We start from the raw sequence: 453764 nt of genomic DNA, 5'->3' as shown, positions 1-453764 counted from the left end.
AGCGCAGGCCACGGGCGCCGGTCTTGCGGTCGATAGCCTTGCGGGCGATCGAGCGCATCGCCTCTTCGGCGATGGTCAGCTTGACGCCCTCGAGCTCGAACAGACGCTGATACTGCTTGACCAGCGCATTCTTCGGCTCGCTCAGGATCTGGATCAGCGCCGGCTCGTCGAGATCCTCGAGCGTGGCGACGACCGGAAGACGGCCGACGAATTCGGGGATGAGACCGAATTTGAGCAGGTCTTCGGGTTCCAGGGTCTTCAACACCTCGCCGGTGCGGCGATCTTCAGGCGACTTGACCTCGGCGCCGAAGCCGATGCCGGAGCCCTTGCCGCGCTGCGCGATGATGCGCTCGAGGCCGGCGAAAGCGCCGCCGCAGATGAACAGGATGTTGGTGGTGTCGACCTGCAGGAACTCCTGCTGCGGATGCTTGCGGCCGCCCTGCGGAGGAACCGAGGCAACGGTTCCTTCCATGATCTTGAGGAGCGCCTGCTGCACGCCCTCGCCCGACACGTCGCGGGTGATCGAGGGATTGTCCGACTTGCGCGAAATCTTGTCGACCTCGTCGATATAGACGATGCCGCGCTGAGCGCGCTCGACATTGTAGTCGGCCGACTGCAGCAGCTTCAGGATGATGTTCTCGACGTCCTCGCCGACATAGCCGGCTTCGGTGAGCGTCGTCGCATCGGCCATGGTGAAGGGCACGTCGAGGATGCGGGCGAGCGTCTGGGCGAGCAAGGTCTTGCCGCAGCCGGTCGGACCGACCAGCAGAATGTTCGACTTCGCCAGCTCGACGTCGTTGTTCTTCTGCGCGTGGTTCAGGCGCTTATAGTGATTGTGGACCGCGACCGAGAGGACCTTCTTGGCGTGGTCCTGGCCGATGACATAGTCGTCGAGAACCTTGCGGATCTCGTGCGGGGTCGGCACGCCGTCCTTGGTCTTCACCAGCGAGGATTTGTTTTCCTCGCGGATGATGTCCATGCACAATTCCACGCATTCGTCGCAGATGAATACCGTCGGCCCGGCAATGAGCTTGCGGACCTCGTGCTGACTCTTTCCGCAGAAAGAGCAGTACAGGGTGTTCTTGCTGTCGCCGCCACCGGACTTGGTCATTTCAATACTTCCTCGAACTCTGAACGGGCCGTATCTGCGTGGATGTCACCATTTTGACACGACCGACTCAATTTGAGCATGCGCCCCGTTGGTTAATCAAGAATTGATTCAACTGGCATGCCAGCTGCCGGAGGGGTAGCTCCCATAGTACAAATAATAAGGTGTAAAGGCCAAATCCGCCAATTATTTGGACTCCGCCGGCGCCGGACGCTTGTCGATCACCTTATCGATAAGGCCAAACTCCTTGGCGGCCTCGGCGGTGAGAAAATTATCCCGTTCCAGCGCCTGCTCGACCGCCTTGAGCGGCTGACCGGTGTGCTTTTCATAGATCTCGTTCAGCCGGCGCTTCAGGCTTTCCACTTCCTTGGCGTGGATCAGGATGTCGGTCACCTGGCCCTGAAAACCGCCGGACGGCTGATGCACCATGATGCGGGCATTGGGCAACGCGAAACGCATGCCCTTGTCGCCGGCGCAGAGCAGCAGCGAGCCCATCGAGGCCGCCTGGCCCATCACCGTGGTCGAGATCGGCGGACGGATGAATTGCATTGTGTCGTAGATCGACAGGCCTGACGTAACGACGCCGCCCGGCGAGTTGATATACATCGAAATCTCTTTCTTCGGGTTTTCCGCCTCGAGAAAGAGAAGCTGCATCGACACCGAAGCCGCCACGCCATCGTCGATCGGCCCGGTGATAAAGATGATGCGCTCACGCAGAAGCCTTGACGGCAGGTCATAAACGCGCTCGCCGCGCGTCTCCTGGACGATGACCTGGGGCCAGAAAGAACCATAAGTTTCAATAGGATCGCGCATGAAAGTCCCGGATATTGCGAATCAGAATGAGATCAGAGCCCAGCATAGATAGGTGATTGCCGGGCTAATCGGAAGAGGTGCAGCATATTCCTCATCCCATAGCAAGTCCCGCCAAAGCGAAGCTTTGGCTATAAGGACTTGCACCAACTATTATTTTGGCGCGTGATCGGAACGGAAAACCGGGCCACTTTTCCGGATCACGCGCCGTCAAGGGATTTGCAACCCGAGGCCCCGTGCCCCATTATTGCGGCATCATGCCTGTCCTAGACATTGTCGTCGTTCTCATCCTCATTTTCATCAATGGCCTTTTCGCGATGTCGGAACTCGCGATCGTCTCCGCCAGACGCACCCGCCTCAAGACATTGGCCGACCGGGGCGTAAAAGGCGCCCGGCGCGCCATGGCGCTGGCCGCCAATCCCGGTCGCTTCCTCTCCGCCGTCCAGATCGGCATCACCCTCGTCGGCATCCTGGCCGGCGCCTATTCGGGCGCCTCGCTCGGCGATTACCTGTCGCTCTGGCTGCAGAGCCTCGGCATGGCGCGCGGCTGGGCGGAACCCGTCGGCCTCGGCATCGTCGTGGCGCTCATTACCTATCTCTCGCTCATCATCGGCGAATTGGTGCCCAAGCAGCTCGCTTTGCGCAATGCCGAGCGCATCGCCTGCATCGTCGCCCCGTTCATGACCATTCTGTCGCGGGTGATGGGCCCCGTCGTCACGCTTCTCGACGCCTCCGGGCGCTTCGTCCTGTTCATCCTTCGCCGTAAGGCTTCGCCCGAATCGCAGGTAACTGAAGAAGAAATCCGCACCCTCGTGGCCGAGGCAGAGACCGCGGGCGTCCTCGGGCGCGATGAGCGTCAGATGATCTCAGGCGTCATGCAGCTCGGCGACCGGCCGGTCCGCGCCGTCATGACGCCACGCCACGACGTCGACATCATCGACCTCACCGGCAGTGCCGCCGAGATCCGCAAAGCCATCACCGAGAGCGTCCATTCACGCATCCCGGTCACCGACGGCGATCCCGAAGTGATCATCGGCATCCTCCAGGCCAAGGACCTGCTCGATGCCTATCTCAAGGGCAAAAGGCCCGACCCCAAGAAATTCGTGCGCGAGGCGGCGATCATTCCCGACACGATGGACGCGCTCGACGTGGTGGCGAAGCTCAAGGACAGTCCCGTCCATGTCGGCCTCGTCCATGACGAGTTCGGCCATTTCGAGGGCGTCGTCACCACCGCCGACATCCTCGAGGCGATCGTCGGCAGCTTCCATACCGAGGAAGGTGCGCCCGAGCCCGATGCGGTCGAGCGCGAGGACGGCTCATGGCTCCTCGCCGGCAGCATGCCGGTCGACGACTTGATGGAACTCATCAGCATGCCGCTGCCCGACAAACGCGTCTATCACACGGTGGCCGGCCTCATGCTCGAACGCTTCGGCCGCCTGCCCAAGATCGGCGAACATACCGAATTCGGCGGCTGGCGCTTCGAGATCCTCGATCTCGACCAGCGCCGTATCGACAAAGTTCTGGCCATGCGGGCGCCCGCGCTCCGGCGAAAGGGGGCGTAAGTGACGGAACCGCATAACGAACGCCTGTCCGACATCCTGAAAAGGCTGGCGCAGGACCACAATCCAGACCTGACTTTGGGCGACGTCGTGCGCGCTTTGGGCGAGCGCGGCTTCGGCGCGCTCATTCTGCTGCTGGCGGCGCCCAACATCATCCCGTTGCCGCCGGGCTCCTCCTTCATCTTCGGCGTGCCGCTCGTCTTCATCACTGCGCAGCTGATGATCAAGCAGGACAAGGTCTGGCTGCCGCAGAAACTGATGAACGCCAAAGTCGGCGGCGGACGCCTGCCCTATCTGCTCAACCGCCTGGTGCCCTATGTCGTCAAGGTCGAAAGGCTCCTCAAGCCGCGCGGCACACTGCTCACCTCCTCGCTCGGCGAAAGGCTGGCAGGCCTCGCCGGCCTCTTCTGCGCGATCATCCTGCTGCTGCCGATCCCCGGCGCCAATATGGCGCCGGCTCTGGCGCTGTGCTGCTTCGCGCTCGGCCTCATCGAGCAGGACGATCTCGCCATGGCGGGCGGCTGGTTCGGCACCGCCGCCACCGTCGTCATTCTCATCCTGCTCTATCTCTTCGGCACCGCGATCTTCGCCTTCCTGAGCAACTGGTTGGCACCGTAGTCCATTGGCGACGGCCTGTTACATCACACACCCGCAGGTCCGCATCGACGCCGATGTGCCGGTGCCCGACTGGGGCCTGTCCGACCTCGGCCGCGCGCGGGCGCAAAGGATGCTCGGCCAGCCCTGGGTGAGATCGATCCGGCGGATCGTGTCTTCGGGCGAAAGAAAGGCCATCGAGACGGCGGAAATCCTGGGACGTCATCTCGGCATCGCGCCGGAGATCCGCGAGAAGATGCATGAGAACGACCGCTCGGCGACGGGCTTCCTGCCGCCGCCCGAGTTCGAGGCCGTCGCCGATCAGTTCTTCGCCCATCCCGAGACCAGCATTCGCGGCTGGGAACGCGCGATCGACGCGCAAGCGCGCATCCGTGCCGAGGTCGACGAGGTTCTTGCCGGTCACACCGGAGGCGACATCGCCTTTGTCGGACATGGTGGCGTCGGCACGCTGCTCCTTCTGTCCCTGACGGGGCGCCCGATCAGCCGGAGCGCCGATCAGCCTGGCGGCGGCGGCAACTACTTCACTTTCACTGTGCCGGACTTGCGGCCCGTTCACGGCTGGCGCCCCATCGACGGGCCATAGAAAACAAAAAGGCGGCCAACCGGCCGCCTTTCTCAATTCCGTCAGACGGAGATCACTCCGCCTTTTTGGCTTTCTTGGCCGGAGCCTTCTTTTTGGCCGGGGCCTTCTTGGCCTCGTCGCCATGATCGTGGTCATGGTCGTGGTCATGCGCATGATCGTGGCCGTGGTCATGATCATGGTGGTGATGATCGTGATCGTGATCATGGTGGTGATGATCATGGTCGTGGTCGTGGTCGTGGTCATGGTCGTGATGGGCATGATCGTGATCATGCTCATCCTCGTCCTGCACCAGGGCCTGGAGCTCCTCGCGCGTCACGCTCTTGTCCGAGACATTGGCCTTGGCGACGATGTGGTCGACGACCTTCTGCTCGAAGATCGGGCCGCGCAGCTCGAGCACCGCATTGGCGTTCTTACGGTAATAGTCGAACACCTTGCGCTCCTGGCCGGGGAACTGGCGGGCGCGCTCCATGAGCGCGCGCTGCAGCTCGTCGTCGGTGACGTTGACGCCTTCCTTCTCGCCCAGCGTGCCGAGCACGAGGCCCAGACGCACGCGGCGCTCGGCGATGGCGCGGTATTCCTTGCGCGCCTCTTCCTCGGTGGTGTTCTCATCGGCAAAGCTCTTGCCCGAGCGCTTCATCTCGGCGTCGAGCGCGTTCCAGATGCCGTTGAATTCGGCTTCGACGAGCCGCTCCGGCAGCTCGAAGCTGTAGGTCTTGTCGAGCGCGTCGAGGACGTCGCGCTTGAGCTTCAGGCGGGTCATCTGGCCGAATTCCTGGCCCATGCGCTCGCGCACCGTCTCTTTCAGCTTGTCGAGGCTCTCGCGGCCGAGCTTCTTGGCGAATTCGTCGTCGATGACGGTTTCCTTGGGCGCCTCGACGCTGCCTACCTTGACGTCGAACTCGGCCGGCTTGCCGGCGAGCGTGGCGACGCCATAGGTCTCCGGGAAGGTGACCTTGACCACCAGCTCATCGCCGGTCTTGGTGCCGATCAGTTGGTCCTCGAAGCCCGGGATGAACTGGCCGGAGCCGAGCTCCAGCGGGACGTTTTCGGCCGAGCCGCCTTCAAAAACGGTGCCGTCGATCTTGCCGACGAAGGACATGGTGACGCGGTCACCCTTGGCGGCGGCGCTATCCTTGGCCTGCCAGTCCTTGTACTGGGCGGCGATGCGGCCGAGCGCCTCGTCGATATGGGTGTCGGTCACGTCGATGACATGACGCTCGAGGGTGAGGCCCGTCGTGTCCTTGAGCTCGAAGGTCGGAATCACTTCGAGCGACATGGTGTAGGAGAGATCCTCCTTGCCGTCGAAGATGCGCTCTACTTCCAATTGGTCCTCGGGGAGCTTCACTTCCGGCTGATAAGCGGGCTTCAGATTGTGCTGCTCGAGCACTTTCTTGCTGGCGTCGTCGACCTGCTTCTGGACGACTTCGGCCATGACCGATTTGCCGTACACGCGCTTCAAATGCGGAACGGGGACCTTGCCAGGACGGAAGCCTTTGATATTGGCTTTGCCGGCGAGTTCCTGCAGCCGCTTGTTGAGTTCGGTGTCGAGCTCAGAGGCGGCGACGACCACTTTATATTCGCGCTTCAGACCGGAGCTCAGCGTTTCGGTAACCTGCATGTCCCTGCTCAATCCTTATGGGGTTCTGTCTCTTCTTCGCGGCATCTCTGCGAAAACCGGGTTGCTTCGGGCGCATGAGCCTTGGTGCGGGCGGAGGGACTTGAACCCCCACGGGTTGCCCCACAGGAACCTAAATCCTGCGTGTCTGCCAATTTCACCACGCCCGCGCGCCATAGGCTCGGGCCCGTTGCGATGGGCGGGGTCTATAGCAGAGGGTTTTGGGGGATTCCACAAGAAATGAGGTCAGGTAAATCCTCGGCGGTCAGGCCCGCGCGGCCAAATTTTCCGGCCGCGGCGCCATGGAGCCACATGGCGGCTGCCGCCGCCCCGACCCCTTCCATGCCCTGCGCCAGGAGGCCGGTCAGGAGTCCCGCCAGCACATCACCCGACCCCGCCGTGGCGAGGCTCGGCGGGGCATTGGTGTTGACGATGGCCCCCCCCTCTCCATTCGCCGCCACGCTGTCCGGACCCTTCAGCAGGATGACGGCGCCGGAGCGCTTGGCGGCGGCGATCGCACGCTCACATTTTGAATCCGATTCCTTCACCAGATCTTTGAAAAGGCGGGCGAATTCTCCCTCATGTGGAGTCATGACGACGGCCCGCTCCGGCGTCTCGGCAATGGCCTCGAACAACTCGTCCGGGGCGAGTGCAAAGGAAGTCAGCGCATCGGCGTCGAGAACCACTGCGGCGCCGCTCGCCAAAGCGGCGCGCACCTTGGCCCGGGTCTCCGCCCCAACTCCGGCCGCCGGTCCGATGCAGACGGCATTCTTGCGCCGGTCGGCGAGAAGCCGCCCGAGCGCCAAGGCGTCGTCGGCCTCGGCCAGCATGATGGCGGTTAGATGCGCCTCATTGGCCGCCATCGCCGCTTTAGGCGAGGCGACAGTGACCAGCCCGGCGCCGACCCGGAGTGCGCTTCTCGCCGCGAGCCGTGCCGCGCCCGTCTGATGCGCGGCGCCGGAGACGACCACCGCATGGCCACGCCGATATTTGTGCTGGTTCGGCCCCGCCTGCGGCAGTTCGGGCACGAAATTCTCCATCAGCGGCGGCTTGATCTCGTCCAGGACCCGGTCGGGGATGCCGATATCGGCGACGACCGTCTCGCCGCAATATTCCCGCCCCGGCATCAGCACATGGCCGGGTTTCTTGCGAAAGAAGGTGACGGTCAGGTCGGCCCTGAAAGCGGCAGGCCGCGCCGCGCCCGTCGCACCGTCGATGCCGGAGGGCACGTCGATGGCGACCACCGGCACCTTCACGGCGCTGCTCAACTTCACTATCTGGTCCGACAGGGGCTTGGATAGTCCGGCGCCAAATAATGCATCGACAATCAGTCCGGCGCCGTCCACGGACGTCACACTCTCGAAAGGCCCGCCCCAGCGCTTGGCCATGATGGCGGCATCGCCCTTGAGCCGCGCCGTCTCGCCCAAGAGCGCCACGCGCACCGGCCAGCCCCAGTCGCGCAGAAGCCGCGCCACGACATAACCATCGCCGCCATTATTACCGGGTCCGCATAAAACGAGCGTCGGACGCGCCCCGAAGCGGCGCAGGATTTCCTCCGCCACGGCACGGCCGGCCCGCTCCATGAGCGTCAGGGACGACACGCCCGCGGCGACGGCGAGCGCATCGGCGCGATACATCTGTTCCGGCGTCAGCAGCGCGTGGGAATACATGCGCCATGTTTGCCGGGCGCCCGCCTCTATCGCAAGCCGTTACTTCCTTGACGGCGCGCTGATCGACCATTCATGGCCGAAGGGGTCCTTCAAGAGACCCCAGCGGTCGCCCCAGAACTGATCGTCGAGCGGCACGACGACCGTCGCGCCGGCTTTGGCCGCGCGATCCCACCACTTGTCGGGATCATCGACGCGCAAGGCGATCATGATGCCGGACGGTGCGGTCATGGGCGACCCCCGCTCCGGGAAAGCGTCCATGAGGAACATGTCGTGCCCGTTCACCTTGAGATGCGCATGCATCAGGCGCTTGCCGTCCTCGGCATCATGGCGGGCAAGCTCCTCGGCGCCAAACGCCTTCTTATAGAAGTCGATGGCGGCCTTGGCATTGTCGTTGATGGTCATATGCGGGATCAGACTGGCATAAGACATTGGCACTCTCCTTGAAGAACGCGGCCGTCCCGGCAATCCTGTCAGTCTATAGAGATCAGAAGCCCATTGCAAAATGATGTCGGCTATCTCTGCCCGATCTCGCGCAAGAGGTCGGTGAGCCAGGACACATTTGTATCGAAGGGCTTGCCGCCGGCGATGCGCGGGAACTCGATGGCGCGCAATTCGCCGCCGCGCTGCTCGTCATGGCCGATGACGCCGCTCTCGCCCTTGAGGCCCGTGGCGACGGCCAGCGCCACCATATCGCGGATGAGCGCCAGGTCTTCCGCATTGGCGGCGGCGGAACGGGCGAAGTAGCCCGATTTCTGCACCAGCGTGCGTTCGGCGCCGATGAGCTTGGCGAAGCGCTTGGAGAACCAGTCGCCGACATTGATCTTGTCGATCTTCACATGGCCGAAGGCGTCACGCTCGACGGTCTCGCCACGTCCTTCCATCTCGCGCACCAGGTCGGCGACGCCCGCGCCTTCGCTGAGGAAGATGGCGACGGCGCCCTTGTCGTCCATCACTGCGCGCAGCCGCTTTGCCTCGCCGTCGATATCGATCGGCAGCTCCGGGATATAAAGCGCGTCGATGTCCTTGCGCACCACGCCGAAGTCGAGCACCGCCGTCTCGTTCATGCGGCGGCGATAGGTTTCGGCGGTCGCCGCGGCCAGCCAGCCCGAATGGCGGCCCATGATCTCATGGATCACCAGCGTGCGCGGCGCCGTGGTCAGCTCATTGACGACATTCTCGAAGAAGATCGCCCCCTGCTCCGCCGCCGTGACGGCGCCGAGCGACTGGCGGATCGGCACGATGTCGTTGTCGATGGTCTTGGGCAAGCCGACCACGGTGAGATGATGGCCCTCATTGGCGAGGAAGCGCGCGAGATCGGCCGCGGTCGTGCTGGTGTCGTCGCCGCCGATCGTGTGGAGGATGGTGACGCCATCTTTACGCAACTGCGCCGCCGCCACGGCGAGCGGCTCCTCGCCCGTTTTGATCAGTCCGCGTTTGGCGAGATCGCCGGCATTGGTGAGCTTCACCCGGCTGTTGCCGATCGGGCTGCCGCCCTGGCGATGCAGCAGATGCGCGCCGGCGCGGATATCCGCCGTGACGGTCAGCGACGTGCCGGTCAGCAGGCCCTGATAGCCATAGAGATAGAAAATGATCTCGGCATCGGGCGCGACGGCGCTGTAGCCCTCGATCAATCCGCCGACGGCGGAAGAAAGACAGGGCGCCAGTCCGCCGGCGGTCAACATCGCGATCTTGGTCATGCTTTTTCCTATCGCGCTCGCCGATCGAAGGAAAGCCGCATCAGCGGCCGCCGGGGCGATCGGCGCGCCACTTCCTCGAAGCCCAATTCGCGGAACACCGAGGCGATGCCGACGAAGCCCTCGCCCCACATCAAAGGCTTGTCGGTCTCGATCGGACAGACATCGAGCGCTGCCGCCTTCTTCTTTTTCGCATAATCGATGGCGGCTTTGGCAAGGTCGGTCATCAGCCCGCGCTTGCGGTGGCCGGTGCGCACAAAGAAACAGGTGATGGCATAGTGCTTCGCCGGATCCTTCTCCGGCTCGAGTTGCGAAGTCTTCGCTTTCTCGAAGCGGATGACGTCGGCGCGCGGCGACACCGCCACCCAGCCGATGGCCTGGCCGTTCTCATAAAGAAGAATTCCGGGCACCGGCCCCTTGGTCACACAGGACTTGAAAGAGCGTTTGCGCTTTTCCTTGTCCATGGAGCGGAAGTCGCTGCTGGTCAGCCGCGGCCACATGCACCAGCAGCCGGAATTGGCGCCCTTATCAGGCCCGAACAAATCTTCCAGGTCGGCCCAGCGCGACGGCGTAAGCGGATGAGCGGTGAACTTCGCGGGTGCCTTCCGGGTCCGATTCATGCCCTGACCATACCCAGCACGGCAAATTCGTGCGATACCGGATTTGCATGCCTAAGCTTTCGGCGAATGCCCTATAATTAGGCACAGGAATCAGGCGGGGCTTTTCCTCTGACCAGACATCCTCTTGATTTCCTTACAACTTTTATCCCAACGCCAATTGGCACGCGCCCTGCAATCAGGGTGCCTGATCACAACAGGGGTGTGCATGAAAAAGATCGAGGCCATCATCAAGCCGTTCAAGCTCGACGAAGTGAAGGAAGCTCTGCAAGAGGTCGGACTGCAAGGCATCACCGTCACCGAGGCCAAGGGCTTCGGCCGGCAGAAGGGCCATACCGAGCTCTATCGCGGCGCCGAATATGTCGTCGACTTCCTGCCCAAGGTGAAGATCGAGATCGTCCTCGCCGACGAGCTCGTCGACAAGGCGGTCGAGGCGATCCAGAACGCGGCCCGCACGGGGCGCATCGGCGACGGCAAGATCTTCATCTCAACCATCGATCAGGCGATCCGCATCCGCACCGGCGAGTCCGGCACGGACGCGCTCTGATCGTCTCAGCACCACAAGACAACCAAGCCAAGCAGAGGATAAACAGAAAATGGCTAAGCCGAAAGACGCCGAAGCGGTAATGAAGCTTCTCAAGGACAAGGACGTGAAATTCGTCGATCTCCGCTTCACCGATCCGCGCGGCAAGATGCAGCATCTGACGATGGACGTGTCGCAGATGCATGAAGAAGCGTTCGCCGAGGGGCTGATGTTCGACGGCTCCTCGATCGCCGGCTGGAAGGCGATCAATGAATCCGACATGGTGCTCATGCCGGATCCGTCCACCGCGCATATGGACCCCTTCTATGCCCAGACGACGCTCGCGGTGTTCTGCGACATTCTCGAGCCGTCGACCGGCGAAGGCTATTCGCGCGACCCGCGCATGATCGCCAAGCGCACCGAGGCTTATCTCAAGCAGACGAAGCTCGGCGACACGGTCTATGTCGGTCCCGAAGCCGAATTCTTCATCTTCGACGACGTGCGTTTCTCGTCATCGCCCTACAATACCGGCTTCAAGCTCGACTCGATCGAACTGCCGACCAACACCGACCGTGAATATGAGACCGGCAATCTCGGTCATCGCATGCGCACCAAGGGCGGTTATTTCCCGATGAACCCGATGGACTCGGCGCAGGACATGCGCTCCGAGATGCTTTCGGTGATGGGCCAGATGGGCCTCTCCGTCGAGAAGCACCATCACGAAGTGGCGGCCGCCCAGCATGAGCTCGGCACCAAGTTCCAGACGCTCGTCACCGCCGCCGACCACATGCAGATCTACAAATATGTGATCCACAATGTGGCGCATGCCTATGGCAAGACGGCCACCTTCATGCCGAAGCCGGTCTTCGGCGACAACGGCTCGGGCATGCATTGCCACTTCTCGATCTGGAAGGACGGCAAAACCCAGATGGCCGGCAACCAGTATGCCGACCTCTCGGAGCTGTGCCTTTATTTCATCGGCGGCGTCATCAAGCACGCCAAGGCCTGCAACGCCTTCACCAACCCGTCGACCAACTCCTATAAGCGTCTGGTGCCGGGCTACGAGGCGCCGGTGCTGCTCGCTTATTCCTCGCGCAACCGCTCGGCGTCGTGCCGCATTCCGCACACATCGAACCCCAAGGCCAAGCGCGTCGAAGTGCGTTTCCCCGATCCGACGGCCAATCCCTATCTCGGCTTCTCGGCGCTCATCATGGCCGGCCTCGATGGCGTGGTGAACAAGATCCATCCGGGCGACGCCATGGACAAGAACCTGTATGATCTGCCGCCGGCCGAACTGAAAGGCATCCCGACGGTGTGCGGGTCGCTGCGCGAGGCGCTCACCTCGCTCGACAAGGACCGCGAGTTCCTGAAGAAGGGCGGCGTCTTCACCGACGATCAGATCGACAGCTTCATCGAGCTCAAGATGGAAGAGAACATGCGCTACGAGATGATGCCGCATCCCGTTGAATTCGACATGTACTACAGCTGCTGATTTTTGTTACCCCTGGGAACTGAGGCCGGATGGAAACATCCGGCCTTTTTCTTGTGCTCCGTGAGTGAACACCAATTACCCGTCATCCCGGCGAAAGCCGGGATCCAATAAATTCTCTCCACGCGCCATCCGCCTGAACTTATTCAGTAGGCCCCGGCTTTCGCCGGGGTGACGGTGTTAGGGGCAAACACCTACCCCTTGAACTCACTATGCCGGTGCACCTCTTTCCCACCGAGCAAGGTCAGCATCACCTGCGTGCCGGCGATCTCGTAAGGGTCGATGGCGAACAGATCGCGGTCGAGGATGATGAGGTCGGCATATTTGCCCTGCTCCAGCGAGCCCGTATCGGCCGAGCGCCAGGCGGCTGCCGCGGCATTGACCGTGTAGCCCTTGATGCATTCGTCCAGCGTCATGCGTTCCTCGGGCAGGAAGACCGGATGATCGCGGCCCATTTCCGGCGGCTGGCGCGTGATCGCCGTCTGCATGATCGGGAACGGATTTAGGGTGGTGACGCTCCAGTCACTCGACATGGCGCAGGTGGCGCCGGCATCGATCAGCGAGCGGAAAGGATAGATCCAGCGCGCCTTGGGGCCGGCGATCGGCACCGCGATTTCGGTGACCGACGCTTCGCTCCGCGCCCACAGCGGCTGGATATTGGGCATCACACCGAGCTTGGCGAAGCGCGGGATATCGTCCGGGTCGACGACCTGGACATGCGCCAGCTGATGCAGGCTCGGCCAGGCGCCATTGACGTCGCGCGCCGCTTCGAGCGCATCGAGCCCGGCGCGCACTGCCTTGTCGCCGATGACATGGCAATGGATCTGGAAGCGCGCCCGGTCGAAGGCGATGAACAGCTCGCGCAGATGGTTTTCGCCGAACATCACCGGGAAATTTCCGCCCTGCGCGTCATGATAGTCCTCTATCATCGCGGCGGTGCGGTTCTCGAGCACGCCGTCGAGGAAGAATTTCGCCGAATGAACCTTCAGCATGTCGGAGGCGAAGTCGCGGCGAAAACCTTCGATACGCTCGAGCGCAGCCTCGACCGTGTCGGTGGGCTCGACCAGAGCGGTCGAAGCGACACGCACGGTGAGGCCAGTCGACTTCTCGACGGCGCGATAGATTCGCAAATGCCGGTCAGTGACGAGCGCATCAAGCACGCCGGTGAAGCCATGGCGGTTGCACAGGGCCTGGCCGTAGCGCACGCCGTCCTCCCAATCAGAATCCGGAATCTCCGGCATGCGATCGCGCACCCAGTCGATGGCCTTTTCATGCACGAGGCCGGTCGGCACACCCTTGGTATCGCGGCTAAAATAGCCGTTCTCCGGATCCTTCACACCGGCATCGAGGCCGATCAGCGCGCAGGCCTTCGAATTGATGGCGGCGCTGTGATAGTCGGAGGAAAAAAGCATCGACGGGCGATCCGGGATCACGGCGTCGATCACTTCACGGGTCAGATTGTGCTCGCCGAAGATGCCGGAATACCAGCCATGGCCATTCAGCCACAGGCGCTTTGGATTCTTCTTCGCGAAATCGGCCAAGGCGGCCTGCAGGTCGGGAATGGTGCGGATATGCGCCAGATCCACATTGAGCGCGCCATTCATGCCGCCGTCCTGCATATGAATATGCGTGTCCTGGAAACCCGGCAGGACGAGCCTGCCGCCGGCATCGATGACCCGCGTTGTCTTGCCGGCGAGCGCCCGGATCTCCGCCGTCAATCCCAACGCCATCACCCGCCCGTTGCGCGCGGCCAAAGCCTCGACGCGTGGCTTCAATGGATCCATGGTCCGGATATCGGCATTGATGAGAATGAGATCTGGCGTCATCGACTACCCCCTGCTTTTCTTGTGGTCTGCGTTTCTAGTTCATCTGAGCCGTGTCGGAAAGCACGTCACTCGATCGGCCGCTCGGTCATTTCGAGATGGACATTGGTGCCGGTATAGGGATGTGCCAACGCCACGTCTTCATCGAGCTCGATGCCAAGCCCGGGCTCCGTCGGCAGCAGCACGCGCCCCGCCTCCCAGCGGATCGGCTTCTTCAGAAGCTTCGCATGGAAGCCGCCCCAGGTCTCGATGCTTTCGAGAATGAGGAAGTTGGGCAGCGAGGCGGCAAAGTGGATATTGGCGGCGCCCTCCACGGGTCCCGCATAGAGATGGGGTGCTATCTGCGCATAATGCGTCTCCGCCATCGCGGCGATCTTCTTCGCCTCCATGATGCCGCCGACGCGGCCGAGCGCCATCTGCAGGATCGAGGCCGCACCCGTCTCCAGCACACGGGCGAATTCATATTTGGTGACGAGGCGCTCGCCGGTCGCCACCGGAATGGAGGTGGCGCGCGCCACCTTCGCCATTTCCTCTGGCATTTCGGGCGGTGTCGGCTCCTCGAACCACAGAGGCTCATAAGGCTCGAGCCGCTTCGCCAGCCTGATCGCGCCCGAGGCGGTGAACTGGCCATGCGTGCCGAAGAGCAAGTCGGCCTTATTGCCGACAGCCGCGCGGATGAGCCGGCAGAATTTGGCGCACAGATCGAGTGATTCGAGCGAAGGCTGGCGTGGATCGAAGACAGAGTAAGGTGCGGCGGGATCGAATTTCACCGCGGTGAAACCCTGCTTCACATAATGCGCGGCGCGTTCGGCCGAGGCCTCGGCATTCCAATAGATGGAACTGTCCTGGCCCTTGGCGGTGTCGGGATAGATATAGGTGTAGGAGCGCAGGCTCTCATGCACCCGCCCGCCCAGCAATTCATAGACGGGTTTGCCGGTCGCCTTGCCCTTGATGTCCCACAGCGCGATCTCGATGCCGGAGAGAACGCCCATCAGCGATGCGTCCGGCCGCATGGTGTAGCCGGTGCCGTAGGCCTTGCGCCACAAGGCCTCGATGTGGAACGGGTCCATGCCTTCGACATGACGGGCGAAGACATCCTCGATCATGGCGGTCATCGCCTTCGGGCCGAAGGTGTCGCAATAGACCTCGCCGATGCCGCTGACATTGTCGTCGGTCGTGAGCTTGACGAAAATAAAATACCGTCCGCCAAAACCCGGCGGCGGATTGCCGACGATGAAAACCTTGAGGTCCTTGATCTTCACGGTGAACGCTCCCTGCCCTGTTTTGGATCAGCTTCGCCGGTGCCCGCCGACAAGACAAGAGCCAGCCCCTTTCACCGGTCCGTCAGACAGCCCGCAAAGCCTCGGGCAGCAATTCGGCGAAAAGATCGAGCTCGGCGTCGGGGGCGGCACTCACTCTGATGCAACGGTTGAGCGGGGCGACCCCGGGCATACGCACGAAGATGCCGCGCGTGATCAGCTCGTCCAGCAGGCGCTTGGCGAAAGCCCCGTCACGGCCGCAATCGATGGTGACGAAATTGGTGGCGGATGGCAGCGGCGCCAGGCCGTTGGCACGCGCGATGTCGCTGATGCGTGCGCGGGCGCGCTCCACCTTGCCGATCACCGTGCGCAGATAGGCTTGATCGGCAAGCGCCGCGAGCGCCGCTGCCTGCGCCACGCGATTGACGCCAAAATGATTGCGTACCTTGTCGAAGCTCTTCACCAGTTCCGCTTCGCCGATCACATAACCGATGCGGGCACCGGCCAGCCCATAGGCCTTGGAGAAGGTGCGGAAACGCAGGAGCCTGGGATTGCTCACGTCGAGCGGTGGCAAGGTGCCTTCCGGCGCGAACTCGCCATAGGCTTCATCGAGGATCAGAAGCGTGCCGTCGGGAATAGTGGCGATGAGCTCCGAGACGACGCTCGCCGACCACCAGGAGCCCATCGGATTGTCCGGATTGGCGAAGAAGAGAAGCCGCGCGTTTTCAGCGCGAGCAAGAGCGAGCAAGGACGCCGGATCCTCACGATCCGCCACATAAGGCGTCGTCACCAGCCTGCCGCCATAGCCATTCACATGGAAGTTGAAGGTCGGGTAGGCGCCGAGCGAGGTCGCCACCGAAATGCCGGGCGCCACGAACATCCTGACCGCATAGCCGAACAGCGCATCGATCCCCTCGCCCACCGCGATATTCTCCGGTTTCACACCGTGATGGCGGGCGAGCGCCTGTTTGAGATCGTAATTCTCGGGGTCGCAATATTTCCATACGTCATTTGCTGCCGCGGCGATCACCGCGACCACGCTGGGCGCCGGGCCGAAGCCGCTTTCATTGGCGCCAAGCCTCGCCTTGAAGGCTACGCCGCGCTGGCGTTCCAGCGCTTCCGGGCCGACAAAGGGCACCGTCGAGGGCAAAAGCTCGACGATGGGCGTCTGCGGTATGCGGGACACGAAGGGCTCCCTTGCTGAAAGAGCGAGCTATTGCATGGAGATGGCGTAAAGCAAATCCCGCCAAAGTTGAAGACTTTGGCGAAAAGGATTTGCTCCACCACAATTTCTTATCGGCGAAGTGTTCCACTTCGCCGGGATGCGCGCTAATCAAACCAGACTGTGACCTTCGCGCAACAGTCGCCGACTTAACGTCTCGATTCACGCCGTCGTGAGCTTGGCGCGGGGACGAAACCGGGTAAAAGAACCCCGAAATGAATCGCGTATTCAACTTTTCCTTGCGCCGCGTCACGGTTGCCATTGTGTTCCTGTGTATGACGGCGCTTGTCGTGTGTCAGCTCCTGGGGCCGACAGCGCGGTTGAATCACGCCTTCACGCCGATCGATCCTGCCGAGCAGACCACTGTCGGCGCCGCATTCAGGACGGCGGGAACTCAGAGCCATCTGCCGGCCCGCTGCGCCAGCATCAAGCTGGCGCCCATTGAAATCGACAGCGCCAGCTTCAAGCCCGGCTTCATCGCCTGCGACTTGCGCCACGCCCTCGCCTCGATACCGCCGCCCAGCGCGGAAATCGGGGTCCCGACACCGCCACCGCGCGCGGCCTGATCTTCCTTCCAGGATCACCAATCAGCCGTGGCGATGGCGTCGCGGTCTCTTTCACTTGAATTAAGGATTGTTTGTCATGCCGATCACCCGGCGTTTATTTCTTCTCAGCGGCATCGGTGCGGGGCTCAGCGCCTGCGTCCAGGGCGAAACTGAAGGCATCACCGCCGACCCGACCGGTTCCGATCCTTCCGTCTTCAGGGCGAACTATGGCGCGCTGCCCGATGAGCAGTTTCCGATTCCGGCCGTAGATCTGAAGAAGCTCAAGCCGAAATACCGCCGCCGGCAGGTCGACTTCCCGACCGCTGAGATCCCCGGCACGATCATCGTCGATACGCCCAACCGCTATCTCTATCTCGTTCTCGAGAACGGCCAGGCGATGCGCTACGGCGTCGGCATCGGCCGCGACGGCTTCACCTGGGGCGGCCGCGGCCGCATCCAGTACAAGCGCGCCTGGCCGCGCTGGACGCCGCCCTCCGAAATGATCGACCGGCAGCCTGAGCTCGAGAAATACCGCAATGGCATGGAGCCGGGTCTCGACAATCCGCTCGGCGCCCGCGCCCTCTATATCTTCCAGAACGGCCAGGACACGCTCTATCGCCTGCATGGCACCCAGGATGCGTCGAGCATCGGCAAGGCCGTTTCATCGGGCTGCGTGCGTCTCGTCAACCAGGACGTGATCGACCTGTTCAACCGGGCGCGCCCCGGCGCCTCGATCATCGTGCGCCAGCGGGCTGGCGACGAAGCGGCGTGATCCGCCGACAGAACAACAAAAAAGGCCGGAGAAATCTCCGGCCTTTTTTGATTTCTGGCGAATTGATCAGAGGCGGCAGGTGCGCCACTGGCCCGAGCTCGCTTTGTATTTGCCGGTATCGGGATTGAAGGAGCGATATTTGCGCGAGCAGGCGCGCGCCCACGAGCGGCTGCCCGGCTCGAAATCGCCAGCCGACTGATAGTTGCTGCGCTGGCCTTCGTAATTGTCCATGCAGCGGGCGAAGGCATTGTCATAAGCACGGCGATAACGGTCGCTGGTGACACCGGCGCCCAGCAGCGTGCCGCCGACACCGCCGATGATGGCGCCACGGCCGGCACCCTTGCCGTTATCGATGATGCCACCCAGAATGCCGCCGGCCACCGCGCCGCCGATCGTGCCGACGAGCACATCGGCGCCGCCATTGGTCTTGCGGTGCGCGACGTCACGCGCATAGCTGTCGCAATAGCCGCGCGGTCCCGCGGAAGCGGTTCCGGCAAAACCCGCCGTCACGGCAAGCGCCAGAGCGGCACCCACACATTTCGCCAAAACTGTCCGATTCATGCCGTATCTCCTCATGAAGTGCTGCCCTTACCTAGGAACCGATTGTGGCCGGCCCGGGGCAGCCTGAAACCGCGCCAGGCAGGCCCTCGCGGCGGTGACCGCGGTCGAAAAACAGGCTTGCAGCAGATAGCCGCCGGTCGGCGCCTCCCAGTCCAGCATCTCGCCCACCGCAAATACGCCCGGCCAGCGCCTGAGCTCGAATTGCCGGTCGACCTCTCCAAGAGCCACACCGCCCGCCGAGGAGATGGCGCGCGCCAGCGTGTCGGTACCGGTGACGGTCAGGTTGAGCGATTTGAGTCCGGCCGCGGTCATGGGCGCCCCGACCTCACGCAAAAGCGCGATCGCGACAGGTGAGAGCCCCGCAGCCTTGCGCAGGAAATTGCTCTGCGACGCTTTCCCCTTCGGACGCGCCAGCCTCGCCTCCAGGTCCGCGACGCTCAAATCAGGTCTGAGGTCGAGGGCAAGCTCGTTGGTCGCGCGCAGGTGCGGCCCGAGCGCATAGACGACACCGCCTTCGAGACCGCGCCGCGTGACGACCGCTTCGCCGCGCACCGTTCGCCCGCCGACGGTCATCGCGATACGCTTCAACGGCTCACCCGCGAAACGCTCCATGAAGAAGTCAGACCAGTCGATCGTGACGCCGCAATTGGCCGGGATGAGTTCCTTCACCTCGATGCCGCGCTGGCGCAGGATCGCGGCCCAGCCGGCGTCCGAGCCAAGGCGCGGCCAGCTGGCGCCACCCATGGCGAGGATCATCGCATCGGCTTCTTTGTCGCCTGTCCATTCGGTCTTGAGCTCGAGCTTCACACCCAGGCCATCGAGCCGCCTCAGCCAGGCGCGCAGCAGCGGCGAGGCCTTCATCGTCTTCGGGAAGACGCGTCCCGATGAGCCGACGAAAGTCTCGATGCCGAGGCAGTTGCACCAGGCGATCAGCGCCTCGGGCGGAAATGCGCGGATGGCGGGCTCGAGAAAACCGCGCGCCTCACCGTAACGATCGAGAAAACGATCGAGCGGCTCGGAGTGGGTGAGATTGAGACCGCCCCTGCCCGCCATCAGAAACTTGCGCGCCGGCGATGCCATGTGATCGATGATGCGCACGGTCGCGCCGCCCTCGGAAAGGACTTCCGCCGCCATCAGCCCGGCAGGCCCGGCGCCGATAATGTCGACCGAGAAACTCATGGCGCGGCATGGACACGGCAGGTTCGGCCGCTAATATGCTTGCATGCGATCACGAAATTCATTGCGATTCAGCCTGTCGGTTCTGGCGTTTGCTCTGCTGTCCGACCCACTCCTAGCAAAGCAGGCACTGCCGCCGCAAATCACCCAGGCGATCAAGTCCTGGCAGCAATGCGCGGCCGCCGCCTACAAGGCGCAACGGCAAGTGATGTCCGACAAGAATGAGGCGGCGGAAGCGAGCTTCGCCGCGTGCCAGGCGCAATATGACACGGTGGTGGCGCGGGCCGGCGAGAACGGCCTGAAGGCGGCCGATGTCCGTCAGGCGCTGGATAAAAGCAAGCTGGCCCTCAAGAAGCAGATGACCGCCCCTTAAGGATAAGGAGCGGTCATCCAAGGGAGAGACCCCGTGTGGTCTTGTCAGCCGCCGAAGCGGTAGGTGGCCGAAATCTTCGCGTTGAAGCCGGGCTCGTAGAAATCGCCGACGCCCACCGCCTCGTTCAGGTAGTTGGTGTATTTCTGGTCGAAGATGTTTTCGAGCCTGAGATCGAGACGAAAATCATCCGTCACCGCATAGCCGGCGAAGACATTGACCAGCGCATAGTCGGAAATGGAGTATTTGATCTCGTCATCGGGAGCGGGCGTATCCTCATTGAGCCGCTCGCGATTGGATTTGAAGTAATATTGCAGCTCGCCGCCGACGACCGCCCGGCTCTCGAGGAAGCGCACCCCCGAAAAGGCGCTGACATTGCTCTGCGGCGCGGTGAGGAGTTCGTTGTCGTCCTCCTTGTTCACGCTGTCGAGATAGGTGCCGGAGAGCCCCGCGAAGAACCGGCCGTTGTCGTATGTCGCCTCGAATTCGAAGCCCTTGAGCACGACCTTGTCAAAGTTCTGGTACTGGTAGCAGATGGGAATGACGCCTGGGCCCGGCACGAAGGTGCAGCCCGGATCCGGATTGGGCGGAAAAGGCGAGAGCGACGTCAGGCCAATGTAATCATTGATCGTGTTGTGGAACGCTGCCGCCTTGATGCGCAAGCCGTCTTCCGGTGTGAAGAGGCCATCGCGCTTGTAGTTGATTCCCGCTTCGAAGAGATGCGCGGTTTCCGGCGTCAGATCGGGGTTGGGCAGGAACGGAAAGGACACGCCGGCGGGATGCATGCCGGTCATCAGCGTTTCGATGACGCTCGGCGAGCGATACCCCTCGGCATAGGTGCCATAGACCTGGAGCCCATTGAACCCGGTGGACTCAAAGGGCTTCACACCCACGGTGATGCGCGGCGACAGCCGGTTGTCATCGCTTTCGATCTCGCCGTCGTCGCTTTCGAGCTTGTAGGAGTCGTAGCGCAGGCCGCCGATCACTTCGAGCCAGTTGGAATATTCGAGCTTGTCCTGGACGAAGGCGCCCCACACCTCGCGGTTGCCGGAGGGGCTGTAGACGAAGGCGCCGCCCAGAGGATCTTCCACATTCACATCGTCGTCGAACCAGTCGCCGCCAACCGTGAATGTGTGCTTCAGCGCCCCGGTATCGAAGCGCGAGACGTTGTTGACGTCGACGCCCGTCGTGGTCAGGTCGAAATTCCGTTCACTGCCTTTCGGCACCGGAATCCAGCCGCCGCCATTCTGATTCCAGCGTACGCCGTCCCGTAAGGAGGTCTGATCCATCTTCGTATCGTTGACATAGCCGCTCAGGGTGAGATCGATCCAGTCATTGCCGGGCGTGAAGCGGTACTTGCCGGTGAAGACGTTCTCCTTGAGATCGGTCTCCTGCGGCATCGAGGTCGAAGGCTCGCGCCAATTATTGTTGTTTCCGATCCAGCCGAGCGTGATCTCGTGGCCGTCGGCCGGGCGGATGACGCTCTTGGCGAGCCCGGCATTGACCTCGTAATTCGAGTCGTCGACGGTATTGCCGTCGCCGCCTTTGTAATCATCGCGTTCGCGATAGGTGAAGTTGCCGAGCAGGTCGAAGGCCTCGACCGGCTTGATGGCGCCGGTCACGCTGGTGAGGAATCCGTCACCATTGGTTTCATAGCCGCCCTTGACCGAGCCGCCGAACTGCTCGCCCTCGCGCAGGAAATCGCTGGCCGACTTGGTCTCGAAGACGACGACGCCGCCAATGGCGCCCGAGCCGTAGATATTGGCGACCGGTCCACGGACCACCGTCACCTGCTTGAGCAGTTCCGGCTCGATCCACATGGAGCTGGCGCTGCCATGATCGTTGCGGGCGAAATTGTTGCGGGCGCCGTCGGTGATCATGGCGACGCGGCCGAAATCCTGGAGGCCGCGGATGTTGATGCTGGTGCCGAGGCCGGTGCGGTCCTGAGTGCCGGCGGTCGAGACGCCTGGCACGCCGGTGAGCACCTGCCTGATGTCGGAGGCCTGCTTCTGCTGGAGGCGTTCGCCACCGACGACGCTGGTGGAAGTCAGTGAGTTGATCACTTCCTCGTCGAATTTGGAGGCAACGACCGTGATCAGATCCAGAAGACCGCCACTGTCGCCGGCTTCCTGGGCAGCTTGCTGCTGCGGCTGTTCCTGGCCTTGCGCCGGAACCGTCAATGCGAAACTCGCGGCTGTCGCCAACAGCCAAAGCCGCAGATATGCGGAATGTCCCATGAGACCCCTCTCCCCTGTACCCTTGAAAATGCTGGCTACTGGACGTTGAGAGGTCGTTTGCTGGCCGCCGGACTCCCGTCCGGCGGCTGTTAACTAATGGTATCCGACTAATTCAGTCAAGAATTATCTAACTGATTGCGAATTAACCCGGAATTGCATCCGAAGCGATCATGCAGCTTCCCGGCGCAGCGGCTGGCACATGCAGTGGACGCCACCGCCGGCCTGGGTGAACATGGTCATGTCGGGATCATAGACCGTGAAGCCCGCGGCGCGCATCTTGCCGTTGAGCTCGGTTGCGCCTGCCGTCGACAGCACCCGGTCATTACCCAGCGCCACCACGTTGCAGCCGAGCGCCATGGTTTCCTTGAAGCTCGCCGGGATGATCTCGATCTTCTTCGATTTGAGCCACTGGACGATGTCGTCCTCGGTCGTCTCGAGGCAGACGGCGGCGCAATGCTCGTTGAGCATGCACACCATCAGATCGATATGGACATAGAACTGGTCGATCGGGGCGTATTTGATCTCCCAGCCCTCTTTAAGGAACCATTCCGAGACCTGGCGGGCTGCCACTTCCTCGGAGCGGTGATCAGTATAACCGACCAGCGCCACACCGGGCTTGATGATGTTGAAGTCGCCGCCTTCGAAATTGCCGGCGCTCACCATGTCGTAGATCGGGATGCCGCGCTCGAGATAGAAACGCAGCACCGCCGCATATTCGCCGCGCCGGCGCGGATTGGCGAGCTGGCAGACAACGGCGCCGTAGGGCGACATGAAAGAGGAATCGCGCGCATAGACCTGATAGGGATTGGTCATGTCGACGGGCAGGAAATGGCAGGTGACACCGGCCGACTCATAGGCGTCGATCATCTCGCGGTGCTGGCGCATGGCGGCCTGCTTGTCGAACTTGTAGCCCTTCCGCAACGTGTCGCGCACCAGCGACGACCATTGGGCATTTTCGAGGCCCATCCAGCGGAAGCTTTCGGCCGGGCCTAAAAGGACGTCCTTGAGGGGACCGGTCTCCGACTTCAGATACCAGTCGGTCATCAACGGCGTGCCGCCGCCTTCTTTGCGGGCGCGCAAGGGTGTGTTGTTCTGGGTCATGCCTGTCTCCGTTATTTTCTGGCCCAGCATTCGTTCAGCCGGTCCTTCGGAACAAGAGAGTAATCCTCCCCCCTCAGTGAATATTCCTCACAAAGCTCACCATCTCGGCCTGTAGCCAGTCGGCGAAGAGCCGGGCCGCAGGCGAGGTCACCGAGGGCTCGATAAGAAAATAGGCGGCCAGCCCCTCGACCGATTGCTCGAAAGGCCGCACCAGCCGCCCGGCCGCCAGATCGGCGCCGGTGGTGATCATGTCACCGAGGCAGAGCCCCAGGCCTTCGCGGGCGGCCGCCAGGATATGGGCGAAGTCCTCGAAATAGATGGTGTTGGGGGCCTCCGCATCGCGCAGGCCGGCATGATCGAGCCAGCGTTTCCAGTTCTCCCCCGCCGGATCGTCGAGCAGCAGTGTGTGAAAGGCGAGGTCGCCCAGCGTCGCCAGTCCCGGCGGCTCGTTGAGCAGGCTCGGGCTGCAGACCGGGAAATAGCGGACATGGGCGAGCAGCCGGACCGTGCAGTCGCGCCACACCGGCTTGCCGAACCGCACCGCCAGATCGACATCCTTATCGAGCGCGTCTTCAGGCCGGTCGGAGGCAAGGAGCTGCAGCCGCAAGGCCGGCGCCTGCTTGCGGAACTGGGCCAATCTCGGAATCAGCCAGTTGGCGCCAAAGGCCGGCGGAACCGAGAGGCGCAGCTCGCCCTCGACCGCGGCGCCGTCGAGCCGGGCGATCGCATAGCCAAGTTGATCCAACGCGGTGTTCGAGGCGGCGAGCAGCTTGCGGCCGCGCTCGGTCAGGACCAGCCGGTTGCCGGCGCGCTCGAACAGCGGAAAGCCCAGATGGTCCTCGAGATTGCCGATCTGCTTGGAGACTGCGCCATGGGTCACCGACAGCTCTTCGGCGGCCTTGCCGAGATGCAGATGCCGGGCCGCCGCCTCGAAGGCGCGGATGGCGTTGAGCGGCGGCAGGTGACGCTTGCGGATCTTCATGGCCTTTGAAGTTTTCTCACAACCAACCGGACAGGGAAAGCCGGAACACTTTTTGTACTCTCCCGTTCCTAGATCACGATCACTTCAGGTCGGTTCGACCTGAAGTGATAAACGTGATCGGAATCTTAAGCTTAGCGCGTGATCGGACGGAAAACCGGGATCCACTTTTCCTGATCACGCGCTAATGTGGGTTTCCGCACCGCCACGCGAAGCGCTTGAGATTATTCTCCCTTTTGTCATTTCAGGCTGAGATGGCCGGAAATGACGTTGATGCCGAGTTACGTGCTGGGGGAGTACGCGTCAGGAATGAACGGCAGCTAACGACACCATTCAGGCTTCCTTCTGCCACGCGGCTCTAATCTTGCACCAAGTTCGATGCATATGATTGTTGGGAGACATCCATGAACGCCGTCGTCATTCCGTTCCCGAAGCGCGCTGCCCACGAGGCGCTGTTTCATGCTTCGGTTGCGCACGGCCCCGCCAAGATCATCATCTTCCCGGGCGTGCGTTATGACCGGATCCCTGAAACCGAGGACCTATTCGCCATCGCCACGGCGCCGCTCAAAAAGCCGTCGAACCGGAAATAGCTACCAGTTGCCGGGTTTCCACTTGATGGAGCAGCCCATTGCGGAAATCTGGTCGCGCGGCCCCTCACCCGTCCGGGCGACCTCCATCATCGCTTCATAAAGATCGCGCCTGGCGCCCGGCACCGCCTCCTTGCGCGATTCATCGAGCCTGCCGCGATATTGCAGCCCGTCCCGGCCGTCAAAGCCGAAGAAATCGGGCGTGCAGACGGCGCCATAGTCCCGCGCCACCTTCTGGCTTTCATCATGGAGATAGGGAAACGGAAAGCCGTTCTTGGCGGCGAAGAGCTTCATATTGGCGAAGGAATCTTCCGGATACTCAGCCGCATCGTTGGAGCAGATCGCCGCCACGCCGAAACCCGCCTTCTGCAGATCCTTGGCGTCGCGCACCAGTCTGGCGGTGATCGCAATCACGTAAGGACAATGATTGCAGATGAAGACGAGCACAGTCCCCTTCTCACCGCGCAGATCGCCAAGGCCATAAATCCGCCCGTCGGTCGCCGGCAGGCGGAAGTCGCGCGCCTTCCAGCCGAAATCGCAGATCGGGGGCGTCGAAGCCATAAGACCGCTCTTAGTGTTATTTAATAAGCTTAATAAGCAGCGTCGAAATAATCTTCCGCCGCCATGGCGAAGAATTCAACTGCTTCGAAGCGCCCATGGCCCGCCGGATAGTCCGGATGCGAGCGCTCATGCTTGAGACCTATACGACGGGCGAGCTTCAAGGATGCGGTATTGGACGCCATCACCTTGGCCCACACCCTCGCCGCCCCGACGCGTTCGACCGCAAGGCCGACCAGCGCACGGCCGATCTCGGTGCCGTAGCCCTTGCCCCAGAGAGCCGGCGCCACGCCCCAGCCGATCTCGGCGAGCCCGCCGCGGCCCAGAATGATGAAACCGTCGCCGACCGCCAAGCCGCGCGATTTGTCCTCGGCCGCCAGATGGAAGACATGCCGGCGCTCGTCGCCCTGGCGCGCCACCTGGCGGGTGACGAAATTCTTGACGTCGTCCTCGTTGCGCAGGCGCATGGCGATGTGGCGCTGATAGGCGCTCTGCGTCATGAAATGCGCCAAAGCCTTCCAGTCGCCGGCTTCGATCTCGCGCAGGACGAGGGATCGCGTGTCTACCGCGGGAAGTATGGTGGCAATCGTCATTCTGCCGCCTCGTATTTCATTTGCCGTCCGCTCATCCAGCCGTCGAGGAATTGGTGGAACCAGTCGCCGAGCACCTTGTCATAGAGGAGATTATCCGCGAGCTGGCGATCGGGGGGATGCGCTCCCTTCATGGTCTGCTTGTTCGCCGGCCGGCGGCCGATCCAGCGCGACAGACCATGGCGGCTCGTCTCTGGATGGAACTGAAAGCCGTAAGCGGTCGGGCCATAGCGGAAGGCCTGCTCGGGGAAATCGGCCGTGCCAGCGAGCTTCACCGCACCCTTGGGTGTGCCGTACCAGCCATGCCAATGCGACTGCAGAACCTTCATGCCCGCCCCGAAGAGCGCCTTGCCCGCATCGGTCGGCACAAGGTCGTAATAGCCATATTCGGCCTGGCCGCCCGGATGTCCGGTGACGGTCTCGCCCAGCGTATGGGCGAGCAGCTGGCCGCCGAGGCAAAGGCCCAGCACCGGCGTCTCGCGCTTCAACGCCTGGTCGAGGAGGCGCATCTCGTCTTTCAGGTAAGGGAACCTGTCCTGCTGGTCGACATCCTGGGCACCGCCATAGACAATGACGCCCGCCGTCCGTTCGTCGAGCTCCGGGAGTTTTTCGCCAGCCGCCGGGCAGACCCAATTCAGGACATAACCCTGGCGTTTCGCCCAGGCTGAGGCCCGGTCGTCCATCTCATCGCGGTCGTGCACGATGAGGAGCATTTCCTGCGAATCTGCCATGGCGCTCAGTTTAGCCGTCCAGGCCCGAGCTTGAAAGTCTCAGGCGCCCGCCATCCCCAAATCCGCAAGTTAAACGGCAGATGAACGACCCGTTCAGGGTGGGTTGCGCCAGCCCCTGCTAGAACCCCCATCACTGAGTTCCAAGTGCTTCAGGAGGCCACTCAAATGACCCTCGACACCGCCCGCGGCATTCTTCTTGCACCGCCCGGACTGTTCACGCGTGTGCGTATCCATTTGGCGCAGCGTGATGCCAGACGGCGCCTGCGGGACCTCGATGATCACCTGCTGCGCGACATCGGCATCTCGCGGGCCGACATAGAAATCCGAAGGTTCGTGAAGTAGTTCACAGCTGACGGACGGCGAGACGGGGGCGGTTCTACGGCGAACCGCCTTCGTTCGTTTTGGGGAGACGCGATGAAGCCCCTTCATATGATCGTGATAAGCCTGGTCGTTGGTGGGCTGGCCCTGGTCCTTTTCACGAGTAAAGATCCTGATCCGCCGATCTCCCACGCACCACGTCTGGCAATCAAGCCCGTCAAAGCACCCCTTCCTTCCAGCCTGGGGCGCGACCTCTGCGGCCTCGACTGCGGCGGCCTGTTCAGGATTAGACCGACGACCGCCGTTATTCGGAAGGTACGGATCGATTCCCGTACCGGAACAATCCTCGGCGCGCCGTAGGCTCACGCCGCGTGACGTCTCGACCCCTCCACCGAAATATGCGCGAAGTCGTAACGGTCGCGGATATGGCTGTTGAAAAAACGGCCCTTCGACGTCGCCTTGCGGAAGGCCTCATAGGCCCGCGCCGGCACATCATAGTAACGATAGCGCCGCCCTGACTCGCGAAACCAGATATCGAGCGCGCCGGTCTCCGGGTCGAATTCGATGCGGCTGATCGCGGTCGAAGGCATCGGATCTCACCGCTACATGGCGCGGCGCCTGGCCGGTTTGCGGCTCAAGCTCGGACGATGCTTCTTGGGGATCTTCTGATCACCCTGGTCGGTCGTCATCGGGAACTCGCCCTGATTCTCGAGGATACTCGCCTCCTCCACCGGCTCGCCCCAGGGCCCGGGATTATTGTAGCCCTCCCCGACGCCTGCCTTGCCCTCTTCGGGATCGGTTTCGAGTGCCAGCAGCTCGCGCGCCTTCTCCCAATGCTCGGTGGATTTTCCTTGCGGCTGGCCCTCCTCGAGCCAGAGGCGGTACGCGCGCTCACGAATACGGTCTTCGGGAATCGGATGCGGTCTGGTCATGGGCAGCTCCTCACCGGCATCGTCTGCCGATACAGATTAACCGCCGGAACCTCGTTGAGGTTCCAGCAGGGCTCCCATCTCTGTTCTATATAGCTGGATTCGCCGGGACTGACAGCCGGCTCAGATATCCAGCCCCTCGTCGGTGACGAATTCGGCGCGGCCGGAGATGAACTTGAAGCGCTCCTCCGGCTTGTTGCCCATCAGCTGCTCGACCACCTTGGCGGTCGTCGCCTTCTCGTCGCCCAGGATATTGACCCGGAGCAGCGCGCGCTTGTTCGGGTCCATCGTCGTCTCCTTCAACTGGCTGGGCAGCATCTCGCCCAGGCCTTTGAAGCGGGAGATCTCGACCTTGCCGCGGCCGGAGAAATCGCCCTTCAGCAATTCGTCCTTGTGCTGATCGTTGCGCGCATAAGCGGTCTTCGACCCTTGCGCCAGCTTGTAGAGCGGCGGCACGCCCAGATAGAGATGGCCCTCATCGATCAGCTGCGGCATCTGGCGGTAAAAGAAGGTGATCAGCAGCGAGGCGATATGGGCGCCGTCGACATCGGCGTCGGTCATGATGATCACCTTGTCGTAGCGCAGATCATCCTCGCGATAGCTCGCCCCCGTGCCGCAGCCCAAAGCCTGCATCAGGTCGGAGAGCTGCTGGTTCTGGGCGAGCTTGTCCTTGCCGGCGCTTGCCACGTTGAGGATCTTTCCGCGCAAGGGCAGCACGGCTTGCGTGGCGCGGTTGCGCGCCTGCTTGGCGGAGCCGCCGGCCGAGTCGCCCTCGACGATGAACAGCTCGGAGCCATCGGCGGCCGTCGATGAGCAGTCGGCGAGCTTGCCCGGAAGGCGCAGCTTGCGCAAAGCCGTCTTGCGGCCGACTTCTTTTTCCTGGCGCCGGCGCAGGCGCTCCTCGGCGCGGTCGGCGATCCAGTTCAGCAGCTTGTCGGCCTGGGCCGGATGGCCGGTGAGCCAGTGGTCGAAATGATCGCGCACCGCGGCCTCGACGATGCGCGCCGCTTCCTGGGTGGCGAGCCGGTCCTTGGTCTGGCCCTGGAATTCGGGCTCACGGATGAAGACCGAGAGCAACGCGCCGGACGACGCCATGACGTCGTCGCCGGTCACAGCACCAGCGCGCTTGTTGCCGGCGAGCTCGGCATAATTCTTGAGCGAGCGCAGCAAAGCGGCGCGCAGGCCCTGCTCATGGGTGCCACCATCGGGTGTCGGGATGGTGTTGCAATAGGACGAGATGAAGCCGTCATCGCCGCCGAACCACGCCACCGCCCATTCGACCGAACCATGGCCACCGGGTTTCGTCACCTTGCCGGCGAAGATGTCGTCGACGACACGGGTATTGCCTTCGAGGCGTTCCTCGAGGAAGTCCTTGAGGCCGCCGGGAAAATGCAGCGTGGCCTTTTCCGGCGTCTCCTTGTCCTTGATATGGGACGGATCGCAGGACCAGCGGATCTCGACGCCGCCGAAGAGATAGGCCTTGGAGCGCGCCATGCGGAACAGGCGGGCGCCTGAAAATTCGATCGTCTTGCCGAAGATCTGCGGGTCGGGCCGGAAGCGCACAGTGGTACCGCGCCGGTTCGCCACCTTGCCGAGCTTCTCGAGCTTGGTCACCGGTTTGCCGCGCTTGTAGCTCTGGCGATAGAGCTGCTGGCCCTTCGCCACCTCGACGACGAGGTCTTCCGACAGCGCGTTCACCACCGAGACGCCGACGCCGTGCAGACCGCCTGAGGTCTCATAGACCTTGGAGTCGAATTTACCGCCGGCATGCAGCGTCGTCATGATGACTTCGAGGGCCGATTTGTCCTTGAACTTCGGATGCGGGTCGACCGGAATGCCGCGGCCATTGTCGGTGACGGACAGCCAGCCGTCCTTGTCGTAGTCGACATCGATCCAGGACGCGTGGCCCGCCACCGCCTCGTCCATGGCGTTGTCGATCACCTCGGCGAAGAGATGATGCAGAGCCTTCTCGTCCGTGCCGCCAATATACATGCCAGGCCGGCGGCGCACCGGTTCGAGCCCCTCGAGCACCTCGATATCGGCAGCGGTATAGCTGTCCTCGCCGTTCTTCGGCTTCGCGGCGCGCGCCTTGGCAGGCTCGGGCGCCAACTCGGCGGCATCAAAGAGGTCTTTCCCATTATTCTTGGCCATCGGTATTCCAGTCGAATCAGTGCTTTCGGGGGTTGAATCTAACTACCCCAGTTCCGGAGGCGGGTAAAAGCCGACAGAAGCGGCGGAAGAATGGCTGCCCTGTCGCAAACGTCACTTCACATTACGCCTGTGTCTGCGCTTAAATATGGGCTTCCCGCCCCATAAAAGCGAAGATCATGAAATGCCTGGACTTTTCGATCCGCTCAAACTCGGTCCGCTGACCCTGCCGAACCGCATCCTGATGGCGCCCCTGACCCGCAGCCGGGCCGGGTCGGCGCGCATTCCCAATCCGCTGATGGCCCAATATTACGCGCAGCGTGCTTCCGCCGGCCTCATTCTCAGCGAGGCGACCAGCGTGACGCCCATGGGCGTCGGTTATGCCGACACGCCGGGCATCTGGTCGAAAGAGCAGACGGACGCCTGGCGGCTCGTGACCAAGGCCGTCCATGAGGCCGGCGGTCGTATCTTCCTGCAGCTCTGGCATGTCGGGCGCATCTCCGATCCCATCTTCCTCGATGGCGCCCTTCCGGTGGCGCCGAGCGCCATCCAGCCGGCGGGAACCGTCAGCCTGGTGCGGCCGAAGCGTCCCTATGTGACACCGCGCGCGCTCGAGCGCCATGAGATCGCCGATGTCATCGCCGCCTATCGCAAGGGCGCGGAGAACGCCCAAAGGGCCGGCTTCGACGGTGTCGAGCTTCATGGCGCCAATGGCTATCTGCTCGACCAGTTCCTGCAGGACAAGACCAACAAGCGCGACGACGACTATGGCGGCCCTATCGAGAACCGGGCCCGCCTGATGCTCGAGGCGACCGATGCGGCGATCTCGGTCTGGGGCGCCGACCGCGTCGGCCTGCATCTCAATCTCAGGCGCAACTCGCACGACATCGACGACACGACGCCGGAAGCGACCTTCACTTATGTCGCGCGCGAGGTCGGGCGGCGCAACCTCGCTTTCATCATCGCGCGCGAGTCGCTCGCCGAACCGCGCCTTGGACCGAAAGTGAAACAGGCCTTCGGCGGCATCTATATCGCCAACCAGGATTTCACCTACGAGGTGGCGGAGCACGTCGTGGCGGAGGGTGAAGCCGATGCGGTGGCTTTCGGGCGCCTGTTCATCGCCAATCCCGACCTCCCCGCCCGTTTCGCCGGCAAAGCAGCGCTGAACGCGCCCAATGACACAACCTTCTACACGCCCGGGGCGGAGGGCTATACGGACTATCCGTTTCTGAGCGCCGATTGACCGGAACGAGTGCCTCGCGCAGGATGTACCCCGGTTGATCGGGGACATCACATGATACGGCAGCTCATCCGGCTGGTCATCGTCGTGGCGGGCGCCAAACTCCTCGCGCTGGCGTCAGCACCCGCTTATGCCATCGATCCGCAAGCTGGTCTCGACGCCGAGGTGATCTATCGCACCGAATATCCCGGCCTCAAACGCCACAAGGCCATGGCCATCGGACCCGGCGGCGTGTGGGGCAACAGCTACGGGTATGGGAGCGCCGCCGAAGCGGAAAAAAACGCCATCAAGACATGCCGTGCCGCTCTCAGACCAAAATCCTGGGGCAAGTCGGCGACCTGCAAGCTTCTCGCCCGCGGCAACAAATTCGTCTGGAGCACCCCTTTCATGGGGGCCTCGTTCGACAAGGCTCTGCCGCTGCCGGACGTGCCGCTCAGGGGCGCGGTTCGCTTCTGGCCCAAGGATCCCAAACTGAAGGGAATCGTCCTGGCGTTGCATGGGTGCAGCGGGCCCGGCAACGGTGTCGATGCTTTCGTCGACTCATGGTTTCGCTTCTTTCAGGCGCGCGGTTTCCTGGTGATCTATCCGTCGAGCTTCGACGAGCAACGCCCGCCGTCATATTGCGGATGGATCGCGCCGGAAAACTATCGGGCATTCACCGAGGCCGTCAAATTCCGGGCCGCGCAGACGCGGCGCACGATTGCCGAGCTGCGCAAATCTCATCCAGACCTTCCCCTGTACATATGGGCCCATTCGGAAGGTGGCTATGTGGCGCAAGTTCTCGACACCAAGCTGTCGGGCATCATCATCGTCGGGACGGTCTGCGGGATCAGCCGTCCGGGAGCCATGCTGGTGCCGAGATCGGTTCCAATCCTGCATGTCTACGGGGAGCTCGACGACAAGGTCATAGACGGCACCAAGACCATGACCCGAAAATACGTCGATAAGCTTTGCGGCCCACGCTATCGCGGCAAGGGCAGAAGCTGGGTCATCGCCGACGACGCCGATCACCTGACGTCGATCTGGCGGCAAAATGTGATCGACGCGGTAAGCCGGATGATCGGGCAGAAATCCTTCGGCCTTGCCGAGAGCAAGGAACCACTCTCCCTGGAAGGTGAAGCGCGCGTCGCTTACGAAAAGAGCTATCTGCATATCGGCAAGACAGCCTTCGCCATCGGTCCCGGCGGAGCTTATTGCATCGCCGCCTCCTGGTCCAATACCGAGGACACGAAGCAGGACGCGCTCTATCAATGTGCGCGCGCGGTGGACTTCATATCGCAAGACGCTCCCTATCCGCCCGGCGGCAGGCAGCCCTGCCGTCTCTATGCGATCGGCATCAAGCCCGTCACCCCTTGAGGGCTCCAGTCACAGTCCTGTTTACAACCTCCGATCTTTATCAAGCTGTCATGTTCGGGTCCTAGCCCAGGGACGTCCCAGTCTCTCTCATGGAGCATGCGCATGCGCAGATTTCTCGCCACGCTGGCGGCCACGACCTTCCTCACCGGCGCCGCCATGGCGGCAACGGTCTATCCGATCGACCGTGCGACCATCCTCGCCGGCTCGCCTTTCGATTTCAAAGTGGAGTTTGCCGGCGTGGTGAAGCCGGAGGACGTCAAGGTCACCGTCAACGGCCAGGACTACAAAGCCATCTTCGGCAAGGAACCCGTCTTCACCGAGAAGGAAGAGAAGGCCGACGCCTCGGCGGTGATCATCCGCGGCGTCACCATCGCCGAGCCCGGCAGCTACACGATCGAGGCCACCGCCGGCAGCGACACGAAGAAAGTCGTGTGGGACGTCTATGGCACGACCGCCGCGCCGAAAGCCAAGAACATCATCTTCCTCCTGGGCGACGGCCTTTCCGTCGCGCATCGCACCGGTGCCCGTATCATGTCGAAGGGCGTCACCGAGGGCAAAGCCAATGGCAGGCTCAATATGGACGAGCTCGACCGCATGGCTTTCATCGGCACCTCGTCGGTCGACTCGATCGCCGTCGACAGCGCCAACTCGATGTCGGCCTATATGACCGGACACAAGGGCTCGGTCAACGCGCTCGGCGTCTATGCCGATCGCACGCCCGCGACCCTCGATGATCCGCGCGTCGAAACCATCGCCGAGGCGCTGCGCCGTCAGACCAAGAAATCGATCGGCGTCGTCTCGACCGCCGAGATCGAGGACGCGACCCCTGCCGCCGTCGTCTCCCATACGCGCCGGCGCGCCGACAAGGCCGATATCGTCGAGATGTTCTACGGCGTGAAGCCGGACGTCATCCTGGGCGGCGGCTCGGCCTATTTCCTGCCGCAGGCGACCGCCGGCTCCAAGCGCAAGGACGACAAGGACTATATCCAGCTCTTCAAGGATGCGGGCTATGCGCTCGCCACCGACAAGACCGAGCTGGCGACCGCCGCGGCGTCGAACCAGCCGAACCTGCTCGGGCTCTTCCACACCGGCAACATGGACACGACGCTCGACCGCGAATTTCTCAAGAAGGGCACGGTGGAGAAATTCCCCAATCAGCCGGGCCTGGTCGAGATGACCAAGACCGCCCTTGAGCGGCTGTCGAAGAATCCGGAAGGCTTCTTCCTGATGGTCGAAGGCGCCTCGATCGACAAGATGTCTCACCCGCTCGACTGGGACCGCGCCGTCATCGAGACGATCGAGTTCGACAAGGCGGTGGGCATCGCGCGTGAGTTCGCCGCCAAGAATCCCGACACGCTCATCATCGCGACCGGCGATCACACCCATGGCTTCTCGATCATCGGCACGATCGACGACGACAAGCCCGGCACCGACATGCGCGAAAAGGTCGGTACCTATGACAAGGCCGGCTACCCCAACTACAAGGACGAGAATGGCGACGGCTATCCCGACCGCGTCGATGTGACGAAGCGGCTGGCGATGTTCGCCAACAACTTCCCCGATTATTACGAGACCTTCCGCCCCCATCTCGACGGCCCCTTCGTGCCGGCGGTCCAGGACGAGAACAAGCATTACATCGCCAACGCCGCCTATAAGGACGTGCCCGGCGCGGTGCTGCGCACCGGCAACCTGCCCAAGGACGGCGACAGCGGCGTCCACGCCGTGGACGACATCGTGCTCCAGGCGCAGGGCCCGGGCTCGGAAGCCTTCAAGGGTTATATGGAAGAGAGCGACGTCTATCGCGTGCTCGCCGATGTCTTCGCGCTCGGCAAGCAGCAGCTCGGCAATTGATCCATCGGATCCCCTCTCCCCCCACGGGGGAGAGGGTTAGGGTGAGGGGGAACCGGCGGAGAAGATTGGTCACGATTGAAGAAAATGATGTCGGTCGGTTCCCCCTCACCCTCCCATTGCTGCGCAATGGGTCCCTCCCTCTCCCCCGTTGGGGGCGAGGGTATTCCTCGTATGAAGTCGTTCAGTCGGCGCGGCTTTCTTGGCCTCATTGCGTTCGTAGCGTTTCACTCGCCCGCCCGCGCCGCGACGCAGCTCGCTTTCGATGAGCTCTATGAGGCGCAGAGCGTGCTCGGGCTCAAATTCACCGAGAAGGTGAAGGCGCTCTCGGGCGCCAACGTCACCATGCGCGGCTTCATGGCCCCTCCCCTCAAGGCGGAGGCGAAGTTCTTCGTGTTCACCGAAATCCCGATGGCGCTCTGCCCCTTCTGCTCGTCGGATGCCGACTGGCCGGACAATATCGTCGTCGTCTATCTCGACGAGAAGCAGACCTTCGTGCAGGCCAATGCGCCGATCGATGTAGAAGGCACGCTCGAATACGGCTCGTGGACCGATCCCGAGACCGGCTTCGTGAGCCTCTTACGCCTGCGCCACGCGCAATTCGGTTTGGCCTGAGCGCGATGCTGGCGCTGACCCTCGACCAGGTGCGGGTGTCCTATCCAGGACTCGAAACGCCCGTGCTCGATATTCGCAGCCTCGCCATCGCGGCCGAGGAATGCGTCGCCGTCACCGGCCCGTCGGGCTCCGGCAAGACGACGCTCGTCAACATCATCACCGGCCTGGCGCGGCCCGATCAGGGCCGCGTGTTGTGGGGCGCGGAAGATATCGCGGCGCTTCCCGAAGCCCGGCGGGATCGCTGGCGCGCCGAGACGGTCGGTCTCGTGATGCAGGATTTCCATCTCTTCGAAGGCCTGTCCGCGCTCGACAATGTGCTGCTGCCGGCACGCCTGCGCCGCGCCGCCGGCCGCGACACCGTCGATCACGCCCATGCGCTGCTCGCACGGGTGGGCATCAAACGCGCCAATCAGTCGACCGCCACCCTGTCGCGGGGCGAGATGCAGCGTGTCGCGGTGGCGCGCGCCTTGCTGCGCCGGCCAAAAGTGCTCATCGCCGATGAGCCGACGGCGAGCCTCGATCCTGGCCATGGCGCCGAGGTCGCGGAGCTGCTCCTGTCGCTGGCGCGCGAAAGCGGCGCCACCCTGATCGCCGTGTCGCATGACGAGCGGCTCATCAAACGCATGGACCGCAGCCTGGCGCTCAGCGCCGGACGCCTTGCCAACGCGGCCTTTGCCGGGCTCGCGGCATGATCCGCTTCATCCTCGCCGATCTCAAACGCCTGTGGGCGGCCTCCCTCGTCATCATCCTCCTGGTGGCGCTCGCCTCGGCGCTCGGCGTCGGCATCACACTGCAGGAACGCGCGCTCCGCCTCGGCAGCGCCCGGGCCGCCGACAAGTTCGATCTCGTCATCGGCGCCGCCGGCAGCGAGACGCAGCTCGTGCTTTCTTCCGTCTTCCTGCAGCCGGCGCCCTTGCCGCTGCTTCCCGGCGACGTCCTGCCGAAGCTCAAACAGGATCCCCGCGTCACCTTCGCGGCGCCGATCGGCTTCGGCGATTCCTTCAAGACCTATCCGGTCGTCGGCTCGACGCCTGATCTGATCAACGCCTTGAACAATGGCGCGGCCCCCGAAGGCGGCACGCCGGCCGGCGAACATGACGCCGTCATCGGCAGCGCCGTGGATCTGACGATCGGCCAGTCCTTCGAGCCGATGCATGGCGCGGCGGGCGATGCCGGTCATGTCCATACCGAGTTCACCTATCAGGTCGTGGGCCGGCTCATGCCAACCGGCACCGCCTGGGACCGCGCCATCATCGTGCCGATCGAGGCGGTGTGGGAGATCCATGGGCTTCACGCGGAAGAAAAACCGCCCGGCGTGCCGGCCATCCTGGTCAAACCGAAAACGATCGCCGACGCCTATAAGCTCCGCGGTGAATATCGCGGTGATCAGACCGTGGCGGTGTTTCCCGGCGAAGTGCTGACCAGGCTCTATGCGACGCTCGGCGATGCGCGCCAGGTGATGAGCATCATCGCCCTCGCCGCGCAGGCGCTCGTCGCCGCGGCCATCGCCCTCATCGCCATCGCCCATGTGGCGCAACGGCGCCGCCAGATCGGCGCGCTGCGCGCCTTCGGGGCGCCCAGGAGCGCCGTCTTCGGCATCGTGTGGATCGAGCTTCTGGCCTTGATGGGAACCGGCATCGGGCTCGGCTTCCTGGTGGGTTGGGCCGCGGTGCGCCTCATCTCCGACCAGTTGACCCGGCAGAACGGTGTCGTCCTGCCGGTCGAGTTCCAGGGCGGCGACCTGGGGCTCGCTTTACTGCTCCTGGTCGCCGCGGCGGCGATCGCCGCCATCCCCGCTTCGCTCGCCTATCGCCAGCCGGCGGTGGCGGCTCTCAGATCCTGACGATATTCACGCCGATGCCGGCGAGAAGGCGCGAGGCCATGCCGCCCGACTGCGGCACGCGGGCCGGGTCGAAGGGCTCCGGCAGATTGTGACCGAGGCTCGAAATCATGCGCTCCGTCTCATGCGGAAGGCTCGCCTGCATCTCGACGAAAAGCTTCTCGGTGCGGGTCGCCGCAATGCCGATGGCCACGAGGAGGCCAAGGGTGACCTGGAGATTCTTGCGGGCGAAAAGGCGAGTCATAAGCACGATTCCTCTGAGCGAGTGGTGATTGTCGCCAGAGGATGCGCCTTTGCCCCTGTATGGAGCCTGAGAGCCGCGTTTATCTGCCGTTCAGCTTCAAACCATTGGAATTGCTTGTTTTTGAACTCTGCCCGGCCGGTATTGTGCAATGCCGCAACCGCAGGACGTGGTGGGAAAGCTCCTCTCCCGTCTTGACTTTGGCCCCGGGCCGTATTTTCCTGTGAGAAAATAAAATTGCCCCGTAAGCAACTTAACAAGGGGCGGCGCGGCTTGCGGGGAAAACGCAGCGCCCGATGGGAAGGAAACAAAAATGTCGGACCTCAATCAGAGGATTGAGGCCATGTACCGTAGCGATCGCCGCGGTGCCTGGCTCCTCATAGCGCTCCTATGGATCGCCATCCTCTTCGTCCTGTTCATGACCTGGCCGCATATTCCTGACGCAACCATTCGCATCGTCGTGCTGATCGGCGCCGCCGCCATCCTCGTCTTCAACACCGCCGCCATCGCGGCCATGGTGAAGCACTATGCCGAGGACAAGGAGTTCATCTACGGCCTCGACATCAAACATCTCGACGCCATGCGCAAGCAAGGCCGGATGTAAGGGAGGGCAAAATGGCAAAATACACACCACCCGAACAAGACAAGGCGCTGCAATTCGTCGATGTCGGCTTCCTGATCCTGGCGATCTTCGGCGCTTTGTGGCTGCCGCTGCAACTCGGTCTCGCCGGCGCCGCCAAGGCGATCGACAAGATCGAGAACCCGACCTGGGAATTGCTCGGCCAGAACGCCACCATGGTGTCGATCTGGGAGAAGCTCGGCTACACGCCGGCGACCGCCCATGACATCATCCAGAACCGCTTCCACTACAATATCGACTGGCTGACCTTAGTCCTCATGGCGGCAGTCCTCATCGGCTACTACGTCTTTCTCTTCTGGGCCTCCGACAAGGAATACCGCGAAGTGATCGCCGAAAAATTCGGCGACGGGAAATAGGAGCGCGCCATGTGGTTCACAATCTCATACATCGCCTGGGCTATCTCGGCCGCGCTTGCGCTGTGGATGCTCTATGATTGGTTCAAGACGGATACGACCTACAGCGAGGATCAATTGACCTCCTCGCGCGAAGGGGAAATCGAAGCCGTCAGCGAAAAGCACAAGGTTTGAGAGGCAGCCATGTCACAAGCAGCTCAAGCCACCGCAACCCAAGCCGCCGGCAACGGACAGCGCATATCGCTTCTGCGCGTGCTCGGTCCTGCCCATGTCTGGGCGCTCGGCGTCGGCATCGTTCTCGTCGGCGAATATACTGGCTGGAACTTCGCTGCCGACAAGGGCGGCGCGCTTGCCGCCCTCATCACCTGCTGGTTCGTAGGTATTCTCTACACTTCCGTCGCCATGATCGATTCCGAGGTGACCTCGACGGTCGCTGCGGCCGGCGGTCAATATGCCCAGGCCAAGCACATTGTCGGGCCCCTCATGGCCTTCAATGTCGCCCTCTTCCTGGTCTTCGCCTATACGATGCTGGAAGTCTCGGATGCGATCCTCGCACGCGACACCATCGTCGCCTTCGCGGCGACGGAAGGTTTCCATGGCGACAGCTTCATCGCACTCGTCATCGTGGTCTTAGCGTGGCTCAATTATCGCGGCGTGCTGATGACGCTCAATGTGAACTTCATCATCACCGCGATAGCCTATGTCGCCATCGTCGTCCTGTTCTTTTCGGTGCAGCCGTGGAGCCAGGGTGTCGTGCTCAAGCTCAATGAGCTGGTGACGCCGCAGAACGCGCTGCCTTATGGCTGGATCGGCGTCATCGCCGCCTTCCAATTTGCCATCTGGTACTATCTAGGCATCGAAGGCACGACACAGGCGGCCGAGGAAGTGCGCTCCCCGTCCCGCGCTTTGCCCTATGGCACGATGGCCGGCATCATAACACTGCTGATCGCCGCGGCGCTGACATGGTATGTCTGCGCGAGCCTCCTGCCATGGGAATATCTCGGCATCACGGTCTATCCCCTGTGGGACGCGGCCAAGATGACGGGAAGTCCGTTCCTCGAATTCCTGCTGTTCGTCGGAACGATCCTCGCCGCCGTGGCCTCGGCCAATGGCTGCATCAACGATGCGGCCCGGGCCTGGTTCTCGCTCGGCCGTGACCGCTATCTGCCGACCTGGTTCTCGGCGGTCCATCCCAAATACCGGACGCCTTACAGGTCCATTCTCTTCCTGCTGCCGATCGCGCTGGCCTTCGCCTTCATTGCCGACATCAATCAGGCGATCACCTTCTCGATCCTGTCGGGCGTGCTGCAATACACCTTCATGAGCATCAACATCGTGATGTTCCGCAACAAATGGCCGCTGGGCACGATCCGGCGCGGATATACCCATCCGTTCCACCCGATCCCGGCGATCTGCCTGTTCCTTCTCTGCGCCATCACCTTCTTCGCAATCTTCCTCGGCTATGGCTCGCAGTTGATCGCGATGGTGATCTTCTACGTCATCGTGTCGATCTGGTTCCACTTCTACCGCTACCGCTATGTGCGGCGCGGCGACCAGTTCACGATGCCCTGGCCGAAGCCGAAAGGCTATTGAGCGAGGTGATGCAATCACTCTCTATGGCCCGCCGCTTCGGCGGGCCATAATCATTCAATGCTGCAAACCATCATCACCATACTGGGCATCGCCGCCGCGATCGGACTCGCCATCCGCTTCGCGCTGAAGCTCATGGCGGCTCTGCGCAAGAAGCGCCAGGCGCCCGACGATTTCTTCGCCAGAGTAAAGCCCCTCCTCGCGGACGCGCGCTACGAAGGCGAAGGCCTCCCCGGCTATCCGCAGCTCGTCGGCAAATATCAGGGCCACGGGGTCAGGCTCCACCCGGTGGTCGACACGCTCGCCATCCGCAAGCTGCCCTCGATCTGGCTGCTGGCGACGATCGCCGAGCCCTTGCCGCTCACCGCCACCTTCGATCTCATGATGCGGGCGGCCGGCCCCACGACCTTCTCCAATTTCGACCATTTGCCGGTGACGCTCGAAGGGCTGCCCGACTTGCCGCTATATGCCGTGGTGCGCACCGATGACCCCGAGCATGTGCTGCCCTACCATGTCGTGGCCCCGCATCTCGGCATATTCCAGGCTCCCATGGCCAAGGAGCTCCTGATCACGCCCAAGGGCTGCCGCCTCGTCTGGCAGCTCGCCGAGGCCGACCGCGTGCGGTATGGCGTCTTCCGCCAGGCCGAATTCGGTGAGGTCACGCTCGATCCCGATCTGGTGCGCGACCTGCTCGACCATCTCCTCTCGCTCCGGAAATCCATCCTCGAATGGTCCAGCCCATCATGACCGATACGCCGCAAAAGCCGCTCAACCCTTATGCCATACTGGCGCTCGCCATCGCGCTGCCGGGCTCGGGCCACGTCTTCTCGGGCGTCCCCGCCCGCGGCCTGCAATTCCTGTTTTTCATGATCATCATCGGCTGGGCGACCTCGAAGGTGGCCCCCGATCAGGCGAGCTTCATCGGCCGCTATGCCGGTGGCTTCTTCATCTATGCGCTGTCCATCATCGACGCCTACAAGATCGCGCGGGTCAAATGGGAAACCTGGCGCTACGCCGTCCAGGAGAAGGACAAAGGCGATACTGAGCCACGGTAGATGCCGAGATCAGTTCGTTTCGCCTGAAGCCTTTCCGAACTTCACGCCGTGACGGATGCGGCGGCGGAGATGGCGCGCTTCGAAGATGATATCCGCCGACATCCGGCCGAGCGTCGATGTCCAGCGGTCATATTCGCCTTCCATGGCGAGGATCTTGCCCGCCTTGCCGACGAAACCCTTCTTGAACTGGCGCAAGCCCGGCTCGTGCGATGCGCCGCCCAGATCGTACCAGCCGATCCCCTGCGCGTTGAGCCACTGGACGATATGCCAATGCAGCGCATAGCCGGCCTTGAGCGGCAGCGCCTCGGCCGACGACGCGCCGAACATGTAATAGGCCGTATCGCCGAACACCCCGACGGTGGCGCCGACCACCAGCTTCTTTTCATGATAGGCGACGAAGAGCTTCGGCTTCAGATTCTCCGGCAGCCGGGCGATCAGCTGCCCGGTCAGATGCACCGGTGTCGTGCTGGAGAATTCCTTGCGCTCCATCATGGCGGCATACAGCGCCTGAAAGGCTTGCGCTTCCGCCGGATCCTCGCTCAGGCGGATATCGAGTGAATTGGCGACCGCCTGGCGCAGATTGTAGCGCCATTTCTGCGCCAGGCTCTTGCTCTGGGCATTTGCATCGAGCGCCGTATTGACGAGATAACGCTCCGGGTCCTCATAATCGCGCCGTTTGGCGAAGCCCATGTCACGCAACCAGCCGCCTTCCAACGCGTGGTAATCCGGATGCGGCCGCGCCAGGACGCTCAGGCAATGGCCGCGCCTGCCGCAATATTCCTCGACCAGCGCCCGAATCATAGCGCGGTAGATTTCGGGATCGGCCGCCTGATCGCGCCGCCGCCAGAACGGCCCGAAGCGAAGATAAGCGAGCCCCCTGTCGATCAGCGGCAGCTTGACCAATGCGACGCGCGCGCCGGCGACCGGCATGCCGTCGCGCGAGAGAAGAAGGTGACTGTCACGGCCCTTCCAATGGAGGCCGGCATAACACGCGGTCTGCTCGTGATGGATGTCGGCGAAGGCGCTGGCGATCCTGTCCCACTCATGGTCCGCAATCGAGTCGATCTCGACACGAAAGGCGTCGTCTTTGAGTCGGCTACCGGGTGTTGCACTATCGAACAGTTTCTTGTTTTGCGGAGGCATGATCCACCGGAGAGTGTCACGAAAATCCGTGATGCTCCAGCAGCTTTAGCCGCGCAAATATTAACAGCTCACTCAGGCCTAAGCGACGTAGAGTAATTGTAATCTAGCGGCGACCGCTCAGATTGCGCGCGATCACGCGCCAGACAGTCAGCGGCATCTCGACGATGCCGGGCATCGGATCGCTGAGCGAGAAGCTCGCGAAGGTGCGCGTGCGGGTGAGCGATGCGAGCCAGCTTCCGAAATTGAGCCGTCCGGCGAGCGCCAACTGGACTGCGGCGACCTGGTCCCTGAGGCTGAACATCCAGCCCACGCCGGTGCGGGCTTGCATCGATGGCGGCTTCTGGCCACTGGCGAGCGTCACGATCGCCGCGCCGAAATCGATGCCGGCCGCATCGGCGAGGCCGAACCACGACCATGGCCGCGGATTGACGTCGAGGATCTTCAGCACGCCGTTGCGCGGATCGCGTTTGAACTCGATCTCGCACAGGCCGTGATGGCCGATGGATGCAAGGAAGGTCTCGGCCGCCTGGCGCACATCGTCCGAATCGATGGTTTCGACGAAAGTCGACGTATAGCTAAAATCGATCGGATATTGGCGGGTGCGCTGTGCCACGAATGAGGTGACCGGCCGGCCCTGCCACCACAGACTCGCATAGGAGAGCTGGCATTCGCCGTCGCCGGGCACGAGCTCCTGGACGACGACGCAATCCGCTCCGACGAGGCGCGCCGCTTCATCATAAAGACGGATGAAGCTCTCGCGATCGTCGGCGCGCCAGACCTTGTCGCGCGTGAAGCGGTTGAGCGCGATACGCATCGCGGGCTTGAGGGCGACCGGAAACCGCATGGGCATCAGGGCAGCATCCTCGGAGGAGCGGATGGGATAGACCTCGGGCACCGCGATGCCGAGCTCGGCGGCGCGCTGGTAGGTCAGCGCCTTGTCGACCGCCCATTGCAGGCTCGACCAGTCGGGCAGCAGCACAGTGAGATGGCGCGACAGGCGCTCATGCTCCTGGGCGGCGAATTTTACATCGGCATCGGCGGCCGGAATGAGGAGATAACCGTCGAGCTTCTCACGCCGCACGAGTTCCTCGAGCGCTTCGATGGCGCCCGGATTCTCGGCACCGGGCCAGCTGCGCGACTGCGCCACGGCGCGCGAGAAACGCGGCAGGGGCGTGTAATTCGTCACGAACCAGACATCCAGCTTCTGGCGGGCCAGGACCCGGGCGAGTGCTATGGCGCCGTGCGATCCGGCCAGGATGATGGCCCCGCGCGGCCGCTGGGCCGCGTCTTGCGTCGTCAATTCAGTCCCCTTTTCAGGCACCGGCCGGTCGGAAATACCCGAAGCGGTCCATTGACCCACGTCAACCGAACTTCGTTCCAATTTCATCACCAGCCGGCTTCCTTAACCATTTCGGCACAACCGTCGCCTTGCAGCGACGTCAGCGACCTCCTGTCCCCCGATATTGCAGCCGGTTGCAAGTCGGGTGCCAGCGGCCGTCACTTACGCCTGCAGCGACCTTAAGCGTCTAGAGTGGTTAGTGAAACCCTAATCACGGCGCCACAAGGTTGAGGCCCGGCGCGGCCCCCGCGAGTAAGACGTTCAGGGAGGCGTTTGTCCGTCGACGGAAAGATCGGGATTGGCGCGAAGCTGCTCGACCGGGACGGTCGCACCATCGCGCATCAGGATGAAGCAGGGTGCGGTCTTGGCCGGCTCATGGCGGTTGCAGCTTGCCAGCGCTTCCTTTTCAGCCTCTTCGAGCGAGCCACCCTCCCAGGAGCGTCCCCAGGGTCCTTTCAGGCTGATGGCGAAAGCCTTGTGCTCGGGCTTGTCGCCATAACCCTGCTTAGCGCGCCAGGCGTCGATGTCGAGCACCAGATCGGGAATCGGTGTCGGCTTCTCCAGAAGTGCGGGATCGATCCGCAGAAGCTGCGCCATCTGCACGGCATCGGGCAGGCGCTGGCCGTTCAGGTCGATCAGAATGCAGCGCTTGGTCGAATCGGACACGTTCTGGTCGCAGGCCTTGAGCGCTTCGCGCGCCGCCACCGTGGCGCTGATGAAGCCCGTCTGCGCGGAGAACTGTCCGCCGGGGGCCGCGGCAAAGGCCTTTTCGGTCTTGGCCGCCGAATAATCCTCGAGCGCCTTCACCTGCGCCTCGTTCAGCGGAAAGACCGGCGGCTCGAAAGCATTGGCCATGCCGGCGGAAAGCGTCGCGAGGGCGGCAATCAGGAGTGCATTACGTAAGGACATCATCTTCATCATGGGAACTTTGTTCAATCAAGAATTCGACCTTAGTAAGACAGGGGTGGAACGATACAGTTTATGGGTGCCCAAACCGTAAGAATCAGGCATACTGGACCTATCGGTAATGCTAAACTGGTGTCTGTAACCTCCCTGGCGTACCAACCTCATGGGCAGCTTCGCAAGACTGCCCATTTTTGTATCTGAGACGCGCCAGCCCCCTCCTAACCGACGAACTAAAATGCCGCAGCAGCGTCGCATTTGACTTTTGCGAGATTCCTCCTATTTTCCGGGCACATTTCGTGCATCCGATGTGTGGCGAGCCCGGCCGGACGCACCCTTCGACTCTTTCATCACTCACTCGCCAGATCGGTTTTTTTACTTTCCATGCAATTTTCAGAATTGGGACTAAGCCCTAAGGTTCTCGAAGCCGTCGAGAAAGCGGGCTTTACCACGCCTACCCCCATCCAGGCCGGCGCCATTCCGCCCGCCCTCGCCCGCAAGGACGTGATGGGCCTCGCCCAGACGGGCTCCGGCAAAACGGCGGCCTTCGTGCTGCCGATGTTGTCGCTTCTTGAAACAGGTCGCGCCCGTGCGCGCATTCCACGCACGCTCATCCTCGAGCCGACGCGCGAGCTCGCCGCTCAGGTGCAGGAAGCCTTCGAACGCATCGGTCAGGCGCATCGCCTCACCGTGGCGCTGCTCATCGGCGGCGTCTCCTTCGACGATCAGGCCGCCAAGATCGATCGCGGCGCCGACGTCGTGATCGCCACACCGGGCCGCCTCCTCGATCACTTCGAGCGCGGCAAGCTGCTGTTGACCGGCGTCGAGATGCTGGTCATCGACGAAGCCGACCGCATGCTCGACATGGGCTTCATCCCGGACATCGAGCGAATCTGCAAGCTCCTGCCCTTCACGCGCCAGACGCTGTTCTTCTCGGCGACGATGCCGCCGGAAATCCAGCGCATCACCAATCAGTTCCTGCATACGCCGGTGCGCGTCGAAGTCTCGCCGCCCTCCAGCACCGCCGCGACCATCGAGCAGAAGCTGGTGAAGGCGCCGAGCGATGCCAAGGCGAAGCGTGAAGCGTTGCGCCAGTTGCTCAGATCGCAGACCAGTGTGAAGAACGCCATCGTCTTCGCCAACCGCAAGACAACGGTCGCCCTTCTCGAAGTGTCGCTCAAGCGTCATGGCTTCAATGCCGCGGCTCTGCATGGCGATATGGATCAGAGCGCGCGCCTGCGCACGCTCGCCTCCTTCCGTGCCGGCGAAATCACCTTCCTCATCGCCTCCGATGTCGCGGCGCGCGGCCTCGACATTCCGGAAGTGAGCCATGTGTTCAACTTCGACGTGCCCATCCACGCCGAGGACTATGTCCATCGCGTCGGGCGCACCGGCCGGGCGGGACGTGAAGGCCATGCCTTCATGCTCGCGACCAATGCCGAAGCGAAATATGTGAAGGCCATCGAACAGCTGATCCGCAAGACCATCCCCGTGGATGGCAGCGCGGCGCCCGTCGAGGACGTCCGTGAAGACGGTGCGGAAGCCCCGCGCGAAGACAAATCGCGCCGGCGCCGCGGCGGTAAATCGCGCAGCGAGCGCCCGCAGGCCGAAGCCGTCAAGCCGCACGAGGAAACTCCGCGCGAGGAGAAACCACGCGAAGAGAAGCCGCGCGAGGCCAAGCGCCGCGAGGAAAAACCCCGCGAGGAGAAGCCGCGTGAAGACCGGCCGCGCGAGGCGAAGCCCCGTCACGACCCGCAGCCGCCGCGCCGCAAGGAATCTCGCGACCGCCGCCATTCGCCCTCGGGCGATGTGCCGGATTCGGACAGCTTCCATGCCGGCAACATGCCCGCCTTCCTGGTGCGTCCGGTGCGCAGCGCGTCGAACTAGCCGCGCCGGAAAGCAAATCCCGCCAGGAGATCGCCGCGGCGGCCCGTCAGAGACTGGGCCGCCATGGCAAGACCGATCGCCCAGACACATTCGGCGATGAGCGCCGCCCAGCCGATGCCCATGAGGCCCAGATAGGGTGTCAGGCAAGCCGCGGCGCCGAGCAGCACGGCGAGCGCTACGGCGCACACGATCGCGGTGCGCGTCTGATAGCCGCCGAGCGACAGGAGATGATTGTTCATCGTGCCGGCGGAGCGGATCGTCTGGCACAGCAGGAACAGGACGAGCGCCCATTTGCCGGCGAGGTAATCGGGTCCGAAGAGCGACAACACCCAGTCGCCCAGCACCAGCGTCACCAGGACCGCCGCCACCATCAAGGCAAAATTCACGAGATTGGTCCGCCGCATCAGCCGGTCGGCGGCCTCGCGCGTGCCCCTCGCCATCGTGTCGGTGAGATCGGGAATGGCGATCAGCTGCATGGTCTGGACGACGAAGCCCGCGATCGCGGCAAGCCGCACCGCGATGCCGACGACCGCGACATCATGGGTCGGCAGCAAGAGCCCTGCGACCAGCGTCACGATTTCGGCGAAGGTGAAGGACACGAAAGCGCCCACCAGAAGAGCGGCGGCGCGGATGCGGTAGAAGGGCGCGAGGCTCCGCCGCTGAGCCGAGAACACTTTCGCCACCACGCCGGAGCGCCCGAGCAGCAACGCCTGGATCGCCGCCGCCACATAGGTCGAAATCACGATCGCCCACAGGACCCAGACCATCTGCGGCGGATGCGCGAAAGTGATGATGGCGATGATGGCGGCGAGGAGGAAGCCGCTCCGCAGCATGAAATCGGGAATGAAGGAGAGATCGAAGCGGCGCAGCGAGTTGGCCGCCGCATTGTTGAGACGGATGAGCGCCAGGCCGGGCGCGGCGAGCGCGCCGTAGAGAATGGCCGGACGCATGTGTTCCAAGGCCGGGATCAAATAGGCGATGACGGAGAGGAACGCCATCACCACGCTCAGCGCCAGCGTCGTGCGCAAGGCGGCGGCGTGAAAGGCGGCGACCAGCGACTTGCGGGCAAGCGACTGGTAGCGGGCGAGATAGGTGAAGCCGAGCGCCGGATATCCGCCGGTCATCAACAGGCTGGCGAAAGCCATCACGCTCATCGTCAATAGAAAGATGCCGACATCGGCCGGCGAGAAGACCCGCGCCAAGGCCAGCTGGCTGAGCAGGCCGAAAGCGGCCGCGGCGGCGCGTGCGCCGACGGCGCTGAACAGGCGCCTGATCAGATGGGCGAGCGACATGGCCCTTCCTACCGTCCAACCCGTGAAGACAGCGTAAAGCCGGGCTAGCCCCTGCCCTTGCCCCGCTTGGCCGTCTTAGCCGGCTTCTGGGCGCGCAAGGCCGCACCGAAGGCCTTCCGCGACCAGGCGGTCATCTCATCGCGATCATCGAGACAGGCTTCCGGCGCGCGCCAATAGGCCATCACGGTGCGCTTGCCGCCTTTGGCGCCATAGGTGAAGGGCGACAGGCCAAGGGCTTCGAACTCCCTCTGCGAGACCGCATCGGCTTTCAGATAGAGGATCTCATCGGCAATGAGCGCGAACATGAGCCCATCGCGGAAGATGCCGGCGCCGCCGAACATGCGGCGCACCGACACGGTGCCAAAATCCTGGAGCTGTTCCTTGATGAAGTCGAGAAACTCGGCGCTCGTCGCCATGCCTGTATTAAGCGGGAACCGCCTCGGCCGGCTTCAGCATCACCGATTCACCGCAGCCGCAGGCCGAGGTCTGATTCGGGTTGTTGAAGATGAAGCCCGATTTGAGCATGGACTCCTGATAGTCCATCTGGGTGCCGAGCAGGAACAGCACGGCCTTGGGATCGATGAAGATCGTCACGCCATTGTCCTCGACGACCTCGTCGAGCGGTTTCTTATACTCGGCCCATTCCAGCGTGTATTCCATGCCGGCGCAGCCGCCATTCTTGACGCCGAGACGCAAAGCGATAACGGGCTTCGTGGCGCGCGCCATGATCGCCTTGACGCGCTCAGCCGCGGCATCGGTGAGCGTCATCACTTTGGGACGGGGACGGGATGTAGCCATGAGTTGAGCCTACCACATATTGAGCGCGACGCGCGCTTCATCCGACATGCGGGAATGATCCCATGGCGGATCGAACACCAGGTTAACTTTGACCCCTGAGATACCGGGAACCGCACTGACGGCATTCTCAACCCAGCCTGGCATGTCGCCGGCCACCGGGCAGCCGGGCGCCGTCAGGGTCATATCGATTTTGACCTGCCGGTCATCCTCGATATCGACCTTGTAGACGAGCCCCAGCTCGTAAATATCGACAGGGATTTCAGGGTCATAGACCGTCTTGAGGGCGGCCGTGATGTCGTCCGTCAGACGCGCGATCTCGTCCGATGGAATGGCCGGGGCCGAGGTGGGGGCCGGCGCGGCGGGCGGCGCCTCGGGGGCGGCGATATGGTCAGGAGCTTCGGTCACAGAAATATCCTCTGTGCTGAGATAAGTGCTTCCGCCAGTTTATCAACTTCCGCCCTGGTATTGTACAGGGCGAAGGAGGCCCGGCAGGTGGCGGTGACGCCGAAGCGGGCGAGCAGCGGCTGGGTGCAATGGGTGCCGGCGCGGACAGCGACGCCGGCGCGGTCGATTACCGTCGAGATGTCATGGGCATGCGCCCCTTCCATGTTGAAGGAGACGATCGCCCCCTTGTCGCGGGCGCGCCCGAATATCTTCAGCGAGTTGATCTCCGAAAGCCGCGCCGTCGCGTAATCGCGCAGATCCGCCTCATGAGCGGCAATCGCCTCGAGGCCGATGCCCTTCATATAATCGAGCGCCGTGCCGAGCCCGATCGCCTCGACAATGGCAGGTGTCCCCGCCTCGAAACGGTGCGGCGGCTCGGCATAGGTGATGCGGTCGAGCGACACTTCGCCGATCATCTCGCCGCCGCCCTGATAGGGCGGCATGCGGCGCAGATGCTCCATCTTGCCGTAGAGCACGCCTATGCCTGAGGGCCCATAGGTCTTGTGCCCGGTGAAGACATAGAAATCGGCGTCGAGATCCTGGACGTCGACCGGAAGATGCACGGCAGCCTGGCTGCCGTCGACCAGCACCGGAATGCCCTTGGCATGGGCGATGCGGATGACCTCCTTGATCGGCACGATGGTGCCGAGCGCATTCGACATATGGGTGATGGCCACCATCTTGGTGCGCGCCGACAGCAGCTTCTCGAATTCCTCGATCAGGAAATTGCCGTCATCGTCGACCGGCGCCCATTTGAGGACGGCGCCCTGCCTTTCGCGATGGAAATGCCAGGGCACGATATTGGAATGATGCTCGAGGATCGACAGCACGATCTCATCGCCCTCTCCGATCACCATGCCGCCGAAGGACTGCGCCACGAGGTTGATCGCCTCGGTGGCGTTGCGGGTGAATATCAACTGGTCCTTGGAGGGCGCATTGAGGAAACGGCGGACACTTTCCCGCGCATCCTCGAAGGCCTGCGTCGAGGTATTGGAGAGATAATGCAGACCGCGATGGACATTGGCGTAGTCTTCCCCCATCGCCTGCATCACGCGGTCGAGCACCACTTTCGGCTTCTGGGCCGAGGCCGCATTGTCGAGATAGACCAGCGGTTTGCCATAGACCTCACGCGACAGGATAGGGAAATCCTGACGGATGCGGTTGACATCGTAAGTGCGAAGAGGTGCGTTCATGGTCAGACCGGAGGAAACAAGAATGAGGGCAACAGGATGATGACGGTCGTCAGGACGATCGCCGCAAGGAGATAGATCAGCATGCTGGCGAAAGCGAGAGCCGCGGCCCGCAGGTAGGAGATCGCGAGAGCGGCGGCATAGTAGAGCGCGGTGATCGCGGCACTGACGAAGGCATAGGCGACGAACACCAGCAAATACAAAGACGTCTCCTCATCGGAGCCCGTAAAGAATGAAATGATCTCGAGCAACGGATCGAGGATGATCAAGGGACACATGGCCATGGCCGAGGCCGCCCACACTCCCCTTTCTTCGTCGCGATAACCGAACAAATATGACCACAGGAACCTGGCGACGGGGAAGCCTGCGATGAAGATGAGAAATTCGATCGCGCCCCATATCAGCGTGTCGGCGACCGGATAGTCGGGCGGCAAGATATAGGAGACACCACCGCGATATTTGTGATCGAAGTAGTTGCTCGCAATCCCGGACGCGGCGCTGATCGCCGCGCAGAACAGAACGATCTGCCAGGCCAGACTCTTGAGCCGCAGCTCCGCCATCAGCTCCCTTACACGCGAATGCGGCGCAGTGAACGCACCGATCACGTAATAAAGAGCGCCGCGCGACGCCGGGACGGCGAGATCTGGCGCCGCGGTCACCTTGCTTCTTCCTTGTGATTGACCAGCCACTTTCCGGCGAAGCGGGTCAGCACGTCGCGCACGCCGTCATGGCTGATCGTATCGAAGGCCTCGCCGACGAAAGCGCCGATCAGCATCGACTTGGCCTCGGCCTCTGGGATGCCGCGCGACTGCAGATAGAATAGATGGTTATGGTCGATATCGCCGCTGGTAGCGCCATGGCCGCAGGCGACGTCATCGGCATAGATCTCGAGCTCGGGCTTAGCGTCGAATTCGGCCGTCTCCGAGAGCAGCAGCGCATGCGAGGACTGCTTGCCGTCGGTCTTCTGGGCGCCGGGCCGGACGATCGCCTTGCCCTGGAAGACGCCGCGCGCATTCTCGTCCATCACGCATTTGAACAATTCACGGCTCGTGCATTTCGGCACCTGATGATCGATGACGAGGCGGGTATCGGCATGCTGCCGGCCGGACAGCAGATAGGAACCGGCGATCTTGCCGTCGGCATTCTCGCCCTTGAAGGCGAGTGTACCGTTCTGCCGGTTGACGCGGGCGCCCGAGGTCAAGGTGAAGTCGCGCAGGAGCACGTTGGCGCCGAGTGTGATCACCGCATGGGCGAGATGGATGGCCGAGCTCGATTCGATCTCGAGCTTCACCCGGTCGAGCTTGGCGTTTGCCCCGACCGTGATGTCGACGACGCTATTGGCGAGATAGGCCCCCTCGCCCAGATGCGTCTCGAACAATGTCGCGGAGGCGCCATCGGCCACCTTCACCCGGTGCCGCGTGGCAATGGTGCGGGCCTCGCCGTCGGTTGCGACATGCACGATAGCGACCGGCGCATCGATGTTGGAGGCGATCTCTATTTCGACGCCGCCCGTGGCAAAGGCGGCGTTCATGTCGAGAACCGGCTCGGCCTCGGCCGTGATCGGAGCAAGGTGATGCCGCACGCGCACATCGCCATCCGTCGGCAGGTTCGAATAGTCTTCCGCGAATTCGCCATTGACGAACACGATGCGGGCCTGCGCCAGCTTCGCCAGAGGATCGCGCTTCAACAGCCGCTCGATTTCCTTCGGCGCCGCCGCGACCTTGAGGCGGGGCGGGTAAGGCCGGTCGATGAGGACCCGCAGATTGGTCCACTTCCAGTCTTCGAGACGCGGATGCGGCAGAAGCATGCCGTCATAGGCGAGTTCCGCCAGCGTCTTGTTCACGGCGATGTTCATGCGGCTTCCTTGGTGAACTCGGCATAGCCCTTGGCTTCGAGCTCGAGCGCCAGCTCCTTGCCGCCGGATTTGACGATGCGGCCCTGCGAGAGGACATGCACGTGATCCGGCACGATATAGTCGAGCAGGCGCTGATAATGGGTGATGACGACCATGGCGCGGTCGGGCGAGCGCAGCGCATTCACGCCGTCGGCGACGACGCGCAAGGCGTCGATGTCGAGGCCGGAATCAGTTTCGTCGAGAATGCACAGCGACGGCTCGAGCACCGCCATCTGCAGGATCTCGGCGCGCTTCTTCTCGCCGCCCGAGAAACCGACATTGACGGGACGCTTCAGCATGTCCTGCGAGATGTCGAGCTTTTGAGCGCGGTCCTTCACCAGCTTCATGAATTCGGGCGTGGTCAGCTCCTTCTCGCCGCGCGCCTTGCGCTGCGAGTTGAGCGCCACTTTCAGGAACTGCATGGTGGCGACGCCCGGAATCTCGATCGGATACTGGAAGGCCAGGAACAGACCCTTGGCGGCGCGCTGGTCGGGCGCCAGTTCGAGCAGGTCCTCGCCCTTGAAGGTGACCGAGCCGTCCGTCACCTCATAACCCTCGCGGCCCGCCAGCACATAAGAAAGCGTCGACTTGCCGGATCCGTTCGGTCCCATGATGGCGTGGACTTCGCCGCGCTTCACATTCAGCGTGAGGCCGTTGAGGATGGCGCGGTCTTCATCCGCGAGTTTCACATGAAGGTTGTTGATCTCAAGCATTATTCTTGTCTTTCACATACTCATTATAGGTAATCGAATGATCGGTATGGGCACGCGCCGTCATGATGAACCAGATGGCCGACACGGCCATGCCGATGCCTGTGATGGTCACCCAGAGCCAAGTCTCCATCGTCTGTGCGAGAACGGCGCCCATGATTCCGGAAGCCACGATGCCGGCGACGAAGACCCAGACGACGCGCCAGCCATCGGCGTTGACGGGATAGGATCCCTGCCCGCCATTGGAGCGCACGAACCAGATATCGCCGCGGGGCTTGCTCATGAGACTGAGGCCTCCTCGAAACGGTGGATGACTTCTATCGGCCCGACGATCTGGGCATTGAACCGATCGAGTTCCTCAGCCGGAACCCAAAGCTCCTCATGCTCGGCCGCACCGACGATCTTGCGATCGAAACGCGAGAGGTAGGCGGCAGGCAGCGCAAAGCGCGTGACATAACCCTTCCTGTCCGCATTGTGCCGCGTATTCCAATCGCGTGCGATCTGCACCGCATAGGCTTCGTTGGTCACCGGATAGAAGATCGGCTGTTCCGGCAGGCGCGGCGGGAATCGCGTGAAACCGGACGCTTCGATCAGCGCCAGCTCCTTCGTCCCGACCGGGCGATATAGGACAGTCGTCTTCATTCCATCAACTCGAACTAACCCACGCTTCCTTCAAGCGAGATGCCGATCAGCTTCTGCGTCTCGGCCATGAATTCCATCGGCAATTGCTGCAGCACGTCGCGCACGAAGCCGTTGACGATGAGCGTCACCGCCTCTTCCTGCGACAGGCCGCGCGACTGGCAGTAGAACAGCTGGTCGTCGGAAATCTTCGACGTCGTCGCTTCATGCTCGAAATGCGCCGACAGCGTCTTCGCCTCGATATAGGGCACGGTATGGGCGCCGCATTTGTCGCCGATCAGAAGCGAGTCGCACTGCGTGAAGTTCCGCGCATTGGTTGCCTTGCGGTGCGCCGAGACGAGGCCGCGATAGGTGTTGTCGCTGCGGCCGGCGGCGATGCCCTTCGACACGATGCGGCTCGACGTGTTCTTGCCGAGATGGATCATCTTGGTGCCGGAATCGACCTGCTGGCGGCCGTTCGAGATGGCGATCGAATAGAATTCACCCCGAGAATTATCGCCGCGCAGGATGCAGCTCGGATATTTCCAGGTGATGGCGGAGCCGGTCTCGACCTGGGTCCAGGAAATCTTGGCATTCTTGCCGCGGCAGTCACCGCGCTTGGTGACGAAGTTGTAGACGCCGCCCTTGCCTTCCTTGTCGCCCGGATACCAGTTCTGCACCGTCGAATATTTGATCTCGGCATCATCGAGCGCGATGAGCTCGACCACGGCGGCATGGAGCTGGTTCTCATCGCGCGTCGGCGCGGTGCAGCCTTCCAGATAGGAGACGTAGGAGCCCTTGTCGGCGATGATCAGCGTGCGCTCGAACTGGCCGGTCTTCTTCTCGTTGATGCGGAAATAGGTCGAAAGCTCCATCGGGCAGCGCGTATTGGGTGGCACATAGACGAAGGAGCCGTCGGTATAGACAGCCGAATTGAGCGCGGCGTAGAAATTGTCGCCCTGCGGCACGACCGAGCCCAGATATTTCTTCACCAGTTCCGGATGCTCGCGCACCGCTTCCGAGATCGAGCAGAAGATCACGCCCGCCTTGGCGAGCTCGTCCTTGAAGGTGGTGACGACCGAGATCGAATCGAACACCGCATCGACGGCGACCCGGGGCGTCTGGACGCCTGCCAGCACCTCGCGCTCGCGCAAGGGGATGCCGAGCTTCTCATAGGTCCGGAGCAGTTCGGGATCGACCTCATCGAGGCTCTTCGGCCCCGACATGCTCTTCGGCGCCGCATAATAATGCAGGTCCTGGAAGTCGATCTTGGGATAATGCACCTTGGCCCAGGTCGGCTCCGTCATCTGTATCCAGCGCCGATAGGCCTCGAGGCGCCAGTCGAGCATCCACTGCGGCTCGTTCTTCTTGTTCGAGATGAAGGCGACGATGTCCTCATTGAGGCCTTTGGGCGCCAGCTCGGTTTCGATTTCGGTCGTGAACCCGTACTTGTACTTGTCGACGTCGATATCCTTGACGAGTTCGATGGTGTCGAGATCGGCCATTTTCTACGTTCCTTATGCCGCTTTGCGCCGGGCCGCGAGGCGGCTCCAGGCGGCGATGAATTGTTCGATGTCCTCAGCCCGCGTGTTCCAGCCGAGGCTGACGCGGACGGCGTTGCCGGCGAGATCGGGGGCAACCCCCATCGCCGCCAGCACATGCGATTTGGCGACCTTGCCCGAGGAGCAGGCCGAGCCAGAGGAGACGGCGATGCCGGCGAGATCGAGCGCCATCAGCGCCGTCTCGGCGGAAAGCCCGGGGAGCGCGAAGCAGCTGGTATTGGGCAGCCGCTCGGCGGCAGCGCCGAACACCACGACGCCTTCGAGCTTTGATTCAAGCTCGTCCCGCAAGTTCCTGATTTCGAGTCGCTTTTCCTTGACCGCGGCGGCGAAGCCGGCGATCGCGGCGACATTCTCGGTGCCGGCGCGGCGGCGCAGCTCCTGGCCGCCGCCCTGGATCAGCGCCTCGAGCGCCAGGCCATCGCGGATGATCAGCGCGCCGGCGCCCACCGGACCGCCCAGTTTGTGTGCCGAGACGCTCAGCGTATCGACGCCGAGCAGGCCGAAATTGACGGCGATCTTGCCAAAAGCCTGGACCGCGTCGCAATGGACGAGCGCGCCATGTTTCTGGGCGAGTGCCGAGACCTCGCGTAGCGGCTGGACGACACCGGTCTCGTTATTGGCGAGCATCACCGCGACGAGCGCTTTGGGACCAGTCTGGAGAAGCCTAGCGAGCGCCGTCAGATCAACGATCCCTTCCCTATCGACGGGAAGGATCTCGACCGGTTTTCCGGAAGCCTTGGCGGCCTCGATGACGGAGGGATGCTCGACCGCCGAAACGATCAACCGCGCGACCGGCGCACCCTTGAGGGCAAGATTATTCGCTTCGCTGCCGCCCGAGGTGAAGACGACCATCGGCGCGATGACGCCGAGCGCACGCGCCAGGACTTCACGTGAAGCATCGAGCGATGCCCGCGCGGCGCGGCCCTCGCCATGGATCGAGGACGCATTGCCATGAAGCTCGAGCGCGGCGTGCATCGCCGTTCGGGCCGCCTGGCGCAGCGGGCTCGTGGCATTATGGTCAAGATAGATGCGCATTGACCTCGGGCTGACCCTTTCGGACATGGCGCGCCTTGGCCTGGCGGATCGAGGCCGCCAACGCCAGATTGCGCTTGTTGACCACGTCATCGAGCGTGACATTGGCGAGGAAGGTGTTCACCTGCCGGCCGATGGACGACCACAGATCATGGGTGCAGCAGCGCTCGCCTTTGACGCAGCCTTCGACCGCGTCGCCCTCGCAGCGGGTCACCTTCATGGGCTCGTCGACCGCGGCGATGACATCATAGATGGCGATCTCGTCGGCGGCATGCGCCAACCGGTAGCCGCCGCCGGGGCCACGGGCGCTCTGGACGAGCCCGGCCTTGCGGAGCTTCACGAAAAGCTGCTCCAGATATTCCTGGCTGATGTCCTGGCGGTCGGCGATCTCGGCCAGCGATACGGTGCGGCCCAGGCCATTCTGGCCGATATCGACCATCGCCATAACCGCATATCTGCCCTTGGTGGATAGTTTCATGGGTCGCTCTTTCGTTTGCCGCCGCGCTTGAGAAAACTTGCCATTTTACCCCGGAGCCGTGCTAAGGACCGGCCTCGCCCGGCGTCCGTGGGATTCTATATTTCTTTGAACGGTTCTAAACAAGCATATAGAAAGTCCGACTACCGGAGTCAACTATTCCGCCGGTTTTTGCCCTGAAATCAATGACCGCCAGATGCAGAACAGGATCGACATTCCCTCATGCCTGAAGTGATTTTCAATGGCCCGGCCGGCCGTATCGAAGCGCGTTACCATCACTCCAAGGCCCAAGGATCTCCCATAGCGATCCTCCTCCACCCGCATCCGAGCTTCGGCGGCACGATGAACAACCCGATCGTGCATTCGCTCTATTATATGTTCGTACAACGCGGCTTTTCGGTGCTGCGCTTCAATTTCCGGGGCGTGGGACGCAGCCAGGGCCTGTTCGAAAACGGGGCCGGCGAGCTGTCGGACGCCGCTTCCGCCCTCGACTGGCTCCAGGCCCATAACCGCGAGGCCAAGATCTGCTGGATCGCCGGTATCTCCTTCGGCGCCTGGATTTCCATGCAGCTCCTGATGCGCCGTCCGGAAATCTCGGGCTTCATCTCGGTGGCGCCGCTCGCCAAGCATTACGACTTCTCGTTCCTGGCGCCCTGCCCGGCCTCCGGCCTCTTCGTCAATGGCGACAAGGACACGGTGACGTCGCCCGAAGCGGTCAACACGCTGGTCACCAAGCTCAAGACCCAGAAGGGCATCGTCATCGAGCACAAGGTGATGGCGGGCGCCAATCACTTCTTCCAGGACAAGATCGACGACCTGACCAAGATCTGCGCCGGCTATCTCGACAAGCGGCTGGCGCGCGAAGCCTGATCCAGAGTCTCTGGGCATTCCGTGGCGGCGAGGACGTTGTGTACGTTCTGGACGGGCCCCGCGAGCCCGTATCAGACCTTGTGCCTCATGAGCTGGGTCGCGCACGGCTTTAACGTCGTCGTCTACACCACCGATACCGATCTCAAACTCCCACCCGGTGCTGAACACCGGCCTGCCGAGGAGATCCTCGATCTCGGTGGTCACATTCATCGCTACAAGAACGGTTTCGGGGCAGGCAGCCCGGCGCTGCATGCCGATCTTTTCCGCTGCAAGCTGGTCGAGCGTGGTGAATGGTGGCTCGACGCCGACCTAGTGATGCTGCGCGGCGATCTGCCGGAAACCGACTTCTTCCTGGCCCGGCAGGCTCATGAAAACAGCCTGGGCAGCAGCATCATGCGACTGCCGGCGCATTCGCCCCTGATCCGCGAGGCGATCCGGGAAATCGAAGGGATGACCCGAGACGCCCAATGGGGCGAGACGGGTCCCTATCTCATCACGCGGCTGGCCGGCAAACATGGCGTCGCGCACAAGGCCCATGACCGCAACACGGTCTATGAAATAGACTACACGGAAGTCATCAAGCTGTTCGATCCCGACGCCCGGGACGAAGTCGAGAGGCGTCTGGCGTCATCCCTCTGCGTGCATCTGTGGAACGCGATATGGCACGCGATCGGTTTTCCGCAGGAACTGGGACCGCCGGAAGGATCCTATCTCGACGCCCTGCTCGACCGCTATGGCGGACGGGACATTTTTGCGCTGCGGGCTCCCTTTGCCAGCGTCAAAACATGGTGGGACAACCGGGAGCGGCATTTGCGCCTGGAGAACGAGCTGAATGCCGTGCGCGCGAGCATGGCCGCCGCACCGACATTCACTTTCACCTACCCATACCGGCCCGACGCGTCCGGCTGATCAGCCGCCCCGCGTTGAGAAACCGGCCACGATCCAGAGTTGAGCGGCAAGCTGATCACGCCTATCGTGAATGCAGGTCTATGGGGGTGTGATGACAAAGCCGACCTTGTTCACATTCTGGGCGGGGCGCGCGAGCCCTTATCAGACGCTCTGCATCGCAAGCTGGGTGGCGCACGGCTACGACGTCGTCGTCTACACGGCAGACACCGATATCAAGGTGCCGCCGGGGGCGCGGCAGCGGCCGGCCGAGGATGTCCTCGATCTCGGCGGCCACATTCATCGCTATAAGAACGGTTTCGGCGCCGGCAGCCCGTCGCTCCACTCCAACCTCTTCCGCTACCGTCTGGTGGAGCGTGGCGACTGGTGGCTCGACACCGACGTCGTGATGCTGCGATCGGACCTGCCCGAAACGGATTTTTTTCTGGCGCGGCAAGTCAACAAGAACAGTCTCGGCATCGGCATCATGCGCCTGCCGGCGCAATCGCCGGTGATCCGCGACGCGATCCGGGAAGTCGAGGCTGTCATCGACAAGGCCGAATGGGGCCAGACCGGCCCCGATCTCATCACCCGTCTCGTCGAGAAATACGGCCTCGCGCACAAAGTCTATGATCGCCGGACAGCCTATGAGATCGACTACACGGAAGCCATCAAGCTGTTCGATCCCGACGCCCGGCGCGAGGTCGAAGACCGCGTCGCGTCATCGCTCTTCGTGCATTTGTGGAATGAGATCTGGAACGCCATCGGCTTCCCACAGGATCTGGGCCCCCCGGAAGGCTCCTATCTCGACGGCCTCGTCGAGCGCTTCGGGAGCCGCGGCATGTTTCCGGCGCGTATTCCCTTCGCGAGCGTCAGGACGTGGTGGGACAACAGAGAGCATCGCGTACGATTGGCGCGCGAACTGCGGGAAGCCCGGTCTCAGGCTGCGCCGTCGCCCAGTTTTAGCTTCAGCTACTCATACCGGACCGGCGCACAGGGCTGATCGGCCGGCTCAATTGGCGAAGCGGCGTCGAACCTGTCGACGCCGCCCGTTGTAGGTAAGATCAGTCGTTGTCGCTCAGCAGTCCCTTATAGACGAGACCGCCAAGCGCGCCGCCGATCAGCGGAGCGACCCAGAAGAACCACAGCTGCTGCAAGGCCAGACCGCCCACGAAGAGCGCCGGTCCCGTGGAGCGCGCCGGGTTGACCGAGGTGTTGGTCACCGGGATCGAGATCAGATGGATGAGCGTGAGTCCGAGACCGATCGCGATCGGCGCGAAACCCGCCGGCACCGATTTGCCGGTGGCGCCCAGGATGATGATCAGGAAGAAGGCGGTCATCACGACTTCAGTGACAAGCGCCGCCACCATCGAGTAGCCGCCGGGCGAATGCGCGTCATAGCCATTGGTCGCGAATGCCCCGGGAGCCGCAGGATCGATCGCAAAACCGGCTTTGCCGGAAGCGATGAGATAAAGCACGCCCGCCGCGACAATGGCGCCAACCACCTGGGCAATGACATAGGGAATGACCGAGGCCCAAGGGAATCGACCCGCGGTTGCGAGGCCGACCGAAACGGCCGGGTTGAAGTGGCCTCCGGAAATACCGCCCACGGCATAAGCCATGGTCAGCACCGTGAGGCCGAACGCGAATGCTACACCAAGCAGGCCAATACCGACGCTAGGGAAAGCTGCGGCCAACACCGCACTTCCGCACCCGCCGAGCACCAGCCAGAACGTACCAAAGAATTCCGCCGCAAGCTTCTTTTGCATGTGAGTCCCCTCCGACTCAGTTGAGTGAGTCCGGAACTTTGTAAACTTTCCCAGCGAAAGTTCAAAGTCGAAGCCATGCGGAATTGGCAGGTCGCTAGAGCGCTTCTCGCCAAAGTTGCTCGACTTTGGCGATTAGGAAGCGCTCCAGATCATATGTATTCGAGCCCTTTTCCCGTTTTGATCGAATCGAAACGATTCGATCAAAACGGGAAGGGCTCTAATGAATGGGCGACGTGCTCTCAGGCGCAAGGCCGGAGCGGCGCGACGAGACGGGTGCGTCGTGCCGTTCCCGCAACATATCGGACGACTGACGAACGACTTCGGCAATCTCCTTGAGCTGCTTGTCGAGCGGGCTGGTCTTGCGCCAGATCATGCCGATCGTCCGCGATGGTTGCGGGTTCTTGAAGCGGGCCACGGATACCGAGGCTGAGCGTGTCTCCACCGCAACAGCCATCTCCGGGATCAAGGTGACACCGATGCCGGCACCGACCATTTGGACCAGGGTGGACAGAGAGCTCCCGTCCAGCAATTCACGCGGTCCGAGCGAATGCATCTTGCAGAACGACAGAGCCTGATCGCGGAAGCAGTGCCCCTCCTCCAGCAGAAGCAGCCGCATTTCGCGGAGCTTCTCGGCATTGGGCACCGGCTTGCCCTCGTCTTCGCCAGGCCGGACCAGCACAAAACTCTCGGTAAAGAGCGCAATCTCGGTCAGCGACGCTTCGGATACCGGCAATGCGACGATCGCCGTGTCGAGGCGGCCTTCCGCGACTTCGGCAATGAGCTTGCGGGTCAGCGTCTCACGCACGTGAATGTCGAGGCCTTCATACCGGGCCGTGAGGTTTCCGACGATGGTGGGCAGCAGATAGGGTGCGATCGTCGGGATCACGCCGATACGCAGCCGCCCCGTGAGCCGGTCCTGCGAGGCGCGCGCCAGATCTCCCAGCTCGTCCACCGAGCGCAATATTTCGCGCACGCGGAGCGCAAACTCCTCGCCGAAGCTGGTCAGCCGCACCTGCCGCGCCCCTCTTTCGAAGAGGTCAGCGCCCAACGATTCCTCCAGTTCCCTGATCTGCACCGACATCGCCGGCTGAGAAATCGCGCAGGCATCCGCCGCGCGTCCGAAGTGGCTATGTCGGACGAGCGCCTCGAAATAACGAAGCTGTTTGATCGTTAGATTGTTCATAACCTCAACTTATCGCTGCGATCAAAAAATCCAACTTAAATTTATCAAGGAACTCTGCTAGGCGATGCGGCAGGAAGGGAAACGCGGCCGTCTGGGTTTCCCGAGAGGCAGCTCATGCAACTCAGCCAGGACATCACCCTAAGCCAGGATCGGAGCCAATATGGACACCAAGACCACTGACAGCGCGGGCAAATGCCCGGTCGCTCATACACCCGTCGCCAGGAAGAATCGCGACTGGTGGCCGAACCAGCTGAACCTTCAGGTTCTGCACCAGCATTCGAGCCTCTCCGACCCGATGGGCGAGGCTTTCGACTACGCCAAGGAATTCAAGAGCCTCGACCTCGATGCCGTGATCAAGGACCTCAAGGCTCTGATGACGGATTCACAGGATTGGTGGCCGGCCGATTTCGGCCATTACGGGCCGTTCTTCATTCGCATGGCGTGGCACAGCGCCGGCACCTATCGCATCGGCGACGGGCGCGGTGGCGCCGGCAGCGGCCAGCAGCGTTTCGCGCCGCTCAACAGCTGGCCCGACAACGTCAATCTCGACAAAGCGCGCCGCCTGCTGTGGCCGATCAAGCAGAAATACGGCCGCAAGATCTCCTGGGCCGACCTCCTGATCCTCACCGGCAACGTCGCGTTGGAATCGATGGGCTTCAAGACCTTCGGTTTCGCCGGCGGACGCGCCGATGTGTGGGAGCCTGAAGAGGACGTCTATTGGGGTCCCGAAGGCAAGTGGCTCGCGGACGAGCGTTATAGCGGCGAGCGTGATCTCGAGGGCAATCTCGGCGCCGTGCAGATGGGCCTGATCTACGTCAATCCGGAAGGCCCGAACGGCAACCCGGATCCGCTCGCTGCGGCGCGCGACATCCGCGAAACCTTCCGGCGCATGGCGATGAACGATGAAGAGACCGTGGCGCTGATCGCCGGCGGTCACACTTTCGGCAAGACGCATGGCGCCGGCGATACGGCCGCGGTAGGCCCCGACCCCGAAGCCGCCGGCATCGAAGAGCAAGGCCTCGGCTGGAAGAACAAGTTCGGCACCGGTAAGGGCGGCGACACGATCGGCAGCGGTCTCGAAGTCACCTGGACCACGACGCCGACCAAGTGGACCAACAACTTCTTCTGGAACCTGTTCGGCTATGAGTGGGAGCTCACCAAGAGCCCGGCCGGCGCGCATCAGTGGAAGCCGAAGCATGGCATGGGCGCCGGGACGGTGCCCGACGCGCATGATGCCTCGAAGCGTCACGTGCCGCAGATGCTCACGACCGACCTCTCCTTGCGGGTTGACCCGGCCTACGAGAAGATCTCACGGCGCTTCCTCGAGAATCCGGACCAGTTCGCCGACGCCTTCGCCAGGGCCTGGTACAAGCTCACGCATCGCGACATGGGTCCGGCCGTGCGTTATCTCGGCCCCCTCGTCCCGAAGGAAGTGCTGATCTGGCAGGACCCGATCCCGGCGCGTGATCATGAGGTGATCGGCGACGCCGACATTGCGGCCCTCAAGGCCAAGATCCTCGGCTCCGGCCTGACGGTCTCCCAGCTCGTCTCGACGGCGTGGGCGTCGGCTTCGACATTCCGCGGCGGCGACAAGCGTGGCGGCGCCAATGGCGCGCGCATCCGGCTCGCGCCGCAGAAGGATTGGGAAGTCAACGAGCCGGCCCAGCTGGCCGAGGTCCTGCAGAAGCTCACGGCGATCCAGAAGGACTTCAATGCCGGCGGCAAGAAAGTGTCGCTGGCCGACCTGATCGTTCTCGGCGGCTCCGCTGCGATCGAAAAGGCCGCGAAGGCCGCCGGTGTCGACGTGAAGGTGCCCTTCGCGCCGGGCCGCATGGACGCTTCGCAGGATCAGACCGACGTCGAGTCCTTCCAGCCGCTCGAGCCGATCGTCGATGGCTTCCGCAACTATCAGCGCGGCAAGCAGCGCCTCACGGCTGAGGAGTCGCTGGTCGACCGGGCGCAGCTGCTGACCCTGTCGGGTCCGGAGCTCACCGTTCTCGTCGGCGGCCTGCGTGTCCTCGGCGCCAATGCCGGGCAGTCCAAGCACGGCGTCTTCACCGACAAGCCCGAGACCCTGAGCAACGACTTCTTCCGCAACCTGCTCGATATGGGCACGGAATGGAAAGCGCAAGGCGACGCTCGGGACGTGTTCGAAGGACGCGACCGCAAGTCGGGCAAGGTCAAGTGGACCGCGACGCGCGCCGATCTCATTTTCGGTTCGCACTCGCAGCTGCGCGCTCTCGCTGAAGTCTATGGCAGCGCCGACGCCAAAGAGAAGTTCGCCAAGGACTTCGTCGCGGCATGGACCAAGGTGATGAATCTCGACCGCTTCGATCTCACGGCGTAAGCGCCATCCTGCCGAAACATCGAGAGCCGCGGGAGCGATCCCGCGGTTCTTTTCATGGGTCTATTTCGCCAATGACCAGGGCTAGTATATTGGTCGCAGGTCCTCACCGCTTTTCCTCATAAGCGATAAAGCCCAATCCATGATATCTCCACCGCCCCATCTCTCGACAACGTGATACTTCTTCCCCTTCACGCCCTCGACGAGCCAATAGGCACCATCGAAGCCTCTCCTCTCCTCCGCAGTCGTTAGGTTCCAGAAATTTGTCCGTTCCAGGCCACTAAGGAAAGTTTCCGTGTCCTGATTCGTAATATTCGTTACCGCATCAACCACCAGACGGCCGGGCTCTCCAGCCCCCAAACCATTGGTCTTCTTCGTGACCAGATCCGCGGTACCATCTGACTTGACTGTCAACCGAAAGACCATCGGCGAGTGAAAGGTCCGTAGCCACAGGATTCGGTAGACTTCTGCTTCTCCAGCATCGATAAGCGAAGGCTCGTTCATAGCGGTCAGGTATCTGGAGTATAAAGAGGAAGGAAACCATCCTCGCTGAGCGTTTTCATCAATGATATCGGCGGGAAAATAGGGCTCCTTTGCCCCCGCCGATCCACAGGCAAGCAAAACGAACACGATGAAACTGAGGCAAATTCCGTTCACTCTTCCGCGCCTCCACCGCGCCTAGCCTCTCGGCTCAAATTGCGGTGACAAATGCATTTGACTTGGAATATGCAACTCCAACAAACCGAGGCGGCGTATCAAACGCACTGTCACCGACACCTTGGAGTCGGCAGGATGTGGGAACCCAACAACAAACGCAAGGGCGTCACGGCCATGGCCCGCGGGTGTGCTCGGCAACGCAGCAGCGGGAGCAATTCCACGGCTCCTCTCATGTCTGGCCCTCCCTGATCCACTCCGCCGTCACGTGCTTAAGCTTCTCCGGATTGCGGATCACAAAGATACCGCTGACCTTGCCGTCCTTGATCTCAAAGGACATGGTCTGCGGCAGGCCGTCGGCTTCGATGGTGGCGAAGCCTGGCATGCCGTTGATGCGGACGAAACGCACCGGGCTCATCCCATGTCCCGCGAAGGTCTTCTGGCCATAGCCGGCGATGAACTTCGCCACCTGGACGATGCCGGCCAGGATCTTCGTCGCCGCCGGGCGCACGCCGCCGCCATCGGACTGGAACTCGACATCCTCGGCAAGAAGCTTGCTCAAGCCGGCGAGATCGCCCTTATAGGCGGCATCGTAGAAGGCGCGGGTGATGGCGCCTTCCGCTTCCGCATCGACCTTGTAGCGCGGCCGGGCGCTGCGCAGGTTCTTGCGCGCCCGGCTCGCCAGCTGCCGGGTGCTGTCCTCGCTGCGCCCGATCGTCTCGGCGACCGCCGGAAAGCCCATCTCGAAGATATCGTGCAGCAGGAAAGCGGCACGCTCGAGCGGCGACAGGCGCTCGAGCGCCAGCATCATCGCCACCGACAGATCGCCGGCGAGTTCCTCCGCTGGCGAGCTTTCATCGACGAGCCCCTCGATCAAGGGCTCGGGCAGCCACGGCCCGACATAGGTCTCGCGCCGCCGGCGCGCCGATTTGAGGACATCGAGACAGAGCCTGGACGTGATCCGCGCCAGAAAGGCCTTGGGGTCGACGACATCGTGGTGGTCGGTCCTGTGCCAGCGCAGATAGACGTCTTGCACGACATCTTCGGCTTCCGCATAGGAACCGAGCATGCGATAGGCGATGCCGGTCAGATATTTCCGGTGTGTCTCGAAGACCTGTTCGTTCATGGTGGACTCCTCAGCTTCCGGGCCTGCTGCCGGGGATGCTGCGGAAGGACACGGCGAGGCGGTTCCACAAATTGACCATGCCGATGGCCACGGTGAGCTTCGCCACCTCCTCCTCGCTGAATTCCCGGCGCACCGCTTCCCACTCCTCATCGGGCACATGCGTATCGGAAAGCCGCGTCACCGTCTCGGTCCAGGCCAGAGCAGCTCTTTCCTTGGGCGTGAAGCTCACCGCCTCGCGCCAGGCAGCGAGGAGATAAAGCCGTTCCTCGCTTTCGCCGTCGGCGCGCGCCTCCTTGCTATGCAGATCGAGGCAATAGGCGCAATTGTTGATCTGCGAGGCCCTGGCCTTGACCAGATGCAGAAGCTGCTTATCGAGACCCGCCGCGCGGATTTTCATCTCGAGATGGGTGGCCGCCTGGAGAAGCTCCGGGCCGATGGTTTTCTGTGCCAGTCGCATGGGGATTTCCTTTCCGGTTATATCCCACAAGACGAGCCAGCCAGAACCATTGTGACATGGCCGGGTCTCTATCTCTAAAGCTCCGTCACCACGCCCCCGGTCATCGGCTCGGGCGCGCCAGTGGTGCCCGGAAAGGTGATCGGCAGCTCGCGCAGGCAGCGCACCGCCAGATAAGCCCAGGCCTCGGCCTCCATGGAGTCGCCATTGAAACCTGCCGCCTCGGCCGGGACGAGCGCTTCCGGCCCGAGCTTCAAAGCGGCACGCAACGCCGCCATCAGAGCCGGGTTCTTGCGTCCGCCGCCGCAGATCACCCAAAGCTTGGGATCTTCGGGAAACCAGTTGCGCGATAAGGCCACAGCGCCCGCGGTGACGGCGGTCAGGGTCGCCGCGCCATCGGCAGGGCTCAACCCCGACAGATCGAGCGACGCGAAGCTGTCGCGGTCGAGCGATTTGGGCGCCGGTTCCTCGAAGTAGGAATCGCCCAGGAACTGCGCCACCACCGACTGTTGCACGTGACCCGCGAAAGCGAGCCTGCCGTCGATATCGACCGGCCGCCCTGTGGTCTTGAGCGCCCAGTCGTCGATGAGCGCATTGCCGGGGCCGGTATCGAAGGCGATGAGCTCCCCATGGGGCCCGATCCAGGTGACATTGCTGACGCCGCCGATATTGAGGAAAGCGAGCGGCAGCACTTCGAGGCTCGCCGACAAAGCCCGGTGATAGACCGGCACCAGCGGGGCTCCCTGCCCACCCGCGGCGATGTCGTCAGCACGCATGTCATAGACCACACGGCAGTTGAGCCTTTGCGCCAGCAGCGCTCCGTCGCCCAATTGAACGGTCAGGCGGCGTTCGGGACGGTGCAGGACCGTCTGGCCATGGAAGCCGATTACGTCGATATCCTTGAGGTTTAGGCCCAGATCCTGGCAAAAGGATTCAACTGCCAGCGCATGCCATTCGGTCAGCGACCATTCGACCTGGCCCAGGCTTTTCGGCCGCTCGCGCCGGTCCTTGAGGGTGAGCGCGTCCATGAGCGCTTCCTTCAGCATCGCGCGCTGCTCGGGCACGTAAGCATAGGTGCGCGAGGGCCCGCGTTTCACCGTTTCCTCGCCGTCGGTGGTGATTAAAGCGATGTCGATGCCGTCGAGGGAGGTTCCCGACATCAGCCCTATCGCCGTGTAGAGTTTTGACACGCGCTTATCCCGTGGTAAGAGCCCGTTTCCGTTATATTTAGGCCAGTTATGAGCAAGTTCTCGTCTGAATTCCTTAACACTCTTTCCACCCGCGGATACATCCATCAGGGATCCGATTTCGATGGGCTGGACCAGCTCGCGGCAAAGAAAGAGGTCAATACCTATATCGGCTTCGACTGCACCGCACGCTCATTGCATGTGGGCTCGCTCGTCCAGATCATGTTGCTCTACTGGGCGCAACAGACCGGCCAGAAGACCATCGCGCTGATGGGCGGCGGCACCACCCGCGTCGGCGATCCGACCGGGCGCGATGAAGGCCGCAAGCTCCTCACCATCGAGGAGATCGAGGACAATAAGCGCGGCATCCAGAGCGTCTTCGCCAAATTCCTGAAATTCGGCGATGGGCCGAAAGACGCCATGATGGTCGACAATGCCGAATGGCTGACCAAGCTCAATTACATCGACATGCTGCGCGACATCGGCCGGCATTTCTCGATCAACCGCATGCTGACCATGGATTCGGTGAAGCTCCGCCTCGAGCGCGAGCACGAAATGTCATTCATCGAATTCAACTACATGATCCTGCAGGCCTATGACTTCACCGAGCTGGCGCGCCGCTACGGCACCAATCTGCAGATGGGCGGCTCGGATCAGTGGGGCAATATCGTCACCGGCGTCGATCTCGGCCGGCGCATGGGCACCCATCAGCTCTATGCGCTGACGACGCCGCTGGTCACGCTCGCTTCCGGCGCCAAGATGGGCAAGACGGCGGCAGGCGCCGTATGGCTCAATGCCGACATGCGCTCGCCTTACGAATACTGGCAGTTCTGGCGCAATGCCGAGGACGCCGACGTGGCGCGTTTCCTCAAGCTCTTCACCATCCTGCCTCTGCCTGAGATCGAGCGGCTCGCAGCACTTGGCGGGGCCGAGATCAACGAGGCCAAGAAGACCCTGGCGACCGAGGCGACCACGCTCCTCCATGGCAAGGAAGCCGCCCTCGAAGCCGCCGAGACGGCGCGCCGTACCTTCGAGGAAGGCCAGGCCGCCGAAGGCTTGCCCTCGATCGACGTGCCCGGCGCGGAGTTCCGCCCCGGACTCGGCATCCTCAAGGCTCTGGTCCTGGCCGGGCTCGCCTCCTCCAATGGCGATGCACGCCGGCAGATCCAGGGCGGTGCCATCAAGGTGAACGATGCGCCGGTCGCCGACGATAAGTTGCAGCTCACCGAAGCCACCTTCACAAAGGACGGTGTCATCAAGCTGTCGATGGGCCGCAAGAAGCACGTGCTGCTGAAGGCCGCGTCATAAGGTTGCAAACGCGGACGCGAGGGTGCGAAAAATCGCGGGCGGGAAAATCCCTGTTTTCCGCGATTTTCCGGAATTCCCTGCAGATCCCTGCAGATCCGCTGTTAATCCGCTGCAGAGTCCCCTGCAGAAATTCCCCTGCTCCGGTCAGGTCGGCGGGATGAAAGCCTGAGCGACTGTCCGGAAGACCGGCAACGCTTCGAGCCGCGCGGCATGGTCCGTGAGGCCGCGGTAGTTTTCCATGCGCGCCAACCCCGGATGCGCCTCGTTGAGGAAACGTAGCGCCACGGCGACGGCGATATCGGCGTGGCCGATACGGTCGCCGAACCAATAGCTCGTCGCGCGCGCCGCCCGGTCGGCCTCGAGCTCGGCAAGCACCCCCAGGATCTGCCCGCGGCAACGCTCGACCCAGACGGTTGACGCCTCCCGATGCAGACGCTTCTCGTAGAAGAGGCTGACACCCTTGTCCGCCAGGCCCGTCGCCAGGGCTGCGACCTTGAGGGCGCGATGACGCGCGGGCTCGCGACGCGGAAACAAAGCGCGATCCTCCGGCACCAGACTGTCGAGATAATCGAGGACGAGATGGCTCTCGATGAGCACCGTGCCGTCGTCGAGCACGAAGGTCGGGGCGCGGGTCAACGGATTATAGGGCCGGATCTTGTCGGCGTCGGCGAAGATCGACCACGGCCGGTGCTCGAACGTCATGCCGTACAGCGTCAGCGCGATGCCGACACGGCGCACGAAGGGCGAGTCATATTGGCCGATGAGGATCATGATCTCCGCTCAATTGGTGCGCTCGCGCCGCTTGGGCGCCGGGCCGTTGCTGCCGCCATATTCGAAGAACTTGCGCAGGATGCCGGGCGCGATGGCTGAAACCGGATTCACCTGGAAGCGCGGCTTCGACATGGTGCCGCCCACCGCATAGGTCAGGCCGAAGATGCCCTCGCCTTTACCGCCGGTGAGGATCTGGCCGAGGATCGGAATCTCGCCGATCGCCGAATTCAGCGCGTAGGCCGGAATGATCGTGCCGTCGATGTCGATGGCGCCGTCGACCTTGCGGATGAGGCCCTGCGCGGTGGCGCCGAGCTCGGGTCCCTTGACCAGCGTATCGCCGATGCGGATGAAACGGGCGTCGCTGGTGAAGGGCAAGGTCAAGCGCGAGAACACCACACCACCCCGGCGCGGCCCCGCCTTTTTCGGCCTGCCCTTCTGATCGAGCTGGGCGAGTGCCGCCTCGTCGCGAACCTCGAAGTCGCGCAAGGTGAGACGGCCGTTGCGCACCGTTGAATCGGCTCCCCCGCCGAGCCTGGCTGTGAAGTCGATCTGGCCGCCGGCGACCTTGGAATAGAGATTGGCGGCCCTGAGCGCCGAGCCCGCGTCGCGCCCGCCGATGCGCAGGTCGCGCCCGCCGTCATCGGACGGCATGATGCGGATGGTGATGGGCTGGCCGCTGATGAACGTGCCGTTGAGTGTCGCGCGCTCGACATAGCCGTCGCGCATGACGACGCTGCCGGCGACGCCATTCACGACTTCACCGCGATGTGCATAGACCTTGTCGACGAGCGCATCGACGATCAGCACGCCCTTGCTTTTCTGCTTGCCCGAGTCCTCATCGCCGGATGATGCCGGGCGATTGGCGAAGAGCGAGCGGATCAAGGGGCGCGCATCGAAGCTCGTGCCGTTGATGGAGACATTCGTCGCCTCCTTGTCCAGCGAGATGACGACGCCGAAGCGGTTGTCCTCGTTGAGCACGACGGTCGGGAACTTGGCTTCCGACATCTGGCCCGCGCCATTGATCGCGACCTGGCCCTTCATCAGGAAGCCGTCGCCCTTGATGGTGAGGTTGTCGATGCGCCCGGCCTTGCCGTCGCCCGGCGCATAATCGAAGCTCGCGGTGGTGCGTAGCGCCGGCGGCCGCCACCAGTCGATGGCGGCGAGCCGCAGCGACGCCTTGGAGAGATCGGCCTCGACCTTGATCTTATCCACCTTGTCGCGGAAATCCTGGAGCGCCACCTTCACTTTGACCGGCCCGCTCACATAGTCGTTGACCTTGGCGCCGATGGCGTCGCGCTGCTTGGCATCGAGCGTGGTTTCGATGATGGCATTCTGCGGATTTTCCGGGCCGCCATCGCGCCACCAGGTGATCTTGGCCGCGATGTCGTTGAGCTTGGCGGTGCCTTCCGCCCGAATGGCGTTCTCGGTGATCTTGAGATCGATCGTGCCGTCATTGAGATCGATACCGTCGAACGCGTCCTTGAGATCGGCGTTGCGCAGCTTCGCGGTGGCCGAGACTTTCACATCGTCGCGATCGACGATCTGCTTGAGCGGCAGATAGAGGTCCATCGCCACCTGGGCGTCGCCGGTCAGGTTGCGGGCATCCCCGCCGCTCTTCGACACGAGATTCAACGGATCGAGATCGAGATATTCGATGAAGGTCGGCACGCCGCCCTGGCCCTCGAGATGGATCGCGGCCGGTGTCATCGGCGCCAGCAACTGCGTCATCTTGAGCGTGCCCTTGCTCAGATCGACCTTCTTGCCGGATGGCGTGCGCACCACGCCCTTGTCGAGGCGCAGGGAGAAGGTGTCGCCGCCGAGCGTCGCTTCGCCATTGGCCTCGGCGATCGGCGGGAGGCCGCCGAAATAGGTCGTGGTGACACCGTCGAGCCCGAAGCGCGCGGCGATGGCGTCATTCGGGATGAGTTTGTTCTTGAGACCGTCGGCAAGCCCGTTGACCGGCAGGTTGATGACGAACTCACCCTCGGTGATGCGCCCGGCGAGGATATTGGTGTTCACCCATTTGCGCGTATTGGGCGCGATGATCGGTGGCCACAGACGTTTCAGGATCGGCGCCGATACGTCGCGCATGCGCCCCGCGAGCTTGATGCCGACCGAACGCTCGCCGCCGGTGAAGCTGCCGCGCAGGCGCACGCCGGCCTTGCCCGCCATGATCACCGCGTCCTCGACATCGAAACGCGCCTCGCGCACCGAGGCGACGCCGACGAAATCCACCCGGTCGATGGCGATCTGGTCCTTGACGATAGAGTTGGGGTCGAGGCTCAGATTGCGGGCGTTGATCTCGATCTTGAGCGCATCGAGACGGCCGTCGGGCTGGCGCAGCGGCGTGAAGCGGCCGGCGATCTGGGCCGGCGTGCCGCCGATCAACAAAGTGGAATCGCTGATGACGATGCCGCCGGTCTTGGGATCGAAATCGAGCCTGATGAGCCCTTCATTCACCGCGATCGGCTCGGCGATGAAGCCCGGCAGTCCCACCTCGCCCGCCGCCGCGGTGAATTCGGCCGAGCCGTTGATGACTTTCGCCTCCTCGCTCACTTCCATCTCGACATGGCCGGAGAGCGGCAGCTTCACCTGGGCGAGCTTGGCGAGAGCGAAGACGTCGTCGGCGATATCGGCCGGCACGAGATCGGTGATGCGCGCCGACACCGCGAAGGACTTGCGCTCGCGGCGATAGCTGGCGGAGATCTCGGCGCGCCACGGCGTGCCGCCGGAAGCGATCCTGGCCTCGGAGAAGAAGGTGAACCCATAGGGCATGCGTTTGAAGGCGAGGCTCGCCTTGGGGATGTTCCAGCTGGTGCCGTTGACCTCGTCGACCAGCTGGATGACAGCGTCGCTGATCAGGATGGCATCGAGGCTGGCCATGGCGGCGCTCGCCTCTTCCGAGCCGCTGAGGAAGTCGATCACCGTGCCGCCCTGTGTCTCGGGCGCCACCTGCTGCAGATTGGTTTCCTGGTTCGACTTGCCGGAAGCATCCTTGGAATTTTCGCTGGCGCGATGCTCGTCGAAGCCGAGCTTGAAGCCGCCGCTGAGAGTGCGGCGGGCGACGATGCGCGGGCCGATCAGCTCGATCTGCTTGGGCACCACCGTGCCGCTCATGAGGTCGCTGCCGTCGACGCCGATGGCGGCCTTGGGCGCCCGCGCGATGACGGCTCCTTGCGGATCCACCAGCTCGACATTGCGCAGGCGGAAATGCGGCATGCCGGTATTGGCGTCGCGCTCGATCATCACGCCTTCGAGCGAGACCTTGAGGCCGCCGCCGAGGCTCTCGTTGATCTCGGCCTGGATGCGGTCGCGCACGAAATCCAGCGACACCGGACCGTTCATCAGGCGGATGAAAAACACAGCGCCCGCGACGACGACGATCGCCACGAGACCTAAGAGCACCAGCGCCGTCGTTTTCAAAAATCGCCGCAAAGCCTGAGCAGCCCCGTCCGAATGTCGTCTATTCACCGCCACGCGCCGGCGGGCCGCGCCGCCGTACCTACCGTCCGTCCCAGCAAAGCTTCCGACTCAAGGGGCCCGCAAAGTACCGGAAACACTTGTAAATATGAGCGAGATAAGCCCATCAATGACGGCCAAACAATGGCAGCCGCCTTACTGACAGCCACCCCTTGCCTATTGTCGCCCCACAAGAGCGCAGTTTCGAGGATTCTCTCGATAAATCAAGGTTCCCTTTCTGAGGGCTTCCGTCAGGCGGGCGTCAGTCCGAGGCTGTTGCGGATGCGGTCCTGGAAATAGGCGACCCCGGCCTCGTGACGCGGTGACAACGGACCCGGCGTATAGGCGCCCGAGGCATAGTTTTTGTGGGTCTCGAGGCAGATCTCGAAATCCTCGCGCACGATGTCGAGATTGCGGGCCACGAGGTCGTCACGCTCCTTGGCCTTGGTCTCGGACGTGTCGGCGAAATAGAAATTGTAGATGAGCTCGGTCTGGTTCGGCCCCAGCGGATTGATCCGCGACGTGTTCATGCCGCCGTCGAACAAGGACAAGGTCCAGTTCGGCCACATCCACAGCCATTTGCCGCGATAGAACAGGCCGTCGCGCGGCGGCGCCGTCATGCGGATCAGGCCGTCATGGGCGGTGGTCTTGAACTGCTCGAAATCGATAGCCGCGAAGAACTGCGGGTGGATGCCCGGTATGTGATAACCCTCGACGAAATTGTCGGTGTAGATCTTCCAGTTGGCGTCGAAGACCATGCGCTCGGTGCGCATCGGCGTGTAGCCTTCGATCGGCTCATCGGCGATCTCGTTCATCAGATCGCCGAGCTGCTGCTCGAGCGTCATCGACGGCGCGATGGCGATGAACAAAAGGCCGCGCCATTCGGCGACCGGAATCTCGGCGAGCCGCCAGTCCTCGAGCTTGAAGTCCGGGGCCTCGCCGAACCACGGCACGTTCATCAGCCGGCCGTCATCGGCCCAGACCCATTGGTGATAGGGACAGCGGATGGTCGGGCAGCGGCCATTGCCCTCTTCGAGAAGGCGGGCGCCCCGGTGGCGGCAAAGATTGCGAAAGCCGCGCAGTTTGCCGTCCCTGCCCCTGATCGCGAAGACCTTGTGGCCGGCGATCTCGACGGCGCAGTATTCGCCGCGCTGGGCGACCTGCGAAACCGGTCCGAGCAGCTGCCAGGTCCTGGCGAAGAGCTCGGAGCGCTCGCGGTCATAGATGGCCGGATCGATATAATAACGCGGATCGAGATTGAGCATGACACCTGCCTAGAGCCCTTCCCGTTTTGATCGAATTGTTCCGATTCGATCAAAACGGGAAAAAGGGCTCGAAAAACATTTAAGCTGGAGCGCTTCCTTATCGCCAAAGTCGAGCAACTTTGGCGGAAAGCGCTCTAGGTGCGCGTGATCCGGAAAAGTGGACGCCGGTTTTCCGAAAAGATCACGCGCCAGATTGAGACAGGTGAGGCTATCGCATCCCGGCGCCCGATCTCAAGCCCGGATCAGTCGATATCGTCCACCTGCGACGGGCCGCCGCCATGCACGCGCTGGGCGAGTGAAGCGGCCATGAACTCGTCGAGGTCGCCGCCGAGCACCGCCGTCGGGTTGGTGCTAGTCTTGCCGGTGCGCAGATCCTTCACCAGCTGGTAGGGCTGCAGCACGTAGGAACGGATCTGGTGACCCCAGCCGATATCGGTCTTTTTGGCATTGGCGGCGTCGATCTTCTCCTGCTGCTTCTGCAGCTCGAGCTCGTAGAGGCGCGCTTTCAGCATCTTCCACGCGGTGGCGCGGTTCTTGTGCTGCGAGCGCTCGCTCTGGCAGGCGACGACGATGCCGGTCGGGATATGGGTGATACGCACCGCCGAATCGGTGGTGTTGACGTGCTGGCCGCCGGCGCCCGAGGCGCGGTAGGTATCGATGCGGCACTCGCTTTCATTGACCTGGATATCGATCGAGTCGTCGAGGACCGGATAGACCCAGATCGAGGCGAAGGAGGTGTGGCGCCGCGCATTGGAATCATAAGGCGAAATGCGCACCAGCCGGTGCACGCCCGATTCCGTCTTGAGCCAGCCATAGGCATTGTGGCCCTTGACCTGGATGGTGGCGGATTTGATGCCCGCCTCTTCGCCCGAATGCTCGTCGAGGATATCGACCTTGTAGTCGTGCTGCTCGCCCCAGCGCACATACATGCGCAGAAGCATGCTGGCCCAGTCCTGGCTCTCGGTGCCGCCGGCGCCGGCATTCACCTGCAGGAAGGCCTCATTCTGGTCGGCCTCACCCGACAACAAGGTCTCGATCTCGTATTTGGCGACCTCGTCCTTGAGGCCGGTCAGCGCCTTCTCGGCCTCTTTGACGATCGCCTGGTCGCCCTCGGCCTCGCCGAGCTCGATCAGGCCGGTATTGTCCTCGATCGTCTGCTCGAGACGACGCACCAGATTGATGCGGCTTTCGAGATCCTGGCGCTTGCGCATGACATCCTGCGCCACCTGGGGATCGTTCCAGAGCGCCGGATCCTCGGACCTAGCGTTCAGTTCGGCGAGCTTCTTCTGGGCGTTATCCCAGTCAAAGATGCCTCCTCAGCAGCCCTATGGACTGCTTCATCTCGTCGACGAGATTGATGATTTCGGCGCGCATGATTTTGCTTCGAAAAGTTGATTAGTTGATCGGGCTCAATAGAGGCCGCCGGTGCCGGTCGTCAACCCACCTTCGATCACCGCGTCGCTCTCGGGCGGCTGGGCGCTGGTGCCGTCGAGCGGAACGCCCGAGGTCGCCACCTGGTCGCCGATGATGGTGGTCTTGGACGGCGGTTCCTCGCCCGGCTTGAAAGCCTCGAGGATGACACCCGGATCGCCGAAGAGGTCGCGCTGGCCGCTCTTCACGTTGATCGGAATGAGCTCGATGCCCTTCGGCACCCGGAACGGGGTCGCCGCCTTGTCACGCAAGGCCATGCGCATGAAGTCGGCCACCACGGGGGCGGCGAGCTCGCCGCCGGTGCGCCCCTTGCCCATGGGCTTCGGATTGTCATAGCCGATATAGACGCCGACGGTCAGATCGGGCGTGAAGCCCATGAACCAGGCATCGCGCTCGTCATTCGAGGTGCCGGTCTTGCCCGCCACAGGCTTGCCGACCAGCTTGAGCTTCTTGCCGGTGCCGCGCTCGACCACGCCCTCCATCATCGAGGTGATCTGATAGGCGGTATAGGGGTTCATCACTTCCGGGCGGACATCGAACAATTCGGGCTCGGCCTGTTCCTGCCAGGTCTGGTTGCCGCACTGCGCGCATTCACGCTTGTCGTGACGATAAATGGTCTTGCCGTAGCGGTCCTGCACCCGGTCGATGAGCGTTGGCTCGATCTTCTTGCCGCCATTGGCGATGATGCTGTAGGCGGTCGTCATCTTGAGCAGCGTGGTTTCGCCCGCCCCCAGCGCGTAGGAGAGCTGGTTCGGCACCTTGTCATAGATGCCGACGCGTTGAGCGAGTTCGCCGATGCGGCTCATACCGAGATCATTGGCGAGGCGCACCGTCATCACGTTGCGCGACTGCTCCACGCCGCGCCGCAGCGTCGAAGGCCCGTAAAACTTGTCCTGATAGTTCTTCGGCTTCCAGATTTCGCCATTCGACATCTTGAATTCGATCGGAGCGTCAAGGATCACCGAGGACGGCGTGTAGCCATTGTCGAGGGCGGCTGCATAGACGAAGGGCTTGAAGGCGGAGCCCGGCTGGCGCAGCGCCTGGACGGCGCGGTTGAACTGGCTCTTGCCATAGGAAAAGCCGCCGACCAGCGCCAGCACGCGGCCGGTATGCGGGTCCATGGCGACGAGCGCGCCTTCGACGTCGGGCAGTTGCACGAGATGGAACTGGCCCGGATTCTTGTCGGGCGCGACATAGACGATATCGCCGGCCGCCAGGACGTCGCCGGCTTTCTTGACCTCAGGCCCGAGCTTCGAGCCGTCGACATATTTGCGCGCCCAGCTCAGCAAAGCGAGCGGCACGCTGGCGGTGTCGCGGGCCTTGTCGATCTTGCCTGAAATCAGCGTCTTGGGCTGCAGGCCGATCTTGGCGCCGGCATCGTCGACTTCGAGAACGATGGCGAGCCGCCAGGGCTCGAGGTCGGACGGCACCTTCATCTTGCCGATGGTTTCGCCCCAGTCGCCGTCAAGTGCCACGTTCTTGACCGGACCGCGGAAGCCGCGCTTGCGGTCGAAGGTGATGAGGCCGCGGGCCACGGCCTGGCGCGCAAAGATCTGCAGCTTCGGATCGAGCGTGGTGCGCACCGACAGGCCGCCCTTCATGAGCTTGTCCTCGCCATAGATCTGGACGAGCTCGCGGCGCGCCTCCTCGGCGAAGGATTCGGCCGCGAAAAGCTGTGCGCCGAAGGGGCGCGGATTGACTTCGAGCGGCTTTCCCTGTGCCGCGTCGCGCTCGGCGGCGGTGATGTAGCCGTTATTGAACATTTCGCCGAGCACCCAGTTGCGCCGCTCGATGGCGCGCTTGGTCTGGCGGAAGGGATGATAGTTGTTGGGGCCCTTGGGGAGTGCGGCGAGATAGGCGATCTCTTCGAGCGACAGCTCGTTCAGCGATTTGCCGAAATAGTTCAGCGAGGCGGCGGCGACACCATAGGAGTTGAGGCCGAGGAAGATCTCGTTGAGATAAAGCTCGAGGATCTGGTCCTTGTTGAAGGCCTGCTCGATGCGGTGCGCGAGGATAGCTTCCTTGATCTTGCGCTCCACGGAACGCTCATTGGTGAGAAGGAAGTTCTTCGTCACCTGCTGGGTGATGGTGGAGGCGCCGACGATCTGGCCCTTGCCGGTAGCTTTCACCTGGATATAGCGCAGCCCCGCCGCGGCGAGGCCCGGCCAATCGAGGCCCTGGTGTTCGTAGAAAGTTTTGTCCTCGGCCGACAGGAAGGCTTGGATCAGCTTCTTCGGAATGTCGTTGATGGGCACGAAGAGACGGCGCTGCTCGGCATATTCGGCGACCAGCGTGCCGTCGGCCGCGTGCACGCGTGTCATCACCGGCGGCTCATACAAAGCGAGCTGCTTGTAATCCGGCAGGCCCTTCGACATGTCCCAGATCACATAACCGACGCCGCCCGCGACGCCGAGAAACGCGATGAACCCAACCGTGAAGAGCCAACCCAAAAATCTAAGCATCATGCCCCTGAGGCAAATTCAACATCCGAAATACTGTGATGAATCAGCGCTTAGCACGCTTCCCGCCGTCTGCCCAATTACCAATTGGCCCTGGATTTAGGAGCGAAATGTGGCGGGCTGGCGGCGTTTACCTTGTGCGGACCGGCCTACTGGCGGGCGGCGATCTCGGTGGCGAAATAGGTGTCGATCGCCTTCGCCATGGCTTCCGTCACCTGCGCCTGCCATTTGGGCGATACCAGCAGCGCCTCGTCCGCCTTGTTCGACAGATAGCCGAGCTCGAGCAGGACCGAGGGCACGTCGGGCGCTTTCAGCACCACGAAGCCGGCTGAGCGGGTGGGTTTGCCGGTCATATGGGTGACGAGCTGCAGCTGCGTCGCCGCCTTCTTGGCAAAAAAGATCGAATGATTCTTGGTTTCGCGCTGGGCCAGCTCGATCAGGATGTCGGTGACCTCCTCATTCTCGGTGCCAAGGTCCATGCCACCGATGATGTCGGCGCGATTTTCCTTCTGCGCCAGGGCTTCGGCCTCGGCGTCGGAAGCCTTTTCGGAAACGGTATAGAGGGTGGCGCCGCGCACCGAGGCGCCGCGCACGGTATCGGCGTGGACAGCGATAAACAGATCGGCCTGATTCTGGCGGGCGACCTTCACTCGCTGCTTCAGCGACAGGAAGGTGTCGTCGTCGCGTGTCAGGATCACTTCGTAATTCTTGTTTGCCCCAAGCTTGTCCTTCAGCGCCCGGCTGAAGGCGAGAACGACGTCTTTTTCCTTGGTGCGGCGAATGCCGATGGCACCCGGATCGATGCCGCCATGGCCCGGATCGATGACGATCACGCGCTTGCCGTCGGCGCGTTTTGCGGGTGCCGGCCGTTCCGCCGCCGTGGGCGGCGCTTCAGTGCCGGGCTTGGGCACCGGCAAAGGCATGGCGGTCGCGGTCTGCACGGTGTCATCGGCTTCCGGCTCGGCGGGGACTTGAGGGCGCGCCGCGGTATCGGCCTCATGCGCCATGCGGAAGGTCTTCTCATCGGTCTTGACGAGATCGACGACGAGCCTGGCCGGCTGGCCGTCTTCCGGCTTCACCAGGAAGGACTTGGCAATGAGCACCGGGCCTGTCGTGTCGATGACGATTCGCGAGCGATCCTTGCCCAATGGGCCGAAGCGATAGGCACTGACGAGGCCGAGCCCCGAGCCACTGCTTCCGGGGCCGAGGTCGAAGGCGACCCCCGGCAGATCGATCATGACGCGGTAGGGATTGGGCAGGACATAGACGCTGTAGCTCACCGGCCGCGTGAGGTCGGCGACGAAACGGGTCTTGCCGTCATCGCCAGCAACCCGGGCGGCAATCGCCGTCACCTCCTCCGCATGGGCAGGCGCCAGCGCAAGCGTCCCGCCGGCGACCAGAAGGATCGCCGCAAGAAAAACGCCTAACCCCCATTTCCCGCGCGGAAAACCCGACATAGCTCCTGCTGCCCAAATCACCTGCCGGGAGCCTATAGGGGTGGTGGTTAACCCAAAGTTTCCAAAGCCAAGCAATAATTGCCGCAAGGGCACACACCTATGCTTGCCAAACTGCCGCCGTCTGCCTAAACAGGCACTAACCCTCCGCGCCGGCAGAGCGGGACCTTCCAGGTCCAAAGCGAAGCCGCCGGAGCGTCGAATTCCGCTACGGACGGGCTCCGGGATCTTAAACGATAGCCCCTTCGGATGCGTTCCAGTACGGGCCCGCAATACGGCGGACCCACTGCCCTTTTGGGGTGGCACCCAGATGACGACGGGCAGATGCGTTGAACCGTTCCGGCACGGCCGGGACATGTGGATAAACAACAGGCATGAATCATCCTGCGCTGACATTTTTTCCTGAAGGGCCGTCTTTGACAGCCGCTCCGGGCAGCGCGCGGTTGCGCTTAGCGCCGATCATGCCTCTTAAGCGCGCGCCGGCGCCAAGGCCTTCATACCGTCTCCTACCCGGAACCGAGACCGAAGCCGCCCTGCCCCCGGCCTGTGCAAAGGATAATGACATATGGGCAGCAAAATGCTCATCGACGCCACTCATGCGGAAGAAACCCGCGTGGTGGTGGTTCGTGGCAATCGCATCGAAGAGTTCGATTTCGAGAGCGCCGCACGCAAACAACTGAAAGGCAACATCTATCTGGCCAAGGTGACGCGCGTCGAGCCGTCGCTGCAGGCCGCTTTCGTGGACTACGGTGGCAATCGCCACGGTTTCCTTGCCTTCTCGGAAATCCATCCCGACTATTATCAGATCCCGGTCGCCGACCGGCAGGCGCTGCTGCGCGAGGAAGAGGAAGACGCCCGTCATCACGACGACGACTTCCATCCGCGCCACACGGATTCGCATGACGATCATGCCGAATCCTCGTCCAGCGAAGGCGCAGGCGCCGACGCGTCGGCCGAACGCCATGACGACGACCATTCGGACGAGGCTATGGCCGCCGCTGCGGCCGCCCCCGAAACCCTCGAGGCCGAGCCGATCGCCGCTCCGCAGGTCGAGCACGGACTTCCGGCTGAAATCGGCGATGGCATCGAAAGCGTCGAAGAAGACGCCGAGGCGCAGAAAGTCGACTCCGTCGGCGCCGAGGACGCGCTCGAGGAAGTGCCGCAGCGCCGCCGCCGTTCGCAGCGGCGCGTCTACAAGATCCAGGAAGTCATCAAGCGCCGTCAGGTGATCCTGGTCCAGGTCGTGAAGGAAGAACGCGGCAACAAGGGTGCCGCGCTCACCACCTATCTCTCGCTCGCCGGCCGCTATTGCGTGCTGATGCCCAACACCGCGCGCGGTGGCGGCATCTCGCGCAAGATCACCGATTCGACCGACCGCCGCCGGCTGAAGGAAGTCACCCGCGATATCGAAGTGCCGGCCGGCATGGGGCTCATCGTGCGTACCGCCGGCGCCCAGCGCACCAAGACCGAGATCAAGCGCGATTTCGATTATCTGATGCGCCTGTGGGAGAATGTCCGCGACCTGACGCTCTCCTCCACCGCGCCTGCCCTCGTCTATGAGGAAGGCAGCCTGATCAAGCGCTCGATCCGCGACCTCTACAGCAAAGATGTCGACGACGTTCAGGTCGAGGGCGACGAGGCCTATCGCGAGGCCAAAGACTTCATGAAGATGCTCATGCCGAGTCATGCGCGCAACGTGAAGCTCTACAAGGACAACCGGCCGCTGTTCTCGCGCTTCCAGGTCGAGACACAGCTCGACAGCCTGTTCTCGCAGAACGTGACACTGCCGTCCGGCGGCTACATGGTCGTCAACCAGACCGAGGCGCTGGTGTCGATCGACATCAACTCCGGCAAGGCGACGCGCGAGCACAATATCGAGGACACCGCGCTCAAGACTAATCTCGAGGCGTCCGACGAAATCGCCCGGCAACTGCGCCTGCGCGACCTCGCCGGCCTGGTGGTCATCGACTTCATCGACATGGAGGAGAAGCGCAACAACCGTTCCGTCGAGCGCCGCCTTAAAGAGGCGCTGAAGAACGACCGCGCTCGCATCCAGGTCGGCCGCATCAGCCATTTCGGCCTGCTCGAAATGTCGCGCCAGCGCCTGAGGCCCAGCCTGCTCGAAGGCTCGACCCGTGTCTGCCCGCATTGCGAGGGCCGCGGCATCGTGCGTTCGGTGTCGTCCTGCGCGCTGTCCGTCATGCGCGCCATCGAAGAGCATCTCATCGGCCGCAAGTCCGAGAACCTCACCGTCAAATGCCACCGCGACGTGGCGGCCTATGTGCTGAACGAGAAGCGCAATCATCTTCTCGATCTCGAAGCCACCTACAGCATCTCGATCTTCATCGTGCCGAGCGACGACGTGAAGGGCTCGCAGGTCCTGATCGAGCGTGCCGGTGAGCGCGCGGTGCCGCAGCGCAAGACCGCGGCGCCGGTCAAGATCGACACGGCCTTCCAGGATCGGGACGAAGAGCCCGAAGCCGAAGACGTGCCCGAGGCCGAGGAAGAAGAAGAAAGAGAGAGCGACGCCCAATCCGAGCGCGCCGAGCATGGCGAGCAAGGCAATGGCGAGCAAGGCAACGGCGACAATTCGCGCCGGCGCCGCAGGCGGCGTGGCCGCCGTGGTGGACGCCGTGGCCAGGAGCGCGAGCACGGCCTCAACGGCAATGGTGGCGAGCGCGACGACGTTCCGGGACTGGGCGACCAGCCGGGCCTCGAGCCGCAGGCGGCCTTCGACGCCGATGACGAGGACGCCGAGCCCGAAGCCCCCGAAACCATCGACAACGAAGCGCGTGAACCGCGCGAGGAACGCACCGAAGGTGGCGACCGCGAGGCTCGCGGCGATCGGCGCGGACGGCGTGACAGATGGGGCCGCGGACGGCGCAACCGTAATCGCGGTGACCGCAATGGCCATGGCGAAGCTTCCGCCGATCACGCGCCGGGCGGCCAGGAAGCCGCCGCCGAGCCGCGTGAAGAGCGTCATCGTGAAGAACGCCACCGCGAAGAGCGCCACGAGGTCCGCTTCGAGGAATCGGCGCCCGCGCCGAAGCCGATCGAGAAGCCAAAGGCCGAGCCGGCACCGCCCCCCGCCCCCGTCGAGGCCTATCAGCCGCCGAAATGGCAGCCGCCGGCACCGACCGTCGCCGCCGAACGTCCGGCTCAGGCCAAGGCCGGCTGGTGGAGCAAGCGGGGATAGGCGCTTGGAACAATGGGGCGAGCCTCAAACTCGCCTCATTTGCTTCCGAGAAGACTAGACCACGATCAGTTCAGGTCGGGTCGACCTGAACTGATAAACGTGATCGGAATCTTAAGTTTAGCGCGTGATCGGACGGAAAACCGGTATCCACTTTTCCTGATCACGCGCTTGTGTTAGCGCCAACCGGAGGAGCGATGGCTGCGCGCCGCATCATTGCTGTCCTGTGTGCGATGAGTGTCGCGGTCGCGGCTCTGGTGCCGCCCGCTTTCGCGCAGAGCAAGCGCAAGGGTCCCTCCCTCATCCGCGACGCCGAGATCGAGAGCCTGATGCGGCTCTACACCAAGCCGATCTTCCAGGCGGCGGGCCTCAATCCCGGATCAGTGCATGTCTATCTCATCAACGATCCGCGCATTAACGCCTTCGTGGCCGGTGGCCAACGCATCTTCATCCACACCGGCCTTCTCACCCAGGCCAAGACCCCCAATGAAGTGATCGGGGTTCTTGCCCATGAGACCGGCCATATCGCCGGCGGCCATCTCGCCCGCATGCAGATCGAGATCGACCGCAAGAGCACCGCCACCATCATCGGCATGCTGCTCGGCGCGGCCGCGGTCGCCGGAGGCGCGGTGGCGGGTGACGGCCAGGTGGCACGCGCCGGCGGCGGCATCATGATGGGCTCGCAGGGCCTCGCCCAGCGCATGGTCTTGAGCTATGCGCGCGCCATGGAGGCCTCCGCCGATCAGGCGGCGATGAAATATCTGACCGCGACGGGGCAGTCGGGCAAAGGCATGCTGACCCTGTTCCAGAAACTCGCCAACCAGTCGATGGCGTCGCTGCAGAATGTCGACCCCTATGTCCTGTCGCATCCGATGCCGCTCGACCGTATCCGCAATCTCGAGATCGCGGCCAAGGGCAGCAAATATTTCGATACGGCGGACAAGCCGGAGATCATGCTCCGCCACAAGCTGATGCAGGCGAAACTGGTCGGCTTCCTCAATCCGACCCAGGTCGTCTTCCAGCGCTATCCGACTTCCGACACGAGCATGCCCGCCCGCTATGCCCGCGCCATCGCGATGTTCCGCTCAGGCGATACGCGTAATGCCATTAAAGTGATCGACACGCTGATCCGCGATTTGCCGAGCGATCCCTATTTCCATGAGCTCAAAGGCCAGGCGCTGCTCGAAGGCGGCCAGCCGGCCCAGGCCATCGCTCCGTTGCGCCAGACGGTGAAGATGCTGCCCAATAACGGGCTCATCCGCATCATGCTGGCCCAGGCGCTGCTCGGCACTGAAAACAAGGCCAATGCCCAGGCCGCCCTGAGCGAGCTCAGGCTGGCCCGCAAGACCGAGGACGACACGCCGAGCCTCTACCAGTTCATGGCCATGGCCTATGGGATTATGGGCGACATACCGCGCGCCGATCTCGCCACCGCCGAATTCGCCTATTACCGGGGCGACAAGGAGCTCGCTACCGAGAAAGCCAAGATCGCCATGGCGTCGCTCAAGCGTGGCTCGCCCGACTGGCTGCGCGCTAACGACATTTTGAACTTCGTGAACCGGAGCGACTAGTAGACCCGCTCCCTGATTGGGCGCATTGTCCCGCGCCTGCCTTTCCCGTTAAGGATTCTCCATGCTTAAGCCCATCCGCGCCCTCCTGATCGCTTTGATCGCCCTTTTCGTTCTCCCCGCTCAGGCGGCGGAGTTCAACGACGCCCAGAAGAAAGAGCTCGGCGACATCATCCGGCAGTATCTGCTGGACAATCCGGAAGTGGTGCGCGACGCCATGCAGGAGCTCGAGCGCAAGCAGCAGGAAGCCGAGGATTCGGCGCGGACCGACATTCTCAAGACCATGGCGGCGGACATTTTCCGCAGCAAGGACGACCTGGTCGGCGGCAATCCCAAGGGCAAGGTCACCATGGTCGAATTCTTCGACTACAATTGCGGCTACTGCAAACGGGCGTTCCCCGATGTCATGAAAATGATCGACGCCGACAAGGACCTCAAGCTGGTGATGAAGGAATTCCCCATTCTGGGCCCGGGCTCGGTCTATGCGGCGCGCGCCGCGCTCGCCTCGCGCAAGCAGGGCAAGTATTGGGAATATCACATGGCGATGATGGCGCATGAGGGCCGCATCGACGAAGCGGTGGCCGACCAGATCGCCGAGGCGAGCGGCCTCGATGTGAAGAAGCTGAAGGCCGACATGGAGGCGGACGAGGTCAACCAGGTCATCACCCGCAATATGCAACTGGCCGATTCCCTGAAGATTCAGGGCACTCCCGCCTTTATCATCGACGAAACCGTGATTCCGGGCGCGGTCGGCTATGAGGCCCTTGCCGCGGTGGTCAAGCAGATCCGCGATAATGGCGGGTGCAAGCTTTGCTGAGGATGGCCGGCGTCCAGCCTTCCCGAAGCACGTCTGACCGCCTATAAGCGCTCTCATGAAACCTGTTTTTGTCATAAACGGGCCCAACCTGAACATGCTTGGGCTGCGCGAACCCGACGTTTACGGCCACGAGACCTTGGCCGGGCTCGAGGAACGCTGCCGGACCAAAGCCAAGGCGCTGGGCCTCGATATCTCCTTTCGGCAGAGCAATCTGGAAGGGGAAATCGTCACCTGGATTCAGGAGGCGCGCAGTGCCGCGAGCGGCCTGGTCCTCAATGCCGGCGCCTATACGCATACCTCGGTCGCCATCCATGATGCGCTACGCATCGCCGAGTTGCCCTTGATCGAAGTCCACCTCACCAATATTTACAAGCGCGAGCCGTTCCGGCATCACAGCTACGTCTCCTCGGTCGCCAACGGTGTCCTATGCGGATTCGGCGGCCATGGTTATGAGCTCGCGCTCGACGCAATTCACAGAATCCTGACGGTCAAGAAGGGGTAAGACAGACCATGCCCTCGAAGAAGAATCCACCACCCGCCAAGCCGAAGGCCCAGGCCCCCGCTCAGTCGAGCGAGCTCGGGTTGATCCGCGACCTCGCCGACCTGCTCAACACGACCGGTCTCACCGAGATCGAGCTGGAGCAGCGCGGCGTGCGCGTCAGGGTCTCGCGCGGCGGCAACACCGTCTATGCGGCGGCCCCCGCCCCGGCCCATATGGCGCCGGCCGCGCCAGCTGCAGCACCGACGGCGGCCCACGCCGCCACGCCCGCCATTCCGGTCGATGCGGTCAAATCGCCCATGGTCGGCACCATCTACCGGGCAGCGCAGCCCGGCTCTCCCAATTTCGTCGAGATCGGCACTGAAGTGAAAGCCGGCCAGACGCTTCTCATCATCGAGGCCATGAAGACGATGAACCAGATCCCGGCGCCCCGCGCCGGCAAGATCACGCAGATCTACGTCCAGAACGGCAGCCCTGTCGAATATGGCGAAGCTCTCGTGCTGATCGAGTAGCGCGATGTTCGACAAAGTCCTCATTGCCAACCGCGGCGAGATCGCCCTTCGCGTGATGCGCGCCTGCCGCGAGCTCGGCATCCACACTGTCGCCGTGCATTCGACGGCCGACGAAGAGGCGATGCATGTCCGGCTCGCCGACGAAAGCGTGTGCATCGGCCCGCCGCCGGCGCGCGACAGCTATCTGAATATTCCCGCCATCGTGGCAGCCTGCGAGATCACCGGCGCCGAGGCCGTGCATCCGGGCTATGGTTTCCTCTCCGAGAATGCCCGCTTTGCCGAGATCCTCGAAGAGCACAAGATCAAGTTCATCGGCCCCTCCTCGGCCCATATCCGCACCATGGGCGACAAGATCGAGGCCAAGCGCACCGCCAAGGAGCTTGGCATTCCGGTGGTGCCGGGCTCGGAAGGTGGCGTCAGCGAAATCAGTGAGGCAAGGCGCGTCGCTAAGGACATCGGCTATCCGGTGCTGATCAAGGCGACGGCGGGCGGCGGCGGGCGCGGCATGAAAGTGGCGCGCAGCGAGGCTGAGCTCGAAAACGCCATCCAGACGGCGCAGACCGAAGCCAAGGCCGCCTTTGGCAATGGCGATGTCTATCTCGAAAAATATCTCGAGAAACCGCGCCATATCGAAATCCAGGTGCTTGGCGACGGCCAGGGCCGCGCGGTGCATCTGGGCGAGCGCGACTGCTCGCTGCAGCGGCGCCACCAGAAAGTGTGGGAGGAAGCCCATTCCCCCGCCCTCAACGCGGCGCAGCGCGAGCAGATCGGCGGACGCGTGGCCAAAGCCATGCAGAAGCTCAGCTATGAAGGCGTCGGCACGGTCGAGTTCCTCTACGAGAACGGCGAGTTCTATTTCATCGAGATGAACACCCGCCTCCAGGTCGAGCATCCGGTGACCGAAATGCTAACCGGTCTCGATCTCGTGCAGGAGCAGATCCGCATCGCCGCGGGCGCCTCGCTCAAATATGAGCAGGACGACATCACCTTCTCAGGTCACGCCATCGAGTGCCGCATCAATGCGGAAAACCCGACGACCTTCGCCCCTTCACCGGGGCGCGTCGAGAATGTGCATGTGCCGGGCGGTCTCGGCGTGCGCATCGATTCGGCCCTTTATGCCGGCTATCGCATCCCGCCTTATTACGACAGCCTCATCGGCAAGCTCATCGTATTCGGCAAGTCGCGCACCGAATGCCTGATGCGCCTGCGCCGTGTGTTGAGCGAGTATGTCATCGAAGGCGTCGAGACGACCATCCCGCTGTTCCAGCGTCTCGTCAGCGAACCCGACATCATCGACGGCCACTACGACATCCACTGGCTCGAGAAGTACCTGGCCAAAAATCCCTGACGCCGATGTCCTCGATCACGCCGCAAATCCTGCTCAAGGCTTATGCCGCCGGGATTTTTCCGATGGCGGAAAGTGCCGAGGACAATGCGCTCTACTGGGTCGAACCGGAAGAGCGCGGCATATTCCCGCTCGACGGGCTGCATATCTCGCATTCGCTGCGCAAGCGCATCCGCCAGCGTCGCTTCGACGTCAGGGTCGACACCGCCTTCACCCACGTGATGGCGGCCTGTGCCGAGAAGATGCCGGACCGCAAGACGACCTGGATCAATCAGCGCATCAAGTCGCTTTACGGGCAGCTCTACAAGATGGGCTGTTGTCATTCGGTCGAATGCTGGCGGCGCAACCAGCTGGTCGGTGGTCTCTACGGGGTGCGCATCGGCGGCGCCTTCTTCGGCGAAAGCATGTTTTCGCGCGAGACCGACGCCAGCAAGGTGGCGCTTGTCCATCTGGTGGCCAGGCTCAAGGCCGGCGGCTTCACCCTGCTCGACGCCCAGTTCACCACGCCACATCTCGAAAGCCTGGGCGCCCGCGCCATCAACCGCGCCGACTATCATGTACTGCTCGAGAAGGCGATCGAGCAGGATGCCGAGTTCTTCAAGTTCCAGGGCGACCGCGATCCCGAGCTCGTGCTGCGGCTGGCCGGCAAAGACTGATCAGATACCGCCGGTGACCGCGTAAGCGCCGGCGCTGCGGCCATCGGCGAGCCGGATCACGGCGGTGACGATCGAGCCGTAAGGCGCACGCCAGATACTATGAATCGCTTTGTGCTCCGTGGCCGGCACCTTCCGTCTCACCGTCCACACGAAACCATCGGCTGTGATCTCGGCCGGCGCGCCATTAACGTGAATCATCATCATGGCGCCCGCCAAATCGATGGGACCATCGGATGTCAGCTCAACGCGCGCCAGTACCTCATCGAACTCAGCGTTGAGTGATCGCGTCTCGGCGGCGACGGTCACCTTCAACTCAGCCGATGAAGATGATCCGATCGGCCGTGGCGTCGCGAAAATGTCTTCCGGCAATTCCGGTGTCCGCGGCGGGGCGGCACGCAACCGCGCGGTATGGTCGAATTCGGCGGCGAAGCGCAGGAGACGTGTATCGTCATAGGCCTTGCCGGCGATGGTAAGGCCGACCGGCATGCCGATATCGGCCATATTGCCCATCGGCACCGTCACGGTCGGAATGCCGAGATGGCGCCAGATGACATTGCCATTGGCGACCCAGGTGCCATTGCGCCAGGCGAGCTTCGCCGAGGCCTCGTTCACATCGGCATCGGCGAGGCCGACATCGGCGACGGCGGGAAGCACCACGGCGTCGAGACCGAGGCGATCCATCCACTCCTCGAAATCGACGCTCCGCGTGGCTTCGAGCCCCTTGAGGCCGGCTTCGATATCCGGAATCTCGGCGAGCGGACGCAAACCTTCCCGCGCCAGATCGACCATGTTCCGCAAGCTCGAATCGCTGCCATAGCGATCGGGAAGCGCGCCAGGTGGTTGCGGAAAAATCTTGTCGGCTTCGACGGAGGCGAGATCCGGCAAGGCCGGATCGCCATTGGCGCGCAGGAAATCATCGAAGGCCCAGGCGCAAAGGAGGCCCATTTCATGCGTCTCATAGCTCTCCGGCACCAGCCCCCGGTCGACCATCGATCGGGCGCCCGGCCGGTCGCGCTCGTAATTCGAGACCACCGGGAAATCGACCTCGACCACCTCGGCGCCGAGCGCCTCCAGCCTGCGGGCCGCCTGCTCCCACAGCGCGATCACCGAGGCTCTGGTCTCGATCGGCTCGCGCGCTTCGGTGTCGCGCCCTATGTACATACGCGGCACACCAAGCCGCATGCCCTTGAGCGCACCGGCGACGAGAAGCTCCTTGTAGCTCTCGGGGCGCAGCGCCGAGCTCGGCTTGATCTTCACCCAGGGCTGGACGCGCCAGAAATCACCGCGCGCGGTGTGGTCATCGGCGACGATCACGTCGAGCAGCTCGAAGAGATCGGCGACGCTGCGCGTATGCGGCACGACCACGTCCATCGTCGGCACCAAGGGCCAGTTGCCGCGTACCGAGATCACGCCGCGCGAGGGCGTATAGGCGACGAGCGCATTATTGGAGGCGGGTGCCCTGCCCGACGACCAGGTCTCCTCGCCGAGCCCGAAGACGGCGAAGCTCGCCGCCGTGGCGGTGCCCGAGCCGTTGGAGGAGCCCGAGGCGAAAGCGGCAGTCAGATAATCGCCATTGTAAGGGCTCTCGGCGCGGCCATAGACGCCGCGCTGCATGCCGCCATTAGCCATCGGCGGCATGTTGGTCCGGCCGATGAGGACGGCGCCGGCGGCGCGCAGGCGCTCGATGGTGAAGGCGTCATCCTGCGCCACGAGCCGCTCGAAGGCCGGCGAGCCCGAGGCAACGGTGAGCCCCTTGGTGCGATAGCTGTCCTTGGTGGTGTAGGGAATGCCATCGAGCGGACCGAGCAGCCTGCCCTCGCGCCGCCTCTTGTCGGAAGCCGCGGCAGCCTCGAACATCGACGGGTCGAGCACTGGAACGGCATTCAGCTTGAGGCCATGACGATCATAGAAAGCGATGCGGCGGAGACAGGCACCGACAAGCTCGACGCTGGTGACTTTGCCCTGCTCGAGCGCCTCACGAAGCTCGGCAATCGAGGCTTCGACGAGATGAAACGCCTTCAAGATGATCTTCCCCCTATATCCCCCTGATCAGTCTTCGGGCTCGCCTTCCTGGCCGCTGTCCAAAGGCTGCGTATCGGGTGTCTGTTCGATGACCGGCGGCGGCGCATTGGGATCGCGGCAGCCGGTCAGCCATACGTCATAGATCGGATGCTCCACCGCGCTCAAGCCCGGGCTTTCGGCGAACATCCAGCCGGAGAAAATCTTCTTGCGGCTATCGTCGGGCTCGATCTCCTCGACTTCCACGAAGGACGTCGTCTTCGGCTCTTCGGTGATGTCGCGCGTATAGCAGGCATCGGCTTTGACATAGAGCCCGCCGAAACGCTTTTCCTCGCCGATCTTGGCTTCGAATGTGGTGGTGAGGCCGGTGATCTTGTCGAGGCCGGCAAAGACGGCGATCGGATTGGAGATGCGCTCGGCATTGGCCGGCGCGGCCAAAACAAGCAGAGCTAGGACCGGCACGACACGCTTCATAATTTCTTGGCCTCGACACGCAAACGCACGTAATCCGCCGTCCAGTTCCCGGCCTCGTCGCACAAAGCAAAGCGCAGGAGATCCTCCGCCTCGCGCACCACCTCCTGGGACCGGGCGCCGAACTGATCGAAGAAAGGCTGGCGGAAAATGCTGAGCCAGGCGGCCATGCCGGTCTTGAGCCGCGTGGGCCTGGGAATGAGCGCGATGCGCTTCACTTCGAAACCGTCCTTTTCCAGCATCGCCTGATAGGCTTCGGTGGTGGGGAAGAACCAGGGATGCGCCAGCGCCGCGTCGACATTGTGGCGCCGCGCCACAGCCTCGAGCGCCGTCACGATTCCCGCGACATTGCCATGGCCGCCGAACTCGGCGACGAAACGGCCACCCGGCTTCAGCGCGCGCCGCACACCGGCGACGACACGTTCGGGCCGCGTCATCCAATGCAGCGCGGCATTGGAGAAGACGGCGTCGAATTCGTTTTCGAAGGTCAGCGCCTCGCCGTCCATGACCCGGACATCGAGGCCGCGCGATCTGCACGTGGCGACGAAGCTCTCGCTCGCATCGACACCGACGACATCGGCGCCCAAAGCGGCGAGTTCCGCCGTCAGGACGCCATCGCCGCAACCCAAATCGAGGATCCGTTCGCCTTTCCGGGCCGCCAGCCAATCGAGAACGCCGCCGGCGAGGTCGGAGACGAAGCGCGCATGCGTGTCATAGGTGGAGGCCGACCAACTCTGCCGGCGCGGAGCGTCAGCCGTCATTGCGGCTGCGTTTCCGGCGTAGGCGCCGGCGCTTGTGTGCTTTCGGCCGGCTTGTCGCCGCCACCCTTGCCCTCGAACATGGCCTTGGAGATCAGCGACCAGATGTCGACGGCGCCTTGCGTGTTGGTGATCTCGCCGCCATCGGCCAGGACGGTCTCCGACCCACCCGGATCGAGCGCCACGAAATTCGAGCCGAGCAGACCTTCCGACGTGATCTTGGCCGTCGTGTCGTCGGTGAGCTTCACCTTGGGGTCGATCGTCATGGTGATGACCGCCTGGTAATTGTCGGGATTCAGCGTCTGGCTGACCACCGTGCCGATCTTGATGCCGGCGAGGCGCACATCGGTGCCGGTATTGACGCCGGCGACATTGTCGAACTCGGCTTTGAGCCGGTAGCCGCCCGAAGCGGTGCCCGCCCCCGACGTCGAATAGGCGAAGACGAAGAAGCCGGCGGCGATCAGGATGACCAGAGCGCCAATGGCGGTTTCAACAGTGGTGTTCTTCATAATACGGTCCCTTGCGACCCGGCCATGTAGCGGTCTTTAGGGATTCGAGACAACCCGCAAATTGTGGCAGCAGCGAGCCGGAAAGGCCCGCTTATTCCGGCCGCCAGGCTTCGTAATCGGGCTTTGCCGGCTTGGGCGCAACGCTGCCGACGATGCTGCCGGGCGGGCGATAAGCCTGCGCGGTGCCGGTGAGATTCGGATGGTGCGGCTTTTCCCATTCGCGCGGCTGGTAGCCATTCTTGGTCGGCGGATTGGCGTCGCGATGATGCATCCAGCCATGCCAGCCGGGCGGGATCGCCGAGGCTTCGGCATAACCGTTATAGACGACCCAACGGCGTTCGGCGATCGACCGCGGCAGCGCCGAGGGCGCCCGATAGTAGCGGTTGCCGAACTGGTCCTCGCCGACGAATTCGCCCTTACGCCACGTATAGAAGCGCAAACCAAGGGTCTGCCCGTTCCACCAGGAGAATATCTGCTTCAGGAAGTCCATCACGTCGTCACCTTTCGGGTCCTGAATGGCTGAAATGGCGAGGTTTGTCCAGCCTGGGTCATTGCATGGCATCCACCAGCGTCAGGCCGTCCTTGGCCTCCAATCCGCGGACGGCGACGATCCGCACCCCCGGTATCGACCGCAACAAGGACGCGAAGGACTCGAGCTCGGCCGGCTGCGGTACCACCGCCGAAGGGACCGCATAGAGATTGAGGTCGTGGCGCAGGCGCTCACGCATCAGGCTCGCGACATAGATCGGATATGTCTTGTCGCCTTTGCCGATCATCACATCGGTCTTCCAGGCGCGCAGCACCAGGCGCTGATTGGCGTCGCCGGCAACCGGCTTGGTCCAGGTGAATTCGGCGGCGCGGCCGCGATGCAGTGCCGGGCGCGGCGCCAGATCGGCGAGGCTGCGGTTGGGGTCGAGATAAGCGAGGCCGAGCGTCCAGGACCACTTGCCCTGCTCGGTCCAGCCATCCTTGGCGAGCGCCTCGCTCAGCGGTGAGAGATCGCCCGCCCATTGCGCGGCGAATTTTTCCTCGTTGCGCCCGGCGAGATCGATACGCCGGCGCGACAGGCCGGCCCAGGCGCCGGTCTCCCACTGCTCCTGATCATAGAGAACGATCGCCTCGCGCGGCGAATACATCTCGGCATTGGCGGTGTAGTCACGATTGATATGGATCGTGCCGGCGGCGAGGAAAGCGAGAAGGACGGCGATGCTCAGGCCGATGGGCTGGAGGCGGCGCGAGGGCACCGCCTCGATGGCGATACCGAAAGCGGCGATCATCGCGGCGCCGAAGAGGAAGCCGCCGAGGACGTCCGACATCCAATGGGCACCGAGATAGATGCGCGAATAGGCGATGGCGATGACGACGATGCCGACGGCGGCGAATACCACCGCCTTGCCCCAGCTGCGCAAGCCATGTGTGACCAGCACCGCGAAGACGCCGAGCGTCACGGTGGCGAAGGTCGTGTGGCCGGAGGGAAAGCTGAAGATCTCCGGCAGGCCGGTCAATTCCACCGGGCGCGGCCGCTGCAGCCACAATTTCATCAAGGGCACGAAAAGTCGCGCCGCCAGTATGGTGACGAAGGCCGCCCCGGCGATGCGCCATTCGCGTCGCCAGACCAGCCAGAGTACGATGGCGATGCCGACGGTCCCCATGACGGCGCCGTCGCCCAGCATGGTCACCATGGTCATGATTTCGTCGGCCGGCGCATTGCGCAGGCTCTGCATCATGTTGTGGATCGAGAGATCGGTATTGATCAGCGCCGACTGGCCGAAGACGCTGCTCATGATGTGGAGGAAGGCGATGAGCGCCGTCACCGCCAGAGCGGCGAACAGAATGATCGACAGCGATCCCGGATGCGCCGGCGAGATCACGGCGCCGATGCGGGGCCAGAAGCGGCCCGGCTGCCGCTCCGCCCAGGCGGCGAAACGGTCTTGGCCGCGTTCGATGATCGGCCCGAGGCCGCCGATGAAGAGCCGGATGAGCCAGCCGGCGACCGCCAGCAGCACGAGCAGCACCAGAAGGACGATCAGCAACCTTTCGCTGAGCTCGCCCGCCATGGCCAGCACCTGGCCGAACAGCATGCCCGGCGCCACATGCGCCAAGGCCCAGAACAGGCCCGACGAGACATTGATGACCGCGAAATAGACCTGCCCCATGCCGAACATGCCGACAATGCCGGGCACCACCGCCTTGACTCCCGGCACGAAGCGACCGATGGCGATCGACTTGCCGCCATGCTTGCGCACGAAGTCCTCGCCGCGCGCCACCAGGACCGGATAGCGGTTGAGCGGCCACAGCGTCTTGAGCCGCTCACCGAACAGGCGGCCCGCCCAATAGGATAATTGATCGCCCAATATGGCGCCGATAGCGGTTGCCGCGAAAACCGGCCAGAATTCAAGATGCCCGGTGCCGACCAGCATGCCGGCGCCGACCAGCACCGCGGTCGAGGGCACGAACAGGCCGATGATGAGCAAGGCCTCGCCGAAGGCGATCAAAAAGACAATGGCGATCGCCCAGCCGGGATTCTGGGTGAAGAAATCGAGATAAGGCTGAATATACTCCATGCGGCCAGCGGCTCGTTAAGTCGGGAAGGTCACAGGGATATTACGATGCGGCGCATGCGACAGGCGGGACATGCGCCGGACTTACCAAGAACCTCATGTCAAGAACAAGGCAGCGCCTCTTCACGATTGCGCGGGTTGCGCCGAGGATAGCGGGTTCCAGGCCGCTGAATGACTTAAAAAGCTGCAACAATATGAACAAAAATCGCATGATCGGAGACTACGCCGAATCACGCGTGAGCGCCAAGCTCGAATGAAAGCCGCCTCTCTGCTATTCAAGACGTCCTCTCACCTCATTGTGATCACCCGATGACCGACGTTTCTCCCGATCGACCACATGCCGGTGCCGCCACCTGGGCCGGATTCGCCGCCATGTGCCTCGGCATGTTCATGGCGATCCTCGACATCCAGGTCGTGGTCACCTCGCTCGCCGTCATCGAGAAAGCGCTGGCGATCGGCGCCGACCGGATGAGCTGGATCCAGACGGCCTATCTGATCGCCGAGATCATCGCTATTCCGCTCACCGGCCTGTTCATCCGCGCGCTCGGCCTGAAGCGAACCTTCATCATCGCGCTCAGCGTCTTCACGCTCGCCTCGATCGCCTGCGCCTTCAGCTTCGATTTCACGTCCCTCATCGCCGCCAGGGTTATCCAAGGCTTTGCCGGCGGCGTTCTTATCCCGCTCGTCTTCGCCGCGGTCTTCCTGCTGTTTCCGAAATCGAGCGAGGCGCTCGCCACCACCATCGCCGGCATGGTGGCGGTGCTGGCGCCGACGCTCGGTCCCGTGGTCGGCGGCTGGATCACCGAAACGACATCCTGGCACTGGCTGTTCCTCATCAATGTCGTGCCGGGGATCATCGCTCTTTTTGTCGCCGCAAGGAGCTTCGCGCCCGAAACCCGCGACATCTCGCATTTCAAGCGGCTCGACTGGCTGTCGCTCGCCTGCCTCGCTCTCGGGCTCGCCGCTTTCGAGATCGCGCTCAAACATGCGCCCGACGATGGCTGGCTGTCCGGTACGGTGCTCGGCCTTCTCGCCGCGACCGTCATTCTCGCCGTCTTCTTCATCCGGCGTACGCTCACCCATGACAATCGCATCGTCGACATCTCGCTGTTGCGCCGGCGTAATTTCGCCGCCGGCTGCGTCCTGAGCTTCGCGCTCGGCGCCGCGCTCTTCGGCATGGTCTATCTGATGCCGGTCTTCCTTTCCTTCGTGCGCGGCCACGGCCCGTTGCGCATCGGCGAGATCATGCTGGTGACGGGCGCCGCCCAACTCCTCATGGCGCCGATCGCGGTGCAGCTCGAAAAACGTGTCGATGCGCGCCTCCTGACCGTGGCCGGCTTCCTTGTCTTCGCGCTCGGTCTCGCCTTGAGCATGAACGAGACCACCGACACCGACTATTATGAGATGTTCTGGCCGCAGGTCATCCGCGGCGCGTCGGTCATGCTGTGCCTCCTGGCGCCCACCCACATCGCTTTGTCGCAGCTGGCGCCGAGTGAGATCGGCGACGGCAGCAGCCTCTTCAACATGATGCGCAATCTGGGCGGCGCCATCGGCATATCGCTGATCGACACGGTGATGTTCACACGCGGCCCCGAGCACGCGGACATGCTGACCGAGAAGCTCAAGGCGGGTGACCCGGCGACGCTCGAGCTCTTCGGCCTGACGCCGGCCGATGTCGAGGGCGGGCTCGATTCGATGCGGCTCATGGATCTCCTGCCCGATCTCGAGAAACAGTCGCTGGTGATGGCGATCAACGATGCCTGGATGCTCCTGGCGCTGATCACGGTGGTCGGTCTCGTGGCACTCTGCTTCGTGCGGCGGGTGGATAACAGCACCGGGCCCCGTTCCGGCCTTCACTGATCGCTGCCCCAATCATTCCGCAATTCCACCGCCGGATTGCCGCCGGCGCGTCTCGCAATATCCGCGAAGCCGTCCCCTGATGCAGTCATAAAACAAGAGGGACGGTCAGATGACGAGCTTCAACGGCCTGGCGCCGGTTGGACGTGCTTTTCTCCATCACTTCACCTCGCGATTCTGGACCAAGGCGGTCGCCGCTCTGGTGCTGGTGCTCCTCGCCGACGCGTTGTTTCTCAGGCCCCAGGGCTTCATCGCCGGTTCGACGCTCGGCCTCTTCGCCGCGAGCCTTCTCGCCATCGTCTGGCTGATGCGCGTGCCGCGCCCCGGATCGTTCGACTATGCGCTGGGCATCGCCGCCCTTGGTCTGTGCTTCGCCTTGTTCAACGATCCCGGTCCCCTGGCCGCGATCCTGCTCTGGTCGGCGCTCGCCCTCCTCGTGCTGCGCCCGACCTTCAGAAGCCCGGCCGATGCCCGCGATCTCGCCCTCAAGCTCGGCATCTTCACGCTCACCATGTCGCTGTCCCCCTTCCGCGATCTGGGGCTTCTGCGGCTCGCCAGCAGACGTCATCGGGCGCAAGCCATCAAGCTCGCGCCTCTGATCCTGCCTGTAACGGCGGTTCTTCTCTTCGGCCTGCTCTTCATCTGGGCCAATCCGATCCTCGAGGATTTCGCAACATCCTTCGACGGCGGCAGCCTGTTCGCGGTCCTGACCATAGACCGCCTGATACTCTGGGCCTTCACCGGCATGATCGTGTGGAGCCTCCTGCGTGCCAGCGCCATCTATCTGCCGAAGGGCGCCGACTATGAAGCCGAGAAGGTCGACGGGCGCATCGTCCGGCTGTTCTCGGTCCAGAGCGTGCTCATCGCCCTCATCCTGTGCAATGCCATCTTCGCGCTTCAGAACGGGCTCGATCTCACCTATCTGTGGGCCGGCGAGACGCTGCCCAATGGTTTGACACACGCGCAATATGCCCATCGCGGCGCCTATCCGCTCATCCTGACGGCGCTGCTCGCCGGCGCTTTCGTCCTAGTGGCGCTGCGCCGGGGAGCGCCCAGCGAGCATGACGTCCGCATCCGTGCGCTCATCTATCTCTGGCTGGCGCAGAACGTCTTTCTCGTCGCCTCGGCGATACTGCGCACGCTCAATTACATCGAAGACTATTCACTGACGTTCCTCAGGCTATCGGCGCTGATCTGGATGGGGCTCGTCGCCTTCGGCTTCGTTCTCATCGTGGCCCGCATTCTTATGGGCAAGTCCGGGCGCTGGCTCATCAATGGCAATGCGCTGGCGGCGGTCGGCGTGCTTTATGCCATGGCCTTTGCCGATCTTTCGGGCTTCATCGCGAGCTACAATGTCCGCCATGCGGGCGATGTCGGCGGTCGCGGTCAGACGCTCGACATGCCCTATCTCGCCAGCCTGGGCCCCGCGGCTTTGCCGGCCTTCGATTGGTTCATTTCCCGGATGCGCGATGCGCCACAGGCCGTCGCCGCCATGCAGTATCGCCAGACGCTCCATGACGAGCTTGCGCTCAAACAGCAGGACTGGCGCTCATGGACATGGGCCGGTCAGCGCCTTCTTGCCTCTTTGCCGCCGTTACCCGCCCCGCGCATGTGGCAGGCACCGCAGCGTAACGTCCCTTGAGAATCGGGGCTTTTCGGGCCTTTTCCCAGTCAAGCGCAAGGTTTCCTTGCCGGGGTCTCCCGAATCGTGGCGCACTCTCGCTTGTCCGCAGACCGCCGTCAACCTGTGGACACAAGATGTTGTGTTAAGATTTTGGTTACACACTAACTGTTGACGTTCTCATGACGATGTAATAGATTGAGTCTTGAGGCTGAGGGGTACGGAGAACCGGGGCAAAAGCCGGCTCTCACAAGTTAAAAAAACCCAAAATAATGCTGCTTGATCCGCGAGGCGTTGTTTCGCGGATAGGGAGTACTGCGTCGTCAAACACGGGTGAACTGAAGCCGGTGGGTGGATTCTTGCGCGTCCGCCCGTGGGCCAACATTGAAGAAGACGAGGGATATCATGAAGATCGAGCGCCGCTACACTAAATCTGGTCAAGACGCCTATCACGGGCTGGATTTCCGAAAGGCGGTGAGCGAGATCAAAAACCCCGATGGTTCCATCGTGTTCCGTCTGGCGGACATCGAAGTCCCCTCTTCCTGGAGCCAGGTCGCCTCCGACATCCTGGCGCAAAAGTATTTCCGCAAAGCGGGCGTCCCCGTCGCCCTGAAGCGCGTCGAAGAGTCGACCGTTCCCTCGTGGCTCTGGCGCTCGGTACCCGATGATGCGGTCGTGGGCACCCTCCCCGTCAAAGAGCGCACCCGTGGCGAAGTGAGCTCGAAGGAAGTCTTCAACCGTCTCGCCGGCACCTGGACCTATTGGGGCTGGAAGGGCGGCTATTTCGACGGCGAGGAAGACGCGCGCGCCTTCTATGACGAGATGTGCTTCATGCTCGCCACGCAGAAATGCGCTCCCAACTCCCCGCAATGGTTCAATACCGGCCTGCATTGGGCCTATGGCATCGATGGCCCCGGCCAAGGCCACTACTATGTCGATTTCGAAACCGGCAAGCTCGTCAAGTCGAAGTCGGCCTATGAGCACCCGCAGCCGCATGCCTGCTTCATCCAGTCGGTCGATGACGACCTCGTCAACGAAGGCGGCATCATGGACCTGTGGGTTCGGGAAGCCCGTCTGTTCAAATACGGCTCCGGCACCGGTTCCAACTTCTCGAAGCTGCGCGGCGAGAACGAGAAGCTCTCGGGCGGCGGCAAGTCCTCCGGCCTCATGAGCTTCCTCAAGATCGGCGACCGGGCGGCCGGCGCCATCAAGTCGGGCGGCACCACGCGCCGCGCCGCCAAGATGGTGGTGGTCGACATCGACCATCCGGATGTCGAGGACTATATCGAGTGGAAGGTGAAGGAAGAGCAGAAGGTGGCGGCCCTCGTCACCGGCTCGAAGGTGGTGCGCAAGGCGCTCGCCGCCATCATGAAGGCCTGCGTCAATTGCGAAGGCCCCGGCACCGACTGCTTCGAGATCGAGAAGAACCCCGCCCTCAAGCGCGCCGTCAAGGATGCGCGCCGCAATATGGTGCCCGACAACTACATCAAGCGGGTCATCCAGTTCGCGCGCCAGGGCTATACCGATATCAGCTTCGACACCTATGACACCGATTGGGACGGCGAGGCCTATCGCACCGTTTCCGGCCAGAACTCGAACAATTCGGTGCGCGTCACCGACGGCTTCCTCAATGCCGTCGAAAGCGACCGCAACTGGGACCTGATCTCACGCCTCACCGGCAAGACCACCAAGACGACCTCGGCACGCGCGCTGTGGGACAAGATCGGTTATGCCGCCTGGGCATCGGCCGATCCCGGCATCCAGTTCCACACCACGATCAACGACTGGCACACCTGCCCGGCCTCGGGTGAAATCCGCGCCTCCAACCCGTGCTCGGAATATATGTTCCTCGACGACACGGCCTGCAATCTCGCGTCCCTCAACCTGCTGCAGTTCCGTCAGGCGGACGGCGTCTTCGACGTCGGCTCCTTCGAGCATGGCGTGCGCCTGTGGACCATCGTCCTCGAAATCTCGGTGCTGATGGCGCAGTTCCCGTCCAAGGAGATCGCCCGGCTCTCTTACGAGTTCCGCACGCTGGGCCTCGGCTTCGCCAATATCGGCGGCCTCCTGATGACCGCCGGCATTCCCTATGACAGCCATGAAGGCCGCGCCATTTGCGGCGCCCTCTCGGCGATCATGACCGGCATCTCCTATGCGACCTCGGCCGAGATGGCCAAGGAGCTGGGCCCCTTCCCCGGCTTCGAGAAGAACCGCGACCACATGCTGCGCGTGATGCGCAATCATCGGCGCGCCGCCTATGGCGCCGCCGTCGGCTATGAAGGGGTCAAGACCGCGCCGGTGCCGCTCGATGAATTGAGCTGCCTCGACAAGGCCCTCATCACCCATGCGCGCGCCGCCTGGGACAAGGCCGTGACGCTCGGCGAGGCGCATGGCTACCGCAATGCGCAGTCGACCGTCATCGCGCCGACCGGCACGATCGGCCTCGTGATGGACTGCGACACGACCGGCATCGAGCCTGATTTCGCTCTGGTGAAGTTCAAGAAGCTCGCCGGCGGCGGCTATTTCAAGATCATCAACCAGGCGGTGCCCGAGGCGCTGCGCACGCTGGGTTACGGCGTGGACGAGATCGATACCATCATCTCCTATGCGGTGGGCCACGGGTCGCTGGCCGACAGCCCGGCCATCAACCATGCGGCGCTCAAGGCCAAGGGCTTCGGCGACGCCGAGATCACCAAGATCGAGGCGGGACTGGCTTCCGCCTTCGACATCAAGTTCGTGTTCAACAAGTTCGTGCTGGGTGAAGGCTTCTGCAAGACCGTCCTCAAGCTCAGCGACGAGCAGCTCAACGATTTCAGCTTCGACCTTCTGAGCCATCTCGGCTTCACGAAGACCGATGTCGAGCGCGCCAATGTCCATGTCTGCGGCGCCATGACCCTCGAGGGTGCGCCCGGCCTCAAGAATGAGCACCTGCCGGTGTTCGACTGCGCCAATCCGTGCGGCCGGCTCGGCAGGCGTTATCTCTCGGTCGACAGCCATATCCGCATGATGGCGGCGTCCCAGCCCTTCATCTCGGGCGCCATCTCCAAGACCATCAATATGCCGAACGACGCCTCGGTCGAGGAATGCAATGCGGCCTATATGCTGTCCTGGAAGCTGGCGTTGAAGGCCAACGCCCTCTATCGCGACGGCTCCAAGCTCTCCCAGCCGCTCTCGGCCCAGCTCATCGAGGACGATGAGGCTGAGGAGGATCTGGCCGAGCAGCTCGCCGGCAAGACCCAGGTGCAGCGCGTCGAGACCATCGTCGAGAAGATCGTCGAGGTCATGGTCAAGCGCGACCGGGAAGTCATGCCGCAGCGCCGCAAGGGCTATACCCAGAAGGCGATCGTCGGCGGCCACAAGGTCTATCTGCACACCGGCGAATATGAAGATGGCCGCCTCGGCGAGATCTTCATCGACATGCACAAGGAAGGCACGGCGCTGCGCGCCATGATGAACAACTTCGCCATCGCGGTGTCGACGGGCCTGCAATACGGCGTGCCGCTCGAGAAGTTCGTGGAGGCCTTCACCTTCACCCGCTTCGAGCCGGCGGGCCTCGTCCAGGGCAACCAGTCGATCAAGAACGCCACCTCGATCCTCGATTATGTGTTCCGCGAGCTGGCGGTCTCCTATCTCGGCCGTCACGACCTCGCCCATGTCGAGCCCTCCGATATCGGCTTCGACGCGCTGGGCAAAGGCGTGGACGACGGCAGCGCACCGCCGCCGGCACCGCTGCCCGCCTCCAGGGTCCTGTCGTCGGGCTTCGTGCGCCGCAACCTCAACACCCGCAATGTCGTCGTCATGCCGACGAGCGCGCCGGTGAGCGGCTCGCCCGCCCACGCGCTACAGATGCGGGCGACCGAGAGCTACGGCACCTCGGCGCTCGCCGTCGCCGAGGCCCGCGTGGCCGAGGTGCATGTGCATGAGCATCACGAGGAGCACGTGCATGTGCATGCGGCACCCCAAGTGATGGAGTTCGACCGGCGCACCGAGGCCCGGATGAAGGGCTATGAGGGCGACAGCTGCAACGAGTGCGGCAACTACACGATGGTGCGCAATGGCACCTGCCTCAAATGCGACACCTGCGGCTCGACGAGCGGGTGCTCATAAGAGGTGAGCGCCGCATAATGGCGATCTGAGAATGGCCGGGCATGTCCCGGCCATTTTTTTGCGGGCAATCGCCTCCCGGAAATTGTCCGTCATCGGTCGAAATGATGGCGATGGCAGTCGTGTTCGCCAAAATTCGAGGCACCGATTCCCCTCCTTGCGCGTCGCCGAGCGCAGCTTCGGAACGGCTCCAACGGTCGGATTCAGCTTCCGGAGCCCGTCTTCCACAAATATTTTTACAGGCGTGACTTTGCCGCCACAGTCAAAAACCGGCCTCCGAAGGGCCTCGGCGAGGTCGATTCAGAGCCCTGTTCCGTATACGGATCATACCAAGAAAACACTTGATTCCGGCTCGATTCCCGTGAATCCGAGGCTTTTTCATCCGTCCACGGACAAAAACTACGATTTCTCAATGTTTACCGGTTGTTAGCTGATTTCTGATGACATACCAGATGTGGTCGGCATATTGCCGAATCACACAAACAGGTAGACAACACGTTGCGATGACGGTCTGACAAATGTTGATTCCTCATGGGTCATCTGTCGATCGTTTGATGTGAGGCTTACCTGCGTTATTGGGGCTCTAATTTAACCAGGAGAAATAGATATGGCTGCGAAGAAAGCTGCTAAGAAGAAAGCTGCTAAGAAGGCTACGAAGAAGAAGGCCGCCAAGAAGAAGACCTAATCTTCTTTAGCGATACTTCAGGACTGGGCCCCGGACGGCATGCGCCTCCGGGGCCAGTTCTTTTTGTGGAGCACGCGGCGCGCCGAAATGCTCCCCCGGATATGGCAAGAGCCCCGTCGTCACGCCTTGCCGCTTCAGACCGGCTTACGACTACCGTAGCGGATCGCCGCCTCGAGATAGAGCGCCAGGACGACGCCGTTCAGAATGTGCCAGACGAAATGCGTGCCGATCGGTAAAAGCGAGCACAGCACGATGTCGGCGGTGCGGAAAATCAGCGACACGAACAGGACCGTCGAGGCGAGGCTCACATTGAGATGGGCCGGATGGCCGCGGCGCAAGAGCTCGATCGAAACAAGCACGCTCGCCACTAGCGCCGGCAGATAGGCGCCCGAGCCGTTCATGAAGCCGGGCGGCAGGATGTTTTCGGCGACAAAGGTGATGGCGAACAGGACGATCAGGGCGCCGGCGATCTTCCACCAGGCGAAGCCCAGGAAGCGGCGCAGGGCGAAAGCCAGGTAGCCATAGATGAAGACCGTGATCGGCAGCACATCCGCCAGCACCGACCATTGATTGGCGAAGGTGTGGAAGGCCAGGCTGCCGAGACCGATCACGAAGACGAGCGCGATGAGGAGCCAGATGACCGGCTCGCGGTTGCCCCGCCTGAGCGCCGCCCGGGCGGCCCAGATCGCCGCGATGATGAAGGCGGCATTGCTCAGCGTATTGAGCGGCTCGGCCAGGAGGCCGGGATGCAGGCGTTCGCAATAAGAGTCGATCGGCGCAAACCAGTCCATGAGAGCCCCTCAAACTCGCGATCATTCTAACAAAAAAGCCGCGGGAAATCCCCGCGGCTCATCTTACCCGGATTCGCCAGGTCTATTGATAGACATAGACCCGCGAGCCGACGGCGACCCGCTCATAGAGATCGATCACGTCGGAATTCATCATGCGGATGCAGCCGGAGGACACCGCACCGCCGATCGAGGCGGCATTGTTGGTGCCATGGATGCGGAACAGGGTCCCTGAGATATACATGGCGCGGGCGCCCAGCGGGTTGTTCGGACCGCCTTCCATGTAATCCGGTATCTTGTTGCCCTTGGCGGCTTCACGCGCGATCATCGTCGCGGGCGGGCGCCAATCCGGCCATTCCTTCTTCATGCCGATCTTGGAATTGCCGCTCCACTGGAAGCCGTCCTTGCCGACGCCGACCTTGTAGCGCAGCGCCTTGCCGCCCGGCAGCACGTAATAAAGTGCGCGCTCGGGGGTGCGGACGACGATCGAGCCCGGCTTGTACTGCGCATCGGCGAAGGAGACGGTCGAACGGGTGGTCCGGTCGCTCACGCCCGACATGGAACTCCGGCTGACCCGCTTCGTATTGAACAGGCATTCGAAGAAACCACCGCAATCGCGCCGTGTGGTCACGCGGCGCTCTTTCTTGATCTCAGGCTTCTTCTTCTCGACGACCTTCTTCTTCTTAGGCGCCGGCTTCTCGTCCGCCACCGTGATGTTGGACTTCACATTCGGCGTCGAGGCCTGCACCTGTCCCACCGCAAGCCCCGTCACGGCCAGGACAGCCGCAACGCCGATCCACAATTTCCGCATATTAACCCCTTGTTAAGAGACAGCCCCGTCTCGAGTGGAATTATCCGCGGCGGACATTAATCCTTCGTCTTTGACGTTTCAACTGGCCAGAGGGCCGGGATTTTCCACCCTTACCCGGCCCGCCTGGCACCATTTCGGGCCGGCCAAATCGCAACTTCGCCACGAGTTCGCCATTGGATTTTCCCATCGCTTGACCTAATGTCTGCCGCCCGGGTGGGGCATTCAATATTTTTCAAGAGGTTAGGATATGAGATTGGTCAAGCGCTCGGCGCTCGTTTTGATTCTCGCTACATCCCTGGCGGGTGCGACGTCTGCCTGGGCGGCCGAAGAGCCCCCGCTTGTCAGCGCGATCCTGAAGAACTGGGAAACCCAGCTCCAGACCAAGCCGACCTACAAGTCGGTCACCACCGGCAGTGACGGCTCGGTCGTCATCGACGGGCTCTCCGCCAATATGCAGGCTCCTGGCGAGGACGAGGGCAAAATGTCCCTCAATGTCGCCAAAGTGACGCTTAGCGGCATCACCGACAAGGGCAATGGTCTGTTCGAGGTCGCGGCCGCCGAATATAATGACACCACCATCGAAGTGGGCAGCCGCGAAGGCAACTTCACCATCTCGGTGCCGAAGAGTTCGGCCGAATACTGGTATGTCAAGGCGCTGGGCGACAATCCGAGCCCGACCGACCTGCTGCGCGCCAGCATGAATGTGGCCAAGAAGATGAGCTCGGGCCAGATGACCCTTGCCGCGGGCGGTCACAATTTCACGGCCGACGGCTATGAAATGACCTGGGACGGCGATCCGGTCACCGGCGCCGGCAAGAGCGACTTCAAGATCAGCAATATCACGGTCCCGGAAGCCGCGGTCGCGGCGCTCGACAGCTCAGGCACGCTCAAGCAGCTCGGCTACTCGACTCTTTCCTTCGACATCGGCGGCAATGGCACGATGGATATCGGCTCGGACAAGATGGGCTTCGATTTCGACATCGCCTATGCCGGCAAGGACATGGCCACGCTCAAGATCGGCGCAGGCGCGGGTGAGATCCCCCTCGCTTTGGTCGGCCAGCTGCAAAAGCTGAAGGACGAGGCGCAGCCGGATCCAAGCGCCCTCATGCCGCTCGTCCAGGGCATTCAGGTCAGCCGCGTGACGCTCCGCTTCGAGGACAAGTCGATCACCAAGAAGGTGCTGCCGCTCCTCGCCGCCATGCAGGGCATGGATGAAGCGACCATGGTCGCCAATGCCGGCGCGATGCTTCAGCTCGGCCTCGCCGAGCTCAAGAACCCGGCTTTCACCCAGAAGGCGGTCGAGGCGGTCAATGCCTATCTCAAGGATCCGCGCTCGCTCACCATCGTGGCCAAGCCGGCGCAGCCGATCACCGTCCAGCAGATCATGACGCTCGACCCGAACAATCCGGGCGCAGCACTCGACCAGCTGGGCGTCAGCATCTCCGCCAACGACTGATTGGCGCCACCATCATCGAACGACAATGGCCGGGAGCTTCTCCCGGCCATTTTGCTTTCAGGCATCCCAATCGATGGGCTGCATCATGCCGTGGCGGATGAGGCTCGCGGGGCCGGCATAACGTCTGGAACCCGGATAATGGGCGACCAGCTTCGGCATACCGGCGAGTTCCTGATTGATGATCTGGTAAGCGCGGGAGCCGAGCGCATGCTGCCCCTCCTCCTCATAGCGCCGGCTACGCGCCTGGAAGTCATCCATCAGCTTGAGATGCAGCAGCGCGCCGCGGGCCACCGGTTTGGCAGGGGGGACCGGCCAGAGGAAATGTGCATCGATGATGCTCGTCTCCTCCGAAACCCGGATGAACGGATGCTTCGACAGCCAATGGGCATGGACGTCGGGCCCATTGTTGAAGAGCCGATGACGCGGGCCGCCGGTCGTCAGCCACCCGCCCTTCTCACGCGTCTCGACATAACCATCACCGTCGAACCAGCAATCGGTCGCCAGGATTTCAGCGATGGATCGGCCGTCCTGGCCGATTTCGCCCGAGGGATAGACATCGATCATCAAGCCATGGATCCTGTCGTGATTCCTGGCCGCCAGCCACCGACCGAGGTCGGCGAGATGCCTTTCCTCCATGCGATCATAGACGAGCAACTCGTCGGCATCGGAATGGACCGTCCAGCATCCGCGACAGAATTCACGCGCGATCCCATTGGCCCAATAGATGCCGCCTAATCCCTCGGCATAAGAGGCGTGCGCCCGGAAGATGTCCGCCCGGGACTCGGCTGCGATGATCTCATGCGATCCGTCGTCGGACATGTTGTCGATCATGAAGAATCTCGTCACGCCGAGCTTCTTGTAATGGTCGAAGAAGAGCGGAAGACGTATGGCCTCGTTTCTCACGACGGAGACAAGGCCGATCTCGCCCGGCGCCAGCGGGCCCCGGCAGCGGACGATATCCAAATGCTCAGCGAGGCTGCGATGCGACTCCCAATTGAATTGCTGTCGCTTTTCCCACACCCCACCTTCTTCGGGCAGTGTGCTGGTCCACATCGTCCGGTTCGGCGGCCGCCGTCCCTGCCTGAGAAAGGCCTTGCGTTTCTCGATCTCCGCCGGATCGGTGGGCGCATCCCAATCGATCGGCAGCATGAAGGACTGACGCACCAGGCTCCGGGGGCCGCGATAACGGCTTGAGCCTTCATGAAAGGCCACAAGATCAGGCCGGCCCGCCAGCATGCCCGCAATCCGTTGATAGTCCATGGATTGATTGAAGTGCTGGCCTTCACGGACATAACGCTCAGTGCGCTCGGCAAGATCGTCGATCAATTTGAGGTGTATCAACGCGCCCTGCGGGCCTTCCGTGGCCTCGTCATAGGGCCATTGCCAATGGTGATTGAAGATGACGGTGTCGTCCGCCATACGAAAGTAAGGGTATTTCGACAAGGTCGGCCAGGTTTCGTCTTCGTCCTTCCCGAACAGGCGACGGCGGGCTCCGCCGGTCAGGTCCCATCCGGCCCGGATCCGGTTGAGCGTGTAACCCTCAGTGTCGAACCAGCAATCATCCTTCAGGATGTCAGTGACGCTGCGGCGTCGCTCGCCCAGGGCACCGGACGGGTAAATATCGAGAAGCGGCGCGAAAATCCTGTCGAGGCCGCAATGGTCGAGCCAATCAGCAAGCTGTGGCAGATCATGCTCTTCCATGCCGTCATAGACGAGGAGTTCGTCGGCATCGACCCTGAGGATCCAGTGTCCGATGCAGAATGCGCGCGCCACCGCATTGGCCCAGTAAAGGCCGGCCTGTCCGTCCCTGAATGCCGCCTGGGTCAGGAAGATATCGGCATCAGGCTGAGCGAGCAGAAATTCATGCGATCCGTCGTCGGAGCCGTTGTCGATGATGAGGAAACGGGTGACGCCGAGACTCCGGTAATGCTCGAAGAACAATGGCAGCCGATCGATCTCGTTGCGCAGAACGCAGATCAGGCCACACTCGCCGTCGCGCAACGTCCCCCGGCATCGTATCGTCGTCAGATGCTCACTGAGCGAGCGTTGCGACAAGGCGATGAACTCATCGCCCCGCACCCAGTCCTTGCCCGGCACCGGAAGCGTGGCGCGCCAGTATTTCCAGCCGATCTCGCCGAGCACTAGATAAGGCCGCGTATGATCGAGGCGCGTCTCAGCGTCCCAGGCAATCGGTGAAATGATCCGGTTCGCCATGAGGCTGGCGGCTCCGGTATAACGCCGCGACTGCTCGGTGACCGCAACGATATGCGAAGCGTTGGCGAGGCGCCGATTGATCGTGCTGTAATGCAGCGCACCCAGCCAATGCTGCCCCTCGGCCTCATTCACCGCGGATCTCCTGATGAAATCATCCATCAGCTTGAGATGCAGGAAGGCGCCGAAGGCCACATTCGTGCTGGTATCGACGGGCCACAGATAATGAGCGTTGAGAACCGAGCGCTCCGGCGTCATCTCGAAGAACGGATATTTCGAAATGGGCGCCGCCATGCCGCCCTTCTCGAAGAGTCGGTGGCGGGACCCGCCATGCACGATCCAGCCGGTCGGCAGGCGGCGGGCGGAATAACCTTCCGCGTCGAACCAGCAATCCTTTTCCAGGATATCGGCGATCTCCCTTTTGCCCAGTCCGACCGGGCCGGATGGATATATATCCAGCATGATCCCGAAAAGCCGGTCGAAGCCCTGGCTTTTGAGCCACGCTCCCAAAACCGCGAGGCCATGCGTTTCCATGCCGTCATAGACGAGCAGCTCGTCGGCATCGGCCATCAGCACCCAATTGCCGGTGCAGTATTCGCGCGCTAGGCCGTTATACCAGTAGATGCCGAAGCAACTGTCGTAATAAGGCGTGGTCGTGTGGAAGACATCGGCCAGTGGCTCGGCCAGCAGCATCTCGTGCGAGCCATCGTCGGAATTGTTGTCGACCATGAAGAAGCGGTCGACCCCGAGCTTCCGGTAATGCTCGAAGAAGAGCGGCAGGCGCGCCGCCTCATTGCGTAGAACGCACAGAACCGCGACCTCGCCCGGTCTCAGCCGGCCGCGACAGCGGATCGTCGTCAGATGCTCGGTGAGTGAGCGGCGCGACAGCTCATCGAATTCGGCTTTGTCCGCCCAATCCCCGCCGTGGCGTGGAAGCGTCAGCTTCCAGTCCCGCGGCAGGATGGGGCGCGGCATGTTCACCGGACGCCCCGGACGGCCAATGGCGGAGCGGCGATCTCATCGCAATGGCCCCATCCGCCACTCATCCTTCGCTCCCTATTTGTCGGGCAGATTGACCCTGAGATGCAATTCGCGCAACTGCTTCGGCGTGGGATCGGACGGCGCGTTCATCAGCAGGTCATAGGCCTGCTGGTTCATCGGGAACATCGTCACCTCGCGCAGGTTCTTGGCGCCGACCAGCAGCATGACGATGCGGTCGATGCCGGCCGCCATGCCGCCATGCGGCGGCGCGCCATACTGGAAAGCGCGATAGAGGCCGCCGAAGTTTTCCTCGACAGTCGCACGGCTCAGGCCCACGAGCTCGAAGGCTTTGACCATCGTCTCCGGCAAATGGTTGCGGATGCCGCCCGAGGCGATCTCGAAGCCGTTGCAGACCATGTCGTACTGGAACGCCTTGATGGTCAGCGGGTCCTGCTTCGACAGGGCCTCGATGCCGCCCTGCGGCATGGAGAACGGGTTGTGGCCGAAATCGATCTTCTTCTCTTCCTCGCTCCATTCATAGAAGGGGAAGTCGACGATCCAGCACAGCTCGAAACGATTGCGGTCGACGAGGTTCAATTCCTCGCCGGCGCGGGTGCGCGCGGCGCCCGCGAAGGTCGCGAATTTCTTCGGATCGCCGGCGACGAAGAAGGCGGCGTCGCCATCTTCGAGGCCGAGCTGCTGGCGGATGGCCTCGGTGCGCTCGCCGATATTCTTGGCGATCGGGCCCGCGCCCTCGAGCCTGTCGCCTTCCTTGCGCCAGAAGATATAGCCCAAGCCCGGCTGGCCCTCGCTTTGCGCCCAGGCGTTCATGCGGTCGCAGAAGGCGCGCGAGCCGCCGGTCTTGGCCGGAATGGCCCAGACCTGGTTCTTGGCGTCGCTGGCGAGGATGTTGGCGAAGACTTTGAAACCCGATCCCCGGAAATGCTCGGACACGTCCTGCATCACGATCGGGTTGCGCAGGTCGGGCTTGTCGGAGCCGTATTTGCGTATCGCTTCGTCATAGGCGATGCGCGGGAATTCCTTCGTCACCGGCTTGCCTTCGGCGAAGCTCTCAAATACCGAGCGCAGGACCGGCTCCATGGTGGTGAGCACATCGTTCTGCTCGACAAAGCTCATTTCGAGATCGAGCTGGTAGAATTCGCCCGGCAGACGGTCGGCGCGCGGGTCCTCGTCGCGGAAGCAGGGCGCGATCTGGAAATAGCGATCGAAGCCCGACACCATGATGAGCTGCTTGTACTGCTGCGGCGCCTGCGGCAGCGCATAGAACTTGCCGGCATGGATGCGCGACGGCACCAGGAAGTCACGCGCCCCTTCGGGCGACGACGCGGTGAGGATCGGCGTCGAGAATTCGGTGAAGCCCGCCTCGCCCATGCGCTTCCTCATCTCGGCGATGATCTTGGTGCGCGCCATGATGTTCCGGTGCAGGCCTTCACGGCGCAAATCGAGGAAGCGGTATTTGAGGCGGACATCCTCGGGATATTCGATGTCGCCGAAGACCGGCAGCGGCAGCTCCTTGGCTTCCGACAGGACTTCGATGCTGGTGGCGAAGACCTCGATCAGGCCGGTCGGCAGGTCGTGGTTCTCGGTGCCGGCGGGGCGCAGGCGCACCTTGCCGTCGACCTTGATCACCCATTCGCTGCGCAGGGTTTCGGCGGTCTTGAAGGCAGGGCTGTCGGGGTCGGCCACGACCTGGGTCAGGCCGTAATGGTCACGAAGGTCGATGAACAGCAAGCCGCCATGATCGCGCACGCGATGCACCCAGCCCGACAGGCGCGTCTCGCTGCCCTGGTGCGTCTCGCGGAGATCTCCGCATTTATGGCTTCTATAGGCGTGCATAATCCCTCGCAAATCGGGTCGGAAAATCAGTAGAAGAGCGCGGAAAAGCGCATGGGGAGGCGCGATTGTCAAGTTGCCCGCGGTTTTAGCCGTTTCAGGCGGTTTTTCCGGTCCGGATGCCTGTCGACGCTGCGGCAAATCTGGAAAATTGACAAAACGAGTCGAAAATAGGCTTAAATTACTGAAAAGTAAGGAAAAACCATATTTTTCGCGAATGAGACAGCAAATCATTTGACGCCTGCCCCGGACTCGCGCGACTTAGAGCCCTATGGAGGTCATCACCACCACATCCGCGCTCAAGGCGCTCGTCAAGGAACTCGCCCGGGAAGCCTATGTCACGGTCGATACCGAATTCATGCGCGAGCAGACCTTCTGGCCTGACCTCTGCCTCATCCAGATTGCCGGCGGAAACCATCAGGCGATCATCGACCCCAAGGCGCCGGATATCGACCTCAAGCCCTTCCACGCGCTGATGACCAACGAGAATGTCCTCAAGGTCTTTCATGCGGCGCGCCAGGATATCGAGATTTTCGTGCATCTGTCGGGCCGGGTGCCACATCCGGTGTTCGACACGCAGATCGCCGCAATGGTCTGCGGCTTCGGCGACCAGGTCTCCTATGAATCGATCGTGCGGCAGCTGGCGCGCGCCCAGATCGACAAGTCCTCGCGCTTCACCGACTGGTCCAGGCGCCCTCTCACCGAGAAGCAGCTCAATTACGCGCTATCCGACGTCACCCATCTGCGTACCGTCTATGAGAAGCTGAAAGAAGAGCTCGACAAGACTGGCCGCGAGCCCTGGCTGGCGCAGGAAATGGAAGTCCTGACCTCGCCCAAGACCTACAATATGGCGCCGGAAGACGCCTGGAAGCGGCTCAAGACCCGGCTGCGCTCGAAGAAGCAATTGGGCGTCCTGATCGCGCTTGCCGCCTGGCGCGAGCGCGAGGCCCAGGAAAAGAACGTGCCGCGCCAGCGCATCATCAAGGATGACGCGCTGATCGAGGTCGCCACCCAGATGCCGCAGACGCGCGAGGCGCTGAACGCGTCACGCGCATTGCCACGCGGTTTCGGCAATTCGCGCGCCGGCGAGGCGATCCTCGTCGCCGTCAAGGACGGGCTCGAGACCGACGCGAAGCTCCTGCCGCCACTTCCCGGCGGGCATGAGAAGATGCCCGAGAGCACGCAGGCCGCCGCCGAGATCCTCAAGCTCGCGCTCAAGATCGTGGCCGAGCGCGAAGGCTTGGCGCCGCGACTTCTCGCCAGCGCTTCCGATATCGACGCGGTGGCGCAGGACGACGAGGCCGACGTGCCGCTGATGAATGGCTGGCGCCGCCAGATGTTCGGCGCGATCGCGCTCGACCTCAAGCATGGCCGCGCCGTCATCGGCTTCCGCGATGGCCGGGCCGAAATCATGCCAAGTGCGGCGCCCTTCAAGCCCACCGCCGCCGCCGCGGAATAGCCTCCCTGCCCTAACGCCCGCGCTTGTGCTACGCTCTGTAGTTCCGGGGGATCCAGCAGGGAGGTTGAACCATGCCTGCCTTTATTCTCCTCACGAACTTTACCGATCAGGGAATCCGCGCCGTCAAGGACACGGTCAAGCGCGCCGAGAAATTCCGCGAGCTTGCCAAGCAGAACGGCGCCACCGTCAAAGAGCTCTACTGGACCCTGGGAAAGTATGACGTCGTCTCGGTCGTCGAGGCGCCGGATGTGACGAGCATCACCGCGCTCGGTCTCACCCTCGGCATGGCGGGCAATGTGCGTACCGAGACGCTGCCCGCCTTCACCGCGGATGAGATGGCGAAGGTTCTGGCCAAAGTGAAATAGGCCGGATCCGGGATCAGTAGATTTCGACCTTGGCGGTGCGGCCCATCTGGCCGGCCAGCGCGTCGAGGCGCTTCTCGACGCGCTCGCCCATGAGATCGGCGAATTTCCGCGGCACCCGGAGCATCAGATTGCGGGTGCCCTCGACCTCGATGCCGATCTTCGGCAGAACGCCGGGCATGGCGGCGGTGAGGATGTAGGCAAGGCGGAAGACCTCGCTCAAAAGTCTGGCCCGCTCCAGCGTCTTGTCGTCGACAAGGCGGGCGAGGCTGGTGGTCATGCCCTCCTCCTCGCCCTCGTAGCGATAATAGATGGTGAGGGCCAGGAAGACGCGACCGGCATGGTCGATATCGACGAAAGCCGCCTGGGAGATCATGCCGAGCGAACGCTGGGCGCGGTAGTCCGGATGCGCGCGCCAGCCGATGTCGGCCAGGAGGCAGGCGGCCTGGCGCAGGCGGCGCTCAGGCTCCGTCTCCTCGAAGCTCTTATGGGCGAAGAGCTTGTCGGTCCAATCGCACAATTCGAGCTCGTGCTCGGGCGAGCGCGCATAGCGGCAGCAGAAATCCCAGCACGAGGATAGCAGCGCGTCGGTATCGCGCTTGCGCTTCGGCAGCTTCGAATAGAGCAGGCCCTCGCGCACGCCATAGATCGAGACGACCATCTGCTTCACCTTGGACTTGGCGAGCAGGCGCTCGAGCACCAAGGCACCGAAAGGCAAGGTGTCGATGCGGCTCTTGGAGACGGTCTTGATGTCTTTCAGCGAAGACGATGAGAGATGCGAGACGAGATCGGCCACCGAACGCGCCTGCTCGCGCCCGATCGTGTAATTATGCAGGACATGGAGCGGATAACGCGTCTGGCCCATATGGATGCGCGCGATGTTGCGCCAGGTGCCGCCCACCGCATAGAGCGTGCGGCCCTTGAGCTTCGTGAGGAGTGGCGATGAATCGAGATACTTGTCGATGATGTCGCGCGCCTTGGCGGTCGAGCCGCCCGACATGTCGATGAGTCGCAAGGGCCCGAGCGGAAAAGTGATGCCGTCGCGGATGCGTCCTTCGCTCACATCGATGAGCTCAAGGCTGCCGCCGCCCAGATCGCCGATCAACCCGTCGGCGCCAGTGACACCGGCCATGACCCCCATGGCGGCGAGCCGCGCCTCTTCCTTGCCGGAGAGCACGTCGATATGGGCGCCCAGCGCCTCTTCCGCCATGTCGACGAATTGCGGACCATTCTCGGCCTCGCGTGCCGCCGCGGTCGCTACCGCATAGACTTCGCGGGCGCCGATCTGGCGCGACAGCGCCTTGAAGCGGCGCAACGCCGCCAGCGCGCGCTCCATGCCCTGCGGATGGAGCTGGCGCGTGGTGGCCACGCCGCGGCCCAGGCCGCAGAGGAGCTTTTCGTTGAAGACAGGCGTCGGCGCCCGCCGCAGGCCGTCATAGACGACAAGCCGCACCGAGTTCGATCCGATGTCGACGACCGATACCGGACGGTATTTCGTCGACCCGCTGCCTAATCTTTTACGCTTCACTTCTTGGCTCTGGACTTCCTGCTCACGCGCGCCGTGATCGGTGGCGGCAGACTACCTTTAAGCGATCTGCCGCGTCCAGAGAGAGATGGATTCTTCATGAAATAGGTGTGGGCATTGAAGGGCTCCTCGTCGGGCCCAGGTGCTATGCGGCGCGAAGAGCCGTCCGACAGCAATTCCCAGCTCTGCTCGTTGTCGCGCATATTGGCCATCATGATCTGGCCCATGACCTGCTCATGCACCGTCGGGTTCTCGATCGGAATCAGCGTCTCGACGCGGCGATGCAGGTTGCGCGGCATCCAGTCGGCCGACGCGATATAGACCCTGGCGCTCTGATGCGGCAGGCCGTGGCCGGCGCCGAAGCAGATGATGCGGCTATGCTCGAGGAAGCGGCCGATGATGCTCTTGACGCGGATGTTTTCCGACAGGCCTGGCACGCCGGGCCTCAGGCAGCAGATGCCGCGCACCACGAGGTCGATCTGAACGCCGGCCTGGCTCGCCGTATAAAGCGCATCGATGATGCCGGGATCGACCAGCGAGTTGAGCTTGGCCCAGATCTGGCCGGGCCGGCCTTCCTTCACATGCTCGATCTCGTCCTCGATGTCCTCGAGAAGCTGCGCCTTCATGCCGATGGGCGACAGTGAGATCTTCTCGAGATCCTCGGGCTCGGCATAACCCGAAATGTAATTGAAAAGCCTGGAGGCGTCGCGCGCGAGCGCCGGATCGCAGGTGAAGAAGGAGAGGTCGGTATAGATCTTGGCCGTCACCGGATGATAGTTGCCGGTGCCGAAATGCACGTAGGTGCGCATATTGCCGCCCTCGCGGCGCACCACCATCGAGACCTTGGCGTGAGTCTTGAGCTCGATGAAGCCGAAGACGACCTGGGCGCCGGCGCGTTCGAGATTGCGCGCCCAGGCGATATTGGCTTCCTCGTCGAAGCGGGCTTTCAGCTCGACCAGCGCCATGACGGACTTGCCGGCTTCCGCCGCCTTGATCAGCGCCGCGACGATCGGGCTGTCATTCGAGGTGCGGTAGAGCGTCTGTTTGATGGCGACGACATCGGGGTCCTGGGCGGCCTGGCGGACGAACTGGACGACGACGTCGAAAGATTCGTAAGGGTGATGGACGATGATGTCCTTCTGGCGGATGGCGGCGAAGCAGTCGCCGCCATGGTCACGGATGCGCTCCGGGAAACGCGCCACGAAGGGCTTGAATTTGAGATCCGGACGCTCGTCGAGAATGAGCTGCTTGGTGTCGGAATAGCCGATGAGGCCGGCGCAGGTGACCATCACGTCGGCCGACACGTCGAGCTCGTCGGCGATGAAGTCGCGCAAGTTGGAGGGACAGGCAGCGTCGATCTCCATGCGGATCACCGAACCGCGGCGGCGGCGTTTGAGGGCGCTTTCGAAAAGCAGCACCAGATCTTCCGCCTCTTCCTCGATTTCGATATCGCTGTCGCGGATGAGGCGGATCAGCCCCTGCCCCAGCACGTCATAACCGGGAAAGAGTCTGGGCACGAAAAAGGACAGCATGTTCTCGAGCGAGATGAAGCGCGCGATGGCGCCCGGCAGCCTGATGAAACGGTCGAGCTGCTGAGGAATGGGAAGCAGCGCGTTCATCATGCCGCCGTCGCGACGGCGCTTGAGCTGGAGTGCGATGATGAAGCCGCGATTGGGAATGAAGGGGAAAGGATGGGCCGGGTCGATGGCGATCGGCGTGACCACCGGCAGGATGTGGCTCAGGAAGCGCTCGCTGAGCCAGGCACGCTCCTCCTCGTTGAGATCGGAGCCATCGGTGATGTGGATGCCGTTCTGGCTCAGTTCGTCGCGCAATTGCAGCCAGCGCGTATCCTGCTCGCTCATCAGCTCCTGGGCGAGCTTGCGCACCTGGTCGAGCTGCTCGGCGGGCGTCAGGCCGTCCTGGCTCAGTTCGGCGAGCCTGGCGCGCATCTGGCCGACGAGGCCGGCGACGCGCACCATGAAGAATTCGTCGAGGTTGTTGCCCGATATGGAGAGGAAGCGCAGGCGCTCAAGGAGCGGGTGACTGGCGTTGCGGGCCTCTTCCAGAACCCGCATATTGAAGACAAGCCAGGACAATTCGCGGTTGATGAAGCGGCCAGGGTCGGTGAGCCCGGTCGTATTCGTCGGTTCTATGGAGAGAGAAATCTCGTTCATCGCGCGATCCTGCCGGAAACCCCAGTTTCAGAGCCTCTACCCAGCCCATATGACCGAACGATGAAGGAATTCCGTTAACCCTCATCCTCGGCGAAAAGCCCTGGAGATGTTATATCCCCAAGCACCCTGGCGGCAAAATTCCGCGTGACCTCGGCCCGCTCCTCCAGCGCCCGCCGGTCGATCTCGGCCACTAGGCTGCGGGCGGCATCGAGTTCCCGCGGCATCCGGGCCAGGAGATAGCTCACCGTGGCCTCGTCGACCGCGATCTGGCGGTCGGCGAAGAGCTTGACCAGGACGCCGCGCAGCAATTCGTCGTCTGGAGCGCCCAATTGGGCGACAGGCGCCGCCTTGAGCCTCGAAATAAGGTCCGGCAACGCAATGCCCCAGCCGAGCGGGGCTTGACGGGCGGTGATGAGGATCGACGCCTTCTGCTCACGGGCGAGGTTGAGAAGATGGAAGAATCCCGCCTCGTCCAGCCTTTCGCCGGGAGCGTCCTCGATCACCAGCGCCCCCTTTTGGAGAAGGTCGGGCACGGATTCCTTGTGGATCTCAGGCGGAGCGATGATCCGGGCGCCGGTCGTCTCACGCCAGACCGCGGCGAGGTGGGATTTACCGCTGCCCGGCGGGCCGAGCAGGATCAGGACATGCGAGGGCCAGTTGGGCCACAGGTCGATGAGCGCCACCGCCTTTTCGTTGGACGGCGTGACCAGGAAATCATCGCGCCCGGAGGCGGGACGGTGCGGCAGGTCGAATGCAAGCTGGCGTCCTTCGGTGCCCATTATTTGGGCGGGCTCCGGCGCTTGGGCTCACTGGGCTCAGGGAGCTTTTTTTGAGTCGGTATGCCCAGATAGAGCGGACTTTTCAGATATTGCTCGATGGCGAAACGGACCAGCACGCCGACCGCGGCAGCCAGCGGCACGGCGAGCAGAAGGCCGACGAAGCCGAAGAGATAGCCGAAGGCAAAAAGCGCGAACATCAGCCAGACCGGGTGGAGGCCGATACGGTTGCCGACCAGGTTGGGCGACAGAAAATTTCCCTCGATGAACTGGCCGCCGGCGAAAATGGCGATGATGATGATGATATGCGCCCAATCGGGCCAGAACTGGATGAGCGCCATGCCGATGGCAAGAACGCCGCCGATGATCGAGCCGACATAGGGAATGAAGCTCAGGAGCCCTGCCCCGAGCCCGATCAGCAGGCCGAAATTGAGCCCGGCGAAGGACAGCGCCACGGCATAGAAGACTCCGAGCAGAAGGCAGACGGTGCCCTGGCCGCGGATGAAGCCCGCCATGGCTTCATCGATCTGGGTGGCGAGGCGGCGGACAGTCGTCAGATGATCGCGCGGCAGCCAGCCATCGACCTTTTCGACCATGCGGTCCCAGTCGTTCAGCATGTAGAAGGCGACGATCGGGGTGACGACCAGGAGCGAGATGACATTCACCAGCGCCAGGCTGCCGGACAGGATCGAGGTCAGGATCGCCGCCACCCAACCGGCCGCCTTGCCGGCGAGATCGGACAGCGAAGCCGGCAGATTGGTGCCCGAGGAGGCCAGCATGTCCTTCAGCCATTGTGGCGCGAGCTCGTCGAAGAGCTTGACCAGCGCCTGCATGTAGCCCGGCAGATTGGAGGAGAAGCGTGCGATCTGGTCACCCAGCACCGGCAATAGCAGCACCAGGAGGATGACGATGACCAGAATGCTCGAAATGAGGATGAGCAGCGTCGCGGCAAGCCGCGGCAGGCCCAGACGCTCCAATGCATCGGCAACGGGATCGAGGAAATAGGCCAGCACCAACCCGGCGATGAAAGGCAGCATGATATCGCCGAGGAGCCAGAGAGCCAGGATAACCACCGCCAGCGCCACGGCCCAGAAGGTGAATTGCCGCTGCAATGTCATGGCGCGTCCCTCGTGCTGGTTCCGTTGGCCATATGGCGGGCCCATGCCCGCATGTAAAGAGCGGCGGAGGCGACGGTGAGGAAAGCCACGACGGCGCTGCCGATATTGAGGAACCAGGTGGCGTCCGACATCCAGGCGAGCACCGCCAGCTGCCCGCCGGCCAGGATGATCTGAGCGGCGGTATTGACCTTGCTGGTGATGAGCGGCTGCATCTTGAGGGGCTTGTCGAGAATCCACGAGAGAATCACGGCACCGACGATCAGCACGTCGCGCGAGGCGACCAGGATGACGAGCCAGGCCGGCATATGCTGCAGCAAGCCCAGCGATACATAGATCGACACCAGCAGCAGCTTGTCGGCGAGCGGATCGAGATAGGCGCCGAGCTGCGTCTTCATCTGGTAGCGGCGCGCAATATAGCCGTCGATGCCGTCGCTGACGCCGGCCATGATAAAGAACAGGAAAGCGAGCCCGAACTGGCCGGCGACGATCAGCCAGATGGTGACCGGCACCAGCAGAATCCGGCCGATGGAGATGATATTCGGCAAATTCATGTGGCGAAGAAGATGATGGTTGCTGGTGTCATCTTACAACGGCTGCAGTACCCATGTCCCGCCCGCCTGCACCAGCCTGAGGCCGCTTCCCGACAAAGCCTGCTGCAGATCCTGGACCGAGTCGACGAAAGCCAGCTGGATGACGGCGCCATTCTCGGCGATGGTCGAGACATCGACGCCAACGACGCCCGGGGTCGCCATAAGCCGGGCGCGGATGCCGTTCCACTGATAGATGCCCGAAAACGGTACGGCGACCGGCATCGAACGCGAGGCGCGCGATTCCTGCTGCTCGGCCGCGACGCGGGCTTGAGCCTCGGCGGCGACCTTGAGGCGCACCGAGCGCCACTTTTCCAGCATAACGTCGTCGAACCGCCGCGCCGCGGCGGCGGCAGCCGATTCAAGCGTGCCGTCCTCGGCGGTATAGGTCTTGTCGAAATTGATCTTACCGAGCGGCGAATCGCCCTGCATCACGGCGCGGATGCCACCCGAGGGGTCCGGTTCGGCGATGGCGACGAGCACGGCCTTGGCCTCATAGCGGATCATCAGGCTCTCGAGCTTGATGGCGTCGCCGGCGGCGACTTCCTCCGGGCTGATGGCGGAGGTGTCCTGGAGATCGCCCAGAGGCACGATGATCGGCACCAGCGACTGCTCGGCCTTAAGGTCGAGCCAGGCCTTGCGCCAGAGATTGTCTTCCCAGAGGACCAGCCCGTTCGGCCCTTTCCACAGCGGCAGGACGACCAGCGGCGGGGCCTGCTCCTCGACGACGTCGATACCATAGCGGCCGAACAGTTCCCGGATCTTGCCGGGCAGGAAGCGCACGGTGAGCTTGCCGATATAACGGCCGGGGCCGGAGCGCTCCTCCTCGATGCTCAGGGAACGCAGCATACGGCCGATATCGCGGGCATCCATGCCCTGAAGCCGCTTGGCGGCCTCGGGCGAGCCCAGCCTTTCGGCCAGTTGGTAGAAGGCTTTGACCTGGGCCTCGATGATGGCGCGGGTGCGGGCCGTGGCGGCGTCCTTGTCGGTGACGTCCACCTCCACGCCGGTAACCGAAAACAGGCCGGTTTCGACCGGGCCAACGGCCCAGGCTTTCAGCGGCGCGGCAAGGATGAGAAAGGTCAGGAAGGCCCCGAGGAGGCCCCTGGAACGGCACGTCATTCACTAAACTCCATCTGCCCAGAGCGCTTCCCGCCAAAGTCACCCGACTTTGGCGATCAGGAAGCGCTCCAAGTACAAACTCGAACCTTACCCGATCGGATTACAACAATCCGATCGGGTAAGGTTCTGAGGCGCTCAGTTGAGCCCAATTGAGCGCTTTATCTAAGGCACCGTTCGGGCTATTCAGCCCCGGCACCCCGGATCACAGCAGAATTCCTAGATCAATGAGGCAAACTAGCGGCATGGGCGCAGGCAAACAAGACGGCCATAATGGCATTTCCTACGCCGACGCAGGCGTTGATATTTCGGCCGGAAACGCCCTGGTCGAGGCTATCAAGCCCCTCGCCAAGGCGACGGCGCGCATCGGAACCGATTCGGCGCTGGGCGGCTTCGGCGGCCTTTTCGACCTCAAGGCCTGCGGCTTCAAGGACCCGGTCCTGGTCGCGGCCAATGACGGGGTCGGCACGAAATTACGCATCGCCATCGATTCCGGCCTGCATGGCACTGTCGGCATCGACCTCGTCGCCATGTCGGTCAACGATCTCGTCGTGCAAGGCGCCGAGCCCCTGTTCTTCCTCGACTATTTCGCGACCGGCAAGCTCCAGGTAAACGAGGCGCGCGACGTCATCGCCGGCATCGCCGAAGGCTGCCGGCAGGCCGGCTGCGCCCTCATCGGTGGTGAGACCGCCGAGATGCCGGGCATGTATCATGGCGGCGATTACGATCTCGCCGGTTTCGCGGTCGGCGCGGTCGAGCGCGAGAACATCCTGCCCAAACCCGATGTCGGGCCGGGCGACGTCATATTGGGCCTGGCTTCCTCGGGCCCGCATTCGAACGGCTATTCGCTGATCCGCCGCCTGGCCGATATCAGCGGTCTTAAATATGGGGACAAAGCGCCCTTTGCTCCCGACAAGACGCTGGGCGAAGCGCTCCTCACGCCCACCCGCATCTATGTGAAGCCGGTGCTTGCTGCGCTCAAAGCTTCATCCGGCATCAAGGCGCTCGCCCATATCACCGGCGGCGGCTTCCTCGAGAACATCCCGCGCGTGCTCCCGGCCCATACCGTGGCCGAGATCGATCTGGCGCAGATCCCCTGCCCGAAGGTCTTCGGCTGGCTGCAGCAGGTCGGCAATATCAGCGAGCGCGAGATGCTGCGCACCTTCAATTGCGGCATCGGCATGATCTGCGTCACGACGGCGGAAAGCGCCGATGAGGTGATGCGCCTCCTCCAGGATCAGGGCGAGCAGGTCGTGCGGGTGGGAACCATCGCCGAACGCCAGGAAGGTGAAGAGCAGGTCAAGCCCCGCGGGCGGCTCGCGCTCTGATGGGCGCGCGCAGGAAAACCGGCATTCTCATTTCAGGCCGGGGCTCGAATATGCAAGCCCTGGTTAAAGCGGCGCGCGATCCCGCCTATCCGGCCGAGATCGTGGTGGTCGTCTCCAACCGGCCTTCTGCCGCCGGCCTCGCTTTCGCACAAGCAGAAGGCATCGCCACCGAAGTCGTCGACCACAAGGCACATGCATCGCGCGAAGCCTTTGATGACGCACTCGATGCGGCGCTCAAGCGCCATGGCGTCGAGCTCGTCGCCTGCGCCGGCTTCATGCGCATCATGACGGAAGGTTTCGTCGGGCGCTGGCGCGACCGGATGATCAATATCCACCCCTCCCTGCTGCCCGCTTACAAGGGTCTTCATACACATGAGCGGGCGCTCGCCGACAAGATCACGCGCCATGGCTGCAGCGTGCATTTCGTCAGGAGCGACGTCGATGACGGCCCGCTGATCGCGCAAGCCTCGGTGCCGGTTCTCAGGGCCGATACGCCCGAGACACTCGCGGCGCGCGTGCTCGACGCGGAGCACAAGATCTATCCCCGCGCGCTGGCTCTAGTGGCCTCTGGCGCCATCCGGGTCGACGGCGAGAAGCTCACCCCGGCCAAGTCCGGGCTGCGCCTGCCGCTCACCATTCCATGATCCCGAATATCCTCAGCATCGCCGGCACAGACCCGACCGGCGGCGCCGGCATCCATGCCGATCTCAAGACGTTCTCGGCCCAAGGTGCCTATGGCATGGCCGCCGTCACCGCGGTCGTCGCCCAGAACACGCAAGGTGTCCGTTCCTTCGTGACGCTGGAGCCCAGCTTCATCGCTGACCAGATCGATGCGGTGTTCGAAGATGTGCGGGTCGATGCGGTCAAGATCGGCATGGTGGCGACGGCGGCCATCGCCGAAGCGATCGCCGATCGCCTCAAGCGTCATGGCGCCAAGCGGATCGTGCTCGATCCGGTCATGGTCGCGAAGAGCGGACACCATCTCCTGCGCCCTGATGCGATCGCCGCCATTCGCGATGTGCTGGTGCCACTGTCGACCCTCATCACGCCGAACCTGCCGGAGGCCGCGGTGCTGCTCGGCGCTGAGCCGCAGTGGAGCGCGACGGAAATGCAGGCGCGCGCCAAGGACCTCCTCGAGCTCGGGTCCGAATGGGTGCTGCTCAAAGGCGGCCATCTCGAAGGCTCGGCCGAAAGCACCGATATCCTGCTCGGCAGCGGCGGCAGCGTCGAATTCTCGGCGCCGCGCATCACCACCAAGAATGATCACGGCACCGGCTGCACGCTCTCGGCCGCCATCGCCGCTCTGCTCCCCCGTCATGGAATGGAAGAGAGCGTGCGGCGCGCCAAGGATTATCTCTCAGGCGCGCTCGCCGCGAGCGATGAGCTCACCGTCGGGCATGGCCACGGGCCGCTGCATCATTTCCACGCGCTCTGGCGCTCCTGACCGCATCGGCGAGGCGCGCCGCTTCGGCGCGCGGATCGGGCTGGCCGCAAATGGCTGAGATCACAGCCAGCCCGTCCGCCCCGGCCGCGATCACGGATGCGGCATGTTCGACCTTGAGTCCACCGATCGCCACCGCCGGGAGCTTGCAGAGCGCCACGAGCTCCGCCAGGCCGGCAAAACCTATGGGCGGCTTGTGGTCCGCCTTGGTCGGTGTAGCGAAGACCGGGCCGAGGCCGACATAGTCGACGATGGTGCCATTCATCGCGCGCGCCGCCTGTGGCGTCTCGATCGAAAGACCGAGGATCATGTCGGGTCCGATACGCCGGCGCGCCTCCACCGCCATCATGTCCTCCTGGCCCACATGCAGGCCATCGGCGGCAATCGCGATGGCCGCCTCGACATCGTCATTGACGATGAGCGGGACGCCGGTGCCCGCCAATACCGCCCTGAGCGCCAGCCCGGTCTCGATCATGCGGGCGGTGCCGACCTCCTTGTCGCGCAGTTGCACCATGGTGACGCCACCCGCCACGGCGGCGCGTGTCGTCTCGACCATCGACAGATCACGGCAGAGCAGCGGATCGAGCACGAGATAGACCGAAAGATCGAAAGGCCTCATGCCGGCACCACCTTCGCCTTGGCATCTAGGCTCGCCGGATCGAGGGCGGCCAGCGCATCGAGGAACCGCCAGGCGAAGGAGCCAGGCCCCTCCGCGCCTTGCGCCGCCGCCTCGCCCGCGACCCCGAAACAGGCCAAGGCGGCGACCGTCGCCGCCAAAGGCTCGCGCGGCGCCGTCGCGGCGAAGGCGCCGACGAGACAGGTGAGCGCGCAGCCAAGCGCCGTCACCTTGGGCATCAAAGGCGAGCCGCCGGCGATACGCAACGATTGCCGGCCATCGGTCACGAAATCCACCGCGCCGGTCACCGCAACGATTGCGTCATGCTGCTGCGCCAATGCGAGCGCCGCCGCTTCGGCCTGCTCCACCGGATCGCGGCTATCGACGCCCTGGCCGGCACTGGCGCCGCCGGCCAGCGCGATGATCTCCGAGGCGTTGGCCCTGATGATGGTCGGACGCAGTCCCAGGAGCTCGGCCACCGCGTTGCGGCGGAACGAGGTGGCGAAATGCGCCACCGGATCGAGAACCCAGGGTATGCGCTTCTCATGGGCAGCGATCACCGCCAGTTTCATGCCGGCGAACCAGTCGGGCGACAGCGTGCCGATATTGACGGTGAGCGCGCCGGCGATGCTGGCGAATTCGCCGGATTCTTCAACGGCGTGTACCATGGCCGGTGATGCGCCTGCCGCCAGCATCACATTGGCCGCGATATTCATCGCGACATAGTTGGTGATGCATTGAACGAGCGGCGGTTTCTCGCGCAAGGCGGCGAGCAGTGTTCCCGGCATGGTCATCATTGGCCCTCCCGTCCGACCGGCATATAGAGATCGCCGCCCGATCGGTATTTCTCGGCCATGGCGGCCATGCCCAGTTTCTGCGCTTCCGTCTGGATTTCCTGCGAAATGCGCATGGAGCAGAATTTGGGCCCACACATGGAGCAGAAATGCGCCACTTTATGGGCCTCCTTGGGCAGTGTCTGATCGTGAAAGGCCCGCGCCGTCTCCGGGTCCAGCGACAGGTTGAACTGATCCTCCCAACGGAACTCGAAACGGGAGCGCGACAAAGCATCGTCCCTGATCTTGGCCGCCGGATGGCCTTTGGCAAGATCGGCGGCATGCGCCGCTATCTTGTAGGTGATGACGCCGGTCTTGACGTCGTCACGGTCCGGCAAGCCCAGATGCTCCTTGGGCGTCACGTAGCAAAGCATGGCGGTGCCGAACCAGCCGATCATCGCAGCACCTATACCTGACGTGATGTGGTCATAACCCGGCGCGATGTCGGTGGTGAGCGGTCCCAGCGTATAGAACGGCGCCTCGCCGCAGATCGCCAGCTGCTTGTCCATATTGGCCTTGATCTTGTGCATCGGCACATGGCCCGGCCCTTCGATCATCACCTGGCAGTCCTTGGTCCAGGCGATCTTCGTCAATTCGCCCAGCGTCTCGAGCTCGGCGAATTGCGCTCTGTCATTGGCATCGGCGATCGAGCCCGGGCGCAGCCCGTCACCCAGCGAGAAGGACACGTCATAGGCCCGCATGATGTCGCAGATCTCCTCGAAATGTTCATAGAGGAAACTCTCGCGGTGATGATGCAGGCACCATTTGGCCATGATCGACCCACCGCGCGACACAATGCCGGTGACGCGGCCGACGGTGAGCGGGACGTAATGCAGGCGAACGCCCGCATGGATGGTGAAATAATCGACGCCCTGCTCGGCCTGTTCGATCAGCGTGTCGCGATAGACTTCCCAGCTCAAATCCTCGGCGACACCGTCGACTTTCTCGAGCGCCTGATAGAGCGGCACCGTGCCGATCGGCACCGGCGCATTGCGGATGATCCATTCGCGGATATTGTGGATGTTGCGGCCGGTGGAGAGGTCCATCACCGTGTCGGCGCCCCAGCGTGTCGCCCACACCATCTTCTCGACCTCTTCGGCCATCGAGGACGTCACCGCCGAGTTGCCGATATTGGCATTGATCTTCACCAGGAAATTACGGCCGATGATCATCGGTTCGGCTTCCGGGTGATTGATGTTGGCGGGTATGATGGCACGGCCTTTCGCGACCTCGTCACGGACGAATTCCGGCGTGACGAAATCGGGAATGTCGGCGCCAAAATCCTCGCCGTCACGCTCGACGGCGTTGCGCAACCGCTCGCGGCCAAGATTCTCGCGGATGGCGACGAACTCCATCTCGGGTGTCACGATACCGGCCCGCGCATAGCTGAGCTGCGTCACCGACTTGCCGTTCTTCCCCTTCAAGGGCCGATGGCGGACCGGGAATTCCGGCGTGAGATGCTTCGCCCCGACGGATCCATTGTCCTCGGGACGGACGTCGCGGCCGGCATAGGCCTCGACGTCACCGCGCGCTTCGATCCAGCGAGCCCGCAAGCGCGGCAGGCCGCGCTCGATGGCGATGGCGATCTTCGGATCGCTATAGGGCCCCGATGCATCATAGACGACGACCGGCGGCTCGCCGGCGGTCGGGTGCAGTGAGATCTCCCGCATCGGCACGCTTATATCGGGATGGATCTTGCCGGATTTGTAGATCTTGGCCGAGGCCGGCAGCGGACCTTGGGTGACGACCGGCGCCGTCGGGTTGTTTGAGGTATGCATCGTCATGGTGAGACTCCTTCGCGATCGCTATGGAGACCCAGCTCTGACCCGGAATGATGAAAAGGCGCCCTTGGGGAAGTAAATGGCCCGAAGGCCGCAAGCGCCCGCACCGTCCCTACGCCAGTGTTAACTGGATCAGGTTCAACGGGTCGCTACGCTGCTCAGGCCGGAAAGCCCTCGCCAGCAGCCTCTCAGCTCCTTGTCGGAGCCCCCCTGGTGAAGGCGTTCAGGGTGCGGGCCATGCGCCGATTTGTCAAGCCGATCGATTTATATCTTATATTTGGCGCGTGATCGGACGGAAAACCGGTACCCACTTTTCCTGATCACGCGCTAGCGACTGATCGCATAGTGGCTACGGCGCGGATCGGCGCCCGAGCCGAGGATGCGGCGCCCATCAATCGGCGCTTTCATATCGACCGACAGTGCAACGCCGCTGGCATCGAATTCGTAATCGGGCCAGAGATGGATGCGGTGGCCGCGCTTGGCGAGGCCCGCTCTGACCTTGTCGGAGATGCGTGCTTCGACGCTCAACCGGCCACGGTCATGGAAATGCGGGAAGAAGGAATCCGGGAAGGCCAAGCAGGTCACGCGCGCCGCCTCGACCGATTGCTGTGGTGACATTCCGCGGTCGACGACATTGAGGAAGGCTTGCAGGATACCTTGCGGAATCACATCGCCACCGCTCGCCGATAAGGCCATCGCTCTGGCCTCCCCCGCTTCAAGGCTCAGCGCGAGTGCCGGCGCCGGCGTCAGACGCGGGCGCTTGCCCGGCCCCAATGCCGCTGGATGCCTGGCATCGAGCCGCGACTGGACTCCCCGTGGCGAGACGATGATGCCAAGCCCCGGCACGATCGGATTGCCGTCGATGGTGTCGCTCGCAGAGCAGCTGAAGACATTGCCCTCGCCATCGATGATGGTGAAATTGGTCGTGTCGCGCCTTTTTCCACGATTGGCGCCAGTCGAGGCAGGAAGATCAAGAGTCGGAAGGTCCGGCAGCGCCTTCTTCAGCCGAACCATGGCGCGCAGCCGTGCCACGTGGTCGTCGGACAACAGCTCTTCAATTTCGACACCCGTGCCGCCATAGAACTTCTCACGGTCCGAGAAAGCGAGCTTCATCGCTTCGACGAGAAGATGGATATAGGCCTCCTCATCCGTGGCATGCGATGCGAGGTCGAAGCCGGCGAGGACGGACAGTGTCTGCAAGATCACCGGCGCCTGGCTGTAGGTCCCGCCGGTGAACATGCGCCAGCCGTGATAGTCATAGCTTTTCGCCGGCGACACTTCATTGCGGAACTCGGCCAAGTCGGAAAGGGTCATCCAGCCGCCACCCTGCCTGACCCAGTCGACTATTCTCTCGGCAACCTCGCCTTCGTAAAAGGCCTTGCGCACCGCTTCGAGCGCTTCCGTCCGTTTGGCGCCGCGTTCGGCAGCTGTCAGCCGCCTGAGCAGCCGCGCCAGATCGGTCTGCACGAGGCGATCACCTTCACGCGGTGGCCTCCCTTCCGGCCAATAGATCGAAGCTGAGCTCTCCCAGTTCTTGAACGTGGCGCCCATCAATTCATAAGCGAGCGCGGTGCGCCGATCGAGCACGAAGCCCTCCTCGGCATAACGCAGCGCCGGCGCCGCGACTTCGCCGAAGGACCAGGTGCCGAAGCGAGACAGTGCCGTCACCCAGGCGTCGAGCGCTGCCGGCACGACCGAACAGGCCGCCCCCAGCGGCATGTCGCCCTTGTAACGGTCGAGATAGGCATCGAGCGTCACCTCACGGCTCCAGGACCCGACGCCGCTGATCGACCAGACCTCATCGGAGCCTGCGAGGCGCAGAACAATCGGCGCGACGCCACCCAGATTGCACATGTCGGCCTGGATCACATTGCTCGCAAGACCGGCGGCGACACCGGCATCGATCGCCGTGCCGCCCCGCTCGAGAACATCGGCCGCCACCATGGAGACCAGCGGATGGCCGGCCACCACCGAATAATTCTCGCCGATCAAGGTCGGGCGCATCGATTCCGGCGGCGGAAAGATATTGGGAACCGGCGACGTGCTGTTGCGCATGCCGCCCGCGGCCTCTTCCGGCACGCTGTTCTTCGGATCGCTCATCGCTCTTGCTCCTAGCTAGGCGCTCAACATCGCGCCGGCATCGACCCTGATCGTCGTGCCGGTGATGGCGGCGCTCGCCGGCGATACGAGGTGAAGGCAGAGATTGGCAACTTCCTTCGGATCAACCAGCCGGGTCGCAGCACCGCTCTGCGCCATGCTCTCCCACACTTCCGCCGCATCAGCGCCGGTGCGATCGGCGATATTCTTCGCCACCTCGCGCAGCATCGGGCTGTCGACATTGCCGGGACAGACTGCATTGGCCCTGATGCCATGTGCACTGAGCTCGGCCGCGAAACTCTCGGTGAAGCCGATCAGAGCGAATTTAGTGGCGCAGTAAATCGAAGCGCCGGCCTCGCCACGCAAACCCGCCGTGGAGGACAGGAACGCGAAGGCGCCGCCCTTGCCGCGCGCGATCATGGGTTTCGCGAAGGCGGCGGCCGTATGAAAGGCGCCATCCAGATTGACCGCCATCACGCGACGATAAATGCTCCAGTCGATATCGACCACGGCGCCATCGGCATTGAGGCCGGCAGCATAAATCAGACTGTCGACAGGACCGATCTCGGCCGCGAGCGCCGCCATGGCCTGCGCGTCGGTGACATCACAGGCCTTACTACGATGGGCACCCGGCAGACCGGAGATGGCGCGAGCCGCCTGTTCTTCACTGCGGTCGAGCGACCAGACGATGGCACCGGTGTCCGCTAGCGCCCGCACACAGGCGGCTCCGATGGTTCCGCCGCCACCAACGACCACCGCGACATGCGAAGCACCAAGCTTGCTCATGATGCCGCCGCCATTTCACGCAAGACCCGCGCGATGGAAGCAGGCCCCGGCACCAGCACTTCTTCCAGGGACAAGGCCGCCGGGATGGGCACATCCGGCACGGCGTGACGGCGCAGCTGGCGCAAGGACGAAGGTCCAAGCCGCTCCAGGACGCGCACGATGATCTCGGCCGAGAGCCCGAAGCTCAGATAGTCCTCGTCCACGACCAGAAGGCGGCCGGTCTTGGCCGCCGACTGGGCGACGGTCTCGACATCCAAGGGAACAATCGAGCGCAGATCGATGAGCTCGACATCGATCCCCTCGCCCGCCACTTGCGCCGCAGCTTCCATCGCATATTCGACGCTGGCGCTCAGCGTGACGAGCGTAATGTCGCCGCCCTGGCGTACGATGTCGGCCTTGCCGATCGGCGTGACGAAGGCTTCGGCCGGCACATCGCCGGCATTGAGGAATTCCTTAGCCTGCTTGAGCAGCAGCCCCTTATGCTCGATGAAGATCACCGGATTGTCGGAGCGGATGGCGGCGGCCATCAGGCCCTTATGGTCACGCGCCGAGCTCGGCGCCACCACCTGCATGCCCGGCAGATGCGCGAAGGTCGCCCACAGGCATTGGGAATGCTGCGCCGCCGAGCCGATATTACCGCCTGCCGTCTTGATCACCATCGGCATCTTGACCCGTCCCCCGGACATATAGGGGATCTTGGCCATCGCATTGTAGACCTGCTCGAGACAGACACCAATGAAGTCGACGAACATGATCTCGACAACCGGCCTGAGGCCAGCCATCGCCATGCCCACACCCATGCCGGTGAAAGACATTTCCGAGATCGGCGTGTCGCGCACGCGCATCGGGCCGAAACGATCGAGCAGATTGCGGCTCGAACCGAAAACGCCGCCGCAGCGGCCGACATCCTCGCCCAGGATCACGACGCGTTCGTCGCGCTCCATTTCCTGAAACAGGCTTTCGGCGACCGCCTGCGACGCATTGATCTTGCGCATATTCGCTGTCATGTCGGCCGTCATCACACCACCTCCGCAAACACATGATCCATGGCGCCGGCCGGATCGGGCATCGCATCCTTGCGGATATCCGCCAGCATGGCGCTCATTTCCCCCTTGGCCGCCGCGACGATCTGATCGAGTTCATCCTCGGCGGCGCCGCGTTCGACCAGCATGCGCCGATAGCGTGCGATCGGATCCATCTCGGCCCGCATGCGCTGCTTCTCGGCACGCTCGCGGTAATTGTCGTGATCGCCCTCATAGTGACCACGATGGCGATAGCAGGTCGCTTCGAGCAGCGACGGGCCGCCGCCCTTACGCGTATATCTCGCGACCTCGGCAAAGGCCTTCACCACTTCCTCGACATCGGTCCCGTCGACACGCCGCCCAAACGCGCCATAGGCCGCCGCACGCTCGGCAATCCCGGGTGTCGCGGTCACGTCGGAGAAGCGGACCGAAATCGCATATTGGTTGTTCTCGACCAGGCAGACCAGCGGCAGGCCCCAGGCTGCCGCCATGTTCAGGCATTCATGGAAGGTGCCGTGATTGGTCGCGCCGTCGCCGCAGATTCCGACGGCGATATAAGGCAGTCCCTTCAGCTTGAAATTGTACGCATAGCCCAGAGCGACGGGCAGCGACGCGCCAACGATGCCGGTCGCCGAGAAGTTATGCTCGGGATCGAAGGGATGCATGTGGCCGCCGCGGCCACGGCACAGGCCTGTCTCCTTCTCGAATATCTCGGCCATCAAGGCGCGCGGCGGAACGCCCTTGGCCAGCGCGTGATAATGATTGCGGTGCGTGCTCACCACCGCGTCATGGAGGGTCAGGGACTGCGCCATGGCCGCGCCGATCGCCTCCTGGCCGATGCTGGTATGGAGCTCGCCATGGATCTCGAAGGTCGGCACGCCTTCGATGCAGGCCTCGTCGAAGGCCCGCAGCCGGACCATGGTCCGAAACAGATTGATCTCGTTCAGCTTCATGATTCTTTCATCTCAAGCAGTTCGAAAAAGGATCCGCCGGGCGCCCGGCAATAAGTGGAGCGCCCTTCCGGAAAGACGGTGACGCTGCCGATCGGCTCGGCTTTGGCCGCGACAACCTCACGCAAGGCGTCATCGAGTTCGTCCACCACGAAACCGACGTGACCGCAGCCCGTCGCCAGCGGCAACGACTGTGCCGGGAGCGCGTGGCCGCTGAACTCGATGAGTTCCAGCCGCGGCCCGCCATCGGAGCGGGCCAATTGGGCAAGATGGCATGAGAGCGTTTCCACGCCCGTCATGCTGCGGATTTCCTTCGCCATGTCCCTTTCGATGAAGACGACCGCGTAGCCGAAGGCCGCCGCATAGAAGGCGATGGACTGATCAATGTCGGAAACCGCGAACGAGACATGGTCCAGGGGTTTGAGCTTCATCGTACACCTTCGACAGCACGCACCATCACATCGCGAAGATCGCGGCGGATATCCTCACCTGCGCCGGCCATGAAGATCGCGACGAGGACGCGCGGTGCGGTGCGGGGAATGGCTTCAAGAAAACGAGGCGGCGCGACCAGATGCTGGACCGCATGGAAGCTCACTGGTCGATCATCGCCGGTGATATCGGCCATGGCTTTGAGGCGCAGCAGAGACTCGCCACGCTGGTGTGCAAGGTTCTCGATGCCGGCCTGGAAGGCATGCAGATCGACCGGACTGGAAAGGCGGAGGACAAGGCTGTCGAAAGCTGCCGCATGCCAGGTGGCGACGGACGTCAAATGTTGATGAACGGCCGGCGCCATGTCGAAAAGCTGTGTCGCGAGCTGGGCATCCGTCGCCGCGGCCTCGATCGGAACACCCGACAGACGGCGCAGCTCGTTCATCAGCCGGCTCCTGCCACGCTCGTCCGTCAGATCGAGCTTGGTGACCAGCAGCCGGTCGGCGAGCGCCAGCTGCGCCCGCGCCGTTTCGTGGCGCCAGATCTGGCCGAGGCCGAGGACGGCATCGATCACCGTCACGAGGCCGGTCAGGCGGTAGCGCGACAGGCGCAAGGGATCGCTGACGAAGGCTTGCAATATCGCGGTGGGATACGCGAGCCCGCTGGTTTCGACGATGACCCGGGCGAAGGGCGGAATTCTGCCGAGAGCGACCTTGTCCTGCAGGCTGCGCAAAGCGCGCGCGAGATCACCTTGCGCCTGGCAGCACAGGCAGCCGCCGGGAAGGACGACGATGTTCTCGTCCACACTTTCGATCAGGAGATGATCGAGGCCGATCTCGCCGAATTCATTGACGATGACCGCCGTGTCGGCGGCCTGCGGCAGCGCGAGCAGACGTCTGATCAAGCTGGTCTTGCCGCTGCCCAGGAAGCCGGTGAGGACCGTCACTGGAACAGTCTGCTCCGGAATGAGATCGAGCGTGCGCGGATCGGGAAGTGCGTTCATTCCACCCAGCTCGCAGTCCAGAAAGCGTCGGGGCGATGGCGCATCGTCTCGAGGGCGCCGAACATCGGAGATCCAAGCGCGACGCCTTTGGTGCGTTCGCCGAGTTCGGCTTTCGCCGCCTGGATGATTGCCGGATCGGCGAGCAGCCGCAGCGTGGCGGCGGCGAGAGCTTCGGACGCCATCAAGGGGCCCGGATGGCTCGCCTCGTGTCCCGCCAGTGCGGTCAGCGCCCAATTGTGCAAGGGCACCTGATCGGGGAACGCCCAATTGACCCGCCCGAGCGGTATCCGCCAACTGACCTCGCCATCATCCTGCCCGTAAGGATCGAGCCCCTCGCGATAGAGACCAACCTCCTCATCGAGCCGGAAGCCGCCATCCGGACGGCAGGTCTTGGCGAGTGCCCGCATGAAGTCGCGCCCCTCCTCCGTCCAGCGTGGCGGTCCGACCGTCACGAGAGCGGCGTGAAGCGTCTCGGCCAGGGTATCGTTCGCCAGATAGCCGCGCGTGCCGGCGATGAATTGATGACGAAAGGCGACGCCCGTCATTTCAGCGGCCCGCGCCGCGACACCGATGGCGAAGTCGAACACCTCGCGGGCGCGCTCGAAGCTTTCATGCCGCGCCGTGAGCCACAGCCGCGCCTCGTCAGGCGTCACATTGGGAATATGCCCCGCGACACGCAGCACATGCTCGACCGAGGTGTCGGGGAAATGATGGGCGCGCAACCGTTCCAGCGACTGCACGGCGAGTTCCGCGGCATCGAGCGCATTGCGCCGGCGGGTGCCGCCGCCATGGCCGGATTCGCCGAGGAAGACGACCTCGCCATTGAGCACCGACTGGCAGGGACGCGAGATCGCGCCGTTCTGATAGTCACCATGCGAGGTGAGGATGGCGTCGATGCCGTCGAAGACGCCGAGCCCAAGCATCGCCACCTTGCCCCAGACGATCTCTTCGGCGGGCGTTCCGAACACGACGATCTCACCGGCAAGCCCTGCCTCTTCCGCCGCCAGCGCAGCAGCGATCGCGGCACCGCAATTGGCGGGTCCGATGAGATTGTGACCGCAGGCATGGCCGGCGGGATGTCCCCGTCGCTTTCGTTCGGTGACGGCATCATTGTCGGTGCCGGGCAGCGCGTCATATTCGGCGAGCAGCGCCACCTTCGGGCCGCCCTTGCCACGCCGCGCCGTGAAGGCGGTGGGCAGGCCGCCGACACCGCGATCGACCTCAAAACCGTAGTTTTCCAACCAGGCGCAGAGCGTGGCTTGCGCCTTGAACTCCATGTTGCCGAGTTCGGGGATCGCCCACAATTCATTGAATTTGCTGACTATCTCTGCCTGGAGAGGAAGCCAGTGCCGCTTGGCGATCGCGCTGTGATCCATTCTGGTCATCTGTAAACTGTTGACAGTTGTCAGCTTAGTGTGTTTCATTTCCGGAGCGCTGTCAAACCTCATTCGGCGGCAAGTCCTGGAGAAAATCGACTTGGAGCAGAGCTTTCACGCCGTCCCGACGCTGACTCTGGTCACCCAGGTGAAGGAGCAGATTCAGCACGCCATCACGACCGGCGAATTGCTGCCGAACCAGCGTCTGGTAGAAGGCGAGATCGCCCAGAAGCTCGGCGTCAGCCGCGGCCCGGTCCGCGAAGCCGCGCGCCTGCTCGAGCAGAGCGGTCTCTTGATATCCCTGCCCCGACGCGGCTTCTTCGTGCGCCAGTTCGAGGAACGCGAAATCAGGGATCTCTATGAGTTGCGCGAATGGATCGAGGCCGCCGCGGTCGAATCCGCGGTGAAGCGCGCCACGCCCGAGCAACATGAGATGCTGCGCGTCACCCACAAGAATCTGCTGGCCCGCGCCCGCTCCGGCCAGCAATCCGAGCTGATAGAGGCGATCATCGAGTTCCACCGCTCGATCTGCACGCTGTCGGGCAATATGCGGCTCTTACGCCTGTTCGACGAGATCGCCATCGAAGTGAGGCAGATCCTCTCCGTTCTCGGCTTGAAGCTCGACGAGACGGGCTACCCCGCCGAAGCTCAGGAATCGCTCCTCGACGCCATCGTGAATAAGGACAAGAGGCGCGCCGCCGCCGAGATCCGCAAGCTCGTCGCGCAGGCCGGCAAAGAGGTCATGGAAAATTATCGCAGGCGCCAAGCAGCAGCAAGCAAGGCACCAAAGTGAATCCCGGAACAATTCCGGGTGGTCGCAACGGCTCGTCCCGACAAAAGGGACGGCACAGGGAGGAGAATACAAGTATGAATAGTCGCCGATTGGCACTGGGAGCGGCCGGCATTGTGCTGTGCGGATTCCTGGCCACCGCCGCGCAGGCGGATGTCGCAGCACCGGAGAAAATCAAAGCGGCCGGCAAGGTCGTCTTCTGCACCGAGCTCGCTTATCCGCCGTGGGAAATGCTCAACCCGGAGACGCAGGCGCCCGAAGGCTTCGATATCGACATCGCCGCGGCGCTCGCCAAAACGATGGGAGTCACCTCCGAGCACAAGAACATCTCCTTCGACGGCCTCATCCCGGCTTTGCAGGCCGGCCAGTGCGACGCCATCATTTCAGGCCTAGCCGACAAGCCGGAACGGCGCGAGGCGGTCGACTTCGTGAACTATGCCGTGTCGGGCAATGCGTTGATCACGCGCGCCGAAAACCCGGCCACCTTCAAGACGCTCGAGGATCTGTCCGGTCTCAAGGTCTCGGTCGCCGTCGGATCGGCGCTCGAGGGTGAGCTGAAGAAAGCCAGCGACGCGCTGAAAGCGGCGGGCAAGCCCGAGATCAATATCCTGTCGCTGCAAAGCGGCACCGACGCCTTCCAGCAGCTGACGGCGGGCCTGGCCGATGTCTATTTCGGCTCGACCGACCAGGCCGGCTATTTCAACAAGCAGAAGCCCGGCCTCCTGAAGCTCGCCAGCCCACAGCTCTTCTCGCTGACCATCGGACTTGCGACACTCAAGAAGGACAAGGACCTTCATGACGCCTTCGACGGCGGCTTGAAAGAACTCAAGAGCTCAGGCGAGTACAAGAAGATCCTCGCCAATTGGGGCTTCGAGGCCATGGGCCTCGAGTGACCCAGACTTGCGGTCGGGAGCCACTGGTTCCCGGCCGATTTTCCCGTCAGTGAGACATAAGCCATGTCCGGCGACTTCAATATCGACACCGCCTTCTTCCTCAAATATCTGTTCAATCCACCGGCCATCATCTGGAAGGGGCTGTGGCTGACGATCTGGATTTCGGTCGTGGCCCAGGCGCTGGGCGTGGCCATCGGCCTGCTTATCGCCCTGTCCATCCGGTCGAAGCGCGCCTGGCTGCGCGGCTTCGGCAAATTCTATGTCTGGGTCTGGCGCGGCACGCCGCTGCTCGTCCAGCTTGTGCTGATCTATACCGGTGTCGCGGCGGCGGGTTTCTATAAATATCCCGACATCCAGATCGGCCCCTTCACGCTCACCGGCCCGCTCCAGGCCGCACTCATCACGCTTTCGCTCAACGAAGCCGCCTATATGGCGGAAATCTTCCGCGCCGCTCTGTCGTCGATCGACAAGGGCCAGTTCGACGCTGCGCGCGCCTTAGGGATGCGGCCCATCACAGCGATGCGTTGGATCATCCTGCCGCAGGCGGCCCGCATGGTGGTGCCGCCGCTCGGCAATGAATTCACCTTGATGATCAAAGGCACATCGCTGCTCGCCATTCTCGGCATCCGCGAATTATTCGGAACCCTCCAGCAGCTCAATGCCGCGACCTTCCGCACCTTCGAGCTCTTCATCATCGCTGCCATCTGGTATCTGCTCCTGACGACGATCATGGGCTTCGTGCAGAAGCGCCTCGAAGCCCATTACGGGCGTTATGATCAGCCGGCTGCCGACAGCAAAACCACGCCGGGCTTGCGCGGCCTGTTCTCGGGGCAGCGCTAGAATGGCCGCAACCGATACAACTCCCCTCGTCGCACTGCGCGACATCCGCAAATCCTATGGTGATGTGGAAGTTCTCCGCGGCGTCTCCTTCGATGTCCATCGCGGCGAGGTCGTCTGCCTGATCGGACCCTCAGGGTCCGGCAAGACGACGCTGGTGCGCTGCATCAACCATCTGGAAAAGATCCAGTCCGGCCGCATCACCGTCGATGGCGAGCTCATCGGCTATCGCGAGCATAAGGGCCGGATCATCGAGGATTCGGAAAAACGCATCGCCGACCGGCGGCAGAAAATCGGCATGGTCTTCCAGCGCTTCAATCTCTTCCCGCATCTCACCGCGCTTGAAAATGTCACCGTAGGCCCGGTCCGCGTCCAGGGCCGCGATCCGAAGACAGTGACGGCGGAAGCCCGCGAGCTTTTGGCGCGGGTGAAGCTCGCCGACCGGGCCGGCCACTATCCCTCCCAGCTCTCAGGCGGCCAGCAGCAGCGCGTGGCGATCGCCCGGGCCCTCGCCATGAAGCCGGCGGTCATGCTTTTCGACGAGCCGACCAGCGCGCTCGATCCCGAGACCGTCGGCGAAGTGCTGGAAGTCATGAAGGAGCTCGCCCTAACGGGAACCACCATGATCGTCGTCACACATGAGATGGGTTTCGCCCGCGACGTCGCGAACCGTATCGTCATGATGGATCAGGGTGCGGTGGTCGAGATCGGAAGCGCCGAGCAGATTTTCACCAACCCGCAACAGGAGCGGACCAAGGCCTTCTTCAAGGCGATGCGCTAAGGCACCTGGCGCTCCATGAACACGCTGTAGGGATCATCGGCCGGATAATCCCCAAAGGAACCACAGCGGGTGAAGCCGCAGACTTCGAACAACCCCAAAGCTTCTGGCTGCGAAATGCCGGTTTCGAGACGCATCAGCGTAATGCCCTGCTGGCGCGCCGTCGCGGCGAGCTGGTCGATCAGGCGCCTTCCCAGCCCAAGGCCTCTCACGGCGGGATCGACGAAGACGCGCTTGACTTCAGCATAGTCTCGGCCGTGGATCATGACAGCACCGCAGCCGACATATTTTCCGTTCACCTTCGCGGCGAAGAAGTGAACATTCGGCTGGGCGAGCGTGTTCACATCGACCAGATGATTGCTCTCGGCCGGATATAACGCGCCCATATAGCGGTCCAGCGTATGAATCATCGCCGTGATCTCCGGGGTGCGGGGATCAGCCGGGACAATCTCGATCTGGCGTTGCGCGGACATGGAACTCTCCAGGTTGTGATATTGGATCAGTGCAGCCGGCTCGCCGCCTGCAGGCCCTCGAAGACCGCTTCCTCGGCGGTACGGGGCGCTAGCGCATCGCCGATCACATGGAGCGGAATGCCCAGCGCGCGAATGGCTGGCACGAGATCATCACGCGGCCGATTGGGCGAGCAGACGACCAGCGTATCGACGTCCTCGAGGACAACCGCTTCCTGCGCCGCGGTGTGCACCAGATAGACCGTGCGGGCTTCCGCGCCATAGAGGCGTGAGAATGGCGTCATCGTCACGCCCAGCCGGTGCAGGCGGGCAATGGCTGCGTCCCTTACATAATTCTGAATGCTGATGGCCGGACAGACACCGTTTACGGCCAATTGAACCGCAGCCCCCTCGGTCGCGAGCTTTTCGGCGATGCCGACACCGATCCAATCGGCCAGCCAGTCATAAACGACAACTCGCTTCCCGGTTTTGACCTTGCCGGTGATCACATCATGCGCGTGCGCGATTTCGATCCCCTCGCCCCGCTCGAAACGCGGTAGCCGCGCTTCACTGCCAGTCGCCAGGATGACGGCATCCGGCTTCTCCGTGGCGATGGCCTCCGCTGTCGCCGTCTTGCCGAAATGGATATCGACCTTCGCAAGCTCCAGCTCACGCGAGAGATTGGTGATGATGCCGCCGAATTCACCGCGATGCGGCAGAAGCTGCGCCAGCTGCGCCTGACCACCGAGCCGTTTCGCGCTTTCCCACAATTGCACTGCGTGGCCGATCTCTGCCGCCACGCTCGCGGCCTTCATGCCGGCGGGGCCGCCGCCGATGATCAGCACCCGCTTCGGGCGCGCCGTCCTGGGGCGGGTGCCGAACTCCATCTCTCGGCCGCTTTCGGGATACTGGATGCAGGAGATCGAGAGGCCGAGCTGGGCATGACCGATGCAGGCCTGATTGCAAGCGATGCAGGCGCGGATATCATCCGTGCGGCCCTCTCGGGCTTTTGTAGGCATGAGAGGATCGCAGATCATCGCCCGCGTCATGCCGCACATATCGGCCGAACCGCTGGCGATCACAGCCTCGGCCTCATGCGGCTGGTTGATGCGGCCGGCGACGAAGACCGGCTTGCCGATCGCCTGTTTCAGCTTCTGCGCAAAGGGCGCCAGATAGGCATTCCCGACGGTCATCGGGGGGGCGATATGAACCGCGCCGGACGCTGAGGCGGATGTGCCGGCAATGATGTTGAAATAGTCGAAACTGTCCTTCAGCGAGCGGCAGACGGCCAGCGTCTCATCGTCCTGAAATCCCTCGATGTCATATTCATTGGAGGAGATGCGCGTCCCGATGATGAAATCATCCGACGTCGCACGGCGAACGGCGGCCGATACCTCGCGCATGAAACGCAGGCGATTGTCGTCCGAGCCGCCGAACTCATCGGTGCGGAAATTGACCTTCGGGCTCAGGAACTGGACCGGGAGATATCCGTGGCTGGCGACGATCTCCACCCCGTCGGCGCCGGCTTCCGCCATCCGGCGCGCCGTCGAGCCATAACCCGCGATGATATCGTAGATCTCATCCGTGGCGAGCTCGCGCGGCACGATACGGAAGCGCTCTGCCGGTGAGCTCGATGCCGAACAGGCTGCCTGGGCAATGCCGTTCGAGCGGCCAAGCAGCTCGCGGCCGGGATGGAACAATTGCACGAAGGCGCGCGTGCCTTCCGCCTTGATCGCCTCGAAAAGCGCTTTGAACTTCGGGATGGCGTCGTCCGACGTTCCCATCAGGACTTCGGATGTGTAGCGGGCTGTTTCATGCACGCCGACCACCTGCACGATGATCAGCCCGACACCACCCTTGGCCCGCGCCTTTTGATAGGCGATGAGGCCATCCGAGGGTAAGCCATGGCGTCCCAGATCCGTATCATGTCCGGTCGACAGGATGCGGTTGGGAATGGTGACGCCTTTGATGGCAAAAGGCGAGAAAAGATGGGGAAATCTCAACTTGGGCCGTCCTTGTCAGAAATCGAGCCGGTGAAGACGGCGTACATTGCCCGCCAGAACGTCCTCGGCGATCATCCGCGCCTCCTTTTCCACCAGCCAGCCGGATCCGATCCCGTTCTCCAGAACGCGCGCCAATGTCCGTCGCATCACACGTGCGGAGAACCACAGGATCTCCGGCTCACTCGATGCGTCGGACCCGTAGAGCACCTTGCGCGGTGGGGCGACGCCCAGAAGCGTATTGAGCTTCTGCTCCAAAGCCAGTGACGCCCAGGGCGTCGCCAGCGATGTCTCGATATAGACCCGCGGCAGGATGGAAGCGATGAAGGCGGCCTCATCCGTCCAGGGCCAGCCGGCATGAATGAGGACGATATCCTGCTCGAACCGGTCTTTGAGAAACGGGAAGAGGCATGACGGACGCGCCTGTTCGAGAAAGATATCCGAATCCCCGCCGCCACAATGGATATGGAAGGGAACGTCATGGCGCTTGGCCACATCGGCAGCGCTGTAGGCCAGGGCATCGCGCATGATCTTGGAGCTTCCCCTGCCCCTTGGAAGTCCGGCATCACGCCATCGGCTGAAATGAGCTTCCAGGTCCTCGCCTGACGGCCAGGCGATGTCGAGGCCACTTCGATAGGCGATGATCGATTTGATGGCGATCGCGCCGGCATCGATCGCCGCGCTGAGGCGCTCCGCAAACGTCTCATTCAGGCTGCGCCACGATGTTGCGGTTTCCAGCGCCTCGAGGATCAGAGGTTCGATGCGGACGACGCTGCCGATCGGAACGGCGTATTCTTCCCGCAGAATCGCCGGATCTACACGGGGTTGCGGATATCCGTCATCGACGATCAGGCCGGCAATGCCGGCGCTCTTCATCAGCGAACGCAGATACCCTACCCCATCCGCGACGAGCCTCTCGTTCCTGCTGCGCTGCACGGCTTCAAGGCTTGGATCGCAGCCGAGAAATCCCGCGAGCTCGCGGATAAGCGCCAGAGCAAAGGGCGTCGTCTGCGACAGGCCCGAAACAAAATCGGCCGCGACCGCTCCGGCAAGGTTGGAAGACGGGATACACATGCCGGTGATGGTGCAGCGATCGATCATCCCGGCAGGATCATTGCGGCGGAGAATGCTCAGCGGCAGCCCGTGATTATGGGCATCGATTGCCTTTATGGATGACAGATCAATCATTTTTTCCTTACCGCGCCTGGATGGGCCGGCCCATCAGCCCGTTCGGGAAGACGATGAGCAGTCCGATGATAAGAGCAAGTGCTATGGCATCGCGAAATCCGAGCAGCGCCTCCGGAAGATAAGCGCGCAGCATCACCTCCGTGGCGCCGAGGATCAGGCCGCCCAGGACGGCGCCTTGCAAGCTTCCAAGGCCGCCCAGGACGGCGGCGATGAAAGCCTTCAGCACCGGCACGAAACCCATCATGGGATCGACCGACCCGCGCTGGAACAGCCACAGGATGCCGGCGACCGCCGCGAGGAATCCGGATATCGCGAAAGAGGCTGCGATCACCCGGTTCGCATTGATGCCCATGAGGCGCGTGACGGCAAAGTCCTCGGATGCGGCGCGCATCGCCAGACCGGTCTGCGCGCTTTGAAAGAACCACACCAGGGTCGCCAGTGCGACGACGGTCACCAGGATCGACAGTGAGGGAATGGCGCCGATCTGAATACCGGCCAGCGTGAACGCCCCGCCCAGCCATTCAGGGACCGGCACCGGCTTAGGACGCGCCGAAATGAAATTCTGAAAGGCGGTGTGGAGGATCGAGCTGACCGCGAAGCTCGTCAGCAGCATGGTCGTCGCACTCGCCCGGCGCACCGGACGGAAAGCCACCCTCTCCATGGCCACGGCGCAGAACACCGCGAGAGCCACGCCGCAGATCAGAGCGCCCGGATAGGGCACGCCGGCGGCCAGCGAAAACACCAGGCCATAACCGGTGATCGTCATCAGCTCGCCATGAGCGAAATTGATCAGGCCGAGGATCGAGAAGACGACCGCCAGGCCCAAGGCCAGCAAGGCATATGTGCCGCCAAGCGCCAGGGCATTCACAGCCTGTTGAGCGAAATAGTCCATTGCGATCACCCGGAAGCCGCGAAATGCGAGTGGCCGACAAGATCGTTCTGGCGGAACAGATCCGGCGTGCCTTGCGCGGCAACGGCGCCGCTCATGACGAGATAGGCGCGATCGCAGGTATCGAGTGCCAGCTCGGCATTCTGCTCGACCAGGAGAAATGTAAAGCCTTCCTTGCGCAGGCCGATAATGAGATCGAAGATCAGATCGACGATGTTGGGTGCCAGACCAAGCGACGGTTCGTCGAGCAGCAGCAGGCGCGGCTTCGACATGAGGGCGCGGCCGATCGCCAGCATCTGCTGCTCGCCGCCCGAAAGGGTTCCGGCCAGCTGCGCGCGGCGTTCGGCAAGCCTTGGAAACAGGCTGAAAATCCAGTCGAGCGATCCCAGAGCCACCGCGCGGTCCTTGCCGATGGCGGAAGCGCCCAAAGACAAGTTCTGCGCGACGGTCAAGCCGGAGAATACCCGCCGTCCCTCCGGCACGAGAGTAAGACCGAGGCGAACGATCGCCTCGGTCGATAGTTTGTCGATGCGCGCGCCGTCGAGCGTGATGCTGCCGGCGGAACGCGGCGCCAGTCCCAGGCAGGCATTGAGGATCGAAGACTTGCCGGCTCCGTTCGCCCCCAGTACGGCGACGATCTCTCCCGCCTGGACGGCGAGGGACACCTTCTTTACGGCCCGCACCGGACCGTAATGGACGGAGAGCTGATCGACAGTGAGCATGATGCTGTTCCGGTCAGTTCGGCGGCGGGATTTCGCCCGGCTGCAGCGTGACCGTCGACACGAAGGTCTTCTTGCCGTCCTGCACCTTGTTCAGCGCCACCGAGCGCAGCGGAATTCTGTTCAAGCCGCGATAGGTGATCTTGCCGGTCGCGACCTGCACATCCTGCAGATTGTCGATCGCGTCACGAATGGACTTGCCATCGGTCTTATCGCCTGTCGCCACGACGGCGGCCTCGATGATCTTGATGATGTCATAGCCCGTCGCGTTGAAAGAAGTCTGCGACTCCTCGCCGAAATGCTGCTTGTAGTCGCTGGCAAATTGCGCCAGCGAGCTGCCCTCGACGGGAAAGCCGGCGGTCGAGAAAACCACACCGTCCGCCACCGCGCCCAGGCCCCAGATGGTCGGCGAATCGAGGCCATCCGATCCGAGCACCGCCGCCGTCACGCCGGCCGACCGCAGCTGCTTGAGAAAGGCGGGAAAGTCGGGCTCGTAAGCCGAGGTCATGATGACGTCGGGCTGCGGCTGCAGCGCCTTGATCTTGGTCACTTCGGCGGCAAAGTCCTGCTGCCCGAGCTTGTACTCGACCGTGCCGATCAATTCGCCACCGGCCTTCTTGAAGGCATCGGCAAAATACATCGGCAACTGGTAAGTATAAGGCGTGTCGCGCGAAACGAGGACGAGCGCGCGTTTGTACCCCTGCTCAGCGGCATATTTGCCGAGCACGCCGCCCTGGAGATTGTCCGGCGTGCAGTTGATGAACATGAACTCGCCGCCCACCGAGGCGAGCGACGGCGTCGACGCGCAGGAGCTGATCGTCGGCACCTGGGCGGCGGCGGTGATCTGCGCCACGGCGACCGAATGGTCGACATCGCAAGGCGAAATCATGACGGTAACGCCCTCCGACAGGAGTTCCTGGGCCATGACGGCCGATGGTGCCACTTCCGAGCGGCTGTCGCGGGCGATCAGCTCGATCGGAAGTTTGCCGTCGATGCCACCCTTGGCGTTGATCTGCGCGACCGCCAGCTCCATGCCTTTCAGGTTGGGCTGATCACATTGGGCCATATAACCCGTCTGCCCGCCGACGAAGCCGATCTTCAATGGGTCGGCCGCATGCGCCAGGCCGCTGGCGAACAGCCAGCTGAGCGCGATGTAGAAACATGCCACGATCCGTTTCACGCGATAATCTCCCTTTGTTGCATTGTTATGGGCCGCCCTTTTCCGGAGCGGCGACGGCCGAAATAAGCTTCACGCACTGTCTCGTCGTTCTGGATTTCCTGCGGCGCTCCGACGGCGAGGACCGAGCCACGATTGAGGACCACAAGGCGATGGCAAAGCCGCATGATCAGCGGCATGTCGTGGTCGACGATGATCAGGCCGATCGATGTCTCCCGCATCGTCTGACCGAGAATATTCAAGAGGTCTCCGGTCTCCGCCTCGTTCATGCCCGCTGCCGGCTCATCGAGCAGCAGGAAGCGCGGGTCGAGCGCCAAAGCCCGCGCGATCTCGACCCGTCGCTGCTGGCCATAAGCCAGATCGCCAGAGCGGCGATGAGCCAGCTCGGCGATCGCCAGACGGTCGAGCAGCGTCATCGCCTTATGGCGTGCGCTCGCCTGCGTCGCCGTCCGGTCATTGGCCAGAACGGCGACCAGCACATTCTCGAGAACCGAGAGGTTGGCGAACAGCCGGATGCTCTGGAAATTCCTGGCAATGCCGGATTGGGCGACGGCAAAGGCCGGCAGGCCGGCAAGTTCCGCGCCATCCATCCGGATCGATCCGCTCGACGCCGACTGCGTGCCGCTGATGCAGGCGAGCAAGGTCGACTTGCCGGAGCCATTGGGTCCGATGAGACCGAGTATCTCGCCTGAGGCAACCTCGAGCGAGACCTCCTGCAACGCCTTCACGCCGCCATATACTTTCGAGACCGACGCCACGCGGAGCATGTGCTTTTCCGCGTCCTTTTGTGTCACCTGCGCCGGCACCGAGTGAGGCTTGGACGCCACGGGTGCTGAGCGCCGCGAAAGAATATCGGCCAGCTCGCGATAACCAAGGAGCCCGCCCGGCCGGTAATAGAGAACCGCCATGATCAGGAGCGACAGACCGATGATGGTCAGCCCGAAAATCTGCGGCACTTCGACGACACCAAGCGAGAAGCCGTTCTCCAGCCGTCTCAGGATTTCGATCATCACCGTCACGACGAGCGTTCCGGCCAAGGCGCCGCTCACGCTATTGACCCCGCCGACGATGAGCATGACGACCAGCGAGAAAGTCAGGTCGAGATAAAAGTCCTTCGGCGAAAAGACGGAGAGATTATGGGCAATCAAGGCGCCAGCGATTGCGGCTACGGCGCCACTCAGCACCCAGGCCAGAAGGCGCAGCCGCGCGACATCGACACCCACCGCCGCTGCCGCCGCCTCGTCTTCACGCGTCGCCCGCAAAGCGAGGCCGGCGGCCGATTCCTTGAACAGGGCGATGAAGCCAGTGACCAGGGCCGCGACCGCCGATACGACAAAGATGTCGACGCTTTTGGGAATGCCATAGACCGCCTGGCTGCCGCGCGTGACGCCGTCGGCGCCGATGATCAGCGAGTTGACGATGATGAGAAGACCGAGCGTCGCTATGGGAATCGTGGCGCTCGACAGCTTGACGATCGCGAGGCCAGTGGCGAATGCAAAGAGGCCAACAAGGATAGCGGTCAGCACGAGGGCCACCGCGAAGTTCGCCTGGAAATGCAGCAGAATATCGGGAAGTGCTGGAAACAATTGCGCCTTGAGCGCCGGCGGCATGGTCAATGTGGCGCTGACCTGTGCGCCCAGCGCCATGAAGGCCACATGTCCGAAACTGAGCGCTCCCGAATTGCCGGAGAAGAGCGCGATCGCCATGACGCCGACAAGAGCGGTCATCATGTTGGTGACCGTATTGAGCATCGCGGGCGAGCCCAGGAGCGCGCTGCCCATGCCAATGGCGATGATCAGGAGCGCAAGAAGCGCGCCATTTGCGCCGCCCTGCTTCGTCAACCATCGACCGGCAAACGCACCCATCATTCGCGGCTCTTGCTCCAGGAGAACGTATCTAACGGAGAATATCGGTCCAATTCTTTTATTACGGATTTGACTTCAATAGCAATAGACGTGATAAATGATACATGTCCGAGGTGACAAGATGAGTGATGTAACCGTGGCCGAAAGGCTGCGCCGATTGGCTCCCGGCTTCGCGGCCGCCGAACAGAAGGTCGCCAGAACGCTGTTCGCCAGCGGCATGATCGCCGGCCTGGAAACCGTGGCGGGCCTTGCCGCCCGGGCGAATGTGAGCGGCCCGACGGTGCTGCGCATGACCGCGAAGCTCGGCTTCGCGCGCTACGATGACTTCCAGAAAGAGCTCAGAAGCGAGCTCGAAGAACGCAAGCAGTCGCCGTTGAGCTTGCACGCCGCCGGCCGGTCGGCGGTCGGTGGTACGTTGGGCAAGTGCTCGTCGATATTCTCGGAAGGCGTCGTGAATTCCTTCGCCAGGCTGTCGCAGGGCGACTTCGAGCGCATCGTCGATTGCCTGTGCGACCTGAAGAAGTCCGTTGTGCTCAGCGGCGGGCGCGTTTCAAATCTCGCCGCGCAGATGCTCTACCTGCATCTCTACCAGATGCGTCCCGGCATCCGCATGATTCAGCCCGCCACTCAGACCCGCCGCGATCAGTTGCTCGATATCGACAAGCGGACCGTCTTCGTCATCTTTGACTTTCGCCGCTACGAAAAGGAATCCGTTTCGCTGGCAAGATCCGCCAAGGAACAGGGAGCCGAAATTCTGCTGTTCACCGATCCGTGGCAGTCCCCTATCGCCCGCTTCGCCGATTTCGTGATCTCGGCGGAAGTCTCTTCGCCGTCGGCCTATGATTCTCTCGTTCCCACCTTCGCCCTCCTCGAAGCGGTCTATACCGAGGTCTTCGAACGCCTCGACAAAAAGGCGCTCGAGCGCGTCACGCGGCTGGAGCAGCTCCGAACTGGGTTCGAATGGGACGCCGATACACATATTCCCTCCACGAACTCATGAACTCTCCCTATGAATAGTCAGGCAACTCGACGCGGCCCGGGCGTAGCCTATCTGTGCTGGACCGATATCGTCGGCATGGTTCGCTGTCGCGGCGTGCCGGAATCACGCCTCGAGAAGGTGCGAAGCACGGGTCTCGGCTGGGCGGCGGCAGGCCTGGCTCTCACGACTTTCGAACAGCCCGCATCCAATCCATGGGGACCGATGTCCGAGGTGCGGCAAGTCCCGGTTCCGGGAACCGAAACACACATAGACATCTGGGACGACGCGCCGCCCCTCACCATGATTCTCTGCCGCGCCCTCGATCAATCCGGCGAACCCTGGGATTGCTGTCCGCGTCAGTTCCTCGCCACCGCCATCGATGAATTCCACAGCCTGACCGGGCTTACAATCCATGCCGCCATGGAGCATGAATTCACGCTTCTCGACACCGGCTTTGACGAGACTGTCTCGTTCTCGCTGGAGCAGATGCGGCGTGTCGCCACCTTTCTCGAGGATCTCTCCGAGGCTCTCGACCAGGCGAAGCTCGATGTCGAAACCATCGAGCCGGAAGCCGGCCGGCGCCAATATGAAATATCATGCGGCCCGGCGCCGGCGCTCACCGCGGCCGACCGGGCGGTGGTGGCGCGCGAAATTATCCGGGAAGTCGCGCGCCGGCGCGGTTATTGCGCCACGTTCTCGCCAAAACCCTTTCCCGGCAAGATCGGATCAGGCGCTCATCTTCACTTCAGTTTCGTGAACCGGGCCGGCGAGAATGTAACATTCGACCGCAATGGGCCGGCAATGCTGTCGCGTTCCGCCGCGGGCTTCGCCGGCGGCGTCATCAGGCACCTGAAGGCCCTTGCCCCTTTTTATGCATCGAGCCCGGTTTCCTATCTGCGCCTTGGCCCCAGCAACTGGTCCTGCGGTTATACAAGTTTCGGGGTGCAGAACCGGGAGGCCGCCTTGCGGGTCTGCCCGCCCCCGGTTATCGCGGGCCAGGACAGGCACCGCTCCTTCAATCTTGAATTCCGGCCGCTCGATGCAACGGCCAATCCCTATCTGGCGCTCGGGTCTCTCATTCGCGCCGGTATCGCAGGCATCCGCGGTGATCTGCCGGCGCCACGCACCTTGGAATGCGACCCTGCTTCCCTCAGCGAAGCAGACCGCCGGTCCATGGGTATCGAGGCCCTGCCCTCTTCGCTCGACACCGCTCTATCGTCGCTCGCGTCGGATTCTCTCGCCTCCTCATGGATGAGCGCGAACCTCAACTCGGTCTTCCACTCTGTCCTCACCAAGGAGGCTGATCTCGCCAGACCGCTCTCACCGGAAGATCTGTGCCGGCGCTATGTCAGAATCTATTGAAAGCTATCTCTTCGACGATGAAGAGCCGAGCGTGTCGACGCTGAATCCGAGCGGGACTTCCCCCTATGTGTTCACATGCGATCATGCCTCCAACCGGATCCCCCGGCGTATCGGCCAAATGGGTCTGTCGGATGACGAGATGCTGTCTCACATCGCCTGGGATCCAGGCGCGCTCGAGGTGGCGAAAGGTTTGTCCCGGGCGCTGAATGCCCCGCTCATCTTCAGCAACTATTCGCGCCTCGTCCTCGATCTTAATCGCCCACCCTCCTCGCGCGGTCATATTCCTGAAGTGAGCGCCGGGATCACGATCCCGGCGAATCGGGCGGCGTCACCACAGGAGCGGGAGGCACGCCTGCGCGCCTTCTTCCTTCCATATCACGGCGCGATATCGGACATCATCGAGACTCGGCTGGACCGCGCCACGCCGACACTGCTGGTGGCCATGCACAGCTTCACCGGCGACTATCCCGGCGAAACCCGGCCGTGGCACATCGGCGTGACCCACCGTTTCGATATGGGGCTCGGGGCGGAAATCGTCCGCCTGCTGCGCGAGCGAACGGACCTGTGCATCGGCGACAATGAGCCTTATCAGATCGACGACGTGGACGATGTGACGATCCCGTTCCATGCGGAAAAGCGCGGCTTGCCGAATGCGCTGATCGAAATGCGCCAGGACACGTTGATCTCCCGGCACGGCATCGCCGAAACGATTGAGCGTTTTTCCGAAGTGTTTGGCCTGGCGGCCGCCACGGTGTTGGAAGCAATCCGGTAGAGACGCTAGAGGAACACGTCGAGATCCGGCTTTTCCATGTCGGCGCGCAGCTCATCCTGCCATTCCTTGAGCAGCGCCTTACGGCGCTTGGGATACCGGTCCTTGAGGATGTCGACCTGCCCGATCCGGTCGGTGCGGAAATGGCGGAAGGCGGTGCGCAACTCGCACCAGGCGATGATGTTGCGGGTCGCCTCATAATAGACGATGCCGATCGGCCAGATGGTGCGCTCGGTATAGCGGTCGATCTCGTCGCGATACTGGATCGACACTTTGCGGCTCTCGCGGATGGCGCTGCGCAAGGCGGCGACATCGACCGCATCGACGGTACGCCCGTCGCGCGGCGCCACGACGAGCCCCGCATCGTACAGGAACGGCCTCAGCCCCTCGGGGAGCACGGCGCCGATCTTGGCGACCGAATCGCGCGCCGCCCGCGACAGCTGGCCATCGCCGCGCCGGGTCACCCAGCGCAGGCCAAGCATGACGGCCTCGAGCTCATCGGCCGTGAACATCAAGGGCGGCATGTCGTAACCCTCGCCCAGCACATAACCGATGCCGGCCTCGCCCCTAATCGGCACGCCCTGGCCGACCAGCGAATTGATGTCGCGATAGACGGTGCGCAGCGACACCTCCAGCTCGTCGGCCATGGCGTCGCCGGTCACCGGGCGCCGGTGGCGGCGCAGGATCTGCAATACTTGAAGAAGTCGGTCAGCGCGTCTCATGGCTAGAACCTAGCCTATGCTGCTGTCAGATTATGTCAGGAGGCTGGCAGGAGACAGGACCGTTCGCACGCGGCCTCGGACAAGTGTCAGACGAGGACCGCCAGCATGGCCAAGGGAGCGATCGTGGCCACCATGAGGAGCACGGCCATGATCAGGAACCAGTGGGTGGGCAGTGTAGCGCGGCGGAAAGTCATGGGCGGAACTCTGTGCCGATTCTCGTTTTGAGAAAATGATTCTTTTCAAAGGCTTAGATTCACAGACTAAGCCTTTGATTCAATTGTCGTCAGTTGATCGAAGGCGGCGCCGGCGGCGGCGATGGTGCGACGGGCGGCCCGCCCAGGGAGGGTGTAAAGGTCGGCTGCTGGGCCTTTTTGAGCTTCATCTTGGTGATGTTGTCCTGGGTCGTCTGGACGCCATCCTTGGCCTCATTGGTCAGCTTGGGCTTGGCCTTCTCGGCCGCTGCCACGGGCACGGCCAGAACGGCTGTCAGCAATAGACATCCCAATAGGTGGCGGATCATGATGAGCCCTCATCAGAAGCAGGTAAGCGCTGAACTTGCGCGCACCCTATCCCGCTCTGTGTGAGCGCGGGCTGATCGACCCATTCATCTGCGGTTCATATTCTGAACCGGCTTAGGCGGGCTTCAGCCAGACCCGATTGTCATGGAAAACGCCACCAGCGGCCGGCGCCGGCTGATCGCAGCCGGTGAGCGTGTTGATGCCCTTGCCGTCCTCGAAAGCGTCATTGGGCCAGATCGACTCGGCGATCAGGACGCCGCGGCGGATGCCGTCCATCACCTTGGCATGCAGCGTCACCACGCCCCGGGCGCTGCCGAGCCGCACCTTGTCGCCATCCTTGAGACCCTGGGCGGCAAGGTCCTCGGGATGCACGAAGACGGTCGGCCGCCCTTCCCGTTTGCGCGAGGACGGTGTCTCGTTGAAGGTGGAGTTAAGGAAGGTGCGGGCCGGACTGGTCGCCAGCCGGAACGGATAGGTCTCGGTCGCCTCCTCGATGACGCCCCAGTGATCGGGCATCGGCGGAATGTCGCCGACCGGGCCGAAAGGCCCGATGCCGGGCTTGAAGCGTGCCGCCTGCCAGTCCGGCTTGAAGCGGAACTTGCCGTCCGGATGGCCGAAGCCGTTGAGGAAATGTGCCGTCTCGAAATCCTGCTGCACGTCGATCCAGGTTTCCTGCTCGAGCTTTTCCAGGTCGGGCCGGTTGGAGTTCTTGAGCGTCCAGTCGATGAGCTCGCGGGGCGTCATGTCGAAGCCCTGATGCTTGGCGCCGACGCGGCGGGCGAGATCGGCGATCACCTCGTGATTGTTGCGGCATTCGCCCGGCGCCTCGACCAGCTTGGCGCCCAGCATGATGTGCTGATGGCCGCCGCCCTGATAGATGTCGTCATGCTCGAGGAACATCGTCGCCGGCAGCACGATATCGGCCAGCTGCGCCGTCTCGGTCATGAACTGCTCATGCACGCAGAGAAACAGGTCGTCGCGCATCAGCCCCTGCCGGACCTTGGTCTGGTCGGGCGCCACCGAGGCGGGGTTGGTGTTCTGCATGATCATCGCGGTGACCGGCGGACCACCGGCCAGATCGTAAGGATTGTTCAGCAGTACCGGCCCGATGCGGCTCTGGTCGAGCTGTCGGATGGATGGATCGCGGCATTCGAGCCCCTCGATCAGCGTCTTGTTCCACTTGTACATGCCGCTGTTGGAATGGAAGGCGCCGCCGCCCTCATGCTGCCATGAGCCGGTGACCGCCGCGATCGCCGTCACCGCATGCATGTTGACCGAGCCGTTGCGTGAGCGCGTGAAGCCATAGCCGATACGCAAGTATGTGCGCTCAGTCTGCCCGATGAGCTTGGCGAAAGCCTCGATCTCAGCCGCAGGACAGCCGCAAATGGCCGCCGCCCATTCGGGCGAGCGCGACTGCAGATGCGCTTCGAACTCACGCGGGACGTCGGTGTATTTCTCGAGATAGGCACGGTCGGCATAACCGTCGCGGAACAGCACATGCATGACGGCGCAGGCAAGCGCCCCGTCAGTGCCGGGTCGGATGATCATCTTCACATCCGCCTGCTTCATCGTGCCGGTGTCATAGACATCAACGCAGGCAATCTTGGCGCCGCGTGTCTTGCGCGCCAGCGACGCATGGGTCATCACATTGACCTGGGTGTTCACCGGATTGGTGCCCCAGATCACGATCAGATCCGACTTCTGCATCTCGCGGGGATCGGAACCGGTCATGCGCCCACAGCCGGCGAGGAAGCCCGGCCAGGACAGAGCGACACAGAACGTGTCGTACATGCCGGAATATTTCTTCACATGGCGCAGGCGGTTGATGCCGTCGCGCATCACCAGCCCCATGGTGCCGGCATAATAATAGGGCCAGACCGACAGCGCGCCGTAACGTTCTTCCGCCTTGAGAAAGGCTTCCGCGACCTCGCCCATCGCATCGTCCCAGGAGAGACGCTGCCATTGCCCGTCGCCCTTGGCGCCCTTGCGCTTCAAGGGATGGAGCAAGCGGTCCGGATGGTGAATGCGCTCGGCATAACGCCCGACCTTCTCGCAGATGACGCCAAGCGTGTAGGAATTGTCCTTGGAGCCGCGCACCCGGCCGATCGTGTGCTCATCGAGCAACTCGACCTCGAGGGCGCATGCGGAGGGACAATCATGCGGGCAGACCGACTTGCCGGTCTTGATATTGGGGCGGATGTTCATCGAAAGTGCTTATAGCGCGGAATCGGGCGGCGGCGGAATACGCCCCACGCAGACCTGCCCCTATGGCAACCCTACCAGAGATTCCGGCCGTCGATCACCTCGACGGTCAGGGCGCCGATATCGAAATCATCGAGCAGATGAGCGCTGACGCCAATCTTGCGGCGATTGGGATCGAAGGGTTCGACCCCGTAATCGGGGGTCACGGAATAGGTCCCGCAACCGCAATCGGGGCAGAAGAAATGCCGGTTTTCCGGGTGCCTGCGCGCATAGACCTTGCCATTTTCAGGCGGCGTCAACAGGCGAAACTGATCCGGCTGGCAATAAGTCCAGAGCGCGCCCCGCTTGGTGCAAAATGTGCAGGTGCAGCGCAAAGCATGCGTGGGGGTGAAATCGAGCTCGAAACGAGTGGCACCGCAGTGACAGCTGCCTGTGACGGCCATGGCAGATCCTTTCTTGGTGACGGTCATTCCGTCGTTAGCGGAAAGGCCTGACGAAACCTGTCAGGACAATCTTGCCTTTGGCGGCAATGTCCGTGATGGTGACAGCATGATACGCCTTGCCTCCTCTTTTTCCAAAATTTCGGCCTGACCATGACGCCTGAGATCATCACCAGCGCGCAAAATCCGACGATCAAATCGGTCCGCGCGCTCGAGCAGAAGAAACATCGCCAGGAGACGGGACTGTTCGTGGCCGAGGGCGTCCGCGCGTTGGAGCGGGCACGCATGGCCGGCATCGCCCCCGACATGGTTCTATCCGTCACAGGTCCTCAGGAGTGGGGCCAGGCGCGCGACATCCGCGTATCGGAAGCGGTCATGGCCCGGCTCAGCGTCCAGAACAACCCTTCCGGCCTCATCGGCGTGTTCAGGCAGTCCGATTTTCTGTCGCCCTTCGACCAGAAGGCCGATGTCGCCATCGCGCTCGAGGATATTCGCGACCCCGGCAATCTCGGCACCATCATCCGCACTGCTGATGCGCTGGCGATCCGGCACGTCGTTCTGGTCGGCGAAAGCTGCGACCCTTTCTCGCCGGAGGCGGTGCGCGCCACGATGGGTTCGCTGTTCGGCGTCACCCTCACCCGCCTGGCGACGGCCAAGTTCACAGCAGCCCTCGATGAATGGCCGGGCGAGATCGTTGCCACCGCGGCGGACGCCCGGAGCGACTTCCGCCGTCCCTATCAGCGCCCGACGCTGCTTCTGATGGGCAGCGAAGGGGCCGGTCTCTCGGCCGACCTCGCCGCCAAGGCCAATGTATCGGTGCGCATCCCGATGCTCGGCCAGGCGGAATCGCTCAATGTCGCCACCGCCTCAGCGCTACTCCTTTACGAAATCAAGCGGCCCGACCTGAAGACATGATCCTCGTCACCGGCGCCAGCGGTTATGTCGGAAGCCGGGCCGTCCGGAGGCTCACTGAACTCGGCGTGCCGGTGACCGCGATGGGGCGCGACGAAGTGCGCCTGCGCAAAGTGATTCCTGAGGGCATTCCACTCGTCATCGCCGATTACGACGATCCCGAGTCACTCGACCGCGCTTTCGCACAGGCGACGAAGCTCCTCTTTGTCGCAAGCGACGGCTTCGCCGAAGATATGATCCGCCAGCATGCTCACGTGATCGACGCCGCGAACCGGAGTGCTATTGCGCGGACCGTCTTCACCAGCATCGTCGATATCGACGAAAGCTCGCCCTTCTACTTTGCTCCCGTCTATCGTGATGCCGAAAAGCGATTGAAAACCGCGCGCTTTTCGTCGGCGCTCCTCCGATGCGGTCTCTATGCTGACTTCGTCCTGCAGCACTGGTTGCAGAAGACGCTGATCTCGCTTCCGCTGGCCGATGCGCGGATCGCTCCGATCTCTCGCGATGATGTAGCCGCCGCCGCCGTTCATGCAGTGCTCGGCTCAACGGATGAGACTCGGCAGCTGACGGGCGCCGTGTCTTATTCGATGGCCGAAATTGCTGCTATAGCGACGCGTGCTCTGGGCAAACCCTATAGCTACCAGGCATGCGCGCCCGAGGTCTATTTCGGGCGTCTCACGACTGACGTGGAAAAGCCCTGGCCGGAAGCCTTCTCAACCCTGTGCACCTCCATCCGCGAGGGCCGCTATGCGGCGACCTCCCAGCACTTCCGCTCAGAGGACTTCGAGAGCTTTCTCAGACGCAACGCTCAAGGACAATCGCTGTCGCGCGTATAGAGTCGCTTGATCCAGCCCTTGGTGGTGCGGTCACCATTGTAGTGGGTCACTTTGCACCAGCGGGACGACGGCTTCACCGTGCGCGGGACGCAGGGTCCATCGAGATGGATGATGCCGTGATTGCCGGGCGGCAGGACGTCGACGACCCGGTAGGACGCGCCAGGTCCTGAGCGCATGTTGAGCGCGTCATTCGCCGCGACGCGGGTCACGATCAGGCAGCCGGGTCCGGATGTCGCCTGGGCCACCCCGGCAGTGATCAGCATCAGCCCGGCTACGATGAAAAGTCCTCTCATGCCATTTCTCCATTGGCTCAAGGCTAGGATAATGTATTCCCCGGGCGACGCGACAGATTTTGCGCAGCAAACCGGTTCCACCGGGGGGGGGCAGCTTGCCTGGAGTGCGAAAAATGCCCAAATTGTGGGATAATGGCCCGGGACAACAAGTTCCCGGCTGAAGGGATAGGGATGGCACTCGGACGGCGGCTCAAGATTGCGGGCCTGGCTTTCGCGCTTCTCAGCGCGATGCCGGCCTATGCGGAAACGGCGCAGCGTATCGCGCTGGTCATCGGCAACTCGGCCTATCGGCCGGGCTATGAACTGCGCAATCCGGTGGCCGATGCTCGCGCCGTCGCCAGAAGCCTCTCCGAGCTCGGCTTCACCGTCACCATGGTCATGGACAGCGATCTCGCCACCGCGCAGAAGGCGCTCGACGACTTCGTGCCGGAAGGGATCGCGGCGGAAGCCGCCCTCATCTACTATGCCGGTCACGGCGCCATGATCAACGGCCGCAGCTTCATGCTCCCGACCGACTTCTCGATGAGCAATTTCGACGAGATCGACAAGGAAGCGCTCGCCACCGACCGCCTGCTGCAGACGCTTTCCAGCACGCATGCCACCGTGAAGATGCTGCTCTTCGATGCCTGCCGCAACAATCCGCTGGAAAGCCGGGGCGCCACGGTGATCGAGAAGCCGGAAGAGACGGAAGCCCGCAGCCAGGATATGCTCATTGCCTTTTCTACGGCGCAAGGTGCGGTGGCGCTCGACGGCCGCGGCGATCACAGCCCCTTCGCCGAAGGCCTGCTCGGCAATATGAACAAGCCGAATGAAGAGCTTTCCGACCTCATGCGCTCGGTGAGCCTGCATGTGCGCGAGCGGACCGAAGGACGCCAGACGGTCTGGCTCGAAAACTCACTCACCAAGAGCTTCTTCTTCGCCAGCGCCGCAGCGGCCGCTCTGGTCTCTCCCGGCAAGGTCGTCGACCTGACGCCGCCGGAGCCCGACGCCAGCATCGGGGTGATCTTCCCGCAGTCGAGTGACGAATTGCTGAGCGCGGCCGATCTCGAAGGCAAGGATGCGGCGACCTTGCGGCTCGCCCGCAACGAGATTTTCGCCCGCAACGGCCGTATTTTCAACGACCCCGCCTTGCGCGCGCATTTCGAAAAATTCGACTGGTACCAGGGCACGAGCTATGAGCCGAAGATCAGTGCGATCGAGAAGAAGAATGTCGGACTGATCCGTCAGTATGAGATGAACCAGTCGGCGCCCCAGGCCGGCTTCCTGTTCGCCGATTCGGATCGCCGCCTGCTCACGGCGCAGGAGCTCAAAGGTCTCGACAAGGCGCAGTTGCGCAATGCCCGCAACGAGATCTATGCCCGGCGTGGGCGCAAATTCGTGCGTAAGGAAGTCTCCAGCTACTTCAAGCAATTCGACTGGTATCGCCCGCAATTCGGCGAAGTCGAACTCACCTTTATCGAAACCAAGAATGTCGAGCTGATCCAAAAGTTCGAAAAGGCCAAGTGAAGTCTCTCCTCGCCGTCCTCTTTCTGTGCCTCACCGTATCGACCGCCGCAGCCGGCGAGCCCTCCTATGGCGCGCCTCCCGCCGATCTCGCCGAACATCTGGAGCGCCTTAAGCGGGCCTATCCCGGTGTCATCGCGGATTACGACAAGGCCAAGCTCACCCTGAAATCGGGAGTGACGATCCCGATGTCGGACGGCCGCCGTGACAAGAGCTTCGACGAGCTGCTCGATGATCCCGACGTCGACGACATGTTCGCCATCCCCTATCCGGCGCACACCAAGCCCAAGGCACCGGGCGTCAATGTCGATCCAGGCCGCGTCCGCGTCGAAGCCCTCTTCCGCGCGCTTTACGGTGACTGCCGCAAGGGCGAAGCGGCGCTCAGGATGCGCCGGGTCCCCTGGTTCGGCGGCAGCGTGCTTATCACCACGCGCCAGGGCGTCGACCGGGCGCTCGAGGCGACGGCGCGCGATCTGGCAAAACTGCCCAAGCCGATGATGAAGTACCTCGCCCCCTCGGCCGGCACCTATAATTGCCGGGCAATCGCCGGAACCCAGCGCCTATCGATGCATGCCTATGGCGCCTCGATCGATCTCAACACTGAATTCGCCGACTACTGGCGCTGGCGCAAACCGGGCAAGGACGGAAAGATCGCCTGGACCAACCGGATGCCGATGGAGATCGTCGAAATCTTCGAGCGCCACGGCTTCATCTGGGGCGGCCGTTGGTACCACTATGACACGATGCATTTCGAGTATCGGCCGGAATTGCTGGCGCGCTGAAGGGTGATTTCACCCCCTGGAAAATACGGATCGTCATGAGCACGCCGGCGGTGAGAACGACAATCCCGGCCAGCTCGGTATATGTCGGCAAGCGGCCATGGACTCCTAAGCCGAATATCGTCCCGAATATGGTTTCCGACACCAGCAACTGCGCGGAAAGCGCCACGGGAATTCTTTGCGACGCAAAAGTCCATGCCCAGGCGCCTCCGATCGAGGCGAGGATCGCCAGTGATGCGCCCCAGAAATAGAGAGGTGCCGCACTCTCCCACGCCAGGCCAAGCTCTGGAATGTTGAAGGCTCCCAAGGCAAGGCCGGCAGGCATGAGAAGCAGCATCTCGAAGCCGCCCCCGACCAGTATGAGAGCGGTCCAGATCGCCGCATCCATTTCCGGACGCTCGGCGAGCGCCCGCTGATTGGCCACACCAAACCAGGTCCAGAGGCCGACAGCACCAGCCGCCAGCAAGATTCCCAGCGCAGGTGATCGCGCCGTCGCCATGCTCGATGGATCGAACACGCTGAGATTTACGAGCACCATACCAACAGCCGTCACCAGGACCGACAGAGACAAAGCCTGCCAGGAAACCGACTTCCGGCTCAGATTGCCGGCGATCGCAAGGACGACGGGGACCAGCCCAAGCGACGCAGGCGCAATCACCGGGCCGGCATAGATGGCTGCGCCCGCGACAGTGAGGAAATAAGCGAGATAGCCGATGAAACCGAGATAAAAGGCGATCAGGTAGTCCTTTGATTTGAGCCCCATTGCATCGCCCCTTCTGCAAATGAGGAAGATGGCCGCGAAGGCGCTGGCAATGACAAAGCGAAACAGCGCGAAATCGAAGATCGAATAATCGCCAATGACAAAGGGAACGACGAAGTTCAGGGACCAGACGAAGGCCGCGAAAAGCGCCGCCAGAATGCCAAGCAAATAGGGATATCTGACGAGCACGGTCCCACCACTCTTTTCGAATGTAGGGGAGATATTGTTTCCACTTTTGGAATGAAAGGCCTATTATTGGCAGATCATTTTCCAGAAACAGAACGATGAACTGGAACGATATCCGCTACCTCCTTGCCGTCAGCCGCCATGGTGGCCTGACCGGCGCAAGCCGCGAGTTGAAGGTCAGCCAGTCGACGGTGGCGCGGCGGATCGAGACTCTGGAAACCGCTCTTCGCACGCGCCTCTTCGAGCGACATACGAATGGCTATGAGCTGACCGAAGCGGGGCGCGGAATGGTCGACCGGGCCATTCCCATCGAATCCCGCATGGTCGAGCTGCTGGATGATTTCAAAGGGCGAGACACCGAGGTCTCGGGCGTTGTCAGACGGCCGAGAGCGGCACCGCGCTCAATGTCGATTCAATGCAGGCGCAAGTTCTCGCCATCCGCTCAGGCTTCGGCCTTGGCATCCTGCCCTGCATCATGGCTGGCAAAGACAAGGAACTCGTGCGGGTGAATTCACGGCAGTTTCATCACGAGGAAACGATCTGGCTCGTGGTTCACAGCGACATTCATCGCGCGCGGAGAATCAGGATCGTGTCCGATTTTCTCGAAGCGACGATAAATGAGCAGCAACCTGCGTTATCGGGCGCGGAAGAAACCCGACCGGAATTGCCTGCACGCTGATCACGGCGCTCCCAGCGTCAGGTCATTCGCCGAAAACGGCTTGGTCCAGCCGGTCAAACGATAGCTGCCGATCAGCTTGCCGGTGTCCGAAATCATCACCTTGTTGCTGCCGCCGGCGCTGGCGCGCAGAAGCTGGCGCGCCGCCTGCAGGACATCTGTACGTTTCTCCTCCGGCACGGCCTCGGTGGAGACGATCTTGAGCTGCACCACGCCGCCGGTCTGCAGCCAGGTCACCTCGACGTCGAGCGTCTGATTGGACACGGTGAACATGGTGCGCACCGGTCCGCCGCTGCCTTCGACGGCCCAAGCAGGGCTTACCCAAAGGCAAAGCAGGATTGCAGCGATCCGCATTGTCATCGCCCGGTCCTCCTTGTAGAGGGGCACAACCGTCCTTTCCCTGATATAGTATGGCAACCTCCCCGCAACAGCATAATGCGCCCCTTACCGGCATCCTTTTGATGCTGGCTGCCATGCTTATTCTGCCGTTCCTGGATGTCGCGGCGAAATTCCTGGGCCAGATGAACATGCCGGTGATCGAGAGCGTGTGGGGGCGTTTCATCTTCGGCACCTTGATCAATGTGCCCTTCGTGCTCAGGAACCGGCCGGTCAGCGCGCTCAAGACCACTATGCCGGTGATGCACACGGTCCGCGCCAGCCTCGTCCTCGCCTCGACCGCGCTGTTCTTCCTGGCGCTGCACTATCTGCCGATCGCCGACACGCTCGCCATTTACTTCGTCCAGCCGCTGATCGTCACCATGCTGTCGCCGGTAATCCTCAAGGAACAAGTGGGCCTGCGCCGCTGGATCGCCGTAGTCATCGGCTTCATCGGCACGCTGATCATCATCCGACCGGGCTTCCAGGCGATCAATGCGGGCGTCTTGTTCGCTCTGCTTTCCGGCACCACCAGCGCCGTCTACATGATCCTGACCCGGCGCATCGCCGGGCGCGCCGATCCGATCGTCACCATGTTCCATACCAATGTCGCCGGCGCCGTGCTCAGCACGCTGATGGTCGGCTTCTTCTGGGTGACGCCCAGCCCCGAGCAATGGGGTCTCCTGCTTCTCATCGCCTTCATCGCTTTCATCGGCCATTATCTGGTGATCGCGGCCTATCACTATGCCGAGGCCTCGCTCCTCGCGCCCATGGCCTATGCCGAAATGATCATGGCGGTGGTCTGTGGCTGGTGGTTCTTCAGCGACCTGCCCGATCGCTGGACCTTTACCGGCGTCGGCATCCTCATCGCCTGCGCGATCTACATCTCCTATCGCGAACGCGTGCGCGGCGTGCCGATCGAGCCGACACCACCGCAGCCCTAATCTGCGTCCGCAATGCAGAGCATGTGCCTGTCCGACGCCACGAGACGGATCGGCACACCGTAAGTTTCGGACAAGACATCGGCCGTCAGCAAATCCCGCGTGCCGCCGAGGCGCGGCGGGTGATGCGGTGACAATATGAGCGTGCGGTCGGCCAGCGCATAGGCCTGGTCCGGCGCATGAGTTGTGAAGATGACGGCAAGGCCACTCCTGGCCAGGCGGCGCAGCAAGGCGAGGAGCCGCGCGGTATTGGCGAAATCGAGATGCGCCGTCGGCTCATCGAGGATCATGAGCCGGGGGGCCTGGACCAGAACGCGGGCGATCTGCACCAGTTGACGCTCACCGCCACTGATCTCGGTATACGACACTTCAGCGAGATGGGCGATGCCGAGGGTCGCCAGCGCCTCCAGCGCAAGACTCGCCTCTTTCGGACCGGGCCGTTCGAACAGGCCGAGATAGGGCGCGCGTCCCATTTCGGCGACGGCATGGACGGCAAAGGCGAAGACCGCTTCGTCGTTCTGCGGCACCAGGGCCAGATGACGGGCGATTTCGTTGCGCGAAAGCTCCGTCATGTCTTGTCCGGCGACATGAATGGCACCGGTCGTAGCGGGAGCGAGACCTGAAAGACATCTGAGCAAGGTTGATTTGCCGATGCCGTTGGGTCCCAGGACGCAGAGGATCTCGCCTTCGGCAATATCGAGGCTCACCCCACTGAAGACCGGCTGTGATCGGCCGGCATAAGAAAAGCCGACTTTCTCGGCGGCGAGGATCACGCCCATCCGAGCGATCCGCGCCGCAGAAGCAGCATGAAAGCCGGCGCCCCCACCAAAGCGGTCAGAATCCCCAAGGGTATCTCGGCCGCGGTGACGGTGCGGGCGATGTCGTCGATGAGGAGAAGATAGCAGGCGCCCAGGGACAGTGTCGTCGGCAACAGCTTGCGGAAATCGGGACCGACCAGGATGCGGGCAAAATGCGGAATGACCAGCCCGACCCAGCCGATGATGCCGCTGATCGCCACGGTCGAGGCGGCGACGAGTGTCGCGAGCAGCACGATGAGGAAACGCAGACGGCCGACTTCCAGGCCCAATATGCCCGCCTGCTCATCGCCCAGGGACAGGATATTGATGCGCCAGCGCAAAAGCAGCAGCAGGATGGAGGCCGGGATCATGACGATCAGGACGACCACGACATCTTCCATCGACACCGCCGACAGCGAGCCCAGCAGCCAGAATTCGATCACCGGCAGCTTCGAATGCGGATCGGCGACATATTTGAGGAGCGATAGAAGGGCCGTGAAAAGCGAGCTTACGATGATGCCGGCCAGCACCAGGACGAGTGTCGAGCCGGCGCGGTAGAGACGGTTCATGAAGAAGCACAAGGCCACCGCGGCGAGCCCGAAGACGAAGGCCAAAGCCTGGGTCGCATAATGCTGCTCGAAGAGCAGGATCGCCACCGCCGCGCCGAAGCCGGCACCGGCCGAGACGCCGAGGGTGAAAGGCGAGACCAGCGGATTGCGGAAGACGCCCTGATAGCAGGCTCCTGCCAGCGCCAGCCCACCGCCGACCGCCATGCCGGCCAGAAGGCGCGGCAGGCGGACATCGAGAACGACGGAGGCGACGAGCGGCGGCCAGTCCGGCTCGATCGGGAGAAATTGCGCGGCGATGATGCGGATCACCGTCAGCGGCGGCACCGGATAACGTCCGACCAGGAAGGACAAAAGGAACAGAACGATCGGCAAGCCGAGAAGGACGGCGCCCCCGATCAGACGACGTTCCTTCCCCATTACGGACATCGGCTCAGTGCGGCCCGGTATAAGGCTGCGCATAAAATTGGGTGTAGAAGGCGTCCACTTCCTTCTGCATGTCGATATCGGCGAACTGATCGGGATAGAGCTTCTTGGCCATCCAGAGCTCGCCCAGCGCCAGTGCCTCAGGCAGCGGATAACCCCAGGGCTTCACATATTCGGGTGTGATGTAGATGCGGTTGTTCTTGACCGCGTCGATCTCTCGCCAGGCCGCCCCCTGCCGGATCTCGTCGGCCACCGGCGCATAACGGTCCTGGACGAAGATGACCTGCGGGTTCCAGGCGAGCACGTCCTCCATCGATACTTTGGTCGAGCCCCGCACACCCGCCGCGACATTGATGCCACCCGAACGCTTCATGATGACGCCGGTATATTTGCCTGAACCATAGGTGCTCATCTTGGGGTTCGCCATATAGAGGCGGACGCGATCGGCATCGGCGATCTTGGCGACACGTTCCTCGACCCGCTTGCGGTTGGCGAAAGCGAAGTTCAGCAGCTCCTCGGCGCGCTCGGACTTGCCGACGATCTCGCCGATCAGCTTGACGCCGATCTTGAGGCCCTCCGCATAAGCGACATCGTCGTCGGCGAAGGTCGGATTGAGTTTCGGCGCCTCGACGCCCTCGCCTTTCGACAGGGAGATACCGACGACCGGCACGCCGGTCTTGGCGATCGCTTCGATCATCTCAGGCGGCGCATAATTGGTGACGAAGACGATATCCGGCTTGAGGCTCAACACCTCTTCGACATTGGCGGCGGAGAGATCGCCCGGCATCGGCAGGCCTTTCAGCCCCGGCGCATATTTGTCGAGGCCCGGAATGAGGCTCGGCCAGCTCTTCAGCACGCCGACGACCTTATCGGCGGCGCCGAGCTCGACCAGGATATCGAGCGTCTGATGCTGCAGCACGACGATGCGGTTGACCTCGGTCGGCAAGATCACGGTGCGGTTGAGCTGGTCGACGATCGTGCGGCTCTCGGCCCGCGCCGCATTGGGAAGAGCACTCAGGCAGAGAAGCGCAAGCGCCAGAAAAGCACGCCGGTGGAAAGACATCGGACCCCCATTTCGCATTTCGTTATATCCGATGGTATATATCGGTGGCCGGCAGCCAGCAATGGCCGCGAGGGGTCAGGCGTCGGCGGAAAGCGCTACCGGCAGGAAGCCAGCTTGCCGGATCAGCCCTTGGCCGGCACCCGACATCAGAAAAAGGGCGAAGGACAAGGCCGAGGGCAATGCGTCCTTGAGCACGGCCAGGCCATATTCGGGAACGACATTGATCTCTTTCGGCAGCTCGACGATCTCGACATCGCTGAGCTTGTGCGCCAGGGGCACGAGGCCGGTGGCATAGCCCAGGAACATATCGACGGATCCCTCGGCCAGAGCGCTGGCGACGATATCGTATGACGGCGGCAAGGCGGCTGTGGGCACCGAGCCACCGACAAGCTTTTGCGCCTTGGCATCGAGGATGGCTAAAGCCCCTGCCCGCGCAGCGTCGATGCTCCGGAATATCTCCCAGGCATAGTCACCGGAGGGATCATTCACTGGCGTCGATGTTCCGATCCGGATCGCCGGCTCGAGACTACGGCCGATGAAATTGTCCTGCGTGATGCCGGCGGTGCGGCGGACCAGAGCCACCATGCGGTTGCGGGCGAAGAGAATGGGCGGCGCCGCAAGCCCCAGCTGATGCAGCCGGACAGGATGCTCCATGTTCGCCGACAGGAAGAGATCAGGCCGGCCGCCACTTTCGATATGCTCGCGCAAAAGGCCGGCGGGACCGTGTCGGACGGTGACAGCGATGCCGGTATTCTTGGTGAAAGCGCCCGAGACGAGCGGCAGCGCGTTTCTGAGGCTGCCCGCGGCGTAGATCGCGACGGCAGCCGGAGTCACGTCAATGAGCCGGCGCCGGCGCGTCGCCGGTCCGCAGCCTGAGCAGATACCAGACGATGAACACACCCACCGCCTTGCTCAGCACTTCCATCGAGAAGGCGGCCGGGGTGAGGTAATTCGCCAAATATTGGAAGGCCAGCGTATCCAGCGGCACCGCGACCAGGCTCGAGATCAGGATGCGCTGCTGCAAGGGCTTCCGGGTGAAGGAATAGATGGCCCAGTCCGTCATCTCGGACAGGATGAAAGCTGTGATGCTGGCGATGGCAATCGCCGGATCGACCATGAAATAGGTGATGATGCCGGCGACGAGTGTCGCCAGCAGGATCTTGTGGCCGACCTGCCTCTGCCCGTAGTCACGGAGCACGAAGACGAAGCCGACCACCAGATTGGCAAGATAAAGGTCGCCGAATACCGTCGGCCAGGGCGACACGGCCACGAAGAGCCAGTTCACCAGGACGATCGACACTATGTAGACGACGACCCACATCGGCTTAGCCCACGATCTCCGCGGCCTTGAAGCAGAGCTTGATCTCCTTCTTGGCGTTGTCGGCGCTGTCCGAGCCATGCACGGAGTTGGCTTCGATCGATTCGGCGAATTCCTTGCGGATGGTGCCCTTATTGGCATTGGCCGGGTTGGTGGCGCCCATGACATCGCGGTACTTGGCGACCGCCTTCTCGCCTTCCAGCACCTGGATGACGATCGGGCCCGAGGTCATGAACTTGACCAGGTCCTTATAGAAAGGACGCTCCTTGTGGACCTTATAGAAGGTCTCGGCGTCCTTCTTTTTCCACTTCACTCGCTTCTGGGCGATGATGCGGAGGCCGGCGCCTTCGATCTTGGCGTTGATGGCGCCGGTCAGGTTGCGACGCGTCGCGTCCGGCTTGATGATGGAGAGCGTGCGCTCTTTGGCCATTAAATTCCCCTTGGGTTTTGCTGATAAACGTCGGGCCGCCTTATAGCGGCGGCCCGGACAGGCTTCAAGTAGCGGTAGAGCGGCCTATTCGGCCTCGCCCACCAGCGGCGTCACGCGCCGGAAGGACACGCGGCGGTTCTCCTCCTCGGGCTCGGCGGTCGGGATCTTGAGATACCGCTCGCCGTACCCCGCCGTCACCAGGTTGCGGGGGGCAATGGCGTAGTAGCTGGTGAGCGCCTTCTTGACCGCCTGGGCACGCTCGCGCGACAGCTTCAGATTATAGGCATCCGAGCCCACCGCGTCGGTATGGCCCTCGATCATGAAGACCTCGTCGGGATGGGCGGCCAGAATCTTCTCGACCACCTCGGCAATGCGGTCGAGATTCTCGACCTCCTCCTCGCGCAGGAAGGCTTCATTGAAGCCGAAATGGATGTTGTCGATCTCGATGGCCGGCATCGCGGTGCGGATCTCAGGCTCCTCCTCGATCTCGGCCACCGTATAGCGGCGCGGAACCTTGCGACGCGGCGCCGTGACCAGATAGTCCTCGAGTTCCTCATCGTCGATCTCGTCGATGAAGGCCGAGTCCGGCGGCTCGCGATCGCCGCTCAGATTGATATTGATGTCGATCCTGATCTCGTTGCGGTCGCGCCGGTCGCGCCAATAACGCTCGCGCTCGTCCCGGTCGCGGCGCATGCGGTCACCCAGATAACGCCGGTCGCGATCCATCATGTCGCGCCAATAGGTCCGCTCGTCATCGCTGTAGCGATCGTCGTAGATAGCCTCGCGATAGATGTCGATGCGGCGGCGCAATTCGCCTTCCTCGAGCTCGTCCGACCGGCGCCGGTCACGCAGGATGTCACGCTCGGCCCAATTGTCCCAGCGGCGATCCTCTTCACGGTCGCGACGGCGCGGAATGCGGTCACGCTGCTCGTCCTTCTTCTCCTCGACGATCACCTTCTCGGCGACGCGGTTGCGATAGAGATCACGCTCCTCCTTGAGCTTGCGGCGCAGCTCCCGCTTGGTGTCGCGCGACAGCTCGTTGTCGGAGAGAAGCTCCCGCATGCCATCGAGACGCGCCTTGGCCTCGTCGTCCTTCAACTGATCGGACCGACGGTTGTCGTCCAGATAGGACTTGGCCTTGGCTTCCGCCTGCGGCGTCGCCTTGGTGTTGTCGAGCTTCTCGACGTCCTTCTTGTCGAGCGTGATCGGCGGCTGACCCGCCTGATCGTTGGGGACGACTTCCTGGCCTTCAGCATTCTTCTTCGGGTCGGCAATGGTCGGCTGCTCACCAACAGGCTTTTCGGCCGTCGGCTGCTCGCCAGATGGCTGCTCCGCCGTCGGCTGCTGGCCAGATTCCGGCTGCTTGCCACCCTTGCCCTGCTCGCGCGCAAGAGCCTCGGTGCGCGCCTGCTTGGCACGGCCGGCTAGCTCCTGACGGACATCGTCCGACAAGCCCTTTGTCCGCGACAGAGTGCGGCCGGCCTTCACGCGTTCGGCCAGTTCGGCATCGGAAAGCTCGCTCGCCGGGCGCGTGTCGGAAAGATACTGTGTCACTTCCGGCGGAACGCCAGCCTGGTCCGACGTGCCGGGCGTGGATTCACCAGTCGTCTGTTCGGGCTGCTGTCCAGTCGGCTGCTCAGTCGTCTGCTGTCCAGGCTCGGGCTGCTTGCCCGCCTTTCCACCACCTTGCTCACGCGCGATGGCTTCGGTGCGCGCCTGCTTGGCCTTGCCGGCCAGCTCCTGGCGGACATCGTCGGGCAGGCCTTTCATCTTCGAGAGGCTGCGGCCGGCCTTGATCCTCTGGCTGAGCTCGGCGTCGGAAAGCTCGCTTGCCGGACGCGTGTCTGACAGATATTGCGAAACATCGGCCGGGACATTGCCGGCGGCCGGGGTCTCGGTCTTCGATTCGCCCGTCGTCTGCTCGGACGGCGCCGGCTGCTCGGCCTGCTCCTTCTTCTTTTTCTTCTTCTCGGGCTGCGGCTGCTCGGCCTGCTGATCGGTCGGCTGCTCGACCGGCTGGTCGACCTGCTGCTGGACGGGCTCTTCCGGCTGTTCCGCCTGCTTCTTCTTTTTCTTCACCGGCTCCGGCTGCTGGACCTGTTCTTCGACCGGCTGCTGAACCGGTTCCTCAGGCTGCTCGGCCTGCTGCTTCTTCTTGCGCTTTTTCTCGGGCTTGGGCTCTTCGAACTGCTGCTCCGCCGCGGGCTGCTGCTGGATCTCTTCCGGCTGCTCAGCCTGCTTCTTCTTGCGCTTCTTTTCGGGTTTCGGTTCCTCGAACTGTTGGCCGCCCGAGGGCTGCTGCATCGAATCATCAGGCTGCTCGGCCTGCTTCTTGCGCTTTTTCTTCTCGGGCTGCGGCTGTTCGAATTGCTGGTCGGCCGAAGGCTGCGCCGACTCGTTCTGCTGCTCGGCGTCGCGCTTCTTGCGCTTCTTCTCCGGCTTTTGCTCGGGCGCCTGGCCTTCCTGCTGGCCGGCGCCGGACTGGCCATCCGGAATGATGACGGCATTGGGATCCTGCTCCTGGGCCAATGCCGTCCAGGACGTTCCCAGCAGCAAGGCCGTGGCCAGGGTGATGACAGTTCTTTTCATATGCCGCCCTCCAGAATGCGCATAACAGCGCCATAGTCCCAAGTAATATGACGAAAATTAGGGGCTCCCAAGGTAGTTTAAGGCAGAATGAGGCAGCCGAACCGCTAGAGCGCTTCCCGCCAAAGTTGCCCGACTTTGGCGATAAGGAAGCGCTCCAGACTAAATGTATTTCGAGCCCTTTTTCCCGTTTTGATCGAATCGGGAACGATTCGATCAAAACGGGAAGGGCTCTATTGAGGGAATTACCAATGCAGCCCATCACTTATGACACCGCGAGCGCCGAGGTGCGTGCCGTCTTCGACGACATCAAAGCGACCCGCAAAGTGGCCGATGTGAACAACTTCTGGAAACATCTCGCCCATGACCCGCGCATGCTGCGTCATGTTTGGGAGAGCCTGAAGGAGATGATGGGTCCGGGCGCACTCGATCCCCTCACCAAGGAACTGATCTATGTCGCCGTGTCGGTGACCAATGGCTGCGAGTATTGCATGGCGAGCCACACGGCGGGCGCCCGCCAGAAGGGCGCCAGCGAAGAGATGATCCGCGAGGTCTATGCGGTCACCGGGCTCGCCAACATGACCAACCGCCTCGCCAATGCTTATAAGGTGCCGGTCGACGAGGCGTTCAAATAATCACCAGACACCCTTGGTCCAGGCCGTCCAGAGATAGAACCACAGGGTCGGGTGGTAGAATTGCTGGGACGGCAGGTCGACCTTGACCGGCTTGAGGCGCCCCGCCAGCGCGTCTTCCACCGCGGTGATGGCGAGCGGCCGGGCAATCGCCGCCTGCGTGAAGAAATAGGTGATGAAGTTGTCCCGCGGCGTCGCCTTGAACCGCGCCTGATAGAGGACAGCGCCGGTATCGACGCCTTCATCGACAAGATGGACGGTGACGCCGGCATTGTCCGGATCGCCCATGGCGAGTGCCCAATAGCCGCCGGCCTGGCCGCGATATTTGGGATTGATGCCGGAGTGGAAATTGATGACCGGCACGGTGATGCTGGACAATGTCTCCTTGCCGATGATGCGCGTGCCGACGACCAGCACCACATCGGGCGCGAGCTTTGCCAGAGCAGCACGGCAGGCGTCGCTGTTGACCGATCCGACCTTGATCATCTCGCACGCGGCATTGGGATTGGGGTCGATGCCATATTCGGCGATGATCTCGCCGATCCGTTTGCGTGACTTCTGGGCCAAAAGCCGCTGGAACAGGACAAAGCCGATCTGCCCCAGAATGGTGATCACGCCCTGACGGCGCATGCGCCGGCGGATCAGAGTGAGCTTGGATTCGCGCTCCTCGGCGACGATCGTCACCGGCCCGAAAAACTTCACCAGCGCGTTGACGATGATCCAGGACTGTGGCGAGGGAACGGTGACGACTGCGATGCGTGCCATGTCAAAGTTTTAAAGACGTCCTGCCTCAATGATGCGCTTCAGAAACGCACGGGTACGTTCATGCTCCGGATTGCCGAAGATCTTTTCCGGCGGCCCCTCCTCGTGAACGACACCGTCATAGAGGAAGCAGACCTTGGACGCCACCTCGCGCGCAAAGCCCATTTCATGCGTGGCGAGCAGCATGGTCATGCCCTGCCCCGCGAGGTCGCGCACGATATTGAGCACTTCCGAGACGAGCTCAGGGTCGAGCGCCGAGGTGATCTCGTCGAGCAGCATGAGCTTCGGCTCCACGGCCAAAGCCCGAACGATGGCGACGCGCTGCTGCTGACCGCCCGACAGGCGGTCGGGATATTCATTGGCCTTCGCCTCGAGCCCGATGCGCGACAGCAAGGCCATCGCCTTCTCCCGGGCTTCCGCCTTGCTGAAGCCCAGAACCTTGGTCGGTGAGAGCGTGACATTCTCGATGACGCTCATATGCGGAAAGAGATTGAAGCTCTGGAAGACGATGCCGACCTCGCGGCGCAGGCGGTTGACGTCGACGCCCGGGCCCGAGACGCGGTCTCCCTCGAGCTTGATCTCGCCACCCTGGATCGGCTCGAGGCCGTTGATGCAGCGCAGCAGCGTGGACTTGCCGCAGCCCGACGGGCCGATCAGGCAGACGACCTGATGCTCGTTGACCGACATGTCGACGCCGCGCAGCACTTCGAGGTAACCGAAACGCTTGTGGACGTCCTTGATCTCGAGAAAGGCCATGTCAGCTCGCCGCCCGCATGCGCGCCTGGTCGCGCTCTACCAGCCGGTCGACGAAGCGCGCCTGCGGTATGGTGATGAGCACGAAGATGATGGCGATGATCGTCACCGCCGACAGATTGAAGGCATTGGACGCGATCATGCGCGCCTGGTTGAAGCCGTCGACGACGCCGATGACCTGGACGAGTGCCGTATCTTTCTGCAGGCCGATGAAATCGTTGAGCAGCGGCGCCATGATGCGGCGCACCGCTTGCGGCACGATCACATAACGCAGCGTCTGCAGATAAGAAAGGCCGAGCGAGCGCGACGCCGCCCATTGGCTTGGATGGATGCTGTCGATGCCGGCGCGATAGACCTCGGCGACATAGGCGCCGTAAGTCAGTGTCAAAGCGAGGATGCAATACCAGGTGAGCGGGATGCGGGTGAATTGCTTGATCTCGGCCGCCGTCATGCCGTCGAAATTGACGAACAGGCCGACGATGGGCGGGACGATCAGATCCGGCAGACCGGAGATCGGCAGACCGAAGCCGACGAGATAAAGCGTCAAGATCGCCGGAAGGCCGCGAAAAATGTCGCAATAGGCGATCGCCAGGAGACGAACGGGACGTCCGGCCGGCCCCGGCATCAGGCGCGCGATCGCCACCACCAGCCCCCAGATCAGCACCAGGATCTCGGCAATGACGAAGATCTTGATGTTGTTCCAGAAGGCCCGGAGCACCAGATCCCATTTCTCGGCGATCAACGGCAGGTAGAAGAAGGTTTTGCCGACCCCGGCATTGTTCGCCATGATGAAGCTGGCGAAAGCGAGGAGCACCAGGGACGTCGCGCCCCAGCCGAAAGTCAGATAGGACCATTCGCGCGCCGCTGCCGCATCAATGCGCGCCTCGACGATATTGTTGGTCGAAAGCGCCTGGCGGGCGCGGCTGGAGAAGCTCCAGGAGCGCGCCGCCGGCCAGAACAGGATCGCGGTTGCGGCGATCACTAGAAAGAAGACGATCGACCAGCCGGCGCCTCGCTCGATCTGCAGATGATCGAGCGCCGACGCGACGGTGCGCGTCGCCCCCCAGGCGCAGAGCACGCAGAAGCCTGCGAACAGCAAAGCGGCGAGGGAAAGTCCGTCGGTTCGTGCCGGGAGAGTGGGCAGCGCGCCGCCCACTCTTTCCTTAGCTGCGATATCGCTCACCGTTCCAGAGTCCGTCAGGGTGTGAAATACGGAACCTTGGCCGGATCCTTGCCCCAGACGGCCGCCAGATATTTATCGGCAAGCTTCGATATGGTGCCATCGTCGATGATCGACTTGATGATCTTGTCGAGCGTCGCATTATTGGCGCCGCCCTTGGGATAGATGGCGCCGTAGCTTTCGCCGGTCTTGTATTGGCCGGCCACCACATGCTGGCCCTTGGTCTTCACTTCCTCGGCGAGCACGATCGAAGTGTCGGTGACGGCGGCATCGATCTGGCCGGCCGCGAGTGCGGTAAACATGTCGCCCTGATCCGGATAGACCTGGGTCTTGTCCGCCGGATGCTTCAGCACATCGGCCACGAAACTGGCACCCGTGGTCGCCTGCTGCACGCCCACCGTCTTATCCTTGATCGTCGTTCCATCGACCGGCGCGTCCGCGCGGACAAGAACACCAATATCCGAGCTGAAATAAGGAATGGAGAAGTCCACGACCTTCTTGCGTGCGTCGGTGATCGAGATCTCGGAAATCGCCAGATCGAAATCCGTCACTTGGCCAGTGACCAGCGGATCCCAGCCGACATTGACGAGCTCGAATTTGTCATAACCCGCGCGCCAGGCGATCTCGGCGGCGAAACAATATTCCATGCCGTCCTTGATACTTTCCGGTGTGTCGCCATTCCACCAGATCGGCGCCGGCAGCGACACCACGACTGTGAACTGTCCGGCTTTGGCCGGATTGGCAATCGGGATCGATCCCTTCTCGCCCGTCACTTCGCAATTGCCGATCATATTGGCGGCAACGGCGGGCATCGAGAATGAGGCCAGCGCGGCCATGGCCGCGGCAGCCAGAAAACTCCGTTTGTCGAACTTCATCAGGCTTCCTCCGTTATATTTTGCATCACTAGATCATGCCGGAGGAGCTTGGGCAAGATCAGCCTGTCCACCCCAGCCCGGCGGCGATGCAATTCATCGTCATCAGCAAAGGCGTCAGCGCCTTGTCCGAAGGCCTCCCGGCGCGCGCATCCTTGAGCAGATCGACCTGCCAGCGATTGGCCTGGTCGATCATCGGGCGCACCCGGTCGAGACGGCGGCGGAAGCCGGGAAAACGGGCGCACAGACCATTGGCGCCGGAAAGCTGCAGGACACGTTCGCGCGTCAAGGCATGCTCGGTCTGGACGAGGCCCAGGATGCGTTTGGCCGCCTTACGGTCGGGAACCAGCCCGGCATAAAGGGCGGCGATCTCCATGTCGGCGAGATAAAGCGACTTCTCGACCTCGTCGATGGCGAGCCGGAAGCCGCGCGAACGCACGAACATCTCCTTGAGCTGCGCCAGGCCGGCGTCGCCCTTCTCGGCGATATAACGGTCGAGCCCGGAGCCCAGCCCGTACCAGCCGGTGATGACATGGCGGTTCTGGCTCCAGGCGAAGACCCAAGGAATGGCGCGCAGATCTTCAACACCCTTGGCGCCGAAACGGCGTGCCGGGCGCGACCCCATCTTGAGCAGCGACAGTTCCTCGACCGGGCTCGCCGCCTGGAAATAGTCCATGAGGCCCGGATCCTCGGCGAGACCGCGATAGGCCGTGAAGGAGGCCGATGAAATGGCCTCGACCGCCGCCTGATGTTCCGGCACCAGGCGCAATTCGCTTTCCTTCGCCGATTTGAGCGTATGCACCAGCACGCTCGAAGCCAGCACCTCGAGCTGATAAAGCGCCGTGCCGCGATTGGCGAATTTGGACGAGACGACCTCGCCCTGCTCGGTGACGCGCATCCGCCCGCCAATGGTGCCGGCGGGCTGGGCGGCCACGGCGCGCCCGGTCGGCGCCCCGCCCCGGCTCACCGAGCCGCCGCGGCCGTGGAAGAAGCTGATTTCTATGCCGGCGCCGCGCGCGACTTGAACCAGGCGGCGCTGCGTCTCGTAAAGCTCGAAGCTGGCGCAGAAGAAGCCGCCATCCTTGTTGGAGTCGGAATAGCCGAGCATGATCTCCTGGCGCCCGCCCAGCGACTTCACCGTGCGGCGCACCATCGGAATCTTGAACAGCTCCTCCATGATGCCGGGGGCGCGCTGCAAATCGTCGATGGTTTCGAAGAGCGGCACGATGGCGAGACGGCAGATTCCACGGGAAGCCGCATCGGTGAAAAGGCCGCTATACTTGGCGAGCAGATAAAGGCCCAGAATGTCGGTGGCGCTGCGCGTCATCGACAGCACAAAGGCGCCGGTCGCCCGCTGGTCGGCACCGTCGAGGGACGAGCGGATCAGACTCAGGAGGTCGAGCGTTTCGCGCGCCTCGTCCGACAGCCCCTGGAACAGCGGCAGGAACCCCATCGGCCGCTTGAGCTCGCTCGTCACCCACTTCGCCCATTCGGGTGAATCGGACTTGGGCGGCTCGCGCTTGGCGGTCGGGTTGAATTTCTGCCACAGCTCGGTCAGCACGCGGTTGATGACCGTCGTGTTCTGCCGCATGTCGAGGCTCACGGTTCGGAAGCCGAAGATATCGACCTCCCAGCGCACCGGCCTGATGGTGTAGGCGGCGATCGATGTCGCATGCATCTGCGCCAGCGCCCGCTCGGCATGATGGATCGCCTCGGCGAGTTCTTCCGGACTGGCAAAGGCCTTGCGCCCGGCATACTCATCTGGACTGCGGGTTGCAGCGAGCCGCGCCCGCAAGGCCGCGAAATACTGCCGGAAAGGCTCGCCCGGATTGCGCTGGACGAGCGTTTCGTCAGCGGCATTGGTAATCTCGCGGGTCACGCGGGCACGGAAGGCTTCCGGCACATCGGCTTCCTGCTCGGAAACCGAAACGGTCTGCGCCAGATATTCGAGGCGCTTGTCGAGACGCTCGATCGCCGCCTTGGCATTTTCCTGCAAGGCGAAGCGTGTCGTCGCCGCGGTGACATAGGGATTGCCGTCCCTATCGCCGCCGATCCAGGAATAGAACCGGATGGGCGGGCGCACGCGGATCGGCTGTTCAGGATAATGACGCGCCAGGGCGCCTTCCAGCAATTCGCAGAGTTGCGGCGTGCGCTCGAACAAGGTTTCGCGGAAGAAATGCAGGCCCCAGGCGACCTCCGCCTCGACGGTCGGCTTTTCGAGCCGGATCTCACCCGTCATCCAGAGAAGATCAATGTCGTTGCGCAATTGCCGGATGAGGGCTTCGCGCTCGCGCGGCGTCCAGCGCGGACTTTCGAGATCATAGAGGCGCAAATAGATGCGGCGGTGGATTTCGAGCACCGTCACGCGCTTGGCTTCGGTCGGATGCGCGGTGATGGTGGGACCAGCCTCCGCCGTCTCGAGCGCTTCTGCGACCTGCTCGCCCGAGGCGCCGGCCGCCGCGATATTGGCGAAAGCGTTGGAGAAGGAGCCCAGGATCTGGTCGTTGCCACCCATCGTCTCGAGCCGGCGCCTGGACCGCATCGCGGCATTTTCTTCCGCGATATTAAGAAGTTGCAGCCAGATACCGATGACCTGGAGGGCCGGCGCGCGCAGTTCAGGCTTGATGGCGCGGGCATCTTCCGGATTGTCGATGATGGGGAGGACCTTTGGCGCCCGCTCGCGGATCACCCGGCGCAACAGGTCGCGCAGGAGGACGGTGATCTCGTCCACATAGCCCCCGTCGACAGGCAAAATATGCCGGGCCGTATCCGCCATTTCCTCACCCCTTTAGGGTTGCATTGTGCACTGCACCCAAAGAATGACAATGGCTTAGATTGCGGCTAAACAGCCCGCCCATGTTGCATGTTAACGGACTCACCTACCGCATTGCCGGGCGGCTTCTCCTCGAAGACGCGAGCGTCGCCATCCCCGAAGGCCACAAGGTCGGCCTCATCGGCCGCAATGGCGTGGGCAAATCGACCTTCCTCCATCTGATCCTGGGCGATCTCCAGTCGGAATCGGGCTCGGTCGGCCTGCCGCGCAATGCCAAGATCGGCACCGTGGCGCAGGAAGCGCCGGGCGGCGAGGCGTCGCTGATCGACACGGTGCTCGCCGCCGATATCGAACGCGCCAGCCTGCTCGATGAATCCGAGATCGCCACCGACCCGCACCGGATCGCCGAGATCCAATTGCGCCTGGCCGATATCGACGCCCATTCGGCGCCGTCGCGCGCCGCGACCATCCTGTCGGGCCTCGGCTTCTCGGAAGAGACGCAGAATGGCCCCTGCTCGGCCTTGTCCGGCGGCTGGCGTATGCGGGTGGCCTTGGCCGCGGCACTTTTCGCCTCGCCCGACGTGCTGCTCCTCGACGAGCCGACCAACTATCTCGATCTCGAAGGCACGATCTGGCTGAAAAGCTTCATCCGCTCCTATCCGCACACCATCCTGATGGTGAGCCACGACCGCGATCTTCTCAACGACGCGGTCGGCGCGATCCTCCATCTCGAGCGCGGCAAGCTCACCCTCTATCAGGGCAATTACGACAGCTTCGAGCGGCAGCGGCGCGAGCAGCAGGCGCTGACCCTGAAGCTCAAGAAGAAGCAGGAAGACCAGCGCAAGCATATGGAAGCCTTCGTCGAGCGCTTCCGCTTCAAAGCGTCCAAGGCGCGCCAGGCGCAGAGCCGCCTCAAGGCGCTGGCCAAGCTCGAGCCGATCGCCGATGTGATCGAGGATCGTGTGGCGCCCTTCCACTTCCCCGATCCGCCGAAGCCTTTGGCGCCGCCTCTGGTGCGCTGGGACCATGCCTCCGTCGGCTATACGGAAGGCAAGCCGATCCTGCGCAACATCACGCTGAGACTCGATCCCGATGACCGGATCGCGCTTCTGGGCTCGAACGGCAACGGCAAATCGACCTTCGCCAAGCTCCTGTGCGGCAAGCTCCAGGCGATGAGCGGCGAGATGAAACATCCGCCACGCCTCACCGTCGGCTATTTCGCCCAGCACCAGCTCGACGAATTGTCACCCGAGCGCACGCCTTATGATTATTTCAGCGGGCTGTTGCCGGATGCCACCCAGGCGCAGAGGCGTGCGCGTCTCGGCTCCTATGGCTTCGGCGCGACGCTCGCCGATTCAAAATGCAAGACGTTGTCGGGTGGCGAGAAGGCGCGGCTCCTCTTCGCGCTTGCCTCCTTCCATGCGCCGCATATCCTGGTGCTCGACGAGCCGACCAACCATCTCGATGTCGACTCGCGCGAAGCGCTCATCCACGCCATCAACGAATATCAGGGCGCGGTCATCCTGATCAGCCACGACCGGCATATCATCGAGACCAGCGTCGACCGCCTGTGGCTCGTCGCTCACGGAACGGTGAAGCCCTTCGACGGCGATATGGACGACTATACCGATTTCATCCTCGGCCGGACGCCCGCGGCGAAGCGCGAAGCGGTCCCGCCGCCGGCCGCAGCACCGGTCAAGGCGGCCGCGCCGCAGCCCGCCAAGATCAACCCCACCGCGGTTAAGAAAAAGATTCAAGAAATCACGGTCAACATGTCGAAAATACAGGAAAAACTCGATGTGCTGGACCGCGCCTTGCAGGACGGCCAGCTCTATATTGCCGACCCCAAGAAGGCGGCGAGCTTCGCCACCTTGCGGGCCAAGCTCGGCCGCGATCTCGAGGAGCAGGAAACGCTCTGGCTCGAGGCGCAGGAAAGTCTGGAACAGACGGCATAGAGCGGCCCTCTACACAAAGGGCCGCCCTGTTACTTCAGAGCAATGCGAAGGCGCGCGTCATGCCGCCGGTAGCGCCGGCGATCTTCGGGCCGCCGACGACGATGGCGGCCCCCTTCTCCGGCAGCTGGCCGAGATTGGCGGCGCATTCGAGACCCCAGCGTCCGGCCGGCAGCCAACGATAATGCGTGGCGAAATCCTTCGAGGCACCGTAGTCGAGCGACAGCGAGTCGACGACGATGCCGACCACCTTACGCTCGAGCAGGAGGGCGGCCGCATCCGGATGGAAGCCGGGGAAATGCATGACGCCGTCCTTGTCGGCATTGCGGAACTTGTCGGTCTTCACATGCTGGTCCCAGCCCGAATTCATCGCCACGGCGGCGCCATCCGGCAGCGCGCCGTTCTTGGCCTCCCAGGCCTTGATGTCGTCGGCCGTCACCTGCGAGTCGGGATCCTTGGCGGCACGCTCGGCGATGTTCACGATGCAGAGCGGCGCCACCAGCGTCTCGGCCGGAATCGACGAGGCATCGGGACCGTTGGTCGAAAAATGCAGCGGCGCGTCCATATGGGTGCCGGTATGCTCGATCAGATGCCACTGATTCTCGTTCCAGCCGTCCTTTTCGAAGCGGTACAGGACTTCGACGGTCAGCTGCGGCTTGCCGGTGAACGTGGGGAAGTCCGGCGTCAAGACATGCGTCAGGTCAACGACCTTGGAAAAGCTCATCGTCGCGGCCTGAGCCGCAAACGGGCTGAAAGCCGACATCGAGCCAACAAAGGCCGTCGCTCCCGCCGCGCGAAACAAACCGCGCCGTGAAATTGTTGCAGCAACCGTCGCCATGCAACCAGGTACGCACATCGTCGTCTCCTCCGTTCGTGATTAGGCTTGAGGTTATTGTTTCGGCTATGCTTCAGGTAAAGAACGCCATGCTACGCAGGTCGGCACAGTTCTGCCAAGGATGAACAATATAACGTCACGCTAAATGGTCTTTGCCGCCCTCGCTTTCATCGCCCTCCTCGCCCTGATATTCGTGCCGCAGTTGTTGATCCGCAGCACGATGGCGCGCCATGCGCGTGAGCGCGCCGATTTTCCCGGCACCGGCGGCGAGCTCGCCCGCCATCTGCTCGATGAGGCAGGGCTGACCGAGGTAAAGGTGGAAATGGTCGAAACCGGCGATCATTACAGCCCGGACGACAAGGCGGTGCGACTCGGCAAAGCCAATTTCGAAGGCAGGTCCGTCACCGCCGTCGCGGTCGCCGCCCATGAGGCGGCGCACGCCCTCCAGGATGCGCAGGGCTATGCCCCCTTGCATCTGCGCCAGAAGCTGGTGCGCTATGGCATCGTCATCGAACGTGTCGGCAGCGCCCTGCTCCTCGCCACGCCGATCATCTTCGCCCTCGTCCGCTCTCCGGTAGTGCTGCTCTTCGAGCTCGCTGCCGGACTCGCGATCATGGCCTCGACCATCGTCATCCACCTGGTGACGCTGCCGACGGAATTCGATGCGAGCTTCAAGCGGGCCTTGCCGGTGCTCGAAAACTATATCCGTCCGGAAGACATGAAGGGCGCACGGAAAGTGCTGCGCGCCGCCGCTTTCACCTATGTCGCGGCGGCCCTGGTCAGCCTGTTCGATGTGGCGCGCTGGATCCGGATTCTCCGATTTTAGGAGGCGGCTTTCGCCTTGTTCTGCCAGCGGCCGCGTTCGTCCTGCTGCCAGTAGCTGACCTCATGGCCCTGGCCACGGGCGTCCTTCCAGACGCGCCGCGCACGCTCGACCGATTCGGCGTCGGCGCCATCGAACAGCAGGACCGCACGCTCCAATCCGTCGTAATTGGCGGGCTCGACGCCGCCGACGAAAAAGCGCACCGAGGCGCCATTCGGGTTCTCGGGCGAAGCGGTGATCCATACCGGCTGGCTCTCGGCATGGCCGTCACGGGCGGTGCCATGCGGCAGGAAACCTTCTTCCGTATAGGTCCAGAGCAGCGTCGAGAGCGCCTCGACCCGCTCATCCGAATCAGTCTCCACGACGGCCCGCCAGCCTCGTTCAATGGTGCGTTCGAGGAGCTGCGGCAGCACACGTTCGAGCGGCTGCTGCTCGAGATGATAGAATAACACGTCGGTCATGGCGGCATCCAAGCCGGTCCGGCCCTGCCGGTCAACGGTCTTTGCGCTCGTCCAGATTTGCCGCTAGCGCGCATCCCGGCGAAGTGACTTCACTTCGCCGATGAGGATTCGCGCCAAATCAACACCTTGGAGCAAACCCTTATCGCCAAAGTCTTCAACTTTGGCGGGGTTTGCTCTAAGGTAATGGCAAGAAACGCCAAAAGGGGAACGCAATGGGGCGCTTTGTGCTGTGGGGAGCCGCGGTTGCGGCTGTGATTGGGTTTGGCCTGTTCGCACCGGCTCAGCGGGCCGAGGCCGTGGGCCTCTGCGATTGCTGCGAAACGAGCCTCACCGCCTCTTGCGGCAAGGTCTGCGCGGTGATCAGCCTGGCGCCCGGAATGTGCCCTGCCATCGTCGATTATGAAGGAACCGGGGCCACCGTTCCCGGCGCCAATCCCCTGAACGGCATGTCGCTCAGGGACATGGCGCTCGGCGACCCGAGACCCGGACAGCTCGAGGAGTTCCGAGAGTTCCTGGAAGCCGGCCGCCGCCAGGCGATCGCCTCCTACAATGCCTCCCTGCGCAAGCTCAAGCGGCACAAGATCACCCCGGCGGATTTCGACAAGGCCGACGCGCTCTACAAGGAAGCCCTGGTCAACTACTATCACGGCATCCGCGCCTATCTGAACCGGGTGGGGCGCAAATCCGACTGACTCTCCGTTTCACAGTGCTTGCATGAAAAGAAATCTGATCCTGATTCATCGCGGCGCCCGCTATGAGCGGGACTTCGCGGAAATCGGCCGGAAGGTCGTGGCCCTCGATCGCGATATCGATGTCTATGCGATCGGCATAGAGTCGAGATCGCAGCTCCCGCCGGCGATATGGCAAAGACCCACGCTCGTCGTCGCCTTTGCCGGAAAATTCAACCTGCGGATCAAACGCGGCAAGCTTCTGAAGAACGTCCCCATCGACAAGCTTCTGCAATATGAGATCTTCCGCAAGGCCGACATACCGACACCGCCCACCCTCGCCTTCAAGTTCGGCATGATGCTGGATCCCCTGCTCTTCGGCGAGTTCGTGCTCGTCAAGCCCATGGACTTGAATCTGACGTCCAAAGGCGACGGCGTGCAATTGTTCCGGCGCCGCCGGATCGAGCAGCTGCGGCTACATGATTTTCCGCCCGATCATCCCCTGCACCGCGACAGGCAAGGCTATCTGGTGCAGAGATTCGTCGATACCGGCCCTTACCCGTCGTTCCACCGGGTCGAGACCCTGTTCGGCAAGATCCTCTATTCCTGGCATTCAACGCTGCAGAGCCCGCGCTGCGGGCTCGATGCGCCGGATGCGGAGATCGAGCGCACCATCATCGCCACGCAAGGCGGTGGCAAAGACCGTAAACTGGTGAAGGCACCCGACATACTGGCCCTCGCCGAAAAGGTACACGCGGCATTTGCGTCGATACCGCTGCTTGCGATAGATGTCCTGCGCGAACAAAATACGGGAAAGCTCTACGTGCTTGAATGCAATCCAGGCGGCAATACCTGGCATTTCTCCTCGCAGATCGGGGCGAAGCTTCGCTTAGGCTTCGGCAATGCCACGGTGAACGGCGAGAAGCGCGCCCATGAGATCGCGCGGCAGATGTTCATCGATCAATATGGCGCTTTCGACATCGCCGCCAAGGCGCTCGTCGAGCAAACACACGCGCACGCGTCCTAGAGCGCTTCCCGCCAAAGTTGCTCGACTTTGGCGATAAGGAAGCGCTCCAGATTATATGTTTTCGAGCCCTTTTTCCCGTTTTGATCGAATCGGAACGATTCGATCAAAACGGGAAGGGCTCTAGGCCAGAGGTTACATTTTGAGAAGCAAGGTCCTGCAATGGCTCCGCGACTGGGAAGTCCTGATCAATGGTCAAGACTTCGCAAAGGCGCGGACGCTCTTCGCCGAGGACGTCGTCTCGTTCGGAACATTCTCCGAGATCCTGACCGGGCTGGCCGATCTCGAAGCCCGGCAATGGCGCGTCATCTGGCCGACCATCGCCGGGTTCACCTTCGATGATCCGAAAATCGTCATATCCGGTGACACCGCCATCGTGATCTCGCTCTGGCATTCCCAGGGTAAGACCAAGGATGGCGGCTGGTATGACAGAAGAGGCCGCTGCACGCTCGTCCTCAGACAGGATGGCGAGAAGCTCCTCTGCATTCATTCGCATCTGTCGATGGAGCCGGGAATCCCGCCCCTGTCTGACTGAGAGAAGAGTCCGCTACCACCACAACATCGGCGTCGTGGTCAGAAGCTCGATGCCGTTGGATGTCAGAATGGCATTCTGCTCGAAGCCCACGCTTCCAATGCCCGGGCGTGCGAAGAACACCTCAATGCCGGCGACCATGCCTTCGACGAACTCGTCGTCGCCATACCCCATCGCGGTCGAGAAGATCGGTTGCTCGAAGAACAACCCTAGCCCATGGCCATAGAGCGGGAATTTCTTGGCCATCTCGTCGTCCTCGACATTGAGGTCGGCCTTGAGACGATCGCCGAGATCGACCAGCTCACGCACTTTGAGACCGGGCTTGAGCGCCGCCAGCAGATCGTCCGTCACCCTGACGCAGGACTCGATCAACTCGCGCTGGGCCGGCGTCGGCTTGCGGCCTGCCACAACAGTGCGGCCGGGATCCAGGTAATATCCCTGGAACATCGGGCCATAGACGAAGCCGCGGATCAGATCGCCCGGCTTCGGCGTGTCGTGGCTGTAGCCCGGCAATGGGTTGCGGCACATATTGTCGATCTTGTCGCCATGCGAGACCGGGATCATGTGAATGGCGCCGCCCGAGCGCACAACTTCACGCGCCGCATCGCCCGCCGCCTCGGCCTCCGATTTTCCCGACAGCAGCCCTTCGATCAGCAGATTGCAGGCGCGTGAGGCGATCAGTCCGCCTTCGCGATAGGCATCGAGCTCGAGCGAGCTCTTCACCCGGCGAATCTTGCGGACGATATCGTCCTCGAACTGCCATGTGATGCCGGCGGTCGCCGCCTGAAGCTGGCCCCAATGTTTCATGGAGAAGAAATCGGTGCCGAGAAAGGCGACAGGCCCCTTGTCGGCGCGCGCGCCGAGGCGCTCGGCCACGGTCTTCACCGGATCCCAGGTGCCGACGATGCGATCGGTGGCCAGCAGGTTGAGATGCGGAGCCGATTCCTCGATGATGAGCTCCGGCTTCTCGCCTTCACGCAGGATGACGGCGGAGAAAGCCCGGCAATTCTGCAGGTCGTTGTCGAAGCCCTGCCCGGAATTATTGCCGTAGTAGTTGGTCAGGTAATAGATGTCGGAGGCCCGGTCATAGGTGCCGCCGCTCCTGCCCCAGACGACGGCTGTCGCGACGCCGCGTCTGCGCATTTCGGCATGGACGAGAGCCCAGCGCCGCTCATATTCGGAGATCGGGAAATAGCGTTCGGTCATTCTGGTCTCCGTTCTCAGGCCGTCATCCACCAGCGCGAGGCGATCTTGGTGCCGTCGATTTCCTTGTCGGTGGCGAGCTTGCCATGCGCGACGCTCTTCGCGTGGGCACTCACATAATTGACGAAGAGCAGCACGATGGTGCCGCCGTCGTCATGCACGAGCTGCTGCATCTCGGCATAGAGGCCGGCGCGTTTCACCTCGTCGAGCTCGACACGCGCCGAGGTCAGCAATTCGTTGAAGCGCTTGTTCGCCCATTTCGTCTCGTTCCAGGCGGCACCCTCGGCATAGGCCAGCGAGAATTGCAGGTCCTGGACCGGGCGGCCGCTGAAATAGGAAGCGATGAAGGGTTTCTTGCCCCATACCGTCTCCCAATAGGCGTCATTGGGCTCGCGGATGACATTGATGTCGATGCCAGCCGCGGCGGCCGATTCCTTGAACAAGAGTGCGGCATCCACCGCGCCGGCAAAGGCGGTATCGGCGGCGGAGAGATCGATCTTGAGCCCTTCGAGGCCGGCCTTCTTCAAAAGCTCCCGGGCCTTGGCCGGATCATAGCCATGCCGGGGCTCCGGGCTCGTCGCATATTTGACCGACGGCGCGATCGGATTGTCGTTGCCGGCAATGCCATGGCCGAAGAAGATCTTGTTGAGGATCGCCTCGCGGTCGACGGCATGTTTGAGCGCATTGCGGACATCGGGGTTGTCGAATGGCGCCTGGGTGACGTCCATCGAGAAGGTCGCATGCGCGAAGCCCGTCACCTCGTCGATCTCGATATTCGGATTGCGTTTCAGGAGATCGAGGGTCTTGAGGTCGCAGCGATCGGCGAAGTGGATGTCGCCCGTCACCAGCGCGTTCATGCGCGCTGCGACATCGACGATGGACAGAATCTCGACCTCGTCGAACCAGGTGTCGCGATAGTAGTTCGGATTGCGCTTGAGCTTGGCGCCGATGCCGGGTTGCCAGGCCTCGAGCACATATGGGCCGGTGCCGACCCGAGCTTGCCAGTCCATGCCGCCATCTTCCCTGGCCGGGAAGATCGGCAGGTGATAGTCGCTCAGGAGATAAGGCAGATCGGCATTGCCGGCCTCGAGCGAAAATACGACATTGCCGCCATCGGCCTTGATCTCCTTGATCGCGCTCAGCTGCGCTTTCACCGCCGACTTCGAGTCCGCTCCCAGATGATGGCGGATCGAGGCGACCACGTCTTGCGGCTTGAGCTCGCGGCCATCATGGAACTGGACGCCTTTCCGCAGCCGGAAGGCCCAGGTCTTGGCGCCGTCGGAGCCTTCGAAGGACTCCGCCAGATCGGGCGTGATATTGCCGTCGGCATCGACCTCGGTGAGGAAATTCGCATAAGAGGCGCAGACGGTGCCCGGCATGAAATCCATGAAGGTCGCGGGATCGAGCATGTCGGTCGTCGCCCCCTGCCCGAGGCCGATCCTGAAATGACCGCCGCGCTTGCGCTCCGCCGTTTCCTGCGCCCACAATTGGTCGGCAGTCGCGACGGTGAGGCCGGCCGCGAGCGATAGCTGCATGAAGTCGCGGCGGCTGAATTTGCGGATGAGGGACGAAGAAGATGTATGCCGTGCCATGCATGCCTCGCGATGCGATGAAGGGAAATGCCTTTCCCCTCTATCGGCACATCGCCGGCAATGTCAACAGATGAACCATAAGGTTCATCTGTTGAACCTATCGACTTTCCTGACCTATGCCCTCACCGATCTCTTTCGCCGCAGCGCGCAACGCCGGCAAAAGCGTCTTGATCCCCTTCTCAAGGGTCAACGCCTTGCGCAGGAACAGCACGTTCACGGCGGCGAGCGGTCTTTTGCCGCCGAGCACCGGCACCGCCAGCGCATGCATGCCGGCCGGATAGAGCGTATCGAGATAGGCTTCATCGGAAATGGCGTAGCCGCGCTCGCCGGCGTCGCCCAAGATCTTTTCAACTTGGCGCCGCGTTCCGGCGAGCGGATCGGCCGGCAAGAAGCGATCGAGCAGGCTCTTGCGCTCCTCATCGCTCAGATGCGCGAGATAGATGCGACCCAGCGCGCTGCGTAAAAGCGGCGTGCGGGCGGCCCCCTGGCCGGTGATCGACAGGACACCGAGCTCGCTGCTCGCCAGGACGATCAGCATGGCGTCATTGTCATAGATGGCGAAGTCGGAGGGCCAGCCGATGCGGTCGCGCAACTTGGCGAGGACGGGCTCGGCCGCCTTGACATAGCTGGCTTTGCTGTCGAAGCCGCTGCTCAGCAACAGGCATTTGCCGGTGGGCGCATAGAGCGCATTCTCGGAGCGGCTGACATAACCTTGGGCGATCAGCGTCTCCACCATGCGCAAGACGGTCGCCTTCGGCATGGCGCTGCGCTTCTGCAGGTCGACGACCGATACAGGCCCGATTTCGTTGATGAGACGCAGGATGTCCAAAGCGCGGACAACGGCATTGACGGGTTCGAAGGACGGCATCGCCGCATCTAGCCCGGAAAGCGCGAAACTGTGAAGAGTGTTGCGCGTCACCTCAGGTCGAAGCGACCCGAGGTGACGATCGTAAGTGCTCGATCAGCTCTCGTAATGATCGGCGACCAGGCGGTTGAGCAGACGCACGCCCCAGCCCGAGCCCCAGCTCTGGTTGATCGGCGACTTGTTCGAATCCATCGCGGTGCCGGCGACGTCGAGATGCACCCAGGGCACATTATTGACGAAGCGCTGCAGGAATTGCGCGGCGGTGATGGCGCCGGCATTGCGGCCGCCGATATTCTTCATATCGGCCACTTCGAAGTCGATCATCTTGTCATATTCGGGCGCCAGCGGCATGCGCCACACCTTCTCGCCCGTCGCCAGTCCCAGGTCGTAGAGGCGCGCCGACAATTCATCGCTATTGGAGAAGAGGCCGGCATGCTCCTTGCCGAGCGCCACCATGATGGCGCCGGTGAGGGTGGCGAGATTGATCATGAATTGTGGCTTGAAGCGGTCCTGGGTGTACCAGAGCGCATCGGCGAGGACGAGACGGCCCTCGGCGTCGGTGTTGAGCACCGCAATCGTCTTGCCCGACATCGAGGTGACGATATCACCCGGACGCTGGGCATTGCCGTCCGGCATGTTCTCGACGAGGCCGATGACGCCGACTGCGTTCACCTTGGCCTTGCGCCGCGCCAGAGCGAGCATGAGGCCCGCCACGCAGGCGGCGCCGCCCATATCGCCCTTCATGTCCTCCATGCCGGCGGCCGGCTTGATCGAGATGCCGCCGGTATCGAAGGTGACGCCCTTGCCGATGAAGGACACCGGCTTGTCGTTCTTCCGGCCGCCCTGCCAGCGCATGATGACGAGGCGCGGCTCGTTGACCGAGCCTTGCGCCACGCCGAGAAGAGCTCCCATGCCGAGCTTCTTCATCTGGGCGGGGGTCAGGATCTCGACCGCCAGGCCGGCCTTGCTCTTGGCCTTCACCCGCGCGGCGAATTCCACCGGATTGAGCTTGTTGGCGGGCTCGTTGACGAGGTCGCGGGCGAAATGGACGCCCTCGGCGACCGCCGCGTAGTCGGCAAAGGCCTTTTTGGCCTTGGCCGCCTCGCCGGTCAGGATGGTGAGAGCCGTGAGCCCCTTGCCGTTGTTGGCTTTCTTGGACTTGTAACGGTCGAAGCTATAGGTCCTGAGCGTGGCGCCCGAGGCCAGGAGGGCGGCGAATTCTGCCGCGTCGAGCGCCAGGCCGGTGAGGTCGGCGGCGACGGCGCCCGATTCGGCCTTGGCCGCCTGGAGATAGCCGGCAATTGCGCCGCCGAGAAGCTCGGCTTCGCGGGCCACGAGCTTGGCCGGGTCGCCCACGCCCAATAGGATGATTCGCTGGAGGGGAAGCTTCTCCGGCGCCACGAGATCGAGGATCTGCTCGCGCTTGGCTTCGAAGCCGATCGCCTTCATCGCCCGGGAAATATGACCACCGCTGCGCTTATCGGCCTCGGCCGCGATACCGGAGAGCTTTTTGTCCTCCGGGCAGAAAACGACCAAAACGCCGGATTTAGGCTGCCCGGGCGCAGCGAATGTCACATTCATGAATATATCTCGCTGAGGAAAATCGAGGTTATTCCCTTAGCCGCTGGACCTTCTCGGTTCAACTGCTGTAATGGATTGTTAAGTATGCCAATTTCCTGCCTTGGGCCCGCCCAAAGACACGTTACATTCAGACATCGAAAAGCACTTTGCGCGTCCGGGCAAACCGGGTTAAGAAAGTGTAAAATAAAGTTATTCGGGTAGTTCACACATCTCATGACGACGGGGCGTCGAAGGGGAAGGCTGACGCCCTCCAGGCTATTGCCTGGAGGTGCGAGTATTGCTGCGCTCTTCGCGGCAAGCCTTTGCCTTGGCACAATCATCGCCTGGCCGACGCCGACCGCCATCGCCGCCCCCGGTGATGTGCGCGACACCAACTTCAAGACGCCGCCCAAAGGCTCGCGCGTCAATGTCGTCGCCAACAAGATCACCTACGATGCGCAGACCAAGATCGCGACCGCCATCGGCAAGGTGGTCCTCGTCTATGGCAAATACGAACTCGTCGCCACGCGCGTTTCCTACGACCAACGCAACGACAAGATGACCGCCATCGGCGAGGTCCGACTCCGCGAGCCCGGCGGCAATATCCTCGAGGCGGAACGCGCCTCGCTGATGAACAAGTTCAAGGACGGCTTCGCCGAGCATCTGCGGCTGCTGCTCACCAATGATGCGGTCATCACCGCCGATTACGCGGTGCGCCAGGACGGCTATCTGACCGTCTACGACAATGTCGTCTACAATGCCTGCGGCAACTGCCTGACCTCGAGCGGCAAGCCGTTGTGGCAGTTGCGGTCGCGCCAGGTGACGCATAACGAGAAGGAAGGCGTCCTCTATCACAAGGACGCCACCTTCGAATTCGGCGGCGCCGACATCATCACGCTGCCCTCTTTCTCGCATGCCGATCCGACGGTCAAACGCCGCACCGGCTTCCTGTCGCCCAAATTCAGCTATGCCAGCGTCTATGGCGTCGGCGTCGAGGTTCCTTATTTCTGGAATCTGTCGCCCAGCTACGACCTGACCTTCTCGCCGGTCATCACTTCCGAGCAAGGCTTGCTGGGCAAGGCGGAATGGCGGCACCGCCTCGCCAGTGGCGAATACAATGTCGATGTCGCCGGCATCTACCAGTTGACCATGGGCTCGGACGCCGCCGGGGATTCGCGCTTCCGCGGTTCGGCGCGCTCGCAAGGCCGGTTCGAGATCAACGACAACTGGAGCTGGGGCTGGGACGGCACGCTTGTCACCGACAAAGACTTCATGGACAAGTACAAGATCGACAGCCGCGACGAGGCGATCGACAAGGTCTATATCACCGGCCTCAACGACCGGAATTACTTCTCGGCGCAAGCCCTGCACTTCCAGTCGCTCGATCCCGATGACGACGACAGTACCTTCCCGACGGCCCTGCCCTACATTCAGCACAGCTATACCCTCGATCAGCCGGTGCTGGGCGGCGAGTTCGGCTATGACTGGAATCTCTACAGCATCCGCCGCAACGATGCGGTCTTCGCCAATGATCCCGACCTGCCGCTGACCAATGTAAATCTCGGCACCGACCAGACGCGCGGCATCGCCAATCTGCGCTGGCAGCGGCAGATCATCAACAGCATGGGCCAGGTGATCACGCCCTTCGCCAATCTGCGCGGCGATCTCTACGTGACCGAGAATCTTCCCGACGACAACAATCTGACGGAAGAGAACGATACGACCACCCGCTTCCAGCCGACCGTCGGCCTCGACATGCGTTGGCCTTTCCTCTCCAACACCGAGGGCGGCCAGCACATCCTGACGCCGGTGACCCAGTTCATCGCCTCGACCGACGAGAAGGACGAGGACAAGATCGGCAATGAAGACTCGATCAACCTGAATTTCGACACCACCAACCTGTTCCTGCATGACCGGTTCAGCGGGCTCGACCGCTATGAAGGCGGCACCCGCATCAATGCCGGCCTGCTCTATACCTTCCTGTCGGAGAATGGCGGCTTCATCCGGGCCAGCCTCGGCGAATCGTTCCACGTCGCCGGCGAGAACAGCTTTACCGACGGCAGTGGCCTCGAGGACACCAGCTCGGACCTGGTGGCCGCCGTCGCGATACAACCCTGGGACAGCCTGCGGTTCTCCTATCAGGTCCGCATGGAAGAGGACCTGTCGGACATCAATGCCCAGGAAGCCGGCCTGAGCCTCAATTTCGACAGGTTTTCCGCGTCATTATTCTACGCGAATGTCGATGCCGACCCGAATTCGGGGCGTCCGGAAAGCGAAGAGCAGGTCTGGGGCAGCGCCGGTTGGAATTTCTCCGGTGGGTGGAGTGTTTATGCGGGCGCTCGCTACGACATGGACTCGAGCAAGTTGATCCGCGATACGGTGGGTATCGGCTTTAACTGTGATTGTTTCAATTTCCGCCTCTTCTATGAGGAAGACCGGGCGGATGAGGATGAAAAGATTGACCGTTCAGTTCAATTCTCGATCGACCTCAAATCGCTCGGCAACAATATCGGTTCGCTGCCGAACCAATAGAGGCTGATACCGGTATGAAGATCGGAGCTCTTTTCGCCACCGCCCTCACTTTGTCCCTGTTCGCCGGCGATCCCGCCGCCCTCGCCGCGGGGGACGGACAAGGCGTGCTGGTCACCGTCAACGATTATCCGATCACCAGCTACGATGTCGAACAGCGGGTCAGGCTCAACGCCATCCTCGGACGCACCGAGGGCAGCATTGCCGACCAGCGCAAGCGGGCGCTGCAGGCCGTCATCGACGACGTCATCAAGCTGGTCGAGGCGAAGAAATACAAGGCCGACCCGAACGACAAGACGATCGACGCCCAGATCGACAAGATGGCCAAGGGGTCGAACACCGACGCCAAGGGCCTGGCCGCCCAGCTCAAAGCCAAGGGCGCCTCGATGGGCGCGCTCCGGCGCCTGGTTGCGGCGCAGATCGCCTTCAACCGCCTGCTCAACGCCATGTACAAGGTGAAGGTCGAGATCGACCCGGCCGAGGTCGACAAGAAATACAACGAAATCGTCAATGATCCGCGGCTGAAGCCGGTCACCGTATACGAGATCCTGGAAATCGATATGCCGGTGGAAAACACCGGCGACGCCATGGCCGACCAGCTCATGATGGCGCGCGCGGCAGACGCCGCGCAATACCGCAAAGCCTTCAAAGGCTGCAACAGCGCCCGGGCGGCGGCGAGCGGCATCTACAATGTGCGCATCGGCAAGCGGCTGCAGGCCGACGGCGCCAAGCTTCCGAAGCCTCTCAAAGGGGCGCTCGACCAGGCCGGCACGGGCGGCATCATCGGTCCGTCGCGCAGCAAAACCGGCATCCAGCTCATCGCCTTCTGCGGCAAGAAGAGCATCTCGCCGGACAAGCCCTCGCGCCAGCAGATCGAGACGATGCTCACGAACAAGAAATACGACGTCTATGAAGAGCGCTATATGCGCGAGCTGCGGCGCAACGCCTTCATCGAATATAAGGACGCGAAGGCGACCGAGTGAGCCCCGTGACCGCGCCGCTGTCTAATGCCCCCTTAGATCACGATCACTTTAGGTCGGATCGACCTAAAGTGATCGTGATCGGAATCTTATATTTAGCGCGTGATCGGACGGAAAACCGGTGCCCACTTTTCCTGATCACGCGCTAGCATTGACGATCGGGGAGCCGGGCGGCATCGGCCCCGATATCACCGCCCAGGCCTGGCTCGCTTTCCGTGCCGATCCCAGCCTTGCCTTCTTTCTCATCGGCGACAGCGCCTATCTGAGCGAGCGGTTCTCCAGGCTCGATATCGCCGTTCCTGTGCAGGAGATCGCGACACCGGCTGAAGCGCCTGGCGTGTTCGCCACGGCCCTGCCCGTCATCGACCTGCCTTTCGCAAGCAAGCCGGAGACCGGCCGGTTCAGCGCCGAAACCGCCGGCACCGTCATCCGCGCCATCGACATGGCGGTGGACATGGCGCTCAAGGGCGAGGTCGCGGCGATCGTGACCAACCCGATCCAGAAGGAAGCCCTCTATGCCGCGGGCTTCTCGCATCAGGGCCACACCGACTATCTCGCGCATCTCGCCGTCCATCATGGTCATCACGCCGAGCCGGTGATGATGCTGTGTGCCGCCGATCTGCGCGCCATCCCGGTCACCGTCCATATCGCCCTCACCGAGGTGCCGCGCCAGCTCACCGGCGATCTCATCGTCCGTCAGGCGCGGGTGGTCGCGCATGATCTGGCGCGGCGTTTCGGCATCGCGTCGCCGCGCCTCGCTTTCACCGGTCTCAATCCGCATGCCGGCGAGAATGGCGCCATGGGCCAGGAGGAGCAGACCATCATCGCTCCGGCGCTCGCCGCCCTGCGGGCTGAAGGCCTCAATGTCCAGGGCCCGCTTCCCGCAGACACCGCCTTCCATGCCGAGGCGCGCGCCCAATATGATGCGATCCTGTGCATGTATCACGACCAGGCGCTGATCCCGGTGAAGACGCTCGACTTCCATGGCGGCGTCAACTGCACGCTGGGCCTGCCCTTCATCCGCACTTCGCCCGATCACGGCACGGCGCTGAGCCTCGCAGGGACCGGCAAGGCCAATCCGAAGAGCCTCATGGCGGCGATCAGCCTTGCCGCCGAGATCGCCCGCCGCGGTCAGCCGGCATGAGCGAGGACGGCCTGCCGCCGCTGCGCGAGGTCATCGCCCGCCACGGCCTCGATGCCCGCAAGAGTCTAGGCCAGAACTTCCTCTTCGATCTCAACCTCACCCGCCGCATCGCGCGCAGCGCCGCGCCGCTCGACGGCTCGACCGTCGTCGAGATCGGCCCGGGCCCGGGCGGGCTGACCCGCGCTCTGCTGCTCGAAGGCGCCCGCAAGGTCATCGCGGTCGAGAAGGATGCCCGCGCGCTGCCGGCCTTGCAGGAGATCGCGGCGCATTATCCGGGCCGCCTCGAAATCATCGAGGCCGATGCGCTGCGTTATGACTGGGCGGCGCATATCGCGGGTGATGCGAAGATCGTCGCCAATCTTCCCTACAATATCGCAACCCCGCTGCTCACCGGCTGGCTCACCAGCCCGTGGCCGCCGTGGTTCTCGTCCCTGACCCTGATGTTCCAGAAGGAAGTGGCCGAACGCATCGTGGCTGCGCCCGGCTCAGAGTCCTATGGCCGGCTCGCGATCATCAGCCAATGGTGTGCCACGGCGAAGAAGCTGTTCGACATCGACCGGCGCGCCTTCACGCCGCCGCCCAAGATCACCTCCTCGGTGGTCCAGCTCATCCCGAGACGCGAGCGCCTGCCGGCCTGCGATGTCGCGGTTCTCGAGAAAGTCACCGCCGCCGCTTTCGGCCAACGCCGCAAGATGCTGCGCTCGAGTCTCAAGAGCCTGGGCCCCGAAATAGCCAAGGTGCTTGACGATCTCGCCATCGCCGCCAATCTGCGCGCCGAACAGCTGGCGGTCGCCGATTTCGCCCGCATCGCCGCCGCCTTGGGGAGCAAAACCGCATGATCCGCCAATCGCTCATCGCCTATGGCGCAGCCCTCGCCGAAACGAAGGCCGCCCTGCCGGAACCCAAAGGCAGCGAAGTCCTCCTCAAGGTCTCCTCCTGCGGCGTCTGCCACAGCGACCTCCATCTCCAGGACGGTCATTTCGACCTGGGCGACGGCAAACGCCTCGACATCACCTCCGGCCGCCAGCTTCCCTTCACGCTCGGCCATGAGATCGCCGGGCATGTCGAGAAGGCCGGCCCGGATGCCGGTCCGCTCGATCCCGGCAGTTTTTATGCAGTCTATCCCTGGTGCGGCTGCGGCCAGTGCGAGAAATGCCGCAAAGGCCAGGAGCAGCTCTGCGATACGCCGCGCCATCTCGGCATCACCGTCGATGGCGGCTTTGCCAGCCACGTGCTGGTGCCGCATCCGCGTTATCTCATCGACGCGCATGGCATCGATCGGCGCCTCGCCGGCAGCTATATGTGCTCAGGGCTAACCGCTTACAGCGCCATCCGCAAGGCGGAGCGTTTTCTTCCCGCGAACGGTTCCGTGATGATCGTCGGCCTTGGCGGGCTCGGCATGATGGGGCTCGAGATCGCCCGCGCGCTGACATCGGCGCGCCCCTATGCCGCCGATGTCGTGGCGGGCAAACGCGAGACGGCCCTGGCGCTGGGCGCTGTCGCCGCCTTCGATCCCACTGCGCCCGATGCGCGCAAGCTGGTGCTCAAGCAAGCCGGCGCCATGGACGTGGCGATCGATTTCGTCGGCTCCGAGGCGTCGCTCACTTTCGCTCAAAGCGTCGTCGGCAAAGGCGGCGCGGTCATCATCGTCGGCCTGATGGGCGGCCGTTTCAGCCTGCCGGTGCCGATGTTCCCCTTGCGCGAGCTCACCCTCGCCGGCTCCTATGTCGGCAGCCTCGATGAAGCCCGCGCCTTGATGGCGCTGGTGCGCGAAGGCCGCGTCCGCCCCATTCCGGTGTCGGAGCGCCCGCTTAGCGAGGCCAATGCGGCGCTCGGCGATCTGCGCGCCGGCGGCGTCACCGGCCGTGTGATCCTGAAGCCCTAGCTCGCGGCAAAGGCGTGCCAGTCTTCGCAGCGCGGGACGAATAGTCTCTCGCTGAGAAAATCGACCAGCACCCGGACCTTCGGCGACAAATTCCGGTTCGACGCCCATAAAAGCCTGAACTGGCCCGGCGCATCGATGTGATCGACGAGGACGGTGCGCAACGCGCCGTTGGCGAGCGGCTCGCGGGCAAGGAAATCGGGCAGGCAACCGATTCCGAGGCCTCTGACGGTGGCGCCACGCAACGCTTCCATGTTGTTGCAGGTGAGAACGGAACGGACGCGCAGCTCCGGCTCGCCGTCCGGCAATGTCAGCGGCCATTCCTGCAGCTTGCCGCTATTGGGAAAGCGGAATCGCAGACCGAAATGCCGGTCGAGATCGCGCGGGCATTTCGGCACGCCGTGGCGCTCCAGATAGGCCGGCGATGCGCAAAGCAGGAGCTGGAAGGGACGCAACGCCCGCGCCATCAAACGCGAATCGGGCAGATCGCCGCTGCGAATGGCGACGTCGACGCCCTCTTCGATCAGGTCGACGATGCGGTCGTTGAAATCGAGATCGAGCTCGATCTCAGGGTACCGTTCGGTGAATTCGGGCAGCAGCGGCAGCAGCAGGTGGTAGCTGACGATCGGCGACGACAATCGCAACCGTCCCCGCGGCGTCTCCATCGCCTGGGCGAGGACGGACTGCGCATCATCGAGATCATCCAGGATGCGGCGGCAGCGCTCATGGAACAGGCGCCCCTCCTCGGTCAGCCTGATGCTGCGCGTCGAGCGCTGGAAGAGACGGGTCCCGAGCTGCTGTTCGAGCTTCGTCACCGCCTTGCCGACAGCGGAGGGCGAAAGCTCCAGAACCCGCCCAGCAGCGGCGAAACTGCCGAGATCGGCGGTGCGCACGAAGGCCACAAGTCCGGTCAGTCGATCCATGCTTCACATCAATTCGAGCGTTTTATTCCGATATCTCTGGAAGAATAGCTCTATTCTACTCTTATTCCAGCAAATTTATCTCTCTCAGTCGAACAGCCCGCCTCAAAGAGAGAGATCGGACCTCATGACCGACATCGCCCTGGCCACCGAGCGGAGCTCGATACGCAAGCTCCTGGTTCTTTTCGCCGTTTGCCTCACCGCCGTCGCCATGCCGCTGACTTTCACCGGCCCGGCAGTCGCCTTGCCGGCCATCGGCCATACGCTGGGTGGCAGCCCCATCGCTCTCAATTGGGTGACCAACGCCTTCATGCTGACTTTCGGCAGCAGCCTGATGGCGACCGGCTCACTCGCCGACACCTATGGACGCAAACGGGTCTTCCTGATCGGCATATTGAGTTTCGCCCTCGCCTCGCTGGGGCTCGCCGCGGCCACCAACATCTTGTGGTTCGACCTGATGCGAGCGCTCCAAGGACTGGCGGCTGCCGCCGCTTTCTCCGGCGGCATGGCATCGCTGGCTCAGGAGTTCGACGGGCCATCGCGCATCCGGGCCTTCAGCTTCGTCGGCACGAGTTTCGGCATTGGCTTAGCCTTCGGCCCGATCACTTCCGGCCTTCTCATCGAAGCCTTTGGCTGGCCCACCATCTTCTATCTCGTGGCTGCCGTCGCCTTGATCTCATGCGGGCTCGGCGCATTCTATCTTCGCGAATCGCGCGATCCCGAGGCGAGCGGCCTCGACTGGCCGGGCGCGCTCAGCTTCACCACAGCCTTGTCGCTCTTCACCTATGGCGTTCTCCTCGCCCCGCAGAACGGGTGGAGCGACGGATGGGTCATGTGCCTTCTCGCCGCAGGCATCGCGATCTTCATCGGCTTCTGCTTTCTGCAGCAGCGCAGCCGGCGTCCGATGCTCGATCTCTCGCTGTTCCGCTATCCGCGTTTTGTCGGCGTGCAACTGCTGGCGGCGGCACCTGCCTACGCTTTCGTCGTGCTGCTCATCCTCCTGCCGGTCCGTTTCATCGGGATCGAAGGCGCCAGCGAAGTCATGGCCGGACGATTGATGATCGCGCTATCGGCCCCGCTCCTGGTCCTGCCGATCGCCGCCGGCTTCATGACCCGGTTGTTCCGGCCGGCAACGATCTGCGGCGTGGGCTTGCTGATCGCCGCGGGCGGACTTGTCTGGTTGAGCCAGGTTCCGGCCGGCGGCGTGACCCTGGCCGTGCTGGCGCCGATGGCGATGATCGGCATCGGCATCAGCCTGCCCTGGGGCCTGATGGACGGACTCGCCGTCAGCGTGGTGCCGACCGAGCGGGCCGGCATGGCGACGGGCATCTTCAGCACCACGCGCGTCGCCGGCGAAGGCATAGCGCTCGCCGCCGTCAGCGCCGTGCTCTCGGCTCTCACCTCATCCTATCTGAGCGCCAAAGATACCGTTTCCGCGGCCGGCACCGCCGACGCCGCGCAAAGCCTCGTCACCGGAGATATCTCAGGCGCGGCCATGAATGTTCCCTGGATCGATCACGCCACTCTCATTCAGGGCTATGCCAGCGCCTTCGAAGTGCTGCTCCTGATCCTGGCCGCGATCACGGTGCTGACCGCCTTCGTCATCTTCGTCTTCCTGGGAAAGGGAGCTGAAGCCTGATTCACAGGCAGGCGTGGGCACGGACCGGAAACGTGCCCATGCCCTTGATCTTCGGCGGCACCGCCGAAAAACGAAAGCCCGTCTCCGGCAAGGCCGCTAGGCCGGTCAGATGCTCGACGATGGGGATGCCGTCGGCAAGCAGCACGGAATGCACCGGCCGTTCGCCGCCCGACGTGTCGTCGATATTGAGGGAATCGATGCCGACGAGCCGCACGCCCTGGTCGCGCAGATAAAGCGCCGCCTTCTCCGTCAGAAAAGGATGGCCCTCGAAATAGCTGTCAGTGCGCCAGTTCCGGTCCCAGCCGGTGTGAACGAGAACGGCATGGTCGCGGCACTGGACCGGAACAAAATGATGCCAATCGATCGCCCGTTCCTTGGCGCCTTCGACGCGCACCACCACGCCCGGCACATTGGCCACCCGTTCGAGCGCGAGGCCGGCGAGATCATGCCCATCGGGATAACGATGGAACGGCATGTCGATATAGGTGCCGGTATTGCCCACCATGTCGATGCGACCGATCTGGAATTCCGTGCCCGGCGCATAGATGTCGCGCGACTTGGCGCGGGACAGATGATCGCAGATGAGCGGCGCCGGCAGGCCCTTATAGGTGATCATGCCGCTTTCGATCGTGTGGCTCAGATCGACGAAGGCGCCGGACGCTTCGCTATCATTGCGCTCTGCGGCGATCGCGGCACGCTTGTGGCGCTCTTCGATGATGCGCTTGTTGAGAATCCGGACTTCGCCCACCATCAGCAGGCGAAGGTCACGGATGATATAGGCGGCGAGCGCGTCGTCGCCGATGTCGGCGTCATCGATGTCCAGCCGGAAATCCTGTCCCTGGATCCCGCCGCCATTGGAGAAGTCGACTTCAAAATCGAAACAAACCCGCTTGTCGCTCACCGTTCTATTCTCCTGCCCGTTCCGCCGGCGCAGGCATATCATGCTGGCGCCAGAGCGGCGAGAGCATCGCCCAGAGCGGCGCCAATACCAGGCCGGCCGAGGCGATGTACAAGGTCTCGCGGATTCCCAAGCTCGTGGCGAGGACGCCGCCCAGCAGTGCTCCCACCACCGCGAGACTGCCGGTGCCGACATGGAAGGCCGCCCCGACCCGCCCCATGATGGCGAGCGGCAGAACCGTCTGACGCAGGCTGACCGCGATCACCCCGCCGGCCACGGCGAGGCCGTCGCCCACGAACTGCGCCACCATCAGCACGCCCATCGCCAGCCAGGGCTCGCCTTGCGCGAGCGGGATCAAGGCGCTCGTCGCGCCATAGCCGAGCGCGGCCAGGAGGATGGTGCGCCCTACCCCGAGCCGGTCCGCCAGCAGCGGCCCGAGGACCGCGCCGGCCAATGCGCCAAGGCCGCCAACGGCGATGGTGACGCCCATCATGGCCGGCGTCAGTCCCAGCGTGTCGATGGCGTAGAGAACATAAAGCCCGGCCAGGAACGAGCCGAAGAACGCCTCCGCCAAGGCGATCACGAAGATCGGGCGCACGAAGGGATCGCGGAAGATGGCGTTGAGGCCCAGCACCATGTCCTGACGCAGGCTCACGGCCTCCTCGGAAGGCGGTGGCGGCGTCTCCGCCTTGCGGATCGCGCCCAGGAAGGCGGCCGAGACCAGATAGGTCGCGGCATTGACGGCGATCGCGACCGGCACGGTCAGAAGCTGGAACAGGACGCCCGACAGCGCCGGCCCACCGATCTCCGCCACCGACCCCGTCGTATTGATCTTGGCATTGCCCTCGACGAGATCGCGGGGCTCGATCAGGCTCGGCAGGTAGGCGTTGTCGGCAATGTCGAAGAGCACGCTCGCAGCCCCCACGCAGGCGGCGGCGACATAAAGCTGCGGCATCGACAGAAAACCGCCCCAGGCGGCGAGCGGCACCGTCATCAGAACCAGGGCGCGGATGATGTCCATGGCGATCAGGATCGGGCGGCGGCGCGAGCGGTCGACATGGCCGCCGGCCAGAAGGCCGACGACGAGGCCGGGGCCCATCGCAAGAGCGGCCAATATCGACAGCTCGAAAGGCGTCGCCTCGATGGTGAGCACGGCGGCGAGCGGCAGGCCCTCGCGGGTGATACGGGCGCCGAAGGCGGAAACCGCCTGGGCCGCCCACATGCGCATGAAGTCGGCGTGGCGCCACAGATTGCCGGTCAGCAAACCAGACATGCCCGGCGCCGCGCTCAGAGCGTCTTGTTCAGCCCACGGACGAATTCCGTCAGGCCGATGCGGCGCGTGCGGCGCAGTCTCTCCGCCGTCAATATGGCGGTAATCTCGGCGCTCGATGTCGCGACATCGTCATTGACGATGACATAGTCATATTCGGCCCAGTGGCTCATCTCGCGCGAAGCTTCCGCCATGCGCTTGGCGACGACCGAGGACGAATCCTGGGCGCGTTTGATGAGACGGTCGCGCAGTTCGTCGGTCGTGGGCGGCAGGATGAAGATGCGCACCAGATCGTCCCGCATCGCCTGCTCGAGCTGCTGGGTGCCCTGCCAGTCGATATCGAACAGGACGTCGCGGCCCTTGGCGAGCGCGTCCTCGACCGGCAGCCGCGGCGTGCCATAGAGATTGCCGAAGACCTCGGCCCATTCGAGAAGCTCTTCCTTGTCGCGCATCTCGAAGAAGCGCTCCTTGGAGATAAAGAAATAATCCTTGCCGTCGAGCTCGCCCGGGCGCGGCGGTCGCGTCGTGACCGACACCGACATGCGGATATGATGGTCGCTCGCCAGCAAGGCGCGCGACAGCGTGGTCTTGCCCGCACCCGAGGGCGAGGACATCACCAGGAGGAGACCGCGCCTGGCGATCGCCGTCTTTGCTCTTCCGCTACTCAATATTCTGCACCTGCTCACGCATCTGATCGATGACGGTCTTCAACTCAAGCCCGATGGCCGTCAAGCTCTTATCGGACGCCTTGGAACACAGGGTGTTGGCCTCGCGATTGAATTCCTGCGCGAGAAAGTCGAGCTGGCGGCCGGCAGGCTCCTTCGACTGCACCAGCTTGCGGGCGGCCTCGATATGGGCAAAGAGCCGATCGATCTCCTCGACGATGTCGGCGCGCGTCGCCAGCAGCACCGCTTCCTGATGGAGCCGGTCGCGGTCGAACGACGAATTGGTCTCCATGAGACGGCTCACCTGCTCGCCGAGGCGGGCTCTGATCGCCTCGACGGTTCGCGCCGGATTGTCGCGCGCCGCGATGACCAGCTTCTCGATCCGGTCGAGATGCTGGCCCAGAATGGCGGCGAGCTTGGCCCCCTCGGCCTTGCGCATCACGGCCAGCGCCTGGAACGCCTCTTCCACGCTTTTGAGGATGGCTTTGTCGCGCCGGGCCGTCTGGGCTTCGTCCTCCACCGGGCTTGCGACATCGATGATGCCGCGCAAGGCCAGCAGGTTTTCGATCTGCGGCGGCGCGCCGCCCAAACGCTCGCGCAATCTCTCGGCCAAAGCGACGACCTGCTCGAGTGCCGCCTCATTGACCGCCAGCGCCTGCTCGGCACCGCCGCGATCGGCGGTGAAGCCAATCTGGACATTGCCGCGCTTCAGGTGCTTCTGGGCGATCTCGCGCACCGGCAGATCGAGCGTCTCGAAGCCGGGCGGCAACCGGCATCGAACATCGAGGCTCTTGCCGTTGACGCTCTTGATATCCCATTGCCAATGCAAAGCGTCGAGCGCCGCCGAAGCGCGTGCGTAACCTGTCATGCTCGACAGCGACATAGACCCATCCCCGAATCGAAACTTGGGCGACTTTACCGCCTGACCGGGAGAAAGGGATACCGCTTTTCAGGCGACCGGTTAAGGAGCCTGAGGCTTGGGCGCCGGGATCGGAATCAGCCCCTTCGAGCCCCGGATCACGCTACCGGGCTTCAAATCGAGGACGACCTCAGCCACCGTGGTGGGCTCGGCCTCCGGCGCGGTCGGAGCGGCCTCCGGCTGGGCAGGCGCCGCCTCCCCGGAGAGCCCTTCGGGCTTGGGGCGCGGCAGCGGCGGCACGGCATTGGCGCCGGCGGCCTGCTGCGCGCCGCCCTGATCGGCAGCGTCAGCCTCGACTCCGGCTTCCGGCTCCGGCGCCTGGTTGCCGGCATTCTGCTGGTCGGCCGCCTGGATGTCATCGCCCGTGGGCAGGCTCGGTGTCGTGGTCTGCTGATCGGTCGTCGCCGCCTCGGGAGCGGCCTGCTCGGTCGCGGCGATATTGGCCTCGGGTGCCGCGGTCGGGGCGCCCGCATCCTGCGTCTCATCCATGACCGGGGCTTCTTCGCCGCCCTGGTTCTTATTCTTTTCGATTTCGCGCCATTTCTTCACATTGACGCGGTGCTCCTCCAGGGTCTCGGCAAAGACATGGCCGCCTGAGCCGTCGGCGACGAAATAGAGATCCTTGGTCTTGGCGGGCGAAAGCGCCGCCTCGAGCGACGCACGGCCGGGATTGGCGATCGGGCCCGGGGGCAATCCGTTGATCCGGTAGGTGTTGTAGGGCGTGACCTCGGCGATGTCCTTCTTGGTCAAGGGCCGGTCGAGCTTGGTCCTGCCGCCGGTGATGCCATAGATGATCGTCGGGTCCGACTGGAGCCGCATGCCCAGCCGCAAGCGATTGGCGAAGACGGAGGCGACGCGCGGGCGCTCCTCGGGCTCACCGGTCTCCTTCTCGATGATCGAGGCGAGAATCATGGCCTCAGCCGGGGTGGTGACCGGCGTATCCTCGGCGCGCTCCGGCCACAGCTCGTTGAGCATCTTCTGATTCGCATTCATCATGCCCTTGACGATGTTGTCGCGCGTCTCGCCACGCTGGAACACGTAGGTGTCGGGCATGATCTCGCCCTCGCCCGGCGTGAGGGTGATATCGCCGAGCAGCACTTCGTTGTTGCGCAGGCGATCGAGCGCCTGCGCCGTCGTCCAGCCTTCCGGGATGGTGACCTTGTAGGTGATGAATTTGCCGGCGGCGACGAGCGCCATGGCGTCGCGCATGCTCATCGCCTGCTTGAACTGATATTCGCCGGGCTTGAGATGGGCGCCGGTGCCGGTCAGGCGCGCCAGCTTGGCGGCGGCGGCGAAGACATTGGCGTCCGAGATGACGCCTTGCTTCTCAAGCTCGGCGGCGATGTCGAGGACACTGCTGCCACGCTCGATCTGGACCACCTTGTCTTCGGCGAGAGGCCCCGCCTGGGTGAATTTCACATAGCCGTAGAGGGCGCCGCCGAAGGCGACCAAGGCCGCACCTCCGGCCAGCAGCATCAGGGAGTAGAACACCCTCCTGATGGCCGAGCGGCGCCGGCGGCGCGGCGGCACCACCACGCTGTATCTCTGCCTACGCTGGTCGGGCACGATAGGCCTCCATTAGAGCCTTGCCCCATTTGATCAAAGCCCAGGCTTCGATCGATATGGACAAGGGGGCTCGTCAAGCTACCAATCTAGAACGCATCCTTGTCACCAAAGTGGCGGGGAGCGCTCCAGCAGCTCAGACTCGCCGCATGATCAACGACGCGTTCGTCCCACCGAAACCAAATGAATTGGACAGAACTGTGTTGATCTCCTTTTTCCGGGCTTTCAACGGAACCAGATCGATCTCGGTCTCGACCGAGGGATTCTCCAGATTGAGGGTGGGCGGACAGATATTGTCCCGCAGCGAGAGGAGCGAGAAGATCGCCTCGACGGCGCCCGCCGCCCCTAAGAGATGGCCGGTCGACGACTTGGTCGAGGACATGGCCAAACCATTGATCCCATTGCCCATCAGCCTCTCGACCGCCTTGAGCTCGATCTCATCGCCCAAAGGCGTCGAGGTGCCGTGGGCGTTGATGTAGTCGATCTCATGGGCGGATATGCCGGCCCGTTTCAGGGCCGCCTGCATGCAACGATAGGCGCCGTCGCCGTCCTCGGAGGGAGCGGTGATGTGATAGGCGTCGCCCGACATGCCATAACCGATGACCTCGGCATAAATCTTGGCGCCGCGCGCCTTGGCATGCTCATATTCCTCGAGAACCACGATGCCGGCGCCCTCGCCCATGACGAAGCCGTCGCGGTCCTTGTCATAGGGGCGTGAGCCCTTTTCCGGCGTGTCGTTGAACTTGGTGGCCAACGCCTTGCAAGCGATGAAGCCGGCAATGCCGAGGCGCGAAATGGCGGCTTCGGCGCCGCCCGCAACCATGACATCGGCGTCACCCAGCGCGATCATGCGGCTGGCGTCGCCGATCGCATGGGAGCCGGTGGCGCAGGCGGTGACGACGGCGTGATTGGGGCCTTTGAAGCCGTATTCGATCGACACGACGCCAGAAGCGAGATTGATCAGCGAGCCCGGGATGAAGAACGGGCTGACGCGGCGCGGGCCCTTTTCATTGAGGAGCAGTGTCGTCGCCTCGATCGAGGGGAGGCCACCGATGCCGGAGCCGATCAAGACGCCGGTTGCGTATTTCTCATCCTCGGTCTTCGGTTCCCAGCCCGAATCCTTCACCGCCTGCTTGGCGGCGGCGAGCGCGTAGATGATGAAGCTGTCATAACGGCGCTGGTCCTTGTGATCGACCCATTGGCTCGCATTGAAGGTGCCATTGCTGCCGTCGCCGGGCTTCACTTCGCAAGCGATACGGCACGCCATGTCGGACGTATCGAATTTGGTGATCGGACCGGCGCCGCTCTCCCCAGCGGTCAGCCGCGACCATGTCTCTTCGATTCCCGTCGCAAGCGGCGAAACGATCCCCAGCCCCGTGACAACCACCCTGCGCATCAAAACTCCTCTCTTATATGACAACGCGGCGGCAAGACTTTTGGTCTCTTGCCTCCGCGCTGCAATCCATGGCCCTCCCCGTGGGGAGGCAACCGGCAACCGTCAAGCGGCGCTCTTTTCAATGAACTTGACCGCGTCGCCGACGGTCTGAATCGTCTCGGCGGCGTCATCGGGGATCTCGATACCGAACTCTTCTTCGAAAGCCATGACGAGCTCGACCGTGTCGAGGCTGTCGGCGCCGAGATCGTCGATAAAGCTGGCTTCGGGATTCACCTTCTCGGCGTCGACGCCCAGGTGCTCGACCACGATCTTCTTCACCCGCTCCGCAACATCACTCATGTTCAATCGTCCTCGTCAGTAGTTTAAGTTATTTTCCGTTCTACGATCGGACATACGTCCCCCTCGTGTCCCGGGCTTCCTAACACAGATTCCGCGAGCCATAAAAGGGGCAAGTCCACCCCCTTGATAAGGCCCGGGAAAACCCGTTCAGAAATTCCTCGATAGCGCGCTCGGACCGCCCGGAAACCGGGCTCCGACGCCGGTTCAGATCATCGCCATACCGCCATTAACATGCAGCGTCTGGCCTGTCACATAAGCCGCCTCGGCGCTGGCCAGATAGAGGGCTGCTGCCGCAACGTCATCCGACGTGCCGAGCCGGCCGGCTGGCACCTTGGCGATGATCGCCTCTTTCTGCTTATCGTTGAGCGCGTCGGTCATCGGCGTCGCGATGAAACCCGGCGCGATGCAATTCACCGTCACATTGCGGCTCGCCAGTTCCTGGGCGAGCGCCTTGGTCATGCCGATCATGCCCGCCTTGGAAGCGGCGTAGTTCGCCTGGCCGGCATTGCCGGTGACCCCCACCACCGAGGTGATGCCGATGATGCGGCCATAGCGGCGCTTCATCATGCCCCGCATCGCCGCGCGCGACAGGCGGAAAGAAGCGGTCAGATTGACGTCGAGAACCTGCGCCCAGTCGTCGTCCTTCATGCGCATCGCCAGACCGTCGCGGGTGATGCCGGCATTGTTGACGAGGATGTCGAGCGACCCCATCGCGGCTTCGGCGGCGGGGACCAGCTTCTCCACCTCTTCCGCGTTGCCGAGATTGCAGGGAAGCACATGGACGCGCTCGCCGAGCTCGGCTTTCAGCGTTTCCAGCACCTCGGCGCGGGTGCCCGAAATGGCGACGGTCGCGCCCTGCTTATGCAGGCTGCGGGCGATGGCGGCGCCAATGCCGCCAGTGGCTCCCGTGACGAGCGCCGTCTTCCCGGTAAGATCGAACATGTTTTTATCCCTGTTTGAGCTGCGCCACGTTCTGGGCGATGTCGTCGGGCGTTCCCATGGCAATTCCCGCAGAGTCAGGCGCGGTCCGTTTCACGAGTCCCGACAACACCTTACCGGCACCCGCTTCGCAAAAGAGTTTAACGCCCTGGGCAGCCATCGCCGCCATGCTTTCGCGCCAGCGCACGGTGCCCGTGACCTGCGCCACCAGCGCCTTGCGGATCTCCGCGGGGTCGCTCACGGGAATTGCCAGCACATTGGAGAAAACCGGCACGGTCGGCGGACGCATCGGCGTGTTGGCGAGCGCGTTGGCCATCGCTTCGGCGGCGGGCTGCATCAGCGCGCAATGGAAGGGAGCGCTCACCTGCAGCATCACGGCGCGCTTGGCGCCTTTTTCCTTGGCCAGCACCACGGCACGCTCGACGGCGGCCTTGTGGCCGGACACCACGACCTGGCCCGGCGCATTGTCATTGGCGGCCTGGCAGATCTCGTTCTGGGCGGCGGCTTCGGCGACCGCCACGGCATCGGCAAAATCGAGCCCCAGAAGAGCCGCCATGGCGCCGGTGCCGACCGGGGTCGCCGCCTGCATGGCGCGGCCGCGTGTTTTCAGAAGGCGGGCCGCATCGGCCAGCGAGAATGTGCCGGCGGCGGCGAGCGCCGAATATTCGCCGAGCGAATGGCCGGCGACGAATTTGGCGACATCCTGCAGCTTCAGACCATGTTCGGCTTCGAGGACGCGGATGACCGCGAGGCTCACCGCCATCAAGGCCGGCTGGGCGTTCTCGGTCAAAGTCAGGTCGGCCTCCGGGCCCTCCCACATCAGCTGCGACAGCTTCTGGCCCAGCGCCTCATCGACCTCGGCGAAGACGGCGCGCGCGGCGGGCGAGGCATCGGCAAGCGCCTTGCCCATGCCCACGGCCTGGCTGCCTTGACCCGGAAAAATGAAAGCGAGGCTCATGCATGACCTTCAAGGTGATTCAGATGAGGGGGCACGAAGCATGCGGATGGCGGGCGAGTCAAGCGCGGGCTTATCCGGCCCATTGACCGGCCAAGGGGCCAGACCATAAGGAGAAGCATGCTGAAACACGCCGATATCGAACGCGCCCAGGGCATCGTCTATGCGGCGATGCCGCCCACGCCGCAATATGCCTGGCCCCTTCTCGCCGCGGCAACCCAATGCGAATGCTGGGTCAAGCACGAGAACCACACGCCGGTCGGCGCCTTCAAGGTCAGGGGCGGCCTCGTCCATATGCACCTGCGCAAGGAGCGCGGCGAGACCAATGGCGTCATCACCGCGACGCGCGGCAATCACGGCCAGTCGATTCCCTTCGCCGCGAGGCGCGAGGGCATCGAGGCGACGGTGGTGGTGCCCAAGGGCAATTCGGTCGAGAAGAACGAGGCGATGCGGGCCTTAGGCTGCACGCTGATCGAAGGTGGCAGTGATTTCGACGAGGCGCGCGAGACAGCGATGCGGCTTGGCCGTGAGCAAGGTCTCGACATGGTCGCTTCCTTCCATCCCGAGCTGGTGATGGGCGTCGCGACCTACGCCCATGAGCTGTTCAAGGGCGCCGGCGACCTCGACACGGTCTACGTGCCGATCGGACTGGGCTCCGGCATTTGCGGCGTCATCGCGGTGCGCGATCTGCTCGGTCTCAAGACGAAAGTCGTCGGCGTGGTCGCCGAGAAGGCCAATTCCTACAAACTGTCATTCGCCCAGGGCCGCGCAGTGCCGACCAATTCAGCTCTCTCCTTCGCCGACGGGATGGCGGTGCGCGTGCCCAATGCCGACGCTCTCGCGATGATCGTCAAAGGCGCCGACCGTGTCGTCGACGTGAGCGAAGATGAGATCGCCGAGGCCATGCGGCTCTATTTCCGCGCCACCCATAATGTCACCGAAGGCGCCGGCGCCGCGGCGCTTGCCGCCCTCGTCAAAGAGCAGGCGCAGATGGCGGGAAAGCGCGTGGGTCTCATTCTCTCGGGCGGCAATATCGACAGCAGCAAATTCGCGCAGGTGCTGCAGGGGCGGACTCCCCTCGCCTAGCCAGATGGCCCATGTCACTGATATTCGTCGCGCCACAGCCGCCGACGCCCTCAGCCTCACCCGGCTCATGCAGGACTCGCCAGCCTATCGGGGCGACTATGCGCGCATCCTGGAGGGCTATCAGGTCACCGCCGATCAGATCGGCCGCGATCTGATCTTTCTCGCCGAAGCGGAGGGCCGGCTGCTCGGCTTCTACAGCCTGATGCTGGGCGATGAGCCCGAGCTCGACCTTCTGTTCGTGGCCGAAGCGGCGCAAGGAACGGGACTTGGCCGGCGGCTTTTCGCGCATATGAAAGACGAGGCGCGCGCACGTGGCCTCGCCGTGGTCAAGATCGTCTCGCATCCGCCCTCGGTCGGCTTCTATCAGCGCCTGGGCGCCAAACTGATCGGGGGGAAGCCGCCGTCCCCGCCCAGGGTCAGCTGGGTGCGGCCTGTGCTTATCCTGCAAACCGGCCCAGCTTGAAGTCGCGGCGCATCCATGCGACAAGGACCGCATGAGCCTTCTCATTGGCCAGCTTCGAATGCGCGAACCCTTGCCGGGTACCACCGGCGGAGGCGATTGAGCGCACGCTGATTTTCTGAAGAGAGACCCGTGTTTCCTCGACCCTCCCGCCAGCCCGGTGAGGGTTTTTCATTTCCGGAAACCGCAATCCTTTTCAGATGAGACGCGCCATGACCACGACTTCACAACCCTGCCTGTTCTGCCGCATCGCCCAGCGCCAATGCCCGGCCCATATCGTCTATGAGGACGACCATGTCGTCGCCTTCCTCGATATCGGACCGATCCGGCCCGGCCATGTGCAGATCATCCCGCGCGATCACTATCCGACCTTCGATGATCTCACCGCCGAGCTCGCCTCGCGCATCATCATCCTGGGCCAGAGGCTCGCCCGTATCCTCAAAGCCACGCATCAGGTGAGCCGCGCCGCCTTCCTGTTCACCGGCAATGACGTCGCCCATGCGCATGCCCATGTCCTTCCGCTCCACACCTCGACGGACATCACGTCCAGGCGCTACATCGCCGAGGACAACATCACCTTCAGGGCGATCGAGCGGCCGAGCGAGGAAGAGCTGGGCCGGGTCGCCTTCACCTTGCGCGAGGCGTTGAAGCTGAAGGACACGAGTCCATGAGGGTCCGCCCGGCTATCGAAGCCGATGCCGAACAAGCTGCCCTGGTCCTCAGGCGCTCGATCACCGAGCTGTGCATCCGCGATCACGGCAATGATCCCGCTTTGCTCGCGAGCTGGCTGGCCAACAAGACGCCGGAGAAATTCCGCGAATGGGTCCGGCAGGAAGACTCCCTGTGCCTCGTGGCGGTAGCTGGCGACGATACGATTCTCGGCGTCGCGCTCATGTCGAAGGTGGGCGAAATCAGGCTCAACTATGTATCGCCCGACGCCCGCTTCCAGGGCGTCAGCACGGCCTTGGTCGGCGCCCTCGAAGCCGCGGCGGCCAGCCTGGGCGTTCCCCGCCTCAGCCTGAACAGCACGGCCACCGCGCACCCCTTCTATCTGGCGCGCGGCTTTCAGAATGCGGGGCAACCGCAGACCGACCGTCTCAAGGAAAATATATATCCCATGGCGAAATCAGTTGCCTTGCGGGAAGGCTGAACCTGTCAGACTGCCGCAATGTTGCGCCGGCACAGAGGCGATATTCGAAAGGAAATCGGCCCCATGTCCTGCAGGAATCACGGTGGCGCAGCAGCCTGCCAATGGATGGAGACCGGCATCATTCTCCTGATGCTCGGCATCCTGCTTTATAATAAGTCACCCCAGCTCGCGGTGCCCCGGAGCTATGGCTGGCTGTGGTCCGGCGTCGCGGGCTCGCTGGCTACCGTCACCAAGGGACTTTCGTTTTTCTGAGAAATGCGCCTCCTCCTGATCGAAGACGAACCGCAGATGGTCGAGGCCCTCAAGGCCGCTTTCGCCCGGCATGACATATTGGTCGATGCCGTCTCGACGATCGCCGATGCGGAGTTCGTCAGTGCCGATGCCGTTTATGACGCCGCCCTGCTCGACCGCCAGTTGCCGGATGGCGACGGTTTGCGCTTCGTCGCCACCTTGCGCAAGCGCGGCAACACGTTACCGGTCATCGTGCTGACCGCCATGGGCCAAATTCCCGACCGCGTCGCCGGCCTCGATCTCGGCGCCGACGACTATATGTGCAAGCCGTTCGATTTCGATGAGCTGCTGGCACGATTGCGTGCCGTTCTGCGCCGGCCGGAGGCGCTTGCCTCGCCGGTGATCAACATCGGCCGTTTGAGCTTCGATCCCGCCCTCCGCGAGGCCCGTGTGAACGGCCGGCCGATCGGCTTGGCGCGCCGCGAGTTGCTCGTGCTCGAGGGCCTCATCCGGCGCGCCGGCCGCATGGTGCCGCGCTCCATTTTGATGGAAACGATCTTCGGCCTGGATGACGAGATCCAGTCCAATGCGCTCGATTCTCACATATCGCGGTTGCGTCGCCGGCTGGCCGAAGCCGATGCCGGCGTCGCCATCAATGTGGTCCGCGGCGTCGGCTATCTCCTGCGCGGGGTCGCGTGACCGCACCCGGCCAGCGCTCGCTCAGAAAACGGCTGTTCTGGCACCTCCTCGCCATCCAGTCGGCGGTGCTGGCGCTGGTCATCGCGGTCCTCTTCGGCTCCGGGCTCCTGTTCGATTTCCGCTCGCCCGACGCTACCATCGACATATTGCGCCAGGCGGTCGAGCGCGATGAGAACGGCCGGCTGGAGCTGCGCGAAACGACTGAGCTCGCGTCGCTGCGGCGCGCCATTCCCGATCTTTGGTTCGTCATCCGCGACCGCCAGGGCCACAAGCTCACCGAAGGCGCCATCCCGGCCGAATATGCGAATATCGGCTCAGGCCTTGACGATATAGGCCAGGCGCGGCTCGGCTGGAATCTGGGCGACCCCGACCGGCCGACGGCGCGGCTCAGATGGGTGGAGACCAGCATCGGCCGCCTGCAATTCACGACCGGCAGCGCCGCACTCTGGCCAGCCCGTTTCGTCCTCCTCGGCCTGTCGCTCGTCGCGCTGCAATATCTCCTGCCCATCCTCGCCGTGATGGCGGTGGGCGCCTTGATCGCCACGCCCTGGGTGCTGCGGTCGGCCTTCGCCGGCCTCGACCGTGCCGCGACCGAAGCCGACGCCATCGATGTCAGTCAGCGCGGCCGCCGGCTGGTGACGGCCGATATTCCCTCCGAGGTCATTCCTTTCGTCAGCGCGGTGAACGGCGCGCTCGCCCGTCTCGATGAAGGTTATGAACGCCAGGAACGCTTCCTCGCCGACGCCGCGCATGAATTGCGCACGCCGATCGCCATCCTCAGCACCAGACTCGCGGCACTGCCGCCGGGCGCGGCCAAGGCGCAGCTCGCGCAGGACGCGGCGCGTCTCAAGATCATCACCGAGCAGATGCTCGACCTGCAGCGCCTGCGCGCCGGCCCCAAGCCTTTTCCCGATGTCGATCTCGCCGACCTGTCGCGCCGGGTCGTCCTCGATATGGGGCCGCTCGCCTTCGAGGCGGGTTATGAGATCGATTTCGGTGTCGCGGACGGTCCGGCCATCGTCAAAGGCGATGCGCAGGCGATCGGCCGGGCGGTGACCAATCTGGTGCAGAACGCCATCGACCATGGCGGCCGGACGGGCACGATCGCGCTTCTCGTCGGCCCCGACTGGATCGAGGTGGCGGATGAAGGGCCGGGCATTCCGCCCGATTTGCGCGAGCGCATCTTCGAACCGTTCTTCAAACGAAAGAAGGAGGGACGCGGCGCCGGCCTGGGCCTCAGCCTCGTCGGCGACGTGATGCGCCTGCATGGCGGCGGCGTTTCGGTGCGCGACCGCGGCGCGGGCGCCGCTTTCCGCCTGTCCTTTCCGCGAAGGGCCTGACCTCACAATGCTGTCGTAATCCCGAGCGGCGATCCTTGGCGCCTGATGATCAACCGGCCAAGGACCTCGCATGCGCCGCTTCGCTTTTCTCTGCCTCGCTTTCCTCCCCCTCCTTCCCGCCCAGGCGGCATCGGCCGCCGACGGCCTGCTGAGGCCGGCCCAATATGTCGATCCCTGCCGCGACGGGCGCGTCAGCGATGGCAAGGCGCGCAGTTGCGAGGAGATCAAACGCTGGCTGCGTCACCGTGACCGCGGCGCGGATCGCCGCCCGAGACGGCACGAACGTTATGATCCCTGCACCGACGGGAGCGTCAGCGACGGCAGGCCCCGCACCTGCCGGGAGTTGCGGCGCTGGTTCTACAATCCCGACCTGCAGGACTGGGACTGATAAATATTCCGTAACGGAAACTACGGCGCTTGCATTCCGCCGGTTTTTCCGCCATAGACCCGCCCGCCAGTTGGCTTCCGGTTGGGGGCTGAACGGAAGGTTTATGGCCGATGAGGCTGTGAATAGGGGATTTCCCCGTCTTCCCGTGTCTCCGCTCTTTCGAGAATCCGGTCTTTCGAGCCTTTCACTTTGAGGGCTCGGAAGAGGCTCTGCGCCGGGAGTCGATTGATGGCAGTAACTTTGAAAGGCTTGAAACATGCCACTTTACGAGCATGTGTTCCTGACCCGTCAGGACGCATCGAATGCGCAGGTTGATCAGCTGACTGATCAATTCAAGACCGTCATCACCTCGGGTGGCGGCAAGGTCGGCAAGACCGAATATTGGGGCCTCAAGTCCCTCACCTTCCGCATCAAGAAGAACCGCAAGGCGCACTACACCTATATCGACATCGAAGCCCCGCCGGCGGCGATCGCCGAAATGGAGCGCCAGATGTCGATCAATGAAGACGTCATCCGCTTCATGACGGTGCGCGTCGAGAAGCACGAAGACGGTCCGACGGCCATGCTGAAGGCCGGCAAGCGCGACGAGCGCGGCGGTGGACGTGGCTTCGGCGGCCGTGGCGGTCGCGGCTTCGACGATCTCGATTTCTCTTCGGACAGGGAGGCTAACTAATGGCTCAAGGTCAAGGCGGGCCGGCACGGCGCCCCTTCTTCCGTCGTCGCAAGAGCTGCCCGTTCTCGGGCGATAACGCGCCGGCGATCGACTACAAGGACGTGAAGCTGCTGCAGCGCTTCATCTCCGAGCGCGGCAAGATCGTGCCGTCGCGCATCACGGCGGTCTCGGCCAAGAAGCAGCGTGAGCTCGCCCAGGCGATCAAGCGCGCGCGCTTCCTCGGCCTCCTGCCCTACGTACTGAAATAGATCACGCAATGTGACGGTTGGGGCGGATACCCGATCCGCCTCTAACCCATCCTCCAGGATCGGGGACAGCAAAGGACAAATATCATGGACGTCATTCTTCTCGAGCGCATCGGCAAGCTCGGCAGCATGGGTGAAGTCGTCAAGGTCAAGGACGGCTTTGCCCGCAACTACCTCTTCCCGCAGCACAAGGCGCTGCGCGCGACCGAGGCCAACCGCGCCAAGTTCGAGCGCGACCGCGCCACGCACGAGGCCCGTAACGAAGAGCGCCGCAAGGCCGCCATGGGCGACAGCGGCAAGCTCGAAGGCAAGAGCTTCGTCCTGCTGCGTCAGGCCGGCGAATCGGGCCAGCTCTATGGTTCGGTCTCGACCCGCGACATCGCTGAGATCGCGTCGACGGCAGGTGTCCCGGTGTCGCGCAACCACGTGCTGCTCGATGCGCCGATCAAGACCATCGGCCTCTATACGGTGCAGATCGCCCTTCACCCCGAACTCTCCGTGCCGGTGACGCTCAATGTGGCGCGCTCGCAGGACGAGGCGGACGCCCAGTCGCGCGGCGAGGTCCTCACCGGCCCCGTCTCCGAGCGGGCCGAGGCGCTGGCCGCCGCCGAGGAATTGTTCGAACAGGAAACGGCGGCCGAAGAAGAAGCCACCGAAGAAGAGACCAAGAACTGATCCTCCTTACAGAGATGAGTTGAAAGGGCTCTGCCGCGGCAGAGCCCTTTTCTTTTGCGGCCCCGCTGCCACGAGCCCGCTATGCGGATTTCGCCTGATGCCTGAAAGTTAGACAGGGCTAAATTCTCGTCAGGGAACGGCATTTTGCGGTCGCTGCCATGCGTTAACGCTATGGCCCCCCGCAAAGTTGCGGGCCTTCACATATTCGTCAAACTGCGTTTACTATGCCTTGTGAGCCACGTTCCGGCGCGGGGGCCGGAGGCGAGGGAGACGTACTGATGTTCGCAGCTTTAAACCAAGCTTTGAAGCAGTTGGTTCAGACCGGCCATCTGACGGTGATCGACGCCCACGGGCGCAGCCATGTCTATGGTGACGAGTCGGGTCGGCCGGCCGGCTTCAAGATCGTCAATCCACGGGCGCCGCTGAAGATCATGCTCGATCCGGACCGCTATTTCGGCGAGCTTTACATGGCGGGCGACATCGACCTCACCGAGGGCACGATCTACGACCTGCTCGAGATCCTCATGAAGAACATGGAGCAGCGGCCGACGCCGGGCGCCGCCAAGTTCTTCAACCAGCTGCGCATCGGACTGAAGCGGCTCGACCAGTATAATCCGGTGGGCAAGGCCAAGGCCAATGTCGCCCATCACTATGACCTGTCGGGTGCTCTCTACGATCTCTTCCTCGACCGTGACCGGCAATATTCCTGTGCCTATTTCGAGACGCCGGAATCGTCCCTCGAAGACGCGCAGCTCGCCAAGAAGCGGCATCTGGCGGCCAAGCTCAATATCAAGCCCGGCATGAAGGTGCTCGATATCGGCTCGGGCTGGGGCGGTCTCGGCCTCTATCTCGCCGAGACCTGCGGCGCCAAGGTCACCGGCGTCACGCTTTCGGAAGAGCAGCACAAGATGTCGATGGAGCGCGCGCGCCAGCGCAGCGTCTCCAACACGGTCGACTTCCGGCTCCTCGACTATCGCCATCTCGATGAGCAGTTCGACCGCATCGTCTCGGTCGGCATGTTCGAGCATGTCGGCGTCGGCCACTACAAGGAATTCTTCCAGAAATGCCGCACCCTCCTCAAGGATGACGGCGTGGCGGTGCTGCATTCGATCAACCGCTCCGACGGCCCCGGCGCCACCAGCGCCTGGATCAAGAAATATATCTTCCCGGGCGGCTACATCCCGGCGCTTTCGGAAGTGTTGCCGCATCTCGAGAAGAACGGCCTCTATGTCACCGACATCGAGATCCTCAGGCTGCATTACGCCGAGACCCTGCGCGAATGGGGCAAGCGTTTCGCCGCCAACCGGCACCGCGCCAAGGCGATCTATGACGAACGCTTCTGCCGCATGTGGGAGTTCTATCTGGCGGCGTCGGAAACCGCCTTCCGCTATCAGGGCATGAACAACTTCCAGATCCAGTTCACCCGCAACCAGCATGCGCTGCCGATGACGCGCAACTACGTCCTCGCGGAAGAGGAGCGTCTGCGGACGATCGACAGCAAGAGCCGGCGGCTCAAATCGGTGCCGGCGGAGTAGTCCGTCGGTCCCTTGATGCGCGGTCAAATTCGGCCTTGATCCTGCCGCAAGGGCAAGCCTAAACAGCCCTTCGGGTAATACTCAAGGACGGTCGGCGGCATGATGCCTCTATCTCTGGCCTGGAACACACGACAGGCCATCGGTGCGTTTCTCGCTCTTTTCATTGCTGTCATTCTCAGCACCGCCGCTGAGGCCGAGGAGCCGAAGACGCTGAAGGGCGTCGCTTTGGTGATCGGGCAGTCGAAATACACCCACATCACGCCGCTTCCCAATCCCGCCAATGACGCGCGCGACATGTCCAAGCTCCTGACTGATCTGGGCTTCGACGGGCGCGCCGTGACCGACCGCGATGCGTCCAAGCTGTCGCGCGATCTCGAACGTTTCGTCGAGGACGCCGAGGGCGCCGATATCGCGTTTCTGTATTATTCAGGCCACGGCATCGAGGCCGGCGGCGAGAACTATCTCGTGCCCGTCAATGCCGATGACGCCTCACTCGGCAATGCCAGCGAAGAGCTCGTCTCCCTCAGCCAGGTGGTCGACAAGCTGAAAGCCATCGTGCCGGTGGTGATCGTGCTGGTCGATGCGTGCCGCACCAATCCATTCCCGGCCACGGCACAGCTCAAGGCGACGCCGGACAGCCCGCCACAGCCGGTTACCGTCAGCGGCCTCGGCGCGCCGCGTGGCGCCGCGGTCGTCGAGCAAGCCCCTGCCGCCACCGACAATCTCGGCACCGTGATCGGCTTCGCGGCCGAGCCCGGACGCCCGGCGCTCGATGGTGCCGTTGGCGGCAACAGCCCCTATGCGGCGGCCCTGCTCCGCCATCTCTCGGCGATGAAAGGCGCCGAGCTCGGCTCGGTCATGCGCATGGTGACGGAAGAGGTTTATCTCTCGACCGACACGCGCCAGCGTCCCTGGGTGAATGAAAGCCTGCGCCGCATGCTCTATCTGGGCGTCGCACCCGATGAGCCCGAAGGCGAGGAAGGCCTCATCAATGGAGAGCGCCGGCAGCTGCTTCTCACCATCGCCGATCTGCCGACCCCCGAACGCATGCAGGTCGAAAGCATCGCCAAGAAGGGCGGTGTGCCGATGAGTGCGCTTTATGGTGTCCTGCGCGCGCTGGGGATCGACAATGTTCCAAAGGACCCCAAGGAACTGGAAAAGCTCCTCGAAGGACAAGCCGAGACGCTCAAGAAGATGATGGCCGAGCGGGCGGCGCTCAATGTCGACGATCCCGAGATCAAGAAGATGGCCGCAGCCGCTGACCGTGCCATCGAGCAAGGCGCCATTACCGTGGCCCGGCAGTTCCTCGATGAAGCCGTGAAGCGCGTCGAAGCCACGGCGGGCGCCGTAGATGCGGCGGAGGAAGCCGTCAAGAAGAAGCGCCTCGCCGATGCAGCCATCTATGCGCGCCGCGCCGAAACTGCTTCGTTGGCTTTCGATTATATGGCCGCCGCAAGCGACTATGCGAAGGCTTTCACACTGGTCGAGAAGTGGGACGAAAAACTCAAGTGGAATTACAAGAATCTCGAAGCCGAAGCGCTCAATTCGCATGGCTATCAGAAAGGCGAAAACGCGGCGCTACTGAAATCGATCGCCGTATATGAGGAAATCCTCACCTTCATTCCGGCGGGTGAAAAGAACGCCGACTGGGCGATCACCCGTAACAATATGGGCGTTGCCTATCTCAATTTGGCCGAGCGGGCCGGCGACAAAAATCAGCTCGAACAGGCGGCGCAGATTTTCCGCGATTCTCTGGCCGTGCTCACCCGCCAGTCTGATCCGGTCAACTGGGCGGCGACGCAGAACAACCTCGGCAATGCGCTGCTGAATCTTGGGAAGCGTCAGATCGATTCGAAGCAACTTGAGGAAGCGGTCGCTGCCTATCGCGCCGTGCTCGAAGTTAGGAGCCGCGAGAAAACCCCGGTCGACTGGTCGGACTCGCAGAACAATCTCGGCATCGCACTATATACACTTGGTGAGCGCGAAGGTAGCGACACGCGCCTGGTCGAGGCCGCTGCCGCCTATCGAGCTGGCCTCTCTGCGATCAGCCGCGATGCCGAGTCCAACCGCTGGGGCGTACTCCAGAACAATCTGGGCAACACACTCAACGTCCTGGGTGCCCGCAAAAATGATCTCCCCATACTGAAGGAGGCCGTCAACACCTTCCGCGCCGCGCTCGAAGTCCGCACGCGCGATAAGGTGCCTTTGCAGTGGGGGTCCACCATGACCAACCTGGGAGGAGCGCTTACACAAATCGGTACCCGCGTCGCCGGCACGACCGAACTGGAGGAAGCTGCAAAGATATTCCGCGAGGCGACAGGAGAGATCACGCGCGAACGGGCACCGGTCGACTGGGCAGCGGTGCAGAATAATCTCGCCAGCGCCCTGCAGCATCTGGGCCAGCGCAACATGGACGGCAAGCGTCTTGAAGAGGCAATGGCCATCTACAAAGACCTATTCGGCGTCTATAGCCGCGAACATGCTCCGCTCGATTGGGCAACAACACAGCTCAATCTGGGAAATGTGCTGCAGACATTAGGCAAGCTGAACAATGACCCGGCGAAATTGGATGAATCGGTCGCAGCCTATCGGCTGGCCCTCAGCGAGCTCACCGTCGAACGCACGCCCATGCAATGGGCCACGGCGCAGAGCATGATGGGCACAGCGCTCGAATCCATCGGGTTCGGCGGCGGCGGGGTCGAAAAGCTCAAGGAGTCGATCGCGGCGAAGCGCGCCGCTCTCACCATCCTGACCAAGGAAAACGGCCCGCTCGAATGGGCGCAGGCACAGTTCAATATCGGCAACTCGCTCAATATGATCGCCAATTTCGAGAAGGGCACCGAGAGTTACGAGACGGCGCTGATCGCCTTCAATGCCGCTCTGGAAGTCTACACGCTCGAAGAGACGCCGATGCAATGGGCAATGGTTCAGAACGGTATCGGCGACGTCTATTGGGGTTTCGGTACGCGGCGTACCGACAAGAAGGCGTTCGAAACCTCCCTCGCCCAGTTCGAGAAGGCCAAGATCGGCTATGGCAAAGGCGGCCTCATGGCCTGGGGCATGGTCAATATCGTCAACAAGAAAATCGAAATCATCAAGCAAGCACTGGCGAGCAAGCCATGAGATTAGCCGCTCTCGCTTTCTTCCTGCTTGGCACCATCGGCGCCGTGGCCCAGGAATCGGCGCCCACGCCTGACAGCCCGGAAATCCGGCAGCATTCGGAGGCCGCCGATCAGGCCGTGCAGCGCGGCGAGATCGAGCTCGCCTGGCGCCACAGGATCGATGCCGGGAATCTCCTCGCCCGCCAGGGCACGCTGGAGGCGCTGCAACGCGCCGCCGGTTTCTACAGAAGCGCATTGGAACTCGCCGGCCGCGAGCAGGCGCCGCAGCAATGGGCCGTCACCCAGGCGCTCCTCGGCAATGTCCTTTATGATGCCGGTGCCCGCTTCAAGCGCGTGAAGGAGATCGAGGAAGCTGTCGTCGCCTATCGCGCGGCGCTCAGCGAATATTCGGCGGAGCGCCAGCCAATGGAATGGGCCACGCTGCAGAACCGGCTCGGTGAGGCCTTCGCCTATCTGGCGCTGCGCGGCCAGCTCGACAAATATGATGAGGCCATGACCGCCTGGCACGCCGCCCTCACGGTCTACGACAAGGACAAGTTCAAATCCGAATGGGCCGCCATACAGCTGAGCATCGGCGCGACCTATTTCGTCAAAGCGGAATTGCACGACAAGGGCACGGATAGCCTGAAGGCGGCCCTCGCCGCTTTTACGGCAACGCTCGACGTCGTCTCACGCGACAGCGATCCGCAAAAATGGGCGGAGACGCAGCAGGTGATCGGCGAGGTGCAACGTCGTCTGGGCGAGAGGCTCGCCGACAAGGACACCCTCAAGGCCGCGCTCGCCTCTTTCAAGCAGGCCCGCGATGCTTTCGTGCACGTCGGCAATGCCGCCCGCGCCCAAGCCGCGGCCGCGAAAATCACCGAGATCGAAGACAAGCTAGCCGGCAAGTGAGCGGCCGCCCCCGCGTCATCGGCCCTCCGAGTCCGTTGACACTATACTTACTTGCAAGTAAGTAAATGAATAACGACAAAGCCGCATAGGCGGCAAAACAGGGAGAAGACGCCATGAAGGAGTTTCTGCGCCACATCCTCGAATCGAAGCTCAATGAAGACGTCAGCCGCAGGCGCTTCATCCAGGGCGCGGCGGGTCTCGCCACGCTGACGGTGCTCGGAGCTCCCGCTATGGCGGAAGAAAAGAAGCTCGGCGGGCCGCTCAATTTCCTCGGCTGGGACGGCGAGCATGGTGGCAATGTCGCCAAGGAGTTCCTGGCCAAGAACAACATCCAGATGCAGGCCTCCTTCCAGTCGGCGGCGGACGAGGCGCTCACCCGCTTCAATACCGGCGGGCGCGGCTCGATGGACATTCTCACGCCCAACAAGGATTTCCAGCGTGCCATTCTCGCCGCCAATACGGAATTGTTCCAGCCGCTCGACATGGCCCGCATCCCGAGCGCGCAAGGCCTCTTTCCCGCCTTCAAGGACGCCCCGTGGCTCACCCGCGACGGCAAGACCTATGGCATCCCGATGATCTGGGGCGACGAGCCTTGCGTCTACAATCCGGCGAAATGGGACGCGATGCCAGAGAAATACACCGACTTCGCCGATCCCAAATATAAGGGCGAGCTCGTCCTCCTCGACGATCCCTTCGGCAATATCTGGCTCTTCGCCAAGTCGCTCGGCATGAAGGAGCCGAACCGGCTGACCGCCGCCGAGCTCGAGCAGGTCGTCGAGGCGATGCTCAAGGTGAAGCCCAATGTCGTCACCATCGGCGCCTCGCATGGCGACATGGCCGACGTGATGGTGCGCGGCGACGCCTCGCTCGGCATTGGCGGCTGGGCCTATCAGACGCTGATCGCCAAGGACAAGGGCGTCAAGCTGGTGGTGGGCTCGCCCGCCAAGGACGGCACCTTCTTCTGGTCGGACGCCTATGCCCTCGCCGTCGACGCGCCCAATGTCGACAATGCCTATGCCTTCATCGACTTCATCACGCTGCCCGAAAGCAATGCGGCGCTGGCCAAGGAGCTGGGCTCGGGCTGCACGGTGGAGAAGGCCTTCGATCTCATCGATGCCAGCGTGCGCGACATCTATCCCTATGACAATGTGCGCCAGCCCGGCGGCGGCATCCTCGGCACCCAGATCGTCGTGCCGCCGCAGAACCCGGAAGGCGACATTGTCGGCTCCGCCGCCTGGGTCGAGGCCTGGCAGAAATTCAAGGTCGCCTGAGGTTTCGATCCGCGGATGACCGCGACGACCGGCACAACCGGACGCTGGGGAGAAGCGGGCGTGGTGGCGCGCCCGCTCCTGCCCGCTTCGCTCTTTTACGTCGTCTTCTTCGCCGTGCCGATGCTGGCGCTGTTCGTCTTGAGCTTCTGGCGGGCGAACGGCTTCGTGCTGATCCCCGATCTCACTTTCGACAATTACGAAAAGATCGCCACCTCCAGCCTCTATCGCGTGCTGATCCTGCGCACCATCACCGTCGGCTTCATCACCGCGGCCATCGTGGTGCCACTCGCTTTCGCCGTCTCCTATGTCATGCGTTTCGTCTTCGAGACGCGCGGCCAGGTCATTCTGCAGCTCATCCTGCTGTCGCTGTTCAGCGGCTATCTGGTGCGCATCTATGCCTGGCGCACCATTCTCGGCAAGCAGGGCCTCCTGAACTCGACCTTGCAATGGATGGGCCTCATCGACCGGCCGCTCGAATTCCTGATCTACAGCAATTTCGCCATCGTCATCACCCTCACCGGCCTCCTGCTGCCGCTGGCGGTGCTGCCGATCTATTCGGCGATGTCGAATATCTCGCGCGATTATCTTGAGGCGGCGCGCGATCTCGGCGCCCCCGCTTACACCCTCATCCGCACCATCCTGGTGCCGATGGCGCTGCCGGGCTTGCGCACCGCCTTCGCCTTCGCCTTCCTGCTTGCCGCCGGTGATTTCGTGACCCCGACCCTGGTCGGCGGCACCCAGAGCCTTCTCATCGGCAATGTCATCGCCGATCAGTTCCGCGGCATCGGCTCGAACTGGCCGCTCGGCGCGGCCCTCGCCTTCGTGACCATCGGCATCGTGCTCACCCTCTATTTCGTGGTGATGCGCCTCATCCGCTGGGTGACGACATGGTGAAGGCTCTCTCCTCGAACCTGCTGGCGCGCGGCTTCCTCACCCTCGTCCTTCTCTATCTCTATGCGCCGATCGTGGTGATCGTGCTGTTCTCCTTCACCACGTCGCCCCGGCTTTCCATGCCCATCGAAGGCCTGACGCTCGCCTGGTATCAGAATGCCTTCGCCAATCCGCTCATCACCAAGGCACTTACCAACAGCCTGATCCTCGCCGCCATTGCGGCGATCGGGGCCGGACTCATGGGCGCGGCCTTCGCCTTCGGCATGATGAAGCTGGTGCAGCCGCGTCTGCGTCAGGCGCTCCTCGCCGCGAGCCTCCTGCCGGCGGTCGTGCCGCTCCTCGTCATCGGCATCTCGCTCGCCGTCCTGTTCCATGGGCTTGGCCTGCCGCAGGGCCTGCGCAACACCGCCATCGGCCATGTATTGGTGAGCCTGCCCTTCGTCGTGCTGACGATGAATGCCCGGCTCGAGACCTTCGATTTCACCACCCTCGAAGCGGCCCGCGATCTCGGCGCCTCGTCCTTCCAGACCTTTCGCGATATCACCTTCCCGCAGATCCGCCCCTCGATCGTCGGCGCCGCCCTGCTCGCCGCCGCTTTGTCGCTCGATGAGTTCGTCGTCACCTGGTTCAATATCGGCAATGAGCAGTCCGTCCCGGTGCTGGTCTGGGGCCTGATGCGGCGCGGCGTCGACCCTTCCATCAACGCGCTCGCCTCGATGCTGCTGTTCCTGCTCGTCTGCCTGGTAATCGGTTCCAATTTCATAGGCCGGAGAAATACATGACCCAAGCCCCTCGCCCGACTGTCGAGTTGATGATCCGGCATGCTTATGTAATCACCATGGATGATGCCGCCCGCATTTTCGAACATGGCGCCATCGCCATCGACAAAGGCCGCATCGTCGCGGTGGGCGACGACGCCGACATTGCCGGACGCTTCACCGCCAGCCGCAGCATCGATGCCGCCGGTGCTCCCGTCCATCCGGGCTTCGTCGAATGCCATCTGCATGCCTCGTTCCAGCTCTTCCGCGGCGCGTTGCCCGATCAGATGCCCGAGACGGATGCCTTCGACACGTTCGAAAGCGTCTTCTTCAACACGGTGAATGACGAGGAGGAGTATCTGGCGGTCGCGCTGGCCTCCCTGGAGATGATCCGCAACGGCACGACCTGCTTCCTCGAAGCGGGCACCGTGCTCACGCCCGCCGTCGCAGCGCGCGCGGCCGAGGATGTCGGCATCCGCGCCATCATCGGCGACGCCTTCATCTGGGACCAGCCGCAAGGCTTCGCGCAGGGCATGGTCGAGACGGGCTGCAGCGCCTGCGCGGCGCAGGCGCGCGCACGCCCGGTGCTGAAGCGCGCGCCCAAGACCCGCGAGGAAGCGCTCGCCATGATGGGCCGCGAGCTCCACCGCAACAAAGACCCGGAAGCGCTCGTCACCGGCCATGTCGCGATATTGGGTCTCGGCACCGCCAGCGAAGAACTGATGATGGAAGCCAAGAAGCGCGCCGATGCGGCGGGCGTCGTCCTCAACCTGCATCAGTCCTACAGCCCTGCCGACACCGAGGCCGATCACAAACGTTTCGGTACCGATCCCCTGCTCCATCTCGAAAAGATCGGCTTTCTCGACCGCAATGTCACATTCGGTCACGCCAATCATCTGAGCGATGCCGAATGTGAAGCCCTTATCGGCAAAGGCACCAGCATCGCCTGGGCGCCGGCCGCGTCGATGATGTGGGGCCATGGCGGCTGCTTTCATGGCCGGCATGCCGAGCTCTGGCGGCGCGGCGCCAATATCGCGCTCGGCTCCGACTCGGCCAACTGGTCGAATGATTTCGATCTCTGGCGGCAGGCGAACTTAAGCGTCCTGACAGCGCGCGAGGCGCATGGCGACCGCACCTATCTCATCGCCGAGGACGGCCTCGAAATGGCGACCCGCGCCGGCGCGCGCGCCGTCGGTATGGAAGGCCGCATCGGCTCGCTCGAAGTGGGAAAACGCGCCGATCTCGTCATCCACACGCTCGACCGGCCGGAACTGATCCCGACCACCAACATGATCCGCAATCTCTTTTATTCATCGCGTTCGAAATCCGTCCATTGGGTCATCGTCAATGGCCGGGTGGTGCTGCAGGAAGGCCGTTTAGTCACCGTCGATGAGCGCAAGCTGCTCCGCGAGGCCAACAAGGCGGCCATGGCATTGCTTACCCGCATGGGCTGCAGGGCTGAGCCCAACACCCTTGCGCGGCGCAAGCCGAACACGGCATGATCCGCTTCCCGCAATCAGAGTTCAGAGGACGGATGCGCACTCCCTCAACCGTCATCCCGGCGAAAGCCGGGACCCACAAAAGCCTGTCCACGCGAGCAGCGCTGCCCGCCGAGTACGAATTCAATGGATCCCGACTTTCGTCGGGATGACGGAATTTAGAGGATCAACACAACAGATCGATGCCACATCATGCCCTCTGATCCCGTCATCATTCCCTTGCGTCCCGAGCATTTCACGCCCGCACCCGCTGTGGTTGCGCGACACGGCGGCATGACCGCCACGGCCTTCCGCTATCGCAGCGGTGTCGCCGGCCTCACGCTCGCCAACGAGGCGGGACAAATCGACCTCCTGCCCTTTCATGGCCAGCAGATCTGGGATGCGAGCTTCTTCGGCCGCCGGCTCACCATGGGCTCGATGTTCGACGAGCCGGTGGCGACGCAAGACTATCTCGCGAACTATGGCGCCTTTTTCATCCATTGCGGCGTCACCGCCATTGGCAATCCCGGAACCGACGACAAACATCCGCTGCATGGCGAGCTGCCCAATGCGATCTATCAGGAAGCGAATCTCGTCATCGGCGCCGACGAAAACGGTCCCTTCATGGCGCTCGCCGGATCCTATCGGCACCGGGTCGCCTTCACGCATAATTATTTGGCCGAACCTGTCGTCAGACTGGGCGTGAAGGGCGGCCGGCTCCAGGTTTCGCTGACCGTGCGCAATCTCAAACACGCGCCGATGGAGCTGATGTATCTGGGCCACATCAATTTCCGACCCATCGACAATGCTACGCTTATCGACACCGTGCCGGACGATCCCAAGCACATGCGCCTGCGCACCAATCTGCCGATCGGCTACACACCCTCACCCGACTACCGCAAGCTCCTCGAGGCGACACTCGCCGACCCCGCCCGCCACCGCCAGATCCGCCCCCAGGAAGCGATCAATCCCGAGCTGGTCTTCTCGCTCGATTGCCGCACCGATGAGGCCGGCTGGGCCCATACGATGCAGCTTCTGCCCGACGGCTCGGCCGATTTCGTCAGCCATCGCCCGTCCGAGCTCAAGCGTGGGGTGCGCTGGATCACCCGCAGCGGCGACCAGGATGCCGTGGGCATCATGCTGCCCGCCACCGCCGATCCCGACGGCTACACCGCCGAAAAAGCCAAAGGTCATGTGCAGGTGCTGGCGCCGCAGGAGGAATTCCACTGCGAGATGGAATTCGGCGCGCTCACGCCGGACGAGGCGCGGAAGCTCAAGCAATCGATCGAGACGATCAGAAAGAGGATATCATGAGCGGCGCCTCAGGCTTCACCACCATCGACTTCGACCGGCCGGGCAAGCAGACCGGCTTCGTCAGCATCCCGCATTCGCCGCATGACGATGCCTGGGGCGTCACTCAAATTCCGCTTTGTGTCATCGCCCATGGCAAGGGGCCGACGGTGATCATCGAAGGCGGCAATCACGGCGATGAATATGAAGGTCCGATCACCATCAGCGAATTAATCCGCGATCTCGATCCCAAGGAGATCCAGGGCCGCCTTATCCTGATGCCGGCGGTCAATGTGCATGCGGTCATGGCCGGAAGGCGCACCTCGCCCGTCGACGGGCTCAATTTCAACCGCACCTTCCCGGGCGATCCCAAGGGCACCATCACCCAACAGATCTCGGCCTATATGGCGCGCGAGATCTTCCCGCGCGGCGATGCCTTCATCGACCTCCATTCCGGCGGCTCCTCGCTCGACATCCTGCCCAGCGCCATCGTCGAGCCGACCGATAATCCTGATCTGTTCCGGCGCAATGCCGCCGCGGCGCTCGCTTTCGATGCGCCGCTCGCCGTCGTCATCAGCAATCACGGCGATACGCGCACCGCGACGGCGGCCGCCTGCCATGCCGGCCTCGTCACCGTCGGCACGGAGATGGGTGGCGGCGGCACCGTCTCGCTCGACGGGCTTGCCATCTGCCGCCGCGGCGTGCGCAATGTGCTGGCGCATCTGGGCGTCCTGCCTCAGGCGACGAAGCCGGAATCCAGGGGCGACCGGCGCATCCTGGACCTCGCCGGCACCAAGGCACATGTCTATGCGACGATGGATGGCGTCTTCGAACCCTTCCATGCCAATGGGCGGCAAGTGAAAGCCGGCGAAGCGGCAGGCCGCATCCATTGCCTGTGGGATCCGGCGCGGCCGCCCGACACGCTGCATTATCACGCCGACGGCATTCTTTATTCCCGCCGCCAGCCCGGCCGGGTGAAGCCCGGCAATTGCTGCCTCGTCGTCGCCTCACTTTATGAAGGAGACCTGTCATAATCACGATCCGTGACATCGAAGCGGCGCGTTCGCGCATCGCTCCCCATATCAGGCGTACGCCGATCATGGCGCTGGACCAGCTCCAGGCCGCCATTCCGCACCAGCCGAAAGTGACGCTCAAGCTCGAATGCCTGCAGGTGACGGGCTCGTTCAAGGCGCGCGGCGCCATGAACCGTCTGCTCGGCGCTGCCAAGGACGAGATCAAGGCCGGCATCACCACCGCATCCGGCGGCAATCACGGGCTGGCGGTGGCGCGCACCGCCTTCGCCGCCAAGGTGCCGGCAACGATCTTCGTGCCGTCCAATGTCTCGCCCGCCAAGGTCGTCAAGATGAAGGCCTGGAACGCCAAGGTCGAGATCGTCGGCGACGAATGGAGCCAGTCCAACCAGGCGGCGCATGACTATGCGAAGAAAACGGGGGCCGCCTATTTCCATCCCTTCGCCGACCCGCTCGTCGTCGCGGGGCAAGGCACGCTCGGCCTCGAAATCCTCGACGACCTCTCCGACATCGATGCGATCCTCATCGCCATCGGCGGCGGTGGCCTGATCTCGGGCCTCGGCACAGTGCTCAAGGCGCGACGCCCCGACATCCGCATCATCGGCATCGAGCCTGTCGGATCGCCCACCCTCAGGGCCAGTATCGATGCCGGCCATGTGGTCACCTTGGCCGAAGTCACCTCGCGGGTGCCGACCATGACTTGCCGGCGCACCGATGAGCGCATCTATGAGACGGTGCGCGACACGGTCGACGACATCGTCCTCGTCTCCGACGAGGAAATGGCCGAAGCCTCGCGCTTCCTCTGGTTCGAAATGGGCATCGCCGCCGATCTTTCGGGCGCGGCCTCCATCGCCGCCTTGCGCAAGAACCTGCCGCAGCTCGCCGGCGCCAAACATGTCTGCGCGCTGGTCTGCGGCGCCGGTCCCGAAGGAACCGTGTGATGGTGGTGAGACTCGCTCTCGCCGGCGCCGGTCTCTTCGGCCAGGAACATCTGGGCGTCATCGACCGTATTCCGGATGTGGAGGTGGTGGCCATCGCCGACCGCAATGAAGTCGCGGCAAAGACCGCCGCCGACCGGCATGGCGTGTTGCATCGGGGGGCCGACATTCTGCCCTTGCTGGAAAAGCACCGGCCTGACGGCGTCATCATCGCTTCACCCGGCCAGACGCATGTGCCCCTGGCGCTCGGCGCTCTGGCGCTCGGCATTCCGGCGCTGGTCGAAAAGCCGATGGCCATGACGGCCGCCGAAGCGCAGATGCTCGTCGAGGCCGACGCAAAGGGACCCGGCTTCGTGCTGCCCGGCCATGTGCTGCGCTTCTCTTCCCCGCATCGCCGCATCGCCGATATCATCAAGTCGGGCGAGATCGGCCGCGTGCTCTCGCTCTATGCCCGGCGCCATCGCGACGACAGCCATGCGGTGCGTTACCCTGACATCGATCCCATCATGATGACGATGATCCACGACATCGATCTCGCCGTGTGGATGACAGGCGGCTCGGCGAGTGAGGTCCGGGCTTGGCGAAGTCCCGAAGGCGCGCAGCGCTCGCAGACCCTGGTGACTGCGCGGGGCGATCACGGCGCGGTATGGCAGCTCGCGACCTCCTGGACATATCCGGGTGAAGCGGCGCCTGACCGCATCGAGATCGTCGGCGAGCGCGGCGGCATCGATTTCGAGACCGGCGCCCATATCCGCCAGTATGGCGACACGCCCCGCCATATCGATCTCGCCGAATTCGGGCCGGACGATTCGCTCTTCAACGAAGACTCCTATTTCGTCAGCTGCCTACGCACCGGCACGCGGCCCAGCATCGTCACCGCGCAGGATGCCCTGGCCGGCCTCAAGGTCGCGGCAGCGGCGCTCGCCTCTCTTGGAAAGGGAACACAATGACTGATGAACGCCCTCTCGCCGGCCGCATCGCTCTGGTGACCGGCGCCACGCGAGGCATCGGCCGTGCCATCGCGCACAAGCTCGCAAAGGATGGGGCGATCGTCGGCGTGCTGGGACGTAATGAGGCGCAAGGCACGGCGGTGGTACGCGAGATCGAGGCCGCCCAGGGCAAGGCTTTCTTCCGCCGTCTCGATGTCTGCGATTTCAAGGCGACGCAAAGCATAGTGGAGGACACGGTCGCGCGCCTCGGCCGGCTCGACATCCTCATCGCCAATGCCGGCATCGGCACGATCGGACCGGTCGAGACGTCGGATCCGGAAGACTGGCGGGCGATGATGGAGGTCAATTATCTCGGCACCGCGCACAGCGTGAAGGCGGCGCTGAAGCCGATGCTGGCGCAAGGGCGCGGCGACATCGTCGCCATCGCCTCCTCGGCCGGCGTCACCGGCTATCCCGACTGGTCGGGCTATTGCGCCAGCAAATGGGCGGTGATGGGTTTCATGGAGTGCCTGGGGCGCGAAATGGTCTCGCGCGGCATCCGCGTCTCGACGGTTTGCCCGGGCAGCGTCGACACGCCCTTCTGGGACATTCTCAATGTCGATCTCCATCCCGCCGGCTCCGACAGCCGCAAAGGCATGGTGACGGCCGACGACGTGGCCGAGGTGGTCATGCTGCAATTGCGCCTGCCGCCCGGCGTGCTGATCAAGAACTCGCTGATATTCCCGACGAATGAGTGGCATTAGAGCAGGTATATAAGCGCAGGATTCCCGCGAAAAACCGTTAGTCACTTTTCCGCGTCCCGCGCTAGAGTCACTCACTTTCCGAAAATCCTTTCTGATACACCGGAATAGTGCCTGCGATCCCAGACGTATTGGGGGAATGATCATCAATCCATCTGCGCGCCGTATCGCCATCGCGGTTGGCTATGGAGTGCTGTGCCACAGCCTGTTCATCATGGCTGTCGCGGCGATGATCGTCATGATGTTCTTCGGCATGAGCCGATCCTTCGGAGCGCTGATTGAACCGTGGCACATGATCGGGAATGGACTCCTGCTCCTCCAGTTCCCGCTTGCCCATTCGCTGCTGCTGACGCGCGCCGGCAATGGAGTGCTGCGGCATCTGGCGCCATCGGGGCTAGGGGCGGACCTTGCGACGACGACCTATGCCGCCATCGCCTCGCTCCAGGTCCTGGCGCTCTTCCTCTTGTGGTCTCCTTCGGGCACGATCTGGTGGCAAGCCGAAGGTCCCCTGCTCGCCATCCTCTGTTCGGCCTATGCGCTGGCATGGCTCGGCCTGCTCAAAGCCATCAGCGATGCCGGACTGGCCCTGCAGGTCGGCCTGCTCGGCTGGCGCTCTGTCGCAAAAGGCATCAAGGTCACCTACCCGCCCATGCCGCGAACGGGCCTGTTCCGTTATTGCCGGCAGCCCATCTATGTCGCCTTCGCCGCCACACTATGGACGGTGCCGACCTGGACACCCGATCAGCTCACCATCGCCAGTATACTTACGCTCTATTGCGTCATCGGGCCGTTGTTCAAGGAGAGGCGCTTCCGGGCGCGGTTCGGCGATGAATTTGCAGCCTATCGGAAGCACGTGCCATACTGGCTTCCCTGGACGAAGATGAAGCAAGCTCCTCAGCGCAACGATCTCTCGATCTACGACACTCATGCGGAAAGCTGGTGGACGGGCGAGACGCGCTGGCTGCGCCTGTTGCAGAACATGGTGCCGGCGCGGCTAGCCTATTTCACTCCGGTCGTCGGCGACTGGCGCGGCAAGACGGTGCTCGATCTCGGCTGCGGCGGCGGCTTCATGTCGGAAGCCCTGGCGCAGCGCGGCGCCCAGGTCGTCGGTGTCGATCCTTCCCAACCGGCTATCGCCATCGCCCAGACTCATGCCGAGGCCACGGGCCTCGTCATTGACTACCGCATCGGCGCGGGCGAAAGCCTGCCGGTCGCCGAGAGCTCGGTGGATATCGTGCTCTGTGTCGATGTGCTCGAGCATGTGCGCGATCTCGACGCCGTCCTCGACGAAGTCCGGCGCGTGCTGAAGCCGGACGGCCTGTTCCTGTTCGACACGATCAACCGCACCTGGCTGGCAAAGGTGGTCGTGGTCACTTTCGGAGAAAACGTGCTTCGGCTCCTGCCTAAGGGAACACATGATCCAGCTCTGTTCATCGCGCCCGCCGAGTTGAAAGCGCGACTAGAGCAACGCCAATTCACCGTCGCACCGCTCGTCGGATTCGGGCCGAGTGGCCTCAACCGGCGCTTCGATCTCACTTTCGGCGCTTTGCCGACCACCGCGATCACCTATATCGGACATGCGCGACGAATGACTGGCCCTGATTCTGGGCCTTAACCAGGCGCAATTTCGCCATCGACCGGCCCAAAGTTTTCGCTAGGATATATGTATGCGAAAATTCGCCGGCGTGGTGCTCCGGACTGCGGCAGCTGTGCTGTGGGCACTGCTGTCTACGTCGTTTTCTACCGGGATTGCCGTTGCACAGGAGAACGGGCCGCTGAAGGGGGTGGCGCTGGTAATCGGCCAATCGGCCTATGAAAAACTCCCGGCCCTGCCCAATCCCGAACGTGACGCCCGTGAGATCGAAGACCTCCTTGCCCGGCTTGGCTTCGAGACGGAGCTCGCCACCAATGAGAACGGCCGGAAGCTCGCCCGGTCGATCGAGGCGTTCATCGAGGATGCCGGCGGCGCCGATGTGGCGCTGGTTTATTATTCCGGCCATGGCATCGAAGCGGGCGGTACCAACTATTTGCTCCCGATCGATGCCGACGAGGCCTCGCTCGCCGCCGCCGACAGCCGTCTCATCTCGCTGCAAGCGGTTCTGGAACAGCTGCGCAATAAAGCCCGGATCACAATTCTTCTGCTCGATGCCTGCCGGTCCAATCCCTATCCCCGGGAAGCGCTGGTCAGACGCGATGGGCATTCTGCCGGCATGCCCATTGCCGCCGCCGGTCTGGGAGCGCCGCGCGGCGCCGTGATCGTGGAGTCCGCCCAATCTTTGCCGGACAATATCGGCGAGGTGATCGGCTTCGCGGCTGAGCCGGGCCAGGTCGCGCTCGACGGTACCGAAGGCGCCAGCAGCCCCTATGCCGCCGCCCTCCTCAAGCATCTTGGCGCCAATCAGGGCTATGACTTCGCCCAGATGATGACCCTGGTCACCGAGGAGGTCTATCTCACCACGGGAACGCGGCAGCGGCCCTGGGTCAATGCCAGCCTGCGGCGCTTCTTGAGTTTCGGCGGGAAGCCACTGGAGCTTACTTCCGACGACGCGCTGCTTGTCGGCGAGAGGCGCAAGCTCCTGCTCTCCATTGCCGCGACGCCGCAAGACATGCGGGCGTCCGTCGAGGGACTCGCCAGAGACATGTCGCTGCCACTCGATCCACTTTACGGCATGCTGCGCGAATTGCAGGTAGACACGACGAAGGGGCCTGGGGAGATCGACGCGCAACTGCGCAGCGGTGCCGAGGCGCTCAAGAAGCTTCTGGCGGAAAAGGTCGTCTCCCTGCGCAAGGATCCCGAGCTCAACCGCCTTGCAGGATTGGCGGACCGGGCCCAGGCCGAAGGCGCCATAGCACTCGCCAAGGACTATCGCGCCAAGGCCAGCGCACGCGCCGATGAGCTCGACACGACGCTTGATCGACGCGAGGCGGAAGTAATGGCCGACCGGACCGAAATCGCCTCGACCTATGCCGAGGAAGCCGCGACGGCGATCCTCGCCTTCGACTATCTTCTGGCTTCGCAGAAATACGAGAAGGCCTTCGAACAACTGACAGGCCGGGACGACAGACATGCGTTCCTCTACCGGATCGAACAGATTGCCGCGCTGTCGCAATACGGAGAATTCGCCGGAGACAATCAAGCATTGGAAAGGGCCATTTCAGTCTATGAGGCCTTGGGCGCCGGTCCGAAGGTCGAATATTCGGCGCCCTGGGCATTGCTTCAGGTCGATCTCAGCGTATCGCTGACGGCGCTCGGGGATCGCAGAGGCGATGCCGCGATGCTTGCCAAGGCCGTCAAGGGGCTCGAGACCGCACTTGCGATCCTGAGCCGGAGAAACCTGGCGAACGAATGGGCGGTAGCGCAAGTCAATCTCGGCAATGCTCTTCAGTCACTCAGCAAATTGGACGGCGATCGCAACCTGCTCGTCAGGTCTGTCGCCGCCTATGAAACAGCATTGCCCGAGCTGCAGAAGGATTCGTCCCGGCGCCACTGGTCCGCCGCTCAGAACAACCTCGGCAATGCTCTCAAGCGTCTGGCTGATCGCGACGGCGACACAGCCCCCCTCATCCGGGCAATCAGCGCCTATGAGACGGCCCTCTCCGTCCGAAAGCGCGAGAGCATGCCATTCGACTGGGCCGAAACTCAGTACAACCTCGGCATTGCCATGACATTGCTGGGTGAGCGCAAAAGCGACATCTCCCATCTGCGCCAGGCCGAGACGGCCTTCGAAGCGGTGCTCGCCGAGTGGCCACGCGATCGGTATCCTCTCCTCTGGGCTTCGGCTCAGAACAGCCTGGCTGCGGCGCTCCTGAGCCGCGATCGCCTGGAAGCAAGCGACGATACCGTTCTGAAGGCGATTTCCGCCTATGAGGCCGCGCTCACCGTGACGACCCGTGGAACCGCCCCTTCGCAATGGGCCATGCTCCAGAATAATCTCGGCCAGGCCCTCGCCACTCTTGGCTATCGGAAGCACGACGCGAACCTGCTGCTTAGGGCCATCGCGGCTTACAATGCCGCGCTCACCGAGAGAACCCGCGAAAGATCGCCACTGCAATGGGCCAATACGCAAACTGATCTTGGCAGTGCCCTGCGCGCGCTTGGCGAGCTTCAGGGTGACGCGGTGCCGCTTCGGCTGGCGATCATTTCCACACGCGCGGCGCTGAACGAATTGGAGCGCCGCCGCGTGCCCCTGGACTGGGCGGAAGCGCAGAATGATCTCGGCCTCGCTCTATGGACACTCGGACAGCAGCAGGACAGCATGATCGCCAGCATGCTGGCGGTGGTGGCCTTTGAAGCGGCCCTGTCCGAATGGACATACGAACACGCGCCGGATGAGTGGGCTATGGCCCAAAACAATCTGGGCATGGCGCTTCAGACGCTCGGGGCGCGTTTCGGCGGCACAGTCCTGCTTGCAGAGTCTGTCGAGGCCTATGAGGCATCGCTCACCGTTCGGACGCGAGATCGTGCGCCTCTGAAATGGGCTGCCACCCAGGCTGATATCGGCATGGCGAAACTTCTGCTGGGATATCGCAGCCGAAACAAGTCGGTCGTCGAAAGCGGCCGGAAAGCGGTGCAGACAGCCTGGGAACTCCACCGGGCAGCCGGTGAAAAGCAATATGACGACATTTTCGCCGATCGCATAAAGACTTTCGACACGGTCCTTGCCGCGCTTCGCAAGTCCGCCGACTAAGAAGTGGATCACGAGCCTCGCGGCTTGGACTCAGGTTCCGTCAACATCGATTCGCCAAGGTTTGTGGCCCTATTGCTGAGACCGTGATCCGCCACGGCAGGCCTGAGGGCTGTTTTGTCGTGATTGCAAAAGGAGATAGCGGCCGAATCACTTTGATTTGAAAATCATCGATTCCCCTGCCTGTGGATAGCGCGCATAATCATCAACAGATTCGCCTTTTTATGCTGGCAATCGCTATCACAGACCCATGAACGCACAGAACACCGCCCGGGTGATCGAACCCGAACAGGAAACCGACTCCTACCGCTCGCCGCCCCATAATCTCGAGGCGGAACAAGCGCTGCTGGGCGCGATCCTGGTCAATAACGAGGCCTGCGACCGCGTTACCGCCTTCCTCGATCCGTCGCATTTCTTCGAGCCCGTGCATGCGCGTATCTTCGAAGCGGCCTCCACCTTGATCCGAGCCGGCAAGCTCGCCTCGCCGGTGACGCTCAAGACTTATTTCGAGCGTGACGAGACGCTGAAGGAAATCGGCGGGCCGGCCTATCTCGCGCGTCTCGCCGCCGCGGCGACGACCATCATCAATGCCGAAGAATATGGCCGCGCCATCTATGAGCTGGCGCAGCGGCGCAAGCTCATCGACATCGGCTCGGAGATCGTCAACAACTCCTTCGACACGCCGGTCGACCTGACCGCGAAGGATCTCATCGAGACGGCCGAGCAGAGCCTCTATGAGATCGCCGAGACCGGCAAATATGGCCAGGGATTCCAGCTCTTCGGACGCGCCCTCACCGAAGCCGTCGACATGGCGGCCAGCGCCTATCAGCGCGACGGCGGCCTGTCCGGCATTTCGGCGGGCCTGCGCGATCTCGACGAGAAGATGGGCGGCCTGCAATCATCGGACTTGATTATCCTCGCCGCCCGCCCGGCCATGGGCAAGACCTCGCTCGCCACCAACATCGCCTATTATGTCGCCAAGAACTACAAGGCCGACCATCAGCCGGACGGCTCGGTACGTATTCTCGATGGCGGCGTCGTCGGATTCTTCTCGCTCGAAATGTCGCAAGAGCAGTTGGCGACACGTATCATCGCCGAGCAGTCGGCCATCTCATCCGAGCGTATCCGCCGCGGCAAAATCACCGAGGACGAGTTCCACCGCATCGTCGAAGTGTCGCGTGAATTGTCGGCGCTGCCGCTTTATATCGACGCGACCGGCGGCCTCACCATTGCGCAGGTTGCGGCGCGCGCCAGGCGCTTGAAGCGTCAGCGTGGCCTGGGACTTCTAATCGTCGACTATCTCCAGCTCCTCGCCGGCTCGGCCAAGAAAGCCTCCGAAGGCCGCGTCCAGGAAGTCACCGAAATCACCGTCGGTCTCAAGGCGCTGGCCAAGGAGCTCAAAGTGCCGATCATCGCGCTGTCGCAGCTGTCGCGTCAGGTGGAGAACCGCGACGACAAGCGCCCGCAGCTCTCCGACTTGCGTGAGTCCGGCTCGATCGAGCAGGACGCCGACGTGGTGCTGTTCATCTATCGCGAAGAATATTATCTCGGCCGCACCGAGCCCCGCCCCAATACGCCCGAGCATTTCGAGTGGCAGGAGACGATGAACCGGGTCACCGGCGTCGCCGAGGTCATCATCGCCAAGCAGCGCCATGGCCCCACCGGCATCGTCGAGCTGCAGTTCGACGCCTCGCTGACCAAGTTCCAGGATCTGGTCAAGTCGGACCACCTGCCCGAGCAGTTCAACTAGTCTGCCAGCGCCACGGCTGGTATAAGGCACCCGAGCCGGGTACATAATATACCCAGCATATTGTCTGGTTCTCGGGAGCGGGCGCGTGGCGCAGAAGCACAAGACGAGTGGTACGACGGGGGATGGCGAGCGCAAGCTGCGCTATCAGGCCGTCTATGACTGGGTGCTGGACTATATCGCGTCCAAGGGCCTCGCGAGCGGCGACAAGCTGCCGAGCTCGACCGAAATCGCGAGCCTCACCAAGGTCAGCCTGATCTCGGTGCGCCATGCGCTCGACAAGCTCGAACATGCCGGCAAGATCCAGCGCCATCAAGGCATCGGCACTTTCGTCGCCCGCGACCGCATCGTCAGCGAGCCCAACCGCTCCGGCCGCCTGCTCGAAACCCTCACCCCCTCCGGCAAGGGCCCGCAACTCACCACCGAAGTGCTCAGCATCAATATCGGGCTGCCGAGCCCGGAGATCGCCAAGGCTCTGTCGATCGAAACCGGCCAGCCGGTCTGGGAGATCATCCGCCGCCGCAGCCTCGGCGGCGCGCCCGCGATCCTCGAACAGGCGGTGCTGCCGCTCAGCATCGTGCCGGCGCTCGATGAGAAGGAGCTGGCGGCGGGCGACTCGCTTTACCGCCTGCTCGCCGAGCGCTTTGGCCTCAAGGACGACTATGCCGAGCAGTCGCTCGAAGTGGACAAGCCGGCGGCGAATGAGCGCGAGGCGCTGGGCCTCGGCGCGCGCGACCAGGTGGTGCGCGTCCGCGGCGTCAGCTTCACCGCCACCGGCGTCGCCTTCGACTGCTATCAGCAGACCTACCGCGCCTCCGATTTCGTCTTCTACACCTCTGGCTCCGGCAGCCGGCGCCTGCTGCAGCCCGCCGACATCAAGGAATGGGTGGTGCTGCCGCTCCATAGCGGCAGCAAGGCCGGATCAGGCTCGAAGCGCTAATCTCCGGTCCGGATCGGGATTTGGAATACTCGCGAGCAACGCCTTGGTGTATTCGGCCTCGGGCGCATGGATCACCTGATGCGCCGGCCCCTGCTCGACGATGCGGCCCTGATGCATCACGGCGATCCGGTCGGCATAGTTCGCGGCGGTCGACAGATCATGGGTGATCATCAGGATTCCCATGCGCGCGTCGCGGCGTAGTTCGTCCAGGAGATGCAGCACGCCGGCGCGGACCGAAACGTCGAGCATCGACACCGGCTCGTCGGCGAGCAGCAATTCGGGCTTGAGCACGATGCTGGCGGCGATGGCGACACGCTGGCGCTGGCCGCCCGACAATTCATGCGGGAAGCGGCCGAGATAGCGTACCGCCGGAGTCAGCCCCACCCGCTCCAGCGCCTCCACCACCAGCGCCTCGCGCTCCTGTGCCGTGGCGGCGATGCGATGGATGCGCAAGGGCTCCGCGACGGTGTCGCGGACGCGGAAGCGCAGATCGAGCGACTCGTAAGGGTCCTGATAGATCATCTGGATCTGACGGCGCAGCGGCCGCCAGTCACGCATGCCGAGGCCCGTCACGTCGCGGCCATTGAGCGTGATCGTGCCGCCTCGCGACTTCACCATGCCCAGAATGGCTTGCATCGCGGTGGTCTTGCCTGAGCCCGACTGGCCGACCAGCGCCACCATCTCGCCGCGGTCGATTTTGAGCGAGATGTCGTTGACGACAAGCGGCGCCTCAGGCCTTTCGCGCCGCAACACCTCGCCGATACTGCGCGGGCGCGGATAGGACACTTTGAGACCGCTCACCTGGAGCAGAGGCGCCGGCGTCCGCTTTGCCTCGGGCTTTTCCGGCTTGCGCGCGACGGCGAAGACATCGGGCGTCGCCTCGAACAGCTTGCGCGTATAATCGTGCTGGGGACGGTGATAGAGATCGCTGACGCTGCCCTCCTCGACGATCTCGCCGCCCAGCATCACCGCGGCGCGATGACAGTTCTGTGCCACGATCGCCAGGTCATGGGTGACCAGGATCAGCGCGAGATTGAGATCCTGGCTGAGCCGCACCAGGAGCTTCAGCACCTGGTCCTGCACCATGACATCGAGCGCCGTCGTCGGCTCGTCGGCGAGCAGCACCTTCGGCTCGCAAGCGAGCGCCATGGCGATCATCGCGCGCTGGCGCATGCCGCCCGAAAATTCATGCGGGAAACGCGCACTTTGCGCCGCGGAGATGCCGACCAGCTCCAGGAGTTCGCCGACCCGGCGCCCGGCCGCGGCACCGCGCGCCACATTATGCACGTCGAGCGCCTCGGCGATCTGCCAGCCCACCGTCTTCACCGGATTGAAGGCGCTCATGGCGCCCTGGAAAACCATGGCGATGTCCTTCCAGCGATGCGGCGCGACGCTCTTTTCGCCGTCCCGCAGGATATCCCGCCCCTCGAGCAGGACACGGCCCGAGACTTCCGCCGATGACGGCAGAAGCCCCATGGCGGCCATGATGGTCGTCGTCTTGCCCGATCCCGATTCACCGACGAGGCCGAAGCGCTCGCCGGGCTTCAGAGCAATATTGACGCCCTTCACCACATGGAAGCCGGGATTGTCCGGGCGAACACCGAACCAGACATTCAGATCTTCGAAAGCAAGAATGGGCTTGCGGGTCATAGTGCGTCCGGTCCCCGGCCGACCAAGGGACGCAGCCGCCAGAAATGCGTGGAGAGATAGGAGACCTTGAGGCGCGGATTGAGTGCATCCTCGATGGAACGGCCCAGCATGTAGCAGCCCATGATCAGGAAGGCGACGGACAACCCTGCCGGCACGATAGCCCACCAGGCGCCGCTCGACACCGCGGCACGGTCGAAGGCGTGCTCCATGATCGTGCCCCAGGTCACCGCGGTCGGATCGGACAGACCGAGGAAGGCCAACGCCGTTTCGTTGAAGATGGCGACGGTAATGGCGAGCACCGTATTGGCGACGAGCAAGGGCCCGATCTGCGGGATGATGTGATTGAAGATGATATGGGCATGCCCTGCCCCCACGGCCTCGACGCGCTTGACATAGACACGCTCGCGCAAGCTCTTGACCTGGGCGCGGATGAGGCGCGCGGTGCCCGTCCACATCAAGGCGCCGATGACGATGATGACATGTGAGAGGCTCGGGCCCCAGACTGCCGCGATGGCGATCATCAGCACGATCTGCGGCACCACCAGGAAGTAGTCGGTGATGCGCATCAGCAGCGTGTCGACCCAGCCGCCGAAATAGCCGGAGAGCACGCCGATCGTGGCGCCAATGCCGATGGCGATCAAGGTGGCGACGGCACCGACGATCATCGAGATGCGGCCGCCGCGCAGGACGAGGCTCAGCATGTCGACGCCGCCATCGTCGCAGCCGAGCCAGTGCGCCCGGGACGGTGCTTCGAAGACACCGCAGCTCGCCTCGCTGATGCTGTAAGGCTCGATCCAGGGCGAGATGAGCGCGATAATGACGAAGAAGGCGACGATGACGAGACCGGCCAGCGCCGTCTTCTGCTGCAGCACGCCGCGCAAAGTCGGCCAGAAGCCATAGGGGCTTTGGCTGTCGGGAGCCTGATTCACGGTGGTCGTGCTCATGTGGTGATCCGCGGATCGAGCTTGTAATAAAGAAGATCGGCGATGAGATTGAAGGTGATCACCACGATGGTGATGAACAGGAAGCCGCCCTGCAGCATCGGATAATCGCGCTTCAGCACCGCCGTGTAGAGGGCGCGCCCGATGCCGGGCCACGAGAAGATCACTTCGATCAGAATCGAACCGGTGACGATGGCGCCGAGCGACATCGCCACCATGGTCACGATCGGCAGCATGGCGTTGCGCAGCGCATAGTGGCGGATGATCCGGTGGCGCGGCACACCCTTGGCGCGCGCGGTGAGGATATGATCCTCGCCCAAGGTCTCGAGAATGGCCGATCGGACGATGAGGGCGTTCTCGGCATAAAGCGTCAGCATCAGCGCGGTGACGGGCAGAATCATGTGCTTCAGCCGGTCGAGCAGTGCTTCCCAGGCCGTTGCGTCGAGCGCGAAGGGATCGCTCATGCCGGCGGAGGGCAGGACACCGGCAAAGCCGATCAGCAGCATCATGCCCATGAACTGTGTCGGGAATGCATAAAAGAGCACGGCGATGTTGGTGCTGAGGTGATCGGTGGCGCTGCCGCGCCTGACCGCCGAGACCACGCCGACCGTCAGCCCCAGCATGATCGCCAGGATGGTGCCGGCCGCCACCATCGGAATGGTATTGGCGAAAGCCTGGACCAGATTGTCGAGGACCGGCTGGCGATTGGTGTAGGAGATGCCGAAATTGCCGTGCAGCGCCTCACGCAGATAGAGCAGATATTGTTCCCAGAGCGGGCGGTCGAGGCCGAATTGCTGGGTGAGGATCTTCTTCATCTCGGGCGAGGCATTGGGCACGCGCGAGATCTGGCTGACCGGACTGCCGGGCAGAACCCGGAACAGGATGAAGTTCAAGGTAAGGGCGACATAAACCGTGGCGATGGCGAAGGCCACTCGCTTCCAGACATAACCAGCTCCGCGCAAACCGTCCGCCCTCCGGGCTTCTACCGCCTTGACATCAACTCATTATACTCAGTACGTTGAATTCGAGGCAAGGCCCTTTGCCAAGAAATCTTGCCCTTTCGAGGAGACCCCTGATGAAATTGACCCGGACTATCCGCGCTTTTGCCGCCGCCGCGTTGCTGGCGAGCGCGCTGACGCTTCATCCCATGGCGCCAGCGGCGCAGGCCGCCGAGATCCTGCGCATCGGCACCACGCAAGCGATCGACTCGCTCAATCCCTTCGTGTCCGATTCCGACTACAGCTCGGTCATGTATCAATACAACTATCCGCATCTGACCGAATATAACGGCAAGCTCGAGATCGTCCCCTCCTTCGCCACCAAATGGGAGACCTCGGCAGACGGCAAAGTGTGGACCTTCCACACCGTTCCCGGCGCCAAATGGTCGGACGACACACCGCTCACCGCCAAGGATGCCGCCTTCACCTTCAACATGCTCATCAAGTTCAAGGACGGCCCCACCGGCAAGCTCGCCGGCTGGGTGGCGCATATGAAGGACGCCACCGCCAAGGACGACAATACTCTGGTGCTCACTTATGAGCAGCCGGTCGCCAATGTGCTGACCCAGCTACAGGCCCTGCCCGTTCTGCCCGAGCATGTCTGGGCGCCCTTGACCGAAGGCCAGGGCGAGCAGCTCACCATCTTCCCGAACGAAGCGCCCGTCATTTCCGGCGGCCCCTTCAAGCTCGACAAGCATGAGAAGGACCAGCTGGCGATCTTCGCCGCAAACCCCAACTGGTGGGGCGAGAAGAAGCCCAATATCGACGGTTTCGGTCTGCAATTCTTCGCCAACGACGATGCCATGGTGACCGCGCTCACCACCGGCAAGCTCGACATGATCGGCGAGCATACGCCGCCAACCGCCGTCGAAGCGCTGAAGAAGGCGGGCCTGACGGTGGTCTCGGGACCGGGTGTCGGCATGAAGACACTCATCGTCAACACCAATCCCGAAAAGGCCAACAACAAGGAACTGCTCGATCCCAAAGTCCGCGAGGCGCTCGAATACGCCATCGACCGCGAGGCGATCGTCAAGATCGTGTGGCTCGGCCTCGCTTCGCCGGGCTCGACAATCGTGGCGCCGGCCTCAGGCTTCCACGACACCGATATCAAGCCGCTGCCCTTCGATATCGAGAAGGCCAACAAGCTCCTCGACGAAGCGGGCTACAAGATGGGCTCATCGGGCCTGCGCGAGGCCAACGGCCATCCGATGACCTATGAGGTGATCTTCCCGACCGAGGAGCAAGGCACCGGCGACCGCGCTTTCCAGATCATCAAGGCCGGCTTCAAGAAGATCGGCATCGAGATCACCCAGCGCAAGATGGATCCCGACGCCGCCAATGAGGCGATCATGGGCGCCGATCTGAAATATACCGACTACGATCTCGCCATGTGGAGCTGGGTGCCGCCGGTCGAGCCCGATTTCATGCTGAGCGTCGTGACCTGCCAGGCGCGCGGCGGCAACAGCGACAGCGGCTATTGCAATCCGGACTATGATGCGATGTATCTGAAACAGGGCACCCTGCTCGATTCCAAGGAGCGTTTCGCCGAGATTTCCAAGATGCAGAAGCACATCTTCGACGCCAGGCCCTATATCGTGCTCAACTATCCCGACGTGATCGAGGCGCATAGCCCGAAATGGAAGGGCTTCGTGCTCTCGCCGCTGGTCGGCTCGGTCAATAACCTGTCGACCGAGACCCTCATGAATGTGCAAAAGGTGGAATAGACCATGACTGACGCGCGGCTGAGCGATGACCGGACGATTGCCGGCCGCGCCGACCTTCTGATCATCCCGGCTTTCTCGACAGCGGGAGGCGGCGCCGAGCCCGCCTCCCTCTGGCCATATGACGACGACCGCGTCGCCCGCCTGCTGGCGAAGGACAAGGCCTTCACCGGCGAAGCGGGCCAGTTCTCGGCTCTCCTCATTTCCGACCATCTGCCGCCGGTGCTGGCGATAGGCCTCGGCCGGCGCGACAGCCTCGATGCCGACACGCTGCGGCGCGGCGCCATGGTGGCGGCGCAGACAAGCTCAGGGCGCGGCACTGTCGTCTTTGCGCTCGATATCGCGGATTTCGGCATCCGCGCCGTCATCGAAGGCTTCCTGCTCGGGCGCTACGATTACGCTAAAGGCGAGGACACCTCCTTCACCGTCCTGGCGCGCGCAGCGGATGAGCGTGCTTTCGCCATCGGCCGCACTGCCGCATCGCGCGCCAACTGGGTGCGTCGTCTCGTCGAAACGCCGCCCAATGCGCTCCCTCCCCGCGCTTTCGCCGACATCCTGGCCGCGGAAGCGCAGAAGCTCGGCATCGCTGCCGAGATCTGGGACGATGCGGCGCTTTCGGAGCATGGCTTCGGCGCGCTGCAAGCGGTGGGGAGCGGCAGCAGAAACGCGCCGCTGGCGGTGCGCCTCGAGCATGGGTCGGGCGCCAGACGCCTCGGACTCGCCGGCAAGGGCATGACCTTCGATTCAGGCGGCATCAATCTCAAGCGCAAGCTCACTGAAATCGCCTGGATGAAGGCCGACATGGCGGCGGCGGCCGCGGTCGCCGGAGCGATCTTCGCTTCGGTCGAGCTCGGCGCCGATCCCGACACTCTCGCCATCCTGCCGATCGCCGAAAACATGCCGAGCGGCTCCGCCGTGCGGCCGGGCGATGTCGTCACCCATCCCGATGGGCGGCGCACCGAAATCACCGACACCGATTGCGAGGGCCGGCTCATCCTCGCCGATGCCATCGCCTTCCTGGCCAAGAGCAATGTGGAAGCGATCATCGATGTCGGCACGCTCACCGATGGCGGCGGCGTCGGCACGGCGCTGTGGGGCTGCTGGACCAATGAGGCGAGCCTCGCCAAGACCATGACGGATGCGGGTGCCCGCGCCGGCGAGCCCGGCTGGCATTTGCCGCTGCGCGCCGAATATGAGCGCCTCCTCGCCTCGAAGGTCGCCGATATCGCCAACTACTCGCTCGATGCGGGCGACAGCGGCCAGCTCGCGGCCACCTATCTGCGCAGCTTTGCCGGCACGAAACCCTGGCTTCATATCGATATCGGCGGCTGCGCCTATCTGGAGCAGGCCTCAGCCCCCTGGCCGCAAGGCGCCACCGGCGCGCCCTTACGCGCGCTCCTGCAACTCCTTCTCGACCGCTCGACATGACATCCATCGCCGACAAACTTGCTTCCCTGGCCCTCGACTTCACCCGCCACTGGCCGGTGCCGGGCGGCATCATCACCGCCGTCAGCCGTGACGAGGTCCTGTTCGAACGGCCCTTCGGCCTCGCCAATATCGATGCGCGCCAGCCGGTCAGGGAGAACCATCTCTTCGAGATCGGCTCGATCAGCAAAGGCTTCGCCGGCTTGATGGCGCTCAAGCTCGCCGAGGCCGGCAAGCTCGATCTCGACGCGCCCGTCACCACCTATCTGCCGTGGTTCAAGGTCGCCACGAACTATCCGATGTTCACGGCACGGCATCTGCTCCATCACGCCTCCGGCCTTGTCTCCGGCGCCGATGCGCTGACCGACGAACTCGGCCAGGGCTGGTGGATGCGCGAGCTTGCGACCGGCAGCGCGCCGGGCGCGATCTTCCATTATTCTAACATCGCCTATGTGCTGCTAGGCCTTCTCATCAGCAAGGTCGCCGGCATCGAAGCGACGGATTTCTGCCGGCGTGAGATCCTGGCGCCGCTCGGCATGAACGCCTCCGTCCCTTGCATCGTCAATGCCGACCGCCCGCGCTTCGCGGTCGGCTATGCGCCGGCCGCCGACGACCGGCCCTGGACACCCGGCGATGCGCTGGCGCCGGCGACCTGGTTCGAAACCAATGGCGCCGATGGCAATATCGCGGCGACGGGCGGCGATATGGGCCGCTTCCTGCGCATGCTGCTCAAAGGCGGCGAAGGTGTTGTCAACCCGGCTCGTTTCCAGGAATTCATCACCTCGCTCGCACCGGGCGGTGAGCCGATCGTCGGTTTCCTCGCCGACACGGGCGTCACCGAAAGCCGCTACGGCCTCGGCATCAATATCGAGACCATTCGGGGCGCCAGCTGTCTCACCCATGGCGGCGGCATGGTGGGTTATGCCACTTTCGTTCTCGCCGACCGCGACAACGACATCGCGGTTTCAGTTCTCACCAATGCCAATGGCGACTGTCCGCTGGCGCAGATCCTCGCACGCATCGGCCATGCCTGGCTGACGGGGCATGCCATCACGCCGCCCTCCCCTGACCTCAGCCTCATCGCCGTTGCGGACGGCATGACCGGCCGCTTCATGTGCGACGACCAGCAGATCACGGTCGCCGCGCATGAGGACGGCCTCGTCTTGACGAGCAATGACATCACCGGGCGCATCTACAGAAGCTGGACACCGCGCTTCACCACCGATCATCCCGGCTTCAGTCTCTTTCATTTCACCTTCGAAGACGGAGACTGGATTCATGGCAGCCGCGTCTTCACACGCAAAGCGACGAAGCCCGCCTCCTTGCCCGCGCATCTGCGTGGCGTGCTGGGTCACTACCGATCGCATTCGCCGTGGTTCACCAATTTCCGAATCGTCGGACGTGGCGATCGCCTGTTTCTCGTAGCCCCCGGCGGCGTCGAGGCGCCGTCGGAAGATGTCGAGCTCGTCGAATTGTCGCCCGGCATCTTCCGCCTCGGCCGCGCCGATGATCTGCCGGAACGGCTGGTTATCGGGCCTGAGATCGATGGCCGGGCGGTAACGGTCGAGCGGGACGGAAACCGTTATTCGCGTTGCTTCACACCTTGATCCTCAAGTTCGTTGACAAGTTATTATACTCATTATAATGACTTGATTGAACCTAGCCCAGATGGGAACTACAATGACGACCATGACCTATAAGACGCCGGCGCGCACGGCGAAAAGCGCGCAATACTTCACCAACGCCCGCAAGATCATCCCGAGTGGCGTCAACAGCACGGCGCGTGCCGTGTGGTCGGGCTGGGATCCCTATCCCCTCTTCGTCGATCACGGCACCGGCTCGCGCCTCACCGATGTCGACGGCAATGAATATATCGACTACCTGCTGGGCCTGGGGCCCATGATCCTCGGCCACCGCCCGCCCAAGGTGACGAAGGCGGTCGTCGACTTCATCGAGAAGCGCGGCACCGTCTTCGCGTTGCCGGTTGCCGACGAGCTCACCCTCTCCAACAAGATCATCAATGCCATTCCGGCGGTCGAGCAGGTACGTCTGTGCAATACCGGCACGGAAGCGGTGCTTTATGCGGTGCGCCTCGCGCGCGCTTATACGGGCCGCAAGAAGCTCGTGCGGTTCGAAGGCATGTATCACGGCTTCTCGGACGGCGTTTACTGGAGCAAGCATCCGGGCCTCAATGTCGCCGGTCCCGACAAGGCGCCGATGCCCATTCCACAAGGCCCCGGCATGCCGGCGCATCTCGCCGATTCGCTGATCATCCTGCCGTGGAACGATGTCGATGCGCTGCGCGAGGCTTTCGCCCGCGAGGGCCAGGACATCGCCGCGGTGATCACCGAGGCGGTCATGTGCAATACCGGCTGCATCCTGCCTGAGCCCGGCTATCTCGAAGCTGTGCGGGAGATCACCGCCAAGAACGGCGCCCTCCTCATCTGCGACGAGGTCATCACCGGCTTCCGCCTGAGCCTCGCCGGCGCGCAAGGCTATTACGGCCTCGAGCCCGATCTTTCGACCTATGCCAAGGGCCTCGGCGGCGGCTTCCCGGTGGCGGCGCTGGGCGGACGCAAGGATGTCATGGCGCTGGTCGCCGACGGCACCGTATCGATGGCGGGCACCTACAGCGCCAACGGCATCGCGGTCTCGGCCGCCAATGCCGCGCTCGATGAGCTGGCGGCGCCCGGTCTTTATGACGGGCTCTATGAGCGCTGCCAGCAGCTCTATGACGGGCTCGAGAAGATCATCGCCGACAACAAGGTCGATGCTTATGTGACGGGCTTGGGTCCGGTGCTGCAGGTGTGGTTCGCCGATCAGCCGATCCGCAACTATCGCGACGCGGCGCGTTACGCCCGGCACGATCTCTTCCGCATCTGGTGGGAAGAGATGCTGGAGCGCGGCGTTCTGTTCCATCCCGGCGCCTTCGAGAATCTGTTCGTGTCCTTCGCCCACAGCAAGGACGACATCGCCCAGACCTTGAGCGTCGCCGCGGAGGCGATGCGCGCGGTCAAGGCGAAACACTGAAGGGTATGACACTTACTCTCGGCATCGATCTCGGCACATCGGCGGTCAAGTGCGTAGCGCTTGCCGCCGATGGCGCGGTCGTGGCCTCAGGCCAATCCTCTTTCCAGACTTTCCGCGAGGCGCCCGGCCAGGCCGAGCAGGATCCGGCTTCCTGGGTCAAGGCAACCGAGGACGCGGTCCGGCAAACCATGACGGGACGCGACGATGAGGTCGCCGCCATCGGCCTCACCGGCCAGTTGCCGACGCTCGTCTGCCTGTCAGGCACCGAGCCGCAAGGCCGCGCCATCACCTGGATGGATGCGCGGGCCGACGACTGGGCGGCGGGACGTCTCGACGAGGCCTTCCGGCAGAAGACCTATGAGCTGACCGGCATGCCGATCGACGGACGCTATCTGGCGCCGATGCTGGCGCATCATCGCGCGCAATATCCCTCTTCGATCGACGGCATCCTGTCGGCCAAGGATTATCTCTGCTGCGCCCTCACGGGCGTCCGCGTGACCGATCCGTCGACCGCCGCCGGTTATGGCGTCTATGACTTCACCACCGGCCAATGGGATGACGGCCTCTGCCGCCATTGGGTTCTCGATCCGGCGTTGCTTCCCGGCCTTATGCCGGCAGCCTCGGTCGCCGGTCGCCTGGGCCAGGACGCCGCCAGGCGGCTCGGCCTCAAGGCCGGTATTCCGGTCCATGCGGGTGCGGCCGATTCCGCCGCCAGCGCCTATGCGATGACCGGCCTCGAAGCCGGCGCCGTCAGCGTCACTACCGGATCCAGCACCATCATCATGGATGCCAGCATCCAGACATTTCTCGATCCCAAGCGGCGCTATCTCCTCACCCCTCATGCCCGCGCGCGTGTCTTCGGCCGCGAAATGGACCTGCTGTCGACCGGCAGCTCCTATCGCTGGCTCTCCGAATTGCTCGGCTGGCCGGACGGCGAGATCGACCGGCGCGCCACGGCTTCCGAACCCGGCGCCAAGGGCCTCTTCTTCGCGCCCTATCTTGCCGGCGGCGAGCAAGGCGCGCTATGGAATCCCGATCTGCGCGGCGTTCTGCACGGACTCACCATTCAGCACAAGGCCGCGGATATCGCTCGCGCCTATGTCGAAGGCGTCCAGTTCGAGATCCGGCGCTGCATCGACATCCTCGCGGAGACGCAACCCGTCACCCGCATCATCATCGCCGGTCATGCGACGGAGCATCCAGCGACTATGCAGCTCCTCGCCGACATACTCGGCCGTCCCGTGACGCCCTATACGCATGTGTCGCCGGCGGCGATCGGCGCCGCGCTGATCGCCATGCCGGAAATGACGGCGCATCGGCAGGACACCGAGACGCTGACGCCCTCCGCGGCGGCAAACATCTATGACGACTTCTATGCCCGCTATTGCGCGCTTTTTCCCCGCATCGCCGAAAGCAGATCATGACTCTTCCCGTTCACTGGGCCCGGTCGCGCGCCGCGCTCGCCGAAGCCGCCGCCGACATCGTGCAGGACCTCCTCCCTCGGGTGAAATCGCCCGTCATCGCACTGCCGACCGGCGAGACTCCGATCGGCCTCTACCAGGCGCTCGCCAGACGCCCGCTCTCCTTCGCGACCACGCGGTTCTTCAATCTCGATGAATATGAGGGCATGTCGCCCGATCATCCGCAGAGCTATCACACCTTCCTGCACAGGCACTTCCTCGATCATATCGACGCAACGCCGGAAAATATCCGGCTGCTGCGCGGCGACGCGCCCGATGCGCTGGAAGAATGCCGCAACTATGACCGCGCCATCGCAGCTGCGGGCGGGTTCGACCTCGCCATATTGGGCCTCGGCGGCAATGGCCATGTCGCCTTCAACGAGCCCTACGATCCCTGGGATCAGGAAACCCATCGCGTGGTTCTCGCCGAGAAGACCCGCCTGGCGCATCGGCCCAATTTCGCTGACGCCGAAGATGTTCCGCGCTCCGGCCTCACCATGGGCATCAAGACGCTGCTCGCCGCGCGCAAGATCCTGCTGCTCTGCGCCGGCGCCACCAAGCGCGAGGCGATGGCTGCTCTGCTCAAGGGCCGTAAGGACGATGCCTGGCCGGTCACCTGCCTCCTCGGCCATAAGGATGTGACCGTCATCGCCGAAGCAGAGCTGCAACCGGCGCTGGTTTAACCCCTCGCCCCTCTACTCCCCCTTCTCCCGCCTGCGGGAGAAGGTGCCCGACAGGGCGGATGAGGGTGTTGGTTCAACTCACGACAGCTCTTCAAGACAATGATGAAGCTTCAATACCTCCGATGCCTCCGATAGCGAGTAGCTGAGAGAACACCCTCATCCGGCCTTCGGCCACCTTCTCCCGCAAGCGAGAGAAGGGAAGTTGGACGTGGACCAAGTGGCCTCAGACGCTTCTCCGGAAGTGGACATATCGGGCAGACCACTTCGCGGGCATAGTCGACCGGTCAATTCATCCGGACCCGGACCATGCGCGCATCGCACGCTTACTTCCTGTTTGTCGGCTCTCTCTTCACGGCCGGCGGCTATGGCGCCACCTTCCTGCTCACCGAGCATTTTCGCGCGATGGGCGGCAGCGAGATCGACACCAGCACGACGCTCGGCGGCGCGATGGTCGGCACGCTCATCGGCGTGCCGCTGGTCGGCTGGTACGCCAAGAAACTCAAGGCAGCGCGCATGGGCGCGATGGGCGCCGTCTCGGTGGCGGTGGGTTATGGCCTCCTGTCGCTCCTCCATACACTGACGCCGCTCATAGCGCTCGCCGGCTTCTTCCTGGGGATCGGCTGGGGCATTTTCTATCTTGCCGCCCCCATGGCGCTGTCGGAGCGCGTCAGCGATCAGGACCGCGGCTTCTGGTTCACCCGCTTCGGCGCTTTCCAGATGGCCGGCATCGGCTTCAGTCCGATCATCGCGACAGCACTCGTCCGACAGCTGGGCTTCACGACCTCCGGCACCTTCGGCCTGATCGCCGGCGCCACGCTCTTCGCGGCTGTTCTGCTGCTCATCTTCGAAAGCCTGTCGCCTCACACCCAGGCGACCAACGCGCAGAACGGCAACTGGGTGCGCGCTTTGCCGACCCTTCTCTCCTCGCGCGCGGTCTATCCGATCCTCATGGTCGGGCTCGGCGCCTGTGTGTTCAGCGGCATGCTGACATTCCAGTCCTCGCTGGTGCGCGGCACCGATCTCGCGGCCGGCACCTATTTCGCCGTCTATGCCATCACCGTCGTGGTGGCGCGCTTCATCCTGGCGCCAATCATCAGCCGCGCCGATGGCGATCGCGTCGCCGTTCTCCTGCTCGCTTTGATGATCCTCGGCATCGTCACCGCTTTCGGCCTGGGCTTCGGATTGATCGCGCAGATCGCGAGCGCCATCCTGCTCGGCCTCGGCTATGGCCTGGTCTACACCGTGATCCAGACCCAGGCGGTCAATGACGCCCCGGCCGAGCAGCGCAGCGCCGCTTTGACCTGGTTCGTCGTTGCCTATTTCCTGGGCATATTCGGCTTCCCGGTGCTCGGCGGCTGGCTCATCGTGACGGTCGGCATTCCGGGCTTCCTCACCGCCGTGCTGGCCTTCGCCGTCGCCGAAATGGTGCTGGCGCTCATCCGCGGACGCGGGACCGAACGTAAGTCCATAAAAGCGACAGGCTGATATATCCTTGCATCCGTGGCCGATTGACGCTTTATGCGCAGGCCATGAGTTCGTCCAACGCCCATATCAGTGGTCCGCCCAGCGATCTGGCCGGTGCCATCCTGACCGTCGATCTCGACGCCATCCAGGAAAACTGGAAAAGGCTCGCCGCCAAGGCGGCGCCGGCCGAATGCGGCGCGGCGGTCAAAGGCAACGCCTATGGGCTGGGTGTCGAGCAAGTGGCCGCGGCGCTCTGGGCCGCGGGCTGCCGCACCTTCTTCGTGGCGCGCCCGATGGAAGGCGGCGAGCTCAGGGCCATCCTGCCGCGCGAGGCCGTCATCTATGTGCTGGACGGTCTTTTCCCCGGCCAGGCCGAATTCTATGCCGGCGAGGATCTGCGCCCCGCCCTCATTACGCTGGAGGAAGCGCGCGAATGGGCGGCCTTCGGGACCCAATATGGCCGCAACCTGCCCTGCGCGATCCATGTCGATACCGGCATCAACCGGCTCGGTTTCTCGACTGGCGACTTCGAGACGCTGCTTGGCGACAATGAGATCATGGCGCGGCTCAATCTCACTCTTCTGATGAGCCACCTCGCTTGCGCCGATGAGCCGAACCACCCGCTCAATGGCCGCCAGAAGACCGCTTTCGCGGCGGTGCGCCAGAGGCTGCCCGGCGTTCCCGCGAGCCTCGCCAATTCGAGCGGCATCTTTCTGGGCGCCGAATACACCCATGACCTGGTGCGGCCCGGCATCGCGCTTTATGGCGGCAATCCGGTCGCTCCTGACAGCAATCCGATGCTCCCGGTGGCGCATCTCCAGGGCACCGTCCTCCAGCTACGCGAGATCCAGGCCGGCGAAAGCGTCGGCTATGGCGCCACCTGGCGGGCGACCCGGCCGACCCGGATCGCCATATTGGGCGCCGGCTACAAGGACGGCGTGCCGCGTTCCTTGAGCTCGCGCGCCACCAACGGCCCGGCCCAGGTCTATATCGGCGACCGCCGCTGCCCGGTGATCGGGCGCATCTCGATGGACATGATGGCGGTCGACGTTACGCAGGTGCCGGTCGATCTCTGCCGCCGCGGAACAAGAGCGGAACTCATCGGTCGCAATATTGCCATCGATGAAACGGCAGAATGGGCCGGAACCATATCCTATGAACTCCTCACCCGTTTAGGCCAGCGCTTTACCCGTCTATATTCGGGGGGCGAATCGCATTTCTCCAAGGCTCTGACATCGTGAATTTTCTCGCCAATCTGGGCCGAGTCGTCCTGGCCCTCCTCACCGAGATCGGCAGCATCGTCCTTTTCATCAAGGACGCGCTGGTGCAGGGCCTCACCCCCACCATCTATGTGCGCCAGATCTTCGACCAGATCCTCAAGGTGGGCTACAACTCACTGCCGGTGGTCGGCCTCACCGCCTTCTTCACCGGCGGCGCCCTGGCGCTGCAGATCTATCTCGGCGGGTCGCGCTTCAATGCCGAAAGCCTGGTCTCGACCATCGTGGCGCTCGGCATCACCCGCGAGCTGGGCCCGGTGCTCGCCGGCCTGATGGTGGCGGGACGCGTCGGCGCCTCGATCGCCGCCGAGCTCGGCACCATGCGGGTCACCGAGCAGATCGACGCCTTGACGACGCTCGCCACCAATCCGTTCAAATATCTGGTGGGCCCCCGCATCCTCGCCGGCGTCATCACGCTGCCCATCCTGGTCGGCATCGCCGACATCATCGGCATCATGGGCGGCTATATCGTCGGCACCCGCTCGCTCGGCTTCAACTCCTACGCCTATATCAAGAGCACCTCGGACTTCCTGCAAGTCGGCGACGTCGTGTCGGGCCTCATCAAGGCGGCGGTGTTCGGCTTCATCATCACCTTGATGGGCTGTTATCACGGTTTCAACTCGAAGGGTGGCGCGCAAGGCGTCGGCCGGGCCACCACCAATGCGGTGGTGAGTGCCGCGATCCTCATCCTCGCCGCCAATTTCGTCCTCACCTCGCTGCTGTTCTCGGAGTGATCTGATGGACGAGACCGCTTACATCACTCTCAAGGATGTCCGCAAAGCCTTCGGACCGAAGAAGGTCCTGAACGGCATCAATCTCACCGTGCCGAAAGGCCGCTCGCTCGTCGTCATCGGCGGATCGGGTACCGGCAAGTCGGTGATGATCAAGACCATCCTCGGCATCGTCAGGCCGGATTCGGGATCGATCGCCATCGGCGGCGAGGAAGTCACCCGGCTCAAAGGCAAGGATCGCGACGCGTTCCTGCAGCGCTTCGGCATGCTGTTCCAGGGTGCCGCGCTCTTCGACTCGCTGCCGGTCTGGGAAAATGTCGCCTTCGGCCTCATCCAGGGCCGTAATATGCCGCGCAAGCAAGCCCGCGACATCGCCATGGAGAAGCTGCGGCAAGTGGGGCTTGGTCCGGAAGTGGGCGTGCTCTATCCGGCCGAATTGTCGGGCGGCATGCAGAAGCGCGTCGGCCTCGCCCGCGCCATCGCCGCCGACCCCGAGATCATCTTCTTCGACGAGCCGACCACCGGTCTCGACCCGATCATGGCCGATGTCATCAACAATCTGATCGTCGACAGCGTGAAACGCCTCGGCGCCACCACGATTTCGATCACCCACGACATGGCCTCGGCGCGCAAGATCGCCGACCGCATCGCCATGATCCACAAGGGCGAGATCATCTGGCAGGGCCCGGCGCGCGCCGTCGACACCAGCGGCAATCCTTATGTCGACCAGTTCATCCATGGCCGCGCCGAAGGACCGATCCAGATGGAGATCCTGAAGGCGTAGGCCCATGGCGAATGCGATGATGGTCATCCACCCCTACCGCGATCAAGGTGACTGGGTGTTCGACGATGCAGCCGCGGGTCTTACGCGTGAGCCATTCGTCTTCGGCATGCCGGAGATGATCGACATCTTCGTGAAAGATATTCCGGACGCCGAACGCGGCTTCAAGCTCTATTTCTCCGCCAGACCTTTCCCCCGCTTCACCGCCGAGCTGTCCTGGCTGCGCGAGGAATATGAGGGCAACTGGTATCTTTGGGAGAAGACCGGGATGGAAGGCTGGCTATGCCCCGCCCTCTTCAAATATTTCGACAAGGCGCCCGAGAAAATCTACTGCAAGGCCGAGGCTGGAAGAACGGTGTGACTGTGCCGTTTAGGCCTTTCGTTTCTCGCCCACACAAATCTCCCTGACGCAGCCGCGCAGCCAGCGATGCGCCGGATCGGCGTCGAGCCGCGGATGCCACAGCATTGAAACCGTGAGATCGGGCGTCGCGACCGGCAGCGGGAAGCTGAACATGCCGGCGCGCAGCCGGCCGGTATGGCGTTCGGGAACGCTGGCGATCAGGTCCGAGGCGCGGGCCAGGGCCAATGCGGTGGCGAAGCCGCCAACAATGGTGACGATCTCGCGCTCCAGCCCCAGGACTTTCAAGGCGTCGTCGATCGGCCCCTTGTCACGGCCGCGGCGCGAGACGGAAATATGCCGGCCGGCCGCGAAACGTGCGGGCGTGACCTTGCCGCGGCTTAGGACATGCCCCTTGCGCACCACACCGATGAAGCGGTCGCGGAAAAGGCTCTGGGCGCGCAATTCCGGACCGGTCGTCTCCACCACGACACCGGTCTCGAGATCGACGCTGCCGTCGCGCAGCGGCGCATTGTCCTTGTCGGCCTTCTGCACGAAACGCAAACGTATGCCGGGCGCTTCCTTGCCGATACGGGCGATGAGCGCCGGTCCGAAATTCTCGACAAACCCCTCACTCGTGCGCAGCGTGAAGATCCGGCTGAGCTGTTTGAGGTCGAGTTGCTCCGCCGGGCGCAGAACCGCTTCCACATCCTCGACGAGCTGACCGACGCCTTCGCGCAACTCAAGCGCGCGAGGTGTCGGAACGAGGCCACGGCCCGCCCGCACCAGCAAGGGATCGCCCAGCGTCCGGCGGAGCCGCGCCAGCGCCCGGCTCATCGCAGAGGGGCTCAAGCGCAATCGGCGAGCGGCACGGGCGACGCTGCCTTCGGCGAGCAGCACATCGAGGGTGACCAGAAGATTGAAGTCCGGTTTCGTCATCGTCCGATCATAACCCTATCGGATATGGCGTCAAATGCACGAATAAAGTGCAAATACTGCATCTACCGCTCCATCACGCCGCGGCTTAGATCCGAAGCGTTCTTTGAAAGATGGAGCTCAATGTGAGATCGACCGCGACCGCGCATGCAGGAAGGGAAATTATAAGTTCGCCGCGTTGGGCACTGGCCAGCCTCTCGCTCGTCGTGCTGCTCGCTTCGCTCGGCACGAGCATCGCCAATGTCGGCTTGCCGAGCCTGGCGCAAGCCTTCGACGCATCCTTCCAGGACGTGCAGTGGGTGGTGCTCGCCTATCTTCTCGCCATCACCACCTTGATCGTCAGCGCCGGACGGCTCGGCGACATCATCGGGCGACGGCGGTTGCTGCTCACCGGCATCATCCTGTTCACGGCGGCCTCCCTCCTGTGCGGCCTCGCGCCGACGCTCTGGCTGCTGATTGCCGCCCGGGCCGTGCAAGGCCTTGGCGCGGCAATCATGATGGCGCTCGGCATGGCGCTCGTCGGCGCGACGGTGTCCAAGGAGAGAACCGGCAGCGCCATGGGCCTGCTCGGAACGATGTCGGCGATCGGCACGGCGCTCGGCCCGTCGGCGGGCGGTCTCCTGATCTCTGGCCTGGGCTGGCGCGCGATATTTCTTGTCATGGTGCCCCTCGGCCTCGCTGCTCTTGTCCTTGCAGGCCGCTCTTTGCCAAGTGATCGCCAAGGTTCCGGCCCCGTCAAGGCCAGCTTCGACGTCATCGGCACCGCGCTGCTGGTCCTGACACTCACCGCCTATGCGCTCGCCATGACGCTCAACATGACGTTTCTCATTGCCGCTGTTCTGGCTGGAGGCCTCTTTGTCATGGCTCAGATGAAGGTGGCATCGCCCCTGATCCGTCTCTCAGCGTTTCGCGATCCGGCTTTGAGCGCCAGCCTGGTCATGAATCTCCTCGTCGCCACCGTCATGATGGCGACCTTGGTGGTCGGGCCTTTCTATCTTTCGCGCGGGCTCAATCTCGACAACGCCTCCATCGGCCTCATCATGTCGGTCGGCCCGATCCTCTCGGCGCTGAGCGGCGTGCCGGCCGGCCGCCTGGTCGATCGCCTCGGCACGAATACTGTTGGACTATTGGGACTTGTCGAAATGGCGATCGGGTGCCTGGCCTTGTCGCTGCTGCCCGCCCTGTACGGCGTCATCGGCTATGTCGCCGCCCTGATCATCCTGACGCCCGGCTATCAGCTTTTCCAGGCCGCCAACAACACGACGGTGATGCAAGATGTGCCGGCCGACCGGCGCGGCGTGATCTCGGGCCTCCTCAACCTGTCGCGCAATCTCGGGCTCATCACCGGGGCGGCCGCCATGGGCGCCGTATTCGCGTTTGCTTCGGCAGCGCCTGACATGGCGACGGCAAGTCCGGAACAGGTCGCCTTCGGCTTGCGCGCGGCCTTCATGCTGGCCGCCGCGCTGATCGCCGGCGCAATCACGATCGGCGCAGTGGCTTCCCGGCGATCCACCTGACAGCACAAAAAAAGAAGGGCCGCACAAGGCGGCCCTTCCCGTGAGATGCGTTGGTCAGCACCCCGATCCGGATAACGTCAGGAAAGGCAAGGAGCCTCCGCTGCGACCCGCACGAGCGTGACAAACGCAGTGAACTCACTCGACATCGGATCACCTCCTTTCGACAGTTGAAACCGTCCCTAGTGTGGGGTCTCGCGGCAAAAATTTCAAGCGGGCAATTTTATGCCCCTCGCCAGCAGGAAAACTTCGTCAGTCCAGGCGGATGCGCGCGCCGGTGGCGCCATTGAGCAGGCGCTTCAGGTGGAAGCTGGCCAAGCGGTCATTGGGGGATCTCCCCACCTCGGTCGCGAAGGCACCGAGGGCGTCCGGGGCGCCTGTCTCGAGTTTGGCGAAAGCGCGAAGATAGCGGTCGGCCGCTGAATCGGCGCCTTCCTGAGAGGGTAACGGCTCATAGGCGCGCAGCGGCTCGGTCCGACCGCGCAGCAGAAGATCGCCAATGGGGCGGCCGTGGAAATCGGGCGTCTGCCGTGCCACGTTGTCGCTGACACAGATGCGCGTGCCAAGCTCCTTGTTGGCGGCCTCCAGGCGGGCCGCGATGTTGATCGCATCGCCATAGGCCGTGTAGTCGAAGAAGCGCCCGCCGCCGAAATTGCCGACGATGGCCGGCCCGGCATTGACGCCGATGCGGGTGACGCCCAGCGCCACGCCCTTGTCGCGCCAGATCGCGCGGCAGGACTGTGCGAATGTGTCGAGCTCCAGCGCGCAGGCGACCGCGCGCGCGGCATGGTCGGGCTGGTCGCCAGGCGCCCCGAACAAGACATACAGCGCGTCGCCATTGATCTTGGCGATGGTGCCTTCATGGGCGAAGACGATGGCGCTCATGCCGGCCAAATAGCCGTTGAGCAGCTCGCTCAGTGTCGCCGGATCGATCGTTTCGGCAAGGACCGTAAACCCCTCGATATCGGTGAAGAGTGCCGCGACATCACGGCGCTGCCCGGCCAGGCTGATGCCGTCCGCATCGCTCGCCAGCCGCTCGGCAAGATTGGGCGAGAAATAGCGCGACAGCGCCGCATGAGCGCGTTCGGCCTCGGCGCGGGCGCGCCGGACTTCGCGAAGGGACTCGAGGTGCCGCAGAGTCCTGGCGATGGTCGCTTCGAGGTCGGCGCGGTCGATCGGCTTGGTGAGGAAATCAAAGGCGCCGCGATTCATGGCAATGCGGATATTGGTCATGTCACCATAGGCCGAGACGACGATGGTGGACAATTGGTTGGCTGTGTCCTGCAGCTTATCCAGCAGCGTAAGCCCGTCCATGCGCGGCATATTGATGTCGCTGACCACCATGTCGATGTCGCTGTCGGCGGCAACAACGGCAAGCGCGTCGACGCCGTCGCGCGCGAAGACGAGACTGACCGTGCCGTCACGAAGCTGACGGCGGAAGATCTGGGTCACCAGCGCCTCCATGTCAGGCTCGTCGTCAACGATAAGAATGCGCGCGCTCACGCCGAGATCCCGAGCCGCGTCTCGATTTTATCGCGCAGCGCCGCGAAGTCGATCGGCTTGGTCAACAGGGCCTCGGCGCCTTTCTCCAACGCCCTTGCACAGGTTTCGGCATCACCATAGGCCGTTATCATGATGACGGGGACATCGGGCCGCAACGCCTTGGCCTGAGGCAACAGATCGAGCCCGCTCATGCCGGGCATATTGATGTCGGACAGGATCAGGATCAGCGATGTGTCCCGCGTCTCCCCGATCATGCGCAACGCGTCATATCCCGACGGCGCGAAAGCCATGGCAAAACGCTCGGCGCGAAGATCACGCCGGAATTGCTGACGAAACAGCGGTTCCACGTCCGGCTCATCATCGACGACCAGGATAAGCGTGCTCACGCGGGGCCTCCCTTCTTGCCAAGCGTGGCGGCGTTGCGCGGCAGCACGATCCTGAATTGGGTAAAGCGGCCCGGCTCGGTATCGACCTCGATCGTGCCGGCATGCTGCTTGACGATGATGTCGTGACTGAGCGACAGGCCGAGGCCGGTGCCCTCGCCCGCCGGCTTGGTGGTGAAGAACGGATTGAACATCTTATCTTTCACCTCCGGCGGGATGCCGATGCCGTTGTCGCGGATCGTGATCTCGACCGCATGACCCAGATTTTTCGTGGATGCCGAAAGCACCGGATCATAGTCGCCGCTCGCCTGGGCGGCGCGCGCTTTGGTCGCGTAAAATCCGTTCGACAGCAGATTGAGAAGCACGCGCGTGATCTCCTGCGGATAGAGATCGACTTCCCCGGCTTCCGGGTCGAAATGGCGATCGAGTGTCACGTTGAAGTCTTTTCGCTCGGCACGGGCGCCGTGATAGGCCAGATTGAGGCTCTCCTCGACAACCGCGTTGACATTGACGGAGCGATGCTCGCCAGAGCCCTGGCGCGAATGCAGAAGCATGTTCTTGACGATGGAGTCGGCGCGCCGTCCGTGCTGGACCACCTTGCCGAGATTGCCGTTCAACAGCCCGGTCAGCTCGCTTGCCTCCTCGCGCAGCTTGCCGTCGAGCGGCGACTTGGCCAGCAGCTCATTGAGCTCGTCAACCAGCTCGATCGAGAGCGCGGAAAAATTGTTGACGAAGTTGAGCGGGTTCTTGATCTCATGCGCGATGCCGGCGGTGAGCTGGCCGAGCGAGGCGAGCTTTTCAGTCTGGACAAGCCGGTCCTGGGCGGCGCGCAGATCCTCGAGCGAGCGCGACAGCTCCTCGGTGCGATGTTGGAGCGCTTTGAAAAGACGGGCATTCTCCATGGCGATCAGCGCCTGGCCGGCCAAGGTCTCCATGAGCTCAACCTGCCGGTCCGCAAAGAGTCCGGGCACTCGGCGGCTCAGCACGAACACGCCTTCCACTTGTCCGTCACGCAAAATCGGCACGCCGAGCATGGCGCGCTGATCGGTGAATTGGGACAGTTCCGGGAACTCGTAATCCTTGTCGAGCGTCAGATCTGGAATATGCTCGACCGCCTTCGAGCCGATCACGCGCGGAACCAGCGATTTCTGCCCGTGCTTGCGCGGATTTGCCTTCAGGAATTCGAGAAAGCCAGGTGCCGCCCCGAATGCGGCATGGGCATGGTACTCCTCTCCGCTGCGCAAATAGATCACGCTCTCATCCGCAGCGCATAGGCTGGCCGCCGACTTCGTCAGGACCTCGAGCACCGGCTGGATGTCGGTCGGCGACCGGCTGATGACATTCAAAATCTCACCCGTCGCGGTCTGGTATCGGAGCGCTTCCTTGAGCGCCTGCTCCGCTTCCTTCATCGCGGTGAGGTCGACGACCGCGCCGGCGCTGCGGAGCACACGTTTGGTATGAGCGTCAAAGATGTTCTCTCCCATCTCGCGCGCGAAACCAATCGTGCCGTCGGCCCGGTGGATCCTGAATTCGACCTCATAGTTGCCGGTACCACTCGCGGCCAGGTAGCGCGCCCCGTCGTCGCCGACCATATTGGCCGCGATCAGCTCGTTGTTGGGGAACCTCGCCATGAACTCAGGCATCGACAGGCGGTAAAACTTGGCCAGCTGCCTGGAGATATAAAGCGGGAGCCCATTCTCTTCGTTCCAGATAAAAAATGCGACATTGGCGAGCTTGCCGATATTGCTCAGCAACAGATCGATATCCGCGGACGTCGCGGTATCACTATAATAGTCGTCCGTTTCGGCCATGCCATCCATGCCAAAGTGAAGCATCATTGAACAGATATTCCCCATCGGCATGACCCAAATGGTCTATGCCCAGGGCTTGCGAGAAGAATGCCAAACAGGCAAATTCAGGCTCTCTTCAGCTGGGAAAGATCATGCAAGCAGCCGACATCATCGTCACCAATGCCCGAATTCTGACCATGGACAAGATCAGCCCGCGCGCCGAGGCGCTGGCGATCAGCGGCAACCGCCTCATCGCCGTCGGGAAGAAGGAGGATGTGGCCGGCCTGAAAGCCAAGCATACCCGCATCATCGACGCGCAGGGTAAGACGGTGCTGCCCGGCATCATCGAGAGCCATGTCCACATCTTTCCGGGCTCGGTCGAGCTCGACAGCCTGATGGTGACGGGCGTCGAAGGCATCGAGGCACTGACCCGCGCGGTGCGCAGCTATGCCGCCCAACGCCCCGACGACCGGATCATCGTCGCCAACGGCGCGAATTATATGACCATCCGCCCGAGCGGCGTCATCACGAGGCATGATCTCGACCAGGTCCTGCCCGACCGCCCCTTCATCCTGTGCTGCTTCGACCATCACACCGTGTGGGCCAATACCGCGGCACTGAAAGCCGCCGATATTCTCCACGGCCGGAACCTGCCCCCCGGCAACGAGATCGTGATGGGTCCTGACGGCCTCGCGATGGGCGAGCTCAAGGAATTCGCCGCCTATGGTCCGGTCTTCGCCCTTACCCCGACGCAGGGGCGCGAGTCGCTCGGCCTCACCACCGGCGAAGGCCCAGTGCCGCCCGCAAGCGATGCCGACCGGCGCGCCGACAAGGCCGCCCTCAAGCGCGGCCTCGCTTATTGTGCCTCGCTCGGCATCACCTCCATCCACAATATGGACGGCAATTTCTATCAGCTCGAGCTGCTCGACGCATTGCGCCGGGACGGCGATCTCATCTGCCGCGTGCAGGTGCCGTGGCATCAGAAGAACAACTTCGCGCCCGAACGCGTCGATGAGGCGGTCGAGATGCGCGCCCGCTACAATGACGACATGCTCTATTCGGGGCGCGTGAAAATCTTCATGGACGGCGTCATCGAATCCATGACGGCGCTGATGCTCGACGACTATCCGGGCCATCCGGGCGAGCGCGGTTTCGCCCTCTTCACCGCCGAGGAATTCAACGCGGTGGCGGCGCGCGCCGACAAACACGGGCTGCAGATCGGCGTGCATGCGATCGGCGATGCGGCGGTCCGGCGCACGCTCGATGGTTACGCATATGCGCGCAAGGTGAACGGCACGCGCGACGCGCGCCACCGCATCGAGCATATCGAGGTGATCGATCCCGCCGATATTCCGCGCCTCAAGGAGCTCGGCGTCGTCGCCTCGCTGCAGCCGATCGTGGGCTTGGGCGTCCCCGGCGTGGCCCTCGAACCCTGCCGCGAGCGCATCGGCGCCAAGCTGCCTTACTCCTATGCCTGGCAGACATTGCGCGCCGCCGGCGCCCATATGAGCTTCTCGTCCGACTGGCCGGTGTCACCGCTCGATCCCCTGCAAGGCATGCAGTCGGCGATGACGCAATCACCGATCGCGGCCAATTGCCCGCCGCAGCGGCAGAGCCTGATGGATACGCTCGCCGCCTTCACCTCGGACGGCGCCTATACGGAATTCGCCGAAGCCAAGAAGGGGCGCCTCGTGCCGGGGCTTCTCGCCGATGTGGTCGTCTATGACGGCGATCTCGAAGCGACGCCGGCGGAGGAGCTGGCGCAGATCAAGCCCGCCGTCACCATCTGCGACGGAAGGGTGACCTTCGAAGCCGCCTGATCAGGGCTTCGACTCAGGCGGCTTGGGTCCGGGCATCGGCTTGGCGTTGCGCGAGGCGTCGTAATAGCCCCGGCAATAAGCGACGCACTGATTATAGGGATCGGTACAGTCGGTATAGGTATAGGACGAGCTGCAGCTCGCATAGGTCATCCAGCATGAATTCATGCAGGAATTGACGTCGGCCGACGGCAAGGCCGATTTGGGGTCGGACTTGCTTGCAGCCCCCGCTACGCTGGTGCCGAACAGCACAAGCACGGCGACGGGAAGCACGCGAAAGGTCGTCGTGAAGGTCATGGTGTTCTCCTTCCTGTCATTAGAAGGAGCGCCACGTCACCTGTCAGCAGGCCTCGGCAGGACAATAAGGGGCAATTCAGGGCGTAGCCCTCTTCACTTGCCCGTGATCAGCGTAAGAAGGCCGCCTTCGGCCGCGTATGGACTGCATGACCCCTCGATCGGAGATGCGCGCATGAAGATCCGGACCTCTCACCCCCTCCGCCTGCTGACCCTGCTCGCTGCCCTGCTCGGCGGCGGTGCCGGCCTTGCCTCAGCCGAGGAAGGTATCTCTCTACCGGCGCCCGTTGTGGACGAGCCCGCCGCGACGGCCAAGACCGAAACGGCCATTTTCGCCGGCGGCTGCTTCTGGGGCGTGCAGGGCGTGTTCCAGCATGTGGACGGCGTCGCCAATGCGGTATCGGGTTATGCCGGTGGCGAGGCGGATACGGCGCAATATGAGACGGTGAGCGGTGGCGCCACCGGTCACGCGGAATCCGTCAGGATCACCTATGATCCCGCCAGGATCAGCTATGGCCGCCTCCTGCAGATCTATTTCTCGGTCGCCCATGACCCGACCCAGCTCAACCGCCAGGGCCCGGACCGGGGCACGCAATATCGCTCTGCCATCTTTCCGGTGAACGACGACCAGGCGAAGGTCGCCAAGGCCTATATCGATCAGCTTGGCCAGGCCAGGCTCTTCGAGGCGGATATCGTGACGAAGATCGAGCCGAACCACGCCTTCTATCCGGCGGAAGCCTATCATCAGGACTATCTGACGCTGAACCCGACGCAGCCTTATATCGTCTATAACGACCTGCCCAAGGTCGATAATCTGAAGCGCCTGTTCCCGGCGCTCTATCGCGACGATCCGGTGCTCGTGTCGGAAGCCGGCCTGTCGAATTAGGATCGTTCGGTAAAAGCGAACGATTCAAGCCATAGAATGCGTTGGAATCTTACGCCCGGCGGTGCGACTGCATCATCCGTCCTTACGGAGCAGCCGTCGTGCCTTTGTCTTCGCCTTCCCTCGCCACCTCTCAGCTTCAGCTGACCGACGCCGTTCCCGGCATTGTTCTCGCCGGCATCGTCACCGGCGCCGCCTTTTCGCTGCACGAGGTGCCGGGTTTCGGACTGTTCAGCCCGATGATCCTCGCGGTCATCATCGGCATATTGTTCGCCAATGTCGTCGGCACCCCGCAAGGCAGTCTCGCCGGCATCGGCGTCTGCCAGCGCAACCTCCTGCGTCTCGGCATCGTCTTTCTCGGATTCCAGGTGACTGCCGGCCAGTTCGTAGCGATCGGCGTCTCGGGATTGGCCATCGCGGCCCTGGCTCTCAGCACAACCTTCTTCTTCACCCTCTTCGCCGGCCGCCTGCTCGGCGTCGAGACGGGCCTCACCCAGCTCATCGCCGCCGGCACTTCGATCTGCGGCGCCTCGGCGATCGCCGCCGTCAATGGCGTGACGAAAGCGCGCGACCAGGACGTCGCTTATGCGGTGGCGATGGTCACCTTGTTCGGCACCCTCGCCATGCTGGCCTTGCCGCCCCTCGCCATCGTGCTCGGCCTCGATGCGCGGGAATTCGGCCTGTGGGCGGGCGCCTCCATCCATGAGGTCGCCCAGGTCGTCGGCGCGAGCTTCCAGGCGGGACCGGTGGCGGGTGAGACCGGCACCATCGCCAAGCTGGCGCGCGTCACGATGCTGGCGCCCATGGTCCTGCTGCTCGGCGTCTTCCTGCGTGGAAAAACCAGCGACGCCACGGCGCGTCCACCCATTCCCTGGTTCATCTTCGGCTTCATCGCCGCCGTTCTTCTCAACAGCCTGGTCGAGCTGCCGCACTGGATGCGGCCCGTCCTCACGCTGATGACCAGCCTGCTCCTGGCGCTCGGCCTCGCCGGCATGGGCCTCAAAACCGAATTCACGCAGATCCGGGCGCTCGGCGCGCGCCCGCTCCTGCTCGCTCTCACCGCCGCTGTTTTTATAGCCAGCCTCAGCCTGATGCTTGTAAAGATCGTGGGATGAGGGCCCACGCATGACACTCGAACAGCTGCGCATCTTCGTCGCGGTGGCGGAGCGCGAGCATGTCACGCGCGCGGCGGGCGATCTCAATCTCACCCAGTCGGCGACCAGCGCCGCGGTCGCGGCGCTCGAGGCGCGTTATCAGACCAAGCTCTTCGACCGCGTCGGCCGGCGCATCAGCCTGACCGATGCGGGCCGCCTGTTTCTCACCGAAGCCAAGGCGGTGCTCGCCCGCGCCACGGCGGCGGAGTTGGTGCTCGCCGATCTCGCCGGATTGAAGGCCGGATCCCTGAGCCTCGCCGCCAGCCAGACCGTCGGCAATTATTGGCTGCCACGTTACATCCACGCTTTCCACGCGGCTCATCCCGGCATCGCGGTGACGCTCACCATCGGCAATACCGAGACCGTCGCGGCCATGGTGCGCGCCGGCGAAGCCAATCTCGGCTTCGTCGAAGGCCCGGTCGAGGAGCAGGCTCTCACGACCACCGTCGTCGCCGAGGACGAGATGGTGCTCGTCGCTCCATCAAAGCATGACTGGGTCAGTGCCCGGAAGCGCGGCAAACTCGATCTCACCTCCGCCCGCTGGGTACTGCGCGAGCTGGGATCCGGCACGCGCTCGATCCTCGAGCCGCTGCTCAAACGCGAAGGCATCGCGCTGGCCGCGCTCGATGTCAGCCTGGTGATGCCCACGAATGAATCCGTTAGAGCCGCCGTCGAGGCGGGTGCCGGCGTCACCGTGCTGTCGCGGCTCGTCGTCGACAAAGCCATCAGAACCGGCACCCTGGCCGTCGTCGATCATCCGGTGCCGCGCCGCCCTTTCACGATGCTGCGGCACAATGACCGCTACGTCACGGCGAGCGAGAAGGAATTCGTGAAACTGATCGGCGCGCTTGCGGGACGCTAGCTCCCTGTAAGAAACAGGAAGTCTACCTCATCTCCGGCGGTAACAGGGCCCGTCCCCTCCGGCAGGATGATGAATCCGTCCGCCGCGACGAGCGAGCTCAGCATGGCGGAGCCGCGCTTCTCGACCGCTTCGACACATGTATTCCCACCGGGGCCGGCGCAGAGCCGCGCCGGGATTGCTTCCCACCATCCGGCATTCTTATCGAGCGCCGTCGCCATCGGGAGCTTCAGGAACTTCGGATAATCCGCTCTCTCGCCACTGAGCTGTGCGATCAGCGGCAAACCAAGCATGAGAAACATCACCATGGCGGCGATCGGATTGCCCGGCAGGCCAAGCACCGGGCAATCATCGATATCGCCGAATCCTACGGGCTTGCCCGGCCGCACATTGAGGCGCCAGAACTCCAGGAAACCACGGCGCCTTATGACGCTGGTCAGATGATCCTCATCGCCGACCGACATGCCACCGGTGGTGATCATCAGGTCGTTGTCCTGCGCGGCCGCGAGCAATATGCCGGTGAGTTGCTCCTGGTCGTCCGGAATGATGCCGCCGTCTGAGACGACACAGCCGAACTCGCGCAACAGCGCCCACAGCATCGGCCGGTTGGCGTCACCGATCAGCCCCTCGCCGAGGACCGGTCCAGGACTGACCTCGTCGCCGGTGGAAAACAGCGCCACGCGGAGCGGCCGGTGGACGCGGATCAGATCGATGCCCAATGAGCCGAGCAGTGCCAGGTGACGCGCGCCGAGCCGCGTGCCGTCGGCAATCACCACCGCCCCGCGCGCGACATCCTCTGCCTTCATCCTGACATGGGGGCGGCCGGAGAGGGGAAGTGAGGGCGCGATCCAGCCATTGCTTTCGACACAATCCTCCTGCTTCAGCACCCGGTCGGCGCCTGTCGGCAGGACGGCGCCGGTGAGGACGCGCATCGCCTCCCCCTCGCCCAGCTCCATCTGCGCCGGATGACCGGCGAGGCTGCGCCCGACGACACGCAGAATCTTGAGATTGGCGCCGTCGAGGTCGGCGGTTCTGACCGCATAGCCGTCCATCGCCGAAGCATTGAAGCGCGGCAGATCGGCATTGGCGCGCAGATCACCCGCCACGACGCGTCCGAGCCCGGCCGCCGCCTCTATACTTTCGCTGCCGACGGTTGTCGCGAATTGCCGCCTGATGAAGCCGCGCGCCGCGTCGATCGTCATCGGTACATGCCTGCCCGCCATCGGTTCAACCTCATTCGACCGGCAGTGGGAGGGCCTGCGTCCGGGTCTGAAGCGGGGATGCAGGATGCAAGCGCCTTCGCAGCACCACCTTCGCCGCCGACGCCCCGAAGAACATATAACCCGGCACGCCTTGCGCGATGACATCCATGAAGGCGTCAGGATCGTTCACCCTGATGCCCGCGACGATGCCGACTCCACAGTCAAAAAATGCATCCGGAATGATCGGCACGGTCGGTCCCACCAGGATGATGCGCGCGGCCGGCCGCGCCAAGGCGATCAAGCCGCCGAATGTTTCGTTCGCCAAGGTCGCGCCGGTGATGAACACGACATCGGCATGGGGAACCACGTCGGGCGCCAGATGCGCCGGGCGATAATGGGGCAATTCATGCGACTTGAGCAGGGCCGGATCTTTTTCCAGCACCACATGGCGGGCACCGATTCCTCTGAGCCGCCGCAGGAACGGTCCGAAGGCGCCGATGACCACCACGGTCTCGTTCGGCTGGACCTCGGCGGCGGCGAAGGCGTCGAGCCCGTCGACCTCCTCGCAGCCGGCAGGGGCACGGCTCTCGGCCGCCAATTGCGCCAGCGCGTTGAGCGTCGCGATGCCCAGCACCCGCTCGAGACCGGTCGCGTCCGCGGCGGCGTCCAGCAGGTAGTCCGCTTTGTGCCCCCGCAAGCCAGTAGACTGGCCTCCAGTATTCAAATTGAGGCCATGCGCGGAACACGCCCCCGCATGGCCGGATGACAGTTTGACGCCGGCGAAGAACTCCCCCATCGCGACACGCTCGATCGCGATGGCGTCGAGGATGGGGCCGAGCTCACGGCGCACGATCCCGATTGTGGCCTTGAGAACAGCCCGCTCCGCCATCCTTCACCTCAAAAACAGATCAAGCGGCTCCGTGACCGACGATGCCCTTCACCTCCAGGAAATCATGGATCGCCCAATCGGCATATTCACGGCCGTTGCCGGACTGCTTGTAGCCGCCGAAAGGCGCATAGGTATCCCAGTCGGGATAATTGATGCTGACCTGCCCGGCGCGCAGCTGCCGGGCAACGCGGCGCGCATTGTCGATGTTCTTCGATTGCACATAGGCGCCGAGACCATAGGGTGTGTCATTGGCGATCTCGATCGCCTGGTCCTCGGTGTCATAGGAGATGATCGACAATACCGGCCCGAAAATTTCCTCGCGCGCGATCGTCATCTGCGGCGTCACATTGCCGAACACCGTCGGCTTGACATAGTAGCCGCGATTATAGCCATGCGGCCGGCCGAGACCGCCGGTCACCAAAGTGGCGCCTTCGGCAATGCCGGCCGAGATCAGCCGCTGGATCTTCTCATACTGGATTTCGCTGACCACCGGCCCGAGCACGGTTTCAGCCGCCTTGGGATCGCCGACCTTGTGATCCTCGGCCGCCTTCTTGGCGATCGCCAAAGCCTGGTCATGATGCTCGCGTGGCACCAGCATGCGCGTCGGCGCATCGCAGGATTGACCGCTATTGCCGAAGCAGCCCTGCACGCCCTTGATCACCGCCGTCTCGAAATCGGCATCGCGCAGAATGATGTTCGGCGATTTGCCGCCCAGTTCCTGCGCCACGCGCTTGACCGTCTCGGCTGCGGTCTTCGCCACGATGATGCCGGCGCGCGTCGATCCGGTGAAGGACACCATGTCGACATCGGGATGGCCGGCCATGACCTGCCCGACGCCCGGCCCGTCGCCATTCACCAGATTGAAGACGCCCTTGGGCGTACCCGCATCATGCATGATCTCGGCGAAGATGAGCCCCGAGACGGGCGCGATCTCGCTCGGCTTCAACACCATCGTGCAGCCGGCCGCGATCGCCGGTGCCACCTTGCAGACGATTTGGTTCAACGGCCAGTTCCACGGTGTGATCAAAGCGACGACGCCGATCGCCTCCTTGACGACACGCGTCGTGCCGCGCTGATGCTCGAATTCATACTCCTTCAGCGCGGCAATGGTCGATTCGAGATGAACCCTTCCAGCCCAGGTCTGCGCCTCGCGGGCAAAGCTCATGGGCGCGCCCATCTCGTCGGAAACGGCGCGTGCAATATCCTCCGACCGCTCGTTGTAGAGCTCCAATATACGGGTCAGCAGCGCCAGGCGATCGGCTTTGTTCGTCTGCGAGAAGGCAGGAAACGCCGCCTTGGCCGCGGCGACCGCGCGATCGACATCCGCCGCGGCGCCTGCCGAGATCGTGATGAAGGTCTTTTCCGTCGCCGGATCGATGACGTCGATCGTCTTCGGAGCGATCGGGTCGACCCAGGCGCCATCGATGTAGAATTTCAACGCGTTGGACAAGATTATCTTCTTTCTTTGGTTGCGGGCACCATTGCCCGGGAATCGGTTCAGAAATGGACGGCCGTTTGTTGTGGCCCGGTATCGGCTTCCAGGCTGCGCAAAGCGGCGAGAAAAGTCGTCAAGCCGGCGCTGCGCAGCGGTACATAAGGTTTGCCGGCACGCCGGCTCAGCCGCTTCACCGAATGCATGGCATCATGGCTCACGCAGTCGACCGGGAAGAATACCAGCCGGGACTGGCTGACAAGGCCCGGCAGTTGCGCCATCTGATCGTCTATGCCGCCATCGTGATAGAGAAGCTCGGCGGAGAAGCCGTTGACGATGTCGCGCAGGGACGACGCATGGCCGGGATGCCCGCCGACATAAAGCACCGATGCCCCGCGCAGGAGAGCGCTCACCAGATTGTCGGCGGCAGTATCGGGCGTATTTCCATTGAGCGAGCCCTCGACGAGCTCCAGCTCTCGGCGCAGCACCTTCTCGCGTTGCTCCGCCGCTTGGCGCTGCTTCCTCTCAGCGACCACACGTTCCTCCGCCAGCGCCAGCCGCTCGGTCGCCTTCTGGCGGCGTTGAGCCTCGAGGCCCAGTTGATCCTTGAGCCCGTCGATCAGGACCGCCATGTCCCGGTCTTGCGGCGCCACGCTGGGCGTCGTCTCTGACGGCCCTGCCGTCACCTGCGTCAGAAGATGGGTCAGCTCGGCGATCTTCGCATGCCTGGCGACGATGGCGTCCTTCAGCTGCGTTTCTTGCCGCTCGATCTTGGCCTTGAGCGCATTGGTCTCTTCCTCGAGTTGAGCGAGGCGGCGGATATCCGCCCGGTTTGCCGCCCCCACCAGATGGGACAGCATATGCACCTCGCCGAAAACACGCTTCTTGAGCGCGTCACTCGCCAGCGGGTGGGTGAGGACGGCCCAGTAGCCGCCCGGAATGTCGCCGTTGCGGCAGGCTTCTTCCCAGAAACCCGCAAGCTCGCTCTCGCTCTTCGCCCGGTCGAAACGCGTGATGAAGAGCTGGTGCTTGCGGTCGAGCGCCTTCTGCAGGAACTTCCCGCAGCCCTCGCGCTGACCGGCCAGCGTCACGCCATATTTGTGCAGATCGTGGTCCGACAGGCTTCTCGCTTCGGGAAGCTCGAGCTTCTTCAGCACCTGCCGCAGATCGGCGGTCGACAGGCAGGTTCCGATGACCGAGCAATAGAAGGTCCCATTGAGCTCCCACAGGCGCGTGCGGCGGCGCGGCTCATCGGAATGCGCGAGCACCAGGCGCTCGATGCGCTCACTCGCCCCGCTTTGCTCGAAGAGCGAGCCCAGCAGCATGCGGGTCCGGTGCTTGCCGAAATCGCTCGCCACCGGGCCGGCCAATCCGATCGTCAGCTGCTTTGACACGTCGCATCCCCTCGAGACCCGTCAACGCAGGACCACGATGACGGATCGTAATAGTTGAATGGGTATAACGAGTGATATAACCAGATGACATGAAAATTGGCAAGTCACCCGGCGGGAGCTCGTGGCTCAGGTGTCGTCTGCGAGGGGAGCGCTGGCGGCGCTATAGATCGCGGCGAGACGCTCGATGCCCTCCTGATCCTCCACATCGAACCGCCCGGGCAACGGGCTGTCGAGGTCGAGCACGCCGTAGACCTTCCCCGCCCGCGTCAAGGGCACGACGAGCTCCGAGCGCGAGGCGCTGTCGCAGGCTATGTGGCCGGGGAATTCATGCACATCTTCGACGCGCTGCGTGCTGCGCCGCGCCACCGCCGCTCCACACACGCCACGCCCGACGGCAATGCGCACACAGGCCGGCTTGCCCTGGAACGGGCCGAGCACCAGCTCGTCAGGCTTGCGCAGGAAATAGAACCCCGCCCAGTTGAGATCGGGCACCTGCTCGAAAATCAGTGCCGACATATTGGCGGCATTGGCGACCGGATCAGGCTCGCCGGACAGGAGGCCTTCGAGCTGGCCGGCCAGTTCGCGATAGAAACTCTTCTTGTCGGAAGTCCGAATGGCTGTCGTCGCGAACATCTGCGCACCCTTCCCAATCGCAATAGTCAATTCAATATAACGAATGCCCCCAGCATACGCCTTCAGATGCGGGGCGTCAGCCCATTGAGAAATGCAAAGCCGATGCGCGCCCAGCTTCCTTGACACAAAGCAGGGGCTTGGTAGTGAGCCTGCCCTCGCTCTTACCGGTGCCTGGATATGGATCGCCCCGCCAAGTTCCCCTGGTTCTCGCCCATTCTTCCCGGCGCCACGCTCCGCGACCGGCTGCTCGCCTGCCTGGGTTCGCTCATCGGCATCGGCCTGACCGGCTTCGTCTGCGCCCTGAGCTTCGGGCCCGATCCATTTCTGCCGCTCATCGTGGCGCCGATCGGCGCCTCCGCGGTGCTGCTCTTCGCCGTTCCGACGAGCCCCCTGGCCCAGCCCTGGCCGATCATCGGCGGCAATACGATCTCGGCGCTGGTCGGGGTGACGGTGGCGCATTTCGTGCCGTATCCGCTGCTGGCCACGGGTGCCGCGGTGGCGCTCGCGATCATCGTCATGTCGTTCACGCGCAGCCTCCATCCGCCGGGCGGTGCCGCGGCGCTGACCGCCGTCATCGGCGGATCGGCCGTCACCAATGCCGGCTTTTTCTTTCCCTTCGTGCCGATCGCGCTCAATTCGGTGCTGCTGGTGCTGCTCGGCATCGTCTTCCACCGGCTCACCCGGCGGAGCTATCCGCATGTCGCGGCCCCGGCCGCCGTCAATGAGCACAAGACCAAGGACCGGCCGGCGCCGCTGCGCGTCGGCCTGCAGAGCACCGACATCGATGCCGCGCTCGCCAAAATGGGCGAAAGCTATGACATCGACCGTGGCGATCTCGACCGCCTGCTGCGCGAGGTCGAGGGTCAGATCCTGTCACGCATGCACAGCATGATCGAAGCGCGCGAGATCATGTCGCGCGATCTGGTCACGGTCGATCGCAACGCCCAGAGCGCCGAGGCGCGCCGCCTGCTGCTCGATCACGACATAAGGATGCTTCCGGTTCTGGGCAGCGACGGCAAGCTCGCCGGGACCATCGGCCTGCGTGAGCTCGCGAGCGGTGCGGAGCGCATCACGGACAGTATCTCGCCGGCCGTCACCGCGCGTCCCGATGCGCCGATCACCGATCTCATCCCGCTCTTGAGCAACGGCCGCACCCATGCGGTGATCATCACCGAGGGCGAGGGCCGGATTGCCGGAATCGTCACCCAGACCGACCTGCTCGTTGCAGTATCTCGCGCCTTGCTCGCCAAGGATCTCGGCGATACCGCGAGATGGAAGCCGCTGACGAGCGACTGGCCGGCCGCCGCCAGCGCGTGATAGAGCGCTTCCCGCCAAAGTTGCTCGACTTTGGCGATAAGGAAGCGCTCAAGATTATATTTCTTCGAGCCCATGGGCTCGAGGCTGGCGGGCTTGCAGGGACTCAAGGGGGGCCCTATCTCCCTTGTCCATGGCCAAGTCCCTTTCGCAATTCGTCTGCCAGTCCTGCGGCGCCGTCTCATCCAAATGGGCGGGGCGCTGCGACAATTGCGGCGAATGGAACACGATCATCGAGGAATCGGCGCCCACGCCTCTGTCGGGCGCCAAGGGCGCCAGCCTGCCCAAGGGCCGGCCATCCCGCCTCGTCGGGCTGAAGGGTGAAAGTGCCGCCCCGGCGCGCATCGAGACCGGCATCGCCGAGCTCGACCGGGTGGCGGGCGGCGGCTTCGTGCCGGGCTCCGGCGTGCTGATCGGCGGCGATCCCGGCATCGGCAAGTCGACGCTGCTGCTCCAGGCCATGGCGGCGCTCGCCAACCGTGGCCGCCGGGTCATCTATGTCTCGGGTGAAGAGGCTATCGCGCAAGTCCGGCTCAGGGCCGAGCGGCTCGGCATCGCCGAAACCTCGGTGCTGCTCGCCGCCGAGACCAATGCCGCCGATATCGTGGCGACGCTGTCCGAGGACGAGCCGCCGGCCATCGCCGTCATCGACTCGATCCAGACCGTCTGGTCACCCAATATCGACGCCGCCCCCGGCACCGTCTCGCAGCTGAAGGCGGGCTCGGAAGCCCTCATCCGCTTCGCCAAGCAGAAGGGCACCACGATCCTGCTGGTCGGCCATGTCACCAAGGACGGCCAGATCGCCGGTCCCAAGGTCATCGAGCATATGGTCGACACGGTGCTCTATTTCGAAGGTGACCGCGGCCACCAATATCGCATCCTCAGAGCGGTGAAGAACCGTTTCGGGCCGACGGACGAGATCGGCGTGTTCGAGATGTCGGATGGCGGCCTCAAGGAAGTGGCCAATCCGTCACGCCTGTTCATGGGATCGGGCGAGCATCCGACGCCGGGCTCGGCCGTCTTCGCTGGGGTGGAAGGCACCCGCCCCCTCCTCATCGAGGTCCAGGCGCTCGTCTCGCCCTCTCCCTTTGGCAACCCCCGGCGCACCGTCGTCGGCTGGGATGCCAACCGGCTCGCCATGGTGCTCGCGGTGCTGGAGGCCCGCGCCGGCGTCACGATCGGCAATCACGATGTCTATCTCAACGTGGCGGGTGGCCTGAAAGTGAAAGAGACTGCCGCCGACCTCGCGGTCGCCGCCGCCCTCCTGTCGTCGCTCACCGGCACGATCGTGCCACATGGAACGACGATTTTTGGCGAAATTGCGCTCTCCGGCGCCATCCGTCCGGTGAGCCTCGCGGAAGCACGTGTCAAAGAGGCACAGAAGCTCGGCCTGAAAGAAGCCGTGACCGCTGCCCGTCCGGAACTTTCATGCCCAAAAGGCTTTAGAATCAAACCCTTGGAGACGATCGCCGACCTTGTCGCCTGGGCCGCCGCCCAGCCCAAGGGGCTCGCCCGAATCGCCTAGCCCATGCCACAAAAGCTGCCTATAAGATCGCGATCAACATCCTTCGGACGGACTGGCTAATGCCGTTTCAACTGCTCGATCTCATTCTTGCCGGTATCATGATCATTTCGGGCCTGCTCGCCTTGATGCGCGGCTTCACCCGTGAAGTGCTTTCGCTCATCGCCTGGGGTGCCGCGGCGGTCGGCGCTTATTTCGCCATCCGCTCACCGGAATTGCTGGGTTTCGCCAGCCAGTATCTGCAGCCCGACATCGTCGCCAAGATCGCCGTCGGCGGCGGCATCTTCCTTATCGTGCTGATCATCGTGTCGCTGATCAGCGTCAAGCTCTCCGATGTCGTGGTCGATTCAGCCGCCGGCGCCTTCGACCGCACTCTCGGCTTCTTCTACGGCCTGGCGCGTGGCCTGGTCCTCGTCGTCATCGCCTATCTCTTCTATGGCTGGCTCATTCCCATCGACCGTCAGGAAGACTGGGTGAAGAATGCCCGCACGCTGCCGATCATCCAGTCGGTGGGCGAGGTCATCCTCTCGCTGGTACCCCCCGATATCGCCGAGACTCTCACCAACTCCTCCATCCTCGGCAATCAGAACGCGCCCTCCACCACCCAGCAGCCGCCGGCGGCGCAGAGCGGCAGCGGCGAGACCACCGCGCCGACGGATGAGGAAGGCTACAAGAAGAATGAATCGCAGGGCCTCGATCAGTTGATCCAGGGAACGCAGGGCGGCCAGCAGCAGCAGAACTCGCCGCCTCCCGACAATCAGGAGCAGCCGGATTTCGGCGGCCAGAGCAACCCCAATTGAGGACAGAAGCGATGGCGGCGTCCAATCCCGAATTCAATTTCGATCTCGATGGCGACACGCTGCGTGAGGAATGCGGCGTGTTCGGCATTTTCGGCCACGACGACGCGGCCGCCCTCACCGCGCTGGGGCTCCACGCTTTGCAGCATCGCGGCCAGGAAGCCGCCGGCATCGTCGCCTTCAATGGCGAGCGCTTCAATTCCGAGCGCCGGCTCGGCCTCGTCGGCGACCATTTCTCGAACGAGAACACCATCAAGCGGCTGCAAGGCCGCGTGGCGCTGGGCCACGTGCGCTACTCGACCACCGGCGAAACCATCCTGCGCAATGTGCAGCCGCTCTTCGCCGAGCTCGCCACCGGCGGGCTCGCGGTGGCGCATAACGGCAATCTCACCAACGGCCTGACGCTCAGGCGTGAGCTCGTGGCGCAAGGCGCCATCTGCCAGTCGACCTCCGACACCGAAGTGATCCTCCATCTGGTGGCGCGGTCGCAGAAGCCACGCCTCGTCGAGCGTTATATCGATGCGCTGCGCGCCCTCGAAGGCGCCTATTCGCTGGTCGCCATGACCAACAAGAAACTCATCGGCGCCCGCGATCCGCTCGGCATCCGCCCCTTGATCCTCGGCGAGTTGAACGGCGCATATATCCTCTGCTCCGAGACCTGCGCCCTCGACATCATCGGCGCCCGTTTCGTGCGCGAGGTCGAAAATGGCGAAGTGATCGTCATCTCCGAAGAGGGCGTCGAGTCGCTGCGTCCCTTCCCGCGCATGCAGGCGCGTCCCTGCGTCTTCGAATATGTCTATTTCTCGCGCCCCGACAGCATTCTCGGCGGCCGCTCGGTCTATGAGGTGCGCAAGCAGTTCGGCCGCCAGCTCGCCCAGGAAGCGCCCGCCGATGTCGACGTCATCATCCCGGTGCCGGATTCGGGCGTGCCCGCCGCGCTCGGCTATTCGCAGGCCTCCGGCGTTCCCTTCGAGCTCGGCATCATCCGCAACCACTATGTCGGCCGCACCTTCATCGAGCCGACCCAGACCATTCGGGCGCTGGGCGTCAAGCTCAAGCACAATGCCAATCGCTCGGTGATCAGCGGCAAGCGGGTGCTGCTCGTCGACGACTCGATCGTGCGCGGCACCACGTCGGTGAAGATCGTGCGCATGATGTACGAAGCGGGCGCGCGCGAAGTGCATATGCGCATCGCCTGCCCGCCGATCCGCCATCCCGATTTCTACGGCATCGACACGCCGGAGCAGAAGGCGCTGCTCGCCGCCACGCATACGCTCGAAGAAATGCGCGACTATATCGGCGTCACCTCGCTCGCCTTCCTGTCGGTCGACGGGCTCTATCGCGCGGTCGGTTATGACGGGCGCGATGATATCCGGCCGCAATTCACCGACCATTGCTTCACCGGCGACTATCCCACCCACCTCACCGACATCATCGGTGAATCGGCCAAGCAGCAGCTGTCGCTCCTCGCCGAAGCCGGCTGAGAGACATAGAGACAAAATAAATGAGCAAAGAACTCGAGAACCGCATCGCGGTCGTCACCGGTGCGTCGCGCGGCATTGGCAAGGCCACGGCGCTGGCGCTCGCCAAACGCGGCGCCCATGTCATCGCGATCGCCCGCACGCAAGGCGGACTCGAGGAGCTCGACGACGAGATCAAGGCGCTGGGCGGCAGCGCCACGCTGGTGCCGGCCGACGTCAAGGATTACCCCGCTCTCGACCGGCTGGGCGCCGCTATTCATGAACGCTGGGGCCGGCTCGACATCCTGGTCGGCAATGCCGGCGTGCTCGGCAAGCTGTCGCCGCTCGGCCATATCGAGCCCAAGACCTGGGACGAGGTCATGGCGGTCAATGTCACCGCCAATTGGCGCCTCATCCGCTCGCTCGATCCCTTGCTCAAGCGTTCCGAGGACGGGCGCGCCATTTTCGTGACCTCAGGCGCCGCGCATAAGGCCTTCGCCTATTGGGGTACCTATTCGATCTCAAAAGCGGCGCTCGAAACCCTGGTCCGGACCTATGCCGCCGAAATCTCCACCACCAAGGTGACGGCCAACATGTTCAGCCCCGGCCCGACCCGCACCCGCATGCGGGCGCTCGCCATGCCGGGCGAGGATCCCGAGACTTTGCCGTCGGCCGACGACGTTGCCGCCCAACTCGTCGAAATGTGCCTCCCCACCTTCAAGGACAATGGCGCCACCTACAAATACGCGCCGACCGGACTGTTCAAGTTCCAGGGCTGAAGCTTTCATCCGTTTCTCCCTCCTCCGCCGAAGGCGGGGAGGGTGGCGCGCGGAACGCGCGACGGGTGGGGTCTCTCCGCCAGAAAGACCTCTCAGTGCAAAGTCGGTGGAGACACCCCACCCGTCCGCCCTCCCCGCGCTTCGCGCGGCGGAGGGAGATGAGCTGAGCGAAAATACTCTGACCGGTTTCCCTCAGAATGCCATGAAGCGGGCTTGTGCGATCAACGCACCGCCGCATCCTCATCATTCCTCGCCTTCCCGATCAAGCCCTACTTTCTACCAGTGTTGACGCTTCACGATTTCTCGCCTAGCCTTTTGTCATACAAATAAGAAAAGGCGGTTCAACCACTTGCCGCTCGCGGATGCTGCAGCGGCATCATCAAAGGGAGAAATAGATGAAACGTCTGTTCATGATCGGCGCGGCTCTGGCCGTGGCGATGTCCGTCACGCTGAACGCCGATGCCCAGGACAAGAAGACGCTCGCTTTCGTCGTCAACGGCGCCTCCGATTTCTGGAAGATCGCCGAAGCGGGCGTGAAGAAGGCCCAAGAGGAACTTCCCAACTACACGCTCGAGCTCAAATATCCCGAGCAGTCCTCCGCCGCCATCCAGCAGCGCCTGATGGACGACCTCGTTGCCGCGGGCGTCGCTGCCATTATGGTCAGCGCCGTCGATCCCAAGACATCGACGGAAGCCCTCGACCGCATCGCCGGCCAGGTGCCGCTGTTCACCACCGACAGCGACGCGCCGCAATCCAAGCGCATCGCTTATATCGGCAGCTCGAATGTCGAGCTCGGCAAGGACGCCGGCAAGCTCATGCTGAAGGCCCTGCCCGACGGCGGCAAGTGCATCGGCTTCGTCGGGCTGCCCGGCGCCGACAATGCCCGCGAACGCATCGAAGGCGTGCAGGCGACCATCAAAGGGTCCAAGGTCGAGATGGTCGACGTGCGCGGCGACGACATCGACTTCGCCCGCGCCAAGCGCAATGTCGCCGACGCGCTGGCCGCCTCGCCGGACGTCGCCTGCATGGTCGGCTTCTATTCGTACAATACGCCGCTTATCTACGAGACGCTGAAGGAGTCCGGCAAGCTCGGCCAGATCAAGATCATCGGCTTCGACGAGGATCCGGTGACGCTGGGCGGCGTGCGCGAAGGCGCCATCGAAGGCACCGTCGTTCAAAATCCTTATGAATGGGGCTATCAGGGCATGAAGCTGATGGCGAAAGTTCTGGAAGGCGACAAGTCCGGCGTGCCCGCCGATGGGCTGATCATCGTTCCCGGCCAAGTGATCGACAAGGCGAATGTCGATGCCTTCGAGACGGAACTCAAATCTCGCCTCGGGAAATAGAAAAGAGGCCACTCGTCCGGCCGGCACCGCTTGTGCCGGCCGGCAATCCGGGTCAAGCTTCGGGGCAAGATGGCCGATCCGTTTCTCGAACTCATCGACATCAGCAAATCCTATCCGGGTGTCATCGCCCTGAAAGGCGTGACACTCAGCGTGGCGCCTGGCGAGGTCATCGGGCTCGTCGGCGAGAATGGCGCCGGAAAATCGACCCTGATGCGGATATTGGGCGGCGTGGCCGCGCCCGATCACGGGGTCTTGCGCATCGACGGCGCCGAACGGGCCGCCATGACCATCGATGCCGCCGGCAAGGCCGGCATCGCCTTCGTGCATCAGGAACTCAACCTGTTCGACAATCTCGATGTCGCCGCCAATGTCTTCATCGGGCGCGAGCCGCGCAAAGCCCCGCCCTTGCGCCTTCTCGACACCGAGGCGATGCGCCAGCGCACCGCCCCCCTGCTCAAGAAGCTCGGCGCCGATTTCACCCCGGCGAGCCCGGTGGCCGATCTGTCCCTGGCGCAGCGCCAGCTGGTCGAGATCGCCAAGGCGCTCTCTTTCGACGCGCGCCTCGTCATTCTGGACGAGCCGACCTCGAGCCTCACCGTCACCGAAACCAATCGGCTCCTCAAGATCATCGCCGATCTGAAGGCCACCGGCGTCAGCGTGATCTTCATTTCGCACCGGCTTCAGGAAGTGGAGCGCTGCGCCGACCGGGTCATCGTGCTGCGCGATGGCCGCAAGGTGGGCGAGCTCACAGGCGCCGAGATCCAGCATGAGGCGATGATCCGTCTGATGATCGGGCGCGATCTCAAATCTCTCTACATCCCGCCCAAGGCGCCGCCCGGCGCCGAGGCCCTGGCGCTGTCGGATCTGCGCACATCCGCTTTTCCCGACAAAACCGTCGATCTCACCGTCAGGGAGGGCGAGATACTGGGCCTCGCCGGCCTCGTCGGATCCGGCCGCACCGAAGTGGCGCGGGTCGTCTTCGGCATCGACAAGCAGACCGGCGGTGAAATCCGCCTGAAAGGCGAGCCGGTCCGCATCGCCGAGCCGCGCGAGGCGATCGCCAGAGGCATCTTCCTGGTGCCGGAGGACCGCAAGCAGTTCGGCCTCCTGCTCGATGTCTCGATCAGCCAGAACATCTCGCTGCCCGATCTTGCGAGCTATGCCAAAGCCTGGCTCATCAAGCCGGCCCAGGAGGACGCCAATGCCGAACGCCAGAAGAGGAGCCTCAATATCAAGACGCCGAATGTCGGCGTCCTCGCCGGCGCGCTTTCCGGCGGCAACCAGCAGAAGGTCGTGCTGGCGAAATGGCTGTCGATGAAGCCGCGGATCATCATCTTCGATGAGCCGACGCGTGGCGTCGATGTCGGCGCCAAGCAGGAGATCTATGAGCTGATGCGAGCCTTAAGCGACTCGGGCGTCGCCATATTGATGATCTCCAGCGACATGGAGGAAGTGATCGGGGTCTCCGACCGGATCGCGGTGATGCATGAGGGGCGGATCAGCGGCCTTCTCGAGCGCAGCCGCTTCAGTGAAGACAATGTGCTGAGATTAGCGGTCGGAAGGCCGCTCAACTAGGGTTCGCCATGCTCAAGAAAGATCTAGGCCTGCTCATCCTCATCCTGGTCGTCTCGGCCACGGTCGCCTTCATCAATCCGCGCTTCCTCCTGCCGATCAACCTGTCCAACACGATGAATCTCATCGGCCTCTACGGCATCTTCTCGATCGGCGTCGGCCTCGTCATCATCACCGGCGGCATCGAGCTCTCGGTCGGCTCGATGTTCGCGCTGCTCGGCGTGATCTTCGTCGACCTGCTCTCGACCTATGAGATCAACTGGGCACTGGCCTCGCTCATCATCGTCATCGCCGGATTGATCCTCGGCGCGCTGCATGGCTTCCTCGTCACCCGAATGGGGCTGCAGCCCTTCATCGTCACTTTATGCGGCCTTCTGATCTATCGCGGCATCGCCCGCTTCTACACCGAGGACGCCACCGCCGGCTTTCCTTTCGGCGTGACCTATCCGGCGCTGCAATGGCTCACCACCGGGCGGACCTTGGGCATTCCGCACAGCTTCGTCGCCTTCATCATCATCGCCGTCGTCATGGGTATCGTGCTGCACCGCTCGGTCTTCGGGCGTTATCTCTTCGCGGTCGGCAAGAATGAGGAAGCGGCGCGGTATTCCGGCATCCGGACCAAACGCGTCATTTCATCCGCCTATATCATCTGCGGCGGCCTCGCCGGGCTCGCGGCGTTGTTCCTGACGCTTTATACCCGCTCCATCTCGCCCGCCACCCACGGCAATTTCTATGAGCTTTATGCCATCGCCGCGGCGGTGCTGGGCGGCTGCAGCCTCAGAGGCGGCGAAGGCTCGATGCTCGGCATCGTGCTCGGGACCATCCTGCTCCAGGTGCTGCAGAACCTGGTGAACCTGCTCGGCATACCGAGCTCGCTCAATTTCGCCGTCATCGGCGCCGTCATCCTGTTCGGCGTGCTCGCCGACCAGCAGATCGCCCGCTATGGCGGCATCACCCAGTTCTTCCGCCGAAAAACCGTGCCCCAAGCCATGCCGGAGAAGCAAGGCTGAGGCCTTGCAAGCCCGCGCACAAGCGTGAGATCGGGAAATTGTGGGCTCGGGAGCCACCGCTGCTTTCAGCGCGTTGCGGAAATTCCCTGCAGATCCCTGCAGATCCGCTGTTAATCCGCTGCAAATTCCGCTGCATTTAACAGCGGAAGAACAGCGGATCTCTAAACCGCGAAACCGAGGCCGCGCAGATCGCGGGCGAGAGCTTCGGGCGATGTGAAATGCAAGGCATGCATGCCGGCGGCACGGGCGCCTTCGACATTGCGCGCGCTGTCGTCGATGAACACCGCCGTTTCCGGCTTCACCTTGTAGCGGTCACAGAAGAGATCGAAGATCTCACGGTCGGGCTTGAGCAAACCCTCGTCGCCCGACACCACGATGCCAGCAAAGGTTTTCAGGAACGGAAAACGCTCGAGCGCCTCGCGGAACTTGTCCTGGTTCCAGTTGGTGATGGCGTAGAGCGGCACGTTGTTGCGCTTAAGCGCCTCGAGAATGGCGACGGTGCCTTTGATCGGTCCTGAGATCGTCTCATGCCAGCGCTCGTCATAAGCGCGGATCATCGGATGCCATTTCTCGGGATGCTGCGTGACGAGCAGATCGACCGCATCCTTGAAACTGCGGCCCCTGTCCTGCTCGACATTCCAGGCGGTCGTGCAGATATTGGCGAGAAACCATTCCATCTCCGCCTCGCGGCCGTCGAAAACCTGGCGGTAGAGATAACGCGGGTCCCAGGAGACGAGCACATTGCCGATATCGAAGACGACGGTGGTCGGATGGACGGTCATTTTTTGTCCTTGTCGAAGGGATTGCGGCCGCCGCGCCGGTTGAAACGCAAAGGAGTGCCCCACAGCTCGAAATCCTCGCGCAAGCCGTTCATCAGATAGCGCACATAGGACTCGGGCAGATGGTCGAGCTGGTTGCCGAAGAGCGAGATGGTCGGCGGGCGGGCGCGCACCTGGGTCGCGTAGCGGATCTTGATGCGCCGTCCCGAGGGCGCCGGCGGCGGGTTGCGCTCCAGCATCTTCTCGAGCCAGCGATTGAGCTGGCCGGTCGAGATGCGGGTATTCCATTTCTCCACCGCGGCGAAGACCGCTTCCATCAGCTTGTCGAGACCCTTTTCCTGCTGCGCCGAGAGAGGAACGATGGTGACGCCGCGGATCTCCGGCAGGATGTCGGCGATGTCGTCCTTCACATCCTTGAGGCGCTTCTGCTTGTCCTCGACCAGGTCCCATTTCGACAGTGCGAGCACGACGGCCCTGCCCTCCTGGGCGGCGAGATCGGCGAGGGTGAGATCCTGCCGCTCGATCTCCATCGAGGCGTCGATCAGCACGATGACGGCATCGGCGAAGCGGATGGCGCGCAAGCCGTCGGCCACCGCGAGTTTCTCGATCTTGCCGGTGACGCGCGATTTGCGCCTTATGCCGGCGGTGTCCCACAAGGTGACGGGCTTGTCGCGCCACGACCAGTCGATGGCGATGGCGTCGCGCGTGATGCCGGCCTCCGGGCCTGTCAACACGCGATCGGCGCCCAGCAAGGTATTGACCAGCGTGGACTTGCCGGCATTGGGCTGGCCGATGATGGCGAGCTTGAGCGGCTTGCCTTCGGCATCCTCCTCCTCTTCCTCGTCCTCCACCTCGCGCTTCACAAAGGGTTCAAGCGCATCATAGAGCTCGTTCATGCCCTCGCCATGTTCGGCGGAAATGGCGATCGGATCGCCAAGTCCCAGCGAGAAGGCATCGAGCGCGCCGAACTCCCCGGCCCGGCCCTCGGCCTTGTTGGCGAGGACAATGACCGGCTTGCCGTGGCGCCTGAGCTTGGCGGCGAATTCGCGGTCGACCGGCGTGACACCCGTTTTGGCATCGACGACGAAAAGGCAGACATCGGCATCGGTGATCGCCGTTTCCGACTGGGCGCTCATGCGGTCTTCGAGGCTGCCGCGCGGGGCGTCGTCGAGGCCGGCCGTGTCGAACAGGCGGAAGCTCAGATCGGCTAGATGCGCCTCGCCCTCGCGGCGGTCACGCGTGACGCCGGGCTGGTCGTCGACCAGCGCCAGCTTGCGGCCGACCAGCCGATTGAACAGCGTCGATTTGCCGACATTCGGTCGGCCCAGGATCGCGACTTTTGCTTGCATCTGATCGTCCTAGAGCAAATCCCGCCAAAGTTGAAGACTTTGGCGATCAGGATTTGCTTCAACAAAATTGATTTGGCGCGAATCCTCGTCGGCGAAGTGATCCCACTTCGCCGGGATGCGCGCTAGCGCAAGGCGATCAGCTGAGCATCATCAGAAAGCAGATAAACCGTGCCGTTGGCGATGACGGGGGCGATATAGAAGGAATCCCCCACTTTGATGGTGTTGAGGACCTCGCCGGTCTGCGCCGAGATGCTGGCGAGCTGGCCGTCGGAGCTGACCGCCAGCAGGCGGCCGCCGCCCAGAACGGGGCCGGCCCAGATCTTGCCCGGCAGCTCCTTGCTCCAGCGCACGGCGCCGGTGCGGCGCGACAGGGCCATCAAGGTCTTGCCGTTGATGATGACGAAGACATGGTCGCCCGCCACCCAAGGGGTTTGCGAGCCCGATATGTCGCGGGTCCATTGCCGGTCGCCGCTCTGCAGCGCGAAGGCCGCCATGCGGCCGGCATTGGAGATGGCGAAGACCTGGCCGCCTTCGATGACCGGGCGGCCGGCGACGCTGCCGATATTGGTGGCGGTGGCGGCCGGATCGTTCGAGGTCAGCGCATCGCTCCAGGCTTCGAGTCCGTCGCTCGAATTGAAGGCGATGATCTCGCCGGCGGTGGTCGGGATGACCACGAAACCCTGCGAAACGGCCGGGCTCGGGCTCGAGGCGATGGTCGCCCGTCCGCCGGTGCCCTGATACTTCCACACCTCGGTGCCGTCGCTGGCGCGGAGTGCGAAGACCTCATTGCTGGAGCCGGTGAAATAGATCGTGCCATTGGCGACGGTGGGTGCGGCGCGTACCGGGGCGCCGAGCTTCTTGCGCCACAGAATGGCGCCGGTCGAGGCGTCGAGCGCCAAAGCCTCGCCGAAGACCGAGGTGGCATAGATGCGCTGGCCGTCGGAGGCGAGGCCGCCGCCGAAAGCGCGGGTGCTCTTGCCTTCCGGAACGAGCGAGACGCGCCAGGCCTGGCCGCCGCCCGAGGTGCGGATCGCCGTCACATTGCTGCGCGAATCGAGCACATAGGCGGTGCCGCCGACGATGATCGGGCTCGCCACGATGCGTCCGTCACCCGTTGAGCCTTCACCCGCACTGGTGGCCCAGGCGCGCGACAGCGTGGCGCCGGCCGAGAGATTGCCGAAGGAATTGGTGGCCTGGCCGCCGGGCTGCGCCCAGCTCGAATTGGTCTCGGCGGTCGGGATGACGATCGGCTCGCCCGATGTCTCGTTTTGCGGGGCGGAGGATTCGCTCGGCGACAGAACGCTTTCGCGCTTGCCGGGCAGCACCACGTCCTTTTCACCGGTGACGCCTTCGAGCAGCTTCGAGGCCGAGCCGCAGCCGGTGAGGAAAAGGGACGTCGCCAGGATCGGCCAAAGCCTCGAAAATCGCATGGTCAGACCTTACTTTTTGGCGGTCAGAAGCGGGGTCACCACTTCGAGCAGCATCTGGGCGCGCTGGCGCAGCTCGAGCGACACAGTCTGATCGGCAATGATGGCATTGAGGTAGCGATCGGCCATGGTGTAGTCGCCGGTGCGATAGGCGGCGAGCGCGAAGATCTCGCGCGCCATGCCGCGCCATGGGCTCGTATCGTTGTCGAAGGCGCCGAGCCGGCTGATGAGCTCGGCGGGCGCCAGCTTGTCGGTCAGGGCATAACCGGCGCGCAGGCGCGCCAGATCGCGCAAAGATTGGGCATTGGCCTGGTCATTGGCGACCTTGTCGTAGATCGCCACCGCCTCATCGGTCTTGCCGCTGCCGGCGAGAGCGGCGGCGCGGCGCAATTCGGCCAATTTGGCATAGCCCGAATGGTCGATTGCCGCGAAAGCCGCCTCGGCATCGGCGGTTTTGCCCTCTTCGAGCTTCTTAATCCCATCGGAAAAGACCCTGGCGGCGCCTTCCGATTGCGTCAGCTGCCAGTACTGCCAGGCTTTGAACCCGCCGACGCCCAGGATGATGGCCAGAGCCAAGGCCGTGAAATAACTACCATATTGGGTCCAGAGCTTCTTAGCTTGGTCTTGGCGGACTTCCTCGTCCACTTCTCTGAATAGCGATTCATCGCTCACTTGACTGAGGCTCCCGAGCTGCCGTCATTAACACTTTGATGAAGCTGCTAATTTAGCCAAACGGCCAAATCAAGGCAAATTACGCGCCGACCTCGAAGGAGGTCAGCAACCCGGCATCGGCCCGCTCCGCCACCGTGCTCTGAATACCCCACCGGCCGGGATTGTCGGCCACAAAACCCAGCTTCACCTGCGCCCCGGCCGGCACGACCACCGTGTCGCGGAAGGGGGTGGGCAGATCCTCGATGACCCGCCAGACATGGCCGTGGATATGGAGCGGCTGATCGAATTTGGTCCGGTTGTTCACGTCGAGGATCACCGTCTCGCCCAGGGTAAAGCTTTCCCAGGGCTCGGCGGCGAGGCCGGCGGTGCCGTTGATAGCCCAGGCCATGCCCTTCTCCAGGAGCGCCCGGAGATCGAGCTTCTCTCCGGCATAGATGGCGCCGGTCATGCCGCCCTTCTCGCCGCCCTCGATCACGAAAGGCACGGTCCGCGCCTTGGTCATGTCGATCGCGATGGTGACCGGATTGGGTGGCAAAGCGAAATTGTCGGGCAGCACGATTTCGGCCGCGGCCCCTGTGCGGGTGAGATAAGCGGCCTCGATGACGTCCTCGAACAGATTGACGGCGAGCGTCAAGGTCTCCTCGCTTTCGGCAAGCAGCAGGTCGCCGCGTTGTCCGGGCGCCAGAACGAGCCCGGCAGTGCCGAGCTGGCGCGGCGGCACCGGCTGGCCGTCCTCGGCGATGATCAGCGGATCGGCGCCTTTGATGAGGATCGACATGGTGCGGATATTGGCGGCGTTGAGGATACGCAGACGCACCAGCCCCTGCGGGATGTCGATCTTCGGCCGATAGGCACCATTGACGGTGAACCAGTTGCCGAGCCGGCCCTGGCCGATCGCGTCCTCGAGATTGCCGAAGGTCGCGGCATCGATCTGGCCGTCATCGGTCAGCCGCCAGTCGTCGAAAGTTAGCGGCAGATCGCTGAAGGCCGGCAGCGGCTCCTTCTCGGCGACTTCGAGGAGTGCATAAAGCCCCATCTCACGCTGGCGCGAGACATCGGCGACGGGCGACAGCCAGAAGGTGCCGGCGTCCGGCGGGGTGAAGACGCAGTCGAAGGCATTGTCCTCGCCCGGCACCACCGAGATGCTCATCATCTCGGAAGGCCCGCGCACGCCATACCAGTGCAGCGCCATCGGCCGGTCGAGCATATTGACGAAACGGACCTTGAACTCCTCGCCCTGCTTGGCGGTGAGCAGTGGCGGCGGCCACTGACCGGACAGGCTTTCGAGCTTGGTCGCCGGGCGATCGGCCTCCATGAGCCGTCCCTCGGCCGCCCGTGCGGTCAGGACGACGAAGCCGTCCTCGGCCGTCTGGGCTTCCAGACGGCAAGGCAAGGCGGCCAGAGCCGCGCCGCCGGCAATGAACGAACGCCTGGAGAGGATCATCGATCATCCCATTCCGATTCGGGCTTGTTATAGCAATTCCGAACCATCCTGACTTAGGATTGTTTCAAGCCCAGGTCATACAGGGATCAGTCCTTTGACTCGTAGATATTGGCCTTGCCGGGGAAGCTCCGTGTACGGACTTCAGTGGCATAAGAGCTTATCGCTCTATCGATGGCCTTGCCGACCTCGCCGAATTCGCGGACGAATTTCGGCACGCGCGGCGACAGGCCCAGCATGTCCTCCATCACGAGGATTTGACCGTCGCATTCGGCAGAAGCGCCGATGCCGATGGTCGGAATGGGGATGGCTTTGGTGATGCGGGCCGCCAACGGCTCGACCACCGCCTCGAGCACGACACAGAAGGCGCCGGCCTCGGTGACGATCCTGGCGTCCTCCTCGATCTCGGCCCACTGGTCGCGCTTGCGGCCTTGCGTCTTGAAGCCGCCCAGCACGTTGATCGATTGCGGGGTGAGGCCGATATGGGCGACGACCGGAATACCGCGCTCGACCAGGAAGCGGATGGTTTCGCCCATGCGCCGCCCGCCTTCGAGCTTGATCGCGCCGCATTGCGTCTCCTTGACGATCTTCGCGGCATTGCGGAACGCCTGGGCCGGGCTTTCCTCATAGGTGCCGAAGGGCATGTCGACGACCACCAGCGCCCGCTTGGTGCCGCGCATCACGGCGCGGCCATGGATGATCATCAGCTCGAGCGGCACCGGCAGGGTCGATTCAAAACCATGCATGACCATGCCGAGCGTGTCGCCGACGAGAAGGAAGTCGACATATTTGTCGGCGATCGCCGCCGTATGGGCGTGATACGACGTCAGGGCGACAATCGGATCGCCCCCCTTGCGCGCGGTGATGTCGGGTGCGGTGAGACGCTTCTGATCGGTATGAAGTGACATGGCGGCAAACCTATCGCGGTTGCGTTTGCCCGGCAACTATTTTTGTGCACCGCACAAAATCTATTATAGCGTCAGCGTCACCACCGGCACGCCGGTGAAAAGCGGGTGCAGCTGGGCAAAGACGCCATAGAGCGCCACGCCGATGATGATCGAGATGACGTCATGGCCCTGGCGGATCTCGGGCGACGGCCTGACACCATTGGCGAAACCGAGCCCCAGATGCGCCAGGGCATAGAGGAGCATGCCGCCGAACAGGATGAGGCTCGCGACGTCGCCATTGGCGCACAGATGGCCGACCGACCAGAAGACGACGCCCCAGGCGAGCGGGAAACGTAGTGCCTGGCGCAGCTTGCCACGAAAGAGAAAGATACCGAGACAGAGAAAGGCGACGAGCACGAGGATGAAGGTCGCCATTCTGCCCCAGCTCGGCGCGTCATAGACGATTTCCAGCGGCGCGCTGCGCCAGCCGAGCACGATGAGGACAAGCGGCAGAAGCGAGACGACGCCGAAGCCCGGCCCGAAGAATTTGCCCAAGCGCCGGCGCAAGGCCGCCTTGGCTTCCGGCAGAGCAAGGGTCAGATGGCAAACGGCGAAGAGCGCTACGCCCAAAGCGAGAAGAGTCATGTGATGATGGGCAGATTGAAGACGTAGGGATGAACGCCGAAGAGGAAGATGAGATAGAGCACGATGCCGGTGACGACGGCGATCACGTCCGATCGCACGCGCGGCTCATGCGTCGGGAGCTTGCCGCGTGCCGTCGACAGGACGATGTCGATGACGGCAAGCGCCAGGATGGAGGCGAACAAGTAGACGCCGGGCCGGTCGCCATTGGCCATGAGATGCGCCACCGCCCACAGGCCGAAGCCGATCGACATGGGATGCTTGAGCCAGCTTTTCAGGTAGCCCTTGCCATGCGAGGCGCCGATGAGAATGAAGGCCAGCAGCACCAGGGTCATGGCGAGATGGCGGGCCCAGGGTGCCGGCGTATAGAGATAGTCCGTCCCTTCGAGCATGCCACGGGTCGTGTAGAAGCCGTAGATCATCAGCGCGAGGCCGACGAGCGAAACGAGCGAGAACACGCCTTTATAAGGCCCCTCGCCCATACCACCGAGCAAACCCTCGCGCAGGCGCGGCAACAGCATCACGGCCAGGTGCGAGCCGACAAAGATGACTATCCCGATAATGAGCAGTGTCATGGATTCTTACCTCTCAGCGGCCGTAGTAACGGCAGCGCCAGCCTTTGCTTGTCCAATTGATCAGGAGACTCGAGGCATTGAACTGCTCGCGGCAGAGGTCGAACGCCTCCGACCGCGACATCGGTTTACGGCCCTTTTTGCCCTCGCCCACGCAAAGGGCTGTTTCGCGGTCCTCGCCGTTCAGCACCTTGATCGGGTAACGGCTATAGAGCGTCGAGCAGGCCCAGGCCTGTGAGTCGAGCTTCATGTCCCAGTCCTTCGCCGAAGCGCCCTGGGGCAACATGGCGACGCCGAGCCCGATGCCCAAAAAGAGCAGCGCGGCTTTGGTGGCAGATGGATAATCCATTGTTCCGGCCCGATGATTCCTGTTCGAACCACTCTGCCACCAATTTCACCCGGGGTGAAGCGCGACGGAGTTGCTCAGTACCGGCCGTAATAGAGACAGTGCCAACGATCACCCTTCTTCTGGACGACGACCGTCGTCGCACCGAATTTGCGCTTGCACCATTCATAAACTTCCTGGCGTGACGCAGACTTCCCGCTCGGCCCCTCCTGACAGACGATCTGACCATTCTTCTTGATGACGACGCCAGTGACATCCTTGCCATATTTGGCGCGGCAGGCGGCCATCGCCTGCTTCTTCGAAATGCCAGCCTCTGCGGTTGTGGCGAGCCCCATCACCATGAAGCTGGTGAACGCCCCGGTGAGCGCAAGTTTGAGGATTGCCGTCCTTGTCGACTTCATGAAACACACTCTCTTTCTGGAATTGAATTAGAACCGGCCGATATAGCGGCAGCGCCACCCCGTCTTGGTCTTCTGCACCATGGCGGTCGTCGCGGAGAATTTCTTCCGGCAGGTTTCATAGGCTTCCTGCCGGGTCATCTCGCGCCGCACCATCCACTGGCAGTTGATCTTGCCGTTCTTGCCGACTGTGGCGTTGACGACCTTCTTGCCGAATTGCGCCCGGCAGGCCGCCAGAGCCTCTTTCTGGGTAATTGGTGCCGCCTCGACCGCCGCCGACAATCCTGCCACGGCGCCGCAGATTGCCAACAAAGCGGCCAAGCGGACGCCGTTTGCCTTGCTGATCGTCATAATACCCCCATCAATTGTCACATGAGATTACGATGGCTGGAGGCTAACGCAACGAAAAAGTTAACGATCGCAAACTGAGCTTCGCGCTGGTGCGCTGGCGCCACAAAACGCCCGGCGGAGAGCACTGGAAATGATCTCGTGGCGCGCAAGCCGCGCCGCCGTCATCGAGGCGTCGGCCGGAAATCGACTTACCCGATCGCGTACAGCTCGAAAACTTGTCGCCTCCGGGATTCCGTGTTTAAGTGGCCGTGCTGGGCGCATCACTTTCCCTACCTCTTGAGGTGTAAGATGAACCAGCTCGCCCAATTCGACGCGTGGAGCGCCGGGCAGAATTACGAACAATATATGGGCCGGTGGAGCCGGCAGATCGCTGCAAAATTCCTGCCATGGCTGGCGCCGCCCGAAAATGTGCGCTGGCTCGAGATCGGCTGCGGCACCGGCGCCTTCACCGCCCACATTCTCGGAAAATGCGCTCCTCGATCTGTACTCGCCATCGATGCCTCCAAGGACTTTGTTGCTTATGCGCAGGCCCAAGTCATCGACCAGCGCGTGCGCTTCGAGACGGCCGATGCCGCGAAGCTACCGGCGCCCGATGCCAGCGTCGATGTCGTCGGATCCGCCCTGGTCTTGAATTTCGTTCCCGACCGGGTCACGGCTCTGGCGGAGATGAAACGCGTGCTGCGGCCTGGGGGACTTCTCGGCTTCTATGTCTGGGACTATCCGGGCGGCGGCATGGGCTTCATCGACGCCTTCTGGAAGGCGGCGGCGGAGATCGACCCGCAGGCGGCGGAACTCGATGAAGACCGAAGGTTTCCGTTCTGCACCCGGGATGGTCTGACAAAGCTGTGTCGTGAGGCCGGCATCACGGCAACCGTCGAGCCGATCGCGATCGAGACCGTGTTCAGTGACTTCTAAGCCTTCTGGCAGCCCTTCACGCTCGGCGCCGGTCCGGCGCCCGGCTACTGCATGAAGCTGCCGGAGCACCAGCGGGCCAGCCTCAAGGCGAAACTCGCCAGGAAGCTGGGCATCAAGGGACCAATCCGCCTGGTTGGCCGCGCCTGGGCCGCGAAAGCGGTCGTGAACGGCTAGACGCTGAGCTACTGGCCGGACGAGTCCCTCGACGCCTCGTCCGGTTCCCCACGCCTTCTGACCTTGAGCGCGCAGCAGCCTTCCGATCCAGGCGTCCAGGTGGTGATCGATATGTCGAAGCCAGCCGCCTCAAGCGTGCCGTAATCGGCGGCGGAGGCGATATCGCAGAACATGGCGACCTCGTCGTCGGACAGACCGGCGGCCACCCAGGCTTCCTTCAACGGACAGGCCAGGAAATGTGCATCGATGCCATGATGCGCCGGCGCGCCGATATCCGGGCGGAACATCTCGCCGCCATCAGGCGAATTGAAGAAGACATCGGTGAGCCCGGCGAAATTTCCGGGCGCGCAAGGCGACACGCCGGTGGCAAGGCCGGCGCCCCAGTCATAGATGGCCTCTTTCATGATGCTCCTGGCGGCGGCATCGCCATAACGTTTGGCGATGGCGCGGTAGAAGGCCACATAAAGCTGACCGCGGCTCATATAGGCGTCCTTGAGAGCCTGCTGCAGGGGGTGGCCATCCGTCGTCATTGCGAGATCTCCCTTTTGGTTGAAATATTCTTGACCTGCGGGGTAACGTATCAGAGCCATTATTGACTTCTGCCGCCGAAAAAACTCAACTCTGAGTGAATTCAGTTCATGCATGATCTCCGCAAGCTCGTTACATCCGCCAATCTGCTCTATACATTCGAAGCGGCCGCCCGGCATGAGAGCTTCACGCTGGCGGCGCGCGAGCTGAATGTGACGCCGGCGGCGGTCAGCCACGCCATCCGACAATTCGAAGATGGCATTGGACTCAAACTATTCGATCGTCAGCATAAGCGCGTCATCGTCACGCCGGAAGGCGCCAAGCTTTTTCAGAACGTGTCGCAAGCGCTCGAGCGCATCCTCTCGACGATCAATGACCTGAAAGCCGAGACGAGCCGAACACCGGTGCGCCTCTATGTCTCGATCACGGTGGCCACGCATTGGCTGCTGCCGCGTCTTGCCCGGATACGCGAAGCCCTGCCCCTCTTCGACCTCCGCCTCTATACGTCGGACAAGCTGCTCGAGCTTCCGGATGACGGCATGTCCATCGCCATCACCGGCGGACGCGGCGCGTGGCCCGGCTGCCATGTCTGGCTGTTCACCAAGGAAATCATCTATCCGGTGTGCAGCCCGAAATATCTCCAGGCAAACGGTCCCATCCGACATTTGAAGGACCTTCGCCATCACCGCCTGATCCATCTCGACGACATGCTTCACGAAGGCGTCACCTGGCGCGACTGGTTCGACAAGTTCCGGGCTCCCCAGCCCAAGGACCGCGGCACACTCGTCTACAACAACTACATCCTCGTGCTTCAGGCGACGCTGGCGGCGGAAGGCGTGGCGCTGGGTTGGCAGCATGTCGTCGGCGACCTGGTCAAACAAGGCGACCTGGTCCGACCCGTCAAGGAGCAGATGTCGTCCGGCGTCGACGTCTACATCGTCGCCCGCAAGGGACGTGAGCTCTCGCCGGCGGCTTGCGAATTGCGCGACCGTCTCATCCAGGAAGGACTGACGATTACCGGATGAGTCATGCGGGCTTTGCCGCCCGGCTCCGCTTCGAGAGTTCCAACGCCACGGCGGCGACAATGGTCAGCACGATCAGGATGAGCCCCAGCGCATTGACCGCAGGGGTGAGACCGGTGCGGACCTTGGTGGCGATGAAGACGGTAAGCGGCGTCTCGGTGCCGCGCACGAAGAGCGTCGTATTGTAGTTCTCGAAGGACTGCAGGAAGGCGATGAGCATCGCCGCCAGCAGCGACGGTTTCAGATATGGCAGGAGGATGCGGCGGAACACCATCCAGCGCGAGGCGCCGAGGCCGATCGCGGCCTCTTCCAGCGTGCGGTCGAAGCGCTGGAGTCTCGCGATGACCATCAGCATCACATAGGCGGCGATGAAGCTCGATTGCGCCAGGATGATGAGCCACAGGCCGCCGCCCACGCCCGCCTGGCGCCACAGGATCAGGGTGGCGATGCCGATGGCGACGCCGGGCGTCAGCAAGGGCGAGACCATGACCGCATAGAAGAAGGTGCGTGCCCGGCCCTCTAGGCTGGTCAGGAACAGAGCGGCGGCGGTGCCGATCGGCAGCGCGATCGCGATCACGCAGATGCCGATCAGGACCGAAAGCCGCAGCGCCTTCCACATCGCCTGATCGGCCCACAAGGCTTCGAACCATTGCAAAGTGGTGCCGAGCCAGGGCGTCACGGTCGGGAATTTGCTGGTGTTGAAGGTCGCCGCCGTCATCACTGCCAACGGCAGGAACAGATAGGTGAAGAACAGGATCATATAGATCGCAAAGATGATCCGGGGCAGCAGCTCGGCGATGGTGGCGAGGCCGCCCTTCGGCGTGTTGAGCCGCGCCGCGACAGGCGCTTCGAGAGCCATGGTCATTTGGCGACATCCGCGAGATTGACGCGGAATACCCGCAGCGCCGCCAGCACGACCAGCATGCAGAGGACGAGCAGAACCAGGGCATAGGCCGCACCCCGGTTCCAGTTTCCGCCTTCGAAGAACCAGTTGTAGATGATCTCGGTGAACCAGCGGCTGCCGGGCGAGCCGAGGAGCGCCGGCGCCACATAACTGCCCGCCGCCAGCATGAAGGTGAAGACGCAGCCCGTCGCGATGCCGGCCTTGGCATGCGGAATGACGATGCGGCGGTGGATTCTGACCGTCGAGGCGCCGAGATTGCGCGCCGCCTCGATCTGAGCCGTCTCGAGTGTCGAGATCGAATTGTAGATCGGAAACAGCATGAACAAAATATAGGCGTAGACCATGCCGGCGAGGACGCCGAAGTCGCCGAACCAGCGCACCGGCTCAGCGATGATGCCGAGCCCCAGCAGCACCGCGTTGAGCGGCCCGTTGAAGGCGAGCAGGATATACCAGGCGAGTGTACGCAAGACTTCGTTGATCCAGAACGGAATGATCAGCGCCACAAGCGCCAGCGCCATGCCGCGCGGTGTGGCGATCTTGGCGAGCCAGAAGGCCAAGGGATAGGTCACGACGAGCGTCGTCAGGGTGACGAGTGCGCTCGCCCACACCGTCTTGAAGAAGATGGCGCGGTGAACGGAATCACTGAACAACGCGATGAAGTTCGCCAGCGTATAGCGATCCGCATCGGTGCCGATCTGGTTCGGCATGAGGTTAGGCCGCAGCGAGAAATCAAGCATCATCAGATTGGGCGCCAGCACCATGCCGATGAGCCACAAGCCGACCAGCAGCAGGATCGTACCGCCGAGGCCCGGACCGAAACGCGCCGTCAGACTAGCCATGGGCGAGGACCAGGGCTTCGGCAGGTGTGAAAGAGAGCTTGATCGCGCCGCCCGAAACCGGCGCCTGGCCGAGACCACGATGGGCGATGGCGGCGAGGACCGCCTGGCCGTCCTGGGCCTTGGCATGAAGAATGGCGACCGCGCCTTCGAATTCGAGGCGTTCGGCTTCCGCCTCGATGCGATTGTCGTTCTGGGTTTCGAGCGACACCGCCTCGGGGCGCACATAGACCGCGGCCTGGTCGCCCGCCCTGAGACCGGGGCCGGCCCGACCCTTGAGCAGGCCATGGCGGGTTTCGACGGCGGCGATGCCGTCCGAAACGCCGCGGACACGGCCAGGAAACTCATTCGTCTCGCCGACGAACCTGGCGACGAAGGAGGTCGCCGGATTGGCATAAAGCTCGCGCGGCGTGGCGATCTGCTGCAACTTGCCGGCGCTCATCACCGCCACGCGGTCCGACATCGCGAGCGCTTCCGACTGGTCATGGGTGATATAGATGAAAGTGACGCCGGTGCGCTTCTGCAGGGCCCGCAATTCAGCCCGCATATGCTGGCGCAGCTTGAGATCGAGCGCCGACAGCGGCTCGTCGAGAAGCAAAACCTGCGGTTCGACGGCGAGTGCCCGCGCGATGGCGACACGTTGCTTCTGTCCGCCCGACAATTCGTGGATCATGCGGTAGCCGAAACCCGGAAGGGCGATGAGATCGAGCAATTCCTCGGCGCGTTTGCGCCTTTCTGCCTTGGGAATGCCCCGCACTTCGAGGCCGAAGACGATATTTTCCCACACCGGCATCAACGGGAAAAGCGCCAGCGACTGGAAGATCATCGAGGTCGGGCGCTGATGCGGGCCGCTGCCCGTCACATCCTTGCCGCCAATCAGCACCCGGCCGGCGGTCGGTTGGATGAACCCGGCGACGAGACGCAGCACCGTGGTTTTGCCGCAGCCCGAGGGGCCAAGGATCGAGAAGAACTCGCCACCTTCGACGGAAGCGGAGAATTTCTCGACCGCGCGCACCTGGCCGAAGATCATTTCGATGTCGATGAGGTCGACGGAATGGGACATGGAGCTCCAGGATCGAGAGAATGGCGGAGCCACCAGGGCTCCGCCATCGTTGAGGCGTCAGGCCGAGAGGAACTTGTCCTGATATTCGTTGCGGATGGCGACGAACCAGTTCTCCTGGACCGGCCACCACCAGAGCTTCTCGAGCGCGTCGCCCGGATAGGCAGCGGTGAAGAAGTTCTTGGAGGCTTCCGACAGGAACTTGTCGGCGCCGACCGCGGTGGTGTTGATCGAGGTGTGATTGGCATAGAGGGCGCCGGCTTCCGGCGTCAGCATCCAGTTCACGAACTCATAGGCCTGGTCGAGGTTCTTGGCGCCGACGGGGAGCGACACGCCTTCCATCCAGGTGAGCGCGCCTTCGACGGGAGCCACGAAGCCGATCGGCAGACCTTCCTTGGCGAGGCCGGCGGCGGAGGAATCCCAGGTCTGGCCGATCGCCGCGCCATTGGTGCGGAATGCGCCCTGGGCTTCGTTTTCATTGGCCCAGAACTGCACGATGTTGCCCTTGCGTGCGATCGCTTCGGCGAGGATCACGTCGTAATTGGCGCGCATCGTGGCTTCGTCCTTGAAGCTGTCGCGCATCGGCTTGGGCAGCTTGCCCTGCGTCTCGAGCCAGAGGCCCAGGCCGACGAGACCGGAATGGCCGCGGATCGTCGCCTTGCCCTTCATTTCGGGCTTCCAGATGTCGCCATAGGAGGCCTTGCCATATTCGAGCGGCGAGGCCTTCTTGTCGAAGGAAAGCGCTTCCGTGCCCCAGTCGGTCGGCACCTGGTAACGCTTGCCGTTGACCACGGCGCCCAGCGTCTCGGAGCCTTTCACCGCGCTCTGCAGCGCAGAGTCCCACTTCACTTTCGCTTCGTCGATCGGCTGGATGAGGCCGAATTCAACGTAGTTCGGAACGCGGTCGACGGCCGGCCAGATGATGTCGTAGCCCGAGCCGTTGCTGGCGCGCATCTGGTTGAGGAGCTCGTCATTGGTGCCATAGGGCGTGTAGACCGGCTTGATGCCCGTCGCCTTCTCGAAAGCGGCCAGCATGTCATCGGAAATGTAGCCGGCCCAGGCGAAGATATTGACGGTGCCCGACGAGGCCAGGGCGCCCTGCGCGATGAAGGGAGCCGCGAGCGTCACGCCGGCCGTGGCGGCCGCGCTCTTGAGGAGCGTCCGGCGGCTGATCGTCTTCATGTGAATTTCTCCTGTGTTTGGTCTTCGACCATTGGTAAAGTCCGGGCTAGCTATCGCTGCTGTGTGACAGTCACGCGAAGACGCCATCCACAGGCGGTCACAATCCCGGGAGGTTCACCATGGCTCAGGACAAGACGATCGGACTGGTTTTCATCGAAGGTTATGCCGACTGGGAGTTCGGCCTGCTGTCGGCCTCGGTCGGCGAATGGTTTCCGGGGCGTGTCGTGGCGCTCTCGCCCGGGGCTAAGCCGGTGCGCTCGATCGGCCGCCTGATGCTGACGCCGGAACGCGCAACTGATGCTGAAAGCAATGGCGATCTCGACGCCGTGGCCGTCATTGGCTCCGACGGCTGGGCCGGAGCCGACGCACCGGATGTCGGCCCCTTACTCAAGGCTGTCGACGCGCGCAACGGTATCGTTGGCGGCATCTGCGCCGGCACGCTCGCTCTGGCGCGCGCCGGGCTTTTTGCCAAAGCGGCGCATACGAGCAACGGACGTGACTGGATCTCAGGCCTTGTGCCAGATTATGCCGGGAACGAACGCTACCGCGACGTGCCACATGCGGTCGCTGATGGCCGAATCATCTCGGCCCCAGGTTCGGCACCCGGCACTTTCGCCATCGAGTTCCTGAAGACACTTCACCCTGATAAAGCCGACACCGTCGCTCAGATGAAAGGGATGTTCGCGAAGGAATATACTGGTTGAGCACCCGTTACGCCGCCGCGGCCGTTCCGAAAGGCCCCCACTGCGCGCCGATGTCGAGGGCCTTCTTGGCGTAAGCCTTCCCGACGGCCATGAGGTCATCGATCGCTTTCACTGAGTCCATCTTGCCCACCGCTTCCGGCGACAGCTTCTTGAGCCCCAGCGCGTCGAGGCCTTCGCGGGTGAGATCGGGATCGTAGCGCGCATAGAGGAACGAACGGCCGAGATTCTCCGACAAAGGTTGAGCCGGGACCATGTCCTTCACTTCGCGGTCGATCTCAGGACCGAAGACGCAGCGCCCGACGGTGCGGCAATTGATATCCTGGTCATAGGCCATGCCGTTCATCATCTCTCCCGCGATGGACATCGCGACCTCGAGGAGCGAGCGGTTGGGATCGCCGGCCTGTGGCCCGAGCCGCGGCGCCGAGCCGGTGCCGGCCGAAACGATGAGCATCTTATCCTCGCCGCGCTCCCACAGAAGCCTGTAAGGCTCTGCCGTCGCCTTACGGAACATCAGAAAGGCGGGAATATTGTACGGCGTCACGCCGCCATCGACGAACACGAATTGGCGCCCCTCCTTCAGCTTCACGACTTCGGGCGGGAAATAAGTCGGCGCCGCCGTCGAGGCGCGCACCAATTGCCAGAGTGGAAGCTTGAGATTGCAGTCGTCACGATCGCGCGCATTGTAATGGGCGTTTGGATTGTTGGTGACGGGCCAAGGCGAATCCGTCGAGACGTTGCGCATCACAAGGAGCAACAAGGTCTTGAGCTTCGGACTGCCAAGCTCGGTCGTCTTGCCCAATATCTCCTTGAGCTTCATCTCCAGCGGATCCGACTTGAACTTGTTCCATAGGCGCTCGAGAAGCTCCTCCTTCTTGAACATCAAAGGGCCCGCCTCAAGATAGAATTTGGTGAGCTCGCTGGCCGACAATCCGATCGAAAGGCCTACCGCCAGAATGGCGCCGGTCGACGTCCCGCCGATGAAGTCGAAATAGTCGGCCAGCCGGAAGCTCGCGTCCTTCTTGAGGATCCGGCGCAGATCCGCTTCCATCTTCTCAAGAATACCGAGGGTGATGAGACCGCGGATGCCGCCACCGTCGAGGGCGAGCAGCCGGCGCTGACCAGCCTTCTTCGGTTCAAGGATGGAAGAGTTCGTTGTCGCCATGTCTATCTCCTCGCGGCGAAGACTTCCTCAGGATGCCTTGGCCAGAACCACGTCACGCCCCATCTCGTTCAGAACACGCCCCAGCACCGCCTCGGCGATCTCCTGCTGGCCGAGCCGGCAGGCCATGGTCTCGGTGCCGGCGCAGGTGCCGAGTTCGCCCAGCTTGTTCGACGGCGCGCCGCCCCGGCAGATCGGAAAATAGGCGCAACGGCGCGCGCAAGCAGCCAGCCCCGATGCGATCTCGGCCCACAGCGTCTGAAAGACCTGACCGTCGACGATTTCCGCAAGACTGTCGGCGCCGACATGGCCCAGGACCATCGAGCCGAGACGCGGATGGGCGATACCCGCCAGCTCAGGCGAGAAGGTGTGGATCGCACCCTGATGCGTGACGGTCACGATGGCGAAGGGCATGTTCTGGTCATTGCCCGGCCACTCCTTGTCGGGCAGGTTCGCGGCCGCCCCTAGGACGCCCCGTACCTCGCGTATGCCGATACCGTAAGACGCGGCGCGGTCGAGGACGCGCTCGAAGAAGACCCGAAAGCGAGCCCGGCTTCCGTGCTTTGCCAGTGTCGACCCGGTATTGATGCCCTCGATCTCCTCGATATTGAAGCCCACATCGGTGACGCCGACCTCGGCGAAGAAATCCATGACCTCATCGGCATGCGCCAATGTCTCCGCGGTCACGACGCAGATGGCGTGAAAGGGAATCCGGTTGCGCTTCAACGCGGCGACCCCCTGCATTGCCGCCGCATGGCTGCCTTTGCCATTGCGCCGCTTGCGATGGAGGTCGTGCAACGCAGCGGGACCATCGAGGCTGACGCCGACACGCAGACCATGCGCGGCGAAGAACGCGCACCAGTCATCGTCGATCAGCATGCCATTGGTCTGGAAGGCATGCCGCGGCCGCCAGGAAGACGGCGCCGCCGAACGCGCTGCCGCGAAAGCCTCCTCATACCAGGCGCGGGGCAAAGTGAGCGGCTCCCCCGCATGCCAGATGATGGTAAGATCGTCGCGCCCCAGGCCGTTGTCGAAGATCCAGCGCACGGCCGCGCGAATGGTTTCAACGGGCATGCGCGCCTTCACGGCGCGGTCCGGCAGATAACAATAAGCGCAATCGATATTGCAGAACGGCGTGCCCTGGAGGACGAGCAGCTTGGTGCGCCCGCGCAATCTCTCAGGCCTCAAGACCGGGATCATCCGTTGCCCCAGTTGGTCCAATTGGGCCAGTCCTGCGCGAGCTTCGTCGAGCCGGACGGCACGCTCAGAACCCTGCCCTGTTCGAGCGCATCGCGCAGCACGGCACGAATCTCCGGCAGGCGATCGATGGCTCTTCCTTCCTCAACCGCCAGGCTCTGCGAGGCCGGCGGCATGCTCACCAGCCCAAAGGTGAAGGCCGCGGCCGACCATAGAAGATGCTTCTTGTGCCTGTCCATGGCTTACCCTCTCTACATCGTTCACCATTGCCAGGACTGTGCCTGAGAGTCCGTCACCGGCGTCCAGCCCTTGCATTCGGTCTTCCGGCAGGCCTCCGACAAATCAAGGGCATCGAGTTTCTCCCTCGACGGGTCGCCCGACATCGACCCCGCCAGGATTTTCACGTGCTCAGCCAAGGTCTGAACGCTGATCATGCCCCGCCGCCACAAGCCATCCATGGTGCGAAAATCCATGGACTTGCCATCGGTCGCGATGACATCGACGGGCGCGCCCGGAATGACCCATGTCCAGATCGGCAAATACGCGTTGCCCTCGGAGGGAACCGACTGGACCTTGAGCGTGACGACACATCTGTCACTGTCCTCACCGGTGCACGTCGAGCTGTCGTCCTTCTGTTCCTGCGCCTTGATATCGTTCCATACACTGACCTTCGAAGAAGGCATGGCAAACTCACACATCTTGCCGGTGCAAACATGCTCCATGTCCGAAGCCGTGGTCAGGACATAAGGGGTAATCACGCCGGGCGTCGTATCGGCAATGAGCCAATCCTGATCGAACTTGAAAGCAAAGCCGACGCGAGACGGTGCTTCATTCACCAATGTGGTGTAATCGTAGATTTCCATATTCGCCCATAACGATGCGCCGGCATGCTCGCCCTTTTTCGACAGCCATAATCTCCGCCAGGGAGGTTCGGCTCGCACATTCGCATAATTTTTTGCGAATGTGACGCGCAGCAGCAGCGGATCCGGCAGCCAGACGACACAGCTATTCTTTTGCAATGTCTTGCAGGCCACGCCGAGCTGCCAAAACTTGGGCTCCTTGTCCTGCCCAGCGGGCCATACCATGACCAGAGGAACATCTCGGCCGAGACAGACCATGTCGCCCCGTTGAGCCAACGGATACAGTCCCGCATCCACGGCGGGCGCGGCACCGGCACTTGGAGGAGTTTTGACACGCGGCCACCAGGAGTTCTTTTCTTCATCAAAGGCGACACCGAAAGAAATAGCTCCGACCCGACGCAGAAGCTCGGTTCCGGCGATGCTGCAGTTTGCCTTCGACATCAAATGCGGGATGGCTTGTGTATCGCGGAAGACAATTGCGCCGGTCAGTTGGCGCGCAGCTCTCTCCCAGTTGCTGACCGACAGGGACATCTCCGCCCCTCCGGAAGAATTCTCCGCCCAGATCTCCTGGCCGCGATGCGCATCCATCCGATTATAGGCCCGATCCAGCTCATAGGCGACGGCCTCGATCCAGCGCGGTACGTCCAGGTTTCCCGCCGCGGCGACGGCACCAAAATACAGTCGATCTCGTGAGCGCAGCAGATTGTTGTTCGCACTCGTCAGGTCCTTGTTCTCGGCAACCGAGAACCACAGAATGCCCGTGATGGCCGTGGTAATGACCAAAAGGATGCTCGGCACGATGACCCATCGCGGCAATTTCTTTTGCGAAGCCGCTACGGCCCTGCGCCATGGTTCGGCCATCGCCTCGACACGGCCGCGCATTCCCTGTTCCAGGGTCTCGCGTTCCAAGGCCTCCAGCTGTGCTGTCGCCTGGACACTTGCCGGCGGCAAGCCGTCCGACAGGCGCGTTGACTTCCGCCTTTCGCCATCGGCCAGAAGTGCTGCGGCAAAGCCTTGGCTGACGCTTCCCGCCGGACCGACGACCTTGCCGATGTCCTCACGAAATCGATCCGGAATGACCTCACGGGCGCGATTTTCATTCGTCTCCCGGAGCCAGTCCCAAAACCATCCCAGAACCGTACCCGACCTCCCCCTGTCTGACGCGTCGGCGCGCTCATTCTCGAGATTGTTGGCAACCTCACGCAGGCTGTGCTCGAGGGCGCCGATCTCGCGCAGCCATTCATTGTATGTGCCCCAATTGCGGATCAGGGCTTCATGCGACACGTCGAATTTCTTGTCCTTGCCGCTGCCGGTCCGATTGAGATAGCCGGCGCGCTTGAAGACCCGCAGCACTTCCTTCACGGCGGCCTTGTCCGCGTCATCATCATCGAGGAGCTTCGCCACCCGTGCCGGAGTAACGAACCGGCGAGCCCAATTGCCGCGATCGTCCTTGCGGGCCATGGCGCAGAAGGCGGTGCGCACCACGCGCTCCGCCTGCACGCGTGCATCCGGGCCTTGGAAATAGCCAGCCGCCTTCTCGATCGCGTCGTCACGCGCCTTGTCCGTGTATTTATTGAGGCAACGCACGAGAAAATCGGGCGTCACGCCGTCGGAGATGGCCTCGAGGTCCGTGACATGGATGGCGAGGTCCACCATCCCGTCCGTTGCAAGTTCCTTCTGCCAGCGCTCCATGGCGGCATCCCACAGATGCAGCAGCGCATGCTGCAGCAGCGGCAGATAGTCGGATTTGTGAGAAAGCCCCGCCATCGCGCGCTGGCTCTCGCTCATGAGCAGCTGTACGACCTCAGGATCGAAGGGCGAGGTCCCTCTTTCGGCGTCTTCCTCGTGTGCCCATATCCAATCGCCGAAAACCGCCTGAGCCGGCTTTACGATGATCTCGCGCCGTGCCGCCTCATCATCGAGCGGCCCCAAGAGATAGGCGGTCTCGGTGACGATATTGGCAAGCCCGGCCTCGGCGCAGCGATGCAGCTCCTCGCTCCTGAGCGTGAGAGCGAGGAACAAGGATGGCGGGCGCTGCGTGAATGTCTCCTTGATGAGCCGGCAGAGATTGTCCTGTCCCTGGGGCGTGACCTCGGTCCGGAAGGTCTCTTCGAACTGGTCGATGAGTATCAGGAGATTAGGCGGACCGGCGCGCGCGCCGCGCGAGAGCTCGATATCGAGACGATCGAGCACATCGCGGGCGAGTTCGAATACACCCTCGGCCCTGAGGCTGGCGGCGCGCAGCGCATCCGCTTCGGCATCGCCGAACAGGCGCCGACGGATCGCCGCAACCGCCTCGCCACGCAGAGCTTCATCCGTTTCCGCCTTCAGCAAGGATTCGTCGAGGCCCAGAGCCTTGACCAAGGCGCGCCGCCCCAGAAGCGGGTCGCCGGGCGGCGCGAACCGGGCGACGGGCGCCACGATACTGTCGCGGAAGCCATCCACCAGCGCGGTGCTGGGATCGAGGCCGGGACGGAATTCGACGACATACCAACGACCCTTGAGGCCCGGCACCGAGGCCGAGGTCGTAAGCCTGGGGATGAGGCCGGCCCGCACCAAGGAGGACTTGCCGCAGCCCGAGCCGCCCAGCACCACCATGATGTTGCTCTTGGCCAAGCGCTGAACCAGCCCATCCGTCTGCGCCTGGCGCGCGAAGAACAAGGCCGTCTCGTCCGGCCCGAAGCTGCGCAAGCCCGGATAGGGGGCCGGCGATGTCAACCACAGGATTTCGCGCCGCTCGTCGTCATCGGCTTCGGGCGTCGTCGTTTCTGCCTCATTGCCGGTCGTGCGTTCCCGCCTGAGCTCGTCCCAGCGCGCAACCAGACGCTCGATGCGCTTGTGCCGTTCCAGGATCACGTTGGTGGCATTGTCGTTCATGCGGCCTGCGCCCAAGCGCCCAAGGCGGCATCCAACCTCTGCCGGCTCTGCTCCTCGGGGATGAACTTTTCTCCGGCATGCTGAAGCTCCAGGATCACCCAGCGCCGCAAATGGAAGGTCGGCAGATGCGGGCTGCGCGGCAGGCCATGCCGACCATTGGCGATACAGGCCACCCAGAAGACGTCCTCGATATTCAACCCCTGCGCCTGCAGGATCCGGTCGGCCCGTTCCTGAACATCGGTGAATTTGGCAAGGATCTCCTGACGCGGATCGCCCTTGCCCATCAGAACATTGGCCGATGCCTTGAGGTCATGCGCGACGAGGATCGGCCGCTGAGCGGCAATGTCGCCGAAATGAGTCTCGAACTCGGCGGGCGGATATTCGACATAGGTGTTCTCCTCGGGCAGATATCTCCGCACACAGCCGAATATCTCCTCAGGCAGCTGGCGGCGAACATCGGCGGCCTCGGCGCCCGGCTCGTCGACGCCTTCGAGCGTCAACACCGGTCCGCGCCTGTCGCGTCCAAGCAGGCGCGCCAGGACCTGCGAGAGTTCGGACGGAGCTCCGGTCTGGAAAGCCGGCCAGGCATCGTTCCCAGCAAGCTTGGCGAAGGCTTCATTCTGCTCACCCTTCGGAAGCCACAGCATGATGCGTGATCTGTCCAAAGCCGGCTTGGACTCTTCGGACAGGGCTACCCGCAGATATCTCTCCGTGCGTCCCGGCTCCTCGACATGGCCCGGCGCATCCGCCGCCGCCACCGGCTGCACAAAAAGCGCTCCCGGCTCAAAGGAAGCCTTCCTGTCGGGGTCGCACCAATCATCCGGCCAGGACGTCATCACGGCGCCGCTCGCTTTCATCGCCTCCGCCAGTTGGTCGCTGGCCTGGCGCACGCCGGCCGCCAGCGTGCTTTTCGGGTGGCCAAGCAGAACCATGTGTTTGATATCGATGGCCGTTTTCGCCGGAACGACCGGTTTCAAGACGACCTTGCGGATCTCCACGATCTTCTGGACGTCAGGTGTGATCCATTTGGCGGTACCGGGCTCGTAAAAGGGCTCATCCTCGACCTCGAGCTGGTGCTCCTTCTTGAATTTTTCCCAGGCGACTTTGCCGCCCTGACTCAGAGTGAGCGGCACGATCCGGGGAAAGCGGCCTGCCCGGCGCAACGAGGCGCATTGTACAAGCTCATGGCCGCGGTCGGTTTCATAGGCATTGCCGATGAAAGCAATGAAGACGTCGGCCGCCTTTATGCGTTCGGCCAGCACATCGCGCTCGACCTCGCTCGCCGTCACGTCCCGGTCGAGGCAATAAAGCTCGACGTCTCGGCTGAAGAAGAATTCCCGGAACTCGTCGACAAAAGGTTTTGTGTCTTCGACATAGCTTAGGAAGACCTGGGTGCCGCTCATGGCCCAATCCGCTCCTCGATCTATGCCCTCGAGTAATTCAATTCAACTCTCAAGCAGCAAGCACGTCAAGGTGCCCGCTTGTCGAGTGTCCCTTTCCCGTTGCACACAAACGCGGGTCTCAGGCCGCGAACTTCTCGGCCAGTGACCTGCGCAAACGCTGGATCGCCATGACGCCGGCCGCATCAGGAAGCGACCACGCATTGGTCCCCGGCCTGAAGAATGGCTGATCGGCGATATCGTCGAGGCCCGCTTTTTGTTTGGTTTCTTTCCACCAGGCGCGACCCGTATGTCCCAAAGTGACCGGCACGATGACGAGCTTCTGTCCCGCCTTGCGCAACTCCAGCGCCTCGGCGAGTTCCTTGGCCGCCATTCGGCCCGGATAGTCCTTGTCGATGAAAGCGATGAAAATATTCGACGATTTGATTCTTTCGACGATCTCGGCGAAGACCGGTGTGCCGGCGTCGATATTCTCGATCATCCAGTCGACCCGGACGAGATTGCCCGCGAGCGTGAAGAAATGCTTGGCGAACTCCTCGACGAACAGACTCGTGTCGCCGACATAGCTCAGGAAGACCTTAACCTCGCTCATGGCTGAACGCCCTCTCCGCGTTGGGCCCCCGGTGCAAGGTCGGGTCATTCAACTCCCCGCCTCACGGGCCCGTCAAGCCGATAGCTGCGGATTATCTCAGATCGGCGGGGCGAATGATGTGCGGATTGTCACCATCGGCTTCAGCCTTTTCGACGAGATCGACAGTGCCGCCGGGACCGTCACCGCCCTTACCGTCCCACAATGCGACAAGGTGATAGATCCCCCTGGCGCGCGCCAGCTCGATCATCCGGGTGTTGCACGCAGCATAGGCCTCGCTCGACTTGGGCAAGTCCATGTCGATGCGGTCGCGCGGCGGCGATTGGTCCCAGAGCGCGTGGAAGCGGGCCACCCAGCCGCCGCCGGCGAGACCCGAGACAGATGTCTTCTCGAACAGCACCGGCGCGAAAGGAAGCACGATCACCGTGCGAAAGCCGAGCGCGCGCGCCTGCTCGTGGAAAAGGATGTCACCACCTCTCGCGGCGCTCGCATAACCGATCTTTTCGTCCGGCATCTCACGGGCGATGTCGATCAGGTGCCTCCGGATCGCCGCGGCGGCGGCCTGCTCCAGGACCGGCGGAAAACGCGGTTCGGCGCGATCCGCCAGATCGATCATATGGCCGGTGAAGATAACCGCATCTATGTTCGGCATCAGGATTCCCTATCGCGTCGCCTCATCTTCAGCAAAGTGAAAGCCGATCGCAATAGGGAATGCCTTCTCAGGTCTTATTGATCGACATGCCGCCATCGACAAGAAGCGCGGCGCCGGTCATGAAGCTCGAGGCGTCCGAAGCGAGAAAAAGCGCCGAACGGGCGATCTCTTCCGGCTCCGCCAGCCGCTTCAAGGCATGCAGGCCCTCAACGAAACTCCTGATCTCGGGCGTGTTGATCACCTCGCGGCCCATCGGCGTGTCGGTGCCGCCGGGGAGCAACGCATTGGCGCGAATTTTCTTGGCGCCGAATTCCGCTGCGATGACCTGGACCAGGCCTACGAGACCCGCTTTGCTCGCCGCATAGGCGCCGAGATTGGGAAAGCCCACCGTGTGGCCGACAAAGGTGGAGGTGAAGATCAACGATCCGCCGCCGCGCGCGAGGAGCGCTGGAATCTGATATTTGACGGCGAGAAAGGCACTGGTCAGATTGACGTCGAGCGTCTCGCGCCAGCCGGCGACGCTGATCTCTGGCACCGGCGCCAGCTCACCGACGGTGCCAGCATTGTTAAATGCGATATCGAGACCGCCGAAGCTGTCGCGCGCCGTCTCGACCAGGGCCTTGGCCACGGATTCATCCTTCACGTCGCCAGCGACCGCCACTGCTTCGCCGCCCTCCTCCCGAATTTCGGCAACGACCTTGTCGAGCGCCGGCTTCCCGCGTGCGCAGAGGACGAGCCTGGCGCCTTCAGCAGCGAAGAGCTTGGCAGCGGCGCGGCCGATGCCGGAACTGGCCCCGGTGATGATGGCAATCTTGTTGATCAGAGCAGTCATGAGAGTTCCTTTCAATGAATATGAAGCTCTCATGGTCGAAGGGCCGCGTTTAAGCAGCCCGTTTCTTGCTCAAGCGTCATTAAATGATGCCTATCGCAGAGGAAGCCTTGTCTGGTTGACAAGGCCGGCACGGTCCGTACATCTGCATGTGACAGGAGGTTGCGTTGTCAAAACGTCCTAACGTCACCGCGCTGCGCAAGCGCGCCACCACTTTCATCATGGCGGGGCTCGGCGCCGGCGCGGCGACGGTCATGTCTTTCGCGATGGCGCTTTATGACGCCGCCCAGCCGAAGGAATTGCCTATCGTCCAGATCGGCGAGCCTGTGGATACAGGGCGCTGGAAGGTCGCGGTGCTCGGCTCCCAATTCGACAAGGAACGCCTGTCCGTTGAAATGGAGATCACCAATCTCTCGGCGATGACCAGCAATTCCTATTCGCATGTGCTGACGCTGGTCGACCCACCACCCGGTCTCGCAACACCGAGCTACCTACTCGTCCGCGACAATGCCATCGCCTATAATCTCCATCCCAATATGCCGGAACGGGTGATCGCCCATTGGCAGTGGCCGAAGGAAGTGCCTCCGCCACAGAACGTTCAATTCACCTTCATGAGCCAGATCCACAAGCGTCGCGACAATCTCTATGGCGCCCCCGGCTGGTTCGATCGACCACCCGTCGCCAGGATAGTACTGCCGATCAAAAGCGAGGCCGAATCCTGATGCGCAGGCTCGCCGCGCTCCTTGGCGTCTTCATTGCGATCTTTGCTCTCTATGTCCTGCAAAAATCGCTGCCAACCTATGGTGACATCACAAGCCCCATCGCGGTCTCCGGCAAGACCGGTAAAAAGGTCGCCGCCCGCAATTTCGAGCTTACGGTGACACAGCTTCGCTTCGCGAGGAATATCCAGCTCACGGCTTTCGGCAATGAACGCAGCTACGGCACCTCCGGCATCTGGGCCATCGTCGAAGCGGAGGCCGCGGCGCGCAATGAGACCGTCACCTTGATGTCGGCGGCCTGGCTCGGCGCCGACGGCCTGCGCTATCTCGCCAGTGAGCGCATCAGCAATGCGCCGGCGCTTCTCGGCCGCCAGCAGCTTGAGCCGGGCCTCCCCCAGCGTGTGCTGATGATCTTCGAATTCCCCGAAAGTGAGATGAACAAGGGCACGCTCCTCGTGGCACGCTATCCATTCCAGCCGCTCGACAATGAGCTGCGTATCGCCATGGACTCTTCCGCCACCCTTCTCGTCAATGACCAGATAACGCTCGAACGCGGACGCTCGGACGCCGACTGGAGCATCGAGGCCAAATGAGCGAAAGGCGCATCTTCTGGGGCAGTCTAGCGGTGCTCATCGTCATGATCCCTGCGGCTATTGTCGTACGTGGCTATGACAGCGCGCTCGCCTGGCGCGCCAATCAGGAGCTCTATCCACTCATCGCCGAGCCTGGCAAATCCGTCCGCTATGGTGGCGCGGAATGGCGCCTCGAGGGTCTTTATCAGCTCATCACACAAGACAAGAAATCGGCTTATATTCTCGCCGAATTCGAGGCGAAGATCGACAACCCCGAGGCTTTCGCGGCGGGCGCATGCCAGATCGCGCTTACCGATCGCGGCGAGAAACGCTGGTCGCCGCAATTCCTGCCGCCCTACGAGGTCCGCAAAGCGCGCCCATCGCTCGAGGAGCGCTCGACCTGCGGTGGTGCCACCATCAAACCCATCAAGGTGGGTGAGACCGTCAAGATGGCGGAAATCTTCCGGACACCGGTCGATATCACCAAATTCGATCTGGCCATCTCGCAAGCCACGTTACGGCCCAGCTATCTCGTCTTGCGTTGACTCAAGCCTCTTGCCGACGACCCGACGTAATCGCGTAATCGAGCACCGCCGCCAGCAGGCAGATGCGGATGGCATCGAGCAGGATGCCGCCGCTGAGATCGCTCGGGCTGCCGAACAGAAGCGTCAAAGGATCGGCGAGCATCTGCCAGGCCGTCAGATCATGGGCACCAATCGCACGGGTGGCGCCGACCCATGCCCAGGCGCCGGCCCAGGTGATGAATTGATAAGCGATCATGAAGGTCAGCAAGGTCGCCGGTCCTGCCGTCAATATGAGACGAACGCAACGCCATACGGGTCCATAACGCGAGCGATAGCCGCCGATATAATGACCGATGAAATCGCCGAACCATTTGCGCCAGGTCTTGGCTCTGCCGGTGTCGTCACCGACCGGCGTGGCGATAGGATTCGACAATTCATAGCCATAGATGATCGCCGTCATCACCAGCCAGACCAGAGGCAGGAGCGCGAAAAAGAACAGGCTCTGCACTTGCGTCCAGAAATCCGGCGCGGCGAATTCCCCCGGGGTGAAGCCTTCAGCTGCGCGCGCCTCGCCGATCAGAAAGGACGAGGCGGCGAAGGCGCCGGCACCGAGGCGCTCGATCAACTGACTGGTGTAGATGCTGATGCCGTATAGGCCGATGAATACCCAGCTCGCATCACAGGCGACGACCAGGAAGCGCCAATAAGGCACGGTGGCGCGCTTGTTCATGTACTTGGCGAACCAGCGGACCAGCCAACAGGCGACGATCGAGAGGACAAGCCAGCGCGCCTGCAACAGATCGAGGAAGTTGGCGCTCTCGCCAAAGGGGACGCGGGCGAGCGCCAGACGGGAATATTCGCGCACCGTGTCGCCGAGGAAGCCCCAGGCGGCGTAATAGGCGAAGAAGGGCAATATCGCGATCGCCGTCACGCCGACGATATGCGTAGCGCGGTATTTGCTGCCGGGAGTGGCGGCTGGCTCTTCGGCAAGGGCGGTGAGACCGTTCATCGCCGGCCGCAGCACCGCAAACATCGTCACGATGATGACGAGCTTTGCCAGAACGACGAAGGAGAGAACGACCATGCCGGCGAGCGCATTCTCGAGTCCGGCGCGCACCGCGAGATCGAGCAGCAGGTCATGCAGGAGAACGCCGAGGGTGGCAAGAAGCAGAAGCTGCGGCCAGAAACGGAGGAAAAGCCGACCTGCCAGGCTCACGGGCCGCATGATGTCCAGCGCCAAGCTCATGGCCCCTGGTTAAGGGAGAAAACGCGCTGCTTCAACAGTCGATTGATAACCCAACGTCAGGCGAGACGACGCGCGGCGAAGGTCTGCTGCACGCGCCAGCCATTCTCTGTCCACAGCTCATTGCGCCAGGAGAAGGAATTCGTCTGAATGTCGGAGAAGGACCAGCGCATGCGTGGCACCTCACCTTCCGTCGTTTCAAGCGTAACCTGATCGCCGTTCCCTCGGGCGATGAACGTTCGTACGACCCGATGCATCGGCCCGATCCAGGTCGACTGCCAGGCGGCGATCTTCTCGTCGAAGAAACGCAAGCTCGTGCCATATTCATAGAGATCGCTCCGGCCCACCCGTTCGGCGCGTCGTGGCACGATCCAGACATCCTGAACGCCCCTGCCTTCCAATATCCAGGCGAAATGCCATTCGCCCTGCTCTTCGCAAACGAGCTTGCCGGCCTCGTCGAACCAACGAACGAGCAAATCCCAGGAGCCGATGAAGGGTGCGAATATCCGCTGCTCGCGCGGAATGGAAGGATGAGGGCCGTCGCCGAGCAAGGCCTCGGCAAACGGAGCGGCTGACCAACATGTCATCGATGTCATCCTCATTGGGCAAGGTCCCCTTATAGCAGCAAAATACGAAGGCGACTTCACCCTGGATAAGTCTCCGGCACTCGGCTATCTGGCAGCATGTTTCTGTCCATCGCCACCACGCACCGGCCGGCAACGGATCTGGGTTTCCTGCTCCACAAGCACCCCAACCGCCTGCATGAGATCGAGCTCACATTCGGCAAGGCCTGGGTCTTCTACCCGGAGGCAACGGATGAGCGTTGCGAAGCCGCACTCGTGCTCGATGTCGATCCGGTCGGCCTGGTGCGTGGCAAGGGCCAAGGCGACGGCCTCCTCGATCACTACGTGAATGACCGGCCCTATGCGGCCTCCTCCTTCCTCTCGGTGGCTTTCAACAAGGCCTTCCGGACCGCCATGGCCGGCACTTGCGTGGCCAGGCAGGATCTCGCCGACAGTGCCCTGCCGCTCGAAGCCGTGGTCACGCCCCTGCCGATGCGCGGCGGCGAGCCTCTGGTCCGCCAGCTCTTCGAACCTCTGGGCTGGCATGTCGAGATCGAGCCGCTGGGTGAAGCTCCCAAGCTCTATGCCCGGCTTGTCCTCAGGGGCGAGGCCCGGCTCAGCGCCTTGCTGACCCATCTCTATGTGCTGATCCCGGTGCTCGACGACACCAAGCACTATTGGGTCGGTGAGGACGAGATCGACAAGCTCCTGAAGCGCGGCGAAGGCTGGCTCGACCGGCATCCGGCCAAGGACCTGATCGTGCGGCGCTATCTGCGCCACCGCGGACTGCTGGCGCGCGCGGCGCTCGAACGCCTGGCACCGCAGATGCAGGATGAAGCGGCCGAGCCCGAGACCCAAGCTGCGCCTGAGGAGACGCTCGAGGCACCGATCCGCCTGCATGATGCACGTCTCGAAATGGTCGTCGCAACCCTGCGCGCCATCGGCCCCAAACGCATCGTCGATCTCGGCTGCGGCGAAGGCAAATTGCTGCAGCTCCTGCTGCGGGAAAGCTGGGCCCGGGAACTGATCGGCCTCGACCCGTCGGCGCGTGTGCTGGAACGCGCGGCGCGGCGCCTGAAGCTCAACCAGCCAGGTGGGCCGCCAGAAGGCCGGCTGACACTGCTGCACGGGTCGCTCACCTACCGTGACGATCGCTGGACCGGCGCCGATGCAGCAGCACTTGTCGAGGTTATCGAGCATCTCGATCCCGACCGCCTGCCCTTGGTGGAGCGTGTCGTCTTCGGCGCGGCGCGCCCCAAAACCGTTGTCGTCACGACGCCCAACGCCGATTACAACGTGCTGTTCCCGACGCTCGCCGCCGGCGCCTTCCGCCATCCCGATCATCGCTTCGAATGGACGCGTACGGAATTCGCGGCCTGGGCGGACAGGATCGGTGCGACCTATAATTATCAAGCGAGCATGAGCGGCATCGGCCACGAGGACGCAACCCATGGCGCACCCTCCCAGATGGCGGTGTTCACCCGATGAGGAAGAGCGACCAGTATATCGAGATCCCGGACTTCGCCCTCGTCGTGCTCATCGGCTCGACGGGCTCCGGCAAGTCGACCTTTGCGGCGAAGCATTTCCGGCCGACGGAGGTGATCTCGTCGGACCGCTGTCGTGGCCTCGTCAGCGACGACGAGACCGATCAGAGCGTCACCGGCGACGCTTTCGACCTGGTGCGTGAGATCGCCGGCAAACGCCTCAAGAACCGCAAGCTCACGGTCATCGATGCCACCAATGTGCGCGCTGCCGATCGCAAGAGCTGGATTGAGCTCGCCCGCCGCTGGCACGCTTTGCCGGTCGCCATCGTGATCGATCCCGGCATCGATATCTGCATCGAGCGCAACCAACTCCGGCCCGACCGCCCCTTCGGCGGCGAGATCGTGCGTCGCATGGTATCGGAGATACGCCGGGGCCAGCGCGGCCTTGAAGGTGAGGGTTTCCGCCAGGTCTGGAAGCTGACGAGCGCAGAAGACGTCGACGCCGTCACTTTGACGCGTGTCCCCTTGTGGACGGACAAGCGCACCGATCACGGGCCCTTCGACATCATCGGCGATGTCCATGGCTGCGCCGACGAGTTGCAGGAGATGCTCACCAAGCTAGGTTACGAAATCATCTGGTCGAACGCGGACGGAACCCGCAACGTCGCGGTCAGCCATCCGCAAGGCCGCAAAGCGGTATTTGTCGGCGATCTCGTCGATCGCGGTCCCAATTCTCCCGATGTGCTGCGCATCGCCATGAGCATGCAGGCGGACGGCACCGGGCATGTCGTGCAAGGCAATCACGACCGCAAGCTCGAGCGCTGGCTCGCCGGCCGCAAGGTCACCATCGCGCATGGCCTGCAGCAGACGATCGATCAGTTGCAGGCGGAGAGCGAGGAATTCCGCAAGGGCCTGCCGAAATTCCTGAGCAGCTTGCGCAGCCATGTCTGGCTCGACCAGGGCCGCCTCGCAGTGGCGCATGCGGGTCTCAAGGCCGAGATGATCGGGCGCGGCTCGGGGGCGGTGCGTGAATTCGCCTTGTTCGGCGAGACCACGGGCGAGATCGACGAGTTCGGCTTGCCGGTGCGTGCCGACTGGGCCGCCAATTATCGTGGCGACACCACCGTCGTTTATGGCCACACGCCGCTGCTCAAGGCGGACTGGGTCAACAATACGATCTGCATCGACACCGGCTGCGTGTTCGGCGGCAAGCTCACGGCCTTGCGCTGGCCGGAGAAGGAACTCGTCGAGGTCGCTGCCGACAAGGTCTGGTCCGAACCCTTGCGGCCGCTCGCGGCGCCCCGGTCCGACACATCGGCGCAGGCCGAGGCGGATCAGCTTCTCGACATCAAGGATGTCAGCGGGCGGCGCTGGATCGACACCGAGCTCAGAGGCCGCATCGTGGTGGCGGAGGAGAATGCCAGCGCCGCGCTCGAAGTAATGAGCCGCTTCGCGCTGGCGCCGCATTGGCTGGCCTATCTGCCGCCGACCATGTCGCCCTCAGAGACCAGCGAAGCGGAAGGCTGGCTCGAACGTCCCGAGGAAGCCTTCGCACATTTCCGCGAGCGCAACGTAACCGAGGTCATATGCGAGGAGAAGCATATGGGCTCGCGCGCCGTCATCGCGCTGTGCCGGTCCGCGGCGGTCGCTCAAATGCGCTTCGGGATCGCGGGTGATGAAAGCGGCGCCATCTGGACACGCACCGGCCGTAGCTTCTTCAGTGATATCGCCACGACGGAAGGCCTGCTCGCGCGTTTGCGCGACGCCGTCGGTACCACCCGTCTGTGGGACGAGCTCGGCAGCGACTGGCTGCTCTTCGACGCCGAGATCATGCCCTGGTCGGCGAAGGCGAACAGCCTGATCGAAAACCAATATGCCCCGGTCGCCACCTCCTCGGCGGCAGGCCTCGCCGCCGCCATCGATGCCCTGATCCGCGCTGGTGCCCGTACCAACGAGATTGCCGCCTTGCGAGAACGTTTCGCCGAACGCGCGCGGCGCGCCGGTCTCTATGGCAAAGCCTGGGCGCCTTATGTCTGGCCAGTGTCGGGCATCGAGGATCTCAAAGTGGCGCCCTTCCATCTCCTGGCGAGTGAGGGACGCGTCTGGTTCGACCAGGATCACGTCTGGCACATGTCGCTCGCCGACCGTCTGGCCGAGGCCGCCAACGGCGTCGTCACCCGCACCGCATGGCATCAGGTGGCGCTCGCTGATGACGCGGCCTGCGCCGACGCCATCCGCTGGTGGGAGGATCTCACGGCCAAGGGCGGCGAAGGCATGGTGGTCAAGCCGCGCGATTTCGTCAGCCGCGGACCTAAAGGCCTGATCCAGCCCGCCCTCAAAGTGCGCGGGCGCGAATATCTACGCATCATCTACGGGCCCGAATATGATGCGCCCGACAATCTCATGCGCCTGCGCCAGCGCGGTCTCGGCGGCAAGCGCGCGCTCGCGCTCAGGGAATTCGCGCTCGGCCATGAGGCGCTGAAACGCTTCGTCGCGCGCGAGCCGTTGCGGCGGGTGCATGAATGTGTGTTCGCGGTGCTGGCGCTCGAAAGCGAACCGATCGATCCGCGGCTTTAGCTCGACCGGCGCGCCAGAATTGCAAAACGTGAAAGCCGCCTCTCGCTCGCGAGCAGCGCCGCGGTTTCGAGGAAGCGCTGCTGGCCCGCGAATACCTCATCGCCCTCGATCTCGCGCAAGGCCTTTTCGCGGCGGGCCCGGGCCGCGAGCCAGCCTTGAGCGTTTGCGGCCATGTTCGGTGTGCGGTCCTCGACATGTTCGACCGCAAAGCCGGCCTCCTTCAACAGCGCCTCGTCAAGCCCGGCCGGCACAAAGACGAAATGTCCGATCGACGCCCGGACGGCGATCTCGGCATTGGTCACCGGTCCGGTCAGGACGATGGGATCGGTGAACAATAGACGCCCACCCGGCTTGAGGACACGGCACCATTCCGCCAGGATATTTGCCCGGTCCGGCAGATGGTTGATCGCGTCGATGCAGGTGACGGCGTCGAAGGTCGCATTCATGAAAGCCAGATGCTCGGCGGCGTTGCCCTGGTAGAATTTCGTGCGCCCTTCATAGCCGAGCTCGCGCGCGGTGGCTTTTGCGCTGGCGATGGCGTCGGCGTGGAGATCGACACCCGAGACATGGCAGCCGGTCTTCTGGGCGATGCGCAAAGTCGGCTTTCCCGACCCGCAGGCGAGGTCGAGCAACTGGCTGGAGCGCGCCAAATGCAGCCAGCTGATGAAGAGATCCTGCTCCTCGGCAGTCACCCATCCTGTCTGGCCGATATCCTCGCCAAAGGCTTCGCGGCGAATCTCGCTATAGAGTTCGCTGGCAAAATTGCGGTAGCTGGCACCATAAAGATCGACGCGCTTGCCGGCTTCGGACGTCTTCATGTTCCCGTCCTCTCTTGAATGCGCACCCTGCGACAGTCGTGGTTCCTCGGAGGCGCGATAGGAAAGCCGCCATCACGGCCACCGACCTTGCGCTCCCCCGTCAAACCGCTAAGTAATTCGTCACTCAATATCAGTTAAGCAGTTTTCTTCATGCTGGCGCAATCATCCTTCCGTTATCAGCCCGCAGTCCCCGCCGACCGGCCAGCCATTGTCCGTGAATTGGCGCTCGCCTTCGGCTTTTCGCCGGAAAGAGCCGCCGAGTATACTGAGAATATCGGGCTTTCCGATTTTCGGGTGCTGGCGGGTGCGCAAGGCGTCGCGGCCGTCGCCGCTCTGGTGCGCACCGGCCATTTTCTCGGCGGGCGGAGCGTGCCGGCCGCCAATATCTGCCATATCGCCATCGCGCCGCAGTGGCGCGGACATGACCTGGCGCGCCAGCTACTGGGCGAGTTGGAGGCGGAAGCCTTGGCGCAGGGCGCGGTGATGACCACCCTCTTCGCTTCGGCGCGACCCGTCTATCGCAAGGCTGGTTACGAGTTGGCGGGTTCCGAGATCATCTATGAGGCCGAGACCGCCGCCCTGCCGCCGCGCATGAAAGATATCACCTTCCAGGCGGTGACCGGCGACATTGCGCAGTGCCTGAGCGGAGCCGCATCGACACGCGGGGCGATCCATAACGGCCTTCTCGACCGGACGGAATCGCATTGGCGCGAGCTTCTGCGCGAGCCCCGCCATGCGCTCGCTGCCTATGCGGTCGACGGTGATGTCAGCCGCGGCTATGTCCTGATCGACACCGCGGACGAAAATTGCCTCAGCTTACGCGACTGGCACGCGCGGGATGGTGCTGCGGCGAAAGCGATCCTCGCCTTTCTCGGCGGCTTCCGCTCGGTCTATCCGAAAATGCACTGGCATGGCGCGCCCAATGATGATCTCATCTTCGCCATGCCGGACAAAGGCTGGAAGCTCCTGCATCAGGAAGATTTCATGGCGAAGCTCATCGATCCGCGACAGGCACTCGCGGCGCGCGGTTATACGTGCCCGGATGCACGGCTCGATTTCACACTGATCGGCGAAACACAAACGCGCTTCGGCGTGGTGATTTCGAATGGCAAAGCGACGGTCGCTGAGCCAAGCGGCCGCGCCAGCGTGTCCCTGAAGGCGATCGATCTCGCAACGTTGTTCACGAGCTATCGCTCGGCGAGCTTCCTCGCCCGCGCCGGGCGCCTCACTGGCGACGCCGCCTCGATTGCCTTGTGCGACCTGATCTTTGCCGGACCGGCACCCTGGTCGGCCGAACATTTCTGAGAGGAACCGCATGTGAGCGGTGCGCGCCAGCAAATGCACGGTGATCGGCATCACCAACCACTCGACGCGCCCGCCGATGACCCTCCCCTCCAGGGTCAGCCAGCTTCTTATTGTCGACGCCCTGATTTCCGCTATCCTCAAGGCCGACGCGGCACGGCGCGGCGTCATCGATGTGACCGCGGAGTCCGTCAGTGACCGCAACTACCGAGCCGACCGTCGTCGTCGATATCGGCGGCACCAAAATCGCCGTCGCCCGCGTCGAAAACGGCGCGATCAGCGAGCGCCATCAGATCGCCACGCCCCGCACCGGCCATGGCAGCGATCTCACCGATGCCGTCGCCGCTACAGTGCGCAAGATCACGGCGCAGCCGGCGCGGCTCGGCGTCGCCACCACCGGCATCGTCGCCGATGGTTGTCTCACCGCGCTCAATCCAGGCACCCTGCCGGTCGAGAACAATTATCCGATCGTCGCGGCGCTCAGGCGGCGGGTCGGCGTGGCGCCGCTTGCCGTCAATGACGCGCAGGCCGCCGCCTTCCATGAAAGCCGGTCCATGAGCGGCACGGCCAAGCGTCTCGCTTTCATCACCGTATCGACCGGCATCGGCGCCGGCATCGTTCTCGACGGGCAATTGCAGACGGGCCACCACGGACTTGCCGGTCATGCCGGCCATATCACCGTCGACTGGTCGGGGCCGCTGTGCGGCTGCGGCCGGCGCGGCTGTGTCGAGATGATCGCCTCCGGCACTGCCATAGCGAAGCGCGCCAGTGACGTCACCGGCCGGGACATGAGCGCGCCCGCCGTTTTCGCGGCGGCGTATCAGGGGGACGAGCAGTGCGGCAAGGTGATCGAGGATGCGGTGAGTGCCCTCGCCGCGATGATCGCCGATCTTGTTGCGAGCCTCGATCTCGATGTCATCCGCCTGGGTGGCGGGGTCGGATTGGTGCCGACCTTCCTCAACCGCCTGCGCGACACGATGGAGCGCCTGCCCCCGGTCTATCGCCGCCCGATCGAACCGGCCCGCGGTGGCGCCGAAGCCAGCCTGCTGGGGGTCGCGGCACTGTTAGACGAGAAATTTCTTCAGTCATGATTCTCTTGACGGACTCCACAGAAACGGGGGAACCCATGCGGTCATACGCGGTGCTCACAGAATTGGCCGGCAAACTGGTGGTGTCGTGCCAGGCCGATGCCGGCATGCCGCTCGACGGCGAGTCTTATATGTTAGCACTGGCGCGCTCGGTCCTCCTGGGCGGGGCGGCCGGCGTCCGGATCCAGGGCATCCACAATGTGCGCGCCGTGCGCGCCGCCGTCTCCGTCCCGATCATCGGCCTCGTCAAGGCCAGCCAGCCGGACAGCCCGGTCTATATCACCAGCCGCGTGCAGGAGGTCGAAGCGCTCGCCGATGCCGGCGCCGACATCATCGCCTTTGACGCCACCGACCGGCCGCGGCCCGAGACGGTCCCTGCCCTCTGCCAAGCCATCCATGCGCGCGGTCTTGCGGCAATGGCCGACATTTCAACGCTCGCCGAAGCCGAGGCGGCGCTCGGCGCCGGGGCCGAAGTCGTCGGCACCACGCTTGCCGGCTACACGGATCACTCACGTCAGCTCGACGGGCCTGATTACGCGTTGATGCAGGATCTCGCCAAACGCGCTCTGCCCTTCGTCGCCGAGGGCAGGATCTGGACGCCCGAAGAAGCGCAGCGCGCCTTTGAGACCGGCGCCCAGTTCGTCGTTGTCGGCTCGGCCATCACCCGGCCTGATGTCATCACCCGCCGCTTCATCGATCATCTTAATCAGAGCCCGCAAGCAAAGTCATGAGCACGTCCGTCAAGGTCGGGAATCGTCCAGCTGGCGCGTTTCAGGCGCTACGCGTAGCCTGAACCAATGACGAATGATTCCGAAGAATGGCGCGCGCAGGCCGTGCTCGGCAATTATGCCGAGCGGCCGGACGCCAACGCCCTCACAGGCACGCGCATCTGGTCCTATACGGATGCGCTCTCCTACGCGCCCGGCGAGCCTGTGCGGCTGCACAGCTGCACCAACGCCAGGTCCTATGATCTTATCATCCTGCGTGACGGCCTTCGGCCGGAGACCGTGCTCGAACGCCGTGGCCTGCCGGGCAAGCTTCACCCGATTCCTCAGGACTGCTCCATCAAGGGCTGCGGTTGGCCGGTTGCCTTGGAGTTCGAGATCGGCGCCAATTGGCCCTCAGGTGTCTATATCGTCCGCACCCAGGCCCTGCAGGACAGCGCCGTCGCCGACACGCATGATCATCTGCTGATCGTCCGGCCCATCCCTAAAACGCAGGCGCCCGGACGGCTACTCCTGATCGCCGCCACCGCGACCTGGACCGCCTATAATGACTGGGGCGGCTCCAATCACTATCAGGGCTACACCGGCCCGAATGGCGATCTCTTCTCCGCCGAGCTCAGCCTCCATCGGCCGCTCGCCAAGGGGTTCGTGACACTGCCGCCCGATGCGCCGCGCCCAGTGCTGACCGAGCCGCCGGCCCGGATGGCCGAACCCCGCTATCCGCATATGGAATGGGCCTATTCAAACGGCTACAGCAAGAAATATGCGTCCGCCGGCTGGGCGAGCTATGAGCGTCATTTCATGCGCTGGGCGGAAGATGCCGGCTATCAGGTCGACGTCATTTCGCAGACCGATCTGCATTTCAGGCCCGAGATCATCTCCGCCTACTCCTGCCTGGTGATGGTCGGCCATGACGAATACTGGTCCTGGCAGATGCGCGATGCGATCGACGCCTATGTCGACCAGGGCGGCCGCATCGCCCGTTTCGCCGGCAATTTCCTGTGGCAGATCAGGCTCGAGAACGAAGGCCGCACCCAGATCTGTCATAAATATCTGGCGACGAAGAACGATCCCTATATGCAGACCGGCCCGCGTCATCTGGTGACCGAGGCCTGGGAAGCGCGCGAAATCGGCCGGCCCGGCTCATCGACTTTCGGCCTCAATGCAACGCGCGGCTTCTATACCGGCTGGTCCGGCTGCTCACCGCGCGGGCCCAAGGGCTTTCCCATCTATCGGCCGGAACATTGGGCTTTTGCCGATACCGGCCTTTATTATGGCGATGTGCTGGGCGCCCGCTCCTGCATCTTCGGCTATGAGGTCGATGGGCTCGATTACGAGATCCGCGGCGGCCTTCCCTATGTCGCCCCCGGCGAACAGGCGCCGGAAGGAATCGAGATACTGGCGCTGGGTCTCTCCTCGACCATCGAGGAAGGCCCGACCATCGTGCCGGGCAAGGTGTTTCTGGGAACTGAGGATGCCGAATATGTCGCCTCCGTTCTGAAAGGCAGCAGCGATGCGGCGGCAGTCGAGGCGACGAAACGCGGCACAGGCATGATCGTGAACTTCCGCCGTGGCCGGGGCGAAGTTTTCCATGCTGGCACCTGCGAATGGGTGGCGGGGCTGCTGCGCCAGGACGACATGGTCATGCAAGTGACGCGCAACGTGCTCGACCGCTATCTCGTCTGAAGATCATTGGCATGGCCGCGATGGAGCCGATGCTCCAGCGCCTGGCTGTATTTCGACATGCCGTAACAGATCACCCAATAGACGAGTGCGGTAAAGACATAGGCCTCATATTCAAAGCCGCGCCATTCGGGGCTGCGCAGCACCACCTGCGCCATGCGCAGGAAGTCAAACAGGCCGATGATCGCCACCAGCGAGGTGTCCTTGAACAATTCGATGAAGGAATTGACGATGCCGGGAATGGAGATCTTCAATGCCTGCGGCAGGATGATGAGGCGATAGGCAGTGAAGGTCGACACCCCCAGCGCATGTGCCGCCTCGAACTGGCCCTTGGGGATGGCGGCAAGGCCGGCGCGCACCGCTTCCGCCGTATAGGCTGACTGGAACAAGGTGATCGCCACCAGAGCGCGTCCCACCTTGTCGAGATCGACATCGGAAGGGAAGAACAGTGGCAGCAGATTGGCCACCATGAACAGCACGGTGATCAGCGGATTGGCGCGCCAAGCCTCGATGAAAGTGACGCAGATGATGCGGATCGCCGGCAGCCTGGAGCGCCGGCCGATGGCGAGCAGGATGCCGAGCGGCAGCGACGCGACGATGCCGACGCTCGCGAGTACGAAGGTCAGCATGAATCCGCCCCATTGCGAGGTCGGCGCCTCGACGAGGCCGAACAGACGGCCGTTGATGAGGCCGTAAGCGAGCAGCGGATAGAGCGTGGCGAGCGCCAGGAGGTGCCAGCCCTTGTGCCGATATCCATTTACGAACAGAGGGCCGGCAATCGGCACCAGCAGGCTGAAAGCGAGGAGCGGACGCCAGATCTGGTCGGGATGGCCACCATAAAAGAGCCCGAACATGATCTGGATGAAACGCATGCGGATCACTGTCCAACAGGCGCCTTGCGGATTGGCGTCACACAATGTCCGATCATTGCCGCTCCAGGTGGCTTTGATCAGCGCCCAATCGATGAGGCCGGGCAGCGTCCAGGCGAGCACCGCCAAGGCCACCAGTGTGAAAACGGCGCTTGCCGGTGTGGCGAAAAAGTTGCGCTTGAGCCAACTTACCAGGCTCGTGTCGCGTGAGGGAGCCGGCATCTAACGCTCCTTGATCGCGACGCGACTGTTGTAGGCATTCATCGTGAAGGAGGTCAGCAGGCTGACGGTGGTGAAGAACGCCATGGTAACGGCGATGATGATGATGGCCTGGCCCGTCTGATTGAGCGTCGCACCCATCCAGATATTGACGATGTCGTCATAGCCCACCGCCACCGCCAGCGATGAGTTCTTGAAGAGATTGAGATACTGGCTGATGGTCGGCGGGATGATGATGCGCAAGGCCTGCGGCATCTCGACGAGACGCAACGACTGGAAGCGCGACAGGCCGAGCGCCTTCGATGCCTCGCGCTGGCCTTTGGGCACGGCGATGATGCCGGCGCGCACAGCTTCTGCGATGAAGGCGGCGGTCGAGACGGTCAAGGCCCACCAGAGCGACAGAAGCGAGACCGGAATCCAGAAGCCGCCCGCCACTCCCATCCGTTCGAGACGCGGCGGATCGAAGGCCGGCGCCGCGAACCAGACAAGCCCGGCCACGACACCGAAACTGACGATGGCGACCGTCATGATCTCGCGGCCGGTCCGTTCCGGAGCCCTGCCCCACCGCAGCAACACAATGATCGCGGCGATTGCCACGACGAGCGCAAGCCAGGCTAGACCAGGAGTGGCAAAGCTGATCCGGCTCAGAAACACGCCTTCACGATTGACCAGTCCGGCTGAGCCAAGGATCCAGCTCTCCTTGCGCGCCGGCAGCAGCGGCAGGATGGCGATGAAATGCCAGAAGAAAACCTGCAGCAGAAGCGGCAGGTTGCGGAAAGTCTCGATATAGGCGGAGGCCAGACGCCGGGCCAGAAGGTTGGTGGAAAGCCGCATTACCCCAATGATCGTGCCGAGCACGGTTGCCGAGACGATGCCGGCGGCGGCGACCAGCAAAGTGTTGCCGGCACCGATGACGAAGACCTGCCAATAGACGCCATTGCCGCGCACGAAATTGATGAAGGGCGAGAAGCCGATATTGAAGGGCGCCGTCGTCCACAGAAAGCCCGGGTCGATCACGAGGCCGCGGCTGCCCATATTCGCGGCGGCGTTGCGCAGCAGGAGCACCAGCACCAGCACAACGAGGCCAACCGCCAGTCCTTGCGCCAGACGGCCCAGCATGGCGGGATTGCGATACCATGCGGGAGGGGACGTGCGCGGCAACGGAAGCTCCGAAAATACTGGAAGGGTCGCGGACAACCTATTGGAATGTCTAAGCAAGACCATTGCAGAAGGGCGAAGTCCCAATGCTCAAACGTCAATCGACTTCGCCGCGCGGCTTGCCTCTAGTCCGCTCATGACCCTCCTCGACGATTATCTCGCGAAAACCACCCGTTCCGCCGCATTGGCGACCCAAGCCGCCCAGGTCTTTGTGGACGGCATCACCACCGACACGCGGTCCTTCGAGCCTTACGGCATCGCCATCACGCGGGGTGCCGGCACACGGAAATGGGATGTCGACGGCAATGAATATCGCGACTTCTTCGGCGGCCATGGCTCCTTGATGCTCGGCCACTGCCATCCAAAGGTCACCAGCGCCATCCAGAAGGCGGCGGCGCGCGGCGTGCAATTCGCCGCCAATACGCCTGAGGAGGTGACCTGGGCGGCAGCGATCAAGTCGCATGTCCCGTCGGCCGAGCGGGTGCGCTTCACCGGCAGCGGTACCGAGGCGACGCTTCTCGCCATCCGGATCGCGCGCGCCTTCACCGGCCGGGCCAAGATCCTCCGGGTGCGCAGCCACTATCATGGCTGGCATGATTTCGCCGTGTCGGGTTATGCGAGCCATCATGACGGCTCGCCTGCTCCCGGCATCCTGGCCGAGATCACGCGCAACACCATTCTCGTCGCGCCCAACGACGAGAGCGAAATCAGAGCGGCGATCCAGGCTCATGCAAACGAGCTGGCCGCGGTGATCCTCGAGCCGCTGGGCTCGCATTTCGGCATGGTCCCGACCCACAATGACTTCGTGATCGCTGCCGCCCAGGCCGCGCAGGCGCACAACGTGCCGTTGATCCTAGATGAAATCATCACCGGCTTCCGCCTGGGACTGGCCGGCTTCCAGGGACTGTCCGATCTCAAACCCGATCTCACCTGTCTCGCCAAGGTCGCCGCCGGTGGCCTGCCCGGCGGCGTCGTCTGCGGATCAGAGCAAATGATGTCGGTGCTGTCGCGCACCCAGGCGCAGAACAAGGTATTGCATCAGGGCACTTTCACCGGAAATCCGGTGACGGCTTCGGCGGCCGTCGCAACGATCGGCGAAATCGCAACGACCAACGCCTGTGCGATCGCGACAGCCAATGGGGCGAAGGCCCGGGCCCGCCTGGATGAGGCCTGCAGACGCGTGAATGTTCCCTGGCGTGTCTACGGGCAATATTCATCCTTCCATATCCTGCCTGACGCTCCCGACGGCGCGGATCTTTCCACCCTTCCCATGAGCCTCTATGCCGGACGCCCGGTGAAGCTCCTGCAATCGCTCCGCATGGCGATGATCCTCGAAAGCGTCGATATCGCCTCACGCGGCAGCGGCTTCCTCTCGGCGATCCACGACGAGGTCGATATCGAGGAACTGGGCCTCGCCATGGAACGTGCCTTGCTCAGACTGAAGGCTGAAAACATCGTCTGATCAGCGGCGGGCGCCGATCAGCGCCCCCACTGCCGCGGTCACCAAGACCAGCAACGGCAACACAACCGCCAGCAGCCCACCCGTTCCGACCAGGATGTCGAACCGCAACGCCGCAAGGCCGCCGATTATCGCGAGAACGAGGCCCGCGATCACCGGCAGAACCACCGTGGTCATCCGATTGCCGTCTTGCCGCCGCGAGAAGAAGAGCGCGATGGCAAAGGAGGTCACGGTCATCGCCGCGACGATCGCCAGCGTGCCGGTATTGATGAGCCAGGAGAACAGAGCCAGGATCGGATGCGCGCCGGCGAGGATGAAAGCCAGAAGCACCACGGCCCCGATGGCGCTCTGCAGCAGCGATCCGAGATGCGGGCTCTGATGCGCCGCATGCGTGCGGTAGAGCGCCTCCGGCAGCAGGCGATGGCGCGCCAGCACGAAAGCATAGCGGGCAACATTGTTATGGAAGGCGAGCAAGGACGCGAAGACGCTGGTGACGAACAGGACGCGCATCAGCCGCGTGAAGCTCGGCCCCAGATAGTCGTTGCCGAGCACGAAGAGGAAATCGGTCGGATCGTTCATGCCGCCCAGCACATTGCCGATATTGCCGAGCCCGCCGCCATTGATCATGCAGAGCGCGGTGAAGGCGTAAAAGACACCGATCAGCAGAACCGAGAGATAGGTGGCGCGCGGAATCGTGGTCTCGGGATTCTTTGCCTCCTCGCTGTAGATCGTCGTCGCCTCGAAGCCGACAAAGGTGCTGAAGGCGAAGAGCAGAGCGATCGCCAGCGAGCCGCCCATCACATATTCAGGGGCGAGCGGCGCCAGGGTGAAGGCGCCGGCCGGCCCGCCCTTGCCGACGATCACCAGATCGAGAAAGCCGACGACGATGAATTCGAGTAGTACCAGCACACCCAGCACCTTGGCCGAAACATCGATCTGGCGGTAGCCCAGCGCGCCGACCACCGGAAGAGCGATTACCGAATAAACCCACCACGGCAACGCCAGGCCGGTCTCGGCCGTCACCAGCATCTCGCAGGCGGCACCGAACAGGCCATAGATGCCGATCTGCAGCGCATTGTACCCGACAAAGGCGAGGTAAGCGGTGGCGCCGGCCGGCACGCGACCGGCAGCTCGCAAAGTGAAGCTGAAGAAGCCGCCGGCTTCCGGCACATGGCGCGCCATGGCGGTATAACCGACCGAGAAGACGATCAGGCAAAGCGCCGCCAGCACATAGGCGCCCGCCGCGCCCGCGCCATTGCCAAGCAACATGGCGAGTGAGCCGCTGCCGGCGATCGCCGCCATCGGGGCTGCCGCCGACGTCACCAGGAAAACGATGGCCGGGGTGCCGAGCGCGCCCGCCCGCAAGGATTGGGACGATGCCGGAATGGCTGTCGGATGTGTCATGTCTCTCTCCCCTTTCTTTAAGCGAGTTTGTCCCGCTTTTGGTTTGCTCAATTGTCCATGGCTGTTGCCGTGAAGGCGGCATCGAGCGCCGCCAGGATGATGTCACCCTCGGTCGCGCCTAAGGTCAGTGGCGGCGAGATCACGATGTAGTTGGCGGCCGGGCGCAGCACCGCGCCTGCCTGGCGCGCCAGATCCGCGATGCGCCGCGCCACCGCCGGCGACGCCGGCGCCTTGCTGGCGCGATCGGTGACGAGATCGAGACAGATCATCAAGCCCTTGCCGCGCACATCGCCAATGAGAGGAAAGCGGTCCTTGAAGGCCTGCAGCCGCGCGAGAAGACGCGCTCCTTCGCGCGCGGCATTGTCGGCCAGGGCCTCGCGTTCTGTAATGTCGATCACCGCCAAAGCGGCGGCGCAGCCCAAAGGATGGCCGGAATAGCTGTAGCCATGCATATGGGCGGCCGGCGTGTCGGCGCGCTCCCAGGCCTCGGCGATGCGCTGGTTGATGAGCGTCGCGCCCAGGGGCACGTAGCCTGAAGTCAAACCTTTCGCCAGGCACATGATATCGGGCCTGACGCCCCACAGCCGGCAGCCGAACCAGTCCCCGAGCCGGCCGAAGCCCGTGATGACCTCATCGGCGATCATCAGCACGCCATAATGATCGCAGACCTCGCGCGCGCGCCGCCAATAGCTCGCCGGCGGCACGATGTAGCCACCCGCTCCTTGCGCCGGCTCGGCGATGAAAGCAGCGACCGTGTCGGGTCCCTGATTGAGGATCTCGCGCTCGAGCAGTGTGGCGCAGATGGCGGCGAGCTCTTCCGGATCATCGGTGAACGGATTGCGATAGAGCCAGGGTGTCTCGACCTGATGGCAACCGGCCAGCAACGGCTCATAGGCCTCGCGGAAAGCGGCATTGCCGTTGAGCGATGTGCCGCCGAAATGAGTGCCGTGATAGGCATTGCGCAACGAAATGAATTTGGTGCGCGCCGCGGCTCCCTCGAGCTTCCAATATTGCCGGGCGACTTTCAGAGCCGTTTCGACGGCATCGGAGCCGCCGCTGCCGAACAAGACACGCGCCATGCCCTCAGGCGCCGTCAGCTCGAGCAGCCTTTCGGCGAGAGCGATCGACACCGGCGTCGCGGTTCCATCGAATGAGGGATAATAGGCGATCCGGTCGAACTGCTCGATCAGGGCGGCACGCACTTCCGGGCGACGATGGCCGACATTCACATTCAGAAGACCGCCCCGCCCGTCGACATAACGCCGGCCCGCCTGATCGGTGATCCACACACCCTCGCCTTCGGCAATGATCAGCGGACCATGACCGGCGAATTCGACCGGCGCCGTCATCGGATACCATTGCGGATGTGCTTGGCCTGCGGCTTTCAACATGAATTCATCCCTCGCCTGTGCCGCCACTATCGGGGAAGAGCACTCTGCCCTCCTTGCAGTTCATGCCAAAAAATTGATATTCTATGCCATGGCTTCCTTACCGATGATCCGCGCCAGCCTGATTTCCGCCGTCGTCACGGAGATGGCAAAAGCCGGCTGCGATCCCGCTCCGCTGCTGCGCCGCTATGGCTTTTCGGGCGCGACGCTGAGCAATCCCTATGCGCTGGTCGCTCTCCACCGCTTCGTCGGCTTTTGCGAGGATGCCGCCCTGCAGACCGGCGATGAAGCGCTGGGCCTCAAGGTCGGGCAGACGGTGTCGAGCGGCCAGCAAGGTCCGGCAGGTTTCATCTTCAGCGCCTCGAGGACGGTCGGCGAGGCGCTACGCCGATATGTGAGGCTGATGGCGGCCTGGCAGGATGCCGCCCATACCGGCGTCGTAGCCTTCGGCCCCGGCGCGCAGGCCTATATCTATCGCATCACCGACGAGCGCATCCGGGCGCGGCGCCAGGATGCCGAGCTCACGCTGAGCATCGTGTTTCAGCAGCTCAAATCGGTGCTCGGACGCGACTGGCGGCCGCTTGCCGTGCATTTCGAGCATCCGGCGCCTCACGATCTCAAGGCCTATCGCAAGATCTTCGGCAGTCTCCCCAGCTTTGGCGAGCCGATCAACCGCCTCGTCATCACCCAGAGCGATCTCGCTTCCAAGCTCACGCCTCAGGATCACAGCCTGTGGCCTTTCATCGAGCGTCATCTCGGCGATCTTTCCAAGGAGCGCCAAACGTATCTCTCCATCCGCGCCCAGGTCGACAATGCCATCGTCAACCGGATGGGGCTCGGAGATGTCGGGCTTCCCACCATCAGCGCCGATCTCGGCCTGTCGGTGCGTAGCCTGCAGCGGCGGCTCGATGAAGAAGGCGTCACCTTCACCGGCCTGCTGCGCGCGGCGCGCCGGCGCGTCGCCGAAGCGAGCCTGCGCAAGCCCAAGGCTCGCGTGAGCGACGTGGCTCAGGCGCTCGGTTATGCCGACAGCGCCGTGCTCACCCGCGCTTTCCGGCGCTGGACCGGCAAGACGCCACGGCGGTTCGCAAAGCCGCGGCCGTGACTTGCCTCCCTGGCAATGGCGTTTGTCGCAAAGATGTTTGACAGAGGCCGGCTCGTGCCCACAGTTGAGGATAGATTTCTCCGCAGCTTCTTTACGGTTATCCCATGACAGACTGGTCGAACCATTTTTCCCAGCACGCGCGACGCGCCATCCCCTCGGCGATCCGCTCTCTCTCGGAATTTCCGCGCGCCACGGATTCGATCCCCTTCGGCCCCGGCGAGCCTGATGCCTCGCTGTTTCCCGTAGCTCTCATGCGCGAGGCGCTCGATGCCATCCTGACAGACGAGACCTCCGCGCGCAGCGCCCTGCAATATGGGCCGAGCGAGGGCGATCCGATGCTGCGCCGTCTCGTCGCCGAACACATGAATAAACGCGGCGTCGCCTGTGCACCTGACAACATCCTGCTCACCAATGGCGCCCAGCAGGCGCTCAATCTCGCTTCGGAGGTGTTCGTCGACCCCGATGACACGGTGCTGGTGCAAGTGCCGACCTATCCAGGCGCCTTGCAAGTGTTCCTGGCGCATGGCGCACGCCTGGCCGATGTGACCAAGGCTGATGCCGCCACACGGCCGGCGCTCATCTATGCCATGGCGAATTTCCAGAATCCGACCGGCATTTCGCTTTCCGTCGAGCAGCGGCGTGAGCTCGTCACTTTGGCACACCGGCTGGATACGGTGCTGGTCGAGGATGATCCCTACGAAGTATTGCGCTTCGACGGCGACGCGTTGCCCTCCCTCCTCGCGCTCGACACCGAGACGCGCTCGATCGAGGAGGCGCACACACTTTACCTCGGCACCTTCTCCAAATCGGTTGCGCCCGGCTTGCGCGTCGGCTGGGCCGCGGGTCCTCGCGTCCTCATCGAAAAGATGGGCCTCCTCAAGCAGACCGAAGATCTGCAGCCGAACTCGCTCGCGCAAGCGGGCCTCGTCAGGCTGCTGGAGCACGGCCTCGAACCCTTCGCGGCGCGTGTCCAGGCCGCCTATCGGATCCGGCGCGATATCATGGCGGAAGCGCTGCGCCAGCATTTCGGCAATCGCGGCGCCTGGCGCGTACCGCAAGGCGGCTTCTTCTTCTGGCTGACGCTGCCTGAGCATATCGACACGGCGAAACTCCTGGAACACGCCGCCAAGCTCGGCGTCACCTATGTGCCGGGCGCCGCCTTCACGCCCGACCGCTCGGGTGCGAACACGCTGCGCCTGAGCTTCTCGGCCGCGGCGCCGGAACGGATCGCCGAAGGCGTCAGGCGTCTCGCCCGTGCCTTCGACGAATATGATCAGAACGGATAGAAACGCGGGCCGGACTGGATGGTGATCCAGCGGAGCTCGGTGAAGGCGTCGATGCCGGCACTGCCGCCGAAGCGGCCGAAGCCCGAGGCTTTGGTGCCGCCGAAGGGCATTTGCGGCTCGTCATGCACCGTCGGTCCGTTGATATGACAGATGCCGGTTTGCAATTGTCCCGCCACGCGAGTAGCTTCCGCGATATCCTCGGCAAAGACCGCCGCCGACAGGCCATAGCCTGTGTCATTGGCGATGCGGATACAGTCTTCGGTATCCTGCGCGTGAACGACCGTGGTCACCGGCCCAAAGCTTTCTTCCGCATAGATACGCATCGCGGGTGTCACTTGATCGACGATAGTCGCCGGCATGATGGTGCCCTGGCGAGCCCCCTTCGTGATGATGGCGGCTCCCTTTGCATGCGCGTCGGCGATCAGCTCATCGATACGCGCCGCCGCCGGCTCGCTCACCATGGCGCCGAGCTCGGCCTCGCCTAGCGCCGGATCCTTCGCCGTCAAAGCCAGAGTGCGCTTGGAGAATTTTTCGACAAAGGCTTGCGAGACCTTCGCATCGACCACGATACGCTCGGTCGACATGCAGATCTGACCCTGATTCATGAAGGCGCCGAAGATCGCCGCATCGACCGCCTTGTCGAGATCAGCGCTTTCGAGCACCACCAAAGGCGACTTGCCGCCGAGTTCGAGGAGCACGGGCTTGAGTTCAGCCGCAGCTTTCTGCGCGATGATGCGGCCGACCCTGGTCGAGCCGGTGAAGTTGATCCGCCGCACCGCCTGATGTTCGATAAGGCTTGCCACGACGGCCGGCGTGTCTTCAGCGGACGCGTGCAGCACATTGGCTTCGCCCTTGTCGAGACCGGCGGCGAGCAGACATTCGCCGATGAGATGATGCGTGGCCGGGCAGGTTTCCGAGGTCTTGAGGATCACCGTGTTGCCGCAGGCCAAAGGCATCGCCACGGCGCGCGCGCCGAGGATGATCGGCGCGTTCCACGGTGCGATGCCGAGGCAGACGCCCGCCGGCTGGCGCACCGACATGGCGATATTGCCGGGAACGTTGGTCGGAATGACCTCGCCCTTGATCTGGGTCACCATTGCCGCCGCCTCGCGGAACATGTTGGCGCCTTCGGCGACATTGTAGCTGGCCCAGCCGCGCGTCGCGCCGGTCTCGGCCATCATGCGCGCGACGAAGTCATCGTGCCGCGCCAGCATGATATCGGCCACCGCATTCAACCTGGCACGACGCTCGCCCGGCGCCAGCGCCGCCCAGGCCGGAAATGCCGCCTGTGCCGCCCGCGCCGCCGCCTCGGCGTCGGCGTGACCGGCCGACGCCGCGCGAGACACAGCCTCGCCGCTTACCGGATTGGCGCGCATAAAGCTGCGCCAACCTTCCGCGCCCATGCGCTTGCCGCCGATGATGAGATCTGGTTCGAACATGTTTTCCTCCCGTTAAAAGTCAGCCGGCGCGCAGCAAAGCCGCCTGAGGCAGCAAGGTCTCGATCCTGGTCAGTGGAGCCGCCGCCGCGACATAGCGGTCGGGCCTGAGCAGGAAGGCATGGTCGCGATAGGTCCGGAACGGCTTGGCGCTCGTAAACCGTGAGACATCGCGGAAGACAGGGAACGCGTCAGCAACCGGATTCATATATTCCGGCGTCAGGCCGATGATGCCGATGCCTTCTTTCTGGAGGGCGTGCAGATCAACGCTGGCGATCTCCTCCTCCGGCCGCTCGGCGAAGAGGATCAGCACCGGCCCCGGCCCCAGGACATCATCGAGCCGGTGGCGACGATGATTTTCGTCCTCGATGACCGGCTGCGGGAACAGGCGGCCAACCAGCGTCCGCTCCTGCGGATGTTCATCCGGCCACAGCAGTCCACGCTCGAAGCGCGGCTTCGGCTTGTATCGCATCTGCGCCACATAATCGCGTGCCGGCGGATAAAGTCCGAGCAGACGGAAACACATCCGGGTCAGCAAGGCCTTGGCGCCGGAGGACGGCATCATCACCCGTCCCATACGCAGGGCGAGGTTGATCATCTGTCCGGCATGGGGCTTGCGCTCAGCTTCATAGCTGTCGAGCAGATGCGCGGGCAAATCCTGGGAACGCGCCGCAGCGGCAAGCTTCCAGCCGAGATTATGCGCATCGCGCAAACCGCTATTCATGCCCTGGCCGGCAAAAGGCGGCGAAAGATGCGCCGCATCACCGGCAAGGAGGACACGGCCCTCCCGCCATTTCTCGGCCATGCGGGCATGGAACGTATAGACCCGTACCCGCCGAAAGACTGCATGCTCGTCAGGGCCCACCTCGCTCAGGAGCCGGCGCACGAAACTCTCCTCCGTCGCCATCTCCTCCTTTTCATGCTGATGCAGCATGAACTCATAACGCCGGATGCCGCGCGGCCCCGGCAGCGAGATGCAAGGCCGCGCCGGATTGCAGAAGACTTCCGTATGGCGGAAGCGGTTTTCCGTCTTGACCAGATCAACGATCAGCCAGCGCTCGGCGAAAGTCGAACCTTCCATCTCGACCGCGAGAGTGCGGCGCACGGCAGAGCGTCCCCCGTCGCAGCCGACCAGGTATTTGGCCGAAACACTGCGCCCGGACGAGAAGTCGGCCATGACCATGCTCTCGTTCTGGGAGAAGGACAGCCACTCCTCGCCAAAACGCTGCACGACATGGGGATAACGATCGAGCCCTTCGCGCAGGATCCTTTCGAGCACCGGCTGCTCGAAGGCATTGCGTTTGTCGAAGCCATATTCCTGCGACAAGGGATCGACGCTCGCGAAGATCCTGCGGCCTGGCGACATATAGCGCGACCCATAGGCGCGGGCGACGATATCCAGCACCGCCTTGTCGAGGCCGATCGCCTGCATGGTGCGCATCGATTCATCATCGATCGACACCGCACGCGGCTCGTCCACGGTCGAGGCATTGCGTTCGACCAGCAGCGTCCTTACCCCGAAGCCGCCGAGAAGATTGGCGAGCGTCAATCCCGTCGGCCCGGCGCCGACGATCAGCACATCGGTTTCGAGCCCTTCCATCAGATGCGGGCTTCGTTCTCGATGCGGTTGACGAGACGGCCGATGCCGCCGATCTCGACTTCGATCACATCCCCGGCCTTGAGATAGCTTGGCGGTTCGCGGCGATCGCCGACGCCTCCCGGCGTACCGGTCAGGATCACGTCACCAGGGCTGAGAGGCGTGAAGGCCGAGCAATAGGCGATGAGGCGCGGGATGGGGAAGATGAGGTCGGCCAGCGTGGCGCTCTGTACCGTCTCGCCATTGACCCGCGTCGCGATCGGCAGTCGCGTGTAATCGGCCACCTCGTCGGCGCTGACCAAAGCAGGTCCAAAGGCGCCGGTCGAGGGGAAGTTCTTGCCCGGCGTGAATTGATGCGTATGGCGCTGCCAGTCGCGCACCGTCGCGTCATTGTAGCAGGCATAACCCGCCACATGCGCCATGGCGTCTTTCTCGGCGATGTTGCGGCCTCCCCTGCCGATGACCACGGCGAGTTCGCCTTCGTAATCGAGGGCATTGGAGACGTCCGGCTTCACGATGGCCTCGCCATGCGCGATCTGTGTGTCGGCGAAACGGGTGAAGACCGAGGGATACTGCGCGACAGCACGCCCGGTCTCATGACGATGCGTCTCATAATTGAGGCCGATGCAGAGGATCTTGGCCGGGTCCGGAATGACCGGTAGAAGCGTCACGTCGCTGAGCGCGAGCTCGGCCGGACGATCCTTGGCGAAGGAACGGATCTCGCGCAGAAGGTCGCCCGCAATCGCCTGTTTGAGGGTGGCGACGGTGCGATCGAGACGTCCGGCGAGAGCGATCACGCCGCCCTCCGTCAGCGCGCCGAAGCCCGCCTGCCCCAATCTTGTGTAGCTGATCAATCTCATAGTCTTGTCCTCGATAGATTTCCGTCCACGCGCAGCTCCAATCAGGAGCGCATGATCGCCTTGCCCCAGAGATTCAACGTGCGCGGCTCCTGCGGCCAGTCCTTCACCGGCCGGTCGTGCACGACCTCGAGCTCGGCCGAGACCTCGATCCAGTTGCCGTCCGGATCCTCGATGAAGATGAAGAGATTGTTGCCCGGTCCGTGGCGTCCCGGTCCCCACATCAGGGGAATGCGCCGTGCGGCGAAGCGATCACACCAGTCGCGGATGACATTCCAATCGCCTGCCTCGTAGCTGTGATGGTCGACGCCCTGGCGATTGGATTTGAAGCAGGCGAGTGTGTGATGCTCGTGATTGGAGCGCACGAAACACGTGGCGAGCTTGCCATCCTTGTGCACGACCCTGTCGGAGAGCGCGAAACCGAGCTTGCCATGGAAGAAGTCCTGAAAGGCCTCGACATCGAAGGTCGCAAAAGTGAGATGCTGGGTCGGCCCCTTCAGCCCCGCCTGCGCCGTCTCGGGCTTCGCCAGACCGAAGCAGATGACATGACCATCGGGCGATTGCACCGCGAAGGCGTCGTCCTCGAAATAGGGTGACGGGCTTGCCAGGATCACGAGGCCTTCGGCTTCGGCCCGCGCCCGGAGCTCGGCAAGCCCCTCGGCGTCGCGACAGGCGAGACCTGCATAGCCAAGCTTCCGGCCCTCTCCCTTCTTGGCCACGAAGCGGCGGGCGGGACCGCTGCAGCGCCATTCCTCAGGTCCAACCTGCTCGACGGTCATATCCATCGCATCGGCATAGAACTCGGCCAGCGCGCGCGGATCAGCACTCTCGAAGGCGACATGATGCAAATAAGCTCCTGCCCGGACGGCGGTCAGCGACATCTCAACTCCTTAGAATTCGGATAATTGGAACTTTTAACTTGCTTAAATTATCAATATTTGAGATTTTTGTAACTACAAATTTTGGCAACCGCCCTTCTCAAATCGTCATGCGCCATTCCGGGAGGATTCTGATGCGACGTGAAATGCTGGATGATCAATTGACACCGCGCACCCTGCGGCTGATCGCGGCCATCGGCCGGCACGGCCATCTCACGCGTGCTGCCGAAGAAGTGCATATCGTGCCGTCGGCCGCGAGCCGACGTATCCGCAAGCTCGAAGATGTACTCGGCGCCGAAGTCCTGAACCGCCAGGCCAATGGCCTCACACTGACACCTGTCGGGCTCGCCATTGCGAGCCATGCCGCCGCCCGGGCCGAGGGTCTCGATCTTCTCAAATCCGATATCGACAGGTTGAAAGGCGGCGCTGTGGTCGATCTCCGGCTCGCGGTCTCGGGGCCCGTACTGTTCGGCGAGTTGCCGGAGCAACTGCGCGGCTATCTCGCAAGCAACCCCCATGTCCATCTCTCGGTCGTCGAGCAGACGAGCCCCGCTATCGCGCAAAGTCTGCTCGAAGGCCAGGCCGATGTCGGCATCGTGCTGGGGGCTCTCGATTATCCTAGCCTGCAATTGTCGCTCTACCGTTCCGACCGGCTCGCCGCGGTGGTCCCGCGCGATCACCGCCTCGGTCAGAGGCTCGAGGTTCACCTTGACGATCTCGCCGACGAGTTGCTCATCATGCCCCGCGCCTCGATGATTGCCGACCTTATCGCCGTCATGGCGCAGCGGACCGGCGTGCATCTGCGCCAAGGCATCGATGTCAACGACTTCGCCTCGACCTGCCGCGTCGTCGAAGGCGGGCTCGGCATCACGGTGATGCCGGCCGGGACTTCGGCGGCGGAGATCGCCAAGCGCGGCCTCGCTTCGATCCCGCTCGACCACGACTGGGCGCGTTGCGATATCTTCCTCGCGACGAAGAACGGCGCCGAGACGCAGTCGGCCTTGTCGGGACTGAAGCACGCGTTGTTGCATTGATAACAAGCCCGTTTGCTCAAAAACCACTCGACGACGCGCGCCCCCCGGAGTTTTCCTCCCCTTTCGTGAAGCGGGAGGATGAATGCGATCGACAGTACGAACAGCCACGCTGGCGCTCCTGCGCGAGCTTGGCGTCACAATGGTTTTCGGCAATCCGGGTTCGACCGAACTGGCGTTTCTCGCCGACTGGCCATCCGACTTCCGTTATGTGCTGGGCTTGCAGGAATCGGTCGTCGTCGGCATGGCCGACGGCTATGCGCAGGCGACCGGTCGCGCCGCATTCGTCAATCTTCATTCGGCGGCCGGCGTCGGCCATGCGCTGGGCGCCATCTTCACGGCCTATAAGAACCAGACGCCGCTCGTCATCACCGCCGGCCAGCAGGCGCGCTCCCTGCTCGCTCTGCAACCCTTTCTCGGCGCCGAGCATGCCGCGGAGTTTCCCAAGCCGCATGTGAAATGGGCGATCGAGCCGGCGCGTGCCGAGGATGTGCCGCTCGCCATCGCGCAAGCCTGGCAGATCGCCATGCAAGCCCCATGCGGTCCTACTTTCGTCTCGATCCCTTCCGATGACTGGGACAAGCCCGCCGAACCTGTCGTGCTCAGGCCGAAGAGCCGCCTCCTGGCGCCCGATCCTGAGGGCCTCGCCCAGATCGCTCGCGCACTCGAAGCGTCACGCCGGCCGGCCATTGTTTTCGGGCCTGGCGTCGGCCGCGAGAACATGCAGGATGAAGTGACGGTCCTCGTCGAGCAACTCGACGCCGACGTCTGGGCGGCGCCGATGATCAGCCGCGACGGCGTCGCGCAAGATCACCCACGCTTCGCCGGCTTCCTTCCCGCCGCCTCGGGGCCGCTCGCCAAATCTTTGGAGCGCTATGATTGCATCCTGATGCTCGGTGGGCCGGCCTTCCTGCTGCATGTTCCCGATGGGCTGGCGGTCCTGGCGCAGCTGCCTCCGCTTTTCCAGATCACCGATGATCCCAGATCCGCTGTCGCTTCGCCGCGCGCCACGTCGCTTATCGCGTCCTTGCGGCTCGCGGTACCGGCCCTGGCGCGCCTCATCACACACCGGCCCGCCACGGCATCGAAGGCCCGTGATCCGATCTCCGCGCCGCCGGCCGGCATATCGCTCACTCCCGAACTTGCGGTTCATATCCTTGCGGGCCTCGCGCCACAGGATGCGGTCTTTGTCGAGGAAGCCCCATCGCATAAGACGGCGATCCAACGTTTTCTGCCCATCGGCAAGGAACAAGGCTTCCATGCGATGGCGAGCGGCGGGCTGGGCTTCGGCCTGGCCGCCGCGGCAGGCCTCGCACTCGGCCGTCCACGGCGCCGGGTGGTGGCATTCATCGGCGACGGCTCCGCAATGTATTCGATCCAGAGCCTGTGGAGCGCGGCACGAGAGAAGCTCCCCGTCACCTATGTCATCCTCAACAATCGCGGCTATGGCGCCATGCGCGCTTTCAGCCGGATGATGCAGATCAGCGATATTCCCGGCATCGATGTGGAGGGCATCGACTTCGTCGCCCTGGCGCGCGCTCTCGGCTGTCCCGCCGCTTTGGCGGAAACCGCCGAAGAACTCGACCGAGCCTTTCGTCAGTCACTCGCTAGCGAAGGGCCGATGCTGATCGAGGTGAATGTCGGCAGCGAGATCGCCGCACTTTTCTGATTTAAGACATGCCGACTGACAACGCTGCGAACGCTGCGAGATAGAGCCCAAGCCCGAACACCGTATGCGTGAGCAGGCTACGGAACCTGGCGATCATCGGCTTCGGTGTCTTGGCGGCGGCAATGCCCAGGCCGAGGCCCGGCTGCATGAGGAAGAACGGCGCTGCCATCGTCGCCCAGCCGACAAGAAGGGCCGGAAGCAAAGTCGGCTGACGGGCCCAATCGAGCCCCCAGATGGCCAGCAGGATGCCGGCGAAGACAATGCCGATCGCATAATGCACGATCCAGCCGATCGCGATCTCGCCCGTGATGGGTGTCGCCCTGCCAATCCCGTCATGAACGAACCGGCCCGCCGGCATATGGCCGATCCAGCGGCCAACCAGTCCCCAATTCATGGAAGGAATACCGAGAAGCCTCTTCACGCCGAGCGCCCAGAGGTCGATCAGAACCGTCGCGCCAGTACCAATAACAAGCGAATAAGCAGTAAATTCAAAGGCTTCATTCATGATATCCATTTCATTCAATTACTTTATTGAATGATTGAAGCAGATCGGTTAGGCTTCTGTCAATGAGCGAAGCATCGTCCCTTCCCTTCTTTGCTGAACTGGCCGAACTGGCACGCAGCCTCGGTCATACGCATCGCCTGCAGCTGCTCGATCTCATCGCGCAAAACGAGCATTCGGTGGAGCGGCTTGCCGAACTCGCCGGCCTTTCCCTGGCCAATGCCTCGCAGCACCTCCAGCATCTCAAACGCGCCGGCTTCGTCACGACTCGGCGGGACGGTAAGCGCATTTTCTATCGGCTGAGCGATGGCCCGATTGCCCCGCTTCTCGCCGCTCTCAAGGCACAGGCCGAGTTCAACCACAAGCAGCTCGCCACCTTCATCGCCGACAGCCGCTCGCGGCCCGACCGGCTCGAGGCGATCGACGCCGAGGAGCTTCTGCGCCGGATGCGCGAAGACAGCGTCACCTTGCTCGATGTGCGCGCCGAAACAGAATATGCGGTCGGCCATGTGCCGGGCGCGGTCAACATCCCGCTTCCAGAACTCGCGCGCCGGCTCGCTGAGCTGCGCAAAGATCAGGAAGTGATTGCCTATTGCCGCGGCTCGCATTGCGCGCTTTCCGCCGAGGCGGTCCGGGCCTTATCCGCCCTGGGGTACAAGGCCCGGCATTTCGACAGTGGATTGCCCGGCTGGCAGGCCTTGGGCCTCGCAATTTCCTCGCTTCAATCCTCGGGCAGCAAAGCCGGGTTGTAGACGATCTCCCAAAGGTGATCGTCGGGATCCTGGAAATAGCCGGCATAGCCGCCCCAGAAAGTCTTCTGCGCCGGCTTGACGAGACGCGCCCCGGCGGCGAGCGCCTGGCGCATCACCTGATCGACCTCGCTCCCGCTTCTTACATTGTGACCGATGGTGAATTCCGTCGGGCTGCGCGGCGTCTCCTTGATGCCCGCATCATGGGCTATGTCGCGGCGGGGGAAGATCGCGAATTTCAAACCCTGTGCGAGGTCGAAGAAGGCGACCTCGCCATGCTCGAATTCCTGGCCGATGATCCCTTCGGTCGGCAGACCCAAGCCATCGCGATAGAAACGCAATGCGGCTTCGAGATCATCGACACCGACCGTCAGGACACTGATTCTGGGTTTCATGATGTGAACTCCTTTGATATCGCGCCATTCTGGCCCGACCTCGCCCGGCATTTCTTGAATATTCCGGCCAATGCTACACTGCCCTCATGATTGCGCATAAACCGATGGAGGCAGCGCCCGCCGCTGCGGTTGGCGAGTTCCATGAGCGGCCGGTCGCTCCTGCATTGCGCACTGTTTTTGCCGCGGTGTGGAGCCATCGCATGCCCGAGGCCGCGGCGCCGCCGGTCATCGTAACACCCGACGGCACGATCGACCTGCAATGGATCGGTGGCGCCCTGCGTATTGCCGGTCCCGACAAGGAACCGCAAACCGAGATCATTCCGGCGGGAACCGAAATCATCGGATTCCGCTTTCACCCCGGTGCCGCCCATGCCTGGCTGGGCCTGCCGGTGTCGGAGATCACCAGCCGGCGGGTGGCGCTCGAAGATCTGTGGGGTGTGCGGGCCCGTCGTCTGGCGAAGAGCATCCGCGATGCCGCAGATATTGAGCGCGCCTTGCTTGCGGATCGAGTTGAGCATCCCTCTGGCGATATGGTCATGCACGCCGCCTTCACCTTGATCATGCAAGGCGCGCCGGCAGGTGTGGCGCTCATCCCCTGGCTTGCCCGCGCACTGCAGATGAGCGAGCGGAGCCTCAGGCGCCGCTTCGATGAGAATTTCGGCTATGGCCCGAAGACTCTGGACCGCATCCTGCGCTATCAGCGCTTTCTGAGCCTGCGCCGTACCTCACCAAAGGTGCCCACCGCCCTTCTCGCGCTCGATGCCGGCTACTCCGACCAGGCGCATCTGGTGCGCGAAAGTCGCCGTCTCACCGGGCTGACGCCGGCTGCGAAAGCCCCTTATCCAGCTCGCTGAATTGGATGCGGCTATGGCATCGCGTAGGGCAAGCAGGTAAGTGTACAAAATTGACAGGATTGCGGTTGAATCACCTCATTACGATGCTCGTTGCTTCAGGAAAAGACATTCTCACACCGCAGGCGCTGGCGCAGTTGCGTGCCCATCCGCGTTTCGGAGAAGCGCTCAGGGCCTCAGCCGAAGGATTGATCGCCCTCCATCGCCGCAACCGGGTGATGAGCTGGTTCCTCAGCGACCGGCCGCTGGCGCTCATCGGCCATGCGGTGATCTATCTTCATCTCGAGGGACGCGCCGATGATCCCTTGTCCGGTTTGACCCCGAGCCGGTTCCGCAACTTCTGCCGGACCAACGGCCTGTGCAGCCCCGGCCGGGCCAGTGCGATCCTGGCTTTCATGCGCCTGACCGGACACATCGAATCGGTTCCGCATCCAGGCGACCGCCGCGTCACCCAGTTGCGCCCGAGCGAGAAGCTGATGGACATCGCGCGCACGCGCCTGGCACGCCAATTCCCGGTCATAACCTTGCTTCGCCCCGACATCGCGCCGGCCGTCCACGCGCTGGGCGATCCGGATTTCGAGGCGGCGCTGTTCCGGGCGCTCGGCACCTGGTTCATATCCGGCAGCCGCATTCTCGATCACGCACCGAGCTTGCATCTCTTTGCCGGTCGCGACGCCGGCATGCTGATCCTCTACAGCCTGATGCTTGCAGGCGGCTCCGACGGCCAACCGGTTTCTCTCGCGCCTCTGCCGGTCTCGATCTCGGCTCTGGCCAAGCAATTTCAGGTTTCGCGTACCCATGTCCTGCGGCTGCTCCGCGATGCCGAAGCGGCAGGTCTCCTTACCCGCGAAGCCGATATGATCAGCCTGAGCGCCGGCCTCGCCGACGACCTGCAGAACATGCAAGCGGGCTTGTTCCATCTGCTCGCCACATGCGCGGCGGAAGCGCTCGCTGCCCTGCCCGACCGCGCGATGCCGGACCGGATCGCGGTATAGAGAGAGCGCAAACTGGCCTGAGGCATAGATGCGCAAGTGGACAGCCAGCCGCGTCCGCGGCCATGCTATGGTCGGTACGACACTAGTGCCCCGAATCCGAAGTTCGCCACTGACAGCGGCACCTTCCGAGCGAACTTCGGATTCGGAAGGGCACTAGAAAACTTGATGACTCTAGTGTGCTTTTGAACGCGAAGTTCCTGTCGGTGCAAGCCGCCTGATATCAGGAACTTCGCGTTCAGCACACTAGCCGGAAAGCCAGATGATCGCCATCGAGACGATAAAAACGACCTGCCCCAGAGACTGCTACGATGCCTGTGGGATGATCGTGAACAAGCGCAATGGCGTCATCGCCAATGTACTGGGCGATCCCGACCATCACATCACGCGCGGCGCGCTCTGTGGCAAATGCGCCATTGCCTATAATGGCGCCTGGCGCGATCCAGCGCTGAGGCTTTCGACACCCTTGCGGCGCGTTGGCGTCAAGGGCAGTGGTGAATTCGCGCCGATCTCGTGGGATGACGCGCTGAGCGAAATCGCCGTCCATCTCAACCAGCTCCTGGCCCAGGGCCAAGCTCGCAGCATCATCCATACGCATTATACCGGCACGGTAGCTCTTCTCGCCGGCGCTTTTCCAAGCCGCTTCTTCAACCGGATCGGCGCCACCGAGGTTGATCCCGATACCGTCTGCAACAAGGCCGGCCATGCGGCGCTGGAGCTGGTTTTCGGCAATTCGCTCGACGGTTTCGATCCGCGCAGCGCCAGCCGCTCATGCGCGCTCCTGATCTGGGGCGCCAATCCGTCGCATTCGGCGCCGCATCAGGACAAATTCTGGCTGAAAGAAGCGCGCGCCCACGGCGCCAAGCTCATCGTCGTGGACCCGATCGGTCACGACACCGCATTGGCCGCCGACCTCCATCTCAAGCTCCGGCCCGGCAGCGACGCGGCGCTCGCTTTCGCGCTGCTCAATGTGCTCGACGCCAGAGGCCTCGTCGACCATGCTTTCCTCGCCAAACACACGGTCGGCTGGGAAGAGATGATGCCGGCCATCCGGGCGATGACGCCGGCGCGTGGCGAAGAGCTATGCGGCGTGCCGGCCCGGCTCATCGAAGAAGCGGCCCTCCTCTATGGCCGTGGACCGTCACTCCTATGGCTCGGCCAGGGCGCCCAGCGGCAGCCGCAGGGCGGCAATGTGTTCCGGGCGGTTTCCGCCCTCGTCGCCTTCACCGGCAATCTTGGCAAGGAAGGTGCCGGCTTCTGCTATATGAACGGCGGCACGGCGCGCGGTATCGACATGGCGATGGTGACCGAGCCGTCGCTTGCCCGCGACGGCGTCGGGTCGTTCAGCCATATGGATCTCGCCGCCACGCTCGAAGACACGGAGCGCGCCCGCGCCTTCATCAACTGGAACAACAATCCGGCCGCCTCCTCGCCCGAGCAAGGGCGTCTGCGCCGGGCACTCCAGCGCGACGATCTTTTCCACGTCGCCATCGACCTCTTCCATACCGACACGACGCGTTATGCCGATATCGTATTGCCGGCGGCGAGCTTCCTCGAATTCGACGACCTGGTGCTGCCCTATTTCGATCTCACCCTGTCGGCGCAAGTGAAGGCCGGCGAGCCGCCGGGCGAAGCGCTCTCCAATCAGGAAATATTCCGCCGCCTCGCCGCGGCGATGGGGTTCAATGAGCCCGCGCTCTTCGAGACCGACGCGGCGTTGATCGCCCGACTCCTCGCCACGACGCCTTATCGCGGCTCCTTCGCCGATCTCGCCGAGGCCGGCACCGTCGCCTTGTTCCCGGAACCCCGCATTCAATTCGCCGACCTCACCTTCGCCACACCATCCGGCAAGATCGAGCTCGCCAGCGCGCGGGCGGAAGCGCAAGGCCTGCCGCGCATGGCCCTGCCCGAGGCCGATGCGCCACCCGCGCCCGGTCACTTACGCATCCTCTCGCCCGCCTCGCTGTGGCTGATGAATTCGAGCTACGGCAATGACAAGGTGATCCGTCGCAGGCTTGGGCCGCCGACGGTCATGCTGCATCCCGAGGACGCGGCGGCAAACGGCTTCGCCGAAGGCGACCAGATATTGCTCGCCAATGAAACCGGACAGCTCTCTCTCACAGTCGCCTTGTCGGACGCGGCTCAACCGGGCGTCGGCATCGTCCACAAGGGCCGCTGGCCGGGCACGTCGCCCGACGATGTCAATGTCAATGCACTGGTCTCGGCGCGCAAGAGCGACATGGCCGAAAGCACGGCCGTCCATGGTACGGAGGTGCGACTGCTCCATCCAGGGCGCGCCTGAATCTTAACAAGATATTGAAAATATTATGTTTTTTCTGCTTTTCGATATTCTTATAATTTATCGTTTGCGTTGTGCCTTTCCGCACATTTTGCGACATTGCCTCGGCGTTACAGTTGTGCCCGTGAAACCCCGGCGGTAATCATAAGCAAATAAATTACCCAAAGGCACTTCCGTTTCAATCGCTTTTGTGCTGATTTATCTGACAATTCCGCGAGGGCTTGAGAGGGACCCATGGCTGATCTGACGATCACCGCCAAGTTGTTGACTCGTGCCGCAAGACGCAATGGCTATGCCATCCCGACCGATGGCATGATCTTCTTCGGCATCCGCGGCTTCAAACCTGACTCCCCGTTTGATAACTCCTTCAGCAAGAGTCGCACCGGACAGTTCTCGTCCATCGACTTCCTGAGGATGAACTGCACACTCGGACAGTGGAAGGTCGAATCCGACGACATTGCACTCTTCCCGGGCTCGACCGTGCCTTCCCGGCCAAATATCGAAAGGGCCAAACAAAAGGGTGGGACAGGCACGAATATGCTGATGCTCGGTCGTTTCGAGCATGAGAAAGGCGTGCACAAGGCCAACAAGCCGGGCGCGCACAGAGCGTTCCGGCAAGCGACTTTCTTTCCCGTCTGGCGCACCGCCGACAATCTCACCTTCGATCTTGCTGACAAGGTGGACTTCGGCGGCCAGGACGGGACATTTGTCTGGGACAATATCCATTCGGCCTATACCGAGGATCTCGCCGGCTTCTACAGCAGCGCCGGTTGCCAGGTGATCTGCGGCCTCCCGCAACCGTCCGGAAGCAATCGCCCGGAGACGGGCCCGTGGCGGACCTTTATCGACAATGCCTATGGCATCAAGCAGAAGCGCTTCGTCTATCTCCTGTTTTCGGCCGAAGAGCTGGCCTTCCTCGAAGCTGCGGAAGACGCATCGCAGGTCGTCCGCTTCGGATCGACCGGCCCCCTCGCCCGCGATGTCCAGAACAAACTGACGGAACGGGGACTGCTGCAAAAGAAGGCTGACGGGATTTTCGGCAGAGCGTCCCTGAGCGCCTTGATGACCTTTCAGGCAAAGACCCTAGGTCCGGTAGCCGCCGACGGCGTCTGCGGCGCCCAGACCGCCGAGTCACTTGGCATCGTCCTACCGCCGTTGTCCAAAGCCAAAGCCGCGCCGCAGCCTGGCGAGGCGGTGGAAACACCGGGCAACAACCCTGATCTCGAGGACGAAACCGATCTCGATGAAGCGACCGTTCAGCAATTGCTCGCCATCGCGCTCGGGTTGACGGGCACTCAACCAATACTTACCACCACGACAAAGACCGCTGCCACTAGCCCTCAATCCGACGATCAACGCTCGCGCGCCAATTTCGAACGCGCACAGGCTCTCATCAAGGAATTCGAGGGCGGCTTCACCAATAACCCAAAGGACAAGGGTGGCCCGACGAATTTTGGCATAACGCACTATACTTTGGCAGCATGGCGCAAGAAGGCCTCGGTCACCGCCGCCGAAGTCAAGGCGATGACCTATGATGAAGCCAAGGATATCTATTTTGCCCGGTACTGGACGAAGAGCTCCTGCGGTGCGATGCCCGGTGCACTCGCGCTACCGGTCTACAATATTGCCGTCCATGCCGGCCCTGGCAGAGCCGGAGAATATCTGCAACGCGCGCTCAACAAGAACGGCGCATCGCTGAAAGTCGATGGCGATGTTGGTGAAGATACATTGAAGGCCATCGCCACGGCGCCGTTGGCGGACACGATCGACGATCTCATCGACCTCTACGATGCCCTGCTCAAGTCGATCGACAACTACGCCACTTTCAAGGGCGGCTTTAACAGACGCGTGAAGATACTCAGGGTCGAAGCAGATAAATGGCTTGCCGAGACGGACGGCGAACAACCTGTCATGCCGACGCCCAAGATCGACGACGAAGGAGATACGACCGTGACAACGAAGGACGAAGCACTCAATCAATTGGTCAAGATGCTGACTGATGCTTTGGCGCAACCCGGCAACATTCCTCAGGTCGATGGGACTCATCAACCGGGAGTGGCGGCGCCTGGTACAGCAGCGCCCTCCACACCGACAGCGATCATTGCCTCCTTGCTGACCCGGATCCTGGAGAGCAAGAGCGGCAAGCCGGGCCTGACGCCCGTCAATGGTGCCCTCGGCACGACCCTCGGCAACATGCTCGATGGCCGCAAGAGCTTCCTCGGCATCCTCGGATCGGTCTTGAGTTCCCTTCTGACCACCGGCTCGCCGCTTCTCACCCTGATCCCGGCCTTGGGACCGATCGCGCCGATCGCCTCCGCTCTGCTGCCGATCTTCCTGGGGTTGGCGGCCTGGGGCGGCCTTGGCAAGATGGACAAATACGCCGCGCAACAGAAGTGAACCGCGGCGCTGCCCGCGCGGTGAAGAAAGAAAAAAGCGGGCCGCATTGAATGAGGAAGGCGCGGGCGAGCAAGATCCGCGTGCAAGGAACGACGAGGGCGATGCCGGGATGACCGGCAACGGGGATGGGGAACGTCACATGGGCGGCAGGAATCTTGTCGTCTTGGCCGACGGCACCGGCAACAGTGCCGCCAAGGCTTTCAAGACCAATGTCTGGCGTCTCTATGAGGCGCTCGACTTGAACGGAGCCGATCAAATCGCTGTCTTCAGCGACGGCGTCGGCACATCGAGCTTCAAGCCCTTCCAGGTCATCGGCCTCGCTCTCGGCTTCGGCGTTAAGAAGCGCGTGCTGGCGCTCTACAAATTCCTCTGCCTCAATTACGAGCCGGGCGACCGGATCTATGCCTTCGGCTTCAGCCGCGGCGCCTTCACGATCCGCATGCTGGTCGGACTCATTCATCGCGAGGGGCTGGTCAATTTCGCCTCGACCCAGGAGCTCGACCGCAATGCGGTCGCCGCCTATCGCGCCTATCGCCAGAAGGCCTTTCCGGCTCGGATGTGGTGGACTTCCAGTTCTCGTCGCTTGCGCGATCGATTCATAGAGGTCTGGAACAATTTCACCCGGGGCAAGCCCTATTCGGAAGTAAGGCCCAAGGCGGGTGATCCGCGCGCGGCGGGGAGTGTGAAGGTGCATTTCCTGGGTGTCTGGGACACCGTGGCCGCCTATGGTCTGCCCATCGATGAGCTGACACGAGCCGTCGACCGCTGGATCTGGCCGATGTCCTTCGGGCCTGGCCTTCTCTCCTCCGTCAAGCGGGCGCGCCAGGCATTCAGCATCGATGATGAGAGACGAACCTTCTTTCCTATTCCCTGGCTCGAGGATGATCCCAAGGATCTGCAGCCAAAGAACGATGAGCCGCCACGCCTCAGGCAAGTGTGGTTCGCCGGCGCGCATGCCAATGTCGGCGGCGGCTATCCCGATGATCGGCTGGCTTATATTCCGCTGTGCTGGATGATCGGGGAAGCGGCGGAGTCCGGCCTGCGCTTCGATGCCGAGATCGTTGCCGACTACTGGGACAATGCCTCGGAAAGCGGCCGCCGTTACGATCCACGCTCGGGGACGGGCGTTTTCTATCGCTATCATCCGCGCTCTGCTCAGGACCTCATGAACGGTCCTTCGGCAAAGAGCGGCGTGCCCAAAAGGCTTCCCCTTGTCGATGCCAGTGCCATCATCCGCATGGCGAAGGGCTCCGATCAGTATGGTCCGATCGCCTTGCCGGAAGAAGTCGAGGTACTCACACCTTATGACGACGTGGTCCCTCTCACCCAGCTCGGCGGCGTAACCAAGATCGCCCCGCCGCCCAAACGGCCCGACAAGTTGCCGCTCCCCGTGGGCCGGACCCGCGATCTGCAGGCCATGCAGCAATCGCTTTCCGACGTCGCCAATACGATCGTATCGGCCAGAGGCCCGCTGCGCTCCGAGCGCGTGGACTTGATGCATGACAGCGTCTGGTGGGGACGCGCTCTTTATTATGTATCCCTGGTTCTCTTCGTCCTGGCCGGGCTTTATCCGCTCTATGCCGGCTATCCGACAATCGGGATCATCTCGGATCTCAATGACATTCTCGGCGGCGTCATCGGTCCGGTTATTGAACTGCTGCGCAGTTTCCTCCCCGCCATGGCGGCCCCCTGGCTGCAGGCGATCACCGACAATCCGGCTGGCGCCCTGGCGCTCGGTGTGGCGATCGGCGTCTGCCTGTGGATCGGGAAATTCCTGCGCATCCGCATTCACGACCGGGCGCGCGCCGTCTGGAATATCGATCATCAGGAGGATAAGGCCAACAGCGGCGAGGCACGCAGGGACGCGCAGCGCCGGACACTGTGGAGTTCGGCCCTCATCTTCCTCTTCAGCTCCGTAGTGGCGCTGGTCGTTTCATCTCCTCTGACCACCAAGGCCCTGATCACCGCCGGTGTTCTCTTTGGCATTGCGGCGATATGCGCTTTGTTGGCAGCGAGACTAGGCCGCGCCGACGCCAAGGCAGAGGCAAGTGCGACGCCATGGACACTGCGCTTCGCGCGCGCCATCCGGACAAATGATGCGGCAATAGCCCTCTATTGCTTCCTCAAGAATACCGGGCTTCCGCTGGTCTTTCTGGTTCTCACGTCGGTCTTCCTCCTAGCCGGCCTCAACAAGGCGACATTCGAGGTCGTGAGCTCGATCGGAAAGATCTGTCCTGAGCCCGGCACCGCCAATGCGACCATGGCCGGCACGTTCGACACGACGAAGAATATGTGCGCGGATACCGGCATCGATCTGGTGAAGGGACAGAGCTACAAGATCAAGATCGATATTCCGCAGAACACCGCCTGGAAGGATGCATCACATTGCGCCGGGGTTTATGGCATCGACGACACCATCGCCTGGCCGGACTCGCTTCCCTTCTATCTTGGGGCGCCAGCCAAACGATGGTGGTCGGAGCCCTATTTCCGGCCGATCGCGCGCATCGGCCGGCGTGGCAATGACGAATATGCCCTCGTCCCGATCAAGGCACCGGAGTCGAGCGACAAATGCGAGGCGCGCAATCTGGAAGCCCTCATCACCGCGCGGAAAACCGGGCGGCTTTATCTCTATGTCAACGACGCCATCGTCTCCGTGCCGGGATTGCATAATTACTTCTACGAGAACAATGAGGGCTCGGCGAATTTTTCAGTGGAGAAATTCTAGCCGGCTGCGGCAGCCTCGATCGTGCTCTCCACCGACTTTCTGAGAATATTGGCGAAGTCGGTATAGAAGCCACGAATGACATTGGCTTCGTGCGTGAGCACGACGATATGGACGATGAGGCGCTGCTTCAGCCTGCGCAGGAATAGGCCGGGGCGCAGCATGCTCTGCGCCGTCAGACGGTCGACGATCGCGGCGCCACAGCCCGCCGCGGCAAAGGCGCAAGCGAGATAATAGGTCTGGACTTCGATGGCGGGCGCGTAGCTGCAGCCCAGTCTTTCGCGCTCGCGCGCAATCATGCCGCCGACACCGTCGCTGCGCGAAAGCCCGATGAATTCATGGTCGGCGATCTCCGCCAGATCGAACTCGCCGCCATCCTTTGGCCCGAGATAGACCAGGTCGATTTCGCCGACGACCTGCGTCCTGATATCGGGATGTTCATCGGGGAATATGGAAACCGCCAGATCGAGTTGGCGAGAGCGCAAGCCGGCGAGAAGCGCCTCGATATGGTTGGTTTCGACCTCGCAGACCACTGATGGGTAGGTCTTGCGAAAATCACGGATGGTCTTCGGCATGATAGACAGGCCGAGACTCGGCAGGCAACCGACATGCAGACGCCCCTGCGGAAAGCGCCGCAAGTTGGCGGACAGCTTGCGCAATTGATCGAGACCGGAATTCAGCTTGGCGACCTCGACATAAAGAAGTTCCGCCTCAGCCGTCGGCAGCAACCGTCCCTTCACGCGCTCGAACAGCTTGAATCCCAGCGAGGATTCGGCGTGCTGCAGCACCTTGCTGGCGGCAGGCTGGGACACCCCCAGAAGGACAGCCGCCTTGCTGATCGACCCGGCCTGCTTGATGGCGTGAAAAACCTCGATATGGCGCAGTCGCAAAGAGCGTCCTCCTTGATCGCAAGCCTATAACCTCAAGTTATGGATGTAGTCTATATTCCGATTTGACCATTCAGGTATTCCTCTCAAGATTGCCCTTATGGGACAGGCTCTGGCATGCGAGCGGCGGCTGCCGACTATCATTCGCAAACGGCCTGTTCCAACCCAATTCATAACCAGGAATATAGATCCGGGAGGAGTTTAACGTGCGCATTCGGAACTCGATATTTGGCCTTTCACGCCGGGCTCTACTGGCCCCGGCCCTCTTCGCCCTCCTCGCAACCAGCGCCCTGACGATCGGTCCCTTCGCCGCCGAGGCCGCCACGTTGAAAGTCGGCGTGCGCGAGGATGCGCTCACCATCGACCCCATCGCTTCCAGCGACAATGCGTCGATCTGGGCCGAGCTGCAGATCTATGACCAGCTCGTCCGCCCGAGCAAGGACGGCACCAAGCTCGAGCCCGGCATCGCCGAATCCTGGACGGTCTCGCCCGACGGCAAGGAATATCAATTCAAGCTGCGCAGCGACGCCAAGTTCTCGGACGGAACACCCGTCACGGCGAAGGACGTCGAATTCTCGCTCAAGCGCGCGGCCGGCGAGAAATCGGAATGGGGACGCTTCTTCCGTCCCATCACCTCTTATGACGTCGTCGACGACCATACGATCGTGATGAAGCTGGAGAAGCCCTTCACCCCGATCATCAACAATCTGGCGATGTTCAGCGCCTCCATCCTGCCCGCCAAGCTGGTCGAGGCTCAGGGCGAAGCCTTCTTCGAGAAGCCGATCGGCTCCGGCCCCTTCAGTCTCTCGTCCTGGGCGCGCGGCCAGAAGATGGAGCTCGCCAAGAACCCCCATTATTGGGAAAAGGGCAAACCCGCCATCGACGGCGCCACGCTCGAAATCGTGCCGGAAGACAATTCGCGCGTTCTGAAGCTCAAGGCCGGCGAACTCGATGCGATCATCGAGGTGCCGTTCAACCAGGCAGCCGCCCTCAAGAGCGATGCCAGCGTCAAGGTCGGTCTGGCGCCGGTGTTCCGCATCGACATGGTGCAGATCAACACGACCAAGAAGCCGTTCGACGACGTGCGTGTCCGCCAGGCGATGAACTACGCCATCGACAAGGAAGCACTGGTCAAAGGCGTCTTCCATGGCGACGCCGTTGCCGCCACGACCTCCATCCCGGTCATGGCCTATCACAATGAAGAGCTGAAGCCCTACCCGCTCGATCTCGACAAAGCGAAGGCTTTGCTCAAGGAGGCAGGTCTCGATTCCGGCTTCAAGACCAGCATGCTGGTGCGCGGCGGGGACGTGACCAGCCGCCAGATCGGCAGCGCCATCCAGGCGTCACTGCGCGCCATCGGCATCGAGGTGGAGTTGCAGACCATCGAAGGCTCCTCGCAGTTCAGCACCACCAAGGCCGGCAATTTCGAGCTGTCGCTCTCCTATGCGACGAGCGACACGATCGACCCCGATCAATTGGTCGGCTTTACCATGGTCAATCCGGAGCGCGCCAACGCCTTCCATTCGCAATGGAAGGACGACCGCGTCAACGAGCTCTACGCGCTCGAACGCTCGACCAATGAAGGCGAGGAACGTGGCAAGATGTTCAAGGAGATCGAAGCGCGGGTCCATGAGGGCGCTCCGTTCATCTTCCTGTTCATGCCGAAATCGGCCTATGCGATGCGCGCCAATGTCGAGGGCTTCGAAGTTCTGCCGACGGCGAACTATTCGCTGAAGGACGTGGTGATAAAGTAACCGGCAAAGACGCGTTTCTTCCGCCCGTTCTCCGATCACGTTTATCACTTTAGGTCGATCCGACCTAAAGTGATCGTGATCTGGAGAGCGGACGGCGGACCGATTTTATCATGAAGATAGTCTTTTTCTGCCTGTCGCGGATAATCCAGCTCCTGCCGGTGTTGCTCGGCATCACCGTGGTGGCGTTTCTGCTGCTGCGCGTCATGCCGGGCGATCCGGCGACGCTCATGCTCGGCAGCCGCGGCACGCCGGAAGATATCGCCAAGCTCAATGAGCAGCTCGGCCTCAACCAGCCCTTGTGGCACCAATATCTCCGCTTCATCGGCGATCTCGTCCAAGGGAGTTTCGGCCGCTCGATCGCCTACAAGGCCGATATCGGCCCGCTCATCCTCGAGCGCCTGTGGCCGAGCCTCGCGCTCGTCGGCCTGTCCACCATCATGGCCGTCGTCATGACGGTTCCGCTCGCCATGCTGACGGCGGTCCGGCGCGGCGGCGTCATCGATCAGATCGTTCGCGTGGTCTTCGTGATGGCGATGTCGATGCCGGCTTTCTGGCTCGGCGTCCTCCTGGTTCTGCTGCTCGCCATCTATGTGCCGCTCTTTCCCGTATCGGGCTATGGCGAGGGCTTCTGGGACAGGTTGCATCATCTGATCCTCCCCGCCTTCATCATCGCGCTCGGTACGGCCGCCTTGACCATCCGCTCGCTGCGCAGCTCGATCATCGCGGTTCTCGGCGCCGATTATGTCGATACCGCGCGGGCCAAAGGGCTCGTCGAACGTGACGTGCTATGGCGCCATGTCTTCCGCAACTCACTGACCTCGACGATCTCAGTCCTCGCCGTCCATACGAGCTGGGTAATCGGCGGAACCGTGGTCATCGAAACGGTCTTCGGTATACCGGGACTCGGCTCGCTGCTCGTCTCCTCGATCTCGGCGCGCGATTACCCCATGGTGCAGGCGCTGACCGTCACCTTCGCGACGCTCGTCGTCATCATCAACCTCCTGACCGACCTTGCCTACGCCCTGGTCGATCCGCGCGTGACACTGTCTTGAGCCGTCTCATCTCCACAGAAACGATCGAAAGATTCCGGCGCAACCGGAATCTGCATATCGGTCTCATATTGCTGCTGGCGCTGGTCCTCGCCAGCCTGATCGGGCCGCTCGTCGTGCCGCACGATCCGCTCGCCATCGACTTCGGCAACGCGCTCACCGCGCCGAGCCTCGCCCATCCGTTCGGCACCGACGATCTCGGTCGCGACGTGCTCGCCCGCGTTGTCGCCGCCGCCAAGGTGGACCTCCAGGTCGTCGCGGTCTGCGTGCTGCTGCCTTTCCTCATCGGTTCGGCCATCGGACTGATCTCCGGCTATTTCGGCGGCTGGCTCGACCGCATCCTGATGCGGCTCGTCGATATATTGTGGGCGTTCCCCTTCTACGTGCTGGTCATCAGCATCGTCGGGGCGCTCGGCCCCAGCATCGCCAATATGTATCTGGCCTTCACCCTGGTGGTGTGGATCTCCTTCGCCCGCATCGTCAGGGGCGAGGTGCTGCTCGCCAAGGAGCTCGATTATGTGAAGGCCGCCTCGGTCCTGGGCTACAGCCATGTCCGCATCATGTTCCGGCACATTTTGCCCAATGTCATCACGCCGGCCATCGTCTTCATGATGGCGGATGTCGTGCTCACCATTCTCGCCGTCACATCGCTCGGCTTTCTCGGGCTCGGCATCCAGCCGCCGACACCGGAATGGGGCGTGATGATCGCCGACGGCCGTAACTTCATCCAGGACGGCTGGTGGATATCTCTGTTTCCCGGCCTCGCCATCGTGCTGGTCGGCGTCACCTTCACCTTTCTCGGTGACGGGCTCGATGACTTCCTGAGGCCCAAAGCATGAGCGCGCCTCTGCTCAGCGTGCGCGATCTCAAGGTCACCTTCGCCGGCCGCGGCCGCACCGTGACTGCGGTCGATGGCGTCAGCTTCGACATCCGGCCGGGCGAGATCTTCGGCCTGGTCGGCGAATCGGGCTGCGGCAAGAGTGTCACCTGCCGCTCACTGATCCGGCTGTTCGGCGGCGCCGCACCGAGCCGCATGGAAGGTTCGATCACCTTCGAGGGCCGCGACCTCGTCACTCTCAGGAATTCAGACTTCGTCGATATCCGCGGCAGCCGCATCGCGATGATCTTCCAGGATCCGATGACGGCGCTCAATCCGACGATGCGCATCGGCCGGCAGATCCAGGAAGGCCTCATCCGGCATGGCCGGCTCGCCGGCAGGACACCACGCCAAGCTGCCGTCGATCTTCTGAAATCGGTCGGCGTCACCGCGCCCGAGCGGCGGCTCGATGCCTATCCACATGCCTTCAGCGGCGGTATGCGCCAGCGCGTGCTCATCGCCATCGCGCTTGCCTGCCGGCCAAAGCTCCTGATCGCCGACGAGCCGACCACGGCCCTCGACGTCACGGTACAGGACCAGATCCTCAAGCTGATCCTGAAGCTGCGCGCGGAAACCGGCATGGCGGTGCTGTTCGTCACCCATGATCTCGGCGTCGTCGCGCAGACCTGCGATCGCGTCGCCGTCATGTATGCCGGGCGCATCGCCGAAACCGCCGATACGGCACAGCTTTTCGCCAAGCCATCACACCCCTATACGCGGGCATTGCTGGGCGCCTTGCCCGCCTTGCACGGCAAGCAGGACCGGCTCGAGCCGATCGGCGGCGCTCCCCCCGACCTGTCGGCGCCGCCTCCGGGCTGCCGCTTCCATCCGCGTTGCCGTTTCGCCGTCGGCCAATGCGCGCGCGAGGAGCCGCCGCTGCTCGATGTCGAGCCGGGCCATTTGAGCGCCTGCCTGCGGATGAAGGAGATCGCATGAGCGCCTCCTCACCCCTGCTCGAGATCAGCCATGTGTCGAAGGCCTACGCGCTCGACCATAGTCTGAGCGACATGCTCGCCCGCAAGCCGCGAGCCAGGCTGCAGGCGCTGCGCAATGTCAGTCTCACCATCAAGCCCGGCGAGATCCTGGGTGTTGTCGGTGAATCGGGCTGCGGCAAGTCAACGCTGGGCCGTTGCATCGTCGGCCTCGACAAACCAGATCAGGGCAGCTTCGCCTGGCAGGGCGGCGGCTTCGACGCCGACCGACATGCCCGCGCCCGCCAGATCCAGATGGTCTTCCAGGATCCCTACGCCTCGCTCAATCCGCGCATGACGCTCGGCGCCATGCTGGACGAGGTCCTCAAGGTCCATGGCATGACGGCCGATGCGGCCGCGCGAAGCAGGCGAATCGATGAATTGCTGCTGATGGTCGGCCTGACGCCGGCCCTTCGGGAGCGGTTGCCACATGCGATCAGCGGCGGCCAACGCCAGCGCATCTCGATCGCCCGGGCGCTCGCCGTGGAGCCGCGCCTGCTCATCGCCGACGAACCGGTCTCGGCGCTCGATGCCAGCGTCCAGGCGCAGATCATTAATCTGCTTGCTGATCTGCGCGCCAAGCTTGGCATCGCCATCCTGTTCATCGCGCATGATCTCAATGTGGTGCGCCATATCAGCGACCGCATCGCGGTCATGTATCTGGGCGAGATCGTCGAGATCGCCGAGACCGAAAGCCTGTTTGCCGAACCTCGGCATCCCTATACGAGAGGGCTCCTCGCCGCGATCCCAATGCCCGATCCGCGCATCCGCACGCAGGCGCCCGGCATAGAAGGCGAAGTGCCGGATCCCCTGGCGCCGCCTGCCGGCTGTGGCTTCTCGACCCGCTGTCCCTTCGTGCTGCCGGCCTGCCGGGCCGAGCACCCGGAACTCATTCCGGAGGGGTCGGAGCACACTGTCCGCTGTCTCAATGCGGCGGCCTCCACGGAATTCGATTTCACCCACCGCACCTGACGATCACTAAATCCGGGAAACACTTCATGTCGTCCAATACCAAGCTATCGGCAGCAAAAATCGGCGCCGAACTCGTCGCCTGGAGCGCCGAGCGTTTCGCCCCTCATGGCGTCACCGGCGATGATTTCGCCATCACTCTGCGTCTTCATGCGGGTGAAACGGGCCCGGTGGCCGGCAGCTTCTCCTATCGCGGCGACGTCGCCTTCTATCCTTGCAGCGTCGTCAAGATGTTCTACCTGGTGGCCCTGGAACAGGCCTATCAGGACGGCCGCCTCAGCGAGACGCCGGAGCTCGTCCGCGCCGCGCATGATATGATCAAATGGTCGAGCAACATGGCGACCAATTACATCATCGACCATCTGAGCGGAACGACCGGCGATCTCGAGCTCGCCCCCGCGGACATGGAGATCTGGGTCGAGGCGCGCGAGAATGTAAACCGTTATTTCCGGTCGCTCGATCTGGCGGAGCTGGCCGGCATCAACGTGTCGCAGAAGCTCATGGACGACCAGCGTTATGGGCGCGAAAACATCTATGTGCGGCGCGGCGGCAACAATCACAACCGGCTCACCAGCGACGCCGCCGCGGCGATCCTCGCCAGGATCATGAGCGGTGATATGATTTCAGCCGATCGCTCACGAACCATGCGCGACTTCCTCCATCGCCCGAACACGAAGGCGTTCCGCGAAACGCCGCATGCGCAGCTCTTAGGTTTCCTCGGAGAGGGCATGCCGGAGGGCGCGCGCATCTGGTCGAAAGCGGGCTGGACCGGCTGGACGGGCGACGAGCTTGCGAGCTACCGCCGCCATGACGCCCTGCATGCGGTGCTGCCGGGCGGCGAAGCCTTCACGCTCGCCGCCTTCACCCAGGGCAAATGGCCCTCCGACAGCCTTACCCTGCTGCCGGAGATCGGTGCGAAGGCGGCGGCGCTGATCGCAGGCTAGCTTTCACTCGATCAGCTTCTCCAGCGTGATCGGCAGGTCGCGGATGCGCTTGCCGGTCGCGTGATAGACGGCATTGGCGATCGCCGGCGCGACGCCGACGATACCGAGCTCGCCCACCGCCTTGCCGCCCAAGACCGAGGCATGGAAGTCCGGCACGCCGACCGAGATGACTTCGATGTCAGGTATATCGGCATTGGTGGCGATGAGATAGTCGCCGAGATTGTTGTTGATGACTCGCCCTTTGCGCCGATCGACGAGCCCTTCTTCGAGCAACGCTTGGCCGATGCCCATGATGATGCCGCCTTTCCATTGGCTTTCAGCAAGCTTGGGGTTGTAGAGGCGGCCGGAATCGAGGGCCGAGACGACCCGCGACACCCTGACCGTGCCAAAGTCCTCATCGACCCTGACCTCGATGAAGTGCACGCACCAGGCGTGAAGCGAATAGTCGCCTTCAGTCGGCGAGCGCATGCGCGTGATGGTCGTGTAGGTCCTGTGCTTTTCGGCAGCGCTATTGTTGGTTTCCGGCAGCGTATCGCGCAACACTTCGATCTTATCGCGGCCGAGACGATGCATAAGTTCGGCGATCGAGACTTCCTCGCCGCCGCGCGGCGAAGAAATGACACCGTCCGCAACACTGAGCGTGTTCGCCTGGAGAGCGCGGAAGGGCGAGTTGGGGTCGCCGATGGCGAGACCAATAAGCTCATCGCGCGCCGCCAGCGCCGCCTTGTGGACGGCCCCGGTCATCAGATTGGCAAGCTGCGATCCGCCGGCCACCGGCGCGCCGGGCAAGGCCGAGTCACCGAGCTTCACCTCGACCTGATCCACCGGCAAGCCGATCGCGTCGGCTGCCGTCTGGGCCAGGATCGTGTAAGTGCCCTGCCCCATATCGATGCCGCTGCTCGCCACTTCGGCGCGGCCATCGGCGAAGAGCCTGACCATCGCCTCACCGGCAGTGCGGCGGACCGGATAGGTGCCCGCCGCCACGCCCCAGCCGATCAGATGATGGCCGTCACGCATCGAACGGGGCTCCGATGTGCGCTTTTCCCAGCCGAAGGCCTTGGCGCCCGCTTCATAGGCCTCGCGCAATTGCCGCGTCGACCAGGGCTTTTTCGCATGCGGGTCCTCCTCGGCATAATTGAGGAGCCTGATCGCCACCGGGTCGATGCCTACTTCATAACTGAGCTCGTCGATGGCGCATTCGATGCCGAAGGCGCTCGGATTTTCGCCCGGCGCCCGCAAGGCGCTGGGCAACACTGTATTCACCGGCACCACCGTCTGACGGGCAGCGAGGTGAGGCGTCGCATACATGAGCGCCGTGACCGAGGCCAAAGGCTCGCCCCATACACCATCGCGGGACGTTTCATTGGCGCCGGTCTGGACGATGGACACCAGTCTGCCTTCCTCCGTTGCGCCGAGCCTCAAGGTCTGGCGCGTCGCCGGACGGCCACCAAAGGCGGTAAATGTTTGCGGCCGGGTCAGCGCCAGCTTCACCGGGCGATCGAGCATCTTCGCCGCGCAGGCGGCAATGGCGCCATGCGCCAGTGCAAAGGCTTTCGAACCGAAGCCGCCGCCGATGAAAGGTGAAACCAATCGCACATTCTCATAGGGAACGCCGAACCATTCGGCATAGGTGCGCGACATGCCGTTGATCCACTGGCTCGGCTCCCACACGGTGAGCTTATCGCCATTCCATTGCGCCACCAGCCCATGCGGCTCGATAGGGACATTATATTCGCGCGGTGTGCGATAGGTCGCCTCGATCCGAACCGGCGCCTCGGCCAGGGCCTCTTCGGCCTCGCCCCAGGAAACCGCCAGATGATCGAGCGCCATCCCCTCGCCCGACCGCGGATCGTCATAGGTGGCGATCGCATCGGTCTCCTCATAATAGATCTTGATGAGTGCCGCCGCGGCGGTCGCCTGCTCGAAGGTCTCGGCCACCACGGCGGCGACATGCTGGCCCACGAAATTGATCATATTGGTAAGCGGCAGATAAGGCCCATCAGGTCCCGGCGTGTCGAGCCATGTCGTCGCCGATTTCAACGGCATGATTCTGTCGGGGGTGAGCACCATGAGGACGCCGGGTGCTGCGTCGGCCGCCGCCGTGTCGATGACGCCGATCCGGCCGGCGCCGATGGTGCTCTGCACGATCACCGCATGGCAGAGACCTTCGGGATGATGCTCGAGCGCATAACGCGCCGCGCCGGTGATCTTGGCAGGGCCATCGATGCGCGACAGACGACTGCCGAGAGAGGCACCGCCATCGGACGCGTCGCCGCGTTTGACTTTCGCAGGCAGAATATCCGTCGTCATGCCAGGCCTCCGACTTTCAGGATGGCGCGCGTTACGACACGCGGCGCCAGGTCGATCTTGTAGTGATTGTCGCCTTGCGCCAGCGCACCCGTCATCGCGAGCAGGCTTGCCTCTCTCACCGCCTTGGGCTCGAGCAGCTTGCCGATGAGCGCCTTCTCGACGTCGCGCGCGCGCCAGGGCTTTGTGGCGACGCCGCCCAGCGCCACGCGCAGATCGCGAATGGTCTTGCCGTCGGGCTCGAGCTCGATTCCAACCGCGGCACTGGCGGCGGCGAATTCGTAGGATTGGCGGTCGCGCACCTTGAGATAGGTCGAACGCCGTGCCGGGACGGAAGCGGGTATGGTCACCGCGGTGATCACTTCACCCGGTTCCAGCGCATGCTCGCGCTCGGGCGTCATGCCCGGCAGCAGGAAGAAGTCGTCGACGGCGATGCGGCGCTCGCCCAGATGCACCACCGCATCGAAAGCGGTCAGCGCCACCGCGAGATCGCCCGGATTGGCAGCGATGCAGACCTTGCTCGTGCCCAATACCGCGTGATTGCGGGTGACGCCGCCCAAGGCGGCGCAGCCCGAGCCCGGATCGCGCTTATTGCAGGCGGGAAAAGCCAGGGGATCGCGGAAATAGGCGCAGCGCGTGCGCTGCAGGAGATTGCCGCCAATGGTCGCCATATTGCGCAATTGCGCCGAGGCGGCCTGCCAGAGCGCTTCCGAGACGGCCGGAAAATTCTCGCGGATGACAGCGTCGGCGGCGACATGACTCATCTTGGCGAGGGCGCCGATATGGACGCCTGCCGCGCCAAAGGTGATCATATCAAGGCCTTCGAGGTGAGTAATGTCGATCACCTTGGCGGGCGCGGCAACGCCGCATTTGGCGAGATCGAGCAAGGTGGTGCCGCCGGCGAGCAGCATGGCGTCGGGCTCGGCGGCGAAGCGGCGGGCTTCAGCCAGCGATGCGGGACGGGCATAGTCGAAATCCCTCATGACATCACCTCCTTCGCCTGACGCACCGCCGCGACGATATGCGGATAGGCGCCGCAGCGGCACAGATTGCCGGACATGTATTCGCGGATTTCGGCATCCGAGCCGGCATGGCCCTCTTTGATGCAAGCCACCGCCGACATGATCTGGCCCGGCGTACAATAGCCGCATTGGAAAGCGTCGTGGCTGAGGAACGCCGCCTGCACGGGATGCAGATCGGCGCCTTCCGGCGTCAGCCCTTCGATGGTGGTGACCGCCCTGCCCTCGGCCTGGGCGGCGAGCGTGAGGCAGGCGAGCACGCGCTCGCCATCGACATGCACGGTACAGGCACCGCACTGGCCCTGATCGCAGCCTTTCTTCGAGCCGGTGAGGCCCAGGTGCTCGCGCAGGGCATCGAGCAAGGTGACGCGCGGTTCGACGGTCAGCTCATGTGACGCGCCGTTGACTGCAAGCTTGAGAGTCAAGGATTTAGACATGAATTCGGCCTCACTCTGTCTTCCGTAATAGGCATGACATTTCGGATCCGGATGGGGTAACAAATCAGAGGCGTCGCGATATAATCGGAGGCGCCTCCGGATAACACTTAGAAACACGCCGGTGAGAATTCAAGCCCCCAATTGTGTTGGGTATGTGAAGTGAGCGCGAAGCGGACGGTAAAAAGCAGCAAGACCACCCCTGCCGTGGCGGAAAAGCCCATGCGCGCCGATGCCCTGCGCAACCGCGAAAAACTCATCGAGGCGGCGGGCAAGGCCTTCGCCGAACATGGCATCGAGACGTCGCTGGAAGAGATCGCGGCGCGCGCCCAGGTCGGCATCGGCACCCTCTACCGGCATTTTCCGACGCGCGAGCATCTGGTCGAAGTCGTCTATGGCCACGAGGTCGAAGCGCTGTGCCGGGCGGCCGAGGATCTCGCGCGCAAATACCCACCCGAAAGGGCGCTCGCCGCCTGGATGCAGCGTTTCGTCGATTATATCGCGGCCAAACGCGGCATGGCCAACAGCCTCAAGCTGCTGATCGCCAGCAATTCCGAATTTTTCGCGGCAACGTCCGGCAGGATCCCGGCCGCCCTGCAGCAGCTTGTCGATGCCGCGATCGCGCAAGGCGCCATCCGTTCGGATATCGACAGTTCCGACGTCCTCCATGCGCTTTCGGGCATTTACAGCCTCCCCCAGACGCCGGACTGGCGCGAACGCTCGCGCCGTCTCATTACACTTCTGATGGACGGCCTCAAAACCGGCGCCGGAACGGCAAGCCTCTCCTGAGGTGAGCGCATCATGCGTCCATGACAGACTGCCGTAATGCTTCGGCGTCATCTCTGGCATGACGAGGCGCCGCCCCGTTCCAGTCACAGTCGTGAGGCATTTGAGTCGCAAGGCTAGCGTGACTCAACCGCCCAACGTGATCCACCTGATTGACAGATCCCATGCCCTCGCCTGAGCTAACTTCGACCGTATCGGCCACAGTCGCCTATCTCTTGAGCTTCGGATTGGCCGGCGCGGGCTGTCTCGCCGCGATGGAGAGATTTGCGCCTCTCCTTCCCTCCTATATCCTGCTGATGTTCCTGGGCCTTGCGGTGCCCGACAGCACCACGCTCGCTTTGACCATTGGCGTAACGACATTCGGGTCGCTCATCGGCGGGCTCGGCTGGTTCGTGATCGGATGGGCGCTCGGCCCCGAGCGCGCACGCGCGGTTGTCGCCAGATACGGCAAATACATACTCCTGAAAATACCGCTCTATGACCGGCTGACCGATGCTTATCGCCGCCATCATTTCTGGGTCACGCTCTCGGGACAGATCATCCCGGCGGCCAGGCTCTATCTTCCTCTGCCCGCCGGGGTGCTTCGACTCGACCCGCGCATCTTCCTGGCAGCGACGACGCTCGGCTGCCTGATATGGAACGCACCCTTCGTGTATCTGGGCTACAGTTTGCGGAGCGGCGGGCGCGATCCCATTCAAACCGGATTCTGGGCCTCCATCGCCCTCCTTGCTCTCGAAGGCGCCATTCTGCTGCTGTTGCGCTATCGCAAGAAGGCTTCGTCCTGATCAGGACGAAGCCATCGGCTCCGGCAGCGACCAGTTGCCGAGCGTGTTATAACGCGAGCGGCCTTTTTCGCTGTGAATGAGCGAGAAGTCTTCGACGGTGAAGCGGATCGGGTCGATCGTCCGCTTGAGCACGACCTTCGGGCCGTAGAGCAGCGTGACATGCGGCGTGAAATGATCAGCCGCCTTGAAGCCCCAGTCCTTCAGCGCCGATCCGAGTGACCGGTGCAACTCCACCAGCGGTGCGCTCTCACCGAGCAGCACCAGAGCATGCCGACCGGGCGCGCCATGCCGCGGCGGCTTCACCTCGAAGCTCTGGACGTGATTGAGCGTCACGTCGAAAGGCGGCAGCGATACCGTCTGGCTGGCCCGCCTCGCGCCATGAATGATAGCCGAGGGCAGCCGCGTAAAGTCACCAACGAAATGCAGGGACATATGCAGAAGCTCTCTCGGGCGCAGGCTTCCCTGGACATCGTGCTCAGCACAAAATCCACGCCGGAAGCGCTCAATGCGACGGGCCGTGTCGCCATCGAGACGAATGCCGAGGAATAACCGTTCCGACCGCGGCGGCGACTTTCTCGCGCTAACGGCCGTTCCGAGATTGAATGCAACCTGTGCCATAACTCACCTTACGCAACTGACTGACCTCTAATGCTATAGAACAAAATAAGAACATTAGCAAGTACGTTTTGAAATTGCGCTGCTCTCTTCGGCAAAGAATCACTTCTTCCTTTGCGGATGGATGGTTTCGCCGCGCTTCAGCATCAGGACGAAGCTTTCGATTTTTCTTTTCCGCCCGGCTTCGGTCTTCATGTTGTGCAGGCGAAAGGCCAGGGCGAAGCGATTCTGCGCGCTTAGCTTCGCCAGCATCGCCTTTGCCTTGGGCTCGGCATCTATTGCGGCCTGAAGATCGGCGGGCACCACCATCTCCTTCGAGCCGCCATAAGCGCGATCCCAGCGCCCGTCGGCCTTGGCTGCATCGATCTCCTTAAGTCCATACTCGGTCATGCGCCCTTGCTTGATGAGGCGCGCGACATTGTCGACATTGATGCGACTCCAGGTGCTCTTGGCGCGGCGCCGGCAATAACGCTGCAAATAGCTTCTGTCGTCGAACCCCTTCCGCAGGCCGTCGATCCACCCCCAGCACAGACAGACATCGATGGCTTCCACAGGACTGATGGACAGCAGCCCCGAGCTCACCTTGTGGATCTTGATCCAGACTTCATCCTGCTTATCGTGATTCCGGGCCAGCCATTTGTGGAAGCTGTCGGAATTCTTGAATTCAAAGAGCTTGCCGGGATCAATAGTGACGGGCGCCATGTGAGATGCTCGAGCTTCCGCCTCCTTCAGTAGAGCACCCGGCGCCCGTCACTCAAGCCTTCATTCTCGCGCGCGCATGGAAGGGCGACAGGACGCAGACAATGGCGAGCCCGCCGATGACCGATATATGCTCCAGGGCCACCGTCATATCCCGGAACGCCGCTTCGCCCGATTTCGCCCAGAAAGGATGCGCGATCGGGACGGTCAGGACGGTGAAGATCGCGAGCGCGGCCGCGGCGAGCCAAGTGCCGCGATCGAGGATGATCATCGCCGATGCGCCGAGCTGGAGGATCAGTGTCGCCAGGTTGAAGGCCCAGCCCGGATAGAGCCCGAAGCTGTCCATCACCGTGGCATTGGCGCTGAAGTCCAGCAGTTTGGCGAGGCCGCTGGTCCAGAAGACGAAAGTGAGAAGAAGGCGTGCAACAAGCTCGAAGGCACGCGCGTCGAGGATCGGCATTTTCAACTCCTCCCGCCGGTGAGATGAAGGACGCGCACCGCCATGGCAATGGCGAGCATCGGAGCGATCGCAAAAATGCCGGCCAGCCATAAGGCCGCGGATGAAGCACCCGCGACGCCTCCAGGTTCGGCAAGACCGGCGATATTCGCCACCATGCCGGCGAGAGCGGTTCCGAACGCAATGGCGAAGAGCTGCACCGTCGTCATGCCGCCAGCGGCGAGATCCTGCTCGGTCGCGGGTGCGCTCCGATAGATGCGGGTGACGAGCCCCGGCCAGGCTATGCCGATGCCGAAACCGACCAGAAGAAGACCGGCGCAGATCGGCGCGAGAATGGCGAGATCTCCCTGGCCATGGAGCGGCACGAACGCCGCAAAAATCACCAGGCCCGTGAGCACCAGGACGGGTCCCAGCAAGATCAGACGGGCTCCCGCACTTTGCTGCCAGCGCGAGCTCAATATGGAGCCGATCGTCCAGCCGATCGCCATCAAGGCCGCGAGATAGCCGGCCCGGAGCGGCGACTGACCATGCAGGACTTGCAGCAGATAAGGCACGAAGATTTCAGGCTGCATGCCCAGCATCAGAAGCGCGATGGTGCAGTAGAGCGCCCCCAAGGGTGTGGCGATGCTGAAGGAGTTGCGCGGCAGGAGACGCGCCTCGGTCCTGCCCTCCACCAGAGCGATCAGGGCGATCATCGCGAGCGCGGCGCCAAGACCAGAGGCGTTCCAGGCGATGTCCTCGACCAAGCTGCCGGCCGAGACGGCGAGCACCGCGCCAGTCAACAGCACCAGCTGCGGCAGCGGGAGAGCAGCGCGCTCATTCCTGTCCGAGCTGCTTCTGGGGAGCGTCGAAAGGGCGATGAGCGTGAAGGCGGCGACGAAAGGCAGAAGCGACCAGAAGGCGGCACGCCAGGCATGATATTCTGCGAAGACTCCACCGACCGCCGGTCCGACCAGCGCCGCGATGCCGAACATCGCCGAGATAAGCGCGATGACGCGACCCCATAATCTTTCCGGCAGCACGAGACGCGTCAGGCCATAGGCCAACGCATAGAGGAAGCCGCCGCCGAGGCCCTGGATGCTGCGCCCCACCAGCATCACCGGCATGTTGACGGCCAGCGAACAGATCAATGTGCCCATGCCGAAGAGCAAGGCGGCGATGACATAAGCGCCGCGCGGACCGGCGCGCTTCAGGAGTTTCGCCGCCAATGCCGCGCCGAGGATCGAGGCGACGACGAACAATGTCGTGGCCCAGGCGTAAAAATCGAGGCCGCCAATGTCGGCGATAACCGAGGGCATCACCGTGGTTGCGATATACATGTTCACGGCATGCAGCGTCACGCCACCGGCCAAAACCAGAGCATAGATGCCATGTCTTCCACTGAGGAGATCGCTCCATCCGACAGGCGCCGGATCGGTCAATTCATTTGTCATGTCGGCACTCCAATTCGCGACCGAGGTCGCAGCCGACACGCCCTATAGGACCTCAACCAAAGTTGAGGTCAAGCATCACGCGTGCGTCTATGTGGCACCAAACGTCGCGGGCCTGGCCCACGCTTGCCCAACACGTCATCCGGATTTCGCAACGGGCATTCCGCCAAGGAAAGGCAGCCGCAGCCGATGCAGCTGGTGATCTGGTCGCGTAGTTGCGTCAGGCTGACGATGCGCTCCTCCAGCATGTCCTTCCAGGTATTGGTGAAGCGCCGCCAGTCGCTCGCCGTGGGCACATGATCATGCGGCAGGTCGGCCAACGCCTCATGGATGACGGCAAGCGAAATGCCGGCGCGCTGCGCGATGCGGACGATGGCGATGCGGCGCAGCACGGCACGGTGATAACGGCGTTGATTGCCAGCGGTGCGCCAGCCTTCGATCAACCCCTTACGCTCATAATAATGCAAGGTGGACACGGCGACGCCACTGCGTCGCGCCACCTCGCCCACCGCCAGAGTCTGTTTGGCGTCGCCCTTCTTCACGCCAGCGGCCGATAGGCCGGCCGGTACACCTTTTCAGCCATATAAGCGGCGAGATCATCGGGCGTCGGCACACCTGCGAGCCCGTGATCGAAGATGTAACGCGCCACGGCACGGGCGACATTGAGCGACACATCGAGAATCATTGATTGTGGCGGATAGATGAGACCGGTCGCGATCTGCGCCGGCGTCACCTGCTCGGCCAGTGCGCGCGCCGCGACAATGAACATCTCGTCGGTGACTCGCGCGGCCTCCGTCGCGTAGATCGCCATGCCGACCGCCGGGAAGATATAAACATTGTTGCCCTGGCTCGGCAGGAAGGTCTTGTCGCCGAGATAGACCGGCTGGAATGGGCTGCCGCTGGCAAAGACGGCCCGGCCGTCGGTCCAGCGATAGGCCTCCTCCGCCGTACATTCCGAATGCGAGGTCGGGTTGGAATAGGGAAAGATGATCGGCCGCTCGTTGAGCTTCGCCATCGTTTCGATGACAGTACGGTCGAAAGCCTTGCCGACACCCGACACGCCGATGATGGCGGTGGGCTTCAGCACCTCGATCGCGGCGGTGAAATTGTCGAGCGGCGCATGCTCATGGGCAAAGGGTTGCTGGAAGAGTGTGAGGCCCTCGCGCTTCGACTGAATGAGGCCGCCAATATCGAAGAGCCAGCAGCGCCGCTTTGCTTCAGCCGCCGAAAGCCCATCCTGCTCGAGCGCCTTGGCGAGGAGTGCGGCAATGCCGGTCGCCGCCGTGCCGGCGCCCAGAAACAGAAAGCGCTGATCCTTGAGCGCGCCATCGACGATCTTCGAGGCGGCGATAAGGCCCGCGAGCGCCACCGCGGCGGTGCCCTGTATGTCGTCGTTGAAGCAACAGACCTTGTCGCGATAGCGCGCCAAGATGGGTGCCGCATGCGGCAGCGCGAAATCCTCAAACTGGATGCAGGCACGTGGAAATACGTCCTGCACCGCCATGATGAATTCGTCGATGAATTCGTCATACTCAGCACCAGTGATCCGCGGCTGACGCAAACCGAGATAGAGTGGATGCTTGATGAGCGCCTCATTGTTGGTGCCGACATCGAGAGTGATCGGCAGCGTCACCTTGGGCGGCACGCCGGCGCAGGCCGTATAAAGAGCCAGCTTGCCGATCGGGATGCCCATGCCGTTGATGCCGAGATCGCCCAGTCCCAGAATACGTTCGCCATCGGTGACGACGATGAAACGCACATCCTTATGCGGCCAGTTGCGCAGGAGATCGCGCAGCTGACCCTTGCGGGTGATCGACAGATAGACACCGGCCGGGCGGCGCAGGATCTGGTCGAATTTCTGGCAGGCCTCGCCGACGGTCGGCGTGTAGACGAGCGGCAGGAAACGCGCCGGGTCGGACATCAGCGCCTTGAAATAGAGCGTCTCGTCATTGTCACGCAGCGAGGACAGAAAGATATACCGCTCGAGATCGGTCGGCTTGTAGTCGAGTTGAACCAGGACCCGCTGCAGCCTTACCTCCTCATCCTCCACCCGGTCCGGCAGTAGGCCGACCAGCCCGAATTTCTCGCGCTCGGCCTCGGTGAAGGCGGTCGAGCGATTGAGCGCCGGATCGCGCAGCAGCGCCACGCCGGTCGGATGATTGGTGAGCGGTGTCGGTTTAGCGGTCATGTCCTTTTCCCCCGAACGGTCAGATGCAGAGGGCCTGTCGATTCTCGTCGGTCCCAGATATAAAAGATAGCGGGGGCCGGAGACAGGCAAATGAATGAAGTCATTAACTTCGGCAGCATCAATCTCGAATTCTTCCACACCAAGGAAACGACGGCCGGCAGCCTCGACATGTTCCGCATGACGGTCCAGCCCAGAGGCCGCGTCCCGGTGCCGCATTATCACGAGAGCTGGGACGAAGCGGTCTACGGTCTCTCCGGCACCTTGCATTTTACCGTCGACGGCAAGACTTCCCCGGTCGGGCCTGGCGACACGCTCTTCATCAAGCGCGGCGTCGTCCATGGTTTCAACAATGTCACCGAGGAACCTGCCACGTGCCTTTCAGTGCTCACCCCTGGCGTGCTCGGTCCCGGCTATTTCCGCGAGATCGCCGCCCTTCTCAGCGCCGGCGCGCCCGACCCGCAGCGCATCAAGGAGATCATGCTGCGTCACGGGTTGGTGCCAGCGCCACCAAAGGCGTGATCAGTTCCCGGCGAGCGCCTTCAGGATGCGTTTGCTCGGCCGGCCATTGGGTTTCATGCCGGCCTTCTTCTGCGCTTCCTTGATTGCCGCGACGGTGATCGGGCCGATACGGCCGTCCGCCTCGCCCTCATAATAACCACGCTGGATCAGCAATTCCTGCAGACGCTTGCGCTCGGCCCGGCTCAGGCCCGGATCATCGGTCGGCCAGGGCGTCTTGAGCGCAGCCTTGCCGGCCAGGCGGTCGGATAGGTAGCCGATCGCCAGTGCGTAGGACTCCGCCGCATTGTAGGAGAAGAGCGCATCGAAGTTGCGCGATACGAGGAAGGAAGGGCCTGACGGCCCCGCCGGCCGGATGAGTCCATAGGAGCCGCCGGACGGCAGTGCCGTGCCATCGGCGCGGGTGATGCCCTGCTTGACCCAGGCCGAGGCCGGCGCCTTGCGCGAGCGGCCGACCGGTCCCTTGTAGGAGGCCGGCACCTTCACCTCGAAGCCCCAGGGGAGACCCGACTGCCAGCCGGCCTTATCGAGGAAATTGGCGGCGGAAGCGAGCGAATCGGGAACCGAGTGGATGGTGTCGCGGCGGCCGTCGCCGTCGAAATCGACGGCAAGGCGGCGATAGGTCGACGGCATGAACTGCGTCTGGCCGAATGCGCCGGCCCAGGAGCCGGTGAGATCGGCCAGCCTGATGTCGCCGGCCTGGACGATACGCAGGGCCTGGATGAGCTCAGCCTTGAACACGGCCGGCTTCTTGCCGCCACACGCGACATTGGGCAGCGCATGCGGCAGGAAGAAATCACCCTTCTCGCGGCCGTAGTTGCTCTCGATGCCCCACAGCGCCGCCAGAATGAAGCGGTTGACGCCATAGGCCCGCTCGACCGAACGCAAGGTCTTGTCATGAGTACGCATCATCTTGGCCCCATCGACAAGCCGCGCCTCGTCGACCAGGAAGGCCATGTAATCCCAGATGGCGAGACGATATTCGGGCTGGGTCCTTGAGAAGCGCACCGCCTTCTCGTCGAAAGCGATACCTTTGAAGGCGGCATTGACGATGTCGGGCTTGATGCCGGCCTTCAGTACTTCGGCGCGCACACCTTTGACACAGGCTTCGAACGAGGCCCAGGCAGGGCTCGCCAGAAAGCCTGTCGCCAGCGCGACAGCACAGGTGCCGATCAAGCGGGGTAGAAATCGAGTCATGACGCCATCCTGATATTGAGGGTGCAGACTACCAGCTGGGCTTGCCGATGTGAATCACGCTTTGGTCAGAGCATTTGCAGCCAGTCATGTCCGGGATGGGCGGCCGCCAAGCATGCCTTGAGCCAATCCCGCTCGGCGCGGACCAGCTTCGGCAGGGCATTCATGAAGTCGGTCTCGTCCTTGCCGCGTTTGTGCTTCGCCTTGAACAGCAGCACCGCCGCCGGCTTCAGATAAGGCAGCCCGTCCCCGGTCATGCCGACCATTTCGCCGCGCGGTCGCATGATGGCCGGATTTCTTTTGTACTTCCACATATCCGGTGTTCCCGGCTCGATCATCATGTCGACCCGCCAGCACCGCGCCGCGCGGTCCTGGCACCAGATCTGCCAGATGGCCGCCGGCGGTTCCGCGCCGGCCGGCAGAGGCTCAACGATACCATCTCCGGCCGTGTAGAAATCCATGCCGGTCAGGACCTGGCGGAAGGCGGCCACGTCCTCACGCAGGATCGTGAATTCAAGATCCTCGTGATCACGGGTCTGGTGGCCATGCCAAAGGTCGAGAGCCCACCCGCCCGCTATGCACCATGGCCGCGCGATGCCGCTCAGCCGGCGGGCAAGCTCGGTCGGATGCCATGCGCACCACGCATCATGCGCCAGCGGTGTTTGAGAATTCATGAAATCGTCAGCCCCTATGAGGGGCCGGTCTATACGGCATCAGTCCGATCGGGTGAAGCCATCGGCGCTCCACACTTCGCTGCCGACGCCGTGATGGACGACAAAAAGCCCATCGGGATCGTACCGGTTCTTCACCTGCAGCAGCCTGTCATAATTGTTGCCCCAGAAAGCCTTCTGCCAATGCTCCTCGAAAAAGTCGCTTTCCGATACATAGGAGCCGGCCTCGGGCGCCAGCTCCCGCAGCTCCTGCATCGCCTTCTTCACGGCTTCCGCCTCCCGGCGGGCCGTGGCGACGTCAGGCTCATAACCTGGCACGCCGGGATAGGCCGGTGGTCTTGCGGCCCCCGAGATAGCCAAAGCGAAAGCGTCGAGAACTTGGGGATTCATCGCGGTGTCACGCGCTGCGGCAATTGCCTCGGATGGCGCTCCTGCCAATCCCTTGTTGAAATGAAGCGAAATGTTCCAATGCCGCGATGCGCGGAACAAGGCCTCGGCGAGAGGCGACTGCCGATCGCCGGCAAGCAGCGAAGCCGAAAGCCAGCGTGACTGGTAGCCATGAAAGACCTGTCCCGCCTCTTCTCTGTTGCTGGCCCAGAACAGATTTCCTTCAGGCGCGCCCGCCCTGTCGTCCTCCATGACGAGACCTGGCAGGCTCTTGAGAAAAGCCGGACTCCAGAAATCACGCGCCGGTGCGGCGAGAATGGCGGGTTCCTGCGCAAATGCATAATGCTGCGGCGAAGCCTTCACCCAGTCGAAGAAGGGCCGCCACAGTTCCTCCGCCTGCATCTGCTCCAGCCCCTGGAAGACCATGGCGATGCCGAGCTCATGACCGGGGCGGAAGTTGATCTGCTCGCCCCACTGCGGATTGAAAAGCGCCTCGGCATAGAAGGAAACGGTCCTGTCGATCAGGCGGCGGAAAGCCTCCGCCGATGACGCCTTGATGGTGGCGAAGACGCCACCAAAGAAGGCCGGAAAGTCATGCGTGCGCAAGGTCAGCCGCGTCACCACGCCGAAGCTTCCACCGCCCCCGCCCTTGATGGCCCAGAAGAGGTCGGCGTTGGTGCAGGCATTGGCGATCCGGATCTCGCCGTCGGCAGTCACGATCTGGACCTCGATCAGGCTCGCTGCCGCCAAGCCATAGGTTTTTGAAAACGGTCCGAAACCACCGCCCTGGACGAGCCCCGCCACACCGACAGTGAGACAGCCGCCGCCCTGGACATAACGCCCGGCCCCGCGCGCCACCGTGTCATAGGCCTGTCCCCACAAGGCGCCCGCCCCGATCGACACTGCCGTCTGAGGAGTGGAACAGTCTTGCGCCACAAAAGCGTCGTGGACGGTGATGGCGTTCAAACGGCGCGTCCAGATGAGGAGCGAGTCGGCGGCGCTCGATGCGCCGTGATAGCTGTGGCCACCACCTTTGACGACGAGCCGCAATCGATGCGCGCGGGCGAAATTGACTGCCGTTGCGACATCGGCTGCGGTCTCGGCCGCCACCGCATAGACACTTGGCCGCGAGGTCCAGGCATCGACCCAGCCCAGCGCCTGGGTCAAGCCCGCTTCGTCACCGAGGTAATACGGATTGCGCAGCCGGGCGAAGACGGCTGCCGTCCTCGAACGATCCGTCGAGCCGATGCAAGGCGTGATCGGAGACGCAACCGCGATCAGCCGGTCCTTCACCAAAGCGCGCAAGCCTTCCCAATCCACACGCGACGGCCAGCCCGGCGCGCCGGGACGGACGCGCGACAGTGGCTGGCTTGCGGCGGAGGACCAGCGCGGCAGGACGCCGGACAAACAGGCCAGCGCTGCACTCAGAAATAACCGCCGTTTCATCAGTCCCTCACCACGATGGGACAAGACGCCGCTACCATGCTACAGCAGCGGGCCACAGCAGACGGTATGGTGTTCAAGGTTCTGGCCATGAGACCCTCCTGTGGCACGATTGATGATGTCCCTGTGAGCCGGCGCGGACCTTTCAGAAAGCCTGAAGGGACGAATGGCGGGCCCTGCGCCACGAGCGGCGGCGCCCCATGACGGCAGAGACCGTTGAGCAGCCTGAAAGAACCTTCCGGTTCCCCCGATGGCTATGGCTTTGTTATGCGCTGATGCTCGCGGCGATCGCCGCGGTCGGCGCCACCTCGTTCTGGATGGAAGCGGGCCGCGAAGCCTCTTCCACGCCGCTCTGGCCCTTGGCGATCGATGAAGCCACCAGCGTCGCGACCGTCTTCGCCCTCACCCCGCTGCTTCTGCGCTGGGCCGTCAGGCTCGATCCACGCCGCATCGGATGGGGGCTGGTTCTGCTCGGCCATGCCGCCGGGGCGATCGGCTTCAGCCTCCTGCACATAGCCGGGATGATGCTCGCCAGATTTGCACTCTATCCGTTGTTCGGCGGCGCCTATCACCTGGATGGCGAGCCGTTCCTCACCCGTCTCCTCTATGAAGGCCGCAAGGACAGCCTCACCTATGTCGGTTTGGTCGTCGGTGCATGGCTCCTCAAGATCGTGTTCGACAGGACGTCGCCTCCGGTTTCCTCGCCTGAGACGCCATCTCGACTGGAGATCCGTGACGGCGCCAAACGCTACTGGCTCGCGACAAACGATATTCTGTGGGCGGAAGCCGCCGGCAATTATGTCGAGTTGCATCTCACCGACCGTAGTCTGTTGCGCCGGCAGACCTTAACGGCCCTCGAAAAGGAGCTGGCCGACCGCTATTTCGTGCGCATCCACCGCTCACGTCTGGTGAATGTCAAACACGTCACCGCGACAGAGACCAATGACAGTGGCGACTTCACCGTGACGCTCACCGACGGCCGGCAGATCTCCGGCGGCCGGCGCTGGCGCAGCGGTCTCGACGTTTTGGCAAAAAGCTAGAGTCACAGGCGCAAAAGGTCACGTGGTCCCCTGCCGGACATGATGATAGGACGAAACCGTCGCCAATCATCGAGGTTTCGTTGCGGAAAGACATCCATAATTCCGGCATTCCGGTCCTCTGCGTCGCCTGCGAGGCGCGGCATCGCGGTGTGTGCGGTGCGCTTACGTCCGAGCAGCTCGTGGCGCTCGCCAAGTCGTCGGTGAAGCACAAGGCGCCGCAAGGCGAAGAGCTGGTGGCCGACGCCGAGCATGTCGAGCGCTATTCCAATGTGATGTCGGGGGTGGTGAAGCTGAGCAAGACCCTGGCCGATGGGCGCCAGCAGATCGTCGGCCTGCAATTTGCGCCCGATTTCGTCGGTCGCCCATTCCGCACCGAAAGCGCCGTCACCGCGGAAGCCGCGACCCAGGTCGATCTGTGCTCTTTCCCGCGCCAGGCGGTCGAGCGCATGATGGTGGAGCAGCCGGATTTCGAACATCGCCTCCTCCAGCAGACGCTCAAGGAGCTCGACCAGGCGCGCGACTGGATGGTGACGCTCGGCCGCAAGACGGCGGCCGAAAAGGTGGCGAGCTTCCTTCTCATGATCGCCCGCAACGTCCATCCCACTCAGGCCTCGGCAAGCGGCAGCACTTTCGACCTGCCGTTGTCGCGCAGCGAAATCGCCGACTTTCTCGGCCTTACCATCGAGACCGTCAGCCGCCAGCTGACGCGGCTCAGAACCGAAGGTGTGATCCGCATCGAAGGCACCCGTCATGTGACGGTCGAAAATCTGGACCGGCTGACGGCGCAGGCTGGCGACTAGAGCGCCTCCCGCCAAAGTTGCTCGACTTTGGCGATAAAGAAGCGCTCCAGATCATATGTCTTCGAGCTTTTTACCCGTTTTGATCGAATCGGAACGATTCGATCAAAACGGGAAGGGCTCTAAGACTCGGCGGGGCGGATGGCGGCCAGGATATGATCGCGTTCAAAGGCGATATGTCGGCGCGCCGCTTCGAAGAAGGCGCGCAGCATGTAGCCGAAGGCCTCCGGATTGGCGACGGCTTCGCCATGGCCGACGGCGAGCAGCATTTCAGTCAGATCCTCGGCAGCGCATTCATCCTCGAGATGCTCGGTCTTGAGCCGGGCGATGACCGCCGCCTCGTCACGTTGTGCCGCGAAAGCGGGGAAGACCGCTTCCTCCTCGAGACGATGGCAGGCGCGCAGCAACGGCACGAGATTGCTGGCGACGGAGAGACACCGGAAGCGATCGACCCGCGCTGGCAAATTATCGGCGATCTCCTCGAGTGCGGCGCAGAGATCAAGCTTCGCCGCATGCATACGTCCCATGTCGATGCAGGGCACATGCTCGCCGGCGCAGCATATGGTGCCGAGCGGGCAATCTTCCAGCTTGCGGCAGTTCCGCGCTTCCTGTCTCATGGCATTTCGTTCTAACCGCTGTAGCGGCGCGGCGATTTGATTTGGGTCAAACCGGAGGTGATTTCATGGATTGGGACGACCTCAAGATCGCGCATGCCGTTGCCCGCCATGGCTCGCTGAGCGCCGCCGCGCGGGCCCTGGGCTCGACGCAGCCGACGGTGAGCCGCCGTCTCAATGCGTTGGAGCGCCGGCTCGGCGTGAAGCTGTTCGAACGTGAAGCGGGCGGGCTGACACCCGGTCCCCTGCTCACTACGCTGCTCGAGCCCCTCGATGAGATGGACGAGCTCGCCGGCGCGGTGGAACGGCGCATCGCGGCGCGCGACACCGGCCTCAAGGGCACGATCACCCTCACCAGCCTCGCCTGGTTCGGCGACGACGTGCTGGCCCCCCTCCTGGCGCAGTTCTGCATCCGCCATCCCGATGTGATCATCGACCTGATCAACGACCCGCGCCGCTTCAACCTTTCTCGGCGCGAGGCAGATGTCGCGGTCCGCGTCGGCAATTTCGACCAGGGCGATCTGGTCGAACGCAAGGTCGCCGACGTTTCCTACGGCCTCTATGCGTCGGAAACCTATGTCAGGCGCCACGGTCAACCGGATTTCGCCAGAAAGGGCGCCGACCAGCATGTCGTTGCGCTCAATCCGTCACCGATCAAGGTGGTGCCCATCGAGTGGCTGAAGGCGATGCTGCCGCGCGCCGCCATCGTGCTCAGAACCAATGGCGTGCAGTCGCATGTGGCGGCGCTCGAAGCCGGTGAGGCGATGGCAGCCTTGCCCCGCGTGATCGGCGATCGCAGGCCGGGCCTCGTCCGGTTTGCAACCCCGATCCCCGAACCATCGCAGCCCGTGAAGATCGGCGTCCATGCCGACCTGCGCGATACGCCGCGGATCCGCAGCGTCATCGACTTCCTGGTGCAGGAGCTGAAGCTCATGGCGCCGGAGCTCAACCCGGCTCCCTGACCCGCCATACGCGGGTGTAGACCGGCCATACGCTCGTACCGGCTTTCACCTTTGCGGCGGCTTCGCCAATTCTGGCGGAAAGGAGCCGTGCCGGTGATCAGCAATTCCTCGCTTCACGCCAAGACCCGCCTTGCCGCGATCCTCGCTTTGCTCTCCGGCGCGATGCTGATCGTGTCGCTCGATCAGTATATCGTCATCGTCGCTTTGCCCGATATCGGCCGCGATCTCGGCTACTCACCACAAAGCCTGCAGGCGGTCGTCAGCGCCTATGTCATCGCCTCCAGCGGCTTTCTACTTTTGGGCGGCCGCGCCTCCGATCTCCTGGGCCGCCGCCGTGTCCTGCTCGTCGGCCTCTTCCTTTATCTCGCCGCCTCACTCGCCGGGGGGCTGGCGAATGGCGTCTTCATGCAGCTCGCCGCCCGCGCCGCGCAAGGGCTGGGTGGCGCGCTCGTCTTTCCGAGCACTCTCGCTTTGATCAACGTCCTTTTTCGCGAGGGCGAGGAACGCAACCGCGCGCTCGGCGTCTGGGCAGGCGCCGGCGCCGCCGGTCTCGTCATCGGCGTGCTGGCCGGCGGCGCGCTCACCAGCGCCTTCGGCTGGCGCGCGGTATTTCTGGTCAATGTGCCGCTCGCCGGCGCCGCCATGATTGCAGCCTTGGCCCTTATCGGACGCGATCCGCCCGTGGATCGCAGACGCGCTTTCGATCTTCCGGGCGCGATCACGGTCACCGGCGCCGTGACCCTTATCGTGCTGGCTTTGGTGCAGGGCCCGGTCTTCGGATGGCTCTCGCCCCTCACCATCGGCATTCTGGTCCTTGGCCTCGGGCTCGCTCTGCTCTTCGTCCTGATCGAACGGCGCAGCACCGACCCGCTGCTTCCCTTCGCGATGCTGCGCAATCCCTGGCTGGTGCTCGGGGTCGCCATCGCTTTCCTGTTCATGGCGACCTTCGGGGCTCTCCTCTATTTCCTGTCGATCTTCTTCCAGGATGTACTGCGTTATGACGCGCTCTCGACCGGGCTCGCTTTCCTCATTCCGACCGCCGTCGTCGTATTGGCGTCGACCTTCGCCGGCCGCGCGGCGACCCGCTTCGGCCTGGCGCCGACAATGATCGCAGCGCTGGCAACCGGAGTCATCGGCGCGCTCGCCATCGGCCTCGCTTTGTCGCCGGATGTCCCCTTCATGGCGCTGGTGCCGGGCCTGGTCATCGTCAGTATCGGCGATGGTATCATCTTCACCACCATGTTCATCGCGGCCGCGACCGGAGTGCCAGATGAAAAACAAGGCGTGGCTTCGGGCATCGTCTCGACCACATCGGGAATGGGCGCCGCACTCGGCCTCGCCTTCCTCGTTCTGGTTGCCAATCAGGGCACGGCAGGGCTCGCCGATGAGGCTCTGCGCCGCGCCATGGCGGAAGGCATAACATGCGCCGCCTATGTGATTGCCGGTGGCGTGATGCTGATGCTCGCCATCGTGATTGCCTTTCAGGCAATCCAGCGCCAGCGGAAGGCGACGTCTCTATCGTGATGCCCTTCCAATCCGGGTGAGACCTGCTCTAAGGTCCGTCCGGGAGCTCATCACGTGACTGATACACTTGCGACCGGAATCCCAGCCGAGCCTGCCGGATCGATTCCGGCCCGGCGCATCCGGCTCTTGGCGTTCCTCGCCATTGCTGTCTTCATGCTCGCCGGACCGGTGATCGAGCAGTTCGCCGGGACGCGCACGGTGTTCTGGCGCTCCTGGACGATGTTCAGCGGCATTGGAATCGGCCTGGTCGATGCCTCCTTCTCCGTCCGGCAGCCGGACGGCACCTCGGCGCCGATCGACCGCTTTGCGGTTCTCGGCGAACGGCGCAACGGCAAGCTGCGACGCATCGAAACCTCTGAAGAACTCACTTCCATCATCGAGCGGCTCTGCGCCGCCTTAGGCTCCGGCGCCGATCTGCGCGTCAAAGCGCGCCAGGCGACGCGCGACGGTTGGCGGATCATCAATACGGGGGAGCAAAATGCCTGCCCTGGCTGACCGCTTCGCCGCATGGGCCGTCGACACCTATGGCTCATCACGTTCTTCGGCTCTGATCCGCATCGGGATCGCCATGCTCTTCTGGTCGCGCTGGGCGGGCGAGCTTTTGCTGTACATGAACCAGTCCATCATCGGCCTCGTTCTGTCGCTCAATTTCTTCCTTGCGACGACCTTGCTGTTCATCGGCTACAAAAGCCGCCTGGCGGCGCTGTGGACCGGAATCGTCGGGCTGGTGATCTATTTCTATTTCGGCCATGCGCTCGGTCGCGAGCCGTGGACGCATCACCATACCTACCTGCTCGCCATCACCGCCCTGCTCCTCACACTCACGCCCTGCGAGCGTTCCTTCTCGCTCGACCGCTATCTGGCCGTGGCGAGGGCCGAGCGCCGGGGACATCCCCCGCCGCCCGAACGGGGCAATCTCTGGGGCTTGCGGCTCATCGTGCTGCAACTCTCGGTGCTCTATTTCTTCTCGGCCTATGACAAGACGGGCTTCGCCTTCCTGAGCGGGGCGCGGCTCGAGCACATCTTCCTTTGGTTCTATGCCGGCTCCGACTATCCGGACCTTCCTGGCCTGCCGACACTCGCCATGCTCGCCGCCATCAGCGTCGTGCTCGTCGAATATGCGCTCGCCTTCGGGCTGCCCTTCCGCCCGACCCGGCGCTATCTGGTATGGGTCGGCCTCGCCTTTCACGCCATCCTCTATGTCACCTTGCCGGTCTATACGTTCAGCGCCACGATGATGCTGCTCTATCTGGCGTATTTCGATGCCGACGATGTCGACAAAGTTATCCGGCGTGTGCAAGGGTTGGAGATCGAGACAGCGACAAAAGAGACGGCATCGTGAAACACCTCATGGCGACGGCATTCGGCATAGCTCTCCTGGCCGGCCCGGCCGGTGCTTCGGATCCGCTTTATCCGAAACGCGTTTGGGGCGGCTTCACCGGCGGTGAGATGAACACCTCCGTCCTGGTCTTCCGCGACATCAACCGCAACGGCGTCTATGACATGGGCGACCAGCCGATGCCGAATGTGGCGGTCGAGCTCGGCAAGCCTGGTGGAGACATCCATATCGAACGGACCAATGTCAGCGGATTCGCCAATTTCCGGATGTCGGTCGTGAAGCGCGATCGTGAAGTCACCGATCCCGGCCGCTACACTTTCGCGATCAAGCCGCCGCCGGGCTGGTCGGTGACGACAGGCAATGAAAAACAGGACAGCGAGTATGTGGTGACGCCCGGCGCGCCCGGCGATATGATCGCGCGCAAGACGACACATCCGGTCGGCCTTGCGGCGGATCTGACGATCAGCGGCACGGCGCCCGCCGGCGTCAAGGTCACAGCCAAGGGCCCCGATGGCGGCCACCGCGTGACGCAGGCCGACGCGGACGGGCGCTTCCGCCTTCCGGCGACACCAGGCGAGTGGAAGGTCGAATGGGCGTCCGAGCGCCGGAACGTCACGGTCGCGCAAGCGCCGGTCGTTCTGGCCGCCTTCTCAGAAAAGGCGAAGAGTGATGCAGCACCACTTCCCGTTTCACATGTGACGGGCTTCGACGATCTGGCGACCTCGGGTGTGTTCGAGGTGCCGTCCGGCTATGGCGGGCTCGACTGGTACAATCTCGTCGCCATGCATCAGCGTTTCACCGGCGGTCCCGGCTACATCAACGCCGCCATGTCGGGCGACTTCATCGCCTATAACAGCTCGGGCCATCCGGCGACCGTGTCCAGCCGCGCGCCTTTCGATTTCACCGGCGCCTATTTCGGCGCCGGCTGGGATGATGCCGAAGGTGAAACTCTGCTTATCAAGGCCTGGCGCGGCGAAGAGCCCGTCTATGAGGACCAGGTCACGCTGTCGGCTCTGGGGCCTGTCTATTTCGCCGCCGAATACCGGCGCATCACCCGGATCGAAATCAGGACCGAGCACTACTGGCAGGCGGCCATCGACGACTTCGCCTATCGTACCGAGAAGTAAATCCGGTCAGCAGGATTGGCCGGTCTGCGGCCCGCAGAAATCCGGATCATAGCGGTCGGATCCGGAAGTCCCCGCAGCACCCTCTCCGCGGCTTCCCCCTGGGCCGGCGCCGTTCCCGGCGCCATTTCCAGCGCCGTTGCCGCCGTTCCCGCCGTTACCACCATTTCCTCCGTTGCCGCCATTCCCACCGTTGCCGCCATTCCCACCGTTGCCGCCGTTACCACCATTCCCGCCGTTGCCGCCGTTACCACCATTCCCGCCGTTGCCGCCGTTACCACCATTCCCGCCAGGCCCGCCACCGTTTCCGCCGGCGTCGCCACCATTGCCATCCGCCACGCGCTGCCGGTCGTCCTTGGTGTCAGCCCGATGGCCGTCGACCGACAGAAGGGCGACCTGGACGGCTTCGGCGCGTGGATATGATGCGTCACTCGCTGCAGCGGCGGGCGCGAGCAAGGCGGCCGCGCATAGAAGGCCAGTGGACATCAGGCAACCGATGCACGACACGGCACGTTGTGAGATGGGCCGATACAAATGCATGTGAGAATCCCCGAACGGCAGGCTGACGGCACAATCCCTAGCAGCCGCTCGCGCCGCGTCGGTAGAGGGCAAGCCGAATGCACCCAAAAATAGTAGAGTGCCGGATCAGCCCGCCCGCATCATGTGGGAAGCGTCTGGCTCGTCATGCCCTCTCCTCGCTCAGACGGCGTGCAGTGCCGGCTCGCTTGGCGCGCGGTGGGTGCGGCGCAGATGGCCTTCGCCCCATTGGCAGAGGCTGGCGACACCGTCATTGAGGGTGTTGCCATGGTCGGTCAGCGAATAGACGACCTTGGGCGGCGAGGCATCGTGGACCTCGCGGCGCACCAGCCCGTCCGCCTCCATCTCGCGCAATTGCTGGGCCAGCATCTTTTCGCTGATGCCGGGGATCAGCTGGCGCAAGCGGCCGAAGCGGCGCGGCGTCTTCTGCAACTCGCACAGGATCTCGACCTTCCATTTGCCGCCAATGACACCGAGCGCCGTCGAGAAACCGCAGTCCTTCGGAATGACCGTCATCCTTCGTCTCCTTACCCGCAGGTTAGTGCTAACCCGGCGGTGCGTGTTGTCCGAGCCTTTCGGCCTGCCTAGCTACTGGCCACAACATATAGGAGTTCGGACATGAAGACACGAGTGAGCGTTCTGGGTCTGGGGCGGATGGGGTCGGCCCTGGCGCGGACCTTGATCAAAGCCGGGCATCCGAGCAACGTGTGGAACCGCAGCCCGGACAAAGCGCAGCCGCTCGCTGCTTTGGGCGCCACTGTAGCGGCAAACGTGCGCGAGGCGATTGCGGCATCCGACATCGTCATCGTCAACGTGACCGATTATGCGGCGTCACAGGTGCTGCTGCGCGATCCCAAGGTCGCCCAGACCTTGCGCGGCAAACTCATCGTCGAGCTGAGCTCCGGCACGCCACGGGAGGCACGCGAGGCGGCACGCTGGACGGAAGGCCAAGGCGCTCTCTATCTCGACGGCGCCATCCTCGCGACTCCCGACATCATCGGCAGCACAGCGGCCATGATCCTCGTGTCGGGCCCCCTCGCCGCCTTCACCGCGCATCAGGAGACGCTCGCGACCCTCGGCGCCGTCAGTCATGTCGGCGCGGATCCGGGCACCGCCGCGGCCCTGGAAGCGGTGGGGCTGAGCCAGCTCTGGGGTGGGCTCTTCGCCGCGCTGCATGCCATCGCCATCGCTGACGCCGAGGGCATTCCGTTCGCGACGCTCGAGCGGCAATGGAAAGACGGCGTGCCGGTCATCGAAGGGCTAGTCGCCGATCTCATCAAACGCACGGCGGGCAAACGCTTCGCCGCCGATGCCGAGACTCTTTCAACCGTCGGCGTTCACACCCATGCCTTGCGGCATCTCGCCGATATCAGCCGGATACACAATCTCGATCCCGGCTTGACACGAACCTATGCGGCGCATTTCGAGCGCGCCGTCGCGGCGGGCCATCTCGAGGATGATTTCGCCGCGATGACGCAGTTCACCAGGATCGCCCCAGAAGCCGCGCCCAAGGCGGCAGATGGAACACGGCCATCAAGGCATACATGACGGTCATGCCGCTCAAGGGCGACATGCCGGCAGTCGAGCAGATGATGGACGCCGGATCGCCACCGAGAAGACCCGTCGCCAGCGCCATGACCGCGAAGGTAGGTGCGGCGGCGAAACTCAGATAACGGATTGCTTCTTCGGTGGCGATGGTCATCGCGTCTCTCCTCAGGCGACGTTCTTCAACGACGCATATTCATCGCGGCGGCGGAACCATAAGCCCGTCTCGTTACGGCCGAGGGGGGCGCGGTCGAGCCACTGATACATGCCCCACAGGCCGTCGAGCCCGCGCGCATAGGCGGAATAGGTGTGATAGATATCACCGCCTTCCCGCACGAAGGTGCTGAGGCCCGGCCGGTCGCGGCCATAGGTGGCGGGATCGACACCGGAGCTCGCGGCGAAGGCGACGACCGGCGACGGCTCCTCCAGACTGTCCATGGCATGGCTGTTGCGCTCATAGTTGTATTCGATATTCCCCTGGCGCTGCTGCTCCTCGGTGTAGGCGACGTCGAAGTCGAAATTGAAGTCGCTGTCCTGCGAGGAGGCCCAGGGGAAGCTCCAGCCCATGCGCTTCCTGTAGTCGAGAAGCTTCGCCAGCGGTGCGCGCGATACCGTCCACAACATCACGTCATGATTGGCGAGATGGCTGAAGATACCATTATAGCCATCGGCGATCGATGAGCAGGATACGCAGCCGGCCTTGTAGTCGGGGCCGAACATGAAGTGATAGACGAGAAGCTGCGAGCGCCCCTGGAAGAGATCGGCGAGCGTGGCCTTGCCCTGCTCGGTCTCGAAACGATAGGCCTTGTCGAGCTTGACCCAGGGCAGGTCCTGGCGCATCCGCGCCAGCTCATCGGCGCGGCGGGTGTGCTCCTTCTCGGCCTTGAGCAGCGCGACGCGGCGGCTAAGCCATTCCTTGCGGGATGCGATTTTATGCTTGGTCATGGGGTTTCTCCTTTGTGGTGAGACGACTCTAGGGTTGGAACCGGGCGCGGTGGGAGTGACAATGCTGGCGGGATTTCGTCAGTGCTCCATGTGATCGAGGCACAGCAGGTCGCGATAGGCGCAGAGATCGGTGAGGAGTTGCTTGTGCTCGGCGAGGATATTGGCTTTCTCGGCGGCGCCGATCATCTGGATCATGTAGCTGTGCTCGGGGTTTCCCTGCTTGTCGACGAAGGGATAGAGCAGGCTGTCGAAGTTGGTGAAGTCGGGCGCGGCGCCGATCTCGGCATTGGTGAGATAGGGCGCGTAGAACATCAGATGCGGCATCGCCATGGTGCTCACCTTGAAATCGGGCGGACCCAAAGTGCGCATGATCGGCGCGATCATGTAAGAGAGGCCGGGCTTGGCGGGCACCGGATAGGTCTTGTCGCGGAACCGCTTCTCGACCTCGGCCTTGAGCTCGGCCGGCCCCATCCCTTGCGCCCGCATCGCCGCCGTATCCATGATGTATTTGAGATAGGTCTTCGTGCCCTCGGCGTCGTAGCAGAGCGGCACATAGATATCGTTCCTGAAATCGCCAAGCTCCCATTGGGTGCGCTCGACGATGCAGGTGATGCCGTTCGAACCTTCCTGCGCGAGCTTGTAGCCGGTCTTGGGGTCGAGCAGATGAACGGTCGCCTTGTCGCGCAGATGCGGCGGCGCGGCGCTCAGAGCGAGTGCTATCTCGAGCTTCGGCGGCATGGTGTCGAGGGTCGTGTCGATAGCATAGCCTGGCGTCGCGAAGCCGAGGATGGCGATGAGTGCGGTGATGAAGGTGGGTTTCATGAGAGACTCCTGATCAGAATGTCCGGGTGGTGTCGCAAGTGGAGAGACAGGGAGTGGATGGACCACCCGCCCCCCACCCCGACGCTGCGCGTCGTCCCTCCCCGCAAGGGGGAGGGAAAAATAGTCACTTGGCGAAGCGGCGGTCGTAGTCTTCACGCAGGCGCAACCAACCGGCCCAGAAGGGCTCGGGCTCGAGGCCTTTGGCGCGGGTGACGAGGATGTCGAGATGCATGTGCCAGCCGGCGGCGATGGCGAGCAACGTGTCGCGATCCGCGAGGCCTTGATGGGTGACGCGCAGGAGCACCCGCCTGCCCCGCGGCTCGATCTCGAAAGTCACGTCGCCGGTGTCGTCCCAGGTGATGGACAGGCGATGCGGCGCGGCGATTTCGGTGATGCGGCTGTGGAGCCGGTATTCCTCCTCGAAACCTTCCGGGCGTTTGCCCGGCGGCTCGCTCAATTCGTCATTGCGCCAGACGAATTCGAAGGGAGCGCCCCTCTCCAGCACCATCTCGCCCGCCGCCAGCCAGTGCTTGCGCAGATTGCTTTCGGTGAGCGCCGCCCAGACGAGATCGACGGGGCCGGGCAGAAGGCGCTCGATGGTGAAAGTCGCGGGCTCCGTCAGCACGCCATGGGAGTCGAATGCGATGTGGTTCATAACCGGTCTCCTTTCCGAGGTGGTTGTCAGTGAGGATAGTGACGGCTATCGATGGGGTGGGAGTGACAAGTGTGGCGGGATTTCCATGGACTCACTGATCACGGCCGCGGCGCGCGCTCTGGCGGGCGGTGATCCGCTCGGCGCCTTGAAGCGGGTGGCGCTGCGCGAGGACCCGCCGGCACTGGCGCTACGCGGTATCGCGATGGCGCAGCTCGGCGATCTCGACCGCGCCAAGATTCTTCTGCGTCGGGCGGCACGCGCCTTCGGGCCCAAGGAAGCGGTGGCCAGGGCGCGCTGCGTCGTCGCCGAAGCGGAAGTGGCGCTCGCCGCGCGCGATCTGGGCGCGCCCGACAATTTGCTCGACCAGGCGCGCGCGGTACTCGAAGACCATGGCGACCGCGCCAATGCGGCGCATGCGCATTATCTCACGGTGCGCCGGCTCCTCCTTATCGGCCGGCTCGACGACGCCGAAAAGCAGCTTGAGCATCTCGACCCCACGCCTCTGCCGCCGGCGCTGCGCACCGCGCATGAGCTGGTGGTGGCCGGCATCGCGATGCGCCGCATCGACACCAGGACAGCACGGACCGCCCTGGCGCGGGCGCAGCAGGCGGCAAGGCAAGCGCGCATTCCGGCGCTCATCGCCGAAGCGGAGAATGCCGCCCGCCTTCTCGATGCACCGGCGGCGCGGCTCATCGCGCAAGGATCGGAGCGCCCTCTCCTTCTCGATGAAGTCGAGAAACTCTTCGCGTCGAAGGCCCTCATCATCGATGCCTGCCGCCATGCGGTGCGCGACCGCAAGACCATCGTGTCGCTGGCGACGCGCCCGGTCCTCTTCGCGCTCGCCCGCGCGCTCGCCGAAGCGTGGCCCAAAGACGTGGCGCGCGATGTGCTGCTGGCGCGGGCCTTCGGGGCGAAGCACGCCGATGAATCACATCGCGCCCGCCTGCGCGTCGAGATCGGGCGCCTGCGCCAGAAGCTCGGCAAGCTGGCGCGCCTCAGCGCCACCGAACGCGGCTTCGCGCTCGAGCCGCCAATGGGACAGGAGGTCGTGGTGCTGGCGCGGCCGGTGGAAGAGAAACACGCATCCGTGCTGGCCTTCCTCGCCGACGGCGAATCCTGGTCGAGCTCGGCCTTAGCGCTGGCGCTCGGATCGAGCCAGAGGAGCGTGCAGCGGGCGCTCGAGGAACTGGCGCTGGCGAAGAAAATTCAGTTCTATGGCCATGGCCGGGCGCGCCGCTGGATGACGCCGCCGCTGCCCGGTTTCACGACGACATTGTTACTCCCGGCGCCTCTGCCGAACGACTAGATGTCGCCCGACAGCGAAAGGAAAGACATCATGAAACGATCGCAAGCCGAGATCATCCGCGAATATGGTCCCTTCCCCGGCATCGACCAGGTGGGCGGGGTCACTTATGACGGCACGAATGTGTGGCTCGCCGCCGGCGCAACCCTCGCCGCCCTCGACACCGAAAGCGGCGAGACGGTGCGCGCTCTCGATGTGGCGGCGCAGGCCGGCACCGCCTTCGACGGCGAGCATCTGTGGCAGATCGCCGATGCCCGCATCCAGAAGGTCGACCCCAAGACGGGCCGTGTGCTGGCCACCATTCCGGCGCCGGGCGCCGGCGGCGATTCAGGCCTCGCCTGGGCCGAAGGCACTTTGTGGGTCGGGCAGTATCGCGACCAGAAGATCCATCAGATCGATCCTGAGACCGGCAAGATCCTGCGCACGATCGAGTCGAAGCGGTTCGTCACCGGCGTCAGCTGGGTCGATGGCGAGCTGTGGCACGCCACCTGGCAGGATGATGAAAGCGACATCCGCCGCATCGATCCGCAAACCGGCGAGGTGCTGCAGCAGATCGACATGCCGGCGGGCGTCGGCGTGTCGGGTTTGGAATGGGATGGCAAGGACCGGTTTTATTGCGGCGGCGGCAAAAGCGGCAAAGTGCGCGCCGTGCGCAGACCTGAGTGAAGGAGGACAGTCATCATGAAAAGATCGCAAGCCGAAATCATCCGCGAATATGGCCCCTTCCCCGGCGTCGAGCAGGTGCATGGGCTCACCTATGACGGCAGGAACGTGTGGTTCGCCGCCGGCGAGACGCTGAACGCGCTCGATACCGACAGCGGCGAGACGGTGCGCTCGCTCGACATTCAGGCGCATGCCGGCACCGCCTTCGACGGCGAGCATCTGTGGCAGATCGCCGAAGCGCGCATCCAGAAGGTCGATCCCAAGACGGGGCGCGTGCTGGCGACCATCCCGGCGCCGGGCGGCGGCGGCGATTCAGGTCTCGCCTGGGGCGAAGGCACCTTGTGGGTCGGTCAGTACCGCGACCAGAAGATCCACCAGATCGATCCCCAGACCGGCAAGATCCTGCGCACGATCGAGTCGAAGCGGTTCGTCACCGGCGTCAGCTGGGTCGATGGCGAGCTTTGGCACGGCACCTGGCAGGGCGAGGAGAGCGACATAAGGCGCATAGATCCGAAAACGGGCGAAGTGCTGCAGCAGATCGACATGCCGCCCGGCATCGGCGTCTCGGGCCTCGAGGCGGACGGCAAGGACCGCTTCTATTGCGGCGGCGGCAATAGCGGCAAGGTGCGCGCGGTACGCAAACCCAAGTGAGGCTGGGTGCGATCCTCATCACACTGATGAACAATCCCCTCTCCCCCGTCGGGGGCGAGGGTAAGGAAACCGAAAAAGCGACTTCCGCTGTTATTCCCCTGTTCTTTTGCAGCGGACTCTGCAGGGGATTTGCAGCGGATCTGCAGGGAACTACAGGGAAATCCACGAAATCGGCGGAACAGGGAATTTCCCGTTCCGCCGCTTTCATGGTTCCGTTACGTCCGCGATTGCAAGCCTATTCCGCCGCCTCACGGCGCGGCAGCACCCAGTTGGGCCGCGGGAAGTGGCAGGTATAGCCGTGCGGATATTTGATCAGATAGTCCTGGTGCTCGGGCTCGGCCTCCCAGAAGTCGCCGGCAGGGGCCACTTCGGTTACGACCTTGCCGGGCCACAGGCCTGACGCCTCGACATCGGCGATGGTGTCCAGGGCGACGCGCTTCTGCTCATCGCTCAGATAATAGATCGCCGAGCGGTAGCCCATGCCGACATCGTTGCCCTGCCGGTTCTTGGTCGTCGGGTCGTGGATCTGGAAGAAATACTCCAGAATACGCCGGAAGCTCGTCTTCGCCGGATCGAAGATGATCTCGATTCCCTCGGCGTGAGTCCCATGATTGCGATAGGTGGCGTTCTTCACGTCACCGCCGGTATAACCGACGCGCGTCTTGACGACGCCGGGCTGCCTACGGATCAGATCCTCCATGCCCCAGAAGCAGCCGCCGGCCAGAATAGCTTTCTCGGTCATCAGACTTCCTCCACCTGGTTCAGATACGCACCATAGCCTTCCGCTTCCATCTCGTCGCGCGGGATGAAGCGCAAGGACGCGGAATTGATGCAATAGCGCAGGCCGCCCTTGTCGCGCGGGCCATCCGGGAACACATGGCCCAGATGGCTGTCGCCATGGGCCGAGCGCACCTCGGTGCGGATCATGCCATGCGTGACATCGCGCAATTCGTTGACGTTGGCCTCGACGATCGGCTTGGTGAAGCTCGGCCAGCCGCAGCCCGACTCGAACTTGTCGGCGGAGGCGAAAAGCGGCTCGCCGGAGACGATGTCGACATAGATGCCCGGCTCCTTGTTGTCATTGTATTCGCCGGTGAAGGGGCGCTCGGTGGCACTTTCCTGGGTCACCTTGTATTGGATGGGCGTGAGCTTTGCGACGGCTTCCGCGGTCTTACGGTAGCTCATGGCTTCTTACTCCATTCTTTTGATTTGCCGCCCCAATATGGCGTCGGGACGGTGAAATTTCCAGGCTCTCCTGCCGGTTTCCTGGCACGGGGAGCCGCAAATACACTCTACGCAGGATACTCTACCCGCGTTACACGCCCTCACCTTCCCCCTTGCGGGGAAGGTGGTTCCCCGGCCTTGAGCCGGGGAACCGGATGGGGGTCGGGTGCTGTGGCGGGATTTGCGTAGGGGCAGAGGATCCTGAAAGACCACCCGCCCCCACCCCGGTCCTTCGGACCGACCCTCCAAGGGGGAGGGAAAATGTGAAATGGTCCTAGCGGGCGCCCGCGCGGTTGACCTGGTCCTTGGCGAAACCCGCCTTGGACGCATAGCCGCGCACGATCGCCTCGCGCTCGGCATAGGTCGCGACCTTCTCGATATCGTCGAACCCGTCAGGCGCGCGCGCCTCGACGACGTCGATGACACCCTCGGGCCCGCCCCGGCGGTTGGCGCGGACGATATCGGCGGTGAGCGGCCGGCGCTCGGCATCGTAGGCTGTGTAGGCCGCCGCGACATCGCCCGTCGCGGTCAGATGGCGGGCGAGCGCCGCAGCATCGAGAATGGCCTGGCTCGCGCCATTGCTGCCGACCGGATACATGGCATGGGCGGCATCGCCCAGGAGCGTCACCTGGCCGAAGGACCAGCGTTCGACGGGATCGCGGTCGCAATTGGGATATTCATAGAAGGTGCTGGTGGCCTCGATGATCTTCTTGGGCTCGATGAACCCTAAGCGGAAGCTGCCTTCGACAAAGGCGCAGGCCTCCTCGATGCGCCCGACCGCGTTCCAGTCCTCGCGGCGCGGCGGCGGCCCGCTGCCGTCGGCGATACGCGCCATGATCGCCCAGTTGGTGAGGCGCTCAGCCGGCTGCGCCGGATCATGGTGGATCGGATAGAAGACGAATTTCGCGGCATTGCCGCCGGCGATGACCATGGTGCGGCCGTCCTCATGAATGGGCCATGCGGTCGCCCCGCGCCACAACATGATGCCGCTCCACAGAAGCGGCCCTTCTGCCGGATAGAACAGCGCCCGCACCCGTGAATGAATGCCGTCGGCGCCGATGATCCCGTCGCCCGTCGCCTCGAAACGTTCACCGGCGCGGTTTTCGAAGACGGCGGTGACCTTGCCTCGCCCCTCGGCGAGGTCAATAAAACGCCGGTCGGCATGGAGGCGCTGTGAGCCCAGACGCTCGAGCACCGCCTTGAGCAGCACGCCATGCAGCTTGCCGCGATGAATGCTGAGCTGCGGCACGTCGTAGCCCGCATCGAGGCCGCGCAATTCGCGCCACACCACCTGGCCGTGGCGATTCTGATAGATGAGCTCGCGGGTGCGGATACCGGCTTGGTCGAGCGCCGGCAACAGGCCGAGCGCCGCCAGCTCCTTCACCGCATGCGGCAGGAGATTGATGCCGACGCCGAGCTCGCGCAATTCCTGTGATTGCTCGAAGATCTCGACCTCGATGCCGGCCTTGTGCAAAGCGAGCGCGGTGACGAGGCCGCCAATGCCGCCGCCGATGATGAGGAGCTTCATTACATCTCCTGCTGATCCGGGCCATCCGTGGTCGAATCATACAGGGATGGGGATCGATCTCAAGGTCACGGATGGTCAAGCTGGAGCGTGGGCGAAACGCTCCCAAGAAAACGTCATCCCGGCGAAAGCCGGGACCCATAAAAGCCTTTCCGCGCGAGCAGTGCTTCCCACGCTGCGCGAATTAAATGGATCCCGACTTTCGTCGGGATGACGGATCATCAAATCGGATCGATCCCGCTCACCAGCAGCGCCGCCAGGTTCTCGATCGCCGCCGCCTGGGGCATGCGGCCGCGGGTCATGTCGAGCGACAGCGCTTCCGCCGCACCAACGATACCGACGCAGCGCTGGCGCAGCGCCTTGCGGGCGAGTTTCGAGAACGGCGCCAGCGCGTCGGCGAAGATGCCGACACAATTGTCGAGCAGGTCGCGCTGGACGGCGCCCATTTGCGCGTCGCCCATCAAGGCGCCGGCGATGGCGTGGCCTTCCGGCCCCCAATTGGAATGGCAGGTCATGTAAGCGCGGGCAATGACGCGCGCGACCTCGTCCAGCGCCCGTCCCTTGACCGCGAGGCTTTCCTGAAGTGCGCGCACCTGCTGCTCATCGATCTGGCGATAAAGCGCCACGAGGAGGCCCGAACGCGTCTCGAAATGCTCATAGGTGATGGGCTTGCTGACACCGGCACGCTCGGCGAGATAGCCGAGGGTGAGCGCATCAGGGCCCTGCTCACGCACGATGGCGAGCGCGGTCTCGAGCAACTGCTCGCGCCGCGCCTCCTTGGTCATACGCCGCCTGGTCTCGCTCTTTTCGGTCACCGCCATTTTCGTCACCTCGCCCACGAAAGTCCCTTGACGAAGCTGATCGCCGTCACCATAACCTACTAATCGTAAGTTACTGATTGTAGCTTACCAGACGTAGACCGCGCCGGCAAGGCGCATCATTTGAGGGATACATCATGTCAGGTTCTCAGCTGCCGGTTCTGATCATCGGCGGATCCGGCGTCGTCGGCGCGCAGGCCGCGGCCACGCTCCGCAAGCTCCATCCCGATCTGCCGATCATCATCGGCGGACGCGACCTGGCACGGGCGCAGAAGACGGCGCACGGGCTCGGCAATGCCTCGGCGGTCGTCATCGACCTCGCCCGCCGCGACCTCGGCCTGGAGGCGACGCCGCTCGGCGCCATCGCGCTATTCGTCAAGGACCACACGCTCAATTCCATGCGGTATGCGCTCGACCATAAGGTGCCTTATGTCGACCTTTCCAGCGGCACTTTCGAGATCGGCCCCGGAGCGGCGCTCTATATCCACCATCCCGATCGGGCGCCGATCCTGATGGCGAGCCACTGGCTGGCGGGTGCGGCGGTATTCCCCACGCTGCAACTGACGGCGGCCTATGACACCATCGCCTCGATCCGCGTCGGCGTCATGCTCGATGAAGAAGATATGGGCGGGCCAGCGGCGGCGGCCGATTATGAGCGCCTGACCACGGTCGCGCCCGCGGTGCTGACGATCCAAGGCGGCGAGACGCATTATGTGACAGGCGATGAGACGAAGGCCACGGTCAGGAGCGTCGATGGCGCCCACCTTACGGCGCAAGCCTATTCGCCTTTCGACGTGCTGAGCCTCCACGCCGCCACAAGCGCACAAGCGATCCGCTTCGATCTCGTCTATGGCCAGTCGGCCAGCCGGCGGCGCGGCGCGCCCTTCTCGACCGAGACGATCATCGACATCACCGGCCGCAGAAAAGATGGCACTACGAGCACGTCGCATCTCGAGATCGTCCACCCGCAAGGCCAGGCGCCGCTGACGGCGCTGGGCGTCGCGCTCGGCATCGAGGCGTTGATGGGCCTGCGCGGCAAAGCGCCGACACCGGGACTCTATCTGCCGGAAACACTAATCGATCCCAATTATTATGTCGCGCAGATGAAAGCATTCGGTACGGTCTTCAGCGCCGTGACGGAGGGAGGGCACTGACATGACCAACGCCGCTTCCCTTTCCCCGGCTTTGATCCTCGGCGCCACCGGCAGCCTCGGCGCGCGCACCGTGCGGATGCTGCGCCGGCTTCATCCCGAGCTTCCCCTCGTCCTCGCCGCGCGCGACATGGTGAAGGCCGAGGCGCTGGCGCGTGAAGTCGGCCATGCCACGACCGCCAAAATCGACATTGCCGCCCCGGGTCTCGGGCTCGATCCTGCCGCCCGGCACAGTATCGTGGTCACGGCCTTGCGCGATCATTCCTTCAACAGCCTGCGTTATGCGCAAGCGCAAGGCGTGGCTTACATCGCTTTGTCCGACGGCGTGTTCGAACTAGGTCCGATCATCGCGCATTACGCCCATCATGCCAAAGCGGCGCCGATTCTGCTGCTCGGCCACAGCAATGGCGGCGTGCCGACACTGGCGGCTTTGCATTTCGCCAGCGAGTTCGAGACGGTCGAGGCGATCGAGCTCGGCCTGCTGTTCGATCCGGGCGATCCCTTCGGCGCCGTCTCTGCCAAGGACCTCGAACGCATCAACCGCATCGGCCCTAAGCCGCTGGTCAAGGAAGACGGACAATGGCAATGGGCGGAGCCGCCGCTCGCGACGCGATCCTTCACCAGCGTCGACGGCACCACGCATGAGGCGCATGCGGCGGGACTGCTGGATGTCCTGAGCCTCGGCTCGGCGACGCAAGCGGCGCGTATCCGCATCGACCTGGCCGGAGGCTTGACCGCCACCACCAAACAAGGCGGATCGCCGTCGGTCGAGGTCATCATCGAGATCACCGGAATGAAGAAGACCGGGGAGACCGGGCGATTCAGATATGAGCTGGTCGATCCGGAGGGATATGCGGCGATGAGCGCGCGGGGGGTGGCGGTGGCGATTGAGAGATTGTTGGGATTGGCGCGTCGTTCGGCACCGAAGACTGGATTGTATCTTCCGGAAAAACTTATTCAGCCCGAATATCTGCTCGAGCGACTGAAGATATTCGATGTAAGCGTGCGCGCGTCGTAGCACGCCTCCATATTGACATTGCCCCCCAATCGCCCGAGCTTGGGAAAGAGGCGGCGACTGCGAATGTCAAAGAGTGGAGGCTGGTATGCGAAGGGTTCTTCTGGCGATGTCGTTCCTGGGTGCCGCGTCGCTGGCACTCGCCGCGGCGACGCCTGCCCCGCCGCCCGAACTCGAGGCGGCGCGCAAGGCGCTTGCCGCGGCGGTGAAGGCGCAGGACCGCAAGGCCATTGTGGCGCTGTCGCGTTTTCCGCTGGCCTTCAGCGGCTATGAGATGCCCGACCAGATCGCCGAAGCGGATTTCCTGTCCGACCCGGATCTGTTCTCCGGGCTGTTCTTCCAAGGCGACGACCAGATCGTGGCCTGCCTCGCCACCACCCCGCTCGAATATCAAGAAGAGAATCCGGATTTCCCGGACAGTCCGTGGATGATCGGTTGCGACGGGAACCTCTATTATTTCGGCGAGGTCGGCGGCGCGTGGCGCTTCACCTCCTATATGAACGTCAATGAGTGATCGGCGTCCATTCGCCAGAACCGGCCTTCCCGGCGCTCGAGCTTCTTTCTCAGCCAGCGCGGCTGGGCGGGGAGGATGAAAGCCGGCGGCTCGTCGGTGAGCTCGAAGCAGAAGCGCTTGGGCAGGTCGGTGTAGAGGGAGCGCGGCGGCTTCCAGAATGGCTTGTGCAGGTTCTTGATCTCGCAGCCGGTCGCGAAATGATGGTACCAGACGCGCAACAGACTACATTCACCCATCAAGATCTGAAGCGCCGCCGCCAGGACGGCTTCGCTCCACATATCCGCATGCGGTGCCAGAACGGACCCGGCATAGTGCCTGAGCTTCTCGATATCCGCCGGCTTAGCGTAACGCCCCCATCCCGCGACCGCATCCGCCAGGCTCCCGCCGACATTCCTGATCCAGTCGTTCTGAACCTCTTCGATCAACGCCTCGCCTGACTTGAGATCGATATCGATGCGCGCCCAGGCCATGGTGATGCGCTTGCTCACATTCACGGGATGGAACCGGCAGGCAAAGGGCATTTCCTTCGCATCGGGAATGAGCCGGCGATATTCCGCATCATGCGCATGTGGAAAGTTGAGCTGCAGGACGAGCTGGCGGCGCGGCCGGGAGGTCTGGTTCCAGCGCCGGTCGCAGCTTTTCTCGGATCCCCATCTGGCGAAGGTCACGCCATAGGTCTGGGTCTCATACAGCCACAGCAAAGCGAGATCGTCGCGGCGCAGAAAGCCGTCGCCCTTCGCGGCGACGACCGCCTTGATCGCCGGACGGTCGAGCAGGCGCGCATAAGGTCCGGCGCGCAAGGCGCGGATGGGCTGACACGGCTGCAACTGGCGCTCCAGCAGCATCGCGGCATAACGGTCCTTGTAATAGCGGAACAGCAACCGGCGCGGCTGATCCAGCGCGCGCAGACTGTCCGCGATGGCAATGTCACGGTTCTTCATGGTCGTCGGCCAATAGCTCACCCGCCTCGCGACGGTGGAGCGACGCAAGGTTGGCAGCGGACGACGTGACGCGCGCGCAGATGCGCAGGCGGTCACACCGTCAGCGGTTCAGAATTCTTCAGATGACAGAGTCGGGGGGTGCGGCGGCGTTAGCTGACCGGCGCAAGCAGGAACGGCCGGGCGCAGTATGCACCCGGAAGATCAGCACCCATGATTTGGCGATCTTCAAACATTGCCGTTCTCCAATGCGCGGCTCCCGCGCGGGACGCGCATTTGGCACAAAAGGTGGCGTAAGGCAAGTGTTGGATAGGAAACGGGAGAAAATGACCGTTGGCCCCTCACCCTCCCGATGCTTCGCATCGGGGCCCTCCCTCTCCCCGCTCTCGCGGGGCGAGGGTATTTAGGTCATGCTATTGGCCGGCCCATTTTTCGAATGCCGTCAAGGTGTGCAGCGCGCTTTGGATGGTGGGGGTGGCGACCTCGGCGGAGTTGAGGAAGATGATATTGTCCTCGCGCGCCGCGCGCATGAAGCGATTCCAGCCGGGCGCGATCGCGGCGAGCCTAGCGCGGATCTTATCCGGGCTTTGATCGGGGCTCAGATAGCTGTTCATGACAATGAGGACATCCGGATCGAGCCGGGCGAATTCCTCGGAGCTCAAAGGAACCGCAAAACCGCGGCCCGGCGTGGCTTCGCTCGTCACGCGGCTCGACCAGTCATAGGGCGTGAAACCTAGATCGCGTATCGCCTGGACCGCGCCCGACACATCACGCACGGCGCTCACCTGGTCGAAGACGATGACGGCGAGATAGGTCTTGCCGCGCGTTTCGGCGGGCAGCCGCCCCCTCACCTCGGCTACCCGTGCGAGATAGCCGGCCTGCTTGGCCGCGAAGACATCCTGGCGCCCCAAAAGCTCGGCGAGGCGCGTCTCGATCGAAAAGCCGGATTCGCCGCCCGCCATCGTCGCCTGCAGATAGACGGGTGCTACGGCCGAAAGCGCCTGGACCTGGGCCTGCTGCTGGCCCATGCCGATAATCAGATCGGGCTTCAGGGCGCGGACCTTCTCGAGATCGATATTGCCGATCGGTCCTATGCCGGCGATCCGGAGCGCCGGATCGTCACCGAAGACGCTCCTGATAAAGTCGACATCGATCTGGCTGCCGCCGTCATCGGCGCGCCCATAGACGCCGACCACATCGAGACCGAGCTCGATGAGCGGCAGCGCCAGCAGCGCCTCATGCAGAGCGATGATCCGCTGCGGCTTCGTGGGGATTTCCACCGAGCGGCCGGCATCGTCCACCACCTGCCGCATCTCGGCAAAGGCCTGGCCGGCGAGAAGGAGAGCAACGAGAACCAGAATGAACTTCTTCATATGCGTATTCCTTTATTGACCGCGCATCCGGCGCGCGCTGCGCAGCCGCAAGGTGGTGATGAACATGGGGACGCCGAGAATCACGATGGCGAGGCCGGTGGGAAGCGGAAGTTCACCGGCGAGACCACGGGTCAATATGTCGGCGCAGACGACGAGGAGCGCGCCCACGGCGGCGGACAGCAGCAGGCGCGCCCGGCCGGAAGCGGGCGAGATGAAATTCGCCAGATGCGGCGCCATCACCCCCAGAAATGCGAGAGGCCCGACCGCCGATACGGCCGCCGAGGTGAGAAGCACGGCGGTGACGAGAATGACCGGCTTGGAGAAAGAGAGAGTCTCGCCGAGCGCCATCGCCATCTGGTCGCCGAGATCGTAGCTGCGCAATGCGCGTCCGAGAAAAAGGATCGCCGGCACACCGAGCGCGAACCACGGCGTGAAGGTGGCGAGGCTTTGCCATGACGCCCGGAACAGCGAGCCCGCCATCCAGTCCGCCAGCGCCAGCGAGACCTCGGGCGGCGTGTAGAGCAAAAGGATCGAGGTCACCGACGACAAAGACGTCTCGACCGCGATGCCTATCAGGAGGATCGCCATGCCCCCGGCATTGGCACGGCCGACCAGGATCACCAGAAGTACGCCGACCGCGAGGCCACCGGCGAGGGCGGCCAGCGGCAGCCAGCCTTGCGGCAGGCCGGGCAGGAAGACGAAGATGACCAGGAGAGCCGTCATCGATCCCTGGCTCAGGCCAAGGAGTCCCGGATCGGCGAGCGGATTCTGGGCCAGCGACTGCAGCATGGCACCGGTCAGCGCGACCGAGGCGCCAACCAGAATGCCCATGAGAATACGCGGCAGCCGGACGTCCCAGACGGCAAAGGAGAGATCGCTCGCATCGGGACCGTGCCACAGGATGCCGATGGCATCCGCCATGCCGACCGGGGTGGAGCCGACCGTCAACGACGCGGCAGCGGCCAGGAGAATGACGAGACTCAGGCCGGACAGCGCGACGACGTCGGCCAAACGTATCGTCAGGCCGCCGGCGAAACGCATAATAAGGCGGCCGTCCAAGGCCCGGGTCACGGTCATCGCCAGGCCCCCCGTTCGGACGTGGACAGATAATAACGCTTGACGATGACGGCGAAGACGATGCCGCCGAGCAGGTCCATCATGATGCCGGTGTTGAGAACATGCGGGGCGAAGGCCGAGCGCGCCGCAAGATCGGCCAGGAGGCAGATCGCGGCACCCAGCACGGCATTGGCCGGCAGTGCCAGCCGGAAGGACGCGCCGACAAGCGGGCGCACGATATGCGGCGTGACGAGGCCGACAAAGCCGATCGGCCCGCAGATCGCGACCGCAACGCTCACCGACACCACGACCGCGCCGATGGAAAGCCAGGTGATGCGGGTCACGTCGACCCCGGCGGATGCCGCCTTGTCGCGCCCGAGCGTAATGAGGGTCAGCGGCCGCGCCATCGCCAAAAGCATCACGAGGCCGAGCGCGCCCAGCCACCAGAAGTCGCGCAGGCGCTCCACATAGACATGATTGATGTTGCCGGTGGCCCAGCTCAGAAAGTCGCTGCGCCGCGACGGACTGCTCAGCATGATGGCATTGGCGATGGCGCCATGCAGCATCGACAGGACCGCGCCGGAAAGAATGAAGGCCAGGCCATGCGGCTCTTTCGACGACACGATCAGGCGGGTGACGAGCAGGCAGTTCAGAAAGCCGAAGAAACCGCCGAGGATGGCGGCAACGCCCTGCCCTTGCGAAGGCACATCGAGCAGGAAGGCGGCGATGACGACGAACAGCATGGCGCCGGAACTGACGCCGAGAATGCCGGGCGATGCCAGCGGGTTTCGCGTGAGCCCCTGGAGCACGGCGCCGCCGCAGGCCATCACCGCGCCCAGAAAGACGGCGATGAGCGCCCGCGGCAGGCGCTGATAGAGGACGACAAAGTGGTCGTAATTGTCGGGATCGAAGGCGAAAAGCGCAGCCACCACGCTTCTCGGACTCATCGCGGATGCGCCGAAGGACAGATTGGCGATGAAGGCGATGATCGCTATCGCGAGAATGCCCGCCATTGCGGGATAACGCCGCCCGTTCATGCCGGCGCTTGCGGCGCGTGAGCGGGCAAGCAGACGAGACGCCCGCCCCTGGCGAAAACATCGGCGTCGAAATCGAAGACGTCGCGCACGCTCTCGGCACTTATCGTGTCGGCCGTGCGCCCCTGTGCGAATATCCGGCCGTCGCGCATCATGACGACGTCATCGGCAAAGGCCGCCGTCAGATTGAGGTCATGCAGCACGGCCACGATCGTCTTGCCGCAGCGGGTGAGCGCGCGGAGAAGATCAAGGATCGAGTACTGGAAATGCACATCGAGATGATTGACCGGCTCATCCAAGAGGATGATGTCGGTGTCCTGGGCCAGGATCATCGCGATCCAGGCGCGCTGGCGCTGCCCGCCGGACAGATCATTCACGGGGCGCGCCGCCAATCCTTCGAGGCCGACCGTCGTCAGCGCGTCGGCGAACAGCGAACGATCACGCTCATCGGGGCCGCCGAACAAGGAATAACGCGCATAGCCGCCGAGCTCGACCAGCTCTGCGAGGCTGATGTGATCAGGACAGTGGTTCTCCTGGGGCAGATAGGCGATGCGCCGCGCCAGATCGCGCCGCGGGATATTTCGTAAGGCGGTACCGTCCAGCGCGATCTCACCCTGGGCATGCGGCAGAAATCCCATGATCGCCTTGATCAGGGTCGACTTTCCGCAGCCATTCGGTCCCACCAGAGCAGTGAAGCGGCCGGTGGCGAAACCGACCGACACGTCGTTCAGCACCGGCCGCGCAGCCGGGGCATAAGCGACAGTGAGACGATCGCAGGTGAGCACCGGCACGGTCGTCACTGTTTCACGCATCGGATTATCCGAAAACCGCTTCGCACTTTTCGGTCCGATGCTTTAGAAGTCTAGCCGCAGGCCGACGCCATAGGCGCGCGGCTGGAGCATGGTCGCGCTGATGACGCTGCCCCGGCCGCCGATCGATGTCGGCGCCTCCTCATCGAGGACATTCTTCACATAACCGAAGAGCTTCATCTTGTCGGTGATCTGGAAGGCTGCGTTGACATTGCCGATGGTGTAGGCGTCCACGGCGAAGGCCGGCGTGTTGGCGTCATCGGAGTAATAGCCGTCGACATGGCGGATATTGGCCCCGACATTGAAACGCTCGAAGACATCCCAGTCGAAGCCGGCGCCCAGCATATAGCCCGGCGACTTGGCGAACTCATTGCCTTCGAAATCGACGGAAGAGTCCGAGAATTTCGTCACCTCGGTCCGCAACACCCCGGCCTGGCCGTTCAGCCGGAATTTGTCGGTCACGCTCCAGGTCGCTCCCAGCTCGAAACCATAGGCATGCGAGCGGTCGGCGTTGAGCGTGAGGCTGGTGGTGAGATCGATGTCGGGAATGTAGGTCTGCGAATAGCGCTGGCCGTCATAATAATCGCTGTAGAACAGGTTGCCGGTGACGATGAGCCGGTCGCCGAGCAGACTGGCGCGCCCGAAGAGCTCATAGTTCCAGACGGTCTCCTGCTTGAAGGGCACGAAGATCCGTCGCGTCGTGTCGAGCGACACGCCGCCCGGATTGTAGCCCCGGTTCACCAGGGCGCCGACCGTCACTTCGGGCGTCAGCTGATAGGCGACGGAAATCTTCGGCAGAAGCGCATCGAAGGTCTCGTCGAACTCCACCGGGCTCGTCACATAGGTGCCGTTGCGCTCCATCGCATCGTGCTGATAGCGCAGGCCGCCCGTCACCGACCACCTGTCGGTCAGCCGGTAGGTCATCTCCGAATAGAGGCCCATGCTGTCTTTCTCGTCTTTGAACTCGATGCCGCCCAGAAAATGCAGCGCCTCATCCGCCTCGGTCCGGCGCAGGAACAGCCCGACGACACCGGTCAGGCGGCCGGCCAGAGCGTCGAAGGTCGCCCGCGTTTCGTTGGAGACGTCTTCCTGATCGATCTCGGCTGCTCCGTTGTTGGACGGATTGTAGAGCCGCTCGATGTCGGTGACCGAATATTGCGTCTGGTTGTAGAGCTTGACGCCCCTGCCCGTGTCGTAGCTCATATCGAGAATGCCCGTATCGGTCCGGTTGTCCCAGCTGACCACGGCCGTGGCGTTGCTTTCGTAGCCCTTGAAGGGATAAGGCACCGATTCCGCTTGGGGCCCGGTCGATTCACTGTGGTTGTAGGTGAGCTTGGCCTCGAAACCCGGGATCGCCGCCGGCACCCACAAAAGCTTGGCGCGGCCATTGGCGACGGAAATGTCGGGATCCGCATCGCCCGGATCGAAAGCGGGATTGGTGAATTTGACGATGCTGTCGCGGCCATAGAAGTCGAGCGCCACGCGCGCCGCCAGTTGGTCCTTGATCAAGGGCGTTGAGCCGGCAAACGAGGCGCGATATCCATCGCGGTTGCTGATGACGCCCTGAAGCGAGGCCTCCGGCGTCCAAGTCGGGTCCTTGGTCTTGATGATGAATGCGCCGGCGATGCTGTTGGCGCCCTGCGCTGTCGTCTGGGGACCGCGGAACACTTCCATCGAGTCGACATCCCAGACCGACGTATCACCGAAATAGAGCTCATTGTAGCTCACATACCGCCCATCGACATTGATGGTCGCGCGCGGCACCGTGCCGCCATAGAACGCGGTGACGCCGGTATTCGGCCCCTCGATCGCCTGGCCGCGGATGGTGCCGGCGCCGATATTGTTCGGCACATACACATTGGGCACGTTGTTGATCACTTCCTTGGCGGTCTGGTCCTGCGGATTCTTCTCGATCTCCTTGCCCGAAATCACGCTGACCGACGAAGCCGTTTCAAAGATGCTGCGGGCAATGCGTTCGCCGGTCACCACGATCGTGTCGAGAATGGTTTCATCGCCCGCATCCTGCGCCTGAGCCGGAACAGCGATGACGGAAAGAATGGCGAGCGCGCTTACGCCGCGCCGAGCAGTGGATGAATTGAGAGACATGACTTCCCCGTCCGTGGAAAATGCTGGCTAGCTAGGGGTAGTCCATGGCTCGCGACCTGAATTCCACTATGCATGACGCATTCTGCATGTCAATAATACCTGACAAATTCAGTCGTGTATTATGTCGCACCAGGAATGGACCATCGATGATCAGGCAATCCGATAAGACGGGCACGAAAAAAGGCAGGCGCTCGACCACGATCCAGTCGGTATCGATCGCCGCGCGCTTTCTCGACATATTGGCGAATGCCGAGGGGCCCCTGGCGCTGCGCGAGATTGCCAAACGCGGGCAAACCGGAACATCGACCGCGCATCGCTATATGCAGAGCCTCGTGAAGGAAGGTTTCGTGGCGCAGGATGTCGCCAATGGCCATTACGATCTCGGTCCCGCGGCACTGAGCATCGGCATCGGCGCCTTGCGGCGCATCGAGCCGGTGGAAGTGGCGGCGCGGCACATGAAAGCCTTGTCGCTGCGGCTCGCGGCGAGCTGCGGCGTGGCGATCTGGACCGAGCGCGGCCCGACCATCATCCGCTGGTACCGGAGCGCCCATTTCGTGATCAGCACCGTGGCGCTCGGCGACGTGCTGCCGCTCGACAAAACCGCCTGCGGGTTCGTCTTTCAAGCCTATCTTCCATCCGAGAGGATCAAGGCCGCGCGCAAGCTGCAGCCGGCGCGCTTTCGCGGCACGATGCCGACGAACGCCACGCTGGACGCCGTGCGCGAGGCCGGCGGCGCGGATCTGTCGGAGCACCTGTTCTCGCTGCTCACCGGCAAGGCGGCGCCGGTCTTCGATGCGCAGAAGGAAATCGCCTGCGTCATGACCACGGTGTCGGCCATCGATGCCGCCAATGCCCAGGAACACGGCAAGGAACTGTTCGCCGCGGCGCGCGCCGCCTCCCGCGAATGCGGTGGCGGCTGACGCCTCAGGAGATTCTCAGATGCTCGCCGAGCGTGGCGCCTTCATATTCCTTGCGGAACAGGCTCATGTCGCTCAGACGCGGCATGAGCTCGTCGAAGAAGAGTTGCATCGACCGCCAGGAGCCGCCCGGAAGCGCGATGAAGCCGTCAATGGCGCCCGCTTCCCGCCACTCCACGATGTCCCGGATCACGTCGTCGACGGTGCCGACGGAAACCCAATGCGCCGAGCCAACCACTTCGGGGCGCATCAGGAGCTCGGCGACCGTGGGCTCGTTCAGGGTAATGTAGCGGCGCAGGAGATCCGCATGCGTGCGGCTGCGCACCGGCCGGTCAGGATCGGGCAGCATGTCGCGCGTCACCCGGCTGTCTTCGGTGAGGCCGCTCACATCGAGACCCAGGAAGGACTTGACCGAGTCGAGACGCTGCCGGCGTCCCAGATGGGCATGCCCCAGATGGTGAAGCTCGCGGGCCTCCTCGCGTGTATCGGCGATGAAGAAATAGAGCCCCGGCAGGACCCGGATATCGCCCGGCGCCCGGCCTTTTACTTGCGCCCGCCGGCGCAGGTCGCTGCGCAGCTCGATGCCGGCGGCGAGATCGGGTATCGCGCCGAATATCGCATCGGCGACGGTGGCCGCGAAATCACGCCCGATGTCGGAAGCTCCGGCCTGAAACAGCGGAATGCGTCCGGCGGGATGGCCGGCAATGCCGAGCGGTCCCTTGACCGCAAAGAACTCGCCCTTGTGGTCGATCGGCGAAAGCTGCGCCTTGCCGGCCAGGGCCGCAGGGGGATGGCTGTTCCATAGGCGCCGCACGACCTCGGTGAATTCGGCAGCCCGGCGATAGCGGACATCCGGCGTCGGCATCGGGTCGTCACTGAAATTCTCCGCGCCCTCGATCGAGGTCACGATGTTCCAGCCGGCCCGGCCATTGCTGATCCAGTTCAGCGACTGAATCTGGCGCGCAACGGCATAGGGCGGATTGAAGGTGGTCGACGCCGTGGTGACCACTCCGATATGCGCGGTCTCACGCGCGACGGCCGTCAGCATGAGCATCGGATCGAGACCGACGGCGCTCGCACCGCCTGATCCAGCACCTCCCTTGGGCGCGCCGCCGCCCGAAAAGTCCGGCTTGAAGACGAAATCGAGCTTCGCCTTTTCCGCCATCCGCGCGAGCCGGATGTTGAAGTCGATGGCGCTGCCCTGTGAGGCTTCCTTGTCCGCCGCATCAGGCGGACGTGTCCCTTTTCGCCAGGTCGCGGTCAGGCTCAGGCCGATGACGAGGTGACGGTCGGCGGTCATGCGCTAGTCCTCGACGTGATCGTGGCCGCCGATCCGGCCCGGACGCCAATAGCCTTCCGACGAAATCCGGTCACGGGTGAAGCCGCGCCCGATCAGATGATGACGCTGCGCCCTGACATTGCTGGTCTCGCCGATGAGATAGGCATGGCCGCTGCCGGCCGGCAGCTCGAGGGATTTAAGCCGGTCGAGCAGGAAGGAGCCCGGGCCCGCGGGCACCGAACCCCGATGCAGCCATTCGAAGGACAAATCGGCATCCGATTTCACCGGCTGCTCGTGCGCCGGTCCGCCGATCTCCGCCAAGGCAATCGCCTTGGCGCCGGCCGGGAGCGTTTCAAGAATATGCAGGATGGCGGGGATGCAGGTTTCATCGCCGCAGAACAAATGCCAGTCGGCTTGCGGATTGAACACCGTACGCCCGCGCGGGCCACGGCCGAGGATCGCGGCGCCGGGCCTGGCACCACGGGCCCATGTCGGCGCCGGCGTGTCGCCATGGAGAACGAAATCGATCGACAGAGTCTTCTTGGCCCTGTCGATGGCGCGGATCGTATAGTCCCGCCTTCCCGTCTCGCCGTCGGACAGCGGCACCTGCAGGACCAGGGCCTGCCCCGGCTGATATTCGAACTGATCGAGATTGTCGGCCGTCAACACGACGCGCCGCATATGCGGGGTGACGTCGAAAGCGTCCACGACGGTGAGCTGCCATTCGGGAAGGTTGGGACGGCGGAACGCCGTCGGAGTGGTCATGGTCATTGATGTAACTCATCCTCATTTTTGTCCGCATCCCGACATTTTTTTGCCGAGTGAATCTCCGCGCGCGTAATGTGCCTTGGGATGAGCCTGACAGCGGAGTTCGACAGACGATGCGGCCGCTTCCATATCATCCTTGCGACGATTGGCAAGATCACATGATCAGGAGCGCATGGCTGACTTGCAGCGGATTGCAATGCTGAAACGCACCAATCGCAAACCAATCCGTCGCGATGAGACGACGTCGCGGCTCAGTCGAAGACGAGACCTAAGGCTTTCTGCTGTTTTTTCGACAGGCCTTGCGCGACGATCTGATGGGCGGTCTTGAGGTAGGCCTTGAGGTCCTTATCCTTGAGCCCGGGCTTGGCGTAGTGCTGGATCCATTTGAGGCCGCGCGAGGCGAGATAGGGCGCGGGCCTCAGGCCCCGCTGGTCCTTCAGCACCTCGAAAGCGAGGTCGGAGACCTTGAAGGTGATATGCGGGTGCTCGCCCTCGTCCCAGCCGCCGACGGCAAAAACCTTGCCGCCCACCTTCCATACATGCGAGCCGCCCCATTGCATCACATAGGTCGTCGCCGGAAGCGAGCCGCAGAACGCGTTGTACTGTTCATAGGTCATGATCGCGGATCATAGATCATTGAACAGGCCTACGCTAGAATGCGTCAGGGAGGAAACCATGATCCAGATCAATCGCGACGGCGCCTTCCACCGGCTGACCATCATCCCCATGATGGCGGCGCTCGACAATCTCGGCGGCATTCTCGACAAGGCCGAGGCGCATGTCACGGCGGCGAAGACCGATCCGGTCCCCCTGCTCGAGGCCCGGCTCCATCCCGATATGTTCAGCCTGATCCAGCAACTGCAATATGCGCTGTTCATTCCGGTGGAATTCGCCCGTCACTTTCACGACGGGGAACCGCCCAAGGTCGGCTATGAGGAAGCGAACCTCGCCGATGTCAGGGCCGGGATGAAACTGGCGCAGGCCTATCTCGGCGGCGTCGCACCTGAGCGCATGGACGCACAAGCGGACCTGATCGTGCCGGTCTTCTTCGATGCGCGCCAGGGCCTAACGACTGAGGATTATGCGAGCCGGATCATCATGCCCGACTTCTATTTCCATGTGACGGTGGCCTATGCGATCCTCCGGCATGCAGGTGTGCCGCTCGGCAAGCGGGATTTCCTGGGCAAGCTCAGGACGACCCGCCTCACCTGACGGGGGGTGAGGCCCGGTGACGGAAAATGGAGAGAGCGGCGGAATATCTGCTATTCACAGGTCCCATTTCCCCGAGATTGATTCTTCCATGCCGGCCGATCCGATTTCCATTCTCAACGATGTCTATGGCTATGACAGCTTCCGTGGCCAGCAGCAGGACATCATCGACCATGTGATCGCCGGCCATCACGCTTTCGTGCTGATGCCGACGGGCGGCGGCAAGTCTTTGTGTTACCAGATCCCGGCGCTGGTGCGGCCAGGCATCGGCCTGGTGATTTCGCCGCTCATCGCGCTGATGGAAGACCAGGTGGCGGCGCTGCGGCAGGCGGGCGTCCAGGCGGCGGCGCTCAATTCCAAGCTGTGGGGGGCGGAGAAGGACCAGCTCTGGCGAGACGTCGAGCAAGGTGAGATCGATCTTCTCTATATGGCGCCGGAAACGCTGTTGCGCCCCGAGACGATCGAGCGGCTGAAGAACACGCGCCTCTCGCTCATCGCGGTCGATGAGGCGCATTGCCTGTCGCAATGGGGGCATGACTTCCGGCCCGAATACCGCGCCCTCGACTGTCTCGTCGAGCACTTCCCCAATGTGCCGCGCTTGGCGCTGACCGCCACGGCGGACGAGCCGACACGCGCCGAGATCGTCGAGCATCTGGCGATCGGCGCGGAGAACAGTTTCGTCTCGGGCTTCGACCGCCCCAATATCCGCTACGCCGTCGCCGAGAAGGCGAATTCGACGCAGCAGATGCTGCAGTTCCTGAAAAGCCGCAAGGGCGAAAGCGGCATCATCTATTGCCTCTCCAAGCGCAAGACCGAGGATGTCGCGGCGGCGCTCAACGACCACGGCTTCCTGGCCCTGCCCTATCATGCCGGCATGGAGATGAGGGACCGGCAGGAGAACCAGCGCCGCTTCCAGCTCGAGCAAGGCCTCATCATGGTGGCGACCATCGCCTTCGGCATGGGCATCGACAAGCCGGATGTGCGTTTCGTGCTGCATCGCGATTTGCCGTCCAGCATCGAGGCCTATTACCAGGAAACCGGCCGCGCCGGACGCGACGGGCTGCCGGCGGAAGCGCTGATGCTTTATGGCGCCGAGGATATCGCGCTCCGGCGCCGCTTCATCGATGGGTCGGAAGCGCCGGACGAAAGAAAACGCATGGAGCGGCGCAAGCTCGACGCACTTCTGGGCTTCGCGGAATCGAGCCAGTGCCGGCGGCAGGTGCTGTTGCGCTATTTCGGCGATGAGGCGAAACCCTGCGGCAATTGCGATGTCTGCCTCGACCCGCCGGAAACTTTCGACGGCGCCATCACGGCGCAAAAGCTTTTATCGGCGATCTATCGCACCGGCGAACGGTTCGGCCAGCTGCATGTCATCTCGGTGCTGCTCGGCGAGACGGATGAACGCATCACCAATCTCGGTCATGACCGTCTCACGGTATTCGGCGTCGGCAAGGAACATGACCGCAATGCCTGGCGCTCGATCATCCGCCAGATGGTGGCGCATGGGCTCGTCACCGTCGATGTGATGGGCCATGGCGGCCTCTTCATCTCGAGCGAGGGCCGGCAGTTCTTGCGCGAGAAGCCGGCGCTCGCTTTGCGCGTGCCGAAGAAAGCGAAGTCGACACGCAAGGCGGCGCGTGCCGCCGGCCCCGCTCTCGACGCACATGACCAGGCGCTGTTCGACCGGCTGCGGCAAAGACGGCTCGAGCTCGCCAAGGCGCAGAATGTGCCGCCATACGTGATCTTCCACGACAAGACGCTGCTCGAAATGGCGGCGCGCCAGCCGCGCTCACTCACCGAGCTGGCGAGCGTGCCAGGCACCGGCGCGGTCAAGCTGGCGCGTTATGGCGAGGCGTTTCTCGAGGTGATCAGGGGAGATGGGAGAGGCTGAGAACGGCCCTCGCCCTGAGGTGCGAGCGCAGCGAGCCTCGAAGGGCCTCGTGCAGCAGGGTTGCTCTGTCCTGATCGACGCTTCGAGGCCCGCCTTCGGCGGGCACCTCAGCGTGAGGGATACTGAGAGACGTACTGGCGGTTCATTTCTCTGCGTCGAGCGATCTCAATAAATTATCCCTGAGCTCGACCACCTCTTCCTGCACTTTCGGGAAGTCGTCGCCGAGGCCGGTGGCCTGGATCAGCAGCGGGCCGATCTCCTTGTCGAAGCGCTGGAGCAGATGGCGGCCGGCTTCGGTCAGGCAGACACGGACCTGGCGCTCATCGGCGGGGTCGCGGCGGCGCTCGACATAACCGGAGACTTCCAGCTTCTTGAGGATGGGGGTCAGGGTATTGGATTCGAGGAACAGCTTGTCGCCCAAGGCACCGACCGTCTGGTCGTCCTCATCCCCCAGGGCCACCAGTGCTATATATTGAGTATAGGTCAGGCCCAGCTGATCGAGGACCGGCTTATAGACCCGGCCGAAGGCCAGATTGGCCGAATAGACCGCAAAACACAGGAATTTCGGGAGCTTACGGCTGTCGCTCGGGGCTTTGATGGGCGTGGACATGAGGTCTCCAGGGGTAAAAGGGTCCCCTCTTATATAAATCGCATCCGATTAAATCGGAAGGGCTTGACATTCATTCCGGCCCTCTCTATTTACATCGCATCCGATTAAATCGGACTCGATATTCAAGCCCGAAAGGAACACGTCCATGACCGAGAAACTTTATTTCGCTGGCAAAACCCACACGATCGGCGGCCACAATGGCGCTTCGAAGAGCGTCGACGGCAGCCTCGACATCCAGCTTCCCGAGCCGCATCCGGCCGCCGAGAACCATTTCGCCGCCGCCTGGTCAGCCTGCTATCTGGGCGCCATCGAGCTCGCCGCCGGCCAGCGCAAGATCAAGCTCGCCAGCGCACCCGAGGTCGATGCCGAGATCAAGCTTTTCCATGATGGGCCCAAGGGCTTTTTCCTGAGAGCGCGCTTCGATGTGAGCATCGCCGGCGTCGACAAGGAAACCGTGCGTGAACTCGCCGATGCGGCGCATAACATCTGCCCCTATTCCAAGGCGACGCATGGCAATATCGACGTCGAAACGCATGTGGCGTAACCGAAACACACGCCCTCCCCGGCTTGGTATTTGATATCAAGCCGGGTTCCGCTCAGCCGTCGCTCAAGGCCCTCAGAATTCGCGCGCCCGGGCGTCCCGTCGGCTTCAAGCCCGCCTGCTTCTCCGCCGCACGGATCGCCTCCGCGGTGAGCGGGCCCATCCGTCCATCGGCCTCGCCCTTATAAAGCCCGCGCGCGATCAGCAATTCCTGCAGACGCTTGCGCTCGGCGCGCGACAGGCCCGGATCATCGGTGGGCCAGGCTTTCACGAACTTGCCCTTGCCGCGCAGCCGGTCGGAGAGATGGGCGATGGCGAGCGCATAAGATTCGGCGGCATTGTAGGAATAGAGCGCATCGAAATTGCGCGTCACCAGAAAGGCCGGCCCGTTCTTGCCCGCCGGCTTGAGCAATCCATATGAGCCCGATTTGGGCAGCGGCGAACCGTCGGCACGCGTCAAACCGCGTTTGGCCCAGACGGAAATGGCGGCCTTCTGCTTGCGCCCGGCCGGTCCTTTATAGGAAGCGGGCAGCTTCACCTCGAAACCCCAGGGCTGGCCCGGCCGCCAGCCGGAGCGTTTCAGATAATTGGCGGCGGAGGCGAGCGCGTCGGGAATGGAGTTGATCGTGTCCTTGCGGCCGTCGCGGTCGAAATCGACGGCGAGTCTGCGATAGGTCGAGGGCATGAACTGCGTGTGGCCGAAGGCGCCGGCCCAGGAGCCGGTGAAATCTGTAAGCTTCACATCGCCGGCGGCGACGATCTTCAGCGCATGGATGAGCTCGGAGCGGAACAGTCCTGGCCGTTTACCGGCGCAAGCCAAGCTCGCCAGCGCGCGCGGCAGGAAGAAATCGCCTTCGAGCCGGCCGTAATCGCTTTCGACACCCCACAGGCCGAGGAGAATATAACGGTCGACGCCATAGGCCTTCTCGATGGCGGCGAGCGACTTCGCCTCGACCGAAAACATCTTCTTGCCGTCGGCGATACGTGCCTCATCGACGAGGAAGGCCATGTAGTCCCAGATCGCCAGGCGATATTCGGGCTGGCTGCGCTGGAACCGTAAGACCCGCTCGTCGAAAGTCATGTCACGGAAGGCGGCCTCGACGACATCAGCCTTGACGCCGGCCTTGAGGGCCGCGGCGCGCAGATCCTTGACGCAGGCTGCGAAGGGCGCGGCATCGGCCGCGGGCACATTGAGGCCCGCCGCGACTGCAGCGATGATGAAAGCACCGATCCCCAGACGGAGACGGCGCAGCCTGCCGGCCATACTGACGGTCAGCGCGTTGATCCTCCACCCATGTCGCATATCGCCTGCTCGCGCAGACGACTCCCTCCGGCGGCAAGAGTCGCCCGAAACTGCGACACAAATGGGGCGCTCCCCTCGCCCCGCGAAGCGGGGCGAGGGAGGGGCCCATTGCGGAGCAATGGGAGGGTGAGGGGCTACAGGTCTCTTGGTGCAGCGGTGGTATTGCGGGCGGTGCGGCAGAAGAAGAGATAACAGGGATGCCCCTCACCCTTCCCGCCGCTTTGCGGCGGGCCCCTACCCTCTCCCCGCTGAAAGCCGGGCGAGGGTTAGACTCTCACCAGCCTCAATATCGTATCGACATTGAAATCGATGCGGGCCCGCAACGCCTCTTCCGTCATGAAGTCGCGCTTGTAGACGACGGCGCCGGTGAAGCGGTTGGTGAAGTAATAATAGCTCACCGCGGCGATGGTCACATTGAGCTGCATCTCGTCCAGCCCTGAGCGGAACACGCCCTCGCGCACGCCGCGGTCCAATATGTCCTGCACCATATTGTGGAGCGGCCGGTTGATCGCCTCGATATTCTGCGACGACTTCAGATGCCGCGCCTTGTGCAGGTTCTCGCTGTTGACGAGGGTGAGGAATTCCGGATGGTCGAGATAATATTTCCAGGTGAAGCGCACCAGCTTCTCGAGCGCCGTCTCGGCCGGCAGGCCTTTGAGATCGAGCTTCGACTCGGCGGCGCGGATGTCCTGATAGGCATCCTCGAGGACCTTCTTGAACAGGTCCTCCTTGCTGCCGAAATAATGATAGATCATGCGCTTGTTGGCATTGGCCTTCTCGGCGATGTCGTCGACGCGCGCACCGCCAAGGCCCAGGCGCGAGAATTCGCGCTTGGCGGCGGCGAGAATACGCTTCTGGGTCGCCTCGGCATCGCGGGTGCGCGGCGCCTCTCCGTCTTTAGCCGCCATAGATCTCGCCATCGCCGTCTCCCGCTAAATAACTAAATAGTTACATAGGAACGGGCATTTGTCCAGGGCCGCCCGATTCCCCGTCGCGCCGCCATCTCGCAACTATTTCAATCTCTTAGCCGAAGCAAGACGATTGCGGCCGACGCTTTGGATGAATGCGTAAAGATTCTCCCTCTTGAAACGCCGGCGGAAATCCACTAACGAAGTAACCAGTTAGTGCATAAAACAACAAACGCATTCACTCATTGGGAGGAACCATGCAGAGCAAGACTGCCGCGCGTACGTATACGCAACTCAACCGCCGCTCGATGCTGAAGGGTCTCGCCGGGCTTTCGGGCGCCGGCCTTCTCGGCGGCACATTCCCCATGCCCGCCATCGCCCAGGAGACCACCTGGACGCTCGCCAATTCGATGCGCTCGCTCGCCAATCCCTATCACGCGACCTTCGCCAAGGGCGGCGAGGAATTCGCCAAGTCGATCGGTGCCAAATATGAGATGCTGGTGACGGAAGGCAATTCCGAGAAAGGCGTCTCCGACATCAAGGCGCTCTTACAGCGCACCGGCGGCAAGCTCATCGTCAATGTCGATCCGAACGACTCGCCCGATGCCCGCGTCATCGTCGAGGAAGTGAAGAAGGCCGGCGGCTTCGTCGTCACCCAGTGGAACAAGCCGGACGATCTGCATCCCTGGGACTTCGACCCGAATTATGTGGCGCATATGTCCTTCGACGGCGTGCCCAATGCGGAAGCCATCGCCAACGCCCTGTTCGGGGCCTTCGGCGGCGAAGGCGGCATCGTGGCGCTCGGCGGCATCCTCTCCAATGTGCCGGCGATCGAACGCAAGCTCGGGCTCGACAATGCGATCGCCAAGACCAACGGCAAGGTGAAGCTGCTCGACTTCCAGCCGGCCGACTGGAACGAGCAGAAAGCCTTCGACATCACGCAGGCCTGGATCACCCGCTTCGGCGATGAGATCAAAGGCGTGTTCGCCGCCAATGACGGCATGGGCATGGGCGCGCTCGAGGCGCTGCGCCAGAACGGTCTCGCCGGCAAAGTGCCGGTGGTCGGCATCGACGGCATCGACGCGGCGCTCACCGCGGTCGAAGCGGGCGAATTCGCCGGCACCGTCGCCTGGGACCCGATGTGGACCGGCGCCATGGGCCTCGCCATCCCCTATGCGCATGTGACCGGCAAGATCGACATCACCAAGGAGCCGAAGGAGCATCGCGAATTCTACGGCACCGGCGTGATCGTGACGAAGGACACGGTCGCCGCCTACAAGGCCAATCCGCCCAAGACCGATTTCAACGATCTGTGGGGCAAGGCGACGGGACAAGTGCAGTATAGGAGCTGATCGGCACGACCACCCGACCCCCACCCGTCTCTCCCGGCCCGAGGCCGGGAGAGCCACCCTCCCCGCAAGGGGGAGGGAGAAATATGGGAGTAATGTTGCGTGGCTATGCTGGAGTTATTTGTTGCGCATCGGATTTTCCGAAAACCGCTTCGCACTTTTCGGTCCGATGCGCTGGCCCACACGGGAACGCCTGACATCATGCAGACGCGCAAGGCGACATCGTTCTCTTATCTCGATCAGTGGCGCCGCTGGGCGCCGCTGGCGGTGTTGATCGCGCTGTGCATCCTCATCGGCCTGTTCAATCCGAACTTCCTCAGCACCGGCAATTTCATCCGCCTGCTCAATTCGGCGGCGATCCCGGTCGTGTTGTGCATGGGCGCCACCTTCATCATCCTGATGGGCTCGATCGACCTCTCGGTCGAGGGTATCGTGGCGCTGACCGCCGTCATCGCGAGCCTGCTCGTCGCCAATGACATCACAGCGTACAAGCTCGGGCTGTTCGCGGTGCCGGTCGCCATGGCGATCGGCGGCCTCATGGGCCTGGTCAATGGCGTCGTGCATGTGAAGCTCAAGACGCCCTCCTTCATGACGACGCTCGGCATCGGCTTCGCCGGGCTCGGCATCGCCACCGCGATCCTCGGCGGTCTCACGGTACGCATCGCCGATCCGACCTTCCGCTATCTCTCGCTCGGGCGCGTCTTCGGCATCCCGATGGCGGTCTGGATCGCGCTCGCCGCCTTTCTGGTGGCGCTCACCATCCAGCAGCGCACCCGCATCGGCGCCTGGATCTATGCCATCGGCACCGATGAGGTGACGGCGCGCTTCGCCGGCATTCCGGTCGAAAAGACTCGCATTCTCGTCTTCGCCCTTGCCGGCCTGTTCTATGGCCTGGGCGGCGTGCTGGCGGCGGCGCAGTTCGGGCAAGGCCATGCGCTCATCGCGCAAGGCCGGCTCTTCACCACCATCACCGCCGTCGTCGTCGGCGGCACGGCGCTGTCGGGCGGCGTCGGCTCGGTGGTCAATTCGATCATCGGCGTCTTCATCGTCGTGGTGCTCGCCAATGGCATGGTGCTGATGGGCATCGAGCCCTATGTGCAGCAGGGCGTGCAGGGCCTGCTCATCATCGCGGCCGTGGCGCTGGCACTCGACCGCTCGCGCCTTTCGGTGGTCAAATGAACGCGCCCTCCTCCATCCCGGCGCTCGAAGTCCGTGGCGTCTCGAAGTCGTTTCCGGGCGTCAAGGCGCTCGACAATGTCTCCTTCACCATCAAGCGCAATGAAGTGGTGGGCCTCATCGGCGAGAACGGCGCCGGCAAGACCTCGCTCCTCAAAGTTTTGAACGGCATCTATCAGCCGGATGAAGGCGAACTGCTGGTCGACGGACGCCCGGTCAAACTGGCCTCGCCGCGCCAGGCCTTCGACACCGGCATCGCCATGGTGTTCCAGGAGCAGACGATCCTGCCGTCGCTCACCGTGGCGCAGAATATCTTTCTCGGCCGTGAGGAGGAATTCCTGCGCTTCGGCCTCGTCTCCAAGGCGCGCATGAACGAGGCGGCGGCGGTCGAGCTCAAGAAGGTCCATCTCGACATTCATCCGGGCACCGCTTGCGTGAAACTCTCCTTCGCCGACCGGCAGATGGTCGAGATCGCCAAGGCGCTGTCGCTCGACAGCCGCATCACCGGCAACATCACGATCCTGCTCGACGAGCCGACCTCAGTGCTGGAGCGCAAGGAGGTCGAGCTTCTCTTCGCCATCATCGCCGATCTCAAGAAACGCGCCTCGATCGCCTTCATCTCGCACCGGCTCGACGAGGTGCTCGCCGTTTCCGACCGCGTCTATGTGATGCGTGACGGCAAAGTAGTGAAGGAGTTCGACGGCAAAGATGTCACCGAAAAGGACATGCACCAGCATATGGTCGGCCGCCAGCTCCACACGGAATATTACCGCGAGGCGCGCCAGACGGCGTGCTCCGACAAGGTGCTGATCGAGGCCCGTAACTTGAGCAAAGCCGGCGCATTCCGGAATGTGAGCTTCGCCTTGCGCGCCGGCGAGGTGCTGGGCATTGCCGGCGTCATCGGCTCGGGGCGCGAGGATCTCGCCCGCTGCCTCGCCGGACACACTAAGTCCGATACCGGCACGCTCGAGGTCAATGGCCAGCGCGCCCGCTTCGCCTCGGTACCGCAGGCGACGGCGCAGGGCGTCGGCCTGGTGCCGGCCGAGCGCAAGGTCGAGGGCCTCGTCGCGCAATTCAGCGTCGCCGAAAACATGACGCTCGCCGCCCTTCCGAAATTCGTCGCCAAGGGTCTGCTTAATTTCGGCGCCGAGACGGCGCAGGCGAAAAGCTGGATCGACCGACTCAAGATCAAGACGCCCTCGCCCCATGCGATGACCGGCGGGCTGTCGGGCGGCAACCAGCAGAAAGTGGTGCTGGCCAAATGGCGCATCGCCGGCGTCAAGGTGCTGATCCTCGACCATCCGACGCGCGGCATCGATGTCGGCGCCAAGGAGGACGTCTACGAGTTGGTGCGCGACATGACGAGCGAAGGCCTCGCCGTCATCCTGCTCGGCGACACGCTCGAGGAAGTCATCGGCCTGTCGAGCCGCATCCTGGTGATGCGCGACGGCGAGGTGACCGCCAGCTTCGAGGCGCCGCCCGGCGGCAAACCCACCCAGATCGATCTCGTGCAGCATATGGTGTGACGTCATGAGCAAGGAATGGAAGGAACGCCTCCACACCTATCTGCCGATCGTCTTCCTGATCGTGCTGGTGCTGCTGGTCGGCACCTATGATCCGAGCTTCTTCTCGGTCGGCAATTTTCTCACCGTGACCGCCGACACGATGACCCTGTTCCTGATGGCGTCCGGCGTCACGCTCGTCATCATGATCGGCGGCATCGACCTGTCGATCCAGGCGGTGGCGTCGATGGCGAGCTGCATCCTCGCCGCCTATCTCGGCCGGTTCGGCATGTGGACCATACCGCTCGCGGTCCTGGGCGGCGCCGTGGCGGGCCTCGCCGGCAGCCTCGTCTCGACGCGGCTGCGCATCCCCTCCTTCATCGCCACGCTGGCGGTCAGCGGCGTCGTGCTGTCGGCCGGCTACTGGTTCTCCGACACACGCTCGATCAATATCCCACCGGATCTCTCGGCCAGCTATCTGTCCTGGGCGGTCGGCGACACGCTCGGCATCCCGAATGAGATCTGGGTCGGCGTCGTGGCCATGGTGGTGTTGAGTGTGCTCCTGCAGCTCACGCCGTTCGGCCGGCTGATCCGCGGCATCGGCGCCCAGGAACAGGCGGTCATCGCGTCGGGCATCAATGTCGACCGCATCAAGATCGCCGCTTATGTCTTGTCGGGCACGATGGCGGCGCTGGCCGGCGTCGTCATGGCGGCGCGGCTCGGCTCGGGCTCGCCGACACTCGCCAATGAGTTCCTGCTGCCCGCCATCGCCGCGATCATCGTCGGCGGTACGGCGATCACCGGCGGCGTCGGCTCGGTGTGGCGCACCTTCGTCGGCGCCCTCATCGTGCAGGTGGTGCGCATCGGCATGACCTTCATGGGCGTCTCGGTCTTCGCCCAGCAGATCGTGTTCGGCGTCATCCTGGTCGCCGCCGTCGCGATCACGCTGGACCGCAGCAAGCTGCTCGTGGTGAAGTGACGACATGGCGGAAGCGTATGACTATATCATCGTCGGCGGCGGCTCGTCGGGCTGCGTGCTGGCCAACCGGCTCACGGAAGATCCCGACTGCCGGGTGCTGCTGATCGAAGCCGGCGGGCGCGACAGCAATCCTTACATCCATATGCCGGTGGGTTTCGCCAAGATGACCACCGGGCCGCTCACCTGGGGCCTCGTCACGGTGCCGCAGAAACATGCGAACAACCGCGAAATCGCCTATGCGCAAGGGCGCGTCATCGGCGGCGGCAGCTCTATCAATGCCGAGATCTACACGCGAGGACATGCCAGCGATTATGACCGCTGGGCCGATAAGGAAGGCGCTGCCGGCTGGTCGTTCAGGGACGTCCAGCCTTATTTCCTGCGCGCCGAAGGCAACGACACGCTGGCCGGCGAATGGCACAATACCGAGGGCCCGCTCGGCGTCTCCAATATCGCGGCGCCACAGAAGATGAGCCAGGTCTTCGTCCAGGCCTGCCAGCAATTTGGGATGAGCTACAACCCCGACTTCAACGGCCCCGAGCAGGCGGGCGCCAGCATCTATCAGACGACGATCCGCAATGCGCGGCGCTGCTCGGCGGCGGTCGCGTATTTGAGGCCCATAAAGGATCGCAAGAACCTCACCATCCGCACCGACTGCCAGGTGTCGCGCATCGCCATCGAAAAGGGCCGCGCCACCGGCGTGCGCTATTGGAGCAATGGCGCGGAAGCCGCGATCACCGCCGAACGCGAGGTGCTGGTGGCGTCGGGCGCCATCGGCTCGCCGAAGCTGATGATGCTGTCGGGTGTCGGGCCGGCCGATCATCTGAAATCGCTCGGCATCACGGTTGCGGCTGATGCGCCGGATGTCGGACGCAATCTTACTGACCATTACGGCATCGATCTCGTCTATGAACTGAGCGGGCCCTACAGCCTCGACAAATACAACAAGCCGCATTGGATGATCTGGGCGGGGCTCGAATATCTCTTCTTCAAATCGGGGCCGGTCGCCTCCAACGTCGTCGAAGGCGGCGCCTTCTGGTATTCGGACCGCAATCTCCCGCGGCCCGATCTGCAGTTCCATTTCCTCTGCGGCGCCGGCGTCGAGGCGGGCGTGCCGACGGTGCCGTCGGGCTCGGGCCTCACCCTCAATTGCTACAATTTGCGGCCGAAGAGCCGCGGCAGCGTGCGTCTGCGCTCAGGCAATTACACCGACCGGCCGCTGGTCGATCCGAATTTCCTCGCCGAGCCGGACGATCTCAGGATCTCGGTCGAAGGCGTCAAGATGAGCCGCGAGGTGATGCATCAGCCGGCTTTCGCGAAATACATGAAACGCGAGCATTTCCCGGGAATGCAGGTCAAGAGCCAGGCGGATTTCGAAGCCTATGCCCGCCAATATGGCCGCACCTCCTATCACCCGGTCGGCACCTGCCGCATGGGCTCGGATGCTGAAGCCGTGGTCGATCCGCAGTTGCGGGTGAAAGGCGTCGAAGCTTTACGCATCTGCGACTCATCCGTGATGCCGAGCCTCATCGGCTCCAACACCAACGCGCCGACCATCATGATCGGTGAGAAGGCGGCGGATCTGGTGAGGGGGAATAGGTAGGCGCAACCACATATACCCTCATGCTGAGGTGCGAGCGTAGCGAGCCTCGAAGCATGATCCAGTGACAGAAGTCTTGCCGCTTGCCACCCTTCGAGGCCCGGCTTCGCCGGGCACCTCAGGGTGAGGGTCTGGGAGAACGCTCAATCCCACGCGGGAGCCCATTTCACCAGATCCTGCGTGACGATCCGGTAGTTCGTCTTCGTCAGCTCCGTGATGCGCGCCATGTCGATGCTCGACAGCGTGAAATCCATGACCCCGAAATTGGCGTGGATATTGGCGGGTTTGGTCGACATGGTGTTGACCGCGACCCCCATCTGCAGGATCCAGCGCAAAACGATCTGGCCGGGCAAGCGGCCGTAAGCTTCGCCCAATTCCTTGAACAGCGGATAATCGAAGACCTTGCCGCGCGCCACCGAGCAATAAGCGGAGAGCGAGATGCCGGTCTCGGCGGCGCCGGCCAGCAGTTTCGACTGGTCGAGCAACGGATGGAATTCGACCTGGTTGGAGGCGATCGGCGCCGCGACGAGTTTCTTTGCCTCGCGCATCATCGCCACGGTGTAGTTCGACACGGCGATGTTCCTCGCGAGGCCCAGACGATGCGCCTCTTCCAGCAATTCGAGCGAGGGGCGGATGTCGCCGCCAACCGGCGGCCAATGCAGGAACAATATATCGGCATAATCGAGCCGCAGGTCCTCGAGGCTCTGCCGCACGCTGGCGATGAAGCGCTCTTTCGGGAAATTGTCGGGATGGACCTTGGTGGCGATGCAAAGCTCTTCACGCGGCAGCTTGAGACGGGCAAGCGCCGTGCCGAGATCGGCCTCGTTGCCATACATCTGCGCCGTGTCGAAGGCGCGGTAGCCGACACCCACCGCCGCCGCCACCGCATGGGCGAGCTCTTCGCCTTTCAGTGGATAAGTGCCGAAAACCCGCTCGAAACCGTTCTGGAAATAGATGCTCATCCTCGTTCCTCCCAGCCATTCCGGGCCTCTTGAACCTGACGCCGAATGTCTCTATAAATAACTATCTGGTTACTTATTTTTTGGCAAGGGTGTCGTGGGCATGGGACGGAAGACGAAGATCAGGACTGCCGCCGAAGCGGTCGCCTTCATCAAGGACGGCGCCACGATCGCGGTCAATTCCTCGAGCGGCCTGTGCTGCCCGGACGCGGTTCTGGCCGCTCTCGGCGAGCGTTTCGGCCGCGAAAGCCATCCGCGCAACCTTTGCATGATCCATCCGATCGCCGCCGGCGACATGTTCGGCACCAAAGGCATCGACCATCTGGCGCAGCATAGAGGCATGATCGACACGATCATCGGCGGGTCCTATCCGTCAGGCCCCTCCTCGGCCGAGCCGCCGGCCATCTGGGGCCTGATCGGCGCCAATGAGGTTGCCGCTTACAATGTGCCCTCAGGCATCATGTTCGACATCTTGCGCGAGGCGGCGGGCAAAAGGCCGGGCGTCCTCACCAAGGTCGGTCTCGACACTTTCGTCGATCCGGCGCTCGAAGGCTGCGCCATGAACGAGCGGGCGCGCGCCACGGCGATCGTGCGGCGGATGGATTTCGAGGGCGAGGACTGGCTCTATTTCCCGGCGATCAAGCCCGATATCGCCATCATCCGCGCCACCACGGCGGATGAGCGCGGCAATCTCACCTTCGAGGAGGAAGGCGCTTATCTGGGCGCCATGGAGCTGGCGCTCGCGGCGCATAATTGCGGCGGCAAGGTCATCGCGCAGGCAAAACGCATCGCGGCCTCGGGCTCGCTCAAGCCGCATGATGTGCGCGTGCCCGGCATGCTCATCGATTACATCGTCGAGGCGCCGGAGCAATTGCAGACGACGGCGACGCAGTATGATCCGGCCATATCGGGCCAGCTGTTCCGGCCGATCGAGACTTTCCGGCTCGGTGCGTTCGACATCGCCAAGGTGATCGCGCGGCGGGTCGCGACCGAGCTCCAATCCGGCTGGGCGGTCAATATCGGCTTCGGCATCTCGGCCAATGTGCCGCGCATCTTCATCGAGGAAGGCCGGCATGGCGACGTCACCTGGGTGATCGAGCAAGGGGCGGTCGGCGGCGTGCCGCTGCTCGATTTCAAATTCGGCTGCTCGTCCAATGCCGAGGCCTTCGTCGCCTCGCCGCATCAGTTCACTTACTTTCAGGCGGCGGGTTTCGACGCCTCGCTGCTCTCCTTCCTGCAGATCGACCGCGAGGGCTCTGTCAATGTGTCGAAACTTGCGGTGCGTCCACATGTGACGGCGGGCGTCGGCGGCTTTATCGACATCACGGCGCGCGCCCGGAAAATCGTGTTCTCGGGCTACTTCAATGCCGGCGCCAAGCTGTCGGTGGCGAATGGCCGGCTGGTGATCGAAAAGGAAGGCAAGGTCGCCAAGATCGTCGAGAAGGTCGATCAGGTGACTTTCTCCGGTCCCCGCGCCGTCGCGCAGGGCCAGGACATCACCTATGTGACGGAGCGCTGCGTGATGAAGCTCACGCCCAATGGACTCGTCATCACCGAGATCGCCCCTGGCGTCGATCTCGATCGCGATATCCTCGCGCAGGCAAAGATCCCCCTCGCCGTCGCCAAGGACATGAAGCTCATGGCCGCTTCGCTCTTCCATGAAGACCGCTTCGGCCTCAGTTTGGCGGAAGCCGCGTGATGGACGGTGTACGCGTCGAACTCGAAGGCGCCGTCGCGCTCATCACGCTCGACCGGCCGGCAAAACGTAATGCGCTCGAGCGCGCGATGGTCGAGGGCCTCGCCAAGGCCTGCCGCGATATCGAACATTCGGCGGCGCGGGTCGCGATCCTCACCGGCGCCGGCGATAAGAGCTTTTCGGCCGGCGGCGATATCGCCGCCTGGTCGGCCGATACGCCGGAGGAGTTCGGGCGCTTCTGGGTGCGCGAGGGGCATCTGGTCTTCGACGCCCTGGCGCGGTTGCGGCAACCGTTGATTGCGGTCCTCAATGGCGATTGTCTCGGCGGCGGGCTTGAGCTCGCCGCCTGCGCCGACTATCGCATCGCCGAGCGCCATGCGCGTTTCGGCCAGCCGGAAACGGGGCTTGGCATCATTCCCGGCTGGTCCGGCACGCAGCGCACGGTGCGCCGTTTCGGCTCGCAAGTGGTGCGGCGCATGGCGCTGTTCGGCGAGGTATTCGACGCGGACACGGCGCTGGGCTTGGGGCTGGTGGACCGGGTGTGTGAGAGAGGTGAAGGGATCGCGGTTGCGCGCTCCGTGGCAAACGAACTACTGAACCGCAGCCCGCAGGCGACGGAGCTCACCAAGATGCTGATCAATGCGGCGGAGGGCGAAGAGCGCGAACGCGTGCTCGATGCGATCGCCGGGCAGCTGGCGGCGGGATCGCGCGATCTGGCGAAGGGGCTCGAGGCATTCCGGAACAAGAAGAAGCCGGAGTTTTAGGAGTGAGAATTACCCTCCCCCTTGTGGGGAGGGTCGGGTGGTATATGACGTATGGCTTCCTTCAATACCACCAGCCCCTCCACCCCTAACCCCTCCCCGCAAGGGGGAGGGGAAATTATGCCTTTCTCCGCACCATCAGCGTGTTGACGCCCGACTGCACTGTCTTCGTATCCTGGTTCATGACGTCGAACTGGATGGTGAGAATGCCGCGGTCGGGCCGCTTGGTCTCGCGTTTGCCGGTCACCGTCATGCGGGCCTTGATGACATCGCCCGGCAGCACGGGGGCTGAAAACTTCCACTCCCAGCCCAGGGACGCCACCGCGGCGAATTGTGCATCGGCCTGGTTCTTCAAACCGTCGACCAGCGACAGGATCAGCAGGCCGTGAGCGACTCTTTTGGGAAAGCCGTGCTGCGCCGCCCCCTCTTCGCTCATATGGATCTCGAAGCGGTCACCGGTCAGGTCGGCGAAGCGGTCGATATGATCGGTGGTGATCGTCAGCGATGTGGTTTCGATGACATCACCGATCCCGATGTCTTCGAAGAAGTACAATATGGTCATGCAGGGACCGGCGCGTCCTCGCGCAACAGGCCTTTTTTCTTCAACGCGGACCAGAAGTCGGCCGGAATAGGCGTGCCGAACCAGACGAGGTTCTGGGCGAGCTGTTCGCCCGTGCGTGTGCCGGCGCAGAAGGAGGCGACGGCCGGATGGGCGACGACGAATTGCAAAGCCGCGGCCGGCAGCGGCACGTTGAATTCTTTGCAGACGCCCTCGATCGCGGCGACGCGTTTCATCACCGGCTCGGGCGCCGATGAATAGTTGTACTTGGCACCGGGTTTGGCGCCGGTCGCCAGGATGCCGGAATTGAAGCCGCCGCCCACCACCACGGCGACGTCGCGCTTCTCGCAGAGCGGCAGGAAGTCGTTCAATGCCTCCTGCTCGAGCAGCGTGTAACGCCCGGCCAGTAGGAAGCAGTCGAAATCATGCTCGAGCAAAGCGGCATGGCAGACTTCCCATTCATTGACGCCGACGCCGATCGCCTTGACGGCGCCCTGGCGGCGCAGTGACTCGAGCGCCTTCCAGCAGCCGTCCATGGCTTGCCTGAACACTTCCGGCTGCTCGGGCCCGCGGGTGAATTTGTCGATGTCGTGGATGAACAGGATTTCCACATGCTCGAGCGCCAGGCGCTGGAGCGAATCCTCGAAGGCGCGCATCGTGCCGTCATAGGAATAATCGAATTCGAGGCGGTTGGCGGCGCCTTCGGTCCAGGGTGTGAAGTCGATCTCGCCGCGGCGCGCGGGTTTGAGCACGCGGCCGACCTTGGTCGAGAGAATATAGTCGGCGCGGTTCTTCCAGCGCAGCGCATGGCCGAGGCGGAGCTCGGCAAGCCCATGACCGTAAAAGGGCGCGGTATCGAAATAACGCACCCCCGCCTCCCAGGACTGATCGATCATCGCGTCGGATGTCGCCTCATCGATCGGGCGGAAAAGATTGCCGATCGGTGCGGTGCCGAAAGAGAAGGCCGTGACGTCGAAACCGGCGCGGCCGAAGCGCTTTTTGTCGGAAACCTTCACTCTTTTCCTCCCAATCTTTATGTAACCATATAGTTACTCATTACCCTGACGGCGGCGCGTTGACAAGACTCCGGCATCGCTCTATTAAGTAACTAGATGGTTATTAAGCGAGGACGGCCATGCGGCTGAGCGAGACCCAGATGCAGGTCCGGGACATGGCGCGGCAATTCGCCGATGAGGTGATCCGCCCGATGGCCGAGGCGCTCGACCGCGAGGAGCGGTTTCCGGCTGAACTCTACAAGCAGATGGGCGAATTGGGGCTGTTCGGCATCGGCGTGCCGGAAGAGATGGGCGGGCCCGGCTTCGACACCCTCACCTATGCGCTGGTGATGGAGGAATTGTCGCGCGGCTATGCCTCCGTCGCCGATCAATGCGGCCTGGTCGAGCTTCTCTCGACCCTGCTCGTGCGTCACGGGACGCAAGGCCAGCGCGCGCGCTGGCTCGCGGGCCTCCTCTCCTCCGACATCAAGGGCGCTTATTGCATCACCGAACCCGAGGCCGGCACGGACGTGTCGGGCATCCGCACCAGCGCCACACGCGACGGCACGGGCTGGCTGCTGAATGGCGGCAAGATCTGGATCCATAATGCGCCGGTCGCCGATGTCGGCTTTGTGCTGGCGCGCACCGACAAGGATGCCGGCCATCGCGGCATGAGCATCTTCATCGTCGATCTTCAGGGACAAGGCGTCACGCGCGGGCCCAAGGAGCACAAGATGGGCCAGCGCGCCAGCCAGGTCGGCGCCCTCACCTTCAGCGATGTGCGCCTGCCGGCGGATGCGCTGCTCGGCGACGAAGGCCGCGGCTTCCACATGATGATGAGCGTGCTCGACAAGGGCCGCGTCGGCATCGCATCGCTCGCTGTCGGCATCGGCCAGGCGGGCCTCGAGGCGGCGCTCGATTACGCCAAGCAGCGCAAGCAGTTCGGCAAGGCGATCGCCGATTTCCAGGGCGTGCAGTGGATGCTCGCCGACATCGCCCGCGACGTCGAGGCGGCGCGCCTCCTCGTGCACAGCGCCGCCGCCAAGATCGATGCCGGTGAGGATGCGACGCGCTACTGCTCGATGGCCAAGTGGTTCGCCTCCGACATGGCGGTGGCACGCTCGGCCGATGCGGTGCAGATCTTCGGCGGCAGCGGCTATATCCGCGGCTTCGAGGTGGAGCGGCTCTATCGGGATGCCAAGATCACCCAGATCTATGAAGGCACCAACCAGATCCAGCGCGCCATCATCGCCCGCGAGCTCCTGAAGAACGGGGCGGCGGCATGACCACGGCGCGGCAGGCGGCGCTGATCACCGGATCGAGCCGCGGCATCGGCCTCGCCATCGCCGAGGCGCTGGCGCAAGCGGGTTTCGACATCGCGCTCAATGGACCGGCCGCCGATGCGGAACTGACGGCGGCGGGGGCGCTTGTGGAGAAACATGGCGGCAAGGTCGTCACGCTCGTCGCCGATATCGGCGACATCACCGGTCATGAGCGGCTGCTCGGCGACGCGGAAGCGGCGATCGGACCCCTTTCCACCCTCGTCAACAATGCCGGCGTGTCGGTCCTGGCGCGCGGCGACCTGCTCGAGGTGAGCGAAGCGAGTTATGACCGCTGCATGGCGGTCAATGCCAAGGCTATGTTCTTCCTGAGCCAGGCCTTCGCGCGGCGCCTGGTGAAACGCGACCGCAATGACGGGCGGTTCTACAGCCTGATCAATGTGTCGTCCTCCAATGCGGTGGCGGTGGCGGTGCAGCGCGGCGAATATTGCGCGTCCAAGGCAGCCGCCGCGATGATCTCGAAAGTCTTCGCGGTCAGGCTCGGCAGCGAAGGCATCGCCGTCTATGATATCCAGCCCGGCATCATCGAAACGGCGATGACGAGCGTCGCCAAAGAGACCTATCAACGGCGCATCGCGGAAGAAGGCCTGACGCTTCTGCCGCGCATGGGTGTGCCGCAGGATGTCGGCCGCATCGCGGCGAGCTTGGCGACAGGCGCCCTTCCCTATACGACGGGGCAGGTGATATCGGCCGATGCCGGCATGCTGGTGCAGAGGTTTTGAGCGATGAAGCCCACCACATTCCCTCACCCTGAGGTGGCCGCGCAGCGGCCCTCGAAGGGTATGGTGCAGGAGTTTCGCTCTATCCTGTTGGATGCTTCGAGGCCCGACTGCGCCGGGCTCCTCAGCATGAGGATATTTCAAGAGGCACTTTCGACATGAAAATCGATCTCCCCGACGACAGAGGCAAGCTCTCCGCCTATTCACTCATCGGCAAGCCGGTCGAGACCGCGAAGTTCGATCGCAGCTTCAACCGCGTCGTCTTCTCGGCGGCGCATGTGGTCGCCGATCCCTTCACCGCGTCCGATCCGACGGGACGCGCGGTGATCGACTGGGACAAAACCATGGCGTTCCGCCGGCATCTGGTGGGGCTCGGCCTCGGCATCGCCGAAGCGATGGACACGGCGCAGCGCGGCATGGGGCTCGACTGGCAGGGCGCGCTGGAGCTGATCCGCCGCACCAAGCAGGAAGTTCCGGACGCGCTGGTGTTCAACGGCGCCGGGACCGATCATCTGATCCCGAACGACGCGCAGTCGCTCGACGATATCCGCCGGGCCTATTTCGAGCAGATCGACGCGATCCAGAAAGCCGGCGGGCGCATCATCCTTATGGCGTCGCGGGCGCTGGCCAAAGTGGCGCGGTCACGTGAGGATTATCTCACCATCTATCGTGACGCGCTGGCACGATGCGATCAGCCCGTCATCCTGCATTGGCTGGGCGACATGTTTGATCCCGCCCTTGCCGGCTATTGGGGCAGCGATGATTTCGACAAGACGCTCGAAACCTGTCTCACCGTCATCGAAGAGAACCAGGCGAAAGTCGACGGCATCAAGATCTCGCTCCTCGACAAGGACAAAGAGATAGTCATGCGCCGGCGCCTGCCGCAGGGCGTCAAAATGTATACGGGCGATGACTTCAACTATCCGGAACTGATCGCCGGCGACGCGCAAGGTTTCTCGCATGCGTTGCTCGGCATCTTCGATCCGCTGGCGCCGGCCGCCGCCTTTGCCATGTCGCGGCTCGCTGCCGGCGACAGACAAGGATTCCATGCGGTGCTTGACCCGACGGTGCCGCTGGCGCGCCTGATCTTCCGGGCGCCGACGCAGCATTACAAGACGGGCGTTGTTTTCCTCGCCTGGCTCAATGGTTTCCAGGATCATTTCATCATGCTGAACGGCGCCCAGGCGATGCGCCCTCTGCCCTATTTCACCGCAGTCTTCCGGCTGGCGGATGGATGTGGCCTGCTGCGCGATCCCGATCTCGCGGTGCGGCGGATGAAGTCGCTGCTTACCCTTTACGGAGTCTAGATGCGCGATTTCAGCCACGACCATTCGGCGCTGGCGCTCAATACGGCGACTCTCGGCCATAATATCGACGGGCATGGCGCCGGCTGGACGCCGGAGCGGATCATTGATGCCTGCGCCGAGCTGGGTCTTGGCGGCGTCGTGTTCTGGCGGCGCGAGATCGGCAAACGCGCGATCGAGATCGGTGACCATGCGCGCAAAACCGGCCTGAATGTCGCGGGCCTCTGCCGCACGCCCTTCCTCACCGGCCCGCTGGCGCCGAAACCTGAGCAAGCAATGCTCGACGACTTCGAAGCCTCGATCGACATGGCGGCGGGTCTCGGCGCCGAGGTGCTGACCATTGTGGTGGGTGGTGTCGAGCCCGGCACCAAAGGCCTCGGCCACAGCCTTGATCGCGTGGCGGAGATCGTCGTGCGGATGGCGCCCCTCGCAGCGGCCCGCAAGGTCAAGCTGGCGCTCGAGCCTTTGCATCCTGTCTATGGCGGCGACCGCTCCTGCCTCGTCACGTTGAAGGACGCCAATGATCTTTGCGAGCGGATCAATCATCCCGCCGTCGGCATCGCCGTCGATGTCTATCATGTCTGGTGGGATAGGAGCCTGGCGGCGGAGCTCAAACGTGCCGGCAACCGCATTCTCGGTTATCATCTCTGCGACTGGCTGGCCGAGACGCGCGATGTGCTACTCGACCGCGGCATGATGGGCGACGGCGTCGCCGATCTGAAGGCTATCCGCCAGGCGGTCGAAGCTGCCGGCTATCAGGGCTTATGCGAAGTGGAGATCTTCTCGGCGCAGGACTGGTGGAAACGCCCGCCGCAGGAAGTGTTGAAAACTTGCGTCGAACGGTTTCGGACTGTATCCTAACGTCAGCATGGCGCGATTTTCGAGACGTTTAGACTGGCAACATGATGAAGACAGTAACGCGACTCCGGGGCCGGTCATGTTAACAACGCGCATATATCGCATTCAGCATGCCGTTGGGCACGGTGGATTTCATGCCGGTCACATTGATGTCCTTGCGTCGCTGCCTGCCGACTTTAAAGTCAACAGTTTTCATTATGTCTATGACTGCGGATCCGAGAGCGGAGAAGCACTCAAGCATGCTTTGAACTCGCATCGATCGACCAGTAACGGGCGTACCGACATTCTCTTCGTTTCTCACCTTCATTCCGACCACATCAACGGGATCGAACGTCTGCAGGCCTTGGCACCAGTGACGACCGCTGTGGTGCCGTATCTCGACATATTCGACCGGCTTATTTTCTTCCTTGCCGATATGGATTCAGGTTCCGCCTCGTCATCGGCGCGCGAATACCTGGCGAATCCGGTTCGCTGGTGGCTGAACCGCGGCACAAAGAACGTCATCTTCATCGAAGCGGATAACGGCGATACTCCGCGCCCCATAGCGCCCGAAGAACCTGACGGACCAATTGACGATGGCGGTCGACACTCCACAATGGAGCACATGGAGAAGACCCCGCGCGCTCGCCTTGCCCCCTATCTTCGTAAGCCAAGGGAGAGTGCGCCGAGTGGACTGAAGATAGCGAATGAGGCGCAACCACTCTTGAATGACGAGGCTATTCTCGCGGGGGCAGGATCATTCTTCCAGCTCCAATGGCGCAGCGAAAGTCGCTCGCCGTGGCGCGACGGCGATTGGATTCTGCTTCCCTATGTACATCCAGTTGAGCAGATCATTCGCTCCCACTTTCAACGCGCCGTCAGAAAGGCACTGGGGCTAACAAGAGGCCACGAGATCAGCATTGCCAGAGCGCTCCTCGATCATCTAACGCACCCCGACAAAACTGAAACACTTCTGGAACTTTACCATGAACACTTCGGACGTGGACACAATGCTCTGTCAATGTCGCTGTATTCCGGCCCATACTGCGTGCACAGCGATAGAAATCATCAATGGCGTTGGTCGCCGGGCACATACAGCGCTTATAGTCGGGAGAGATCTGTTGGGTGGCTCGGGACGGGCGATTCAACGCTCAAGCAACAGAAACGACGCGACCCCTGGTTGAATCACTTTACGCCGTATACCTCCCATGTAGGTGTATTGACACTGCCCCATCATGGCTCAGCTCACAATTATCACGACGAGATTCTCGCTTTTGACGGTCTGGCTGTGGCCCTTGCCACAACAATCGAGAGGCGGAACCGCGTCGCGGGTCTACGCGAAACGCTTGATGCGGTACAAAGCAAAGGTATCCAGACACATATCGTCGACGACCAACGTGGAAACACCTATCAACACTGGTGCGAGCGAGATATGGACGAATGACCTCCCGTGTTGCGTCTTGATGCGCCGAGGTGATGAACAGCCATGGAAGCCTGATCCAAAGGTGACATTACTCAAACCCTGCTATCTGGATTTGTAGGCGCAGAATTGGTGGAAGCGCCCGCCGCAGGAAGTTCTGAAAACCTGCATCGAGCGCTTCCGATCGGTGTGCTGATCAGGCCGCCTCGACCGCCAGGAGATCGAAGCTTTCGATGAGCGCGGCATTGGAGCCGGCGAACAAGGCTTCGACACTGCCGCCGACGGGGGGATAGATGAGCTTGGTGTTGATGAACCGCTTCAACGCCTTGCCCTCGGCGCCGATCCGTTCGATGCGCCGGTCCCAGCCTTTCGTCACCACCGCGCCGGAGCGGCCGAGATCGAGGCAGGTGAGATAGCGCAGCTGCTTGTAAGGCACGGACGCTTCGCCCAAGAGATCGCGCGCCGCATTTTCGCCGGCCACACGGCCAAGCTGGCCGGCATGCTGGCAGGATTGCAGCGCCTTGTGGCCGTCGCCCGTATCGGCCGCGGCGGCATCGCCGGCAACGAAGATTTCGGGTGCGTCGGGGGCACGTAGAGCCGCATCGACGAGAATGCGGCCGAGGCGATCACGCTCGCCGGGGATCTGCGCCGTGAAGGGTGCCGCAGCCATGCCGGTCGCCAGCGCCACGGCATCGACCGCGAGCGAGCTGCCGTCGGCGAAGGAGACACGATCCCTCGCCAATTCGGATATCCGAGCGCCCAGTTGCAGTTCAACCCGCGCCTCGCTGAGCGCGCTCTCTATTACCGGCCGCGGTCCGGGGCCGAGTTCGGGTCCCACGACATCGGCCCGGTCGATGAGCACGATTCGGGCCCGCTCGGCGGCTTCAGCACCGCCATGGGCCAGGAGCCGGTCACGCAATTCCAGCACCAGCTCGATGCCGGTGAAGCCCGCGCCGACTACGGCGATGGTGGGTGCGGTCCCCTTTCGCGCGATTTCGGCCAAGCGTATGTCGAGGGCGATCGCCTCGGCCTGGGTATCGACCGAATAGGCCGTCTCGGCGCCCGGCACCGGCGGCCGGCGCATGCGGCTGCCCGTCGCGACGATCAGGCGGTCATAGGAAAGCTCCCCGCCATCGGCGAGAGATACGGTCTTCGCTTCCGGGTCGAGCCCGGCCGCCTTGCCTTGCGTGAAATCGACGGCAACCTTGTCGAGCAGCGGCAGCAGATCGACGCCAAGTGTTTCGGGGCTGGCTTCATAAAGCCGCGGCCTGATCTGCAAGACGGGCTCCGGCGATATCAGCGTCACATCCGCCTGGGCGCCGGCGAAGCGCTTCGCCGCGACCGCCGCCCAGAAGCCGGCAAAGCCGCTGCCGATGACCAGGATCTCTCCGTTCGATGTCATTGTCGTCTCCGTTCCGAAGGGGTTTCGAAGACAAGACGAGGCCGGCACGGGCGCTGTGACATGAGCGATAAGAATTTTCTTATTCACAATCTCAAGTTGATGCTATGCCGATAGTCCTAGTCAGAGGAGATCGTCATGACGGGGCGCGGCTTTTCGCGGCGTAAACTCCTGGCTTCCGGAGGTGCTTTCGCGATGCTGTCGGGCGCCACGAACGGAACGGCAGGTGCTGAAGACACCGGCTGGCGCATGCCCGATGAAGGCGCTCCGCATGCCGCCACCTGGATGGCTTTCGGCCCGAGCGCCGGCATCTGGGGCAAGCAATTGCTGCCGGTGGTCCGGGACAATCTGGCCCTCATCGCCAAAGCGATCGCAGCGCATGAGCCGGTGAAGATGCTGGTGCGCGAAAAAGACCATGACATCGCGGCGCGCTTGTGCGGCCCGACCGTCAGCCTGGTGACGCAGCCGATCGATGATCTGTGGATGCGCGATACGGGGCCGGTCTTCGTCAAAAGCGAGACGGGACAGTTCGGCGCGGTCGACTTCAACTTCAACGGCTGGGGCGACAAGCAGGAGCATACACGCGATGCCGAAGTGGCGGGCTTCGTCGCCCACGAGACCGCAATACCTCCCTTCACGACGCGCCTGGTGCTCGAAGGCGGCGGCATCGAGGTGGATGGTGAAGGAACCGCCATCATCACCGAAAGCTGCGTGCTCAACGCCAACCGCAATCCGGGCGTGAGCAAGGCGCAGTGCGAAGAGGAGCTGCACCGCCTGCTCGGCCTCGACAAGATCATCTGGCTGCCGGGCATCGCCGGCAAGGACATCACCGACGGGCACACCGACTTCTATGCGCGCTTCGCCAGCCCGGGCGTGGTGGTGGCCGGGCTCGACACCGATCCGCAATCCTATGATCACGCCGTCACCAAGCGGCATCTCGAAATTCTGAAGACGGCCACCGACGCCAAGGGGCAGAAATTGCGGATCGTGGTGATGGAAGGACCCTCGACGATCCGCAGCGCTTACGAGAACAACGAGTTCGCCGCCGGCTATATCAATTTCTATGTCTGCAACGGCGCCGTCATCGCGCCGGAATTCGGTGACCGCAAGACCGACCGCAACAGCCGCGACATCCTGAAGGACCTGTTTCCGAACCGGGAGATCATCCAGCTCGATATCGACGGGATCGCCGCCGGCGGCGGCGGCATTCACTGCACGACGCAGCAGCAGCCTTCCTGAGCCTTCGATGTGGAGTCAGTTCCAGCGCTCACCGGAGACGATGATGAGGATGATGAACAACGCATAGAGGAGTCCCGCCGCGGCGGCCGGGATGACCATCAGCAAAGCGAGGACCGCATGTCCCCTGCCGCGCAAAAAGAGGCTTCCGGCCAGGATGATGAAACCCGCCGCGAGAATGCCCAGCCACAGGCCGATATTGAAGGACGAAACCGAGCCGTCACCGACGCCGGCGAGGAAGAAAAAGACCACGATGGCGGCGAGTGCCGCGTTTACGGACCATAAAATCCAGAATATCGCGCGCACGTGTCGTCCCCATCCATCACAGATGCCCTACCCCCGACGACAGCATTCTGGAGGCCAAGGCGGGGCCGGCGTCAAGAGCGGTCGGCACCCGAGAAAAAAGAGCCCTCATCCGGCCCTCGGCCACCTTCTCCCATTGCTTCGCAACGGGCGAAGGGAAATTGGCGGCTAACGCCGCAACGGAAAAAGCGCGTTCACCTTGTCGTCGCGCAGATAAAGCCCGCCCCAGAGCAGCGCGCCCAGGCCGACGGGCAACAGGAACCAGGGATTCTCCAGACGCAGGATGGCGGCGGTGGCGCCGCCGAGATGGCCGGTCAGGAGGATGGCGCCCAGCACCGCACTGCGCGGAAACACGTAAAGGATGACGCCGGCGAGCTCAACGAGGCCGACGGGGACGACCAGGCTTTCGGGATAACCCAGGCGCTCGAAGCCGCCGACCGCGGCGTCGAGCTTCAGCACGCGCAGAATGCTGTCGAACAACAGATAGGCGACGACAAGGCCCGTGATGATACGTCCGGCCCATACTTTACGCGAGACTTCAGTGTCTTCGGTCATGTTTGGCCCCTTGCTTACATGTCTTCGCCCTCACCCGTCGGGAGAGGCGTTTTCGCTCCGTCCGTTCTTGGCGAACCACAAGATGGCCGCACCGATCACCGCGGAGACGATCGAGGCGGCGAAGACGGCGATCTTGGCGGCGGCGAAATCCTGTGGATCGAGAAAAGCCTGGCCGGCGATGAACAACGACATGGTGAAGCCGATGCCGGCAAGGCAGCCGGCGCCCAGGAGCTGGACCCAGGAATATTCGGCGGGCTTCACCGCGATGCCGAGCCGCACCGCGAGCGCGGTGGCGGCCAGCATGCCCAAAGGTTTGCCGGCGACGAGGCCCGCGATGATGGCGGCGACCAGCATCTCGCGTCCGCTCAGGACATCGGCGCTCAGGACGACGCCGGCATTGGCGAGCGCGAACAGCGGCAGCACCAGATAGCTCGACCGCGCGCCGGCATGGCGCAGCAGACGATCGGCCGGCGATTCGAGACGGTCATGGATGGCATCGAGGGCGCGCATGGCCGGCAGTGACGGGCCGTGGCGCAGCACCTCGCCGCTATGGGCGGCCTCGGCGGTGATGATGGTGTTGGCCTGCACCATGAGCGCGGTCAGATTGGCGGGCTGGCGCGTCGGGATGAACAGCGCCAGGATGACGCCCGCCAGCGTGGCATGGAGTCCGCCGGCATAGACGCAGGCCCAGAGCGCGATCCCTAGGACCACATAAGGCGACACCCGATAGATATGGGCGCGGTTGAGAGCCGCGAGGGCGGCGGTCAGGACGAGCGCGACGACGAGATAATAGAAGTTCAGCTCGCCCGAATAAAATAGCGCGACGACGATGATGGCGCCGATATCGTCGACGATGGCCGCGGCGGTGAGGAAGATGCGCAATTCCACCGGGACGCGCGTGCCCATCATCACGATGATGGCGATGGCGAAAGCGGTGTCGGTCGCCATCGGCACGCCCCAGCCATGCGCCCAGGGGCCGGTGGGAAGGACCGCCAGATAAAAGAGCGCCGGGAACACCATGCCGCCGATGGCGCCGGCAATGGGCAGCGCCGCCGAACGCCGGCTGGCGAGATGACCGACGGTGAATTCACGTTTGATCTCGAGTCCCACCACCAGGAAGAAGATGGTGAGGAGCCCGTCATTCACCCAATGCTGCAGCGACATGCGGAAAGCGCTGTCGCCCAGCGTGAAGCCCAGATATTGATGCCAGAAGGCGTCGAAGGCCGGACCGAACGCCGTGTTGGTGAGGAGAACGGCAAGCACCGTCGCGATGAGCAGCAGGATGCCGGCGGACGGGCCCCAATTGGCAAAGTCGAGGGCGGCGGCGCGGACGCGGTGGCCGAGTGTGCCGAGCATCGCGTCGAGGAACGAGCTCTCGTCCCACGGGCCGTCATATTGCCGGCTGTTGATGTAGAAGGTCGGCGTATAGAGAACGCCGCTGGCCCGCGCGCTCGCCATATCCGCCGCGACACGTGATGCGGCCTCGGCGGCTTCCACCTTCTCCCGTTCGGCGCTCAAGCCCATCAGTCCGAAATCGGCGGCGACCGCGGCGAGGTCCTCCTCGGTCAGGACTTCGGAGCGCGTCATCAGCTTCACATGCGCGTCCCAGAAGGCTTCCGGGCTCGGCGCACGCTCGGCGAGCTCGGCAGCGCGCCGCGCGAGGTCGCTGCCGGTCACCGGGCGATGGCGGAAGACATAACGCACACGCTCGCCCAGCTGATCGCGGATATCGGCGACGCGCTCATTGGCGGCGCGGCAATGCGGACAAGCATAGCTGCCATATTCGACGAGTGTGATCGGTGCCCGCGACGCGCCCAGGACGTGATCGCGCTCCCCATCGACGGGCCGATCAAGCCGGTTGGCGATTGCCCCCTGCGACATGAATGTGTGCTCCCCGGTCAGCCGGACTTAATCCAGCGGGACGACTATAACGTCCCCCGCCGGAAAGGACCACCCGGGCTGGCGCGCGCTCAGCGTGGGAGGAAGTCGTCTATGGCCGACGCGATCTCGGCGGCATGCGTCTCCAGCGCGAAATGTCCGGTGTCGAAGAAGCGCACCACGGCGTCCGGCAGGTCGCGCTTGAAGGCCTCGGCGCCCGGCGGCAGGAAATAGGGATCGTTCCTGCCCCACACCGCGAGGAATGGCGGCCGGTATGCGCGGAAGTAAGCATGGAAGGCGGGATAAAGCGCAATATTGCTCTTATAGTCGCTCATGAGATCGAGCTGTATCTCGTCGGCGCCGGGGCGGGCCAGATAGAAATTGTCGAGCGCGTAGCCGTCGGGCGACATCAGGGTCACGTCGGGAACGCCATGCGTATATTGCCAGACGGTCGTCTCGGGCTCGAGGATGGCGCGCAGAGCGTCACGATTGGCGGGTGACGGGTCACGCCAATAAGCCCGCAGCGGACTCCAGCCCTCGCTCAGTCCCTCTTCATAGGCATTGCCGTTCTGCGAGACGATGGCGGTGATGCGGTCCGGATGTTTGACGGCGAGGCGGAAGCCGACCGGCGCACCGTAGTCGAAGACATAGATGGCGAAGCGCTTCAGGCCGATCACCTCGGTGAAACGGTCGATGACGTCGGCGAGGTGATCGAAAGTATAGGCAAACGTGTCTCGCGCCGGCATGTCCGATTGCCCGAAGCCCGGGAGATCGGGCGCCACCAGATGGAAGCGGTCGGCGAGACGCGGAATGAGATCCCGGAACATATGGCCGGCACTCGGGAAGCCATGCAGGAGCAGCAGCGTCGGCGCCTCCGGCGAGCCGGCCTCCCGATAGAAAATGTTGATGCCGTCCACGGCGACGGAGCGATAGCTGACGAGAGACATGTGGCTTCCTTCTCACTTCCCGAACAGTAACCCTACAATTTCAATTTTACCGGTTACTACATAACTTGTCAACCGGCTTCTGAGAAGTTACACTCACGATCCTGTGCCCGGGGCATCCGCCGACCGGGCCTGACGGAGTTTTGATGGTCCCCTCACCTGCGCTTCTTGTCGGCGACGCGACCGGCCTCGATTTCCTGAACACGCTGGCGACGCCGGCGGCGGATGCGCCGATCGACTGGATCGCTGACGGCGCGGGGCTGCTCGCCTGGCTGGAGCAGACACGGCTCGTGCCCGCGGATGCCCTCGCCAAGCTGCGCAAGGAGGCGCGGCCCGTCGCGTTCGACAAGGTGGCGGATGAGGCGCGACGCTTGCGCGAGTGGTTCAGGGAGTTCGTGAAGACGCGCATGGGGCGCCCGCTCCCGGCGCGGGATCTCGCGGCGCTCGAACCGTTGAATCTCATTCTCGCGCGTGATGAACGTTATAGCCGCCTTACCGCGGACGCCAATGGCCTGACCCTCGGCACCACGCGCCGGTGGACATCACCGGACATGCTGCTGCTCCCGATCGCGGAAGCGCTGGCGCGCCTTGCGAGCGAGGAGGACTTCACCTTCGTAAAGGCCTGCGAAGGGCCGGCCTGCTCGCTGCTCTTTGTCGACCACACACGCGGTCGCGCGCGGCGATGGTGCAGCATGGCGCTGTGCGGCAACCGCGCGAAGCAGGCGGCGCATCGTCATCGCGTGAAAGTGCAGCGTGATCGAGAGGGTTGAAAGCTTTGTCACCCCGACGAAAGTCGGGGCCTACGAGAGTGCGCGTCTTCCCCTCGCCCCGCTTCGCGGGGCGAGGTAAATTTCGGCCGCCTCACAAGAAGTATGAATCCGATAGCGGCTTTCGCCGGGATGACGAACCAAGGCAATCGTTACCTTCGGTTTACGGTCGTCGGCTACGACCAGATGGTGTGGGGGAATCACCATGACCAAAGCTCTTCAGACCGTCGTTCTTGTCGCGCTCCTGACCGCCGCTCTCGCCGCGCTGAGCCTGTTCGCCAGCCGGCAGGGCTATCCGCAAGGAGCGATGGGCCTCCGCCGGCTCGATGATCTGGCGACGGCGGCGACCTTCGTTCCGCTGGCGGCGATCTACTTCTTCTCGGCGCTGCTGCTCATGATCCTGCCCATGCGCGCGGCGGCCTTCCTCTATCACAACGCGACCGAGGCGGTGTTCTGGACCACCGTCGTGTTATTCGGGACGATCGTCGGCGTGCTCTTGGCCAGAGCCGCCTTCGGCCAGACCTCCGTCCTGTGGGCGCTCGCCGACTGGCGCTTCATCTTCCCGCTCGCCGTGGCCGGCTGTCATTTCTTCCTGAACGAGCTCGGACGGAGCACACTTCTGCGCGTCATTGGCTTCGCCGCGTTTCTGGCCGCGACACTCGCCTGCCTGTTCTGGACATTCCGCTTCTAGAGCACTCTCCGGGGCAGCCAGAGCCACGCGACGATACCCATCACGAGCGTCAGCAGACCGCCCACCCCCGCCGCCACATGGAGGCCGGTGAGGAACGCTTCCTTCGCCTGGAGGATCGTCTCGGGCGCGAGGCCCGAGCGGCCCAACGTTTCATCGAGCGTGCCGGCGACACCGGGTCCGAGCAGGCGGAAGCTCAGCGCCGCCAATGATCCGAGCAAGGTGATGCCGAGCGCATTGCCGATCTCATTGCTGGTCTCGGCGATCGACCCCGCCGCCCCTGCCCGCTCGGCCGGCACCGCCGACACGGCGATCTCGGCGACGAGGCTGAAGGACAGGCCATACCCCAAGCCGGCGATCACCGTCGAAGCGATGAAGACGGCAACACCGGATTCGCTGCCGGCGAACAGCAGCAGGAACACGCCGACGCTGATGAGGAGATGGGTGGCGATGAGCGCGTTCCGGCGGCCGATACGCTCGACGATGCCTGCCGTGCCGATACAAGCCGCCGTCAGGACGAGCGCGCCCGGCGCGGTGAGCAGAGCGGCGAGGAAGACATCGAAGCCCAGCACCGACTGGAGATAGATGCCCGAGAGATAACCGAGCGCCGACCAGACGACGAGCGGCAGGAACCCGGTCAGAATGGCGATGGCGAAGATCGGATCGCGGAAGAGGCCGAGATCGAGCAGCGGATGGGTGATGCGGGTTTGACGGTGCAGGAACAGCGCCAAAGCGGCGAGGCCCAAGAGCCCGCTCACGGATTGCGCCGCGCCGAAACCGTAAGCGGCGGCCGTCTTGAGCGACCAGGTGAAGAGCAGAATGCCGGCGAAAGACAGCGCGAGGCTCGCGACATCGATGCGGCCATAGGTCGTCGCGCGCACCTCGCGCAGCAGGACGGGCGCCGCGATAAGGAAGCCCGCCACGACGGGAATATTGATGAGGAACACCGCGCCCCAGTCGAAGTGGCGCAGCAGCATGCCGCCAATGAGCGGGCCGATGGCGAAGCCCGCCGCGAAAGTGGCGGCGAAGATGCCGATGGCGCGGGCACGCGCGCGCGGATCGGGGAACAGCGCGCTGACGATGGCGAGACCGGAGGGCAGCAAGGTGGCGCCGCCAAGACCCATCAGGCCGCGCGCAATGATGAGGGCCAGAGGCGAGGGCGCGAAGGCCGCGGCGAGCGAGCCCAGGCCGAAGATCACCGCTCCCGTCATGATGAGCCTGAGGCGGCCATAACGGTCGCCGATATTGCCGAAGGTGATGAGCAGCGAGCCGACGACGAAGCCGTAGATGTCGAGGATCCACAGCGCCTGGTCGGCGGTCGGCAGCAGCGCCGCGGTCACGCGCGGCATGGCGAGATAAAGGATGGAGCCGTCCATCGCCACGATGAGGACGAGCGGCAGCACGGCCAGGAGGCCGGCCCAGGATTTGCGGTCGGCGGAGGGGGAATAGGACGCATCGATCATCGGGCAAAATCCTCTGCCGGCGGGCGCGCCGGAACGCGCCGCTCGAGCCCGCGGCGATGAACCGGCGGGGCGGTTGAAAGTGATGGGTGACTACTATATACTAAAAGTAACATACGTTTGGTATATAGAGATGTCAAGCCGCCCTGGAAAAAACCCTGCTCCGCCGAAACGCGTGCGCTTCAATCGCGAGGACCGCCTGCGCCAGCTTCTCGACGTGTCATGGCGGCTGGTGCGCGCGGAAGGCACCGATGCCCTGTCGCTGCCGCGCCTGTCGGAGGAAGCGGCCGTCACCAAGCCGGTGGTCTATGATCATTTCGGCACGCGCAACGGCCTTCTCATCGCGCTTTATCTCGACTTCGATGCGCGCCAGACGGCGATCATCGATGCGGCGCTGGCGGCGCGCGCGCCGACGCTGGCGGACACCGCGCGGGTGATCGCCAATTCCTATGTGGACTGCGTGCTGGCCCAGGGCCGCGAGATCCCCGGCGTCGTGGCGGCGCTTGCCGGCTCACCCGAGCTCGCCACCGTGAAGCGCGACTATCAGTTGGTCTTCATCGAAAAATGCCGAAATGCGCTAGGCCCCTTCACCGGCGAGAAAGGCATCGCGCCATCGGCCTTCTGGGCCATGCTCGGCGCCGGCGACGCCCTGACCCAGGCAGCGGTGAATGGCGAGATCACGGCGCGGCAGGCGCAGGATGAATTGAACGAGGTGATCTTGGCGATGGTCGGGCGGAGCCGGCGATGAGGCCGGGCTCGCGGCGGAACCCTGGCGCGCGTGACGCGTTGTTAAAGGGGAACCCGCAGGAGCGAGACAGAGAGCATGCTTTCCTCAGCGTCCGTGACACATCGGCATATCGATCTCGACGGGGTCGGCATTTTCTACCGGGAGGCCGGGCCCAGAAACGCGCCCGCGCTTCTGCTTCCGCATGGATATCCCTGCTCGTCCTACGAATTCCGCAATCTCTTGCCGCTGCTCGCCGACCGCTGGCGGCTCGTGGCGCCCGATTTTCCGGGCTGTGGCTACAGCGACACGCCGGAAAACTTCGCCTATGACTTCGATGGCTATGCCGCGTTTCTCGGACGCTTCGCCGATCGTCTGCGACTCGACAGGTTCGCGCTCTATCTGCATGATTTCGGGTCACAGATCGGCCTGCGTCTGGCGATAGAGCAGCCCGAGCGCATCACCGCGCTGATCATCCAGAACGGCGATATCTATGAGGATGTGCTGGGCCCCAAATACGAACCTCTGAAAGAGTACTTCGCCAACCCCACGCCAGAGGGCCGCGACAAGCTCGGCGACGCGGTGAGCGAGGACGGGTACAAAGACGAGTTCCTGAACGATGTGCGACCTGAGCTGGCAAAACGCATTCCGCCCGATCTATGGAAGCTGCATTGGGCGCTGACGACGCCGCGGCGGCGCGAGATCGCCATCGATGTGATCGCCGGTCTCAAGGAGAATCTCGCCTGGTTTCCGCATTATCAGGCCTATCTGCGCGCGCATCAGCCGCCGACATTGATCGTCTGGGGGCCGCAGGACGGCTATATGCCGGAAGCCTCGGCGCGCGCCTATCTGCGCGATCTGCCGAATGCCGAATTACATCTGCTCGATGGCGGGCATTGGCTGCTCGAGACCAATCTCGATGAAGTGGCTCGTCTCACCCGGGATTTTCTCACGCGCGTAAATGAGCAGAGAGAGCTGCGGGGCCGGCGTCGGTCCGCCGTCTCGCAGCCCTCTCATCACCAGGTGACGTAATAATCCTGGCCGTTGATCGAGCCTATTCCCTGCCTGACACCTTTGGCGGTCTGGGCGTCATAGAAGCTCCGGTCGATCGTGTCCCAGCCAGCGCTGCCGATCTGGCTGCCGTTCTTGAACATGTCATATTGGATGGTCTCGTAGCCAAGCCCCGCGACGTCGGCGGCGCGCTCGATCTTCACCGTACCGTTGGCGAGCGCTGCGTCGAAGCCTTCGAGCCCGGTCCAACTCTCACCGATATGGGACATGACGGTGGATTGGAATTCCGCGTCGTTCATGGCGGGTTTCGCGGTGCGGATGGCGGTGTCGGCGCCAAAGCTCTTGAGCTTGTCGGCGTGCTCGGGCGGCAGGTCGGCCAGCTTCGCCGCGGCGCGCGCCGTTTCGGAGATTTTGGTCAGGGCATCGAAGAACCCGGCAGAGAGCCTCGGCCTGGTGCTGGCCGGCGCGGCGGCTTGAGCCGGCGCCTTGGCCACGGCATCCGCCCCGGTCCGGGGTGTCAATATCTGCAGGACCGCAAGCGCCGCGGATGCGCTCGTATTTACGGTGACCATCCCAATACACTCAGTTTCTTACGCCCCGGCGCGACCATCGCGCCGCACCGTTTAAAACTGCCTTAAAATGACACGCGAAACTACGACCGAGGTGGACATTCGGAGCGCGCGATACCGATCGTGCTTGATGAACCGTGAATCTAAACTCCCGACCGCCAGGCCTCGATCAGGCGGCCATACCAGTGGGCGCTGGCTTTGAGGGTGCGGCGCTGTGTTGGAAAGTCAACATGCACGATGCCCCAGCGCGTGGTGTATCCCAGATCCCATTCGAAATGGTCGAGGAACGACCAGATGAAATAACCCTCGATACGGATGCCGGCGCGGAGCGCATCGGCGATCACATTCAAATGGCCGGCCAGGAAGTCGATGCGCAACGGATCATCGACGCGGCCGTCCGCGGTTATTTCATCGGTGAGCGAGCAACCATTCTCGGTGACAACCAGAGGCGGCAGCCTGTCACCATAACGGGCGCGGAGATCGGTGAGGATATCCCCGAGCCCCGACGGCACGATCGGCCAGCCCATGGTGGTTTGCGGATCGCCACCCGTCACCAGGGGCTCGAAGGGCTCGCGCACCGCCGCTTCGCCGGTCTTCGGCGCACCGGTCACATAGGGATGGAAATAAGTGAGGCCGAGCCAGTCGACCGGCGTTTTGATGATGTCGAAGTCGCCGGCGTGGATTGCAGACCAGTCGGCACCCGGCAGCGTCTCCACTTCCTTGGGATAGTGGCCGAGCAGAATGGCGTCGGTGACCATATGATTGCGCAAGGCGTCGAACCAGGCGTTCGCGGCGACATCGGCCGGAGCGCCCGAGGCGGGACGTGTCGGCGAGGAATGATTGGTGAGGCCGATCCGGGCTTGCGCGTGACTGCGGATCGCGGCGGTGGCGAGGCCATGGCCGAGCAGCAGATGATGCATGACCGGCAGCGCCGCGCCGGTGGCAAGCCACAGACCCGGCGCGTGGTCGCCCAGCACGAAGCTGTGGCGCATCACCGTATAAGGCTCGGCGACGGTGAACCAGCTTTTCACCCTGTCGCCCAACCGCCGCGCGACGATGTCGGCGAAGGCCGCGAAGTGCCGGCTGGTATCCCGGGCCAGCCAGCCGCCCTCGTCCTGCAAGGCCGCCGGCATGTCGGAGTGCAGCAGTGTGACGACAGGATCGATGCCGCGTTCCAACAGGCCGTCGACGAGCCGGTCATAGAAAGCGAGGCCGGCCTCATTCGCCGGCCCCTTGCCCGACGGCTGGATACGCGACCAGGACAAGGAGAAACGATAGGCGCCGAGGCCGAGCCCGGACATAATGGCGATATCCTCGCGCCAGCGATGATAGTGGTCGACGGCGACCGACCCGTCGCTGCCATCGATGACGCGCCCGGGTGCGCGCAGATAGCGGTCCCAGATCGATTCACCGCGCGCGTCTTCGGTGAGGGCGCCCTCCACCTGATAGGCGGCGGTCGCGACGCCCCAGAGAAAATCGCGCGGAAATGCAGCGCCTAGCGCCGCGGGATCGAGGGACATGGGACCTGCCTGGAGATGGTGTTGGTTGGTGGACACATCTCTGTGTCGCAAGTCCTGAAAGGTTTCCACTGGAAATCGCGATTATCGACAAAATAGCCAGCGCAGCGCGCCGCTATCGCGGCGACGACCTCAGTCCCACCAGAAATACCACCAGTCATTCGCCATAAGATAAGCGGCGAGCGCGCTATAGGACGGGAAGCCCTGGTCGATGACATCGGCACAGTAGATATAGTGCTCGCGGGCAAGCGCCAGCGCCTCCTCCCGCGTCTTGGGCCGGCTGGCGACGCGTAAATTGATCGTATCGTCGCTCATGCCGACGAGCTCGGCGCCGTAGCGGTCGCGCCAGCCTCGCATGGCGGCGACATGATATTCGGCCGCCGGGCATTCATTCCACCCGCCCCAGCGCAGATAGGCCGGAATGGCCGTCCCATCGCCTGTCGGCGCGATGCCGACATAGACCTTCGGCAACGGCACGCCGGTGAGGATGTTGCGCGCGACGGAAAGCCCGATGGAGGGTTCCGGCTTGGCCGGCCATTCGCCGAGCGGCGGTTCTTCGGGCTCGCTCTCCATCGCGGCGAGAACCTCCTCCCGCGAGAGGGTCCGTGTCGTAACGCCATCCGTCTGGGTGATACGTGGCAGCGACATGTCGGGTTTTGCGGCGAGATCCTTCTTGAACTGCTGGAGGAAGAATTCCGACTCGGCCTTTCGCTGCTTGACGAGATCGGCCGGGAATTCGATGCCGGCAGCCAGCCTGAGGATGTCGTCGACGGGCGCCGGCTCTTCCGGCGCATCAGGGCCGAAGGGATTCAGCATATTGCCGAGCGCACCCGTCTCGTCACCCGCCAGAATAATGGGCGAGCCCTGACCCGCCGCTTTCAGTTCCTGCCATTTGGCCAGAGCCTTGTCGCCTGTCGTCTCGATCAGCTTCAGTGGAAATTTATCCAGAGCCTTCCGCTGGTAGTCACGCATGCGCTCCGCCATCTCTTCCGCCGTCATTGCCCTCGATCCACCTGGCATCCCGGCGCCAAATGATCCGGCCAAGAGCCCTGCCAACACGTCCCGCCGCCGTATCATCTCGCCTCGCAACTATCATCGCGCCGATCACGGGCGGCGCGAATACTCTGACAGGCCGTAAGTAGCCGCGGCACTCGCGCTTGGCAATCGTGCCGCATGTCGTCGTTTGGGTGAAACAGGTCGCCGGTCGGCAACCCGATCAGGCCGGCGCCAGGATCACGACCTTGGCGCCGAGCTCGACGCGCTCATAGAGATGGATGATGTCGATATTGATCAGGCTGATGCAGCCGGCGGTGGTCTTCTTGCCGATGAGCGTCGGCTTGACCGCGCCATGGATGCGGATCACCGTGTCGACGTCGCCCTGATAGAGGTAAAGAGCCCGAGCCCCCATCGGGTTGTCGCGCCCGCCCGGCATGCCGTGGATGTATTTGGCCATGTCGGGAAATTCGGCGAGATGTTCGGGCGTCGGCACCCAGATCGGCCATTTCTCCTTGCGCCCGATCGTCGCCTCGCCATGCCAGGTCCGGCCGGCCTTGCCGACGCCGACGCCGTAACGCGTCGCCTGGCCGTTGCCCTCGACGTAATAGAGAAATTTCGGCCCCGTCTCGACGATGATCGTGCCCGGCGGCTCGCTGGTCACATAGTCCACACTGCGCCGGCGGAATTTATAGGGAATTTCCTTGGCGTCCGATTCGAAGACCGGGAACGGCTCGCCCGCCAGCGCCGACGCTTCACGGTTGCCGGCGAGCAGCCCCGAAACGAGCGCGGATGTCACGAAAGCGCGGCGTGAGATCGCCATTGATAGTTCCCCTGTGGCCTCACCGATTCCTAACGTCGCCCGGCCGGCAGATCAAGAGTCGCCCCTCAGCCCGGATACCACACGCGGCGCGGGTCGCCGGGCGCGCGCTGATAGTCCCAGGCGGCGTCGATGAGCCGGCGCGTATCATAGGCCGGGCGCCAGCCGAGCTCGGCCTTGGCGCGGCTGTTGTCCATCCAGGTGCTGAAGAAGGGCGAGCGGATCGGCTGCGCCGGCAGGCCACGCGTACGGGCCAGATGATCGGCGACGAGTTGATAATCGACCGGCTCGTCCATGCAGATATTGTAGAGGCGCTGGCGCGCCGCCTTGGCGGTGAGCGCCAGTATGATCGCCTCGACCAGATCGTCGACATGGACGAAGTTGCGCTTGACCGGCGTGCCGTCGGCGTCCTGAAGCAGCGGCACGGCGCCCGCGGCGCGGCAGGCTTCCGCCTCCTCCGGCGTCACCATCGTTTTCCAGTCGGGGCCGCCGAAGACATCATCGCCGAAGGAGAGCGTGTGGCGGAAATCGTCCTTCTCCATGATCCACGGCGCCCTGAGGCAGCACCAGTCGATGCCGTATTGGATGCCATATTGCTGGACCATCACCTCCTCCAGCACCTTCGACAGCGCGTAGCAGCCGGGATAGGCCATATGGGGCGTATGTTCGGTGACGGGACCGTCATGGCGGTAGACGAAATGGCCGACCGCCGCATCGCCGCCGATCAGCACGAAACGCTGCGCCGTCGGGCTGTCGCGGAATTCCTCGAGCAGCCAGAACAGGCCCTTGACCGTCACGTCCATCACATCCTCGGGGATTTCCTTGCAGGTGGCGAGGTGGACGACATGGGTGACGCCTTCGAGCGCGGCGCGGCAGACAGCGCGGTCGGCGATCGATCCCTTGATCACCGACAAGGTGTCCGTCTCCGGCAGCGTGCGGCTGTGGCACAGAGCGCGGATCTTCACCGGCGCGGCGGCATTTCCACGCGCTAGCCGGGCGATCAGCGCCTGGCCGACCTTGCCGGTGGCCCCCGTCACCAATAGCTGCATGTTCTTCTCCCTGTACCCGCCGACACGCGTTGGTTTATGTTTCCGGATGATCCCACGGCCGCATGTTCAGGTACAGTATCCTCGATCATCATTCCGAAGGAGGCTCCTCTGCCGATCGCGCGCGCTGATCTGCCCACCGACACCGTCGCCCTCGCCCGCTACCTCATCGGCAAGATGGTGGTGCGAACCCTGCCCGACGGCCTTGCCAGCGGCCGGATCGTCGAGACCGAGGCCTATGTCGTCGGCGACGCCGCCGGGCACGGGTTTCGAGGAATGACCCGGCGCAACCGGTCGCTGTTTCTCGAACACGGGCATGCTTATGTCTATGTCGCTTATGGCGTCTCGAACATGCTGAATGTATCGAGCGAGGCGGCCGGGACCGGCACCGGTGTCCTGATCAGAGCGCTCGAGCCGGTCGACGGCATCGCGATCATGCAGCGTAATCGCGGTATCGAGCGGGTGCGCGACCTGGCGCGGGGGCCTGGGCGACTCGCCACCGCGCTCAAGATCGATCTTCGCCTCGATGGGATCGACCTGTGCCGGAAAGGCCCGTTGTGGCTCGAGCACGGCGACGACGAAGCCGGCAAGATCGGGAAGAGCACGCGGATCGGCATTTCAAAGGATGCGGACCGTGTCTTACGATTTTATCTGAAGGGCAGTCCGTTCGTCAGCGGGCCGAGATCGCTCAACGCATGAGGCCGATCAGGCCGGCGCACCCATGATGTAAGGGATACATCCCACGACCGCGACGAACTGCACCGCATTGCACAACATGCCGGCCACATGCAGACGGCGCAGCCCGCGCGCCATACCGCCAGCGCCAGCCGGCTCTGCACCAAGCTCAGCATCGATCCGGCGCAGGAACCAGCGGCGCGCCAGGATCGCGAAGGCGATGACCCCGATGCCGATGAGGAACGCCGTCCGCCCCGCCACAGCGAGGCCCACCGTGCCGACCACACCGGCAATGGCCAGCGCGATGAAATAACCATGAAACATGCCGCGCAAGAGCTTGGCCACCGGCGGGATGTCGAGCTTCACGAACAGAAAGCTCGGCGACGCCAGTAGGAAATAGGCCATCGGCGCCATCAGGATGACCAAAGCGAATGAAGCGGCGACATCCGGCGACATGGGGGCACCTTTTCAACGACGCGCGGGAGTATCGGCCCGGATGCACCGTCGTCACCATTAGGCTTTAGTTGGGGGCGGTGGAGACTTCATCCCCAGCGCGAGTTCCCGCCAGGCTTGTTACTCCCCTCACCCGCCGCGATGCGCTTAGGGTAGTCGACAGAAGAACGGCCCGGGCCGGATCCGCCTAATGGGCGGTCATATGTGGAACCGGAGACCAGGACGGCCCGTTCATATCTCATCCGGAGGCCCGGATGATCTCGTGGCTCACAGCAAACCGGAGGTAGTCATATCATGTCCTCGAAACCGAAATCGGACACCGACACCAAGAGCGGCGCATTGCCGGAAACCCTGCCGCCGATCGTATCGCAAGCCGAATGGGAGCGCGCCTGGAAGGTGATGCTGGCCAAGGAGAAGGAACAGATGAAAGCGCGCGACGCGCTGGTCGCCGAGCGCCGGCGCATGCCGTGGATGGAAGTCACGAAGCCCTACAAGTTCGACGGGCCGGAAGGGCGCGTCGGCCTCTACGATCTGTTCGCCGGACGGCGGCAGCTGATCGTCTATCGCGCCTTCTTCGAGCCGGGCGTGCATGGCTGGCCCGATCATGCCTGCGTCGGCTGCTCCATGGTCGCCGATCAGGTCTCGAACCTCGCCCACATAAATGCCCGCGACACCACCCTCGTCTACGTTTCGCGTGCACCGCAAGCCGACATCGCCCGGATCAAGGCGAAGATGGGGTGGCAGCATATTCCCTGGTACACGCTCACCGACAGTTTCGACGCCGATTTCGAGGTCGGCGAATGGCACGGCCACAATGCGTTCATCCATGACGGCGAGCGCGTCTTCCGCACCTATCTGATCAATGGGCGCGGCGATGAGGTGATGGGCACCGTGTGGAGCTATCTCGACATGACGCCGCTCGGCCGGCAGGAAGCGTGGGAGGAGTCACCCGCCGGCTGGCCGCAGGGCCGCCCCTATACCTGGTGGAACTGGAACGACAGCTATGTGCCGAATGCCGCCCCCGATCCCGAATGGGTCGCGGCGTCGGATGCGGGCGACGCCGCGATGCATGAGCAGCATAAGAGCTATAAGACGTGACCTGCAGCCGCGATCGTAGCGCGCCAGAATGAGGACTCCCTCCCCACCCAGGGCTATCGCATATGAGATCTTGTGAAGGCATGAGAGAACCGGGAGCTCCCTCCACGTTTCCCCTTCGCCCGTTGCGAAGCAATGGGAGAAGGTGCGCGAAGGGCGGATGAGGGCTCTTTCTCGAAGCAAATGATGGTTTGGAGGGATATTCCTTTGCCAAGGAAGAGCCCTCACCCGCCCTGTCGGGCACCCTCTCCCATCCTGCGGACGGGAGAGGGGGAAAGATTGTGAGATCACGCCCACTCTATCGGGCTAGAGCAAGGGGCTCATGATCCGGGCGATATTCTCCAGGAGCTTTTGCCGGCGCGGGCGGGTGCGCCATGCCGCGAGCTGCAACGGATCACTGGCGGCAATATAGTCGCCCTGAATGGCCTGCAGCCGCTTGATCGCGTCGGCATCGTACAGAAGCAGGCTTGCCTCTTCGTTGAGCTGGAAGGAGCGCAGGTCGACATTGCTGGAGCCGACGACGCCAAGCTCGCCATCGATGCTGGCGTTCTTGGCATGAAGCAGGAAGCCGCGATAGCGGTGAATGCGAATGCCCGCCACCAGCAGCTCCTCGAAATAGGAGCATTGCGCGAGGTGAACGATCTGCTGGTCGACCACCGCCGATACGACGAGATCGACGACCACGCCGCGCGTGGCGGCGCTGCGCAAGGCGCCGATGACATCCTCATCGGGCACGAAATAAGGGGTCACCAGCACGACCCGTTGGCGCGCCCTGTGGATCTGCCAGACCAGCAGCGTTTCAAAGCCCTCCAGGGGATAATCGGCCCCGCTGGGCAAAAGCTGCAACCGTGCTCCACCCTCAGCGGCGGGAATGACCACCGGTGACGGAAGCGGCGGCCCCTTGTCTTCCATCGACCAGTCGGCGGAAATAACGGCGGCCATGGCGGCCACCACGGGGCCGCCAACCCGCGCCACCAGCTCACGGTTGACGACGCCTGGCCTGAAATCCTTGGCGACGAGGTTTTGCGACCCCGCATAGCCGATCGCGCCGTCGATGACGAACAGCTTGCGGTGATTGCGCATATCGGCGCGGTCGCGGCGCCGGAGCCAGCGGACCGGCAGCGCCTCGCGAACCTCGACGCCAGCACTGCGCAGCAGCCGCAAGGTGCCGCGGCGCCAGCGATGCGACCCTATCGCGTCGAACATCACCCGGCAGCGCACGCCGCGGTGAACCGCCTGGGCGAGCTCGGCGGCGAGACGTTGCCCGACCGCGTCATCGGCAAAGATGTAGACCAGGATATCGACCGTTCGCTTCGCCTGGCGGATGTCCGCCGTCAGGCGATCGATGAAACCGTCATAGTCGTCGATCAGTTCGACGCTGTTGCCACCGGTGCACGGCAGGCGGCCCAGGCTTTGTGCGAATCTCGCGACCTCGTCGTCGTCACGGCCGGCACCGCTTTCCTCCAATCGCTGGGTAACATCTGCAATGAAAGGCCGCACTTCGTGGCTGCGGCGTTGCCGCGCAATGGGAAAGCGGGGCCGCCCGATCAGGAGATAGAGAAGCAGGCCAGGCCCCGGGATGAAGAAGATGAGGAGCAGCCAACCGGCGGCCGCGGCGGGTGACCGCCTGAGGGGCACGACGGCGAGTGCAGCGAACCTGATCAGCCATTCGGCGACATACCATAGGAAATAGAGGTCGTTGAGCGGCGTCGGCATCACTTGGCGGCGGCCGCCTCGGCGCGGGACGGCTTCACCTTGATGGCGGCGAGTGCCAGGCCGGCGACGATGAAGGCGGCGCCGGCGAGGTCGTAGCCATGCAGGCTCTCGCCGAGAAACAGATAAGCGAGGAGTGCCACGAACACGGTCTGCAGATAGAGCATCATGCCGGCGCGGCCGGCGCCCAGCGCCGCGACGCTGCGGTTGTAGATGTAATACATGAGCGCGCCGCCGGGTGCCGCCATATAAGCGAGCGCCAGGAGTCCGGTCGCCTCGAGGGCCAGGTGCTTGCCGGAAGCAAGCTCCCATAGAGCGAGAGGCAGGGCGCCCAGCGCCCCTGCCCCCAGCAGCAGGACGACCGTCGGCAAGAGCTCGAGGCCGAATTTGGCCCGGCGCAGCAGCACCGTATAGACGGCCCAGCATAAAGCTGCGCCGACGATCCACAGCTCACCGATATTGAACCGCAAGCCGAGCAGCGCGGCGAGGTCGCCATGCGCTACGATCACCAGCATCCCAATAAGGGCGATGAGCGCGCCTAGGGTTTTCCACAGGCCGAGCGGCTCGCCGAGCACAAAATGGGCCAGCACCACCGTCATGACCGGCGACAGCGCCATGACGATGCCGGCGGTCGTGGCATCGGTGTAGTTGAGGCCGACATAGATCGTGCCCTGGCAGAAGGCGAGGCCGATGGCGCCGATGATGAGCACCTCGACCGCCCGCGAGCGCAGCAAAGCGACCATCCTGCCGTGATGCGGGCGCACGATCGGCAGAAGGATGAGGCAGGCGAGTGCCAGCCGTGAGAAGCAGAGCGTCCAGGGCGGCATTTCAGGGCCGGCCCATTTCGCGGCGATATAGACGCCGGCCGACAGCAGCCAGCCGAACACCGCTATGGCGTAAGCGAGCGGTGTCGCCGTCTCCGCCTTGGGCGCCGTTTCGTCCGGATGTGCCAGGGGCAGAGATTGAATGGCCGTCCCCTCCCTTATCCCGGCGACATTATCGCGAAGTCTGCGTCTTGGCCAGCAGGCCGCACCGAGGCGGAGTTGCAAGTCGTGCCCCAACCCCGACTAGCCGACGGCCGGTCTCCCCTCGTCGGCCGCAGCGAAATGCGCCAACTGGTCTGCGCGTGCCTTCCTGAAGGCGGGCCGGTCGCCGTGGCAACAACTGTACCCTCACCGAAGCCCCGGTGCGCCTCCCGGCCCTATCCGATAAACCGCGCCCCCACCTCCCATGCGGGTGGCGACAGGCCAGCGCAACGATGCCAGCATGAACTGTTTCCGTTCGCGGCCCGGAGGATCAGCACCGATGAGAATACTGGCATTGGCACTCTTGTTCGTGCTGGCGTCTGCGCCGGCAATGGCGCAATCGCGCTTCGTCGACACGAAGCTCTGGGGGGTGAATGTCCAGCTCGCCTTGGCCGTCATGAAGAACGTCAAGGACACGAAAAAATGCACCGAGGCGGATTGGAAGAAGTTCATCGCCAAGGCTCGCGAAATGGCGACCACGCTGGAGCCGACCGCGGCCGACTGGGAGAAGATGCGCAAGGCGGGAGCCGACCCCTCGAAGCCCGGAGAATTCCTGAGATTTGAATTCGGTGTCGCCTGCTTCAAAGACCGCAAGCTGGGGATAAAATTCCCGCTCAACGGCAAGGGGAAGCAGATCTATCTCTATAGCGCGGAGCGTGGATGGTATAGTTGACATCCGTCGGGAACCATCACACCGGTTCCCGGATCGTCCCCTGAGCCACCGCAGCGCCGGATTTCTCCGGCTTCCCGGCATGCCTATGCTGTCCTACAGTGCGATGAGGAAACCGACAGGCCATCGCAGGACTCCACCGATGAGCGAACAAACGATCCGTTTCGATGACGGCGCCGCTTATGAGCAGATGATGGGGGTCTGGAGCCGGTCCGCCGGCGCGATCTTCCTCGACTGGCTGGCGCCGCCCGTGGCCTTGCGCTGGATCGATGTCGGCTGCGGCAATGGTGCCTTCACCGAGCTCCTGGTCGAGCGCTGCGCTCCGGCGGAGGTTCACGGCATCGATCCCTCCGAAGGGCAGCTCGCTTTTGCCCGCACGCGGCCCGCCGCGCGCGGGACGGAATTCCGCCTGGGCGATGCGATGGCGCTTCCCTTCCCGGCCGACAGATTCGACGCCGCCATCATGGCGCTCGTCCTCGTCTTCGTCCCGGAACCCGTCAAAGGTGTGGCGGAAATGGTTCGCGTGGTGCGGCCGGGCGGCATCGTCGCCGCTTATATGTGGGACATGCCGGGCGGCGGCTTTCCGCTCGAGCCGCTCCTCATCCAGATGCGCGCCATGGGGTTGAACGCGCCGCGCCCGCCGCAAAGGGAGGCGTCACGCCGGGACGCCATGCTCGATCTGTGGCGAGGTGCCGGATTGGCGGACATCGAGACGCGCGAGATCACCGTACACCGGACCTTTGCCGATTTCGACGACTGGTGGCGGACGAGCATGAAGTCGCCGTCGCTCGGGCCCACGATCTCCGCGCTCTCCTCCGCCGACGCCCTGACACTCAAGCGTGGCGTGCAAGCGCGCCTGCCGACGGACAGTGACGGGCGGATCACCTATGAAGCCCGCGCCAATGCCATCAAGGGGCGCCTACCGGCCTGATACAACCTTCATGCACGTAGCGTCTTCCACGGCGCATCACTGGCGACATCGACCAGCTCATAGCCGACCGGTCCGACGCATGGACCTAAGATGGCGACGATCTTCGCATCACTCTGGCCGACATTGAACGAGGCATGCACGACGCCGGCCGGAATGAAAGCGGAGTCGCCGGGGCCGAGGATGCGTTTTTCGCGATCGACCCACTGCTCGACCGTTCCGGCGACGACGAGGATCACCTCCTCCTGATCGGGGTGCTTATGGAAATTGTGCCCCTTGCCGGGCGCGAGGCCGACATAGATGACGGTGAGCTGGCGGGCGCCGGTGCCGGGCGGATTGCTGAGCCAGCGGAGCGTGCCCCAATCCTCGACCTGAGCCTCGACCTCCTTGGCGATGACGAATTTTCCCGACATGGGTCTCCCTCCCTGACAAGCGATTCCGGAATTCGATTTCCACACACGGAGTGTAGCCGATCCCGTCAGTCCGTCGAGGGCCCTCCCCATGCGCGCCGGCGCACCTCTCAAGCGGGTGGCAACAGGGCGGCACAACGATGCCAGCATGAACTGTTTCCGATCGCGGCCCGGAAGATCAGCACCGATGAGATTACTGGCAGCAGCACTCTTGCTTGTGCTCGGATCAAAACCGGCGCTGGCGCAATCCCGTTTCGTCGATACGAAGCTCTGGGGCATGAATGTCCAGCTCGCCTTGGCCGTCATGAAGAACGTCAAGGACACGAAAAAATGCACCGAGGCGGATTGGAAGAAGTTCATAGCCTAGGCCCGCGAAATGGCGACCACGCTGGAGCCGACCGCGGCCGACTGGGAGAAGATGCGCAAGGCCGGAGCCGCCCCCCTCGAAGCCCGGAGAATTCCTGAAATACGAATTCGGCATCGCTTGCTTCAAAGACCGCAAGCGGGGGATAAAGTTCCCCCTCAACGGGAAGGGAAAGCAGGTCTTTCTCTATAGCGCGGAGCGCGGGTGGTATAATTGACATCCGGCGCGTCGGCATGCCTTGCGGCAACCAAGTCGAGTGACCGTGCCAAGAATACCGTCATTCCGAGGGGCATTTCCGGTCATCGAGCCGGTGCGGCAGTGATGATCATGATGCTTCGATCATGGTGACAGTGAGCTCAATGGCTGCAACAACGGCCAGTGTGTCGCCCGGTCGGTTTAGTGCACTGTCCCAGTAATTCCCGCCCCTATACATGGTGGAACTGGAACGACAGCTACGTGTCGGACGCCGCGCCCGATCCCGAATGGGTCGCGGCGTCGGACGCGGGCGAAGCCGCGATGCATGAACAGCACAAGAGCTACAAGACGTGATCCGCGGCCGCGATCATGAAGCGCGAGGCCCCTATATCCTAGTCGGCCACAGAGCGTCCGAGCTGCTCGTCAGATGCGCGATCATGAGGGGGATTGGGCGACTCTGCGTGGTATCGCGGGCCTGAACCGGGGATCAAAAAGTGTTCATCAGCGTCGTGTAGATTGTCTCTGAACTTTACCAATAGTTAGAACTTGTTCGTGCAACATTGAAAATCAACTAAGTCTTCGATTGGCCCAGTTTTGAGACGCGATCACGCCTCGGCAAGGAAATGATACGCGACGGTTTTTTGGGCATAGACTCATTTTTTCCCTCGCAAATGTTCTATTTCTGTTCTAGGATCAGTTTATGGCGGCTTCTACGCAAATCGAATGGACAGACGCGACCTGGAACCCCGTTACTGGGTGCTCCAAACTTACCCGTGGTTGCGACTTCTGTTACGCCGAGCGCTTCTCTGAACGCTTTCGCGGGGTTCCCGGTCATCCGTTCGAGAGTGGCTTTGACCTTACCCTGCGCCCTGAGAGACTAAGGCAACCACTTTCGTGGCGCACACCGCGTCGCATCTTCGTTAATTCAATGAGCGACCTTTTTCACAAGGAAATTCCACTCCCGTTCATTGATGCTGTCTTTGATACCATGGAAGGGGCTAACTGGCATACCTACCAGATCTTAACCAAGCGAAGTTCGCTCCTGGTAAAATACCTCCGCCATCGATACGGAAACGGTCTAGCTCCAAAACATTTGTGGTTGGGTGTTTCAGTTGAAGATGAAAAAAATCTTGTTCGACTAAGGCACCTACAGAAAGCTCAAGCTTCCGTTAAATTCGTATCTTTCGAGCCTCTCCTTGGTCCGGTTGGTGAAGTTGATTTAACGGGTATCGATTGGGCGATTGTGGGAGGCGAAAGTGGACCGCATGCGCGTCCAATGGCAGAGGAATGGGCTATTGAGATACGTGACCAATGTCGTGCTTCACAAGTGGCATTCTTTTTCAAGCAATGGGGCGGCATTCGCCCTAAATCGGGTGGGCGCCTCCTAAAAGGACGCGAGTGGAACCAATATCCACACATAGCCGCTGCCACTCCGACAAGCGAGGCGGTCCGTACTGAGTGAAAACGAGACACGACGTGGTCGCCCCCTACTTAGGTCGCGAACAGACGCAAGCAAAACACTTCATCCTGAAGCGGTACCTTCAGGCGCTCGCGTTTAAAGTTCTATCCTTTCAGGATATCACGTACGTTGATGGCTTTTCCGGCCCTTGGGAATCAGCCACCGTAGATTTCAGCGACTCCTCTTTTATGATTGCTATCTCAGTTTTGCTCGACGCTCAGAAGCAGCATTTTGAGCGTACTGGAGTGCTTCGGAAAATCCGCTGCTTCTTCTCCGAAAATAATTCTAGAGCATTTGCGCAACTCAGACAGGCAGTGGCATCTTATCATAGACCGGACCAAGGCTTTGAGATTAGAACCTATTATGGAAATTTTGAGGACGCCGTTAGCGAAATACAATCCTACATAGGAAGCTCATTCCCTTTGATCTTTATCGATCCAACCGGCTGGACAGGTTACCCCCTCAATAAAATCAGACCTCTGTTTACGCGATCCAAATGTGAGGTGCTAATCAACTTCATGTATGCCTTTGTTGATCGCTTCGTTCACAGCGACGACGAAAACACAATCGCGTCTCTTGAACCAATCTTGGGCGGCCCAGGGTGGCGCGACCGACTCGATCCTCATCTTGATCGCGGGATTGCTACAGAAAAACTATTTCGTGAAACTCTTAAATCTACTGGAAATTTTCAGTTTGTGATTTCCACCAAGATTGACAAAGCAACCACTGACCGCCCTCATTTCTTTATTGCTTACGGTACCAAGAGCATTCAGGGGCTAAAGACCTTTCGAGAGACGGAGTACGCAGCACTTCGCCAACACGAGAAAAATCGGGCGAACGCCAAAGAAAGAAAAAGAGAGGACCAGACACTTATACAAGATCTATTCTCGGGGTACCAGGCCACAATGCAAGAATCAACGATTGACGACATTGTCGAAGAGCAGATGAGACTGGCATCAAGCGAATTATTGAGAACACTCTCAACAGGCAATCCAATGTCCTTCACAAACGTCCTCGGTCACTTGTTACAGCCCTTTATGCTGCGTGAGACCAACATTAAGGACATTTGCGTTTCACTAGCCAGAATAGGAAAGATCGAGAATTCCTGGGGCACCGGCAACCGCAAGCCACGCGATGAAAGCGTGATCAAACTCAAGACACCTGCGACTTAGTCATGCTCGAGTTCGATGTCGAGATGAGCAGGGAAGGAATGACTGTTCCATACGCCCCTATTTTTGACGAAATTCGCAGAAATTACGGCTTTGTCGATGTTCGTGGACGCCCTGATCTTGCTGCCAAAATTCCTGAAGGAAGCAAATCTTCTGCGATGGGAAAACTCCTTGGGAATCTATCGGGCCTCAAATCGCCTCTTTTCACAATAGGCTGCGATCTTGGCGCAAAGGCACCGGATCACGATGCAACTCTCCATACTGCTGGCGGCTATATTCAAGTTATGAGCACGAAATACGCAAGTTGTACCCCCGATGATTATACGCGATTTGCATTCGCAATTGCAAAACGGCTCAGGGCAAAATCAAGAGACTATAACTGGAAGATCCAATTTGTGTTAACACCTGTACGCTTTAAGCTGGACAACTTCAATGAAATGACTGGATCACTGTGGGTTTGGTTCCATGCGTTATCCGATCAGGCTCAACACGCAATGAATTCGAGGGAAGCATTGCTGACTGCACTGGACAAGGCCTTGGCGGAAGAGGAACTACATTAAACGAACCTAGCAAAGATCATCCGCGACTTTAATCAAGTCAATCTCGGACAGAACTCTTACAGATGACGAATACTCAAAATTCCTGACCACCTAATATTGAGATAATCGCATACAAGTCGTCGATGACAATGGTGGGGCGCAGCCTCGGAGCACAGCAAGCATGCATTCTCAAACATTGTCGGATTCAACGCTGCCTCCACTTGGCGTTCTTCCATCAGCCCAAGGAAAGCTTTCTGGTAAACATCCCAGTCACCCTTATCTCTCTTGAATGCTTTTAGAATGTTGTCTGTAGGTGCCAAAAGCGGTTGATGGACATATTCAGCACCACAGATCTCTCTCAGAAAATACGCCAGATCTTCTGCTTTTGCAAAGCCAGCCAATTGCGACGTGTTGTGCAATCGAACATCAATAACCTTCTTCACCCCAGCTTTCTTTATTCGTTCGAAAAATCGGGCGGCTGTTGTTTTGGTAAAACCAATTGTCGCCAAATTTGTTCTATCCAAGCGGTTTACTCCAGAATTGCAGATTTGGAAGGCTCGTCCTTGCGCTCGACAAATGCCACCCTAGTCGCTCGATCACGATACGCGGCAGCAAGCCGTTTCGCCGGAGATTCAAAGAGATCAACATCACTCTTGCCCGATACTTTCATTAGCCGCGCCTCGATCTGCCGATGACTGATAATCTGTCCATCGTTTAGAATATGCCGTACTACAACTCCACGCTCGTGAAGCGCACGACCGACCAAAAGGCAACGGTGACAATCGAGTGGATCATGCTCCGAACACATGAGAGCGATTCGGTATTTCTTTGCGCCGTCGACGATACGTTTTAGTCCATCCGCAAACACCTCAGTCTCGGCCATTCTTTCATAATTCGCTATCCCATTGTCAAAGAACTTCCCGCCCTTAGGGCGCCCCCCTAGTTCCTCACCAAGGAAGACGTAAGCAATTTGGTCTAGGCGAAGTTCACTACGGAGCCAGTCGCGATTGAAATGCGGAAAATGACGTGAAAATGGCGCACTCCTCACATCCGCGATCGCTGTGACAGAAGCTTGACGCAGGAGTCCTAAGAACTCCTCATACGACAGCGTAGAATGTCCAATCGTTAAAACCTCAATGGCCGAATCCGCCCACGCCTCTTGCTCGCAACTGCCGCTCATCTGACTCGATCTCGATCCCAACAGAAGTATACCTTACAATCCCATGCTGAAGAATGCCAACTTCCCTCAAAGCGCCACCCGGCTGAAGTTCCTAACGCCCGCGCTTCGCTCCAATAGATTCCTATAAAAAATAGACGCCATTCACTTGCGCATAACAAAAATTTGGCATTGCGGCGAATGGACGGCACAGCCCAAGACGAATATGCAATTGCTTACTTGCTTGTGCATCAGTTCTTAGTGCAGCAACCCCACTTGCCAAGAAACGCTCTCTGGCCGCATCTGCGGGAACCGAAAGGTCATACTCAATACCGTTCGTCCTAATTAAGGCCCGGAGCCGTCGTTTGCCGGGAGATGAATTATCCTCATAAAATGAGATTAACCCCGGTGCGATCTCAATCGCACCTAACGAATGTGTCTGCTGACCAGCCATTACATATGCTTTGCCTGAATGAGCTCGGTGAAGATGGCCTCCAAATGCTTCGTTCACGGAGCTAGAAACCCCTGCAACCACTAGCTGCGCAACTTGAGCATTAGACTTTTGAGCCAAGATCGCGGAGTTGTTCCCAGCGACAAAAATGCGATCTTCGGTCGCGTGAGGAAAAGGGAAATTGGCGGGTGCGGATACCGCGTCGAATTTCACGATATTACCAACCGCGAAGAACTTGCCAGGTCCAGCGTCTTTCTCCCCCCAGAACCGCGATGCCTCGACACTGGCATTCGCCGTCGAGGGCTCCGGACGTATCATCCCACCATTCTTCAAATCCCAGCCTGCGACGCAGAACAACGAGCCGTACCGAGTAACATCGGTGATTACTAGTTCGTACGTAGGCACCGCCCTACTCCTTTTGGCGACAATCAAGCTGTTATCAGATCGGTAGACTTGCAACAGACATTGAAAGTGCGGCGAACTGGATCACCTTTCCGGAAAGCGCTTCAGAAACACCGCATCGATCAATTCGACAAGTCCAAACCTTTGGAAAAACTTCACCTGGCGTACGACGGTATACGCGTTTCGCAATCGCGACAAGAAGCATCGTCATACCGGATGCGAGGCTATCTCAGGTAACGAGCTTCTGAAGGTTCATTTCACTTGATAAATCATGATTTTAATCAAGACGCTGGCGGTCTGGGCGATGAGCGGCCTACAAAGGCCTGTCAGATTGCGGAATTGAGGCCGGACCTGCGGATGTCCCTCTGGCCGGACAACGTCCGCTTTGCTCGCATGGACCGCGAGGCCAAAACTCCGCCGAGTATCGGCGCCACTACCCTAGGTTCCACCGAAAGGCGGAGACAGCGTATTTCCTGCTTCCACTTAGGTGGCAGTTCGATGCATCAACGATCCAACTTGGGGCCTCCTTAAGTATCCCGTCGCGGCTGGCAACGTGGCACCCACCACCTCGTGGCTATGGCACCGAAGCCTGGCCATCACGCTTACCCGCCCGGATGCAGCCCCGGCGCTTCCTGGCCGGTCCTGGCCACATATTCCGTGTACCCCCCGCCATATTGATGAACACCGTCGGGCGTCAGCTCCAGCACGCGGTTGGAGAGCTTGGCCAGGAAATGGCGGTCATGCGACACGAACAGCATGGTGCCTTCGAAGTCGGCCAGCGCGCCTACCAGCATCTCCTTCGTCGCCATGTCGAGATGGTTGGTCGGCTCGTCGAGGACCAGGAAATTCGGCGGGTCGAACAGCATCTTGGCCATCACGAGGCGCGCCTTCTCGCCGCCGGACAGCACCCGGCAGGGTTTTTCGACATCATCGCCCGAGAAGCCGAAGCAGCCGGCCAGCGTGCGCAGCGCGCCCTGCCCGGCATGCGGGAAAGACTGGTCGAGTGACTCGAAGACTGTGTCGTCACCGTCCAACAGGTCCATGGAGTGCTGGGCGAAATAGCCCATCCTGACATTGGCGCCGACCGTCACCGCGCCCGCGTCCGGCTCCGTGGCGCCCGCCACCAACTTCAGCAGCGTGGATTTACCCGCGCCATTGGCGCCCAGCACGCACCAGCGCTCCTTGCGGCGCACCTGGAAATCGAGGCCCTGATAGATCGGCTGGCTGCCATAACCCTTGTGAACATTCCTGAAGCTCGCCACGTCGTCGCCTGAGCGTGGCGGGCTGCGGAATTCGAACTGGACGGCCTGGCGGCGCCGCGGCGGCTCCACTTTTTCGATCTTGTCGAGCTTCTTCACCCGGCTCTGCACCTGCGCCGCATGCGAGGCGCGCGCCTTGAAACGCTCGATGAACTTGATCTCCTTGGCGAGCATCGCCTGCTGGCGCTCGAACTGCGCCTGGCGCTGCTTTTCGCTGAGCGCGCGCTGCTGATCGTAGAAATCGAGATCGCCCGAATAGGTGGTGAGCGCGCCGCCGTCGATCTCCACGACCTTGCCGATGATGCGGTTCATGAAGGCGCGGTCATGCGACGTCATCAGCAGGGCGCCCTCATAGTTCTTGAGGAAGGCTTCCAGCCAGATCAGGCTTTCGAGATCGAGATGGTTGCTCGGCTCGTCGAGCAGCATGCCGTCGGGCCGCATCAGCAGGATGCGGGCGAGCGCCACACGCATCTTCCAACCGCCGGAGAGAAGACCGACATCGCCGTCCATGCGCTCCTGGCTGAAGCTTAAGCCCGCCAGCACCTCGCGCGCCCGGGCGTCGAGCGCATAACCGTCGAGCTCCTCGAAACGGTGCTGCACCTCGCCATAGCGCTCGACGAGGGCTTCCATGTCGTCGGCCTGGTCGGGGTCGACCATCGCGGCCTCGAGCTGCGCCATCTCGGCGACGAGCGCGCTCACCGGGCCGATGCCGTCCATCACCGCGGCGACCGCGCTCTGGCCCGACATCTCGCCGACATCCTGGCTGAAATAGCCGATGGTCATGCCGGGATCGATCGTCACCAGGCCGTCGTCGGGCTTGTCCTCGCCTTTGATCATGCGGAAAAGCGTCGACTTGCCGGCGCCGTTGGGCCCGACAAGTCCCACCTTCTCCCCCTTTTGGAGGCCCATCGAGGCGTCGATGAACAGGATCTGGTGGCCGTGCTGCTTGCTGATATTGTCGAGGCGAATCATGGTCTTGCTGGCTGGAGTAACGAAAAAGCCCGCCACGATGAGTGGCGAGCCGGGATTGGTTGTGGCGGGTTCTAGAGCATATCCCGCCAAATTTGAAGGCTTTTAGAGCTAAAATGCCGTGCTCAGGCCAACCGTGCCCTTGATGCCGTAGCTGCCCTCGAAGCTCGTGGTGCCGAGCGCCTCGCCATATAAAGAGTGCCGGCCGCCGCCCCAGCGATAGGCGCCACCGAGGCCGAGCTCGGCACCGAAAGAGTCGGGCTCGAAGCCGACTTCGGTGCCCGCTACGTCAACCGCGGTCCCGTCGAGGAACTCGTAGGTGATATTGGCGATGCCGTAGACGTGGGTGGGGCTGTCGCCGGTTCCCCCGTCATAGTCGAGCGCCACGCCGATGCGGCCTTTCAGGCTGTCGCCGCTCTCCAGCGTCACATCGGCGCCGAACTGGTCGGTGAAGTCGTCGAAATCGACCGACGTATAGGCAAGCTGCGCCTGCGGGGTGAGCGACCAGTTGCCGCCGACAGGCATCTTGCGGCCGGCCTCGAGACTGAAGGCATAGCCGAAGCCGTCATTACCGTCGACGAGATCGCCGACAGCGTCGGCAGAAAGATCGCTCGACAGCCAGGCGATCGAGGCCTGCCCGTCGACATAAATGCCGTCGCTGCCATACCAGGTCAGCGTGGCGCCGAGGCCATAGCTGTCGGTCGAATTGTCGCCATCGCCGAGGCGCGACTCGATGTCGGCGTCGACCTTGCCATATTGCGCGTTGAGGCCGCCGACGAGCATCCCCGACGCGTCCCCGGCGAGCCGGCCGTCGATGCCGACCTGCACGAGATAACGGTGGCTGTCATAGGACGTGCCGCTGGCCGAATCCCCCTCGACATGACCATAGGCGCCTTCGATGCGGGTCCAGAAGTTGCGGGGACCGGGATAATTTCCATCATCGGCCTGGCCGGCGCCCGGGAGATATCGATCGCCGACGCGCTGGCGCAAGGTCGGCAGCTCGGTCAACTGGAGCAGCACGACGGGATAGTTTTCGTAAGTGGGCACCGTCGGGGCCAGGATATCGGTCAAACGCAGATACCAGTCACCGTCGGCCGGATCGGCGATGCCATTCTGGAAGAGACCGTAGAGATGCGCGCCGCCGATCGCCGGGGCGCCCAGCACGAAGGCGTCGGCGGCGGATGTACCTGCCACATCGACGATCTTGATGCCGTCGCCCGTCGTTGCGGCGCCGGCGCCGCCGAGATTGGTGACGAAGACCTGCGTCGCGCCGCTGCCGAGGATGGAGTCACCGGTGACGACCAGAAGGTCGGTCGGCGAAGCATCGTTACCGAGCACAGACTCGATCCTGAGAGCGCCGCCATTGCTGGTGTAGTTGCCGTCGATGGTGAGCGTGCCGATGCCGTTGCTGCCGGGCGCGATGGCGCCGCCGGCATAGTTCGCGGTGTTGCCGACCGAGCCGGTGCCGGCAAGCGTGCCGCCGCGCACATCCATGGTGCCGCCGAGCGCGCCGTTGACCTCGAGCACGCCGCCATAGATGCTGGCGAGGCCGAGGAAGCCCAACTGGTCGGCATTGAAGATGGTGCGTCCGGCCAGTTGGTTGATGGCGCCGCTGCCGTTGATCGGAATGTCGAAGACATAAGCGGTTTCGGTGTGGTTGAAATTGATCTCGGCGCTGGCCGCGAGCGTGACGGCGGATGCTGCGAGCGTTCCGGCGGCCGCCGCGGCCTGGCCCGCAACCCCGCCGATATTCAGCGCGGCGTCGCTGTCGGGATCGACACCGCCGACGGTGAGGGCCGAGTTGCCGCCATTCACCACGACGCGGCCGCGATCGGCGATGGTGAGGATGCCGGTGCCCGTGGTGCCGAGATTCATCGTCGTCGCGCTGAGCTCCGACCCGGCGCCCGAAACCAGGACACTGAAATTGGGGACGACGTTGCCCGAAACGGTGGCGATGTTCATCGTCGTTCCGGCCGAAACCACGCCGCCATCCAGGACTGAAAGCGAGCCTCGATACATGGCCATTGTCGTGCCCGAGTCCCAGCGGGACCCATCGCCCGACACCTCGGCCGTGACCAGAGCGCCGGCATAGGCAACGTTTCCGGCGCCGCCGAACGAGGTGGCGCCGCTGATGTCGACCACGCCGCCAGCCCGCACCTTGATGTTGGTGGTGCCGTTGGCCGACACAAAGCCGCCGGCCTCCAGCGTGGAGCCTTCGTCCAGGACGTTGATATTGGCGATGCCTTGTGAACCCGGTGTGTGAACTCTTATGCCGGTCGATGTCGTGTATACGCCGCCTTTCTCGATGGTCAGCGTCGACTGGCTTCCGCCGCCGGCGCTGAGGTCGGTCGAGTCGGTGCCCGTGGCGACCAGCCTTGTGCCTTGGCCGGATATCGTCAGGCTCGCCTGCGAATTGGCCGCCGTCGCAATGCTCAATTGGGCCAGTGAGCCGCCGGCAGAGGTCCCGAATGTGACTTCGCTGCCGCCGGTGATCAGGGTGTGACCGGCGTTAAGGCCGATTCTGGTGATGCCGGAACCGGTTGCACCGTCGATGATGAGCTGGCCCGCGCCAATCTTGCTCAACTGGCCTGCATTCAGGCCGCCGGTACCCAGGATCTGGCCAGACAGAGTCAGGCTTGCATCGCCGGCGATATCAAAAGGCGCCGCCGCGTTATAAGCCAGAGTGTGGACGCCCGTATCGATCGTGATAGCTTTTCCGGCAATCGGCGGAAGCGAGCTGGTGATCTGAAAGCTGCCGGTCAGCGTGATCGTCGATGCGGCATCCGGGCTGGCCTGGGCATCGGCGATCGCCTGGTAGAGCTCGGTCTGATTGGAGGCCTCGAAATTCGCCGCCAGCGCCGAGGAAGCCGTGAAGCCCAGCGCCAGGGCAGCTATGCAGACGCCCCCGGCAAGCTCGAACTTCTTGTTGGATTTTCTGTCGGAAGCGCTCCCGCCCGAGCGTGTACGCATATTCCATGCCCCCGTATGTGCCGCATCAGAAGCGACAAATGATATCGATTTGCGTTTTTTGACAAGCGAGAATCCGTATCGGTTCTCAAACAGACTTAATGGACGGTGCTCCGTTCAGCGTGTCGGCGCTGCGTCGTACAATTTCTGATTCCGGTTTATCAACCTGCGGGTGAGAGCAAACGAAGCGGACAAAATCTAAAATGGAGAGCGGCGAGATTTGCCTATCAGCGACGCCATCCGCTCATTGCTTGAAGCAGCTCTCACGATGCCATCTTAGAAAATGCGGATGCGGACGGTCCGACATGCGTTTGGGTGAAAGCGCGTAACCCGATTTGTTGACTATCGATCGGATTCCTTGCGGATCGTTCGCTTGCCGCGAGATCAGTATTTCCAGATTGTCGGCCAGGCTGATCAAGCCGCGATCAAACATCCAATGCGCCGTGCCCGAAAGCGCTATCCCGTTGCCGACAATATCAGGTCCGCTTGCTTCAACCGGCCGAATGTGCGCGGCAGCGACCTCCGCCCGCCCTCTTCCGTTGATGAGCTTTAGCCCCGTGATGGCGCATCGCTCGTCATAGGCGCGCAGGACGACACGTCGAAAGACCCGATCGCGCATGACCCTCGATATGGTGATGCTGACGCGATCGCGCTGTTCGTCATAGGTGAAAGGCGCCTGCTCCTCTGCAAGAGAAGACTGCGGCATTTCATCATCGACCCGAGGCAGTAACGGAATCTGTTCATCGAGGCCGAGCCCAACAATTCTACTGAAATCTTCACGAGAGATCGGCCGCACTGCCGATTGAGCGCGTCCTGAAATCCGCCCCTCGTCGTTGAGAACGCCTCGTTCTATCGGCCGTCCGTTCGCTTCAGTGAAGGGAACCGGATTGGCAAAGTCGAGATAGCTTCCGGGCTCAATCAGCGCCAGGTACATCCCAGGCACGCCGGGGTCCGGAATAACCTGCTGGACCCTTGCGAGCGCGAAATAGCCCCGCGTCTGCCCAACCTTGCGCGGTTCGTAGTAGATTATCCAATCGCCGACACAGGCTTCCACACGACTCAAGTACTGGCTGGGAAATTGATATTGTTCGGCTGGACTGTCCTCATAGATCGAGTCCAGGCGATGAATGAAGACTCCCAGTCCCATGGCTCGATCGGCAAAGCCTTTCTTGGTCTTCGAGGCTAGTCGCTAAAAAACGGTAAATCATGCGCCGGCGTGGTCTCCCTGCCTACTCTCACTCGATTTGAGTTCGCATTGTAACTATTGAGCTTTCCGCTCAGACCCCAAGTCCATACCAACTGCGATACGACCAGGGTAAGGGCGCTGGTTTCGCGGATTCTATGTGATGGTCCTCCCCGCCATAGACGTGCTCGTATCATAAACGAGCGCCACGAGAATGCAGGCCAAAGAATCTCTGCCAGCGCACGACCTCAATGCGTTAGAACCCGAGCCACAGCCTCAAGCGCCTCCAGAAGGACTGGAAGCAGGCCTGTTACTTTCAAAACAATTGCCGGTGCCAGAACTGCCAGTGCTGCGTCCACGAACTTCGTGGTCCGCTGGCCTGCCCAAGCGGCCATTTTTACGCCGAACTGGACGAGCCCCTCGGAATTAGCTGCGACAGATGCTTGGTCCGGGGACGGCTTCTCCATCTCCGACTCAAGAGCTTCAATATGTTGTCGGACCTCGTTGAATGCCTCGCGCCTGAGCCCTTCTGAGGACAATGGCTCGGGCGGATTGTTGTGGCCGATGCCGAGAACTTCCCGCTCAACGTCATCAAGGCTTTGCCGGAGTCGTGCGAGGGCTTCGAGTGCATACTGCCGGTCGCCAGGACGAACGATAGGGATATCTGTGCCCAGCGTTTGCATACGAGCGAGGATTTTC

General features: G+C 63.1%; 428 protein-coding genes, 1 tRNA gene and 1 riboswitch (1 of these 430 running past the window's edge). Of the genes, 200 read left to right on the top strand and 229 right to left on the bottom strand.

The window, feature by feature from the left end; all coding sequences use genetic code 11:
* Together clpX and JHL16_RS07570 are read right to left on the bottom strand one after the other, a co-directional pair.
* Nucleotides 1-1111 carry the 5' portion of an ATP-dependent Clp protease ATP-binding subunit ClpX gene (gene clpX / locus JHL16_RS07575; protein WP_137855274.1) on the bottom strand. It extends 167 nt beyond the left edge of the window, so 1111 of the gene's 1278 nt are visible here — the first part of the coding sequence; its start codon is at nt 1109-1111; its stop codon lies beyond the left edge, outside the window.
* 183 nt (nt 1112-1294) lie between these two features.
* Nucleotides 1295-1921 (bottom strand): ATP-dependent Clp protease proteolytic subunit, encoded by a 627-nt coding sequence (locus JHL16_RS07570; RefSeq protein WP_200184266.1) that lies wholly within the window; start codon nt 1919-1921, stop codon nt 1295-1297.
* Between the two features lie 254 nt (nt 1922-2175).
* Between JHL16_RS07570 and JHL16_RS07565 the strand changes: the two genes are divergently transcribed.
* From JHL16_RS07565 to JHL16_RS07555, 3 genes are read left to right on the top strand one after another with little or no spacing between them, the layout of a single operon-like run.
* Nucleotides 2176-3480, top strand: a complete 1305-nt coding sequence (locus JHL16_RS07565; RefSeq protein WP_200184265.1) for a hemolysin family protein — start codon at nt 2176-2178, stop codon at nt 3478-3480.
* Complete coding sequence (locus JHL16_RS07560; RefSeq protein WP_200184264.1) at nt 3481-4095, top strand: exopolysaccharide biosynthesis protein; 615 nt, start codon at nt 3481-3483, stop codon at nt 4093-4095. It begins immediately after the preceding gene.
* A gap of 4 nt (nt 4096-4099) precedes the next feature.
* Nucleotides 4100-4675 carry a histidine phosphatase family protein gene (locus tag JHL16_RS07555; RefSeq protein WP_200184263.1) on the top strand — a complete coding sequence of 192 codons (576 nt, stop codon included), beginning with the start codon at nt 4100-4102 and terminating at the stop codon, nt 4673-4675.
* A gap of 52 nt (nt 4676-4727) precedes the next feature.
* Here JHL16_RS07555 and tig read toward each other — a convergent pair whose 3' ends face one another.
* From tig to JHL16_RS07525, 6 genes are all read right to left on the bottom strand, one after another.
* Nucleotides 4728-6293, bottom strand: a complete 1566-nt coding sequence (tig, locus tag JHL16_RS07550) for a trigger factor (RefSeq protein ID WP_200184262.1) — start codon at nt 6291-6293, stop codon at nt 4728-4730.
* An 82-nt stretch (nt 6294-6375) separates the two neighbouring features.
* Nucleotides 6376-6460 (bottom strand) — tRNA-Leu (locus JHL16_RS07545).
* A gap of 36 nt (nt 6461-6496) precedes the next feature.
* Nucleotides 6497-7960, bottom strand: coding sequence for an NAD(P)H-hydrate dehydratase (locus JHL16_RS07540; RefSeq protein ID WP_200184261.1), 1464 nt, complete (start codon nt 7958-7960; stop codon nt 6497-6499).
* A 39-nt stretch (nt 7961-7999) separates the two neighbouring features.
* Nucleotides 8000-8389 (bottom strand): VOC family protein, encoded by a 390-nt coding sequence (locus JHL16_RS07535; protein WP_200184260.1) that lies wholly within the window; start codon nt 8387-8389, stop codon nt 8000-8002.
* 83 nt (nt 8390-8472) lie between these two features.
* A complete protein-coding gene (locus JHL16_RS07530; RefSeq protein WP_200184259.1) occupies nt 8473-9657 on the bottom strand; it encodes a pyrophosphate--fructose-6-phosphate 1-phosphotransferase in 1185 nt (394 codons plus the stop codon).
* 8 nt (nt 9658-9665) lie between these two features.
* Nucleotides 9666-10274 (bottom strand): GNAT family N-acetyltransferase, encoded by a 609-nt coding sequence (locus JHL16_RS07525; RefSeq protein ID WP_200184258.1) that lies wholly within the window; start codon nt 10272-10274, stop codon nt 9666-9668.
* 205 nt (nt 10275-10479) lie between these two features.
* On the opposite strand from JHL16_RS07525, the gene JHL16_RS07520 reads away from it, so the two are divergent.
* Both JHL16_RS07520 and glnA read left to right on the top strand, forming a co-directional pair.
* Nucleotides 10480-10818: a P-II family nitrogen regulator gene (locus JHL16_RS07520; protein ID WP_119269018.1), complete on the top strand. Its 339-nt coding sequence runs from the start codon at nt 10480-10482 to the stop codon at nt 10816-10818.
* Nucleotides 10819-10897: 79 nt separating this feature from the next.
* Nucleotides 10898-12286, top strand: a complete 1389-nt coding sequence (gene glnA, locus JHL16_RS07515; protein WP_171028293.1) for a type I glutamate--ammonia ligase — start codon at nt 10898-10900, stop codon at nt 12284-12286.
* A gap of 191 nt (nt 12287-12477) precedes the next feature.
* Here glnA and JHL16_RS07510 read toward each other — a convergent pair whose 3' ends face one another.
* From JHL16_RS07510 to JHL16_RS07500, 3 genes are all read right to left on the bottom strand, one after another.
* On the bottom strand, nt 12478-14109 hold the full coding sequence (locus JHL16_RS07510; RefSeq protein ID WP_200184257.1) for an amidohydrolase: 1632 nt from the start codon (nt 14107-14109) through the stop codon (nt 12478-12480).
* 65 nt (nt 14110-14174) lie between these two features.
* Nucleotides 14175-15368 (bottom strand): enolase C-terminal domain-like protein, encoded by a 1194-nt coding sequence (locus JHL16_RS07505; protein ID WP_200184256.1) that lies wholly within the window; start codon nt 15366-15368, stop codon nt 14175-14177.
* 82 nt (nt 15369-15450) lie between these two features.
* Complete coding sequence (locus JHL16_RS07500) at nt 15451-16551, bottom strand: pyridoxal phosphate-dependent aminotransferase (RefSeq protein WP_200184255.1); 1101 nt, start codon at nt 16549-16551, stop codon at nt 15451-15453.
* 251 nt (nt 16552-16802) lie between these two features.
* Between JHL16_RS07500 and JHL16_RS07495 the strand changes: the two genes are divergently transcribed.
* Nucleotides 16803-17153, top strand: a complete 351-nt coding sequence (locus tag JHL16_RS07495; protein WP_200184254.1) for a hypothetical protein — start codon at nt 16803-16805, stop codon at nt 17151-17153.
* A gap of 76 nt (nt 17154-17229) precedes the next feature.
* Complete coding sequence (locus JHL16_RS07490) at nt 17230-17904, top strand: L,D-transpeptidase (protein ID WP_200184253.1); 675 nt, start codon at nt 17230-17232, stop codon at nt 17902-17904.
* A 66-nt stretch (nt 17905-17970) separates the two neighbouring features.
* Here JHL16_RS07490 and JHL16_RS07485 read toward each other — a convergent pair whose 3' ends face one another.
* Together JHL16_RS07485 and JHL16_RS07480 are read right to left on the bottom strand one after the other, a co-directional pair.
* Nucleotides 17971-18465 carry a BA14K family protein gene (locus JHL16_RS07485; RefSeq protein WP_200184252.1) on the bottom strand — a complete coding sequence of 165 codons (495 nt, stop codon included), beginning with the start codon at nt 18463-18465 and terminating at the stop codon, nt 17971-17973.
* 27 nt (nt 18466-18492) lie between these two features.
* Complete coding sequence (locus JHL16_RS07480) at nt 18493-19644, bottom strand: BaiN/RdsA family NAD(P)/FAD-dependent oxidoreductase (protein WP_200184251.1); 1152 nt, start codon at nt 19642-19644, stop codon at nt 18493-18495.
* A 61-nt stretch (nt 19645-19705) separates the two neighbouring features.
* Between JHL16_RS07480 and JHL16_RS07475 the strand changes: the two genes are divergently transcribed.
* Nucleotides 19706-20014 carry a hypothetical protein gene (locus tag JHL16_RS07475; protein ID WP_200184250.1) on the top strand — a complete coding sequence of 103 codons (309 nt, stop codon included), beginning with the start codon at nt 19706-19708 and terminating at the stop codon, nt 20012-20014.
* Between the two features lie 44 nt (nt 20015-20058).
* On the opposite strand, the gene JHL16_RS07470 is transcribed toward JHL16_RS07475, so the two are convergent.
* The 3 genes from JHL16_RS07470 to gcvA all read right to left on the bottom strand — a co-directional run bounded on the left by JHL16_RS07470 (nt 20059) and on the right by gcvA (nt 24331).
* Entirely contained in the window at nt 20059-22248 is a 2190-nt protein-coding gene (locus tag JHL16_RS07470) for a TonB-dependent hemoglobin/transferrin/lactoferrin family receptor (RefSeq protein ID WP_200184249.1), read from the bottom strand.
* A 168-nt stretch (nt 22249-22416) separates the two neighbouring features.
* Nucleotides 22417-23349, bottom strand: coding sequence for a dimethylarginine dimethylaminohydrolase family protein (locus tag JHL16_RS07465; RefSeq protein WP_200184248.1), 933 nt, complete (start codon nt 23347-23349; stop codon nt 22417-22419).
* A gap of 73 nt (nt 23350-23422) precedes the next feature.
* Nucleotides 23423-24331, bottom strand: a complete 909-nt coding sequence (gene gcvA / locus JHL16_RS07460) for a transcriptional regulator GcvA (RefSeq protein ID WP_200184247.1) — start codon at nt 24329-24331, stop codon at nt 23423-23425.
* A gap of 401 nt (nt 24332-24732) precedes the next feature.
* On the opposite strand from gcvA, the gene JHL16_RS07455 reads away from it, so the two are divergent.
* A complete protein-coding gene (locus tag JHL16_RS07455) occupies nt 24733-24918 on the top strand; it encodes a hypothetical protein (RefSeq protein WP_137855299.1) in 186 nt (61 codons plus the stop codon).
* Here the strand turns inward: JHL16_RS07455 and JHL16_RS07450 are convergent, their stop codons facing one another.
* Genes JHL16_RS07450 through JHL16_RS07440 form a run of 3 tightly spaced genes read right to left on the bottom strand, consistent with a single transcriptional unit; the run spans nt 24919 to nt 26794 of the window.
* Nucleotides 24919-25476 carry a thioredoxin family protein gene (locus tag JHL16_RS07450; protein WP_200184246.1) on the bottom strand — a complete coding sequence of 186 codons (558 nt, stop codon included), beginning with the start codon at nt 25474-25476 and terminating at the stop codon, nt 24919-24921. It lies immediately after the preceding gene.
* A gap of 29 nt (nt 25477-25505) precedes the next feature.
* The gene (locus tag JHL16_RS07445) at nt 25506-26066 is read right to left on the bottom strand and encodes a GNAT family N-acetyltransferase (protein ID WP_200184245.1); all 561 of its coding nucleotides are present in this window, start codon (nt 26064-26066) and stop codon (nt 25506-25508) included.
* A complete protein-coding gene (locus JHL16_RS07440; protein ID WP_200184244.1) occupies nt 26063-26794 on the bottom strand; it encodes a glutamine amidotransferase-related protein in 732 nt (243 codons plus the stop codon). The genes JHL16_RS07445 and JHL16_RS07440 overlap by 4 nt, the downstream gene beginning before the upstream one ends.
* 165 nt (nt 26795-26959) lie before the next feature.
* Here JHL16_RS07440 and JHL16_RS07435 point away from each other — a divergent pair, with 165 nt between their 5' ends.
* Nucleotides 26960-27136, top strand: a complete 177-nt coding sequence (locus JHL16_RS07435) for a YjiS-like domain-containing protein (RefSeq protein ID WP_200184243.1) — start codon at nt 26960-26962, stop codon at nt 27134-27136.
* Between the two features lie 338 nt (nt 27137-27474).
* On the opposite strand, the gene JHL16_RS07430 is transcribed toward JHL16_RS07435, so the two are convergent.
* The 3 genes from JHL16_RS07430 to parE form a co-directional block, all read right to left on the bottom strand.
* Nucleotides 27475-27702 (bottom strand): KTSC domain-containing protein, encoded by a 228-nt coding sequence (locus JHL16_RS07430; protein ID WP_200184242.1) that lies wholly within the window; start codon nt 27700-27702, stop codon nt 27475-27477.
* A 12-nt stretch (nt 27703-27714) separates the two neighbouring features.
* A complete protein-coding gene (locus JHL16_RS07425; RefSeq protein ID WP_200184241.1) occupies nt 27715-28044 on the bottom strand; it encodes a DUF2934 domain-containing protein in 330 nt (109 codons plus the stop codon).
* Nucleotides 28045-28164: 120 nt separating this feature from the next.
* Entirely contained in the window at nt 28165-30192 is a 2028-nt protein-coding gene (gene parE, locus JHL16_RS07420; protein WP_200184240.1) for a DNA topoisomerase IV subunit B, read from the bottom strand.
* 181 nt (nt 30193-30373) lie between these two features.
* Here parE and JHL16_RS07415 point away from each other — a divergent pair, with 181 nt between their 5' ends.
* The 6 genes from JHL16_RS07415 to JHL16_RS07390 all read left to right on the top strand — a co-directional run bounded on the left by JHL16_RS07415 (nt 30374) and on the right by JHL16_RS07390 (nt 37091).
* Entirely contained in the window at nt 30374-31432 is a 1059-nt protein-coding gene (locus JHL16_RS07415) for an alkene reductase (RefSeq protein WP_200184239.1), read from the top strand.
* Between the two features lie 51 nt (nt 31433-31483).
* Nucleotides 31484-32785 (top strand): alpha/beta hydrolase, encoded by a 1302-nt coding sequence (locus JHL16_RS07410; RefSeq protein WP_200184238.1) that lies wholly within the window; start codon nt 31484-31486, stop codon nt 32783-32785.
* A 102-nt stretch (nt 32786-32887) separates the two neighbouring features.
* Nucleotides 32888-34636, top strand: coding sequence for an alkaline phosphatase (locus tag JHL16_RS07405; RefSeq protein WP_200184237.1), 1749 nt, complete (start codon nt 32888-32890; stop codon nt 34634-34636).
* A gap of 171 nt (nt 34637-34807) precedes the next feature.
* Entirely contained in the window at nt 34808-35248 is a 441-nt protein-coding gene (locus JHL16_RS07400; RefSeq protein WP_200184236.1) for a hypothetical protein, read from the top strand.
* A 5-nt stretch (nt 35249-35253) separates the two neighbouring features.
* Complete coding sequence (locus tag JHL16_RS07395) at nt 35254-35940, top strand: ABC transporter ATP-binding protein (RefSeq protein ID WP_200184235.1); 687 nt, start codon at nt 35254-35256, stop codon at nt 35938-35940.
* Entirely contained in the window at nt 35937-37091 is a 1155-nt protein-coding gene (locus JHL16_RS07390) for an FtsX-like permease family protein (RefSeq protein WP_200184234.1), read from the top strand. Before JHL16_RS07395 ends, JHL16_RS07390 begins: the two co-directional genes overlap by 4 nt.
* Here JHL16_RS07390 and JHL16_RS07385 read toward each other — a convergent pair.
* On the bottom strand, nt 37081-37332 hold the full coding sequence (locus JHL16_RS07385; protein ID WP_200184233.1) for a hypothetical protein: 252 nt from the start codon (nt 37330-37332) through the stop codon (nt 37081-37083). The two genes, JHL16_RS07390 and JHL16_RS07385, sit on opposite strands and share 11 nt — an antisense overlap.
* Before the next feature lie 310 nt (nt 37333-37642).
* Here JHL16_RS07385 and JHL16_RS07380 point away from each other — a divergent pair, with 310 nt between their 5' ends.
* The 6 genes from JHL16_RS07380 to JHL16_RS07355 are packed head-to-tail and all read left to right on the top strand — an operon-like array spanning nt 37643 to nt 40967.
* Nucleotides 37643-37933: a hypothetical protein gene (locus tag JHL16_RS07380; protein WP_200184232.1), complete on the top strand. Its 291-nt coding sequence runs from the start codon at nt 37643-37645 to the stop codon at nt 37931-37933.
* Between the two features lie 11 nt (nt 37934-37944).
* A complete protein-coding gene (locus tag JHL16_RS07375; protein ID WP_200184231.1) occupies nt 37945-38325 on the top strand; it encodes a hypothetical protein in 381 nt (126 codons plus the stop codon).
* 9 nt (nt 38326-38334) lie between these two features.
* Nucleotides 38335-38496 carry a hypothetical protein gene (locus JHL16_RS07370; protein WP_200184230.1) on the top strand — a complete coding sequence of 54 codons (162 nt, stop codon included), beginning with the start codon at nt 38335-38337 and terminating at the stop codon, nt 38494-38496.
* A 9-nt stretch (nt 38497-38505) separates the two neighbouring features.
* Complete coding sequence (locus JHL16_RS07365; protein WP_200184229.1) at nt 38506-39915, top strand: APC family permease; 1410 nt, start codon at nt 38506-38508, stop codon at nt 39913-39915.
* 57 nt (nt 39916-39972) lie between these two features.
* Nucleotides 39973-40659, top strand: a complete 687-nt coding sequence (locus JHL16_RS07360; RefSeq protein WP_200184228.1) for a hypothetical protein — start codon at nt 39973-39975, stop codon at nt 40657-40659.
* A complete protein-coding gene (locus tag JHL16_RS07355; protein ID WP_246770826.1) occupies nt 40641-40967 on the top strand; it encodes a hypothetical protein in 327 nt (108 codons plus the stop codon). Before JHL16_RS07360 ends, JHL16_RS07355 begins: the two co-directional genes overlap by 19 nt.
* Before the next feature lie 9 nt (nt 40968-40976).
* Here the strand turns inward: JHL16_RS07355 and JHL16_RS07350 are convergent, their stop codons facing one another.
* The 3 genes from JHL16_RS07350 to JHL16_RS07340 all read right to left on the bottom strand — a co-directional run bounded on the left by JHL16_RS07350 (nt 40977) and on the right by JHL16_RS07340 (nt 44370).
* Nucleotides 40977-42110 (bottom strand): lipid II:glycine glycyltransferase FemX, encoded by a 1134-nt coding sequence (locus JHL16_RS07350; RefSeq protein ID WP_200184227.1) that lies wholly within the window; start codon nt 42108-42110, stop codon nt 40977-40979.
* Between the two features lie 103 nt (nt 42111-42213).
* Nucleotides 42214-43410 carry a carboxylate--amine ligase gene (locus JHL16_RS07345; RefSeq protein WP_210345964.1) on the bottom strand — a complete coding sequence of 399 codons (1197 nt, stop codon included), beginning with the start codon at nt 43408-43410 and terminating at the stop codon, nt 42214-42216.
* Nucleotides 43411-43710: 300 nt separating this feature from the next.
* Nucleotides 43711-44370: a hypothetical protein gene (locus JHL16_RS07340; protein WP_200184226.1), complete on the bottom strand. Its 660-nt coding sequence runs from the start codon at nt 44368-44370 to the stop codon at nt 43711-43713.
* 366 nt (nt 44371-44736) lie between these two features.
* On the opposite strand from JHL16_RS07340, the gene JHL16_RS07335 reads away from it, so the two are divergent.
* A complete protein-coding gene (locus JHL16_RS07335) occupies nt 44737-46239 on the top strand; it encodes a DEAD/DEAH box helicase (RefSeq protein WP_200184225.1) in 1503 nt (500 codons plus the stop codon).
* Here the strand turns inward: JHL16_RS07335 and JHL16_RS07330 are convergent.
* Genes JHL16_RS07330 through JHL16_RS07270 form a run of 13 tightly spaced genes read right to left on the bottom strand, consistent with a single transcriptional unit; the run spans nt 46236 to nt 56257 of the window.
* Nucleotides 46236-47531, bottom strand: coding sequence for a lipopolysaccharide biosynthesis protein (locus tag JHL16_RS07330; protein WP_200184224.1), 1296 nt, complete (start codon nt 47529-47531; stop codon nt 46236-46238). The two genes, JHL16_RS07335 and JHL16_RS07330, sit on opposite strands and share 4 nt — an antisense overlap.
* Nucleotides 47532-47575: 44 nt before the next feature.
* Nucleotides 47576-47947, bottom strand: a complete 372-nt coding sequence (locus JHL16_RS07325; RefSeq protein WP_200184223.1) for a TfoX/Sxy family protein — start codon at nt 47945-47947, stop codon at nt 47576-47578.
* 7 nt (nt 47948-47954) lie between these two features.
* Entirely contained in the window at nt 47955-48329 is a 375-nt protein-coding gene (locus tag JHL16_RS07320) for a HesB/IscA family protein (RefSeq protein ID WP_200184222.1), read from the bottom strand.
* Between the two features lie 9 nt (nt 48330-48338).
* Entirely contained in the window at nt 48339-48713 is a 375-nt protein-coding gene (locus tag JHL16_RS07315; protein WP_200184967.1) for an SUF system Fe-S cluster assembly protein, read from the bottom strand.
* Between the two features lie 17 nt (nt 48714-48730).
* Nucleotides 48731-49966 carry a cysteine desulfurase gene (locus JHL16_RS07310; protein WP_200184221.1) on the bottom strand — a complete coding sequence of 412 codons (1236 nt, stop codon included), beginning with the start codon at nt 49964-49966 and terminating at the stop codon, nt 48731-48733.
* Nucleotides 49967-49968: 2 nt separating this feature from the next.
* Complete coding sequence (locus JHL16_RS07305; protein WP_200184220.1) at nt 49969-50622, bottom strand: hypothetical protein; 654 nt, start codon at nt 50620-50622, stop codon at nt 49969-49971.
* Nucleotides 50619-51818 (bottom strand): Fe-S cluster assembly protein SufD, encoded by a 1200-nt coding sequence (gene sufD / locus JHL16_RS07300; protein ID WP_200184219.1) that lies wholly within the window; start codon nt 51816-51818, stop codon nt 50619-50621. The genes JHL16_RS07305 and sufD overlap by 4 nt, the downstream gene beginning before the upstream one ends.
* The gene (sufC, locus tag JHL16_RS07295; RefSeq protein ID WP_200184218.1) at nt 51815-52570 is read right to left on the bottom strand and encodes a Fe-S cluster assembly ATPase SufC; all 756 of its coding nucleotides are present in this window, start codon (nt 52568-52570) and stop codon (nt 51815-51817) included. The genes sufD and sufC overlap by 4 nt, the downstream gene beginning before the upstream one ends.
* Entirely contained in the window at nt 52563-52850 is a 288-nt protein-coding gene (locus JHL16_RS07290; RefSeq protein WP_200184217.1) for a hypothetical protein, read from the bottom strand. The genes sufC and JHL16_RS07290 overlap by 8 nt, the downstream gene beginning before the upstream one ends.
* Nucleotides 52847-53209: an ADP-ribosylation/crystallin J1 gene (locus JHL16_RS07285; RefSeq protein ID WP_200184216.1), complete on the bottom strand. Its 363-nt coding sequence runs from the start codon at nt 53207-53209 to the stop codon at nt 52847-52849. Before JHL16_RS07285 ends, JHL16_RS07290 begins: the two co-directional genes overlap by 4 nt.
* A 14-nt stretch (nt 53210-53223) precedes the next feature.
* A complete protein-coding gene (sufB, locus tag JHL16_RS07280) occupies nt 53224-54690 on the bottom strand; it encodes a Fe-S cluster assembly protein SufB (RefSeq protein ID WP_200184215.1) in 1467 nt (488 codons plus the stop codon).
* 12 nt (nt 54691-54702) lie between these two features.
* On the bottom strand, nt 54703-55782 hold the full coding sequence (locus tag JHL16_RS07275; RefSeq protein ID WP_200184214.1) for a cysteine desulfurase family protein: 1080 nt from the start codon (nt 55780-55782) through the stop codon (nt 54703-54705).
* Nucleotides 55766-56257: an Rrf2 family transcriptional regulator gene (locus tag JHL16_RS07270; RefSeq protein ID WP_200184213.1), complete on the bottom strand. Its 492-nt coding sequence runs from the start codon at nt 56255-56257 to the stop codon at nt 55766-55768. The genes JHL16_RS07275 and JHL16_RS07270 overlap by 17 nt, the downstream gene beginning before the upstream one ends.
* 219 nt (nt 56258-56476) lie before the next feature.
* On the opposite strand from JHL16_RS07270, the gene JHL16_RS07265 reads away from it, so the two are divergent.
* From JHL16_RS07265 to JHL16_RS07255, 3 genes are all read left to right on the top strand, one after another.
* Nucleotides 56477-57124, top strand: a complete 648-nt coding sequence (locus tag JHL16_RS07265; RefSeq protein ID WP_200184212.1) for an alpha/beta hydrolase — start codon at nt 56477-56479, stop codon at nt 57122-57124.
* 87 nt (nt 57125-57211) lie between these two features.
* Nucleotides 57212-58033 carry a hypothetical protein gene (locus JHL16_RS07260; protein ID WP_200184211.1) on the top strand — a complete coding sequence of 274 codons (822 nt, stop codon included), beginning with the start codon at nt 57212-57214 and terminating at the stop codon, nt 58031-58033.
* 91 nt (nt 58034-58124) lie between these two features.
* A complete protein-coding gene (locus JHL16_RS07255) occupies nt 58125-59012 on the top strand; it encodes a hypothetical protein (RefSeq protein WP_200184210.1) in 888 nt (295 codons plus the stop codon).
* 61 nt (nt 59013-59073) lie between these two features.
* Here JHL16_RS07255 and aqpZ read toward each other — a convergent pair whose 3' ends face one another.
* Nucleotides 59074-59778, bottom strand: coding sequence for an aquaporin Z (gene aqpZ, locus JHL16_RS07250; RefSeq protein WP_200184209.1), 705 nt, complete (start codon nt 59776-59778; stop codon nt 59074-59076).
* 217 nt (nt 59779-59995) lie between these two features.
* Entirely contained in the window at nt 59996-60961 is a 966-nt protein-coding gene (locus JHL16_RS07245; RefSeq protein WP_200184208.1) for a hydrogen peroxide-inducible genes activator, read from the bottom strand.
* A 160-nt stretch (nt 60962-61121) separates the two neighbouring features.
* On the opposite strand from JHL16_RS07245, the gene katG reads away from it, so the two are divergent.
* Nucleotides 61122-63308 (top strand): catalase/peroxidase HPI, encoded by a 2187-nt coding sequence (gene katG, locus JHL16_RS07240; protein WP_200184207.1) that lies wholly within the window; start codon nt 61122-61124, stop codon nt 63306-63308.
* An 81-nt stretch (nt 63309-63389) separates the two neighbouring features.
* On the opposite strand, the gene JHL16_RS07235 is transcribed toward katG, so the two are convergent.
* The 4 genes from JHL16_RS07235 to JHL16_RS07220 form a co-directional block, all read right to left on the bottom strand.
* Nucleotides 63390-63935: a hypothetical protein gene (locus JHL16_RS07235; RefSeq protein ID WP_200184206.1), complete on the bottom strand. Its 546-nt coding sequence runs from the start codon at nt 63933-63935 to the stop codon at nt 63390-63392.
* A gap of 256 nt (nt 63936-64191) precedes the next feature.
* On the bottom strand, nt 64192-65085 hold the full coding sequence (locus tag JHL16_RS07230; protein WP_200184205.1) for a sigma-70 family RNA polymerase sigma factor: 894 nt from the start codon (nt 65083-65085) through the stop codon (nt 64192-64194).
* A 10-nt stretch (nt 65086-65095) separates the two neighbouring features.
* Nucleotides 65096-65548: a carboxymuconolactone decarboxylase family protein gene (locus tag JHL16_RS07225; protein ID WP_478140967.1), complete on the bottom strand. Its 453-nt coding sequence runs from the start codon at nt 65546-65548 to the stop codon at nt 65096-65098.
* A 68-nt stretch (nt 65549-65616) separates the two neighbouring features.
* Nucleotides 65617-66729: an anhydro-N-acetylmuramic acid kinase gene (locus JHL16_RS07220; RefSeq protein WP_200184203.1), complete on the bottom strand. Its 1113-nt coding sequence runs from the start codon at nt 66727-66729 to the stop codon at nt 65617-65619.
* A gap of 48 nt (nt 66730-66777) precedes the next feature.
* Between JHL16_RS07220 and tyrS the strand changes: the two genes are divergently transcribed.
* On the top strand, nt 66778-68034 hold the full coding sequence (gene tyrS, locus JHL16_RS07215) for a tyrosine--tRNA ligase (RefSeq protein ID WP_200184202.1): 1257 nt from the start codon (nt 66778-66780) through the stop codon (nt 68032-68034).
* Nucleotides 68035-68178: 144 nt separating this feature from the next.
* Here the strand turns inward: tyrS and JHL16_RS07210 are convergent, their stop codons facing one another.
* From JHL16_RS07210 to JHL16_RS07185, 6 genes are all read right to left on the bottom strand, one after another.
* Nucleotides 68179-68805, bottom strand: a complete 627-nt coding sequence (locus JHL16_RS07210; RefSeq protein ID WP_200184201.1) for a glutathione S-transferase family protein — start codon at nt 68803-68805, stop codon at nt 68179-68181.
* A 9-nt stretch (nt 68806-68814) separates the two neighbouring features.
* The gene (locus JHL16_RS07205) at nt 68815-72228 is read right to left on the bottom strand and encodes a YhdP family protein (protein ID WP_200184200.1); all 3414 of its coding nucleotides are present in this window, start codon (nt 72226-72228) and stop codon (nt 68815-68817) included.
* 287 nt (nt 72229-72515) lie between these two features.
* Complete coding sequence (locus JHL16_RS07200; RefSeq protein WP_200184199.1) at nt 72516-73529, bottom strand: aromatic ring-hydroxylating oxygenase subunit alpha; 1014 nt, start codon at nt 73527-73529, stop codon at nt 72516-72518.
* 242 nt (nt 73530-73771) lie between these two features.
* Nucleotides 73772-74903, bottom strand: a protein-coding gene (gene prfB / locus JHL16_RS07195; protein ID WP_200184198.1) for a peptide chain release factor 2 whose coding sequence is annotated in 2 segments (ribosomal slippage) — nt 73772-74833 and nt 74835-74903 — 1131 coding nt in all. Because the reading frame shifts where the segments join, the coding sequence is not laid out codon by codon here.
* A gap of 35 nt (nt 74904-74938) precedes the next feature.
* On the bottom strand, nt 74939-77422 hold the full coding sequence (locus JHL16_RS07190; RefSeq protein ID WP_420884528.1) for a penicillin-binding protein 1A: 2484 nt from the start codon (nt 77420-77422) through the stop codon (nt 74939-74941).
* A gap of 146 nt (nt 77423-77568) precedes the next feature.
* Nucleotides 77569-78876, bottom strand: a complete 1308-nt coding sequence (locus JHL16_RS07185) for an N-acetylmuramoyl-L-alanine amidase (RefSeq protein ID WP_246770825.1) — start codon at nt 78874-78876, stop codon at nt 77569-77571.
* Between the two features lie 562 nt (nt 78877-79438).
* Between JHL16_RS07185 and JHL16_RS07180 the strand changes: the two genes are divergently transcribed.
* The 7 genes from JHL16_RS07180 to aat all read left to right on the top strand — a co-directional run bounded on the left by JHL16_RS07180 (nt 79439) and on the right by aat (nt 87463).
* Nucleotides 79439-82069: an Rne/Rng family ribonuclease gene (locus JHL16_RS07180; RefSeq protein ID WP_200184196.1), complete on the top strand. Its 2631-nt coding sequence runs from the start codon at nt 79439-79441 to the stop codon at nt 82067-82069.
* 194 nt (nt 82070-82263) lie between these two features.
* Nucleotides 82264-83637 carry a M48 family metalloprotease gene (locus JHL16_RS07175; RefSeq protein ID WP_200184195.1) on the top strand — a complete coding sequence of 458 codons (1374 nt, stop codon included), beginning with the start codon at nt 82264-82266 and terminating at the stop codon, nt 83635-83637.
* 61 nt (nt 83638-83698) lie between these two features.
* On the top strand, nt 83699-84451 hold the full coding sequence (locus JHL16_RS07170) for a DsbA family protein (RefSeq protein ID WP_200184194.1): 753 nt from the start codon (nt 83699-83701) through the stop codon (nt 84449-84451).
* A 55-nt stretch (nt 84452-84506) separates the two neighbouring features.
* Nucleotides 84507-84953 (top strand): type II 3-dehydroquinate dehydratase, encoded by a 447-nt coding sequence (gene aroQ, locus JHL16_RS07165; RefSeq protein WP_200184193.1) that lies wholly within the window; start codon nt 84507-84509, stop codon nt 84951-84953.
* Nucleotides 84954-84961: 8 nt separating this feature from the next.
* Nucleotides 84962-85462, top strand: coding sequence for an acetyl-CoA carboxylase biotin carboxyl carrier protein (gene accB, locus JHL16_RS07160; RefSeq protein ID WP_200184192.1), 501 nt, complete (start codon nt 84962-84964; stop codon nt 85460-85462).
* Between the two features lie 4 nt (nt 85463-85466).
* Nucleotides 85467-86810 carry an acetyl-CoA carboxylase biotin carboxylase subunit gene (gene accC / locus JHL16_RS07155; protein WP_200184191.1) on the top strand — a complete coding sequence of 448 codons (1344 nt, stop codon included), beginning with the start codon at nt 85467-85469 and terminating at the stop codon, nt 86808-86810.
* A 5-nt stretch (nt 86811-86815) separates the two neighbouring features.
* The gene (gene aat / locus JHL16_RS07150; RefSeq protein ID WP_200184190.1) at nt 86816-87463 is read left to right on the top strand and encodes a leucyl/phenylalanyl-tRNA--protein transferase; all 648 of its coding nucleotides are present in this window, start codon (nt 86816-86818) and stop codon (nt 87461-87463) included.
* Here the strand turns inward: aat and JHL16_RS07145 are convergent, their stop codons facing one another.
* The 6 genes from JHL16_RS07145 to JHL16_RS07120 all read right to left on the bottom strand — a co-directional run bounded on the left by JHL16_RS07145 (nt 87464) and on the right by JHL16_RS07120 (nt 93784).
* Nucleotides 87464-89485, bottom strand: coding sequence for an amidase (locus tag JHL16_RS07145; protein ID WP_210345962.1), 2022 nt, complete (start codon nt 89483-89485; stop codon nt 87464-87466).
* A gap of 27 nt (nt 89486-89512) precedes the next feature.
* A complete protein-coding gene (locus JHL16_RS07140) occupies nt 89513-89956 on the bottom strand; it encodes a DUF2155 domain-containing protein (RefSeq protein ID WP_200184189.1) in 444 nt (147 codons plus the stop codon).
* Nucleotides 89953-90714 carry a class I SAM-dependent methyltransferase gene (locus tag JHL16_RS07135; RefSeq protein ID WP_200184188.1) on the bottom strand — a complete coding sequence of 254 codons (762 nt, stop codon included), beginning with the start codon at nt 90712-90714 and terminating at the stop codon, nt 89953-89955. The genes JHL16_RS07140 and JHL16_RS07135 overlap by 4 nt, the downstream gene beginning before the upstream one ends.
* Nucleotides 90711-91220, bottom strand: a complete 510-nt coding sequence (mlaD, locus tag JHL16_RS07130) for an outer membrane lipid asymmetry maintenance protein MlaD (protein ID WP_200184187.1) — start codon at nt 91218-91220, stop codon at nt 90711-90713. The genes JHL16_RS07135 and mlaD overlap by 4 nt, the downstream gene beginning before the upstream one ends.
* 91 nt (nt 91221-91311) lie before the next feature.
* Nucleotides 91312-91710, bottom strand: coding sequence for an NADH:ubiquinone oxidoreductase subunit NDUFA12 (locus tag JHL16_RS07125; protein ID WP_246770824.1), 399 nt, complete (start codon nt 91708-91710; stop codon nt 91312-91314).
* A gap of 58 nt (nt 91711-91768) precedes the next feature.
* Nucleotides 91769-93784 (bottom strand): bifunctional DedA family/phosphatase PAP2 family protein, encoded by a 2016-nt coding sequence (locus JHL16_RS07120; protein WP_200184185.1) that lies wholly within the window; start codon nt 93782-93784, stop codon nt 91769-91771.
* Between the two features lie 306 nt (nt 93785-94090).
* Here JHL16_RS07120 and JHL16_RS07115 point away from each other — a divergent pair, with 306 nt between their 5' ends.
* From JHL16_RS07115 to JHL16_RS07105, 3 genes are all read left to right on the top strand, one after another.
* The gene (locus JHL16_RS07115; RefSeq protein ID WP_200184184.1) at nt 94091-95641 is read left to right on the top strand and encodes a DHA2 family efflux MFS transporter permease subunit; all 1551 of its coding nucleotides are present in this window, start codon (nt 94091-94093) and stop codon (nt 95639-95641) included.
* A 109-nt stretch (nt 95642-95750) separates the two neighbouring features.
* Nucleotides 95751-97280: a DUF4153 domain-containing protein gene (locus tag JHL16_RS07110; RefSeq protein WP_200184183.1), complete on the top strand. Its 1530-nt coding sequence runs from the start codon at nt 95751-95753 to the stop codon at nt 97278-97280.
* Between the two features lie 384 nt (nt 97281-97664).
* Entirely contained in the window at nt 97665-101366 is a 3702-nt protein-coding gene (locus JHL16_RS07105; RefSeq protein ID WP_200184182.1) for a vitamin B12-dependent ribonucleotide reductase, read from the top strand.
* An 816-nt stretch (nt 101367-102182) separates the two neighbouring features.
* Here the strand turns inward: JHL16_RS07105 and JHL16_RS07100 are convergent.
* Together JHL16_RS07100 and JHL16_RS07095 are read right to left on the bottom strand one after the other, a co-directional pair.
* Nucleotides 102183-102839 (bottom strand): ceramidase domain-containing protein, encoded by a 657-nt coding sequence (locus JHL16_RS07100; protein WP_200184181.1) that lies wholly within the window; start codon nt 102837-102839, stop codon nt 102183-102185.
* A gap of 82 nt (nt 102840-102921) precedes the next feature.
* On the bottom strand, nt 102922-103647 hold the full coding sequence (locus JHL16_RS07095; protein WP_200184180.1) for a L,D-transpeptidase: 726 nt from the start codon (nt 103645-103647) through the stop codon (nt 102922-102924).
* A gap of 247 nt (nt 103648-103894) precedes the next feature.
* On the opposite strand from JHL16_RS07095, the gene JHL16_RS07090 reads away from it, so the two are divergent.
* Nucleotides 103895-105103: a hypothetical protein gene (locus JHL16_RS07090; RefSeq protein WP_200184179.1), complete on the top strand. Its 1209-nt coding sequence runs from the start codon at nt 103895-103897 to the stop codon at nt 105101-105103.
* A gap of 57 nt (nt 105104-105160) precedes the next feature.
* On the opposite strand, the gene JHL16_RS07085 is transcribed toward JHL16_RS07090, so the two are convergent.
* Nucleotides 105161-108289 carry a glycosyltransferase family 2 protein gene (locus JHL16_RS07085; protein WP_200184178.1) on the bottom strand — a complete coding sequence of 1043 codons (3129 nt, stop codon included), beginning with the start codon at nt 108287-108289 and terminating at the stop codon, nt 105161-105163.
* Between the two features lie 81 nt (nt 108290-108370).
* Complete coding sequence (gene aspS, locus JHL16_RS07080; protein WP_200184177.1) at nt 108371-110152, bottom strand: aspartate--tRNA ligase; 1782 nt, start codon at nt 110150-110152, stop codon at nt 108371-108373.
* A 268-nt stretch (nt 110153-110420) separates the two neighbouring features.
* Between aspS and rnd the strand changes: the two genes are divergently transcribed.
* Nucleotides 110421-111608, top strand: a complete 1188-nt coding sequence (rnd, locus tag JHL16_RS07075) for a ribonuclease D (RefSeq protein ID WP_200184176.1) — start codon at nt 110421-110423, stop codon at nt 111606-111608.
* Nucleotides 111609-111679: 71 nt separating this feature from the next.
* Nucleotides 111680-111973, top strand: a complete 294-nt coding sequence (locus JHL16_RS07070; protein WP_137855371.1) for a GYD domain-containing protein — start codon at nt 111680-111682, stop codon at nt 111971-111973.
* Nucleotides 111974-111986: 13 nt separating this feature from the next.
* Here JHL16_RS07070 and ppx read toward each other — a convergent pair whose 3' ends face one another.
* The 6 genes from ppx to JHL16_RS07040 all read right to left on the bottom strand — a co-directional run bounded on the left by ppx (nt 111987) and on the right by JHL16_RS07040 (nt 119272).
* Nucleotides 111987-113498 carry an exopolyphosphatase gene (gene ppx / locus JHL16_RS07065; protein WP_200184175.1) on the bottom strand — a complete coding sequence of 504 codons (1512 nt, stop codon included), beginning with the start codon at nt 113496-113498 and terminating at the stop codon, nt 111987-111989.
* Entirely contained in the window at nt 113495-115669 is a 2175-nt protein-coding gene (locus tag JHL16_RS07060) for an RNA degradosome polyphosphate kinase (protein WP_200184174.1), read from the bottom strand. Before JHL16_RS07060 ends, ppx begins: the two co-directional genes overlap by 4 nt.
* A 74-nt stretch (nt 115670-115743) precedes the next feature.
* The gene (locus JHL16_RS07055; protein ID WP_200184173.1) at nt 115744-116448 is read right to left on the bottom strand and encodes a P-loop NTPase family protein; all 705 of its coding nucleotides are present in this window, start codon (nt 116446-116448) and stop codon (nt 115744-115746) included.
* Nucleotides 116448-117563, bottom strand: coding sequence for an AI-2E family transporter (locus JHL16_RS07050; RefSeq protein WP_200184172.1), 1116 nt, complete (start codon nt 117561-117563; stop codon nt 116448-116450). The genes JHL16_RS07055 and JHL16_RS07050 overlap by 1 nt, the downstream gene beginning before the upstream one ends.
* Nucleotides 117560-118114, bottom strand: a complete 555-nt coding sequence (locus JHL16_RS07045; RefSeq protein WP_200184171.1) for a CDP-alcohol phosphatidyltransferase family protein — start codon at nt 118112-118114, stop codon at nt 117560-117562. Before JHL16_RS07045 ends, JHL16_RS07050 begins: the two co-directional genes overlap by 4 nt.
* 33 nt (nt 118115-118147) lie before the next feature.
* Nucleotides 118148-119272 carry a DUF2066 domain-containing protein gene (locus JHL16_RS07040; protein ID WP_200184170.1) on the bottom strand — a complete coding sequence of 375 codons (1125 nt, stop codon included), beginning with the start codon at nt 119270-119272 and terminating at the stop codon, nt 118148-118150.
* 242 nt (nt 119273-119514) lie between these two features.
* Here JHL16_RS07040 and purM point away from each other — a divergent pair, with 242 nt between their 5' ends.
* From purM to thiD, 3 genes are read left to right on the top strand one after another with little or no spacing between them, the layout of a single operon-like run.
* Nucleotides 119515-120597 (top strand): phosphoribosylformylglycinamidine cyclo-ligase, encoded by a 1083-nt coding sequence (gene purM / locus JHL16_RS07035; RefSeq protein WP_200184169.1) that lies wholly within the window; start codon nt 119515-119517, stop codon nt 120595-120597.
* The gene (purN, locus tag JHL16_RS07030) at nt 120597-121241 is read left to right on the top strand and encodes a phosphoribosylglycinamide formyltransferase (protein ID WP_200184168.1); all 645 of its coding nucleotides are present in this window, start codon (nt 120597-120599) and stop codon (nt 121239-121241) included. The genes purM and purN overlap by 1 nt, the downstream gene beginning before the upstream one ends.
* Nucleotides 121238-122041, top strand: a complete 804-nt coding sequence (thiD, locus tag JHL16_RS07025) for a bifunctional hydroxymethylpyrimidine kinase/phosphomethylpyrimidine kinase (protein ID WP_200184167.1) — start codon at nt 121238-121240, stop codon at nt 122039-122041. The genes purN and thiD overlap by 4 nt, the downstream gene beginning before the upstream one ends.
* Here the strand turns inward: thiD and thiE are convergent.
* The 10 genes from thiE to JHL16_RS06975 all read right to left on the bottom strand — a co-directional run bounded on the left by thiE (nt 121983) and on the right by JHL16_RS06975 (nt 132931).
* Entirely contained in the window at nt 121983-122657 is a 675-nt protein-coding gene (thiE, locus tag JHL16_RS07020) for a thiamine phosphate synthase (protein WP_200184166.1), read from the bottom strand. The two genes, thiD and thiE, sit on opposite strands and share 59 nt — an antisense overlap.
* On the bottom strand, nt 122654-123451 hold the full coding sequence (thiM, locus tag JHL16_RS07015; RefSeq protein ID WP_200184165.1) for a hydroxyethylthiazole kinase: 798 nt from the start codon (nt 123449-123451) through the stop codon (nt 122654-122656). The genes thiE and thiM overlap by 4 nt, the downstream gene beginning before the upstream one ends.
* Entirely contained in the window at nt 123448-125265 is a 1818-nt protein-coding gene (gene thiC / locus JHL16_RS07010; protein ID WP_200184964.1) for a phosphomethylpyrimidine synthase ThiC, read from the bottom strand. The genes thiM and thiC overlap by 4 nt, the downstream gene beginning before the upstream one ends.
* Nucleotides 125266-125359: 94 nt before the next feature.
* Nucleotides 125360-125490, bottom strand: a riboswitch (TPP riboswitch).
* A 105-nt stretch (nt 125491-125595) separates the two neighbouring features.
* Nucleotides 125596-127368, bottom strand: coding sequence for a gamma-glutamyltransferase family protein (locus JHL16_RS07005; RefSeq protein ID WP_200184164.1), 1773 nt, complete (start codon nt 127366-127368; stop codon nt 125596-125598).
* A 15-nt stretch (nt 127369-127383) separates the two neighbouring features.
* Nucleotides 127384-128151, bottom strand: coding sequence for an SDR family NAD(P)-dependent oxidoreductase (locus JHL16_RS07000; protein ID WP_200184163.1), 768 nt, complete (start codon nt 128149-128151; stop codon nt 127384-127386).
* Nucleotides 128148-129170, bottom strand: a complete 1023-nt coding sequence (locus JHL16_RS06995; protein ID WP_200184162.1) for an alpha-ketoacid dehydrogenase subunit beta — start codon at nt 129168-129170, stop codon at nt 128148-128150. Before JHL16_RS06995 ends, JHL16_RS07000 begins: the two co-directional genes overlap by 4 nt.
* Complete coding sequence (locus tag JHL16_RS06990; protein WP_200184161.1) at nt 129170-130126, bottom strand: thiamine pyrophosphate-dependent dehydrogenase E1 component subunit alpha; 957 nt, start codon at nt 130124-130126, stop codon at nt 129170-129172. The genes JHL16_RS06995 and JHL16_RS06990 overlap by 1 nt, the downstream gene beginning before the upstream one ends.
* Complete coding sequence (locus JHL16_RS06985) at nt 130123-130554, bottom strand: VOC family protein (protein ID WP_200184160.1); 432 nt, start codon at nt 130552-130554, stop codon at nt 130123-130125. Before JHL16_RS06985 ends, JHL16_RS06990 begins: the two co-directional genes overlap by 4 nt.
* Complete coding sequence (locus tag JHL16_RS06980; protein ID WP_200184159.1) at nt 130551-131555, bottom strand: CobW family GTP-binding protein; 1005 nt, start codon at nt 131553-131555, stop codon at nt 130551-130553. The genes JHL16_RS06985 and JHL16_RS06980 overlap by 4 nt, the downstream gene beginning before the upstream one ends.
* Nucleotides 131552-132931, bottom strand: coding sequence for an amidohydrolase (locus JHL16_RS06975; protein ID WP_200184158.1), 1380 nt, complete (start codon nt 132929-132931; stop codon nt 131552-131554). Before JHL16_RS06975 ends, JHL16_RS06980 begins: the two co-directional genes overlap by 4 nt.
* Nucleotides 132932-133031: 100 nt before the next feature.
* Here JHL16_RS06975 and JHL16_RS06970 point away from each other — a divergent pair, with 100 nt between their 5' ends.
* The 4 genes from JHL16_RS06970 to JHL16_RS06955 all read left to right on the top strand — a co-directional run bounded on the left by JHL16_RS06970 (nt 133032) and on the right by JHL16_RS06955 (nt 136232).
* Nucleotides 133032-133724: a GntR family transcriptional regulator gene (locus tag JHL16_RS06970; RefSeq protein ID WP_200184157.1), complete on the top strand. Its 693-nt coding sequence runs from the start codon at nt 133032-133034 to the stop codon at nt 133722-133724.
* A gap of 74 nt (nt 133725-133798) precedes the next feature.
* Nucleotides 133799-134614, top strand: a complete 816-nt coding sequence (locus JHL16_RS06965; RefSeq protein ID WP_200184156.1) for an ABC transporter substrate-binding protein — start codon at nt 133799-133801, stop codon at nt 134612-134614.
* A 63-nt stretch (nt 134615-134677) separates the two neighbouring features.
* On the top strand, nt 134678-135454 hold the full coding sequence (locus JHL16_RS06960; protein WP_200184155.1) for an amino acid ABC transporter permease: 777 nt from the start codon (nt 134678-134680) through the stop codon (nt 135452-135454).
* A 1-nt stretch (nt 135455) separates the two neighbouring features.
* The gene (locus tag JHL16_RS06955) at nt 135456-136232 is read left to right on the top strand and encodes an amino acid ABC transporter ATP-binding protein (RefSeq protein ID WP_200184154.1); all 777 of its coding nucleotides are present in this window, start codon (nt 135456-135458) and stop codon (nt 136230-136232) included.
* Here the strand turns inward: JHL16_RS06955 and JHL16_RS06950 are convergent.
* Genes JHL16_RS06950 through JHL16_RS06920 form a run of 7 tightly spaced genes read right to left on the bottom strand, consistent with a single transcriptional unit; the run spans nt 136229 to nt 144519 of the window.
* The gene (locus JHL16_RS06950; RefSeq protein WP_200184153.1) at nt 136229-136702 is read right to left on the bottom strand and encodes a GNAT family N-acetyltransferase; all 474 of its coding nucleotides are present in this window, start codon (nt 136700-136702) and stop codon (nt 136229-136231) included. The genes JHL16_RS06955 and JHL16_RS06950 overlap by 4 nt on opposite strands.
* Before the next feature lie 26 nt (nt 136703-136728).
* Nucleotides 136729-138681 carry an oxidoreductase gene (locus tag JHL16_RS06945; RefSeq protein ID WP_200184152.1) on the bottom strand — a complete coding sequence of 651 codons (1953 nt, stop codon included), beginning with the start codon at nt 138679-138681 and terminating at the stop codon, nt 136729-136731.
* A 15-nt stretch (nt 138682-138696) separates the two neighbouring features.
* Entirely contained in the window at nt 138697-139866 is a 1170-nt protein-coding gene (locus JHL16_RS06940) for an amidohydrolase family protein (RefSeq protein WP_200184151.1), read from the bottom strand.
* Nucleotides 139867-139873: 7 nt separating this feature from the next.
* Complete coding sequence (locus JHL16_RS06935; RefSeq protein ID WP_200184150.1) at nt 139874-140758, bottom strand: branched-chain amino acid ABC transporter permease; 885 nt, start codon at nt 140756-140758, stop codon at nt 139874-139876.
* A gap of 5 nt (nt 140759-140763) precedes the next feature.
* The gene (locus tag JHL16_RS06930; RefSeq protein WP_200184149.1) at nt 140764-141477 is read right to left on the bottom strand and encodes an ABC transporter ATP-binding protein; all 714 of its coding nucleotides are present in this window, start codon (nt 141475-141477) and stop codon (nt 140764-140766) included.
* Nucleotides 141478-141490: 13 nt separating this feature from the next.
* Complete coding sequence (locus tag JHL16_RS06925; RefSeq protein WP_200184148.1) at nt 141491-142654, bottom strand: ABC transporter substrate-binding protein; 1164 nt, start codon at nt 142652-142654, stop codon at nt 141491-141493.
* A complete protein-coding gene (locus tag JHL16_RS06920; protein ID WP_200184147.1) occupies nt 142651-144519 on the bottom strand; it encodes a branched-chain amino acid ABC transporter ATP-binding protein/permease in 1869 nt (622 codons plus the stop codon). Before JHL16_RS06920 ends, JHL16_RS06925 begins: the two co-directional genes overlap by 4 nt.
* Nucleotides 144520-144637: 118 nt before the next feature.
* Here JHL16_RS06920 and JHL16_RS06915 point away from each other — a divergent pair, with 118 nt between their 5' ends.
* From JHL16_RS06915 to JHL16_RS06905, 3 genes are read left to right on the top strand one after another with little or no spacing between them, the layout of a single operon-like run.
* On the top strand, nt 144638-145516 hold the full coding sequence (locus tag JHL16_RS06915) for a MurR/RpiR family transcriptional regulator (RefSeq protein ID WP_200184146.1): 879 nt from the start codon (nt 144638-144640) through the stop codon (nt 145514-145516).
* Between the two features lie 9 nt (nt 145517-145525).
* Nucleotides 145526-146857 carry a type I glutamate--ammonia ligase gene (locus JHL16_RS06910; protein WP_200184145.1) on the top strand — a complete coding sequence of 444 codons (1332 nt, stop codon included), beginning with the start codon at nt 145526-145528 and terminating at the stop codon, nt 146855-146857.
* Between the two features lie 31 nt (nt 146858-146888).
* On the top strand, nt 146889-147629 hold the full coding sequence (locus tag JHL16_RS06905; protein ID WP_200184144.1) for an N-formylglutamate amidohydrolase: 741 nt from the start codon (nt 146889-146891) through the stop codon (nt 147627-147629).
* A gap of 5 nt (nt 147630-147634) precedes the next feature.
* Here JHL16_RS06905 and JHL16_RS06900 read toward each other — a convergent pair whose 3' ends face one another.
* The 4 genes from JHL16_RS06900 to JHL16_RS06885 form a co-directional block, all read right to left on the bottom strand.
* The gene (locus JHL16_RS06900) at nt 147635-148348 is read right to left on the bottom strand and encodes a helix-turn-helix transcriptional regulator (RefSeq protein ID WP_200184143.1); all 714 of its coding nucleotides are present in this window, start codon (nt 148346-148348) and stop codon (nt 147635-147637) included.
* Nucleotides 148349-148631: 283 nt separating this feature from the next.
* Entirely contained in the window at nt 148632-148841 is a 210-nt protein-coding gene (locus JHL16_RS06895) for a hypothetical protein (protein ID WP_200184142.1), read from the bottom strand.
* A 139-nt stretch (nt 148842-148980) separates the two neighbouring features.
* A complete protein-coding gene (locus JHL16_RS06890; RefSeq protein WP_200184141.1) occupies nt 148981-151071 on the bottom strand; it encodes a molybdopterin-containing oxidoreductase family protein in 2091 nt (696 codons plus the stop codon).
* 71 nt (nt 151072-151142) lie between these two features.
* Complete coding sequence (locus JHL16_RS06885; RefSeq protein WP_200184140.1) at nt 151143-151511, bottom strand: GFA family protein; 369 nt, start codon at nt 151509-151511, stop codon at nt 151143-151145.
* Between JHL16_RS06885 and JHL16_RS06880 the strand changes: the two genes are divergently transcribed.
* The 3 genes from JHL16_RS06880 to JHL16_RS06870 are packed head-to-tail and all read left to right on the top strand — an operon-like array spanning nt 151510 to nt 153256.
* Nucleotides 151510-151659 (top strand): hypothetical protein, encoded by a 150-nt coding sequence (locus tag JHL16_RS06880; RefSeq protein WP_200184139.1) that lies wholly within the window; start codon nt 151510-151512, stop codon nt 151657-151659. The genes JHL16_RS06885 and JHL16_RS06880 overlap by 2 nt on opposite strands.
* Nucleotides 151660-151661: 2 nt before the next feature.
* On the top strand, nt 151662-152423 hold the full coding sequence (locus JHL16_RS06875) for a TrmH family RNA methyltransferase (protein WP_200184138.1): 762 nt from the start codon (nt 151662-151664) through the stop codon (nt 152421-152423).
* The gene (locus tag JHL16_RS06870) at nt 152420-153256 is read left to right on the top strand and encodes an NmrA family NAD(P)-binding protein (RefSeq protein ID WP_200184137.1); all 837 of its coding nucleotides are present in this window, start codon (nt 152420-152422) and stop codon (nt 153254-153256) included. The genes JHL16_RS06875 and JHL16_RS06870 overlap by 4 nt, the downstream gene beginning before the upstream one ends.
* Here the strand turns inward: JHL16_RS06870 and JHL16_RS06865 are convergent.
* Nucleotides 153229-153549 (bottom strand): SH3 domain-containing protein, encoded by a 321-nt coding sequence (locus JHL16_RS06865; protein ID WP_200184136.1) that lies wholly within the window; start codon nt 153547-153549, stop codon nt 153229-153231. The genes JHL16_RS06870 and JHL16_RS06865 overlap by 28 nt on opposite strands.
* A 171-nt stretch (nt 153550-153720) precedes the next feature.
* Here JHL16_RS06865 and JHL16_RS06860 point away from each other — a divergent pair, with 171 nt between their 5' ends.
* Both JHL16_RS06860 and JHL16_RS06855 read left to right on the top strand, forming a co-directional pair.
* Nucleotides 153721-155055: a caspase family protein gene (locus tag JHL16_RS06860; RefSeq protein ID WP_200184135.1), complete on the top strand. Its 1335-nt coding sequence runs from the start codon at nt 153721-153723 to the stop codon at nt 155053-155055.
* Nucleotides 155052-155834: a M15 family metallopeptidase gene (locus JHL16_RS06855; RefSeq protein ID WP_200184134.1), complete on the top strand. Its 783-nt coding sequence runs from the start codon at nt 155052-155054 to the stop codon at nt 155832-155834. Before JHL16_RS06860 ends, JHL16_RS06855 begins: the two co-directional genes overlap by 4 nt.
* Here the strand turns inward: JHL16_RS06855 and JHL16_RS06850 are convergent.
* The gene (locus JHL16_RS06850; protein WP_200184133.1) at nt 155761-156780 is read right to left on the bottom strand and encodes an EamA family transporter; all 1020 of its coding nucleotides are present in this window, start codon (nt 156778-156780) and stop codon (nt 155761-155763) included. The genes JHL16_RS06855 and JHL16_RS06850 overlap by 74 nt on opposite strands.
* A gap of 95 nt (nt 156781-156875) precedes the next feature.
* Between JHL16_RS06850 and JHL16_RS06845 the strand changes: the two genes are divergently transcribed.
* The gene (locus JHL16_RS06845) at nt 156876-157286 is read left to right on the top strand and encodes a LysR family transcriptional regulator (protein ID WP_200184132.1); all 411 of its coding nucleotides are present in this window, start codon (nt 156876-156878) and stop codon (nt 157284-157286) included.
* Nucleotides 157193-157456, top strand: a complete 264-nt coding sequence (locus tag JHL16_RS35500) for a hypothetical protein (protein WP_200184131.1) — start codon at nt 157193-157195, stop codon at nt 157454-157456. Before JHL16_RS06845 ends, JHL16_RS35500 begins: the two co-directional genes overlap by 94 nt.
* On the opposite strand, the gene JHL16_RS06835 is transcribed toward JHL16_RS35500, so the two are convergent.
* Nucleotides 157457-157807: a hypothetical protein gene (locus tag JHL16_RS06835; RefSeq protein ID WP_200184130.1), complete on the bottom strand. Its 351-nt coding sequence runs from the start codon at nt 157805-157807 to the stop codon at nt 157457-157459.
* A 56-nt stretch (nt 157808-157863) separates the two neighbouring features.
* Between JHL16_RS06835 and JHL16_RS06830 the strand changes: the two genes are divergently transcribed.
* On the top strand, nt 157864-158772 hold the full coding sequence (locus JHL16_RS06830) for a DMT family transporter (RefSeq protein WP_281435993.1): 909 nt from the start codon (nt 157864-157866) through the stop codon (nt 158770-158772).
* Here JHL16_RS06830 and JHL16_RS06825 read toward each other — a convergent pair.
* The 7 genes from JHL16_RS06825 to JHL16_RS06795 form a co-directional block, all read right to left on the bottom strand.
* The gene (locus tag JHL16_RS06825; RefSeq protein ID WP_200184128.1) at nt 158769-159548 is read right to left on the bottom strand and encodes an ABC transporter ATP-binding protein; all 780 of its coding nucleotides are present in this window, start codon (nt 159546-159548) and stop codon (nt 158769-158771) included. The genes JHL16_RS06830 and JHL16_RS06825 overlap by 4 nt on opposite strands.
* Nucleotides 159539-160552 (bottom strand): FecCD family ABC transporter permease, encoded by a 1014-nt coding sequence (locus JHL16_RS06820; protein ID WP_246770822.1) that lies wholly within the window; start codon nt 160550-160552, stop codon nt 159539-159541. Before JHL16_RS06820 ends, JHL16_RS06825 begins: the two co-directional genes overlap by 10 nt.
* A gap of 13 nt (nt 160553-160565) precedes the next feature.
* Nucleotides 160566-161621: an ABC transporter substrate-binding protein gene (locus JHL16_RS06815; RefSeq protein ID WP_200184126.1), complete on the bottom strand. Its 1056-nt coding sequence runs from the start codon at nt 161619-161621 to the stop codon at nt 160566-160568.
* A gap of 75 nt (nt 161622-161696) precedes the next feature.
* Nucleotides 161697-162455, bottom strand: a complete 759-nt coding sequence (locus JHL16_RS06810) for a substrate-binding domain-containing protein (RefSeq protein ID WP_200184125.1) — start codon at nt 162453-162455, stop codon at nt 161697-161699.
* A 1-nt stretch (nt 162456) separates the two neighbouring features.
* A complete protein-coding gene (locus tag JHL16_RS06805) occupies nt 162457-162942 on the bottom strand; it encodes a VUT family protein (protein ID WP_200184124.1) in 486 nt (161 codons plus the stop codon).
* A 4-nt stretch (nt 162943-162946) separates the two neighbouring features.
* The gene (gene ndk / locus JHL16_RS06800; protein ID WP_200184123.1) at nt 162947-163369 is read right to left on the bottom strand and encodes a nucleoside-diphosphate kinase; all 423 of its coding nucleotides are present in this window, start codon (nt 163367-163369) and stop codon (nt 162947-162949) included.
* Between the two features lie 84 nt (nt 163370-163453).
* Nucleotides 163454-165958, bottom strand: a complete 2505-nt coding sequence (locus JHL16_RS06795; RefSeq protein WP_200184122.1) for an OmpA family protein — start codon at nt 165956-165958, stop codon at nt 163454-163456.
* A 248-nt stretch (nt 165959-166206) separates the two neighbouring features.
* Here JHL16_RS06795 and JHL16_RS06790 point away from each other — a divergent pair, with 248 nt between their 5' ends.
* A complete protein-coding gene (locus JHL16_RS06790; protein WP_200184121.1) occupies nt 166207-166590 on the top strand; it encodes a carboxymuconolactone decarboxylase family protein in 384 nt (127 codons plus the stop codon).
* Here JHL16_RS06790 and JHL16_RS06785 read toward each other — a convergent pair whose 3' ends face one another.
* The 5 genes from JHL16_RS06785 to JHL16_RS06765 are packed head-to-tail and all read right to left on the bottom strand — an operon-like array spanning nt 166591 to nt 172930.
* Entirely contained in the window at nt 166591-167352 is a 762-nt protein-coding gene (locus JHL16_RS06785) for a formyl transferase (protein WP_200184120.1), read from the bottom strand. It lies immediately after the preceding gene.
* 9 nt (nt 167353-167361) lie between these two features.
* Nucleotides 167362-168105, bottom strand: coding sequence for an amino acid ABC transporter ATP-binding protein (locus JHL16_RS06780; RefSeq protein WP_200184119.1), 744 nt, complete (start codon nt 168103-168105; stop codon nt 167362-167364).
* Nucleotide 168106: 1 nt separating this feature from the next.
* Nucleotides 168107-169285 carry an amino acid ABC transporter permease gene (locus JHL16_RS06775; RefSeq protein WP_348647179.1) on the bottom strand — a complete coding sequence of 393 codons (1179 nt, stop codon included), beginning with the start codon at nt 169283-169285 and terminating at the stop codon, nt 168107-168109.
* Between the two features lie 14 nt (nt 169286-169299).
* Nucleotides 169300-170157 carry an ABC transporter substrate-binding protein gene (locus tag JHL16_RS06770; protein WP_200184118.1) on the bottom strand — a complete coding sequence of 286 codons (858 nt, stop codon included), beginning with the start codon at nt 170155-170157 and terminating at the stop codon, nt 169300-169302.
* 58 nt (nt 170158-170215) lie between these two features.
* Nucleotides 170216-172930 carry a phosphoenolpyruvate carboxylase gene (locus JHL16_RS06765; protein WP_200184117.1) on the bottom strand — a complete coding sequence of 905 codons (2715 nt, stop codon included), beginning with the start codon at nt 172928-172930 and terminating at the stop codon, nt 170216-170218.
* 80 nt (nt 172931-173010) lie between these two features.
* On the opposite strand from JHL16_RS06765, the gene JHL16_RS06760 reads away from it, so the two are divergent.
* A complete protein-coding gene (locus JHL16_RS06760) occupies nt 173011-174882 on the top strand; it encodes an ABC-F family ATP-binding cassette domain-containing protein (RefSeq protein WP_200184116.1) in 1872 nt (623 codons plus the stop codon).
* A gap of 34 nt (nt 174883-174916) precedes the next feature.
* Here the strand turns inward: JHL16_RS06760 and JHL16_RS06755 are convergent, their stop codons facing one another.
* Nucleotides 174917-175603 (bottom strand): cyclase family protein, encoded by a 687-nt coding sequence (locus tag JHL16_RS06755; RefSeq protein ID WP_246770821.1) that lies wholly within the window; start codon nt 175601-175603, stop codon nt 174917-174919.
* A gap of 256 nt (nt 175604-175859) precedes the next feature.
* On the opposite strand from JHL16_RS06755, the gene JHL16_RS06750 reads away from it, so the two are divergent.
* A complete protein-coding gene (locus JHL16_RS06750) occupies nt 175860-176540 on the top strand; it encodes a zinc metallopeptidase (RefSeq protein ID WP_200184114.1) in 681 nt (226 codons plus the stop codon).
* Here JHL16_RS06750 and JHL16_RS06745 read toward each other — a convergent pair.
* A complete protein-coding gene (locus JHL16_RS06745) occupies nt 176537-176998 on the bottom strand; it encodes a DNA polymerase III subunit chi (protein ID WP_200184113.1) in 462 nt (153 codons plus the stop codon). The two genes, JHL16_RS06750 and JHL16_RS06745, sit on opposite strands and share 4 nt — an antisense overlap.
* Before the next feature lie 212 nt (nt 176999-177210).
* On the opposite strand from JHL16_RS06745, the gene JHL16_RS06740 reads away from it, so the two are divergent.
* The 3 genes from JHL16_RS06740 (at nt 177211) to JHL16_RS06730 (ending at nt 179225) form a co-directional block, all read left to right on the top strand.
* Nucleotides 177211-177690 (top strand): hypothetical protein, encoded by a 480-nt coding sequence (locus tag JHL16_RS06740; RefSeq protein ID WP_200184112.1) that lies wholly within the window; start codon nt 177211-177213, stop codon nt 177688-177690.
* A 22-nt stretch (nt 177691-177712) separates the two neighbouring features.
* The gene (locus JHL16_RS06735; RefSeq protein ID WP_200184111.1) at nt 177713-178693 is read left to right on the top strand and encodes an ATP-grasp domain-containing protein; all 981 of its coding nucleotides are present in this window, start codon (nt 177713-177715) and stop codon (nt 178691-178693) included.
* Nucleotides 178694-178832: 139 nt separating this feature from the next.
* On the top strand, nt 178833-179225 hold the full coding sequence (locus JHL16_RS06730; RefSeq protein WP_200184110.1) for a YybH family protein: 393 nt from the start codon (nt 178833-178835) through the stop codon (nt 179223-179225).
* Nucleotides 179226-179237: 12 nt separating this feature from the next.
* Here the strand turns inward: JHL16_RS06730 and JHL16_RS06725 are convergent, their stop codons facing one another.
* From JHL16_RS06725 to JHL16_RS06710, 4 genes are all read right to left on the bottom strand, one after another.
* Nucleotides 179238-180428 carry a M24 family metallopeptidase gene (locus JHL16_RS06725; protein WP_200184109.1) on the bottom strand — a complete coding sequence of 397 codons (1191 nt, stop codon included), beginning with the start codon at nt 180426-180428 and terminating at the stop codon, nt 179238-179240.
* 14 nt (nt 180429-180442) lie between these two features.
* Nucleotides 180443-182017, bottom strand: coding sequence for an ABC transporter substrate-binding protein (locus tag JHL16_RS06720; RefSeq protein ID WP_200184108.1), 1575 nt, complete (start codon nt 182015-182017; stop codon nt 180443-180445).
* A 97-nt stretch (nt 182018-182114) separates the two neighbouring features.
* Nucleotides 182115-182885 carry an IclR family transcriptional regulator domain-containing protein gene (locus tag JHL16_RS06715; RefSeq protein ID WP_200184107.1) on the bottom strand — a complete coding sequence of 257 codons (771 nt, stop codon included), beginning with the start codon at nt 182883-182885 and terminating at the stop codon, nt 182115-182117.
* A gap of 93 nt (nt 182886-182978) precedes the next feature.
* On the bottom strand, nt 182979-184463 hold the full coding sequence (locus JHL16_RS06710) for a leucyl aminopeptidase (RefSeq protein WP_200184106.1): 1485 nt from the start codon (nt 184461-184463) through the stop codon (nt 182979-182981).
* 360 nt (nt 184464-184823) lie between these two features.
* Between JHL16_RS06710 and JHL16_RS35400 the strand changes: the two genes are divergently transcribed.
* From JHL16_RS35400 to JHL16_RS06685, 5 genes are all read left to right on the top strand, one after another.
* Entirely contained in the window at nt 184824-186974 is a 2151-nt protein-coding gene (locus JHL16_RS35400) for an LPS assembly protein LptD (RefSeq protein ID WP_200184105.1), read from the top strand.
* 14 nt (nt 186975-186988) lie between these two features.
* The gene (locus JHL16_RS06700; RefSeq protein WP_200184104.1) at nt 186989-187954 is read left to right on the top strand and encodes a SurA N-terminal domain-containing protein; all 966 of its coding nucleotides are present in this window, start codon (nt 186989-186991) and stop codon (nt 187952-187954) included.
* Nucleotides 187955-188072: 118 nt separating this feature from the next.
* On the top strand, nt 188073-189095 hold the full coding sequence (gene pdxA / locus JHL16_RS06695; protein ID WP_200184103.1) for a 4-hydroxythreonine-4-phosphate dehydrogenase PdxA: 1023 nt from the start codon (nt 188073-188075) through the stop codon (nt 189093-189095).
* Nucleotides 189092-189934, top strand: coding sequence for a 16S rRNA (adenine(1518)-N(6)/adenine(1519)-N(6))-dimethyltransferase RsmA (gene rsmA, locus JHL16_RS06690; protein ID WP_200184102.1), 843 nt, complete (start codon nt 189092-189094; stop codon nt 189932-189934). The genes pdxA and rsmA overlap by 4 nt, the downstream gene beginning before the upstream one ends.
* Nucleotides 189931-190980, top strand: coding sequence for an alcohol dehydrogenase (locus JHL16_RS06685; RefSeq protein WP_200184101.1), 1050 nt, complete (start codon nt 189931-189933; stop codon nt 190978-190980). The genes rsmA and JHL16_RS06685 overlap by 4 nt, the downstream gene beginning before the upstream one ends.
* Here the strand turns inward: JHL16_RS06685 and JHL16_RS06680 are convergent.
* The gene (locus tag JHL16_RS06680; RefSeq protein ID WP_200184100.1) at nt 190977-191900 is read right to left on the bottom strand and encodes a LysR family transcriptional regulator; all 924 of its coding nucleotides are present in this window, start codon (nt 191898-191900) and stop codon (nt 190977-190979) included. The two genes, JHL16_RS06685 and JHL16_RS06680, sit on opposite strands and share 4 nt — an antisense overlap.
* A 124-nt stretch (nt 191901-192024) precedes the next feature.
* On the opposite strand from JHL16_RS06680, the gene JHL16_RS06675 reads away from it, so the two are divergent.
* Nucleotides 192025-193536 (top strand): MFS transporter, encoded by a 1512-nt coding sequence (locus tag JHL16_RS06675; protein WP_200184099.1) that lies wholly within the window; start codon nt 192025-192027, stop codon nt 193534-193536.
* Between the two features lies 1 nt (nt 193537).
* Here JHL16_RS06675 and JHL16_RS06670 read toward each other — a convergent pair whose 3' ends face one another.
* From JHL16_RS06670 to fabD, 9 genes are all read right to left on the bottom strand, one after another.
* Nucleotides 193538-194437, bottom strand: coding sequence for a cyclase family protein (locus JHL16_RS06670; protein ID WP_200184098.1), 900 nt, complete (start codon nt 194435-194437; stop codon nt 193538-193540).
* Nucleotides 194438-194441: 4 nt separating this feature from the next.
* A complete protein-coding gene (locus tag JHL16_RS06665; protein WP_200184097.1) occupies nt 194442-195707 on the bottom strand; it encodes an MFS transporter in 1266 nt (421 codons plus the stop codon).
* A 14-nt stretch (nt 195708-195721) separates the two neighbouring features.
* On the bottom strand, nt 195722-196375 hold the full coding sequence (gene gmk, locus JHL16_RS06660) for a guanylate kinase (RefSeq protein WP_420884527.1): 654 nt from the start codon (nt 196373-196375) through the stop codon (nt 195722-195724).
* Nucleotides 196365-197252: a YicC/YloC family endoribonuclease gene (locus tag JHL16_RS06655; protein WP_200184096.1), complete on the bottom strand. Its 888-nt coding sequence runs from the start codon at nt 197250-197252 to the stop codon at nt 196365-196367. Before JHL16_RS06655 ends, gmk begins: the two co-directional genes overlap by 11 nt.
* Nucleotides 197253-197330: 78 nt before the next feature.
* The gene (mltG, locus tag JHL16_RS06650) at nt 197331-198854 is read right to left on the bottom strand and encodes an endolytic transglycosylase MltG (protein WP_200184095.1); all 1524 of its coding nucleotides are present in this window, start codon (nt 198852-198854) and stop codon (nt 197331-197333) included.
* Nucleotides 198855-198987: 133 nt separating this feature from the next.
* Nucleotides 198988-200247 (bottom strand): beta-ketoacyl-ACP synthase II, encoded by a 1260-nt coding sequence (fabF, locus tag JHL16_RS06645; RefSeq protein ID WP_200184094.1) that lies wholly within the window; start codon nt 200245-200247, stop codon nt 198988-198990.
* A 102-nt stretch (nt 200248-200349) separates the two neighbouring features.
* Nucleotides 200350-200586 carry an acyl carrier protein gene (locus tag JHL16_RS06640; RefSeq protein WP_119269176.1) on the bottom strand — a complete coding sequence of 79 codons (237 nt, stop codon included), beginning with the start codon at nt 200584-200586 and terminating at the stop codon, nt 200350-200352.
* 204 nt (nt 200587-200790) lie between these two features.
* Complete coding sequence (fabG, locus tag JHL16_RS06635; protein WP_200184093.1) at nt 200791-201528, bottom strand: 3-oxoacyl-[acyl-carrier-protein] reductase; 738 nt, start codon at nt 201526-201528, stop codon at nt 200791-200793.
* Nucleotides 201529-201532: 4 nt separating this feature from the next.
* Nucleotides 201533-202483, bottom strand: a complete 951-nt coding sequence (gene fabD / locus JHL16_RS06630) for an ACP S-malonyltransferase (RefSeq protein ID WP_200184092.1) — start codon at nt 202481-202483, stop codon at nt 201533-201535.
* 117 nt (nt 202484-202600) lie between these two features.
* Between fabD and JHL16_RS06625 the strand changes: the two genes are divergently transcribed.
* The 27 genes from JHL16_RS06625 to JHL16_RS06495 all read left to right on the top strand — a co-directional run bounded on the left by JHL16_RS06625 (nt 202601) and on the right by JHL16_RS06495 (nt 231694).
* Nucleotides 202601-203566 (top strand): threonine dehydratase, encoded by a 966-nt coding sequence (locus JHL16_RS06625; protein ID WP_200184091.1) that lies wholly within the window; start codon nt 202601-202603, stop codon nt 203564-203566.
* A gap of 4 nt (nt 203567-203570) precedes the next feature.
* Nucleotides 203571-204029, top strand: a complete 459-nt coding sequence (locus JHL16_RS06620) for a GNAT family N-acetyltransferase (RefSeq protein WP_200184090.1) — start codon at nt 203571-203573, stop codon at nt 204027-204029.
* 209 nt (nt 204030-204238) lie between these two features.
* Entirely contained in the window at nt 204239-204697 is a 459-nt protein-coding gene (locus JHL16_RS06615) for an HIT family protein (protein WP_200184089.1), read from the top strand.
* The gene (locus JHL16_RS06610; RefSeq protein WP_200184088.1) at nt 204694-205176 is read left to right on the top strand and encodes a GNAT family N-acetyltransferase; all 483 of its coding nucleotides are present in this window, start codon (nt 204694-204696) and stop codon (nt 205174-205176) included. The genes JHL16_RS06615 and JHL16_RS06610 overlap by 4 nt, the downstream gene beginning before the upstream one ends.
* A gap of 63 nt (nt 205177-205239) precedes the next feature.
* Nucleotides 205240-205428 (top strand): hypothetical protein, encoded by a 189-nt coding sequence (locus JHL16_RS06605; RefSeq protein ID WP_200184087.1) that lies wholly within the window; start codon nt 205240-205242, stop codon nt 205426-205428.
* Nucleotides 205429-205431: 3 nt separating this feature from the next.
* Entirely contained in the window at nt 205432-206106 is a 675-nt protein-coding gene (locus JHL16_RS06600; RefSeq protein WP_200184086.1) for a response regulator transcription factor, read from the top strand.
* Nucleotides 206103-207446 (top strand): ATP-binding protein, encoded by a 1344-nt coding sequence (locus JHL16_RS06595; protein ID WP_200184085.1) that lies wholly within the window; start codon nt 206103-206105, stop codon nt 207444-207446. The genes JHL16_RS06600 and JHL16_RS06595 overlap by 4 nt, the downstream gene beginning before the upstream one ends.
* Before the next feature lie 70 nt (nt 207447-207516).
* Nucleotides 207517-207834 carry a hypothetical protein gene (locus JHL16_RS06590; protein ID WP_200184084.1) on the top strand — a complete coding sequence of 106 codons (318 nt, stop codon included), beginning with the start codon at nt 207517-207519 and terminating at the stop codon, nt 207832-207834.
* A gap of 256 nt (nt 207835-208090) precedes the next feature.
* Nucleotides 208091-208507 (top strand): 30S ribosomal protein S6, encoded by a 417-nt coding sequence (gene rpsF / locus JHL16_RS06585; RefSeq protein ID WP_137855443.1) that lies wholly within the window; start codon nt 208091-208093, stop codon nt 208505-208507.
* On the top strand, nt 208507-208755 hold the full coding sequence (gene rpsR / locus JHL16_RS06580; protein WP_119391349.1) for a 30S ribosomal protein S18: 249 nt from the start codon (nt 208507-208509) through the stop codon (nt 208753-208755). Before rpsF ends, rpsR begins: the two co-directional genes overlap by 1 nt.
* An 84-nt stretch (nt 208756-208839) precedes the next feature.
* Nucleotides 208840-209427 carry a 50S ribosomal protein L9 gene (rplI, locus tag JHL16_RS06575; protein WP_200184083.1) on the top strand — a complete coding sequence of 196 codons (588 nt, stop codon included), beginning with the start codon at nt 208840-208842 and terminating at the stop codon, nt 209425-209427.
* 278 nt (nt 209428-209705) lie between these two features.
* Complete coding sequence (locus JHL16_RS06570) at nt 209706-210962, top strand: SAM-dependent methyltransferase (protein ID WP_200184082.1); 1257 nt, start codon at nt 209706-209708, stop codon at nt 210960-210962.
* A 99-nt stretch (nt 210963-211061) separates the two neighbouring features.
* Nucleotides 211062-214085 (top strand): caspase family protein, encoded by a 3024-nt coding sequence (locus JHL16_RS06565; RefSeq protein WP_246770820.1) that lies wholly within the window; start codon nt 211062-211064, stop codon nt 214083-214085.
* The gene (locus JHL16_RS06560) at nt 214082-214975 is read left to right on the top strand and encodes a tetratricopeptide repeat protein (protein ID WP_200184081.1); all 894 of its coding nucleotides are present in this window, start codon (nt 214082-214084) and stop codon (nt 214973-214975) included. The genes JHL16_RS06565 and JHL16_RS06560 overlap by 4 nt, the downstream gene beginning before the upstream one ends.
* Before the next feature lie 113 nt (nt 214976-215088).
* Complete coding sequence (locus JHL16_RS06555; RefSeq protein WP_200184080.1) at nt 215089-216246, top strand: ABC transporter substrate-binding protein; 1158 nt, start codon at nt 215089-215091, stop codon at nt 216244-216246.
* 15 nt (nt 216247-216261) lie between these two features.
* Nucleotides 216262-217140 (top strand): ABC transporter permease, encoded by an 879-nt coding sequence (locus JHL16_RS06550; protein ID WP_200184079.1) that lies wholly within the window; start codon nt 216262-216264, stop codon nt 217138-217140.
* A complete protein-coding gene (locus JHL16_RS06545; RefSeq protein ID WP_200184078.1) occupies nt 217134-217919 on the top strand; it encodes an ABC transporter permease in 786 nt (261 codons plus the stop codon). The genes JHL16_RS06550 and JHL16_RS06545 overlap by 7 nt, the downstream gene beginning before the upstream one ends.
* On the top strand, nt 217916-219397 hold the full coding sequence (locus tag JHL16_RS06540) for an amidohydrolase family protein (RefSeq protein ID WP_200184077.1): 1482 nt from the start codon (nt 217916-217918) through the stop codon (nt 219395-219397). Before JHL16_RS06545 ends, JHL16_RS06540 begins: the two co-directional genes overlap by 4 nt.
* A gap of 189 nt (nt 219398-219586) precedes the next feature.
* Nucleotides 219587-220687: a DUF4432 family protein gene (locus JHL16_RS06535; protein WP_200184076.1), complete on the top strand. Its 1101-nt coding sequence runs from the start codon at nt 219587-219589 to the stop codon at nt 220685-220687.
* On the top strand, nt 220684-221697 hold the full coding sequence (locus JHL16_RS06530; RefSeq protein WP_200184075.1) for a succinylglutamate desuccinylase/aspartoacylase family protein: 1014 nt from the start codon (nt 220684-220686) through the stop codon (nt 221695-221697). Before JHL16_RS06535 ends, JHL16_RS06530 begins: the two co-directional genes overlap by 4 nt.
* Entirely contained in the window at nt 221694-222635 is a 942-nt protein-coding gene (locus tag JHL16_RS06525; RefSeq protein ID WP_200184960.1) for a pyridoxal-phosphate dependent enzyme, read from the top strand. The genes JHL16_RS06530 and JHL16_RS06525 overlap by 4 nt, the downstream gene beginning before the upstream one ends.
* Nucleotides 222635-223582, top strand: a complete 948-nt coding sequence (locus tag JHL16_RS06520; RefSeq protein ID WP_200184074.1) for a Gfo/Idh/MocA family protein — start codon at nt 222635-222637, stop codon at nt 223580-223582. The genes JHL16_RS06525 and JHL16_RS06520 overlap by 1 nt, the downstream gene beginning before the upstream one ends.
* The gene (locus JHL16_RS06515) at nt 223579-224325 is read left to right on the top strand and encodes an SDR family oxidoreductase (protein ID WP_200184073.1); all 747 of its coding nucleotides are present in this window, start codon (nt 223579-223581) and stop codon (nt 224323-224325) included. Before JHL16_RS06520 ends, JHL16_RS06515 begins: the two co-directional genes overlap by 4 nt.
* Before the next feature lie 136 nt (nt 224326-224461).
* On the top strand, nt 224462-225937 hold the full coding sequence (gene ubiG / locus JHL16_RS06510) for a bifunctional 2-polyprenyl-6-hydroxyphenol methylase/3-demethylubiquinol 3-O-methyltransferase UbiG (RefSeq protein ID WP_200184072.1): 1476 nt from the start codon (nt 224462-224464) through the stop codon (nt 225935-225937).
* A 52-nt stretch (nt 225938-225989) separates the two neighbouring features.
* A complete protein-coding gene (locus JHL16_RS06505; protein WP_200184071.1) occupies nt 225990-229010 on the top strand; it encodes a caspase family protein in 3021 nt (1006 codons plus the stop codon).
* Nucleotides 229011-229257: 247 nt separating this feature from the next.
* Nucleotides 229258-230757 (top strand): replicative DNA helicase, encoded by a 1500-nt coding sequence (locus tag JHL16_RS06500; protein ID WP_200184070.1) that lies wholly within the window; start codon nt 229258-229260, stop codon nt 230755-230757.
* Nucleotides 230758-230842: 85 nt separating this feature from the next.
* The gene (locus JHL16_RS06495; RefSeq protein ID WP_200184069.1) at nt 230843-231694 is read left to right on the top strand and encodes a UTRA domain-containing protein; all 852 of its coding nucleotides are present in this window, start codon (nt 230843-230845) and stop codon (nt 231692-231694) included.
* On the opposite strand, the gene JHL16_RS06490 is transcribed toward JHL16_RS06495, so the two are convergent.
* From JHL16_RS06490 to JHL16_RS06480, 3 genes are read right to left on the bottom strand one after another with little or no spacing between them, the layout of a single operon-like run.
* Nucleotides 231677-233344 (bottom strand): dipeptide ABC transporter ATP-binding protein, encoded by a 1668-nt coding sequence (locus JHL16_RS06490; RefSeq protein ID WP_200184068.1) that lies wholly within the window; start codon nt 233342-233344, stop codon nt 231677-231679. The genes JHL16_RS06495 and JHL16_RS06490 overlap by 18 nt on opposite strands.
* Nucleotides 233341-234288 (bottom strand): ABC transporter permease, encoded by a 948-nt coding sequence (locus JHL16_RS06485; RefSeq protein WP_200184067.1) that lies wholly within the window; start codon nt 234286-234288, stop codon nt 233341-233343. The genes JHL16_RS06490 and JHL16_RS06485 overlap by 4 nt, the downstream gene beginning before the upstream one ends.
* Nucleotides 234285-235247, bottom strand: a complete 963-nt coding sequence (locus JHL16_RS06480) for an ABC transporter permease (protein WP_137855467.1) — start codon at nt 235245-235247, stop codon at nt 234285-234287. The genes JHL16_RS06485 and JHL16_RS06480 overlap by 4 nt, the downstream gene beginning before the upstream one ends.
* Nucleotides 235248-235360: 113 nt before the next feature.
* Between JHL16_RS06480 and JHL16_RS06475 the strand changes: the two genes are divergently transcribed.
* The 11 genes from JHL16_RS06475 (at nt 235361) to JHL16_RS06425 (ending at nt 248216) form a co-directional block, all read left to right on the top strand.
* A complete protein-coding gene (locus JHL16_RS06475; RefSeq protein ID WP_200184065.1) occupies nt 235361-237007 on the top strand; it encodes an ABC transporter substrate-binding protein in 1647 nt (548 codons plus the stop codon).
* Between the two features lie 3 nt (nt 237008-237010).
* The gene (locus tag JHL16_RS06470; protein ID WP_200184064.1) at nt 237011-238432 is read left to right on the top strand and encodes a leucyl aminopeptidase family protein; all 1422 of its coding nucleotides are present in this window, start codon (nt 237011-237013) and stop codon (nt 238430-238432) included.
* Nucleotides 238429-240036: a serine hydrolase domain-containing protein gene (locus JHL16_RS06465; protein WP_200184063.1), complete on the top strand. Its 1608-nt coding sequence runs from the start codon at nt 238429-238431 to the stop codon at nt 240034-240036. The genes JHL16_RS06470 and JHL16_RS06465 overlap by 4 nt, the downstream gene beginning before the upstream one ends.
* A 73-nt stretch (nt 240037-240109) precedes the next feature.
* Entirely contained in the window at nt 240110-241459 is a 1350-nt protein-coding gene (locus tag JHL16_RS06460) for an aspartate aminotransferase family protein (RefSeq protein WP_200184062.1), read from the top strand.
* A 5-nt stretch (nt 241460-241464) separates the two neighbouring features.
* Nucleotides 241465-242883: a xylulokinase gene (locus tag JHL16_RS06455; protein ID WP_200184061.1), complete on the top strand. Its 1419-nt coding sequence runs from the start codon at nt 241465-241467 to the stop codon at nt 242881-242883.
* Nucleotides 242880-243602 (top strand): glucosamine-6-phosphate deaminase, encoded by a 723-nt coding sequence (locus JHL16_RS06450; protein ID WP_200184060.1) that lies wholly within the window; start codon nt 242880-242882, stop codon nt 243600-243602. The genes JHL16_RS06455 and JHL16_RS06450 overlap by 4 nt, the downstream gene beginning before the upstream one ends.
* Nucleotides 243603-243908: 306 nt before the next feature.
* Nucleotides 243909-245087, top strand: coding sequence for an MFS transporter (locus JHL16_RS06445; protein WP_200184059.1), 1179 nt, complete (start codon nt 243909-243911; stop codon nt 245085-245087).
* A gap of 44 nt (nt 245088-245131) precedes the next feature.
* Complete coding sequence (alr, locus tag JHL16_RS06440) at nt 245132-246307, top strand: alanine racemase (RefSeq protein ID WP_200184058.1); 1176 nt, start codon at nt 245132-245134, stop codon at nt 246305-246307.
* Nucleotides 246304-247077 (top strand): MlaE family lipid ABC transporter permease subunit, encoded by a 774-nt coding sequence (locus JHL16_RS06435; protein ID WP_200184057.1) that lies wholly within the window; start codon nt 246304-246306, stop codon nt 247075-247077. The genes alr and JHL16_RS06435 overlap by 4 nt, the downstream gene beginning before the upstream one ends.
* Before the next feature lie 4 nt (nt 247078-247081).
* The gene (locus JHL16_RS06430) at nt 247082-247858 is read left to right on the top strand and encodes an ABC transporter ATP-binding protein (RefSeq protein WP_200184056.1); all 777 of its coding nucleotides are present in this window, start codon (nt 247082-247084) and stop codon (nt 247856-247858) included.
* Between the two features lie 4 nt (nt 247859-247862).
* Nucleotides 247863-248216 (top strand): DUF6717 family protein, encoded by a 354-nt coding sequence (locus tag JHL16_RS06425; RefSeq protein ID WP_200184055.1) that lies wholly within the window; start codon nt 247863-247865, stop codon nt 248214-248216.
* A 9-nt stretch (nt 248217-248225) separates the two neighbouring features.
* On the opposite strand, the gene JHL16_RS06420 is transcribed toward JHL16_RS06425, so the two are convergent.
* Entirely contained in the window at nt 248226-249131 is a 906-nt protein-coding gene (locus JHL16_RS06420; RefSeq protein WP_200184054.1) for a LysR family transcriptional regulator, read from the bottom strand.
* Nucleotides 249132-249253: 122 nt separating this feature from the next.
* On the opposite strand from JHL16_RS06420, the gene JHL16_RS06415 reads away from it, so the two are divergent.
* Nucleotides 249254-250645 carry an MFS transporter gene (locus JHL16_RS06415; RefSeq protein WP_348647178.1) on the top strand — a complete coding sequence of 464 codons (1392 nt, stop codon included), beginning with the start codon at nt 249254-249256 and terminating at the stop codon, nt 250643-250645.
* Between the two features lie 249 nt (nt 250646-250894).
* Here JHL16_RS06415 and JHL16_RS06410 read toward each other — a convergent pair whose 3' ends face one another.
* Genes JHL16_RS06410 through JHL16_RS06400 form a run of 3 tightly spaced genes read right to left on the bottom strand, consistent with a single transcriptional unit; the run spans nt 250895 to nt 254366 of the window.
* Entirely contained in the window at nt 250895-252145 is a 1251-nt protein-coding gene (locus tag JHL16_RS06410; RefSeq protein ID WP_200184052.1) for a response regulator, read from the bottom strand.
* Nucleotides 252142-252531 (bottom strand): response regulator, encoded by a 390-nt coding sequence (locus tag JHL16_RS06405; protein WP_200184051.1) that lies wholly within the window; start codon nt 252529-252531, stop codon nt 252142-252144. Before JHL16_RS06405 ends, JHL16_RS06410 begins: the two co-directional genes overlap by 4 nt.
* Complete coding sequence (locus JHL16_RS06400; RefSeq protein WP_246770819.1) at nt 252528-254366, bottom strand: PAS domain-containing sensor histidine kinase; 1839 nt, start codon at nt 254364-254366, stop codon at nt 252528-252530. Before JHL16_RS06400 ends, JHL16_RS06405 begins: the two co-directional genes overlap by 4 nt.
* A 104-nt stretch (nt 254367-254470) precedes the next feature.
* On the opposite strand from JHL16_RS06400, the gene JHL16_RS06395 reads away from it, so the two are divergent.
* On the top strand, nt 254471-256138 hold the full coding sequence (locus tag JHL16_RS06395; protein ID WP_200184049.1) for an amidohydrolase: 1668 nt from the start codon (nt 254471-254473) through the stop codon (nt 256136-256138).
* Here JHL16_RS06395 and JHL16_RS06390 read toward each other — a convergent pair whose 3' ends face one another.
* Complete coding sequence (locus JHL16_RS06390; RefSeq protein ID WP_200184048.1) at nt 256139-256432, bottom strand: hypothetical protein; 294 nt, start codon at nt 256430-256432, stop codon at nt 256139-256141.
* Between the two features lie 172 nt (nt 256433-256604).
* On the opposite strand from JHL16_RS06390, the gene msrA (JHL16_RS06385) reads away from it, so the two are divergent.
* From msrA (JHL16_RS06385) to JHL16_RS06375, 3 genes are all read left to right on the top strand, one after another.
* Nucleotides 256605-257315: a peptide-methionine (S)-S-oxide reductase MsrA gene (msrA, locus tag JHL16_RS06385; RefSeq protein WP_200184047.1), complete on the top strand. Its 711-nt coding sequence runs from the start codon at nt 256605-256607 to the stop codon at nt 257313-257315.
* Between the two features lie 98 nt (nt 257316-257413).
* Nucleotides 257414-258427, top strand: coding sequence for a YeiH family protein (locus tag JHL16_RS06380; RefSeq protein ID WP_348647177.1), 1014 nt, complete (start codon nt 257414-257416; stop codon nt 258425-258427).
* A 10-nt stretch (nt 258428-258437) separates the two neighbouring features.
* Entirely contained in the window at nt 258438-259328 is an 891-nt protein-coding gene (locus JHL16_RS06375; protein WP_200184046.1) for a LysR family transcriptional regulator, read from the top strand.
* On the opposite strand, the gene JHL16_RS06370 is transcribed toward JHL16_RS06375, so the two are convergent.
* The 5 genes from JHL16_RS06370 to JHL16_RS06350 form a co-directional block, all read right to left on the bottom strand.
* Nucleotides 259325-260548 carry a molybdopterin molybdotransferase MoeA gene (locus JHL16_RS06370; RefSeq protein WP_200184045.1) on the bottom strand — a complete coding sequence of 408 codons (1224 nt, stop codon included), beginning with the start codon at nt 260546-260548 and terminating at the stop codon, nt 259325-259327. The genes JHL16_RS06375 and JHL16_RS06370 overlap by 4 nt on opposite strands.
* A 10-nt stretch (nt 260549-260558) precedes the next feature.
* A complete protein-coding gene (locus JHL16_RS06365; protein WP_200184044.1) occupies nt 260559-261416 on the bottom strand; it encodes a DUF364 domain-containing protein in 858 nt (285 codons plus the stop codon).
* 19 nt (nt 261417-261435) lie between these two features.
* Nucleotides 261436-262866, bottom strand: a complete 1431-nt coding sequence (locus JHL16_RS06360) for an aldehyde dehydrogenase family protein (protein ID WP_200184043.1) — start codon at nt 262864-262866, stop codon at nt 261436-261438.
* Nucleotides 262867-262913: 47 nt separating this feature from the next.
* Nucleotides 262914-264242, bottom strand: a complete 1329-nt coding sequence (locus tag JHL16_RS35395; protein WP_200184042.1) for a DUF2325 domain-containing protein — start codon at nt 264240-264242, stop codon at nt 262914-262916.
* Between the two features lie 126 nt (nt 264243-264368).
* Nucleotides 264369-264875 carry a GAF domain-containing protein gene (locus JHL16_RS06350; RefSeq protein ID WP_200184041.1) on the bottom strand — a complete coding sequence of 169 codons (507 nt, stop codon included), beginning with the start codon at nt 264873-264875 and terminating at the stop codon, nt 264369-264371.
* Nucleotides 264876-265052: 177 nt separating this feature from the next.
* On the opposite strand from JHL16_RS06350, the gene JHL16_RS06345 reads away from it, so the two are divergent.
* The 8 genes from JHL16_RS06345 to JHL16_RS06310 all read left to right on the top strand — a co-directional run bounded on the left by JHL16_RS06345 (nt 265053) and on the right by JHL16_RS06310 (nt 274675).
* Nucleotides 265053-266192: an HPP family protein gene (locus JHL16_RS06345; protein WP_200184040.1), complete on the top strand. Its 1140-nt coding sequence runs from the start codon at nt 265053-265055 to the stop codon at nt 266190-266192.
* A 130-nt stretch (nt 266193-266322) separates the two neighbouring features.
* Nucleotides 266323-267714: a DNA repair protein RadA gene (gene radA / locus JHL16_RS06340; RefSeq protein ID WP_200184039.1), complete on the top strand. Its 1392-nt coding sequence runs from the start codon at nt 266323-266325 to the stop codon at nt 267712-267714.
* 59 nt (nt 267715-267773) lie between these two features.
* Nucleotides 267774-268511 carry a CvpA family protein gene (locus tag JHL16_RS06335; RefSeq protein WP_200184038.1) on the top strand — a complete coding sequence of 246 codons (738 nt, stop codon included), beginning with the start codon at nt 267774-267776 and terminating at the stop codon, nt 268509-268511.
* Nucleotides 268512-268522: 11 nt separating this feature from the next.
* A complete protein-coding gene (gene purF, locus JHL16_RS06330; protein ID WP_200184037.1) occupies nt 268523-269992 on the top strand; it encodes an amidophosphoribosyltransferase in 1470 nt (489 codons plus the stop codon).
* A gap of 20 nt (nt 269993-270012) precedes the next feature.
* Nucleotides 270013-270747: an SDR family NAD(P)-dependent oxidoreductase gene (locus JHL16_RS06325; RefSeq protein ID WP_200184036.1), complete on the top strand. Its 735-nt coding sequence runs from the start codon at nt 270013-270015 to the stop codon at nt 270745-270747.
* 395 nt (nt 270748-271142) lie between these two features.
* Nucleotides 271143-272093: a sugar-binding protein gene (locus JHL16_RS06320; protein WP_200184035.1), complete on the top strand. Its 951-nt coding sequence runs from the start codon at nt 271143-271145 to the stop codon at nt 272091-272093.
* A 69-nt stretch (nt 272094-272162) separates the two neighbouring features.
* The gene (locus tag JHL16_RS06315; protein ID WP_200184034.1) at nt 272163-273668 is read left to right on the top strand and encodes a sugar ABC transporter ATP-binding protein; all 1506 of its coding nucleotides are present in this window, start codon (nt 272163-272165) and stop codon (nt 273666-273668) included.
* Nucleotides 273669-273676: 8 nt separating this feature from the next.
* Nucleotides 273677-274675: an ABC transporter permease gene (locus JHL16_RS06310; protein WP_200184033.1), complete on the top strand. Its 999-nt coding sequence runs from the start codon at nt 273677-273679 to the stop codon at nt 274673-274675.
* Nucleotides 274676-274836: 161 nt separating this feature from the next.
* Here the strand turns inward: JHL16_RS06310 and JHL16_RS06305 are convergent, their stop codons facing one another.
* The 11 genes from JHL16_RS06305 to JHL16_RS06255 form a co-directional block, all read right to left on the bottom strand.
* Nucleotides 274837-275457 (bottom strand): HAD family hydrolase, encoded by a 621-nt coding sequence (locus tag JHL16_RS06305; RefSeq protein ID WP_200184032.1) that lies wholly within the window; start codon nt 275455-275457, stop codon nt 274837-274839.
* On the bottom strand, nt 275454-276803 hold the full coding sequence (gene der, locus JHL16_RS06300) for a ribosome biogenesis GTPase Der (protein WP_200184031.1): 1350 nt from the start codon (nt 276801-276803) through the stop codon (nt 275454-275456). The genes JHL16_RS06305 and der overlap by 4 nt, the downstream gene beginning before the upstream one ends.
* Nucleotides 276804-276925: 122 nt before the next feature.
* Entirely contained in the window at nt 276926-278233 is a 1308-nt protein-coding gene (locus JHL16_RS06295) for an outer membrane protein assembly factor BamB family protein (protein WP_200184030.1), read from the bottom strand.
* Nucleotides 278234-278242: 9 nt separating this feature from the next.
* Nucleotides 278243-278902 carry a tetratricopeptide repeat protein gene (locus JHL16_RS06290; protein WP_210345959.1) on the bottom strand — a complete coding sequence of 220 codons (660 nt, stop codon included), beginning with the start codon at nt 278900-278902 and terminating at the stop codon, nt 278243-278245.
* Nucleotides 278903-278981: 79 nt separating this feature from the next.
* Nucleotides 278982-280346, bottom strand: coding sequence for a multicopper oxidase family protein (locus tag JHL16_RS06285; protein WP_200184028.1), 1365 nt, complete (start codon nt 280344-280346; stop codon nt 278982-278984).
* An 86-nt stretch (nt 280347-280432) separates the two neighbouring features.
* On the bottom strand, nt 280433-281251 hold the full coding sequence (gene panB / locus JHL16_RS06280; RefSeq protein ID WP_200184027.1) for a 3-methyl-2-oxobutanoate hydroxymethyltransferase: 819 nt from the start codon (nt 281249-281251) through the stop codon (nt 280433-280435).
* Between the two features lie 63 nt (nt 281252-281314).
* Nucleotides 281315-281875, bottom strand: a complete 561-nt coding sequence (locus tag JHL16_RS06275) for an NnrU family protein (protein ID WP_200184026.1) — start codon at nt 281873-281875, stop codon at nt 281315-281317.
* The gene (locus JHL16_RS06270) at nt 281872-282447 is read right to left on the bottom strand and encodes an NnrU family protein (protein WP_200184025.1); all 576 of its coding nucleotides are present in this window, start codon (nt 282445-282447) and stop codon (nt 281872-281874) included. The genes JHL16_RS06275 and JHL16_RS06270 overlap by 4 nt, the downstream gene beginning before the upstream one ends.
* A gap of 13 nt (nt 282448-282460) precedes the next feature.
* Nucleotides 282461-282793 (bottom strand): hypothetical protein, encoded by a 333-nt coding sequence (locus JHL16_RS06265; RefSeq protein ID WP_200184024.1) that lies wholly within the window; start codon nt 282791-282793, stop codon nt 282461-282463.
* A 74-nt stretch (nt 282794-282867) separates the two neighbouring features.
* Nucleotides 282868-283191 (bottom strand): hypothetical protein, encoded by a 324-nt coding sequence (locus JHL16_RS06260; protein ID WP_200184023.1) that lies wholly within the window; start codon nt 283189-283191, stop codon nt 282868-282870.
* 27 nt (nt 283192-283218) lie between these two features.
* Nucleotides 283219-283539 (bottom strand): hypothetical protein, encoded by a 321-nt coding sequence (locus tag JHL16_RS06255; protein WP_200184022.1) that lies wholly within the window; start codon nt 283537-283539, stop codon nt 283219-283221.
* A gap of 288 nt (nt 283540-283827) precedes the next feature.
* Between JHL16_RS06255 and JHL16_RS06250 the strand changes: the two genes are divergently transcribed.
* Together JHL16_RS06250 and JHL16_RS35215 are read left to right on the top strand one after the other, a co-directional pair.
* Entirely contained in the window at nt 283828-284454 is a 627-nt protein-coding gene (locus tag JHL16_RS06250; RefSeq protein WP_200184021.1) for a class I SAM-dependent methyltransferase, read from the top strand.
* A gap of 51 nt (nt 284455-284505) precedes the next feature.
* A complete protein-coding gene (locus JHL16_RS35215; RefSeq protein WP_281435992.1) occupies nt 284506-284628 on the top strand; it encodes a hypothetical protein in 123 nt (40 codons plus the stop codon).
* A gap of 8 nt (nt 284629-284636) precedes the next feature.
* On the opposite strand, the gene JHL16_RS06245 is transcribed toward JHL16_RS35215, so the two are convergent.
* Nucleotides 284637-285158 (bottom strand): L-2-amino-thiazoline-4-carboxylic acid hydrolase, encoded by a 522-nt coding sequence (locus JHL16_RS06245; protein ID WP_200184020.1) that lies wholly within the window; start codon nt 285156-285158, stop codon nt 284637-284639.
* Between the two features lie 108 nt (nt 285159-285266).
* Here JHL16_RS06245 and JHL16_RS06240 point away from each other — a divergent pair, with 108 nt between their 5' ends.
* On the top strand, nt 285267-286181 hold the full coding sequence (locus tag JHL16_RS06240; protein WP_200184019.1) for a LysR substrate-binding domain-containing protein: 915 nt from the start codon (nt 285267-285269) through the stop codon (nt 286179-286181).
* A gap of 1 nt (nt 286182) precedes the next feature.
* Here the strand turns inward: JHL16_RS06240 and JHL16_RS06235 are convergent, their stop codons facing one another.
* The 4 genes from JHL16_RS06235 to JHL16_RS06220 are packed head-to-tail and all read right to left on the bottom strand — an operon-like array spanning nt 286183 to nt 290160.
* Nucleotides 286183-287043: an ABC transporter permease gene (locus JHL16_RS06235; protein WP_246770818.1), complete on the bottom strand. Its 861-nt coding sequence runs from the start codon at nt 287041-287043 to the stop codon at nt 286183-286185.
* Nucleotides 287040-287921 carry an ABC transporter permease gene (locus tag JHL16_RS06230; protein WP_200184018.1) on the bottom strand — a complete coding sequence of 294 codons (882 nt, stop codon included), beginning with the start codon at nt 287919-287921 and terminating at the stop codon, nt 287040-287042. Before JHL16_RS06230 ends, JHL16_RS06235 begins: the two co-directional genes overlap by 4 nt.
* On the bottom strand, nt 287914-288981 hold the full coding sequence (locus JHL16_RS06225) for an ABC transporter ATP-binding protein (RefSeq protein WP_200184017.1): 1068 nt from the start codon (nt 288979-288981) through the stop codon (nt 287914-287916). The genes JHL16_RS06230 and JHL16_RS06225 overlap by 8 nt, the downstream gene beginning before the upstream one ends.
* 57 nt (nt 288982-289038) lie before the next feature.
* Nucleotides 289039-290160, bottom strand: coding sequence for an extracellular solute-binding protein (locus tag JHL16_RS06220; protein ID WP_200184016.1), 1122 nt, complete (start codon nt 290158-290160; stop codon nt 289039-289041).
* A gap of 119 nt (nt 290161-290279) precedes the next feature.
* Here JHL16_RS06220 and JHL16_RS06215 point away from each other — a divergent pair, with 119 nt between their 5' ends.
* A complete protein-coding gene (locus tag JHL16_RS06215; protein WP_200184015.1) occupies nt 290280-290864 on the top strand; it encodes a DJ-1/PfpI family protein in 585 nt (194 codons plus the stop codon).
* A gap of 7 nt (nt 290865-290871) precedes the next feature.
* Here JHL16_RS06215 and JHL16_RS06210 read toward each other — a convergent pair whose 3' ends face one another.
* The 8 genes from JHL16_RS06210 to JHL16_RS06175 form a co-directional block, all read right to left on the bottom strand.
* Nucleotides 290872-292026: a patatin-like phospholipase family protein gene (locus JHL16_RS06210; protein WP_200184014.1), complete on the bottom strand. Its 1155-nt coding sequence runs from the start codon at nt 292024-292026 to the stop codon at nt 290872-290874.
* Between the two features lie 27 nt (nt 292027-292053).
* On the bottom strand, nt 292054-293223 hold the full coding sequence (grrM, locus tag JHL16_RS06205; protein WP_200184013.1) for a cyclophane-forming radical SAM/SPASM peptide maturase GrrM/OscB: 1170 nt from the start codon (nt 293221-293223) through the stop codon (nt 292054-292056).
* Nucleotides 293220-293459 (bottom strand): hypothetical protein, encoded by a 240-nt coding sequence (locus JHL16_RS06200; protein ID WP_200184012.1) that lies wholly within the window; start codon nt 293457-293459, stop codon nt 293220-293222. Before JHL16_RS06200 ends, grrM begins: the two co-directional genes overlap by 4 nt.
* 21 nt (nt 293460-293480) lie before the next feature.
* Nucleotides 293481-296957 carry an nSTAND1 domain-containing NTPase gene (locus JHL16_RS06195; protein WP_200184011.1) on the bottom strand — a complete coding sequence of 1159 codons (3477 nt, stop codon included), beginning with the start codon at nt 296955-296957 and terminating at the stop codon, nt 293481-293483.
* On the bottom strand, nt 296954-298360 hold the full coding sequence (locus JHL16_RS06190; RefSeq protein ID WP_200184010.1) for a TIR domain-containing protein: 1407 nt from the start codon (nt 298358-298360) through the stop codon (nt 296954-296956). Before JHL16_RS06190 ends, JHL16_RS06195 begins: the two co-directional genes overlap by 4 nt.
* 118 nt (nt 298361-298478) lie before the next feature.
* Entirely contained in the window at nt 298479-298949 is a 471-nt protein-coding gene (locus JHL16_RS06185) for a toll/interleukin-1 receptor domain-containing protein (RefSeq protein WP_200184009.1), read from the bottom strand.
* 91 nt (nt 298950-299040) lie between these two features.
* Nucleotides 299041-299598 (bottom strand): hypothetical protein, encoded by a 558-nt coding sequence (locus JHL16_RS06180; RefSeq protein WP_200184008.1) that lies wholly within the window; start codon nt 299596-299598, stop codon nt 299041-299043.
* A 67-nt stretch (nt 299599-299665) separates the two neighbouring features.
* On the bottom strand, nt 299666-300430 hold the full coding sequence (locus JHL16_RS06175; RefSeq protein ID WP_200184007.1) for an SDR family oxidoreductase: 765 nt from the start codon (nt 300428-300430) through the stop codon (nt 299666-299668).
* A 164-nt stretch (nt 300431-300594) separates the two neighbouring features.
* On the opposite strand from JHL16_RS06175, the gene JHL16_RS06170 reads away from it, so the two are divergent.
* From JHL16_RS06170 to JHL16_RS06160, 3 genes are read left to right on the top strand one after another with little or no spacing between them, the layout of a single operon-like run.
* On the top strand, nt 300595-301149 hold the full coding sequence (locus JHL16_RS06170; RefSeq protein WP_200184006.1) for a hypothetical protein: 555 nt from the start codon (nt 300595-300597) through the stop codon (nt 301147-301149).
* Complete coding sequence (locus JHL16_RS06165) at nt 301149-301739, top strand: hypothetical protein (protein ID WP_200184005.1); 591 nt, start codon at nt 301149-301151, stop codon at nt 301737-301739. The genes JHL16_RS06170 and JHL16_RS06165 overlap by 1 nt, the downstream gene beginning before the upstream one ends.
* Nucleotides 301736-302263 carry a hypothetical protein gene (locus tag JHL16_RS06160; RefSeq protein WP_200184004.1) on the top strand — a complete coding sequence of 176 codons (528 nt, stop codon included), beginning with the start codon at nt 301736-301738 and terminating at the stop codon, nt 302261-302263. Before JHL16_RS06165 ends, JHL16_RS06160 begins: the two co-directional genes overlap by 4 nt.
* Nucleotide 302264: 1 nt before the next feature.
* Here the strand turns inward: JHL16_RS06160 and JHL16_RS06155 are convergent, their stop codons facing one another.
* Together JHL16_RS06155 and JHL16_RS06150 are read right to left on the bottom strand one after the other, a co-directional pair.
* Complete coding sequence (locus JHL16_RS06155; protein ID WP_200184003.1) at nt 302265-303488, bottom strand: hypothetical protein; 1224 nt, start codon at nt 303486-303488, stop codon at nt 302265-302267.
* A 56-nt stretch (nt 303489-303544) separates the two neighbouring features.
* A complete protein-coding gene (locus JHL16_RS06150; RefSeq protein WP_200184002.1) occupies nt 303545-304072 on the bottom strand; it encodes a hypothetical protein in 528 nt (175 codons plus the stop codon).
* A 96-nt stretch (nt 304073-304168) separates the two neighbouring features.
* Between JHL16_RS06150 and JHL16_RS06145 the strand changes: the two genes are divergently transcribed.
* Nucleotides 304169-305536: a 3' terminal RNA ribose 2'-O-methyltransferase Hen1 gene (locus JHL16_RS06145; RefSeq protein WP_200184001.1), complete on the top strand. Its 1368-nt coding sequence runs from the start codon at nt 304169-304171 to the stop codon at nt 305534-305536.
* Nucleotides 305533-308109, top strand: a complete 2577-nt coding sequence (locus JHL16_RS06140; protein WP_200184000.1) for a polynucleotide kinase-phosphatase — start codon at nt 305533-305535, stop codon at nt 308107-308109. Before JHL16_RS06145 ends, JHL16_RS06140 begins: the two co-directional genes overlap by 4 nt.
* Here the strand turns inward: JHL16_RS06140 and JHL16_RS06135 are convergent.
* On the bottom strand, nt 308106-308927 hold the full coding sequence (locus JHL16_RS06135) for a class I SAM-dependent methyltransferase (RefSeq protein WP_200183999.1): 822 nt from the start codon (nt 308925-308927) through the stop codon (nt 308106-308108). The two genes, JHL16_RS06140 and JHL16_RS06135, sit on opposite strands and share 4 nt — an antisense overlap.
* A gap of 150 nt (nt 308928-309077) precedes the next feature.
* Here JHL16_RS06135 and JHL16_RS06130 point away from each other — a divergent pair, with 150 nt between their 5' ends.
* From JHL16_RS06130 to JHL16_RS06115, 4 genes are all read left to right on the top strand, one after another.
* Nucleotides 309078-310232 (top strand): GNAT family N-acetyltransferase, encoded by a 1155-nt coding sequence (locus JHL16_RS06130; protein WP_200183998.1) that lies wholly within the window; start codon nt 309078-309080, stop codon nt 310230-310232.
* Nucleotides 310233-310423: 191 nt separating this feature from the next.
* Nucleotides 310424-311320, top strand: a complete 897-nt coding sequence (locus JHL16_RS06125) for an N-acetylmannosamine kinase (protein WP_200183997.1) — start codon at nt 310424-310426, stop codon at nt 311318-311320.
* 35 nt (nt 311321-311355) lie between these two features.
* Nucleotides 311356-312048 (top strand): N-acetylmannosamine-6-phosphate 2-epimerase, encoded by a 693-nt coding sequence (locus JHL16_RS06120; RefSeq protein ID WP_200183996.1) that lies wholly within the window; start codon nt 311356-311358, stop codon nt 312046-312048.
* A 66-nt stretch (nt 312049-312114) separates the two neighbouring features.
* On the top strand, nt 312115-313728 hold the full coding sequence (locus JHL16_RS06115; protein WP_200183995.1) for a N,N-dimethylformamidase beta subunit family domain-containing protein: 1614 nt from the start codon (nt 312115-312117) through the stop codon (nt 313726-313728).
* Here JHL16_RS06115 and JHL16_RS06110 read toward each other — a convergent pair.
* Complete coding sequence (locus JHL16_RS06110) at nt 313716-314816, bottom strand: amino acid ABC transporter permease (RefSeq protein ID WP_200183994.1); 1101 nt, start codon at nt 314814-314816, stop codon at nt 313716-313718. The two genes, JHL16_RS06115 and JHL16_RS06110, sit on opposite strands and share 13 nt — an antisense overlap.
* Nucleotides 314817-315974, bottom strand: a complete 1158-nt coding sequence (locus JHL16_RS06105) for an amino acid ABC transporter permease (protein WP_200183993.1) — start codon at nt 315972-315974, stop codon at nt 314817-314819.
* 133 nt (nt 315975-316107) lie between these two features.
* On the opposite strand from JHL16_RS06105, the gene JHL16_RS06100 reads away from it, so the two are divergent.
* The gene (locus JHL16_RS06100) at nt 316108-317433 is read left to right on the top strand and encodes an aspartate aminotransferase family protein (protein ID WP_200183992.1); all 1326 of its coding nucleotides are present in this window, start codon (nt 316108-316110) and stop codon (nt 317431-317433) included.
* Here JHL16_RS06100 and JHL16_RS06095 read toward each other — a convergent pair whose 3' ends face one another.
* Together JHL16_RS06095 and JHL16_RS06090 are read right to left on the bottom strand one after the other, a co-directional pair.
* Complete coding sequence (locus tag JHL16_RS06095) at nt 317434-318834, bottom strand: APC family permease (protein WP_200183991.1); 1401 nt, start codon at nt 318832-318834, stop codon at nt 317434-317436.
* A gap of 47 nt (nt 318835-318881) precedes the next feature.
* On the bottom strand, nt 318882-320225 hold the full coding sequence (locus JHL16_RS06090; RefSeq protein WP_200183990.1) for an aminotransferase class III-fold pyridoxal phosphate-dependent enzyme: 1344 nt from the start codon (nt 320223-320225) through the stop codon (nt 318882-318884).
* An 88-nt stretch (nt 320226-320313) separates the two neighbouring features.
* On the opposite strand from JHL16_RS06090, the gene JHL16_RS06085 reads away from it, so the two are divergent.
* Together JHL16_RS06085 and JHL16_RS06080 are read left to right on the top strand one after the other, a co-directional pair.
* Nucleotides 320314-321327, top strand: coding sequence for an AraC family transcriptional regulator (locus JHL16_RS06085; protein WP_200183989.1), 1014 nt, complete (start codon nt 320314-320316; stop codon nt 321325-321327).
* Between the two features lie 104 nt (nt 321328-321431).
* On the top strand, nt 321432-322613 hold the full coding sequence (locus JHL16_RS06080) for an aminotransferase-like domain-containing protein (RefSeq protein WP_200183988.1): 1182 nt from the start codon (nt 321432-321434) through the stop codon (nt 322611-322613).
* Here the strand turns inward: JHL16_RS06080 and JHL16_RS06075 are convergent.
* From JHL16_RS06075 to JHL16_RS06060, 4 genes are read right to left on the bottom strand one after another with little or no spacing between them, the layout of a single operon-like run.
* On the bottom strand, nt 322601-324052 hold the full coding sequence (locus JHL16_RS06075; protein ID WP_200183987.1) for an aldehyde dehydrogenase: 1452 nt from the start codon (nt 324050-324052) through the stop codon (nt 322601-322603). The genes JHL16_RS06080 and JHL16_RS06075 overlap by 13 nt on opposite strands.
* A 19-nt stretch (nt 324053-324071) precedes the next feature.
* A complete protein-coding gene (locus tag JHL16_RS06070) occupies nt 324072-325649 on the bottom strand; it encodes a bifunctional 3-(3-hydroxy-phenyl)propionate/3-hydroxycinnamic acid hydroxylase (protein WP_200183986.1) in 1578 nt (525 codons plus the stop codon).
* The gene (locus tag JHL16_RS06065) at nt 325649-326506 is read right to left on the bottom strand and encodes a fumarylacetoacetate hydrolase family protein (protein ID WP_200183985.1); all 858 of its coding nucleotides are present in this window, start codon (nt 326504-326506) and stop codon (nt 325649-325651) included. The genes JHL16_RS06070 and JHL16_RS06065 overlap by 1 nt, the downstream gene beginning before the upstream one ends.
* A 41-nt stretch (nt 326507-326547) precedes the next feature.
* Nucleotides 326548-327384: a VOC family protein gene (locus JHL16_RS06060; RefSeq protein ID WP_200183984.1), complete on the bottom strand. Its 837-nt coding sequence runs from the start codon at nt 327382-327384 to the stop codon at nt 326548-326550.
* A 131-nt stretch (nt 327385-327515) separates the two neighbouring features.
* Here JHL16_RS06060 and JHL16_RS06055 point away from each other — a divergent pair, with 131 nt between their 5' ends.
* Both JHL16_RS06055 and mdlC read left to right on the top strand, forming a co-directional pair.
* Complete coding sequence (locus JHL16_RS06055) at nt 327516-328415, top strand: LysR family transcriptional regulator (RefSeq protein ID WP_200183983.1); 900 nt, start codon at nt 327516-327518, stop codon at nt 328413-328415.
* An 82-nt stretch (nt 328416-328497) separates the two neighbouring features.
* The gene (mdlC, locus tag JHL16_RS06050; protein WP_200183982.1) at nt 328498-330081 is read left to right on the top strand and encodes a benzoylformate decarboxylase; all 1584 of its coding nucleotides are present in this window, start codon (nt 328498-328500) and stop codon (nt 330079-330081) included.
* Nucleotide 330082: 1 nt separating this feature from the next.
* Here the strand turns inward: mdlC and JHL16_RS06045 are convergent, their stop codons facing one another.
* Nucleotides 330083-330586, bottom strand: a complete 504-nt coding sequence (locus JHL16_RS06045) for a DUF2938 domain-containing protein (protein WP_200183981.1) — start codon at nt 330584-330586, stop codon at nt 330083-330085.
* 62 nt (nt 330587-330648) lie between these two features.
* On the opposite strand from JHL16_RS06045, the gene JHL16_RS06040 reads away from it, so the two are divergent.
* Nucleotides 330649-331335: an ArsR/SmtB family transcription factor gene (locus tag JHL16_RS06040; protein WP_200183980.1), complete on the top strand. Its 687-nt coding sequence runs from the start codon at nt 330649-330651 to the stop codon at nt 331333-331335.
* On the opposite strand, the gene JHL16_RS06035 is transcribed toward JHL16_RS06040, so the two are convergent.
* Nucleotides 331305-331727 (bottom strand): VOC family protein, encoded by a 423-nt coding sequence (locus JHL16_RS06035; RefSeq protein ID WP_200183979.1) that lies wholly within the window; start codon nt 331725-331727, stop codon nt 331305-331307. The two genes, JHL16_RS06040 and JHL16_RS06035, sit on opposite strands and share 31 nt — an antisense overlap.
* 86 nt (nt 331728-331813) lie before the next feature.
* Here JHL16_RS06035 and JHL16_RS06030 point away from each other — a divergent pair, with 86 nt between their 5' ends.
* The 5 genes from JHL16_RS06030 to JHL16_RS06010 all read left to right on the top strand — a co-directional run bounded on the left by JHL16_RS06030 (nt 331814) and on the right by JHL16_RS06010 (nt 340991).
* Nucleotides 331814-332581 (top strand): AraC family transcriptional regulator, encoded by a 768-nt coding sequence (locus JHL16_RS06030; RefSeq protein WP_348647176.1) that lies wholly within the window; start codon nt 331814-331816, stop codon nt 332579-332581.
* 65 nt (nt 332582-332646) lie between these two features.
* Nucleotides 332647-333573: a hypothetical protein gene (locus JHL16_RS06025; protein WP_200183977.1), complete on the top strand. Its 927-nt coding sequence runs from the start codon at nt 332647-332649 to the stop codon at nt 333571-333573.
* A gap of 259 nt (nt 333574-333832) precedes the next feature.
* Entirely contained in the window at nt 333833-335872 is a 2040-nt protein-coding gene (locus tag JHL16_RS06020; protein WP_200183976.1) for a molybdopterin-containing oxidoreductase family protein, read from the top strand.
* 231 nt (nt 335873-336103) lie between these two features.
* Nucleotides 336104-338266 carry a glycosyl hydrolase 108 family protein gene (locus JHL16_RS06015; protein WP_200183975.1) on the top strand — a complete coding sequence of 721 codons (2163 nt, stop codon included), beginning with the start codon at nt 336104-336106 and terminating at the stop codon, nt 338264-338266.
* A 139-nt stretch (nt 338267-338405) separates the two neighbouring features.
* On the top strand, nt 338406-340991 hold the full coding sequence (locus tag JHL16_RS06010; RefSeq protein WP_200183974.1) for a DUF2235 domain-containing protein: 2586 nt from the start codon (nt 338406-338408) through the stop codon (nt 340989-340991).
* Here the strand turns inward: JHL16_RS06010 and JHL16_RS06005 are convergent.
* Nucleotides 340988-341878 carry a LysR family transcriptional regulator gene (locus JHL16_RS06005; RefSeq protein ID WP_200183973.1) on the bottom strand — a complete coding sequence of 297 codons (891 nt, stop codon included), beginning with the start codon at nt 341876-341878 and terminating at the stop codon, nt 340988-340990. The two genes, JHL16_RS06010 and JHL16_RS06005, sit on opposite strands and share 4 nt — an antisense overlap.
* Before the next feature lie 203 nt (nt 341879-342081).
* Between JHL16_RS06005 and JHL16_RS06000 the strand changes: the two genes are divergently transcribed.
* From JHL16_RS06000 to JHL16_RS05975, 6 genes are all read left to right on the top strand, one after another.
* Nucleotides 342082-343629: an ABC transporter substrate-binding protein gene (locus tag JHL16_RS06000; RefSeq protein WP_348647175.1), complete on the top strand. Its 1548-nt coding sequence runs from the start codon at nt 342082-342084 to the stop codon at nt 343627-343629.
* Between the two features lie 110 nt (nt 343630-343739).
* Complete coding sequence (locus tag JHL16_RS05995) at nt 343740-344681, top strand: ABC transporter permease (RefSeq protein WP_200183972.1); 942 nt, start codon at nt 343740-343742, stop codon at nt 344679-344681.
* Nucleotides 344678-345517 carry an ABC transporter permease gene (locus JHL16_RS05990; RefSeq protein ID WP_210345958.1) on the top strand — a complete coding sequence of 280 codons (840 nt, stop codon included), beginning with the start codon at nt 344678-344680 and terminating at the stop codon, nt 345515-345517. The genes JHL16_RS05995 and JHL16_RS05990 overlap by 4 nt, the downstream gene beginning before the upstream one ends.
* The gene (locus JHL16_RS05985) at nt 345514-346491 is read left to right on the top strand and encodes an ABC transporter ATP-binding protein (RefSeq protein ID WP_200183971.1); all 978 of its coding nucleotides are present in this window, start codon (nt 345514-345516) and stop codon (nt 346489-346491) included. Before JHL16_RS05990 ends, JHL16_RS05985 begins: the two co-directional genes overlap by 4 nt.
* Nucleotides 346488-347498, top strand: a complete 1011-nt coding sequence (locus JHL16_RS05980) for an ABC transporter ATP-binding protein (protein ID WP_200183970.1) — start codon at nt 346488-346490, stop codon at nt 347496-347498. The genes JHL16_RS05985 and JHL16_RS05980 overlap by 4 nt, the downstream gene beginning before the upstream one ends.
* Before the next feature lie 26 nt (nt 347499-347524).
* A complete protein-coding gene (locus tag JHL16_RS05975; RefSeq protein WP_200183969.1) occupies nt 347525-348439 on the top strand; it encodes a serine hydrolase in 915 nt (304 codons plus the stop codon).
* 3 nt (nt 348440-348442) lie between these two features.
* Here the strand turns inward: JHL16_RS05975 and JHL16_RS05970 are convergent, their stop codons facing one another.
* From JHL16_RS05970 to JHL16_RS05960, 3 genes are read right to left on the bottom strand one after another with little or no spacing between them, the layout of a single operon-like run.
* Entirely contained in the window at nt 348443-350749 is a 2307-nt protein-coding gene (locus JHL16_RS05970; protein ID WP_200183968.1) for a xanthine dehydrogenase family protein molybdopterin-binding subunit, read from the bottom strand.
* Nucleotides 350746-351729 (bottom strand): FAD binding domain-containing protein, encoded by a 984-nt coding sequence (locus tag JHL16_RS05965; RefSeq protein ID WP_200183967.1) that lies wholly within the window; start codon nt 351727-351729, stop codon nt 350746-350748. The genes JHL16_RS05970 and JHL16_RS05965 overlap by 4 nt, the downstream gene beginning before the upstream one ends.
* Nucleotides 351726-352202 carry a (2Fe-2S)-binding protein gene (locus JHL16_RS05960; RefSeq protein ID WP_200183966.1) on the bottom strand — a complete coding sequence of 159 codons (477 nt, stop codon included), beginning with the start codon at nt 352200-352202 and terminating at the stop codon, nt 351726-351728. Before JHL16_RS05960 ends, JHL16_RS05965 begins: the two co-directional genes overlap by 4 nt.
* A 219-nt stretch (nt 352203-352421) precedes the next feature.
* Here JHL16_RS05960 and JHL16_RS05955 point away from each other — a divergent pair, with 219 nt between their 5' ends.
* A complete protein-coding gene (locus tag JHL16_RS05955; RefSeq protein ID WP_200183965.1) occupies nt 352422-352988 on the top strand; it encodes a TetR/AcrR family transcriptional regulator in 567 nt (188 codons plus the stop codon).
* Between the two features lie 161 nt (nt 352989-353149).
* On the top strand, nt 353150-353770 hold the full coding sequence (locus tag JHL16_RS05950) for a DedA family protein (RefSeq protein ID WP_200183964.1): 621 nt from the start codon (nt 353150-353152) through the stop codon (nt 353768-353770).
* On the opposite strand, the gene JHL16_RS05945 is transcribed toward JHL16_RS05950, so the two are convergent.
* The 6 genes from JHL16_RS05945 to JHL16_RS05920 all read right to left on the bottom strand — a co-directional run bounded on the left by JHL16_RS05945 (nt 353771) and on the right by JHL16_RS05920 (nt 359159).
* The gene (locus tag JHL16_RS05945) at nt 353771-354388 is read right to left on the bottom strand and encodes a 2'-5' RNA ligase family protein (RefSeq protein ID WP_200183963.1); all 618 of its coding nucleotides are present in this window, start codon (nt 354386-354388) and stop codon (nt 353771-353773) included.
* A 99-nt stretch (nt 354389-354487) separates the two neighbouring features.
* On the bottom strand, nt 354488-355087 hold the full coding sequence (locus JHL16_RS05940) for a YdeI/OmpD-associated family protein (RefSeq protein WP_200183962.1): 600 nt from the start codon (nt 355085-355087) through the stop codon (nt 354488-354490).
* A 52-nt stretch (nt 355088-355139) separates the two neighbouring features.
* Nucleotides 355140-355544: a DoxX family protein gene (locus JHL16_RS05935; RefSeq protein ID WP_200183961.1), complete on the bottom strand. Its 405-nt coding sequence runs from the start codon at nt 355542-355544 to the stop codon at nt 355140-355142.
* A gap of 2 nt (nt 355545-355546) precedes the next feature.
* Nucleotides 355547-356974, bottom strand: a complete 1428-nt coding sequence (locus JHL16_RS05930) for an MFS transporter (protein WP_200183960.1) — start codon at nt 356972-356974, stop codon at nt 355547-355549.
* A gap of 68 nt (nt 356975-357042) precedes the next feature.
* Nucleotides 357043-357513 (bottom strand): redox-sensitive transcriptional activator SoxR, encoded by a 471-nt coding sequence (gene soxR / locus JHL16_RS05925; RefSeq protein WP_200183959.1) that lies wholly within the window; start codon nt 357511-357513, stop codon nt 357043-357045.
* Nucleotides 357510-359159, bottom strand: a complete 1650-nt coding sequence (locus JHL16_RS05920; protein ID WP_200183958.1) for an NAD-dependent malic enzyme — start codon at nt 359157-359159, stop codon at nt 357510-357512. The genes soxR and JHL16_RS05920 overlap by 4 nt, the downstream gene beginning before the upstream one ends.
* 90 nt (nt 359160-359249) lie before the next feature.
* Between JHL16_RS05920 and JHL16_RS05915 the strand changes: the two genes are divergently transcribed.
* Entirely contained in the window at nt 359250-359678 is a 429-nt protein-coding gene (locus JHL16_RS05915; protein WP_200183957.1) for a cupin domain-containing protein, read from the top strand.
* Here the strand turns inward: JHL16_RS05915 and JHL16_RS05910 are convergent, their stop codons facing one another.
* From JHL16_RS05910 to JHL16_RS05900, 3 genes are all read right to left on the bottom strand, one after another.
* Nucleotides 359679-360872, bottom strand: a complete 1194-nt coding sequence (locus JHL16_RS05910) for a lytic murein transglycosylase (RefSeq protein WP_200183956.1) — start codon at nt 360870-360872, stop codon at nt 359679-359681. It abuts the gene before it with no gap.
* 65 nt (nt 360873-360937) lie between these two features.
* The gene (locus JHL16_RS05905; protein ID WP_200183955.1) at nt 360938-361543 is read right to left on the bottom strand and encodes a nucleotidyltransferase domain-containing protein; all 606 of its coding nucleotides are present in this window, start codon (nt 361541-361543) and stop codon (nt 360938-360940) included.
* Between the two features lie 39 nt (nt 361544-361582).
* Nucleotides 361583-363373 (bottom strand): FAD-binding oxidoreductase, encoded by a 1791-nt coding sequence (locus JHL16_RS05900; RefSeq protein WP_200183954.1) that lies wholly within the window; start codon nt 363371-363373, stop codon nt 361583-361585.
* A gap of 197 nt (nt 363374-363570) precedes the next feature.
* Here JHL16_RS05900 and JHL16_RS05895 point away from each other — a divergent pair, with 197 nt between their 5' ends.
* Together JHL16_RS05895 and JHL16_RS05890 are read left to right on the top strand one after the other, a co-directional pair.
* Nucleotides 363571-364410, top strand: coding sequence for a LytTR family DNA-binding domain-containing protein (locus JHL16_RS05895; protein ID WP_210345957.1), 840 nt, complete (start codon nt 363571-363573; stop codon nt 364408-364410).
* Between the two features lie 80 nt (nt 364411-364490).
* Nucleotides 364491-365210, top strand: a complete 720-nt coding sequence (locus tag JHL16_RS05890) for a Crp/Fnr family transcriptional regulator (protein WP_210345956.1) — start codon at nt 364491-364493, stop codon at nt 365208-365210.
* Between the two features lie 119 nt (nt 365211-365329).
* On the opposite strand, the gene JHL16_RS05885 is transcribed toward JHL16_RS05890, so the two are convergent.
* A complete protein-coding gene (locus tag JHL16_RS05885; protein WP_348647174.1) occupies nt 365330-365824 on the bottom strand; it encodes a hemerythrin domain-containing protein in 495 nt (164 codons plus the stop codon).
* Between the two features lie 65 nt (nt 365825-365889).
* On the opposite strand from JHL16_RS05885, the gene JHL16_RS05880 reads away from it, so the two are divergent.
* From JHL16_RS05880 to JHL16_RS05855, 6 genes are all read left to right on the top strand, one after another.
* Entirely contained in the window at nt 365890-366783 is an 894-nt protein-coding gene (locus JHL16_RS05880) for a LysR family transcriptional regulator (protein ID WP_200183952.1), read from the top strand.
* Between the two features lie 93 nt (nt 366784-366876).
* A complete protein-coding gene (locus JHL16_RS05875) occupies nt 366877-368307 on the top strand; it encodes an MFS transporter (RefSeq protein ID WP_200183951.1) in 1431 nt (476 codons plus the stop codon).
* Nucleotides 368308-368361: 54 nt separating this feature from the next.
* Nucleotides 368362-368802 carry a hypothetical protein gene (locus tag JHL16_RS05870; protein ID WP_200183950.1) on the top strand — a complete coding sequence of 147 codons (441 nt, stop codon included), beginning with the start codon at nt 368362-368364 and terminating at the stop codon, nt 368800-368802.
* Nucleotides 368786-369649 carry an HTTM domain-containing protein gene (locus tag JHL16_RS05865; RefSeq protein WP_200183949.1) on the top strand — a complete coding sequence of 288 codons (864 nt, stop codon included), beginning with the start codon at nt 368786-368788 and terminating at the stop codon, nt 369647-369649. Before JHL16_RS05870 ends, JHL16_RS05865 begins: the two co-directional genes overlap by 17 nt.
* Before the next feature lie 8 nt (nt 369650-369657).
* Entirely contained in the window at nt 369658-370773 is a 1116-nt protein-coding gene (locus tag JHL16_RS05860) for a hypothetical protein (RefSeq protein ID WP_200183948.1), read from the top strand.
* 15 nt (nt 370774-370788) lie between these two features.
* Nucleotides 370789-371193 carry a hypothetical protein gene (locus JHL16_RS05855; protein ID WP_200183947.1) on the top strand — a complete coding sequence of 135 codons (405 nt, stop codon included), beginning with the start codon at nt 370789-370791 and terminating at the stop codon, nt 371191-371193.
* Between the two features lie 276 nt (nt 371194-371469).
* Here the strand turns inward: JHL16_RS05855 and JHL16_RS05850 are convergent, their stop codons facing one another.
* Complete coding sequence (locus tag JHL16_RS05850; protein ID WP_200183946.1) at nt 371470-371823, bottom strand: winged helix-turn-helix transcriptional regulator; 354 nt, start codon at nt 371821-371823, stop codon at nt 371470-371472.
* A gap of 102 nt (nt 371824-371925) precedes the next feature.
* Here JHL16_RS05850 and JHL16_RS05845 point away from each other — a divergent pair, with 102 nt between their 5' ends.
* Nucleotides 371926-372855, top strand: coding sequence for an NAD(P)-dependent oxidoreductase (locus tag JHL16_RS05845; protein ID WP_200183945.1), 930 nt, complete (start codon nt 371926-371928; stop codon nt 372853-372855).
* Here the strand turns inward: JHL16_RS05845 and JHL16_RS05840 are convergent.
* The 4 genes from JHL16_RS05840 to JHL16_RS05825 all read right to left on the bottom strand — a co-directional run bounded on the left by JHL16_RS05840 (nt 372788) and on the right by JHL16_RS05825 (nt 375274).
* Complete coding sequence (locus JHL16_RS05840) at nt 372788-373009, bottom strand: hypothetical protein (protein ID WP_200183944.1); 222 nt, start codon at nt 373007-373009, stop codon at nt 372788-372790. The two genes, JHL16_RS05845 and JHL16_RS05840, sit on opposite strands and share 68 nt — an antisense overlap.
* Nucleotides 373010-373020: 11 nt before the next feature.
* Nucleotides 373021-373797: a DUF899 domain-containing protein gene (locus tag JHL16_RS05835; protein ID WP_200183943.1), complete on the bottom strand. Its 777-nt coding sequence runs from the start codon at nt 373795-373797 to the stop codon at nt 373021-373023.
* Nucleotides 373798-373875: 78 nt separating this feature from the next.
* Nucleotides 373876-374619, bottom strand: a complete 744-nt coding sequence (locus JHL16_RS05830) for a hypothetical protein (protein WP_200183942.1) — start codon at nt 374617-374619, stop codon at nt 373876-373878.
* A 124-nt stretch (nt 374620-374743) separates the two neighbouring features.
* The gene (locus JHL16_RS05825) at nt 374744-375274 is read right to left on the bottom strand and encodes an SRPBCC family protein (RefSeq protein ID WP_200183941.1); all 531 of its coding nucleotides are present in this window, start codon (nt 375272-375274) and stop codon (nt 374744-374746) included.
* 85 nt (nt 375275-375359) lie between these two features.
* Here JHL16_RS05825 and JHL16_RS05820 point away from each other — a divergent pair, with 85 nt between their 5' ends.
* From JHL16_RS05820 to JHL16_RS05810, 3 genes are read left to right on the top strand one after another with little or no spacing between them, the layout of a single operon-like run.
* The gene (locus JHL16_RS05820) at nt 375360-376580 is read left to right on the top strand and encodes a helix-turn-helix domain-containing protein (RefSeq protein ID WP_200183940.1); all 1221 of its coding nucleotides are present in this window, start codon (nt 375360-375362) and stop codon (nt 376578-376580) included.
* 30 nt (nt 376581-376610) lie between these two features.
* Nucleotides 376611-377243 (top strand): Vgb family protein, encoded by a 633-nt coding sequence (locus JHL16_RS05815; protein WP_200183939.1) that lies wholly within the window; start codon nt 376611-376613, stop codon nt 377241-377243.
* A gap of 15 nt (nt 377244-377258) precedes the next feature.
* Nucleotides 377259-377891, top strand: coding sequence for a Vgb family protein (locus JHL16_RS05810; protein ID WP_200183938.1), 633 nt, complete (start codon nt 377259-377261; stop codon nt 377889-377891).
* A gap of 235 nt (nt 377892-378126) precedes the next feature.
* Here the strand turns inward: JHL16_RS05810 and msrA (JHL16_RS05805) are convergent, their stop codons facing one another.
* The 4 genes from msrA (JHL16_RS05805) to JHL16_RS05790 all read right to left on the bottom strand — a co-directional run bounded on the left by msrA (JHL16_RS05805) (nt 378127) and on the right by JHL16_RS05790 (nt 381461).
* Nucleotides 378127-378633 carry a peptide-methionine (S)-S-oxide reductase MsrA gene (gene msrA, locus JHL16_RS05805; protein ID WP_200183937.1) on the bottom strand — a complete coding sequence of 169 codons (507 nt, stop codon included), beginning with the start codon at nt 378631-378633 and terminating at the stop codon, nt 378127-378129.
* Nucleotides 378633-379076: a peptide-methionine (R)-S-oxide reductase MsrB gene (msrB, locus tag JHL16_RS05800; protein WP_200183936.1), complete on the bottom strand. Its 444-nt coding sequence runs from the start codon at nt 379074-379076 to the stop codon at nt 378633-378635. Before msrB ends, msrA (JHL16_RS05805) begins: the two co-directional genes overlap by 1 nt.
* Nucleotides 379077-379389: 313 nt before the next feature.
* Nucleotides 379390-380643 (bottom strand): flavin-dependent oxidoreductase, encoded by a 1254-nt coding sequence (locus tag JHL16_RS05795; protein WP_200183935.1) that lies wholly within the window; start codon nt 380641-380643, stop codon nt 379390-379392.
* Nucleotides 380644-380861: 218 nt separating this feature from the next.
* Nucleotides 380862-381461 (bottom strand): TetR/AcrR family transcriptional regulator, encoded by a 600-nt coding sequence (locus tag JHL16_RS05790; RefSeq protein WP_246770816.1) that lies wholly within the window; start codon nt 381459-381461, stop codon nt 380862-380864.
* 134 nt (nt 381462-381595) lie between these two features.
* On the opposite strand from JHL16_RS05790, the gene JHL16_RS05785 reads away from it, so the two are divergent.
* The 3 genes from JHL16_RS05785 to JHL16_RS05775 all read left to right on the top strand — a co-directional run bounded on the left by JHL16_RS05785 (nt 381596) and on the right by JHL16_RS05775 (nt 384138).
* Nucleotides 381596-382612, top strand: a complete 1017-nt coding sequence (locus tag JHL16_RS05785; protein WP_200183934.1) for a saccharopine dehydrogenase family protein — start codon at nt 381596-381598, stop codon at nt 382610-382612.
* A 1-nt stretch (nt 382613) separates the two neighbouring features.
* A complete protein-coding gene (locus JHL16_RS05780; protein ID WP_200183933.1) occupies nt 382614-383627 on the top strand; it encodes a saccharopine dehydrogenase family protein in 1014 nt (337 codons plus the stop codon).
* A gap of 85 nt (nt 383628-383712) precedes the next feature.
* Nucleotides 383713-384138, top strand: coding sequence for a hypothetical protein (locus JHL16_RS05775; protein ID WP_200183932.1), 426 nt, complete (start codon nt 383713-383715; stop codon nt 384136-384138).
* On the opposite strand, the gene JHL16_RS05770 is transcribed toward JHL16_RS05775, so the two are convergent.
* The 6 genes from JHL16_RS05770 to JHL16_RS05745 all read right to left on the bottom strand — a co-directional run bounded on the left by JHL16_RS05770 (nt 384117) and on the right by JHL16_RS05745 (nt 391454).
* Complete coding sequence (locus tag JHL16_RS05770) at nt 384117-385079, bottom strand: hypothetical protein (protein WP_200183931.1); 963 nt, start codon at nt 385077-385079, stop codon at nt 384117-384119. The two genes, JHL16_RS05775 and JHL16_RS05770, sit on opposite strands and share 22 nt — an antisense overlap.
* A 410-nt stretch (nt 385080-385489) precedes the next feature.
* Nucleotides 385490-386449 carry an ABC transporter substrate-binding protein gene (locus JHL16_RS05765; protein ID WP_200183930.1) on the bottom strand — a complete coding sequence of 320 codons (960 nt, stop codon included), beginning with the start codon at nt 386447-386449 and terminating at the stop codon, nt 385490-385492.
* 12 nt (nt 386450-386461) lie between these two features.
* Nucleotides 386462-387526 carry a FecCD family ABC transporter permease gene (locus tag JHL16_RS05760; protein ID WP_200183929.1) on the bottom strand — a complete coding sequence of 355 codons (1065 nt, stop codon included), beginning with the start codon at nt 387524-387526 and terminating at the stop codon, nt 386462-386464.
* On the bottom strand, nt 387523-388518 hold the full coding sequence (locus JHL16_RS05755; protein WP_246770815.1) for a FecCD family ABC transporter permease: 996 nt from the start codon (nt 388516-388518) through the stop codon (nt 387523-387525). The genes JHL16_RS05760 and JHL16_RS05755 overlap by 4 nt, the downstream gene beginning before the upstream one ends.
* A gap of 20 nt (nt 388519-388538) precedes the next feature.
* Nucleotides 388539-389351 (bottom strand): ABC transporter ATP-binding protein, encoded by an 813-nt coding sequence (locus tag JHL16_RS05750; protein WP_200183927.1) that lies wholly within the window; start codon nt 389349-389351, stop codon nt 388539-388541.
* 42 nt (nt 389352-389393) lie between these two features.
* The gene (locus JHL16_RS05745; RefSeq protein WP_200183926.1) at nt 389394-391454 is read right to left on the bottom strand and encodes a TonB-dependent receptor; all 2061 of its coding nucleotides are present in this window, start codon (nt 391452-391454) and stop codon (nt 389394-389396) included.
* Between the two features lie 146 nt (nt 391455-391600).
* Here JHL16_RS05745 and JHL16_RS05740 point away from each other — a divergent pair, with 146 nt between their 5' ends.
* Nucleotides 391601-392374 (top strand): IclR family transcriptional regulator, encoded by a 774-nt coding sequence (locus tag JHL16_RS05740; protein ID WP_200183925.1) that lies wholly within the window; start codon nt 391601-391603, stop codon nt 392372-392374.
* 4 nt (nt 392375-392378) lie between these two features.
* Here the strand turns inward: JHL16_RS05740 and JHL16_RS05735 are convergent, their stop codons facing one another.
* From JHL16_RS05735 to JHL16_RS05725, 3 genes are all read right to left on the bottom strand, one after another.
* Nucleotides 392379-393671 carry an NtaA/DmoA family FMN-dependent monooxygenase gene (locus tag JHL16_RS05735; RefSeq protein WP_200183924.1) on the bottom strand — a complete coding sequence of 431 codons (1293 nt, stop codon included), beginning with the start codon at nt 393669-393671 and terminating at the stop codon, nt 392379-392381.
* 3 nt (nt 393672-393674) lie between these two features.
* Nucleotides 393675-394421, bottom strand: a complete 747-nt coding sequence (locus JHL16_RS05730; protein ID WP_200183923.1) for a siderophore-interacting protein — start codon at nt 394419-394421, stop codon at nt 393675-393677.
* 248 nt (nt 394422-394669) lie between these two features.
* Nucleotides 394670-395035: an MmcQ/YjbR family DNA-binding protein gene (locus JHL16_RS05725; protein ID WP_200183922.1), complete on the bottom strand. Its 366-nt coding sequence runs from the start codon at nt 395033-395035 to the stop codon at nt 394670-394672.
* A gap of 58 nt (nt 395036-395093) precedes the next feature.
* Here JHL16_RS05725 and JHL16_RS05720 point away from each other — a divergent pair, with 58 nt between their 5' ends.
* Together JHL16_RS05720 and recQ are read left to right on the top strand one after the other, a co-directional pair.
* On the top strand, nt 395094-395630 hold the full coding sequence (locus tag JHL16_RS05720) for a DUF1993 family protein (protein ID WP_200183921.1): 537 nt from the start codon (nt 395094-395096) through the stop codon (nt 395628-395630).
* Between the two features lie 88 nt (nt 395631-395718).
* On the top strand, nt 395719-397518 hold the full coding sequence (recQ, locus tag JHL16_RS05715; protein ID WP_200183920.1) for a DNA helicase RecQ: 1800 nt from the start codon (nt 395719-395721) through the stop codon (nt 397516-397518).
* A 142-nt stretch (nt 397519-397660) separates the two neighbouring features.
* Here the strand turns inward: recQ and JHL16_RS05710 are convergent, their stop codons facing one another.
* Nucleotides 397661-398128 carry a MarR family winged helix-turn-helix transcriptional regulator gene (locus tag JHL16_RS05710; RefSeq protein WP_200183919.1) on the bottom strand — a complete coding sequence of 156 codons (468 nt, stop codon included), beginning with the start codon at nt 398126-398128 and terminating at the stop codon, nt 397661-397663.
* Nucleotides 398129-398273: 145 nt separating this feature from the next.
* Here JHL16_RS05710 and JHL16_RS05705 point away from each other — a divergent pair, with 145 nt between their 5' ends.
* The gene (locus tag JHL16_RS05705; protein ID WP_200183918.1) at nt 398274-398672 is read left to right on the top strand and encodes an Ohr family peroxiredoxin; all 399 of its coding nucleotides are present in this window, start codon (nt 398274-398276) and stop codon (nt 398670-398672) included.
* A 52-nt stretch (nt 398673-398724) separates the two neighbouring features.
* Here JHL16_RS05705 and JHL16_RS05700 read toward each other — a convergent pair whose 3' ends face one another.
* Together JHL16_RS05700 and JHL16_RS05695 are read right to left on the bottom strand one after the other, a co-directional pair.
* Entirely contained in the window at nt 398725-399933 is a 1209-nt protein-coding gene (locus JHL16_RS05700) for a lytic murein transglycosylase (RefSeq protein WP_200184952.1), read from the bottom strand.
* 305 nt (nt 399934-400238) lie between these two features.
* Entirely contained in the window at nt 400239-400892 is a 654-nt protein-coding gene (locus tag JHL16_RS05695) for a TetR/AcrR family transcriptional regulator (RefSeq protein ID WP_200183917.1), read from the bottom strand.
* Nucleotides 400893-401137: 245 nt separating this feature from the next.
* On the opposite strand from JHL16_RS05695, the gene JHL16_RS05690 reads away from it, so the two are divergent.
* From JHL16_RS05690 to JHL16_RS05670, 5 genes are all read left to right on the top strand, one after another.
* On the top strand, nt 401138-402232 hold the full coding sequence (locus tag JHL16_RS05690) for a sugar ABC transporter substrate-binding protein (RefSeq protein WP_200183916.1): 1095 nt from the start codon (nt 401138-401140) through the stop codon (nt 402230-402232).
* A gap of 198 nt (nt 402233-402430) precedes the next feature.
* Entirely contained in the window at nt 402431-403408 is a 978-nt protein-coding gene (locus tag JHL16_RS05685; protein ID WP_200183915.1) for an ABC transporter permease, read from the top strand.
* A complete protein-coding gene (locus JHL16_RS05680) occupies nt 403405-404931 on the top strand; it encodes a sugar ABC transporter ATP-binding protein (RefSeq protein ID WP_200183914.1) in 1527 nt (508 codons plus the stop codon). The genes JHL16_RS05685 and JHL16_RS05680 overlap by 4 nt, the downstream gene beginning before the upstream one ends.
* A 4-nt stretch (nt 404932-404935) precedes the next feature.
* Complete coding sequence (locus JHL16_RS05675) at nt 404936-405886, top strand: ABC transporter permease (RefSeq protein ID WP_200183913.1); 951 nt, start codon at nt 404936-404938, stop codon at nt 405884-405886.
* Nucleotides 405887-405890: 4 nt separating this feature from the next.
* Nucleotides 405891-407486, top strand: coding sequence for a GMC family oxidoreductase (locus JHL16_RS05670; RefSeq protein ID WP_200183912.1), 1596 nt, complete (start codon nt 405891-405893; stop codon nt 407484-407486).
* 140 nt (nt 407487-407626) lie between these two features.
* Here the strand turns inward: JHL16_RS05670 and JHL16_RS05665 are convergent, their stop codons facing one another.
* On the bottom strand, nt 407627-408445 hold the full coding sequence (locus JHL16_RS05665; protein ID WP_200183911.1) for an aldo/keto reductase: 819 nt from the start codon (nt 408443-408445) through the stop codon (nt 407627-407629).
* A gap of 100 nt (nt 408446-408545) precedes the next feature.
* Here JHL16_RS05665 and JHL16_RS05660 point away from each other — a divergent pair, with 100 nt between their 5' ends.
* Nucleotides 408546-410141 carry an acyl CoA:acetate/3-ketoacid CoA transferase gene (locus JHL16_RS05660; RefSeq protein WP_200183910.1) on the top strand — a complete coding sequence of 532 codons (1596 nt, stop codon included), beginning with the start codon at nt 408546-408548 and terminating at the stop codon, nt 410139-410141.
* Nucleotides 410138-410902 carry an enoyl-CoA hydratase-related protein gene (locus tag JHL16_RS05655; RefSeq protein WP_200183909.1) on the top strand — a complete coding sequence of 255 codons (765 nt, stop codon included), beginning with the start codon at nt 410138-410140 and terminating at the stop codon, nt 410900-410902. Before JHL16_RS05660 ends, JHL16_RS05655 begins: the two co-directional genes overlap by 4 nt.
* Nucleotides 410903-411017: 115 nt before the next feature.
* Here the strand turns inward: JHL16_RS05655 and JHL16_RS05650 are convergent, their stop codons facing one another.
* Nucleotides 411018-411461 (bottom strand): MaoC family dehydratase, encoded by a 444-nt coding sequence (locus JHL16_RS05650; protein ID WP_200183908.1) that lies wholly within the window; start codon nt 411459-411461, stop codon nt 411018-411020.
* A complete protein-coding gene (locus tag JHL16_RS05645; RefSeq protein ID WP_200183907.1) occupies nt 411458-412474 on the bottom strand; it encodes an aldo/keto reductase in 1017 nt (338 codons plus the stop codon). Before JHL16_RS05645 ends, JHL16_RS05650 begins: the two co-directional genes overlap by 4 nt.
* A 119-nt stretch (nt 412475-412593) precedes the next feature.
* Between JHL16_RS05645 and JHL16_RS05640 the strand changes: the two genes are divergently transcribed.
* From JHL16_RS05640 to JHL16_RS05620, 5 genes are all read left to right on the top strand, one after another.
* Nucleotides 412594-413739 (top strand): acyl-CoA dehydrogenase family protein, encoded by a 1146-nt coding sequence (locus JHL16_RS05640; RefSeq protein ID WP_200183906.1) that lies wholly within the window; start codon nt 412594-412596, stop codon nt 413737-413739.
* Entirely contained in the window at nt 413736-414515 is a 780-nt protein-coding gene (locus JHL16_RS05635; RefSeq protein WP_200183905.1) for a 3-ketoacyl-ACP reductase, read from the top strand. Before JHL16_RS05640 ends, JHL16_RS05635 begins: the two co-directional genes overlap by 4 nt.
* A gap of 155 nt (nt 414516-414670) precedes the next feature.
* The gene (locus JHL16_RS05630) at nt 414671-415819 is read left to right on the top strand and encodes a dihydrodipicolinate synthase family protein (protein ID WP_200183904.1); all 1149 of its coding nucleotides are present in this window, start codon (nt 414671-414673) and stop codon (nt 415817-415819) included.
* Nucleotides 415820-416677, top strand: coding sequence for a sugar phosphate isomerase/epimerase family protein (locus JHL16_RS05625; RefSeq protein ID WP_200183903.1), 858 nt, complete (start codon nt 415820-415822; stop codon nt 416675-416677). It abuts the gene before it with no gap.
* Between the two features lie 76 nt (nt 416678-416753).
* Nucleotides 416754-418097, top strand: a complete 1344-nt coding sequence (locus JHL16_RS05620; RefSeq protein ID WP_200183902.1) for a hypothetical protein — start codon at nt 416754-416756, stop codon at nt 418095-418097.
* 172 nt (nt 418098-418269) lie between these two features.
* On the opposite strand, the gene JHL16_RS05615 is transcribed toward JHL16_RS05620, so the two are convergent.
* Nucleotides 418270-419475, bottom strand: a complete 1206-nt coding sequence (locus JHL16_RS05615) for an NAD(P)/FAD-dependent oxidoreductase (protein ID WP_200183901.1) — start codon at nt 419473-419475, stop codon at nt 418270-418272.
* Between the two features lie 135 nt (nt 419476-419610).
* On the opposite strand from JHL16_RS05615, the gene JHL16_RS05610 reads away from it, so the two are divergent.
* Nucleotides 419611-420711 (top strand): agmatine deiminase family protein, encoded by a 1101-nt coding sequence (locus tag JHL16_RS05610; protein WP_200183900.1) that lies wholly within the window; start codon nt 419611-419613, stop codon nt 420709-420711.
* 15 nt (nt 420712-420726) lie between these two features.
* Here the strand turns inward: JHL16_RS05610 and JHL16_RS05605 are convergent, their stop codons facing one another.
* From JHL16_RS05605 to JHL16_RS05590, 4 genes are all read right to left on the bottom strand, one after another.
* A complete protein-coding gene (locus JHL16_RS05605; protein ID WP_200183899.1) occupies nt 420727-421014 on the bottom strand; it encodes a hypothetical protein in 288 nt (95 codons plus the stop codon).
* A 165-nt stretch (nt 421015-421179) separates the two neighbouring features.
* Nucleotides 421180-421566, bottom strand: a complete 387-nt coding sequence (locus tag JHL16_RS05600; protein WP_200183898.1) for a DoxX family protein — start codon at nt 421564-421566, stop codon at nt 421180-421182.
* A 30-nt stretch (nt 421567-421596) separates the two neighbouring features.
* The gene (gene nhaA, locus JHL16_RS05595; protein ID WP_200183897.1) at nt 421597-423447 is read right to left on the bottom strand and encodes a Na+/H+ antiporter NhaA; all 1851 of its coding nucleotides are present in this window, start codon (nt 423445-423447) and stop codon (nt 421597-421599) included.
* 89 nt (nt 423448-423536) lie between these two features.
* On the bottom strand, nt 423537-424391 hold the full coding sequence (locus JHL16_RS05590) for an alpha/beta fold hydrolase (protein WP_200183896.1): 855 nt from the start codon (nt 424389-424391) through the stop codon (nt 423537-423539).
* Nucleotides 424392-424534: 143 nt separating this feature from the next.
* Here JHL16_RS05590 and JHL16_RS05585 point away from each other — a divergent pair, with 143 nt between their 5' ends.
* Nucleotides 424535-425158 carry a CGNR zinc finger domain-containing protein gene (locus JHL16_RS05585; protein ID WP_200183895.1) on the top strand — a complete coding sequence of 208 codons (624 nt, stop codon included), beginning with the start codon at nt 424535-424537 and terminating at the stop codon, nt 425156-425158.
* Between the two features lie 202 nt (nt 425159-425360).
* Complete coding sequence (locus tag JHL16_RS05580; RefSeq protein WP_200183894.1) at nt 425361-425846, top strand: hypothetical protein; 486 nt, start codon at nt 425361-425363, stop codon at nt 425844-425846.
* On the opposite strand, the gene JHL16_RS05575 is transcribed toward JHL16_RS05580, so the two are convergent.
* The gene (locus JHL16_RS05575; protein WP_200183893.1) at nt 425843-427306 is read right to left on the bottom strand and encodes an MFS transporter; all 1464 of its coding nucleotides are present in this window, start codon (nt 427304-427306) and stop codon (nt 425843-425845) included. The genes JHL16_RS05580 and JHL16_RS05575 overlap by 4 nt on opposite strands.
* 130 nt (nt 427307-427436) lie before the next feature.
* On the opposite strand from JHL16_RS05575, the gene JHL16_RS05570 reads away from it, so the two are divergent.
* Both JHL16_RS05570 and JHL16_RS05565 read left to right on the top strand, forming a co-directional pair.
* Complete coding sequence (locus JHL16_RS05570) at nt 427437-428051, top strand: TetR/AcrR family transcriptional regulator (RefSeq protein ID WP_200183892.1); 615 nt, start codon at nt 427437-427439, stop codon at nt 428049-428051.
* Nucleotides 428052-428126: 75 nt separating this feature from the next.
* Nucleotides 428127-429059 (top strand): alpha/beta fold hydrolase, encoded by a 933-nt coding sequence (locus tag JHL16_RS05565; RefSeq protein WP_200183891.1) that lies wholly within the window; start codon nt 428127-428129, stop codon nt 429057-429059.
* Here JHL16_RS05565 and JHL16_RS05560 read toward each other — a convergent pair.
* From JHL16_RS05560 to JHL16_RS05540, 5 genes are all read right to left on the bottom strand, one after another.
* Nucleotides 429044-429610, bottom strand: a complete 567-nt coding sequence (locus JHL16_RS05560; protein WP_200183890.1) for a hypothetical protein — start codon at nt 429608-429610, stop codon at nt 429044-429046. The genes JHL16_RS05565 and JHL16_RS05560 overlap by 16 nt on opposite strands.
* 140 nt (nt 429611-429750) lie before the next feature.
* Entirely contained in the window at nt 429751-431127 is a 1377-nt protein-coding gene (locus tag JHL16_RS05555) for a GH1 family beta-glucosidase (protein WP_200183889.1), read from the bottom strand.
* Between the two features lie 129 nt (nt 431128-431256).
* A complete protein-coding gene (locus JHL16_RS05550) occupies nt 431257-432123 on the bottom strand; it encodes a DUF4253 domain-containing protein (RefSeq protein WP_246770813.1) in 867 nt (288 codons plus the stop codon).
* Between the two features lie 217 nt (nt 432124-432340).
* Nucleotides 432341-432940 (bottom strand): L,D-transpeptidase, encoded by a 600-nt coding sequence (locus tag JHL16_RS05545; protein WP_200183887.1) that lies wholly within the window; start codon nt 432938-432940, stop codon nt 432341-432343.
* Nucleotides 432941-433005: 65 nt separating this feature from the next.
* Complete coding sequence (locus JHL16_RS05540) at nt 433006-433986, bottom strand: NAD-dependent epimerase/dehydratase family protein (protein WP_200183886.1); 981 nt, start codon at nt 433984-433986, stop codon at nt 433006-433008.
* Between the two features lie 36 nt (nt 433987-434022).
* On the opposite strand from JHL16_RS05540, the gene JHL16_RS05535 reads away from it, so the two are divergent.
* Nucleotides 434023-434682 carry a DNA-3-methyladenine glycosylase gene (locus tag JHL16_RS05535; protein ID WP_200183885.1) on the top strand — a complete coding sequence of 220 codons (660 nt, stop codon included), beginning with the start codon at nt 434023-434025 and terminating at the stop codon, nt 434680-434682.
* Between the two features lie 6 nt (nt 434683-434688).
* Here the strand turns inward: JHL16_RS05535 and JHL16_RS05530 are convergent, their stop codons facing one another.
* Nucleotides 434689-435114, bottom strand: a complete 426-nt coding sequence (locus JHL16_RS05530) for a hypothetical protein (protein ID WP_200183884.1) — start codon at nt 435112-435114, stop codon at nt 434689-434691.
* A 291-nt stretch (nt 435115-435405) separates the two neighbouring features.
* Here JHL16_RS05530 and JHL16_RS05525 point away from each other — a divergent pair, with 291 nt between their 5' ends.
* Complete coding sequence (locus JHL16_RS05525) at nt 435406-436209, top strand: DUF899 domain-containing protein (protein ID WP_200183883.1); 804 nt, start codon at nt 435406-435408, stop codon at nt 436207-436209.
* A gap of 303 nt (nt 436210-436512) precedes the next feature.
* Here JHL16_RS05525 and cls read toward each other — a convergent pair whose 3' ends face one another.
* The gene (cls, locus tag JHL16_RS05520) at nt 436513-437922 is read right to left on the bottom strand and encodes a cardiolipin synthase (RefSeq protein ID WP_200184951.1); all 1410 of its coding nucleotides are present in this window, start codon (nt 437920-437922) and stop codon (nt 436513-436515) included.
* On the bottom strand, nt 437922-438887 hold the full coding sequence (locus JHL16_RS05515; RefSeq protein WP_420884526.1) for a DMT family transporter: 966 nt from the start codon (nt 438885-438887) through the stop codon (nt 437922-437924). Before JHL16_RS05515 ends, cls begins: the two co-directional genes overlap by 1 nt.
* Nucleotides 438888-439224: 337 nt before the next feature.
* On the opposite strand from JHL16_RS05515, the gene JHL16_RS05510 reads away from it, so the two are divergent.
* Both JHL16_RS05510 and JHL16_RS05505 read left to right on the top strand, forming a co-directional pair.
* A complete protein-coding gene (locus JHL16_RS05510; RefSeq protein ID WP_200183882.1) occupies nt 439225-439617 on the top strand; it encodes a hypothetical protein in 393 nt (130 codons plus the stop codon).
* A 139-nt stretch (nt 439618-439756) separates the two neighbouring features.
* The gene (locus JHL16_RS05505; RefSeq protein WP_200183881.1) at nt 439757-440545 is read left to right on the top strand and encodes a class I SAM-dependent methyltransferase; all 789 of its coding nucleotides are present in this window, start codon (nt 439757-439759) and stop codon (nt 440543-440545) included.
* 8 nt (nt 440546-440553) lie between these two features.
* On the opposite strand, the gene JHL16_RS05500 is transcribed toward JHL16_RS05505, so the two are convergent.
* A complete protein-coding gene (locus JHL16_RS05500; protein WP_200183880.1) occupies nt 440554-440955 on the bottom strand; it encodes a cupin domain-containing protein in 402 nt (133 codons plus the stop codon).
* Nucleotides 440956-441139: 184 nt separating this feature from the next.
* On the opposite strand from JHL16_RS05500, the gene JHL16_RS05495 reads away from it, so the two are divergent.
* From JHL16_RS05495 to JHL16_RS05475, 5 genes are all read left to right on the top strand, one after another.
* The gene (locus JHL16_RS05495) at nt 441140-441319 is read left to right on the top strand and encodes a hypothetical protein (protein ID WP_200183879.1); all 180 of its coding nucleotides are present in this window, start codon (nt 441140-441142) and stop codon (nt 441317-441319) included.
* Between the two features lie 396 nt (nt 441320-441715).
* Nucleotides 441716-441865: a hypothetical protein gene (locus JHL16_RS05490; protein ID WP_420884520.1), complete on the top strand. Its 150-nt coding sequence runs from the start codon at nt 441716-441718 to the stop codon at nt 441863-441865.
* A 346-nt stretch (nt 441866-442211) separates the two neighbouring features.
* The gene (locus JHL16_RS05485; protein WP_200183878.1) at nt 442212-442973 is read left to right on the top strand and encodes a DUF5131 family protein; all 762 of its coding nucleotides are present in this window, start codon (nt 442212-442214) and stop codon (nt 442971-442973) included.
* A gap of 14 nt (nt 442974-442987) precedes the next feature.
* The gene (gene tcmP / locus JHL16_RS05480) at nt 442988-444142 is read left to right on the top strand and encodes a three-Cys-motif partner protein TcmP (protein WP_200183877.1); all 1155 of its coding nucleotides are present in this window, start codon (nt 442988-442990) and stop codon (nt 444140-444142) included.
* 2 nt (nt 444143-444144) lie between these two features.
* Nucleotides 444145-444699, top strand: coding sequence for a hypothetical protein (locus JHL16_RS05475; RefSeq protein WP_200183876.1), 555 nt, complete (start codon nt 444145-444147; stop codon nt 444697-444699).
* Between the two features lie 56 nt (nt 444700-444755).
* Here JHL16_RS05475 and JHL16_RS05470 read toward each other — a convergent pair whose 3' ends face one another.
* The 7 genes from JHL16_RS05470 to JHL16_RS05440 all read right to left on the bottom strand — a co-directional run bounded on the left by JHL16_RS05470 (nt 444756) and on the right by JHL16_RS05440 (nt 453748).
* Entirely contained in the window at nt 444756-445202 is a 447-nt protein-coding gene (locus JHL16_RS05470) for a DUF488 domain-containing protein (protein WP_200183875.1), read from the bottom strand.
* Between the two features lie 5 nt (nt 445203-445207).
* Complete coding sequence (locus JHL16_RS05465) at nt 445208-445858, bottom strand: DUF488 domain-containing protein (protein ID WP_200183874.1); 651 nt, start codon at nt 445856-445858, stop codon at nt 445208-445210.
* A gap of 121 nt (nt 445859-445979) precedes the next feature.
* Nucleotides 445980-446690: a dual OB domain-containing protein gene (locus JHL16_RS05460; RefSeq protein ID WP_200183873.1), complete on the bottom strand. Its 711-nt coding sequence runs from the start codon at nt 446688-446690 to the stop codon at nt 445980-445982.
* A gap of 599 nt (nt 446691-447289) precedes the next feature.
* Nucleotides 447290-448918, bottom strand: coding sequence for an ABC-F family ATP-binding cassette domain-containing protein (locus JHL16_RS05455; protein WP_200183872.1), 1629 nt, complete (start codon nt 448916-448918; stop codon nt 447290-447292).
* Between the two features lie 108 nt (nt 448919-449026).
* Nucleotides 449027-451885, bottom strand: a complete 2859-nt coding sequence (locus JHL16_RS05450; RefSeq protein WP_200183871.1) for an autotransporter family protein — start codon at nt 451883-451885, stop codon at nt 449027-449029.
* A gap of 241 nt (nt 451886-452126) precedes the next feature.
* Nucleotides 452127-453029 (bottom strand): HNH endonuclease, encoded by a 903-nt coding sequence (locus JHL16_RS05445; RefSeq protein ID WP_200183870.1) that lies wholly within the window; start codon nt 453027-453029, stop codon nt 452127-452129.
* Between the two features lie 284 nt (nt 453030-453313).
* Nucleotides 453314-453748, bottom strand: a complete 435-nt coding sequence (locus tag JHL16_RS05440) for a hypothetical protein (protein ID WP_200183869.1) — start codon at nt 453746-453748, stop codon at nt 453314-453316.
* Nucleotides 453749-453764: the final 16 nt, after the last annotated feature.

It is taken from the genome of Taklimakanibacter albus, assembly GCF_016595235.1.
GTDB classification, from domain to species: Bacteria; Pseudomonadota; Alphaproteobacteria; order Rhizobiales; family Aestuariivirgaceae; genus Taklimakanibacter; species Taklimakanibacter albus.
This window is presented reverse-complemented; position numbering and strand designations above follow the sequence as displayed.

What these genes read in the sequence shown, in the direction of transcription:
- JHL16_RS07570 (WP_200184266.1), bottom strand. Translation starts at nt 1,921, where the DNA reads ATGCGCGATCCTATTGAAACTTATGGTTCTTTCTGGCCCCAGGTCATC.
- JHL16_RS07565 (WP_200184265.1), top strand. Translation starts at nt 2,176, where the DNA reads ATGCCTGTCCTAGACATTGTCGTCGTTCTCATCCTCATTTTCATCAAT.
- tig (WP_200184262.1), bottom strand. Translation starts at nt 6,293, where the DNA reads ATGCAGGTTACCGAAACGCTGAGCTCCGGTCTGAAGCGCGAATATAAA.
- JHL16_RS07540 (WP_200184261.1), bottom strand. Translation starts at nt 7,960, where the DNA reads ATGTATTCCCACGCGCTGCTGACGCCGGAACAGATGTATCGCGCCGAT.
- JHL16_RS07535 (WP_200184260.1), bottom strand. Translation starts at nt 8,389, where the DNA reads ATGTCTTATGCCAGTCTGATCCCGCATATGACCATCAACGACAATGCC.
- JHL16_RS07530 (WP_200184259.1), bottom strand. Translation starts at nt 9,657, where the DNA reads ATGACCAAGATCGCGATGTTGACCGCCGGCGGACTGGCGCCCTGTCTT.
- JHL16_RS07525 (WP_200184258.1), bottom strand. Translation starts at nt 10,274, where the DNA reads ATGAATCGGACCCGGAAGGCACCCGCGAAGTTCACCGCTCATCCGCTT.
- JHL16_RS07520 (WP_119269018.1), top strand. Translation starts at nt 10,480, where the DNA reads ATGAAAAAGATCGAGGCCATCATCAAGCCGTTCAAGCTCGACGAAGTG.
- glnA (WP_171028293.1), top strand. Translation starts at nt 10,898, where the DNA reads ATGAAGCTTCTCAAGGACAAGGACGTGAAATTCGTCGATCTCCGCTTC.
- JHL16_RS07510 (WP_200184257.1), bottom strand. Translation starts at nt 14,109, where the DNA reads ATGACGCCAGATCTCATTCTCATCAATGCCGATATCCGGACCATGGAT.
- JHL16_RS07495 (WP_200184254.1), top strand. Translation starts at nt 16,803, where the DNA reads ATGAATCGCGTATTCAACTTTTCCTTGCGCCGCGTCACGGTTGCCATT.
- JHL16_RS07490 (WP_200184253.1), top strand. Translation starts at nt 17,230, where the DNA reads ATGCCGATCACCCGGCGTTTATTTCTTCTCAGCGGCATCGGTGCGGGG.
- JHL16_RS07485 (WP_200184252.1), bottom strand. Translation starts at nt 18,465, where the DNA reads ATGAATCGGACAGTTTTGGCGAAATGTGTGGGTGCCGCTCTGGCGCTT.
- JHL16_RS07480 (WP_200184251.1), bottom strand. Translation starts at nt 19,644, where the DNA reads ATGAGTTTCTCGGTCGACATTATCGGCGCCGGGCCTGCCGGGCTGATG.
- JHL16_RS07470 (WP_200184249.1), bottom strand. Translation starts at nt 22,248, where the DNA reads ATGGGACATTCCGCATATCTGCGGCTTTGGCTGTTGGCGACAGCCGCG.
- JHL16_RS07465 (WP_200184248.1), bottom strand. Translation starts at nt 23,349, where the DNA reads ATGACCCAGAACAACACACCCTTGCGCGCCCGCAAAGAAGGCGGCGGC.
- gcvA (WP_200184247.1), bottom strand. Translation starts at nt 24,331, where the DNA reads ATGAAGATCCGCAAGCGTCACCTGCCGCCGCTCAACGCCATCCGCGCC.
- JHL16_RS07455 (WP_137855299.1), top strand. Translation starts at nt 24,733, where the DNA reads ATGAACGCCGTCGTCATTCCGTTCCCGAAGCGCGCTGCCCACGAGGCG.
- JHL16_RS07450 (WP_200184246.1), bottom strand. Translation starts at nt 25,476, where the DNA reads ATGGCTTCGACGCCCCCGATCTGCGATTTCGGCTGGAAGGCGCGCGAC.
- JHL16_RS07445 (WP_200184245.1), bottom strand. Translation starts at nt 26,066, where the DNA reads ATGACGATTGCCACCATACTTCCCGCGGTAGACACGCGATCCCTCGTC.
- JHL16_RS07440 (WP_200184244.1), bottom strand. Translation starts at nt 26,794, where the DNA reads ATGGCAGATTCGCAGGAAATGCTCCTCATCGTGCACGACCGCGATGAG.
- JHL16_RS07435 (WP_200184243.1), top strand. Translation starts at nt 26,960, where the DNA reads ATGACCCTCGACACCGCCCGCGGCATTCTTCTTGCACCGCCCGGACTG.
- JHL16_RS07430 (WP_200184242.1), bottom strand. Translation starts at nt 27,702, where the DNA reads ATGCCTTCGACCGCGATCAGCCGCATCGAATTCGACCCGGAGACCGGC.
- JHL16_RS07425 (WP_200184241.1), bottom strand. Translation starts at nt 28,044, where the DNA reads ATGACCAGACCGCATCCGATTCCCGAAGACCGTATTCGTGAGCGCGCG.
- parE (WP_200184240.1), bottom strand. Translation starts at nt 30,192, where the DNA reads ATGGCCAAGAATAATGGGAAAGACCTCTTTGATGCCGCCGAGTTGGCG.
- JHL16_RS07415 (WP_200184239.1), top strand. Translation starts at nt 30,374, where the DNA reads ATGCCTGGACTTTTCGATCCGCTCAAACTCGGTCCGCTGACCCTGCCG.
- JHL16_RS07410 (WP_200184238.1), top strand. Translation starts at nt 31,484, where the DNA reads ATGATACGGCAGCTCATCCGGCTGGTCATCGTCGTGGCGGGCGCCAAA.
- JHL16_RS07405 (WP_200184237.1), top strand. Translation starts at nt 32,888, where the DNA reads ATGCGCAGATTTCTCGCCACGCTGGCGGCCACGACCTTCCTCACCGGC.
- JHL16_RS07400 (WP_200184236.1), top strand. Translation starts at nt 34,808, where the DNA reads ATGAAGTCGTTCAGTCGGCGCGGCTTTCTTGGCCTCATTGCGTTCGTA.
- JHL16_RS07395 (WP_200184235.1), top strand. Translation starts at nt 35,254, where the DNA reads ATGCTGGCGCTGACCCTCGACCAGGTGCGGGTGTCCTATCCAGGACTC.
- JHL16_RS07390 (WP_200184234.1), top strand. Translation starts at nt 35,937, where the DNA reads ATGATCCGCTTCATCCTCGCCGATCTCAAACGCCTGTGGGCGGCCTCC.
- JHL16_RS07385 (WP_200184233.1), bottom strand. Translation starts at nt 37,332, where the DNA reads ATGACTCGCCTTTTCGCCCGCAAGAATCTCCAGGTCACCCTTGGCCTC.
- JHL16_RS07380 (WP_200184232.1), top strand. Translation starts at nt 37,643, where the DNA reads ATGTCGGACCTCAATCAGAGGATTGAGGCCATGTACCGTAGCGATCGC.
- JHL16_RS07375 (WP_200184231.1), top strand. Translation starts at nt 37,945, where the DNA reads ATGGCAAAATACACACCACCCGAACAAGACAAGGCGCTGCAATTCGTC.
- JHL16_RS07370 (WP_200184230.1), top strand. Translation starts at nt 38,335, where the DNA reads ATGTGGTTCACAATCTCATACATCGCCTGGGCTATCTCGGCCGCGCTT.
- JHL16_RS07365 (WP_200184229.1), top strand. Translation starts at nt 38,506, where the DNA reads ATGTCACAAGCAGCTCAAGCCACCGCAACCCAAGCCGCCGGCAACGGA.
- JHL16_RS07360 (WP_200184228.1), top strand. Translation starts at nt 39,973, where the DNA reads ATGCTGCAAACCATCATCACCATACTGGGCATCGCCGCCGCGATCGGA.
- JHL16_RS07355 (WP_246770826.1), top strand. Translation starts at nt 40,641, where the DNA reads ATGGTCCAGCCCATCATGACCGATACGCCGCAAAAGCCGCTCAACCCT.
- JHL16_RS07350 (WP_200184227.1), bottom strand. Translation starts at nt 42,110, where the DNA reads ATGCCTCCGCAAAACAAGAAACTGTTCGATAGTGCAACACCCGGTAGC.
- JHL16_RS07340 (WP_200184226.1), bottom strand. Translation starts at nt 44,370, where the DNA reads ATGATGAAGATGATGTCCTTACGTAATGCACTCCTGATTGCCGCCCTC.
- JHL16_RS07335 (WP_200184225.1), top strand. Translation starts at nt 44,737, where the DNA reads ATGCAATTTTCAGAATTGGGACTAAGCCCTAAGGTTCTCGAAGCCGTC.
- JHL16_RS07330 (WP_200184224.1), bottom strand. Translation starts at nt 47,531, where the DNA reads ATGTCGCTCGCCCATCTGATCAGGCGCCTGTTCAGCGCCGTCGGCGCA.
- JHL16_RS07325 (WP_200184223.1), bottom strand. Translation starts at nt 47,947, where the DNA reads ATGGCGACGAGCGCCGAGTTTCTCGACTTCATCAAGGAACAGCTCCAG.
- JHL16_RS07320 (WP_200184222.1), bottom strand. Translation starts at nt 48,329, where the DNA reads ATGGCTACATCCCGTCCCCGTCCCAAAGTGATGACGCTCACCGATGCC.
- JHL16_RS07310 (WP_200184221.1), bottom strand. Translation starts at nt 49,966, where the DNA reads ATGAACGCACCTCTTCGCACTTACGATGTCAACCGCATCCGTCAGGAT.
- sufD (WP_200184219.1), bottom strand. Translation starts at nt 51,818, where the DNA reads ATGAACATCGCCGTGAACAAGACGCTGGCGGAACTCGCCTATGACGGC.
- sufC (WP_200184218.1), bottom strand. Translation starts at nt 52,570, where the DNA reads ATGCTTGAGATCAACAACCTTCATGTGAAACTCGCGGATGAAGACCGC.
- JHL16_RS07290 (WP_200184217.1), bottom strand. Translation starts at nt 52,850, where the DNA reads ATGAGCAAGCCCCGCGGCGATATCTGGTTCGTGCGCTCCAATGGCGGG.
- JHL16_RS07285 (WP_200184216.1), bottom strand. Translation starts at nt 53,209, where the DNA reads ATGAAGACGACTGTCCTATATCGCCCGGTCGGGACGAAGGAGCTGGCG.
- sufB (WP_200184215.1), bottom strand. Translation starts at nt 54,690, where the DNA reads ATGGCCGATCTCGACACCATCGAACTCGTCAAGGATATCGACGTCGAC.
- JHL16_RS07275 (WP_200184214.1), bottom strand. Translation starts at nt 55,782, where the DNA reads ATGCGCATCTATCTTGACCATAATGCCACGAGCCCGCTGCGCCAGGCG.
- JHL16_RS07270 (WP_200184213.1), bottom strand. Translation starts at nt 56,257, where the DNA reads ATGAAACTATCCACCAAGGGCAGATATGCGGTTATGGCGATGGTCGAT.
- JHL16_RS07265 (WP_200184212.1), top strand. Translation starts at nt 56,477, where the DNA reads ATGCCTGAAGTGATTTTCAATGGCCCGGCCGGCCGTATCGAAGCGCGT.
- JHL16_RS07260 (WP_200184211.1), top strand. Translation starts at nt 57,212, where the DNA reads ATGAGCTGGGTCGCGCACGGCTTTAACGTCGTCGTCTACACCACCGAT.
- JHL16_RS07255 (WP_200184210.1), top strand. Translation starts at nt 58,125, where the DNA reads ATGACAAAGCCGACCTTGTTCACATTCTGGGCGGGGCGCGCGAGCCCT.
- aqpZ (WP_200184209.1), bottom strand. Translation starts at nt 59,778, where the DNA reads ATGCAAAAGAAGCTTGCGGCGGAATTCTTTGGTACGTTCTGGCTGGTG.
- JHL16_RS07245 (WP_200184208.1), bottom strand. Translation starts at nt 60,961, where the DNA reads ATGAACAATCTAACGATCAAACAGCTTCGTTATTTCGAGGCGCTCGTC.
- katG (WP_200184207.1), top strand. Translation starts at nt 61,122, where the DNA reads ATGGACACCAAGACCACTGACAGCGCGGGCAAATGCCCGGTCGCTCAT.
- JHL16_RS07230 (WP_200184205.1), bottom strand. Translation starts at nt 65,085, where the DNA reads ATGAACGAACAGGTCTTCGAGACACACCGGAAATATCTGACCGGCATC.
- tyrS (WP_200184202.1), top strand. Translation starts at nt 66,778, where the DNA reads ATGAGCAAGTTCTCGTCTGAATTCCTTAACACTCTTTCCACCCGCGGA.
- JHL16_RS07210 (WP_200184201.1), bottom strand. Translation starts at nt 68,805, where the DNA reads ATGATCCTCATCGGCCAATATGACTCGCCCTTCGTGCGCCGTGTCGGC.
- JHL16_RS07200 (WP_200184199.1), bottom strand. Translation starts at nt 73,529, where the DNA reads ATGCTCAATCTCGATCCGCGTTATTATATCGATCCGGCCATCTATGAC.
- JHL16_RS07190 (WP_420884528.1), bottom strand. Translation starts at nt 77,422, where the DNA reads ATGCTTAGATTTTTGGGTTGGCTCTTCACGGTTGGGTTCATCGCGTTT.
- JHL16_RS07185 (WP_246770825.1), bottom strand. Translation starts at nt 78,876, where the DNA reads ATGTCGGGTTTTCCGCGCGGGAAATGGGGGTTAGGCGTTTTTCTTGCG.
- JHL16_RS07180 (WP_200184196.1), top strand. Translation starts at nt 79,439, where the DNA reads ATGGGCAGCAAAATGCTCATCGACGCCACTCATGCGGAAGAAACCCGC.
- JHL16_RS07175 (WP_200184195.1), top strand. Translation starts at nt 82,264, where the DNA reads ATGGCTGCGCGCCGCATCATTGCTGTCCTGTGTGCGATGAGTGTCGCG.
- JHL16_RS07170 (WP_200184194.1), top strand. Translation starts at nt 83,699, where the DNA reads ATGCTTAAGCCCATCCGCGCCCTCCTGATCGCTTTGATCGCCCTTTTC.
- aroQ (WP_200184193.1), top strand. Translation starts at nt 84,507, where the DNA reads ATGAAACCTGTTTTTGTCATAAACGGGCCCAACCTGAACATGCTTGGG.
- accB (WP_200184192.1), top strand. Translation starts at nt 84,962, where the DNA reads ATGCCCTCGAAGAAGAATCCACCACCCGCCAAGCCGAAGGCCCAGGCC.
- accC (WP_200184191.1), top strand. Translation starts at nt 85,467, where the DNA reads ATGTTCGACAAAGTCCTCATTGCCAACCGCGGCGAGATCGCCCTTCGC.
- aat (WP_200184190.1), top strand. Translation starts at nt 86,816, where the DNA reads ATGTCCTCGATCACGCCGCAAATCCTGCTCAAGGCTTATGCCGCCGGG.
- JHL16_RS07140 (WP_200184189.1), bottom strand. Translation starts at nt 89,956, where the DNA reads ATGAAGCGTGTCGTGCCGGTCCTAGCTCTGCTTGTTTTGGCCGCGCCG.
- JHL16_RS07135 (WP_200184188.1), bottom strand. Translation starts at nt 90,714, where the DNA reads ATGACGGCTGACGCTCCGCGCCGGCAGAGTTGGTCGGCCTCCACCTAT.
- mlaD (WP_200184187.1), bottom strand. Translation starts at nt 91,220, where the DNA reads ATGAAGAACACCACTGTTGAAACCGCCATTGGCGCTCTGGTCATCCTG.
- JHL16_RS07125 (WP_246770824.1), bottom strand. Translation starts at nt 91,710, where the DNA reads ATGGACTTCCTGAAGCAGATATTCTCCTGGTGGAACGGGCAGACCCTT.
- JHL16_RS07120 (WP_200184185.1), bottom strand. Translation starts at nt 93,784, where the DNA reads ATGGAGTATATTCAGCCTTATCTCGATTTCTTCACCCAGAATCCCGGC.
- JHL16_RS07115 (WP_200184184.1), top strand. Translation starts at nt 94,091, where the DNA reads ATGACCGACGTTTCTCCCGATCGACCACATGCCGGTGCCGCCACCTGG.
- JHL16_RS07110 (WP_200184183.1), top strand. Translation starts at nt 95,751, where the DNA reads ATGACGAGCTTCAACGGCCTGGCGCCGGTTGGACGTGCTTTTCTCCAT.
- JHL16_RS07105 (WP_200184182.1), top strand. Translation starts at nt 97,665, where the DNA reads ATGAAGATCGAGCGCCGCTACACTAAATCTGGTCAAGACGCCTATCAC.
- JHL16_RS07100 (WP_200184181.1), bottom strand. Translation starts at nt 102,839, where the DNA reads ATGGACTGGTTTGCGCCGATCGACTCTTATTGCGAACGCCTGCATCCC.
- JHL16_RS07095 (WP_200184180.1), bottom strand. Translation starts at nt 103,647, where the DNA reads ATGCGGAAATTGTGGATCGGCGTTGCGGCTGTCCTGGCCGTGACGGGG.
- JHL16_RS07090 (WP_200184179.1), top strand. Translation starts at nt 103,895, where the DNA reads ATGAGATTGGTCAAGCGCTCGGCGCTCGTTTTGATTCTCGCTACATCC.
- JHL16_RS07085 (WP_200184178.1), bottom strand. Translation starts at nt 108,289, where the DNA reads ATGCCGCGCCCCATCCTGCCGCGGGACTGGAAGCTGACGCTTCCACGC.
- aspS (WP_200184177.1), bottom strand. Translation starts at nt 110,152, where the DNA reads ATGCACGCCTATAGAAGCCATAAATGCGGAGATCTCCGCGAGACGCAC.
- rnd (WP_200184176.1), top strand. Translation starts at nt 110,421, where the DNA reads ATGGAGGTCATCACCACCACATCCGCGCTCAAGGCGCTCGTCAAGGAA.
- JHL16_RS07070 (WP_137855371.1), top strand. Translation starts at nt 111,680, where the DNA reads ATGCCTGCCTTTATTCTCCTCACGAACTTTACCGATCAGGGAATCCGC.
- JHL16_RS07060 (WP_200184174.1), bottom strand. Translation starts at nt 115,669, where the DNA reads ATGAACGAGATTTCTCTCTCCATAGAACCGACGAATACGACCGGGCTC.
- JHL16_RS07055 (WP_200184173.1), bottom strand. Translation starts at nt 116,448, where the DNA reads ATGGGCACCGAAGGACGCCAGCTTGCATTCGACCTGCCGCACCGTCCC.
- JHL16_RS07050 (WP_200184172.1), bottom strand. Translation starts at nt 117,563, where the DNA reads ATGACATTGCAGCGGCAATTCACCTTCTGGGCCGTGGCGCTGGCGGTG.
- JHL16_RS07045 (WP_200184171.1), bottom strand. Translation starts at nt 118,114, where the DNA reads ATGAATTTGCCGAATATCATCTCCATCGGCCGGATTCTGCTGGTGCCG.
- JHL16_RS07040 (WP_200184170.1), bottom strand. Translation starts at nt 119,272, where the DNA reads ATGACGTGCCGTTCCAGGGGCCTCCTCGGGGCCTTCCTGACCTTTCTC.
- purM (WP_200184169.1), top strand. Translation starts at nt 119,515, where the DNA reads ATGGGCGCAGGCAAACAAGACGGCCATAATGGCATTTCCTACGCCGAC.
- purN (WP_200184168.1), top strand. Translation starts at nt 120,597, where the DNA reads ATGGGCGCGCGCAGGAAAACCGGCATTCTCATTTCAGGCCGGGGCTCG.
- thiD (WP_200184167.1), top strand. Translation starts at nt 121,238, where the DNA reads ATGATCCCGAATATCCTCAGCATCGCCGGCACAGACCCGACCGGCGGC.
- thiE (WP_200184166.1), bottom strand. Translation starts at nt 122,657, where the DNA reads ATGAGGCCTTTCGATCTTTCGGTCTATCTCGTGCTCGATCCGCTGCTC.
- thiM (WP_200184165.1), bottom strand. Translation starts at nt 123,451, where the DNA reads ATGATGACCATGCCGGGAACACTGCTCGCCGCCTTGCGCGAGAAACCG.
- thiC (WP_200184964.1), bottom strand. Translation starts at nt 125,265, where the DNA reads ATGCATACCTCAAACAACCCGACGGCGCCGGTCGTCACCCAAGGTCCG.
- JHL16_RS07005 (WP_200184164.1), bottom strand. Translation starts at nt 127,368, where the DNA reads ATGAGCGATCCGAAGAACAGCGTGCCGGAAGAGGCCGCGGGCGGCATG.
- JHL16_RS07000 (WP_200184163.1), bottom strand. Translation starts at nt 128,151, where the DNA reads ATGAGCAAGCTTGGTGCTTCGCATGTCGCGGTGGTCGTTGGTGGCGGC.
- JHL16_RS06995 (WP_200184162.1), bottom strand. Translation starts at nt 129,170, where the DNA reads ATGACGGCCGACATGACAGCGAATATGCGCAAGATCAATGCGTCGCAG.
- JHL16_RS06990 (WP_200184161.1), bottom strand. Translation starts at nt 130,126, where the DNA reads ATGAAGCTGAACGAGATCAATCTGTTTCGGACCATGGTCCGGCTGCGG.
- JHL16_RS06985 (WP_200184160.1), bottom strand. Translation starts at nt 130,554, where the DNA reads ATGAAGCTCAAACCCCTGGACCATGTCTCGTTCGCGGTTTCCGACATT.
- JHL16_RS06980 (WP_200184159.1), bottom strand. Translation starts at nt 131,555, where the DNA reads ATGAACGCACTTCCCGATCCGCGCACGCTCGATCTCATTCCGGAGCAG.
- JHL16_RS06975 (WP_200184158.1), bottom strand. Translation starts at nt 132,931, where the DNA reads ATGGATCACAGCGCGATCGCCAAGCGGCACTGGCTTCCTCTCCAGGCA.
- JHL16_RS06965 (WP_200184156.1), top strand. Translation starts at nt 133,799, where the DNA reads ATGAATAGTCGCCGATTGGCACTGGGAGCGGCCGGCATTGTGCTGTGC.
- JHL16_RS06960 (WP_200184155.1), top strand. Translation starts at nt 134,678, where the DNA reads ATGTCCGGCGACTTCAATATCGACACCGCCTTCTTCCTCAAATATCTG.
- JHL16_RS06955 (WP_200184154.1), top strand. Translation starts at nt 135,456, where the DNA reads ATGGCCGCAACCGATACAACTCCCCTCGTCGCACTGCGCGACATCCGC.
- JHL16_RS06950 (WP_200184153.1), bottom strand. Translation starts at nt 136,702, where the DNA reads ATGTCCGCGCAACGCCAGATCGAGATTGTCCCGGCTGATCCCCGCACC.
- JHL16_RS06940 (WP_200184151.1), bottom strand. Translation starts at nt 139,866, where the DNA reads ATGATTGATCTGTCATCCATAAAGGCAATCGATGCCCATAATCACGGG.
- JHL16_RS06935 (WP_200184150.1), bottom strand. Translation starts at nt 140,758, where the DNA reads ATGGACTATTTCGCTCAACAGGCTGTGAATGCCCTGGCGCTTGGCGGC.
- JHL16_RS06930 (WP_200184149.1), bottom strand. Translation starts at nt 141,477, where the DNA reads ATGCTCACTGTCGATCAGCTCTCCGTCCATTACGGTCCGGTGCGGGCC.
- JHL16_RS06920 (WP_200184147.1), bottom strand. Translation starts at nt 144,519, where the DNA reads ATGATGGGTGCGTTTGCCGGTCGATGGTTGACGAAGCAGGGCGGCGCA.
- JHL16_RS06915 (WP_200184146.1), top strand. Translation starts at nt 144,638, where the DNA reads ATGAGTGATGTAACCGTGGCCGAAAGGCTGCGCCGATTGGCTCCCGGC.
- JHL16_RS06910 (WP_200184145.1), top strand. Translation starts at nt 145,526, where the DNA reads ATGAATAGTCAGGCAACTCGACGCGGCCCGGGCGTAGCCTATCTGTGC.
- JHL16_RS06900 (WP_200184143.1), bottom strand. Translation starts at nt 148,348, where the DNA reads ATGAGACGCGCTGACCGACTTCTTCAAGTATTGCAGATCCTGCGCCGC.
- JHL16_RS06890 (WP_200184141.1), bottom strand. Translation starts at nt 151,071, where the DNA reads ATGAACATCCGCCCCAATATCAAGACCGGCAAGTCGGTCTGCCCGCAT.
- JHL16_RS06880 (WP_200184139.1), top strand. Translation starts at nt 151,510, where the DNA reads ATGGCAGATCCTTTCTTGGTGACGGTCATTCCGTCGTTAGCGGAAAGG.
- JHL16_RS06885 (WP_200184140.1), bottom strand. Translation starts at nt 151,511, where the DNA reads ATGGCCGTCACAGGCAGCTGTCACTGCGGTGCCACTCGTTTCGAGCTC.
- JHL16_RS06875 (WP_200184138.1), top strand. Translation starts at nt 151,662, where the DNA reads ATGACGCCTGAGATCATCACCAGCGCGCAAAATCCGACGATCAAATCG.
- JHL16_RS06870 (WP_200184137.1), top strand. Translation starts at nt 152,420, where the DNA reads ATGATCCTCGTCACCGGCGCCAGCGGTTATGTCGGAAGCCGGGCCGTC.
- JHL16_RS06865 (WP_200184136.1), bottom strand. Translation starts at nt 153,549, where the DNA reads ATGAGAGGACTTTTCATCGTAGCCGGGCTGATGCTGATCACTGCCGGG.
- JHL16_RS06860 (WP_200184135.1), top strand. Translation starts at nt 153,721, where the DNA reads ATGGCACTCGGACGGCGGCTCAAGATTGCGGGCCTGGCTTTCGCGCTT.
- JHL16_RS06845 (WP_200184132.1), top strand. Translation starts at nt 156,876, where the DNA reads ATGAACTGGAACGATATCCGCTACCTCCTTGCCGTCAGCCGCCATGGT.
- JHL16_RS35500 (WP_200184131.1), top strand. Translation starts at nt 157,193, where the DNA reads ATGCAGGCGCAAGTTCTCGCCATCCGCTCAGGCTTCGGCCTTGGCATC.
- JHL16_RS06835 (WP_200184130.1), bottom strand. Translation starts at nt 157,807, where the DNA reads ATGCGGATCGCTGCAATCCTGCTTTGCCTTTGGGTAAGCCCTGCTTGG.
- JHL16_RS06830 (WP_281435993.1), top strand. Translation starts at nt 157,864, where the DNA reads ATGGCAACCTCCCCGCAACAGCATAATGCGCCCCTTACCGGCATCCTT.
- JHL16_RS06825 (WP_200184128.1), bottom strand. Translation starts at nt 159,548, where the DNA reads ATGGGCGTGATCCTCGCCGCCGAGAAAGTCGGCTTTTCTTATGCCGGC.
- JHL16_RS06820 (WP_246770822.1), bottom strand. Translation starts at nt 160,552, where the DNA reads ATGGGGAAGGAACGTCGTCTGATCGGGGGCGCCGTCCTTCTCGGCTTG.
- JHL16_RS06815 (WP_200184126.1), bottom strand. Translation starts at nt 161,621, where the DNA reads ATGTCTTTCCACCGGCGTGCTTTTCTGGCGCTTGCGCTTCTCTGCCTG.
- JHL16_RS06805 (WP_200184124.1), bottom strand. Translation starts at nt 162,942, where the DNA reads ATGTGGGTCGTCGTCTACATAGTGTCGATCGTCCTGGTGAACTGGCTC.
- ndk (WP_200184123.1), bottom strand. Translation starts at nt 163,369, where the DNA reads ATGGCCAAAGAGCGCACGCTCTCCATCATCAAGCCGGACGCGACGCGT.
- JHL16_RS06795 (WP_200184122.1), bottom strand. Translation starts at nt 165,958, where the DNA reads ATGAAAAGAACTGTCATCACCCTGGCCACGGCCTTGCTGCTGGGAACG.
- JHL16_RS06790 (WP_200184121.1), top strand. Translation starts at nt 166,207, where the DNA reads ATGCAGCCCATCACTTATGACACCGCGAGCGCCGAGGTGCGTGCCGTC.
- JHL16_RS06785 (WP_200184120.1), bottom strand. Translation starts at nt 167,352, where the DNA reads ATGGCACGCATCGCAGTCGTCACCGTTCCCTCGCCACAGTCCTGGATC.
- JHL16_RS06780 (WP_200184119.1), bottom strand. Translation starts at nt 168,105, where the DNA reads ATGGCCTTTCTCGAGATCAAGGACGTCCACAAGCGTTTCGGTTACCTC.
- JHL16_RS06770 (WP_200184118.1), bottom strand. Translation starts at nt 170,157, where the DNA reads ATGAAGTTCGACAAACGGAGTTTTCTGGCTGCCGCGGCCATGGCCGCG.
- JHL16_RS06765 (WP_200184117.1), bottom strand. Translation starts at nt 172,930, where the DNA reads ATGGCGGATACGGCCCGGCATATTTTGCCTGTCGACGGGGGCTATGTG.
- JHL16_RS06760 (WP_200184116.1), top strand. Translation starts at nt 173,011, where the DNA reads ATGTTGCATGTTAACGGACTCACCTACCGCATTGCCGGGCGGCTTCTC.
- JHL16_RS06755 (WP_246770821.1), bottom strand. Translation starts at nt 175,603, where the DNA reads ATGAGCTTTTCCAAGGTCGTTGACCTGACGCATGTCTTGACGCCGGAC.
- JHL16_RS06750 (WP_200184114.1), top strand. Translation starts at nt 175,860, where the DNA reads ATGGTCTTTGCCGCCCTCGCTTTCATCGCCCTCCTCGCCCTGATATTC.
- JHL16_RS06745 (WP_200184113.1), bottom strand. Translation starts at nt 176,998, where the DNA reads ATGACCGACGTGTTATTCTATCATCTCGAGCAGCAGCCGCTCGAACGT.
- JHL16_RS06740 (WP_200184112.1), top strand. Translation starts at nt 177,211, where the DNA reads ATGGGGCGCTTTGTGCTGTGGGGAGCCGCGGTTGCGGCTGTGATTGGG.
- JHL16_RS06735 (WP_200184111.1), top strand. Translation starts at nt 177,713, where the DNA reads ATGAAAAGAAATCTGATCCTGATTCATCGCGGCGCCCGCTATGAGCGG.
- JHL16_RS06725 (WP_200184109.1), bottom strand. Translation starts at nt 180,428, where the DNA reads ATGACCGAACGCTATTTCCCGATCTCCGAATATGAGCGGCGCTGGGCT.
- JHL16_RS06720 (WP_200184108.1), bottom strand. Translation starts at nt 182,017, where the DNA reads ATGGCACGGCATACATCTTCTTCGTCCCTCATCCGCAAATTCAGCCGC.
- JHL16_RS06715 (WP_200184107.1), bottom strand. Translation starts at nt 182,885, where the DNA reads ATGCCGTCCTTCGAACCCGTCAATGCCGTTGTCCGCGCTTTGGACATC.
- JHL16_RS06710 (WP_200184106.1), bottom strand. Translation starts at nt 184,463, where the DNA reads ATGAATGTGACATTCGCTGCGCCCGGGCAGCCTAAATCCGGCGTTTTG.
- JHL16_RS06700 (WP_200184104.1), top strand. Translation starts at nt 186,989, where the DNA reads ATGAAGATCGGAGCTCTTTTCGCCACCGCCCTCACTTTGTCCCTGTTC.
- rsmA (WP_200184102.1), top strand. Translation starts at nt 189,092, where the DNA reads ATGAGCGAGGACGGCCTGCCGCCGCTGCGCGAGGTCATCGCCCGCCAC.
- JHL16_RS06685 (WP_200184101.1), top strand. Translation starts at nt 189,931, where the DNA reads ATGATCCGCCAATCGCTCATCGCCTATGGCGCAGCCCTCGCCGAAACG.
- JHL16_RS06680 (WP_200184100.1), bottom strand. Translation starts at nt 191,900, where the DNA reads ATGGATCGACTGACCGGACTTGTGGCCTTCGTGCGCACCGCCGATCTC.
- JHL16_RS06675 (WP_200184099.1), top strand. Translation starts at nt 192,025, where the DNA reads ATGACCGACATCGCCCTGGCCACCGAGCGGAGCTCGATACGCAAGCTC.
- JHL16_RS06665 (WP_200184097.1), bottom strand. Translation starts at nt 195,707, where the DNA reads ATGTCTGGTTTGCTGACCGGCAATCTGTGGCGCCACGCCGACTTCATG.
- JHL16_RS06655 (WP_200184096.1), bottom strand. Translation starts at nt 197,252, where the DNA reads ATGTCGCTGTCGAGCATGACAGGTTACGCACGCGCTTCGGCGGCGCTC.
- fabF (WP_200184094.1), bottom strand. Translation starts at nt 200,247, where the DNA reads ATGCGCAGGGTGGTTGTCACGGGGCTGGGGATCGTTTCGCCGCTTGCG.
- JHL16_RS06640 (WP_119269176.1), bottom strand. Translation starts at nt 200,586, where the DNA reads ATGAGTGATGTTGCGGAGCGGGTGAAGAAGATCGTGGTCGAGCACCTG.
- fabG (WP_200184093.1), bottom strand. Translation starts at nt 201,528, where the DNA reads ATGTTCGATCTTACCGGGAAGACGGCGCTCGTCACGGGAGCCACTGGC.
- fabD (WP_200184092.1), bottom strand. Translation starts at nt 202,483, where the DNA reads ATGAGCCTCGCTTTCATTTTTCCGGGTCAAGGCAGCCAGGCCGTGGGC.
- JHL16_RS06625 (WP_200184091.1), top strand. Translation starts at nt 202,601, where the DNA reads ATGCTGAAACACGCCGATATCGAACGCGCCCAGGGCATCGTCTATGCG.
- JHL16_RS06620 (WP_200184090.1), top strand. Translation starts at nt 203,571, where the DNA reads ATGGCCCATGTCACTGATATTCGTCGCGCCACAGCCGCCGACGCCCTC.
- JHL16_RS06615 (WP_200184089.1), top strand. Translation starts at nt 204,239, where the DNA reads ATGACCACGACTTCACAACCCTGCCTGTTCTGCCGCATCGCCCAGCGC.
- JHL16_RS06610 (WP_200184088.1), top strand. Translation starts at nt 204,694, where the DNA reads ATGAGGGTCCGCCCGGCTATCGAAGCCGATGCCGAACAAGCTGCCCTG.
- JHL16_RS06605 (WP_200184087.1), top strand. Translation starts at nt 205,240, where the DNA reads ATGTCCTGCAGGAATCACGGTGGCGCAGCAGCCTGCCAATGGATGGAG.
- JHL16_RS06600 (WP_200184086.1), top strand. Translation starts at nt 205,432, where the DNA reads ATGCGCCTCCTCCTGATCGAAGACGAACCGCAGATGGTCGAGGCCCTC.
- JHL16_RS06590 (WP_200184084.1), top strand. Translation starts at nt 207,517, where the DNA reads ATGCGCCGCTTCGCTTTTCTCTGCCTCGCTTTCCTCCCCCTCCTTCCC.
- rpsF (WP_137855443.1), top strand. Translation starts at nt 208,091, where the DNA reads ATGCCACTTTACGAGCATGTGTTCCTGACCCGTCAGGACGCATCGAAT.
- rpsR (WP_119391349.1), top strand. Translation starts at nt 208,507, where the DNA reads ATGGCTCAAGGTCAAGGCGGGCCGGCACGGCGCCCCTTCTTCCGTCGT.
- rplI (WP_200184083.1), top strand. Translation starts at nt 208,840, where the DNA reads ATGGACGTCATTCTTCTCGAGCGCATCGGCAAGCTCGGCAGCATGGGT.
- JHL16_RS06570 (WP_200184082.1), top strand. Translation starts at nt 209,706, where the DNA reads ATGTTCGCAGCTTTAAACCAAGCTTTGAAGCAGTTGGTTCAGACCGGC.
- JHL16_RS06565 (WP_246770820.1), top strand. Translation starts at nt 211,062, where the DNA reads ATGATGCCTCTATCTCTGGCCTGGAACACACGACAGGCCATCGGTGCG.
- JHL16_RS06560 (WP_200184081.1), top strand. Translation starts at nt 214,082, where the DNA reads ATGAGATTAGCCGCTCTCGCTTTCTTCCTGCTTGGCACCATCGGCGCC.
- JHL16_RS06555 (WP_200184080.1), top strand. Translation starts at nt 215,089, where the DNA reads ATGAAGGAGTTTCTGCGCCACATCCTCGAATCGAAGCTCAATGAAGAC.
- JHL16_RS06550 (WP_200184079.1), top strand. Translation starts at nt 216,262, where the DNA reads ATGACCGCGACGACCGGCACAACCGGACGCTGGGGAGAAGCGGGCGTG.
- JHL16_RS06545 (WP_200184078.1), top strand. Translation starts at nt 217,134, where the DNA reads ATGGTGAAGGCTCTCTCCTCGAACCTGCTGGCGCGCGGCTTCCTCACC.
- JHL16_RS06540 (WP_200184077.1), top strand. Translation starts at nt 217,916, where the DNA reads ATGACCCAAGCCCCTCGCCCGACTGTCGAGTTGATGATCCGGCATGCT.
- JHL16_RS06535 (WP_200184076.1), top strand. Translation starts at nt 219,587, where the DNA reads ATGCCCTCTGATCCCGTCATCATTCCCTTGCGTCCCGAGCATTTCACG.
- JHL16_RS06530 (WP_200184075.1), top strand. Translation starts at nt 220,684, where the DNA reads ATGAGCGGCGCCTCAGGCTTCACCACCATCGACTTCGACCGGCCGGGC.
- JHL16_RS06520 (WP_200184074.1), top strand. Translation starts at nt 222,635, where the DNA reads ATGGTGGTGAGACTCGCTCTCGCCGGCGCCGGTCTCTTCGGCCAGGAA.
- JHL16_RS06515 (WP_200184073.1), top strand. Translation starts at nt 223,579, where the DNA reads ATGACTGATGAACGCCCTCTCGCCGGCCGCATCGCTCTGGTGACCGGC.
- ubiG (WP_200184072.1), top strand. Translation starts at nt 224,462, where the DNA reads ATGATCATCAATCCATCTGCGCGCCGTATCGCCATCGCGGTTGGCTAT.
- JHL16_RS06505 (WP_200184071.1), top strand. Translation starts at nt 225,990, where the DNA reads ATGCGAAAATTCGCCGGCGTGGTGCTCCGGACTGCGGCAGCTGTGCTG.
- JHL16_RS06500 (WP_200184070.1), top strand. Translation starts at nt 229,258, where the DNA reads ATGAACGCACAGAACACCGCCCGGGTGATCGAACCCGAACAGGAAACC.
- JHL16_RS06490 (WP_200184068.1), bottom strand. Translation starts at nt 233,344, where the DNA reads ATGACCCGCAAGCCCATTCTTGCTTTCGAAGATCTGAATGTCTGGTTC.
- JHL16_RS06485 (WP_200184067.1), bottom strand. Translation starts at nt 234,288, where the DNA reads ATGAGCACGACCACCGTGAATCAGGCTCCCGACAGCCAAAGCCCCTAT.
- JHL16_RS06475 (WP_200184065.1), top strand. Translation starts at nt 235,361, where the DNA reads ATGAAATTGACCCGGACTATCCGCGCTTTTGCCGCCGCCGCGTTGCTG.
- JHL16_RS06470 (WP_200184064.1), top strand. Translation starts at nt 237,011, where the DNA reads ATGACTGACGCGCGGCTGAGCGATGACCGGACGATTGCCGGCCGCGCC.
- JHL16_RS06465 (WP_200184063.1), top strand. Translation starts at nt 238,429, where the DNA reads ATGACATCCATCGCCGACAAACTTGCTTCCCTGGCCCTCGACTTCACC.
- JHL16_RS06460 (WP_200184062.1), top strand. Translation starts at nt 240,110, where the DNA reads ATGACGACCATGACCTATAAGACGCCGGCGCGCACGGCGAAAAGCGCG.
- JHL16_RS06455 (WP_200184061.1), top strand. Translation starts at nt 241,465, where the DNA reads ATGACACTTACTCTCGGCATCGATCTCGGCACATCGGCGGTCAAGTGC.
- JHL16_RS06450 (WP_200184060.1), top strand. Translation starts at nt 242,880, where the DNA reads ATGACTCTTCCCGTTCACTGGGCCCGGTCGCGCGCCGCGCTCGCCGAA.
- JHL16_RS06445 (WP_200184059.1), top strand. Translation starts at nt 243,909, where the DNA reads ATGCGCGCATCGCACGCTTACTTCCTGTTTGTCGGCTCTCTCTTCACG.
- alr (WP_200184058.1), top strand. Translation starts at nt 245,132, where the DNA reads ATGAGTTCGTCCAACGCCCATATCAGTGGTCCGCCCAGCGATCTGGCC.
- JHL16_RS06430 (WP_200184056.1), top strand. Translation starts at nt 247,082, where the DNA reads ATGGACGAGACCGCTTACATCACTCTCAAGGATGTCCGCAAAGCCTTC.
- JHL16_RS06425 (WP_200184055.1), top strand. Translation starts at nt 247,863, where the DNA reads ATGGCGAATGCGATGATGGTCATCCACCCCTACCGCGATCAAGGTGAC.
- JHL16_RS06420 (WP_200184054.1), bottom strand. Translation starts at nt 249,131, where the DNA reads ATGACGAAACCGGACTTCAATCTTCTGGTCACCCTCGATGTGCTGCTC.
- JHL16_RS06400 (WP_246770819.1), bottom strand. Translation starts at nt 254,366, where the DNA reads ATGATGCTTCACTTTGGCATGGATGGCATGGCCGAAACGGACGACTAT.
- JHL16_RS06395 (WP_200184049.1), top strand. Translation starts at nt 254,471, where the DNA reads ATGCAAGCAGCCGACATCATCGTCACCAATGCCCGAATTCTGACCATG.
- JHL16_RS06390 (WP_200184048.1), bottom strand. Translation starts at nt 256,432, where the DNA reads ATGACCTTCACGACGACCTTTCGCGTGCTTCCCGTCGCCGTGCTTGTG.
- msrA (WP_200184047.1), top strand. Translation starts at nt 256,605, where the DNA reads ATGAAGATCCGGACCTCTCACCCCCTCCGCCTGCTGACCCTGCTCGCT.
- JHL16_RS06375 (WP_200184046.1), top strand. Translation starts at nt 258,438, where the DNA reads ATGACACTCGAACAGCTGCGCATCTTCGTCGCGGTGGCGGAGCGCGAG.
- JHL16_RS06370 (WP_200184045.1), bottom strand. Translation starts at nt 260,548, where the DNA reads ATGGCGGGCAGGCATGTACCGATGACGATCGACGCGGCGCGCGGCTTC.
- JHL16_RS06365 (WP_200184044.1), bottom strand. Translation starts at nt 261,416, where the DNA reads ATGGCGGAGCGGGCTGTTCTCAAGGCCACAATCGGGATCGTGCGCCGT.
- JHL16_RS06350 (WP_200184041.1), bottom strand. Translation starts at nt 264,875, where the DNA reads ATGTTCGCGACGACAGCCATTCGGACTTCCGACAAGAAGAGTTTCTAT.
- JHL16_RS06345 (WP_200184040.1), top strand. Translation starts at nt 265,053, where the DNA reads ATGGATCGCCCCGCCAAGTTCCCCTGGTTCTCGCCCATTCTTCCCGGC.
- radA (WP_200184039.1), top strand. Translation starts at nt 266,323, where the DNA reads ATGGCCAAGTCCCTTTCGCAATTCGTCTGCCAGTCCTGCGGCGCCGTC.
- JHL16_RS06335 (WP_200184038.1), top strand. Translation starts at nt 267,774, where the DNA reads ATGCCGTTTCAACTGCTCGATCTCATTCTTGCCGGTATCATGATCATT.
- purF (WP_200184037.1), top strand. Translation starts at nt 268,523, where the DNA reads ATGGCGGCGTCCAATCCCGAATTCAATTTCGATCTCGATGGCGACACG.
- JHL16_RS06325 (WP_200184036.1), top strand. Translation starts at nt 270,013, where the DNA reads ATGAGCAAAGAACTCGAGAACCGCATCGCGGTCGTCACCGGTGCGTCG.
- JHL16_RS06320 (WP_200184035.1), top strand. Translation starts at nt 271,143, where the DNA reads ATGAAACGTCTGTTCATGATCGGCGCGGCTCTGGCCGTGGCGATGTCC.
- JHL16_RS06315 (WP_200184034.1), top strand. Translation starts at nt 272,163, where the DNA reads ATGGCCGATCCGTTTCTCGAACTCATCGACATCAGCAAATCCTATCCG.
- JHL16_RS06310 (WP_200184033.1), top strand. Translation starts at nt 273,677, where the DNA reads ATGCTCAAGAAAGATCTAGGCCTGCTCATCCTCATCCTGGTCGTCTCG.
- JHL16_RS06305 (WP_200184032.1), bottom strand. Translation starts at nt 275,457, where the DNA reads ATGACCGTCCATCCGACCACCGTCGTCTTCGATATCGGCAATGTGCTC.
- der (WP_200184031.1), bottom strand. Translation starts at nt 276,803, where the DNA reads ATGCAAGCAAAAGTCGCGATCCTGGGCCGACCGAATGTCGGCAAATCG.
- JHL16_RS06295 (WP_200184030.1), bottom strand. Translation starts at nt 278,233, where the DNA reads ATGCGATTTTCGAGGCTTTGGCCGATCCTGGCGACGTCCCTTTTCCTC.
- JHL16_RS06285 (WP_200184028.1), bottom strand. Translation starts at nt 280,346, where the DNA reads ATGATCCTCTCCAGGCGTTCGTTCATTGCCGGCGGCGCGGCTCTGGCC.
- panB (WP_200184027.1), bottom strand. Translation starts at nt 281,251, where the DNA reads ATGTCACTTCATACCGATCAGAAGCGTCTCACCGCACCCGACATCACC.
- JHL16_RS06275 (WP_200184026.1), bottom strand. Translation starts at nt 281,875, where the DNA reads ATGACTCTTCTCGCTTTGGGCGTAGCGCTCTTCGCCGTTTGCCATCTG.
- JHL16_RS06270 (WP_200184025.1), bottom strand. Translation starts at nt 282,447, where the DNA reads ATGACACTGCTCATTATCGGGATAGTCATCTTTGTCGGCTCGCACCTG.
- JHL16_RS06265 (WP_200184024.1), bottom strand. Translation starts at nt 282,793, where the DNA reads ATGGATTATCCATCTGCCACCAAAGCCGCGCTGCTCTTTTTGGGCATC.
- JHL16_RS06260 (WP_200184023.1), bottom strand. Translation starts at nt 283,191, where the DNA reads ATGAAGTCGACAAGGACGGCAATCCTCAAACTTGCGCTCACCGGGGCG.
- JHL16_RS06255 (WP_200184022.1), bottom strand. Translation starts at nt 283,539, where the DNA reads ATGACGATCAGCAAGGCAAACGGCGTCCGCTTGGCCGCTTTGTTGGCA.
- JHL16_RS06250 (WP_200184021.1), top strand. Translation starts at nt 283,828, where the DNA reads ATGAACCAGCTCGCCCAATTCGACGCGTGGAGCGCCGGGCAGAATTAC.
- JHL16_RS35215 (WP_281435992.1), top strand. Translation starts at nt 284,506, where the DNA reads ATGAAGCTGCCGGAGCACCAGCGGGCCAGCCTCAAGGCGAAACTCGCC.
- JHL16_RS06245 (WP_200184020.1), bottom strand. Translation starts at nt 285,158, where the DNA reads ATGACGACGGATGGCCACCCCCTGCAGCAGGCTCTCAAGGACGCCTAT.
- JHL16_RS06240 (WP_200184019.1), top strand. Translation starts at nt 285,267, where the DNA reads ATGCATGATCTCCGCAAGCTCGTTACATCCGCCAATCTGCTCTATACA.
- JHL16_RS06235 (WP_246770818.1), bottom strand. Translation starts at nt 287,043, where the DNA reads ATGACCATGGCTCTCGAAGCGCCTGTCGCGGCGCGGCTCAACACGCCG.
- JHL16_RS06230 (WP_200184018.1), bottom strand. Translation starts at nt 287,921, where the DNA reads ATGGCTAGTCTGACGGCGCGTTTCGGTCCGGGCCTCGGCGGTACGATC.
- JHL16_RS06225 (WP_200184017.1), bottom strand. Translation starts at nt 288,981, where the DNA reads ATGTCCCATTCCGTCGACCTCATCGACATCGAAATGATCTTCGGCCAG.
- JHL16_RS06220 (WP_200184016.1), bottom strand. Translation starts at nt 290,160, where the DNA reads ATGAAGACGATCAGCCGCCGGACGCTCCTCAAGAGCGCGGCCGCCACG.
- JHL16_RS06215 (WP_200184015.1), top strand. Translation starts at nt 290,280, where the DNA reads ATGGCTCAGGACAAGACGATCGGACTGGTTTTCATCGAAGGTTATGCC.
- JHL16_RS06210 (WP_200184014.1), bottom strand. Translation starts at nt 292,026, where the DNA reads ATGGCGACAACGAACTCTTCCATCCTTGAACCGAAGAAGGCTGGTCAG.
- grrM (WP_200184013.1), bottom strand. Translation starts at nt 293,223, where the DNA reads ATGATCCCGGTCTTGAGGCCTGAGAGATTGCGCGGGCGCACCAAGCTG.
- JHL16_RS06200 (WP_200184012.1), bottom strand. Translation starts at nt 293,459, where the DNA reads ATGGACAGGCACAAGAAGCATCTTCTATGGTCGGCCGCGGCCTTCACC.
- JHL16_RS06195 (WP_200184011.1), bottom strand. Translation starts at nt 296,957, where the DNA reads ATGAACGACAATGCCACCAACGTGATCCTGGAACGGCACAAGCGCATC.
- JHL16_RS06190 (WP_200184010.1), bottom strand. Translation starts at nt 298,360, where the DNA reads ATGAGCGGCACCCAGGTCTTCCTAAGCTATGTCGAAGACACAAAACCT.
- JHL16_RS06185 (WP_200184009.1), bottom strand. Translation starts at nt 298,949, where the DNA reads ATGAGCGAGGTTAAGGTCTTCCTGAGCTATGTCGGCGACACGAGTCTG.
- JHL16_RS06180 (WP_200184008.1), bottom strand. Translation starts at nt 299,598, where the DNA reads ATGCCGAACATAGATGCGGTTATCTTCACCGGCCATATGATCGATCTG.
- JHL16_RS06175 (WP_200184007.1), bottom strand. Translation starts at nt 300,430, where the DNA reads ATGACTGCTCTGATCAACAAGATTGCCATCATCACCGGGGCCAGTTCC.
- JHL16_RS06165 (WP_200184005.1), top strand. Translation starts at nt 301,149, where the DNA reads ATGCGCAGGCTCGCCGCGCTCCTTGGCGTCTTCATTGCGATCTTTGCT.
- JHL16_RS06160 (WP_200184004.1), top strand. Translation starts at nt 301,736, where the DNA reads ATGAGCGAAAGGCGCATCTTCTGGGGCAGTCTAGCGGTGCTCATCGTC.
- JHL16_RS06155 (WP_200184003.1), bottom strand. Translation starts at nt 303,488, where the DNA reads ATGAGCTTGGCGCTGGACATCATGCGGCCCGTGAGCCTGGCAGGTCGG.
- JHL16_RS06150 (WP_200184002.1), bottom strand. Translation starts at nt 304,072, where the DNA reads ATGACATGTTGGTCAGCCGCTCCGTTTGCCGAGGCCTTGCTCGGCGAC.
- JHL16_RS06145 (WP_200184001.1), top strand. Translation starts at nt 304,169, where the DNA reads ATGTTTCTGTCCATCGCCACCACGCACCGGCCGGCAACGGATCTGGGT.
- JHL16_RS06140 (WP_200184000.1), top strand. Translation starts at nt 305,533, where the DNA reads ATGAGGAAGAGCGACCAGTATATCGAGATCCCGGACTTCGCCCTCGTC.
- JHL16_RS06135 (WP_200183999.1), bottom strand. Translation starts at nt 308,927, where the DNA reads ATGAAGACGTCCGAAGCCGGCAAGCGCGTCGATCTTTATGGTGCCAGC.
- JHL16_RS06130 (WP_200183998.1), top strand. Translation starts at nt 309,078, where the DNA reads ATGCTGGCGCAATCATCCTTCCGTTATCAGCCCGCAGTCCCCGCCGAC.
- JHL16_RS06120 (WP_200183996.1), top strand. Translation starts at nt 311,356, where the DNA reads ATGCGGTCATACGCGGTGCTCACAGAATTGGCCGGCAAACTGGTGGTG.
- JHL16_RS06115 (WP_200183995.1), top strand. Translation starts at nt 312,115, where the DNA reads ATGACGAATGATTCCGAAGAATGGCGCGCGCAGGCCGTGCTCGGCAAT.
- JHL16_RS06110 (WP_200183994.1), bottom strand. Translation starts at nt 314,816, where the DNA reads ATGCCGGCTCCCTCACGCGACACGAGCCTGGTAAGTTGGCTCAAGCGC.
- JHL16_RS06100 (WP_200183992.1), top strand. Translation starts at nt 316,108, where the DNA reads ATGACCCTCCTCGACGATTATCTCGCGAAAACCACCCGTTCCGCCGCA.
- JHL16_RS06095 (WP_200183991.1), bottom strand. Translation starts at nt 318,834, where the DNA reads ATGACACATCCGACAGCCATTCCGGCATCGTCCCAATCCTTGCGGGCG.
- JHL16_RS06090 (WP_200183990.1), bottom strand. Translation starts at nt 320,225, where the DNA reads ATGTTGAAAGCCGCAGGCCAAGCACATCCGCAATGGTATCCGATGACG.
- JHL16_RS06085 (WP_200183989.1), top strand. Translation starts at nt 320,314, where the DNA reads ATGGCTTCCTTACCGATGATCCGCGCCAGCCTGATTTCCGCCGTCGTC.
- JHL16_RS06080 (WP_200183988.1), top strand. Translation starts at nt 321,432, where the DNA reads ATGACAGACTGGTCGAACCATTTTTCCCAGCACGCGCGACGCGCCATC.
- JHL16_RS06075 (WP_200183987.1), bottom strand. Translation starts at nt 324,052, where the DNA reads ATGTTCGAACCAGATCTCATCATCGGCGGCAAGCGCATGGGCGCGGAA.
- JHL16_RS06070 (WP_200183986.1), bottom strand. Translation starts at nt 325,649, where the DNA reads ATGGAAGGGCTCGAAACCGATGTGCTGATCGTCGGCGCCGGGCCGACG.
- JHL16_RS06065 (WP_200183985.1), bottom strand. Translation starts at nt 326,506, where the DNA reads ATGAGATTGATCAGCTACACAAGATTGGGGCAGGCGGGCTTCGGCGCG.
- JHL16_RS06060 (WP_200183984.1), bottom strand. Translation starts at nt 327,384, where the DNA reads ATGTCGCTGACCGCCGTCCGGGCAGGAGCTTATTTGCATCATGTCGCC.
- JHL16_RS06055 (WP_200183983.1), top strand. Translation starts at nt 327,516, where the DNA reads ATGCGACGTGAAATGCTGGATGATCAATTGACACCGCGCACCCTGCGG.
- mdlC (WP_200183982.1), top strand. Translation starts at nt 328,498, where the DNA reads ATGCGATCGACAGTACGAACAGCCACGCTGGCGCTCCTGCGCGAGCTT.
- JHL16_RS06045 (WP_200183981.1), bottom strand. Translation starts at nt 330,586, where the DNA reads ATGAATGAAGCCTTTGAATTTACTGCTTATTCGCTTGTTATTGGTACT.
- JHL16_RS06040 (WP_200183980.1), top strand. Translation starts at nt 330,649, where the DNA reads ATGAGCGAAGCATCGTCCCTTCCCTTCTTTGCTGAACTGGCCGAACTG.
- JHL16_RS06035 (WP_200183979.1), bottom strand. Translation starts at nt 331,727, where the DNA reads ATGAAACCCAGAATCAGTGTCCTGACGGTCGGTGTCGATGATCTCGAA.
- JHL16_RS06030 (WP_348647176.1), top strand. Translation starts at nt 331,814, where the DNA reads ATGATTGCGCATAAACCGATGGAGGCAGCGCCCGCCGCTGCGGTTGGC.
- JHL16_RS06020 (WP_200183976.1), top strand. Translation starts at nt 333,833, where the DNA reads ATGATCGCCATCGAGACGATAAAAACGACCTGCCCCAGAGACTGCTAC.
- JHL16_RS06015 (WP_200183975.1), top strand. Translation starts at nt 336,104, where the DNA reads ATGGCTGATCTGACGATCACCGCCAAGTTGTTGACTCGTGCCGCAAGA.
- JHL16_RS06010 (WP_200183974.1), top strand. Translation starts at nt 338,406, where the DNA reads ATGGGCGGCAGGAATCTTGTCGTCTTGGCCGACGGCACCGGCAACAGT.
- JHL16_RS05995 (WP_200183972.1), top strand. Translation starts at nt 343,740, where the DNA reads ATGAAGATAGTCTTTTTCTGCCTGTCGCGGATAATCCAGCTCCTGCCG.
- JHL16_RS05985 (WP_200183971.1), top strand. Translation starts at nt 345,514, where the DNA reads ATGAGCGCGCCTCTGCTCAGCGTGCGCGATCTCAAGGTCACCTTCGCC.
- JHL16_RS05980 (WP_200183970.1), top strand. Translation starts at nt 346,488, where the DNA reads ATGAGCGCCTCCTCACCCCTGCTCGAGATCAGCCATGTGTCGAAGGCC.
- JHL16_RS05975 (WP_200183969.1), top strand. Translation starts at nt 347,525, where the DNA reads ATGTCGTCCAATACCAAGCTATCGGCAGCAAAAATCGGCGCCGAACTC.
- JHL16_RS05970 (WP_200183968.1), bottom strand. Translation starts at nt 350,749, where the DNA reads ATGACGACGGATATTCTGCCTGCGAAAGTCAAACGCGGCGACGCGTCC.
- JHL16_RS05965 (WP_200183967.1), bottom strand. Translation starts at nt 351,729, where the DNA reads ATGAGGGATTTCGACTATGCCCGTCCCGCATCGCTGGCTGAAGCCCGC.
- JHL16_RS05960 (WP_200183966.1), bottom strand. Translation starts at nt 352,202, where the DNA reads ATGTCTAAATCCTTGACTCTCAAGCTTGCAGTCAACGGCGCGTCACAT.
- JHL16_RS05955 (WP_200183965.1), top strand. Translation starts at nt 352,422, where the DNA reads ATGCGCGCCGATGCCCTGCGCAACCGCGAAAAACTCATCGAGGCGGCG.
- JHL16_RS05950 (WP_200183964.1), top strand. Translation starts at nt 353,150, where the DNA reads ATGCCCTCGCCTGAGCTAACTTCGACCGTATCGGCCACAGTCGCCTAT.
- JHL16_RS05945 (WP_200183963.1), bottom strand. Translation starts at nt 354,388, where the DNA reads ATGGCACAGGTTGCATTCAATCTCGGAACGGCCGTTAGCGCGAGAAAG.
- JHL16_RS05940 (WP_200183962.1), bottom strand. Translation starts at nt 355,087, where the DNA reads ATGGCGCCCGTCACTATTGATCCCGGCAAGCTCTTTGAATTCAAGAAT.
- JHL16_RS05935 (WP_200183961.1), bottom strand. Translation starts at nt 355,544, where the DNA reads ATGCCGATCCTCGACGCGCGTGCCTTCGAGCTTGTTGCACGCCTTCTT.
- JHL16_RS05930 (WP_200183960.1), bottom strand. Translation starts at nt 356,974, where the DNA reads ATGACAAATGAATTGACCGATCCGGCGCCTGTCGGATGGAGCGATCTC.
- JHL16_RS05920 (WP_200183958.1), bottom strand. Translation starts at nt 359,159, where the DNA reads ATGACCGCTAAACCGACACCGCTCACCAATCATCCGACCGGCGTGGCG.
- JHL16_RS05915 (WP_200183957.1), top strand. Translation starts at nt 359,250, where the DNA reads ATGAATGAAGTCATTAACTTCGGCAGCATCAATCTCGAATTCTTCCAC.
- JHL16_RS05910 (WP_200183956.1), bottom strand. Translation starts at nt 360,872, where the DNA reads ATGACTCGATTTCTACCCCGCTTGATCGGCACCTGTGCTGTCGCGCTG.
- JHL16_RS05905 (WP_200183955.1), bottom strand. Translation starts at nt 361,543, where the DNA reads ATGAATTCTCAAACACCGCTGGCGCATGATGCGTGGTGCGCATGGCAT.
- JHL16_RS05900 (WP_200183954.1), bottom strand. Translation starts at nt 363,373, where the DNA reads ATGAAACGGCGGTTATTTCTGAGTGCAGCGCTGGCCTGTTTGTCCGGC.
- JHL16_RS05895 (WP_210345957.1), top strand. Translation starts at nt 363,571, where the DNA reads ATGACGGCAGAGACCGTTGAGCAGCCTGAAAGAACCTTCCGGTTCCCC.
- JHL16_RS05885 (WP_348647174.1), bottom strand. Translation starts at nt 365,824, where the DNA reads ATGAGACAGGAAGCGCGGAACTGCCGCAAGCTGGAAGATTGCCCGCTC.
- JHL16_RS05880 (WP_200183952.1), top strand. Translation starts at nt 365,890, where the DNA reads ATGGATTGGGACGACCTCAAGATCGCGCATGCCGTTGCCCGCCATGGC.
- JHL16_RS05865 (WP_200183949.1), top strand. Translation starts at nt 368,786, where the DNA reads ATGCCTGCCCTGGCTGACCGCTTCGCCGCATGGGCCGTCGACACCTAT.
- JHL16_RS05860 (WP_200183948.1), top strand. Translation starts at nt 369,658, where the DNA reads ATGGCGACGGCATTCGGCATAGCTCTCCTGGCCGGCCCGGCCGGTGCT.
- JHL16_RS05850 (WP_200183946.1), bottom strand. Translation starts at nt 371,823, where the DNA reads ATGACGGTCATTCCGAAGGACTGCGGTTTCTCGACGGCGCTCGGTGTC.
- JHL16_RS05845 (WP_200183945.1), top strand. Translation starts at nt 371,926, where the DNA reads ATGAAGACACGAGTGAGCGTTCTGGGTCTGGGGCGGATGGGGTCGGCC.
- JHL16_RS05840 (WP_200183944.1), bottom strand. Translation starts at nt 373,009, where the DNA reads ATGACCATCGCCACCGAAGAAGCAATCCGTTATCTGAGTTTCGCCGCC.
- JHL16_RS05835 (WP_200183943.1), bottom strand. Translation starts at nt 373,797, where the DNA reads ATGACCAAGCATAAAATCGCATCCCGCAAGGAATGGCTTAGCCGCCGC.
- JHL16_RS05830 (WP_200183942.1), bottom strand. Translation starts at nt 374,619, where the DNA reads ATGAAACCCACCTTCATCACCGCACTCATCGCCATCCTCGGCTTCGCG.
- JHL16_RS05825 (WP_200183941.1), bottom strand. Translation starts at nt 375,274, where the DNA reads ATGAACCACATCGCATTCGACTCCCATGGCGTGCTGACGGAGCCCGCG.
- JHL16_RS05820 (WP_200183940.1), top strand. Translation starts at nt 375,360, where the DNA reads ATGGACTCACTGATCACGGCCGCGGCGCGCGCTCTGGCGGGCGGTGAT.
- JHL16_RS05815 (WP_200183939.1), top strand. Translation starts at nt 376,611, where the DNA reads ATGAAACGATCGCAAGCCGAGATCATCCGCGAATATGGTCCCTTCCCC.
- JHL16_RS05810 (WP_200183938.1), top strand. Translation starts at nt 377,259, where the DNA reads ATGAAAAGATCGCAAGCCGAAATCATCCGCGAATATGGCCCCTTCCCC.
- msrA (WP_200183937.1), bottom strand. Translation starts at nt 378,633, where the DNA reads ATGACCGAGAAAGCTATTCTGGCCGGCGGCTGCTTCTGGGGCATGGAG.
- msrB (WP_200183936.1), bottom strand. Translation starts at nt 379,076, where the DNA reads ATGAGCTACCGTAAGACCGCGGAAGCCGTCGCAAAGCTCACGCCCATC.
- JHL16_RS05795 (WP_200183935.1), bottom strand. Translation starts at nt 380,643, where the DNA reads ATGAAGCTCCTCATCATCGGCGGCGGCATTGGCGGCCTCGTCACCGCG.
- JHL16_RS05790 (WP_246770816.1), bottom strand. Translation starts at nt 381,461, where the DNA reads ATGGCGGTGACCGAAAAGAGCGAGACCAGGCGGCGTATGACCAAGGAG.
- JHL16_RS05785 (WP_200183934.1), top strand. Translation starts at nt 381,596, where the DNA reads ATGTCAGGTTCTCAGCTGCCGGTTCTGATCATCGGCGGATCCGGCGTC.
- JHL16_RS05780 (WP_200183933.1), top strand. Translation starts at nt 382,614, where the DNA reads ATGACCAACGCCGCTTCCCTTTCCCCGGCTTTGATCCTCGGCGCCACC.
- JHL16_RS05775 (WP_200183932.1), top strand. Translation starts at nt 383,713, where the DNA reads ATGCGAAGGGTTCTTCTGGCGATGTCGTTCCTGGGTGCCGCGTCGCTG.
- JHL16_RS05770 (WP_200183931.1), bottom strand. Translation starts at nt 385,079, where the DNA reads ATGAAGAACCGTGACATTGCCATCGCGGACAGTCTGCGCGCGCTGGAT.
- JHL16_RS05765 (WP_200183930.1), bottom strand. Translation starts at nt 386,449, where the DNA reads ATGAAGAAGTTCATTCTGGTTCTCGTTGCTCTCCTTCTCGCCGGCCAG.
- JHL16_RS05760 (WP_200183929.1), bottom strand. Translation starts at nt 387,526, where the DNA reads ATGACCGTGACCCGGGCCTTGGACGGCCGCCTTATTATGCGTTTCGCC.
- JHL16_RS05755 (WP_246770815.1), bottom strand. Translation starts at nt 388,518, where the DNA reads ATGGCGGGCATTCTCGCGATAGCGATCATCGCCTTCATCGCCAATCTG.
- JHL16_RS05750 (WP_200183927.1), bottom strand. Translation starts at nt 389,351, where the DNA reads ATGCGTGAAACAGTGACGACCGTGCCGGTGCTCACCTGCGATCGTCTC.
- JHL16_RS05745 (WP_200183926.1), bottom strand. Translation starts at nt 391,454, where the DNA reads ATGTCTCTCAATTCATCCACTGCTCGGCGCGGCGTAAGCGCGCTCGCC.
- JHL16_RS05740 (WP_200183925.1), top strand. Translation starts at nt 391,601, where the DNA reads ATGATCAGGCAATCCGATAAGACGGGCACGAAAAAAGGCAGGCGCTCG.
- JHL16_RS05735 (WP_200183924.1), bottom strand. Translation starts at nt 393,671, where the DNA reads ATGACCGCCGACCGTCACCTCGTCATCGGCCTGAGCCTGACCGCGACC.
- JHL16_RS05730 (WP_200183923.1), bottom strand. Translation starts at nt 394,421, where the DNA reads ATGACCATGACCACTCCGACGGCGTTCCGCCGTCCCAACCTTCCCGAA.
- JHL16_RS05725 (WP_200183922.1), bottom strand. Translation starts at nt 395,035, where the DNA reads ATGACCTATGAACAGTACAACGCGTTCTGCGGCTCGCTTCCGGCGACG.
- JHL16_RS05720 (WP_200183921.1), top strand. Translation starts at nt 395,094, where the DNA reads ATGATCCAGATCAATCGCGACGGCGCCTTCCACCGGCTGACCATCATC.
- recQ (WP_200183920.1), top strand. Translation starts at nt 395,719, where the DNA reads ATGCCGGCCGATCCGATTTCCATTCTCAACGATGTCTATGGCTATGAC.
- JHL16_RS05710 (WP_200183919.1), bottom strand. Translation starts at nt 398,128, where the DNA reads ATGTCCACGCCCATCAAAGCCCCGAGCGACAGCCGTAAGCTCCCGAAA.
- JHL16_RS05705 (WP_200183918.1), top strand. Translation starts at nt 398,274, where the DNA reads ATGACCGAGAAACTTTATTTCGCTGGCAAAACCCACACGATCGGCGGC.
- JHL16_RS05700 (WP_200184952.1), bottom strand. Translation starts at nt 399,933, where the DNA reads ATGGCCGGCAGGCTGCGCCGTCTCCGTCTGGGGATCGGTGCTTTCATC.
- JHL16_RS05695 (WP_200183917.1), bottom strand. Translation starts at nt 400,892, where the DNA reads ATGGCGAGATCTATGGCGGCTAAAGACGGAGAGGCGCCGCGCACCCGC.
- JHL16_RS05690 (WP_200183916.1), top strand. Translation starts at nt 401,138, where the DNA reads ATGCAGAGCAAGACTGCCGCGCGTACGTATACGCAACTCAACCGCCGC.
- JHL16_RS05685 (WP_200183915.1), top strand. Translation starts at nt 402,431, where the DNA reads ATGCAGACGCGCAAGGCGACATCGTTCTCTTATCTCGATCAGTGGCGC.
- JHL16_RS05680 (WP_200183914.1), top strand. Translation starts at nt 403,405, where the DNA reads ATGAACGCGCCCTCCTCCATCCCGGCGCTCGAAGTCCGTGGCGTCTCG.
- JHL16_RS05675 (WP_200183913.1), top strand. Translation starts at nt 404,936, where the DNA reads ATGAGCAAGGAATGGAAGGAACGCCTCCACACCTATCTGCCGATCGTC.
- JHL16_RS05670 (WP_200183912.1), top strand. Translation starts at nt 405,891, where the DNA reads ATGGCGGAAGCGTATGACTATATCATCGTCGGCGGCGGCTCGTCGGGC.
- JHL16_RS05665 (WP_200183911.1), bottom strand. Translation starts at nt 408,445, where the DNA reads ATGAGCATCTATTTCCAGAACGGTTTCGAGCGGGTTTTCGGCACTTAT.
- JHL16_RS05660 (WP_200183910.1), top strand. Translation starts at nt 408,546, where the DNA reads ATGGGACGGAAGACGAAGATCAGGACTGCCGCCGAAGCGGTCGCCTTC.
- JHL16_RS05650 (WP_200183908.1), bottom strand. Translation starts at nt 411,461, where the DNA reads ATGACCATATTGTACTTCTTCGAAGACATCGGGATCGGTGATGTCATC.
- JHL16_RS05640 (WP_200183906.1), top strand. Translation starts at nt 412,594, where the DNA reads ATGCGGCTGAGCGAGACCCAGATGCAGGTCCGGGACATGGCGCGGCAA.
- JHL16_RS05635 (WP_200183905.1), top strand. Translation starts at nt 413,736, where the DNA reads ATGACCACGGCGCGGCAGGCGGCGCTGATCACCGGATCGAGCCGCGGC.
- JHL16_RS05630 (WP_200183904.1), top strand. Translation starts at nt 414,671, where the DNA reads ATGAAAATCGATCTCCCCGACGACAGAGGCAAGCTCTCCGCCTATTCA.
- JHL16_RS05625 (WP_200183903.1), top strand. Translation starts at nt 415,820, where the DNA reads ATGCGCGATTTCAGCCACGACCATTCGGCGCTGGCGCTCAATACGGCG.
- JHL16_RS05620 (WP_200183902.1), top strand. Translation starts at nt 416,754, where the DNA reads ATGTTAACAACGCGCATATATCGCATTCAGCATGCCGTTGGGCACGGT.
- JHL16_RS05615 (WP_200183901.1), bottom strand. Translation starts at nt 419,475, where the DNA reads ATGACATCGAACGGAGAGATCCTGGTCATCGGCAGCGGCTTTGCCGGC.
- JHL16_RS05610 (WP_200183900.1), top strand. Translation starts at nt 419,611, where the DNA reads ATGACGGGGCGCGGCTTTTCGCGGCGTAAACTCCTGGCTTCCGGAGGT.
- JHL16_RS05600 (WP_200183898.1), bottom strand. Translation starts at nt 421,566, where the DNA reads ATGACCGAAGACACTGAAGTCTCGCGTAAAGTATGGGCCGGACGTATC.
- nhaA (WP_200183897.1), bottom strand. Translation starts at nt 423,447, where the DNA reads ATGTCGCAGGGGGCAATCGCCAACCGGCTTGATCGGCCCGTCGATGGG.
- JHL16_RS05590 (WP_200183896.1), bottom strand. Translation starts at nt 424,391, where the DNA reads ATGTCTCTCGTCAGCTATCGCTCCGTCGCCGTGGACGGCATCAACATT.
- JHL16_RS05585 (WP_200183895.1), top strand. Translation starts at nt 424,535, where the DNA reads ATGGTCCCCTCACCTGCGCTTCTTGTCGGCGACGCGACCGGCCTCGAT.
- JHL16_RS05580 (WP_200183894.1), top strand. Translation starts at nt 425,361, where the DNA reads ATGACCAAAGCTCTTCAGACCGTCGTTCTTGTCGCGCTCCTGACCGCC.
- JHL16_RS05575 (WP_200183893.1), bottom strand. Translation starts at nt 427,306, where the DNA reads ATGATCGATGCGTCCTATTCCCCCTCCGCCGACCGCAAATCCTGGGCC.
- JHL16_RS05570 (WP_200183892.1), top strand. Translation starts at nt 427,437, where the DNA reads ATGTCAAGCCGCCCTGGAAAAAACCCTGCTCCGCCGAAACGCGTGCGC.
- JHL16_RS05565 (WP_200183891.1), top strand. Translation starts at nt 428,127, where the DNA reads ATGCTTTCCTCAGCGTCCGTGACACATCGGCATATCGATCTCGACGGG.
- JHL16_RS05560 (WP_200183890.1), bottom strand. Translation starts at nt 429,610, where the DNA reads ATGGTCACCGTAAATACGAGCGCATCCGCGGCGCTTGCGGTCCTGCAG.
- JHL16_RS05555 (WP_200183889.1), bottom strand. Translation starts at nt 431,127, where the DNA reads ATGTCCCTCGATCCCGCGGCGCTAGGCGCTGCATTTCCGCGCGATTTT.
- JHL16_RS05550 (WP_246770813.1), bottom strand. Translation starts at nt 432,123, where the DNA reads ATGACGGCGGAAGAGATGGCGGAGCGCATGCGTGACTACCAGCGGAAG.
- JHL16_RS05545 (WP_200183887.1), bottom strand. Translation starts at nt 432,940, where the DNA reads ATGGCGATCTCACGCCGCGCTTTCGTGACATCCGCGCTCGTTTCGGGG.
- JHL16_RS05540 (WP_200183886.1), bottom strand. Translation starts at nt 433,986, where the DNA reads ATGCAGCTATTGGTGACGGGGGCCACCGGCAAGGTCGGCCAGGCGCTG.
- JHL16_RS05535 (WP_200183885.1), top strand. Translation starts at nt 434,023, where the DNA reads ATGTTTCCGGATGATCCCACGGCCGCATGTTCAGGTACAGTATCCTCG.
- JHL16_RS05530 (WP_200183884.1), bottom strand. Translation starts at nt 435,114, where the DNA reads ATGTCGCCGGATGTCGCCGCTTCATTCGCTTTGGTCATCCTGATGGCG.
- JHL16_RS05525 (WP_200183883.1), top strand. Translation starts at nt 435,406, where the DNA reads ATGTCCTCGAAACCGAAATCGGACACCGACACCAAGAGCGGCGCATTG.
- cls (WP_200184951.1), bottom strand. Translation starts at nt 437,922, where the DNA reads ATGCCGACGCCGCTCAACGACCTCTATTTCCTATGGTATGTCGCCGAA.
- JHL16_RS05510 (WP_200183882.1), top strand. Translation starts at nt 439,225, where the DNA reads ATGAGAATACTGGCATTGGCACTCTTGTTCGTGCTGGCGTCTGCGCCG.
- JHL16_RS05505 (WP_200183881.1), top strand. Translation starts at nt 439,757, where the DNA reads ATGAGCGAACAAACGATCCGTTTCGATGACGGCGCCGCTTATGAGCAG.
- JHL16_RS05500 (WP_200183880.1), bottom strand. Translation starts at nt 440,955, where the DNA reads ATGTCGGGAAAATTCGTCATCGCCAAGGAGGTCGAGGCTCAGGTCGAG.
- JHL16_RS05495 (WP_200183879.1), top strand. Translation starts at nt 441,140, where the DNA reads ATGAGATTACTGGCAGCAGCACTCTTGCTTGTGCTCGGATCAAAACCG.
- JHL16_RS05485 (WP_200183878.1), top strand. Translation starts at nt 442,212, where the DNA reads ATGGCGGCTTCTACGCAAATCGAATGGACAGACGCGACCTGGAACCCC.
- JHL16_RS05475 (WP_200183876.1), top strand. Translation starts at nt 444,145, where the DNA reads ATGCTCGAGTTCGATGTCGAGATGAGCAGGGAAGGAATGACTGTTCCA.
- JHL16_RS05465 (WP_200183874.1), bottom strand. Translation starts at nt 445,858, where the DNA reads ATGAGCGGCAGTTGCGAGCAAGAGGCGTGGGCGGATTCGGCCATTGAG.
- JHL16_RS05455 (WP_200183872.1), bottom strand. Translation starts at nt 448,918, where the DNA reads ATGATTCGCCTCGACAATATCAGCAAGCAGCACGGCCACCAGATCCTG.
- JHL16_RS05450 (WP_200183871.1), bottom strand. Translation starts at nt 451,885, where the DNA reads ATGCGTACACGCTCGGGCGGGAGCGCTTCCGACAGAAAATCCAACAAG.
- JHL16_RS05445 (WP_200183870.1), bottom strand. Translation starts at nt 453,029, where the DNA reads ATGGGACTGGGAGTCTTCATTCATCGCCTGGACTCGATCTATGAGGAC.
- JHL16_RS05440 (WP_200183869.1), bottom strand. Translation starts at nt 453,748, where the DNA reads ATGCAAACGCTGGGCACAGATATCCCTATCGTTCGTCCTGGCGACCGG.